The organism is Vibrio gallaecicus (genome assembly GCF_024347495.1).
Classification (GTDB): Bacteria; Pseudomonadota; Gammaproteobacteria; order Enterobacterales; family Vibrionaceae; genus Vibrio; species Vibrio gallaecicus.
In genome coordinates this window covers 980,414-1,441,786 of sequence record NZ_AP025490.1, presented here as the reverse complement: position 1 = coordinate 1,441,786, position 461,373 = coordinate 980,414, and the positions used below count along the sequence as shown (strand labels likewise).

Sequence of the window (461,373 nt, the reverse complement as noted above, 5' to 3'; positions counted from 1 at the left end):
TGGTATTTCCGATCCCCATTTCACCAAACATGATCAAGTTAGAACCTTGAGACACTTTTGTAGAAACTATCTGCCCACCTAAAACCAGACCACGTTCAACTTGCTCATCTGCCATTGCCGCTTCTTTGGCAAAATTTGCAGTTCGTCGACCTAGACGTTGAGCTACCAAAGTTGGGTTTTCTTTCTGTACAGATGCTTGCTCTACAAGCACTTGATCTATAGGTAATAGTATTCCGGTATCAACAATGGTTAAATCAATGTCGTTCACCGTACAAAAACAGTTGATCGCGGCTCCACCATTTAAGAAGTTTAGAACCATTTGTTGTGTCACCGCACTTGGTGCAATACTCACGCCTTCATCTGCAATACCATGATCCCCAGCAAAGATAATTAAGCTCGGCTTTCTAATTTCAATGGTTGTAACCGCCTGATCTTTTCCTTGGCTTTGAATCAATGCCAATCGATGTGCGACTTGCTCTAATTGACCCAGCGCCCCTAATGGCTTTGTTTTTTGGTCAATATGATTTTGGATATCTTGCGAGTATTTTGTGTTTAGCATAAAGGTTCTATTAATTGGGATTCTTAGGCGGTAGTAATGAGTTAATGTACCGTTATTTTGGGCGAGCGACAGAAAACACGTTTGATAAAGTCGCGTATTCACCACCACCTAATCGAGATAATGGATCAAGCGCCAAAGCGTCAACTTTTAACCTTTCACTGTCTTTGTCTAGAACGTCATCAGAAATGTAGACACACTCAACCTGAGCGAAAATTAGGCTCTGAGGCGTGGCACCTAGCTCTTTCACTTCAAACAGGCTACAGCCAAAAGCAATACTGCATTCTTTTAGCCTTGGTAAGCTGAAGCCTTCGAAATCGACAAGATCAATACCATTGGTAGAGATCTCTGATTCCCCGTGGTCAAGCGTTGCGGCAGTGGCAGTGACCGCTTCAGAAGAATGAGCAGACGCAATATGAACCACCATTTTCCCTGTTTCTAGCACATTTCGTGTGGTGTCTTTAATTTCATCATTAGGCTTTTTGCCTACAGACAGCATCAGTAATGGTGGATTACTTGAAACAGGCGTGAAATAAGAAAATGGCGCGAGGTTATAATTTTCTGGGGAGGATTCAGTCAGTGCCCATGCAATTGGACGAGGGACAATAGTTTGAGTCATTAGGTGATAAATTTGCGTTGGTGCAAGCGTATCAAATTTGATATTCATAGCGCATCCTTGGTCTATGTTTGATATTCAATAGAAGGTTCTATATACAACTTAATGATTATTAGGTGAACCAAGCTCGAATTAGTTTACTCGCTAAGTCAGTCTCTATCTATTATTAACTAATGATAATTCAATAAAAATAAACACTTAAACATCACAGACTGCTCTATAACAAACCACTACACTGGATAATCATATTAGGTTCGAATTCACACAGGAAACAAGGTATTTATAATTAATGACTATCTCAGGTGACAACACTTCCGTAATCATTGCAGGAGCTTCAGGATTAATTGGAGGTCATGCGTTAAAGCTATTAGTGATAGAGCCTGCTATATCTCACGTTTACGCGCTGTCGCGATCGTCTCTTTTCGATAGCTCAATCGACCAAAGTAAATTAACTAATATCATTAATGCTGATTTACACATTAACCAATGGGAAGATACTTTACCGCCGCCAACACTTGGGTTGATCTGTTTAGGTACAACATTAAAGCAAGCAGGTTCAAAGGAAGCATTAAGAAAAGTAGATGTGGAGCTTGTCTGCGAAGTGGCACAGACCATGAAATTACTTGGGGTCGAAAGAATGGCGGTTGTGTCTAGTTACGGTGCTTCTACTCAATCTTATTCTCATTACTTACGTTGCAAAGGCAACATGGAGCAGAACTTAATGAGGATGGGATTTAAACAAGTACTATTCATGAGGCCAGGTCCCCTAACCGGTGAAAGAAAACAAAGCCGATCCGATGAGCAGCTTCTTCAAAAGTTAATGCCAATTTTCTCCCCATTCTTACTTGGGAAATTTAAAAACCTTCGCCCTATTGCAGCATACGACGTTGCGCAAGCCATGTTGTTTAAATTATTTGAAATTAATTATCACCCAATTGAAATGTATGACTCGACTGAAATGCTCAATTTACTTTCAAAATATCGTTAATATGTTCAGTTAAACATCAGGCTGGTGAATGCATAATCACCAGCCAAATCAGTTATTCCCATTCGTTCTATTAAATTACTTTTGCTTATTTTACGTTTTGTTACAGGTCGCTATCTTACCTAACAGTATTGCTGACCATATATAACTCAGCTCATTAAAATTAAGTAATTCATAAGGACGTCAAATGTCATTTCCAGCTATCGCGGCGTTAGCGATATTCATTGGTATTCTATTCTTTCTCTACGGACAGCAGAAAAAAGAACACACTCTTTCACGCTTAGTGCTGCTTGGTTTAGTTTTCGGTAGCTCATTTGGTCTAGGCTTGCAGCTGATATTTGGTGAAGGCAGCACAGTAATAAAAGAAACATTGGATTGGGTGAATGTGGTTGGCCGCGGTTACGTTGGTTTACTTAAAATGGTCATCATGCCACTTGTACTTGTTTCAATGATTGCTGCGGTAGTCAAACTTGAAAAAGGTGGATCGTTAGGAAAGATTTCAGGTCTTACGATTTCGGTATTGCTTGCTACAACTGCTATTTCTGCGATTGTCGGTATTATAGTAACACAAGCGTTCGGACTGTCTGCTGAAGGGCTGGTAGAAGGATCACGTGAAACCGCTCGTATTGCTGCACTTGAAAGCCGCATTGGTAAAGTATCTGACTTAACGATCCCTCAAATGCTGGTTAGCTTTATTCCAACCAATCCATTTGCAGATTTAACAGGCGCTCGCTCTACATCAATCATTGCGGTTGTTATCTTTGGTGTGCTTACAGGTATTGCTGCACGTAAAGTAATGGCAGAAAAAGAAGAACTTGAATCACCAATTCGCACTTTTGTCGAAGCAGCTCAATCTATCGTAATGCGCTTGGTTAAGATGATAATGGCACTCACGCCCTACGGTATCGCAGCTCTAATGGCTAAGGTTGTAGCAACATCAAGTGCTTCAGATATCTTAAGTTTGCTAGGATTCATCGTCGCGTCTTACGTAGCTATTCTTCTGATGTTTGTTGTGCACGGTGTATTAGTCTCTTTTGTTGGCGTAAACCCGAAAGAGTACTTCCAAAAAATCTGGCCTGTTTTAACGTTCGCTTTCACATCTCGTAGTTCTGCGGCCACTATTCCACTGAATGTTGAAGCTCAAATTACCAAGCTAAACGTACCACCAGCAATTGCTAACCTTTCAGCTTCATTCGGTGCAACAATTGGTCAGAACGGTTGTGCGGGTATTTACCCTGCAATGCTAGCAGTAATGGTTGCTCCAACTGTAGGCATTGACCCAATGGACATCAACTTCATTATTTCTCTGATTGCTATTATTACCGTGAGCTCCTTTGGTATTGCTGGCGTAGGTGGCGGCGCGACTTTCGCTGCACTTATCGTACTACCAGCTATGGGGCTTCCAGTGACTATTGCGGCACTGCTTATTTCTATCGAGCCACTTATCGATATGGCTCGTACAGCACTTAATGTATCAGGAGCAATGACTGCAGGTACAATCACTAGCCGTATATTAGGTAAGAAAGAGTCTGAAACTAAGCTTGAAGAAGCGAACGCTTAAATACTTACTTCTAATTGGCTTATTTGATGAGTGATTCAACGATTACTCATCTAATCCATAACAAAAAACCGACGCTATAGACGTCGGTTTTTTATCATTCAGTTTACTCGCATTTCAAATCGCCAAACTGAATACGGATTATTACTTGGGTAATCAGAAATTTTTGGGAATGAGTAAATATTAAAGGCAACGAACAATCACTTCTTTAGCAAGCTCTTCATCCTCTTGCTCACTTAAACCACTGATACCAACCGCTCCAATTATCTGTTCACCCTTTTCAATAGGAATACCACCTTTGAAGCCAGTTATCCTAGAGTCAGTCCAGTAACTTATGTCCTTCCCTGTTTCTTTTGCCCACGCGCCTAGGTTACCACTTGGCTGCCGATCTCTTGCCGATGTATAGGCTTTGTTCTGAGCTAATAGCCCAGCTTGAACACTAACTTCATCCATTTTAGAAAAACTAACCAACTCACTATGAGTATCACAAATACTCACTGCGATAGATTGATTACGACTTCGAGCAAGATCTAATGCTGTATTCACTAAGTGTTGTGCAAGGCTTAAATTCAGCATAAATAATTCCTATTTCAATGAACTTTCTTCGATGAACTTTCAAACATCACTATGGCAACGCTTGCCCGCGAGAATACACGTAAAGGTTGTACCATTCTTCTCGGCTTAACCTCACTTCGGTAGCCCGTGAAGAGGCTTTGATCCTATCTAAATTGGTAGTACCGATAATTGGCTGAATATTTGCTGGGTGCCTTAGTAAAAATGCCAACACAATAGCTTCACTTGTTACGCCATATTGATCAGCAAGCTGCGTTACATAATGAGCCGTTTTACGTATATTTTCGTGTTCAGAATGATGACCTAACTCTGAAAAACGACCTTGACCCAAACAACCCCACGCCTGCAATTGGACGCCATTCATACGGCAATGCTCAATAGTTCCAGCGGGGAAATCAGATTGGTGGTAGCCCTCAGTATTCACCATCACGCCTTCATTTAGCCAGTCTAATTTAGCTAAGCTCATCTCCATCTGATTGGCGACAATGGGTAGCTCAAGTGCTGATTGAAGAAACTGAATTTGATGACTATTCATGTTCGACACACCGAAAAAGTCGACTTTTCCTTGCTTATGGATTGAATGAAGTGCTTCTACGAGCTCTTCTAAATTCATCAGAGGATCTGGTCTGTGCAACAAAAGTACATCTAACTTCTCAGTATTTAAGCGCTGCAAAATGCTATCAACTGACTGACTCACCCAATCTGAAGAAAAATCATAACGACCCACGTTGCCTTCTCCTTGAAAACGAATACCGCATTTAGATTGGATAAACATGTTGTCACGTAACGAAGGGCTCTGTTTTAGAACAGATCCAAATGCCTGTTCAGCTTTAGTGAATGTATAAATATCAGCGTGATCAAACACGTTGATCCCCGACTCTAATGCCAGTTCAATAATATCATTAGCTTGCTTAACATCCTCTTTAGAGGTTGGTTTTGAATTCCAACCGCCACCTAAACCCATACACCCATAGGCAATAGTGCTAACGTTTGGAAGATAGTTCGACAATGGAATCGCCTGGCTTGAAGTGGATGTTTTACTCATAATCGTTTCTCATTCGTAAAGATATCCTCACATCATATTGTTCTTTATAATAAACTAAATAGGCTTTTTCCGAATTGATTGTTCGCTATAATGAACAAACAAGATATTGGTCAGCCATCGCTGCTATCCAAATTTCGCAGCATTTCAGGGGAAAGGTGAAAACAAGATGAATGAACACAAGCGCATAGAACGCTTAATGCTTTTTGTCGAACTTGCTCAACAGCTTAATTTCACTAAGGCAGCTCAAACATTAGGAATATCAAAAAGCTATTTATCAGAGCAAGTAAAAAGGCTTGAAGCTGAATTAAAATGCCCATTACTGGTTCGCACAACTCGCAGTGTTCGCCTGACTCAAGAAGGCGAGCGAGTGCTTGCACAGGGGCTAACAATTCGCAGCCAAGTGCTAGACCTAGAACGGAGTGTGTCTGATGAGCATGAAAAAGTCAGTGGCTTGCTTAGGCTTACCGCAACTAAAATGTTCGCTGAAGTTTTTCTGTTTGATATTTGTCAGCGTTTTAAGAAGATCTATCCTGACATTTGTTTTGAGATCAACTCTAGCTATACAACATTCAACCTAAATCAAGACGGTATTGATATCGCTTTCAGAGCTACTAATACTCCACCTGAGAACATGGTGGCAACCAAACTTATCTCATACCAGCATGACTTAGTAGCATCACCAGCATACCTAGAAGAGTTTGGGAGACCGAATCAAGTCTCTGATCTTCACAACCACCAATGCTTAGCAACTTTACATCAAAGGTTATGGCCACTTTTATCGGAAGATATTACCGTATCCGGCTGGGTATCGAGCAACGAAAACCATTTGCTGAAACAGCAAGCCCTAGCTGGGAATGGCATTCTTCGTATTGCGAGTTATTACGTAGAAAAAGAGGTAATGAATGGAGAATTGGAACTAGTTCTTGCCGATGAATGTATTGAAATGAATAACAGTGTGTATTTATTCCACCCGCAGATGATTTACCCAGCGCAAAAGCATAAAGTGTTCATTCAATTTGTTCGAGACTACTTTAAAGACCGCTCGTAACACTGATGAATTAAGACATGCTATATCAATTATTTAGTCAATGCATTGATTGCCTAGATACAAAAATGCAGCGGCTACTTTATCAATAGCCGCTGCATTTTTAATAAGAATATTTTAAGTTATCAGCATAGCCCTAAGATGTTTAAGAAAAGCTCTTATGCACGCCTTTGCTGTCTTAAAAATTTCTAATAGAAGGCATTACCACATTAGATCGTCTGGGATTACGAAATCTTTATATGGATCATCTTCGTCTAAGACTTCTTCCGTTATCTGAGTATCAATTATTGATTCTTCATCACGCATCGCGATTTTGTTTGCAACACCTGTAGGGATAACGGCATAACCCTCACCTTCACGAGCAATGCTTAAAATACCACTGCTCAGTTGTTTACGAGTCAACTCTTCAACATAAAGGTATTTTACGATAGTGCCATCTGTGAAGTTATATTTGATCTCACCGCTCTTAAGATCCAACTTATTAAGTTCGATCAGTTGTTTCACCTGAGCTTTAATTTCTTTACTCAACTGCTTGTCTTTTAGCTGTTGATTTAACTCTTTATCTTTCGCTTGCTGCGTCAATTTTGTTTCTTCAGCTGCAGCTTTTGCTTCTCTTGCTTGTACTCGAGACTTTTTAGAGCCTTTCTTTGCTTTCTTTAATTTTTTTTCATTTACTAAGCCAGCTTTTAGCATTTGCTCTTGTAATGTTAACTTTGCCATGACCTTCCCAACTCAGGATTTAAAAAACTGCCGTATCATACCTGTTTTTTTCGCTTCTGTTTATCCTGCTTATTAGAAAACTTCATCTCATACATCTTCATATCCGCAATACCCAAAAGGTCATCTACCTCTTCGGCATCGTCCGGGTAATGCGATACCCCAACACTGACTGCGAGCTGGCTATATTTGAAGTAGTTATTACCTTGTGAAGGATAACGCACGTAATTAACCACGCTGCCTTCCAAAGTTGGGTTACTAAAAGTTTGAACAATTGCAAACTCATCCCCTCCAATCCGATAAGCTTCACAATTTGGAACTGTAATACCATTTAAGTACTTTGCGAAAGCCACAAGCACTCTGTCCCCTTCTTGATGCCCAAATTGGTCGTTTATGGCTTTGAAACCATCCATATCTAGCAGATAAACTGTAAAGTTTTTTTGATCCTGTTTAAGCTTACCTATGGCTTCAAACAGAGCAAGTCGATTACCTAATGAAGTAAGCGAGTCAGATATTGCAATATATTTATGGTGCCTAGCTTCCAAATAGAAAGTGCCACTAATCAAACAAATACAAAAGACAAAGCCAATTAGAAAAACCCACTGTAACGATTCAAGTCTATTAGCTTTCCTCTGTTGCTCTTGATACAACGGGCTTGCGACTCTAAAGTTTCGGTTCACAAAGTCGATCATATTTACATAAAGGTCATTGACCGCTTCGTTGAATAACTTCCCTTTTTCCAAGTCGGTATCTGACACTCCATGCAGCATAGGCTCCAGTGCTTTGTAATCTTCAAATAAACTCGTAAAGAAAGACTTCGTGTGGTTATTGGAAAGGAAATTATCAGCTTCACGACTCTCTAGCACTAAATCGAACCTGCTCCAGGCTAAATCATATTTCAACCATACAAACTTCATATGCTCATCACCGTCTCCAATATGGTTCGATTCAGCCACAAGTTCAGATAACTCTTTCGTTAATTGAAAAAGAAACCATGTTGCTTGGTTTTGGTGATCGGAATACGACTTTGCAAGCTGACGTGTTTCCTTCATTAAAGAGATATTAGCAAGTAGCAATACACATGAAATGGTAAGCAACATAACTTTTGCTATACGTAAGAAAGGTTGAATTATTTTAAAATTATTCGTCATCGCCTATCAGTTCAATTTTCTCTATCTGCCATACCATTTGAGAATGGTAAGCAGGAGTGTCTAATTCAGGATACTGATTCAACGAATAAATCAGCCAGTACGGCCCTTTATATCTAACAGGCATTAAGTTTCCATCTTTCAGAAAAGCAATTATCGGATGATATTGTTCAATATCAGATTTCAGCACATCAACTGAATAGTCATTCAAACCTCGTACGGTCATGACTTCAGGAAGCTCAACATCCAGTTCATCGAACAAATCAGACACGGAAACACCCGTAAATTTGGATTCACCGTTGAGCCAAGGTAAGTCGGTTGTAAAAGATGTATTGGGCATTTTTTGAAGATCTTTAATCTCCAAAATAATCGGGGGCTGCTGATTGTTTTTCCAAATAATTTGCATAGGCTCAGCCTGAGCGATTGGAAATAGTGCTAAAGCAAATATAAAAACCAACAATTTCATCTAAAAGTCCTTAATTTTTTGCTTCATCTAATAACAATAGTATAAATAAAAATGTTAGTTTCGTTAATTAAATGCATAAGACAACTGTATTACTGAGCCTAAACATTGATCTAGCTTTAACTTTAAAAGTAGAAATCAGCAGAGTTTCTCAAATTTATGCTTTGTCATCCACATCAAAAGTTTTATTTTATTCAGTTACTTGTTAAGTTCTATTTATTGATTTAATGGGTTTTATAAATATATAGAGTCGATATGCCTGCCGGTACAAAATTTGTCATTAAAGAGCTAAAAAAACAGCTCAAACTACATGAAATTCAATATCAAGACATTGCCGTCCAATTGGATCTAAGTGAAGGCTCAGTTAAACGTCTTCTGGCTGATGGAAGTAATATCAGTTTGTCTAGGCTCAACAGAATTTGCGAACTTATGCAGTTTGATTTAGCGGAACTGTTTCGACTCGCTTCTCTATCGACAACGGGGCTACAAACACTAACTCTCGCTCAAGAACAGAACATCGTTGACGATAAAGCATTACTAATGGTCTCTGTGTGCGTAATGAACGGTTTCAAATTTCATGAAATATTGGATCGTTACAATATAAATAAAAGCATGTTAATCCAAAAGCTTGCTGAACTTGATCGCATTGGGATTATTGAATTATTGCCTGAGAATCGTATTCGATTGTTACTTTCCCCTACTTTTAATTGGATTGCAGGCGGTCCGATTCAATCTTTCTTCCTTAACGAAGTCTTACCACAATTTTTTAATAGCCATTTTGATCGCCAAGATGAAAAATTAGTTATGGCAACTGGGCTTATGTCTCCTCATACCAACCAAAAATTTCAGAAGAAAATTCAAAAGCTGATTGATGATTTCCATGAAGAATGCCAAGACGACTCTAAACTTGACATAAAAGACCGAAATGGCACCTCAATTGTGATCGCTTTAAGGCGTTGGCATTTCGATATGTTCGATACTATTGGTTCTATCAACGGCAAGTAACATAATATGCGACTTCAAGTTTCAACATTATAAACTTGAATGTTTGAGCTTTAATTATAACCAATACAGATGCATTGTTACCTCACAGGTCAGAGGAGATGCATTCTAAATACTTTATCTCCTTTGCATAGATTACATAGATAAAGGACGAAACTATGAACATTTTTAATAAGTTACTATTAGCTACTATCGCATTAACTTCTACTGTTGGATGTACAAGTACACGATATGCTCCAAATTTGATGATTGCCTCACCGATCAAAAGCATTAACTTAGCCCCTACCATCAACACCCTTACTAATGTAACTAAAGCGCTTACTCCAGTGATTCTCACTTTGGCGCAACCTGTCGTCATTTCACCTAAGATTGTTCTTTCTAATTAACGATTTAATTAATAAGCTCTGTTTGATAGCTTTCCGCCTCGGGAAAGCTATCAAACAGAGCTTTCAACTGCCTCACTCTCCTTTCTAAATACCCTCTATTTACACCCTCTTTCAATTGACGACACAAATTTCGGTCTATTAGCAACATATAGATACTAAGAAACAGTTTACGTAATTAATTAGATATCTATCATTTATCTAACTAGACTTTTCCTATTAGTAATTATGCTTTGCATGGAGGCTAGTATGAGAAAAGTCGTTGAGCCGGGTTATGATTTGATTACTCTCGATATAAACAAGATGACACTTCATATCACGCATTTCATCTTCGCGGCACTATTCTTTTTCTACACAAGCCAAAGCTTTGCGATTGACGAGCTATCAGCCTCCGAGCCACATTCAACACCAAATTTTGGTCCGTTACTCAGTTACGCTCAAGCTCCTCTTCAAACAAACAGCCTCACCCCCCAACTACGTTCTGGTTATTCGATGGAAAACGGTTCAACTGAGATGTATTCAGCTTTAACAGCTGCAAGTATTTGGATAAAAACTCGTGACTACCGAGCCGATTATTATCAAAATCAACTTTTCATCGGTACGAAATGGCAAGCTACACCTCAACTTCAGTTAGACCTCCACTACCGTTGGAACTACGCCTCAAATAATTATTTAGATGGTCCAATTGAAGGTTTCCATGAGTTCTTTAGCATCCAACATAATGGCAGGGATCAAGTCGATGATCATCAGTTCAATATTGCTGTACCAAAGTACAATATCAGGGTGGATGATTTTGAAGGGGATACTATAAGTAGTGCATTCACCTTTTATGCGCAGTACCAACTAATAGCAGTTGAACATCATGGCTTATCTGCTGGGACATCAATTTTTTATAACCGAGTGCCAAACGGTGCATTTGAAGGTCACCAACTAGAACAATCTCTTCAATTAAATTATGAATTCAGAGTGGCTGACCATAGTTTGTTCACCAATGTGGGTGTGGTATATCAATACGATGCGCAAACCATTGGAGATTTACCACACAATACTTTGAGGTATTCTTGGGCGGGAGGCTATCAATTTCAGTTTATAGAAAATCACGAACTTCATCTTGAGTATCGTTTATATGAAGGAGCAGAAAATGGGATCTCTGATCTATCTTTTGCTGTGCATGAAATACTAGCAGGTTACCGGTATCGAATGGAAAATTCGGCAATTGAGTTACTATTTGTAGAGAATGTCGTGAATATGGATAATTCTACTGATATTGCCTTTCAAATAGGATATCGATACCAATTCCGAAGTAACTGAACCCTGACTTCTAGGATATTTTAAATACTCTTTTAATATTAGCGTTGGCGAGAGTACAGCTTTATAGCTTTATAGCTTTATAGCTTTATAAGTGTGTCTCTTGATGACTTTGAAAATAATAAGAGAGCTGTGAACAGCCCTCTAAATCGATGGCATATTTAAACACTAAGCACTCTTGAAGCTGCATTGCGAATATCAGAGTCTGAAGCATTAACAGGCAAGCTGAATGAAATATATTGATCACCACGGAAACTCATTGAGCGATCAACTTCAGCTAAACAATGAATCACCTGCCCTTCCACAATAAACGAAAGCTCAATCTCTTTTGTGTTAACGAAGCCACCTGAACGGAATTCGATTTCTTGGTAACAACCAGAGCGTGAAGCAAAAGTATTGCCATTAAGGAAACCTTTCTCAACGTCAGCTTTTACCATCGACATACCAGACGCTTCAATCGCTTCGATGACTTTCGCTACAACCGGTAAAGGTTTCACTACAACAAAATCACGATCTTTCGGATCAATCGCAAAATCAATGTCTAACGTTGTTTCTACCCAAACATGGCTTTGATTCTTTAATGCATTTAGAGCGGTTACTGGTGTTTCATCATTAAGCAACATTCTAAATGGTACTTGCTTTGTTTCACCTGGTTGAATAACAAATGCGTCTACTGCCTGAATTCTGCCAAGCGAAAAATTTTCATAACTGGTGCTGTCTTCTGTTTCCACTTTTACTTCAGTATTAAGAACGATGTTAATCGCATCAATCTGCTGCTCCACATCACCACCAACAATATTGACGGTTCCAGACAATTCACCGCCTTGGAATACTTCAATGCTGTCTAACACAGTGTCTACTTTCGCTGCACCAATACCTAATGACGCTTTCAGTTTGTTAAGCATAACTTTTCCTTTCTAATTCTATGTTTTTCATAACTCTTTTATCCGCTACAAAATATCCTTACTCATTCACTCTTCGCAAGTTATTTACAGCATTTATAAGAGCAGGGCTGACATTAACAGTGAAAATATTGTAATTAATAATGAATCAGTTACTCTAATTGTATAGTCAATTAGGCGTTAACTTATGACAAATAAACCGTTATACCTACAAATCAAATCCTTTATAGACACTAAAATTGAGAGTGGTCACTGGCCTGTTGGTCATAAGATCACAACCGAACTAGAACTGACGGAGCAATTTAATGTAAGTCGGATGACGGTAAACAAAGCCATTCGTGATTTAGTTAGCGAAGGGAAATTAATAAGGAAGCCAAGGCTTGGAACCTTTGTCTGCTCACCAACTGAAAAAGCAGAATCTCCGCTTCTCGATATTAATAATATATCTCAGGAAGTAAGGGCTCGCGGTCAGGTATATAAGAATACAGTCCTCAGTCAGATACAAACACATGCTGATGAAACCACAGCAACACGCCTAGGCATCATGCTGAATTCTAAAGTTTTTTATAGTGAAATAATTCACTATGCTGATGATAAGCCCATACAACTAGAAGTTCGCTGGGTAAACATTCATTCAGTGCCCGACTATTTAACACAAGATTTTGCCAAGAAAACACCCAATCAGTATCTCTCAGAAACTTGCCCTTTAACGGCAATTGAGCATACGGTTGAGGCGATCATTCCGGATGAAAAAATCAAAGAAACTCTTCAGTTATCTAGCACAGAACCTTGTTTACTGTTGAACAGAAGAACATGGAGTAAAGATCGCTTAATTAGCTTGGCATTACTCTATCACCCGGGCTCTAAATACAAATTAAGCTCTAAAGTATTGCTTGATTAAAGCATTTCATTCTATTTATTGATCACATATTCGTAACATCAACTTGATCCAAACTCATTTTTAACCTATTTATTTGTATATACATTTAAACAATCCAAATACTTTAGGTTAAAAATGAATTTGATACTAAAAAATGCACGCATAGTTTCAATGTCTAAAGGGACTGAAGGATACCTTCCTTCGCAGCCAATGACTGTTGTTATCAGTTCTGGAAAAATTGAATCTATCTCTAGTCATGCTGATGTATCAATTCCTGACCTTAACGCTCAATATCCCGTCATTGACTGCCAAAATAGAGTACTGACACCAGGCTTAATTGACTGTCACACGCATCTTGTTTTTGCTGGTAATCGGTCAAATGAATTTGAAATGCGCCTTAACGGAGTGCCATATCAAACTATTGCAAAACAAGGTGGCGGCATTCTTTCAACCGTCAAAGCCACCCGAAATGCCTCTGAAAGTGAGTTAATAGAACTTGCCTTGCCAAGACTAGAAGGTCTAACTCGAAGTGGTGTCACCAGTGTTGAAGTAAAATCTGGTTATGGTCTAACGCTTGATGATGAACTCAAAATGCTTAGGGCAGCAAAAGCGCTAGAAGATCACAAACGAATTAAAGTCAGCACTACTTTACTTGCAGCCCATGCTCTACCACCTGAATACGCAAGTAAGCCTGATAAATATATCGACTATGTTTGCCAAGAAATTATTCCAGCAGCAGCTCAAGAAAACCTTGCAGATTCAGTAGACGTTTTTTGTGAATCCATTGGCTTTAATTTAGAGCAAACCGAAAAAGTCTTTTGTGCCGCTAAAGCCAATGGTTTTACCATTAAAGGACACACTGAGCAGCTTTCTAACTTAGGTGGTAGTGCATTAGCAGCCAGCTATAACGCACTGTCCGTCGACCATATTGAGTATCTTGATAGTGATGGTGTCAATGCGCTTGCCAACAGTAATACCGTCGCAACTTTGCTACCCGGTGCTTTTTACTTTTTGCGTGAAACACAACTGCCTCCCATTCAATTACTCCGCGAGAAAGATATTCCAATGGCTATCGCCACTGACTTTAACCCTGGGACATCCCCGTTCGCCGACCTTACTTTGATGATGAATATGGGCTGCACTTTATTTGGTCTCACCCCAGAAGAAGCGCTTCGCGGTGTTACATGCCATGCAGCCAAAGCAATCGGTCATCCTCAAACTAGGGGACGTTTAGAAGTAGGAATGGAGGCTGACATTTCTATTTGGGATATCGAACACCCTGCTGACTTAAGCTATCAAGTAGGTGTTCCAAGGCTCTTCAAACGTATTGTTAATGGGGTGATTTGTCATGACTGATTTACCTAACGACCACAAAGCAGATATAGATTTACCGACAACACAACACAATTTCACATGGCAAGGTCGCCATGATGCAGAAGATGGTGATCAAGGCACCCGTCTTCACCACATCACGCAGATAAAGTGTGTTTCCGACCTTACTAAAAATGAAGACAGTCAAGCTAGTATGGCGGTTTCAATTTTAGGCTTTGCAAGCGATGCTGGCGTAGCAAGAAACAAAGGAAGAATTGGTGCAAAACAAGCACCAAATTTAATCCGTCAAGCTTTAGCCAATATGGCTTGGCATCAAGATTCGCCAATCTTTGATTTAGGGGACATAGAATGTGAAGAAGATGAACTTGAGTCCAGCCAAAAGCAATGTGCCAACGTAATCGCTCATGCTCTGGAAAAGACTAAAGTCATTACTCTAGGTGGCGGTCATGAAGTTGCTTGGGCTTCCTTTCAAGGGCTTTCGCAATACATACTGGGTAAACAAAACTTTTTAGGCAAGCAAAGCTCACTTGATAAACAAGGGACTCTAGCTAGAAATAGTTCCCAAGAAGTCACTCAACCAAAGATTGGTATCATTAACTTTGATGCTCATTTTGACCTAAGAGCTTTTGAAAGTGATATCGCACAAGTAAAGCCGAGCTCAGGCACTCCATTTAACCAAATTCAGCATTTATGTCAGCAGCATGGCTGGCCATTTAACTATGCATGCTTGGGAGTAAGCCGAGCTAGCAACACCGCCGCATTATTTGAAAAAGCCAATGACCTTGGTGTGTGGTATGTAGAAGATAGTGAGTTATCACTCCCAAATACCAACAAACATTTGGATCAGCTAGAACACTTCATTGGTGAGTGTGATCTTATCTACCTCACCATTGATTTAGATGTGTTTCCTGCAGCAACAGCGCCGGGAGTCAGCGCTCCAGCTGCGCGAGGAGTCAGTTACGATAGCATCGCTCCCCTATTCACTCGAATATTGCAGGAAAAATCAAAACTCTTGATCGCAGATATCGCCGAATACAATCCAAATTTCGACATAGATAGGCAAACCGCGCGTTTAGCTGCTCGGCTATGTTGGGATATCGTCAATGCAATGCAAAACAAAGAATAAACCTACAAGTTTCATTTACTTATAAAACGATCATCAATGCATCGTTAACTCATCATTTATAAAAATAACGACATAAACCAATACGTGAAAATAAGGAGTTTCAAATGACGGATCATCACTCTAGTGACCCTCGCCTCGATACAACTCGTGAAATCCGAGCACCACATGGTACAAAACTACGAGCTAAATCGTGGTTAACCGAAGCGCCTCTGCGTATGTTAATGAACAATTTAGACCCGGATGTCGCAGAACACCCACACGCTCTTGTGGTATACGGCGGTATTGGTCGCGCTGCTCGAGATTGGAAATGTTACGACAAAATTGTAGAGGTACTTGAACGACTAGAAGATGACCAAACTCTGCTGGTTCAATCAGGTAAGCCGGTTGGTGTATATCCAACACATAAAAATGCACCGCGCGTACTCATTGCAAATTCCAACCTTGTTCCGCATTGGGCAAATTGGGAGCATTTTAATGAGCTAGATAAAGAAGGCTTAATGATGTATGGGCAAATGACTGCTGGGAGTTGGATCTACATTGGCTCTCAAGGGATTGTCCAAGGTACTTATGAAACATTTGTAGCGATTGCTAAAAAGCACTTCCAAGGTCAAGCGCAAGGTAAATGGGTACTAACTGGTGGGCTTGGTGGAATGGGTGGTGCTCAACCTTTAGCAGCAACGATGGCTGGTTTTTCGATGATCGCAGTTGAATGTGATGAATCTCGTATCGATTACCGACTTCGTACTGGCTATGTGGATAAAAAAGCCACTAGTATAGATGAAGCAATGGCAATGATTACTGAGTCTGACACTCCAATCTCTGTTGGTCTACTCGGTAATGCCGCTGATGTATTCCCTGAACTTGTAGAACGTAATATCACCCCAGATGTGGTAACCGATCAAACTTCAGCTCATGACCCTCTAAATGGCTACCTGCCACAAGGCTGGTCAATGGAGAAAGCAGCACAAGAGCGCTTAGTTGATGAAGCTAAAGTCGTTAAAGCGGCAAAGCAATCTATGGCAATTCAAGTTCAAGCGATGCTAGATCTTCAATATAAAGGCGCAGCAACCGTTGATTACGGTAATAACATTCGCCAAATGGCATTAGAAGAAGGTGTCGAAAATGCCTTTGATTTCCCAGGTTTCGTTCCGGCCTATATAAGACCTTTATTTTGCGAAGGCATTGGGCCATTCCGTTGGGCTGCTTTATCTGGCGATCCTGAAGATATCTATAAAACAGATCAAAAAGTAAAAGAACTCATTCCAGACAACCCACATTTACACAATTGGCTAGATATGGCCCGTGAACGTATTCAATTCCAAGGTTTACCGGCTCGTATTTGTTGGGTTGGATTAAAAGATCGTGAACGTCTAGGACAAGCCTTCAATGAAATGGTAAAGAATGGTGAACTTAAAGCACCCGTTGTGATTGGTCGTGACCATTTAGATTCGGGTTCTGTTGCAAGCCCGAATAGAGAAACAGAAGGTATGATGGACGGTTCAGATGCGGTATCAGATTGGCCACTACTGAATGCCCTTCTTAACACTGCAGGCGGTGCAACATGGGTATCACTTCACCATGGTGGTGGAGTTGGCATGGGCTTCTCTCAACACTCAGGAATGGTTATTTGCTGTGATGGCTCCGATGACGCCTCACAGCGCATCGCACGTGTTTTACATAATGACCCAGCAACAGGTGTCATGCGTCATGCTGATGCCGGTTACGACATTGCAAAACAATGCGCGAAAGACCAAAAACTTGATTTACCAATGCTAAACGAAGAACTAAGCCGCCTTTAATGTCTGGAGATGAAAACATGTTGAATTTACTACTAAAACCTGGGCAGCTAGGCCTTCCTGAACTTCGTAAAATTAGCCGTAGCCCGGTCAATCTATCTCTAGATCCAGCGGCTATTCCAAATATCGAAGCTAGCATGAAAGTGGTCGAGCAAGTCATTGCTGAAGATCGCACTGTTTATGGTATCAATACTGGTTTTGGCTTATTAGCTAACACCAAAATTGCCCCTGAAGATTTGGAAACTTTACAAAAAAGCATCGTACTTTCTCATGCTGCTGGTATTGGCAAACTAATGTCAGATGAAACCGTTCGCCTGATGATGGTGCTAAAAATTAATAGCCTTTCGCGCGGCTATTCTGGTATTCGCCTTAAAGTAATTAATGCCCTGATTGACTTGGTTAACGCACAGGTTTACCCGTGTGTGCCGCAAAAAGGTTCAGTTGGCGCATCTGGTGACTTAGCTCCCCTTGCGCATATGAGCACTGTATTACTTGGTGAAGGTGAAGCTCGCCATAATGGGAAAATCATTTCGGGTTTAGAAGCCATGCAGATTGCAGGGTTAGAACCGATCACGCTAGCACCAAAAGAAGGGCTTGCTCTGTTAAATGGTACGCAAGCTTCGACTGCATTCGCTTTAGAAGGTTTGTTTGCGAGTGAAGACCTTTTTGCATCAGCAACCGTATGTGGTGCAATGTCGGTTGATGCTGCACTTGGTAGCCGACGTCCGTTTGATCCACGAATCCACCGTGTACGTGGTCATAGAGGACAGATGGACGCTGCTATGGCGTATCGTTATATGCTTGATCAAAACAGTGAAATTGGTGAGTCCCACACCGCTTGTGAAAAAGTGCAAGACCCTTACTCACTACGCTGCCAACCTCAAGTCATGGGTGCTTGCTTACAGCAGATAAGAAATTCCGCCGACATTCTACAAGTCGAAGCGAACTCAGTATCAGATAACCCGCTAGTATTCGCAGATGATGGCGACATTATTTCTGGTGGTAATTTCCACGCAGAACCTGTCGCGATGGCGGCTGACAACCTAGCTTTAGCCATTGCTGAAATGGGCAGCCTTTCTGAGCGACGTATGGCTTTGCTTATCGACAGTGCGCTGAGTAAACTTCCACCTTTCCTTGTTGATAATGGTGGAGTGAATTCAGGCTTTATGATTGCTCAAGTGACGGCCGCCGCTCTGGCTAGTGAAAATAAAACTCTTGCTCACCCTGCCTCGGTTGACAGCCTGCCAACATCTGCAAACCAAGAAGACCATGTTTCCATGGCTACTTTCGCAGGGCGCCGTCTACGTGACATGAGCGAAAATACGCGAGGAATTTTAGCGGTAGAGTATTTATCTGCAGCTCAAGGTATCGACTTCCGAGCACCGAATAAATCATCTGCTCGAATTGAAGAAGCTAAACAGATCTTACGTGAGAAGGTAAGCTTCTATGACAAGGATCGCTACTTCGCTCCTGATATCGAAAAAGCCAATTTACTATTAAAACTTTCAGTACATAACCACCTTATGCCTGAAGGACTGATGTGCAGCTTCTAGCTTCTAGCTTCTAGCTTCTAGCCTCTAGCCTCTAGCCTCTAGCGGGTATTCAACCACTATCTAGTAATGATCGAATACCCTGGCAGCATAATATATGAGGGCTATTTTTAGCCCTTTCTAACAAATATAACCACCAGCTATCATTAAAAAATTATTTTACACGTTATAGGCATCTCACATATTTAGAAAATCACCATATTAAATAGTCACTTATGCAACCTTACCAACTGGATAGACCATTGAAATGACCATTGTTGGATATAATCCGCCGCAGATTTGATTACTAATAGCGATTCTATGTTTCTGACACCGTATTTTTCGACTCAAGACAACCAATTCCAATTCACTCGTGAACAAGCAAGCCACTTTGCAAAAAAAGTAGCCGCTGACTTCAATCCAATACACGACGAAGACAATAAACGTTTTTGCGTACCGGGTGATCTTCTGTTCGCTGTACTTCTGAAAAAAGAAGGCATTAGCCAAAAAATGCGTTTCAAGTTTTCTGGGATGGTTAATGATGGGATTGCTTTAAGAGTTGATGATAAGTGCAATACTGAAAGTGCGTTAATCGATAATAACGGAAAAGAATACCTTCATATGAGCTCTGAAGGTGAAAAGAGCCATGACCCTGCATTCATAGAGCATGTAGTAACAAATTATGTGCAATTTTCAGGCATGAACTTTCCTCACATCATGGTTCCTCTTATGGAAGAACAACAAATGATGATCAATTGCCAACGTCCTCTGGTTATTTACGAAAGCATGGAAATTGAATTTTCACGCCTAGACCTGACTAACCCTGAACTTACTTTTTCTGGTGCAACATTCGATGTTGATGGGAAACGTGGCGTGGTAACACTGAACTTTGATTTCAAAGAAGATGGTGAAGTAGTTGGCACTGGAATTAAGCGTATGGTTGCAAGTGGTCTTAAGCCATATGATCAAGCATCTGTTGATGACTTAGTGAATCGATTCAACGAACGTAAAGAAATGTTCCTAGCGCAGTTCGCTGCCGCTGCTTAATGCTTAATGCTTAATGCTTAATGCTTAATGCTTAAGAATAGAATCAAAAAAGGTCTACTTACTAAGTAGACCTTTTTCATTTAACTCAATTTTATTTAGTTATACGTGAGCGAATACTTCTTAACACGGTAAAACCAAATATCATAAACAAGCCATAAAGACCAAATGTACCGCCGCTACTTGAGCTTCTTGCTACGTTATCACCACCTTGTGAGCTATCAGAGCTTTCTGTAAGCTGGAAATCTAAAAGCCTAACGTCATCCGTTCCTCGAGATAAACTTAAATCTTTTTCATAAAAAACCACAATAGTATTTAGCTTTTTAGAAAGGTATATATCCTGCGATTCTACTAGTTCCCCCGACATTTGAGCGACTTGAGTACCATTTGCATATAGCTTCATAAAATCAGCACCGCTTTCAGTCGATACACCGATTTGTATTGTTAATCTACCTCTTGGAACACCTTCGATAATTAATGCCGTTTTCTCATTATCACCAATTTCTGAAGAAGCAATGTAACCATCTCTAGATTCCCACTGTGCCGTATTAAATACACCAGAATTCGTAATATCAACTAAGCTGCTTACACTTTGCACCGCCGTTGTTGCACCAATAAATGAAGCTTTCGATTTCACTTTAGAATACAAAGGGTGATCCGTTGTAAGCTCAATATTAATAGAGTCGAAATCAAGCTTCGTTACATTAAAATCAACCGTAACTTGGCAAGTTTCACCCACTAGTAAATTTGAACAATTTGAACTTTGAACAGCTAAACCCGAAGTTTCAAAAATGTTACTAATCTTAATTGCGACATCGGTATTATTCGTATAGTCAAAGGTATGAGTATTTGAACCCGGTGGTTTTACTCCTAAATCTTTTTGTTGGTTGTAACTAAAACCACCAGTAGCTGTAGCAATCCAATCCGTAAAGTGGCTCAAGTTCGTATAAACGCCGTATGCGTTTTCATCTGCACAGCCGATCCCCCAACTTACGATGCCAAGTTGTTTTGTCGTTCCACCATGATTTACAACGATTGGTCCACCGCTGTCACCCTGGCATGAATCATATCCACCTTGTGGAAAGCCAGCACAAAATGCGTCATCGCCAATGGATCGGTATAAAGGGTGCGATGCAGTACGACAAACGCTTTGAGAGACAAGGGGAACATTCACTTGATGAAGTTTACTAGAACTGACAAATTGATCAGACTGGTTATTCTGATTACCCCACCCCATCACAGTTAAACTTTCACCTGTTGGTAAGTCATTTCTTAAAAATTGATCAGGTAGGGGAATCGCTACTTTTGATGCGGCTTCAGACAACTCAATTACCGCAATGTCATGACCAGATGATGCAGAGACATAGGACTCATGCGTATAAATATGCTTAACTGCATAACGCGAACCTTCAACATCAGAAGCAGACAGATCCGAAGACCCAACCACCACATCAATGTCTTGTGACTCCAAGCCTTCAGTACAGTGAGCTGCAGTCAAAATATAGCGTTCACCAATAAAACTAGCACCACAAAATTGACCTTGATACGGGTCTGCGTCTTTCATCACAAGCGCAGCTATAAATGGCCAGCTTCCTTCAGCGGCTTCCGTACCATTGATAATTCTTGAAGAAGCATCTTGTGCAGATACTGACGATAAACCTGCGACCGAAATGCTAAGAGCGAGCAATGTAGCTTGCAAACCTTTCATAACCTAACCTTATATATTTATTATAAATTCAGGTGAAATCTAATTCATACAACAAACACGTAAAAGCTCGCTAATAAATAAATGTGATCCATACTTTATAAATGACAATTATTATCAATTCACTGGTTAAACCTTCTAAATCCACCGTCTTACTTTCTGCTTATAATCAACATAGCTCGCACCAAATAGTTGCTCTAACGTTTTTTCTTCAGGCTTTATTTGAAACTGATTCATGTATGTGACAAACAGAAAACTGAACGACATACTCACTAGGTTTTGAAAATAATAACCAATACAAAACAAAAGAATATACAGCCCTAGGTACATTGGGTTGCGGGTGTATCCGTAAACACCTGAATCGACGATAGTAGAAGCGCCATCTGGTTTCGTTGGATTTACTGTCGTCTTATGCTTTCTAAACTCCCAGACACCAGACAGACCGATAACCGCACTAATAATAATCCCTACGAGCAATAAGCTAGTAGGGAGCGGTAGTTCTACACCACCGAATTCAACATATTGGCTAAATCCATATGAACATAACAAAATAAACAAGAATACAGCTACCGGGGGAATTTTTAATTCAAGAGTCTTCATCTAACATCCTTGCTTTGATGTGTTTATAACTAACCCTCGAAACGCAAAGGCATAACAGGGCTAATCAATCGGTATAAAAAAGCCTAGCAAGGAGCTAGGCTTAATAAATATCTTAAATGAGTTTAGCAAGCACTTGCAACGGGTGTGCGAGCTTTTCACCTTCAAAACGTTTGACTTGGCTTCTGCAAGAATAACCCGTAACTAGACAACGCTCCTTCGGTAAGTCTTCCAATCGAGGCTTCCAACTTAAACCGTAGATGTCTTTCGACATCTGAAATTTATCCACTTCATGACCGAAAGTACCTGCCATACCACAGCAACCAACAGGTACTGTGTTTAGCGTTGCGCCGAAATGAGTAAATATGGCCCCCCACTCTTTTTCAGCGTTGGGCATTTTTGTCTTTTCAGTGCAGTGTGCAAATAAATACCAAGCTTCTGAGTCACTCGACTGAACGTCAAACTCCTCTAATCTTGGGTATAGCCACTCATGCACCGTTAATACATCAAATTCTCCTCGCTTATCACCAAGCACTTCCAAGTATTCATCTCGGTAACAAAGAACTAAAGCAGGGTCAACGCCCACCAAAGGTACCCCTAACTCGGCCACCATTGATAAAAAGTCAGCCGTACTTTTTGCATCCTTAGCAAATCGACTTAAGAAGCCTTTAATATGCAGAGCTTTTCCGTTTGGTTTAAATGGCAGAAGAACCGGGGTTTTACCTAATTTTTGTGCCAAGGTGATAAAATCATCGACCACTTCTGCATCGTAAAAGCTGGTAAATGGGTCTTGAACAATCAAAACATGCTGCTGTTTTTCATCTGAAGACAAACCAGCAAGGTATTGTAAATCGAACAGTTGAAGGTTTTTATTCGATACACGCTTAGATAAAGTCGGTACAGACATTAAGGGCGTATCTATATAACCAACCGTACTTGCAGTTAAGCTTGCTACCCACTTCTGTGAAATAACGGTATTCACCACTTTGGGTGCTTTCGCCATCAACGGAAGCATGGTTTCAATATTAGCAACAAGGTAGTCTTTTGCAGGACGTTGGTAACGAGAGTAATAAATATTCAAAAAGCGTGAGCGGAAACTTGGGACATCCACTTTAATAGGACACTGACTCGCACAAGCCTTACAAGCTAGGCAGCCATTCATGGCTTCATACACTTCGTGTGAAAAATCATACTCATGACGCTTATTTACGCTATTGCGGATTCGATCGATCATCGTTTTAACCGGCGTATCGTTCTTAAGAGCTTGCGCTTCTAAGTCGAGTATATCGATACCTTGTTCCGTTAATTGACGTAACCACTCTCTTACTAGCCCTGCTCGTCCTTTCGGAGAATGACGGCGATCAGCGGTCACCTTCATTGAAGGACACATTGGAGAGCTCGTATCATAGTTAAAGCACAAACCGTTGCCATTACACTCCATGGCTTGTTTAAAACTATCGCGTACTTTTACATCTATTTGTCTGTCGTAGTACCCACGCTTAGTATCAGTAACTTTTACCAACTCAGCATCACTATCAAGTGGTGTACAAATCTTACCTGGATTCATCTTATTATGAGGGTCGAATGCTGCTTTCACTCTTCTCAGTTCAGTAAACAGTTCATCACCAAAGAAGTCAGGACCATATTCTGAACGGAAGCCTTTCCCGTGCTCCCCCCACATTAAACCGCCATATTTCGCCACCAGCTTGACCACTTCATCAGAGATCTCATGCATTAGCGCTTCTTGCTTTGGATCGCAGAGATCTAAAGCGGGACGAACATGAAGTACACCTGCATCAACATGTCCAAACATGCCGTAATTAAGCGATTTATTGTCAAGTAGCTCTCGGAACTCAACAATAAAATCAGCAAGGTTCTCTGGCGGAACACAAGTATCTTCAGCAAAAGCCACAGGTTTAGCACTGCCTTTTGCAGCTCCTAGCAGACCCACAGCTTTCTTTCGCATGTTATAAATACGACCAATACTGGAGAGGTCACTGCATACCTGAAAACCAATGACACCGGCTTGTTCTGTCTCTAGCATAGTTTCAAGCTGCACAGTCAAAGCTTTAACTTGCGCTTCAACTTCCGCTTCATTTTGCCCCGCAAATTCAACCATGTTGATACCAAGCATTTCCTTATTAGGAACGTCGGTCAGCAAGTCACTTACGGTATGCCAAACAATATCTTGTTTTGCTAAATTTAAAACTCTTGAATCAACCGTTTCAACAGACAGTGCACTCGCTTCGACCATAAAGGGAGCGTTACGCAATGCTGAGTCAAACGAGTTGTATTTCACGTTCACCAAAGTTCTGGCTTTAGGAATGGGTGTTAAATTGAGTTTTGCTTCAGTAATAAAAGCAAGTGAGCCTTCAGCACCACACAGAACACGAGTTAGGTTGAAACTGTCGTCTTGTTCATCAATGGCATTTTTTAAATCATAACCCGTTAGAAAGCGGTTAAGTGGAGGGAATTTATTAAGGATTTCCGCTCGTTTTTCTCGGCAAACAGTTTCTGTTACAGCTAGAGCTTGGAAAGCAAATTCACCGTCACTTGGCAACCCATGCGATAGATCAGACTCTAAACACGACCCATCAGCAAAAACCGCTTGTAAAGACAATACATGATCGGATGTTTTGCCGTATTTCAACGAACCTTGACCTGAAGCATCTGTGTTAATCATCCCACCTAGCGTTGCACGATTACTGGTAGAAAGGTCTGGAGAGAAAAAATAACCGAATGGGCGAACAGCATCATTCAACTGGTCTTTAACAACCCCAGATTGAACACGAACCCAGCCTTCCTTTTCATTAATTTCAAGAACTTGATTCATATGACGAGACAAATCAACAACAACACCTTTTGTCAGTGATTGTCCATTCGTACCCGTCCCACCGCCACGCGGAGAAAAAGTAACTCTCTCATAAGTGGATTGTGAGCTAATCTTACCAATAAGCGTGACATCTTTAGTCGTTCGAGGATGAACAACTGCTTGAGGTAATTGTTGATAGACACTGTTATCAGTGGCAACCGCTAAGCGGCTAGAATATTGAGATTCGATATCGCCAGTAAAGCCAGCCGCTTTTAACTCCTGTAAAAAGCTTACAACTACTGGATCGACATCAATATTGAGTTGAAGTCTTGGTAACATTTGCTTCCTGCCCCCTACTTCGCTGATCCTATCAGCAATGGGTAATGAGTGGTTTTTAATATATTTATTTGAATTTCGTCACTTTACTACTAATAAGTTCATATAAAAAGGTGATCAAATAAGAATCTCAATGCAAGAATGAAAGAAATGGTCTCTTTCCTCTTATTTTATCAGGAAGTATACTGAATAACATTTCGTTAATACGAACCCTCAAGAGCATATAACAATGAAAAAAAACAAGACAGTCACAACAGAAGATATCCTACTTAAGCTTTGCCAATCGGTATCTGGCGTACTGACTTCAGCCACTGCTTCTCAAGTATCGTATTCAGCTATGGTTCAAAAGATTAACAAAACTAGCCTTAAGCCAGACTTTGGTTGCTTTGTATTATTTGATGGTGGTTTCTCTGGTTTGGTGGTAATCAATTTCACATCAAAAGCCGCATTAGAAATTTACACAAACTACATGCGTAACATGGGCATGCCAGAAGACGAACTTGCTGTACTTCATACCTCAGATGAAGTTGGCGACGTTTTAGGCGAGTTAATGAACCAACTTGTTGGCGATTTCACCAATAAAATTCGTAAAGAACTACAAACCAACATTACGCAAAACCAACCAAAGATGCTGGCTTTAAACAAGCAAGTAAATTTGTCTGTTGATACCAACCTAGATCGCCCTCAAGCGAGACGCGTAACATTCTCAACAGCAAACAACAATATCTTCTACCTTGAACTTGCAATGGATAAAACTGAGTTTATCCAACTTGAAGAATTTGAAGTTGCTGAAGATGAATGTCCAGACAGCATTTTAGAAGCAACACAAAAGCAAATGCAGGCTACAAATAAACAGGAACCAGCTGAAACAAGCAAGAATGATTCAGCTGCGGACCTGCTTGATGAGCTTGGTATTTAATTCCAAAGCTAAGCTTCTCATAAGTTCTTAGTTCTTTAGCATAAGCGCTTTATTAAATTACTATTCTACAAAACGCCATCCACAACATGTGATGGCGTTTTATTTGTCCCCTGACTGAGGCTCTACTTTTTACTCAATCCCTTGCATTGTCACTCAAACTTCCTACCTAACACACAATATAATCACTTTTAAAATCATCAGCTAATCGATTTGTCCTGTACTTCAACATTTATACTTTCCATCCCTGATAAGTACAAATTTGCGTTTACTCTTTTCACCTCTCAATAGTTAGGGCTTTCTGTTATTAACGAAAACAGGTAAAATGTCGGACTTTTCTAAATTTGCGGAAATGAATAGTTAGTCGATGGATAAGAAAAAAGCTCTTAAAAAAATTGCTAAATGCCTTGAATTAGGTAATTCAGCGAACGTAAATGAAGCGGCCAATGCGATTAAAATGGCCCATAATTTAATGCTTAAATATGGTCTTGAGAAAGACGATATTGAATTCATCAAGATGGGAAAAACCCAGTCTAGCCATTTATTACCAGCAAATATCAGTTCGACAGTTTTGCGTGTTATCCGCGGCATCAATACCAAATTTGGTGTTGAAGCGGTTTTGCTCAATCATAAAGGATTAAAGCGTGTTGAGTTTATCGGTGAAGCAGACCGAGCTATTTTTGCCGCTTTTGCTTTTGATATTGTCTACCGTGAATTGAATGAACATACCGGTCAATTTAGAAATGGATTTGCAGGTTCTGGAACCAGCACCTTGGAAGTGACACGTCGTGTAAATTCGTTTGTTTCGGGTTGGGTTGAAGGCGCACTTGAAAAGCTACCCACTATCACTCCAGACGACGAGTCCAACAATAAAATCAATAACTATATTGATAAAGAATTTAAAAACATCGATCGTGAAACATTTAAACAGCAGCTACGTGAAGCAATGAAGAACTTAACAGCTGATTATGAGGTTGGATTAAAAAAAGGGCGGAAACTGTCTGTTAATCGTCCAGTTGCAGGGGCGCAAGCCGCTAAACGCATAAGTAAAGCTTAACCAAAACTTTACAATGTCTAGCCTCATTGTTATACAGAATAATATGTTAGCCATAAGCAACAATATTTTGACCATAAGAAAGGTTATTTATGGCTAGACACAGCATTATTATACGGAGATTAAAACTTGAAAAAAATCACTCTCGCACTTGCTCTTACCATCGCCTTGACTGGTTGTCAGGCTACTCAGCGTCAAAACGCAACAACTGGTGAATCTGAAACAAACTCTGCAACAACAGGTGCTCTAATTGGTGCTATTGCCGGCGCGGTTGCAGGCGCAGCTACCGGTGATGATTCTAAAGATCGCCGCAAACGCGCACTTATTGGTGCTGCTGCTGGTGGTGCTGTTGGTGGTGGTGTTGGATATTACTTCGACCAGCAAGAACAAGCTTTACGTAATGAGTTATTAGATTCAGGCGTGCAAGTAGAACGTGTCGGTGAAAACCAATTATTGCTTCGCTTAGAAAATGGTATTGGCTTTGAGTCCGGCTCTTATGCTCTTGAGCCAAGCATTCACAAAACGCTACGTGGTATTTCTCGTATTCTTGTTGAATACCCAGATACCAGCTTAGTCATTGACGGCCATACTGATAGCACTGGCAGCGAATCATTAAACCAAATTTTATCAGAGCGTCGCGCTGAATCGGTTCGTTCATTCTTCATCTCACAGGATGTTGCCCCTGGACGTGCTATTGCACGTGGTAATGGTGAACGTTACCCAATATGTGATAATAAAACTTCTCAAGGTCGTTCTTGTAACCGCCGCGTAGAAATTCAGATTCTTCCTCTGAAATAATCAAAAAGGCTCAGTATCATTACTGAGCCTTTTTATTAGAATTAGATAATTATTTATTATGTCAATAATAGTACGAATCATCACCGCTCTATTTTTTTTCTCCGCTTCTTTTACACAAGCAGACACGATTACTGGTTTGACTGAAAAAGCGCAACAGCAAGATCCCCAATCTCAATATTTGCTTGCTCAATCGTATGATCTTGGAGTTGATGTAGAAGCAAACGCTGACAATGCTTTTTACTGGTATTCTCAAGCTGCTGAAAATGGTCATATAAAAGCTCAATTAAAACTGGCTAACTTTCTTGCGTCAGGAATAGGAACAGAGAGAAACCCACAAGCCGCTATTCGCTGGTATAGCCAACTTGCCAGTAGAGGTAACCCCACAGCACCACTAGAACTCGCAAAGATTTATGAGCACTACCCTTCCTCAACATTAAGCCCTCTTGATTTAGCTGAAGTATGGTATCAAGTTGCCACTTATTACGATGACAAGGCTCAAGATGGCTACAGCCGTGTATTAGAAGCGAAGTTTAACGCTAGGCGTGAGAAGCAGATATCAGAAATCGAACAGCTCAATAGTGCCTTTAGTGAAGAAGAATCATCAGATGAACTAATTGATCCAAATCGAGCACCAACTTCAGCCCCCTTGCTGGTCACCTCTGACTATTTATCAATATCTGCATTATTGATATTACTTTGTGGGTTAGCCATCACTGTCACAAAGGTCCGCGCTAAACGCTCACACAAAGAAAATGAACAAAATCAGGCATTAGAAGCTCAGATCAAATCCAAAAACTTCACTATTAAACAACAGAAGCGCCAATTAGAAGCAATGTTCCGGGAAGTCAAAAAATATCAAGCTTCTAAAGATGTCCAAAAACTAAAGATTGCTTGCGCACTATTTGGCTATAGCGCGAATTCTATTCCACCTCCTAAGTCGATAAAAATTAGATATAAGCAATTATCAAAAATTTACCACCCAGATCTGCATGGAAGTGATGATGAGATGAAACGATTGAATGCGTCTTTAAAAACCATATTACAAAATGTTACCAAAAAGTGAATTTAAGATAGGGTAAATTACTCAATTTCTCCTTTACTCTTATTTTTATTAGCCTAGCAAACGATATCGCTCTCAAAAACGAGTAACAAAGAATTAACTTTTAATGTCTAGTTGTGTCATAATCTGCCGCGAAAATACACCTGACATATACAGGTGAGGAGATTTGATATGTTCACAATTGAAGGCATTTGTGATTGGTGTAAGCAGCCAAGCCTAGTAATGAAGCATGATTATCTTGATGGAAAACACCATCACTCATGCGAAAAATGTAATGACTTAGCAACAATGGACGTTCGCCAATTCAATATCGGCGAATTAGAGATGAGATCGAAACTTTCTCAAGTGAATCTAAGATAAGTCATCGAAACAAGCATTAGTACCATAAGACATAAAAAAGCGCCTTGAGCGCTTTTTTGTGTTTTGGCTCAGAATTAAGTGCTGTACTCGCCAGCTCAACACAAACTATAAATTTCAAGCATAACCACTATCTCCCAAAAAAATCTAGATAGCTTTTCTCAAACTACTGTACAGCCTCCAAAAGTACTGTATAGCAAGCGAACTACTGTATAGATTTAAATCTGCAGTATGCCTTCTATCACATTTCACCTTAATCATACCTTTCCGATTAATAATAAATATCCATTAAAAATCAAACACTTAACTCGATAACCCACTAACCATCATAAAATAGCGATTATTTTAACAGCAAAAACTGCTTGATCTTATACACAACAAAAACTACTGTATACACATACAGCATGTATATAAGGACAGCAAAATGATTCAAGCACACGTTAAGACTCAAAACCCTAGCCAGCTATTTCACTGCTCATTAACTTCTTCAATTCGATCTTCGCATAAAAGCAATCACTCGCTTTTCTCAAGAATCGCTTTGCTGTCTAATCAACAACAATGGCTTCTTTTTACCGCTGAGACACCACGCCCTGAGGCTTCGCAGTTAAGAAAGCACAACGTCTGCTGTGAACGAGTCATTCATATGAAGCCATCTCAAGTTTGCTCTGAAGCGGAAATAGTCAAAAGAGCCATCCTTTCAAGAAATGCGAGTGCTATTGTGGCAAGTAATAACATCAGCCAATTTGAACAAGCCCAATTAGTAAAATTAGCGACTCAGTACCAATGTGAAGTGTTTTTCGTTTCATCTGAACAAGACCGTATCCACTAAATTTATTCAACTTTTAGAACCTGCCTTTTTAGCCTCTATTCGCGCATATCGCGGATAGAGTTTTTTTATTATAAAAAAACAATAGCAAACGTTTGCTTTTCATGTGGCAGCAAAAATTAGTTTGGGTATAATGCCCGTCTAATCTCGTGCGTACTCGCACTCTCTGTATGACGTTTGATAAAAGATAGGAATGTCTAAATGAGCCTCGCTGATCAAGTTCTTGCCGTAAATGATGATCTACCAATTCGTACTAACAAACCTGTCCATAGTGGCAAAGTTCGTTCTGTTTATTGGTTAACCGAAGAAGATAGCCAAAGACTAATCCAAGAAAAAGGTTATGACGTAGCACCTGATGCACCCTTAGCTATCATGGTAATTAGTGATCGTATTTCGGCTTTCGATTGTATATGGCGAGGTGAAGGGAATTTAAAAGGAGTCCCTGGGAAAGGTGCAGCACTGAATGCCATTTCGAATCATTGGTTTAAATTATTCCAAGATAATGGTTTAGCTGATAGCCACATTCTCGATATTCCTCACCCGTTCGTGTGGATAGTTCAAAAAGCTCGTCCAGTCATGATTGAAGCGATTTGCCGTCAATACATCACAGGTTCAATGTGGCGAGCTTATGCTAATGGCGAACGAGAGTTCTGTGGCATTGGAATGCCAGAGGGCTTAGAGAAAGATAAGAAGCTACCAGAACTACTTATCACTCCATCAACTAAAGGTATTCTCAAAGGTATTCCAGGTGTTCCTGAAGCCGATGACGTTAATATCACCCGTCAAAACATTGAAGATAACTATCAAGCATTCAACTTCACTAAGGCAAGTGACATTTCGCATTACGAAAAACTGCTGAAGGAAGGGTTTACTGTTATCAGCCAAGCACTGGAAAATGTTGAACAAACATTTGTTGATACAAAGTTTGAATTTGGCTATGTCAATGATGCTAAAGGCAATGAGAAGCTGATTTACATGGATGAAGTGGGTACACCTGACTCATCTCGTATTTGGGATACTTCAGAATATAATAACGGTAAGATTGTTGAAAACTCTAAAGAAGGGTTCCGTCAGTTCCTACTAAACTACTTCCCTGATCCAGATATTCTTCTCAATAAAGAGCGCATGCCAGAACGTGAAGCATTAGCTCAGAACAATGAATTACCGCTTGATGCTTTAATGTCTGTATCTCGAACTTATACTGATATTGCAGAAAAAATCACTGGTAATAAGATCGTTCTTAGCGAAAATCCGAAGCAAGAGATTGTGGATATTCTGCGTTCGCAATACGATTTGATTGACTAAGCACCATATGACTAAGTGCTAGAAAGAAACAAATAAAAAAGGACCTCATTTATGAGGTCCTTTCAGTATTCAATTAGGCTATATTCAAGTATTGATAAGCGAAGTCTTTATAAGGACAATACTTATAAGCGAATCGTAAACTCTTCTAATGATTTATTAGCAATGACAAGGTGACTTTTCGATTCAATATACTCAATCTGCTCATCTTCTAGCGAGTAAGGCATCACTACTTTAAGTTCGTTTATCCCTTCCAGCTTCGCCAATTTAAGTAAAGTCACAATATTAGACTCATCACTTTTACGAGATGACATAGACTTTAAAGCCATTTGCCAAAGTCTGTCCTCTGGCGTCGACAATTCTTTAATGCTATCTCGCCAAACGGTACTAAACACCGGCGCAATCGTGGTCAGTGCTTCTAAAAACGTCCATTTTTTATTACAAGAGGCTCCAAGAAAAGTAGTGTAATCAAATTCAACACACGTCTCTTTTTGTTTGTCCATATCGTCCCCCGACACATTGGCAACACAATATACTTAATATCTACGAACTCTTTCCATATAGCAATAGGATATAAGAGAATGGTCTTTTATGCCCTTTAATTTGATAGAAAAGACATATAAAAAGCAAGGCTGTAACAAACTGTGTACGGAATAATCATATCTAACATTATTTGTTTAATATTTCACAGCAAAAACTAAACGACTATTTGATATCAACTATTTTACTCGCTTTCTTATACTGAATTCTCCACCCTTTCCACGTTGGTAATTCCCACCGCTTAGGAAGCGTTTTCCTTATACCACTTTTATGAATAACATAAACCAGCTTTTTACTTACTAAGTATTCTACCGAGAGTTGAAGATCACCCAAGCATAAATCGAAAGGATACTTTTGAGTGAAATCTTCATATTCCCAATAAGGAATGCCATCGAACAAAATATCTTCTTTTGAAAATAAACTTAAGTCTTCAGGAGATTCAACCCCTAATAAATTGAGTTGTTCGACTAACCAATTATCAAATGTTAAGCCTTGTACCTCGTCAGTATTTTTAACTGCTTCACTCAAACCTAAAGCCACATAAAGTTGCCAATATTTGATTTCTTGCCTTCTCAGCTTTGCTAAACCAGGCAGGAGCAGATCTTGGTTCACCAATTCAATGATCGGCTTTAATGAAAGCTCGCCTTCCGCTTCAAGTAATCTCGTCGCGATTATTTTTCCGGCATACATAAGCGACATTTCTGTATGTACTGTATTGCTTTCTACAATAGTACCTCCCTGATGCCACTGACCTATTTCAGCTTCACTAAGTAATGAAAGTGGTAGCGGAGCGGTGACAGTAGCGAGTGTGAGGGTTTGTTTAACTCCTCGCCCCGGTAAGCTATGTGTATCAAAGACAAGCATCGCTTCTGAAGCATTTGGTAATCGGCTTTGGCGACCAAGTAAGACTTCCAATATTTCATTTGAGAAAGCTTCTTTTCTTTTAGCTCTTCGAACAAACACTAGCTCAGGATGTAATTCCATAATCTCTTTTAATAGTAGCTGGCGCTGGTATCTAGAGGCAGCTTCAATTTGAGGTAATTCAAAAACCTCACGCATCTGCTTTGCTAAGCCTTTTGCTTCATTTAACGCATTGGTATCTATTTGGATATGTGGGTACGTACCTCCACGAACTAAACCAATCAATAGACTCATATCGCAGCCGTTTTTCTCTACCAAAGCCAATTCTTGCAATGCTTCACTATTTGAAGGTAACTGATACAAATTTGCCGGAACAGATAACGCAGCGGTTAAGTCTATCATGGCTTCTTTTAGAGACTTTTCACTGATTCGAGTAACAATATCGGCATACAACGCATCAATGGGTAGCGGTGCAATTTTTAAACCATGCTCAGTTATCTTTCCTTCATGATCTACCGCCTCCATCAGCAACAATGCCTGCTTGGCTTGTTCTACTGAACGCTCAGGTAAGGGGTTTAGGAAGTTCAATTTTTGTAGCGGGTTACCACAAGCTGCAGCAGTAAGCATGGGTTCTATTAGCTCTTCACGCTGAAGCTCTGGTGGAGTCATTAATTCCAGAGCGGCATGTTCACCATAAAGACGAATACATAAACCATTCATCATACGTCCCGCTCGACCCGCTCTCTGTTTTGCACTCGCTTTAGAAATGGCTTTAAGGCTCAACGCTGTGCGTCCATTCCTTTGTACGGTCCTTCTTTCTAGACCTGAATCAATCACTACCCCGACATTCGGAATCGTTAGGGATGTTTCCGCGACATTAGTGGCTAAAATAATCTTTCTTTTCTCATTCACGGTAAGCGCCGTGTGCTTTTCTTCATCACTGACGGAAGCATGCAGCTTTACAATGAGCAAATCGTAGAGTTGTCGATCGTTGAGTTTCTCCAGCATCTGAGCACACTGGGTGATTTCTTTCCTTCCTGGCAGAAAGACTAAAATATCTCCAGTGGTATGCTCTATTTGTCTTTCAACCTCAGCTTGTACATTTTGCTCAATCGAACGTATGTCTGGTAAATGTCGCGAGTCTCTTGCTCTATATTGGTATGACACCTCAAATACACGACCTGCACATTGTATTCGTTGTCCATCAATATAGGCGGCAAGCTTTTCACCTTCTATTGTCGCTGAAGTAACAATCAATCGATGGCTTTTATTCTCTTTTAATAGTGCCACCAGCAAATCGATATCCCATCGACGTTCATGAAACTCATCCACCATCACTATGTCAAAGTGCTTTAATCCATCGTCAGCAAGCCAGCGTAATGCCACACCAGGCGTCACAAATACCACTTCAGTATCTGGTGAAAATTGAGCCTCTAATTTAATAGCGTAACCAATTTTTTCACCTAAAGCGCAACCTGATTGCTCAGCAAGATAAGTAGCAAGTGAAGTACACGCAATTCGCCTGGGTTCAACAACAAGAACTCGACCGTGTTCTGCAGCCCATATAGGCAAACGAGTGGATTTGCCTGAACCCGTCTCAGCCTCTACCACCAAGTGATTATTTTGTATTAACTGAGTGAAAGTGGACTTGTGTTCATCAATAGGTAATTCAGACATAAATGGAATGCGAAGCTTGAAAAATGTGAGCAGAGTATACCGAATTCTCTTAATGAATTTCGATAAGTGTGGCGAGTGAACGAGAATGCCATTTTCTCATGTTGAAATACGTAGAAGTTGTTTACAATTGAATAACTAAACCGTTATCATTTTTCGGTTTTCTTTCTCCCACATTAGGCACCCAATGAACAACGATAAACGCCCTCTTTATATTCCTTATGCAGGTCCTGCTTTATTAAGTACTCCACTTCTTAACAAAGGCAGTGCATTCTCGGCAGAAGAACGCAGCTCTTTTAACCTTGAAGGTTTGTTACCAGAAACAACCGAGACAATTCAAGAGCAAGTTGAACGTGCATATAAGCAATATCTCAGCTTTGAAAATGATATGGATAAACATATCTACTTAAGAAACATCCAAGATACGAATGAAACACTTTTTTATCGTTTAGTTCAAAATCACATTTCTGAAATGATGCCTATCATTTACACGCCAACCGTTGGCGCAGCCTGTGAAAACTTTTCTAACATCTACCGTCGTGGTCGTGGTTTGTTTATTTCATACCCGAACCGTGAGCGTATCGATGACCTTCTTAACAATGCAACGAACCATAATGTAAAAGTTATTGTGGTCACGGATGGCGAACGTATTCTTGGTTTGGGAGACCAAGGCATTGGCGGAATGGGGATTCCAATTGGTAAGTTAGCTTTGTATACGGCTTGTGGCGGTATTAGCCCAGCCTACATGCTACCAATTGTGTTAGATGTTGGTACAAACAACCCTCAGCGTCTTGCTGACCCAATGTACATGGGCTGGCGTCACCCTCGTATCACAGGTGCTGATTACGATGCGTTTGTTGAAGAATTTATTCAAGCCGTGCAACGTCGCTGGCCAGATGCATTAGTTCAGTTCGAAGATTTCGCACAAAAGAATGCAATGCCACTGCTTGAGCGTTACAAAGATCGCATCTGTTGTTTCAACGATGATATTCAAGGTACAGCAGCTGTTACTGTGGGTTCTTTACTTGCTGCGTGTAAAGCCGCGGGCAGTCAACTTTCTGATCAACGCGTGACTTTCTTAGGTGCAGGTTCTGCAGGTTGTGGTATTGCTGAAGCTATCATTGCTCAAATGGTATCTGAAGGTATCAGTGACCAACAAGCACGCTCTCAAGTTTATATGGTTGACCGTTGGGGCTTACTACAAGAAGGCATGCAAAACCTGCTTGATTTCCAACAGCGTCTTGTACAAAGCAATGCCAATACTAAAGATTGGGAAAGTGAAGGTACCGGCTTCTCACTGCTTGATGTTATGCGCCATGCTAAACCAACCGTTTTAGTGGGTGTTTCTGGTGCGCCAGGCTTATTCAGTAAAGAAGTCATTCAAGAGATGCATAAGCATTGCGAACGCCCTATCGTGTTCCCTCTATCTAACCCAACGAGCCGTGTTGAAGCAACACCGAACGACATCATCCGTTGGACTGATGGACAAGCATTAGTAGCAACAGGTAGCCCGTTTGAACCAGTTGTTCATAATGGTACGACTTACCCTATTGCGCAGTGTAATAACAGCTACATCTTCCCTGGTATTGGTTTAGGTGTGCTAGCAGTAAACGCATCTCGAATCACTGATGAAATGCTGATGGAATCAAGTCGTGCGTTAGCAACATGCTCACCACTTGCAATTAACGGTAGTGGCGCGCTTCTTCCACCATTAGAAGAAATTCACCTTGTTTCGAAGAAAATTGCATTTGCTGTAGGCAAAAAAGCAATTGAGCAAGGCGTTGCTTTAGAGATTACCGATGAAGCGTTACAACAAGCGATTGATCAGCACTTCTGGCAACCAGTTTACCGCCGTTACAAGCGAACTGCGTTTTAATCTAACAGATTGATTACTAAGCTCATTTAAGTGATCACTAATCAAACGGATAAGAGTGCTCGACTGTAGTTATTACTTATTATTGATAGTAATTAATATTGTTAGTGCTTCAATATCACAGCCCAATCATTACTTACTCTTTGTAAACGAATGATTGGGCTTTTTAATATCTAAAATAGAGTGCGCTTTTCAACTAACTCTCTATTTGACTCACATACCGGAGCGCTTTTTAAATAACCATAAATCACAGAAGCGGGCTAGAAGACGGGCATTTTTCTTAAATTTATTAAGAATCACCCTTGCACCGCTGCCGCATACTATCAGATACTTAGCAAAACTAACCTTCAGTCACAGTAAATCCACATTTACTGTTCAGGATACTCAATGAGCTCAGATAACCAGCCGACATACTTCTTTTTCGATTATGAAACTTGGGGAACTAGCCCAGCTAAAGATCGCCCAAGCCAATTTGCTGGTGTACGTACCGACCAAGATTTTAATATCATCGGTGAGCCATTGGTGATTTATTGTCAGCCACCTTCTGATTATCTCCCTGCTCCTGAAGCGGCGTTAATCACAAGAATTACTCCGCAAAAAGCTGCTACGCAAGGTCTTCCTGAGCCTGAGTTCATCGCACAAATACACGCAGAGCTCGCCAAACCTAATACCACTAGCCTTGGCTATAACAGCATTCGGTTTGATGATGAAGTGACTCGCTATACTTGTTACCGAAACTTTATCGACCCTTACGCGTGGAGCTGGCAGAACGGTAATTCTCGTTGGGATTTGCTTGATGTTATGCGTGCTGTCCATGCGCTTCGACCGGGTGGTATTGTGTGGCCAGAAAATGAAGAAGGTTACCCAAGCTTTAAACTTGAGCATCTCTCTAAAGCTAATGGTATTGAACATGAAAATGCTCACGATGCCATGGCTGACGTAATCGCAACCATTGAGCTCGCTAAAAAGTTAAAAACGGCTCAACCTAAGATGTACGATTACTTATACAACATGCGACACAAGCGTAAAGTAAATGAGCTGATTGATATTGTAAACATGACACCATTAATGCACGTTTCGGGCATGTTTGGCCGTGATTGCAACTACACTAGCTGGGTCGTACCTGTTGCTTGGCATCCGGTGAACAAGAATGCGGTTATTGTGGTTGATCTTGCAAAAGATCCATCTCCACTGCTTGAACTGGATTCTGATGCTCTACGTGAAAGGCTTTACACGAAACGCAGTGAATTATCAGAAGATGAACTGCCAGTTCCAATCAAGTTGGTTCACTTAAACAAATGCCCAGTGATTGCCCCTGCTAAAACTTTGACGGCTAATAATGCCGAAACAATCGGCATTGACAGACAACAATGCTTAAAAAATCTAGCCATTATTAAAGACAACCCAGAAATAAGAGAGAAGCTGATAGGCTTGTATACAGTCGACAGGGACTATGAAAAAAGTGACGATGTCGATACTCACTTATACGACGGTTTCTTTTCTCCTGCAGACAAGGCAGCCATGGATATCATTCGTGAAACCGATCCAAACAATCTCGCGGCACTTGATATCAGCTTCAATGATGCTCGCATTGAACCTCTGCTATTTCGTTATCGTGCAAGGCACTTCCCATTAACTCTCAATGAGAATGAGCAACAACGCTGGGCTAACCACTGTCGTGATTTTTATGAAACACGAATTGAGGAGTACATGCTAAATCTTGAAAATCTAGCTCATGAACATGAGAGTGATGAGAAGAAAATGGCGATTCTCAAATCTGTTTACCAATATGTTGAAAAGCTTGTTAGCTAGCACTCTGACCATTCCAAACCACAAAGGCTCTATCCACATTTATGGATGTAAAAAGTAAGCTCATTGATATCATTTACTGCTTAATATCTTTCGTACTCATTATTGGATCTTTAACTGCAGGAAATGCCATCCAACAATTTTTAGATACTTCTATACCTGGAAGTATCTTCGGAATGCTATTGCTATTCGCGGCAATGGCGAGCGGGTTACTACCTTCTAAATGGGTTAAATCAGGAGCCAATATAATCATTCGATTTATGGTACTCCTTTTCGTACCAATCAGTGTTGGGCTAATGGAACATATTGATATGCTGATTAACAATGCATTGCCTATTTTAGCCAGTGCTGTAGGTGGTTCATTAATCGTATTAGTTTCCTTAGCGCTGTTTCTTGATCACTTACTTACAAGAAGGGATTGAGTATGTGGTTAATTGTCACTGTCATCGTATTTATGTTCGCTAGATGGGTAAGCAGAAAAGTTAATTCACCTTTCTGTAACCCATTACTGATCTGCCTCGCGATCTTGATCCCTATTCTTACTTATCTAAAAGTACCGTTCGAGCGCTATTATGCCGACAACTCTTGGATAAATTATATGCTTCAACCCGCTGTGGTTGCCTTAGCTTATCCTTTATATGAACAGCTTCCACAGATCAGAGCTAATTGGCGAATCATAACGCTTGCATGCACGATCGGCAGTATCATGTCTATGATTACGGCAGCCACTATCGCAACATTATTCCATGCAGAATTAAGCCTAGTCGCCAGTTTACTTGGTAAGTCTGTTACCACACCTATTGCTATGGAAATATCCAGCCACCTGGGTGGAGAAGCTGCAATTGCGGCTATTTTAGTATTGATAGTGGGCTTGTTCGGTGCAATTTTTGCCTACCCTATTTATAATTTAATAGGAATAAAAAGTCCCATAGCACGAGGTCTTACCATGGGAACCATTTCCCATGCGTTAGGGACTGCAGCCAGTGCAGAAAAGGCGCCACAAGATGCGGCCTTCAGTTCGCTTGCTTTAGTACTGTGCGGCGTGATCACTTCAATCATTGCACCAACGATCTTCTCTGCAGTGGTTTGGGTCTATGCCTTTTTTGAATTAGCGGTCTAACGATTACTTTTCCTCATTAAATTATTACGACACATAATAATTCCTGCTTCTCATTGGCGGACTTCGTCATTGGGAAGCTTAATCATTGCAGTATTGATAGTTTGCAATATTATCCCCCCCCCTAATCTGAACTAATTTAGCGATACCTGAATGATTTTATAGAGTGTATTCAGGTGTTTTTATAGCAGAACTCACCCAACTTTTACTTTCTCCCCCCCAACTATCACAAAAAATATAACCTTTTCTACCTAACATTTATTTAACTAATGAGTTATTTGCATATTGAAATCGATTGCATTTGTGACCTCACTCTAATTGTGAAACAACATGTAACATGCACATTTGAATGGTGATCTTTATCACAGATAAATCCCTGTGATGATCTAGAATTAAAACCTAAGATTAATTAAGGATTACACATGACAAGTCGTATCACTCTGGCGCTAGAAAATGCTCCTCAAACAATTAAAGCTCTTCTCAGTGACATTGTGTTAGCTGAAGGTTTTGATGCCACTTTTAGTAAAGAACAATATCAAGAATTGCTTTCAGCCAGCGGGTTAGAAGATAATGAACTTCGTGTTGCACTACTCCCCTTAGCAGCGGCTTATTCATACGCGCCTATTTCTAACTTTTATGTTGGCTCATTAGTCCGCGGACTTTCAGGTCGTTTATACTTCGGTGCTAACCTTGAAATTTCTGGCGCACAACTCGGTCAAACAGTTCATGCTGAACAATCTGGTATCAGCCACGCATGGATGAAAGGGGAAGAAGGCATCTCTGATATCACTATCAACTTCAGCCCTTGCGGTCACTGTCGCCAGTTTATGAATGAACTGACCACCGCGAAAGAACTTAAGATTCAGCTTCCTGAACGTGACGAAAAATCTCTAGAAGATTACTTGCCAGACTCATTTGGTCCTGCAGATCTTGGTATCACAACAGGTTTAATGAGTAAGCTAGACCATGCATTTTCATGTGAAGACAATGACTCGCTTGTCACTAGTGCATTACATGCTCTAAACCGCAGCCATGCACCTTATACAAAGAACCTCAGCGGCGTAGCATTAAAACTAATTACCGGCGAAGTTTTCACAGGTTCATATGCTGAAAATGCTGCTTTCAACCCTAGCCTACCACCTCTTCAAGTAGCACTTATTCAGTTAAGATTAGCTGGCTTCGAATTCGACCAAATTGAATGCGCGGTACTGGTTGAAATGAACGAAGGCTCTATTAGTCACCTAGCAGATACACAGTCAACACTTGAAACAATAAATCCTGACATTCCAGTATCTTACCTAGCAATCTAAATACATAGATTCAACAAGAAGTTAACAAGCCACCACTAATTCAGTTGGTGGCTTTTTTATTCTCTAAAAGTCGCGAAAACCAACAGGCAAACGATTGCTTTTGACATTTAAAACAGTATCATCACCCCGTTCTTAAATTACTTATCAGCTATACAGTTCGGAAGGAATATACATGTTTGGTTCAGCAACTAGTCAAAATGCAACTCGTGTCCTTTTACTTGGTTCTGGTGAACTTGGTAAAGAAGTGGCAATAGAATGCCAACGTTTAGGTTTAGAAGTGATTGCTTGTGATCGCTACGCAAACGCACCGGCAATGCAAGTTGCTCACCGTAGTCACGTCTTTGATATGCTAGATGGAGAAGCGTTAGAAGCCATCATTGAGCAAGAAAAGCCAGATTATGTAGTACCTGAAATTGAAGCAATCGCAACGGATAAACTTGTTGAGCTTGAGTCTAAAGGACTCAATGTCGTTCCAACTGCAAATGCAACGAAGCTAACAATGAACCGTGAAGGTATCCGTAGACTGGCTGCTGAAGAATTATCGCTTAGCACTTCTCCATATCGCTTTGCTGATAATTTTGATGACTTCTCTTCTGCTGTAGAGTTCGTTGGTCTGCCTTGTGTAGTCAAACCAGTTATGAGCTCTTCAGGTAAAGGTCAGAGTGTTATAAAAACTGAAGCTGATATTCAAACAGCTTGGGATTATGCACAAGAAGGTGGTCGTACTGGCGCTGGACGAGTAATTGTTGAAGGCTTCATTGACTTCGATTACGAGATTACCTTATTAACCATTCGAGCTGTGGATGGCGTGCATTTCTGTGCACCAATCGGCCATCGTCAAGAAGATGGCGACTACCGTGAATCATGGCAGCCGCAAGTCATGTCAGACAACGCTTTAAAAGCCGCACAATTTACTGCTGAACAAGTAGTTAATGCCTTAGGCGGGTTTGGTATATTCGGTGTAGAGCTTTTCATCAAAGGTGACCATGTTATCTTTAACGAAGTTTCCCCGCGTCCACATGACACTGGCTTAGTAACGCTTCTATCGCAAGACTCATCAGAATTTGCCTTACATGTTCGTGCTTTCACTGGCATGCCTATCAACTCGATAACACAGTATGGTCCATGTGCTTCAGCAGTCGTTCTAGGGCAAGGTTCGTCAGAGAACATCCGTTATGAAGGGTTAAATAAAGCGCTAGCATTCCCTCAAACACAAGTTCGCTTATTCGGTAAGCCGGACATCAATGGCCGCAGACGCTTAGGTGTGGCGCTTACACGCCGTAAGACAGTTGAAACTGCAATTGAAGACGCAGTTGAAAGTGCAAGCAAGATCAAAGTTATCTACTAACTAATGGTTAACTTTTGACTCAGCTATTTCTTAACTTAGCTATTTATTTAACGAGTTCTTGATGAATAAAAAAAGACAGGCCACTACCTGTCTTTTTCATTTATGAAGCCTATCTAATACGAATTAGATGTCTTCAAGAAGATACACTTCTTCCGAGAATCGAGTCAGCCCTTTTTTGGCAATCTTAGGGTGATCTGATCCAGCAATATCTTGGTTCAATCTAGTCAGTTTAAACCCACTGAATAGCTGCTCAATTTCTTGTTCAGGCACGCTAAACGGGGGACCTGACATCTCACTCTGTATGTAATTTAGAGTGACCAATAAAATCTTACCGCCAGGCTTCAGCAATTGTTTCAACCTTTCTGCATATTGCACACGCATTTCGCTAGGCAATGCCACTAGGGATGCGCGGTCATAAATAATATCAACGGGTTCTACTGGAGCACTAAAAAAGTCCCCCATATAAATGCTTAACTCATCAAATTGGTACAACTCATGCTGCCCACTGATCTTAGTGACCGTTGGTGTATAAAAATGTTCAGCAAAAAATGAACGTACCGCAATTTGGCTTAATTCAACACCTTGTACTTCTTCATGCTTAGAAGCTAGCCATATTAAGTCTTCACTTTTTCCACATAAAGGCACCAGCACTTTCTTGTCATAGCTTGGAGAGGTGTGTTGCCAAAACTTAAGCAATAATGGGTTTACATCTTCTAGGTGGAAACCAATTTGGTTTGCAGCCCACTTATTGTGCCAAAAATCAGGATTATTCATCTTTCATTCATATTGAGTTGTCATAATGCAAGGGTACAGGATAGCAAGGTAAGAGCAAGTAACTTAACGCCACGAAACGGCACCAAAACTCGACGTTTCTAATAGTGATACATCGGTTTAACCGTGGCTTACTCCTTGTTCTAATTATGACTTTGGCTACCAGTTCACATTTTGATTATTTATAAGACGTTATGGTTGGTTTCTACTAAAACTCACCCCATATAGTTTTTAGTAGAGCATTTTTCTCTTAATTTATATTTGGTTGCAACCTTTAAGTATTCCTTTTAGTAACCGTGTATTCTGGAGTTTGAATGAGTCTATTTCTCCGCACCACTGCTTTAATGCTTTTAGTATTAAGTAGAGCGCCTGCATTCGCAGCAACTGTATCAACGAGCTCAGCTGAGCAATCTCGTGCACCGGCACAAAATCAAATATCTTCAAAAGTATTTCGTCATAGTTTAAGTGGGCTTTACGGTATCCGCGCATTCGATTCAAAACCAACTCAACCTTATACTGACTTCGATATTCTTTATTCGAAAGCACACCAAGCGCAAGCTGAATTAGAGACCATCTGTAAGAGTACTGCGTTACTTACTCAGTCAGATGCCCTATTCGCTGGCGTTAAATCTGATAATCGTGCAAAAGAAAAAATTGAACTAGAGCTAAATGGCGACGTTTCAAAAATAACGGATTTAGCTCGTGCCACCATTGTGGCTAATGATGTCGAAAGCTTAGTTGAAGTCTATGAAGCGTTAAGCCGTGAAGCAGACGTTGTGAAAGTTAAAAACAAATTTAAAACACCAGCAGACTCTGGCTACCGTGATTTAAACCTACTAGTTCGATTACCTAAAACCAACATTGTGGCTGAAGTGCAACTTCACCTTAAAGCCATTGCTGATGTTAAAAGTGGTCCAGAACATGACCTTTATGAAATCATTCAGGGAATCGAAAGAAATGCCATTGCTGAAAAAAGAAATGTGAATGATATTGAAGCTGCGCAGATTACTAGCTTGAGACGTCAATCATTAGAACTGTATCAACAGGCGTGGCAACCTTATATAACTACTCATATCAAGGCTGCTTAAGCTAGATATACAGGGTAATTTAAAACTTTACCTGCTATCTACTTTTTAGTTAGATAATTAAGTAGTTAGGTAGTTGAATAACCAACATCATACAAGCTTCCTTATTCGCCTTTGATATCAAGTGCGATAAGGGAGCTTTTTATTAGATACAAAAATTCAATTTACCTTTATCGACCAACGATATCGATTTGACAGGCTTTAGATACAAAAAGACCACGCTTTGGCGTGGTCTATTACTTGGCTTACTTCTCGATTTTTATGTCTTCGACTCGAGCTTTCAATTTTTGTCCGGGTCTAAACGTAACAACACGTCGAGCAGAAATTGGAATGTCTTCACCAGTCTTCGGATTACGTCCAGGTCTTTCACTCTTCTCTCTTAGATCAAAGTTACCAAAACCCGATAGTTTTACCTGTTCGCCATTTTCGAGTGCTTTACGAACTTCTTCGAAAAACACTTCAACCGTTTCCTTGGCATCCCGCTTGCTGTATCCCAGTTTTTCAAACAGGTTCTCAGCCAAATCGGCCTTCGTGAGTGCCATAAAACTTTCCTCAAAGCTATGTTAAACATTGCTACTAATGCAGTAGCGCCAAAGCATTTACCCTATCCAATCAATAAGATATAGGTGTTTACAAGGAAAGTGTATGCCAAGCTTATGATTTTCGCCAACTTTTTATTTATTTGGGGCAATTAATCTGTCAAATCAGTTAGATAAGAGCATTATAAAACTTCATTTTTAACCAAAAAAACACTATTCACACTCAAAAGAGCAGTCCAAAAAACTGCTTTCAACTGATAATTTAGATTATTAGTCCGAACTAATTATTTTGTTATTATTTAAACGAAAAGAGTTATATTCATTTAAATCAGCAACTTGATTTAACATTATTCTCAACAACAGCCCGCTAGATACCATAATATCTAGCAACAAATATCATATTCAAAGGAGATTAATTTGAATAAGAATAGCGTAGTAACCTGTTTCGTTGGTTTTTCTTTGCTTTGATGAGCGCTCTTTCTCCCACCAATATGCTTTGTTCAAACTGAGCGGTATTACCGGCAAAGGGTGAGTCCATAACGCCTATGGTACATGTGACTAACGTATCCCTGCCGCCAGTGGCAACAGCATCGTCTTCTACGCCTCTATGTTTAATCGCGCTGAGCTTCAAGTGTGATTTAATTTCATGAGCGACGGCTATGCCTAAGCCAGGGCCAGAAGACGGTAAGACTACTGCAAATTCATCTCCCCCAATTCTAAACACCTCACCTTTTCCTTTCGCCACGTGCCGTAAAATATTCGCAAATGTCACCAACAAATCATCCCCTGAAGTCATACCATATTGGTTATTGAATGCTTTGAGATAATCCACATCAAGTAATAGTGTGGACATTTCTACTCCAGCGCCAAACGTTTTGCTAAGGCTCTCTAAATAGGGTTTAAGTGCAAAGCGGTTTTTTAGCCCTGTAAGATGATCGGTATGATAAATTTGCTCCATATATAGGCGGTTATCTTCAAGCTCTTGATGCTGGTAAAGATTCTTCAGTGAAACCGCAATATAATTGGCTAACTGACTTGCTACTTGAACATGAAAATCTTGATAAGAATAACTTTGATTTTTTTGAATACTTATTACCCCTAAGATTTCCCCATTAAACGCAACAGGTGTACAAATCACTGAAGTTCCAGAGTCTTCTAAGTCCCCATTAACCCAAGTACCTTTAGGCGAACAAGACACATCAAGATATTGTCCAATTTCCGTATCACTGGATGTATCCAATACAACCGTTGCATTATGCTTTAATGCATAAATACCAATCCTAGACACATTTTCACACTCAACTTCAAACCCTTGCTGAAAAACCCCTTCTTCCAAAAGATATTTATAGTCGAGTACATTGCGATCTTTTCTATACAAGGCAAGGCTAAATGCGCTGCATGGAATAAGCTCCCCAATACTTTCAAATAGCCTCAGCATGTCTTGGGGTTTATCTTCTGTATTCGCTATCAACTGCCCTAATTCATTTAAATGAGATAAATGCCTGGTGAACAGCTCTGAGTTAGTGACTTCATTTTCTACCCTTGCATGGTTAAGAATAGAATTAGCATGGCTCACTTCTTTATTTTTCCAATCATCGGCAAGCTCTTTGTATAGCGCGCAAGACTGCCTTAATATTTCGTTTTCTGATGTGGCATCTTCGATTTTCTTGTAGCAATCAGCTAGCGTGTTTAAGAGAGAGATTTTGATTTGTTTATTGCCATTAATACCGTTTGATTTAAGCGCTTTTTTACAAAACGTTATGGTAAATTCGACATGTCCGCATTCAAGCAAAAACTGAGCATACCGGCTATAAAACTCAATTCTTAGGTAGGTATCTGCATGGGCTGTTATCAATTCAAAAGCGGCTTTATACGTATCAAAAGCATCTCGTGTTTTCTCCATTAACGAAAGAATAAGCGCTTGATAAAATTTACTCAGTGCATAGCCCTGCATAAACGCCTCCTTTACAGAGAGTTCAGCCGCGGCTTCTATTGTGTCTAAAGCTTTTTTAAGGTTACCAGTGTTCGCTAAAGAAATAGCAAGGTTAGATAGAGCTAGGCTGGTATTCACTGGGTTATTCACACACGCACCATGCTCAATGGCACTTTCACTGTATTCTAATGCTTTTGCATAGTCACCAAGGCTGATATATACACTGCCTATATTAAGATTTAAAAATAACCCTAACTGATGATCTGTGGCGCGAGTGTCCATTTCAGCCTTAGTAAAATAAGGCAAAGCACGATAGAAATCGCCTTGTGATGCAAAAATGCTTCCAAGATAGATACTGGCGTAGGAGACCAGTGATATCGGAACATCCACTTCTTTATGGTTAATAAAATCTTGAAAATACAAAGCCGCTAAAGTGAAATCACCCTGCCCAAACGCGTCCACCGCATTTAGGTACTGAGTGTAATAAGGCTCTAACTCTACGCTATGTATACTACTTATCTGCATTAATCGGCTACGTGCGAAATCTATCGCCTCTGAGCTTTTGTCACCATGAAGCTGTGTCAGTAATGAAATTGCTTCAAGATCGGCTGTCGTAGAATTTGAAACTGGATCCGTAAGTGTACCCATATTTTCACGCTATAAAAGTTGCTACATTATTAAACACAGCATACCGAAAAGTCATTTGAATAACTACAATCCTATTCAACCAACCTAAATGAGTAAAAATTCATTCACGAATACGAATTATTTTCCTCTAACAATATTTTTAGAGCTTTAATTTTAGCCAACTATTACCCGCTGAATGCTTCGTAAAAGCTTTATGTTAAAGGCGAAAACTTTCATTTTTATAAGTTCAATTTACCAGTGAAACGACTCACTTCAGTTTTCAATTCTGAATATCGATATTAACGACATAAGTCATTAATATTATGCAAGAAATGCGACATAAACCACTAGAAGATGCATTGCATGCAGTTGCACCAATATGATTAAATTCATCAATATTTTAGGTATTATAAATTGGATGTAATTATATGATATGGAATAAGTTTTATCAGATGACGCCAGCATTATCTATGTTAGCTTTAGTTGGGTGCGGTGGTGGAGGTGGCGGTTCATCAACTACTGCAGTTAATGTTGCACAAACCAGCTATCAAATGGAATCTGGCGCGTTTGAACAACCCTCTGTAAACATCCCTTTCAGCGTAAACTATAACGCAGGGGATAACCTCTACTATGGGATCATGAATGACAGTGGGAATTTGATATCTCGTGTTGAATACAACATCAATAACAATGCAACGGGTCACGTCAGCGTATACTTAAAACCTGGTTATGAAGTTGGTAACGGGACAAAATCTACAACAGCTCAGTTTGCAATTTGTCACGATGAATACTGTAGCCAACACTATTCTGGTTCGCCAGTCGCCATCACTTTAACCAACAAAGTGACACTGGATCATAAAGTGGAACTTGCCGTTCCTAAAATTGAAACAGTAGCAGAACTCACTGATGTAAACGTATACCAGAATGTATCTGATGCCATCAACCTTTCAGGTTCTGACCTACAAAACCTTCGTGTAGAAGCTCGATCCAATAGTTCATTTATTACATCCGTTACCCCTTTCATTAGTCCCTCTAATATCGGGCTTAATATGAGCTTAGAAACGCCATCAGTAGTTGGCTTTGGCTCATTTAGCGCCACTCTTAATGTAGATGTGTGTTACGACTATAATTGTAACTATCCGATTGAAGGCAGCCCATTAACCGTTCCTGTTAGCTACAAGATCAATAACACTTCACCAAACCCTGATCCGAATCCAAATCCGAATCCAAACCCTGATGGAGGCACTCCAACAACACCAAGCATTTCCGTTATCGACTTTGATAATGCACCGACCCACAACACTGTCGATGCGATTTATTCCGATGCATTAAATGTAATTGCTGTTGTATCTGATAGTCCAAAGAACGCGATCTACTTTTATAGTCTGAACGATGCTACAGCTTATGAGATCGATCTTCATAGATCGCCATCAGCCGTCACTGTTGATAACAGCAATGGTACTAATCGCTTTGTTGTCGGCCATGACGCGATGATAACGACACTTGAATACAACGCCTCTTCGCCAATAGATACTCAAGTATCGAATATCTACCATTCTCATGATATTTTTGATTTAACTACTAATGGTAGTTACGTTTGGACTTTACCAAAAACGGATCAATGGGTTGACCTACAAGTCATTAACCTTGATAGCGGCTCTGTAGTGTCTAGAAGTGACTGGGGGTACTACGAAAAAACAGTACTCAAAATCAGCCCTAACAGCCAAGCTTTCTACAGTTTAGATACGAATATTAGCCCTGAAGATGTCGCAAAAACGGACATTTCTGACCCGGAGAACCCAGCAAGCCCTGTCGATTCCCCTTACCATGGTGATTACAGTTTCTGTGATAATTTCTGGTTTAACCATACTGGTACATTCATCTACACGCAGTGTGGAGTGAGATTGAACGCGTCAAGTAATGCTGGGCTTGATATGACTTACGCAGGAAAAATCACTTTGCCAGAACTCAGCTCATGGCCTTACTCTTCTACAATTCAGACTCTGGACGAATCACACGATAGCACCAAAATTGCTTACTCTCTTGAAGGTCAAAGTAACAAGGTAATGGTGTTGACTTCAAACCATTTGAATCTGTCAGAAACAATTACTCTTCCGAATACCACAATAGGAAGTAACACTTACACCACCGTGCCTAAGTTTGTATTTTATGGCGCTGACGGTAAGCTAAATATCGTTGCTAATGCTACGGTAAACGGAACGACACACACCTCAATATTGCAACACTAGCTCTTATTGCAAGGTTAACTATTTATTGGAACTCTAGCTATATATTGAAGCTCTAGATATATAGCTGGAACAGACACTGAGATAGCTAAGCTTATAACAAAAAGAAGACCTCGCACTAGGGAGGTCTTCTTCAAAAAATTTGACGGGTTTAGCGATAATACCACCAGCCATGTAATGCCCAACTAAAATAACTGAGTCCCGTTGTTTTTCCGATAACTGCCTTCTCTTCGCCCCTTTTTATGCCATACGAAATTTTCTCATCACCATGAAATAAATGATCACCGTACTTAGCTGTTGGACCTAGTTCTACGGTATTCATGCTGCCAAGAATGAATACCAATTCGCCAATTTACCCATTTCAAGTTGCTGAATTATGTTCAGTCCATTCGGGTAATGAACGTTTGTTCGTCATCCACAAAAGCCACAAAGCCGCCATGATAGATAAACACCCTACCACGCCCCTCAACTAGGCAGGCAAGCTGTGGGTTCAAATCTTCTTCATTACCCTTTCTTTGATAGGTGCCAGTATCGGTGATTATGCCGCTGAATGTGGGCAAATATCCGTAAGCACGCTTGGCTTGATCAATCAGGCTCAATTCACTAATGGTAGAGAAGCAAGATGGAATTGTACCTGCTTCTTCGATAAACATACTTTTCAGTTCTTCAAAAGCTGTAATCACCAGCCAGTCAATGCCGTTAGCATGATGGATAAACATTGTTTATAAATACCTAGTTTCTCGATAATTTTGATGCGGAGATTCTATCACTATCAGCGACATAACGTAGTAGAGATTGAGCAGCTAAAGGTCAGAGTTTAAGTCTTAGATCACTTCTATTTAATGAAAGTATTGTCGCACTAATGGATAAAACGAGTCGTTCACAACCACAATGTAGATCTGTTAGTAGCTCTGTGCTCCCAAAAAGGCCAGCATCATCAATGCTGACCTGTGCTTAGGATTTAGAAGTCAAGCTGCACCAATAAGCCCACTGTGCGCGCTTTTTGTAGAAGTGGGGATGCGGTATATACCTCTCCTCGAGCTTCGTAAAGTATAACGTCGTTTGAATCGAACAAGTTATTCGCAAATAGTTTGGCATGGCCATAATCGAATACATAAGCAATAGATGTATTGACAGTGGTATAGCCAGAGATCTTTCCTACTTCGTTATTGTCTGTCGTTGAGTAATAATCTCCAACGTACTGAACGTTACCATTGAACTCAAAATTACTTAGCCAATAGTTCAGCCCTGCAGCACCAGTAAACCCAGGAGCACGAGCAAACTCTTTGCCTTCATAGATATTCTGGGTACTATCGCTAAGTTCAGTTTTCAATAGACCCATATTAGCGAAGACACTCAAGTCTTGTGTTGCATACCAATCGATTGTGGCTTCTGCACCATAAGACTTTGCATCATCCAAGTTCGAGATCTCTGCGCCAGTTAACTGTTGCAAATTGTCGTAGTCGTTATAGAACACATTTGTCGTCAGCTGCAGGCTTTGATCCATTAAGCGATGACGAGTAAATATTTCGTAGTTCCAAACAGATTCTTTGTCGAACATGTACGTTGACCCTGCAATGAAATCAACGCCGGCACCACCTGAGCCAAATCCTTTTGCTGCACTCACACCAAAGGTGTTGTTTTTGTCTGAGTGCCACGCCAAGGCTAACTTAGGTAAGAAATCGTTATAGGTCTTATCAAGCTCTAGAGCAAACGGCCCGCTCCCCCCCTGCCTAAAGCGTTTCTCACTTTCATAACGACCGACCGCCGTTAGTACCAAGCTTGGGGTTAGGTTATAAATGGCTTGCAAGTAAGCAGATTGGGTCTTAGTTTCATCCTCATAGGAACCCATGCCATCAATAAAATCATCTTGGCTATTACTGAAATATCTTACCCCAGCTAAAAGATCCAGTTGCTCCGAATCAGAGACATATCTAATGGTTGGCTCAATATGGTATTCCTTACCTTGAATTTCTGCGGTGAATCTATCACCTGTCGGAACAATACGTTCGATTTCGAAATCAGTATAGTTGGTGTTAAATGCCAACTCGATATTAGATGTCGCAGCGTAGGTTAGATCCCATACATAGCTATTCGAATGTCCTTCAGACACCGGACGTTTCGAAGGGAATGGGGCAAACTGTGAATCGTCAGGCTCATACTCACCCTGCGGAGCACGATGGTCATTATGTGAAATGCTAAGCGTCGAAGATAGATCCGGTATTTTACCAGGTTCGATAAGTAACTTAGCTCGAATGACGTTTGACTCAATTTCTTTGGAATCCCCCGCAGGTTCATAGCTAACCAGCGCTACAGAACTTTCTTGATACTGCCTATCAGCACTAATACGAAATGCGACCTGATCATCCACCAGAACATCGTTATATACGATGGCGGTCTGTTGGAGGCTATTGTTTCCCAAACCACCTTTAACTGAAAATTGACGCTCAAAAATAGGGGCGTTAGATTTCAAAACTACTGTTCCGGCAATGGAGTTTCGACCTTGTATATAGCTTTGTGGACCAAGATAAACCTCTGCCTGCTGCATATCCCACATTGAATTTTGCCCATAGGCGAGTTCATTGTAGGTCAGCGATCGTCCATCTAAAGAGACATTTAGCCTAGGCTTTGAACCTGAAATAAAAGCTGCAGCACCCACGCCAGGTCCAGAGCCATCAACTCCTCGCACCGTCGCAATCTGGTTTCCATAGCCAGTATCAACAATGTTTGGGCTCATTCTCAGTAAGTCCTGAGTCGTATTAATGCCCTTTTCCTCCATTGAATCTTGGTCATAAACAACAACACTTGCGCTGGTTTCTTGGAGAGCACGCTCGGATTTGTCACCGTATACCACGATAGTAGGTACTATAGCGTCTTTGGTCTCTTCTTCGGCAGCGGCAAGTCCTGCTTGCATACCAAAGCAGACAACTGCAATTGATGCAGCAATAGTACTGAGTGGGTATCTGCTTGACTGGCTTTTCGCTAAGCGCTCTATAGGCACTAATTCCATTTGGTCATTCTCCTAGATTTTTTCTGGTCGCCGTATAACAAGCTACTTTGGCTTGCATTACCTCGGTTTAAAGTTCGTTGGGGTACGGCTTCGCACTGCTTGTTAACTTTCCGACACGTTTATCACGTGGCAATAGTAATAAGACCATGTTCTAAATAAGTATTTAGCCGAAGTGCTGGCTTACTTTTAGTAGCACATGTCTCTGATTTGTACGGTTTAGTTATCTTGTTATTTGGATTCAATTTTTGATAACAATTCTCATTTGCAGACGTATCTTACTAAGGGTTGTAAGCACATACTTCTGAATTTGTGCTTTTCGAACGAACAAACGAATTGGGTTGTTGGAGGTCAATACGATAAAGAGTTACGCGAAAATTTTACTGAGTCGAATGCTGAAGAATTCCCGACAATTTAACGTAAAATCATCAGGTTATTGTGGTATCACATCTTGCCATATGGTCAAAGAGTCAGGTGAAAGCTAGTTAAGACTCACACTACGTCTGGTATCAAGGGAGCTTTAGGTACAACCATAGGTGTACTTGTGACTGGGTCTGGGATAATTAAACTATCTAAACCGAACACTTGCTTAACCAAAGACTCGGTCATTAGCTCATTAGGGGAACCTTGAGCCACAATTTTACCGCCACTCAATACAATCAGATTATCGGCGTAACGGCAGGCTTGGTTCAAATCATGTAGTACAGCAACGATGGTGTTGCTCTGCTGTTGCTTGAGTTTTTTAAATAGCTCAAGCAATTCAAGTTGATGGGAGATATCTAAATAGGTCGTTGGCTCATCTAACATTAGGATTGGCGTTTGCTGTGCCAACAACATTGCAATCCAGACCCGCTGCCGTTGACCGCCAGACAAAGCATCAACCGAATGCTCGGCAAACTCTTCAACACGTGTGACACGCATCGCTTGTTTTACTGCACGCTCATCTTCTATGCTCCACTGGCTAAATAATCCTTGATGAGCATGGCGTCCACGTGCAATTAATTCTTCCACTGTAACCCGATCTGGGGTGGGAGAGCTTTGAGGCAGAAAACCTAACATTTTAGCGAGCTCTTTACTCGGCATACGCTGGATCTGTTCACCATTTAAAATCACATGTCCCTGCTTTGGTTTTAGCAAGCGACATAGGCTTTTTAGAAGCGTCGACTTACCGCAGCCATTAGGTCCAACGATGACCGTTAATTGCCCACTCGGTATAGTGACATCGAGAGCCTCACATATGATCTTTGAGCCATATCCAAGCGTTAGATTTTCAGCGCTGAGTGTTGAATGTCCATCCGTTACAGAATCAAAAATAGTCATAATAAGTTACTGAGTTATCGGCTTCTGGTGATAAGCCAAAGTAAATAAAACCCGCCAATAATTCCACACACTCTCCCTATTGGTAAGTTGAGATCAATTGGCAATAGTTGAGTAATAAGGTCGGCGATTAGCAGTATCAAAGCGCCCATCAGCGCTGATGAAATAATGGGTAAGTTTGCTGTATTTCTTAACCGAGCCATCAGTTGCGGAGCAGCCAAGGCAATAAAAGCGATAGGTCCAGTAGATGCCGTTGCCAACGCCGCAAGTGCAACGCCTATTAGTGTCATTATCAGTCGAAGTTTTAATACCCGAATGCCAACCGACTGGGCACGTAACTCTCCTAGTTCTAGCCCTGCCATTGCCGCTGAAAATAGCTTGACTAGCGGTAAAAGCAATACTACTCCAAATAGTACTGGTAATGCGTGTTCCCATGTTCTGGCATGCAGCGATCCCGCCAACCATAGATTGCCTGTAATAGCGCTATCTATCTCTCCTTTGACTAGCAACAGACCGTTAAACGCACTGAGTATTGCTCCAATACCAATGCCAGTTAGCACTAGGTTTTGACGCTTAATAGTACCGCCTTGATAAGATAGAGCCAGTACTACCGCAGCCGTTGCAAAACCGCCGACAATTGCTCCAATAGCAACTTGAATTGAACCACCGGAAAAATAGATGATCTGAATTAACGCTCCAGCAGCCGCTCCTGAGGTGAAACCTATAATATCGGGAGACCCTAATGGATTACGGGAGATAGACTGGAAGATCGCGCCAGAAACCCCAAGAGCGGCGCCGGAAAACACAGCAGTAATGACCCTAGGAAAGCGGATATCCCACAAGATTTTAGCCTGAAAGCCACCGTCAGTTCGATCCGAAGAAAGTAACAACTCCAAAACCTGGTGAACAGTGGTCGGTAATTTTCCCACGCTAAGGGCGAAAAAAATAAGAGCACACAAGCCAAGGGTCATGATAGCGGCGATCGATATATTCTTTGTATTCACCACAACGGAAACAGACTTACACCGCAAGGCGTACAAATGTCGAGAAGAAAGCACTTTAGTAACTGTAAACACACTAACGCCTAATCAAGTACAAGAAAAACGGTCCACCGATTAATGCAACCATGATACCGGCACTTATTTCATCTGGGTAACCAACGATACGACCCAATATATCGGCACTGAGAAGCAATAAAGCTGAAATCAGCATAGAGGTAGGTAGAAGTTTTTTATGATCGGAGCCAACAATCAACTTGGTAATATGAGGGGCAGTCAAACCAAGAAAGCTAATAGGTCCTACTGCTGCCGTAGCGCTACCCGCCAATATTGTCACAACAATAAATGAACCAGCCCAGACAAATCTAGGGTTGATACCTAGTGTCAGACCTTTTTCAAAACCCAATACAATTGAATTTAGTGGCTTAGCTAATGCCAAAGACAACAACAGCCCTACCCCAATAAATAGAGAAACCGAATACAACACATCATAACTGCGCCCTTGTAATGACCCGACCGACCAATGACGGTACTGGTGGAATACTTCTTGATGGCTATTGATAGTGATTAGGCTGGTGACAGCCAAGAGCATAACCGTTAGTGCAGTACCTGATAAAACGACTCGTACGGCATCAACCTTTCTCCCTTTTCCTGCGATAAGGTAGACCAACACACCTGTGATCGCAGCACCTAACAACCCTAACCACACATAAGTTAATAAGTTCGTCACCCCAAATATGGAAATACCTAGCACGATCATAGTCATCGCTCCAGCATTGACACCAAGGATCCCGGGGTCAGCTAATGGGTTACGAGTGATCGCTTGCATGATGATACCCGAAACACCAAGCGCGGCTCCTACAGCCACAGCAAGCAAGGTTCTAGGAATTCGCAAGTGGTGAACAACGAGGTGTTCAGAGTTGGTGTCATCAAAGTAAAACAACGCTTCAAGGGTTGTTGCTACTGCAATATCTCGGGAACCAATAAATATGCTGATTAGCATTAAAACAGGCAAACTAATAAGGGTAGCAATCAAAACGATATTTACTTGTCGCTTACTTCTTCGGGCAACAGTATGGGCTAGTTGATTCATTTCAATCGGTATTTTTTTCTGACACAATAATTAACTAGCTTCCAAATCGCGCAAGCATATTTTTGATAATGTCTCTGGAACTGTAGAGATCAACTCGAAAGGTGTTCTCTCCTAACCCATAAACTTGCTGGTTTTTCACCGATGGTAAGTTTTTTAATACCGCATCAGACATCAAGCTCTGAGCTCGCTCGTCAGAAGCCTCAAGTAAAAAGCTAGTTTCAGCCTTAAGTTGGGTTAACTTTTCATAATTAACTAAAACAAAATCGCTATGAAAGGCAGGGCCGGTATGCCAACTATGATCTGGTGATTCGAGTTCAAATCCCAATGCCGAAAGTAATAGCGCATGCGCCCCTTCCGATTGCGCTACAGCATTGGTCACTCCCGGTCCGTGGTAGCTAATAAGATTAGCTCTACCATCAGGCAAGTTTAATTGCCCTTTAGCGTCCGCAACCAACTGGTCAAATTCAGCAACAATATCTTCAACATGCTTTTCACTACCCAACGCATCGCCCAGTTGCTTAGCTAATTCCTGCCATGATTGAGTGCTGTAATCAACAATAATAGTTGGGGCAATGGAGCGAAGCTCTTTAACTTGGTTAAGCGCCGAATCTGCACCAGATGTAGATACAACAATCAGATCTGGCTGCTCAATATAGGCAGATTCAATGTCCACACTACCAGCCGGCCACAACTTATTTACCGAACGTTGATTAGCAACTGACTGCCATTGTCCAAAAAATCCCCCTGTAATATCAGTAGCACTTGCTATTAAAGGTGCGTCAATGGCGAGTAAGGTACCTGTGATACTGACCGAGGTAGATAGCACCCTAACTGGTTTTGCTGGGATAATTGTCGTACTTCCATCGGCGTTAACAAAGCTCTTTGGCCAGGCTAGCGCAGCGGTTGAAACTGTGGCTGTCAGTACAGTGACCAAAGTTAAGATTATCTTTTTCATTATTGATTAAGACCCATAAATATATTTTTAAAAATAACGAGTTAAATAGAATAAATTAGGAAGCAAGGTCTGCGTTGGTTATCGTAATTCTATCGGTGACGTGGGTGCTGTCCCACTGCTCGGGGCTATAAGGAATTGCGTATAGTTCTTTATCAAGAAACATTTGCAACTGGCATGTGCGTGCTGTTGAATCTATCCCATCGCGCTGACCATGTGCTAATAACACCTGTGGAACAATCGTGTCATCTTTCCATTGGGTTAACTGAAGATATGCTGTACCAAACAAGATGTAGGCAAAACCTTCACGAGTTAACTCTGCGGGCATTTCTCCGTTGAGAATACCTTGCTCATAAGATCCTCCATGCATGGCTATTGGGTGGTTTTCTGCGGTCTGATAGAGCACGCTCCCCCACGCAGTATCTAATGCAAAACCAAGTTGCTCTAACTCTATAACAGACTGCTCCAGCGCAGCCAAAATCACTTTCTGGCTTTGTAGTGTAGTTGAGATTTCTGAGTCCACTTCTGGATCACCAAACCCTGTCACTCTAACCAGCTTCGCCTGAACAAGCTTGCCCCACAGCTGGTGAAACAATAACGCCCCACGGCTGTCTGCGTTGTTTTTCCTATCCCAATTCGCAAGCACGTAAAAAGCTTGCTTGGTCAGTGCTGAACAATCGCTCGGCTCTAAACTTAATAGCCAATCAAGAAAAGTCTCAGCAGCATAGTTGCGATTATCAAACACTACCTTTAGCACTTGTTGAGCACTTATCTTGCCGTTCGAGCTGATCTCCTTGATTCGCTTATACGACATTATTAGGCGAGGATCATAGTCGAGCCTTGCGGCTGCCAATGTGTGCTGCTGTTTATGCTGGCCAAATACAGATGGATAGTCAGGCTGCTGCTTACCAAACTCACTGTACTTATAGCTGTTGTTGGTATTATGGATAATGCCACGAGAGATAATGTTGGGATAAAATGATTTAGCGGCTTGCAGTGGTCTCTGGTGTTTATCACGGAACGAGTTTTTAGTTTGGCTGCCATCCAAAACGTTAAACGCAACGCCTTCAATACCTACATGAGCGCTAGCCATAACTTCGTCGGTGATCGGTGGAACATTACCCGCCACTACGTAACCCACATCGCCATGTTTATCTGCGACAACAAGCTGGCAAAGCACGCCGCGGTGTTGCTCTATCTGCTCGATAAACTCTCGGGTTGAGCGAGCCTTCGCCGCCGATAAAAACTGATCCAAGCCCTTAGCATTTCTCTCACCTGGATTAGTGATTGCATACCAACCTGCTGGCTTGTTTGGTGATTGAGGAAGATGGAAAAGCGTCCCTAAATGTGACTGTGCAAACTGGTAGGATTGAATGGTGATTTCACCAGATTCTTGTCGTGTTTCAATATCGATTCTGCGTATAGTCGCTGACTGGTATTCACCATCCACCAAATACTTGAACGAGTCTTGCTTAAGCTTAACGTCCATAAGCTGCATCACGTAAGGTGTAACTGTCGCTGCATCCAAAATACTCCAAGAGACATCGGCATTGTACCCCGTCAGCGGTAGCGGAAAACCTAAGAAAGTGGTGCCTGCTGCATCAAGTTCACCCGGAATCGTGAGATGACACTGGTGCATATAAATACGTAATTGATGCGGATTTCTTTGCCATGCAGAATGGGGATTACCTACCAAGATTGCACTACCATCTTCAACAAAATCGCCACCGTAGGCCCAAGCATTGCTGCCAAAGCCTCCTTCGACTTCAACTGGTGTGCTATGAGGGGAAATTACATTGCTTGGGGTATTAGCGTTAATGCCATTTGCTGGCGTATTTAAATTAGTTGGTGTAACTGAGTTGGTTGATGCGACTACATTAGCTGATGCAACTAGATGAGGGCCAATTTCAATCAGCTCCTTCATTACCCCAAAGCGCATGGTAAAGCGAACAACGTCCTCGACTTCAAATCTAACGATAGGTTCTTGACCAACGATCTGTTGGTATTCTGTCTCAGATAGACTATCAACAAAGTAATTCAGGCCATTTACATAACCAAAAGCATAATCTTGAGTCTCTGGATTTAATTGTTTCAGCTCTTCTTGTACCCATTCATCGGGCACCCTAAGCTTGAACATTAAATCAGAATTGAGGTTGGTAGTTTTGAGAAAACCTAAGGTCGAAAAGGCTTCAGGTCCATAATATTTAGAGCGTTGACCACGCATGGCAATAGCCTGCCCAACAAGTTCAATCAATCTATCTCGGGCATGAGCATACCCATAACCAAACCCTAAGCTTTCATAGTTATCGGCTTGGATACGCGGTACATCCTTATCGGTCCAAGCGATCTCTACTTGACCAAATTTCCCTTGGTTTTTATAGGTTAACGTTTTGCTCTCTGGAACCGATTGAGAAAACTGAGTCATGCTATTTTTTTAATCCTAATACTCGCGATTACCCGACACTCGTCCAGCAACCAGTCAAGACAACAAACGAATCCATTTGATGATCTCAAAGCTGCTTTCTCAATGTCCTTCCTTTTTGATATGATAATCATTATCATTACCAATCCGGTGATAATACGAAGTTTGCTGCCTCTTTACTTCTGAATTTGTGCTTTTTCCAAATTTAAATTGTCTTGAGAATACCAGGCGCAAGTATTGAATCCACACACAACCAAGTTATGGATATACGAAACGATTTATATGGAAGTAACAAATAAAACCATTAACAATGCCATTGAATACATTTTCGATAACCTAACCAGTGAGCTAGGTGTAGAAGAAGTTGCAAACCATTGCAATTTATCAAAATTTCACTTTAGTAGATTATTTAAACAATCTACTGGCGAGAGTATTTACTCGTTAATCAAACGCCTAAAAATGGAAGACAGTGCCATCGTGTTAGGTACTAATACAAACAATAGTATTACCAATATTGGCTTAGGCTATGGATACAGCTCATCCAACTACAGCTCAGCATTTACTAAGCACCACGGGATCTCTCCAGCAAAATATAGAAAACTCAAAAAAGATAAGAAATTTGACTTGGTAAGCCATTTCGACGGGTCAAAAATCATATACCAAGAGTTTGAATACTATAATAAAAATGCTGTAATTCGAGACCTAGAAGATATACGAGTACTCTACCGACGCTACATTGGTGACTATGGTGATCTTCTTCATCAATGGCCGAAATTTATCGACGAGCATAGGAGCCTTATCCAAGATGATTCACAGTTAATTGATGTGTGTTACAGCGACCCGAATATCACAGACAAAAGTCGTTGTGTTTATGATATCTGTATAAAAATAGATGGTGATACTGTTTTACCACCGCATGTAACCACGAACACTCGTGTTATCAAAGGCGGGAAGTTTGCCTCATATACCGCTAAAGGCAACCCAAGTGACATAGCACATGACTATAAAGGCGTTTTTAATGTTTGGCTGCCTAGCAGTGGTTATAGCTTGGATAATAGAATCAGATTTGATTCATATAAAGTAGTCAATCCAGAAGAACAATATTTCGAAGTTGATATTAACCTCCCAATTCAATAGTAATTAATACGAACTACATGTTTCTAATTGGTCTTAGATCTAGTTGGACAAAATAGCTGATTTATTAAGGCGTTGGTTGACGTTATGTATCAATGAATTCTCCCCCAAACTAGAGCCCCTTTTGACGGGCTCAAAAATCGGAAAATTTGCGAAAAAACTGGGGCTTTCCTTTATCTTTATCTTTATCTTTATCTTTCTGACATTAAACGGATACATAGCTGATCTTCATAGCGAGTTGGACGTATAAGCTTCTTAAAAGGAAGAAAATACTATGGTCACCGTCTATGTAAGCATTGGAAGCAACATTAACCGCGAACATCACATCACCGAATCTCTCAAAGCATTGAATCATCGATTCGCCCCCCTGCACATTTCTAATTTCTACGATTGCGAGCCTGTCGGTTTCGAAGGAGATAACTTCCTAAACCTAGTCGTTGGGTTTGAATGTCATCTCTCTGTCGCAGAGCTGGCAAAGGCTCTACATCAAATAGAATCAGAAAATGGACGCCAGCGTGAGACCAAAGCCTATGCTTCACGAACAATGGATATCGACATCCTTCTTTATGGTGATCAAGTGGGTATTATCGATGGAGTAGAACTGCCAAGAGGTGAGATAACCGAGTACGCTTTTGTGCTCAGACCGTTAGTCGATGTTGCCGCGCAAGAACTTCATCCCACTCTAGACATCTCTTTTCAGCATCTCTGGGATAACTTCGATCAGTTTAGCCAGAAAACCAAATCCATCCCTTTTAAGCTCAGTTTCACTTAGTCCTTACAACTGCCTTTAAAGAACGGCTGATCTCATAATCGCGTGAGCTTTACTGATCTTTTCTTAAAACAAGCACGTAACTGACTTCACTTCCTAAGGATTGGACACTGTTATGAACCACAACGCCATTATTACCATCACAAATCTTAGACTAAGAACCTTCATCGGCTTCAACGAAGAAGAAAAGTCTAAACAGCAAGACATCGTTATCAATGCAGAAATCCACTACCCCGCAAACAACCTTTGCCTCTCTGATGATGTGGACAACGCGCTTAACTACAAAAACATCTGCAAGAAGATAATTCAACACGTGGAATCTGGAAGGTTTCTGCTTTTAGAAAAATTAACCAGCGATGTGCTCGGCATTTGTATCGACCATTCATGGGTGCGATACGCTCAAGTGAGAATTGACAAGCCTCATGCGCTACGTTTTGCCGACTCCGTCTCGCTCACCCTGAGCTATGAAGCAGACAACGACAATCATTCATAAGGAGAGAGTCATGCTAAACACAGAAGCAGAAAAAGTTAGAGAAGCTTTGCTCGCAAAAGGACTTGAAACCCCAATGACAGCAAGCGAGATGACTCCCGACCAAAAGTACAACCGAATCAAAGGACTTTTAACGGAAGTTGTTAGTACGCTTGGACTGGACTTAACCGATGACAGCCTCGCTGAAACGCCCCATCGCATTGCAAAGATGTACGTACATGAGATCTTTTCAGGGCTCGATTACGATAATTTCCCCAAGATCAGTGTTATAGACAATAAAATGTCTGTTGATGAAATGGTTAAAGTATCAGACATAAACTTAACATCGACGTGCGAACATCACTTCATTACCATCGATGGTTTAGCAGAAGTAGCCTACATCCCTGAAAACAAGATACTCGGGCTGTCTAAAATAAACCGTATTGTTCGATTCTTCGCTCAGCGCCCTCAAGTTCAAGAACGTCTTACCCAGCAAATCTTAGTTGCTATACAGACATTAGTTGAAACAGAAAACGTGGCAGTGACGATTAAAGCAACCCACTATTGCGTTAAATCCAGAGGCGTTATGGATGCAAACTCTGAAACCTCAACAACCGCGCTAGGTGGTATCTTCAAAACTAACCCTCAAACTAGAGCCGAGTTTTTACGATGAGTGAAACGATTCTAATAACCGGCGTGGGAAAGCGACTAGGCTTCGCACTGGCGCAGCAACTTTTAGCAGATGGATACAAAGTGGTCGGTACATACCGAAGCGACTATCCTCAACTGCAACTGTTACGCGACGATGGGGCTGACTTGCAGCAGGTAGACTTTTACCAACAAAGCGGCGTAGAGGGCTTTCTTCATTACGTTGTTCAAGAATATAAAACGCTCCGAGCCATCATACATAACGCTTCAGACTGGAAACCAGAGAACAAGAAAAACCCAAGTGAAAACGCAGCGCAAATTATGAACCAGATGATGACAGTTCACGCTACCGTGCCTTATCTGTTCAATCTAACGCTCAAAGATCAACTGATGTCTGGGGACAAAGCCTCAGACATCATCCACATCAGTGATTACGTTGCGGAAAAAGGCAGTAAAAAACACATCGCTTACGCTGCCAGTAAAGCTGCGCTCAACAACCTAACTCTGTCGTTCTCAGCAATGCTAGCTCCCAAGGTGAAAGTAAATACCATCTCTCCAGCCATGATTAAGTTCAATGAACATGACGATGCGGCATACAAAGCCAAGGCTCTACAAAAAGCACTGATTCCCACAGAAGCGGGCTTTGAGGAAATAATAGATGGCATCAAGTTTGTGTTGACCAGCCACTACATGACAGGAAGAACCTTGCACCTTGATGGCGGCAGGCATTTGAAGTGAAGCCCAAAAATTTTGAGCTTACGGCAGCATAGGGACGTCACTACCTCCCATTAAAGCCTGTCGCCCAGTATTGCCTGTGCCAAATGGTAGCCTCTATCTATCATCTCCTGTGATCGATCAAACTCTAATGTGCCACAGGCATTGCGAGGAAGCTCAAGCGTAATATCGGCAGGGTAAGCTGCCAATTTTTGGCGAGCAATGGTCGATTGCATCGCATCAAACGCTTGGTTAGCAATGTCGTAGGCAGCAAAATTGAAACTCATTTTGCTTTTCACACTGCTACCGAGATTATCGATAAAATGAACAACCTTCTCATGCAGGTTACTCTCTTTTGTTGGTAGTGAAACAGGTGCCGTTTCCTGCTTAAGCGTTTCAGGTTCGCCGCCTAAATTCACAGCTAGCGTAAAGTCTGTCTTATCTCCGAAGGTTGGCGCAATCGGTACGGGATTAAGCACGCCACCATCAATCAGCTCTTCGCCATTAATAACATGGGGTGTGAAGAATAATGGCAAAGAGATAGAGGCGCGGATGGCATCAAACAGAGAGCCTGATTGCAACCAAACTTCTTTTTCATCGGCGACGTTGGCGGCAACAGCGGTATAAGAAATAGGAAGATCTTCAATTGAAATCTCGCCGATCAATCCACGCAGCGTGTCGATGATCTTGTCCCCTTTGAAGATACCACTCGATTGCCATGAAAAGTCCAACATCATCGCCATATCCGATTGGTCGATACTAGTAACCCACTCTTCAAATTCATCCAACTTACCCGCCGCGTAGACACCACCGATAAGTGCGCCAATGGAACAACCAGAGATAGATTTTATCTGATAGCCATGCTCAATTAACCAACGGATGATTCCAACGTGAACCAAGCCTCTTGCGCCACCACTACCCAGTACCAATGAGATCGTTTTTGCCATCGTACTCATCCTTTAATTCATTAGCTTTTTAGTTCTTTCAGCAAAATCATACCACTTCGTGTCACTGTAAGCTGTGTAATGCTTTGAAAACTGCACCACCTGCGTGCCTCTATGTGTCGCGGATTGAGATCGGGCAGCTTAAGTTGATTGCTCAAACTCATAGACTTTAGACTACCGCACTAAACTAAAAGTGAGTCATTCCAGCAAGCCTAAGCGCGACTAGGAATCTGCTTTTCGTGAGCGCTTGATAAAACAAAAGGTCGCCCACTTGAAAGCGAGCGACCTCTTGTTATTCATTGTGTTTTTGAGCTCATCCTGTAAGTGAGAACAAAGAATTACAACACGCGTAAGCACTCTTCTGGCGACAAGCTCAAGAGCGTATTGGCAAAGTTGATCTTCTCATCGCGCCATCTCAATGCTGCCTCTCGACCGTCTTGTGCGTGTCTGTCGGCCTCAAAATAACTTTTTCTTGGAAGTCCGTCTGCTGGCGTCATCACCATAGATTGTTCATTCAAGCGAAGCGTAAACAAGAACTGACCACGTTGTCCGGTTTGCGCTGCTGGATGGTGCAATGTGGTATCACAGCAATAGCGCCTATCACGCAGTGCGCGGCATGTGTACTCAAAAGCATCTTGAGCACCACGTCCTGGGAACGCGGTATAAACACTGATGCCATCACGTTGCAAAGACTGAGCACCCGCCGCGAGTTGCACCGCATGCTGGATCATCCTAAAGCCTAGAACCACGCCACCAATGCTATTCAATCCACTGTATTGAATTGCGCCTTCTAAGCTCAGATGAAGTTTGTCTTCCCCTTCATAGAGAAAAAGATCAGGCGATGCCCAATCGCTCTTTGGAATAAGCAGTTGAGTAATATCCGAGTGTTCCATGTTGGTCTCCGCAACAATGAGTATGTTTGAGCCCACAAAATACCGTAATGAGAATTATTATCAATATATTTTAACCAAAAACATTACCCCAAAAAGCACTCGTCGATGGACGTTATCTGATTCTTTAACGCCAAGCATTTCTTGTTAGATATTCGTTTATTACCCATAAATTCATCGCCTACAAACAAGCCAATTCATACTATTTACCGTCTTTCATATTAACCTTAGAACTCTACGACTAATGTCTAACTAACTGAGACTATTTGTTTTTTTTGGTTTGGTATAAGGTACTAACATCTAAATGTTAATGAATTTTTAATTATAAGTTGACGCATTGTTTGCGCTTCTGCGTGAGTCAATAACGTTTGTTGGAATAACACACCTTAGAGTGTGAACGAAAGGAATCAAAATGAGCAGTACTTTAGAGTCCGTACATATACAAACAGATAAGCCTCAAGCCAATGAGGATGAACTCACTTATGAACAACAGCATAAACCAAGCTCGGAATTTGATTCCCGAGAACAATATCTAGAGCACGAATTACAAATCATGTCGCCTAAACGCTGGCGTCCCAATTTACCGTTTAAAGATTATCGATTCGAGATAGAAGATACCATCCCAGCGATGGCAGCAACCATTGGTAAGATTGTGATGGTGGGCGCCATTGCAGCAACCTTTGCCGGAGCTCTTGGGTTAAATGAAGGCTTCATTTTAGAAAATGTTCGTTATGAACTGCTCATTGCCTCTGTTTTCATTATTCTTTTCTCTGGCTTCTTATTGCCGACCGCTAACCTCGCCGGTACACACGGCCCACTCATCCCATTAATTCCGATTGTCGTTGCAGCAGGTGGACACCCTATGGCTTTTGGGTTGCTGATTGGCGCTTTTGGCTTAATCTTAGCCATCAGTAAAGGTGGCAGCATGTTGGCAAACCTCACCAGTAAAGGCGTGTGTGGCGGTTTACTGCTCTACCTCGGCTTTGTTGGAACCGCTTCTCAAGTGAAAAAACTGTTCGCGTGGGCAGAGGGGATCGGCATGAGCCATATTGCTTTTGTCGTGATCTTTTGCACCATTATTTTATACGCTTTATTGGAACATTTTCGTAAGCGTTGGCTAGCCGTACCTCTTAGTTGCTTGCTGGGTGGAACTTTAGCTTTTGCCATGGGTGCACCGTTTTCTTTTCAAACCGAGCCAGGTTTACCCAATATGAACCCTATGTATTGGTGGGGAGAAGATACAGGCTGGATGCTAGGCTTACCGACGATAGAACATTTCATGGTGGTTTTACCCTTTGCTATTTTAGCCGTGGCTATGTGGTCGCCAGATTTTCTAGGGCATCAAGTGTTTCAAAAGATCAGCTATCCAAAACGTACTGAAAAAGTACATATGAACATTGATGACACCATGACCACAGCTTCAATTCGTCAAACGTTCGGTTCTCTGCTTGGTGGTACTAACTTTACGTCTTCATGGGGTACTTATATTGTACCGGCGGCGATTGCTAAACGCCCTATTCCTGCTGGCGCTTTGCTGACGGCTCTGTTTTGTATCATCGCTGCGGTTTGGGGCTACCCGATGGATTTAGCTATCTGGCAACCTGTGCTGTGTGTTGCGCTCATTGTTGGGGTATTTGTGCCATTGCTAGAAGCTGGAATGGAAATGACGCGTGAAGGGAAAACCACACAATCGGCAGCGATAGTTGTATTTTCTTCAGCGCTCGTTAACCCTGCATTTGGCTGGGCTCTCACCATGCTGTTGGATAACTTAGGCTTAGTCGGTTGTAAAGAACGTAGCAGTGAACTGAGTAGAATGAGCCGTTGGGTATTACCTGGCATTATGTTTATTGTGCTAAGTGGTGTGATGGCGTTGGTTGGCCTTCTACCGGGTATTCCGGCGATTATCCCAAGCTTCCGTTAAGCTCGATTAAGCTTTAGTTTTAGCCGGAACAAAAAGGCCTCGCAATCGCGAGGCCTTAGTTTTATCTATCTACGATTACAACGTCCCTTCTTCACTGACTTTAATCGCTGTCATCATTAGCATTCCGCTAGACTAAATTCGATATTGGTGGCATCTGCCCATGAAACTCACCCTGCGCTCCCATAAAACCAAATGTATAAGGCTTCACCTCATCGTAACTTCGACCATCAAACGCTTGTCTTTCACGTAGTTTGTTAAACAGCCAGTTATCTAACATGTTATTGATCTCGATAAACTCATCTTTCGTTAACTCAGCTTTGAAGCTGGTGAGAAAGGCATCATCATCAGACTCAGGCAAGTTAATGACTCGTTCTTGTAGACCACTTAACACCTGCGAGGTGAAATAAACGGGGTATCTAGCCCCTTTTATAAACGCGGTTTCTTTGGGCAAAAGCAGCTTACACGCATTATTACAGCCAATGTCGATAAGGCTGAGCTTTTCCAGTTGTCGAAGATACAAGTGCACTGAAGGATCGTTTAATCTGTGTTTTTCTTGAATGTGTTGAACGGAAATGTCTTCCGCCAACTCAGACCAAAATGAGAAAAGAGCTGGGTTATCAAAAAACGCGTCATCTTGTTCTTTGGAGAAAACGGGAATTGAAGCGACATTCTCTTCTGCTTCTGCAAGAAGCTTTGATAGCGGTCTGCCCGTGAGGTTAGCAATCGTCACTAACCTCTGAATTGACAGCGGTTGCGAACTGTTAAGTAACCTTTTAATACTCACTTCTGAGATCTCAAGTTCCGCAGCAAGTGTGCGATAGGAAATATTGCACCTTTTAAGCTCTCTTTTAAGCAATTTACATATTTCTAATGATAGTTGTTCGTCCATTTCGCTCCAATCATCTCAATGCAGACACCAAAAGTATCACAATACTATCCTTTCTATCCATCAATTGCACTTAAGTATCAATCAGAGATAATGCCATTTAAAATAAGCAAAGGAACATATTGATGCAACGAAATGAGTTAGTTGTACGATTTGGCATACAACAATATCTACATTGGACAGTAGTTGGGCTACTTATTCCTGTCATTATTCTTATTTTTCAGTCTAGGGGACTAAACCTAACGGAAGTTGGGATTGTCATGGCTGTTTGGATCGGAAGCACTACAATACTAGAGATACCAGTCGGTGGTCTTGCTGACACCATTGGACGAAAAAAAACATATTCGTACTCGCTAGTACTTACTCTACTTGGCTGTCTCAATCTACTCTATGCAAATAGCTTGAGCAGTATCTTAATTAGCGCCATGTTCTTAGGCGCTTCTAAAGCCGTTTACTCCGGGACTCTCGACGCATGGTTCTATGATGCATTTGATCGTATCCCTGGAGATAATTCGTACCATACAGCTATGGCAAAAGTTAATGTGTTTGTTACCGTAGGGCTAGCAACCGGATGTCTGTTCGGTGGTGTTTTACCTAACAGTATGGTGAGTTCATATTTTGAGTCATTTGACGTGTATGACATCAGTATTTTCGTCACTAGCGTATCAAGTATTATCTTGCTTTTTCTGACACGGCTATTACTTCCTGATGAGCAGAAAAGAATCAAAGAAAGCCACAAAAGCACCATCATAATCGCGGTAAAAACGAGTGTTCAGGCACTTAACTTCTCTCTAAACCACTGGACGTTAAGGTTAGTTATTCAGGCAACACTCGTATTTGGCGCAACAATGAGTGCTGTTGAAAACCTCTGGCAACCCTACCTATCAGAATTAATGGGAATGCAGTCCAAAGATTTAACACTTTTTGGCATCATATCGGCACTGTACTTCTTGATGTCCGCTTTATCGTCAATAGTGTCCGTTCCCTTGTTAAATGTGTTTGGCGGTTCTCACAAGGCTTTAATGTTTGTGACTCGCGCACTTGCCGGCCTGTCGCTGATCTTACTTGCCAACACCAGCAACACCATGAACTTTGCTCTACTGTATTTGACGTTTTTCTTTCTCCTAACAATGGGCAACAACTCTGAGCAGGTATTACTTAATGAAAATACTCCAGAAGAGATGCGATCAACAATTTTGTCCATAAGTTCTTTCGCCGTTACAGGTGGCGGCGTACTGGCTTCTTTAGCTTTGGGATTCATTTCTGAGTATTACGGCATATCCCTTAGTTGGATATTGTGTGGTTCTGTACTCTTAATCTCTTCGCTTTATTTCCTCGGCTGCCGTGAAGTAGTCAAAACAGAGTCTGTGTGAAAGCCTCCCCCTCGAATGGGGTGACCCGATCTCTTGAGATATAAGAATGAGGGGGAGCACATTCTTTGCCGCTGAACATATAGCAGCACATGTAGCATTCGGTATTTAGTTCCTCCCCTTTCCCATTACCAACAAGAGATTGGAGATGTAAACAAAGGGGAGGTTAGGAGGGGATTATCAGCCTATTCTAACGTGCAAGCGCCTTACTTCACCGACTTAACCGCTTTCATCAACGTTGTGTTGAATTGCTGTGGTTGCTCAAGCATTGGGAAGTGACCTGAGTCTTCAATGTAGTAAATGCTGTAATCCTTGATGTGTTTCTTGTTCGCCCTTAAATCCGTCAATCTCGAATTTTCTTGCTAAAAAGGTAGAAAAGTTTATAGTATTTTTTAGATAAAATTGAGAATCAATATGTCATTACAGAAAAAACAATCCAAAGTATCACTGAACATCAAAATCTCATCAGACTTAGATGTTCGTCTTAAACGAGCGAGAAAAGCAGCGCGTGAACAAGGCTTAATGTTCAACGTATCTCAAGAAGTTGAAAAGTTTCTTGAGAAGGAAATAAAGAAAGTGGAACGCCAGCTATCAATCGATGAAGAGATTAAGAATAACCTCGAGGATCTTGGTGGGCTTAATATAGATAAAATGATGAAATCAATGGATTAATCAAAACACTAACGTATTGATTAAAATGAATTTAAAAATGACAAAGCGTGGAGATGATTATGGGCACAATAATTGGACTGTTAATTTTGGCTGGTATCAGTGTATTCCTAAAGCGTCAATCGGGGCTTCATTTGCATGAGTGGATTGCAAAGAAATATAAAGACTCTCAAGACAACAAGTAAACTGCTCTCATGAGAATTACAGAAGCCATCATGTTACGATTTGGCTTCAAGAACACTTGTACCAAACATAGGGGAAATGAGAGTAAGCGCTGCTGTCAGCTCAAGAACACAACAGACCCATTTCTACTGTTGTGGAATCTTAATTTACCTTGTGCGGATATCTACAAAGTGTTAATAATTACCCCTATGAACAAAATTAACCTAAACGCAAAAACCACCACCACTACCACCATGAGGTTACTCAGGAGGTAGTTTTTTGCGTCAATAAAAGACCTCTGAGTGATTCATCGCCAGAGGTTTTTTTGTATCTAGGCTTTGTATTTCACTCAGAATTAACTAGAGATAAATATGAAGACACAACGAGAAATCACCCAGCAACTTATTACGCTTCGTACCGCTAAAACTAGGGATGATCTGTTGGCCTCAGAACAGACAAGAGATAACAGTGAATAAGGTGTCCTTAGAACATTTGGCAGCATGGCTTTTATCAAACCTAAGATAATAGATGCTCGTTCTAGGCGAATTAAAACTAAACTTTCACTATCAATAGTAGATAAAAATTGACACTCAGTTAGGAGAAGACATGCAAAAGAAAGATGATAATGAACAAGTAAATCCCGTTTTATCCCAATTTGAAGAAACTGCTGTTATCTCTGACTCGGCACAAGTAACCCCGGTTCTTGTTTACGGTAAGCGTCATATAAAAAAAGAGAAACTTGCTGAATTTAAGCATGCGTACCAAGCGCATTCAAAGTCAGCTTACGAAGAAAACCCAGACATTAAAGCAATCTTTGCCTTTCCTGATACAGAAGATCCTTTGGCATACTGGCATATTTTATGGGTCCGAAGTGCCAGTGCGTTTAACGATGACTTGTCTCGCTCTACTCAGGCAGAATCCGTGTGGGATAAGTATGATTACTCGCCTGAAAACCTAGACACATTAACCGTGTTTGGCGGGTGGAACGAAGAAACAAAAAACCGAGCGAAAGCAGCTTCGGACGTAAAGTATGAATTTAAGACAAGCCATCAGGTTTCATGAAACCTGATGGCGGTAGGGAAGAAGGTCCTCCGCTGTTTGGATTTACGACGCGTTATGTGAAGCCAGGACAAATACAGAATTTAGGTACGTCATTCGAGACCGTCTGTGACATGTGGCACCAGAAGATTCCTGGCATTTTGATGGCAGCGGTCTTCCCGGACGACAACACGCCCAACTTGGTTCATGACTTGAGAATATTTGCCAACCACAAGTCTTACTTAGCGCATGTCGACAAATCTGATAATTTGCTTACGGAAGCAATGGCAGTATGGTTTGAAAATTACGACACCAGCATTCCGTTCTCTGGGCAACTTTACGCCGCTAGCACAAAGGATGAGGCGCTCCATACCAGCTCGATAAAGTCGAGTACCACACCCAGAGCCCAACTTGAAACATTCCATTTCGGCGAAAATGGCATGTTAGGACAAATGCCGAATATGACCCGGAACGACTAGCCACTCAGTACCCATCTGTCTGCTCTATAGGATGAAGACCATGAGATCAGTATTGTGAAAGACAGTTCTGGGATTCGACCAAAACCTCCAAATAACAAAAGGCCTCGCACACGCTAGGCCTTAGTTTTACCTATCACCGATTACATCCACCTTTTAACCACTACAGCGCCCTACTTCACTGACTTCACCGCTTTCATCAACGTTGTGTTGAATTGCTGTGGTTGCTCAAGCATTGGGAAGTGGCCTGAGTCTTCAATGTAGTAAATGCTGTAATCCTTGATGTGTTTCTTGTTCGCTTCTGAATCGGTTGGCCATAGGCGAGCGTTAACCAATATTACTGGCACATTGACGTTCTCATACACGCGGTGGGCTTCGCCTGTCACGTATTGACCTAGATAATGGCGGAACTGGTTTACCGCGATAGCGGGCGGTGCTGATGCCATGTCTTGCGTTACCCAGTAAAGTAAATCCGCGTCTACGTCTTTTGGTAGCGAGTCTTTCACGAACATAGTGATACCCGCTTGGAAGTCAGCTTCAAAGGGTTTAGTCATTGCATCTAGGTCGCTTTGTGATACCGCTAGTGCAACGTTTTGCGATGTGTCTACACCAATAATGCCCTTCACTCTTTTCGGCATCAGTTTAGCGGCTTCTGCAATAACACCACCCGCCATGGAATGGCCGACTAAGATGACAGATTCGAGTTGTTCTTTTTCGATGACGGCTTTGATGTCTTCAGCGAACGCAACCATGGTGTACTCTTCGCGGTTGAACGATGAGTTACCGTGCCCTGCTAAGTCCATGGTGATTACTTGATAATGCTTTGAAAACTCACTCACTTGGTTTTGCCACAGTCTGCTGTCTAAGCTCCAGCCGTGAATGAAGATCAACGCCGTGTCCCCACCCCCGCTTTTGCCATACGCAACTTGCTCACCATCGTGAGATACCGCAATACCGTACTTAACCGTTGAATCATGAGCCATGGCATTCATGCTACTAAGTGCCATGAATACCAAGAATGTGATGTTTAGAATTAAACGTTTCATAGTGTCTCTCTACTTACTTTGGAGGGAACACAGAAAGCGCCCCTCTCAATCAATGTAGTCACTATAAAGTGTGAAGTTGTAGACGGGTCAAGGGGGATTTAGATAAAAGTTCTTCTGTTGTGGTGACTTGAGAAACTCATTTTTGCCTCATTACGCTTTAGTGCGATTACTCAGCAACAGATTACGCTACTGAGTTTGCGATACTTGTAGTTATGGCAAAGCGCAGAACATTGCTTATGCTCTAGAATTTGTAGTTATAGTTGATAAACCAATCGCCTTTATTATCAGGGTAGAAGTATACCTTTTGACTTGAGTCTGGACCAAAAAACGACATATTTAAGGTAGATTCTAGGTTGAGTAGGTTCATCCCAACGAAATTTATCCAAAATACATCTTCATTTATTTTGCGATCACCATCCTCATCTTGTTCTCTTTCAACATCATTAAGTAAATTGTATCCTCCAAGTGCCAACAATGTATATCCTGTAAAAGGAAGTTGACCCCCAGAAGCTATACCGAGAAAAACTTGAGTCCCTCCAACTGCATCATTACCATAGCCAGTTGCCACGCCATATGACATATACGCACTTACAGCTTCATAAATGACAAAACCAATTGTATTCGTCAATAAAGGATCATTAAAGATTGTATAAGAACTCTTTGAACTAAGTTGGCTGCTAGATTTAACTACCCTACCGTTTATCAAATTTTCCTGATAGGCGAATACCGAAGTGTCTGTTGGAGATTGAGATACATATAAGGCGGATGGCAATGGGTAAAGTATCGGCTCATCGCTATAACCGGAATTCCAATCTAGCGAGTTGAAAGGGGGCTCTGACCCCAGCTCTTCTTCACTGATAAATGCAGACACATTATGACTAGAAACTAATGTTATTAGAAAAACAAAATATATTGCTTTTAGTTTTTTCATTTTTAAATCCAACTGATTGTTATAGGTCTCTGACTGGAGAAAGAAAACAGTATAAAGACAAAAGTTTTAGACAGCTGTGCACTAGGCATTAAATTCCGATACTTAGCAAAAAAACAATCAACGCCAGTCCGTTCACTATGATGATATCAACCATGTATTATTAGCTAACGGACCGTCATTAACCCTACAATTTTTCCATTTAGGATATGAGAAGTTTTCTGAAACCTGGATTATATGCGATTTACTCTGAGGTGTTTTTGTCCAATAATGAGGTTAGCCCCTCTTCTTGCCAAAAAACAAAAAGGCCTCGCAATGCGAGGCCTTTGATTTTTTCTATCTATCAGAAGAGATTAGTCGCGAAGTGCTGCGCCGAATTTCTCTGAGATTGAAGCTACGATAGCATCTACTGAACCAGCGATGTCTGCATCTTCAAGTGTGCGCTCTACAGACTGTAGGCTAAGTGCGATTGCTAGGCTCTTCTTACCTTCTTCAACGCCTTGACCAACGTATACGTCGAACAGTTTAGCGCCTGTTAGGAATTCACCACCCGCTGCGATACACGCATCTACGATGTCGCCAGAAGCTACTGCTTCATCAACAACGACTGCGATATCACGACGGTTTGCAGGGAACTTAGATACTGCTACTGCTTCTGGAAGCACGCGAGTGTTGATAGCTGCCCATTCGATTTCGAATACGATAGTACGGCCGTTAAGACCAAACTTACGCTCTAGTTCTGGGTGAACAGTACCAATGATACCCACTTCTCTCTCGGTTTCGAGACCAGCGTCTACTACGATAGCCGCAGTTTGACCTGGGTGAAGTGCAGGGTGCTTAGCAGATTTGAAGCTGTATGCGATTTCGTTTGCTGAAAGCTCAAGTACTGCTTCTAGGTCACCTTTAAGATCGAAGAAATCTACAGTGTTAGTTGCAATGTCCCAGTGCTCTTCGCCACGAGTACCAGAGATAACGCCCGCAAGCATCATTTCTTGGCGCATGCCGTTTTCAGCCGTTGCTTCAGGGATGAAACGTAGGCCTGATTCGAATAGACGAACGCGAGACTGTTGACGCTTCTGGTTGTGAACCACTGTGTTTAGAAGACCTTGGATTAGACCAAGACGCATTGCTGACATGTCCGCAGAGATTGGGAATGGCAGGATTAGCGGCTCAACACCAGGTACAACAAGTTTTTGCTGTTCTGGTTCTACGAAGCTGTATGTGATTGCTTCGTGGTAGCCACGGTCTACAAGAAGGTCACGAACGCGCTTAAGCGGTTGGTTAGCTTCTTTGTGGTCATTCATTTTAAGTGCTGCTTTAGGCGCTTGGTTTGGAATGTTATCGTAACCGTAGATACGACCTACTTCTTCAATTAGGTCTTGCTCGATTGCGATATCAAAACGCCAAGATGGAGACGTTGCCGTCCAACCAGCTTCAGTCGTCTCAACGTCACAACCTAGGCGAGTAAGAATTTCCACTACGTCTGTAGATGGGATTTCGTGACCTAGTAGGCTGTCTAGCTTAGCGCGACGTAGAGCAACTACGTTTGCTTTTGGTAGATCAGCTTCAGATTCGCTGCCGTTTACTGGCGCAACTTCACCACCACAGATTTCAACTAGAAGCTGTGTTGCACGCTCCATTGCTGCTGCTTGTAGCGTTGAATCAACACCACGTTCGAAACGTAGAGAAGAATCTGTGTGAAGGCCGTAAGCACGTGCGCGACCACGGATGTGATCCGGTGCGAAGAATGCTGCTTCAAGAAGTACGTCTGTTGTTTCAGTAGTAACACCTGAATCTTGACCGCCAAAGATGCCAGCGATTGCTAGTGCTTTGTTTTGGTCTGCGATAACAAGTGTGTTGCTGTTTAGTTCAGCTTCGTTGCCATCTAGAAGTGTTAGCTTTTCGCCCTGCTCTGCTAGACGAACCACTATACCACCTTCGATCTTAGCAAGATCAAATGCGTGCATTGGTTGGCCTTGCTCTAGCATCACGTAGTTTGTGATGTCTACAACTGGGTCGATTGAACGGATACCACAACGGCGCAGTTTTTCTTGCATCCAGATTGGAGATTCCGCTTTCACGTTTACGTTCTTAACCACACGGCCAAGGTAACGTGGACAAGCATCAGTTGCTTTGATTTCAATAGATACTGTGTCTTCAATGCTTGTTGCAACAGCGTCAACTGTTGGCTCTGTAACGTCTGCGCGGTTTAGTACGCCAACTTCACGAGCAAGGCCACGAATGCTGAAGCAGTCTGCGCGGTTTGCTGTTAGGTCTACGTCGATAGTTACGTCGTTAAGCTCAAGAAGCTCACGTACGTCCATACCTAGCGTTGTGCCTTCTGGTAGCTCAAGGATGCCGTCAGACTCTACGTCGATACCTAGCTCAGAGAAAGAACAAAGCATGCCGTGCGATGGAACGCCACGTAGTTTTGCTTTCTTGATTTTGAAGTTACCAGGCAGAACTGCACCAACTGTTGCTACTGCTACCGTTAGGCCAAGACGACAGTTAGATGCACCACATACGATGTCTAAAAGTTCTTCTTCACCAATGTCGATCTTTGTAACTTGTAGTTTGTCTGCGTCTGGGTGCTGACCGCACTCAACCACTTTACCTACTTTAACGCCGGTGAATTCACCAGCAACAGGTTCTACATCGTCAACTTCCAAACCAGCCATAGTGATTTGGTGAGCTAGCTCTTCGCTGTTAATTGCAGGTTTAACCCACTCGCGTAGCCAAGATTCACTGAATTTCATAGTTTTGACTGCCCCGGATTACTTGAATTGTTTAAGGAAACGAAGGTCGTTCTCGAAGAACGCACGAAGGTCATTTACGCCGTAACGAAGCATCGTTAGACGCTCTACACCCATACCGAATGCAAAACCAGAGTATTTCTCAGGGTCGATGCCAACAGAGCGAAGTACGTTAGGGTGAACCATGCCACAGCCTAGAACTTCTAGCCATTTGCCATCTTTACGTTTCACGTCAACTTCAGCTGAAGGTTCTGTGAACGGGAAGAATGAAGGACGGAAACGCACTTCAACTTCTTCTTCAAAGAAGTTACAAAGGAAATCGTTAAGAATGCCTTTAAGTTGTGCGAAGTTTACGTTTTCATCAACTAACATACCTTCCACTTGGTGGAACATTGGCGTGTGAGTTTGATCGTAGTCGTTACGGTAAACACGACCCGGAGCAATGAAGCGGAATGGCGGTTTGCCGTTTTCCATCGTACGGATTTGAACACCAGAAGTGTGCGTACGTAGCATTAGATCAGGGTTGAAGAAGAAAGTATCGTGATCAGTACGAGCTGGGTGATCGTCTGCGATGTTTAGTGCATCAAAGTTGTGGAATGCATCTTCAATCTCAGGGCCAGACTCAGTGCTAAAGCCAAGCTCACCAAAGAACTGTTCGATACGCTCAACTGTGCGAGTCACTGGGTGAAGACCACCGTTCTCAATGCGACGACCTGGTAGGCTCACATCGATAGTTTCTTCAGCTAGTTTCGCTTCAAGCTCTGCACGTTGTAGTGCGTCTTTGCGAGCTGCGATCGCTTGTTGAACAGCACCTTTCGCTTTGTTGATCTCTTGACCAGCAGTGCGACGCTCTTCAGGTGGAAGTTTACCTAGGCTTTGTAGTTGAAGAGTGAGTTCACCCTTCTTACCTAAATACTGAACTCGCACTTCATCAAGTGCGACTAACGAATCTGCTGTATCAATAGCAGTCGTTGCATTAGCAATGATCTCTTCTAGATGTTGCATCATTTCCTCATCTACCAGTTGGTAGTGTCCGTATCGGATGATTAGTTTTTTAGATAGCTACACATAGTAATCAAACACGCTAACAATGCCAAATTGAATCGCTAAAAGAACAAGTTATTGACTAAAAACACGGCAAATTTAACAGGATATTAATGAGGAGTAAGAAGAAGTGGAACAAATATGAGTACCACTCCTTTATTTGGAAGTGAGCTAAGCCTAGGCTTGTAAGTGGGCTGGGTTCTGAATCTAAAGTAAGATAGGCTTATATCTGAAGCAAGATCCGTTTAAATATACAGTGAGATACGTTTTAAATCTGAATCGATCGGACACTGTTTTTCCCTGAATTTTTCGCTAAATACACTGACTCATCTGCGGCTTTAATCAACTCATTGATTGATCCAAATGCTTGGGTGAGTTCAGCTACACCCACGCTTATACTACCAATCCAAATCTGATTGCCCGTTTCAACCTGTAACTCAGACACTTTTTGTCGAGTGATTTCCGCAACGTACATACCGCCTTTAAGATCGGTATGTGGGCAAATAATTAAAAACTCATCACCGCCCAATCGGCAAACAATATCATCATTACGAAACGAGTTTTTTAGTTCACGAGCAAGGGTTTGCAAAACCAAATCGCCAGCATCGTGCCCACAAGTATCATTAATGCACTTGAAGTGATCCGCATCTATCATGATACACACTAAAGGTGTACCGAATTCTTTGGAGTCTTGCCAATGTACGGCTAACTGTTTAAATGCACTTCGACGGTTTGGTAATTTGGTGAGTGAGTCGGTTAACGACAGTTCTTCGAGTTGTTTATTCGCTCGTTTTAACTCTGCGGTTCGCTCTTCGACTTTAGATTCAAGAAGCTGGTTGAACCGTAACAACTGCTTATTACGCTCAGAGACTTGCTCAAATAATCCTTTAAGAGCGGCTAATAAAGGGACGGTTGACGAGTCGTTCTGCTTTTCTTCAACCTCAAAGGCTTGCAGCGGTGTGGCGCCCTCTTCTATTGCCGCTACTTGTCGCGCCATGTTTTGATCGATTCCGAGAATATGGTAAGCAAGCCAATGGATTAAAAAATCAAGTAACTGCCTCGCCGACAACTGATCTTCTTCTAAGATGAAAGCTTGCATGCTGTAGATGTCTTGCATGAACATGCGATGAACTTTGACGTGCTCTTCAATGTGCAGGTTGTACACACCGCGTTCTCTCATCAAAGACTCTTCTTCTTTAAAATGAAATTCGGCATAGCGTGTAAGATCAAGCAAAGCAACGCTAATGTCGTCGATAGAGAGGGTGTTTTCCGACAACAGATTACCATAGTGGTTAATGAAACCGACAAGATACTGATGCTGTTCATCGACCGAATCAATGCCTGTTTCAAAGTTCTTATCCCATGTAAATGAATTCATAAATCCCTCTGTCCCCGCATTGCCTGATACACCTTACACTCATATATGATGACCATAAAATCATACATAAAGGCTATAGATGGTCATAAAATTATAACCATCTTACATGTGGGTCTATTCGATTGTTCCCCCCTTTAATAAAAAAGACGATCTTGATCGTTATAAATAGAAAATCATTCTAGATTTGGAGCGCTCCTTTCAACAAGAACGCCCCAATAAAATATCATTAAAAATAATATTCCAATGCCAGTTCAACAAAATCATCCTTTCTAGCGAAATACAGCAGATCATCAGGCGTTTCATTTTCAAACAACCACGCGTTTAATCGCCACTTTAGGTTGTTATTGATGCGGCTTGAGGCTTCAAGCTTCGCACTATAGACATCGCTATTATCAAGATCTTGTGTGATCCCCGTGAGCACCTCGGTTCCATCTTCATCGTTTAAAGCGAAACGCGCCCCAAGAAATACATCATTTTGTCCAATAGTCTGCGCGTTATTGCCTCGACTGTCATACAAGTATTCAGCAATGAAACCAATGTCCCAATAAGATTCAAGCGCCCTAACCCATGTGTATTCAAAGCCTGTCGCCACGCCAGTGTGGTTGTCATAGCTGTCGCGATAAATACTTTCAAGTTTCCATAACCAATCGCCAATGATGCCTTGCACATCTAGCCCAAAATGCTGCATTTGCGCGTAATATGGCTTGAGTTCATGGCCTTCTACACGGTAATAAGGGTCGCGGTTTGTGCCGCCTAAATAGCTTAATCCTACATCCCAATCACCGTACATTTGGCTATAGCGTAGTGCTACATCAACGTGCTTTTCTTCTCTCGATGATTCATAAATGGCGTCTTCAGACACAATGACTGTAGGTCTTAACCTGCCGTCTTCACCAGCAAAAGTTCGTTCACGGAAATACGGAAGCAACATTGCATCTATAGCGCCCCAGTCTTTTACCGAGGTAAAATGAACCATAGGCTGACCAAGCTTAGCTTCACCATCTACTGATTCAATCGCATCCGTTTGGTTGACCACATCCACTAAATGAGCAGATTCCGTAACCCCCCAAAACACTTTACCTACCCCAACTCGTAGCTCGTAGTCGTCCCAATATGTAAGATATAAAGCTTCGCGAATATCTCCATGGGTTCGCTCATCATCTTCGCTGTCGAATCGATAAAATGGCGTAAAAGTAAAACTGCCGTTGCCCTCTTCTTGCTCCCAATAAAACTCTGGCTGTAACACCAGTGAGGTTTGCCCTTTATCCTGACCTTGTAAGCCATCGCTAAAAAATTGCCTGTGCTCAAGGTTAACTTGCCCTGCTAGCTCTGGGCTGACCTGTTCTACGAGCTCAGAACTAAAGCTTGCTGCAACACAAGGTGACGACACTTGTAAAAGCCCCAAGGTCGCCGCCAAGGTTAAGGATAACTGCGTTCCTGCTGACACAATCCTTTTCATCTTCATTCCTTATTTTGCACGTTTAAGTGTATTTTTTTGGAAATCTTTATCGTTAAGACCCGTTTGGAACGCTAACTTGGTCGTGGTTAATACTGTGCTCTTGCCTGTTTGGTGATTTTGCATCGCCATAGTATGAGCTCGCCAGTATTGGTTTAGGTATTGCTGGTAGTCTTGGAATGACAACGTCTTCAGTAACGCCCCTTTTCGGTCGTAAAACTCAACTTTAATTGGGCGATAATACTGTTGGTCTAGCCATACTTTTTGCATGGTGTAACCTGAGTTTTTATCGGTAGGGACTTGCTCTAAAACAAAAGTATCGATACCTTCGATTTTTGCGTCTTCAATGTAGTTAAATGTGTACTTTTCCAGTTCAAATGAACTCAAGTCTTCGTACGCAAATTCACTGCCCATGAATGGACCGGATTTGTTACGTGAAGAAATACGTTTCACTCGTTTCAACGCAGGTAGATACAACCATTGATCATCTGACTCTGTGATATGCGAATGATTTAAAAAAGCCGTTCCTTTGACATCACGTGGCTCGTCAAAAATAGTTAGCCCTTTATCTCCGTCATCATCAACTTCTAAAGACTTCAATCGCATTAAGCGAGTGCTGCTTTCACCTTGCTTATTTCTAAGTAGCATTTCCATTGTTGCCACAGAGTCGCCCCACCCCATATCAACCGTTTTACGCTGCTCTGCGATTTCCAGCCCTCTAGCCTCATCAGCAAATGCACTGCCCGCTGAGAAAGCCAACATGAAGCTCATACCAACAATTGCGGCTGAATTAAACGCAGTGATAAACGTTGTATTGAAAAATGATTGAGGCATTTTTGATTGTGTATTTAGGTTGTTCATATTGGTCATTGAGTATTGGTTTTTCATAGTAAGTTCCTTATGCAATTGGCTCGCTAACCTTAGGCGCAAGCCAATTACTTATTCCTTATTTAGCAATCGCTGAAACAGCTTGAGGTGAAGTAGAAGCGGTATTCGAACCTAAGTCGGATTTAACTGAATTTGACTCAGCTTGGTAATGGGTTTTCTTGTCAAAAATCATCAGCAGGCTTGGTAGCAAAATGAAATCAACCACTAGCGCGATAAAAATAACAATCGAACTCAATAAGCCCATGTCTGAGTTAAGTCTGAAGCTCGACATCGCCAGTACTGAGAAACCAGCCACGAGAACTACTGTGGTGATCCAAAGGGCGCGCCCAACGGTGTGGAAAGCATAACGAACGGCTTCTTCAGCCGACTGACCTTCCATTCTTGCGCGTTGATACTTACTCAAGAAATGCACTGCATCATCAACCACAATCCCCAGTGTAAGTGTTACCACCACTGATAAGCCGAGGTTGATTTCACCTGATATCAGAGCCCAAAGACCGAAACCAATAATCGCTGGAGCAATATTTGGCACTAAGCTGATCATCCCTAATCGAGTCGATCGAAGTGCAAAGATCATCAACCCAGAAATAAGAACCAGAGTGATAGGTAAAGTTGACAGCATACTAGCCATATTTGTCTCACCGATATGAGCAAACATTAATGAGGGGCTAGACGCCAGCACTTCATACTGAGGTGCATTTGCAGCAAACCATGTGTAAATACGCTCTTCCAGTTCAACTAATTCAACACTGCCTAAGTTATCTACCGTCAGAACCATTTTGATAGACGACTTATCGACGTTGATTTGGTTATTCAAATCTAAACCATAAGGTAAAGACATTTCGTAAAGCAGTAAGTACTGAGCGGCAAGCTCTCGGTTTAAAGGCAACTGATAGTAGCTGTCATCATCACCGTGCATGTTCTTGTTCAGGCGCATGTAGACATCGGAAAGCGTTGCAACATGGTCTATTTCTGGTTGAACTCGCAGCCACTCAGAAAAATCTCCTACCGCTTTCAAAAACACAGGATCGGCAATCGCTTGTGACTCGTTAGTCTTGACTGCAATACTGATGTTCGTCATCCCGCTGATGGTCTCTTCCATGAAATCAGCCGCTTGTCTGAACTCACTTGAAGTATCGAAATACTTTACGGATTCATCATTTACTTTGTTTAATGGAACTAACGCTGCAGCACCCACAATCACGAGTGTCGATATAGGTAACAATGCTTTGCGGTTTGCTACGACAAAGTCACCTAACCTATCCATAAACGTCACTTTTTCTTGTGATGCTTGAATTGGCTTTAAGGTTTTAATCGGCAAGATTTTAAGTAATGCAGGGAGCATGGTGACCGATAAGAAGCACGCAATGATGACACCCAATGCAGACAAGTTCCCGAAATCACGCAGAACTGGGGAATCAGACATATTCATCATCAAGAAACCGATCGCGGTTGTGACTGATGTGATTAAAATCGGCATAGCGTTAAGTTGGGTGCTGTATTGAATTGCTTGAGCTTTATCCATACCGCGCTGCATGGCTTGTCTCATGGTCACAATTACGTGTACGCAGTCAGCCACAGCAAGAGTTAACACCAAAGTTGGTACGTTAACGGTTGCCGTACTTAGGAACATTCCAGCCCAACCGGATAGTCCCATAGTGGCAACAATTGAAGAAATAATCACAAGCAAAGTGGCAACTACACTGAAGAACGAGCGCAGCATAAATGTCAGGAAGACCAACACCACAAGAAGCATTAGTGGAACTAACGTTGAGCTATCCTCCTGAGCCGACATCATAAATGCATTGTTCATGGCCACAATGCCTGCTTTATGGAATGCGACATCTGGATACTCGGCTTGGTACTTATCGATCATGATGTTGATCGCTGCGATAACTTCTTGAACTTCAGTCGTTTTATCCACTTCAGGTAACTGGACCGTGACATTCACAACAGTGACATCACCCGCCGCTGACACTAGCGAGTTTCTAAGCAAAGGTTCATTGAGCGCGATCTGTTTGACTTTAGCTATTCGCTCTGGAGTATGTGGATACTCTTCATAAAGCAGATCTTCCACCAACAAATCATCTTCAATGGCTTCGGTATGCTGGTAATTGGCAAGCGAATCTACACGGCTTGAATACGGAATTTGCCAAGAATCGACGGTTAAGTTTTGTATGAGAGTTAGTGTTTCAGGTGTAAACACATTTCCATCATTCGGGGCGATTACAATGGCGAGGTTATCTGTCTTTGCGAATGTCGTTTCGATCTCTTCAAAGGCCATTAATTGCTTGTTGGTGCCTTCAAAAAAAATGTTGTAATCCCCTCTGAAGTAGAGATTTTTCGCTCCAAATGCAGAAAGGAATATGATTGAAAAAGTCACCAGCAAAACAATAAACGAACGCTTTGTGGGTAATGAATACCAATTGCTCGCAAGACCTGACAATTGTTTGTCTGAACTTGGCGATTGGTTATCTAAATTTTGAGCTGAACTCTGTGAGCTATTGTTTTTCGAACTATGTTTATTTGAGCTATGGTTATTCGAACTATGGTCATTCGAATTAAAGTTATGGCTGTCATGTTCCATCACAGTCTCCATTTGTGACGATTCGTCATATTTGTATCTTTAAAAACCAGCATAAGCTGGTCGAAGATACAATTCTCAGTCATAAACTTAAGTTTCCTATTACTGCGCTAGGCTAAACTTTAGTTTATGACGAAACGTCACTAATGGTTATTAATAAACCCACAATCGTGGGCTTAATGGAAGATTATCGACCTACAGATTCTAAATAGGTCACTTCTTCACTGAATAATTCTTGCTCTACACGACGCCAAGTTTTCCTGTAATCCCATTCAGTTGAAAGAGGTTGCCAGTTTAACCCGTCTAGAAGCATATTCGCATTATGTAATACTGAATAAGGGTCTTGTAACCGCTTGATACAGTGACTGTTAGATGCATTCTGTGACAAAGCATTTGAACCAAATGCTATTGACCAGTTTGCAAACACGATGGCATCTGATGCAACACCTGAAGAGAATTTCAAATCGCCAACTTCTACCGCTTTATTGACCATTGAATCGGCTTGCTCAATCACAAGCTCTTCAAGTTTGTTCATTTCAACCACACGTTCACTAGATGCTTTCTCTAATACCCATGGGCTTTTAGCCATAATAGCGCAAGTAGACAATACAGGTTCCATGCGAGCATAAATCCGGTAAGCAACATGCAGTGCTACTATTTTCTCTCGTGTGTTCCCTTCAAACTCGCCAGAACGGGCAAACATCGTTGCTTCCGTTTTAAGAGAGTGGATACAAAGGGCTAAAACTACATCTTCTTTGCTGCAAAAGTGATTGTAGATCGTACCTTTAGAATATGAACTCGCCGCAGTGAGCCTATCCATTGTTAAGTTACCGAACCCTTGTTCTCGAACCAAATCTTTGGCCAACAACGTAAGCTCTACTTCTCGGTCTGCAATCGACTGTTGTTTCTTAGACAAGCCAGATTTGCACCCAAAGATACTTTGTTTATCACCTTTACAACTAAAGCCAAACATAATTTTTCAGTCCGTATACTCGCGAAACTCCTATTCATAATAATAACACGAATCACTAATTCATGTACCCAACCATTTTGTGACGCTTCGTCATTTTTGACTTATCGTCATAATAGCGCAAATATTGATCATATCAAGGCTTTTTATAAAACTTATTAATTTGATGAATAAGTGATAAATCCATCAGCATTGCACGATAAGTAACTTTGGAGGTAATAGCCTAAATGAACCGACCAGAAAGCAAATAAGCATGCTTTAGCCAAGTAGATAACCAGATTCTAGTTTTTCCATAGAGGTTCAATCAAACCGAATGCCCACCTAATTTGGCTAATACATGGGTTAATGCTCAATATTTGTCTGACTGATACCGTTTTGACTGAAGTCGCTATAATTTCAACGAGGCGTAGCTTACAATGAATGTATTGGTTGTATTACTTTCAAGAGCATCACATTGAGCGCAAAGTTTACCTATCTAACATGGAAAATGAATACCAGCAGCCCAGCCGAGAAGTTAGTTTTACTCATGCTCGCGGACAATGCTGACGATGAAGGGTATGCGACATTAAATTTAAATACAGCGGCCTCACTAACCTCACTCTCTGTATTTGGGCTCGCGGATTGTTTAAAGTCACTCGTGGACAGCGGTTTCTTAAATAAAGAAAGAGTGGACCGTCGAGGTACACAAGAAATACACGTTTTTAAAATTCTGGCGGAGGAAGAGAAAGCGGCACCCGTGAATACTATACCCGTCTATTCACCTGCACCTGCACCTGTACCTGCACCGCCGACTTTTCATCCAGCACCGAATCAAATGCAAGCAGTATCTAATGCTCCTCGTCCTCAAAGCAGAGGTCAGATGAACGGTAATACTGTTTCAACTCATGATCTCGATGAAGAAATCATACCGACTTGGGCTGAGCGAGCATTTAAGTTCTCTGGTTTGGCTGGAGACCATAATTTAGTATGGAAGAAATTTGTGCTCTGGTATAAAGCCAAAGCGAATGAATTAATGCCGATATCACGTATTGAATCTAAATTGCAGTACTGGCTAGTTAACGAGAAGCAAAATGAAAGACAACAACAGAAGACCTCTCAATATTCAGGAAATGCAGGACAAGCTCAAGCTAATGGGTATCGACAAAAGCTTAGCCCATCTGAGCGCTTCAGACAGCAGCTTATCCAAAAAGGCAAAAAGCCAACCTTCTGAGCCTGCTAAAAATGTTCAGCCGGAAGTGACTGCACCAGAGACTAACGTTCCTAATAACGCAGTTTCTAGTACGGTCGTTGAGCCATCAGCTTCACAACAAGTACCGATTATTGATCAAGATCCGGCAGAGCTTGAGTTAACTGATTGGTGTATTCACGTGTTTGGGTCATTCCTTAGCGTTTATGAAACTCAATGGGAATACCAATACGGTAGTGAACCAAGTGGTAAGTTTATCGAATTTGCTAATTCCGTTGATTCTGATGGCTTGAACCGCGTCTTAATGCATTGTCATGAACGCATCCAACTTGGAAACAGTTGGCCACCACAAATGGGTGAGCTTTGGATCCTCAAAGATTCATTAACTGAAGAAGAACTACTGGATAGCCGTATTCGCGTACTTTCACGTACACCTGTCAACCTGATAGAAAAGTGGCTTGTTCAGAATAAATTGTACGACCTAAAACGTGTAGCTGAAAACAAGTTAGATGGGCTGTTTAAAAAGTACTATCTAGAAGCAAAGAGATTAGACGAAAAAGGCATGCTGCAAACAGAATTACCTCAACATTTGCTAGCGGCTAACTCAGTAAAAAATCTCAATGATTTACAACGTGAAGAGTACGAATCTAAACATGGAAAAGCGCTTAATCCACGTATTCAACAAATTCTAAATGCTAGAAAGTAGACGATTGATTTAAGTTGATAAACCCACACTTATAAATACACCAAATACAAAAATGCCAGCAATTACGCTGGCATTTTTTATGACTAATCTTAAATCAATCCGCTTTTGGCTAATATCAACCGGCTTCAGCTTATGATTTTCGATGATTCACTTATAGTAAGTGAATAGTCGCGTTCAGTGAGAAAACACCTGAATCATCATGCTTCATTTTAAAGTTCTGGTAACTTGCACCTACAGATACAGGACCAAAGATGAAGTATTCAGCACCAACACCGTACATCACGTCTTCGCTGCTTTCTTTAAAGCTATCGCCTTTTAAGTCGTATGAATGAAGACCTGCTTTTGCGTAGATATGTAGTGGACCAAAATCGATACTTGGCTTAATAGCCAAGTAAGCTGTACTTGCATCTAAATTCTTACGGTCAACACCATTATAATTAACGCTACCAAATGAGCCTAGATCCCAGTAGCCAGCTTCAACACCGATAAATGGCAAGATACCAGTACCAGCGTGGATACCCATTGCAGTTTCATCGCTGTTGCCAAATGAGTTTTGACCACCCATTGCACCACCATAGATCCACGAATCAGCCATCGCTGTAGAAGATGCACCTAATAGTGCTAATGCTAATAAAGTTTTTTTCATGTTTGACCTTCTTAGTCTGCTTTTTGGCTTCCTTAAGTGGACATAAATTGCCACCAGACTGCCATAATTTTGTCTTACCCGTTCATATGCAAAGATTATACCTAAGTTATAGAACCATGGCTCTATGATGATAAGCTTTTGCACATCAACAAAATGTATAAGTGGTTAGTACGCTAGTTAGTTTATATCTACCTTACGCTCACGCTTTAGCAAGCATCAATTGCGTTTCTTACTCGTTTGTCCGATACAGGATAAGGCGTACCTAACTGTTGTGCAAAGAAGCTTACACGAAGCTCTTCAATCATCCAACGCACTTCTTTTACGTTTTCTGGAATGACGATCCCTTTCGGCACTTTATTCAGGAGTTCTTTGTAATCCTTCATTACCGACTCAACTTTAATCATATGTAATCGATCTTTATTTGGGTCAATCGGCAGCTTCTCCATACGACGCTCAATCGCTTTCATATAGCGAAGAATATCAGGTAGACGTTGCCAGCCACATTCCGTTGCAAAACCTTTAAATATTAGCCCTTCAATCTGAGCTTTGATATCCGATAAAGCGAACGCCATTGAAAGATCAACTCGACCTTTCAATTTCTTATTGATATTGAATGCCGTTGTAAGAATCGTTTCGACCTGCTTTGCAATATCAACAACTGCATCGCCTAATTCAGCTCGAACGTGTTCTTTCAACGCCTCGAACTCTTCAGGTTGCCAAACAATACCGCCCTTCTCTTCAATTAACTTATCAATACCACAAGCGATACAGTCATCGATCAAATCTAATACTTTGCCGTACGAGTTAAAGTACAAACCTAGCTTAGATTTATTAGGAAGGTTGGAATGAAGGTACTTAATTGGTGACGGCACATTCAATAAAATTAAACGGCGCTGACCCGCTCTCATCGCTGAGACTTGTTCTTGCTCGGTTTCGAACAATTTAATCTCAACACTGTCTTTGGTATCAACCAAAGCAGGGAAAGCCTTCATATCGTAGCCGCCACGTTTCTGCTGATACACTTTTGGCAACTCACCAAAACTCCATGTATGCAGATTTTGCTGTTCGATATCATCATCTGCAACTTTGGAAAGTGTTTCTTGAACCTTACCTTTAAGGCTTTCTTTCAGTTCATGCAGATCTTTATGTTCTTTAAGCTTACGTTTACGGTGATCTACCGCGCGGAAAGTGACTTTCAAGTGCTCAGGTATCTGCTCTAACTTCCAGTCTTCACGCAACACTTCAACACCTGTCATTCTTCGTAATTCTTTTTCTAAAGAATCTAATAACGGTGCTTCTAATGGCGTGACACGTGACAAAAATGCATCAGCATAATTCGGTGCTGGTACAAAATTACGACGCAATGTTTTCGGCAATGATTTAATTAAACTCACGACCAATTCATGGCGAAGCCCTGGAATTTGCCAATCAAAACCAGCCTGTTCAATTTGGTTTAGGATAGGTAATGGGATATGAACAGTCACACCATCATCATTATCACCTGGCTCAAATTGATAACTCAACTTGAGTTTTAAGCCTGATTGATGCCAGAAGTTAGGATAATCAAGGTCAGTTACATGGCTTGCATCCCCTCGGAATAGCATGGCTTTTTCGAAGTTCAGTAATTCAGGGGTCTGCTTGCTCTCTTTTTTCCACCACGTATCAAAATGGCGACCAGAAACTGCACTTTCGCTGACACGTTGATCATAAAAATCAAACAGTTCATCGTCATCAATCAGAATATCGCGACGACGAGACTTATGCTCTAGCTCTTCCACTTCTTGCAATAATTTGCGATTTTGCTTGAAGAAAGAATGTTTGGTTTCCCATTCACCTTCGACCAAAGCGCTACGAACAAAGATTTCACGACAGACCGTAGTATCGATTGTGCTGTAATTCACAAGACGCTTAGGAACAATTGGAATCCCATATAGCATCACTTTTTCATGAGCCATAACTGCGGCTTGTTTCTTTGACCAATGCGGTTCGCTGTAGCTGCGCTTAATAAGGTGTTTTGCTAAAGGCTCAATCCATTCCGGCTGAATCTTGGCAATGATACGCCCCCAAAGTTTAGAGGTTTCCACCAGCTCAGCTGACATAATCCATTTGGGCTGCTTCTTAAATAAACCGGAAGCTGGGAAGATATGAAAACGAGCATTTCGAGCGCCCTGGTATTCATTCTTCTCTTGATCTTTAATACCAACGTGCGATAACAAACCAGACAATAGAGAAACATGGATCCCTTGGTAGCTGCCCGGCTCACTATTGAGTTTGGTATCCATTTCACGCATCGCTTGATGGATTTGGAAGTACACATCTTGCCATTCACGAATACGCAAATAGTTTAAAAAGTCTTGTTTACACTGCTTGCGGAATTGATTACTAGACAGCGACTTTTGCTGCTCTTTGATGTAGTTCCATAAGTTAACAAGCGTGAAAAAATCCGATTCTTTATCAAAGAAACGTTTATGTTTGTCATCTGAAGACTGTTTTTTTTCTGAAGGACGCTCACGTGGATCTTGAATAGACAATGCAGAGGCAATGACCATCACTTCGTGTAAACAGTTATTATTTGGTGCTTCAATAACCATACGAGCTAAACGAGGGTCAATAGGCAGCTTAGCCAGTTGACGACCAATTGGCGTCAGGCGCTTTTTCGAATCCGATTCAGTGTTGGCTTTCTTCGTATCGGTTGCAATCGCGCCTAATTCTTCCAGTAGTCTCACACCATCTTGAATGTTGCGTTTATCTGGTGCTTCTACGAATGGGAAAGCTTGAATGTCACCTAAACCTAGCGCTGTCATTTGTAAAATAACTGAAGCTAAGTTTGTTCTTAAAATTTCCGGATCGGTAAATTCAGGACGAGACTCGAAATCTTCCTCTGAATATAGGCGAATACAAATACCTTCGGCAACACGACCACAACGACCTTTACGCTGATTCGCACTTGCCTGAGAGATAGCTTCAATCGGTAAGCGCTGTACCTTGGTTCGGTAACTATAACGGCTAATTCGAGCAGTACCTGGGTCAATAACATAGCGAATACCCGGAACAGTTAATGACGTTTCCGCGACATTGGTTGCCAGTACTATTCGACGACCAGTATGAGATTGGAAAATGCGGTTCTGCTCGCCTGATGACAAACGTGCGTACAATGGCACTATCTCAGTGTCTCGCAAATTACGTTTACTAAGCGCGTCAGCCGTATCACGAATCTCACGCTCACCATTCATGAAGATTAGGATGTCACCTAGCCCTTCATCGCAAAGCTCATCTACCGCTTCAAAAATGCCTTCCATTTGATCGCGGTCGTTATCACTACTTTCGTCTCCACCTAATGGGCGGTAACGTGTATCAACCGGATAAGTTCTGCCAGAAACTTCGATAATTGGAGCGTTATTGAAGTGTTTAGAGAAACGTTCAGGGTCGATAGTCGCGGAAGTAATGATGACTTTAAGATCTGGGCGACGCGGAAGAAGTTCACGTAAGTAACCCATGATGAAGTCAATATTTAAACTGCGTTCGTGAGCTTCATCGATAATGATGGTGTCGTATTGATTCAAGAAACGGTCATGTTGAATTTCAGCCAGTAAAATACCGTCTGTCATTAACTTGATTTGAGTGTTATCAGAAATTTGATCGTTAAATCGAACTTTATAGCCCACAAACTCGCCAAGTGGCGTTTCCATTTCTTCAGCAATGCGGTTTGCAACTGAGCGCGCAGCAAGCCTTCTTGGTTGAGTGTGACCAATTAAACCAAAGCGACCACGGCCAAGCTCAGAACAAATCTTAGGCAGCTGAGTGGTTTTACCTGAACCCGTTTCACCTGCCACTATAACCACTTGGTTTTCTGCAATGGCTTTAGCGATTTCGTCACGCTTTTGGCTGACTGGTAATATCTCAGGATATTCGATCGTCGGTTTGTGTGACGCGCGCTGAGTTGCCGTCATCATAGACTTAGCAATATCTAACGCTATTTCATCAAAAACAGCATTCTTTGATTGTTCGTTTTTAATTCGGCTAGCGCCTGATATACGCTTACTCAAGCGGAAACGATCTCGCATCATGCAATCATTTAAGGCTTTGCGAAGTGATGCTGGGGTGTTTGTTGTTTTAGACTGTGAGGCTGCTGTATGTGCAGGAGCGTTTGAATCAGCCTTGGAATTAGCTGATTTCGCTTTATTATTTGGGGACGAAGTCAAAACGTGTCCTATTCTTTACCTAAAAAATCTCGCGCGATTGTACCATAAGTGAAGAATAAAAAAGCTAGGGTGATAGGTTTACTTATTTCACCTCGTCTCGACCTTTAGAGCGCAACATTGGCTCACCTTTATGTCCGCGAACTATTGGTACCGTTGGCTATTGCTTCTATGGGCTATGGCTTTCATGGACGACTATTGCAGTAGACAATGGTTACCATGAACTATTACTGCTGTGAAATAAAAACGCCCTAAACCTTAATGTTCAAGGTTTAGGGCGTTCGCATAGTTACTTTTAAATGTTCTGGTTCTTATTGTTTACTTCTCATCATGTAACTCATGACTAGAACGGCTTAAAACTCATATTGAACATAAATAGTATTGTAGTTACTGCCGCCTTTGATGCGTCCAAATTGAGAGGCATTTTCAAAGATAGCCGAGCGATGGTGTATAGAATACCCAACCCACAGATTGTCTAAGTCTTTTTCGTTAATCAAATCCCCTACATTGACATCCAATGAGATATCGAGGTAATTCAATAAGTGACTTGCGGTGTAGCCTTTTTCTTCCATCTCTTTCGCTTCAATGTAAGTGATAGAATCAACATAAGACATACCTTCAGCTAAACCAAATCTCCACTGAGTTGGCCAATCAAATGTATAAAACGCTTTTATCGCGACCACATATTCTGTACTACTAGACTGAACATCTGAGTTCCAGTGGTGGACAATACCTGGTGTTAAATAGATATCAATCGGCACACCAAATAACTCATCGGTTAAAGGGTGACCATAGAAAAATGAAGTGAGCTGGTTATTGTATTCATCTTTCTCAGTATTGAGTTTCAGAATATCGCCAATATTAGATGGCGTTGCCCAGCCATGAGCAACTCTTAAATAAGGGGCGTTGCTTAACTGTGGTTTTGGTGCCTTTTCTTTATCATTAAAGAAACCGAAACCAATGAAAAATTCACTTTGGTAACGGTCATTAATGATCCTGGAATCATAAGCATTGTCGTCTAAGCGAGTAATGCTGGTTGAGCCTAATAAATACAGGTTCGAAACGACATGATAACGAGCATCTAACCCGATATTCAAGTCAGCACCAGCGCCTACATTGTCGCCTTCTAATGCAAAGTAATAGCTATTAAAGTCCGAGCTTTTATATCGTAACGTAGCACTAGGCGTAAGCTCCCAATCTCCAGACTGGTAGTAACCTTTTGCTCGTAAATTACCATGGAAACGATATCCATCGTCACTCATCACTTCGGTTTCTATTTCCCAAGTGTCATCTAACTGATAAGCAAGTTGAGCACCAAAGTCAGCGGTATCACCTTCAATCGCATTTTGTTCCGATGCTGGTATATCAATAAATCGCATGCGAGAAATTGCGTTTAAAGACCACAACTCATCTTCAGTTTGATAAATGTATGCACCCATTTCAGTACCATCGATGTACACATAGTCATTTTTGAAAAACAACATAGGAACAAATGAACTGACGGTTTGATCACCTTCTGCTGTATTAAAAGGGATAGTTGCAACACGATACATTGCCGCAATACCCCACTCTTGCTCTTGGGTTGCCCAAACATTAGCAGATGACAATACTGCTGCCGTGGTCATTAAAGGTGATAAAATTTTGTACTTCATTCTTATGGGATAGCTCTTTGTATGAAAATAAAGTGACTGAATTGACAATTATTAACCATTTTATCTGAACTAGGTTTAGATTCGTTAGCAATTGACCGTTACAATAAAGCATATTCTCTGATAAATGAAAGTAATGTGAAAGTCTCAGAATTACAAAACATCATAAATAATTTACCAAATGGCGCTGATCCCGAAATCGTAATGGGAGAAGAGTGGCTACCTGAACGTTTGATAGAGACTAAACTGGATGGTGACCTGCTATTTTTAGGTTTTGATAATGCCCCAGAAGAAAATCAAGGGGATGAAGAAGGACGTGGATTCGTTGAACATGAAATCACAATGATTCGTAAAAAGTTCGAACAAATATTAGATGACAGCTCAGACACAAAAACAAAAGCTGACGCTATGTTGGCATTATTTCTAATGGGGCATGAACTTTCGAGCTCCGAAGTCATCGAAATACTGGAAGACCCAAACGCAGATAGCGAATAGTCGCCTTCTCACGTTACTACTGCCAATTGGTCGCATTGTTCAGCTCACCACTTCTCGCTCTCGCTAGCAATGCCACCTTAACTACTGCGCGAATCACCGTTTCCATTTAGATAATGTAGGACTCAGATTGAAGCTTTCAAAAACCTCACAATTGCCCTTATTAATTGCCGGTCCTATTTTACGAAAAACAACCGTCAATGAAGTTGCTTTATGGCTTGTGACCAGCCAACCAATTAAGGGGGAAGTGTTATTTTTCCACCCTAGTGAACGTGAAGCTTTTTTTCATTATGATGCAGCCCAAGCCGAATCCATTCGAGTAGGTATACATGCATGGGTAACACTGGCTTCAATTCAAGGTGAGTTTCCTACTGATACTCCTATTGAGTATAAAATTAAAACGGATCAAGGTGACATTACTGACCTCGCTCCCCATTTACTTTACCAGGGTCAATCAAGGCTTAACTTTGTTATCCCAACTAAAGCCGATTATGTCTTACATGGTTCTTGCCGTAACCCTCATCATTCAAGTAAAGACAGCTTAGTCGCAGCTGATAGTAAAGTTCAAAGCCAAACTCCACTAGAACGCCCTAACATTCTCATGATGAGTGGTGACCAAATTTATGCAGATCACGTTGCAGGTCCTACACTGGATGCAATTGGACAGGTCATATCCTTATTGGGGCTCCCTAATGAAATGCTGCCAACTGACTCTCAACAAAGTCAAATTTCTAGTGCGGAAGAACTATACACGAGTGACTTTAATTTTTACCAACGCGACAAGGTTCTACCACATCACACAGGTTCAGATTCGTTTTTAGATAAACTCTTTCCACAGCGACGAGTCCCTATATTCAGCTCTAGGGAAAATGAAAATCACTTAGTGACCCTTTCTGAATTTATTGCCATGTACTTACTGGTATGGTCTCCAACGCTGTGGGCTTTGGTCAATAAAGAGCAGTTAAGAGACCAAAACTTCAGGCATGGTCACTACACATTAACTCCCGAAGAGCAGCAGCAATGGCGTGAAGAAAATGCCGCTATTGACGACTTTGTACAAGGTCTACCTCAAGTTCAGCGTTTACTGGCTCATATTCCAACTTATATGATTTTTGATGATCATGATGTAACAGATGACTGGAACTTAACCGTCGGCTGGGAACATGCCGCAGACCAAAATGCATTTGCCAGTCAAGTGATTGGAAATGGCCTGGCTGCTTATTGGTTATGCCAAGGTTGGGGAAATACGCCAGAGAAATTTGATAGCGCATTCATAGAAAGAGTAACGAACACTTTTGCAATAAATACCAATACAGCAGAACTCAACCATAACCATCAACAGATATTACTGCAGTCATTGAATCGATTTGAGGATTGGCACTACACCATTGAAACGTCTCCAAAGGTCATCGTACTCGATACTCGCACTCGTCGTTGGCGCTCTGAATCACGTATGAATAAACCGTCTGGATTAATGGATTGGGAAGCACTAATTGAGCTTCAGCACCAGTTGATGGGTTTAGACAAAGTCATTATTGTTTCTGCGGCGCCCATGTTCGGGGTCAAGTTCATTGAAACATTACAAAAAATGATGACTTCACTAGGACAACCTTTAGTCATTGATGCTGAGAACTGGATGGCGCACCCAGGCAGTGCCAACACATTGATCAGTATTTTTACTCATACTAAGACGCCCACTAACTTTGTCGTTTTATCTGGTGATGTTCACTATTCCTTTGCTTACGACATCAAGCTTAGATATAGAAAAAACAGCCCTAATATTTATCAAATAACTTGTAGTGGAATTAAGAATGAGTTCCCTGCACCACTGCTAAAGTTCTGTGATATTTTCGACCGCCTCTTGTATAGCCCACATTCGGTATTGAACTATTTCACTAAAAGAAAACGTCTTAAAATTGAAAAACGTAGCCCAGATAACCAAAGCTTCTATCGATTATCGAACCGGAGTGCCATTGGTGAATTAAGACTCGATGATGAAGGGAAGCCAACTGAAATTTCAACGTTAAGCGGCACGGGTGAAAACACCCACTTTCCCGCACCCTAAATTTCTTTAATGCGGAGTACATGCACTCATGAATACATCACCTTCATGAGTGCATTCAATAAAGAGCAATGTAAATGTTGTGTCAACTTGCTTGTTATTGTGAGTAATCACCCTAATAGTATTATCAAGACGACACATTTGGAGCTTTGCATGTTTAATTCACTCACATCACTTTTTAAACAATTAATCGATGGGCAAGATCTTGCTAAGAACCCTGTATCTTCCCCTAACTTAGCGATAGCAAGCCTATTGTGTGAAGTCGCAGGCGCTGACCATGCAATTAACCCAGCAGAACAGCAAGCAAAACTACACTTACTTGAAAGGCTGCTAGGGCTTTCTGAAGAAGCTTCTAAAACATTACTCATTGAAGCTGAACAACAAGTCAAACAATCGGTTTCACTTTATGATTTTACATCACAGCTACGCGAACTATCACAGCCCGTTCGCTTCGATTTAATCAAAGGAATGTGGGAAGTCGCGCACGCAGACGGTGAAATAGATCCGTTAGAAGACGCCGTAATTAGAAAAACAGCTGAGCTTTTGTACGTTGATCATAGTGAATTCATAAGAGCGAAGCTTTCCTCTCAAAACTTACTTTAAACTTGTTTGTAATAAACCATAACCACTAAGAACACAGCCCCTTTATCGTCTCTTCATCCAGATTAGTTACATTCAATACGTGTAACTAATCTACTTTCAAATCGATTCTCTTATTGAGAACAACCCTAAAACTGATCTCCCCATTATAAGAAATTAAAATAAACACTTTAAAATCAACACCTTAAAACTGGCACGTTGATTGCTAAATCTTAAGCATCCCAGATAATTAAGGACGATTAAGATGAAAACACTCACTCCCTTATTTCTAACGTCAGTTATCGCTACTTCGCTCATTGGTTGTGGTGGTGACAGTGGTGGTTCAAGCTCCGGCGGCTCAGTAGCCACAGTTTCAGAAACATCATTTAATGAAATTTCAGTACCCAACAACTTTGAGTGGCGAGGCGTTAACAGTCATAATTTAGCTGTGAACATCGTAAGTAGCTACTCACAGAAAAATGGCAATGCATCCCCAATTCGAGGAGCCCACATAGTCAAGTTTTATAGCATCACCTCTGACGGTATCGATGCGACTCCCTTTTATTCCGGCATCACGAATAAAGAGGGCGTGTTAAATAATGAGTTCAGCATTCCAGCTCATTGGGACAGCATAAAAATTGTTGCAAGCGTTAGAAAGCAAAATTGCGAATCCCAATTTAGCTTAAACGAGTTGGAAGCAAGTTTAAGTGTTGCTTGTGACATTATGTTAGATGCGGATTAAGGAAGAGACGCTATGAATAATTTAAAGAAATCGATATTAGTCATGAGTTCATTTGTTGCCAGTAATTTTCCACATTATGCGCTATCTGCAGCATCTGAAAACACTTCAACAACCAACAGCGACGGGTCTATAACGGTTACGCAGAAAATCAACAGCAGCAGTACCAGCCCACATTATGTTGCACCATCAGGGTATGGTTTTGATATATACAGTAATGCTAATCAAGATTACTCTTGGCAGCATAATATTAGTGTTCCAGAAGGCTCTCAAATTACAGAAGCTACACTGACAATCTATGCATATGATGTAGATTCAGAAGCGCACCATGGAGAGAATGGTGAATACGATAGCGTAACCGTGGATGGAACCGCTTTAACCCCAGGCTTTTTACAAGGAACAAATGGTAACTGGTCTACCACCGTTTTTGACCTGCCTACCTCAACGCTGAGTGATAATCTAGTCAACGTTGACCTTGATATCGATGTAAATAATGACGGCTGGTTAACAACTCTTGATTACAGTTTAATCAGTGTAACTTACACACAAATAAACAACGCAGCACCCAATTTACCTACGCTAATCCGCAGCACAGGTTTAGGTTCTGACGATAATTTAGTCGTAACAGTAACCGGTCCTACCCCTGCTGATTCAGATGGTGATTCAGTGACTTATAGCTACCGCTGGTTCGTCGATGTAGGCCAAGGGTTCTATGTAGATGATGAGTTTGTAGGAAAGAGTAACAACACAGGGGCGACTCTTGACTCAAGCGAAACTGTCGCTGGTGAATTTTGGAAGGTTCAAGTCACAGCAATTGATTCAAATGGTCTAATTAGTGATATTGCAGAAATTACTTGGCCAGAAATTGGAGATAGTGATGGTGATGGGATCGCCGACAGTGATGATTATGCACCCAATGATCCTACCATTGCCTTCTACAGCAGAACGCCAACTTCAGGCTGGTACACACTTGCATTCGAAGATATGTGGCCATATGAAGGAGATTATGACCTAAACGACTTCATTACACGTTATGCATACGGCGTATATACAAATGCGAGCAACCAAATAACCCGCTTTGATTATTATGGACAAGCTGTCGCTCGTGGCGCTAGTCAAGACAACAGTTTCGCTCTGTCTCTTTCAGGTATTGAAGTTTCAAATGTCAGTTCGTTAACTAAAACATATAACGGCTCAACTGAAGCAATTGCCCCAGAAAGTGGTCACAGTGGTGAGTTAGTCATTGTCGCGATTGAAAGTATTTCTGACATGCTACCAAGTAATGGAAACTCAAATTTCTACAATACTGAATCTGGTGATGTACGAGATGCCGTTGACTACAGTCTCTCTCTTATAATTGATGGTTCAATGCCAAGCTTAAGTGGAACTGCACTAAATCCATTCATTTATAAATCAGACTCTCGAAATAAAGAAATTCATTTAATGAACTACCCGAATACCGACTTAGCAAACACGAACATCTTTGGAGTAGGCGCTGATGACTCGAGTGTCGATAACAATGAATATTACCAAACAGTGAGCGGCTTGCCTTGGGCTTTGGATATCCCAACTCAATGGTCACATCCATATGAAAGAACAGATACCTGTCAAGCTTACCCTAACATTGTAGATTGGGCTGAGTCTGGCGGAGCCAACAATGCCAGTTGGTTCCTATCACCAGTAAACGCTAAAGTATGGTAAACAGATTACGGCTTGTAATACCAAAAGTACGATAAATGGTGTGACGATTGTAAAAACCGATCAATACGCCATAACCCAAGCAAGTCGAAAACTAAAAAGGTCGCATTTAAGCGACCTTTTATTTTGCAACAACCAAACTGAGCAAAGCAAAGCTTTAATATCACAACATAGTCAGTGCCAACTTTGCTAAATTGTACGCATCAACATAACCTGAATGTTGTCTACCTTCCCACTCAATGTCTTGAGCTTCTTGAGCTGCACGGTGGCCAATGCGCTTTTCTTTAAGACGATTCTGAATACGATACAACGTCGCTAAATTTATAAACTCAGAAAAAAGAGGTTCAATGCCTTTCTCTTTACATTCGTTATGTAAGATAAGGTCGTCCCTTCCCCACGCTGCATAGATCTTTTTAGGTCCACCAAAGTTTTTCAACATAGATTGAATCACGGATTCTAGTGGGCGACCTTGCTTCTCAATTTTACGAGGAGTAATACCTGTCAGTTCGGCACAAAATAAAGAGACTTCATCTTTCTCAGGCTTTACGTAGTATTGTGCTCGTTTCACGATTTTTCCTGACGAAAGATCGATTTCAGCCAAACCCACTTCTATGATTTCGCCTGTCGTACCTACGCCATTTTCGCTCCAACAGCACATTTCCAAATCGAAACATACCACTCGATTGTGATTCATACGTTGCCTAATTATCTCTTTTGAAATTTGAACAAATTGTACCTGACACGACTCAATAACTCGACCCTATCGCTGCCAAGTGTTCAATTAGCCTGCAATTGTGACTTGATTTCGACCATTCATCTTACTTTTATATAAATGGCTATCGGCTTTCTGCAATAATTGCTCAGCAGTTTCACCATCATAAATACCCGCACCTACACTCAAAGTGCAGTGTAAGCTTTCACCTCGATAATCTATCGGTGTACTACTTACAAGCTCTAGGATTTCATTAAGGTAATCGTGTAAGTCATCATATTCATAAACTTCAGTAAGAATGCAAAACTCATCACCACCCAATCGGAATAGGTAATCAGACGAGTACAATTGATTACCGATGATTTGGCTTACATGCTTAAGCAGTGCATCCCCTGCTGGATGACCAAATTGATCATTGATGCCTTTGAATTTATCAATATCAAAACCCACTAGACTAAATCTAGGCTTTGATTTTAACCACCCCTTAAGTTTGGTATTAAAAGCTCTTCGATTTAAAAGCTCAGTCAAACTATCGTGCTCAACAAGAAAGCGAAGCTCTTCCGTTTTCTTGTCTAGCATATCTGATAAGCGCTCTTTTTCACGAACTTGCAAATTCACAATATAAGCAAGTAAAAATGAAATCATCACCCCAACGGATGCCATGCCAACTAAAACCAAGTAGCCACCATTAGAGATCAGCGACCCAATCCTAAATTCAACAACCCAATCACGGTTAGGTAAGCTAATCACCTTACTAATTTGGTGCCCAGAGACTTCTGCAAAACCTTCTGTTTCAAATAAAGTAGGATCGTCTTCGGCATCAAAACCCAAGTCAGTCACACGAATGAAAATATCAAGATCGACTAACGTCGAAGCAAGCAAATTCTCAAAATAGTAAGTGGTACGAACCACACCAATAACGACGCCAAGTAACTCCTTGTCATCGGAGTCAAAAACTGGGTGATAAACCAACATTCCAGTTTTTTCTAAGTGTTTATCTAGACCATCTTGTAGCAAACGAACTTTATCAGAGAGATTTGCTTCTCGCGTTTCAAGGATGTTGTCGATAATAAGTTGGAAGCGTTCGCGTGAAGAGTAAAAGCCTAACAAATTAATGTTTTCAGGTGTACGTGGGTGTATATCTGAAGCAATGAATACGGGCTGGTCACCCATTATATACCCTAGAGTTTTGGGACCATCTTTAGGAACGGTGAATAATTGATAAGAAGGGTGTAATGATTTTAGCCTTTGGGTATGAGCTTCAATTTGGTCACTCGATACTTTTTCCATCCACTGTAAGCCAATCAAACTTTTTGAACCCTGAATGGTTCGTTTGGCAAATGTATTGAACTTATCCCAATACTGCCTTTCAGTTGACGAGAAGAAATTAGCACCAGAACCAATATATGCCACATCATTTTTGATGAACATTCGTAAGCTTTGAACTTGACGCTCAGCGATATTGTCCATATTAGATAACATGGATTCTTTTTGGTTTATCGCAATGAAAACAAGGCATAACACAGTAACAGCGATAGAAGCAGCGAAAGTCAGCAAAGGAAGTGTTCGTTTCTTCAGCCCTGTAATAGGGTCTGCACTGTTAGGCATTAGCATTCCAAATAAAATCTTTTGATAATTAAATTATACACACGGCAAACTCCATTCACGAACAATCATTAGCTTCAAATGTGTACTAAGTAGGCATTCTGAGTAATTCACCTAAAATATGACATAAAAAGCATCAAATCATTGATTAAAAATAAAGCAAACAGACCTAATTTGAAGTCGAAAAAAACTAGAAAATAAGCCCTTAAGCCTTGAATATGCTAGTATCTACCCCATATTTAAAGCTTGAAAGAAACCTGATGCCGCATGTATCAGTTCATTCTTTCCAATCTGTATATCCTTTCAATCTATGATTTGTATCTGATGAAATGAATATACCGTTAAATCAATCTATAGAGACATCACAATGAACTTTGATTTAAACCTAATTCCACAAACGTTTGACATGCTGCATGCAGGTCTTGCTTCTTCAAGCGTTTTGCTACTTTTGATTGCTGTTTCACGTAAGTCGAAAGTTATCGAAAAAGTTGTCGAAAAACCTGTTGAAAAAATCGTTGAAGTTGAGAAGCCAGTAGAAAAAATTGTAGAAGTTGAGAAAGTCGTTGAAGTTGAAAAGGTCATCGAAAAAGTTGTCGAAGTTGAATCTAAACTTGCAACTGCATCAACCGACTCTGCAATGCAGTTATTGTCAATCATGCAGCAAGAAGCTCGCCTAATTGATTTCCTTCAAGAAGACTTAACCTCATTCTCTGATGAAGAAGTGGGCGCTGCAGCTCGCGTTATTCATACTGGCGGTAAAAAGGTATTGGGCGATTACGTAACGTTAGCTCATATCCGCTCTGAAGATGAAGAAACACGAATCACTATTGCTGAAGGCTTCAATCCTCAAGAAGTACGCTTAACTGGTAATGTAACGGGTAATGCCCCATTTAGTGGCACTCTAGTTCACAAAGGTTGGAAAGCGACTGGCATGAACTTACCTAAGCTAGCTGAAAACTACGACGCTTCAGTTATTGCTCCAGCAGAGGTTGAACTTTAATGGATCAGAACAATACACTTAATGCCGATGAGCTGAACACTGGACCAAAATTCAGTGTGGGAATTGACTTAGGTACGACTCACTGCGTACTGTCATTTCTAGATACAACAGATGAAGATGCACGTGTTGAAGTTATGCCAATCCCGCAGCTTACGGCTCCAGGTACGGTTGAAACACGCAGCCAACTCGGTTCATTCTTGTATCAACCTCACGAACATGAAATGAACAGTAATTCACGTGTTTTACCTTGGTCTTCTGAGCCAAAAGCACTTGTTGGCGCTATCGCTCGTAACCTTGGTTCAAAGACACCGATTCGTTTGATCGCGAGTGCTAAGTCTTGGTTATGTCATTCCGGTGTAAACCGCCGTGATGCATTCCTACCGGCGGGCAGCCCTGAAGAAGTCGAAAAAGTATCGCCTCTAAAAACGACTGAGCTATACCTTGAACATCTAAAAGATGCTTGGAATCATACCCATCCTGAACACAAACTTGCTGATCAAGATGTCACTATTACTGTTCCAGCTTCATTTGACCCTGCTGCTCGTGATTTAACAGCCGAAGCCGCTCGTAATGTTGGTTTTGAACACTTAACACTACTAGAAGAACCACAAGCCGCACTTTATAGCTGGATCGACAACAGCAATGACACTTGGCGCGATGAAGTAAATGTCGGTGATGTAGTACTCGTTGTCGATATTGGTGGTGGTACAACTGACCTTTCTTTAGTTGAAGTAAAAGAAGACGAAGGTAACCTGACTTTAAGCCGTATTGCAGTAGGTGAACACATCCTACTTGGCGGTGACAACATGGACCTTGCTCTTGCTTACCGCCTAAAGATGAAACTCGCTCAAGATAGTAAAGAGTTAGCCCCTTGGCAAGTTCAAGCAATGACTCATGCTTGCCGTGATGCAAAAGAAGCACTATTGAACGATGCAGAACTGCAAGCTGTACCCATTGTTGTGCCTAGCCGTGGCTCCAAACTACTTGGCGCAACACTAAAAACAGAGCTAACTCAGCAAGAAGTTCAGCAAACATTGGTTGATGGTTTCTTCCCACAAATTGCTGTTACAGAGCACCCTGTACAAAAAGCTCGTGGCGCACTTACTCAGATGGGTCTACCTTACGCGCAAGATGCGGGTATCACTCGTCACATCGCAGCTTTCCTTTCAAAGCAAGCAAATGCATTGGGCGGCGCGTCTGAGCAACAACAAGACTTCAACCCGTTTGCCAATATGCCAGGCATGCCAGGAGCAGATGCACCAACTGCTGATTTCATCAAGCCAAGCGCTATTTTATTCAATGGTGGTGTGCTTAAGTCTCCATTACTTTCTGAGCGTTTATCTTCGACCATCAATGCATGGCTAATTTCAGCAGAAGCTGAATCTGCTAAGCAATTATCAGGTCTAGATTTAGACTTAGCCGTAGCATGTGGTGCTTCATACTATGGCTCTGTTCGCCGTGGTCAAGGCGTTCGCATCCGCGGTGGTATTGCCTCAAGCTACTACGTGGGTATTGAAAGTGCGATGCCTGCAATTCCAGGAATGGCTCCACCAATGGAAGCGCTTTGTGTAGCGCCTTTCGGAATGGAAGAAGGCTCAAGTGTTCAAGTACCTAGCCAAGAGTTTGGTCTAGTTATCGGTCAACCGGTTCACTTCCAATTCTTTGGTTCAACGACTCGTCGTGAAGATGAAGCTGGGACACATTTGGATCATTGGGCTCCAGAAGATTTAGATGAGCTACCTGAGATTCAAGTGACTTTACCTGTTTCTGAAGGTCGCCGTGAAGGTGAAGTGGTTCCTGTAACTTTGGCATCACGTGTGACTGAGCTCGGCACTTTATACTTAGAAGCTATCGCAACTGATAACGGTCAAAAATGGCACGTTGAATTTGATGTCCGTGAAGAGACAAGTTCTGACTCTGAAAATGTTCAGCAAGACAGTACTCAATCTCACCATCACCAACACTAATACACATATATTTAACGGCACCTTATTGGTGCCGTTTTTTAATCCATATATCTTGTGAGGTTCAGTAATGGCATCTCCTCGTTTTCTCGTCGGCATTGATTTAGGCACAACGAATACTGTTGTCGCATACTGTGAAATCACCGATGACTTACAACACTCTCCCGTTTCATTATTCGATATAGACCAACTCATTGGTCCTGGAGAAGTCGTTCGTAAACCCCTGCTTCCCTCTTTTCGTTACCACCCAGCACAAAGCCAAATATCAGACTCAGACTTAACCCTGCCTTGGGATACAGCATTAGTCGAAGGTGACACTTCAAATGTTATTGTGGGTGAATGGGCGCGTGAGCTTGGTGCTAAAGTAGAAGGTCGCCAAGTATCCAGTGCGAAAAGCTGGCTGTCGCATCAGGCAGTTGACCGAAATTCAGAAATTCTACCTTGGGCTGGTGCTCAAGATGTAGATAAGGTTTCTCCAGTAGTCGCAAGTGCTAGCTACCTTAACCATATCCGCCAAGCGTGGAATTACCGTAATCCAAGCAATAAACTTGAAAATCAAGATGTTGTCGTCACCGTGCCTGCATCATTTGATGAAACAGCACGTAAGCTGACACTTGAATCAGCTGAACTGGCGGGTTTAGGCAAAATCATTTTACTCGAAGAACCACAGGCAGTTTGTTATGACTGGTATGCAAGACACCAACAAACAGCATCAGATGAGTTAAAGCAGCTCCCGCTTATTCTGGTTTGTGATGTAGGTGGTGGTACGACCGATTTAAGCTTAATTGAAGCCAAATTTGAAAAAGATGAATTAGCATTAGATCGAATTGGGGTTGGTGAGCACTTAATGTTGGGTGGTGATAACCTTGATTTAGCCTTAGCTCACCTTGCTGAACAACGATTCAACCAAGGTAAAAAGCTTAATGCAGCAAGCCTGACAAAATTAATCCAGCAAACTCGTAAAGCAAAAGAAAACTTACTGTCCTCAAATGCACCTGAAGAAGTAAAGATCACCATGTTAGGCAGCGGTTCCAAGTTGCTTGGTGGTACTAAAAGCATAGGCTTGACCAAACAAGAAGTTCACAACATCGCGTTAGATGGCTTCTTCCCATTGTCAGATTTTAATGACGTTCCAGACAAACGCCGAAGTGCCGTTGTTGAGTTCGGTTTGCCCTATGTAGCTGATCCTGCGGTGAGTAAACATGTCGCTGAATTTTTAACTCAGCATCAACAAGTATCACAAGCAGCATTAGAAAATTCCGACCAAATTAATTTCGATCCATCGCAACCAGCCGTACCCGTAGGTGTGCTGCTAAATGGTGGCGTATTTAATAGTGACCTTGTAACGCAGCGTGTCACTCAATTACTGGGGAACTGGAAAGGTTCACCAATCACTGTTTTAGATAACCCCCACCCAGATTGGTCTGTTGCATTAGGTGCGGTTGCCTTTGGTAAAGCCCGGCGTGGTGCTCAACTGAAAATTGGTGGAGGCGCTGCTCGTTCTTATTTCTTACATCTTCAAGAAAAGAATAAAATGGGTAAGGCATTATGCTTATTAGCGAAAGGGACAGAAGAAGGTCAAGAAATTCGATTGAATGGTCGACGTTTCTCCCTAACGCTGGGTGAGCCAGTTCGTTTTAACTTACTTACCTCCACGCATGATCAAATCGCCCATAACACTGCAATTCAAAACGGTGTGATGGTCAATGTAAACGCTGATCTTTTTTCTCCTCTTCCTCCGTATATTTCAACACTAGACAGCACTGATTCTATTGCACTACAAGCAAACCAAAAAGAACGTGTTGAAGTTCAACTGGCTTGCCAGCTCACAGAAGTCGGTACATTGAAAATGGAATGCGTCAGTGTTGAAGACGAGAGTAAACGTTGGTTACTTGAATTTGAAGTACGTAATAAGCAAAGTGATGACTCAGAAGAAGAGCAACTTCACCCTCGCCTTGCTGAATGTAAAGAGCTGATCTCTAGGCTATACAGCGGAAATAAAAAAAGCGCAGATACAAAAGAGATTAAAACTATTTCGAAAGAACTTGAAAAACGTTTAGGCAAAAAAGACGAGTGGGACTTCTCTACCTTGCGCCAGCTGTTTGATAGCTTCTCTCTTGGACGTAAACGTCGCCGCCGCTCTGAAGCACATGAAAAAAATTGGCTGCGCCTAGCTGGTTTCTCAATGAGACCTGGTTTTGGTGATCCAACAGATTCTTGGCGTATCGAGCAGATCTGGGGTCTATATCAGCAAACTATTCAATTCCAAAACCACCAAGGTTGGACAGATTGGTGGGTTTTCTGGAGAAGGATTTCAGGCGGTCTATCTCAAGATCAGCAAGAAACTATCCTAGCTGACATAGCAAAGTATCTTCATCCTGGGGCTGCAAAGAACCCTAAATCTGTACAGGAAGCTCAAGACAAAGGCTATGAATCTATGGTTCGATTAGCTGCATCTCTTGAACACCTAGACGTAGAAGATAAGTCTCTGCTATCCACCTGGTTTTTAAACAAAGCACTTAATCAAACACAATTTGGTCAAGCGCACTGGTGGGCACTCGGTCGCCTAGCCTGTCGTACTCCATTATATGGCAGCCAGCATAATGTCATTCCTCGCGGACAAGCTGAACAATGGCTACCAAAACTACTGGAACAAAACTGGCAAAAAGAACCAATGATAGCGTTTGCAGCTGTTATGATCTGCCGCAAAACCGGTGATAGATTATTTGATATTTCAGACGATTATCGTGAGCAAGTATTAAATAAATTACAGCAGAGTAAAGTGCCTGATTCTTGGGTTAGCCTCGTTTCTGAAGTGAAAGAGCTTTCGGAAAGTGAATCTAAGAGAGTATTTGGTGATGCCTTACCAAGTGGGTTAAGCCTCATTAATAATTAAAGAACCTTCCTTAAGCTTTAGCTTTAGCTTTAGCTTTAGCTTTAGCTTTAGCTTTAGCTTTAATGATGGTTACATAAATGAAAATGCCACTATAAATCTTAGCTTTAGATTTTATAGTGGCATTTTTTGTTAATTACAAATGTGTTCATTATTTACTTAAACTTAATGTTTGGAACCGCTAGGGTTAATTGAAAAATCAGTGTGCTCATATATATCAGATAATTTCTTTTCTTTACGTTTTTCTGTGGTTTTCCCTCCTTTATTGTTGGTTTGATTTAAAATCCATTCCTCATGAACTCTAGCCGAGTCCAAAAACTCTGGATCTTCTAACGCTGCCTTGCGAAGTTTATTTACACGTTCGAGAGTTTCCCAAATCATACGGCACCTCCACACAGGGTCGTACCTTAAATATAGTCTAAATTTAATTACATTCAACAAACAAAATACGATTCTGCAAGATATTACACTTATTAACTTAATATGATGATTGATTAAATATCATCCACATATAGATCTTACTTAGATATACATGATGCATATTAAATATTGATGAAGGCTTACAACTGGTCAAAAGTTAATACTGAAGAAGGAGGTGAATTAAGACGTTAAGCAAGACAAAGAGATATGGAAGGAAGCACGATATGGACTGATAAAAGAAAAAAGCGAGCTACTGCCCGCTTTAATATATAACGTCTATGAGTCTGAGTACGTATTGAAGCTAGGTTCTGTTACCTAACTTAACTGTACCTTTGGTAGAAAACCATAGCGTTTCTGTACGACGTCGACCAAGCAGGATAGGTCCATCATCGTAAAACAAAAAGTTCTTCCAATGCTTTTTAAATACTGACCATTTGGTCTCTAGCACATTGTATTTCTCGTAACAGAAGTAAACCGTTACATCATCTTGCCAGTCAATATGTTCCAAAATACCTTCTGGAAGCTCTGGTTCATCGGAATCCCAACAGCTCATCCACTTGATTTCGTCTTTCCAATTGGAAGCTTTGCTTGGCCAGTCTTGTGTGCTTAGGCGTTCTGAATCTGGGCTTTGTGGGCTCACGTTCTCTTTCCAAAACTGCGCAGCACGAGCCTGAGTCATTGGCTTGATCTTCTCTAAATCTTCAGCTGGTAAAGGCATAGATTGGTGAGTGAAAATCCATTTTCTTTGGTATTCATCCAAAGTTGTATATGACATCAAATATCCTTAACTAAATTATTAGAACGCTATGCTTCTAATATTATATATTCTTAATTCTTATTTACATATTAAATCAGCTGAATCGGTTAGTGAGCCAATCCTTAACTTATTCGAGTATCTTGCCAATTAGGATTAACCAAGGCAGTAAGTATATGGTCTTCCCATTTACCATTTATCTGCAAATAATCTTTAGCATAACCTTCGCGTTCAAAGCCAAGGTGGTTTAAAACATTTTCACTGCGTTTATTACGTGGCATATAACCAGCCATCAATCGATGAACATTCTGAACATCAAACATGTAGTCTTTGGCTAAGGTTAAGCCTCTTCGCATATAGCCATGCCCTTGTGCACTTTCAGCCAAAGAATAACCAACATTACAGGCATGAAAAGGAAAGCGGGAGAGGTTACTGAAAGACACCGTTCCTAACATTTCATTAGTTTCAGCATTGTTTAGAACGCAATAATATCCCAAGCCCATTTTATGTAACTCATGCAATTTAATTAACCTTTGGCTCCACCCTTCGACGCTAAAGAAAAGTTCTTCTCTAGCAGGCTCCCAGGGCTTTAGATATTGACGATTCGTAATAAAGTATTGGCTGATCATTTCAGCATCACCAGGTGCAGCAGTGCGTAATATTAAATCGCCATCCCGTTTAAATACTTTTTCTTTAGTACTGGTATCTTCAATCAATTTTTACGAATTCCATAATCACGCAATTTATTTGCAATAGAAGTATGAGAAACATTTAAGCGCTTTGCGAGTTTACGACTTGATGGGAAAGACTGATAAAGTTTCTCTAATATCTGAGATTCATAGTCTTTCATAATTTCATCTAGTGAGCCGTCAATATTCATGCTCGCCATCCCTGAAGCAACGGCTTCAAGCTTAGGTAAATGGAACTGTTCAATAGAAAGTGTATCGCCATCAAGCTCTGTCAGTGCCCTTAGTACCATGTTATCAAGCTGCCTAATATTACCTGGCCATTGATAGTTACCTAATTGAACGACTAACTCTTCCGTTAGCTCTGGTTTTAACATACCTAACTGGTGCGCATATTTGGCAGTAAATAATTCTAGTAACGGTCCAACATCATTTGATCTTTCTTTTAAAGCTGGAATCGATAGAGTCAAAACATTCAATCTATAGAAGAGATCTTCACGGAAAGAACCAGAGTCAGCCAGTTCTCCTAGCTTATGACGAGTTGAAGCTATGATACGCACATCAACATGCATTTCTTCTTCTTCCCCAACACGACGGAAAGTGCCATCTTGAAGAAAACGTAGTAATTTGATTTGAAGATGAGGGCTCATTTCACCAATCTCATCTAGGAATACAGTCCCGCCGTTAGCCTGCTCAAATATACCTTTATGCCCTTGCTCATGATTAAACGAGCCAGGTGCATGGCCAAATAATTCGGTTTCAGCCACGTCATCAGGCATTGAAGCACAGCTTAAAATCAAAAAAGGAAAAGAAGCACGGTTGGAACGGTTATGACACGCTTTTGCTAGCATTTCTTTGCCAGTACCAGTATCACCTTCAATTAATAGGGGCTGGTCAAGCATTGCTAGTTTCTTTGCTTGGCTAATAAGAGCTTTATGGCGGTTTGAAATACCAACAAAGTGCTCAAAACCTAGGTTATTTTTTTCAGGTAAGGAATCATGGGCATTGGCATCTTGCTGGCGGCTTGAACGAATCGTCATAACTGCACTTGCTAGTACTGGCTCAGATACATCCCCACCTAGATAAACCGGAATAATCTCAATAGAGTAGTCTAGGCCATCTAACACCACATCTTCACGATGACGATTAACATCTCCTTCAATCCAACGTGAAAAATTAAAAGTAGGTAAAAACGAAATCACTGGCTCACCAATAATTTCTTCTTCTAATTTATTGAATAGATTAAGGGCTGCGTGGTTTGCCATATCTACAGACCCTTTCAGGTCAATAGCTATCACTGGGTCAGGAAGGTTTGCTAATAGTGCAAGTAGTTCAGTATTGTGCCTTTCGCTCGGCATAAACTGAATTTTTCGGACATCATTGACACCTGAAATGCGGCGAATTTCCGCCATCAACTCACTGAAGGTATCAAAATCAATATCAGGACAATTTAAATAAATGATGCCTTTAATATCAATTTCTATACCACGTAAATCAATGCTTTTAGAGGCTAAAATATCGAGCAGCTCACGCGTTAAGCCAAGCCGATCTTCACACAATACTTCAAGACGCAAGATGTGTCCTATTAAGGTGTCAGGAAAAGTTGACACTAGTTTGAATTAAGCAATGGTACCAGTCAAGAGAAGAGTCATCATAGAGCGGTCTATATCTATTCAGCTTTTAAATATCAACAAGTTAAGAAGCTTATCTATCATTACTCTCGTCAATCAAGGTTTCTAACTGTAACATTTCGCAACAATCACTTACTTAAAACAAGGTTATTATGTGGAACTTAAAGCAAATCACCCATAGCCTATATTATTCCGTATAAACCTCACCCGGCTTAAATATGAAATACTCTAAACTATTCCTCACGCTAATCAGTACCTTTTCAGCGTCTAGTTTTGCAATGACTTCTTTCGATACCAGAAGTGTTGGCATGGGCAGCACTGGGGCGGCGTCAGCCTCTTATCTTACATCGAGTTTTCATAATCCCGCTTTAGCGGCTCGTTATAAAGAAGGGGATAACTTCGGGTTAATTCTTCCCGTGATAGGGGCAAGAGTTCATGACCGAGATGACATGATAGACAAATTGGATCACTTCCAAGATATTGATGACCAATTACAATTTGACCCTGACAATGACGAGTTATTAGATGAATGGCGTAAAGCATTAAAGCAACTGGATAATGGCAATGTAAATGTAGAAGCCAATTTAGGCACTGTATTCGCCATTCCAAATAGACATGTAAGTACCAACTTCTTCATTAAGTCTCAAATAGCCACCATTGCTCGATTTAATGTGCATGATGATGACTTACACAATGATGACCCTACTGATTCAGAGTTGCTTTCAAGTGGTCAGGCGGTCGGAGTCGCGATTGTTGACGTGGGTTTTACCTTCGCTGATACGTTCACCATTCAAGAGCACGACTTTATGTTTGGTATTTCACCTAAATACCAACGTATCTACGGTCTAAACTACGTTGAAACACTGGATGAGTTTGATGACGACTTTGATGTTGAAGAGGATTACGTAGAGAAGTCTACATTCAACATAGACTTAGGCGCAGCTTATGAGTGGGGAGACCATGCAATCATCGGTTTATCGGCTAAGAATATCCTATCGCAAGAACTGAAAACCAAAACGCATTTCGGACAAAAGGCAACGGTACTTGTTCAACCAGAATTTGTGTTGGGCATCTCATATGATAAATCGTGGTACACCCTAACAGCAGACATAGATTTAAATGCAGTAGAACACTTTAAAGAATACGGCTACAAAACTCAGTATGCGAAGGTGGGGGCTGAATTGGATGCGTTTAGCTGGGCTCAACTTCGTTTAGGCTATATGCACAGTTTAACGGACTATGCAGATGACCTAGCCACAGCAGGCTTAGGTTTCAAACCATTTGGTATTTTTGGCTTCGACTTAGCGGCACAAGCCGGTGCAGACAATAACTACGGTGTATCTGCTCAACTCATCATGCATTTTTAATGTAGGCTAAGTCAGCTGCATACAATAAACGCACCCTAAATGGGTGCGTTTTATTTATTTCAAAGTAATACGTTTCACTTCTAACAATATGGCTTTACGAAAATCCGATAATTTAATTTTTCTATCTTTATGCCAAGGAAGTGGTCGCAGTAATGACATTGCTTTTAATCCAACCCTAGCTGTTAGAATTCCAACTCCTAACCCCTGCCCTGCTCTTGCAGACACTTTTCCAGCTAAGTCCATAGACATAAGATCCATACTGGCATCAATCGCAAGCTCACTTGCTCCTGCTAATGCCATATTCAGCAATACGAGCTTGAATAATTTCAGGCGAGACCAGTAGCCCAACTCAATACCGTACACTTGTGCCAGTTTATTGATCATGGTGAAGTTTCGCCACGCGACAAGCAGCATATCTACTGCAGCAAGTGGGCTAACCGCCACTAACGCAGCAGATTCAGTCGCAAATCTAGAGATAATCCGCGTTGCTTCTTTATCTTGCTGGCTCACGACAATGGCATCGTACATATCAAGGACTTCAGCATCACTATGTGAAGGGTTTACGCTGTTTTTCCACTTATCATAAGCTGGGCTTTCTTCTTTAATTCCACCTTGCTTGGCTATATCTTCACAAAATGTTTTCCCTTTTCCTACGCTATCACTTGTCAGTAAGCTCTCACTGACCTCTTGCACACTGAAATGCTTTTTCAATGAGCGTAATTTCCATAGTTCTTTACCAATAGCACCTAAGCCAAGAGAAGCAATCCCAGCAATGAAGCCCGTCCAACCCAATGTTAGCCAATCAGCCGTTTGAAATGCAGTAATAACAGAGTCAACGGCTTGCCAGCCCACTAATGCCGTGAACGTAGTAAGCCCCCCCGTCCAAAGCCATGAACTGTGTTTGCTTGGGCGGATCACTTGCTCTAACTGTTGCTCATGTTCAGTTTCAACTTCCACTTCATCAGTCACAACCGGCGTAAACTTTTCTTGTTCAGTGAAAATTTGCTGAGTATTTAGATCCACTTGAGGCGCTTCGGTCGTATCCGACTGGAAACTAGAATCAGAGCCCATGCTAGTATTCAAAGGCTGATCAAAGACTTGTTTTGTTTTAAATTCACTCATTTCAGTTTATCTCCAATCAAAAACTCTAACGCTTTATCTAAGCGAACATGTTGGCAAGGCTGATCCGATTCCGCTCTTAATGGTCTAAAACTTGTAAACTCGAAGTGATTATCCTGCCAATATTGCTTGTTTGGTAATCTCCTAGGCACCTCTCCAGGGTAAAGCGTTTGCGAGACACCTTCTAAATTCACACCCTGAAGTGCAGGTACATTTTCATCACCTCTTGAAATAAAACCCGATGTCGTCGCTTGTATTGATGCAATGCTGATACAGCTCATATCGATATGCTCAAATGCAGCGTGCTGCCACGCAGGGTGAACCATTTGTTGCAGTAGTGACACTAAATTAGGGTGCTGCTCTGGTGTAACGTGATCTGCTTTCGAGGCAGCAAACAAAATTTTATCTATTTTAGGTGAAAACAAACGCTTCACTAAGTTACTGCGCCCATACTTAAAGCTCGTTAATAGCTGCTCTAATGCGTTTCTCATATCAATAAATGAGTCATATCCTGCATTTAGAGGCTGTAGGCAATCCACCAGCACAATTTGACGATCAAAAGTTGCGAAGTGATTCTTATAAAAAGCTTTTACCACTTTCTGTTGATACTCTTCATACCGCGATTTCAACATCGAATAGTTACTCTCTTTACTCGGTTTTTCACTTGGTTCAATACAAGGGAAAAACTGCAAGACAGGCGCTCCAGCCAATTCTCCAGGCAGTACAAAACGTCCAGGTTGCACCCAGTGCAACCCTTCTTTTTTACAGGTATATAAATATTGGGTATAGATATCTGAGATATCAGCTAATTGCTTTTCATTGATATCCGCTAATGCATCAAAACTATCAAGAACCGAAAGCCACTCACCTGCAAACTCTTTTCTATTTCCTTTAAGTGTATCGAATTGGTTTTGACTCCATGTGTCAAAATCCATATCTAACAAAGGTAAATCAAGTAACCATTCGCCGGGATAATCAACAATATCGAGATGAAGTGTACTGTTTTTAGAGAATAGCTTTTTTGCACCTTTAGTTGGCTGGTACTTAATAGCTAAACGGATTTCACTGACATCTCTCGTTGGTACTGGCCACTCTGGGGGATCAGATTGCAACGAGTTCATCGCTTCGTCGTAAGAAAAGCGAGGAATCATCATATTATTTTGAGGGATGCGTTTCGCACCAATAATTCGACCTTCTCGCGCTGACGACAATAGCGGCAGGTTGCTGTGCGTTGAAGTATGTAAAAGCTGATTCACCAATGAAGTAATAAACGCAGTCTTGCCTGCACGGGATAACCCAGTAACAGCAACTCTTACATGTGAGTCGGTTCCTCTGCTTATAAAATCGCTAACTTCTTGGGTAATCTTCTTCATTCACTTCGCTCCAACGTTTCGTCGTTGATGATTATCGGCTATTCAATATTAATGTTAGATGAATAAAAGCCTCTGATTACAATCATAATCAGAGGCTTTTTAAGATAGTTAACTGGATCTTTCATCCCCTGTTAATTTCTTAGGATGTATTCAATCGCAGTTTATTTATTCAACATTCAGTATTCGTTATCTAGTCTTCTTCAATCAGTTTATAGATAACAAACAAAGCAATTTCTACTACAGCTAAAAGCGCTAAACTAATGGTTACGTACTTTTCATCAAAAATACTGATTCCATGCAAAATCAAGTCGTAACCGACAAAGCCACCAACAACCACAGCTAAAATAATTTGTAGGATTTGAACAAAACGAGGCATTCCTCTCTCCTAATTTTTATATCTGTCTACATAATACTAATTGTTATTAGTATTACGGTCTTTGTTTCACTATATCATTGATAAAATGAAAAAAGTGCAGTTAATTCTGCACTTTTTATCTTATATCTATTATTTACTTCGCGGCTTCCGCTTCCGCAATCTTAACTTTCCAAGTATCAGGACCGATTTGGTGAGCGTTTGCACCAGTTGAATCAACCGCAACTGTCACTGGCATGTCTTCAACTTCAAATTCGTAAATCGCTTCCATACCTAAGTCTTCAAATGCCACGACACGAGCTTTCTTAATTGCTTTAGCAACCAAGTATGCTGCGCCGCCCACTGCCATGAGGTAAACCGCTTTATGCTGCTTGATAGATTCAACAGTTGCAGGGCCTCGCTCGGCTTTACCAATCATACCCATGATGCCTGTTTCTTCTAGCATCATATCTGTGAACTTATCCATACGAGTTGAAGTCGTTGGACCTGCAGGACCTACCGCTTCGTCACCTACTGCATCAACAGGACCTACGTAGTAGATGAATTTACCTTTCAGATCGACACCATCAGGTAAACCTTCACCACTTTCTAGCATACCTTGAATTCGCTTATGCGCAGCATCACGACCTGTTAAGATTTTACCAGACAGTAAAACGGTTTCGCCTGTCTTCCACTCTTGCACATCTTCTTTGGTAACTTCATCAAGATTCACTCGGCGAGTATTCGCGCCCGCTTCCCAAGTAATATCTGGCCATTCTTCTAGCTTAGGCGGCGTAAGTTCAGCAGGACCACTTCCATCAAGAGTGAAGTGAACATGGCGCGTCGCCGCACAGTTAGGAATTAAGCAAACGGGCTTAGACGCCGCGTGGGTTGGCGCACTTTTGATTTTAACATCAACAACAGTCGTGAGACCGCCAAGACCTTGGGCACCAATCCCAAGTTTATTAACACGGTTGAAGATATCTAAACGCAGCTCTTCTTCTGCATTTTCAGGGCCTTTTTCAATCAGCTCTTGAATATCAATGTGTTCCATCAAGGATTCTTTCGCAAGTACCGCAGCTTTCTCAGCCGTACCACCAATACCTATGCCTAGCATACCCGGTGGACACCAGCCCGCACCCATAGTTGGTAGCGTCTTCTCTACCCATTCAGCAATGTCATCAGAAGGGTTAAGCATAACCATTTTAGTTTTATTTTCAGAACCGCCGCCTTTCGCTGCGATTTGGATTTCAACTTTGTTACCAGGAACCATATTAATGTGAACAACCGCTGGTGTGTTGTCTTTAGTATTAATACGCTTACCGGCAGGATCCATTAAGACAGATGCGCGCAGCGGGTTATCAGGATTGTTGTAAGCTTGACGAACTCCTTCATCAACCATTTCTTGAACCGTTTGGTCCGTTTCCCATTTCACTTCCATACCAATATTAACGAAACACGTTACGATACCCGTATCTTGGCAAATTGGACGATGCCCTTCAGCAGACATTCGAGAGTTAATCAAGATCTGAGCAATTGCATCTTTTGCTGCTTGGCTTTCTTCCTTCTCATAGGCTTTTTCAAGAGCTTGGACGAAATCTAAAGGATGATAATAAGAAATATATTGAAGTGCATCAGCGACACTGCTGATCACATCTTGCTTACGAATAACCGTCATTGCATGCCTCTTTATTGTTCTAGTTCCATGATGAGTTCTTAACTTTGCCACTTTGATGAGCTTTTATTATTGCTAAAAGCAATCGCTTGCATAATTTGATATTTGCTCCGTTGTATCAACCGAATAATGGCGATAAATAGAGGCAAAGAAAAATCATGTTCTATTGCTTTAGCGTTTGTCGCTTCAATCAAGAACTCACTTTATTTTGAATTTATGATACTCTTGCTTCTTCTAACACGCCATGCAGTGATCGAACTCTTTGTCACAAATTAAACAAATGAATAACAACGAATTTCACTCTATCCAAATTAAGCCGCTTGAATATCATTCAACCCTTGCTAAACAACTGTTTTCACGTATTGAAAACCTGCCTTGGGCAATGCTATTACGCTCTGCTTCAGAAAGCCATATTGACAGTAGATTCGACATTTTAGTTGCTCAACCTATCGCCACTTTCGAAACAATAGGTGAAAAAACAACCGTAAATGTTAATGGAAACTCTGAAGTTTCAGAAGCTGACCCATTCACTCTATTAGATGACTATCAAAGCCAACTACTTCCTGATATTGATGCTTTCCCAGAGTTACCATTCGTCGGCGGTGCCTTAGGGTATTTCAGTTATGATCTTGGGCGACGAGTAGAGAGCTTACCTGATATCGCCACTCACGATATTGCAACGCCAGATATGGCTGTAGGCTTGTATGAATGGGCTATTATCGTAGACCACCAAACTCAATCGGCTTGTGTAGTAGGAGTAAACATTCAAAAACATTGGGACTGGTTAACTTCTCAAGGTGAAGGCAGTTCAACAAACCAGCAAGACCTTCAAGATTTTGCACTTACCAGCCCTTGGGTTTCCAATATGTCTCAAGAAGACTATGGGAATAAGTTTGCGCAAGTTCAAGAATACTTATTGTCTGGCGATTGTTACCAAATCAACCTTGCTCAACGTTTTAAAGCTACGTACCAAGGCAGTGAATGGCATGCGTACAATACGTTAGAAAAAAATAACTCAGCCCCATTCTCTGCTTTTATTCGTATGGAAAACTCTTCTATTTTGAGTATTTCACCTGAACGCTTTCTTAAGCTAGACAGCGATATGATCGAAACAAAACCAATTAAAGGTACAAGACCAAGATCTCTTGATACCACTCAAGATCTAGAGAATGCTAGAGATCTCTCTGTTGCAGAGAAAGATCAAGCTGAAAACCTTATGATCGTTGACCTGCTGCGTAATGATATTGGCCGAGTTGCTAAGCCAGGCACTGTTCATGTCCCTAAGTTATTCGATATTGAAAGTTTTCCTGCGGTGCATCATTTAGTCAGTACTATTAGGGCAAATTTAGATGATTCTTATCGTGCCAGCGACTTATTAAGGGCTTGTTTCCCTGGAGGTTCAATTACTGGTGCACCTAAAATCCGCGCTATGCAAATTATTGAAGAGCTAGAGCCCCATCGACGTTCTGCTTATTGTGGAAGTATTGGTTATATAAGTCGAAATGGAAACATGGACACCAGTATTACTATTCGCACTCTGGTTGCAGAAAATAACAACCTCTATGCATGGGCAGGTGGCGGTGTTGTTGCGGATAGCGAGTGTGATTCTGAATACCAGGAAACCTTAGATAAGCTAAGCCGAATATTACCAGTTTTGTCTGAGTGCTAAGTACTTTCAACTGAACTACAGGGGACAGAAAAATATAGGCACAACGCTGAAAAGTGTTATGCCTATTTTTATATCATAACGATACACTGATATTGGCTGAAAATTATCCCCACTTAATCAGCATTTCTTTTAAATCTTTTGCTGTATATGGTTTACTCAATATATCGTCCATACCGCATTCAATGCATCGTTCACGTTCTTCGAGTGTTGTGCCAGCGGTTAATGCAACAATCGTCCTATCATAACCGTCTTCCCTTAATTTCTCTGTCGCTTCGAAACCGTCCATGATGGGCATCCGGCAATCCATAAACACAACATCATAATAATTTTGGCTAGCGTATTGAAAGCCTTCCACACCATTTACCGCAATCTCAGGCATGATTTCAAATTTTTTCAGCATCTGTTGAATAATAATTTGATTCATTTTGATGTCATCAACGACTAAAATTTTCAATGAGGATAAAGTCACTTCAGTGGCAAGCTCTTCCTTGCTATGACTAGTAGATTGCGGATCTTCAGCAGGCTCTAGGGGAATCTCGACTCTGAAGGTCGTGCCTTTATCAAGCTCGCTCTTTGCTTCGATATTACCATCCATTACGCCAACTAGTTTTTTGCAAATGGCAAGCCCCAAGCCTGTTCCTTCATAGTTTCGGCTACTGGATCTATCAGCTTGAGTAAACGGTTCAAATAAGGTTTCTTTCGCGCTTTTCGATATACCGATCCCTGTATCTTCAACCGAAAAAACAAACTGTCCATGTTTCCAGCCGATATGAACCTTCACATAACCGTGCTCCGTAAACTTAATCGCATTCCCAATTAAGTTCACAAATAGCTGTGTCACTCTTTCTAAGTCACCAACAAAATAGCGAGGGACATGACCGCTAATCGTTACATCAAACTGCAGTTGCTTCTCAGCAGCTCTATTTACAAAAATACTCTCGATGGTGTTCCTTAATTCATCCAGCGAAAACTTCTTAGGAATAAGTTCTAACATACCTGCATTAATTTTACTGTAATCCAGTAAATCGTTAATGATGATCCTTAAAAACTCACCCGACTGGCTGAGGTTGTTCACTATCTCTTTTTGAGAATCGGTTAATACCGTATCATTTAATAATTCTGCGCTGCCTAATAAACCGTTTAAAGGGGTTCTCAGTTCATGGTTAATCATGGCAACAAAGTCGCGTGTTGCTCTCTCTGACTCTTCCGCTCGGTTACGAGATTCAACATTTCGATTAATGGCTAACTGATGTGTGATTGCGCTGCATAATAGCTCAGTCACAAGTAATAATTGGCTTTCAATAAGAGCGTGATCTTGCCCATGAAGGTTAACTTTAAGTATTAGAACGCCAACAATGACTTTCTCAACTTCAAGCGGCATCGTTAATAATTCACCATCCCATTCAGGCTCTTCGACGGTATCAACCACTTTGCCTTGGATTGATTTATCGCCAAAATCGCTTACTTTGAGTTGAGGCAACAAATTTTGAGGCAGTATCAAACGGCTTGACTCGATCAAATAACTATTCGTCACACTCTGCGCTAAGTCTGACAGCATCACATCATCGAGGTTTTTTCTCAGAAATGCCCGTCCAAAATCGATCAATAAACTGTCTATTTGTTCTTGGAACTCAATTTTTCGAAGATTGGCATTAGAGCTCTTCTCTAACTGTCTAAGTGCGAGTTCTAGGTGCTGATTAGTTTCAAAAAGAACTAAGCTTTTCTCTTCCAGTAGTCTCTCAGCTTCCTTTCTCGCCGCAATTTGCCGCTTCAGTTTATGCTCTAAAGCCGATACTAAACTCATACTACTGTTGCTCTATTTTCAAATTAAAACGAACGACACTTCCATCTGCGGTTTGTGGTGCCATTTCTACTGAAATAGTTTCATTATGATATTCCGCACAACCTTCAATTAAACCAAGGCAAACATGGGACATGCACCGTGCACTCTTATAATCAAACACTAAATTAGCTTCATTTTGTGTAATAAAGTCGAATTCGGGAGGTTGAGCATCTGGGTAAAGTTTTTTAACTTCAACATGAATATAACGCTCTACATGCTGAATAAATTGAAATGTATTGTATGAATGGTTCAGACTGGCTTTATTTGGAACAGAAGCTAGTAAGTTTTTAAACACAGATTGTCCAAAAACTCGTTGTAGGGCTTCCGGGTCAACCTTAGTTTTTTTACTCAGGTTAATAATCAGCTTAACAAGATCGTGATGATCATAACTCCCGACAGAAGTATAAACCCCCTCATCGTCTGACATTTCAAGAACTTCATCTAATAACTCAAGTCCAAACTTATCTTCTACAAGCTCTAAAAATTCGGTGAATATGATTCCTTTCATTCCATCCCTTACTTTGTATGACTTTAAGATAAGAATGATCCACATCTTCATACTTATCAAATTGTTGTCTTTAAAAACTCTTCATATATCACTTTCTTCTATCCAATTAAGTAAAGAATTGGCTTCAAAGAGCATGATTGTTTAATCATTAGTCAATTAGCTAATTACATTTTAGTCAATAATATAAAAAAGGCTTTAAATAATTAATTGGGAGAGTCCGCTATACTTATGATTAAATTAATCAATGTTCTGGGGCTATATGAATAGACAGCACTTTTTACAGCAATTCCAGTTAAAGACGACCGTTGGCTACCATCCAGAGTCCATTAAACGCCTTTCTCATCTGAATGATAGTAAGTTGCGTAAAGCTGCCGTTGTAGTGGGTTTAGTCGATCGAAAAGAAGGGCTGCATGTTATTTTCACTAAGCGGGCAAAACATTTAAAGCATCACCCCGGTCAAATCAGTTTCCCTGGCGGAAAATTTGAACCCTCCGATCCTTCGTTGCATTTCACGGCACTGCGGGAATTAGAAGAAGAGGTCGGTATTCTTTCATCTCAGGTGAAAATTATTGGTGAACTGCCAGAACTTCCAACTATTAGTCTTTTTTCGGTCACACCGATTATTGCGATGATCGACCCGGGCTATGAAGCTATTATCGATAAAAATGAAGTCGAATCACTTTTTGAAGTACCAGCTAGCCATTTGCTCAACTCTGATCACCTTTATAGTCACACCGTTAATTTCAACCAATACAAGCACCGAGTTTTCGCTATGCCTTTCCAGCAGCATTTAATTTGGGGGATGACAGCTCAAATCATTCAGTCTTTGCAGCAGCAAATGAAAAAACACACCGCATAAATACACAACAAATCACACAGCAACTACACCTTGTTGATGCCCTGTTAACAAATTAGCCTTTTCTTATCGGACAGAATTATTAATGCAAATTTGCGCAATCGTTTTCTTGTGATGATTATATAAAATACCACCTCTCGCATTAATAAAACTAATAGTAAGCATAAATAGAAATCACCTGTAGCACGCTATTTTCGTGATCAAAAATCCGTTTTTGCAATATCATGTATCAAGCCGTTCCATTACATGATTTAGATCTATTTTTTGCCGAAGAAAATTCTGCAAAATCACTCCTGACTTATTTCCTGTTCCCAAAAAATGAGTAATTTAACATGAACACAACAACTTCTTCGGCAAATGCCGTTAAAACTTCTAGTAAGTTTAATTATAAAGATTTTACATGGTGTCTTTCACTTTTCGGTACTGCCGTAGGTGCGGGTGTACTTTTTCTTCCTATTAAAGCTGGTGCGGGTGGTTTTTGGCCATTAGTTATACTAGCCCTTATTGCGGCACCAATGACTTGGTTCGCACATAAATCTTTAGCTCGTTTTGTACTATCAGCTAAAAACCCTGAAGCAGATATCACAGATACTGTTGAAGAACATTTCGGTAAGACTGGCGCAAACATCATTACTTTTGCTTACTTCTTCGCTATCTACCCAATCGTTCTTATCTACGGCGTTGGTATCACCAACACAGTTGACTCTTTCCTTGTAAACCAAATGGGTATGGAATCTATTCCTCGTCCTCTTCTTTCTGGTGCACTTATCCTTGCTATGACAGCAGGTGTTGTATTCGGTAAAGAGCTGATGCTTAAAGCAACTTCAGCGATGGTTTACCCACTAGTATTCATCCTACTAGCATTGTCTTTCTACCTAGTTCCTGATTGGAACACTTCAATGATGGAAACAAGCCCAGAATGGTCAGCAATGCCTTCTATTATCTGGCTTGCGATTCCAATCATCGTGTTCTCTTTCAACCACAGCCCAATCATTTCACAGTTCTCTAAAGAGCAACGTCGTGTATACGGTGAAGACGCAGTTAAGAAAACTGACGCGATCACTGGTGGCGCAGCAATGATGCTAATGGGTTTTGTAATGTTCTTCGTTTTCTCTGTAGTACTTTCTCTATCTCCAGAGCAACTAGCAACAGCGCAAGCACAAAACATCTCTGTACTTTCTTACCTAGCTAACGTTCACGAGTCTCCACTTATCTCTTACATGGGTCCTCTTGTAGCGTTCGCAGCGATTACTTCTAGCTACTTCGGTCACTTCCTAGGTGCTCATGAAGGTCTTGTTGGTCTAATCAAGTCTCGCTCTGGTTCTTCAATCAGCACGATTGAAAAAGCTTCTCTAGGGTTCATCGTTGTTACAACTTGGATTGTTGCGGTAGTTAACCCAAGCATCCTAGGTATGATTGAAACAATGGGTGCTCCAATGATTGCAGCTATCCTGTTCCTAATGCCTGTATTCGCGATGCAAAAAGTACCAGCAATGGCTAAGTACAAAACATCAGCACCTGTGCAAATCTTTACAGCTTTATGTGGTCTAGCGGCTATTAGTTCTGTAATCTACGGCGCTCTTTAATCTAAAGCACTTTTTATAAGATGAGCTTCATCTTATATCGCGAGATTAAACACAAAATATAATGATAATAAATGAGCCTCCCTACTCCCCTTGGGAGGCTCTCTTTTTGAGGTAATCGCTATGATTAGTGTATTTGATATCTATAAAATCGGTGTTGGTCCATCGAGCTCACATACAGTTGGACCAATGAAAGCGGGTAAAGAATTTATTGATGACCTACGTTCAATGGGAAAATTGCGCGACATCACTAAAATCACCGTGGACGTATATGGATCACTATCACTGACAGGGAAAGGTCACCACACAGATATCGCTATCATCATGGGTCTTGCTGGCAATACTCCTGAGAAAGTAGATATCGACTCTATCGCGGGCTTTATTGCTCGAGTAGAAGAAACTGAACGTCTACCTGTTGGTATGCACTGTCATACTGTTTCGTTCCCTAAAGATGGCGGAATGAATTTCCATACTTCGAACCTTTCATTGCATGAAAATGGCATGAGCATTCATGCTTGGGTTGATGACGAAGTAGCTTACTCAAAAACGTACTACTCAATTGGTGGCGGTTTCATCGTTGACGAAGAAAACTTCGGCAAAGAAGAAGAAAACCCAATCAAAGCACCTTACGAATTCACAACAGCTGAAGAGCTGGTTAATCAGTGTAAAGAAAGCGGTCTTTCTATCAGTACATTGGTTATGAAAAACCAAGCGGCTTTCCACTCAGACGAAGAGTCTCGCACTTACTTCGCTAACATCTGGAAAACGATGCGTGAGTGTATGGATCGCGGTATGAATACTGAAGGTATCCTGCCTGGTCCACTGCGTGTACCTCGTCGTGCAGCAGCACTTCGCCAACAGCTGATCACTTCAGAAAAAACAACCAACGATCCAATGACGGTTGTTGACTGGGTGAACATGTTTGCTTTCGCAGTAAACGAAGAAAACGCTGCTGGCGGTCGTGTAGTAACGGCTCCAACAAATGGCGCATGTGGCATCATTCCTGCTGTATTGGCTTACTACGATAAGTTCATTCAAACAGTAACAGAGAAAGACTACATCCGTTACTTCGCCGCTTCTGGCGCGATCGGTGGTCTTTACAAGCGTAACGCTTCTATCTCTGGTGCTGAAGTTGGCTGTCAGGGTGAAGTTGGTGTGGCATGTTCTATGGCTGCTGCTGGTCTTGCTGAGCTTATGGGTGGTAGCCCTGAACAAGTATGTATGGCTGCAGAAATCGGCATGGAGCACAACCTAGGTCTAACGTGTGACCCAGTTGCTGGCCAAGTACAAGTACCATGTATCGAGCGTAACGGTATTGCTGCAGTTAAAGCAATCAACTCAACTCGTATGGCACTTCGTCGCTCTTCTGCTCCTACTGTTTCTCTCGATAAAGTTATCGAAACAATGCTAGAAACAGGTAAAGACATGAACGCTAAATACCGTGAGACTTCTCAAGGTGGTTTGGCTGTTAAGGTTGTTTGTTAATTAACATTCGTTTGTTAGTTAACATTGGCTTGCTAGTCAGCATTAATTTATTGACCAGCATCAGTTAACAAGCCAACACTTAACTCAGTCTGCTTGATAACGAGCAGATAATAAAAAGGAACGCCGATGCGTTCCTTTTTTGTATCTAACTTTTTGTGTCTAAATAGCATAGTTTTTGCGTCTAAATATCACAGATGAATTTTTCTTAGACGCTTACAGCCGAAGCTAGCTAAATCACTTGCGAAATAAGCAGGAAACAACCAAAAGCCAACGAGAACATCAACATTACATTGCCCCCTTCTGCTCGGTATTTGTCTTCAGCTATTTTCATGAATCGTTGCTTATGGACCATAGCTAACGGCACAAAAACCGCTAAGAAAACTAAAATGATCCCTGCGTAGTTCAATACTGCTAAAAACTTATCCGCCGCCAGCAATGACCCCGCTAAAGGCAATATAAAACTAATGCCGTAAGTCACAGCGGTATTCTGGTTAAACATGTCTTTGTTTTGGTTGAATAGTGCCATCGCAACACCAAAAAATGACGTCAATAACGCTAAACCTGTGAACGTAGTTAATATACTGCCAACCCAAGGAGAACGAGCTTCAAACGCAGCCATTAAGTCGGATACATTGTGAAAGCTTCTGAACTGTTCAGGGCTTAAATTACCCACAACAGCAAATAGCCAGAATAAGTAACAGACTAAGGGAATTAAAGATCCAATAATGACCATATTGCGCAGTTGCTTGTCTGTCGCTTCATGGTTATAAGAAACCAATGTTGGGATAACCACCATAAACCCAAAGCTGGTAAATAGAATTGCACTGGTTTTGATTAATTCAACGTGGTCATTATTCGTTACTTGTTGCATGTTATAGGTAGACACACCTGGCATAAGAAATACCAATGTCAAAACTAAACTACATAGCATAACTAAAAATAGCAGCCGATTGAGCTTGTCTACCGCTCCCGTTCCACAAGCGACAATCGCGCCGGCTAGTACCGTAAATAACACTTGGCTTTGAACAGCCGTAAGAGTGAGACCTAAATTGGCTGCTAGCTTACTGATCAAATCTCCGGCGCCTAGGATATAAGCCATTAATAAGCAGATAAGTAACGCGTACAGTAACCCGTTAGTGATGAATTGACCTTTCTTCCCGAGCGTCTCTCTTGCTACAGAGTTTAAACCCAGACCGCCACCAGATTTCAGCGTCGCTTCCAATAAAAGCAACGCCGTATAAGTTGTTCCAAAACAGATAAGAACCATCAGTGAGGTTCCGTAAACTAGCCCAAACTGAGCAAGAACCATTGGAATGGCAAGCATACCGGCACCTAAAGCAGTACCAGCGATAATTAGGGAGCTCCCTATCATTTTAATATTCATAGTCTTTAACTTATTTATTTGATTTTTAAATGTGCGTCAGCATCGCTATCGTGCAGATACCGAAAACTCAGAGTGTAATAAAGTTAATAAGACCGATAATAAGAATGGTGTGCAGGCAGAAAGCGTGCAAATAAAGCATGAAGCAGAGGGGAAAAGCGAGGTTGTAGAGTATCGAATGAGGTTAGACTTAGTCGATGGGGTGAACCTTCTGTAGGCTCAATAATTGGAGACGTTATCTTGAATTTCATGTATGTGTCCAGTTGTCACATTCCATTTTATTACAGGTGACAAATCCATTGCCACATCTCTCCCTTATGGAAGACGTTTTATCTTATACAAGGAACACCGAAATACAATGCCAAAACAATAAAAAGTATATAACACCTGAGTTCTCACTTTCTTGTTAACATCCCATGCTTCTACTTTGTTAAATACCATTCAACATACCAATTCAGAATAAAAACCCGTTCAAGGCATAGGGCTAACAATTACTAATAAGTAATCAGGTTAATTTAGATACAAAAAAACGCCAATAATTGGCGCTTTATTATCAGACTATAAGAAGAACTATAGATTTGATGTAAAAATAAGGGCTAGCCTTAAACTTTACTCACCGCGGTAAATGCAACCAGCAGTACATGTTTCTTTAATCTCTACTTTACTAAGCAGAGGAAGAGAAGGTTTTAGCTCGTTCCAAATCCATTTCGCTAATACTTCACTTGTTGGGTTTTCTAAGCCTTCAATATCGTTCAAGTAGTAATGGTCTAAACGATCATAAATAGGTTTAAATACCGCTTTAATTTCTGAAAAATCAATAACCCAGCCTGTATGCGGATCAACTTCACCTTCAACATATAAACGAACAAGAAAAGAGTGACCATGCAAACGACCACATTTATGCCCTTCTGGCACATGTGGTAAATGGTGTGCAGCTTCAAACATAAACTCTTTATATAACTCTGTTCTCATTGTGTTTCTCAGGCTAAAAAAATGACACGCAATCTTACGTAAAAGCCGTCATGACTACAAGATCTATAAATATCAAGACTGACGATAGCTGAGATATTCATTCCGATTTAGGCATAATTATTTGACACTATTATCGTCAAATAATTATCACATAACTGCTACATCACATATACATAACCACAACGGGAGTGTGGTCACAGTAATGAAACTAGTACTTAGGTAGTACGTGTTTTTAGGGCTACAGTATCGCTTGTCAAATATCATTTATAAAAACTTATTATGCGCTCAACTATAACGTCAAAAATTTTGGTGGCTCTCGTCATCGTTTTCAGTCTTCTATTAGTTATATCTACTTATTTTCAATATACCCAACAAAAAGAGCTGGTTAACTCCGTTCTAAGTGAACAATTGCACGACAAAGCCAGTAATTATTTCGACAGCCTCAATATGATGATGCTGACCGGAACCATGGCTCAAAAAGAAACATTACGTCAAAAAGCCTTAGTTCAAGATGGTATTGAACAAGTTCGAGTCCTACGTTCAGACACGGTCAGTAAGCTTTATGGAGCCGGTAACACAAACCAGCAACCACAAGATGACATAGACAGACGAGCCCTAGCAGGCGAAACGGTCATTGAACCTTTTAATGGTGAATGGGGTAAAGGAATTGTTGTCGCCTTACCGATGAAGTCGAGTGAGAATTATCGGGGTACCAACTGTGTGGCCTGCCACATGGCACCTGAAGGTGAAGTGTTAGGCGCAATCCGCTTGGAATATAACCTTAGCCACGTCAATTCAATGATCAATACCCAAACAGTCACTGCGATTGGCATCATGGCGGGTATTTCTCTTGTCGGGTTTATTCTGACGATGACTTTAATTAGAAAAATAATTGTCCGCCCTATTCAGAAAACGTCACGCTTTATGACCCAAGTAAGTGTGGATAAAGATATCTCACAGCGCTTAGAAGCGACCCAACAAGATGAACTTGGCACTCTAGCAAATTCGATTAATTCATTCATGGGAACCGTATCTGATAGCCTTAAACAAGTACAAAATACATCTCACAAACTCAATGTTTCTGCTCATCAATTGACTGGCGTAGCTCAAATTACAGAAAATGCAGCTAGCAACCAACAAGAAGAAACCAGTGAAGTGCAAGGCAATATGGGAGGTATTCAAGCTCAACAGGTTAATGTTGAAGAAGCAACAGTAACCGCTTCTGAATTGATATCTCATACAGCAGATGTTGCATTAAAAAGTGCCAGCCAAGCACAACATGCCAGTAAAGATATTAAAGATTTAGTAGGTAATATCGAGGAAGTAAAAGATAAAATCACTTCGCTCAATCAACAAACAAGTGAAGTATCTTCTATATTAAGCGTCATTCGAGGCATTGCTGAACAGACAAATTTATTAGCATTGAACGCTGCAATTGAAGCCGCTCGAGCAGGCGAACAAGGCAGAGGGTTTGCGGTAGTTGCAGATGAAGTCCGACAGTTAGCTTCTCGCACTGCTGAAGCGACAGGAAGTATTGAATCCATCATCGGGCAATTCCAAAAGGGAAGTGAAGAATCACTTGTTTCAGCTGATAATGTATGTGCTAAAGCTCATTCAAATTCGGCAGATATTGATGCTTTATCACAAGAGATGAGCAATGTGGTCGATGAAATGCAGCAAGTTCTTCAACATGCGCAGAATATACAAACTCAAACCCAGTCTACCACTCACGCTACTAAGGAAGTGCAGGATAAGGTGAAGATGATTTCTTCCCATGCCGATAACACGTCACAGTCGGCAAGCCAAACAAGAGACATCAGTCATAGCTTAGAAGATTTATCGGTTCACTTAGAATCACTGATTAACCAGTTCACGCTCTCGAACATTCAGAAAAAATCATAAGTGAACCGACACGCTTACACTAGGTTTATAAGCGTGTTATGGACAACGCAATAAATGTCTAACTCATAACAAAGCGCTCCTCGGAGCGCTTTTTCAGAACAAGCCTATGCTTTAATCTTTAATCTTTAATCTTTAATCTTTAATCTTTAATCAAAGAATAACCTAATGGGTGATCGAAACCGCAGTTAAGTCTTTATGCTTATAGTACATAGCGTGCTTAAAAATTAGATTTTCACTGACAGTATTCATTCCAACCACTTCTACATAAGCCCCTTTTTTCCGGAACTTAAAGACCACTTTATCAAGCGCTTCAACTGAAGTGTTATCAAGAAAGAATGCGTCAGTGATATCAATCGTCACTAAAGAGGTCGTTTTGTCATACTCAAACAGTTCTACAAAAGCATCAGAAGAAGCGAAAAAAACATGACCTTTCACTCGGTGAATCGTATGTAAATCATTCCCTGCCACTTCATCAGATATAAAGATCATAGATTTACTGGTATGTGCATAAAACAACGCCGATAGCACGACTCCAACTGCGACACCAATCGCTAAATTGTGTGTAAATACCACAACAGCGACCGTCGAAATCATCGTTATATTCGTTGGAAGAGTATGGTCCTTAAGCTCAACAATCGATCGCCATGAAAACGTGCCAATTGAAACCATAATCATCACAGATACCAAGGCTGCCATCGGTATCAATTGCAACCAGTCCGAGACAAATACCACCATAAATAGCAAAAGAACACCCGCAATCAAGCTAGAAAGACGCGTTAACCCACCAGATTTAATATTAATAATCGATTGACCGATCATCGCACAACCAGCCATCCCACCGAATAATGAAGACACAATATTCGCTATGCCCTGTCCTTTGCATTCATTGTTCTTGTTACTTTCAGTATCCGTAATGTCATCGACTATAGTGGCCGTCATCAACGATTCTAAAATACCGACTACAGATAAAGCGATAGAATAAGGCAGTATTATTGCTAGCGTCTCCAAATTAAAAGGGATATTGGGTATCAAGAAAACGGGGAGTGAGTCAGGGAGGCTGCCCATGTCACCAATGGTTCTAACATCTAAATCAAACAGTAAGCTAATTATTGTGAGCACCACAATTGCCACCAAAGGTGAAGGTATTGAGTTGCCAAGCTTGGGGAAATACGGCAGTAAATAAATAATGGCTAACCCTAGAGCAACTAAAAGATAAACGCTTGAAGATACATTGATTAATTCGGGGAGCTGAGCCATAAATATGAGGATAGCTAACGCGTTAACAAAACCAGTAATAACTGATTTTGAAACGAAATTCATCAGATTGCCGAGCTTAAGGTATCCAGCCACAATTTGAATAACTCCAGCAAGGAATGATGCGGCAAGCAAAAACTCTAAACCGTGATCTTTTACTAGCGTGACCATCAACAGCGCCATTGCGCCCGTAGCTCCAGAGATCATTCCTGGTCGGCTGCCAACGAACGCGGTTACAACGCAGATACAAAAGGAAGCGTATAAACCAACTTTAGGGTCAACACCTGCAATAATTGAAAATGCGATAGCCTCAGGGATAAGTGCAAGTGCGACTACAACCCCAGACAAAGCGTCTCCTTTTACATTTGATAACCAGTGATTTTTTAAATATTTAAGCATGTATTTCTCTTTTACTTGTACAGTAGCCCCTGCCTGATTCAGACATAATTTAGGTAACTGCTTTTATAGATGAGCGAGTGCTCGAAAAATGCGGGAGATATAGAGAATGCTTGGGTTAAGGCGGCGTAATTAACACGTTTATATTAAACTCCTCTGTTATTTAGTTTCCAATTTTCGTGTGAAATTATGGATAATTTCATCACACCATTTGAATGGCGGACAATATAGAGGGACTCCTAGTTTAATCACACATCCAAAGTTGCAAACAAAGGTTTCAGATATCGTTGACGCGTGTAATGGTTAAGTCTTTAAGATACAACTCATTGTAAGAACTCTACCCAGTTAGTCCTCGGCTCATCTTATTAGCGCTCTTTGTTAGCCGCTCGGGCATCAATACCACAACCAAATCGAACAAAAAACAAACCCTTAAAGGTTATTATCGCCTGTAGAGACAATATTTCTTTCGACAAGCAAGAATAAAGGTTGAAGCTATCGTTATGACAGGTAATATGTTCTATCGATTTAAATATTTACACAACTCTATGTTTCGGCTTTTTTTTTGGTCAAATGTGATCGCATTTACTGATGAGCTGTAAACTTTGGGTTGAATTTGTCCCTCAATGGAGAATGAAATCAACATGACTTACGCGCCTGTAACAGACGTACTTGGCGGCAAGCTAGCGGTAGACAGTGAAGTAACTGTTCGCGGCTGGATCCGTTCACGTCGTGATTCCAAAGCTGGAATCTCTTTCCTTGCCATTTATGACGGCTCTTGTTTCGACCCGATTCAGGCCGTGGTTCCTAATAATCTTAATAATTACGAAGACGAAGTATTAAAGCTAACAACTGGCTGCTCTGTTGAAGTAACTGGTAAGATTGTTGAGTCTCCTGCGAAAGGTCAAGACTTCGAACTAGCAGCAACTGACGTTAAAGTTGTTGGCTGGGTTGAAGACGCTGACACTTACCCAATGGCTAAGACACGTCACTCTATCGAATACCTTCGTGAAGTTGCTCACCTACGCCCACGTACAAACGTGATCGGCGCAGTAGCACGTGTACGTAACTGCTTATCTCAAGCGATTCACCGTTTCTACCACGAGCAAGGCTTCTTCTGGACTTCAGCACCGCTTATCACTGCATCTGATGCAGAAGGCGCTGGTGAAATGTTCCGCGTATCTACGCTAGACATGGAAAACCTACCTCGCACTGACGAAGGCAAAGTGGACTTCAACGAAGATTTCTTCGGTAAAGAAACTTTCCTAACAGTATCTGGCCAACTTAATGCTGAAGCTTACGCTTGTGCACTAAGCAAGGTTTACACGTTCGGCCCTACGTTCCGTGCTGAAAACTCAAACACAAGCCGCCACCTAGCTGAGTTCTGGATGGTTGAGCCTGAAGTTGCGTTTGCAGACCTTGACGATGTAGCGAAGCTGGCTGAAGACATGCTTAAGTACGTTTTCGCCGCTGTTCTTGAAGAGCGCCGTGATGACCTTGAGTTCTTCGCTTCTCGCATCGACAAAGAAGCAATCACTCGTCTAGAGCAATTCGTAGACGCTGATTTCGCACAAGTTGACTACACTGACGCAATCCAAATTCTACTAGACTCTGGTAAGAAGTTTGAATTTGACGTTGAGTGGGGCATCGACATGTCTTCTGAGCATGAGCGTTACCTAGCTGAAGAGCACTTTAAAGCTCCTGTTATCGTTAAGAACTACCCGAAAGACATCAAAGCTTTCTACATGCGCTTAAACGATGACGGCAAAACAGTTGCAGCTATGGACGTACTTGCACCAGGTATCGGTGAAATCATCGGTGGTGCACAACGTGAAGAGCGTCTAGACATTCTAGACGAGCGCATGATTGGTATGGGTATCGACCCTGAGCACATGAGCTGGTACCGCGACCTACGTAAATACGGCACAGTGCCTCACGCAGGCTTCGGTCTTGGTTTTGAGCGTCTAGTGTCTTACGTAACTGGCATGGGTAACGTTCGTGACGTTATCCCGTTCCCACGTACACCACGCTCTGCGAACTTCTAATATCGGCTAATTCTTACTTAAAGAAGTCAGTAACAGATAAATAAAAACCTCCGTTTATGCGGAGGTTTTTTTTATACGTCTTATTTAATAAAAGCCTATGATACAAGCTTAAATATGAGCTTTAATCTACGTCTACTCAGCAGTACGGATCAAGAAGTGATCCAGTAAGATCTTCTCATTCGTCTTTTCTAACGGTTTAAACTCAATCACCATTTGATCACCCTTTTGCTCAAAAGCATTCACTTTAAGGAATAAACTTTCCTTGTCAGCTTTAATGTTATGAGCAACTTGGCGTCCATTTACAAAAACATCAAACGCAGGTGCTTTCGGATTTGCAGGAATCACAGTTTCAAAAGTGTATTTCGCCCCTGACGTTGCGTAAGCGGTATTGTAAATACCTCCATCTTCCGTCCAATATGTATTATTGAAATCCATATTTTTCGCTTTCCAATAACTATAGAAAGCATGAAGATTTTCAACATCATTCTGTGTGGTAGATGTCCATTTCACTTTCTGTAGTTCAACCGATTCAGAGTAGCTGAAACCATGTTTTTTCATATCATGGTTCAGTGAATCTAACCGACCAATTACATCATCAAATGTATCTTGCCAGCCAAGCTCACCATAATATTGTAAGCCAATTTCACCGATGATATAGAACTCACCTTCTCGCTCAATGGTGATACCTGAACCTGAATCACCATGGATAATCAACCATTGCAAATCACTTTGAGGCAAAATCACTGGATCATATTTGTACTCCGCTAGCCATTTTTTATCAGTATCGTTGTACTTAACAAATTTTTGACCACCATTACGTCCATTGTAATTACCAAAGCCTACGCTGTTCACTTCATATATTTCTGAGTGATCAAACATCCCTTTTTCAGGCAGCTTAGCGGGCCTAATACCGGTAATTGGTGTATCTAGACGGACAAGTGCGAAATCATAAAATCCATCCGTAAATTCATATTCTCCCCACTCCCCTTTTGGATCGGTAGTCGCACGTGATGTATGAACAACTTTATACTTACCTTCTTCATCTTTCTCGTAAGAAAAACAAGTCACAGCATTTTCGTAGCCTTCACTTTTAGCCCCAGACACATGGTTCGCGGTAATAACCCAGTAAGGGTCTATCAAAGTAGCTGAACCAGCATTCATGTGACATGCAAAATCAAACTGCGTCTGTAAAGCAAATGCTTTATGTTGGCTTACTGAACGGTCCATTTTACCTAAACCAGCATGAGCAGAAAAAGCGGTCAGAATAGCGGATGCAAGAATAACTGTTCTCATATTACTGAACCTCTTTTAGTTGGATTGCTTCTAAGCCGTGATAACCTTGCGAGGTTTCAAAATCAAACTGTCTATAATGTCTTTTAAATGTGATATCCACCACTTCATCGGGGTTCTTAATTTCAAAAATAATGGTGTTTTTAATACTGGTCATATGAAATGAAATGTCATTTTGAATAGTGATACATTCATTTGCTACACAAGCTGTAACATCAGCAGACGAAAGCCAATTGTGTGTGTAAAGCTCAAGTGAGTATTTCCCGTTAAATTCAGGCTGAACTTGAAATGAAAAACCGCCATTCCTCTGTATTAGCCCTGCGTAAGATAGCTGATTCAAGTAATCTTCCGATCCGCCTCCTTGCCAAAAGTATCGGTTCGAAGTCGCGTTTTTAGAGCTATCCGATACGACTGTTTTTATTTCACCTACCTCAACCACATCACTGATCATATAAGTACTGGGTTTAGTGACCGACTGTTTGTCACCATACCAAAATGCCCAATCTAGACCGTCTAATTCAACATCTCTTGCGTAACGGTATTTACCCTCGTCTAATTCATAACCAATAAATTCGCTTTCAATAGACAAATTCATTGCCTGTACCGTTGATACATTACTCAAACGTTCTAGATCTACTTCAATTTCATCTGCATATACACTCGTTGTTAATAGAGCTAATGCAATAAGCTTTACTTTCATGTCTTACCCTCCGTTTAATCCTTAGTGATTGTACGGTATAGATTTTTTCAATTTGTAAGCCACTGTAAGCCCTTTATTTTCTGGCTAAATTAATGATATAGGCAGTTTATTGGCGACATTCTTTATGAATAAGAAACATGTTGGGCTAGAGCCTTAAAGTCTTCGGTCAAACAATTGTCAGTAAGTGATACGCTACCCAAGTTAGTGCAACTTATTACTTACAATTCCTTACATTGATAAGGGGAATTAATTATCACCAGATATGTAATTTTTTAATGGAATGATGACGGCTGGGCTGGGCTGGGCTGGGCTGGGCTGGGCTGGGCTGGGCTGGGCTGGGCAAATCATAATTGATTTTTTTATTCAAATAAAAAAGCTCCACCTAAATATAGTAGAGCTTTCTTTTGATGGATTATTCGCAAGAGCCTAGAACAAATGCAAAAATTAAAGACTCACGGCTAAGAGTCGATATCTTGAGAAGCTGCAAATTTGATGGCGACACCACAAATTGCAAGCATAACAAATGGGATAGCAGCGGTTGTGTATTCCGCCCAAGCCATATCTGCAAATGCTTTAGCAAGTAATACGTGTCCAATAATGAGTAATAAAGCGCATACAATAGCCACTAGAATTAACTTAACTTCATTTCCCATTTGTGTATTCAACATTGTCGTATCTCCAATTATTAATCTATATATATTGGAACACAGTTTTCGTCGAACAAAGGCGTACAGTTCTAGCGCTAACAAGCCATACAGTTTATGTGGTGAGAGCTCTGTCTATAAAATATGAATTTAAACCCCTCAAGGTAGAAGACAACTACCAAAGCGACCAAAATTAGTTATTCGGAGCTATAAATAATTAAGTCGATGTGCAAGCTTACCCAATAATCTCAACGCCTCATCCTTTTGCTCGGTGAGTTCATAGGAAAAATTCAATCTAATAGCATGATCCACACTTCCGTTTTCGCTAAACAAATCACCCGATGCAACACTTATCCCTTCTGCGATAGCTTGTTGATAAAACGTATTACTGTCGAAAGGAGGATCAAAGCGAACCCATATGAAATACCCGCCATCTGGTTCAAGTATTTTAATATTTTGAGGAAAGTATCTTTTTAGCTGCTCAATAAACGCTTCTTTCCGCGTAATGAGATTTTTCCTTAATTTACGTAGGTGATTATCATAGCTTTCATGTGTAAGAAAGTGAGCAATGCCAAGCTGAACTGGTGCACTGCTCGACAAAGTAGACATCAATTGAAGCTTTTGTATGGGATCAGTAAAGCGCGTGCTCACCACCCAACCGACTCGGTAACCTGGACATAAACTCTTAGAATACGAACCACATAGTAATACAGAGTCTGATTTATCGAATGCTTTAAGTGGTTTAGGTTTCACTTCAGAGTAATACAAATCCCCATATACATCATCTTCAATAATGTAAGCATTATGTTGAGCCGCAATTCGAACCACTTCTTGTTTTTGCTCATTTGATAAGCTGGTTCCGGTAGGATTTTGGAATGTTGTCATCAACCAACAAGCCTTCACATCATGGCTTTCTAAAACACGGGAAAACTGTTCTATATCCAGTCCATTTTCTGGGCATACATCAACTTCAATTGGATTCAACCCTAACCTTTCAATCGCCTGCAATGCACCATAAAAAGCCGGAGACTCAATCACAACGTTATCACCCGCTTGCGTAACCGCCTGCAAGCTAAGATTAAGAGCCTCCATTGCCCCAGAAGTAATGACGATATCTTGATGACTCACGGTGATACCCTGCTGAAGGTAACGCTGTGCAATCTGACGGCGTAATGACTCACTTCCTGGGGGAAGATTGTCTATCAAGCTAGCGCCTGTCATCTTTCGTCCTGCGCTAGCTAGGTTACGAGTCAACGCTGGAAGTGGAAATAAAGCCGGATCTGGAAAAGCGGAGCCAAAAGGAACCACCCCTTCTGCAGAGCTCGACTTTAAAAAATCAAACAATCGATCATTAATAGCTTTTTTTTCTTTGGTTTCTTCAGGCTTACTTTGAACGCCATCCACTCTTGGGGTCACAAAATATCCCGATTGAGGTTTTGCTGTTATCCAACCTTGGCTTTCCAGTAATTGATAAGCTTGAAGTACGGTGCTGTTGCTTACATTGTAGTTTCGGCAGCTCATTCGAACTGAAGGGATCTTTTCACCCGATCGCCAAGTATTATTTGCGATCTGATCTCGGATATCCTTTGCCAGTTCTTCATAACGTGCCATGTAATACAACTACCTTAATAAATTCAATCAACTGGATACTCTAACATTAAGTGAGTTCTCGAACCTACCGAACGAAACCATTGCAGTAAATTTCGGTAATTGTGTGAAATAAATCACAGATAACTTTGTCTGCTCTGCTAAGTTGGATTACATGACCTAATTAGTCATGTTTCTAACCCTACAAATTATGCGAGATAACAATGAAAAAAATAGATGCAGAACAGTTAGATTACAAAGGTGAATCAAATGGTGTTCATAGTTGGACTGCACCAAGCGGACAACCGTATTACTGGCATCCAGACTGGTTACACATTGCTGAAGATTCAACAGGTTCTCACCCAAAACAGAAACTAGAAGTAGAACAGGGACAAACAGTTTCCAAAAAACAGGCTGTTTCTGCGATTTTAAAGCACATTAATGAGTGGGCTACGGACAAGTTAGCTTCGCACCCAAATATAGAAACAGACTCTATTGAGTCACAAATAAATCTTAAAAAATAACGCGCAAACCCTATTAAATACAATTTTATCAATTGGTTATAGCTCCTAAATATCGTTAGGAGCTATTTTTATTTCTGCACTCGATTTACCTATACTTTTTATTGTTAAATTTTTTATATCATTATGTGAAATCTACCGATAGAATCCCCGGTCTTTATTCATCACAGTTATGGCTATCGCTTGCTAGCATCAACTACAATGCAGAAATCAGCGTCTAATTAGCAAAGAACTATGTCGCTAGTAAAAGAACTAAATCGCTAATAAAGTGCTATGCCGCTAGTAAAAAACTATGTCGAAAATAATGATATTAGTGAAAATGAGATACTAGCGTAATTAAAGCTGCGAGCATGAATAAAGGTACTAGCGCGAATTTACAAAAGGGCTTATCCATGGATAAATCAAACTATAATGCGTCTTTAACGTTCAAGTTATACGTTATTGCGGGTGCTTTATTTGGTATATATGGCGGGCGAGTATGCCCGATGTTAGAAACGCTTACTGCGCAAGAAGTCTTAACACACGTCAGTATCGTATTTTCGATCATGTTTCTGATCCGGCACTTTGTGCTCACTAAACATCCCTTAGTAAAAGAAACAAAGTTTGCTCAGTTAGACACCACTCTATTCTTTGCCGCAAGTGTCCCTTTCGCTCTCTATTACAGTATGAGTTACGATTTCCCAATAGACAGCAATCTAAAAGTGTTGTTTGGAATGTCTTTGTTCGGCTTTTTCACTGGAACGATTTTACAGCTAGTTGCTAAACTTGCTCAAATGGACGAAATGGATCGTACTGGTCAATTCGATTTTTCATTGTCAGGTCAGCGTATCTCTTTAGTAAAGCAAATGATTTGGTTAGTCGTATTGCTACTGGGTACACTAACTACAATGCTCACAATGGTTGCTGTAAAAGATGTATTTTGGTTAGAACACAACCCAGCCCGTTTGCTAGATGGAACTGGAAAAATCAGTGTCATTAAAGAGTTTATATTTCTATCTGTAGTACTGGCTGGCTATGCTGTTACCATCATGATGCTATGGAGTAAGCTCATTAAACGAGTTTTACTCAGTCAAGAGTGTTCATTAGAAAAGGTAACAAAAGGTGATACTAACGTTAGGCTGCCTATCTTTGGCTACGATGAACTCGGCTCAATGGCTTCTTTAACAAACTCGATGCTTGATAGCCTAGAGTCAGCACAAACTGAAGTAAAAACTACACGTGATGTTGCAATTGTGAGTTTATCGGCACTGGCTGAATCACGAGACAATGAAACTGGCGCTCACATATTAAGAACCCAAGAATATGTCAAAGTACTCGCCGAGCACCTCAGTTTATCTGACAAGCACTCCTCGTTACTCAGCCCTCAATATATTGAATTACTGTATAAATCAGCGCCACTTCATGATGTAGGCAAAGTCGGTATTCCTGACAATGTACTACTTAAGCCAGGGAAGCTGACGGATGAAGAGTTTGAGATAATGAAAGGTCACCCTAAAATTGGTGCAGAAGCACTTTCTATAGCTGAAAAACAATTAGGAAGCAGTTCATTTCTTAGGGTCGCCAAAGAAATCTCCTTAACGCACCATGAGAAATGGAATGGCTCTGGTTACCCTAATCAGCTTTCAGGTGAAGATATCCCGTTATCAGGGCGTTTAATGGCCCTTGCTGATGTCTATGATGCTCTCATTTCAAAGCGTATCTATAAACCCGCATTTTCTCATGACAAAGCAAAAAGCATTATTCTTGAAGGTAATGGTACACATTTTGACCCTCAAGTAGTTGACGCTTTCTTAGCGGTTGAAGACAAGTTTGTGGATATCGCGTCAAATTATAAAGATGGCAAGGCTGATTTGAGTGAATTAGAGCGAGAAAGCTTCATAACCCAGCCTGTTTAATTCATTGCTTACAAAACACGAATTTTCAGCCCCTAATGAGCACCTCATTAGGGGCTTTTTTATGAAAACTTTAGTCTTGATTGAATAATCGCTCTCAAACTGACTTTTTTTTACTTTTCTGTTCGCTTCATGTTGTCTTAAAAAAACCTTACAGGTATAAATACTGGAGTTGTTACTATCCTCCCTTCAATTGACATGGATGAAGATTATGTTTGAAAAAGTTTTAGCTGCTCCTGCAGACCCAATTCTCGGACTAACTGAAGAATTTAAAAAAGATACTCGTGCTGAAAAAATCAACCTAGGTGTTGGTATCTACAAAAATGAAGACGGTCAAACTCCGGTTCTTAAAACAGTAAAGAAAGCAGAAGCTTCGCTTCTTGAGAATGAAAAAACAAAATCTTACCTAACAATTGAAGGTACGGCTGAATACGGCCTTGCCGTTCAGAAACTACTTTTCGGTGCTGATTCAGAAATCGTATCTGGTCTACGTGCTAAAACAGCTCAAGCTCCTGGTGGCACAGGTGCATTACGTGTTGCTGGTGAGTTCATCAAGCGTCAACTGGGCGATGCGAAAATTTGGATCAGTAACCCAACTTGGGCAAACCACAATGGTGTATTCGCTGCTGCCGGCATCGAAACCGCTCAATACAGCTACTACAATGCAGAAACAAAAGACAAAGATTTTGCGGGCATGGTTGCTGACTTAGAAAAAGCATCAGCTGGTGACATCGTGCTTCTACACGGTTGCTGTCATAACCCTACAGGTATCGACCCAACTGCTGATGAGTGGGAAACTCTAGCCAAATTGGTAGCAGAAAAAGAGTTACTACCTTTATTCGATTTTGCTTACCAAGGTTTTGCTAAAGGTGTTGAAGAAGATGCCGCTGGTCTTCGTACTTTTGCTAAGTACAACAAAGAGATTTTAGTCGCGAGTTCTTTCTCTAAGAACTTCGGTCTATACAACGAACGTGTAGGTGCATTCACTCTTGTTGCTGAATCAGCAGATATCGCAACAACTGCATTCTCTCAAATCAAGAGCATCATCCGCTCTATCTACTCAAACCCACCAGCTCACGGCAGTGCTGTAGTTACTCATATTTTAGGTAATGCAGATTTACGAGCAGAATGGGAAGCTGAGGTTGCTGAGATGCGTGATCGCATCCAAGAAATGCGTGAGCTTTTTGTAACGACACTAAAAGCTGAAGGTGTAGACGCAGACTTCACGTTCATCGAACGTCAAAACGGCATGTTCTCTTTCTCTGGTCTAACAAAAGAACAAGTAACTCGACTTAAAGATGAATTTGCAATCTACATTGTAGGTTCAGGTCGAATCAGCGTTGCTGGTATGACTAAATCGAACATGGGTCCACTTTGTAAAGGTATCGCAGCCGTTTTATAACGCTGGTTGTCCAATGCAAATGATCTTATCGATTATTTAATGATTAATGTAAAAAGCCAGCGCAATGCTGGCTTTTTTAATCGCTAAATTTTAGAAAGTCACAGAGCGTAAACAATGCTCCCTATGACTTTAAGAGGGAATTTAGTACTCAAGTAAGAAGTTGATACCCAACTCGTTAGTTCTTTGTGTATTACCATCGCGGTGAGCATAAAAACCACCAATCGCAAACCGACTTGTGACTAAATAACGCAAACTTGTTTGATAAATTTCTTCATCAATAAGATCACTCCTATTCACTTGAATACTACCACTGGCTATCCAGGACTCTGCAAAGCCATAGTTAAGCGCGACTTTCCCACCGTGAATCAGCTCTGTATCCGAAGACACTGCTATATTATTTGTATTTAGCTCAACCTTTGCTTTCGTTATACCTAAATTATAAGAAGCAATAAAATCGAAATCTTGCATGAGATTATAACGATAACCGATCCCACCCATTAATGTATCAATCCGAGTAGTCGTATCATCAGGGTGGATAAACCTCGCGGTATAATCACCCATTAACAACCAATTATCATTCATCATGTAACTCACACCCAGTGCATACACGGATGCATTCGCATTTGCTGCAGCATCCTCATTTAAGCTACCAGATCCTGCTGAGGCATAAATGTAATCGTAATCAAGGATATCTGTTGGGTTTTCATTCGACCATGCTATCGATGAACAAGCCATCAATACAGTAACCAAACTATACTTGAACATTAGCCACCTCTTTAACTGATAATAAACTGACTGAACTCATAAAAAGGTAGCCTATCCATCAGACTTTAAAAAGGTTTTCGCTCACAGAATGAATTATGACGGCAATATATTTGCAATTGTTGTAACATAAAACCATACGAATTTATGGATGCCCCCTATGGAAGCCGAGCTATTAGAAATTCAAAACTTTCTAGCGCAATACCCTCCATTCAGCGAATTGTCTGAAGAAACTCTCACCATTATTACTAATAGTGTCGAAATCTCTTACTACCGACAAGGTACGCCTATTATTCATTTTGGTGACCAGATTAACGACCTCTACATGGTAAGAAGTGGTGAAGTCGAAGTATATCGTCGAAAAGGTGAGTTATATAATAGACTCGATGAAGGTCATATCTTCGGACAGATGGGGCTGCTCACCAATAATAAAGTTCGCTTTCCCGTAAAAGCAATTGAAGACACATTACTTTACTGCATTCCAGAAAGTGTATTTCAAGATTTGTACGAAAAATTCGATACTTTCGCCGATTTTGTAGAAGTAGAAGATAATGCTCGACTTCGTCAAGCCAACTCTGACAGTAACGATGCCAATGACTTGACCACTTCTAAGGTAAAGACTCTGCTCACACGTGAAGCTCCTTCTATAGATAAAAGTCATACTATCCAAGAAGCTGCGACCATGATGGCTGAAGAACACGTTTCAGCATTGCTTATTATTGATCCTGAAATTGTTGAAAATGAAGATGATGACTCAACGCCAGTAATCGGTATTATTACTGACCGCGACCTATGTACACGCGTACTCGCACAGGGACTTGATCCTTCAGATGATGTTGCTAGTGTGATGACTCACGAAGTAATATCGCTCGATCATAACGCTTATGTTTACGAAGCAATGCTCACCATGCTTCGCTACAACGTACACCACTTGCCAGTCCTCAAAGACAGAAAGCCAATTGGTATTATCGAAACCACTGATATCGTACGTTACGAATCTCAAAACTCTCTGCTACTTGTAAGCAGTATTTTCCAGCAGCAAACGATTGAAGACCTCAAAGTTCTCTCTGAACAAGTGAAAGACAGTTTTGTTCGATTAGTAAACGAAGATGCCAATGCACATATGGTTGGTACTGCAATGTCGGTAATTGGTCGCAGTTTCAAACAGCGTATAATTGAACTAGCAGAAGAATCTTTAGGTGCGCCTCCTATCCCTTATTGTTTCCTTGCTCTTGGGTCTATGGGTCGTGATGAACAATTAATTGTGACCGACCAAGATAACGCTATCATCCTTGATGACACATTCAATCATGAGAAACATAACCAATATTTTGAAGACCTTTCTAAGTTCATTTGTGATGGATTGGATCAATGTGGCTATAGCTATTGTACTGGCGACATCATGGCGACTAACCCAACTTGGCGAATGACGCGCACCCAATGGGAAGAGTGCTTCGCTGATTGGATAGATAATCCAAATCCAAAAGCATTACTCAATGCATCCATATTTTTTGATTTAGACGGTGTATTTGGCCGTCTAAAATGGGCGGAACAACTAAACAGTTTCATCATTAGACGCGCTCGTAAGAATAATCGTTTCTTAGCTTGCCTAGCCAGAAATGCGTTAAACCGCACGCCTCCACTTGGTTTTTTTAAAGACTTTGTGATGGAAAAAGATGGCCGCCATAACAATTCAATTAATCTGAAAAGACGTGGTACAGCCCCACTTGCTGACCTTATTCGTGTTCACTCACTCGCGGTAGCATCACGTTCTCAGAACTCATTCGAACGTCTAGACGATATTCTCGATGCCGGCATTCTTCCAAAAGGCAGAGCTCAGGATTTAAAAGATGCCATGGAATTCATTTCTATGGTTCGAATTAGACACCAAGCTTTAGATGTCACCAATGAGATTGAACCTGACAATAATATCGAGCCAGAAAATCTCTCTGACTTTGAACGCCGCAACCTTAAAGATGCGTTCCAAATACTCAGTAACGCTCAGAACTTCTTAAAATTCCGCTACCAAGCCAACAATAGCTTTAAGTAACGCTTATGAATTCATTATTTAAGTCACCTTCTGTCGATTGGCCATTTAAATTCTCTCAGAAACTTGAGCGGGCAAAAGATGAACGTTTAAAACAGTTCTACAGTAATCCTTTACCTGCACCTGATACCCCGTTATCAGAAGTTACTTTTTTAGCATTGGACTTTGAAACAACAGGACTCAATGCGAAGAAAGACGGAATTATTACGATTGGATTAGTCCCATTTACGTTAAATCGAATCTATCTCAAAGATGCTCGCCACTGGACATTAAGACCCAGTCAGAAACTTGAAGAAGAGTCAGTGGTTATTCATGGTATTACCCACAATGACATCATAGATGCGCCCGATTTAGATGAAGTACTGGATGAAGTACTAAAGGCAATATCAGGACATATCGTTGTGGTCCACTACCGCCGAATTGAGAGAGACTTCTTAGAGAATGCTCTGAAAGTTCGCCTAGGCGAAGGGATCGAATTTCCGGTACTCGATACATTAGAGATCGAATCACAAATTCAGCATAAAGACGCCGGAGGACTTTGGAATAAGCTAAAAGGTAAGAAGCCAAAGTCTGTTCGTCTTGGGCAAAGCAGACGTCGCTACAGTTTACCTGATTACTCACCTCACCATGCCCTTACGGATGCAATTGCCACCGCAGAATTGTTACAGGCTCAAATCGCCCATCATTTTGATGCCAGCAAACCTATTAAAGATTTCTGGCTTTAGTTTTCATGCTAATCACAATTTGTCTTTAAATCTCGATGACAAAAAAAGGAGCCATATGGCTCCTTTTTTGTCATGACATTCGCTTAAGAATATCAAAACTGCATCACTATCAGCTTAAAGCTTAAAGCGACGAATTTCGTTTTCTAACTCGTGTGACAATTCAGATAATTGAGCGGCTTGATCTGCAGCATCGTGCGCCTCAGTGGCAAGCTCATTAGATACGTCACGAATTCCTTCAGTGTTACGAGTGATTTCTGAAGTTACTGACGCTTGTTCTTCTGCTGCAGAAGCAATTTGCATAGCCATATCACTGATACGCTCAACCGCAGTATGGATTTGCGTTAAGCTTGCTGCTGCTGAGTTCGCATCATCTACGCTGGTTGTTGCAAGGGAACGGCTATCATTCATGATACTTACCGCTTTACCTGTTGTACCTTGCAGTAACTCAATCGTTTTTTGAATTTCTTGAGTTGATCCATGAGTACGCTGGCTCAATACTCTCACTTCATCAGCAACCACCGCAAAACCACGCCCTTGTTCACCAGCACGTGCAGCTTCAATAGCAGCATTCAGCGCTAGCAGGTTTGTTTGCTCAGCAATCCCTTGGATATTCGAAAGAATCGTATTGATGCTATTACCGTGCTCTTCAAGTTCTTGAATCACATTAGTTGCAACCTGAACTTCTTCCGCTAGGTTTTGAATTGAGCTTTGAGTTTGTGCAACTTGGTCAGTACCATGAACACTTGCTACTACTGCTTCAGAAGAGTTTTGAGCCGTATGATCTGCATTTCCTGCAATTTCTTGAGTCGCAGCTGCCATTTCATTTACAGCCGTTGCAACCATATTGATTTCATCTTGCTGTAAACGTATACGTGCACTTCTTTCTTCAGCTTGTGAAGCGGTTAAACGTGATTGTTCCGATAATGCAGCAGAAACATCGCTCAGCTTAATCACCATTTGGTGCATGTTACCTACAAAGCGGTTAAAGCTCTTAGCTAACTGACCGACTTCGTCATCACTCTTAGGCTCTAAACGCTGAGTTAAATCACCTTCACCGCCAGCGATTTCTTCTAAAGCATCTGAAACACGTTTCAAATCTCTGAATAAGAAACTCACAAGCCATGACACAAGGACAATTACAATTAGAGTAATAACAACAGCCGTTGTAATTAGCTGAGTAAGTAACGTACCGTGATTAGCCTCTTCGGTGGCTTGGTCCATCTGCACACCAAACACCCAGTTTGTATTGGGTACTTTAGTAAAGTAGATAAGCTTATTCACACCACGCTCATGAATCATTTCAATGCTTCCAGTTCGCATTGACTGCTCAATAGATGCCATGGATAGGTCGTTTGAAAGCTGACTCACAGGCTTTAAGCTTAGTGACTTATCTGGGTGCGCTAAAAATGTTCCGTCGGTTGCATCAATCAGCATTGCATAAGCATTATCACCAACATCTAAGCTAATAACATCACTCACTAATTGATCAATCAATACGTCCGCGCCCACTACACCTACAAAGTTACCATTGTGACGTACGGGTTCTGCGATTGTCACAAGTAGCGCTTGAGTAATTGCGTCAGTATAAGCCGTCGTGATAATTTGGCGACCGGCTGCGTTTGCTTCTTGATACCAAGGACGTTGGCGAGGATCGTAACCCGCTCGGTTACGTTCAGGATGAGAACGGTACATACCGCCTTCAGGTGTACCCAAGAAAATATCGTCAAAGCCACCGGCTGCACGAGCTTGCTTTAAGAAAGGAACAACATCATCTTCTTGTGAGAAATCATTAAATGCTGAAGCAATATCCCTACGAATATCGATCCAGTTTTTGATGCCTTCCGATGCCGCTTCAGATACGCTTTCTGCTCGTAAATATACCCCATTACGAGTTTGTTCAAAAAGCTGGTTTGCCGATAGCCAAGTTAAGGCTGTCGCCATTAATACAACCGCAGATAAGCTTGCGCCTATTAGCTTTTGCTTCAGTGTTAATGTCATTGTCAGTTACGCCATGTGTGATTGAGATCACGCGCATACTATCCAATTCAACGCACAAATTCGAGCGCTTTTGACCATTTATTTTAACAATGTAAGTATTTGTAATTGAATCCAAAAAACATGACAATTCACTGCCACAGTCAAAAATATACCAGTTTATGTTTCGTACAAAACAAAAAAGGCAGATGAAATATTCCACCTGCCTTTCGTATATATTTTGATTAGCTATCTAATCATATTCACTTATTTTATCGATGAATTAACGCTTCTCAGTACGCATACCCATCAATAAGCTAACACACATCATAAGTAGAATAATGGTAAATGGCAGCGCTGTAGATATCGCACCCGCTTGTAGTGCTTGTACCGCTTCTGTGCCTCCAACCCAAAGTAATGCAACCGCAATTGCGCCTTCAAGGAAAGCCCAAAATACACGTTGTAATACTGGAGCATCCACTTTACCACCAGCGGTAATGCTATCAATAACCAGTGAACCACTGTCTGATGAAGTGATAAAGAAGACTAATACAAGAACAACCGCGATAATAGACAACATGTTACCAAACGGGAGTGAATCAAACATTTGGAACATTGCCAACGACATATCTGTTAAGCCTTTTGAACCTAACTCGCCTACGTTGTTTACAACTTGATCTATTGCCAACCCACCAAAAACTGACATCCAAATTAATGTCACTGACGTAGGTACAATAAGTACTGCAGTCAAGAATTCACGAACGGTACGACCTTTAGAAACGCGAGCAATGAACATACCTACGAATGGTGACCATGAGATCCACCAAGCCCAGTAGAATACAGTCCAACCTTGGAACCAAGCTTCATCATCACGACCATGTGGGTTACTTAGAGGAATTAAGTTTTCTAAATACGCCATTAATGTCGTAGGGATTGAACCAAGTGATACTGCATAGCCGATCATGCCAACTAGAATAAGAAGCAAGAATGCAATAATCATGTTGATGTTACTGATTACTTTCACGCCACCATCAATGCCGCGCAGAACAGAAACAACAGCTAATAAGGTAACAACAGAAATTACAGCAATTTGAAGCCCTAGACCTGGGTCAGTCCCAAATACATGATGTATACCACTTGCCGCTTGCTGAGCACCTAAACCAAGGGATGTCGCAAGACCAAACAATGTTGCTAATACCGCTAAGATATCGACAATGTGACCAGCCCAACCCCATGCTCTATCTCCTAAAATAGGGTAAAAGATCGAACGGATAGAAAGCGGTAAGCCTTTATTATAAGTAAAAAATGCCAGTGATAGTGCTACAACACCATAAATAGCCCATGGGTGTAGACCCCAGTGGTACATAGTTGCACCTAGAGCTAAGCGGGCCGCTTCTGGAGTATTAGGTTCCACACCTAATGGTGTTTCATACCAGCCTGTGAAGTAAGCAACAGGCTCAGCAACACTCCAGAACATAAGACCAATACCCATACCCGCAGCAAACAGCATTGAAAGCCACGACATAAATGAGTAATCAGCAGTAGCATCAGAGCCACCCAAACGAATTTTACCAAACGGTGAAACAATCAGAGCCAAACAGAAAATAACAAAAATGTTTCCAGCCCAAATGAATAACCAATCAAACGAACCAATAATCTGCCATTTGATTCCATCCAACGCCGCTTTTGCAGTCGCAGCATCAGTAACCATTACTACAATTAGAAATAGTGCAATAAAACCCGCGCTAATCCCAAAAACAGGGTTATGTACATCAAACCCCCACTTTTGAACATTATCTTGACCAACAGTGTAATCCGTACTGTCGATACTGTATTTATCTATACCTTTAGTCATTATTCCTCTCTTTGGAATACTACTAATATCCCTTATTACCTTGTGACTGTACAAACGAACTTCATCATCGATCCAAGCTGAATAAGCTCGTTTTCACAATAATTCATATACTTGGATGCACATATTCTAGCAGCTTAGTGCTATTTTTTCAGCAAACAGAAGTGAGTTCGTCGATAATTTGACCACTAAACAATATTGTATAAATTTTGCATACAAAAAAGGTCGAGTAGCTCGACCTTTATTATTATGATTTTTTCTATCAGCTTTACTGACTAGTACTACTTTCTAACTTCATCAATTGATTTTCAGTACGTAAACCAAGTAATAGGCTTAAGCACATCAACAACAGGATGAAGGTAAACGGTAATGCCATTGATACTGTACCAGCTTGCAAAGCTTGAATAGACTCAGTACCACCAACCCACAATAGTACAGCAGCGATAGCTCCGCCAATAACAGCCCAGAAAACACGCTGTGGTACAGGTGCATCAACTTTACCGCCAGAAGTAATACTGTCGATAACTAGCGAGCCCGAATCTGAAGATGTAATAAAGAACACCAGAATCAATACGATAGAAACCACTGATAATATTGAACTCATTGGTAGTGCATCATAAGTATGGAACAGAGAAAGAGTGATGTCTTGAAGACCATTAATACCTATCTCGCCCACTTTATTGACTACTTGATCAATCGCAATGCCACCAAAAATAGCCATCCAGATAACGATAACCGTTGTTGGGATGAACAACACTGCAACCATAAACTCACGAATGGTACGACCTTTAGAAATACGAGCGATGAACATGCCTACGAATGGTGACCATGAGATCCACCAAGCCCAGTAAAATACAGTCCAACCTTGCATCCAAGTTTCATCATCACGACCGTGCGGGTTACTTAGCGGAATAAAGTTCTCAATGTAGCCCATTAAAGCTGTTGGAATTGCTTTGATACCAGCTATGCCACCAGCAATAGCGACAAAGACCAACAAACCAAAGGCCACCACCATATTAATGTTACTTAGTAACTTAACACCACCATTGATACCTCGAATAACAGACATCGTCGCTAGAGCTGTTACAACTGCAATCACAACAAGCTGCATACCAATACCACCATCGGTACCAAATACATGGTTAATACCACTTGTCGCTTGTTGAGCTCCTAGCCCTAAAGACGTTGCTAACCCAAATAATGTTGCTAGTACGGCTATGATATCAACAATATGACCAAACCAACCCCACGCTCTATCACCTAATAATGGGTAGAAGATTGAACGAATTGAAAGAGGCAAGCCTTTGTTAAAAGTGAAAAACGCGAGAGCAAGTGCTACTACTGCGTAAATAGCCCAGCCATGCAAACCCCAGTTATAAATAGTTGCGCCTAACGCCAGCTTTACAGCTTCAGGTGAATGAGCTTCAACACCAAGAGGCGTTTCATACCAACCAGTGAAATAAGCAACAGGCTCTGCCACACCCCAGAACATCAGCCCAATACCCATACCTGAAGCGAATAGCATCGACATCCAAGATAAGTTTGAGTGCTCTGCTTTGGCATCATTGCCACCAAGGCGGATTTTACCGTAAGGGGAGACAATGAGGGCAAAACAGAAAATCACAAAGAGATTTGCAGACCACATGAAGAAGCCATCGAAGTTACCAAGCACTTTCCACTTCATGCCATCAAGGGCGGCTTTTGCTGTTTCTGAATCAGCAACAAGCAGTGCAACTAAAAATAAAATAATTGCGCCAGCACTAATCCCAAATACAGGGTTATGTACATCAAAACCCCACTTCTGGACGTTGTCTTGACCTACTGTGTAATCAGTATTATCAATACTATACTTATCCTTTACAGGCTCCATTTTCCCTCTCTAATTTGCGGCACCTTAAATTAGCAATATTGCATTCGGTGCGTAAATTCCGTCGAGAATAGTATCAATATGTCGCAAAAAAACTAAATAAACCTCCAAAATACTGGGCTAACCAGCAATAAAAGTAATTAAATTACACTTTTACCGTAATTTAGCGTAAAATCATTCAACTAAGCCCAAATTTACAGCATATTTTGCCAACTCTGCAGTTGAGTGAATATCAAGCTTATGCTTAATGTTATGCCTATGGGTTTCTACCGTTCGGTAACTTATATTCAATTGATGCGCAATCTTCTTACTGCTCTCCCCTCCCGCAACTAATTTCAATACTGCTTCTTCCCTTCTTGTTAATGGATTTTTCAGCGATTGAGTGGGTTTTACAGGTTGAGAAAATAAATTTTGAGTCACTTTTTCACAAAAGTATGTTGAACCTTGATTCACTGTTTTAATCGCTTGCACCATCTTTTCTGATGATATTTCTTTCAACATGTACCCAACCGCCCCCGATTGCATCACCTTCATAATATATTCACGATTATTATGCATCGTCAGCATCAGGATTTTTGCATCAGGTTGAGATTCTTTGATCAAGTGCGTTGCGTCTATACCGTTCATAATAGGCATACTAATGTCCATGAGGGTGACGTCAGGTTTTAATTGCTTAACAAGTTCAACCGCCTCCAACCCATTGCTCGCAGTGCCAATCACATCTATATCAGGTTCTAAACTTAACCTTGCCATAAAGCCATCGAGCACAACTTGGTGATCATCCACTATCACCACTTTAATCGCTTCACTCATACACCAATCCTTCTAGTGTTAATAACACGGTTATTTCTGTACCAAAGCCTGTCTCTGCAACCAATTCAAACTCACCTCCAATGAATTCGACTCTCTCTCTCATATTCCTCAAGCCGATTCCACGTTTGTGCATGACACTTTGGGCGTTAAAGCCTATTCCATCGTCCCTAATCATTAACTGGAGCATATTGCCCATTTGATGCAAAACGACAGTCACTTTTTTCGCTTGTGCATGTTTTTCAATATTATTCAGTGATTCTTGAACCACTCTATAAAGCGTAGTCGCCGCTTCAGATTTTAACTTCCCAGTTTGAGTACTAAAGAAAGTTTCAACCTCTACACCTGAATGAGCTTTAAAATCAATCAATAAACTCGATAAAGCAGCTTCTAAGCCTATGTCATCTAAAGCACTAGGACGAAGCTTATGTGAAATGTTCCTAACTTCATCAATGGCAGTCATCAACGAATGCTGTGATTTATCTAAATAAACCCGTAGCTCTTCATCTTGAATTTTATGATTCAAAAGCTCTAAATGGCACTTGCTGGAAACAAGCAGTTGATTAATTCCATCATGTAATTCACGAGCTAAGTGTTTCTTTTCATCCTCTTGAAACATCACAGTCTTATGCGCTAGTTCTTTTAAATTATTATCGGCAATCTTATGTTCACGCATATTAATGGCGAGAGTAAGTACGATAATCACTGCTACAGTGACACATAAAATCACCATGATAGAAAAGAAGGTTGTCTCAATATTTTTATTGATCGCCGCCTGCATATTTGCGACTTCTTGGCTAACATCTTCAATATAAAGACCTGTCCCCACCATCCAGTCCCACTTATCTAGCCACTCGGCATAACTCAATTTAGAGACGACTTCACCTGTCGAGGGTTTCTGCCATAAGTATTGATGAAAACCACCGCCAGATTTGGCCTCTCGCAGTAAGGCTTCAATTAAGTAATCCCCATCATTATCTTGTATATGTAGCAAATTCCGACCGACAAGCTCAGGTAAGATGGGGTGAACCAGATTAGTTCCTTCGCTATCGTAAGCAAAAAAATATCCATCAGATCCATACCTTAGCTTGGTAAGAATGCTGCGCACTTCATCTTTGGCTTCTGCTTCAATAGCATTAGGATCATTATAGATATGAGAGATAGCATCAAACGCGAGATCAACACTGTCTTTCAGCGCGCTCTCTTTTGATTTGATCAAACTATCCCTAAAAATTTCGACTTCTTTCTCACCGAGTGTTTTAGCCTGATGTAGTGAAATCCAGCTAATACTGGCAGATACAATTAATAAAGGCAGTAAGGTAAGCAAGATAAGCTTGGCTTTTAGAGGCATTCCTTTTCCTCATAAAAAACTGCTCACTGATTATTCAGCAAGCAGTTTTACTTTATCAAATTTATTAACACTCTATGAAATCATTCGTCTACATTATCGAATCTGGTCACATACCGTAAAACCCAGGGAAAACGAGTAATGAGGCTAATACTAAAATTTGAATGGCGATGAATGGCATAACACCACGGTAAATATCCTGAGTCGTTACACCTTTTGGAGCAACCCCTTTAAGATAAAATAGGCTGAATCCGAATGGCGGAGTTAAAAACGACGTCTGAAGGTTCATTGCAATTAAGATCGCGAACCAAGTCATATTGATACCCATAAGCTCAGCAACAGGGGCAATAATAGGTACGATAATAAAACAAATTTCAACAAAATCGATAAAGAAGCCCAGGATCAAAATAACTAACATAGTGATGATCAAAAAGCCCCACTTATCCCCCGGAATAGCAAGCATCCATTCTTCAACTAAATAGTCTCCGCCAGTGTAAGTAAATGCCATAGAGAAGGCTGTCGCACCAAGTAAAATAGCAAAAACCATTGCTGTTACTTTTACCGTTTCTTTTGATGCATCGAAAATCATGCCCCAGCTAAATTGACCATATAAAAACGCAAGTACAATAGCGCCCGCACCACCAAGAGCTGCTGATTCCGTAGGTGTGGCTACACCAGCAAAGATAGAACCAAGAACAACAATAATTAATGCAAGAGGTGGAATGATGGCTTTAAGTGCTTTAACAACCTCTTCTTTACGGCTAATTGAATCATCGCGTTCAATCGGTTGTGCAGATTCAGGGTTCAGCTGGGCATAAATTAAAATGTAAACAATATACGCCCCGACCAGCATGACACCAGGCCATATTGCGGCTTGAAATAAATCACCAACAGGTACACCAAGTACATCACCTAAAAGGATAAGTACAATAGATGGTGGAATAATTTGCCCTAAAGTTCCTGACGCACAAATTGTTCCGCACGCTAGCCCTTTATCATAATTATATTTAAGCATTACAGGCAGGGAAATTAACCCCATTGCGACAACCGATGCCCCAACGACCCCAGTAGAGGCAGCAAGTAATGAACCCACTAAGACAGTCGAAATAGCGATACCACCACGTACACCGCCAAATAAGCGCCCCATTGATTCTAATAACTGCTCAGCTAAACGAGTTTTTTGGAGAACCAAGCCCATAAAAACAAAAAGTGGGACGGCCATCAGTACCGTGTTTTCCATGATTGATTGAATTCGATAAGGCATAAAGGCGAACATTTCGAACCCTTCGGCCCAAACACCGAAAATTAATGCAATACCACCAAAAGTAAAAGCAACCGGGAACCCTAAAAGCAGTGCAAATAGAGCGACAAAAAACATAATAATTCCAATCATCATCGTCTCCTATTTAGGCTGATTAAAGTTCGCATGAACTAAATGAGGGTTAATAATCTTATTCAACGAATGCAGAATAAGCCCGACACCACTGAGTGCCATTAAGAAGAAAGAAAGCGGAATCATAGCTTTAATTATCCAGCGGTAATGCAGACCTCCAGGGTCTCCTGAGATCTCACCTAATTCGTAACTTTCTCTCGCAAAATCGATTCCATACCAACCAACAAGCAGGCAAAAAGGAAGTAAGAAAATGAAAGTGCCGAGTAAATCAATAATGGCTTGTGCTTTGAAGGAAAGTCTTTCGTAAAATACATCCACACGTACATGCCCACCAGCCTTTATCGCGTATGGAACACCTAATAAAAATACTGCTGAAAATAAATGCCACTCCATCTCTTGGAAAGCGATTGAAACATCATTAAAGGCATAACGCATCACAACGTCATAAACCACATTCGCAACCAACAGTATAAATAGCATGCTGGATAACCAGCCAAGTGCATCACCAATGCGGTTAAACAGTCGCTCAATGTAAATCAAACTTCTCATTTCCGACTCCATGGAATTGAAAAAGCACCACCACAAATTAGTAGTGGTGCTAAAAAGGTTCTTGGACTTCGGTACTAGGCAAGGCCTCTGTACCATTTTTATTGTTGTTAATTATTAAAAAATTGTTTATGGCGTTTAAGTCGTTCTGTAAGGAACTTCGTCCCAAGCTTTCGTTAAGCGCCATTTATTATTGTTATTTAACTGCTATTTTTTCGCCTGGCTGTTCAAGTAAGCACGGTGTGAAATATCAGTCCACGAACGTACTTGTTGTAAGTAATCAGATTGAGATTTCTGAATTTCTTTCGCCAGTGCATCTTTCTCAGCGTGCTTAGCAAGTAAACGGTCATTCGCTTCTTGCAGAGCAGCCATTACTGAAGGTGGGAAATCTTTAACTTGAACATCAGGGTATTCTGTTTTCATCGATACCCAGTTTTTGCCACTTTCATGAGTTGCTTGTGTATACATGTCATAAGCAGCTGTACGCATTGCTACACGTAGAATTTCTTGTAGGTCTTCAGGTAATTTATTCCACGTACGTTTGTTCACTAGGAATTGAAGTTCAGAACCTGGCTCATGCCAACCTGTGTAGTAGTAAGGGGCGATTTTGTGGAAACCCATGCGTAAATCTAGTGATGGACCAACCCATTCAAGAGCATCAATGGTTCTACGCTCTAAAGAAGTGTATAGCTCACCAGGGGCAATATTCGTTGGTTTTGCGCCAAGCTCTGCCAAGATTTCTCCAGCAAAGCCAGGGATACGCATCTTAAGACCTTTCAAGTCATCAACACTGTTGATCTCTTTTTGAAACCAACCGCCCATTTGGATATCTGTATTACCACCAGGGAAAGACATCAGGTTATGCGGAGAATAAACTTGCTCCATAAGTTCCATACCACCACCGTGGTAGAACCAAGCATATTGCTCTGCAGGTGTCATACCGAAAGGCATAGAGGTGAAATACAGCGTATTTGGCACCTTTCCTTTCCAGTAGTAAGAGCCCGAGTGCCCCATATCATACTGACCTGACTTAACCATATCGAATACACCAAGTGGTGCTTTATGTTTATTTGCAGAATCAATTCTTATCTGCAAACGTCCATTCGACATTTTCTCAGCCATTGCAGCCATGTTTTTAGTCGCATCACCAAATACTGGGAAGTTAGGTCCCCACGTTTCAGCCAGTTTTAAGCGGTAAACTTTATCAGCAGCAGTCGCACCTGTAGCAACTAAAGCGAAACAAGCAGCAGCAGTTACTGCAACATTTTTAAAAACTCGTTTCAGTGAGTGTTGGATAAGACTCATGTTCACGTCCTTGGTTAGTTTCAGATACTCTTTCAATGAGCATTTTATGATTCCAAACAAGAATGGACGCTTTAGGAACAATAAGAAATCAGCGCTATCACGCACCTAAAATTAGGCAAACAAAGGGCATTAGACCAAAGGGTTAAGTACTTATACGTAGGATTTTAGATAGCTTGACTTAGTTTCAATAAGTTACAACTAAGCCGAAACAGATCTAAGATAGGAATACGTACGTAGTTACTTATATTGATAATTAACATCATGTACCCAATTCGTGATTTGTGTCGGGTATTAAGCGCTAAACAACGTGTAGTGAGTTAAAAGCTTCTATTTGTGTGAAGAGAACCAATCTCCAATTAGATGTGACTAAGTAGGGTCAAAGCCTACTTGATTTTCACCAGAGCACTCAACACCAAGAAGTAGAGAACTAGAGCCAGTCAGAGTTTTGTTTACAATACTGAAAGTAGTAGGAAAATAAGAAGGTTTATAGTTGAACGTTAATCAAAACAAAAAAGCCTCGAAAATCGAGGCTTTGAATTTGTATAACTGAGTCACTTAATCTCAAACAATGAGATCAGCGAGCATTGTCAATTAGATAGCTTTGTAAATAACTTTGTTACCTGCAAGCTGCTCTTTCGCTACTAGATTTTCTTCTAGAAGTTTTTTCAATGCGCCTGTAGCCCATGAAGCTGCTTTTGCATCTTCCTGACCAGCTTCTAAGCCGATACCTTTAGGGTTAATACCTTCAGCATTTTTCACAACAATGTCTAGTACTTGTTGCTGCTTAGGTGTCAGTGCAACATCTACTTTTTTCGCTGCTGCTACTGCTTTTGTTACCGCTGGTTTTGCTGCTACAGTTTTTTCTGCGACAACTTTCTCTGCGACAGGCTTCGCCGATTTAGGCGCTACTGCTGCTTTTGCAACTTCTACATTAGCAACAGCCGCTTTAATACGTTTTTGCAGTTTAGCCTGCACCTTACGCTTATGAGCAAGTCTCATTGAATATTTCTCCAGTTCACTGCTCTTGCGCAGTGGTGAAAATTTGAAGCGCGATTTATACCAAAAAACAGGAGCTATTTGTAGAGTGAAGAGCCGAAAGTCGACGAAAAATACGTATATTGTTTATCAGCGTCTATTATTTAATCATCGTTTTATTAAATAAGGGCTTATATACTGGTTATCCATCCATTGGTGATATATGAAACATGGTGCTGCCTATGAATACTCGCCACCTTAGCAATTTTACACTGCCGTCTTGGCATTACTTCATCAAACCGATCGGTTACTTTTTTGCACTGTTTTTCATCTTTTTCCTGATTTACAACGAATATAGAAAACCCATGCTGGTGACCATTCTAACTTTAACCAGCATTCTCTTTAGCATTTATTACTTTGCTTTGCGTAGCCATGTCATGATCACACTCACTTCTACACATCTACAACAGCACTTTTTCAAAGGTGGATGGGTCGTAAAATGGGATAACGTACAGGAGGTTTCAATATGTACATTTCAACAAGATGGTTGGCACGAGCCACTACCTTGGATAGGAATAAAACTTAAACACTACAAGCCCTATTTAGACTCAATCTGCCCAAAAGTGGCCTGTGAGCTATTACTCAGCCAAAGAGGGTTACTGTATTTAGGGGCTAAACAAGCTGGAAGCGAAGCTAAGTTCGAAGATATAGTTTTAGATTCTAATAACTATATAGACAAAAGCCCTGCACATACCGCCTATACAGGCATGCTGGCTATGCTAGCGAATAGAATGAAACATCAGAGAAGCTATCACGGCTTTGATATATTTATCGCAACCAATGAAATAAATATGAGCGGGGAAGAGTTTGTCGGTTTAGCTCGACGCTACCTTGCAGCCGCCGAGCTTACTAACACAAACGAAATGAATTAGTACAATGGCATTTCATCAGCTACAAATGGGTTAGATACCCGCTCTCGTCCAAATGTAGACTCAGGCCCGTGACCTGGAACAAACGTTACGTCTTTTCCGAGTGGCCATAACTTTGTCTTAATTGATGATATCAGAGTGTTAAAGTCACCTTGGGGAAAGTCAGTACGACCGATAGCACCGTTGAACAATACATCACCAACGAAAGCCAAGCGTGCTTCATCACTAAATAAAATAACGTGACCAGGCGTGTGACCAGGAGTATGAAGAACATCAATTTTCTGATTACCAAACGTAACTAGGTCACCTTCTTCAAGCCACTGATTAGGTTCGAATGCTTTACAAAGCGGGAAGCCAAACATTTGGCTTTGCCCTTCCAGACCTTGCAGCCAGAAAAGGTCAGCTTTATGCGGGCCTATAACCTCTACATTCAAGATTTCAGCCAGTGGCTCAGTTCCACCAACATGATCTAAGTGCCCGTGAGTTAATACCAAATTAACAACTTTAACGCCAAGTTCTTCAATAATCGCAGCAAGTTGTTTAACATCGCCACCGGGATCAACCACAATGCCTTCCATCGTTTCATCACACCAAACAATAGAGCAATTTTGAGAAAATGAAGTGACAGGCACTACTTGATATTTAAGAGACATAGATAAACCTTTGAAAGCAAACTTGATAATTGGCTATATGAATTGCCAATATGAACACCGTAAAAGATAAAAACGCTTACAGTGAGCTATAAATTTAAAGGCAAACTATGACATTGGACACTCATTTTGACAAGCTCAAGAATTTACCTTCAACCTGTGCAATAAAAAATGCACACCGAGTTTTAATTAATTACTTTTTCTTGTCACGTGAGTCTTACCAACTGCGAACAGGACCTGTATCTATATGAATAAAATCGCTTTTCGCATAGTAGCCAACACCACCTGCTTGAAGGCTTTTCGCCGCATCTCTGACTTCCTTTAAATTCACGCCACTGAGCCTAAAATCCAAAGCACGACCTTGCATATGATAACTTTTCTTTGCCACCCCACTAGATTTAGAACGAAGGCTTTCATTCGTAGCAGGCGAACGGTAACCAGAAATGATTTGAACCTCAGTATTCACACCAAGTAGATTCTGGATACTGGATAATTGGTCAAACAGACCTTTATCCATTGGATGAATCTCATTTCTACGGAAATCACGGCACAGCTTACTGATACGAGCCATTTCATCGCTTAAATAATTTACACCATCGAAATAGCAAGTTTCTAGCGTTTCGCCAGTATGCAAATTATTCATTGCAATGATTCTTGGCTTATCTGGGTAAGAAGCAAAAGCAGTAGAAGGAACAATAGAAGCTATTACAACACTACCGCCAGCCATAGATAAAAATTGGCGGCGAGAGAAAACATTTTGAGACATACAGCAAATTGACCCATCTAAATTGAACAAAAAACGGACAATACAGAAGGTTTTTTTATGAGTCAATTCGATGAAACACGAGAGAAAGGCAGAATGAGTAATCAAACTGCCTTTAGTTATTGAAACTGTTTATGAATTTTTCACAAAGCGACAAATGTTAAAATTGAGTCAAGATCACCCTTCATTACTCATGCTGTCGTATTTGTAAATATCACTCCGGTACTGGATACCTTCATCTTCAAATAAAACCGTTTGGTAAATAATATGCACTGGAATGCGCTTTCTTAACTGAACTCTAGTATTTGCTTTGAGAGCCGTGCTGTCTTCAAAATTTTTCTTTGTATGCTTCTGTATTAATAACTCTGCGAACTCTTCAGCATCCTCCACTCGAACACAGCCAGAGCTGTATGCCCGTCGGTCAGTATCGAATAAACCTTTACTTGGGGTATCGTGTAGATAAATAGCACGTCGATTAGGGGTGTTAAATTTGTATAACCCTAGCGCATTTTTCACTCCTGCTTGCTGCCGCATCTTATATGGGAATGCTCTAGGGTTAATACTTGCCCAATCAATATCATCAGGATTCAATGACTCAGGTGAGCGCCATTTTTCAATAACTTCAAAATTGTGCCTTTGTAGATAAGTATTATCCGCTTTAACTTTAGGCAATATGTCTTCAACCATTATTTTCCAAGGCACATTCCAAGTCGGATTCAAAATCACAGAATCCAATTTTGTCGTTAATAATGGTGTCTTTCTAGATAGCTTTCCAACCACAACTTTAGACTCAAACACTTCCTCACCATCAGACCAATATTTCATATCAAAACTAGGTACATTAACTAGAATCATGGAGTCTCGTTCCTGCGGCCATAATCTAGCCCGCTCGGCATTTAGCGATAAACTATGTAAGCGCCTTTCTGGGCTCATGTTTATCCACGCCATCGTTTTAGGTCCTATAACTCCATCAGCCTTTAAACCATGCATAGCCTGAAAATCTAATAGTGCAACTTCGAGTGTTTCATCAAAATAAACAATATCTGGTTCAATCAACTGGGTATTAATGCCGACTAAAGACATTCTTTTAATCAGAGAGCTTCGGTCAAGTAACTCGTCACCTTTACGTTTTAGTCCCAACTGATGATAAAGTTCAATAGGCTCGACAATAGAATCTTCCAAAAGTGAATATGAATGTTTAAATTGCTTATAATCGCCGACAGGGGGCGCATAAGAAAGCACAAACTCCTTGAGAGTATTGGATTCCAAGTTTCGCTTTAGGTTGAACAACAAGTGTGGGGAAGGCTTAGGAAGCTTTGCATGAAGTTTATCCTCAAAATACCAAGGCTTACCTATCAAAGGTGCATTTTCAGAATAACTGAGGTAAAAGATCAGAGTATCCATTGAAAGGATATCATGCTCAAACCAAAGCTCTTGCTCTCTATAATATCTCAGCCTTTGCAACTGACGCTCAAATAAAGGACTTATCTCAGAACGGTCGATAATTGATAGTTGAAATTCAAGCATTTCAGAAGCTTCAGAGTCATTCCACAATAAGGCAGAAGATGAATCAGTATAAAAGCTTTCTGTGAGTTCAGGATAAAGAACATAAAATTTAAGAGAGGAACTTTCAGGTATCCACCCTCTCTCATATAAGCCCGTCAAACTCCAAACTTGAAAAGAAGTCAGAAGTAATAATCCGCCAAACAATCTCACTAACATAGCACGCTCCATACCCACCAACCTTAAGTATGGCAAAGAAATGGGCGTACCAAGTATTAATTAGGGACTATATTAATTTTGAGACTATCCAAGCTAAATAGTCAGCGCTAGAGATGACAATAACCATCGCAACTTCGACACTATAGTTATCTCAAAAGCTATAGCGCTATCGAAGCTGTTAGCTGTTTAGCTGTTTAGCTGTTTAGCTGTTTAGCTGTATTATCTCGAAGATCAATCGCGATAAAACCTTAAAAATAACTAGATCGAAGACCAGTGGTTATCCCATTGAGTGAGTGTTTGAATGGTTGTTTTTTCCGATGGTTCAGCTTGGCTAATAACATCACCAGCCCCAGAGCTCAGCCTGAATTCATCTCCCATGAATACAGCGCCTGAAGCGTCAGTTAAGGAAGACAACTCAACCAATTCTTTTGTCTGCTTAGACCAAATTCCATAGCAGTTACCTCGTGGAGAAGTCGCGATAATCCATTTATCTGAAGCAGCAATACTCGCAATGTAATGGTTAAATCTCGCCCACTGTTCAGGCTCCGCTTTTAACTGCTCTAAACGGCCACCCTGAGTATGCATAGCTAATAATGCAGGGTATTCATCGGGTTCCCCGCGGTACTGCTGACCACAAAGTACCGTTTCATCTCCATCATGAGCAAGGTGCCTAATACTAAGCTGCTTATCTGCTAATTCAACTTGCTCAAGTAATTCACCTGTCGCAGACAAATAACTCAACGTTGGCTGCATTGTATTTAAGTTTTTAGGCGTTCGACCATCTGTATGTACGCCACCTACTCCAATTGCTAAGCGACCATCTGGCATAATGATAACCTCGTGAGGTCCAATGCCAAAGCCACTGAATTCATCTATCTTATTATAGCCATTAAGTGCATCATAAACGCCAATTACACCTTGGCTTGTACTTGAAACCCCTTCAGTAGCGTATAAGAGAGAACCATCAAGCGAAAAGACACCATGACCATAATAGTGTCTATTCTTCCCTTTTACTGACAAATGAACCTGCTGACCCGTTTTATAATCAAACACCATAAAAAAGTTGCCCGGTCTACGAGCAAACACTACAGCTTGATTTAAACCTGAGGAGTTATTAGGTCGAATTGCCACACCATGACCGCGCTCCGGAATGGCAAGGGTTTGAATAGGCATTCCCCACTTATCTGCCACAACTGCCGAATACTTTTGCTTACCTTGAAGCGAACATCCGATCAAAGCCGGCTCACGATTTGTTTGAGGAGATACACTAGAGCAGCCAAAAGGAAGTACTGGAACAGCAGCACCCAGCAGCGCTGCTTTAAGTAATGAACGCCGAGTTTGATTAGTCACCATCAGTTGCATTAAATCCTATTACAATTCCTAATTCGATCGCCACTTCTTCGTGAATAAGGTATTTAAGGCGCTCTAATTTATTATATTGAGCTAAAACATTTCGGTAGCCCTCTTTGCTCTGAAGCATACTAAACAAGCTACTCTCATCAAGCCAGGTTGCTAATGTTTGCTCAAACTGGCTCTTCACTCGATCAGCTAAATCATTTAAACCTCGCTCCCTTAGAATGTTATCTAAGCCTTTACCTTCCGCTAAATACAAGCTTTGCATTGCTTGGGTATTAGCTTTGAGTTGCGATAAAGAAGTTTCTGAACGCCATGATTCAGCAAAGTAAGGGCGAGGCTTACCAATATTCGCAAGTGGTCGACTTAGTTTTTTCATACTGTAATCTAGCTGATTCGTCAGTAATGCCACATATTCAGACTCCCATCGGGATTCATCTAAAGCTACCCACGGGTTAACTTGCCATGCATCTGCAATATTGGTCGATTTCACAGATAGGTTTTGCGAAATGGCGACTGCTGACATACAGCCTTTGCTCTTTTCACTTAATAACGGTGATTTTTCGTCATAAAGCATCCATTCTAATGCCCCTAAACCTTGAACGGTTACGCTTTGTTGAGCAATTTCCGCTTGAGTCCAAGTTTTGTCTTGTCGAGTAAGCTGAGACATTTTCAGACCAGTCGTATTCTTTTTGTCTGGCCAAAATTGAATATTCCAGCTCTCTTGTAGAGCTTCTGCTGGTCCTCGCTCTTGACCTTGAAGAGCCATCCAAGCAAGCATGGTTTGATGCCATTGCATCTTCACAGCATCAATAGAATAATCATTGGTTCTACAATATTGACCTAGCGATTCTTCTAACAATTTTGCTTGTGTGTTAAAAGCAACTGCAGATTCAAACTGCTTAACATAAACCTCGTGGCTCACATGCTTTGTTTCATCAAGATGAAATGTCGAGGTAGCTTCACCTTGATTGGTTGACTGGCAACCGGCGAGAGCAGCGACTATCAATGGTAGCGCGAATAATTTTTCACTCATGTTTCGACCTTATTTCTGGCTGACTATTTTCGCTAGCAGTGCTTAAATGCTGTTAAGTTCATTTAAAACACTGCTTACGATAGTTTATATTTTTTATAAAGATTCCAAGAACGCGACAAGTGCCTCTCGCTCTTTAGCATTTAGGCTCAGCACTTTTTGTTTAGCATTTTGAGCTTCTCCTCCATGCCATAGAATCGCTTCCATAATATTTCTGGCACGACCATCATGTAGTAAGAATGTGTGCCCATTCACTTCTTTGGTATAGCCTAACCCCCAAAGTGGTGTAGTACGCCATTCTTGACCATTCGCTAAATATTCCGGTCGGTTGTCGGCGAGACCTTCGCCCATATCGTGCAACAACATATCAGTATATGGGCTGATCAGCTGCTTAGATAACGCAGGTAAGTCAGCACGTTCTGCTGTTCTTATCTCAGCTTGATGGCAGCTTTGGCAGCCAATATCTTTAAAGAGTTGCTTACCTTGAATCACTTGTGGATTATCGACATTACGTCGAATTGGTACCGCCAGATGTTGGGAATAAAATTCTACAAAATCAAGGATGTTATCACTTACTTCTGGTGAACCACCATTTGGAAAGTCGGTACACGTAGATTGGTTCGCTGTACAGTTTTCATTAGGGAATAGATTACTCGTCAAACCTAAGTCACCATTAAATGCTGCAGCATTTTGTTGCATCAAATTTGGTTGCCCAGCTTTCCACCCAAACCGACCAAGCGTGAGCTCATCGGTTTGAACATCAAGCACTTTGTTCGCTTTACCCGATACACCAAGGTTTTCGGATTTTTGCTGCTCAATAAAGCCTAGAATCGTTTTTTCAGGAATGCTTTCTAATAAGCCAAGACCAATCATAGGCGGTGCTACACGAGCTGAAAATTCAGTTTTTGGGTGCATATCGCCAAACGCTAGCTCAGTAATAGTTAGGCTAGGTTTACGTAAGCTCACCACCGTTCCATCATCAAATTTAACAGGAACTTCTGTGTAGCTAATATTCACCTTCCCTTCGGGTTTTACGCCTTGCAGAGCAAAATCTTGAAGCTGACCGCCATAAGTAGGTTCAGGGATGCCACCATCTCGAATGAAAGCTTGTCTTTGAGCGGCAGTTTCAGCTGGAATGCTTAATCGAACCAGCATGGAAACAGCGTGTTTATCTCCTGCTTCAGGTGCATGCCCTCTACCATCTTTAATGTGGCAATTTTGGCAACCATTCGTATTAAACAAAGGGCCTAACCCATCACGAGCGTCTGTAGAAGCTGGTGCAGGGACCCATGGGTTTCTAAAGAAACTATTACCAACACTAAAGTCTAATCGCTTAGTCATAGGTAAGTTAGTTGCCGGCATTGAAAACGCATTAGCGCCTTCTTTTTTAGTAGTGGTTTTCCCTCCTGAATACACTTCATGGGCGTGTAAGGGAGACATTGCGAACAGTGAGATAAGTAGCGAGGCGGTGAGATACGACTTCATACATTGCCTTGATTATTTATTATTAGTTATATTTTTTAATTTCATTGTTTAACAATTTGGACAATACACAAACTTGAACAATACAGAAACAATGAAGGGCTCGCTAGGAGCCCTTTTTCAACTTTATTTATCGCTTAAAACTCATGGTCTGCAGTATCAGGGTTCAGGCTATCAATGCCAATCACACCGGCTGCACGTTCAATAGCAGCCGTTTGAGAAACTAGAGCTACAATCGTTTTATTCACAAGCGCGTTACCTGCTGCATTATCTGAAGCAATCAACTGATCAAAGTGCTGATTGTTTTTCTCAGCAGAAGTTACAAGCTCGCCAACTTGTGCACGAGCAAGATCAAATTGCTTTTGAATCTCTTTTGCAGCTTGCTTGTCTTGTTGAGCAACAAGGTCATATAGGCTTGGACCTGAAAGCAACGTACCGTTTTCACGCTTATACAAACCAGTGTAAACGTTGTAGATACCTTGCTCATTGTAGTAATGCGAGTTATGCGTGTTATCAGAGAAACAATCATGCTCATCTTCAGTTGAGTTAGCTTCTAGAGCAACTTTCATACGCTCACCTGCAAGTTCACCTAAAGATAGAGAACCCATGCCAAATAGCATCTTACGTAAACCATTATCGCTAGAACCCGCTAAAAGCTCTTGACGGTAATTACCTTTTTGCTCAGCAGACCACTGTTTTTCCATCCATTCAAGATCTTGAATAAGAAGTTCAGCAGAAGCTTTTAAGTAAGCACCACGACGGTCACAGTTACCGTTTGTACATTCAGAACCAACAACAAAATCAGTGTAAGCACGATTACCTGCACCGGCATTAGTGCCGTTTAAATCTTGTCCCCAAAGTAGGAATTCAATCGCGTGGTAGCCAGACGCTACGTTTGCCTCTGAACCACCAATTTCATTAAGCTCAGCAATTAGCTCAGGAGTAATGTTTGTCGCATCAACTGTTGTTTGACCAACTTGGAACGTTTTGTTAGCAACAATATTTGCGCTAGCACCTTCGTTACCTAGCTCATATTGGTAATCAGTTGATACGTAATCAATAAGACCTTCATCTAAAGGCCATGCGTTTAACTGACCTTCCCAATCATCAACAACCGCGTTACCAAAACGGAAAACTTCCGACTGCTGGTAAGGTACTCGAGAATCTAACCAAGCTTGTTTTACTTGTTCGAAATTTGCAGCAGAAGGCGAAGCTAAGAATGTATCAATAGAAGAGTTAAGAGCCTTGGCTGTAATAACAGAATCCGAAAAAACGGCATGTGCAATATCTGCGTAGTGTTCAACTACTTGATCTTGAGTCACTGCTGCAAATGAAGAAGCAGAGGCAAAAAGGAGTGACGAAGTAACAGCTTTAGTCACTAAAGATTTGATGGTCATTGAAGCGTCCTTGTTGAGCTTGAATTATTATTAGTAGTAATAGTGCAAACCATTATCATTTGCACTAGCAATCCAAATAATACAAATTTACAATTTTTTTGCAAGCCAAATACAAAAAAACCCCACAAATGTGAGGTTTTTATTTGATTTATGAGAAGAAGGAAATTTAAAGGTCTAAATCATGCTTTCCGTGCGACACTTTTGCTTGAAGATAGCTTTCATTACCTAACTTTATATGCGCCGAAGTATTGACCACTTCTTCAATTTGTATTCCATGAGACTTCAACTCTCTGATCTTTTTAGGGTTATTAGTGACTAAGCGAATAGTATTAATCCCTAATGCTTTTAGCATTTCAGCAGCTTCTGTGAAATCACGTAAATCATCGCCAAAACCTAAGTGGTTATTCGCTTCGTATGTATTCATACCTTCACTTTGTAAGCGATATGCGTCGATCTTGTTATAAAGACCAATACCACGCCCTTCTTGGCGGAGATATAAAATAATACCGCCAGATTCACCCATTTTATTAATTGTTTCATCTAACTGTTCACCACAATCGCAGCGAGATGAATGAAATACGTCACCCGTTAAGCATTCAGAGTGCATTCGTACCAATGGTGTGTTCTGAGTTTTATCTGCAGACTGAAAGATAACAGCAACATGTTCTTTTTCTGTTTTCAATCCATGGAATGACAGAAGCTCAGCATCAATATTGCTGCCTACCCCTACTTTGAAATCTACTCTGGCACGTACTTCCGCCATATCTATACTCACTTGATGATTTTATTTGCTTGGAATTATTATTTTAATTAAAGCCTACTAATTCAGTAAGCATGCAATAACAATCTGATGCTAAGTACTATGAGGCTATCTAAACGATTTTTCAAGGCTCTGAAGCCATGAAATGTTATATTATAACAACTTGATCATTTCATAATAAAAAACCCCACGTTAGACCCTTCTAACATGGGGTTAAATTTCTTTACAGAAACCTTCGATTTGATTGAATTTCAACCAATATTCGTGTTTATCGATGCTGACAAACTCATTTTAATATCAAACATCAATCCGCACTACAGATCACTGTTTTATTTATAGTTAGTTAAATGATCAAGCTTAGATACGTGAGAATTTAGAAACTTTAGATAATCGTTGAAGCCAGATTTTACAGGCTAATTTTGGGGGTTATAGGCTAACTTCATTTACTTGTTGTTTTTTCCATATAACAAGTTGGATCCAAGCGTTCTCTAATTCTGATAGCTCTTCTTGAGTCAAAAATGAAAGGCTTGGTTTGGCACTATACTGCTCACTCCACTTTTTAGATTGAACATTCGTATAAAACTCCTTTTTTAAGTTCGATATTACATTATCCACGAATAAGTCCTTATATCTGTGCAAGCTCAGTGAGTTAATTAAAGTATATTACAAAAATAGACCAATGAGGTAAACAGTATAAGTAATATTTATACATCCCTTTTAACACTTTTTATTGCAAGATGAACGAAGAGCACAAAAATAACAAAAGGTATTAGCCAAAGTACTAAATTACCTCTATTTAAAGGAGGGTTATATAAAACATATTCACCAAACCTTTCTGTCATATATTCAATAATATATTCATCACTCTTTCCTGCTTTGATCATCTCAAAAACATTTAAGCGAAGATCTTTTGCGATCGGAGAGTTTGATTCGATCAAATTTTGATTCTGACATTGCGGGCAACGTAATGTCTTTGCTAATGCGATTGCCCTTGATTGCTGCTTTTGACTGTCGAATTCAAATAGCTCCACTTGGATAATTTTTTCTTTGGTTGGCGATATAAAGACAGGCTCAGCAACAGCATGCGACGCGAATAGTATTGAACACAATAATATTAATACTTTCATTAAAAACCTTTAATAGATTTAATTTTCAAAATAATTAGCTAATTCATCATTCCAAGTTTTCTGATCTAATACGCCTAATACTTTTTTAATTATTTGACCCTCTTGATCAACCAAATATGTTTCAGGCGTACCTATAACACCTAAATCAATTGAAAGATCGCCAGTATGATCATTTATGATCTTTAAATAAGGATTTCCATCATTCTCTAATACTTTAATTGCCGATAATTTATTATCTCTATAATTAATACCATATATAGGAATCCCTTCAATTTTCAATTGATTAAGAAATGGATGCTCTGTTTTACATATCCCACACCATGAAGCCCAAATATTGATCAGTTGGTATTTACTCTTGGTAATATCCGATCTTGTGATCGTTTGATCGCCCAATAAAAGATCGTATTCAGTGAATTCGGGAAACACTCTGTCCATCACTTGAATCGTTGATGATCGCTGCTTACTCCCCAACGCTAAACTAAAACTCAGAGCTATCGCCAGAGAAGTAACCACCAACAAAAACAATTTATTACGCATATTTAAACCTAGAGACAAAGCTAATAATAGTTACCTGATTACGAGAAAATAGTGCAATGATTCCACCAAGGACAGATAGCAATACTCCTACCCAGATCCAACGGGCATAAGACTTATATTGGATACGGAACGCGTAAGCTGAACTATCGATCTTTTCTCCCATTGTGATATAGACATCACCATGCCAAAACCACTTCATTGCAGGCTCACTCATGTTCATCACTCTAACTTGATAGAAACGTCTTTCAGGAGTGATGATAAATGATTCCTCATCCTTACTTAACTCTAGATGAGCTTTTTCAGCAGTGAAATTACTTCCGACATAAAGCTCTGTTTCAATATACTTTAATGTCCAATCAAAGAATTGAATCTCCGATCCAGGCTCTAGTTTCTTATTCAATTCCAATGAATGGTGGCTATTCATTGCAGCACCTATAGCAAACATTGCCATCCCTATATGCGCTAGGCTCATAGAGACCACTCGCATGAAGTAAGTTTCTTTGTAGGCGGTAACTAGTGCGTAGATATGCGAAAAGAACACCCAAGCGGCTGCTATCCAGGTTATTTGCACAACCCAGTGTAAGTCACTGAGTTGACTCAATTGATTTAATTGGAGTTGGCTTAAATAGAGAAGGAAACCAACTATAGTAGACATGGCTAACAAGAGGAGCATCACTTTTACTGATAGATGTTTTTCTCGTAGCTTTTCAACTAAGGGGGAGAAACCAATCAACAGTAAAACCAATAAACCTAAAGGTACTGCAAATAGATTAAAATAAGGAGCCCCAACGGATATATTTCCCAAGCCTAAGAGCTCATAAACCATTGGGTAAAAGGTGCCAAATAAAACCACCAGCATTGCCACAACGAGCAAGGTTATTGCTAATAGAATGAGGAAACTTCGACTCAAAAAGTGCGTTATATTTTTTGAGTTAAATGACTCCCCTCTTATGATCAGTAAGGAAAACGAAGCCGTAAATACAATGCATAATATAGATATCAGAATCAGCCCTTTAGAAGGATCAACAGCAAATGCATGTACTGATGTCAGAACACCTGAACGGACAATAAAAGTACCGAGTATACTCAAAGAGAAAGTCGTAAAAGCTAAACTAAATGCCCACTTCAATAATTGTTGCTTCTCTTTCGCAATAGTCAAACAATGTAATAAAGCCGTCGCGGTTAACCAAGGTAACAAACTGGCATTTTCTACAGGGTCCCAAAACCACCAGCCTCCCCAACCTAATTCATAGTATGCCCACCATGATCCTAGAACGATCCCAGCCGTTAAAAATATCCACGCGACTAAGCTCCATTTTCGGCAGTGGTTTACCCACTCAAATTCAATTTCTTTGGTTAATAAAGCCGCAACTGCAAACGCTAAAACAGCAGAAAATCCAACATAGCCTAAGTAAAGAAGTGGAGGGTGAAAAATCAACCCAACATCTTGGAGCATAGGGTTTAGGTCTCGCCCCTCAACAGGTAACGTGCTATTGAATTCAAAAGGGTTGGAAGAGAGAAGAGTAAACCATGTAAAAGCGCAAAGTAATCCATTCATTACCCATAACACTTTTATTTGATAATCAGTTTGTAACGAGCTTTGAAGCGCAATCACCCCCGCCCAACATGCTAATGTTAGCACCCAAAACAGCAATGATCCTTCATGACCAGCCCAGACAGCTGCAATTTTAAAAAAAACTGGAAGCTGCGTATTTGAATGCTCAGCCACGTATAAAATAGAAAAATCATCTTGATAGAAAGCCACAGCCAACAAAACAAGAGAGAATATTGATAGACAAGCTGAACCCAACGTAAATGGTCGAACATACGTATCAGATACTGCATATGAGGTTGCGGTTCTATATTGTTTAGCCATAGAGAAGCCATACACCAGCGTGACTGCACTACTGAGTATGGCGACCATTATTAAGCTGAGTAACCCTAAATTGCCTATCATATTACCTCGATGATTAGCTTCGACGCTTTGGAGCCATTTAGCCAATTCAATTCAATTCAATTCAATTCAATTCAATTCAATTCAATTCAATTCAATAAAGTGAGCTTTATTTCTACGAAAAAGACATCCGTTATCAACAAAGCCCACTGGCATATTAATGAAAGTTATATGCACCCCACATGTCATCTTGCTGTTTTTACATACTACCTTCGTCCATCAGGTAAATTAAACAACGGTTAATTGACCTGCGTAGAGGATGAATGTCCTCAACATCAACACGCCTGCTAAGCTCAAAGACGTCACAGTAAAAATGTACAACGCACCATGTCGGATAGATTTAGGTGTTAAAGCATTCATCAGTAATGGTAGAAGCATGCCGACTACTATTACCCCCCACCAGAACCAGCTAGCCCAAAAACCCCCAGAAATCGCATTCCACGCGGCTTGCTCGCTTTGACCACCAGCAAATATCAAACCGGTAAAAAATGCCACGAGTACAAATAGCTCAAACATGACAACTGGTCGTTCAAAACCATGCACCCAGCTCACACTTGCACTAAGTGGTGACTCCTTAAAGACGAGTATCCCAACCAATAAACACGCAGCAGCACCAGAAGATAAGCTTGAGAATAAGAATAGAATAGGCAGAACAGGGTTATTCAGCATTGGGAAGGTCGGTAATGCCGATAATAAAAATCCGGTATAGGCAGCAAGTAATAAAGCTAAAAATGCCAAGAACAGTTCAAGATAATTCTCAAACGCCTCTAATTTATCCAGAATGCTATCAACAATTTCGAAACGCCCTTTTAAAAAGCTAACGATCTGCTTTCTAAAAATAATGCCTATCCAAGCAAATAATGCCGCCATATACACATTAAACAACACAACACCCATTGCCATAACCGACGTAGGGTTAATAAAGATCATGATCTTCCAAAAATCTAACGGTTTTGTCAGGTGGAATACCAGAATAGTTAAACCCACAATAATGCCAAATGGTGCGAGAAACGCCGTCGCTTTTAAAATCCCACTTTCAGAAGGCTTACCTACAATGACTTTCCGTTTAAGATAAATGGAGATCATCACAGAACCTGCAGACATACCTGCTAGGAATAAGTAAATCGCAATGATCCAATCCCAAACAACCACACCAGATTGAAACGCAGTTTCCCATTCACTCATGATGGTATCTCCCCTTTCTGCTGCGGTACTTTGTATAACTTAGGTGCCGTCCCTAAATGGACTTTATCTCTGTACACAACTTCATTTTTAAGCACATGATTAATCTCACTAGTAGGATCGTTTAAGTCGCCAAAAACCAAAGCCTTTGTTGGGCAAGATTCTACACACGCTGGTAACTTACCTTCTGCAAGATTGGTGTCTCGGCAAAAATTGCATTTATCCGCCGATTTATTTTCAGGATGGAAAAAGCGGACTTGGTAAGGACACGCTAATAAGCAGTAACCGCAGCCTACGCATTTCTCTTGATGGACATCGATGATGCCAGTTTTTTCATCCTTGTATGCAGCACCCGTTGGGCAAACCATAACACACGGTGCATTATCACAATGTTGACAAGAGTTGCGTGTAAAACGGTAATCAACATTTGGATATTCACCTTGAGGTTCACTTCTGATTATTTCTAAGCGAGAGACCCCTTCCGGTACGTTGTTCACTTCTCGGCATGCTTCAGTACAGGCAGTACAACCAATGCAAGCCGTTTCATCGTGAATCATCCCGTATCGTTTAACACCTTCTTCTTCCACGTTAGCAAGGGTTTTACGACTGGTCATTGAAGCAGTGGCTGCGATACCTGTAGTGAAGATTACCGCCCCAGTTCCTGCTAAAAAGTTTCTTCTAGAACAACTCATAGATTACTCCTTTTCTTTCAGTTGGTTGAAATCTGAGTGGCAATCCACGCATAACTTGATCCTTTCTTTTTTATCCAAAGCTAACACTTTAGACTTATTGGCATGAACATCATGGCAATTAGAGCAAGTTAAATTTTGTGCGTGAACATCATGGGTCCAATCAGAATCTTGTAAAGATTGAGGTTCGTGACAATCAGTACATTCACTATTGGCTTGTAAAACAGATTCGGGGGTGAGTAATTCAGAGTCAGTACCTAACATGGACTGCGCTGAACGATACTTGGTGACAATAGGCGCCCCTTCTCGATGATCAGGGCTAATGTTGTTGTGGCACTCTGTGCAATTAACTTCTCGACCTAAAGCTTTATGTGCTTTTTCGCCATGCGATCCTAATAATGTATCTTTGGAATCTTTATGGCACTGAACACACTTATAGTCTTTATCACGAATGAGTTCGACTTCATGCCTTGCAGAGTCGGTGACTGAGTCAACCGTCGGCGAGTCGGCGAGCGCATGAATGGAATAACCATAGAGGCAAAATGCTAGAAGGGATTTAAGCATTATGACTATGGCCAATTTGATATTGCCCATTTTATCCTTTCCTTATACCAGTGTTATTTAACTCTCAAGTAAATAATGGTTCTGGTTAAACAAAAGTATCCTGAACGATATTATTATCGTTCATTTGATATCAATTCTTATTTAGGATAAAGCCACAACGCTCTCTAACTTTAGATTATACCCCTACAATTAATGAGCATACTTTTTACGGTATAAATTGTGAACATAATCACCATTTAATAATCATGGTTATATTAATAACCCATTGTTATTATTGATAATTATTATCATTCAAAATATACACAACTAACCCTTTAGGGGTATATAAGAACAGGCGTGAGCCAGGTCACTTCTATTAATTGATCTAAAACAAGCATGAGTAAACACGTAACAAAATGTGTTTATTTATGAATTAATATAAATAGGAACTCTCCAGTTCTTATTTGATATAGCAACCTCACAACGCTTGGTATAAGAATCAGTATATTGGAGATATCACTGTGAAAAAGCATTGGATAGGTAATTCAGTCGCTGCATTATTATTGGTAAGTGCATCATTAGTTAGCACTGCCAGCTTTGCTGCATCTGAACAAAAAGACATTGGCGATCCTCGTAATGAGCAATATGAAGAGAACCATCCCGATCAATATCAAACATGGAAGCAAACATCAGAAAGTGAAAATCTAGAAGATGCTCTTAAAGAAGATCCTAATATGGTCATCATGTGGGCGGGGTACGGTTTTGCTAAAGATTATAATAAAGCTCGCGGTCACTTTTACGCCATTGACGATGTAAGACAAACACTAAGAACCGGCGCGCCTACAGATGAAAATTCAGGTCCTATGCCTATGGCATGTTGGAGCTGTAAAAGCCCAGATGTCGCGCGAGTGATAGAAGAGCGTGGAGAAGATGGTTACTTTGAAGGTAAATGGGCACGTTTAGGGGCTGAAATAACAAACCCTATCGGCTGTGCTGATTGCCACGATACTCAAAGTGACAACTTCAAGAATGGAGAACCGGCGCTCAAAATAACTCGTCCTTACGTAGAACGTGCATTTGATACGATCGGCAAAAATTTCGACCATCAATCTCGCCTAGATCAACAGTCTTCAGTATGCTCTCAATGCCACGTTGAATATTACTTCACAGGCCCAACAAAAGGCGTCAAATTCCCTTGGGATAAAGGCACTAAAGTTGAACAAATGGAAGAGTACTATGATGGAATCGGCTTCAAAGATTGGACACATAAGGTATCTAAAGCTCCAATGTTGAAAGCTCAGCACCCCGGATTTGAAACATGGCGAGAAGGCATTCATGGTAAGAACAAAGTTGCTTGTGTTGACTGCCATATGCCAAAAGTGACCAAAGAAGATGGCACTGTATTTACCGACCATAAAGTTGGTAACCCATTCGATCGTTTCGACGATACTTGTGCGCAATGTCATACTCAATCAAAAGAGCAATTACGCGGTATCGTTTCTACACGTAAAGCCCAAGTGTTGAATATGAAGTTAACGGCTGAAAAACAAATAGTCGCCGCCCATTTTGAAGCTGGTGCTGCGTGGGATGCCGGTGCAACTGAAGATGAAATGAAACCGATCCTTCAAGATATTCGCCATGCTCAATGGCGCTGGGATTATGCCATCGCTTCACATGGTGTACATATGCACGCACCAGAAGTAGCATTAGAAGTACTTGGAACTGCGGTAGATAGAGCTGCAGATGCACGTACTAAGCTTATTCGACTTCTTGCCAAAAAAGGGATTACTAAGCCAGTAATCATTCCTGACATATCCACAAAACTTAATGCACAAAAAGCGATAGGCATGGATATGGACAAAATGAATGCAGACAAGAAACACTTTTTAGAAACGGTTGCACCGCAGTGGGACGAAGAAGCAAGTAAGCGTGAAGATAAGTATAGCTATGAGTAAATTATGAGTATCACTTACCGACTCTCATAGCAGAACTCTGCTTTATCAAACGACAAAGCAATAAGCACATGATTAAAACCAGCCTGTTCCTCGGCTGGTTTTTTATTGTAGAGTTAATCAATAATAGTCCTTCCAAATACTCCCTCACCCTCAATACTCATCCTTTATAAAATTCATTTAGGGTGAGCCAAAGCCACTAGTTAATAATATATGTTATTTAGCCCTACTCATTTGAGGCTAACTTATGAACCATCGCCAACTAGAACAAAAATCGTTTGATGAAAGTGGGCAAAACCTTATAGTCGGTTCGGCTAACCACTGCCCTATCCCACCTGATCAACTAGCTCAGATCACATCAGACTCGCCTTATGTAATAGAAACTTTCGACAGCGGGTTAACCGCGACTGTGTATCACTTGAACATTGCAGGTAACCACTTCACGCTTAAGAAAAAAAGAACAACTTCTAAAGTAAAAAACTTAGATGGTAAGTATTCATTTCTAAATGAAGTACAACGCCGACATGATCTTCAAGGACGTAAAGATGATCCTACAACTTCAAACGAGTTTAGACACATCGTCTCCACTATTTATGCCGATTATCGACAAGGCATTATTTTGTCTGACTGGATCGAAGGTAACCTTTTAACACGTATAGAAAGAAACACTATTGCTCAACTTTTCTCAACACTTCTATCTTGTGAAAAAACAGGTTTATTCGAGTGGGATTTAAGCCAAGGTAATTTAATCGTAGATGATGATCACAATATTACTCTGTTTGATTTTGGTTATATGTATAGCTTTGATCCATTGAATGAATTAAATAGTAACGGGATGAATGATCCAATCTTTCAATCTTTTGAAAGGTTTGAGACTCGCTTTTTATCCGGGTGGCTTTGCTCCCAGAACTTAAACGATAAAGACGCGATTGCTTATTTCAAAATAATTAAAGAAGAAGCCTTAAAGATACTTAATCAGAAACTCATATGGCTTAAAGAAAACTCGGCAAGTATTGATGTAATTCAGCACATTAAAGGGTTGATATATTCCTATGAGAAAGCACTTAAAACGCCAGAAGCGTTGAATGAACTGTATATCGCTGAAATGTTCCGATCACATGTACTTGATATTGAAGATGATTTGGGTGGGAAGAGCTGTACAGCAACCACTAAGAAGAGGGTCAAGTCCGTGCTAGAAATGCTGGATAAACACTACGAATTACTCAAGAAAGAAGAAGCACTTTTCTACCAAAATCATAAGAAATCGCAAGCAGATCTGCTCAAACAATATAAGGTTAAGGAACAACTAGTTAACCAATATCAACTAACTTGACTTGGCTTGGCTTGGCTTGGCTTGGCTTGGCTTGGCTTGGCATAGAATTCATCCATGTCTATGCTCTTTGTTAAAGCGCTTATTTACGTATAAGTTGTTTGGCTTGGTTAATTGAATGAATCAAAGACACTCTGTCTATGCCTTGCTGGTTAGAGTCTAAAAGTCGGGTCCACACTAGGATCGCTTCTTCATATCGAGAGCTGATAAAATGATCACTTGCGATTAAGATCAAAGCAGTACGATCGTATGGATCCAATGCCAAAGAAGAGTCCAACAGATCTCTTACATCTTTGTTAATAGTTTGTGCATTAACATAGTAAAGAGCGGATGCTTTTGCGGAGTATAGACTAGAAGTTACATCGTCACTTAATCTAATCGCATATTCGAAACAAGTTAATGCTGAGTCGTAATCTCCGCTTTGAACGTATGTCCCGCCAAGTTGAAACCACAATTCAGCTTGGTTTGGGTTGAGCCTTAAACTATCTTGTAATTCTTCTACGTATTCTGTGGCGTTGAAACTACTTACCGTTATATCTTCTGACTTAGGTGGTTCTTGCTTAAGAAGGAACCATATACCAACACTAGCCAACAATACAAAAATAGTAAGTTTAAAGTTTGAGCTCCTGACTTTCTTGGTATGAGTAAAGCTGAGGGTCAAAAGCAATATAAATGCCCCCATTAAAATCATTGCAATCAATAGCCAAAAATCCATTTTCTCTCCAAGATAAAAGCTCTCGCCTTTAATTATTAGGTTCGAGTATTCTTATTGTTGAGTATATATTTTAATCGAGAATTCAAGTTTGTATCCTATTCACGATCAATTCGGACATAAAAAAACCGAGCTAAAAAGCTCGGTTTTTTTACAAACAAAGAATCCAAAAAATTATTCTGAATCTTCCTCGTCTGCTTTAGGTGTTTCTACATCTTTTGCTTCTGCATCGGCTGCATTAACATCTGTAGATTCATTTGAAGCTTGTTCACCTTCTTGAGTTTCCTCATCAAGTATTTCAGCTTCTTCTACTTCATCGATTCGCTGTAGAGCTACAACATTTTCGTCTTCAGAAGTACGAATCAATGTTACACCCTGAGTATTACGACCAACTTGGCTTACTTCCGCTACGCGAGTACGTACTAATGTACCTGCGTCAGTGATCATCATCATTTCATCGCCTTCTTCAACTTGAACAGCGCCAACAACTGGACCATTACGATCAGAGACTTTGATAGATACTACACCTTGCGTTGCACGGCCTTTCGTTGGGTATTCAGCCAGCTCAGTACGCTTACCGTAACCGTTTTGAGTCACAGTTAGGATATCGCCTTCGTTTGAAGGAACAATTAGTGAAACCACTTGATCCTCTTCTGGAAGCTTCATACCACGAACACCAGAGGCTGTACGACCCATTGGACGTACTTTGTCCTCGTTGAAGCGAACAACTTTGCCCGATTTCGAGAACAGCATGATGTCACTATTACCATCAGTAATATCAACGCCAATCAGTGAATCATCGTCACGCAAGTTAACAGCGATTAGACCGTTAGCACGTACGTTTGCGAATTGATCCAATGATGTCTTCTTAACAGTACCGTCACCCGTTGCCATGAAGATAAATTTCTCATTTGAGAATTCAGAAACAGGCAGGATAGCCGTAATACGCTCACCGTCTTCTAGAGGAAGAATGTTAACGATAGGCTTACCACGAGCAGTACGGCTCGCTTGCGGTAGTTGATAAACTTTCAGACGGTATGTCTTACCACGAGTAGAGAAACATAAGATGTTATCGTGAGTATTAGCAACAAGCAGACGCTCAATGTAATCCTCATCTTTCATCTTAGTCGCACTCTTACCTTTACCACCACGACGCTGAGCTTCGTAGTCGCTTAGGATTTGGTACTTAACGTAACCAGCATTTGAAAGCGTTACTACAACGTCTTCTTGAGCAATTAGCTCTTCCATGTCGATATCATGAACAGCAGCTGTGATTTCAGTACGACGTTCATCGCCATAGATATCACGTACTGTTTCTAACTCTTCACGGATCACTTCCATCAAACGCTCAGTGCTTGCAAGAATATGCATTAGCTCAGCGATTTCTTCTAGAAGTGCCTTGTACTCGTCTAGAATCTTCTCGTGCTCAAGACCGGTTAAACGGTGTAAGCGAAGTTCTAGAATAGCTTGTGCTTGTGTTTCCGTTAGGAAGTATTGACCATCACGGATACCGTATTGATCTTCAAGCCAATCAGGACGAGCTGCATCAGTACCAGCACGTTCAAGCATTGCAGCAACATTGCCCAGTTCCCAACCACGAGCAACAAGGCCTGCTTTCGCTTCAGCCGGTGTCGGTGCGTTTCGGATCAGTTCAATGATTTCATCAATGTTTGCAAGCGCTAAAGATAGAGCTTCCAAAATATGTGCACGGTCGCGCGCTTTCTTCAATTCGAAGATAGTACGACGTGTAACCACTTCACGACGGTGATCAACAAAACACTTCAACATATCTTTAATGTTGAAAAGTTGTGGTTGTCCGTTATTCAACGCAACCATGTTGATGCCGAAAGTAGTTTGAAGTTGAGTTTGTGAGTAAAGGTTGTTCAGAACAACTTCACCTACAGCATCACGCTTACATTCAATAACAATACGCATACCATCTTTATCAGATTCGTCACGTAGAGCGCTAATGCCTTCAACTTTCTTATCTTTAACCAGCTCAGCAATCTTTTCGATCAATCGAGCTTTGTTTACTTGGTAAGGGATCTCAGTAACGATAATGGTTTCTTTACCATTTTTCTCTACTTCAATATCCGCTTTTGAACGCATGTAAACTTTACCACGACCTGTCTTGTAAGCATCTACGATGCCTTTACGACCACTAATCAGTGCTGCTGTCGGGAAATCAGGACCAGGGATGTAGTCCATTAGCTCATCAATAGTGATATCTTCATTATTGATAAATGCTAAACAGCCATCAACGACTTCACCTAGGTTATGAGGTGGAATGTTGGTAGCCATACCTACCGCGATACCAGAAGCACCGTTTACCAATAGGTTAGGAATTTTTGTCGGCAGAACCGCTGGAATTTGCTCTGTACCATCATAGTTAGGTACATAGTCCACGGTTTCTTTGTCAAGGTCAGCCAAAAGCTCGTGCGCAATTTTCGCCATACGGACTTCCGTATAACGCATTGCAGCTGCTGAGTCGCCATCGATAGAACCAAAGTTACCTTGGCCATCAACTAGCATGTAGCGTAGCGAGAACGGCTGAGCCATACGTACGATAGTATCGTACACTGCGCTATCACCATGTGGGTGATATTTACCGATTACATCGCCTACTACACGAGCAGACTTTTTATATGCTTTGTTCCAATCATTACCAAGTACATTCATCGCGAACAAAACGCGGCGGTGTACTGGTTTTAGGCCATCACGCACATCTGGAAGAGCACGACCAACGATGACGGACATCGCGTAGTCTAGGTATGAACCTCTTAGCTCATCTTCAATGTTTACGGGCGTGATCTCTTTCGCTAGATCGCTCATAGAGCCATTTTCCCTCTATAGTCAGATCGTATTTTTGAATACGTATAAGACCGAAAAATATAACACAAATTTACCTACTGAGGCATCACTTTCCCCTTCCTTTTATCATCTTGTGAGCCTTGTTGCTAATCAATTGGCGAGAAATTGCACGCTGCCAACATATCTTGCTGATAGTTGGCTACTTTACAGACAACAAATCAGCAAATTTGTAGAACTTCTGGTCAGCAAGAAAAGCCAAGTTATAATGCTCACAACTTCATGGATGCATTATTAAACTTGGAAATGCCGATTATGACTAAAACGCAAAACGTAGACCCAGCAGAAATCAAAAAGTTTGAAGACATGGCTTCACGTTGGTGGGATCTCGAAGGCGAGTTTAAGCCACTTCATCAAATCAACCCGCTACGTCTAAATTATGTGCTAGAAAAAGCCGATGGCTTATTTGGTAAGAAAGTTCTTGATGTTGGCTGTGGCGGCGGAATCTTAGCCGAAAGTATGGCTATTGAAGGGGCTGTTGTCACAGGTTTAGATATGGGTAAGGAACCTCTTGAAGTTGCTCGTTTGCACGCGTTAGAAACAGGCACCAAGCTAGATTACATTCAAAGCACGATTGAAGATCATGCAGAACAAAACCCGCAAACTTATGATGTCGTCACGTGCATGGAAATGTTGGAACATGTGCCAGACCCACAATCCGTAATCACGGCTTGTGCCAAATTGGTAAAACCAAACGGACACGTGTTCTTCTCCACTTTAAATCGCAACTTAAAATCATATTTATTTGCGATTGTTGGTGCAGAAAAGCTACTCAAGATCGTTCCTGAAGGGACTCACGAGCATGAAAAGTTCATTCGACCTGCAGAGTTAATCAAGATGATTGATTCTACTCCTCTTCAAGAATTGGGTATCACAGGGCTTCATTACAACCCACTGACAGATAGCTACCGCCTAGGAAGTAACGTAGATGTTAATTACATCGTTCATACTCAGAACTTTGCCTAGTTGATATTAATATGATTACCGAAAACTATTTGTAAATAGACTAATGAAAAAGGTTGCAAATACCATAAAACTGCGACCTTTTTCAGTCTATTTTTCGTGCTCTAGATTCCATTTTAACCAGCTGTGATTTAAAAATAACCACCCGAATTCGACTGCCTTTTTTAGCCAAAGATCAAGAGATTTTTTTTTATTACCCTTCAAATTTAAACCAGCAGCAAAACGCTATTTTTCTACAATCAAGTCCTAGCTAACGCCATCAGTTAGTAAGTACTAACAGTTTTTTTTCAAATTTGCAGTTATCCACAAGCCTTCCCATTTATGTACCTTGAAAAATATCACTGACAGCACTATCTTGTAACCCAACAAGCAAATGACCCCTATATGTAGTGTTTAAGCTACAATATATGGGTAGAGCAAGATCACAAAGCCGTCATGTAATTTACAAAAATTACACACAAATATTCAAAAAAACGGCTTTTATCAGATTTGTTAGGGAAATAAAGCAGAATGAACCAACAACTTACTGTTACTAAGCGTAACGGTCGTAAAGAAACCATTGATCTAGAAAAGATCCACCGTGTGATTACTTGGGCAGCTGAAGGCCTGCACAACGTATCTGTATCACAAGTAGAATTGAAAGCTCACATTCAATTCTATGATGGCATCACCACAACTGATATTCATGAAACTATCATCAAATCAGCTGCGGATCTTATCTCTGAAGAGACTCCTGATTATCAATATTTAGCAGCTCGTTTATCTGTATTCCACCTACGTAAAAAAGCGTACGGTCAATACGAGCCGCCAGCTCTATATGAACACGTTGCAAAACTAGTTGATATGGGTAAATACGATAGCCACTTAATGGAAGATTACACTAAAGCTGAATTTGAAGAGCTTGATGAGTATCTGGACCATAAACGTGACCTAGATTTTTCGTACGCCGCGGTAAAACAGCTTGAAGGTAAATACTTCGTTCAAAACCGTGTAACGAAAGAGATCTATGAAAGTGCTCAATTCCTTTACATTTTAGTTGCTGCTTGTCTATTCGCTAAGTACCCAAAATCGACACGTATTGACTATATAAAACGTTTTTACGATGCATCTTCCACGTTCAAGATTTCTCTACCAACACCTATCATGTCTGGTGTACGTACTCCTACGCGTCAATTCAGTTCATGTGTACTGATTGAATGTGGAGACAGCTTAGATTCAATTAACGCAACAGCAAGCTCAATTGTTCGTTACGTTTCTCAACGTGCTGGTATTGGCATCAATGCTGGTCGAATCCGTGCGCTTGGTTCTGAAATCCGTAACGGTGAAGCATTCCACACTGGTTGTATTCCATTCTACAAATACTTCCAAACAGCCGTAAAATGCTGTTCTCAAGGTGGTGTTCGTGGTGGCGCAGCAACTGTGTTCTACCCACTATGGCACGGTGAAGTACAATCTCTACTGGTACTTAAGAATAACCGTGGTGTTGAAGAGAACCGTGTTCGTCACATGGATTACGGCGTACAGTTGAACAAACTAATGTATGCTCGACTAGTTCAAGGTGGCAACATCAGCCTATTCTCTCCTTCTGATGTTCCTGGTTTATACGATGCTTTCTTCGAAAACCAAGAGCGTTTCGAAGCGCTATACGTTAAATACGAAAACGACCCATCTATTAAGCGTGAGACTGTTAAAGCAGTTGAGCTGTTCTCTCTTCTTATGCAAGAGCGCGCTTCGACTGGCCGTATCTACATTCAGAACGTTGATCACTGTAATACACACAGCCCGTTCGACTCTGAAGTTGCACCTGTTCGTCAATCGAACCTATGTCTAGAAATTGCACTTCCAACGAAGCCGCTTAAGAACGTAGAAGATGACGAAGGTGAAATTGCACTATGTACGCTTTCAGCGTTTAACCTAGGTGCAATTAACGAGTTGGATGATTTAGCTGAGCTATCTGAACTGGTCGTTCGTGCTCTTGATGCCTTACTGGACTATCAAGATTACCCGCTTCCAGCAGCATACAAATCGACAATGAACCGTCGTACTCTAGGTGTTGGTGTTATCAACTTCGCTTACTACCTAGCAAAGAATGGCGTGAAATACTCAGATGGCAGTGCAAACGGCCTTACTCACCGTACTTTTGAAGCGATTCAGTATCACTTACTAAAAGCATCTGTAGCACTAGCAAAAGAGCAAGGTAAGTGCCCGCTGTTCAACGAAACCAACTATGCGAAAGGTCTACTGCCAATCGATACTTATAAGAAAGATATCGATTTAGTATGTGATGAACCACTGCATTACGATTGGGACTCTCTTCGTGAAGAGATAATGGAACATGGTCTACGTAACTCAACACTGACTGCACTTATGCCTTCTGAGACGTCATCTCAGATTTCTAACGCAACAAACGGTATTGAGCCACCACGTGGTTTTGTTTCAATTAAAGCCTCTAAAGATGGCATTTTGAAACAGGTTGTTCCTGACTTCGTTAATCTAAAAGATAACTACGAGCTGCTTTGGAACATTGGTTCGAACGATGGTTACCTGCATTTAGTGGGTATCATGCAAAAATTTGTTGACCAAGCTATCTCTGCAAACACAAATTATGATCCAAGTGGTTACGAGAGCGGTAAAGTCCCTATGAAGAAACTTCTTCAAGACTTGCTGACTGCATATAAGTACGGTGTTAAAACGCTTTACTACCACAACACTCGTGATGGTGCTAAAGATGATCAGGGTGATGCAGTCCAAGTGCCTGAAGAAGATTGTGAAGGCGGCGGTTGTAAGATCTAAGCTGCTTTTCTAAAAAGCGCTTTATCTAGACAAATTAAAATACAGAAAGGAACATGGCTTCCTTTCTGTAAAAGTATTAACAAGACCTGTTCATGAAATAGGTTTTTAAAGGAATTGAGGCAGTCATGGCTTACAGTACTTTTTCTCAAAACAAGAATGACCAATTAAAAGAGCCAATGTTCTTAGGTCAATCAGTAAACGTTGCTCGTTACGACCAACAAAAGTTTGAAATTTTCGAAAAGCTTATCGAAAAGCAGCTTTCTTTCTTCTGGCGCCCAGAAGAAGTGGATGTTTCAAGCGACCGTATTGACTACAACAAACTTCCGGATCACGAGAAACACATCTTCATCTCAAACTTGAAGTACCAAACGCTTCTCGATTCTATCCAAGGTCGTAGCCCTAACGTAGCCCTGCTCCCTCTGGTATCACTACCAGAAGTAGAAACGTGGATTGAAACATGGTCTTTCTCTGAAACGATTCACTCTCGTTCTTACACGCACATCATCCGTAATATCGTCAATGATCCGGGTGTTGTATTTGACGACATCGTTGAAAATGAAGAAATCCTTAAGCGTGCTAAAGACATCGCGTTTTACTACGATGACCTAATCAAGCTAACAGCAGATTACCACCGCTACGGTGAAGGCAACCACAGCATCAATGGTGAAGAGGTTAAGGTTTCACTTCATGATCTGAAGAAGAAGCTTTACGTGTGTCTAATGTCTGTAAACGCGCTAGAAGCCATTCGTTTCTACGTAAGTTTTGCATGTTCATTCGCTTTCGCTGAGCGTGAGCTAATGGAAGGTAATGCGAAAATCATCAAGCTAATTGCTCGTGATGAAGCGCTTCACCTAACTGGCACCCAGCACATGATCAACTTGCTTCGTAATGGTCAAGATGACTTCGCATTCATGCAGATTGCTGAAGAGTGTAAGCAAGAATGTTTTGACCTATTCAAAGAAGCCGCTGAACAAGAAAAAGAATGGGCTGAATACCTATTCAAAGACGGCTCTATGATTGGTCTAAACAAAGATATTCTTTGCCAATACGTTGAGTACATTACTAACATCCGTATGCAAGCTGTTGGTCTAGGTACTGCTTACCCAGAAGCAACGTCAAACCCTATCCCATGGATCAATGCTTGGTTATCTTCAGATAACGTGCAAGTTGCTCCGCAAGAAGCTGAAATCAGCTCTTACTTGGTGGGTCAGATTGACAATGAAGTAAGCGCCGACGATTTCGAAGGTTTTGAACTGTAATGCCGACTATCAAAATCAACAAGTTAGTTTCTATTGAATCTAACTCTTCTAATACTTTATTGGAAACAATGGAGCAAGCGGGGCTTGAGCCTGAATATAATTGCCGAGATGGTCACTGTGGTGCATGTCGTTGTACTTTAGATTCAGGTGAAGTTGAGTATGTTGGTTTTGCTATGGCTTACACTCAAGGTAACGAAATTCTGCCTTGTATTTGTAAAGCGAAGACTGAGCTGTCACTAAGTAATGTTATCCATAGAAATAAGCAAAAACGCGCATAATCATGTATGAGTAACCTCATCCAATACTTTTAGCCTGCCAGTCAGATCAAAAAAAGCCCCTGAACTTCAATCATTCAAGGGCTTTTTTATTTGTGTCGTTTAGTCTAGGTTCTTATTAACAATGATATTCAAACATGGCTAGTTGAGCACAACCGCCGGTATAAACATTTCTTTAATTCGATTCAGCGAACTGTAAGACCCAAATATAGGCTTACTTTCAATATGCCTTCTAAGCATGTCGGCTGCGACTGTCACAATCACTTTTCGCGCATCTTGTCGGCTGTATTCTCTATGAAATTCAAGAATCTGCCCCCACTCACCCGCTTCACTGGATAGCGCAACAGAAAAACGTTTGCCTTCTAACTTACCGGTTACTAATGCTAATTCAGTTGAACATTTTTCACGGGTTGCGCCCGCTAATGCAAAAGTTGCCGCCAGTGGATCGGTATAATCAATATCTGAACCTTTAGAATCAGCCATTATCCAAGAATGACCAAAGCAACTTTCAATATTTTCATCCGACTGAAGCCAAGAACATAATGCCCCTTTTGTTGCCTGTTCAGACACCGAGAGCGTTTTATGCTTATCGACCATCAAATGCCCTAGATGCTCAAGCATAGGTTCATCAACACTCACTACATTAGCTTCAAGCAGTTTATACACCATCTGCAGTAGCTTAACTCGCGTTTCTAAATCAGATTTGGGACCGAATAATTTCACTTCAATGAAAGGCAAGTAGGATCGATAACCTAGCTCATATCCTTCAGGTAGTTTCAGTTGATCAAGAACATCTGAAATTCCAGATTCAGATAGACCAAACGTGTAGAGCTTACTGCACTCAGAAGCTTGAACTTGAGGATAACTACGAGATAAGTCAGGAATGATTTGAGTAGTTACCATCCGCTTAAATTCACTTGGGACGCCCGGAGTAAAATAAAAAGTAGCATCATTAATTTTCAATTTAAAACCACAAGCCGTACCAATAGGATTGTCCACGACCTCAGAGCTAGCAGGGAGCATGGCTTGCTTTAAATTGCTGTCTGGCATTTGCATGCCCCGTTCAGCGTACATACTTTCTAGGCGAGACAACCAATCCGGGAAAAGTACGAGTTTCTCATCTGTCGCTGCCGCTGCCGCTGCCGCACTCATATCGTCAGTTGTCGGACCTAACCCACCATTGACGATCACCACATCATTGTTGAAACTGAGCATCAACAGTTCTTCAACCAACGCATTCATTTGGTCGCCAACCGTTGAGCGTTTCGCAAGAGAAAAACCGTGTTGATAAAACTCAGCTGACATCCAAGCTGCATTTGTATCTACAATGTCTCCATGAAGCACTTCTTCACCAGTACTTAACATTGCAATTTTAATCATAATTAATCCTTTGCTGCCTGATTTAGTCTTCGGCTTATATGAAAAGCCCGTTCTCAAGAAAATATAAGAGAAAATATAGGTCTGCATTTTCATACAGTAAGACAACTATTTGTTAAATATAGTTTCTGAAATCAATCAATTTCTAGTTCCCATAAAACCTTATTTAATAGATAATTGTGAACCTGATCCATTATTAAATTCTTACGGAGAGCCTTGTGCCCAAATCACCAGTACTTAAGAAGGTAGCAGCTGCATTTACCATACTTATGTCAGCAAACTCTGTTGCCGGTCAATATGACTTCAACCAGCAAGTTGATCTTTCGTACCGTACTGAATGCTCCCAAGAGTACTGCTTTAACGATAACATGTACACTTACAAGACAAGCAAAAACTATGCCTTGAGTGAAAGCAGTGACCAATATGACCTATCAGCTGGAAAACAACCTCTATACCTAACCGTTAGTGATGGAAAAGATTGGGATTACCTTATGGGGCAAACTTACACCATTTTAGGTCTAAGTGTTGCGACTGTTGGTTTGATGACTTTTCTTCCTGAAAGTATAACTAAATGGGATGATGATCAGCGAGACTTAAGTAAACTCGGGTCGAAGTGGAAAGACAACGTATCGTCAGGTCCAACCTGGGATAGAGACGAACACTTTCTTAACTACGTTATGCACCCATATTTCGGCGGTGTTTACTATACCGCAGCAAGACATGCTGGCTACAACGAGTTTGAATCGTTCATGTACTCATTCACAATGTCGACTTTTTTCTGGGAATATGGTGTAGAAGCCTTTGCTGAAGTGCCATCATGGCAAGATATTTTCATCACACCGTTTTTTGGAGCTGTTGTAGGTGAACTAATGCTAGAAGCTGAACAAGATATTGTCGCTTCTGGTGGTGAAGTAATGGGTTCGCAATCTATGGGTGATGTGTCACTCTTCTTTTTGAACCCTGTAGGTCATATTCATTACTGGGTAAATGATGCCTGGGGCGGTGAAGCAGAAATGAGTTTCAATGCTGACCCATGGTGGAATAACCGTGATGCAGCTCAGTTTGCTTATGATGCAGGTGCAACTTACGATTCTCAATTTGTTGGTATGAATTTTAAAGTAAGTTTTTAAGGCTCATAACTCTTTAGCTTACTTAAGACATTGGCTTTTAAAACTAAAACATACAAGAAAATTGACTAAGGCGGCTTCATTGCCGCTTTTTTGTGCCCCAAGCTTCATTATCTAACTTCTATCGACTTGTTAGATTCAAAAATTGACCCAGGTCAAACATTGTTCAGGCTAACATCCTACACTGAATGAAAAGGGATTTTATCGTAGTTATTCAACCGTTTAATTACGGTTATTAATACTCATATCATTACAGTATGTTTGGGGGCAATTATGAACAGTACGTTTATCGCAAACTTTATAGGAAAAGCTTCTCCAGCCACAATTAAGCAACTCGCCGCAATTACACATGAGAATGATGGTAAGTGGCTAATTAGTAAAGTTAATTTCATTGAAGACCAAGTCGCTGGTGTAATTAAAATTCAATTGCCTACCGCCAATGAATCAACGGTTAAAGACGCTTTTAGCAGCCACAATGATCTCACTGTACAATTTATCGATTCTGATCATTCTGTTCATAACCAAGACACTATCTTCCAACTCCGTCTCGATTCTAATGATCGCGCTGGTATCGTAAATGAAATAACACACGTACTGGATAATCAAGGGATCAATATCCTTGATATGGATTGTCAAAGAGTCTTTATTGCTGGCGGGGGAGGTGTGAGTTCTAGCTTATTTACCGCTAAGATAGCACTTAAACTGCCTGTGGAAGTTCAAATTTCAGATGTTGCAAATGAACTAGAAACATTAAGTGAAGATACACGTGTCATTCTAGAAAGTTAATATCTACAAAGTACTACCGCGCAGAAACGCAATTTACCATATATATAGCTAGAGACATTTTCATTTAATACCGCCTCTAGCTTTTCTTCACTCACTTCTCAATTCTTTTAATTCATAAGATCTTCAGCAAACCGCTGTAATATCTAATTTAAATATGCAACATGCTATGTTTCTACTTGTCTATTTTTGTTAATATTTAGCTTTCGTATAGCTAAATAATTTAGGTCTGCTTCATGCACAAACAAAAAAGTCACTGGCAACTTAATAAAACCTCAGCAGCATTACTGGTTCTCGCCATTGCTGGGTGTAAAAGTGGTCATGAAGGAAGTAGTGGTGGAACTCCTACAGATCCAGATCCAACCACCCCAGTTCAAGTTTCAATTCCAAACACTATCTCATTTTTAGAGCCGACCTCTGGTTCAAGCACTGAATCCATTACGGTTACTCTGTCAGAAGCACTTAGTTCAGAACTCAGCCTCACACTATCAACCACTGATGTGACCGCTCGTTCTGAGGGAACATTCAAGAATTACGATTCCATTAGCTCACAAGTTATTACGATCCCCGCTGGTTCGACATCCGCTTCTTTACCTTTAAACATCCTTCATAACAACCTGCACGAAACCAACAAAACATTACAATATACAATTAGCGCAGACAGTTCAGATAGCTATGAGTTAAGCAATGCCATATCAACGGTCACTATCACCGACGCAGATGCAGAGCCAACAGTCAGCTTTAGCCATAGCAATAAAGTTGTTTTAGAAGGTGATACAGCACAATCCAACATTGAGCTGAGCCATTATTCGTACAAAGATATCACGGTCACTTTAGTGCAAAGTGGAATCGCAACAGATGATGACTACACGAGCAATTTAACCAGCCTGACGATACAAATTAATGCTGAAGAGTTATCTTCTCCAATCAGTATTACTGCTAAGCAAGACGGCCTGAGTGAAGGTGGTGAAACTGTTATCTACACCATGAACGCAAGTGGAAATGCTGTCATCGATACGAGTAATGACACATTATCTTTTTACATACCTGGTGATAACCAAATCAATGATACAGGTTATGTAAACTACTTTGACGGTGCTAACTTCAACGCTCAAGTTTCACAAACAGCTTACCCAAATCAAGATGCTGAATACGGTTTAGATCCTGTAGATGGGGCTGAACATACCGACGGGCAACATGGCTTCAAGTTCACTAAATTAGATTATAGCGGCAACATTCTTCCGAATAGCGCGTCAGATTGGGCTTGTGTTCGCGATGAACGGACTGGGATGTATATAGAAGCCAAGCAACAACCAATCGACTTACCAAGCCAAGGTGTAATCGATCAATGGCTGGAAGATTACGCTGAAGATCCTGATGCAAACCCATACCCTTATTCGACAGAGTCAGCTTACTGGCGCAGTTCGGCATACCTGTATACTTGGTATGATTCAGTTTCCACAACGAACGGCGGCTCTGCGGGTCATAAAAATGATGAGCTTCTCGCTGACGGTCCAATCTCTTCTGCGTGTGCTTATTCTACTAACTCTGGTGGCAATAGACGCTGTGATGCAGAAGGTTACTTAGCCAACCTAAATAGCTTTGGTGCATGTGGTGTCAATAACTGGCGTTTGCCTTCCCCGGCGGAAGCTCGTTCATTTATTAACTATAACGTGGGCACTATTGACCCAGCGACTGTTGATTACTTCCCATATATCAAGAATATAAGCTCTGTTGATACGATTTACACACAATCAACTTCTGTTGGAGCCACTAGCAGTGCTTGGTGTATGAGTACTCAAACAGGGCAAATGAAGCTTTGTAATAAAGGAACTTATCAAGGTGTGATTGCAGTTAGTGGAGTAGTAGAATAATGAAACTTAAATATTACGTTATTGCAGCACTTGCTGTTTCAGGCTCAAGCTATGCTCAAACCTGTGTTGTAAATCAACCAGCTTCACAAGATGATGGTCAGTTCATCGACCGTCAAGATGGCACAATTTTAGATATTGACACTAATCTCCTATGGGCAAAATGTAGCCTTGGTGAAACCTACACTGCCGAAACTAATCTATGCAGTGGCGTTCCTACGAGCTACAGCACTTTTCAAGACGCGTTAGTGGCTACTACTGATACAACACTAACAACCATCGGTTCTCAAACTGGTTTTAGACTGCCAAACATAAAAGAGCTGGGTTCAATTGTTGATTATCGTTGTACGCAACCTGCTATCAATTTAAGTTTTTTTCCTACTACAATTAATGCGCCTTATTGGACAAACACTCCTGATAATAACGGCATAAATAGCAATCATGACGGGTTAATCATTGATTTTACTGAAGCTCAAGAAGTGACAACAAACTCAAGTGGGATGACACTTATCCGCTTAGTGAAAGAACTGAACTAATCGATTGAGTCAAAACTATGCTGGATATGTAGCAGTTAATATATAAATCAAAAAGAGCAGCTTTAATCGCTGCTCTTTTTATTTGTGACTGACTTATTTAGACTGGCGGAAACGAAAACAGCTAACTTAGCTCACCTTCCACTGAGATAAAGAACGTTTAAAATCGTCATAACCAAATTCATTCAATTTTTGAATCTCACCATTACTACGTTCGCAGTAGATAGATGGCATTTTCAAACCATTAAACCAATTCAATTTCACCATGGTGTAGCCTGCACTATCAAGCAGGTGCAGTCTCTGACCAATTTGTAGAGGCTGGGCAAAACTCGCTTCACAGAATTGATCGCCAGCTAAACATGAGCATGAACCAATCACATAATCGTGTTCACCATCTTCAGAGGCTTCTAATACTGATGCAGGTTCATTATAAATCAGCGTATCCAGACGGTGCGCTTCTGTCGCTGAATCTACAATCGCTGTTTTCTTAACGTTCTCAACAATATCAACTACGGTCACAACTAAGTCTGTTGTTTTTGTGATGATTGCTTCACCCGGTTCTAGATACATCTGAACACCGTGTTTTTCAGAAAAATCTTTGAGTGCAAGACCAAGTTTTTCAATATCGTAGCCTGGCCATGTAAAGAATACTCCACCGCCCATGCTCACCCAATCCAACTTATTCAGATGCTCACCAAACTGTTCCGAAATGGAATCAAGCAGGCAGATAAATGCATCGACATCTTTGTTTTCACAGTTCATGTGAAACATTACACCATTGATCTCATTGAAGATCTCAGGCTTGATGTGATCAGCTTGGACACCTAGTCGTGAATATTGACGAGCTGGATTTGCTAAGTCTTGTCCTGCGTAGCTCACGCCCGGGTTCAAACGTAAACCCAGAGAAGCTTTACCTTCAACAATATGTCGGTACGCTGCAAGCTGGCTTTGTGAGTTGAAGATCATCTTATCGCAAATATCGGCGACTTCTCTCACATCATCTTCGCTGTAGCCCACACTGTAAGCGTGCGTTTCACCACCGAAGGTTTCGTGACCAAGCTTCACTTCGTAAGGACCAGAGCTGGTTGTCCCGTCTAAGTAAGGTTTAATTATGTCAAACACACCCCAAGTAGAGAAGCACTTAAGTGCCAATACAAGCTTCACACCTGAAATCTCTTTAAGCTGCTTAGCTTTCTCTAAGTTCGCAATCAACTTATCTTCGTTGATCATGAAATACGGGGTTTTTAGTTCGTTTTGCATCTTATCTATACCTTGAGTTCAACACTCTAAAATCGAACAAAGCCGACGCTAATGCATCGGCTCAGAATTGTGCTTTGCTACCAATCATATGGCTTTGTATTTAATCCACAGGCTTTGTATTTAATCCACAGGCTTTAACTTTGTCACTAGAACATCATGTTCATTTACCTGCGTAAATGAACACTTTGAACTACGTGATGAAGACAAAGAACAAGAAGATTACTTCAACGTATTGATAACAGGTAGACCTTGTGCAGGCTCAAGCTCTTGAACGTGCCAATCCAAACCAATCTCAGGCATGGTTGCTAGGAACGGGTCTGGGTTTAGCTGCTCCATGTTGAATACGCCTTTATCAGCCCATTCGCCTCGGAAGAACTGAAGTGCAGCCGTAATCGCTGGCACGCCTGTTGTGTAAGAGATCGCTTGGTGCTCTACATCTTCATACGCCACTTCGTGGTCTGCGTTATTATAGATGAACACACTGCGCTCTTTACCATCTTTCTTACCTTGAACCCAAGTACCGATACACGTTAAACCAGTGTAACCCGGAGCTAGAGATGTTGGATCTGGTAGCAGTGCTTTAAGAACATGTAGAGGCTGAACCACAGTTCCGTCGTGCAGCGTTAGTGGATCAGGGCTTAGAAGACCGATATCACGCATGCAGTTGAAGTAGTTCAGGTATGCATCACCAAAACCCATCCAGAATTCGATACGCTTAGCTGGGATGAACTCTTTCATTGAACGCACTTCATCATGAGCCATTGAGTATACTTTGTGTGAGCCACAGTTTGGGAATTCAAACTCAAGCATACGAGAGTGACAAGGCACTTGTTTCCACTCTTCATTTTCCCAGTAGAAAGAGTCGCCTTGGATCTCAAGCATGTTGGTTTCTGGGTCAAAGTTTGTCGCAAACTTCTTGCCGTGGTCGCCAGCATTTACATCCATCACATCAATCGAATCAATCTCATCGAACAAGTGCTTAACCGCATAGGCTGCGAAGATTGATACCACACCAGGATCGAAACCAGCACCAAGAATACCTGTGATGCCCGCTTCAGCGAACTTCTCACGGTAGCCCCACTGCCAATCATAAGCTTGTGGCACTTGTTGACCTTCAGAACATAGATCAACTGCTACCGATGTATCTAGGTAAGATACTTTTGATTGGTAACATGCTTCCATGATCGCTATGTTTACCCAAGGAGGACCAGCGTTAATCACAAGATCTGGCTGAACTTCTTTAATCAAAGCAACAAGTGCATCAACATCGTCAGCATCTACTGAACGTGCTTCTAGTTTCTTAGTAGAATCTTTAAGGTTGTTTTTACCTTTGATTGATTCAATGATTTTTTCACACTTCTCGATTGTGCGAGAAGCGATTGTAATATCACCCAGAACTTCGTTATTTTGTGCTGCTTTATGTGCAACAACCCAACCAACGCCGCCTGCACCAATTTGTAGAATAGCCATAATATTAATTACCCTTGTTGTTCAGCTAGCTCAATGGCTAGAGTTTGAATTTTGTTAATTAGAGATTTGAAATCTGATGTCGTTAAGCACGGATTCAAGATAGTGAATTTCAGCGCACTTTTACCATCAACGACCGTTTCGCCAAGTACTGAAACGCCACGAGTCAACGCCTCCATTCTTAGCGTTTGATTCAGTTTATCCAAATCAATAGCGTTGCTTTCTGATTGCCCATTGCTTGGTACAAACCGGAATAGCACAGTAGAAAGAGACGGCTCAGCAAGCAGTTCAAAATCATCATGTTTCTGAAGAAGGTCGGCGACCTGCAGTGTTTGCTCAAGAAGGTGATCATACATCTCACCTAACTGCTTTGGTCCTACATTCTGCATCGTCATGAAGACTTTCAGTGCATCAAAACGTTTGGTCGTTGCAATAGACTTATCGACAAGATTCGGCAACTCATCGTGTTCACGATTCAAATAATCTGCGTGATGCAGTAGGTACTTAAAGTTAGCTTTATCTTTCAGCAGAACAGCACCACAGCTGATGGTTTGGAAAAACAGTTTATGAAAGTCGACACTCACTGAATCTGCTTTTTCGATGCCTTTTAGACGACCTTTGTGACTGCTTAAGATAAGCGCACCACCGTACGCACTATCCACATGGAACCAGAGGTCTTGCTGGTTTGCAATATCTGCAATCACGTCAAGGTCATCAATAGCACCATGATCGGTTGTACCAGCAGTACCCACTACAGCAAAAGGTATTAGTCCTTGCTCTTTTAATAGACGAACTTCTGCTTCTAGCAAATCAGCTTTAATCGTGCCATTTGGATTAGCGTCAACACAGCATACTGAATTTTCGCCCAATCCTAACAAAGATGCGGATTTTTGCACAGTGAAGTGAGACTTTTTAGAGCATAGGATACGTAATTTATTCGCATATTCAGGCAACCCATGCTTCTGAATTGAGTGACTACTCACTTTGTCCGCAATCCAATCCCGAGCAAGTAACAAACCCATTAAGTTGCTTTGAGTACCTCCACTGGTGAATACGCCGTCAGATTGATCACCTAATTCGTACTTTTCACACATCCAATCGACCACACGTTGTTCAACATACGTCGCTGAAGAAGCTTGATCCCAAGAGTCCATAGATTGGTTTAGTGCTGCAATAATAGATTCAGCAGCCACAGAAGCCATCAAAGGAGGGGTATGCAAATGGGCAATACAGTCAGGGTGCTGTACGAAAATAGAATTATTAGCGATAAGATCTGCAGTATTCCTCACGACATCAACTAATGAACTTTGATTGTTATCAAGATCAACAGAATTGATTGCCGCTTCAAGCACTTTTGGATCAAGCCCTGAGTAAGGAGCATCGACTTGTTCAAACACTGACTTCATTGCTTGAGTTGTGTGGTTCATTACCTGTGCAAATTCATCGCTGCCATTTACACCAGTCTGAATGAAATGTTTCTTCCATTCACTTCCTGATTCGGTGCTTTTTTGCAAAACACCACCGACAGCAAGAATGGCTTCTTCCATTACTCGCAATGCAAAATCTATTTGTTCAAACGAGATAATCATTGGCGGTAAGAAACGGATCACAGAGCCATCACGCCCACCTTTTTCAACCATTAAACCGCGTTCTAATGCCGCTCGCTGAATAGCTAATGTAAGTTCACCGTCTGATTTCGGCTCACCAAACTTATTCAACTCACCATTTACTTGCTGAATCTCAACACCAAGCATTAAGCCTTTACCACGAACTTCAGCAATACAGTCCACACGAGATTGGATTTTTTCCAATCCATGACGCAAATACTGACCTGCTATATTCGCGTGTTCTACCAGATTGTCTCTTTCAATGATCTCTAACGCCTTAGCACCAGATACCATTGCCAGTTGGTTGCCACGGAATGTGCCTGTGTGTTCACCCGCTTTCCACGTATCAATGCTTTTATCGAACACAAGCAATGACATTGGAAGACCACCACCAATGGCTTTGGACAAGCATAAAATATCAGGATTAATCCCCGACTCTTCAAATGCAAATCGGTAACCTGTTTTACCAACACCACATTGAATTTCGTCGAAAATCAATAAAATACCGTGTTCATCACAGATACGGCGTAGACCTTGTAACCATGACGTTGGAGCTGGAATTACTCCGCCCTCACCTTGCACTGGTTCAACAATCATCGCTGCAGGCTTCATGATGCCCGACTCATCGTCATTCAGCATGCGTTCAATATAACGGATGCTAGCTTTAGCTCCGGCTTCACCACCTAAACCAAATGGGCATCGTAAATTATATGGGAAAGGCATAAAGTGCACATCGGACATCAATCCGCTACGGCGCTCTTTAGTACCTAAATTGCCCATCATGCCCATAGTACCGTTGGTCATGCCGTGGTAAGCACCACGAAAAGCAAACATCGTATTACGACCAGTTGTCTGCTTGGCCAGTTTAATTGCGGCTTCTACAGCGTCGGCACCTGAGGGACCACAAAACTGAAGTACTGAGTTCTCTGAGAAGTCGCTAGAAAGAAACGCCTTTACCTTTTGGATAAAGTTTTCTTTAGCTTGTGTCGTAATATCGAGTGTTTGATATGGAAGACCTGAATCCAATTGGTCTTTCAATGCTTGGTTAATTTCTGGGTGGTTATACCCCAATGAAAGCGTACCGGCACCTGCAAGACAATCGAGAAAGATCTGACCACGCGTATCTTCCACCAACACCCCACATGCTCGCTTAATCGCGATCGGAAGGCGCCTTGGGTATGAACGTACATCAGATTCGTTACGCTCTTGCTCTAATAAAATGGCATCAGGCGTTAAATCATAGGTTCCTTCAACAATTGGAACCATAGTAGAAAAAGAGTTTGCGATAGTATTACTATCGACTTCAAAGGCAGTTGTCATAGATTTACCTTGGAAAAATTATCGCTCCATTCTCAACAACAAGAGAATGAAGAATAGCAAAACGCGCGCATTAGCTAAGAGCTAATACGAAAAATTAGTCACCGGGTGGTGGATAAATTTTTAGCGAAGTTTCAAGGTTCAGTAATACTACTGTTTTGAAGGATCGGGCAGTTATGCAGCGCTGCCTGTGCTGGAAGTGTAAAGCTGATTAGCAATGTTGTTTTTAGTGAATTCAATGTTGGGTTTCCCATTAACATGGTGACACTGCACCATAAGTATCCCGTCTATCAACTAAAGGCTTAGCTGATACCTACCCTACGTAATGTCACAATCAGCTTGAATGGTCATTACGCGTATCCCCCAGAAAGTGATTAACTTACCCGAGATTGCGCAGGAAAATATCATAAATTGAAATGAACGATCAATACTTTTTAATAACAGGTTTATAAATACAAGTTTTTTGGTGGTTATTTAAACAAAAATAGAGGGTCGGAGTGAACTTCAATGTCACATTCAGTCAAGCTATCCATCCAGCAGGCATGCATTAGTAAATTCAATGGACACAATATGTAGTAAAACCTCAAGGGCGCCGTCGTTATTCACTAGGCTCCTCAGAGCTATTGAGTTTACGAAGCAAAAACATAGAAATGGGAATATTAAAAATGGATACCACGAATACAAAAAAACCTCGTCATTTCTGACGAGGTTTAATGTTTGGAGCGATACATCGGGTTCGAACCGATGACCTCAACCTTGGCAAGGTTGCGCTCTACCAACTGAGCTAGTATCGCATTGCTAAACTTATCAAGTTTAGACTTTAATAGATGGTGCCCCGGGCCGGACTTGAACCGGCACAGCGCGAACGCCGAGGGATTTTAAATCCCTTGTGTCTACCAATTCCACCACCAGGGCACGCAATTCTTTATTGCGATGCCGATTACTGAAAAGTAAAACACCATCTTAATGTCGAAGCCAATCAACATTACAAAATTTGGAGCGATACATCGGGTTCGAACCGATGACCTCAACCTTGGCAAGGTTGCGCTCTACCAACTGAGCTAGTATCGCAAATTATTCACTTCTCATAATTTAAGAAGTAGATAATGGAGGCGCCTCCCGGAGTCGAACCGAGGTCCACGGATTTGCAATCCGCTGCATAGCCACTCTGCCAAGGCGCCTTAGTAACACCAATCAAACTGCTTAATGCCTTCCTCTTGGGTACGGGATGCATTTTACGGATTCGAGCCTTTGAGTCAACACTAATTTTATCATTTCGAATCGTTTGAACGGATTTTGTACTAAAGCACTTAAATTAGTGAGTTTACTTGTAGAAAAGCCTCTATACATAGCCACAAGATAGATACAGATCACACTTTTCTACTAGAGTTCGTTGAGTCTTTATTCCAAAATAAAAAAGCGAGCCTAAGCTCGCTTTTCACTAATGATGTTGTTCGTCCAGCAAATCATCTTTGGCTGCCATTAAATACTGCGCCATAGACCAATAAGTTAAGATAGTAGCGATATATAACGCTCCGTATCCTACCCAAATCATCCAATCATCATGGCGCCAAATAAGCACCCACAATGCGAACATTTGAGAAACTGTTTTTACCTTACCAACCCAAGAAACCGCAACGCTAGCTCGCTTACCGATTTCAGCCATCCATTCACGTAATGCCGAAATAATAATTTCACGAGCAATCATCGTAACTGCTGGGATGGTAATCCAAATAGAGTGATAGTGTTCAGTCACTAAAATAAGAGCCGTTGCGACCAATACTTTATCCGCTACAGGGTCTATGAACGCGCCAAAACGAGAGGTTTGACCTAACTTTCGAGCAAGCATGCCATCTAGCCAATCGGTAAAACCCGCGACCCAGAAGACCATTGCTGCTGCAAATGGCGCCCACCCATAAGGGAGATAGAAAACAACAACAAATACTGGGATCAGGAATAATCTCAGTAACGACAAAATGTTCGGTATATTCAAACGCATATTATTAGGCTCTTATTCATTGCGCGTTTATGGTGCGGGATTTTTACTATTGTTTCAATGCTTGATAAATGTTTTCTGCCAAAGAATGACTGATGCCCGGCACTTTGGCTATTTCTTCAACAGTTGCACGCTTCAATTCTTGCAAACCACCCATATTTTTTAAAAGAGCTTGTCGACGTTTAGGACCTACGCCTTCAATACCTTCCAAAGCACTTGTTTTACGCGTTTTTCCTCGTTTGGCTCTATGACCTGCAATTGCATGGTTATGGCTTTCATCTCGGATGTGTTGAATTAAGTGCAAAGCTGGTGCATCACTTGGCAAATTAAACTCTTCTCCTTCTAGAGTGATCAGAGTTTCTAAACCAGGTTTACGCGTAACACCTTTAGCAATACCCATCATCCTTGGTCGTTTCGGCCAATCATCCCAATAGCGTGAAATGATTTCATGAGCTCTATTAAGCTGCCCTTTACCACCATCAATAAAAATAATATCTGGAATTTTATCGACTTCTAGCTGCTTTGAGTATCGGCGCTCCAACGCTTGTCCCATAGCGGCATAGTCGTCGCCTCCAGTAATGCCTGATATATTATAACGGCGATATTCTGGTTTAAACGGACCTTCTTGGTTAAACACAACACATGATGCGATCGTGCTTTCACCCATGGTATGGCTAATATCAAAACATTCCATACGTGTAATAGAATCCATACCCAGCACTCGACGCAACTCTTTGAACCTTTGGTTAATCGTCATTTTATGATTAATCTTGGTTGTGATTGCCGTCAGAGCATTAGTGTTAGAGAGTTTTAAATAACGCCCACGAGTCCCTGAAGGGTTCGTATGGAAATGAATTTTCCGACCTGCGACTTCTGTTAGCGCTTGTTGAAGAGGCTTCACATTATCGATAAGCCCATCATTAAGAATCAAACGAGTAGGTATGGTTCGGGATTCATTATGCGCCAGATAATATTGGCTTAAAAAGCTTTCGAACACTTCTTCTCGAACCGTATTGTTCGGTATTTTAGGGAAATGACTTCGGCTACCTAAAACCTTGCCTTGCCTAATCATCAAAATATGAATGCAAGCAATGCCATTTTCTTGAGAAAAACCTAAAACATCCATATCTTCCATGGTGTCTTCAGAAACAAACTGCTGTTCTTGAACACGACGAATCGCTTGGATTTGATCCCGAAAAGTGGCAGCGTGTTCAAAACGCAGTTCACGGCTAGCTTTATCCATCTTCTCGATAAGTGTTTCCAAAACCTGGCTATCTTTGCCCTGCAAAAACAAACGAACATAGTTAACTAGCTCTGCGTATTCCTCATCTGAGATGATCGAACTGACGCAAGGCGCAGCACATCGTCCAATTTGATACATCAAACATGGTCGGGTTCTATTTGCATAAACCGTGTCTTCGCACTGGCGTACAGGAAAGATTTTTTGGATAAGGTGTAACGTTTCTCGAACTGCCCCAGAGTCAGGGTACGGACCAAAATATTCCCCTTTCTTCTTTTTAGCTCCACGATGCATAGACAACCTAGGGTGTTTATGACCACTAACAAAAATATAAGGGTAAGATTTATCGTCACGAAGTAACACATTATATTTAGGCAAATATTGCTTAATGTAATTGTGTTCCAGGATGAGGGCTTCAGTTTCGGTATGAGTGACAGTGACATCAATTTTTGAAATGTGACTGACTAGTGCGCGTGTCTTTTCGCTATCTACTTTTTTACGAAAGTAACTGGAGAGGCGTTTTTTGAGGTCTTTAGCTTTTCCGACATAAATAACAACAGCCTCGGCGTTGTACATTCGATAAACGCCAGGCTGTTCTGTTACTGTTTTCAGGAATGAAACTGAGTCAAACGTTGTTGTCACTACAAGGTCTCAGTATCTAGCATTCCGTGTCTAATCGCTAAATGGGTAAGTTCTACATCACCACTGATGTCTAACTTACTGAACAGTCTATAGCGGTAGCTATTCACTGTTTTAGGGCTTAGATTGAGTTGCTCTGAAATGTCCGTTACCTTTTGACCTTTTGTAATCATCATCATGATTTGAAGTTCACGTTCCGACAAGTCGGCAAACGGGTTTTCAGACGCAGGAGAAAATTGGCTAAGTGCCATCTGCTGCGCTATTTCCGGTGATATGTAGCGTTGACCACTATTTACGACGCGAATCGCATTCACCATTTCATCAGGACCAGCGCCTTTGGTTAAGTAACCAGCGGCTCCAGCTTGCATCACTTTAGTTGGAAACGGGTTTTCCGTATGAACAGTTAAAACAATGATTTTAACATCAGGATTGAAGCGAAGAATTTTCTTCGTTGCTTCTAAACCACCGATACCCGGCATGTTCATATCCATCAAAATGACGTCAGTATGATTACCACGACACCATTTTACTGCATCTTCACCGCTTTCAGCTTCCCCTGCTACGTTCATTCCACGGACGTCTTCAATAATACGTCGTATCCCTGTGCGAACCAGCTCGTGATCATCTACAAGGAAAACATTTATCAAACTTGTATCTCCACACTATTAATTGGCTCTGCAACCACCAGAGTATTTTATTTAACTAAAATAAAAGTGGATCGCAGCATAGCTGTATATATTAACTTATTTTGTTATAAAAGCTTACTCTGAATATGTGCCCAAACGCAAACTTTAGCAAGAACTTATTTATAAATAAAAGCTCTATGAAGTAGCTTTTATGATAAGCAACTAGTTAATCATACAAGCACTAAAATTACACAAGATAATGATATTTTCAATACCAATTTATGGTCTTTCGCATCTGATATAAGCTTCCCTAAAAAATTAAAAGGTCAGATCAATAAAAACAGTTCGCCTTTAAGTCTCTCGAACCTGTGTATTCAAAACACGAAATGATATTATCCAGCCGTCACTCCCCATCAGGTTACAGCATTTGAATATTCATGAAGGATTTGTACTCACCAGGCAAGCACGCGATTTCTCAGGTAAAACGCATATAGACCTCTGGCTAAGTACCCCTAATGGACCGACTCTGCTAACCATTCTCGAAGAAAAGCCCGTTTTTTTCATTGAACAAAGCGATATTGAAAGCTGCCGAAAGTTAGCTGATGAAGAAAACATACATCTATCCATCAAAGAGATTGAGCTATCAACCTTCGAGCAAAAGCCACTTGCAGCGTGTTATTTTTTATTAAATCGCTCAGCCATAGCCTTATCTCAACGCTTACATAATGAAGATATCATGACTTATGAGAGTGATATCCGCCTTGCTGATCGATACTTAATGGAGCGCTTCATTAAAGGCAGCATTGAATTCACTGGACAGCCATTAACTAAAAGCAGGCATACCCGCTTTTCTGACGTGAAGTGCCGTTCAGGTAATTACTTACCTTCTTTGACTATTGTTTCTTTAGATATTGAGTGTTCAGAAAAAGGGCTTCTCTATTCTGTGGGTTTAGACAGCCCAATGGATAGCCGAGTGATTATGATTGGCGATGCTCAAACTGCAGAGACAAACATTCAGTGGGTTAAAGATGAAAAAGCATTATTAGAAGCCATGGTTGATTGGTTTTCCACTTTTGACCCTGACGTCATCATTGGATGGAACGTCATTGATTTCGACTTCCAGCTTCTACACAAACGTGCAGAATGGAACAATGTAAAGCTCAAAATTGGTCGAGATAACCAACCAAGTTTTTTTAGAACGTCCGCGCAGAATCAGCAAGGCTTCATAACCATTCCAGGAAGAGTGGTTCTCGATGGAATCGACACTCTCAAAACAGCGACTTACCATTTTCGTTCTTGGTCCCTAGAATCCGTATCCCAAGAGCTTCTTGGGGAAGGTAAAGACATTCATAATGTTCATGACCGCATGGCTGAAATTAACCGAATGTTTAAACATGACAAGCCTTCTCTCGCAAAGTACAACCTGCAAGACTGCGTATTAGTAAACCGTATTTTCGAGCATACACACCTGCTCGATTTTGCTATTGAGCGCACAAGGTTAACAGGTGTGGAACTTGATCGAGTGGGAGGTTCTGTCGCTTCTTTCACTAATCTTTATCTGCCACAAATACATCGTGCTGGTTATGTTGCACCTAACCTCGCACCGGAAAACTGGATCGCCAGCCCTGGCGGTTATGTAATGGATTCCATCCCGAATTTATACGATTCGGTATTAGTTCTCGATTTTAAAAGCCTCTACCCTTCCATTATTCGCTCTTTTCTAATTGATCCAATGGGATTAATCGAGGGATTAAAGCTGGAAGTCGGTCCTGAAGAAAACAAAGCCGTACAAGGTTTTAGGGGCGGTCAATTTCATAGAGACAAACATTTCCTTCCGCAGATGATCGAAGATCTTTGGGCTGCACGAGACATAGCAAAGAAAAACAATGAGAAAGCTTTCTCTCAAGCGATAAAAATAATCATGAATTCCTTTTATGGGGTTTTAGGTTCATCAGGTTGCCGGTTTTTTGATACTCGTTTAGCTTCATCTATCACCATGCGTGGACACGAGATAATGAAGCAAACAAAGGTACTCATAGAGGAAAAGGGCTACCAAGTCATTTATGGCGATACTGACTCAACATTTGTCTCTTTGAATGGAAGCTATAGCCAGAAACAAGCCGACCAAGTAGGTGAAAGTCTTATTAGCTACATTAATGAGTGGTGGACTTCACATTTAAAAACTCAGTTTAATCTAACGTCAATTTTAGAATTGGAATATGAAACTCACTATAGAAAATTTCTGATGCCAACCATCCGTGGTTCTGAGACGGGTTCTAAGAAACGTTATGCAGGCTTGATTGGAGAAGGTGATGCTGAACGAATCATTTTTAAAGGTTTAGAAAGTGCCCGAACAGATTGGACACCTCTTGCCCAGCAATTTCAACAACACTTATATGAGATGATTTTCCATGACCAAGACCCGTCAGAGTATATTCGAAGCTTTGTCGATGCGACAGCCGCGGGTGAGCATGACCATTTGCTCACCTACCAAAAAAGGTTGAGACGAAAACTGCATGAATACCAAAAAAACATCCCACCTCAAGTACGAGCGGCGCGTATGGCTGACGAGATAAACAGCCAATTAGGTCGTCCATTGCAATATCAAAACAAAGGTAGAATTGAGTATTTGATAACCTTAAATGGTCCTGAACCAAAAGAGTATTTAAAGCATACTATCGATTATCAACATTACATTGATAAACAACTTAAACCTGTCGCTGACGCAATACTCCCTTTTGTCGACTTAGATTTTGAAAGGCTCAGCGGTCAACAACTAGGTTTATTCTAATCACCCCCGAGGTCTAAAGTCTTCGCCACCTACTAACTAGCGGTGGCTCTAGTATGCTTACTACTGCAATACTCTAGGTACTTGTTTTTACTTAAAGACTTACAAAAATACCAGCCTTGAACCGAAATATCTGGTATTTCGGGAATGTATGCAAGTTGCTCTTTTGTTTCTACTCCTTCTACCACGACTTTTAAATCAAGTTGATTGGCGATAGAAAGAATACTAGAGAAGACTTTCTCACCTTTGTCGTTGTTCAAAGCGAGTACAAACGATCTATCAACTTTAATCGCATCGATATTAAAGCGATTTAAATAGCTCAGAGATGAATAACCAGTTCCAAAATCATCAATATGGATCTTAACCCCGAGGTTTTGTAATCGATTAAAGGAGGCGGATAGTTTGACTTCATCCACCAGCAATGTTTCTTCCGTAATTTCGATATGAATTTGCTTAGCAACTGGAGCAATTGCGTGAACTATCTTAGTCATCACTTCTTCATCGACTAAAGACTGAGGAGTGATATTGATACTCACGGGTATATAGATCCCCTTTTTGTTCCACTCATGAATATCACTCACAACCCGCTTGAATACCCATAAATCCACATCTTTCATCAGCCCTGATTTTTCGAACCACGGTAAGAATGCCCCTGGATAAATAATATTCCCATAGTCATCTTTTGCTCTTATCAATGCTTCACAACCGACCACACTGTCTGTTAGGTGAGAAATTTGTGGTTGGTATTCCACGCAAAATTCTTTGTTACTGATTATTTCCAAATGCTCCTCAACTTGAAGTGCATGTTTTTCAGCTTGTTGACTTAAAACAATAGGGTCATCAGTCAACATTTCGGCTTCTTCTTGCCTACGCATATAAGTGGTATCTAAAAATGGGAAATGAATCATTCTATTTCCATATTGACGGTTGAGTCCCCTTACCGCAGGTAAGTAAATAATCGCACCTACCAATACATTAAAGATTTGTAGACAAACCGCAGCGAAATCGCCATCTGTTGCTATCCAAGCATTCATTAATATAGGGCTATTAAATGGAACAGATACGCTAGGAGAAGCCACCCACCCTGAAGAAATTGCGAATAATGAAACACAAACGTTGGTGATTGGCACAATCAAGAAAGGTAAAAATAATCTTGGATTAAAAATAATGGGTAGGCCAAAAAGCAGTATTTCATTTACGTTGATCAACCCAATGGGAATACTAGCCAATGCTATCACCCGCAACGCCCTTTGCTTTGAGAAGATAAGCAAAGCAAGCACTAAAGACAGAGTTGAACCACTTCCACCAATGAAAACAAAAGCTCCCATAAACGAAAGGTTCATAGGATAGGGGCCTGTTCCCCCGGCAAGCATCGTTGAAAAATTAAGGTCGCTCGATTCTTGGAGAAGATCAACTAAAGGTAAAAGTGCGTAGTAACCATGAATACCAACGAACCATAAAACAGAGTTCAGAGCCGCAAAAATAACCCCAAATGAATATGGCTCGTTAGCATAATCTAATGACATGCCAGACAACATCTGGGTTGAAGAAATTAGTTCAAAAACCAAACCATTGAACCAAATCACCACCCCGCCAGTAATAAGCGCAGGAAGAAGTAGATTAAGTGACTCTTTAACTATTTTCCCACCGCTATTCGAGCGGGTAATTTTCAAACTATTGAAAGTGACGAGATAGGCGAGTAGAGGAATCGAATAAAGAGGAGTAAGGATGGCAATAATGATATTAAAGGTAAGTAATGTACCTTCATCAGGTAAAATAACCCCAACAGAGACAAGGTAAACAATAGATAACAGAGCCATGGGAGGCCGAGGAAGCTTCCACTGCATGGCTAATACATAAGATAAAGCTGCAGTCATTAAGTATGGAAAAAGGGCTGCTATCGAATCATGAAACTCATAGAAAATGGTTACCCATGCCGTTCGTCTTCCATAAATAAACTCACCCATACTACCGAAAAACAAGGCAAATGAAGACAACATCAAACAGGGCAATAACCAAATCATCCCTTCACGTAAAGCTTGAAGGGAAGGTAATAAGTACTTAGTGACGATGCTATCTAAGCTTATTTCTGCTGAGAAAGTCTTCTTTCCAATCAGACGCATGCAATTCCCTTTGTTTATTAACCTTTTTAAAAGTTAGCACATAGAAAGCACTTGTCATGTCTTGTTGTCATCAGTTTCTAAAGTAAATTTATTTAACCTATTCTAAATTCCGTTTTTTTGTATTGCTTAACAAGCCACTCACCGAACCCATCAAGAATACCAATCACTGACCGTTTGGGAATAACTCGTCCTGAAAGTAAGATCCCTAGCCTATCCACTTCTATTTTTTTATCAGGGTAGTATTTTAGGAATTGTTGCCCACATTCAATTGGATTCTCATACCAATTCCGATCTCGATACATAATGAGTGAATAGCTGGCCCGCAACAATTTTTTCGCAATAACCACCTGAGCCAGTACTTGCTGTTCAGGCGTTGCTGAACGCGCAATTTTATTACGGTAGACAGCTAACCAATCTTCGACATCCATATTCCAGTGCTTTGCAATTTCCCAACTGGTTTCGAAATCCCCAAAACAATCAGACAAATCCTCACCATGAACGCACACTGCACAATGCTTAAGCATGAAGCCCCAAGTAAAAATACTTTCAAGGTCAACGATATCTTTCACGAACGCAGTTTTGATTGATACTTGGGTAACTTGCGGAAAGCTTTTTTGGAAACGCCACTTAATGGTATTTAACAACGTTGTTTTGTTGTCATCAAAATTACGATGAGTGACAACGACGACATCAAGGTTAGACTTACCAACTTGAGCTGTTTTCCTTGCTACGCTGCCATAAATATAAACACTGTGGAGATTCGTTCCTAACCCACCTTTTAAAAAGGTAATAAGATCGTTAACCACTGGTTGGAATTCAGGTTGAAATGGCTGTGTTGGGTCAATAACAGGTAACTGCATAGGTCGTTTCGGCAAATAAAATCATGATTTAACTGTGGCTCTATGATCGCTTAGGTGACTTTATGATTCAAGCTATTCCTATTTATAGCATCTCCGAGATATAATCAGCGGATAGACCCAATAAGGACAAACACAAAATGCCTAGAGCAAGTGAAATTAAAAAAGGTTTTGCTATCACAGTAGAAAGCAAAACAGTGATCGTTAAAGATATCGAAGTAACAACACCAGGCGGCCGCGGCGGCCAAAAGATTTACCGTTTCCGTGGTAACGATGTAGCAACTGGCGTTAAAACTGAAGTTCGCCACAAGGCTGACGAAATCGTTGACACTATTGATGTTACCAAGCGCCAAGTTGTATTTTCTTATGTTGACGGTGACGAGTATATCTTCATGGATAACGAAGATTACACACAGTTTATCTTTAACGGTGAAAGCATCTCTGATGAACTACTATTCATCAATGAAGAGACCCAAGGCATTCTTGCTGTTTTAATTGATGGAAATGCAGTAACACTGGAATTGCCATCAACGGTAGAGCTTGTTATTGAAGAAACAGACCCTTCAATTAAAGGTGCTTCTGCTTCTGCTCGAACTAAACCAGCAAAACTATCTACTGGACTAACTGTTCAAGTACCTGAGTACATTGCAACAGGCGACAAAGTTGTAGTAAACACAACTGACCGCAAATACATGAACCGAGCAAGCTAGGAATAACATGACTGAATTATTGTCTTACGACGACGCTATAGATACTGCTTACGATATATTTTTAGAAATGGCTCCAGATAACTTAGAACCTGCGGATGTGATTCTATTCACAGCTCAGTTTGAAGATCGCGGTGCAGCAGAACTTGTTGAAACAGGTGACGACTGGGCTGAGCATGTTGGCTTTGACGTAGACAAAGAAGTATATGCAGAAGTGCGTATCGGTCTTGTAAATGAAGATGATGACGTGCTTGATGATGTTTTTGCACGCATGCTTATTAGCCGTGACCCAGAACATAAATTCTGTCATATGCTATGGAAGCGTGACTGATTCGTCAGCGAATATCAGTCTTCTTTTGGTGGTAGTGCTTTAACAAGTCAATACTGCCTCAAACACTAGCCTTGCCATAACTTGGTTAGTGTTTGCTTACTACCCACTCCCTGTAATGATTCACTCAAACTCCCCATTCAATTATGACTAAAGCAAAAACAGATACATTATCTAAAGGCTATGCTTGTGTAGGGCTAGTCAATCCAAAAACGCCTGAAAATGTGGGTTCCGTAATGAGAGCTGCAGGCTGTTATGGGGCAAACTCTGTCTTCTATACTGGTACTCGTTACGACCACGCAAGACAGTTCCATACCGACACAAAGGAAAAGCACTTAGAGCTTCCTTTAATTGGAGTCGATGATCTTAAAAGCATCATTCCTGTAGGCTGTGTGCCCATTGCTGTGGATCTCATTGAAGGCGCAAAACCTTTGCCTGATTACAAGCACCCGCCTCGAGCTTTCTATATTTTTGGTCCAGAAGATGGAACCCTAAAAAAAGAAATCACCGACTTTTGCCAAGAAACCATTTACGTTCCAACCAATGGTTGCATGAATTTGGCAGCAGCTGTGAATGTTATTTTGTATGATCGCATGGCGAAAGGTGACAACTTTTCAAACCATATCAAAGTGACTTAATCCTGCAGAAGTGCTGCATACCGTGATAAGTAAAAACTAGATAGGCATAAAAAAACCTGCTCAATGGCAGGTTTTTAAATTCTTACGCAGTATATCTATTTGTTCTGCAGAGTTACTGTGCAATAAAGCTACTTGCGAGTTCTTGGCTGAGACGGTTTCGCTGGGCGACCATTATTCAGCTTAGGCTTACTTCGGTTTGCTTGAGGCTTACCTTTATTCGCTTGTGGTGCTGAACCAGAGTCTGGCGTAGTTGTGCCACGTGTTGCTGGCTTCTTACGCTTAGTTTGATTGCTGCGACCTTTCGGTGCGTTCGCACGTTCTTCATGACGCTTAACTGCGCGACGAATTTTTTGACTACGAGAACGCTCACGCTTACGAGAAGTATTCGATGGGTCAAGATCAAGCAGAGTTTCTTTCTCTGGGCTTAACTCAACCAACGTACGTAGGTAATTTACTTCTGTAAGATCAAGTTCTTTCCAACCACCACGAGGCAATTTCTTGTCTAAGTAGATATCACCGTAACGTACACGCTTCAAACGGCTTACTGTCGTTTCTTGTGATTCCCAAAGACGGCGAACCTCACGGTTACGACCTTCGTTAATTGCTACGTAGAAAGTGTGGTTCATACCTTCACCACCCGCATACACAACATCTTCAAAACGAGCCATGCCGTCTTCTAGTTGTACGCCGCGAGTAACATTTTTAACTTTCTGTTCGTTCACTTCGCCAAATACACGAACCAAATATTCACGCTCAACTTGGCGGCTTGGGTGCATTAGACGGTTGGCAAGTTCACCATCTGTAGTGAAAAGCAAAAGACCCGATGTGTTTGCATCAAGGCGACCAACCGAGATCCAACGAGAACCTTTGATTTTAGGCAAGCGATCAAATACAGTTCGGCGACCTTCTGGATCATGGCGAGTACAAAGCTCACCTTCCGGTTTGTAGTAGGCTAGAACTCGACAAACAACTTCTTCAGATGCCTTGCCTGATACAGTATGACCATCAATACGAATGATTGAGTTTTCATCTTCAAGACGTTCACCAAGCTTTGCAACTTGACCGTTAACACTAACGCGCCCTGATTTAATCAAAGTTTCAAGTTCACGACGAGAACCGTGACCCGCTCTTGCTAAAACTTTCTGTAATTTTTCGCTCATTTACTCTTTTTACCTAATTGTCGTCTTCACAGACGTCGAATGAATTTGACGCGACTGAGATCGCGGTCGCGCATTATCGCAAATGCTAGTTAAAAAAGCACTCGTTATTTATACCATCAACGAGATTACCGCACACCTGAATTAAAGCGAGTTTTAAGCTTCAAAAGGAGTCGGATCACCTGAACCTACTCGGCGAACTACAGCGTCATCATCACTGAAATCAATAACAGTTGTTGGCTGTTCACCTAAGTAACCGCCATTTAAAATCACATCAACAACATGCTCTAAACGGTCTCTGATTTCTTCAGGGTCTGATTCAGTCACTTCATTACCAGGCAGGATCAATGAGGTAGACATTAACGGCTCACCCATCGCTTCCAATAAGTCCAAAGCAATTTTGTTATCAGGAACACGAATACCAATAGTTTTACGCTTAGCATTCATCAAACGTTTGGGTACTTCTTTAGTTCCTTTGAAAATGAAAGTGTATGGACCTGGTGTATTTGATTTTAGTAATCTAAACGCCGTGTTATCCACTCTTGCATAAAGTGATAATTCAGACAAATCACGGCATAACAAAGTGAAGTTATGCTTATCGTCAATGCGACGAATCTGACAAATACGATCTAACGCTTGTTTATTTTCAAGTTGGCAACCTAACGCATAACCAGAGTCGGTTGGGTAAACAACAATGCCTCCGCTTCGGATGATCGCAACAGCTTGATTAATTAGTCGAGCTTGAGGGTTGTCTGGGTGTACATAAAAAAACTGGCTCATTTTTGTTCCTCATTATCGAGTCTCTCGACTCTATCATCAGAAGGAGCTAGTTCATCCTGTGAAGTTTCCGACGAAACAGGATGAAACTCCCAATCTTTCCATACTTCTTCTACCCCAGCAGGCAGCCAGAGATTTCGTCCTAATTCCATCCAAGGAGATGGATAATGGAAATCACTGCCTTGAGAAGCTAATAGTTTGTATTGTATAGCATAGTCGCCTAGCTTGCGTCTTTCTTGTTGAGCTTGTTGAGGCTGCGCGACTTCCATTGCGTCTCCATTGGCTTCAACGAAAGCCGTTAACAATCGTTTTTCCCACTTAGCCGTCAAACCATATCGACCTGGATGTGCCAAGACAGCTTGACCACCAGCTGCGTGAATGGCGGTAACCGCATCTTTCATTGAGCACCACGTTGGTGGAACATAACCCGGATTGTTACGCGTTAAAAACTTCTTAAATACTTGTTGCATAGTTTTTGCGTAGCCATTCTCTACAAGCCACTTAGCGAAATGAGCACGAGTGATTGGCGCGTCACCCGCAATTTCCTTCACTTCTTCTAGTACACCTTCTCTTGTGGCTTTTTCTAAACGAGATGCGATCATCTCAGCTCGACCCACTCGATGCTGTTTTTGCTGTTCAATCAGAGCTTTTAGCTCAGGTGATTCAGGGTCAACATTCAAACCAACAATATGAATATCCATGTTTTGCCAAACAGTCGAAATCTCAATCCCATTTATCAATTGAATAGGCAACTGATTAGCTTCGATATATTCACGTGCGACGGAAAGACCATCGGTGGTGTCATGATCTGTGATTGCTAACACTTCAATATTAAAACCCAAAGCACGATCAATTAGCTCTGGTGGGGTTAGCCTACCATCGGATGCGGTAGTATGACTGTGAAGGTCAATTCTCATATATATTTTCTATGCTCTGTATTTTCATGCATCGTGAACTTATTCACCTAGTACACTTAATTTTTAATCTCAATACCTTTAACTTCAGACTTGAAATCATTTCTTTAAAGTTTAAGCCAAACAGCCATTTTGGGGCTTGACTTTAAAACAACAAACTAGTTAACTAGTACACAAATACGAAGTGTACATATTAAGGTTCTCCATGTTACAAGAATTTAACCAAGACCATAAAGATAAAGTTTTAGAACTTTCTTCAGTAGAAGCAACTTCAGAGCTTAATTGGTGGCGCACTTGGACAAGTTCTTGGTGGGCCAATGTGTACTTCTAATTAAACAGTTTGTTTATAAAAAAGTTATCACTAAGCCCGCTTTCATAGCGGGCTTTTTAATTTGTCGAACATCTCACATTCAACTGACTAACAAATCAACGAATTGACCATATTCTAGATTGGGCGAACGGTATCTTTATGCGACTATGTACGGCAGGAAATTTAAAGAATCATAAAGGAGGTCTTGTGAACAAGGCCATTGAAATCAAAAAGCTGGGAACCATTGAAGTCATCAATACTTCTGTTCCTTATTCGCAAGACCCGACCAGCGTTTTCCACACTTTATGTGAAAACAAAACAGACAGCTTACTGCTGGAATCTGCTGAAATTGAGTCTAAACAAAACTTAACTAGCCTACTCCTTATTGACTCTGCCGTTCGTATTGTATGTCGTGGGCATGAAGTGACTTTTCAAGCACTCACCAATAACGGTCAAGCACTCATTGAACACCTAAGCCAAAACGTTAAAACAGAGATAAAATCTGATCTTACTGGTAACGTATTGACGCTCACTTTTGTAGAACCAAGCAACGAATTAGATGAAGACTCACGTTTAAGAGAAGCCTCTTCTTTCGATGCACTGCGTTTGGTTCAACACAGTTTTGAACAAGATGCGGATAACAAGCACGCTTTGTTTATGGCTGGTCTATTTGCTTACGACATCGTAGCGAACTTTGAACCGCTAGGCGATGCGGAAGCAACCAACAACTGCCCTGACTTTGTTTTCTACGTTGCTGAAACACTATTACGTTTCGACCACCAAGAGAACGAAGGTCTACTTCATGCGAGCTTGTTCGCTCAAGATGACAGCATCAAAGCGCAATTAACTGACCGTTTAGCCGACATTCAGACTCAATGTCAGTCACTGAAAGCCATCACAGAAGTCACGCCGCTCGACAACGTTGACGCCATACCAAGCGTTTCAGACGAAGACTTCTGCCAAACGGTTCGTGACCTAAAAGAATACGTAGTAAAAGGCGATGTATTCCAAGTAGTACCTTCACGTCGCTTCACGCTACCTTGCCCTGCTCCACTGGCAGCTTACAAAGAGCTCAAGCAAAGTAACCCAAGCCCTTACATGTTCTACATGCAAGATGAGCTGTTTACTCTGTTTGGTGCTTCTCCAGAAAGTGCTCTGAAATACGAGACAGAAACCAACCAAATCGAGATTTACCCAATTGCTGGTACTCGTCGTCGTGGTAAGCGCCCTGACGGTCAAATCGATTTCGACCTAGACAGCCGTATCGAACTTGAACTGCGTACCGACAAGAAAGAAAACGCGGAACACATGATGCTAGTAGACCTAGCGCGTAATGATGTGGCACGTATTGCTGAAGCAGGCACTCGCCACGTAGCAGACCTGCTGAAAGTTGACCGCTATAGCCATGTGATGCATTTGGTTTCTCGTGTGGTTGGTCAGCTACGTGAAGACTTAGATGCGCTACACGCTTACCAAGCTTGTATGAACATGGGCACGCTAACAGGCGCGCCAAAAATCCGCGCAATGCAGCTTATTCGTGACGTAGAAAAAACACGTCGTGGTAGCTACGGCGGTGCAGTTGGTTACCTAACCGGCGAAGGTACTTTAGATACTTGTATCGTAATTCGCTCTGCTTACGTTGAAGATGGCATAGCACAAGTACAAGCGGGCGCTGGCGTGGTGTTCGATTCAGACCCACAAGCAGAAGCTGACGAAACTCGCGGCAAAGCTCAAGCGGTCATCTCTGCGATTCAAGCTGCTCATACTAAAAAACTAACAAATAAGAAGGAGTCGTAATCATGGCTGATATTGTATTCATCGATAACTTCGACTCGTTCACTTACAACCTTGTAGACCAGTTCCGTTCATTAGGTCACAGTGTGAAAATTTACCGTAACAACATTCCTGCAAAGGTGGTTGAAGCGGCGATCAATGAACTAGACAACCCGGTAGCACTGCTTTCACCAGGTCCTGGCGCTCCTGCCGACGCGGGTTGCATGCCAGAGCTGATTCAGCTTTTAAAAGGCAAAGTGCCAATGATAGGAATTTGCTTAGGTCACCAAGCGATTGTTGAAGCCTATGGCGGCACCGTTGCAGGCGCTGGCGAAATCATTCATGGTAAGGTGTCGATGATGGAACACCAGAATCATGCAACTTACCAAGGCTTACCATCGCCACTGGCTATCGCTCGCTACCACTCTTTAGTGGCAACGCATGTATCTGATAGCTTAACAGTGACAGCTGAAGTCGATGATTTGGTGATGTCTGTGGTTCAAGAACAAGACAAGGTTTGTGGATTCCAATTCCACCCTGAATCAATTATGACGACCTACGGTGCAACGCTTCTAGCAAACGCTATCGAATGGGCTCTTGAGAAACCTATTCATTTAGAGAAAAGCTCTCCCCTTGAGAAGACAGGAAAATAGGACGAAATCATGGAACAGATTAGTAAACTTTACGAACAGCAGTCTCTTACTCAAGAAGAAAGCCAACAGTTATTTGATGTGATCATCAAGGGTGAGCTAGACCCAATCTTGATGGCTTCAGCGCTGACTGCACTAAAAATCAAAGGCGAAACGCCCGATGAAATAGCAGGTGCGGCGAAAGCACTGCTTGCCAATGCAAACCCATTCCCGCGCCCTGATTACGATTTCGCAGATATCGTAGGTACCGGTGGTGACGGTCATAACACCATTAATATCTCAACGACGTCTGCGTTTGTTGCAGCAGCTTGTGGCTTAAAAGTCGCAAAGCACGGTAACCGCAGTGTATCGAGCAAGTCAGGTTCTTCGGATCTACTCGACTCGTTCGGTATCAACTTAGCGATGACAGCAGAAGATACACGTACAGCTGTAGATGAGCTTGGCGTAGCATTCCTATTTGCCCCGCAATATCACGGCGGTGTACGTCACGCGATGCCTGTTCGTCAAACAATGAAAACGCGCACTATCTTCAACATCCTTGGTCCACTGATTAACCCTGCTCGCCCTAACATCGAGTTAATGGGTGTTTACAGCAAAGAGCTAGTACGCCCTATCGCGGAAACCATGCTGCAAATGGGTATGAAGCGCGCTGCGGTTGTTCACGGTAGCGGTCTTGATGAAGTGGCGATTCATGGCGAAACTATCGTTGCTGAAATTAAAGATGGTGCCATTCACGAATACACAGTGACACCGGCTGACTTTGGTTTGAACACTCACCCTCTTGAAGCAATCAAGGGCGGCGAGCCAGAAGAGAATAAAGCCATTACAACGGATATCTTGACGGGCAAAGGCACTGACGCTCAAATTGGCGCAGTGGCAGTCAACGTTGCTCTACTGATGCGTTTATTTGGTCACGAAGACCTAAAAGCCAACGCTCAGCAAGCCATTGACGCAATGAACTCTGGCAAAGCATACGAGCTTGTACAAAAGCTTGCTGCACACGCCTAACGAACGACGGAGTTGAGACAAAGAACATGACACAAACTACCGATAAACTGTCGACCCACGTTTCAGTAAAAGAAGCTGAAATGGCGGAGGTATTAGCAAAAATCGTTCGTGATAAATACCAATGGGTTGCAGCGCGTAAGCAGACTCAACCATTAAGCGAGTTTAAAGCTGCGTTAACCGCAACAGACCGCAGCTTTTATGATGCACTTAGCGGTGAACAAACCGTTTTCATCACTGAGTGTAAAAAGGCATCTCCGTCAAAAGGGTTAATCCGTGACGAGTTTGACCTTGACTACATTGCGTCAGTTTACAACAACCACGCAAACGCGATTTCAGTGCTGACAGACGAGAAGTACTTCCAAGGTGACTTTGAGTTTTTACCTAAGGTTCGCAGCATTGCTAAGCAACCTATTCTGTGTAAAGACTTCATGGTTGATACCTACCAAGTCTACTTAGCTCGTCATTACTCAGCTGATGCTATCTTGTTGATGCTATCGGTATTGGATGACGAAGAGTACAAAGCACTTGCTGAAGTCGCTCACTCACTCAACATGGGTGTGCTTACCGAAGTAAGTAACGAAGAAGAACTTCACCGTGCAGTCGCTCTAAACGCTAAAGTGATCGGTATTAATAACCGTAACCTGCGTGACCTTTCGACGGATTTGAACCGTACTAAAGAGTTGGCTCCGCTAATTCGCGAACTGGCTCCAAATGCAGTCGTGATTTCAGAGTCTGGCATCTACACACATCAACAAGTGCGTGACCTTTCAACATTTGCAGATGGCTTCCTAATCGGTAGCTCTCTCATGGCTGAAAAGAACCTAGAGCTTGCCGTGCGTAAAGTAACACTCGGTGAAAACAAGGTGTGTGGTTTAACCCACTCTGACGATGCAGCGAAAGCGTATCAAGCTGGTGCGGTATTCGGTGGTCTGATTTTCGTTGAAGCATCTAAGCGTCATGTGGATATCGAAGCGGCTCGTTTAACAATGAGCGGCGCTCCGCTGAACTACGTGGGTGTGTTCCAAAACCATAGCGTTACTGACGTTGCGAAAACGGTTTCTGAGCTCGGTTTGTTTGCAGTGCAGCTGCATGGTGATGAGTCTCAAGCATTTGTAGATGAGTTAAAACAATCACTACATGAAAACGTTGAGGTTTGGAAAGCTTACGGTGTTGCTTGCGGCGCTGAGAGCGCATTACCAGAATTACTGGAAAGCAACGTGACTCGTCACCTGCTAGATACTAAAGTGGGTTCTCAAACGGGTGGTACAGGTCAAGCGTTCGATTGGAGCCTAATCAACAACCAAAGCGCAATCATGTTGGCAGGTGGTCTAAACCCAGAAAATGCTAACCAAGCGGCTAAGTTGGGCTGCTTAGGATTAGACCTAAACTCTGGCGTTGAATCCGCTCCAGGTAAAAAAGACGCAGACAAACTGCAACTCGCCTTTGCTGCGATTCGTAATTACTAAGCTTTTAAATTACTAAGCTTCCTGAATTACTCAGCTTTTTAAATTACGAGCCTTACTACTAGCTACTTATTTATGAGCTTTGCCTTTTGCGAAGCTCAAACAAGATTAAATGACTTGGTGTGAATACGCATCAATAGAATTAAAGGAATAACACAATGGCTAAACTCGATGCCTATTTTGGTGAATACGGTGGTCAATACGTACCGCAGATCCTAGTGCCAGCACTAGATCAACTAGAACAAGCGTTTATTGATGCACAAGCCGATCCTGAGTTCCGCAGCGAATTCATGACGCTTCTACAAGAATACGCAGGCCGCCCAACAGCGCTAACACTAACGCGCAACTTAACAAAAGGTACAAAAACCAAACTGTATCTTAAGCGTGAAGATCTACTTCACGGCGGCGCGCACAAAACAAACCAAGTACTTGGTCAAGCACTGCTTGCTAAACGTATGGGTAAGAAGGAAATCATTGCAGAAACTGGCGCTGGCCAACACGGTGTTGCAACCGCTCTAGCTTGTGCGCTATTAGGTCTTAAGTGTCGAGTTTACATGGGTGCTAAAGACGTTGAGCGTCAAAGCCCGAACGTATTCCGCATGAAGCTAATGGGCGCAGAGGTTATTCCTGTTCATTCTGGCTCTTCAACGCTAAAAGATGCATGTAACGAAGCACTACGTGACTGGTCTGCAACTTATGAAGACGCGCACTACCTATTGGGTACTGCAGCGGGTCCTCACCCATTCCCAACAATTGTTCGTGATTTCCAACGCATGATTGGTGAAGAAACGAAGAACCAAATTCTAGCTCGTGAAGGTCGCCTTCCTGATGCGGTTATCGCTTGTGTAGGTGGTGGTTCAAACGCTATCGGTATGTTCGCTGATTTCATTGAAGAAGAGTCTGTACGCCTAATTGGTGTTGAGCCTGCTGGTAAAGGCATTGATACCGACCAACATGGCGCGCCACTTAAACACGGTAAAACGGGTATCTTCTTCGGCATGAAAGCACCACTGATGCAAGATGAGAACGGTCAAGTAGAAGAGTCTTACTCTGTATCGGCAGGTTTAGATTTCCCATCTGTTGGTCCTCAACATGCTCACCTAAACGCAATTGGTCGTGCTGAATACGACAACGTGACCGATGACGAAGCACTAGAAGCTTTCCAAGCTATCGCACGTAACGAAGGTATTATCGCGGCGCTAGAGTCATCTCACGCTTTGGCTCATGCAATCAAAATGGCTCACGACGATCCAGAGAAAGAACAGCTATTAGTTGTTAACTTATCTGGTCGTGGTGACAAAGACATTTTCTCTGTACATGACATTCTTAAAGAGAAAGGAGCATTATAATGGATCGCTATCAATCACTCTTCACTCGCTTAGCTGAAAAGAATCAGGGCGCATTTGTACCATTCGTAACGGTTGGCGATCCTAACCCAGAACAGTCTCTTAAGATCATGGAAACCTTGGTTGAAGCCGGTGCTGACGCACTTGAGCTTGGTATTCCATTCTCTGACCCGCTTGCTGATGGTCCAACAATCCAAGGCGCAAACATCCGTGCTTTAGATTCAAAAGTAGCACCAGATGTGTGTTTCGATCTTATTGGTCAAATTCGCGCTAAATACCCGGAGCTACCAATCGGCTTACTAATGTACGCAAACTTGGTGTACGCACGTGGTATCGAGAACTTCTACGAGCGCTGTGCGAATGCGGGTATTGACTCAGTACTGATTGCAGACGTACCAACCAACGAAAGTGGTGAGTTTGTTGCAGCGGCTGAGAAGTTTGGTGTTCACCCAATATTTATTGCGCCACCAACAGCAAGTGATGAAACACTTCAATCGGTCTCTGAACTGGGTGGCGGTTACACATACCTACTTTCTCGCTCAGGCGTAACGGGTGCAGAAACAAAAGCAAACATGCCTGTTACTGCATTGCTTGATCGTTTAAACAAGTTTGATGCGCCACCAGCGCTGCTTGGTTTTGGTATTTCAGCTCCTGAGCAAGTAAAAGAAGCAATTGAAGCTGGTGCTGCGGGTGCTATCTCTGGTTCTGCAGTTGTAAAAATCATTGAAACACATGTAGAGCAACCAGAACAGATGCTTAAAGAGCTAGCTAACTTCGTTATTCCAATGAAAGCTGCAACTCAAAAGTAACAAATCAGCCCTAACTTCTAGTTAACAGCGAAGTTAGGGCTTTCCATTTTCTCTTTAAATTCACTTCAAACACACCAGCACTCACAGGAAAATGTTAACAAAACGCTACGAAAAACCTCGAAAACCTCATTCATCAACAAAACACTTCCCCCACTAGTATTAATGAATTTTATAAATAGAAACACTCACGCAAATAGCAATCGTTTGCATTAGTGTAAAAATCAAACAATCGATCAATAAACAGCAAGTAATCATAAGCATTCATCTGGGCTCATATTGCGAAATGTAAAATATCCGTGTAAAACTTACCACGAAATTTTTATCCATTGGTACAGCGTACATTAGTGGGTAATTCTAGGAATTTACCATTTAGTAGCACAGAGGTTATGGAAGTGTTAAAAGAAAAGAGTTTACTAAGCAACATCGGCGTACAAGTCGTTATTGCAATGATCATTGGTACTGCAGTTGGTGCAATGATGGGTGAAAGCGCAACAATGTTCGCTCCACTAGGCGCAATCTTCATCAATTTAATCAAGATGCTGGTTATCCCTCTTGTTGCCGTTGCACTAATTTCAGGTGCTGCTGGTCTGGGCAATAGCTCTTCTGCTGGTAAAGTTGGCGTGACGACACTAGGTTACTTTGCACTGACTTCAGCACTAGCTGTTGCGCTTGCATTAATCATGGGTGAGGTTTTCGAACCTGGTCGTGGCATCGATGTTTCAGGTGTTGAAGGCATGTTCTCTTCTGAATATGCATCTAAAGGTGAACTTCCTACGTTCTGGGCAACCATTACTGGCATGATCCCAACCAACGTTTTCCAATCATTGAATGAAGCAAACATTCTGCAAATTCTCGTTTTCTGCTTATTCTTTGGTATCGCTATTTCTAAACAAGCGAAAGAAAAACGTGACCCTATCATCAACGGTGTAAACGCAATTGTTGATGCTATGGTTTGGATGATCAACAAAGTGATGATCATTGCACCACTTGGTGTATTCGGTCTTATGGCTGAAGCAGTAGGTACGTTTGGTTTTGGCGCACTTATGGTGGTGTTCAAACTGTTCGTTGTTTACGTAGCTGCAATCCTAATCTTTGGTTTCGTTGCTTACCCGCTAATGATTCAAATCTTCACTAAGACTTCTGCAAAGAAATTCTTAACTGTAATGAAGAAGCCACAAGCAGTTGCACTATCTACTGCGTCTTCAATGGCAACACTTCCAGTGACAATGGAAGCCGTTGAGAAAGAGCTTGGTGTTCGTAACTCTACAGCTTCATTTGTTCTGCCTCTTGGCGCAACTATCAACATGTCTGGTAACGCGATCTACTATGGTCTAGTTGCTATCTTCTTCGCGCAGTTGTTCAACATTGACCTTTCAATGGGTGCATACATTGCAATCATTATTACGTCTACTCTAGGTGCTGTTGGTCAAGCTGGTGTTCCAGGTCCTTCTTTCTTGGTTGTTGCGGTATTACTTGCAGCTGGCATCCCAATCGAAGGTCTACCACTATTGTTCGCTCTTGACCGTATCTTCGATATGATTCGTACAGCATTGAACATTACTGGCGATGCAGCGTGTGCAGTTATTGTTGATTCTTTAATTAAAGATGAAGAAAAAGAAGTAGAGCTGAGCAAACAACAAGCTTAATAAATCACTCCTTTAAAAAGCCACTCACCTAGAGTGGCTTTTTTAATCAGTTTTCATACTTTCAATGAGTAACTACACTTCGATTAACTGATGTTCTAGACGATGAACACAAGCACCCCCTATAGATCACTACCGTAGATATCAAACGTGAAATACTTAGCCGCTATTTTGTCGTAAGTACCATTTGCTCGAATTTCTTCAATGGCTTGGTTAAATTGCTTTGCTAATTTTTTGTCTTGTAACCTCAGAGCAAGAGCTGTCCCTTCTCCGATATAAGCTTTATCAGTCACCGCTTTTCCTTTAAATTCGAAACCTGCGCCTTCTTTTTTATCTAAAAACGCCAATGACAACTGATCTGAATTACCAAATGTTGCGTCTAAACGACCATTTTGCAAATCCAAGTAGACTTCATCTTGCCCTGTATAGCGTTTAATATTCGCAACTTTGCCAAATTTGTCAGTAACATAACGGTCATGGATCGTGCCTTGCTGCACACCAATGGTTTTTCCGTCTAAGCCTGATTTATCAATCTCAAAAGATGCATTTTTAGATGCCACGAAAACAGCGGGAGTTTGGTAATACTTATTCGTAAACAGCACTTTTCGTTTACGCTCTTCTGTAATTCGCATTGAAGCCATAATCACATCTGACTTCCTTGCCAGTAAGCTAGGAATTAACGAATCCCAACTTTGTGCAACCCAAGTACACTCTAGACTTGCTTGCTTACACAGTGCGTCTGCGATTTCGATATCAAACCCAACAGGTGTCCCGGCACTATTTTTGTAATTGAATGGAGGGTAAGTAAAATCAGAAGCCAACCTCACCTCTTTAGCTTGTAATGCTGAACACAACAAAGCGGTGGCACATGCGAATCCTAATGCTATTTTTTTCATTTTTATCTTCCTAGTTGATGCGTTTACGATAAGTAATGTTTATGCCGTCTGTAAAGTCGCTTGCTCATATTGAGTCAGTGACGAGATCACTTCTTTCATACTTTGTTCACTGCCAATACTGATTCGGACGCAATGGCGTAAAGCAGGTTCATGATGTTGGTTGCGAGTAACAATGCCATCACTCAATAACACATTGAATAAATCGTGATTTTCATTCACTCGTAACAGCACAAAGTTAGTCGCAGATGGGTAAACCTCTTCAATAAAATCGAACTGGCTCAGTATTTGGGCAAACTCATTTCGGGTATTAATCAACTCTGCTGTTTTAGCTTTCATCAGTTCCAGCCCTTCATTTGATAAGGCTTTCAATACAATTTCGGCTGAACAATCAGGCATCGGATATGGCGGAATTAATTTAGCTACATAACTCATGACTTCTTCACTGGATAAAATGAATCCGCAACGCACCGCCGCCAAGCCAAATGCTTTAGAGAGTGTTCTAACCACAACCAGATTTGGGTAATCAGCAATGAGGTCAACAACAGATGCACTCAATTCAAACTCGATATAAGCTTCATCGACCACAACTAATGCTGAGTTTTTCGTCCCCTCAAGAACTTCAATCAAGTCGATTTTAGGTATTGCGTTACCTGTTGGGTTATTTGGAGAACATAAGAAAACGATATTGGCATTTTTTGTCTGGGAGATAATTTCAGAGACATTTAAATTGAAGTCCGACTTCAAAGGTACATCAACTGTTTCAATGGCTAATGCATCTGCACAAAACTCATACATGGCATAAGTCGGGGAACTAATTAATATTTTATCTTTACCTGGCTGACAGAAAGCTCTTATTAATAAATCTATCGCTTCATCAGCCCCTCTTACCGCCACCGTAGCAGCGTTCGTTCTACAATAGTTTTGGTAAGCCTTAGCAATGTCATGCGGCAGAAAATCTGGGTAACGGTTATAGCTTCTTTTATCTAAGCTCTTTGGATTCTCGTTAAAGTCAAAACTCAATGAAGCTTCCAGTTCATTGGCATTCAGCCATATCCGTCCATTGCCACCAATTCTTCTTGCAGACTGGTAAGGTATTAATTTTTTTACCGCCTGTGGCACTAGCCTTTTCATTAAACTTGTCAAATTCCTTACCTTCCCAATGAATTTAGATATAAGCCATACGCATCACTAGTCAAATAACGCCTAATTAGAGAATATCGAATCACTAATGATGCTTAACTATTTACATTCAAACAAATGTCCATTGGAAAATGAATCGAAATAATTACATAATAGCCATGACTTATTTTCATGGCTCGTGGTGAAATTAGTGAAATACAGAACTAGAATTATGATGAAAAAGGACTAAAGCTATGAATGGCAACCTACCTTCAACTAAAACACTGCAAGCCTTTCTCTCGACGGCTCGGCATTTAAATTTCACACACGCCTCTAATGAATTAAACCTCACCCAAGGCGCGGTGAGTCGGCAGATACTCTCTTTGGAGGAGTCGGTTGGTTGCGAATTGTTTTATCGTCATGCTCGCGGGTTATCTTTGACACCTAAAGGCGAATTACTTGTCCCTTTAATTCAAGACACAATTCATCAACTGCAATCTGCTTTGAGTCAAATTGCCACATCGCCTTCGAAAATCAGGTTGAATGCCCCAAGCTGTATTACTTCATGGCTATTACCTAAGCTTTTATCTTTTCAGCAGCATTACCCAGATATTGATGTAGAACTGACATCTACAATTAAGCATGTATTTGAGCCAACGTTTGACCCTTTCGATGCAGTAATTACCTACGGAAAAAAACCGAAGCAAAGCTCAATTATCAGTCAGCTACTTTTTAATGAACAATTGACACCAGTGTGTAATCCCCAAGTTATCGACCCAAGCCATAAAGTGACCGAGTCGAACCATTTCATTAAGCCATTCAAGTTGAGTGATTACACTTGGTTACATGCGAATAAAGAACAGAGTGATTGGAAGCTTTGGCTAGAATTTATTGGTAGTAAAGAACTCGCTGGTAATAAAAATCAGCAATTCGCTACTTTAGATCAATCAATGAACGCAGCAATCCAAGGGTTTGGCATTGCTATTGGCGATATCACTTTAGCTGATCAAGATGTGCAATTAGGTCGATTAACCAGAGTTAGCCCTGACACCGTTTTTTCAGGCAATGGATATTTCTTTCTTCAGCCCAAAAGCCGTCAAAACACCTCTCTTACCACTTTAATGGAGTGGTTATTAAAATCAGAGATTAAGTAATGCCTAATAGTTTTCAAAATAAGAATCGCTTAAAAAGCGCCAGATTTTAATATGCAAATTAACTCTCATATTAGTAATCAATATCGTATTCATAATGCATGTACTTAATTTTTTCTTCGCTCTAAATTATAACTACCTAAATACCTTATTGTTTTGAGAACTCGTCACTAGCAACTCTGAACGATATATTTTTTGGCACTTTGTTTGCAGGGTCATCAGTAACAGTTTTAGTACGGACATTCGCCACTCATACCCCTACGGCGAGCATATGGAGGATCGGCTATGACTCTCGAAAGACACACATACTACGGCTTAATTCACCACGGAATTAAAACCCTACTGATGGACAGAATTGGGCACTTTACAGAGCGCGAGTACCATGAATATCTTGATTTAACGACAGGCAAGTCAACATGCTTTGCAATGAGTGAACAAGAATTAGAAAGTACTCTTGATGACCTAAAAAGCGAAGGCTATTTAGAAGATATCAAAAACCTCATTCCTCGGTATCAGACTAGCACCCTTCGTTAAGATCCCGTATCGGGCAAAAAACTTAATTCCAATTGTCTCGGGCTATTTAGCATCGAGACAGTTTTCGTTAGACTGTCTGCAACTCAACAACATGGATATTCATTTCCAATGAAGCAAATTCTTGATTTCATTCCTCTTATTATTTTCTTTGCCTTGTATAAGATGTATGACATCTACACAGCTACCGGCGCTTTGATTGTTGCATCAGCCATTCAAATTATCCTCACTTACTTTATCTACAAAAAAGTAGAAAAAATGCAGGTCATCACCTTCTTAATGGTGGCGGTATTTGGCGGCATGACTATTTTCTTACATGATGACAACTTCATTAAGTGGAAGGTCACTATTGTGTATTCTCTTTTTGCGATTGGTTTGACCGTAAGCCAATTAATGGGTAAGTCTGCGATTAAAGGTATGCTAGGTAAAGAGATCACCCTACCCGATTCAGTTTGGAGCAAGATCAACTGGGCTTGGACTTGCTTTTTTACGGCTTGTGCCATTCTGAATGTTTACGTCGCTTTTAACCTCCCTCTTGATACTTGGGTTAACTTCAAGGTGTTCGGCTTACTGGCTGCAACCTTTGGATTTACCTTATTAACTGGGGGATATATCTACAAGAACCTTCCAAAAGAGAAACAGCAAGAGTTAACAGATAAAAATTCAGACGATAACTAATGTTTCAAAGTGACATCTAAAGTCACCTTTTTGATATAATCGACTTAATTAATCTATACAGCGGCCAATAGCTTTTATGTTATTGGCCGCTTGCTTATTTGTTGTTCTGGGAAATCCTTATAATGAGTCAAACTATTGATGCGCCGAAGGGCCAATTACTTTTACGTACTCTTGCTATGCCTGCAGACACCAATGCCAATGGTGACATTTTTGGCGGTTGGATCATGTCTCAACTCGATCTTGCTGGTGGGATACTTGCGAAAGAAATTTCGGGAGGACGAATAGTGACAGTCTCCGTTTCAAGTATCACATTTAAAAAACCGGTTCGTGTAGGTGATGTAGTTTGTTGTTATGGGGAATGTACTAAAATCGGTCGCACATCAATGAGCATTGACTTAGAAGTGTGGGTTAAACCGGTAAAAGAGCATGGCGTTGAAGACCGCTTTATGGTTTGTGATGCTACGTTCAACTATGTAGCTATTGATACTGAAGGCAAACCTAGAGCTGTTAACCCTGTATAGGGCTTCCCACAAACCGCTTCTGTGAAGAACACTTTTGGTTCATCAACCCAGCTACATTAATGTTCAGCTTTTGGTTACGATTAAAGTAACCAAAGGCTACTGACTCACAACACGTTTCGTACAGTTTCACACTTTATTAAATTTCCCCCTTTTATTCCTTTTCAGTTCGCGTAAATTAGCGGCATGCCCTTTCTATAACCCGTAGTGAATCTCAATAAGGATATCCCATATGTGGTACGTAATTTTTTCTCAAGATGTTGAGAATTCTTTAGAAAAGCGACTCAGTGTTCGCTCGCAACATTTAGCTAGGCTTCAAGAATTACAAAACGAAGGTCGCCTGTTAACTGCAGGGCCTATGCCAGCTATCGATTCTGATAACCCTGGTGAAGCTGGTTTTACTGGTTCAACGGTTATTGCTGAGTTCAATTCATTGGAAGATGCGCAAACATGGGCTGACTCAGACCCTTACATTGAAGCTGGTGTTTATCAAAACGTCATTGTTAAACCATTTAAAAAAGTATTCTAACGTGAAAAAGTGGATTTTAAGTACCTTAGCTTTAACGGCATTAATCTCGGGCTGTAGCTCTAATAATGCTGATGAACAGCGTCAGTTAGAAATGATGGCTCAGCATCGTGCTGGTGTGTTATCTGCCGGCTTACCGATTGAGTACGGGCCTTTATCTGTAATGCGAGTGCTAGCTAAGAAAAACGTCATAGAAATCATGATGATTTACAATCAAGATGAGCAAGGTGCCAGACCTGTTTCAGACGTTTTAGCAATGAGCATTAATAGCTACTGCACTAGTTCAGATATACGTTCCAACATTGATATGGGCTTGATGTACAACATCAAAATACGAAATACCCGTGGTCAACTGGTTGTTGAGCAACTGATCAATAAAGAGACTTGTGCAAATAAGTAGTTAGAAGATAAGAAACTAAGTATTTAAGAAGTACATAGCTTTTTAGTGAATACAAAAACGCCAGCTTAATGCTGGCGTTTGTTTTTTCAGGTAAATTTTAGCTTATGTCTAGATATTCAAAGGAACCTGAAACTCTAGAAAGCCAACTTCAGTTAATTAATTGGTTTAAGCTTCAGCCCATTCTTTACGAAGTGTTTTCGTTGCTGAAACTAGGTTTGCTAATGCGGCTTCTGTTTCAGCCCAATTACGAGTTTTAAGACCACAATCTGGGTTAGCCCATAATCGCTCAGCTGGAATCTTCTCTGCCGCTTTTTTCAATAGATCAATAATCCACTCTTCTGAAGGAATATTTGGTGAGTGGATATCGTAAACACCAGGACCAATTTCATTCGGATAGTTAAACTCTTCAAATGCTTTCAATAGTTCCATATTTGAACGAGAGGTTTCGATCGTGATGACATCCGCATCTAAATCAGCCACTGAGTCAATGATCTCGTTAAATTCGCTGTAACACATGTGAGTATGAATCTGAGTTTCTGGTTTCGCGCTCGCCGCTGATATTTTAAAGGCATCAACCGCCCACTCTAGATATTCAGCGTGATCGCCCTTCTTAAGTGGTAAACCTTCACGAATCGCAGGCTCATCAATTTGAATGATATTAATCCCCGCATCTTGCAAGTCTGATACTTCATCACGTAATGCAAAAGCCAATTGATTGGCTATCTCCTTACGAGAAATATCTTCACGTGGGAATGTCCAGCACAGTATCGTTACCGGTCCCGTCAACATACCTTTCATCTGCTTTGACGTAAGAGACTGAGCGTACGTTGACCACTCTACGGTTATTGGTTTTTCACGTTCAATATCCGCGACAACAATAGCTGGCTTAACGCAACGAGAACCATAGCTTTGCACCCAACCAAATTTTGTTGTTTGGAAGCCCGCTAGGTTTTCAGCAAAGTATTCAACCATGTCATTTCGTTCAGCTTCACCATGTACAAGTACATCTAGATCAAGTGCTTCTTGGCGTTTAACTGCATCTGCAATGTGACCTTTTAATGCGGTATTGTATTCAGCTTCAGTCAGTTGCCCTGTTTTGTATGCACTACGCTGAACTCGAATTTCACCTGTTTGTGGGAATGAACCAATAGTAGTGGTTGGAAGTAGTGGCAAACCTAACACCTTCGACTGGTGTGCAGTTCGCACTGCATAAGGTTCGCTACGTAGCGCTAATGCTTTAGTGATTGTATTCAAACGAGACTGTACTTGCGGCTTATTCACATGCGTTGCACTTTTACGATCCACAATTGGTTGGCTGTAAGTCTCACACGCTAAAATTGCGTTGTGGTCACCATCTAACGCGGCGCCTAGTAAGCTCACTTCTGTGACTTTCTGTTTCGCAAAAGCAAACCAACTTTTTACTTCTTCGCTTAGCGTTTCTTCTAATTCTAGGTCGACTGGGCTATGTAACAGTGAACATGAGCTTGCTACCCACAACTTGTCACCTAGTTTCTCTTTGATTGGTTGAAGGTTAGCAAGTTGTGTTGCAAGGTCTGCACGCCATACATTTCGCCCATTGATAGCACCAGCCGATAAAACCCAATCTTTCGGCAATTTATTTGCAACTTCATCCAATTGTTCTGGCGCAGCTGACAGGTCAATGTGAAGGCCATCAACTGGCAGTTCTATAATCCTATCTAGGGTGTCTGTAACAGAATCAAAGTAAGTCGTAAGAAGAAGCTTTACATCGCTTTGCAGCACTTGGTAAGCCAGCTTAAATGAATCTGCCCATGATTTTTCCAATTCAAGAGAAAGGATTGGCTCATCTATTTGCACCCACTCCACTCCGAGCTTTGATAACTTAGCCAGAATAGCTTGGTAAGCCGTCAGTAGGCGAGGAAGTAACGTTAGACGATCAAAACCATCTTCTACTTCTTTGCCAAGGTAAAGGTAAGATAATGGTCCCAATAGGACAGGTTTCACTTTATGACCGGCTTTAACCGCTTCATTCACTTCATCAAATAGCTGAGGCCAACTGACTTCAAATGAATCATCTTTTCTGAATTCTGGCACGATGTAATGGTAGTTAGTATTAAACCACTTCGTCATATCTGATGCAGCAGTGCCTTCACTCGTTGACCCATGACTGCCACCACAACAAGTCGATTGTTCTTGTGATTGACCACGACCAACTCGGAAAAGTGTATCTAAATCAGGAAAATCTTTTTCATCTTCTGAGCCACCAGCGTGGCGCTTTGGCACGTGACCCAACAATAGAGTGGTAGTTAGTACATGGTCATACCATGCGAAGTCACCCACAGTTGCAAAACTTAGGTTCGCATCTGCTTGCACCTTCCAATTACGATTTCTTAATTCACTACCTAGCTCTTTTAGCTCTGATTGGTTGATTTCACCACGCCAGTATTTCTCTAGCGCAAATTTTAATTCTCTTTTTTCGCCAATACGTGGGTAGCCTAGAATATGCGTTGTCGTTGTCATGAGCCTGTTCCTTATTCAATTTTTAGTAATTTGGTCAGACTCCTATTTCATGCTGAATGCTTGATAAGGCGTCTGGATGGCTAAACTATCTATTGAATGTGGTTTATGAACAACCTCCAAATATTCATCTTGTTTATTATAAAATTTCATGTTGAACGTTTTATTCATGAATTAAACGAATTTTATTTAGACGTCTAGACGTTTACTTATTTTATGAAACAAAGTAGGGTGTGATCATTAACAAAAATTATATTGGCTTAGGGAAAATGAGGAATACTCATGATAGAGCTCAAACATCTGCGAACATTAACCACGTTACGTGACAGTGGATCGTTAACAGCAACAGCAACATCGCTGCATTTAACGCAGTCTGCACTTTCTCATCAACTCAAAGACTTAGAAGCTCGTATTGGTGGGCAGTTATTCCTTCGTAAAACCCGCCCAGTCAAGTTCACCTCTGAAGGTCAAATTCTTCTTAAACTAGCTGATGAAGTGTTACCGAAACTTGCAAAAGCAGAGAATGAACTCGCAAGTTTGAAAGAAGATGTGAATGGTCGCTTACACATGGCAATTGAATGCCACTCTTGTTTCCAATGGCTAATGCCTGCGTTAAAGGAATACCAGGTAGCTTGGCCAAGTGTGACACTTGATTTCTCTTCAGGTTTTGGTTTTGAACCACTACCCGCATTGATGGCTGGTGAATTGGACTTAGTGATAACATCAGATATTCAGCCAAGATCAGAAGTGCATTACGAGCCTTTATTCGATTTTGAAATGCGACTAATCACTGCAACAAACTCACCTTTAGCTGATAAGGATTGCATTGAACCTGAAGATTTAGCTGACGTAACCATGCTCTCTTACCCTGTTCAAAAACAGAGGTTAGATGTAGTAAAGCACTTCTTGCAGCCTGCAGGTGTTGAGCCAAAAAAATGGAAGCAAGCCGATAATACGCTAATGCTAGTGCAAATGGTGTCGGCAGGTTTGGGCGCATCAGCCTTGCCTAATTGGGCTATCAGTGAATTTTCGAGACAAGGACTGATTACGAGTAAGCCTTTAGGGAGTGGATTATCTCGACGCCTTTTTGCTGCTGTTCGTAACTCGGAAAAAGATAAGCGTTATCTACAAGCTTTCTTCAGTACAGCTCGTCAACAAAGTAAGAGCCATTTAGATGGCATTAAAGTTGTCTAAAGCCACTTCGTTCACTTAATGGAAATCGGTATTAATGGCGCTGAATATAAATCATCGAATTTATGGCAAAAACTGTGCTTGAACATACAATATTTGTAAAAGGTGAAAGAGAATTATTTCAGTTGTATGTTAGTTTTATGCTCAGATTGCTATGAACTTGCATATATTTGGTGGCCATTTGAAAGATAAAAAAGGTTTCACATTCATAGAGCTTATTGTTGTTATTAGTATTTTAGCTATTTTGTCGGCCGTAGCTCTGCCTAGGTATTTATCCTTAAAACAAGATGCTAATACAGCTATTGTTGAAAACATATCGGCATCTTTCAGGTATGTTGTTGATAATGTAAGAGTAAATGCCATTCTTCAAGGGTTAGATACCCAACGAGATGTTGCTGTTAGTGTAGAAGGAGTACCGATCAATACTTATTTTGGTGTTCCCCAAGAAATTTGGGACGAGCGCTTAGGTGAGTTGTTTGTCGCCGGTATTACTCACGTGGGAAATGGATATAGAGATTTTGGATCAAGTGGTGTTTTAAGCTATAAGTGTACCGACCCGCTATGTGTCATCGATCAAACACCTGGCAGTTGGATTTCAAATGATATTAGTGGTTGGGGAATGTTTTTGTTTCCTGAATCGTATACTTTAACCGATAAGTGCTATGCATATTATGCATTTGAAGTAGTAGGCTCTGAAGTGGTTTCTCTAGAAACCCAATCCGTAGTAACAGGCTGCTAGAAAAGTACAAATGGTTACTAGAAAAATCGAAAAGCCGCAGACTTGCCAATAAGTCTACGGCTTTATTATCAAGCAATTCACTCTATTTATTAACAGCTTGTACGGGTTAACCATTTGTAGGCATAATTAACGCCACATAAAGCCGTTAGCGAGCATAAGATTTAAACTGATTCGTTAGTGGATCATATTGATATCCCAAGATATCTAGCTTACCCACCACATTTTCAACATCCATCTCATACATGCTGACTAAATCTTCAAAGCTGTCACACTCTAAACGAAGCTTTTCGTTCACAATTCCTAGCAGAATAATGTTATCTAAATTTCTCACGTTACTTAAATCCATTCCGCACTCCTTAAGAACACACTCATGGTTTAAGTTTAGAACGCGAAGTGCAACCTTGCTCATTAGAAGATCACAATTTAACAGTTAAAACGCAAGGTTTAACCTCTTTTTACAATAGAGATTGGGGTGCTCTGAAACCTTAGATTGCCCACGTTGGAGCTAAAACAGTAATAGCCTCTAGCAACATAAACAAACTAATAGAGAGTTGGGCTTTTTCTGGTGGTTTTGTAAAAAACAGATGCCAACACCACACAACAATGGCTGAAATCAGTAATGCAAAACCAAACAATAAGTCTGAAGTAATAAGCTCCAACTCCGCTTCAGGTATAGAGTAAACATTGAGTACAGTCACTAGCACCAATAACATACTGCTCAATACGCCCGCTACAGGCAAAATGTTATGGAATGCTTGCAAACGTGTTCGCGCTATCGTCAATAATAAGTGAGCAAAAGATGAGCCCAGTAGAGCAACCAGCACGACTGTAGCAATAACGGCAGGTAAACTTACTTGTTCAGCAGCTTGTATCCCTACGAATGATAAAGCCAAACCACATGCCAAATACAAGACCCAGGTAGGTCCTTGATCTCGCGTTTTTTTCGTCTGAACTTGTGAGAAAAAGTAAAAGATGGAGAACACAACAAGAAAGGCTTCGATTCTAAGAGACGCTACCGCCAACCAAAGTACACCGATTGAAGGCAACATTTTATGCACACGACCTCTTTGACCTGGGCAGATGTCGCCTTTTACAAGCACTAAGGTAAGAATTAATTGTGCACCTAACAACATAGGTGGGAATTGTATTAAGAGAGATTCAATCATTAGCCATTCATTACAAATCGATTATTTGCGCAGATAATAGCAAATACTAGAAAAAACACTCACTAAGAATTATCAAAAGATCTTGTTTATCCGCTCCAAGGCAAACAATATTTAAGTAAATCAGACTCATTTAACATCCCTTTATAATGTTCAGCGTCGTTGACTAATACCCAAGGGAATTGCACTCCTTCTTCAATTAATCTAGGGATCTCATCTAAAGATTTGTTCACATTTATTACAGAGAAATCGACAGACATAATTTGATTAATCGGCTTACTCCAGATCTTCGCTTCTTTGGCTGATTCTAAGTCCGTCCCCATACTTGGCGTCATATGCAGGTTCACCATTTGCTGATCCAGCAGCCCTACGCATTTACTGTCGACGGTGACAGGAACCATTTTAATCCCATCTCGTTTCAAATTTTGAACAGCCAATGACAATGGGTCACCTGGGCTCATTTGCGGTGGCGCATTACGAAACAAAGAAAGGATTGACTTAGTATCAACGTGTGTTTGAGCCATTTCCTCAAAAGGACCTATGCCCTCTTGATCACCGTACATTGCCAATAATTCGCTCAGCTCTCTCGGTTTATCAAATAAATATCCTTGAATATAATCCACATTTGCTAACTGCATGATGCGTAGTTCTTCCGGCTTTTCAATACCTTCTGCCACCACCTCGACACCTAATGTGTGTGCCAATTTTGTCACCATTTCGATGATATTTTGCTTACATGTACTTTCGTGAATATCAATTATCAGCTCTCGATCAATTTTAAGCTTATTAAACTTACTTTCACTTAAATATGAAATTGAAGAATATCCAGAACCAAAGTCATCAATAGCGACACTGAGACCTAACGCTCGAATACGTCCTACTGCACTATTTTGTTCATCCTTACTAAAGAACTGGCCACTTTCAGTTAATTCAATCGTGATCAGATCTGGGCGTTCTGTGTTTGCGCAGACCAATTTGGCTGTATCCACCAATGCTTTTTGCGTGCTGTCTTTCGTTCTTAACGAGCAATTCAAAGTCAGCCCTACACCCTCTCCAAAAATACGACGAAGTTCATCATGATCAGATAGAGCTTTCATTGCGATGGCTCTATCAAGATCAACAACCAACCCTAATTCCTCTGCTATTTCGACCATAACTTGTGTATTAAACGTCTCACCATCCACACAAGGAAAACGGCATAGTGCTTCAAACATCATTACCTTTCCTGTTTGAGCATTAACAATCGGTTGGTAGTGGACATTAAGCTGCTGATCGTTTATTGCATTCTGAACTATTATTTCCAATTGCTGCTTCTTCACCATTTCCTTATGGGTATTACTGTGGAAGTAATTAATAGATTTACCTCCAAACTCTTTAGCGCCGATCATTGCCTGCACCGCATATGACAAGAGCCGACTAGGCTTATCTGCGTCAACATCTAGAATTGAAGCCCCAACCTGTCCTTTAGAAATAGCCGCATATAACCTTTCACTTGCAACGGTTTTAAGCCCTAGGAAGTAATACCGAACCGCATTATTAAGAGATTGTACGAACTGCTTTTTATCAGATATTACAAATTCTATACATGCTATATAGGTTCCACTGCCCGCATAACCTGTAATACGAGAACCACGATTATGCGACAAAATGTCGGAGAAGATTTTTTGATCATCAAACACCCACTCTTGATCAAACTGAGGCTTAATACTCAATACGAGTATTCCCGTCTCCTGCTCTTTTGATTCAAGCAAAGCTTCAAGCTGGGTTAACACTCTTTCTTTGGTTGGTAGCTGAGTCAGTAAATCAATACCACCTAAGTTCTTCTCTGCAATTGACGATAAGCTTTCAGACAGATTGGTAGTAAAAGCCACGTAATACACTTTTCCTTCCGATGGCTCCACTCTTTGAATTGTCATATTTTGTGGATAAACCGCACCAGAATTATTCCTCGCCAACATAACCCCAGACCAAGAACCTTGCTCGTGTAATGCCGTCCACATTTTCTTATAGAATTGGTTGGAGTGCTTACCCGCATTAAAAATAGACGTTCTAAGCCCTACAAGTGAAGAGCACTCATAACCAGACTGTTTTTCATAATATTGGTTACAAGCGATAATTCGCGTGTCTTCATCTGTAACCACAATACCGTATTGTGAGCTTTCAAAAAGAGCACCAAAAATATTGGCAATTTCACTGCTAGAAGTAAAAGCAAATAAGGGACGAATTGTGCCTTTCAAGCAATTAGGAGCTCCAAGCTCCATATATATCTCAACATAGGTAAGCGTGCCATTTTCTGTAGACAAACAACAACTAACGAACTGACCATCGCCCGAATTTAAGGCATTTTTCATCGCTTGTTTTAATTTATTTTGGAACCTCATGTTCATCAGGTTAATTACGTCAGAATAGGTTTTAATGATATGAGTGGGTTTAAGTAGCAGATTTAATGATGCGAAGTCACATTCAAACTCTTTACTGGCAAGGTTTAAATCCCAATCAAAAAGGGTATGTGGATCCACCTTGTCAGTGATTACCTCAGGAGTATCTGTACTAAAAACTTGGGCAGCTTCCATGCTCACCTCAATGCATAGGGCAGGTATACTAACAATAGCTCATATTCAACTAGCTTTCTAAACAAAAATTCAAGCTCAATAATGCCAGTAAACTTTTCAGGGGTATGTTCCGCTAGCTAGTCTTACTACATCTCGCTATAATTCCCGCCTCAAAAATCAGAGGTTGAAATATGTACAGCGATATCACTCCTATTCATGAACACAAAAAATACTGGGCCGAGTGCTACGGAACCGCACCTTTTTTGCCTACCAGTAGAAAGGAGATGGATGCTCTTGGATGGGACAGCTGTGACATTATTATTGTAACTGGTGACGCTTACGTTGATCACCCGAGCTTTGGTATGGCTATTATTGGTCGTCTGCTAGAAGCTCAAGGTTTCCGCGTGGGTATTATTGCTCAACCAAAGTGGGACAATAAAGATGCCTTCATGAAGCTAGGTAAACCAAACCTATTCTTTGGCATCACAGCGGGTAACATGGATTCCATGATCAACCGCTACACCTCTGATCGCAAATTACGCCACGATGATGCTTACACGCCAAACAACGAAGGTGGTAAGCGTCCTGACCGTGCAACTCTGGTTTATTCTCAACGTTGTCGCGAAGCCTACAAAGGCACGCCAATAGTTCTTGGTGGTATCGAAGCAAGTTTACGACGTGTTGCGCACTACGACTACTGGTCGGATAAAGTTCGTCGCTCTGTATTGTTTGATGCAAAAGCTGACATCCTACTGTTTGGTAACGCTGAACGAGCTCTGGTTGAAGTGGCACACCGAATTGCAGACGGCGAAGATATGTCAACGCTGACAAATATTCGTGGTACTGCAATCAATATAGCAGCAGCCCCTGAAGGCTTTAAAATCATTGACTCTTCTCGTATTGAAAAGCCGAATAAAGCGTATGTTCCGGTTAACCCTTACGAAGTTGAAACGCAATGCGATACTAAGAAAGATGAAAAAGCTGAAGAAGTAAAAGCGCAACCTATTACAATTCGCCCTTCTCGTCACGATGCAAAAACAACAGCCGTTCGTATCCCTGGTTACGAAAAGCTAAACAATGACCGTATTCTTTACGCTCACGCTAGCCGTATTCTGCATTTAGAAACAAACCCGTACTCCGGTCGTGCCTTAATTCAGCGCCACGGTGACCGTGAACTTTGGGTTAACCAAGCACCTATCCCTCTTTCAACGGAAGAAATGGATTATGTTTTTGGTTTGTCTTATGCGCGCGTACCACACCCGATGTATGGCAAAGCTAAAATCCCTGCATACGACATGATTAAAACTTCAGTGAACATCATGCGTGGCTGTTTTGGTGGTTGTTCTTTCTGTTCTATCACAGAACATGAAGGTCGTATCATTCAAAACCGTTCTAAAGAATCGATCATTGAAGAGTTAGAAGAAATTCGCGATAAAGTTCCTGGGTTTACCGGCACAATTTCTGATTTAGGCGGTCCTACTGCGAACATGTACCGCTTAGGTTGTTCTGATCCAAAAGCAGAAATTAACTGTCGTCGCCCTTCTTGTGTTTTCCCTAAAATCTGTGAAAAGCTAAACACAGATCACCAGCACACGATTGATTTGTATCGTGAAGCTCGCAAAGTGAAAGGCGTTAAAAAAGTGATGATCGCTTCAGGCGTTCGTTACGATTTAGCGATTCAATCACCAGAATACGTTCGTGAACTTGTTACTCACCACGTTGGTGGTTACTTGAAGATTGCACCTGAGCATACTGAAAAAGGTCCTCTTGACCTAATGATGAAGCCGGGCATGGGTACTTACGATCGTTTCAAAGAAATGTTTGAAAAGTACAGCGCGGAAGCGGGTAAAAAGCAATACTTGATCCCTTACTTCATCTCGGCTCACCCAGGTACTGAAGATGAAGATATGCTAAACCTTGCGATGTGGTTGAAGAAGCATAACTACGAATGTGACCAAGTTCAGAACTTCTACCCATCACCAATGTGTAACGCGACTTCGATGTATTACTCAGAGACAAACCCTCTGAAGCGTGTGAAATACAAGAAGCGTGAAGATGTACCAGTTCCTAAAGGTGACCGTCAACGTCGCTTGCACAAAGCACTATTGCGTTACCATGATCCAGATAACTGGAAAATCATTCGTGAAGCACTAATCAGTATGGGTAAAAAACACCTGATTGGTGATAAGCCAAATTGCTTGGTTCCTGAAGAAGATTTTGATGCACAAACGCCAGCGCAACGCCGTAAATCGGGTCGTCATGGCTCACAACGTTTTGCGACTAAACACAGTAAGTCTCAGCCAGGTCTTGGTGGCGAGAGCCCACGCAACCATAAACCAGGTGGCAATAAGCCAAAACCGGGCGGCAAAAAGCCAGCGGGTAACCAAGGCAATGCTAACCATGGCGGGGGTAATCAAGGTAACGGCAACCAAAACGCTGGTGGTAGCAATAGTGGTAACAGTCGTAAGCCTGCAAGTGGTTTTATTAAGAAAGGACCTGGTGGTCATCAATCTCAAGGCAATGGTAAGCCAAACCGCAACAAAACGGGGAATGGTCAAGGTGGCAAACCTGCTAGTAACGGAAAGAATCGCCAGCGTGCAGCACAACGCTAATATAGCGAACCAATTTATTTCGCTATCATAAAAACACAAAGCGCAGCTATTTAGCTGCGCTTTTTTGTAGTCTATTTTGCATTATTCATACTATCGCTTGATGAACTGATCTCTAAATCTGATTACTCATCAAGTGAGAAATATAGTCATCTTTTTGTAGAGGCTTACTGAAATAATACCCTTGAATATACTCAATCCCTTTCGCTTGGGCATAAATCAGCTGCTCTAAGGTCTCGACCCCTTCCGCTACCACAGGTTTATTCAAGTTTGTGGCTAAAGACGCAATCGAGTTAAAAACGGTTTGAAGCTTACTATCACTAACGACGTTCGTGACAAACTCTCGGTCGATCTTGATTTCATCAAACCTTAATCGACATAAGTAACTTAAGCTCGAAAAACCGGTTCCAAAGTCGTCAATCGAGACTCTAAAGCCAAGATCTTGTACCTGTTCTAGAACCAGATTCACGTAATTGAAATTATCAATTAATGCCGACTCAGTCAGTTCAAGCTTTACCTGCTCCGACACCAACCCATTTAGCTTTATGCATTCTGTTAGCTTATCTACAAAATCTACGTCAAGGATCTCAACCACGCTGATGTTTAAAGCAAACAAATACTTCGAAGTATCTATTCCTTTATTCTCCAGCTCTCTGACCATTTCACCTAGTTGGCGAATGTTAAACTGAGTCAGCAAACCTATATCTCCGGTTTTTTCCGAAATAGGAATAAACTCTACGGGTGAAACCATCTTGCCATTAAGTACCCAGCGAATCAGACACTCTCCCCCGACAACCTTGCCAGTTTGAGAGCAATGGATAGGTTGGAAAGTGGTATGAAAATGTTTATTAAAATCATCATTAATTGCAGACCTAAATTCCATTTCTAGGTTATTTTGATGTTCAATTTGCTTAGCCAGATCTTCTTGAAATTCAGCTAACCTGATTCTTTCGGCAGATACATCTAAGATTGCCATTTCAGCTTTATTCAAGCTTTGCTCGTGTTCATCAGAGGGCTTTTCTTGATAATAGCCAAGGGCAACATTACTGAAAAAGTGACGCCCGTTAAAATGGAAAGGCTCATTCAATAACGAGTAGAAATGTTCAATATCTAAGGAGTCTTCACTGGGAACAAACACAATGAAGCTGTCTGTGGAATGCTTACTGCAAATCGCATTATTCGTTTCGGTATAGGCTCGCGCTAAAATTTCCATAAACACTAGGTTAGCAACTGCAGCCCCCCAAATTTCATTAATCCTTTGGTAATTGCATATTCGAACACAACATACGGTTCCGTGTCGGTTTTCTTCTTTAATCTTCGTTAAAAAAGCTTCTCGATACAGTAGGCCTGTATGCGGATCTTGTATTGATAGTTGACGATTCAAACGCCTTGCTGCAACGAGTTCTCCAATATCACTGCAGTGTAAAACCAAAGAGGACTCTCGAACTACAACGTGTATTTTAAGCCAAACGACATTGCGATCTGGGTAACTTAACCCACATTCAAAATCATAGGGAGTAAGTGTGCACTCACTAGTTTGCTTAGCAATTTTTTCGCACAGGTTATCAATGCAGGGGTATGGTTGGTAATGTTCATCGAGAAATTCTATCGGACAAGCTGAAAATATATTGTCACCCATTTCCATTCGAAATAGTTCAGCGGCCTGTTCAGACAAATCACTGATATAACCTTGTTCATTAATAATGATATTAATGAGCCCTAGTGACTCTATTGCTTGGTTAGAATATGTCATGCATTGCCCACCATCGTTTTTTGAATATGGTAAGGCAAGTTCTGCAGTGAACAGACTTTATCAACGCCCCCTTTAGCAATCGCTTCTTTTGGCATCCCAAATACCAAACAACTGTCTTCACTCTGAGCTAGCGTGTAAGCCCCTACTCTTTTTAACTCCACCATTCCCTGAGCTCCGTCATCCCCCATTCCTGTCATAATGACCCCAATACAATTTTCACCAACATGTTGTGCAGCTGAACGAAACAGAACATCAACTGAAGGCTTGTGACGGCTTACAAGAGGACCATCCTTAAGTTCAATAAAGTAGGTTTGTTCTACTCTACTAATCATAGTATGTACGTCACCAGGTGCAATATAGACCGATCCTGCCACCAGCTTCTGACGGTTTTCAGCTTCTACAACTCGATGCTGTAGCACTGTGTTTAACCGTTGAGCAAAAGCATTCGTAAACTTTCCTGGCATGTGCTGCACTATCACTATTGGCGGGCTTCCTGGTGGCATACCCATGAGGAGCTTTTCTATCGCATCTGTACCGCCAGTTGAAGCTCCAACAACGATCACTTCATCAGTTTTGACCGATTGATGATGACGCTCCTGTTCAATAATCACATCTGCTGAATAACGTTTTCTGAAACTCGCCTCCCCAAGGTATCTAACAGGGCGAACCTTCATTTTTGCGGCCCGTTTAATTCCACTTAAAAGCCCTTTAATTTCAGAAGACTGAAGGTAATGACTCAAATTGCTCGAGGGTTTATTCACAACCTCTACCGCCCCTGAAGATAACGCTTCTAAACACAAGTCAGGGTTAGATTCAGTAAGAGCAGATAGAATAACAACGGGAATTGGGTGCTCAGTCATTACCTTTTTAAGAAAAGTTATGCCATCCATTTTTGGCATTTCGATATCAAGTAAAATGACATCTGGCATATGCTTATTCATTTTTCGAATAGCAAGAACAGGATCTGGCGCTACCCCTATTAATTTAAGGTCAGGGTCAGCATCCACCACTTCACCTAATACCTGCCTTATTACGGCTGAATCATCAACAATAAAAACATTAATCGTCATAGAGAAACCTTCTTATAAATACAGCGTTCAACCTGCTCAAGTTCGCTATGGTCACGAACAATATTTTCACTGTGCCCTAAAAATAAATGCCCGCCGAAACTGAGCCTATCGATCACCTTATCCACGATTTCTTTTTGTTTCATCGGTGTGAAATAGATGAGCACATTCCGTAGAAAGATAATGTCAAATTTAATCGATGTTTCTTGGTCGAATTGAAGTAAGTTGTGAGAGGTGAACATACAACGCCGCTTGATCTCTTCGCACAGGGTAAATTTCCCTTCGAATTCACCCACCCCCTTTAAACAGTAAGCATTTCGATAAGGTTTAGGAATTCGTTGCGCTTTTTTAATGGGGTAGTTAGCAACCTGAGCGGTTTGAATCGCCACTTCTGAAATATCATTTCCAAACACATTCCAACCGTCACCTCCTAGGTTTGCATGGAGTATCATCGCTAGACTGTAGACTTCCTCTCCGCTTGAGCATGCTGCGCTCCAAATCGATATGGTATGGGATGGTTCTTGATTTTTATATTGGGAAAGGTGTTCTTCTAACCAATCAAATTGGTCTTTTTCTCTAAAAAAATAGGTTTCATGCGTTGTGAGTTTATCGATGAAAATTTGAAGTTCTCGCTGGTGTGATGTTTGATCTAACAAACTCAGGTAATCACCAAAATCGTCAAAATTAAAGTGATTTAATCTACCAAATAACCGGTTCGCAACTGCCATTTTTTTATGGTCCGCTAATTGAATACCTGTGTGGTTTTCAAATAAGCGTTGAATATGCTTGAAGCCAGAATCACTCAGTTCAGTCATAGGTGAAATCGCCTTTATAGAGCTATACCAATCCGTTTATAGCTTTTAATGATCTGCGTTAGCTTTTAATGTTCTGCGTTAATTTTAAATAATCCGCTCTAGCTTTTAAAAATCGACTAGCTTGTAAAACCTGCACCTTCAACTCAAAAGTTGGTTAAAGAGTTGCTTCTGATTCGACAAGATGTCTTGGTTAATTGAAGATAAATTCAGTAAAACGGGCATATCTAAAATGATAAATACCTGATCTTCTATACGCGCCATTGTTGAGACAAAGTGAGCAGGAATATGCACACCAAAATAGGGAGCATCGGTTAAGGCCTCTTGTGCTAAACCTTCAATTGCTTTTACTCGATTAACTAAAATACCTACAGTCACCACCACATTACTGGCTTCATCGTAACTTTCGTACAAGACAATGCAGCTATATTTATCGTAAGCTTTCTCATGCTGTAGCCCTAAACGCTTTCCAGCATCAATAACAGGTACTACGCTGCCTCTTACGTTAATGACACCACTCACAATGCCGTTTCCATCTTTGCCAGAGCACATTGGTACTGTAGTGATCGATTCGAATTCAATCACTTCTTTGACACTACCGACTGAAATACCAAAGACTTCACCACCAATATCTACTAATAAGCAGGCACTTATTGAATGGGCATCTTCCATTGCCTCTTGTTCCGAACTGGCTTGATTCACACATCTCTCCCAAATGTCTATAACTGTGCCAAATTTTGTTCATCGCAGAACTGAGATTCCTTTAACCAATCCAGCTGAGCATGAGTCATTAATGAATCGACATTAAGGATTGATAATAGTCGGTTATCTAACTTAGCAACTCCAACCAGTACTCGATGTTCCAATTGACCCGCGAGATCGGGCGCTTTATCTATTTGGACTGTTTCAATATCCATAACACGAGTGACGATATCGACTTTATTCCCTACTTTATAGACGGTACCTTGATAATCCACATCTGAAATAACCACACACGTTTTCGCAGTCACTGGGGTTGAGACCCGATTCAAGCAAATCGCTAAGTCGATTATTGGAATGACATCGCCTCTTAGATTTATCGCTCCTAAGAGAAAACCTGGAGACAGAGGGATAGATTCAATTTCCGGAAACTCCATAATTTCAGCGACCTTATTAATGTTATAAGCGAATAGTTTTCCATCCACTTTAAACTCTAAGTATTTCTCGCTTTCAACAACCGTGCTCTTATCTGTCGGTTCTACTCTTAAGCCACTCAATCTCATTTGGACCTCACTCGATTTCCTTTATCTAGCGCACTTCCTACACAGCTGTTAATCATCAAATGGGATAAAACCATCGACATGTTTCATGTTTTTCTTCTCTGCTGGCTGAATAATATCGTTCCGCGTATGACTGTAATTAAGAGGTCCAGATTGATTATGTCGACTTTGGGAATACGGGTCGGCTTTTTTAAGCTTGAAGAAATTAACCGTCTTACGAATTTCACCAGTTTGCTCTTGTACCATGATGGCAGTTGATGCCAATTCTTCAGACGCCGACGCATTTTGTTGAGCAATATCGTCAAGCTGAGAAACTGTTCGGTTGATTTCAGCAACACTTGTACTTTGCTCTGTAGATGCGGCTGTAATTTCTTGAACTAAGTCTGCAGTTTTTTGAATGTTCGGTACCATTCGATTCAACATGTCTCCAGCATGTTGTGCCACTTTCACACTGTTGTCCGCTAATGTACTGATTTCCTGGGCTGCAACTTGGCTTCTTTCTGCAAGTTTTCTAACTTCATCTGCCACGACGGCAAAGCCTTTACCGTGTTCACCAGCCCGTGCCGCTTCTATAGCTGCATTCAGTGCTAATAGATTAGTTTTGTAGGCAATATCTTCAATAATTCCAATCTTTTGCGCAATTTCCGTCATTGCATTGACCGTATCATTTACTGCTTGTCCGCCGTCATGAGCTTCTGCGCTCGACTGAGTTGCAATACCATTCGTTACTTTGGAATTATCCGTATTCATTGATATTGAAGAGCTCATTTGATCAAGAGAAGCACTGGTTTCTTCCACACTGGTGGCCAGTTGGTTGGAGGTAGAGCTCAACATTTTAGAAGTGGTACTCACCTCATTAGTACTGTGAGCAATGGCTTCAACTGATGCTTGAATATCTAGCAAAATATTTTGTAAACGCTCAATAAACCCATTAAAGCTTTTTGCTGTTTCACCAATTTCATCTTGTCCAAAATCAGGAATTCGTCTTGTTAAATCCCCCTCCCCAGAACGTAAATCTTCTGCCGCTTCTGCTAAGGCTTTAATTGGCATAACAATGCCTCTAATCAAAAACAAAGCAGTTGCAATTGCCAGCAATACTGCGGCTACTAACAGCCCCCACACCAAAGAAATACTGTCACGAGCCGCAGTAATAAGTTCATCTAAGGATTGGTTACTTTGGTCACTCGCATTGTTGTTGATGCTCTCTAAAATATCTTCCAATTTATTGAAGACTTCATGCTCCAATTTATCGATTTCAATTGCGGCATTAATTTTGTCTCTTGGATTATATGTCGCAAAGATATCCCGGCCTCCGCTATACAACTCTTCATACATTCTTTCTACTTCAGCGAGGCTCTGAATTTCTTCTGGGCGGCGCTCCAACGGTTTAATTTCTTTGAGGAAATCTGCAAAGTTTCTCGCTTCCCGCTCAAATTGATTAACGGCCCCCGTCTCTCCTCTCATGTAGGCATTTAACGCCGACATCATGTCACCTTGCTCATCGATTAACTCAAGGTAATACCTAACCCCTTGCAGATCATCTTTCACGACTTCCTCAAAACTGCCTGAGCTACCAGCATCAGCCACTTCCTCTTCTTTTAATGTATCGAGTAGGCGCTCCAACGGAATCGCAAACTCTTCTATCAGGTAGTCATATTTATCTGCGGCTTGCTGCTCTCTAGTGGGGTCAAACACATTGAAGACCAGCGACTGTGCATCTGTAAAATACCGCTCTGAAAGCTCTTCGAGTTGTCTCATAGAGACAGCATCAACGGTTTGAAGCTGTTTAAGCTCTTCAAAAAAAGTAATGAGTTCGGTGTGATTTGCTCTAAAATCTTCTTTTTCTTCTGCTTCACCGGTGATGAACTCCAATACATTTGAGTTCATATCTCCCAACTCATCAAGCATTGCCAAAGATAAGATCGCCTCAGGAATGTCGTAGCTCCCAACGCTTATTGCATAGCCTTCAATAGCTCGGTTCTTCACTTGAACCGAAATCGCAATAATGAGAAATAACGCCCCCATGGTAAGCATGGCGAGAATTATTTTATTCTTGATGGATAATTTATTTAGCATTGCTATGCTCCTTGCTCGTCGCTATCCATATTTTTTTCAAGGCAATCAAGCTCTTGTCGGCTAACCGCTGATTGAATGAGAGAAAATACATCTAAAATAATGGCAACAACGCCATTACCTAAAATTGTGGCGCCGCTAACGCCTTTAAGACCTTCAAATAAGCGGCCCAGTGGTTTAATCACGGTTTGAAATTCACCAAGCAATGAGTCGACAACTAACCCCGCTCTGAGTGTTCCAAATTGCACAATGACTAAAGATTCTTGAGAGTGATTGACCTCATCTTCAGCTCCGAACCATTCCCGAAGCCGTAAAAAAGGCAGTACTTCCCCACGAAGGTCTATGAAATTTCTCCCCTCATGCACATCATCAGGAGCAACTTCATGAAGCTCTAAACATTCGACGACGTTATCAAGTGGGATGACATAACTTGTCCCTGCTATTTCAAATAGGAAGCCGTCAATAATCGACAGAGTCAGAGGCAAGCGTATGGTGACTTGCGTTCCTAAATTAGGCTCACTGATCACTTCAACATTGCCACGAAGCTGCTCGATGTTCCGTTTCACGACATCCATGCCCACGCCGCGACCAGATAAATTGGTCACTTGCTCTGATGTTGAAAAACCTGGTTCGAAAATGAGAGCAAATATATCTCTTTCATTTAAGTGATTCGCCTTGGTGATTAACTCCTGTTCAATCGCTTGAGCGATCACCCGTTCTTTATCTAAACCTCTACCGTCATCCAGAACTTCAATCACAATCGAACCCGAATCATGATAAGCATTTAATGAAATAGTCCCTATTTCTGGCTTACCCATGAGAACTCTTTGTTCTGGTGGTTCTATACCGTGATCGATAGCGTTGCGAATAATATGGGTTAAAGGGTCACTGAGTTTTTCGATGAAGGTTTTGTCTAATTCTGTCTCCGCGCCATTGATCTGCAATGTCACTTGTTTTCCGACAGATAAAGCCACATCACGCACAATCCGCTTAAATTTATTAAAGGTATCTCCGACCTGAACCATCCTCAGTTGTAATGAGCTATCTCTGATATTTTCAACTAACCGCTCCAATTGAACGATGGTTTCAATCAAGTCTTCATTGCCCGTTTCATGGGCTAGTAAAGTGGTTCTGGCACCAGTAATGACAATTTCACCCACTTGATCAATTAACTTGTCTAGCTTATCGGCTTCAACTCTTAGCGTTTTATTGTTATGAATTTTGTTGTGTTGATTAGTAATGGCAGCTTGGGTCAATATGTTTTCAGAAGGTGATATAGATAACTTGCTATCAATACCGCCTTCAACTTCATGATTCACGGCAGTTTCATGACTCGTTTCTTGTGCCTTATGCTTCTCTTGTTGCACTAACCCTTGCGACAATTCATGAGCAGTCAAAGCCCCACAATGAACCAGTATCTCACCTAACTTTTGATTCGATTCAGGAAGGTGATTGATCAGCTCTATATACGTTTTGACATCGCTGTCTGGGGGAATTATCTGAATGTCAGCATCTTGCTGTATGAACTCAAACACATCTTCAATCTCTTGCTGAGTTGCCGATGTACTTAGCTGGATTTCAAACCCCAAATAACAAATTTCCGGGTCAAATTCTTCTGATTGAAAAGACTCTAATGACGGAGAATCGTCATGTTCAGCAGATGGAAATAAACCATCATCAACCACAGCGATTGCTTCAATCGTACCAATTTGACTCAAAAATCGAACAAAAGCTTTGGGGTCTAGCCCATCTTGAAATACTTTAGGATAGGGTCTGAATGATATATGCCAAGATTGTGCAAGCTGAAGGGAAGTGCCAAGGGAGCGATGACTACTCAATTGATTGTTTGAATCTGCTTTTGCATTCGAACTGACTCGAGGGCAATGCTTATCAAGTTCTACGTATAAATTCAGATAACGCTGTTGGATTTCACCTTCTATTGGCTTACCAATGAAGTTTATAAGATCAGTTAAAACGTCACAGACTTTCAAACCCAAGTCGATAAGTTCTTGAGTTAAAGACCGGTTTTGGTCTCTAACCTGCTCCAAAATCGTTTCGTATCGGTGACTAATTTCGACTATTTCATCCAAGCCAAATAAGCCCGCGCTCCCTTTAATCGTATGAATAGAGCGAAACATCGAGTTAATTTTGTCCGACTTAGGTTCTTGCCCTAGCCCGTCAACTTCAAGTAATGCTTGCTCTAAATCCACCAACAATTCACGAGCTTCATTAACGAATGTACTGAGCGCCGCTTGAAGTTCATTCGTCATGGTTTGGCGTACTCATCGACTCAAGACCCAGCAGTGAAAATGCACTTTGCAATCGTGCACTTGGCTCCACAAGGGAAATATTCTTCAAACTTTTATCATGAAGAAACTTACACAAGATTTGAATACCTGCCGTATCGACTTCTTCGACTCTTGAACCATCAATCTGACATTGACCATGAGTATTCAGTTGTTCGCTGATATCGCAATAAACTTCCGAGGCTTCGTAAATGGTGAATTCGTCGGGCAATATATAGGTATAATTTCCTGGCATTTCCCCTCCCTACGACTCTAATATTTTCGATACAGCTTGCAGCATTTGATCTGGTCTAAAAGGTTTTGCTAACCACGCTTTTGCACCAGCTTTGCGGCTTTCCTCCATCAAATAAGGTTGGTTTTCAGTAGTGAGCATAATAATGGGGGTAAATTTATACTTGGCGAGCTCTTTAACTGCTTCTACAAAATCAATACCATTCATGTTCGGCATATTGACGTCACTAATAATTAAATGAACTTTAGTACCATCTAATTTCGCTAAACCATCTAGCCCATCTTTAGCTTCTATCACATTGTAACCAGCACCAACTAAAGCGATGCTGACAACTTGCCTCAGTGATTCTGAATCATCGACAATCAGTATTGTTTTGTTCATCCTTAACCCCTTATTCCCAAGTTCATGGTCTGAGTGTTTCTTTAAAAGAAAGTTACATCATCTCTACGTACTTCTTCGTGGCTGCTTGTTCTTGATTCAATTTTATCTATCGCTTCTAGTAAGTTCTTTTCATCAAAATAGGTATTGGTTTTACTGGGGTCATCTAATACAGCTTCAACTTGGCTGCTGATTAAATGCAACGCCTCTAAAACACCAGATTGCATTTGTTGAGTTCTATCTCCAAATTGAAGAAGTAAGATGATTTTATTATGAATTTTTTTAACTTTTTCTGTGGCGCGTTGGCATTGCTCTACCGTTAATTCTTGTGATGATAAAAGCCCACAAATTTTGTTGGATTGATCGGATAGTTGTTTGAAAAGAGAGGCTAGTTGATCGACGGAATTGGATGAGTCTTGGCAAGAATAATCAAGTTGTCGAACAAGTTTAGGGAGTAGAACGTTATTAACGGAAAAGAGGACTTGGTAGAGTTCGTCAGAAGGTAAGGTACGGGGTTGTATTTGAAAATATGTAACAAGAAAGCCGCCTAAAACCGCGATGGTTAGGCTTGCAGCTAAAACTTGTGGTACGGCCCCAAAACATAAGAATAGCGTTACAAAAGAAACGATGCCCAATACACAAATAGATCTCAATAATATGGGCAATGTGGTGTTATTCATCAACTAACCTACTTAGCTTTACTATTGTCCTTTCTATAGATTAGTTCATATTCAGCAAGTTGATGATTAATTTGAAAGTTCATTATTTGGCACACACACTTGCCACCAAATAATGAATTAAAGATAAGTTAGCGAGCAAAAACCCAATACTGGCTGAGAAGATAATTACTCACCATTCCGACTAAAACTCCGATAGCCATCGCGATAAACATTACACCAGTAAAAGTAGGTAATAGTCCGCTAACCACTTTAAAGCACACTAAGTTGGGTACCGCGGAAAAAGACGCTGACAGCATGAATTTTTGCCATTGCTTTACGTTATCTCTCCATGAACCGTTACCTTTATATTCAAAAGTCAGCACTCGATTTCCAAACCAAGTGCTGGTTGCGGCAACAATAAATGCCCCTCCTCTTGCCCACATCAAAGGTAAACCGATCCAATAATGCAGTATGGCAAAAGCAGTGCAATCGACGACAAAGCCACCAGCACCAACAAGGGCAAACTTAACGATTTTACTGTTCATTTAAAGCCATGGTTGTATCTTTATTTAACTGAGTCACTAATTCACCTTGCACACCAGTATTCGTACAGGTAAACAGAACACGTTTCGCTTCTGGGGTTGGCTCTAAAACACAAGTCAATGCATGGTCACGGATACCCGCTTCAACTTCCAATTTTTTACCAATTAAATAGTATTTTGAAACATCGTTTAGTTGGTTTATATCCATCAGTTTCTTTGCTTGCCCTTGGCTATAAAATTGTCCGGAGAAAGGACGAGAGCCAATGTAAAAGCTTGGTGCATCATCTACAATATGTTCAAAAATAACGCGGTCACTTTTCTGGTTGGCTTTGCCCAAGTTCAAAAGCAACATAGCAATCATTAATATCACTGGCAGAATAAGAGCAACACTAGAGAACCACTTCTTATCTTTTTCTACCACCAACATTGCTATCAGTAAGCCTAAAGCCGGAATACCAGGTAAAACATAAGCAGGTAAAATATTGCCAGCCATAGTGAACAGAATTAGCGGCGAGATTAACCAGCAAATCAAAAATGAAAATAGCCCGGGATGCTCTGAGTTCGCCAGCTTTACTTTATCTCTTCGCACGAACGCCAAGATAGGCAACACAATAGACCAAGGCGCTGCAGATTGAATCCAGAATACCCAAATCATTCCTCTTGTCTCATCATGAGCCGAGCCGTATAAATCCCCTTCCCAACCGCTCACAACAAAGCGCTTAAAGTGCTCACCTATAATAAAGTAATCGATAAAGCCCGGTGTTGCAGCTTCAGCCATAATGTACCAAGGTAATGCGATAACCAGCATAATAACGATGCCCGAAACAATAGGAAAACGCTTCCATAACTGAACAAACGCGCCAATTAAACCGTGCTGCAATACTAACCATGGAAAAACAGCAATGCCCATAATCACGACCGCTACCGGACCTTTAGCTAGCAAGCCACACGCTAGCCCAACAAATCCAAGGTAACCCCAAAGTTTATTGGTTTTATCGCTACCATCGCCTTTCCAACAGAAGTAAAAACCAACCATAGCCATGGTCATTGCCAATGTCAGCGCCATGTCTGTCATCACGGCACCTGCCGCAATCGAGAAAATTCCGCAGGTTGCTAATACCACGCAGGCAACCAAAGCACTTTGCCCTGTTCTTTTCGCCATATAAGCAATAATGCCAATAGTCATTACGCCTGCAAGCCAATGTGGGGCACGAACAGCAAATTCATTTAGCCCAAACAATTCAATGCCTACAGCACTCATCCAAGTAAACAATGGCGGCTTACCCCAAAAAGGGATGCCGTAATCAAATTGTGGTGTTAGCCAATTACCGGTTTCAACCATCAACCGAGCCATTTCACCGTAGCGTGCTTCAGTTGTGTCCATTAACGGGTATGTGGCTAACGAGATCAGCCTAAGTAAAAGAGCAAAGGCAAGTAAGCTCCATAAGTGAGTTCTATTTAAGCTGAAGCTCATGCTGATTCCTCAAGTATCAAACTGTTTTTTAATGCTGGTTTGTCGGCAACGGATTGGATTAAGTACAAAGGACGACCTTTGGTTTCAATGAAAATACGCCCGATGTATTCCCCTAAAAGCCCAATGCTTAAAAGTTGAATACCACCTAACGCCAATTGCACGACCATCATTGAAGGGTAACCAGAAATGGCTTCACCAAACATCATGGTTTTAAAAACGATAAACATGCCGTAAACAAAGGCACTTAAAGCAACTAAGCCACCAACCACAGAAGCGATACGAAGCGGGCGAATAGAGAAAGAAGTGATGCCGTCCATCGCTAAGCCAACCAACTTCAAATAGTTCCATTTAGTTTCACCACAAAAACGAGCATCTCGTTTAAATTGAATAGTGGTTTGCCTAAACCCAGGCCAAGAGAAAATGCCTTTCATGTAACGATTACGTTCTGGAAGCTGGTTTATGTGATCCACAACTTCACGGCTTAATAAGCGAAAGTCACCCACATTTTCCGGCACATCTATTTTAACGAGTATATTCATTACTCGATAAAAGCTTGCTGCTGAGAATTTTTTGAACCAAGTTTCGCCATTGCGCTCTTTACGCTGCATATTGACGACATCATAGCCTTCACGCCATTTTGCCATCATTTCAGGAATCAACTCGGGGGGATCTTGAAGATCCGCATCCAATAAAATGATCGCTTGCCCACGACAGTGCTCCAAACCTGCACTCATCGCCGCTTCTTTACCAAAATTTCGACTTAATCCAATAACCGATATAGCGCTATTCACCGACTTAAAACTTTCAACCAATGCTAAGCTTTTATCGGTACTCCCATCATCGATATAAACAATTTCACAGTTCTCTTCTAAGCCATCTAGCACCGAAGTTAAACGTGAATGAAACTCACCGAGTACTTCTTCTTCATTAAAAAAAGGAACGATGATGGATAAGGAAATCGCAGGCTTTATATGCTCATTATGGATAGTATTGTGTCTAATTTTTAACTTCGGCATAAGGCTATCTTCTATATCTATTTAAACTATCAATAGCATAACGGTCCCTTCATGAAAGTTATGTTGTTGACATATTTTTCACGCTCAATCAGGATGATGAGTAAGGTCAATTACTACATGAGAAATCCATGAAACGAGTTTTGTTAGTTGAAGATAACCGCGAGATTGCTGGCGTACTATTTGATTACTTTGAATGCATCGGAATGGAATTAGATTATGCCGATAATGGCGAGCTAGGTTTACAACTTGCTTTAGAGAACTCTTTTGACATTATTATATTAGACCTTATGCTCCCGAGGATGGATGGTTTAACGGTATGTAATAAATTGCGTGAGGCTGGCAATGCAACGCCCATTTTAATGCTCACCGCTTTAGATAGTCGAGAAGACATGCTCAAAGGCTTTGATCACGGTGCCGACGACTACCTCACTAAACCTTTTGATTTAGATATCCTTGAAGCAAGAATGAAAGCCTTGGTTCGCCGCTACCGTGGAAATGTCGCTTCTACTAAGCTTCAATTTAGCGAATTAACCATAGACCAAAAGACTCGAAAAGCTTATCGCCAAGATAAATTGCTGGCTCTGAATCCAACCACGTACACTATTCTAGAAATGCTATGCCAAAGCGCCCCGCAAGTCGTCACTAGAGAAGAGATCTCCTACAAATTATGGGAAGAAGACGAACCTAATAATGATGTACTTCGCAGCCATATCTACCAACTACGTAACCAATTAGACAAACCTTTCGCTAAACAAATGTTGATTACCGTACCTAAAGTTGGATTCCGATTGGAGCAGCCCAATTGATCCTTAATCTAGTATCAAGCACAAAAACCTTAACGGGGCGGCTCGCTCTATTTTTTGCATTGATGTCTGTGATTATTGCCGGATTCATTTATGTTATTTTTAATGCCGCTTTATACATTTCTGAAGATAGAGTAGGTGAACGAAGAATCCTGATCGATCGAAATGCGGCTATTGAACTTTTTCGATCAAGCAATAACAGTGTCATACAAATTGACTCTCTCACTGTCGCTTATAATGACCTTTCGATTATTCCCAAGGCATATAATCAATACATTGATGGTATCGATAGCTTCATCGGGGAAGTGGGCGACGACCCTCACTCTAGAATGCTATATATTGGTGAATATTCCGACAAAGGGGAAACTCACCCACTGGTGCTACTCTCTGAAATTGACAGGGTGGAGTTTTCCGTCAATGAGTTAATTTATTCGAGTATATTAGTCCTTACTCTCTTCGCCATTTTATCATTCAGTTTTGGGGCTTTGTTATATCGCTTGTCTAAACGCCTTATTGAACCTTTCAACTCATTAGCAGAACAGCTTGAGACGAATAAACAAGATCTCAATGAAGAGTTTTCTGTGAATGATGGAGCTGCAGTTGAGTTTAGAAAGTTAACTGAGCAATTAAATGAATACCGCCGTGAAATTAATTCGCTCGTAAAACGTGAACAAGCTTTTGCGCGATATGCCAGCCATGAACTACGCACTCCATTAACCGTAGTCAGAGGTGCAAATAAGCTATTACAGCGCAGTGAAATGACCGACTTTCAAAGCCGCCAAGTTGATCGAATCGACGACGCAATCATTCAAATGTCGACTATGGTCGATGCTTTATTAGGCTTAGTTCGCTATGAAAGAAACAGCGATGATTCACCCATTCGCGTTTTTACCAAGGATGAACTTGACGCCATTATTGAACAAAACTCTGCCCAGGCGAATGAGAAAGAGATAAGCCTACTAACACAAATTGAAAGTGAGCCAAACATTCACGCAACTGACGCAATTATGAATATGTTGATTGGCAATTTGATAAGAAATGCTATTGCGGCAACGTCTTCTAATGGCAAAGTTCACATCACATTAACTGACTCTCAAATAAGTATTGAAGATGAAGGAAAGGGGCTACAAGAGCAATATAACCCTAATGGTCACGGGCTAGGTTTACTGGTGGTTGAAGACCTGTGTAACCGTTTCGAGTGGGATTTTGAATTAAAAAATCGGTCTACTGGTGGTTGTATAGCTCAAATCATTTTCAAGCATGAGTTCGTTAGCCCTTAGCCTCTGCATAAATGCAGCTCCATAACGCTGCATTTATCACTAAAGTTTGATGCTATCCATTTACAGCTCAAAACCACTACTAGATAATTCCATAATCCGTTCTAGCTAGCCTAATTATGAAGTTAACTAACAGCCCAATCACTCAGCACCAAATTAACGACCGTACTTTCTTCTTAAAACGAGACGACCAACTTCATTCACATTTTTCTGGCAACAAAGCCCGAAAGTTCATGAAGCTATTAGAAGATAGCCACCCAAACACAACCACTTTAATCAGTTATGGTTCTGCACAAGCGAACTCATTTTATTCTTTAGCGGCTTTAGCAAGAATCCGTGGTTGGAAATTTGAATTCTATGTCGATCATATACCCAAATGGCTAATTGAACGTCCTTTAGGGAACTATCGTGGCGCTTTAGATTTAGGTGCAAAAATCATTGAAGTGGGTAAAACTGAAACTGGGCTTCACCCTGCTGATTACATTACCCAAATAAGGCAACCAGACTCTCACTGTATATTTTTACCTGAAGGCGGGCGTTCCACTTTATCTGAATACGGTATTAAGCAGTTAGCGATGGAAGTACTGAGTTGGACCCGGTTTGAGCCTAACCATGACTTTGTTGTCGCCCTTCCATCCGGGACTGGCTGCACTGCTCTGTATCTCCATAAGTATCTAAAAATACATAATATCCCAGTGTTAACCTGCCCTTGTGTGGGGGGAAGTGAGTATTTAACGGCTCAATTCAATGAACTGAATGAAACTGACCATCCGCAAATATTATCACTCGACTACAAGCACCATTTTGGAAAACTGTACGCTAAAGATTACCAAACTTGGTTAGATCTAGAATATCAAACCGATGTTGAGTTTGACCTACTTTACGACCCTCTTATGTGGCAATGCTTAGAAAAGTGGCAAGAAGAGAACCCGGCCAAAACTATCTTGTATATTCACCAAGGTGGCATTTTAGGTAATGAGTCAATGCTGCCTAGATACCAAAGAAAATTCCCTGACATGCAAGCTCAAAGCTCAAACTAAGAGCGATGCAAATTAGGAGAATTTTTTACTCTGTAACATTTGGGGCTAGATTTATTCTTCGCTGCTTGTAGTAGAACTCTCGATCTCGTTCATTGATAGGACGCATGACACGACAGGGGTTTCCGACTGCAACGACACCACTCGGGATATCTTGGGTTACCACACTACCAGCTCCAATAACGGAGTTTTCACCTATTGTGACCCCAGGCAATACAACGGAGTTAGCCCCAATCCAAACATTATCTTTAATATGTACGGGAATGTTAAACTGAGCCACTTTTAAACGTAGAGTAGGCTCTATAGGATGCCCTGCCGTAGCAATCGTCACATTGGGTCCAATCATAACGGAATTGCCGATATAGATATGAGTGTCGTCTACTAGGGTTAAATTAAAGTTTGCATACACGTTATTACCTAGATGAGTATGCTTTCCCCAGTTGGCTCGTAATGGCGGCTCGATATAACAGTCATCACCAATTTCAGCAAACAGCGCATGTAAAATGTCACCGCGCTTTTTTATTTCACTTGGTCGAGTCTGATTAAAGTCATATAGAATATCTAAACACTGCATTTGTTGATGCGCTAACGATTCGTCATCACAAAAGTACACATCCCCACTGTGTAACTTGTCTTGGCTATCTAACTGATCTTTACTTCCTAGTTTTGATTTGGTTTCCATCATTCTCACCTTAAATATGACCGCTGTATTAGGTAACTGATATATTCAAGGTGATAGTATGAAACACGCTAGAAGCTCGCAACTTTCCACATATTCATTCGCTCATAGCTTATTAAATATTGATACTGCCTCGCAGATATAAAACTCCATATCCAGAGACTAATACCCGATCTTCCTCAAGCGAGCAGTACAATACGCCTCCTCGTTTTGATGCCTGAAATGCAACAAGCTCAGATTTGCCCAATTGCTCACTCCAGTATGGCGCTAACCCTGCGTGAATAGACCCAGTAACAGGATCTTCTAGCCCACCGTTATCTGGCCAAAAATAGCGAGAAACAAAGTCATATTCACTTCCTTGGGCTGTCACAACTACATCTAAAGGCGATAACGTTTTCAAAAGCTCCGTATGATATTCAATGTCTTTCACTTCACCTTCAGATGCGAGAACAGCGACATAAGCCTGGCGATTTTTAAGCACCTGAACAGGTTTGATCGTTAACCCATCCAATAAATTTTTAGGAATATCGTTAACCAGTTCTGGTTTCTGATTTGGAAAACTCATCACAATTCGCGAGTCTGCCTCTTGAGTGACAGTCAATGTACCTACTTCAAGGGTTTCAAAATGAATCTCTTCTCGAACATTCAAGTAATTAAATAAAACGTAGGACGAAGCTAAAGTTGCATGACCGCAAAAATCAATCTCGGTCAGAGGTGAAAACCAACGGATGAAATATCGATTGCCACCCAATGGCTTTACAAACGCCGTTTCAGATAAATTATTTTCAGCCGCTATCGACTGCATTACGGCGACTTCTAACCAATCATTAACAACAATCACAGCAGCTGAATTGCCACCGAACCGCTTTTTTGAAAATGCATCAACAACAAATATCTCTAATTCCATTCCCTACCCTTAGTTCCATCTATTTAGCTATTCAATTCTATTGAGCTATTCACTTCTATTTAACTACATCTGCTTTCCAATATACCAAACATCAGTGATATGTTTTTTTAATCCATAATATAAATAACACTAGCGACTTGGTATGAATGAGAATAAAAGCAGAATACCCCACCAAAGTAGCGAAGAAACAAATACAAGGCTCAACATAGTCACGCTGACAGACCAAACAACAAAAATAATACTGCTCGCGCTCTGAAAATTGAGAACGTCAAAACTCACCAGCAGCAAGCTAATAACGGCAAGAACAATAAAAGACCCTTTCAGGGCATGATTAAAATCGGTACGGCTTGGAATACAGTGAAAACTAATCAGAGACATCGCAATAAGCCAAGCAAAAGCATGCCACTGACCCATTGCTGAGTGAGTCAAAATAGTCATATTTGAGTAAATCACTTTCACCATATCAACAAGGTTGGCGTTCTGAGTAGTGTAGTGAAAACCTTCAATTGGGATATTAAAAGAATACCGGCTCAACACGATAACTAACCCCGCACCAAAAAGCGGGGCAATGGCAATAAAGAACAGACCAATAACTTGGTATAAAGAACGAGTATTCCAGCGATGCTGAACATAGCCTAGCCGCCCGCTGCTTTCTCGCTGAAATAAACACATTTTGTCAATTTTATGCCTGAACAAAACAGCAAAGAAAGCATGTGACAACTCATGAATAGGGACGCCAATAAAAGCAGAAATAAAGTAAAGTGATCGACTCGCTTGAGATTGCATGACTCTTGGAATCATAAAGTGGGCAATTAAGTTGTGCATACCAATCACGAAAGCAATTGGGAGAATCAGGCAAGCAAAAATCAGCAGTATTTTCATTGGGTTCGTAATCTAAAAAGCGAAGAGTGACGTTCTCATTACAAGCAATATGATACTTCTTAATGAATACAACAAGCTTCTAGTAGACTAAATTTGAGGTGACTAGGCTAACGCTCATGCATAAAGGTGAGAAGCGCGATAAGTGTATCGAACAGGAGAGAAAATCGCTCTGTATCTAATGTAAAATGTTATCGCTTCAGATACGAAAAAAGACGCCCTAAGACGTCTTTTTCTAAATATGGCGGTGAGGGAGGGATTCGAACCCTCGATACGTTGCCGTATACACGCTTTCCAGGCGTGCTCCTTCAGCCACTCGGACACCTCACCATATTGTTTGTTAAGCTTGCTGCTCAACGGGGTGCTAATTTAATGTCTATCGGTCTTGCGGTCAAGCGACTTCACTAAAAAAGTCACTTAATTGTGTTTGTTTGATTACAAAACAACTCATTAGATCAAAAACAAACCAATTCAGATAGATATAGAGCACTAAAGCTTAAGCTTGTTGGTAATAACCTGGCACTTTAAACCACTTACGACACATATCCAGAAAGTAACCATAAAGCACTCCCATACCACATGAAATCACTGCATTACTGGTTACAGCAGTAATGATTTGATCCGTAGACGCTCCAACAGCAAACAAGATTCCTGCATACACGGGAGACTGGAAAAGCACATAAGCCACCAAGTCAGAAATATTCTTCATCAACGAAGTTCCTGACAGTTTCGCTCCATTACGTAAAAACCAATCACGGAACACACCGTAAGGCCACGCAATAGCAATATTCACAGGTATTGATAGCATTCTAGAAGCTAGTGATTGCTCAAATGACATGCCTGATATGAAGATCTCAACAATCATTCCTGAAATAAAACAGAAAACAACCATAGCAAATGTATCCGCTGCTGCATTGCGAAGACAAAATGGACCACGAGATTTCATTGCACTACCACCAAAACATACAACTACCAAAGAGGCAATTTAGTAACATATAAAAAGGCTATCAGCAAGCAACCCAGAGAATATCGCTATTAAATCACAACATTTGCAGTGTTACATTCCAAATATGAAACCAAGAGGTAAATTAACAACCAAAAAAGCGTATAGAACTAGATGGAATCACCAAAAAAGTGACACCAGTCTGGTTTTTGTTGATTTTGAAAATTAATTACTGAAAGTTTAATACAAATTATACATCCGAGAGCTTTACTGTAATTAGGTCTATTTTGTCTTTACTAGGGAATGTTGAATTTGTTAGTGCTTGAATTGACTCATTAATAGTACTAATTAATAAATCATCATTTTTAGGCTGAGCTAGGATTTGTAGTTTCTCCAGAACAATATGTGCATCTTGATTATTTCTATCTTCAAGTGCTACATAAAGTGCCACAAGAAGGTCCTCCAAGCTTTCATCAACCTGTTCTGATGGCTGTTTTTCTGGGCTATATTGATACAATTTTTTTGAATGGCGATAAAGTGCATCATCCAATTCACGCTCGTCAATTGGTTTAGCGATAATATAGTCCACCCCCGCTCCTAACATCCTTTCTCTGGTTTCTTTAAATACATCGGCTGTACAACCAAAAATAAGTACTGAACGAGCATCGCCCGCTAAAGCCCTAATGGCGAGAGTTGCTTCTACGCCATCCATAACGGGCATGTGGTTATCCATTAAAATTAAATCAAAAGACTCTGCAACAACTGCCTGTATCGCTTGCTCTCCATTTTCAACGCTCTTACACTCAAACCCTTTATTTTTCATAAAAGTTTCAATGATAATGGTGTTGGTTCGGTTATCTTCAACGATGAGGACTTTCATTCCAGAGAAGTTGAGATTTCTATGAATCAGATTTTCAACGGACCCTGGTTTACAAGGTTGGATTTTTAATCGAACATCAAAACTTGTTCCAATACCCTGCTCACTAGTGACAGTGATATCACCTTCCATTAGCTGCGTGATTTTTTTAACAATAGCCAAACCGAGACCTGTACCGCCATAACGACGGGTAGTCGAAGATTCCGCTTGCTCAAATGGTTTAAATATTTTGTCTTGAGCATCTTTTGCTATACCAATGCCAGTATCTCGGACATTAATTGATAAATAAGTATCATTCCTTTCATGCACTTCTTTTAAATACACTTCAACAAAACCACGTGAAGTAAACTTCACGGCATTATTCAATAGGTTAAACAATATTTGCCTTAATCGCGCTTTATCAGAGTAATACCACCGCTCAACTGGTACTTCCGAATAAACTTTGAACTGCAAGCCTTTCTCTGTCGATAATGTGTGATAAACACTATTGATACTGCCGATAATGGAATCTAGTGGGAAGCTGGTTTTATCTAAATCTAAGTGACCCTGCTCTATCTTTGAAAAGTCTAGAATCTCATTCAATAAAGTCATCATATGATCGCCGGAATCATATAAACTTTTAAGGTGTTTTTTCTGATCTTCATTCAAATCTGTTTTCAGTAAGATCTGCGCAGTACCTAAAACCCCATTCATAGGCGTGCGTATTTCATGCGAGAGAGTAGCAAGAAAGGCTGTTTTGGCATTAGTTGAAGCCTGGGCTTTGACCTTTTCAGCCTCTAAATAGATGGTCTTTTCATTAAATGTATTGATAAGGTGAGCAATTTCATCCTGACTTGTGTAGGTCAGATCAATGATGCCTCCTGTTTTGGAATCATCCAGTTTCTTTGCAATCTTGGTAATCGGGCTTATCAGGTAACGGTTCAGCAAGTAATAACCCGCCATTACACAAAGCAATAGAAATGGAACAATACCGCTTTCAACACTCATAACTTGGTGGAAAACTTCATCAGCCACTAGTCGCTTAGAGTTCACAACATCGACTGTCCATTCAAACTGACCAAACTGGTGCTGACTTATATATATCCCTTCTACGAGATTAAAATTATGCGTGACAAGTACCTGGTCATGTTGATCTTTTAAAGTAATACCTAATTCATATTCTTCAGCGTGATTTTTAATAAAGATAAGCAGTTCATCTAATGATAAATCAACGGTTGCCACACCCGAAAACTCCCCTTCAAGGTAGTAAGGCATAGATGCGGTGATCATTTGAATATGAGTATAAGGGTCGATATATACATCAGACCAAGAGACGAATTCCGGCGCTTGGTTTACAACAGAGGTATACCAACCCTCTTGATGATAAGGGAGAGCTTGTGGATTATTATAGGATAAGATCTGATCAACTTGACCGCCGGAAGCCTTGTTGAAAAATTGACTATCAAGCACTTTATTGGGACTGAGAGCATAAGGTTCTGGCCAAATACCAGCGCTGACAATAATGTCATCACTAGTTGAAAGAAAAGAAGCGAATAGCAGGGCTAAATCAGGGGTTGCTTGTTTTGTTTGAGCTAATCCAACAATGCTATTTAAAAAGCCTTGAGAGCTATTGAGTGGCTCTGAAATAAAAGAAGAGAGTAATTCAGTTCTAAGGTCTAGATTTTGCTGTAACTTTGCTCGTACGGGAGATTCAACAACGAAGTAAGTCACACTACCAATAATGGCAATAAAAAACGCGAGATACAAACCAAGCGCTATCATACTTTTTTTCTTTAAAGACGACCGTATATACATAATTCTTCATAGTTTTCTTTTTAGTTTAAACTATCGAGAATAATCTGCTACTTCAAGCTTTTTAGTTCCTTCTACGATTGTTATCATAAACGTAATATCTTCTTTTATTTACGGTATCTAACTTTGACTCTACAAGACATTCTTGCGCTTCCTGAACTTCAAGGAAAGCTTCTAACAGAAAGTAAAACTCTTGGCTTTGTCACTTCAATGGCGTCTGCTCCTAATGTGTTAACCCCACATGAATGGTTGCCTTTCTTATGGGGTGGCGAAGAGGTTGCACCATTCAGCGATGGTGAACAGCTTGAATCTTACATCGAAGTTATCATCGAGCTATGGAACAATACACGACCGGCATTAATTGAAGGTACTTGGACTTGGCCTGAAGCTTGCCAACTTGACGATGAAGAAGTTGTGAATAGTGCAGCTCGAGACTTTTGTGAAGGTTTGCTTCAAGGTTGGCAAATTTCTCGTGATGACTGGGAAACTTTAATGCCAGAAGACAGCGAAGACAATGCTCTGCTCGGTGGTGTATTGCTTTCATTGAGTATGCTGTTTGACCCTGAAACTTCTATTGCAACATTAGCAGAGCAAGGTATCGAAGGCTTAGAGCAATTTGAAGAGATCTTCAATGCTGTGCCCGTCATGCTATGCGGAATCACTCAACGCGGCATTGCGTTAGCTGAAGAACAGTAATAATTGAAGGCAAGTAATTAACTGAGATTATCAGTAATTGCTGGATCCAGTACAAAAATAAAAGGTCTCAGAATTTCTGAGACCTTTTATTTGGTGACATCATCAACGAACTCACACACAGTGTAACTAAACTGATTTCTAAGAGTTTAACGACTTCCAGTCAAAGCTATCAATTCGTTCGTCGGCGATATAAAACAGCTTCGTACCTTCAGTTATAACAGTGTTGAGGTCTGGGTTCAGCTCTATTCCATTCCCAACATCAATTGCAATTAAGGTCGCTTGATAATCGGCTTTAAACATCGAAAAAATAGGTGAAACAGTGATTGTTGGTGAACCTTCAGGGTAATGGGTCGAGTATTGAGTCATCCCCCTTGTTGAACTCAAAAGTTCTTGATGTAGCGCACTTGAGCCTGGGTCAACTGCAGCTTTTGCCAGCATTTCAGCACCCACAGCAGGAATACACTCTGAATTAGGGCAATGCTGATGAAGAAGATCACTTAACGCTTCATCTTTGAAGTAAACAAGCAAATGCGCTTGTGGATTTCGATTCGCACAATATAGCGCTGCAGAAAGAGTAATATCATCTTCAGGGCTATCTATAAGAATACAGCTCGCACTCTCTATCCCTGTCTTTTCCATTTCTTTGCCATCGGTATAGCTGTTGACTTTAACGAAGCTGATTTCTCCAGGTAGCGGGTTTTCGATATCGGAGCGAGTACACAAAACAATAGGTCGTCTTCCTGTTTCTTCATGTTGTAGCATACGAATCAGGTGTATCGTTCTTTGCTCATTCCACCCCAACATCAAAATATGATTTTCCACCCGTACTCTCCTTTTTCCTAATAGACCAGCTCGCCAATAATGAATACCTTCTGTCGCTAATTTGCCTAGTATCCCAGCAAATAAACTCAAACCACCGGGGATTACAAACAAAATTACAATCCAGCGCCCCAGATCTGTTGTCGGGGACATATCACCGTAACCAACAGTAGAGCCTGTCACGACTAGGTAATAAACAAATGTCGTAAACGACTCAGTTAACGCTGTTTCATTTGCAGCAACTAGAAGTACCCAAGACAGAACTGAGTAACCTAGAAAAGTTAAAAATAAATTCTTGCCATTCAGCACAAAAACATTCGCTTGTACCCAACGTTTTAATTGCAGCCAAATCATCATGTTAAAATATTTTTAGACCTCTTTTAGCATACTTGTTAGTTCATAATGCTTCACCGTAATATCAATTTCAACATCAATAATCGGATGATATAAACCAGATACAAAAAAACCAGCGAACGCTGGTTTTTGTTAAGATGAAACAGCTAAGTTTAAGCGTTACCTTTTACCTGTAGATTAAGCTGTTCAGCAAAATCTAACATGCGGTTCAAAGGGATCAAAGATTTGACTCTTAACTCTTCAGAAACGAAGATTTCATGCTGCTCTCCACCATTTTCTAATGCGTTTTCGATCGCTTGTAAGCCGTTCATAGCCATCCATGGGCAATGAGCACAGCTACGACAAGTAGCACCAGCACCTGCTGTAGGCGCTTCAATCAATTCTTTTTCAGGCACTAATTGCTGCATTTTGAAGAAAATGCCTTTATCAGTCGCCACAATCATTTGCTTATGAGGTAGCTCTTTTGCTTTCTTGATCAGCTGACTTGTCGAGCCAACAGCGTCTGCAAGTTCAACCACACTAGCTGGTGATTCAGGATGCACAAGAATTGCGGCTTCAGGGTAGACTGATTTCATTTTCTTTAGTGCATCAGCTGAAAACTCATCATGAACAATACACTCACCTTGCCAAAGCAACATGTCCGCACCTGTTTGATTGGCAATGTATGAACCTAAATGACGGTCTGGTCCCCAAATAATTGGTTTACCTTCAGCATCTAAGCTTTCTACAATTTCAAGCGCAATACTTGATGTTACTACCCAGTCAGCACGAGCCTTCACAGCAGCAGAAGTATTGGCATAAACAACGACTGTATGGTCCGGGTGAGCATCACAAAATTCAGAGAATTTATCAGCGGGACAGCCTAAATCTAGTGAGCACTCTGCTTCTAAAGTTGGCATCAAGATACGTTTTTCTGGGGTTAGAATTTTTGCAGATTCACCCATAAAACGTACACCAGCAATAATTAAAGTACTTGCTGAATGACGATTACCAAATTTAGCCATCTCTAAAGAGTCACCAACAAAACCACCGGTTTCTTCAGCTAAAGCTTGAATTTCAGGATCTGTGTAATAGTGTGCAATCAAAACAGCGTCTTTTTCTTTTAATAGCTGTTTAATGTTTGCAAGATGCGCCAATTTTTGAGCAACACTTAGTGGTACTGGCTTTGGCGGGAAAGGATAAACGGTTTCGATTTTGTCTAATATGTGGCTCATTGCTCTTGCTCTATGCAACTTCCTATAATACGAGCATTCTACACCTGAGAGGCATAAGGATCAAAAAGGATTATGGGGAGGCCTAAAATGAAAAAAGAGGCGCTAAATGCACCTCTTCCTTTATTCACTATAAGTGAGTCTTTGCGACTTTAGCTGAAGCACTATTCGGGTACTCAGCGACCACTTGTTGATAATACTTTTTAGCCTGTTCTTGATTGTTATTTCTAGCTGAAATATCACCAAGTTTAACTAAAGCATCTGCTCGTTTATTCGAATCAGAGTAAGCAACTACAGCGGCAAAACTTTTTACTGCCTCTTTATCTTGCTTCTTAGCAAAATAAAGCTGCCCTAACCAATAATGTGAATTAGGCGTAAATGTCGAATCAGGAAAGTCTTTTTGGAACTGCTGAAATGCAGCAATCGCACCAGTATAGTCACGTTGCTTTAAAATCATATCTACAGCATTTTGATAAGCAGTTTGCTCATCAACATCCGTACTAAAAGTACCGGTAGAATCACCAGATTCAGCTGCGTTATCAACTGAAACAACCGCTTTACCTGAAGTTTTCACTTCATTTCGTACGCGATCTAATTCGATAAACAATTGACGTTGGCGTTCCAACATCTGCTGCATATCATAGCTATTTCGTTCTAGCTGACCGCGCAGTTCGCTGATTTCAAGAGACATCTCGTCAATTTGCTGTTGCATCTGCAACTGAACACGATTTCGGTTCTGCAATAACCTTTCAAGACGTTGAATATCAGATTCGCTAGCTGAGGGACTAGAAGAAGTTGTAGAGGTTGCGGTGGAGTTATTGATTTCTGATACTGGAGCTGGTGCAGCGAACACTAAGTTCGCTGCACTTGCCAGTAACGTAAGCATAACTGCTCGCTTAGTGTTACTGAACATGAGGCATTTCCTCAATTAGATAATTTACTAAAATTAGTAAACTAGTACTGCACGACGGTTTTTAGCGTACACATCTTCAGATTGACCTAGAAGAAGTGGCTTCTCTTCACCGTAGCTTACGATAGAGATTTGGTCAGCTTGAACACCTAGCGCTTGTAGGTATTTTGCAACAGCTTCAGCACGACGCTCGCCTAGAGCAATGTTGTACTCTGGAGTACCACGCTCATCAGCATGACCTTCAATAGTTACGCTCATGTTCACGTTTTTGCTTAGGTAAGCAGCGTGAGCAGAAAGCATAGCTTCGTAGTCACCAGCGATAGTTGAGTTATCAAAAGCGAAGTAAATAGTTTGAGTTTCGCGTAGTGCTTGCTCTTTTAGCTCTTGCTCTGAAAGTTGACCGTTAGCGTCAATTGGAGTTACAACAGTTGTATCTACAGTGTTGTTACCTTCTGAACCAGTTGTTTGGTTAGTTTCAGTACCAGAAGTTGAAGAAGTTGCGTCATCACTTGAGCTACATGCTGTTACTGCCATTACTGGTAGTGCAATCATCAAGCCTTTAAGAACTTTATTAAGTTGCATCTTATTTTTCCTTACGTTATCAAACTTAGTTTTTAACTATTTACGCTATAAAAACGGAGACCATGCAGGCGCTCTTACACGCCCATTTGTTGCCGGTAATCTAGCTTTAAATCGTCCATCAATAGAAACCATTGAAAGCACGTTTGTCTTGTTATAAATGGAGCTATAGATAACCATACCACCATTTGGTGCAATGCTTGGAGACTCATCCAGTAGTGTTTTAGTCAACACTTGAACAGCCCCAGTTTCCAAATCTTGTTTAGCCAGATTAAACCCTGAATTACTGCGATTCACCATGATAAGGAATCGACCATCAGGCGTTATTTGGCCACCTAAGTTTTGGCTGCCTTGCCAAGTAAGACGAGTTGTCGAGTTGTCTGTCAAATTTACCCTATAAATCTGAGGTTTACCACCGCGATCAGAGGTAAATACTAACGACTTCCCATCTGGATACCAGAATGGTTCAGTGTTATTTGAACGTCCACGAGTAATCTGAGTTAATTTTTTGCTTTGGAGATTCAGAGTATAAACTTGCAAACTGCCAGTCTTCGAAAGCACTAAAGCTAATTCTTTTCCATCAGGAGAGAATCGTGGCGCACCATTGTGACGAGGGTATGACGTTACTTTTTCTCGCTCACCTGTATAGATATTCATAACAAATATCTCAGCTTGACCATTTTGGAAGCTGACATAAGCCAGTTTTTGACCATTAGGTGACCATGCTGGTGACATTAAAGGCTGTTTTGAACGTAAAACTAAACGCTCATTAAAACCGTCGTAATCAGCTACTCGTAACTGATACGGGTACTTATCTTTGTCATTGACGACTACATAAGCGATACGAGTCAAAAAGGCACCCTTTTCTCCAGTCAGTTCTTGATAAACTAAATCTGAAATTCGATGCGCATATTCTCTTAGTCGTTCACCTGTAATCGTGGCGCGTTTATTAAATAGGACATGGTCCTTAGATAAAACTAACTGCCCTTCATCACTTAATGCTCGGCTTTGCCCGTTTGTTAGTTGGCCACGTACAATATCAATAAGCTGATAGTTAATGACGTATTCACCTGCAGCATTCTGGCTAATTGAGCCAGTTAGCAGTGAATCGACACCTAGCGTTGTCCACGCATCAAAATTCACATCAGCTTCACTGTATGGAGTCTGAGGCATTTTACTCGTTGCAACAGGGCTGAATTTACCACTTCGTTGTAAATCAGAAGCGATAACAGCTGAAACATCATGAGGTAGAGGCTTAGCTCCTTCCCATTTGAACGGAACAATTGCAATTGGTCGAGCTGAGTTTATACCATCTGTAATGACCAGCTCTAAAGCAGCTTGTGCATACTGACTGCTCGTTGCTATTACAAATGCTAAACTTAGTAATAGTTTCTTAAACACGGGTTCATCCTTTTACTCTGGTAAAACAGTTAAGTTTATGTTTTTAAGTGAATTAATTACATCCGGATCTTTCGGTAACGGATAAGACTTTACTTGTGCAACTGCTCGTTTTGTTGCTGCGCATAATCGGCTGTCTCCATCTAAGATGGAAAGATTACCTAAAATTGCAGTGGTTCCCGTTGGTATTAATTTCAAATTAACTTTACAAGACTTGCCTCGAAAGCTGTCTTCAAGTAGCAAGTTTTGCTGGATTAATTGAGTGTAAATAGCTCCGTATCGATCCGCTTCAGAGCTTACAAATTGTTGTCTTGCTGAAGTGTTTTGAGATGACTCAGTTTCAAGGCCAGCAAAAATATCATTCAAAGCGGCTTCTTGAAGTTTACGTTCTTTTTCAGCTTTATCTGCCGCTTCTTTCGCTTTACGTGCCTTTTCCTCAGCAGCTTTCGCTTCTTTCTCTTTAGCTATGCGCTGTTTCTCAGCCTGCTCTGCCGCTTCTTTTTCTTTACGAGCTTTCTCAGCTGAAGCTTTGGCTGCTTCTTCTTTCGCTATACGCTCTTTTTCCGCTTTGGCGATTGCAGCCTGTTTGGCAACTCGCTGCTCTTCAGCTTTACGAACTGCGGCTTCTTTTTTCTTTCTTTCGGCTTCAGCTTTTGCTGCTTTTTTCTTCTCACTTTGCAAACGAACTTCTTCAGCTTTGCGTTGTTTTTCTTTCTCTACGCGGATTTTCTCAGCTTCTCTTGCCGCTTTAGCTTCTTTAACTTGTTTTTCTTTTAACTTACGTATGTTCTCTTCTTCAGCTTTTCGATTACGCTCTAATCTTTCACTTTCTCTGCGCAGTTTATCCAAACGTTCCTGCTCTTTCTTACTCGCAGCTTCTCTTTGCTGACGAATTTGATTCGCTTGTTGGCGCACTAATTGAGGGTCAATAACCACAGCCTGAACCATTTGACCGCTTGGCTTTGGTTCAGATGTAGTAAAATCAGCTCCAAATATTAACGCTGCGACTAGCACTGAGTGTAAACTCAACGAGACCACTAACGGCTTACTATAGCTGCTCGCTTTATTTTTATTATTAACTTTCATGAATGCTACGGAGCTATTCCCTTATATCCGTTAGAAGACCCACCTTTGGGACACCTGCGCGACTTAGTTCATCAAGAAGAATGACGACTTCTGCGTAAGGTGTTGCAGCATCCCCACCCACTGCGACTGGAGAGTTAGGATTAATACTCAGCTCAGCTTTTACTCGAACAATGATATCTTCAAGTGATAAACCACGTTGAACTTCTTCATTATTAACACTAAGACCTAACAGCCCTTCTTTATCAACTTCAACAATAATGAAACTTGAGCTATCGTCCCCCAATAAATCTTGAGCTGACTTAGCTGTTGAAGCCTCAGGAAGCTCAACATCTACACCCTGAGTAACGAATGGAGAGGTCACCATAAAAATGATAAGCAAAACGAGCATAACGTCGATGTAAGGTACAACGTTAATCTCAGCTGTCATTTTGCGTTTTTTTGGTTGGTATCCCGCCATTTTTATTCCCTACCGGCCATAGCTTGGCGGTGAAGGATGCTATGAAATTCTTCAGAGAAAGTTGCGTAGTTGTGTTCCAACTTACCAACACTACTACTGAATCGGTTATAAGCCATTACTGCTGGAATTGCGGCAAATAGACCCATTGCAGTTGCAATCAAAGCTTCTGCGATACCAGGAGCGACCATCGCTAGAGTTGCTTGTTTTACTTGTCCAAGAGCAATGAAGGAATGCATGATCCCCCAAACTGTACCAAATAAACCAATGTATGGACTAATAGAACCAACTGTTGCTAAGAAAGGTAAATTTGTTTCCAATTCATCTACTTCACGTGCTACTGCAACACGCATTGCGCGTCCAGTTCCTTCCATAATGAAATCAGGAGAAGCCGCATTTGATTTGCGAAGACGAGCAAATTCAGTGAATCCTGCGTAGAAGATCTCTTCTGTACCAGATAGCTCATCTTTCCGTTTATTACTTTCTTGGTATAGCTTTGCCAGATCAACACCAGACCAAAATTTATCTTCAAACACATCTGTCTGTTTAGATGCTTGAGATAAAACCTTGCTTCTTTTGATGATCATTGCCCATGACGCCACTGACATTCCCATCAGGGTAAGCATAACGAGCTTAACCAATAAGCTTGCATCAAGGATAAGATCTAAAATTGAAATATCAGCTGTCACTGTTGTTTAACTCCGAAAGAATAAAGGTTGGTATAGCTTTGGGTTTCATTTTTTGATTATCGATACATGCTACCTTAACCATTGCTTTACACAATACTTTGCCATCAGGATTTACGATTTCCTGACAGAATGTAAGTGAAGCTCGTTTCAGCTCTGCAATAGTTGTGGTCACTTTTAATGAATCATCAAGACGCGCACCCTGGATAAAATCAATATCCATGTGTCGGACAACAAAACCTATACTTTGTTCTAATAAAACTTGCTGATGAACACCAATAGATCGCAGTAGCTCAGTTCGAGCTCTTTCAAAGAACTTAAGGTAGTTGGAGTGATAAACCACTCCACCAGCATCAGTGTCTTCATAATAAATAGTGATTGGCCACGTGAAAGGTTTAGATAAGCCCTGCAAATTTATACCATGCTATAGAAACTAATAAAGGTATCACTATAACTCAAGTCGTTGGCTTTGCTAGTTCGATGGAAGTAATTTTTTGATTTGCGTGGTAAAAAAAAGGTCATCTGAATTAGATGACCTTTTTTTGAGCAAAAACCGAACAGTTAGATTTATGACATTCTTTGTACTGTCAGGTAAAGCAATATTGCAAGCGAGAAGTATGGGCTAAACCAAACCTGCCAGAACCAAGCTCTTGGCTTAAAACCGATGCCATAAACCATGCTCGAGCATACAGCCCAAATAAATAAAGGACCAATAATAGCGTTAAAACCGCCAATGCTATTAGCATAAGCCTCAGGTTCCCACATGACTAAACCTACATGTAAAAAGCCAAGCACCAAGGATAAAACTCTTAATAGGGTTTTATCCATAGGCTTATGTAGCTTATTTACTATGCCGTTAATCTTAGTCACTTGCCCAGTGTTGCTACTCACTGTCTTTATCCATCATTTCTGAATGCTCTAACCAAAGAGCATTAATGATGCCGAATGCACATGCTAGAAGTACACCCAAAATCCATGCGAAATACCACATAAACGTTCTCCTAAGTAATTTAAACTTTCGGCTTAGTAAGCTGAAACGTCGTTATCTTCGATGTGTTTCTTATCTAAGCGACCAAACATTTTGTAGTATGTCCATGTCGTATAGCCCAAGATCACCGGTACCATTACGAAAGCCACAGCAGTCATCAAGTTCAAGCTTAATTCACTTGCAGTTGAATCCCACATAGTCAAACTATGGTTTGGGTTCAGGCTTGAAGGCATTACAAATGGGAACATTGCAAAACCAGCCGTTAAAATAACGCCAGCATTTGTAAGGCTTGAGAACAAGAATGCAAGTCCACCACGGTCAAAACGAGAAGCTATCGCAGCAAGTACAGGCATCGCAACGCCTAAGATTGGCGCGGCCCATAGTGCAGGGTAGGCTTCAAAGTTTGCCATCCAAGCACCCATTTCACGAGCAACTTCTTTGTTTAGTGGATTAGAAGCAGCCATAGTATCTATAGTGCTTGTAATCACATAACCTTCAATTGATTGAACCCAAACACCACCAACAGCAAACAATGCAGCGATAATAATGCCGGCAACCTGTGCAATAGTACGAGAGCGGACTTTAACATCGTCAGTCGTTTTCATTTGCAGCCAAGTTGCACCTTGCAAAATAAACAGCGTTAAACTTAAAACACCACAAAGCAGAGCAAACGGGTTTAGCAAACCAAAGAATGAACCATGGTATTTAGACATAAGTAGGTCATTCAGATCAAATGGTACACCTTGTAATAGGTTACCAAATGCTACACCAAAAATGATTGGTGGAACTGTACCACTAAAGCAAATTGCACCATCCCACAAGCTACGCCATTTTGGGTCTTCGATTTTCGAACGGTAATCGAGCCCAAGAGGACGAAGCCAAAGAGCGGCAAGAGCAACATACATTGCTAGATAAAAGCCTGAGAAAGATGTCGCATAAACCAATGGCCACGCAGCAAATAGTGCGCCACCAGCTGTAATTAACCAAACTTGGTTACCGTCCCAGTGTGGAGCGATCGTGTTGATCATTACACGACGTTCAGTGTCGTTCTTACCGATAACGGGAACAAGCGCGCCTACGCCCATGTCAAAGCCATCAGTTACAGCGAAACCAACCAGTAATACACCGATCAGAACCCACCAAATAAGTCGTAAGATTTCGTAATCAAACATTTGTTATTCCCTCACTTATACTTCGACTTGACGGCTTACTTTGTCTTCGACAGAGCTTGCTTCTTGTTCAAAGTGGTAACGGCCTGTTTTTAAACTGCTTGGACCTTTACGTGCGAATTTCAGCATTAGATAAACTTCAGCAATTAAGAACACTGTGTACAGTGCAAGAATTGCAAATAAAGACGTCCACAGCTGTTCAATCGTTAGCGCTGACGCTGCCACATTAACAGGTAGAATTTCACCAACAGCCCATGGCTGACGACCGAACTCAGCAACGAACCAACCTGCTTCAATTGCAATCCAAGGAAGTGGAATTGAGAATAATGCAGCTTTAAGTACCCATTTCTTCTGTTCAATTTTCTGACGACACGTTTGAATAAACGCAGCACCGAATACGAACAGCATAATGAAACCACAGGCTACCATTAGGCGGAATGACCAGAATAACGGCCATACAGTCGGAATTGAATCATCCGCAGCCATTTGAATTTGGTCTTCAGTTGCATCAACAACTTCGTCTGTATAACGCTTCAGAAGTAAGCCGTAACCAAGGTCACCTTTTACTTCATCAAATGCGGCTTTGTTCTCTTCAGAACGGTCGCCTGCACGTAATTTTTCAAGAAGTTCATATGCGTACATACCAGTACGGATACGGTCAACGTGATCATCACGTAGATCACGTAAACCCGTTACTTCTTTATCAAAAGAACGAGTCGCGATAATGCCCATTACATAAGGGATTTTTAGCGCGTAATCAGTATGCATTGTCTCTTGGTTCGGAATACCAAACACAGTAAATGCGGCAGGTGCTTCTTCTGTGTGCCACTCAGCTTCAATCGCTGCTAGCTTCACTTTCTGAACTTCACCAAGCTCGTAACCAGATTCATCACCCAATACGATAACTGACAATATAGCAGCCATACCGAACGAAGCGGCAATTGCGAATGAACGACGAGCAAAAGCAAGGTCACGACCTTTAAGAATGTAGTATGAGCTGATACCAAGAATGAACATCGCACCTGTTGTATAACCTGATGCAACAGTATGAACAAACTTCACTTGAGCTACTGGGTTTAGAACAACTTCAGCAAAGCTCACCATTTCCATACGCATGGTTTCGAAGTTAAATTCAGCGCCAACAGGGTTTTGCATCCATCCGTTTGCGACAAGAATCCACAATGCTGAAAAGTTAGAGCCAAGTGCTACTAACCAAGTTACCGCCAAGTGCTGACGCTTAGACAATCTGTCCCAACCAAAAAAGAAAAGACCAACAAAGGTAGATTCAAGGAAGAATGCAACAAGCGCTTCAATAGCCAGCGGGGCACCAAAGATGTCGCCAACATAGTGAGAGTAGTAAGACCAGTTAGTACCAAACTGAAACTCCATAGTCAGGCCTGTAGCCACACCTAGAGCGAAGTTTATACCAAACAATTTACCCCAGAACTTAGTCATGTCCTTGTAAATTTGTTTGCCTGTCATTACATAGATAGACTCCATGATGGCTAGTAAGAACGCCATACCTAAAGTCAATGGAACGAATAAGAAGTGATACATCGCTGTAAATGCAAACTGCAATCGCGATAGATCAACAACATCAATCATGGTAGCTCCTTTGTGTCGGCTGATTGACACTTTTGTGATTCTTTACTGCAAAACGTCACTGTTAACCAACAAGATCACTTGTTATTAACGCTGAGTAATTTGTAGCAAAAATGTACCGTTATAGTTAGATTATTGTTAAGCACTAGCTAATATAGCTGTGGCTAATATTACTGGTAAAATCAGTATGTTTCAAAAGATTTATAGGGGCTTCTTGCGTTGATTTGAGTCAAGTTTCTAGTCGCCAGTTAGAGGTATTTTTGTGCAATTATGATTAAAATCACAGCAATGCTGACTTTATTAATAATAACCGACAATACACGTGACAAAATTACGGCACCCTAGTAACACAATTATTACCTATACCCCCAAAGGGTTAACATTACTTGTTATTTTTTGTTGCAATTTAATGACCCACACAAAAATCATCAATCTATGTTTTCATTAATGATCACTTAGCTTCTTCGCTATTTGTTTCAATTTTTTTGTCGGTAAAACAAAAAAGCCTAGTTGATAATCAACTAGGCTAATAAACTATCATGCATATAAAAAAACAGTGCGCATGAAATATTTAAGGAGGTTAATCCTTTTCAATACCAAAATGAAGGTACGCTCGATCTGTTGCAATTCGACCTCGAGGAGTTCGCTGCAAATATCCCTGCTGAATCAAATATGGCTCTAACACATCTTCAATCGTATCTTTTTCTTCCCCAATCGCCGCAGCCATATTATCTAAGCCAACAGGACCACCACCAAATTTTTCCATGATCGCTAGCAATAGTTTTCTATCCATATAGTCGAAACCTTTAGCATCGACATCTAGCATATTTAACGCCTTATCTGCCACGTCAGGGCAAATATGCCCATCACCTTTTACTTCTGCATAATCACGCACACGTCTTAGTAGTCGGTTAGCAATTCGTGGCGTACCACGCGCTCTTCTTGCTATTTCTAAGGCGCCTTCCGATTCCATTGATAAATTTAAGCAATCAGCGCTGCGTTGAACAATATGCTGTAGATCCGGGATTTTGTAATACTCTAAACGCTGCGTGATCCCAAATCGGTCTCTTAATGGTGAAGTTAGAGAACCAGCACGAGTTGTTGCACCAATTAAAGTGAATGGGGGTAAATCAATCTTGATTGAGCGTGCCGCCGGACCTTCACCAATCATGATATCTAATTGGTAATCTTCCATTGCTGGGTAAAGCACCTCTTCTACGACAGGGCTTAGTCGATGAATTTCATCAATGAATAACACGTCATTTTCTTCAAGGTTAGTCAACAACGCAGCTAAATCACCCGCTTTCTCTAAGACCGGACCAGAAGTCGTACGAATATTCACATCCATTTCATTAGCAACAATGTTAGCTAAAGTCGTTTTGCCCAAGCCTGGAGGACCAAAAATTAGTAAGTGATCCAATGCTTCATTACGCAACTGCGCTGCTTTGATAAAGATTTCCATTTGGTCACGTACGTGATCTTGCCCTCGGTAATCAGCAAGTGCTTTTGGTCTGATAGCACGATCAATAACGTCTTCATCTTTAAAGACTGGATTATCAGGAGCGATTAGGCGATCAGCTTCAATCATAATTATTTGGAACCTTACATTCGTTTATCAGTGGTATTAGCGGTCTAATTACTAAACCATTGACTTAAGCGCATCTCGAATCAACTGCTCACTTGTCATGCCTTCTTTAGCAATCTGTGAGATAACTTTTGAAGCAATTATTGGTTTATAGCCTAACGCTAACAGTGCACTCACAGCTTCATCTTCAGCATTATGAGAAACACTAGCCATTGAGTCGATGGGAGCAGCGTCTGTCGCTGGCGTAAATAAATCACCAGCACCCCAGCCTTTCAGGCGATCTTTCATTTCAACAACCAAACGCTCGGCAGTCTTTTTACCCACACCCGGCAGTTTCACCAGCGTAGAGATATCTTCACGCTCGACACTTTGCACAAATTGGCTAGCAGTCATACCTGATAAAATACCCAACCCAAGTTTAGGACCAACGCCATTAGCTTTGATTACTTCACGAAATAGTGCACGCTCTTTGACAGTATTAAAGCCATAAAGTAGCTGTGCATCTTCACGAACCACAAAGTGAGTATAGATAATCGCTTCTTCACCCACTTCTGGCAGTTCATAAAAACAACTCATCGGCATTTGGACTTCATAGCCAACACCACTTACTTCAATCAATAGTTCAGGTGGTTGTTTTTCAATAAGTGTTCCGCGAAGGCGTCCAATCACAAGGTGTTCCTTTGAAGAGATAAATTAAGAGATTTCAGATGATAATAAATAACTGGATGGATAGCCAGTTAAAGCATAAAACTTGGAGTTAGTCTATTAATGACAATTTTCAGAAATAATAGAAAATTTAAGTAAAGCAGTGCTAACTATTTATATCGCCCTTTACGAGCCCCTGTAGCTTTACCAGCCAATGCTATCAAGGTTTTGTTGGTATTGGCATGAGTAATGGCAACACCGAGAGCATCAGCCGCATCGGCTTGAGGTCTTGCTGGGAGTTTAAGCATACTCATCACCATATTTTGAACCATCAACTTATCCGCACCACCGTTTCCTGTTACTGCTTGTTTGATTAATCGCGCTGCATATTCATGTACAGGTAAATCTGCATTTACAGCCGCTACAATTGCACTGCCTCGAGCTTGTCCCAGCTTCAAAGCTGAATCAGCATTCTTAGCCATAAACACTTGCTCAATAGCGAATACGTCAGGTTGAAACTGAGTAATGATTTCACTCACCCCGGCATAGATCTGCTTGAGTCGACCAGGAAGCTCTTTTTCAGAGGTACGAATACAGCCACTTCCTAAATAATGTAGGTGGCGACCATTTTGACGGATTACTCCATAGCCAGTAATGCGAGAGCCAGGGTCAATCCCTAAGATAATAGACATAACAATATAATACTGATTATTTATACATGCTTTTAATAGAGAGCTTAGTATATCTAAAGGCAAAAAAAATGCCCGTTAAATTAACGGGCATTTCATTGTTCTACTGAAAACTAAAGTTCTAACGAAAATTCAAAGTTCAAAGTTCAACCGACACCTAAAAGCGAAATCGAAGCACACAGCTTCAGTTTCGCTTAATCGTTTGATTAGTCTTCTTTCTTAGCTAGTTTAACAGCGATCGCTAGCTCTTCCAGTGATGCTGGGTTTGCTAGGCTTGGCGCGTCTGTTAATAGACATGCAGCAGCTGTTGTTTTCGGGAATGCGATAACGTCACGGATGTTCTCTGTACCACAAAGAAGCATTGCTAGACGGTCAAGACCGAATGCTAGACCCGCGTGTGGTGGAGTACCGTACTGAAGAGCATCTAGTAGGAAGCCGAACTTCTCTTGCTGCTCTTGCGCTTCGATACCTAAAATACCGAATACAGCCGTTTGCATTTCTGCGTTGTGAATACGTACAGAACCGCCGCCAACTTCGTAGCCGTTGATTACCATATCGTATGCATCAGAGTTAGCTGCTGCTGGGTTCGCTTTTAGCTCTTCCGCGTTCACACCAAGTGGAGATGTGAATGGGTGGTGCATTGCGTGAAGGTTGCCTTCGCCATCTTCTTCAAACATTGGGAAATCAATAACCCAAAGAGGAGCCCACGCTTTCTTATCTGTTAGCTCTAAGTCATCACCTAGCTTGATACGAAGTGCACCCATTGCTTCTGCAACGATGCTTGCTTTGTCTGCGCCGAACAGAATGATATCGCCAGATTCAGCTTCGGTACGCTCAAGAAGACCGTTGATTACATCTTCGTTTAGGAACTTAGCAACTGGAGATTGAATCCCTTCCATGCCAGCAGCACGGTCGTTAACCTTCATCCAAGCAAGACCTTTCGCGCCGTAGATACCTACATGCTCAGCGTAACCGTCGATTTGCTTACGCGTTAGCTTAGCACCGCCTGGTACGCGAATAACCGCTACGCGACCTTTTTCGTCGTTAGCTGGACCAGAGAATACTTTGAACTCAACATCTTTCAGTAAGTCAGCAACGTCTACTAGTTCTAGTGGGTTACGTAGATCTGGCTTATCAGAACCGAAACGACGAATCGCTTCAGAAAATGGCATTACTGGGAATTGACCAAGTTCAACATCTAGAAGCTCTTTCCACATATCGTGAACAAGTTTTTCAGTGATGTTACGTACTTCTTGAGAAGACATGAACGATGTTTCGATATCGATCTGAGTAAATTCAGGCTGACGGTCAGCACGTAAATCTTCATCACGGAAACATTTAACGATTTGGTAGTAACGGTCAAAACCAGACATCATCAGCAGTTGCTTAAATAGCTGAGGAGATTGAGGAAGTGCGTAGAAGCTACCTTTATGAACACGGCTTGGTACTAGATAATCACGAGCGCCTTCTGGCGTCGCTTTAGTTAGTACTGGTGTTTCAATATCTAGGAATAGGTTCTCGTCTAAGAAACGACGAACGAAGCTAGAAGCACGTGCACGAAGCTTGATACGATCGCTCATTTCTGGACGACGAAGATCGATGTAACGGTACTTAAGACGCTGCTCTTCAGAATTCGTTTGGTTGAAGTCTAGTGGAAGCGCTTCTGAACGGTTAATGATCTCTAGACCAGTTGCGTAAAGCTCTACTTCACCAGTAGCCATGTCTTTATTTACTTGGCTGTCAGGACGAACGCGTACTTCACCAGTAAACTTGATACAGAATTCATTACGCAGTTGGTTAGCGATCGGGAAGATATCTTTCATATCTGGATCGACAACAACCTGAACGACGCCTTCACGATCTCGCATATCGATAAAGATAAGACCGCCTAAATCACGGCGACGGTTTACCCAGCCGCACAATTCTACAGTTTGTCCCGCCAGGGACTTGTTCAGGTTACCACAGTAATGGGTACGCATAATGAATTTCCCAATCTCTTAATAATTTACTAATTTCCAAGCTGTTGGTGGTATATCCACTCAACAGAGCAAAGGATCATTTATACGCGGAAACTCGCTTAAAATCGACCTTCCACATTCGAATTTATTGTGTTTTATCTGGCTTTGCTGCTTTTTAGCCCATCAAGTGCGCAAAGATTCATCAAAACCGAAAAAATTATGTTAATTATATCTCGAAAGTACCTTAATCGGCAAAAGTCTCGTACAGTAGTTTTTCGTTTCAACTTAAAAACTTTTTGTGATGACTAGTGACGTGATGATTAACGGTGTAATGACGATGGAAACTTTACCTTTAAGACTTGGATTAACTATGTGGTCTCATTCAGAGTGGCAAAGTCAGTTCTATGGTAAGGGAACGAAACCGGCTGAACGCTTAGAAAAATACACCCAAGTTTTTCATACCGTTGAAGGCAACACGACTTTTTATGCGACTCCCAGCGCCTCAACGGTCAACAATTGGAAAGCAGCAAGTCATGATGATTTCAGATTTACGTTTAAGCTACCTAAGTTCATCACCCACCAACAGCACTTAAAACATTGCCAAGCCGAACTCAAAGAATTTCTGCTCACCATGTCGCCACTACATGATCGTATTGGCCAATGGACGATTCAGTTGCCTCATAGCTTTGAACCCAGAATGCTCCCTGCCCTACAAAAATTTTGTACGTGGTTTCCAAAAGATATGCAGCTTGGCGTTGAAGTTCGCCACCTTGGCTTTTTTGATAAAAGCAATGCTGAAAAACGTTTCAATCATTGGTTAGTTGAAGAAGGAATCAACCGTATTATTATGGACAGTAGACCTGTTTTTTCTGCGCCACCTACAACCGAAGCAGTCATAGATGCCCATAAGAAAAAACCCAGAGTGCCTGTTCATGCAATTGCAACCGCAAACAACCCAATGATTCGATTTATAGGGCACCCAAACCAAGCTACCAACTTAGAGTTTTTTAGACCTTGGCTAAAGAAAGTTCCAGAATGGATTAAAGCAAATAAACAGCCCTATGTGATGATCCATACGCCAGATAATAATCATGCGCCTGAACTGGCTTTGGCTATCTATAAAGAACTGCAGCAGACATTGGTTTTACCTGATTTACCAAGCTTCCCTGCTATTGAAGGTGATAATCAACTATCGATGTTTTGAGTTTTCGTGACATAAGCCTGTTTATTACGTAAAATGCGCCCCCTTTTATTGAGTAGGTTTTTAACTTACTCAATTGCTGACAGCTTCGAGAGTATACGATGAGTAATACAGACAATATCTTCTCTGCACCTATTGATAAAATCGGTGATTTCACCTTTGATGCACGAGTAGCGGAAGTTTTTCCGGATATGATCCAACGGTCTGTACCTGGTTATAGCAATATCATTTCTGCTATTGGCATGTTGGCTGAACGCTTTGTCAAACCGCATTCAAACATCTATGACCTAGGTTGTTCTCTTGGCGCTGCTACGCTATCCATGCGCCGCCACATTCAGCAAGAAGGCTGCACTATCTTCGCAGTAGATAATTCTGAAGCCATGGTTGAACGCTGTAAATTACATGTAAATGCTTACCGCAGCGATACACCTGTAGAAGTCATCGAAGCCGACATTCGTGAAGTCGAAATTAAAGATGCTTCCATTGTTGTACTGAACTTCACACTTCAATTTTTGTCACCAGAAGATCGCTATGCTCTGCTTGAAAAGATTCATGCCGGGTTGCGCCCTGGCGGCATTTTGATCCTTTCGGAAAAGTATGTGTTTGAAGATGATAACGCAAACGAACTACTTATCGATTTACACCACGATTTCAAACGAGCAAACGGATACAGCGAACTAGAAGTCAGCCAAAAGCGCAGTGCTATTGAAAATGTGATGCGCCCTGACTCCATCCCTGTACATAGAGAACGTTTTGATAAGATTGGATTCTCTAGTAATGAAGTGTGGTTCCAATGCTTTAACTTTGGTTCGATGTTCGCTATTAAATAATGTTCGCCACCAAATAAAGTAAAGATACCCACTCGCTCCCCATTAATTTTCACTAACAGTTAAGATATCTCATGTTCAATTTTGCTAATTTTTATCAACTTATTGCCCAAGACACTCGCCTGCAACCTTGGCTTAATGTTCTTCCTCAGCAGCTTACGGATTGGCAAAATGCAGAACATGGTGATTTTGACCGTTGGCTACGAGCACTGAATAAAATCCCAACGGGTAAAGCCGATAATATTGAGCTTAAAGACTCGGTGACGCTTTCAAATACAACACCAATTGTTCAAGGTGAAGCTAAGAAACTTGAAAGTTTACTCAAAACTTTTCACCCTTGGCGCAAAGGTCCATATACCGTCCATGACATTCATATTGATACTGAATGGCGAAGTGATTGGAAATGGGACCGCGTACTCCCTCACCTTTCACCATTAAAAAACCGTTCAATCCTCGATGTTGGCTGTGGTAACGGTTACCACATGTGGAGAATGCTGGGTGAAGGCGCTCGTCTTTGTGTAGGTATCGACCCTTCACACCTATTCTTAGTACAGTTTGAAGCTATTCGAAAACTAATGGGCGATGATCAACGAGCTCACCTTTTACCTTTAGGTATTGAACAGCTACCCAAGCTTGAAGCTTATGACACTGTATTTAGTATGGGCGTGCTATACCACCGTCGTTCTCCTCTTGATCACCTCATTCAACTGAAAGATCAGTTAGTATCAGGTGGTGAACTACTACTAGAAACATTAGTTATTGAAGGGGACGAAAACACGGTTCTAGTGCCTATGGACCGTTACGCTCAGATGAGAAACGTCTACTTCTTCCCTTCAGCTCGCGCATTAAAACGATGGTTAGAGCAAGTCGGATTTGTGGATGTTAAAATCGTCGATGAAAATGTCACGACAACGGGTGAGCAGCGTTCAACAGAATGGATGACACACAATTCGTTACCTGATTACCTAGACCCAAATGACCCTTCTAAAACAGTGGAAGGTCACCCTGCCCCACGTAGAGCTATTCTCGTAGCAACAAAACCTTAGTTTTGTGACATCAAAGTCAGTTGATTTCAGAAAAATGAACCATAATTTGCCTGAAATTTACTCCAACAGTCCAATATGACAGGACGCTAACATAAGGATGCTTCACGCATCCTTTTTTGTCAGCTAAACTCTTGGATAGTCACGACTATTTTATTATTCACAAAGGTTTTTATATGTATAAGCGATTGTCGCCAGTTTTGGTGATTGGCCTGCTCTCAGGGTGTTCTCTCACAAACGGGGCTCAATACCACCAACAAACCATGGAAGCAATTCAGCAATCTGAAACGAATATCGCAACAAAAGTCCAAAACCTTGAACTCCAAATCAGTAACCAAAGCGACTACATCGAAAGCTTAGAAACTGAAGTTTTATATTTATCTAACCAAATGGATAGTCACCTATCCTCAGTGGAAAAAGAAGCTGCCGAAATAATCGAAGAGGAACCCGCCCCTATCGTAGTACCTACTACCACTGTTTTTACAACTGAACAGCCTACAATTCTAGGCGCAATAGAAAAAGTCACCATAGATTCCATCAACCAAAGATTTGATGCCCGTGTCGATACTGGAGCAACCACCTCATCCCTTAATGCTATAGACGTTGAAGAATTTGAGAGAAATGGCAAAGATTGGGTTAAGTTTCACCTTTCTGACTCATCCCTTCCAGAAGCTGAGCAAAAATGGATACAAGCACCTGTTGTTAGATATGTAAAAATACGCCAATCAACCAGTGATCAAACAGAACGTAGAGCTGTGATAGAATTATGGGTTAAAGTTGGAAAAATCCATGAAAAAGCACAGTTTACATTGGCAGATCGCTCTCAAATGAGTCACCCTGTACTACTAGGGCGCGAATTTATCAAAGACATAGCGCTTGTTGATGTAAGTAAAAAGTACGTTCAAATGGAAGATAAATAAAAACAATAGGATTAGTTATGACGTCAAGAATTCCTTTTTATATCTCGATCGTTCTGCTATTGGTGGCAGGTATCGCATTGAGTATTTTTAGACACACAACTTATGGTGTGCCTTGGACTCCTGGAGAAACCCGACAAGTTTGGGATGTTGAAGCCAGAGTCGAATTTAATGCTACTGGTAAAGAAGCTAAGGTATCTTTAGCTGCACCTCACACTCAAACTAATTACACCCTGATCGGTGAATCAGCATCTTCTCCTGGCTACGGAATTTCTTACGTTAATACGGATTCCGGCAGGCGTGCTGAATGGTCAATTCGTCACGCTGAAGGTCCTCAAACAATCTATTACAAAACACAGTTTCTTGTAGATGACCAAGCTAAAATTACGGACATTCCACCGGAAGGTGAAATTACACCACCATCATTTAATGGTCCTGAAGAAGCGGCAGCACTTGCTTTAATCGATCGCGCAACTCATCGCTCTGCTGACAACTTCACCTTTACTCGTGAATTAATCAAAACACTGAATGATCCTGACAGCCAAAATTCGGCTTTACTGCTGAACAACATGAGTAAGGTAAATGCGACACATAAGCTGCTGTCTTACGCGAACGTACACAACAAGCTTGTCGGTGTTATTGAATTAGAGGATGGACGTCGACGTCAGTCTATCCAGCATATGATTCAAATTTGGGACAAAGAACAGTGGGTTCTATTTTCTCCTGAGTCTAGTCAGCACCAAACACAGCCAAACTTATTGATTTGGGATGAATCCAATGTATCTCTACTTGATGTTGTCGGTGGACAAAACAGTAAAGTGCATTTCTCAATGATCGCTCAAGAGATATCTCCTTCAGCAGCGACCAACAGTAAGGTATCGGCAGACCAACTACTCAACCTTTCTATCCATAGTTTGCCTCTTGAAGAGCAAGCGATGTTTAAGACCATCATGCTTATCCCGATTGGTGCATTCATCGTTGTATTTTTACGTGTGATTATCGGGCTAAAAACTTCTGGTACATTCATGCCAGTTTTGATTGCGGTTGCCTTTGTTCAAACACAATTGATTACCGGTATTGTTGGTTTCTTGTTGATTGTTGGTACGGGTCTTATTATTCGAAGCTACCTTTCGAAGCTCAACCTGCTTTTAGTTGCCCGAATATCGGCGGTGATAATTACCGTCATAATGATCATTTCGGTCTTTACTGTTGTTGCATTCAAGATTGGCTTAACTGAAGGTCTATCGATTACTTTCTTCCCAATGATTATCCTATCTTGGACTGTGGAACGTATGTCGATCCTTTGGGAAGAAGAAGGTGCGAAAGAAGTAATGCTACAAGGTGGTGGCTCTCTATTCACTGCCATATTGGTTTACTTAGGTATGACTAATCCATTTATTCAACACCTAACGTTTAACTTCATTGGTCTACAGCTTGTTATTCTTGCCACTATTTTGCTACTTGGTAACTACACTGGTTACCGTTTGACTGAGCTTCGTCGCTTTAAGCCACTAGCGGAGGATTAAGGTATGTTTAATCAACTGACCTCTCCATTCAAGCTCAGTGATAAAGGCATCATGGGCATGAATAAGCGAAACCATAGCTATATCGGTCGTTATAATGACCGCTCAAAATACCCATTAGTGGATGATAAGCTAAAAACAAAAATTATTGCTGAACAAGCTGGTGCAACAGTACCTAAACTTATCGGTGTAATTAGCCATCAAGCTGAAGTCAAAAAGATTCACAAGATGGTAAAAGACTGGCCTGGGTTTGTAATCAAGCCCGCACAAGGAAGTGGTGGTAAAGGCATTCTTGTTGTGGTTTCTCACAAAGATGGCGTTTATACAAAACCATCAGGTTCTACAATCAACGAGGAAGATGTTGAGCGCCATATTAGTAATGCGTTGGCAGGGCTTTTCTCACTTGGTGGTAAAAACGATGTAGCCGTAGTAGAGAACTTGATTAAGTTTGACAGCTGCTTCGAAGGCTTCAGCTTTGAAGGTGTTCCGGATGTTCGCATCATTGTGTTCAAAGGCTACCCAGTAATGGCGATGATGCGCCTATCAACTGCCGCCTCTGATGGCAAAGCGAATTTACACCAAGGTGCAGTTGGTGTGGGTATTGATATAGCCACAGGCAAAGCGGTACGAGCAGTACAGTTTGATCAACCAATTACCCAACACCCAGACACTGGAAAAGAGCTGATGACGCTGCAGGTTCCTCACTGGGAGAAATTACTGGTATTAGCTTCTAGTGCATGGGAAATGACTGGTCTTGGTTATATGGGTACCGACATGGTGCTTGACCAAGAAGAAGGACCGATGGTGCTTGAACTCAATGCTCGTCCAGGCCTTGCTATTCAGATCGCTAATGGTGCTGGTTTACTACCAAGGCTTCAGCATATTGAAGGCCTTGGAATGCCAGCCGACTACCCAAAACCAACGGAGCGCGTTGCATACGCGGCCAAACAGTTCGGGGCTCATAGCTAGCTGGATCTCGTAGTTAATCGACTCGCATAGTAAGCCGAGTACATAGATCACAAAAAACTAGGTTAGCTAAAATATAAATAAGCCGCATATTCACTTTGAACTAGAAATAGTCAGGCAGATATGCGGTTTAATTTTATCTATCAAAGTAGTAAAACAGCCAAATGTAATAACCATGATACTGATACTGATACTTGGTCATTGGTTACTCGAAACTTGGACTACAGAACCTGAGACTCCGTCAGTAATGCCTCAACCCTAACCGCTGCCACTTTAAACTCTGGAATCTTTGCATGTGGATCCGTTGCGGTTGTTGTCAGCTTATTTACCGGTGATTCAACAAAGTGGAACGGAATAAATATCACTCCTTTCTGCATTCGCTTGGTTACAAACGCAGCAATCTCTATCTGACCGCGTCTTGTTGATACCTTAACCATCTGACCATTTGATAACTCTAACCTTTCAGCATCAAATACGCTGATCATTGCTTTAGGTCCCGCTAAGTTATCTAGCCCCTTAGTTTTTCGCGTCATAGTCCCTGTATGAAATTGCTCTAACACGCGCCCAGTCGTCAAAATAAGTGGATATTCTTCATCAGGTAACTCTGCAGCATAACGGAAAGGTATCGCCTCCATTTGCCCTCTACCGCGGGTAAATTGAGTTTGGTGCATAATTCGTGTTCCATCAGGGTTGTTCTTATTACTTGGCCATTGCACACCATTGATTGTGATATTTTCCCACCTCAGACCTGCATATTGTGGCGTCACTCTAGCTATTTCGTTGGTTATATCCGCCACACTCAAATACGACCACTCCCCTCCCATAGCATTTGCGATAGATTGAATGATGACCCAATCTTCTTTTGCTTCGCCGGGTGGATTTACAGCAGGGTTAATACGCTGCACTCGGCGTTCGGTATTAGTGAAGTGACCTGATTTTTCAGCGAAAGAACAAGAAGGCAACACGACATCTGCATACTGCGCTGTTTCTGTTAAAAAGATATCTTGTACCACTAAGAAGTCGAGCGCTTCCAAACCTTCAATAACATGGGCTTGGTTAGGATCACTCAATACCGGATTCTCCCCCATGACATACAGTGCTTTCACTTTTCGTTCGCAAGCGGCATCTATAATCTCGGTAAGCGTTAAACCGGGCTCAGCCGGTAATGATGATACGCCCCATTCCATTTCAAATTTTTTGCGTACTAATGGGTTATAAACCTTCTGATACCCTGGGAGATTATTCGGCAATGCGCCCATATCACACGCACCTTGCACATTGGACTGCCCTCTAAGTGGGTTAATCCCCCCACCTTCAATTCCGATGTTTCCGCAAAGTAATTGTAGGTTCGCAATTGAACGAACATTGTCATGACCCGTTGTATGCTGAGTTATCCCCATCGAATAGTACACAGCGGTACGCTTCGCCGTTCCAATCAAACGCGCCATAGCAAATATATCATCGGCTTTTACACCGGTAACCAATTCAACTTTGTCTAAAGCGTAATTCGGAGACATCACTTCTTGCAGCAAAGTGTCAAAACCATCAACACGTTCATCAATATATTCCTGATCATACCAACCATGTTTGATGATCTGCTGCATCACACCATTAATTAGCATCACATCTGTACCTGGTCGATGCGCCATATACAGCTCAGCGTGATCGGCTATATCAATGCGTTTCGGGTCAGCTACAATCAACCGAGCTCCATGATGACGAACTGCCTGCTTAATATGAGACCCAATAATAGGGTGTGCTGCTGTGGTATCTGAACCTATGATAAAGATGACATCTGAATGCTTGATACTTGGGATATCATTGGTCATAGCACCGCTGCCTAATGACGCTTCAAGCCCCGTAACTGTAGATGCATGACAAAGACGTGCGCAATGGTCGACATTATTTGTCCCTAATTCACGGCGGATAAACTTTTGAAATGCGTAGTTGTCTTCATTAGTCGTTTTTGCGGAAGAAAAACCAGCGAGAGATTGGCTGCCAAACCCTTCTTTGATTGAAGTAAATTTACTCGCAATAAGGGTGATTGCTTCATCCCAACTCGCCGGTTGTAACCATCCATCTTTACGAATTAATGGTGACGTTAAACGAGCATCACTGCTAACGAAGTCAAATCCAAACCGTCCTTTAACGCATAGCATGCCTTCATTAACAGGAGAATCGCCGCCGCGAATATATTGAATTTTGTTCGTCTTCTCATCCACATACATGGTGAGTTTACAACCAACACCACAGTAGGTGCAGATGGTATCTACCGCTTTCAGTTTATCGGTTCGACCTTGCGCTTTATCACGTGCATCTGTCATTGCACCTGTTGGGCAAACCTGGATGCAAGAACCACATTGAACGCAGTTTGAATCCCCCATCAATATCGTATTCACACCAAAATTAGGGCGGCCTTTGGGATTATTAGCAGGTTTTCCGTTTGCTTGATCCATGAAGCTTAGAACACCATGAACTGCCTGTTCACGACATGCTTGAATACATTGACCACAGCTAATGCAGCGGTTCGCATCAAAAACAATAAACTCGGAGCTGTTATCCACCGGAAATTTTTGAACCAGTGATTCTGATGAGTGAACTGAAGATACAGACTTAAATTCATGATTACGGGTTAATTGCCAAGCTTCATCAGTTTGAATATCAATATTGAATGCAGGGTATTCCTGAACAGCTTTATATTCTGTGGCGTAATCCCTTAGATCACATCCTGTGTTAGCTTGGCACCCACATTCTAAACATCGTGCAGCTTCTGCAACTGCATCTGCGTTTTCAAACCCCGTTTCCACTTCATCAAAACTTTGCGCCCTTTGCTCTGGAGTAAGTTCAGGCATGATAAGTCGGGCTTGTTTTTGAATAGCTTGGTATTGCTTTGGGTCCACTTCATTAAGTTGGTTTTGCTTACGCGAATTAAATGGTTTAACCGGAATATTGGCCATATCGCCATCAAAAAATCGGTCAATAGTTCCTGCGACTAAACGACCGTCTCCGACCGCTTCGACAGCCGTTGCAGGTCCACGACGAAAATCACCGATACTGAAGATATTACCCGTACCGGTGTGCATAGTTTGCGGATCGACATCTGCGGTATTCCAGCGGGTCAATGGAATATCGATGGCTTCATTATCCATAAAACTCAGGTCTGGCTTTTGTGAGACTGCGGCGATCACCGTATCAAACGCCTCAACAAAGAAATCTCCTGTAGGTTTAGGGCTTCGACGACCTGAAGCATCCGCAGGACCAAGCTCCATTCGCTCTAAACGAACCTCACAAACTCGACCATCTTCATCAGGTAAGTTCTCTACTGGATTCGTTAAAAAATGAAATTTCACGCCTTCATGCTCTGCTTCTTCAATCTCATAATCTTCTGCAGGCATTTCATCTCTTGTTCTACGATAAATTAACGTCGTATTAGCACCATCACGAACCGCAGTCCGAGCACAATCTATCGCGGTGTTACCACCGCCAATCACCGCGACTTTTTTACCCGTGACATATTGTTTTTCTGTCACGTAATCTTTTAGATAGTCGACTCCCAGATAACAGCCGCTCAAGTCGCTTCCTGGGTATCGCATGTCTACCGCTTGTGAAGCACCAACAGCCAAACAAACCGCATCAAAATCTTGCGTTAAACTCGATAATGTAAAATCAACACCGAGCTTTTTATTGCATTCTATCGACATACCATTTCGGCACATCAACTCTATTTCTTTATTTAATATCGATTTAGGCAAGCGGTATTCTGGAATACCGTAACGCAGCCACCCACCAGCTTGCGGCATAGATTCAAAGATTTGAACATCATACCCTTCATTCGAAAGGTAATAGCCCGCCGTTAACCCACCCGGTCCACTACCAACAATGGCGACTGTTTTACCTTTCGGTGCTTTTTTCAAGGGTTGGTAGCTTTCTTGTGCTGCCAAATCGATATCTGCAGCGTGTCGTTTTAGTTGCCTAATTGCGATGGAATCATCCACTAAATTCCTTCTACATTCCGTTTCACAAAATGCAGGGCAAACACGGCCAATAGAAAGTGGCATAGGAAGTGTTTGCTTGATGACTTCAATGGCTTTTAAGTGATCATTTTGAGCGATGTGATAAAGGTATGATTGAATATCAACCCCTGCAGGGCAGGCAGTCTGGCAAGGAGCTTCACAGTCGGCATAATGATCAGACATGATTCGATTCAAAGCGGTTTGGCGGCGGGCTGTTAACCGGCTAGATTGAGTGATGACATTAAGACCGTTAGATACTTCAATTTCACATGACCTTTGTATATCACCATTCTCAAGCTCAACGACGCAGAGGTCACAAGGAACTTTATCGGTCGTTTTATTCAAACCGCATAGGGATGGAATCTCTAAGCCACAGTTTTTTGCAACTTCCAGAACAGTTTGCCCCTGTTCTGCAATTCTAAACTTCCCGTCAATAACGATTTGAACCATATCGAACCTCACCTAGCACAATGACATCACAATGAAGCCAAAACAAAATAGTAATACAATATTATTTATATAATAAGATGAACCATTAATACCATACAATAATTATGGTTTTGTGCGTGTGACCTCAAACTCGTTCCGTTGATAATACCCACAAAGTATGTGTGACTTTTATCTTTAATATCCAAACATAAAAAAGCCCCTAACAAGTAGGGGCTTCAGTATTTGTTTATTAATACTTATTAGGTATTACAACTCTTCGATAAGCTCTTGTACTGGTGTCGCAGGTTTATTTTGAGCAAAGCCTCGTAAACCAACCACATGCACATGTTCGTGATCTTTGAAGACCTTACGAACCAACTTATACGTTGTACCTTTCTCTGGGCTAATGTTTTCAGGCGCTGCAATCAGTAATTGCATTCCTAGCCTGTCACATAGCTCAAACAACGTTGAGATTGATTTAGAATCCAAACGCGCAGCTTCATCCAAGAACAATAGTCGGCAAGGAACAATGTCTTTACTGCGCAGTCGGCGTGACTCTTCTTCCCAGCTCTGAATAACCATCAGCAAGATAGATTGGCCAGTACCAATCGCTTCACCTGTTGAAAGTGCACCAGACTCAGCTTGTAACCAACCATCAGAACCACGGTTCACTTCAACACTCAATTCTAGGTAATTACGGTAATCCAGTAATTCTTCACCTAGAACTTGAGGTGAACGTTGCCCCATGTCGATATGTGGGTTTACACGCTGGAAAAGTTTCGCCATCGCTTCTGAGAACGTAAAGCGAGAAGTTTCAAACAAGTCTTTATGTTGGTCTTGTTGCGATGCTAATCCAGCCAGCAATACTTCGTGACTCTCGCGAATTTTCACATTAAGACGTACACCTTTCACTTGACCAAAGTAAATATTAGATAGACCTTGGTTAAGCATTCGAATGCGGTTTTGCTCACGCTGAATCGTTTTCTGAATGATACTTGCCACAGATTCAGAACTGATTGCTAAGCGGTTTTCACGCTGAGTCAATTCTTCTGTTAGACGAGCAAGCTCGACTTCCATCTCTTCAATCGCTTCAACAGGATCATCGGTACGGATAATATCCTGACGAATTCGTTCACGAAGATGCTGATAAACCGCGATGTAGAACAATACTTTACGTTCTGGATGCGCGTTATCTTCAGATAGTCTCAGAGAATCACGTAAGTCATCATTACCTGCAACGGCAAGACGAAGTGCACCTAACGACTTATCTGACATTGAGCGAAGCTCGCCTGCAGATAAGTACGCTAATTCACGTTTATGTAAACGGCGCTCAACGTCATTTTCACGAGCTAAACGTAAAACTGAGCACCAACCCGCTTTTGCAGCGACCACAAACGTGCGAAGTTCAGCGTATTCCTTCTGAACCTTCTTCAAGCGTTTAGCTAAACCTTTCATCTCCAATTCAGTCGATGTAATGGTTCGCTCATAACCGCTCTTACGACTACGTGAAGTGTGTAGACGTTCTTGAAGTTCATCACGACGACGAACTGCACGCTCTTCAGCGCCTTCGTCAGCGTTCACGCCAAATTCTTGTAGCTCTTGTTTAAACTCTTGAACGGTTTCAAGTTTAGCGTGATGCGAACTCTTAAGTGCAGCCAATACTTGGTTGTACTGGTTCATTTGATCACGAGCTTGTTTTAAGCCATCACGACCTTTTGTTCTCGCTTGCTCAGCATTAACCAACTTAGCTTTTAATTGCTCACTCAGTTCACTGCTCTTATTAAGAAGATCCACTGAATCTTCATAAGCAAAGTAATGACGACGTTCAATCAAATCAGATAAAGCAAACAACTTACCTTTCAATATTTGAAGTGCTTGGTCAGCTTGTTTGTACTCGGCTTCTAACGCTTCAAATTGTTCTGGATCCGCGTCAAGGGCTGAAACAATCTGTTCCAGTGCAGTTAGCGCTTTACTATGATTGGATAAGTAAGATTTCGCTTCACCTAAACGCTCAAGCTGAGCTTCAAGTTCAGACAAACGTTCTGCCAATGTCTCATCTTCGATCATACGAATCATTGGCGCTAATTTATCTAATGTAGAGATAGCTTGCTTGCTTTGCGCTAGCTGGCTGCGTTGCTGTTGTTCTTTAGCTGAGATGTCTGTTAATGCTCGGCTAACTTGATTACGCTTATCACGTACAGTAACCAAAGCTTGCTCAGGGTCAGCATCAAAAGCAACCTGCAAGTGCTTAGCAACAAATAGGTTATATGCTTGGTATAAGCGCTGGAGTTTCTGAGAGTCAAATGCCGCTTTCGCGTGGTTTTCCACTACAACATCACGTTCTTCACGTAAGTGTTCTAGACGCTGTTCACGAGCAGCACGGCCAAACAATGGAATCTCAGGGAAACGCGAGTAACGCATTTGACGATCATTTAATTGAACGCAAACAGCACCTTCAAGTTCATCAGCATTGAATGAGCTATCATCAAACGCATCAACATCGCCTTCAAGGATATATAAATCTTCAGGGCAATCATCTAAATCAACCAGTTTCTCTTTGATCCCATCAAGATCTGAAACCACAATCGCATGACGTGCAGGGCCATACATTGCACTGAAATACGGAGCATCACCAATGGTAATGTCATCATAAATTTCAGAAAGTAATACGCCGCCTAATGTGTCTGCTAACCCTTTCAATCGAGGATCATTCGAACCACCAGGTGAAGCTAAACGTTCGATTTCTTGATCAAGCTCTGAACGACGTTTTGCTAGCTGCTCTTTCGCGATAGATTGTGATTTCTCATCTTGCAGAACTTGCTGCATTTGAGTCATTACGGCTTGGCTATCTTCTAGCTCAGCATTGCTTTGTTCTCTTAACGCTTCTAAAACATCGTTAGCATTAATCCAAGCTGGCGCTATCGCTTCTAATCTAGTTATTTGCTGAGTATATTCTTGTTCAACACGACGCTGTTCACTTTTAGCTTCGCGTAATTCTTCTTGAGCAAACTCTAAAGACTCAATTTGCATTGAGTGGCGTTCACGCTCTTCTTCGAAAATCAGCTCATCAGTTAATTCAGTATTATGTTGCTTCTGATATTCAGCGGCTAGGCTTTGAGCTTGACGCTGCTGAGCCATATCTCGCTCCATATCACGATGCTGAGCACGCCATTGTTGTTCATTTTGAACAATATGTTTCGACTCTCTGCCTTTTTCAATCGCTTGTTTAGCACTTACTGACGCATCTTGTCGTTCAACATGACCGACAACACTCTTCACTAATGCCAACGCTTTATCGAACTGTGCAGAAGCCGCTGATGACATATCCAGCTTGTGCTTAGTAGCAAGCAATGTTTGGGTATTAGCTTCTTCTTGAGATTTCAACTCAGAAACCAGTGCCATCGCACTTTCAGGCGTGATCGACTCATCAGCTAATAACTGTTTGGTCTTTTCTAATGCTTGAACAGCTTGTTGATATTGAAGAGCACGAGTTTGCTGAACATCAAGCGCTTGTTGGTAATCGGCAAGTTGCGTTTTTAGGCTATCCACTTCTTCTTCAGTAATGGTCGCCTGCTCTTCAGCTAGTAAAACACGTTCTTGTGCTTCTTCAACCACCATCATTTGCTCTTCTAAGCGTTCGCTTAATTCTTCAAGATCATCGCTATAACGTGCTATTTTTTCTTGTTGGCGAAGGGCATTTTGAACAAGCTGTAAATGATCGGAAGCGGCTTGGTAATCCTGCTCAAGCGCTGACTCTTGATCGACTAAGATCTCAAGTTCTTCTTGAACACGGTTCAGTAGGCTATTTTGCTCAACTAAAGTTTCACGAGATCCAAACAACTCACCACGTAGCACCATAGTTTGATCAAGCTTATTACGGCGATCATTCGCATGGCGCATGTAGTCAGCTGCTACGTAATTGGTAGATTCTGTAATCAAGTGTTTGAATAAATCACGATCGGCTTGCGTAGTTTTAATTGCATCCAATGTCATTCGGTTTTCACGAAGTGCAGATTCCATATCTTGGAATGCTTTCTTCACGCCACCATTTTGTGGCAACAAGTAATCACGAAGTGAACGAGTAATCGCGCTTGAGATACCACCGTATAAAGATGCTTCGATCAAGCGATAAAACTTAGAACGGTCACTGCTATTACGCAGTTTCTTCGGAACGACACCGTATTCAAACATCTGAGCGTGGTATTCAACAATCGATGAGAACGCTTTAAAGTGAGCGCCTTCATATTGCGCCACAGCTGCTTTCACATCATTTAATAGGCATACACGAGCATGTCTATCAGAAACGTTTTCGATTAACACATCGGTTGGTTTCACATGGCTTGGTAAGCCTTGAATAACAAATGGTTTAATATCTACTTTCTTATCTCGCCCAGCAACTTGTTGAAGTTTTACAGCAAACAGTAAGCGCTGATTACGGGAGTTAACAACATCTAGCGCGGCATAACACGCACCAGGCTGTAACTTACCATAAAGACCTTTATCTCTTGATGATTGAGAGCTACCCGCTTCCGTTGTATTTCGGAAGTGCAGTAAGCTTTGGTCAGGAATAAGGGCCGTAATAAATGCCGCCATTGTGGTCGACTTACCGGCGCCATTGCCGCCTGAAAGAGTTGTTACTAAACCATCAATATCAAAAGTACGCGCAAAGAAGCCGTTCCAGTTGATCATGGTTAATGATTGATACTTACCGCGTTCAATCATAATTCACCTTCCGCAGTTTCTTGCTCGCGGCCATCAGCCAGCTCGCCTAAATTCAGTTGTTCGTTAAAAATTTCTGGCTGTTCATCTTCTTGATGATCTTGTTGCTCATTCAGCAAGCTGCCTTGGCTTGGCTCAGGCGTATGAACCACCGCTTCACCATCACGGATAAGACGCAATTGAGCTTCCTTCATATCATCGCCAATTCGAACATCCGCTCCGAAACGGAAAACCGCTTCACTGATGCGGAACTTACCTGTTTCACCAATAGAGATGATCATACCAATACGACGTAAACGGCGTAATGAAGTACGAACTTTTTCGAATAATTTTTCTTTATCTAAATCTGAACCCGAAGCACGGTTAGTCGCCAGCTTCATGAGTTTTGCCTCATCAGCCAGTGCCATTAACTCTTCGTACAGTTCTTGATTCGTAAAAATACCTTCATGAGCTAAACGCTCTGGGCTTAGATATAAGAAACACAATACTTTGCCTACTAGCATATCCAATTCAGATAGCACACTTCGGCTAATCAATGAGGTAGAACGCGGGCGCAGGTAAAAGAAACCTTCAGGTGCTTTTACTAGTTCAGTATTGTAGCGTTGATAAAACTGTTGAAGCTCAACTTCAAAATCAGCAAGTAACGCATGGTTGTCTAAATCTTCGCTTGATACGTGCTTACCTGCACGCAACATGCTGTCTAACGCAGGGAACAATGGGTTCGCTATCGCTTTTACCAGCTTCTCTGGCATGTAATCATCAGTACTTGTTAATGACATTTGCTTGTACCTTTGCACCAAAATCGTTAATTGCCTGCCAATCAGGCTGAATAGCCTGGTAGTCAGATTCGGAATAACCTAAGCGCACGGCTTGGTCGACAACGATTCTAGCTAAATCAAAATGGTGAGTACGAGGGTGTTCTGCGAGGTAGTCACGCAGTACAAGTCCAAGATCAATGGCTGCACCCTGCTCTTTATGAACTCTCAGCATCGCTGCAATCTTTTCAGAAAGCAGATCGTTTACTTGTTCGAATTCTTCATATTCAACGTCTAGTGGGGCTTGCCCTGTTACTTCGTCATCACGTAAAACCAGAGCTTCATCTCGAAGATCACTTAATTTCTCTGCATCCGCATACGTTAAGAACCAAGGTGCATCAAAGTAATCTGTCACAGATTGACGCAGACGCTGGCTAAAGGCACGGTTCTTATCCATGTCAATCGCCGTTCGAATAAACTTGTGTACATGGCGGTCATAGCCAATCCACAAGTCTATTGCTTGCTGACCCCAACTCGTGATTCGGTCAAGTTTCATCTGTAAACCAAATAGGGTTTCACCAACAAACTCTAACTCATCATTCCCGTAAACAACTTCTTGAATATCGAGGATTTGAGTTTGGAGTTCATCACCTGCGGCTTGGAGCGTATCTTGAAGTTCTTTCAACGTAGCTGAGGTTTCAGAAAGTAAAGACTCACAGTTATTAATAGCTTCTCGCCAATCTTTATTTAATAGATCCGCAATTTGCTGCTTAACCGTTTGCTGTTGCTCATCCATAACACGCTGGTTAAGGTCTATTTGGTCAAATATTTCGCCAACAGAGTACTTAAGGACGCCATAAACGTTTCTCTTCCAGTGCGCTGGCGTCCCGCCTTTTTGGGCAGCTTCTATCGCTTTCGCCATTTCGTCAGCAACCATAGTCAACTGAATCGACAATTTTAGCTTAGAAAATTGTCGGTGGCGTAAGTAGTAATCTGTAATGCCAATGGCAAGCGGTGAAAGTCGGTAAATGCTGGCTCCATCGGTCACTTCACTTGTGAAGCGACTAATGAGCTTTTGTTTCACCAATTCATTGATGGCGTTATTCGCGCGAAATGCAGAAGCATCTCCCGTTTCTTCAAACATGCGAGTGACAATGATAAATGCATCATGCAGTTCACCTTCACCTAACTCTTCATCAAATCTTTCATTACTCAACACAGCGATAGCAATCAAAAAGGCTAAACGCTCTGGTGAGAGATTCAATGAGAAGTCATGCTGCTTGACCCAGCCCACCAATTCATCAATTGGCTGCTCTTCGGCAGTTTGAGTCATTTCACTCATTGTGGTTCCTGTTATCGTTTCTTATGACATCAGTCTAATTTCGATGTCACGCATGATTCTTTGTTATTCTTACTTTCGCTTTATGCCGGCTTTTTCGCCCACACATGAATGTATCGTCCTAGAGATAAATATGGCTCTTGTCGACATAATTGTTTTTCAAGCGCTAATACATCTTCAAAATCATAATCGCCCATGTATTCCATATTACCTATGTAATCACTAAATGAACGAATACCAGATTTCCCTTGAATATCAAAACCAGCGTCTTCTATCCATTGATAGACATCTTCTGGCTTAAGCCCTTTCTGGGGCTGCAGCTTAAACCGCTTTCTATGTGGCATCCCATCAAGTACATGAGGAATATTGCCACATATCACATTTTTCAGTACCAAGCCGTGGTGGTTATAAAACATAATCGAAGCAACGCCTCCGGGCTTGACTTGATCTAGCAAAATATCAAGAGCCTCTTTGGGGTTTGCTAACCACTCCATCACAGCATGAAACATCACGAAATCGACTTTATCGTCAAGATGCTCTGCGATCTTCTGTACTGGAGAATGGATCAGCCGATATTGCTCAAGCAAGCCAGCCTTTGCAATGTCCTCTTTTGCAAGAGCCAGCATTTCAGAAGATAGATCACACAATGATACATGGTGACCTTGTGCAGCTATCTTCTGTGACATTTGAGCCAGCCCACCACCCGCATCAAGTACGTGAAGGGGAGTATTTTCATCAGCAAATTCATTAAGAGCAAGCTCTAAATCTTCCCATACGATGATCTGACGGATCTCTCCTTTGTCAGAGCCGTAAATGTTTTTTGCAAATTTGTGGGCAATATCGTCGAAATTACGGTCTTCAGTCACGGTCACTTGAGTTATTATGTCCTATCGTGCCTGCTATTCTGTCACAGGAATTTCAGGAATAAAGAGGCGATGTCTCTTTTTACTACTAAGTGATGTTTTTTCGGACTATTCGGATATGTTTGAGCTGAAAAAAGTCGTGTCATCCTTGTTGATGCCACTACCAGCAATGTTAATTCTCGCTTTTCTAGGCTTAGCCCTAGTCATGTTTACTACAAAACGAAAGACTGGATGTCTAATTACGTTAACCGCACTCTGCGGTATTTTCCTTATTGCCTTCCAACCCATCTCTAGTCGCTTACTTATGCCTCTGGAAAGGCAGTACTCTGTATTCTTACCAACCGACAAATCCGTAGATTTCGTTATGGTGCTCGGAAGTGGCCACGTGGTCGACGATCAAATCCCACCAACTTCAGAACTCAGCCGCACAGGTTTGATGCGTTTGAGTGAGGGGATCAGGATTTTACGTATGTACCCTGGGGCGAAACTGATTCTATCTGGCTACGGTGGTGGTCTAGAAATCAGTAATGCAAGAATGATGGCGAAAGTAGCCTTAGCTTTAGGCGTCTCTAAGCCTGATATTATTTTATTAGAAACGGCAAAAGACACAGGGGAAGAAGCACGACAAGCGGCTGCTTTTATTCAAAATAAAAAAGTTGTTTTAGTCACTTCAGCTAGCCACATGCAAAGAGCCATTTATGAATTTAATGGTGCTGGAATCCAACCAACCCCAGCACCAACCAATTACTTAGCTCACAAAAATATTGTGCAGCCTTGGAATAAATATATGCCAAAGGCGATTTACTTAGAGCAAACCGAGCGCTATTGGCATGAAACGATGGGGCTAATGTGGCAAAGGCTGCGCGACTGGATAGATCATCAAGAATCGTCTATATCAGAATCGACCAATAATGCGGTAGATAAAGTGTCTGAAGCTACCAATGATCTTTTATGAATAAAATTGGATACACGTGAGACTTCCACAATAACTTTATAACTTTATAACTTTATAACTTTATAACTTTATAACTTTATAACTTTGCAGCTAAAGCTTGTGACCGATAAAAAGCCACTACGAATTTAGTCCAATAAAAAAGCCGAGGTACATTTGCCTCGGCTTTCTATTTTGTTCTAGTGGAGCTTTCAAATTATTGTACAAACTAACTGAAATCAATCCCCCGCAAACATGTAACCTTCACCGTGAACTGTCACAAATATTTGCGGGTTCTTCGGATCAAACTCCATCTTGGCACGCATTCTCCGAATCAAAACATCAATCGTTCTATCGTTCGGTGCATCAACACGGTGGCTGATCATATTAAGAATACGCTCCCGGCTTAACACTTGATTTGGGTATGAAGACAGAGCAACCAATAACTCATACTCTGCTTTCGTTAATTTAACTGGTTCACCATTTTTACTTAATGCGCGACGTGGGATATCGAATGTCCACTCTCCGAAACGTACAATAGTCTCATCTTCCGTTTCTTCTACTGCAGCCGTATTTGTCTTGCGTGCAGCCGCTATGCGCCATAGTAAATTTTTCACTCGAACCAACAACTCGCGAAGTTCAAATGGTTTAGTAACATAATCATCAGCCCCCATTTCAAGGCCTACAATTTTGTCGATGCTATCCGTGCGTCCAGTGACTAAAATAATTCCAATGTCTGATTGACTGCGTAATTCGCGAGTTAGCATCAATCCATCTTCGCCTGGTAAGTTGATGTCTAGCATAATCAGGTCAACGTTGTTTTGAACCAACACTTCCCTCATCTGAGCGCCACTTTCAGCTTCGCTCACTGTGTAACCTTCATTCTGGAAGTAACCAACCAGTTTACTTCGGGTTACCACATCATCTTCAACGACTAATACGTGATAGCTCATCTACACCACTTTTCTTATTTAATAGTTTCATTGACTATTCTATTCATAACTCGTAACAATTCTAGTCGCCAGTAAGATAAAAGCCAGAAACATGGTTTTTTTTTGATGCAAGACAAGCTAAAACCTTGCTATTTACCGCTCAGAGCAATTCAATATAGGCATTACGACTTAAGTTTAAGTCTGTTCACTGAATCTCAGCCGTTTTTAGGCGTCACCTTATGAAGGTAGGAATAATTGATGAAAGAAATGAAAGCATTCAACGAGAAAAGAGCTGAAATTTACTGGTGGCTATCAAGCTTATTTGCTAAAGAATTAACAGAATCAGAATTAGAGCATTACAAGTCTGTTGAAATTCGTTCATTTCTAGCTGGGTTAGGCGAAAATGAAACGCTGAAACCAGCAATAGATAAACTCGTCGATGCCTTGAACCGCTCTCAGAATCGTGACGATGAACAGCTTGAGCTTGCGGCTGACTTTTGTGATTTATTCTTAAAATCCGATAAGTACGCCGCTTTGCCTTATGCATCTTTGTATATTGGTAATACTGGTCTACTAAATGGTCAACCTGCAAAAGACATGGAAACACTGATGGCTGAGCATGGTGTAGGAGTTAGTGCTGATCTAAATGAACCAGCGGATCACATTGCCATTGAACTCGATTTTCTTGGAAATTTAATCATCCGTTCTAACGAAAATCAAAACAGTGAAGAGTTTGAAAGTAGCTTCCTTGAACAAAAACAGTTTATCGAAAAATACCTACTTACTTGGATACCAAGATTCCAAGCAAAGTGTACAGAATTCGATAAATTTGGATTTTACGCAAGCGTTGCAACACTGCTCGTAGCCTTTTATAAACTGGATCTAGAATACCTAAGCGATGAATAAAGCGATATTCTAGTATTGATAGAATATTTAGATGTAAATGTGACAATTCACCCATAATTATGGGTGAATGTTATTGCGGTCATTTTCCAGTCAGTCTAAAATTGTGATCGCAAACGATAAAATATGAAACACCATCAAAATGTTGTGCTTTACTGATCATGAGCATTTTGAAATTGAAAACAAGCCGCTCTGATTAGCGGTTTTTTGTTTTTTAGCACTTTAATACCATTAGAAAAACTTAACCAGTGCTCTCACTCTGGTAGCTTTACGGCTACTTTGCTGCCCTACTCTCTAGTAAAGTAGCTTTTAACAGGATAAAACCATGGCCACTATAAAAGATGTCGCTCGATTAGCCGGCGTATCAACAACAACTGTTTCTCATGTCATCAATAAGACTCGCTTTGTTGCAGAAGCGACTCAAGAAAAAGTAAATAAAGCTGTTGATGAATTAAACTATGCACCTAGTGCTGTTGCTCGTAGCTTAAAATGCAATACGACACGTACTATCGGCATGCTAGTTACTCAATCTACCAACTTATTCTTCTCTGAAGTCATTGATGGTGTAGAAAGCTACTGCTACCGCCAAGGTTATACTTTGATCCTTTGCAATACAGGTGGTATTTACGAGAAACAACGTGATTACATTCGCATGCTGGCTGAAAAACGCGTAGATGGCATTTTAGTGATGTGTTCCGACCTAACAGAAGAACTTCGTGAAATGTTAGATCGACACGCGGATATCCCTAAAGTAGTGATGGATTGGGGTCCTGAAAGCTCTCAAGCAGATAAGATCATCGATAACTCTGAAGAGGGCGGCTACTTAGCAACAAAATACCTACTAGAAAAAGGTCACACACGAATTGCTTGCTTAAGTGGTCATCTAGATAAAGCGGCTTGTACTGAGCGTATTGCAGGTTACCACCGAGCATTAAATGAAGCACAAGTTGAATTGAATGATGACTTAATCATTGAAGGTAACTTTGAATGTGATACAGCCGTAATTGCTGCAGACAAGATTGTAGGGATGGAAGACCGCCCAACCGCCGTTTTCTGCTTTAACGATACAATGGCACTCGGTTTAATGAGCCGACTACAGCAAAATGGGCTAAAGATCCCTGATGATATTTCAGTTATTGGTTATGACAACATTGAGTTGGCTGAATACTTTTCTCCGCCACTGACCACCGTCCACCAACCTAAGCGACGCGTTGGCAAAAATGCTTTTGAAATATTGCTAGAACGTATAAAAGATAAAGACCATGAAAAACGTATTTTCGAAATGCACCCAGAAATAGTGGAACGAAACACAGTTAAATCACTGAAATAAATAAAGCATTCATAAATGCGCACATTTAAGTGCGCTTTTTTACAAACAAAACAAATGCACTTAGTCACACATTACGACTATCATTTACTGAATGAATGTCACACTTTAAAAATTCAAATGTGAGCTTTGTTCAACAAAATACTTATTCTGTCAAAAGTCACGCACAGGGCAAACCACTTTAAAGAGTGAGACGCAAAGCCTCCGGCCTAAGCCTATATTGGTATGGTAGCGGGGTTGCCGATGGCAAAATGAAAGATTTACCGCTAACTGACATTTTATAGCAACATTTTGCTACTCTCTCGGACCTGCTTATTTGGTGGCATAATTCAAATACACCGAGATAAAACACATGGATAAACCACTACTAAAGGACTCGATGAAGTTATTTGAGTCCCTAGGAAAAATAAAATCGCGTTCAATGTTTGGTGGGTTCGGCCTATTTGCTGACGAAACTATGTTCGCATTAGTTGTGAATGATCAACTACACATTAGAGCTGATAAAAACTCTGCGGATCAATTCAAACAACAAGGGTTTCAACCGTACGTCTACAAAAAACGAGGGTTTCCTGTTGTTACTAAGTATTTCGCTCTTCCTAATAACATTTTGCAAGATCTACAACAAACTCTCAATTTAGCGGAAGTTTCTCTAAACTTCGCTAAAGATGAGAAAAAGGAACAATCTTCAGCAAAACCTAACCGCTTGAAGGATCTCCCAAACCTTCGACTTGCGACTGAAAGGATGCTTAAAAAAGCCGGCATTGATTCAGTGGAAAGGCTGTATGAATTTGGCTCTGTAAATGCCTACAACGCTATTAGGCAGTCTCATTCATCGGATGTAAGCCTTGAGTTGTTATGGGCATTAGAGGGCGCTATAAAGGGTATGCACTGGTCTGTTATCCCTCAACAGCGACGAGAAGAGCTTATCAGCCGAATTAATTAAGTTAATCAGTCACTTTCACACCAAAAAGCCACATTATTTGTGGCTTTTTTTATTTTCAATGAAAGTTAATGCCTTGATTCCCTGTCTAACTATAATAATGATATTAAGTGACATTTAGAGGAAGTATTCATGAGTAAAAAACTAATTTTAGGAATCGTACTACTGGCAACCATCATCATACTAGGTGTCAACTTTGGTCAGTATCTAACGTTAGAGAATGCCAAAGCTCAACAAGTGCTTTTAAATAACTATATTGAAAGTAATTTCTTACTGGCGGCAGCGATATACTTCATTGTTTACGTCATGATTACTGCTTTCTCGATCCCTGGCGCCGCGGTAGTGACTCTACTAGGCGCAGCCCTATTCGGTTTTTGGGCAAGCCTTGTTTTGGTTTCATTTGCAAGTACCATTGGCGCTACATTAGCTTTCCTAAGTAGCCGATTTTTATTACGTGACTGGGTACAAAGTAAATTTGGTGACAAGTTAGCAACCATCAACCAAGGTGTTGAGAAAGACGGGGCATTTTACTTATTTTCACTTCGTTTAATCCCAGTATTTCCGTTTTTCTTAATTAATTTATTGATGGGTCTAACGCCAATCTCCATCTCTCGCTATTACTTAACTAGCCAATTAGGCATGCTTCCAGGTACTGCTGTTTACCTAAATGCAGGTACGCAACTTGCGGAAATTGATTCATTGTCGGGTATTGTTTCACCATCTGTTTTACTCTCATTTGCATTGCTTGGTTTGTTCCCAATTTTAGCAAAATGGGCAATGGCTAAATTTCGTTCAGGTCCGGTGGCTGAATAATGAAAATATTTATTGCGAGTAATCCTGCAGAGGCTCACATTGTATGTGGACTTCTACAAAGTGAAAATGTGGAGTGTGAAGTAAGAGGAGAAGGTCTATTTGGGCTCAAAGGTGAATTACCCTTTACCGAAGAAACTGATCCATACGTTTGGTTACCAAATACTGAGTACGCACCAAGAGCTAAAGTGATTGTGGAAGAGTACCAATTACAACAGACATCAATACAGTTTGAAGAATGGGTATGCGAGAATTGTAGAGAAAACAATGAGCCACAATTTGGATCTTGCTGGCAATGTGGAGCTCAATCCCCTCAAAGCGAAGTTAAAATTGAGCTGCCTAGGAATACATCTGAATAATAGTAATTATTAACTAAAGGCTAACCTCTCTTGTTAGCTTGAAGCTAAGTATTACAGCAAATAGCTTCTAAGCTATTTGCTTTTGTATAAAAGCAATAGAGCGCTTGTTGAATTCATCAGGTTGCTCTACGTTGCATACATGCCCACAATTTGGTATTTCCACTAGTTCACTTGCTTGATGTGCCTCAACCATTTCTTTCACGGGTTGAATAAACATATAGTCTCTTTCCCCCATCAAATACAATGTTGGGATCGGTAATTCACGATCCTTAAAGTACTTCATTATAGGGTTCACATCAGCTGTTAAGATGAACCAACGTTTAAATTCTTTTTGACAAAGTTTCTTAGCTTCTCTAATAAATAAGTGTCGAGACTCTTTTTGGCTCTTCTGTGGCATCACTACATAAGCAAATAAGCTATATAACCACATGTAAGGGATAATATGCTTACTCAGGTTACCAAGCTTAATCAGAATTTGTGAACGGGTGTTAAGGCGAGTTACAGCTCCTCCTAGCACCATTGAGCGAACTCGACTTGCTGCAATTTCCGCAACATTACGTACAATTATCGTTCCAAGAGACATGCCGACGAAATGAGCAGAACGAATTTTCAAATGGTCGAGCACTTTCAAAATATCAAGAGTTACAGCTTTGAAGGTATATCGGTTCGCTATTAGCTCTTTTAACAAAGCATTAGATTTACCATGTCCACGTAAGTCGATTAACAGTAAATTAAAGTGCTCCTTGTAAGCTTTTATTTGCTTGAACCAAATAGATGAACTGCCACCAGCTCCATGCACAAAGACCACCCACTCATCGCTGGTCGGGTGTGTGAATGTTTTATGGAATAATAAAGTCTCTGACATATCCTTCGCTTAAATCACGTTATGCTCACATTGAGCTTTAGGGGGCTAGGCTAGCACGCTATTAAACGGGCTAAGTGATGACAATGTCAATCATATCATTAGTTAAATGAATGACTCACCACTTCATCACACCTAAAATTTGTCTATATTTCAAGCATCTTACTAATATAAACAATCAGATCTGACCACAAATAAAAAGGCGCTCTAACTTAAGAGCGCCTCTATTAATCACAATAGTTTAATCTAAAACTTAAAACGCAGTTCTATACATCTCTAGATATTCTTCAGCTGCTTGTTCCCAGCTAAAGTTCTGTTGCATTGCATAAAGCTGAACACGTTTGATTTCTTGTGGGTTTTGAGCATAAAGCAGTAATGAACGATGAAGAACATTAAGCAGTGCTGAAGGAGTTGGTTCATTGAACGCAAAGCCCGTCGCTAGCTCAGAGTTTTCGTCATAATCATTTACGCTATCTTTCAAGCCGCCAACACTGCGCACAATTGGCAAAGTACCATAAGCCATACTGTAGATTTGGTTTAAACCACACGGTTCAAATTCAGAAGGCATCAAAAAAAAGTCTGAGCCAGCTTCAACCAAGTGAGCAAGTTTATTGCTATAAGCTTCAATGAAAGCAAACTTATCTGAGTTTTTCGCCGCCAACTCTTTCAACTGACTAGCCAAAACTGGGTCACCCGTACCAACAATCACAATTTGTAGATCATTTTTCAAAAATTGCTCTACGATTGGCAGTAAATAATGAACGCCTTTTTGATGCGTTAAGCGGCAAACCATTCCATAGACTGCGCAGCTTCTTATTGGTAATCCAACGTCTTCCTGTAATTGTTGCTTACAGGCTGACTTCCCTCTTACCATACTATGCATTGTTGCTTTAAACTTGCGAGGCAGAAACTCATCAGTTTCAGGGTTCCAAGCGCTGTAGTCACAACCGTTCAGGATGCCAAATAAATCATCGGAGCGATGCTGAAACTCATAAGCCATACCATGACTGCCAAGCTCTGTTTTCAACTCTTCAGCATACGTCGGGCTAACTGCGTTGATTTTGTCTGCACACAATACACCAGCTTTTAGCATAGTAACGTGAGTGTCACTTACTGCTGCTTCAGGGACATTATAGCTATGCATCTCTGGAAGATTTTGCAATTCATCATAGGTGAATACACCTTTGAATACCGCATTATGAATTGAAATAACACTTCGAGTTCCAGCAAAAAATTCATGTTCCTGGTAACGTGACTTCAGTAAGAACGGAACAAAACCTGTATGCCAATCATTTGCATGAACAATATCAGGCTGAAAGCCTAACTTAGGTAACATGTCTAAACTCGCAGCACTGAAAAATGAAAACCGTTCGCCATTATCACTGTAAGCTTGGTTGTTTTCTGCATACATTTCAGGTCGGTCAAAGTATTTGGGACAATCAATGCCGAATACTTCCACCCCTTCAACATTCAGCTTCTTAACGCGATAAGCAGTATGAGGCCAATGCTCTAATTCTGATTCAAGAATCACTTCAGCAGAATCAACATCAGGTATCTTACTATAAGCGGGAATACATACTCGCACATTTTGCTCAAGTGTTTGTAACGCTATAGGCAGCGCCTTGGCTACATCAGCCAAGCCACCACTTTTAATCAAGCCTTCAACTTCTGACGCTACAAAAAGTACTGATAACGTCTTAGTAGCCAACGCGTGCTCCTTTAGGAATGACCACAATACCTTCATCTGATACGTGGTAATGCTTTTTATCTTCTTGCAGGTTGACACCTATTTGAGTTCCAGGAGCAATGTCAGCATCTTTATCAACGATAACGCGACGAAGCACACAGCCCTCGCCTACTTTCACATCACCTAAAAGGATACTTTCGCTAATATCACATGTTGATGCGATGTTGCTACGGAAACCAAGAACACTTTTTTCTATACGAGAACCACGTACGTAACTACCGCTACAAACCAAGCTATCGATGATTTGAACTCGTCCATTGTCTGAATCAGAGAAAGTTGCAGGTGGTAGAGGCGGGTAATAGGTATGTAAAGGCCACTTACGGTTATAAAGCGAGAACGGCGCATCCTTTTTCAGAAGATCCATATGAGCTTGCCAGTACGCATCAATCGTACCTACATCACGCCAATACACTTCCTCTTTTTCGCCAGTAATGCGGTTAGTACTGAAGTCGTAAACAAAGACATCACCACGAGGAAACATATTAGGGATAATATCTTTACCAAAATCGTGTGTTGAACCTTCTTTATCCGCATCTTCAATAAGTTCAGCAAACAAGTCTTTGGCTTCAAAAACATAGTTACCCATTGAAACTAACGCTGATTCTGGGTCTCCAGGAATGCATTTTGGATTAGCTGGTTTTTCTTCAAAACCAATCATACGACCTTCAGCATCAACTTCAATAACACCAAATTCAGAGGCCTCTGCAAGCGGCATGCGCAATGCTGAAACCGTTAGTGAAGCTTCTTTCTCTTTATGGAAATCAATCATCTGCTTGATATCCATTTTGTAAATATGATCAGAACCAAAAATACAAACTTGATCAGGCTGCTCCAGCTCCATAAAGCCTAAGTTCTGGTAGATTGCGTCTGCAGTCCCTTCATACCAACGCTTACCTGTACGCATTTGTGCAGGGATAGGGTCGATGAAACGGTCTGTAATACCATTAATATTCCAACCCTTTTTCATATGGTGGAATAAAGATTGAGATTTGAACTGAGTAAGTACGTAGATCTTCATAAGATCAGCGTTTACGAAGTTATTTAAAGCGAAGTCGATCAGGCGGTAACTACCACCAAAAGGAACTGAAGGTTTACTCCGGGATTCGGTTAAAGGTCTCAAACGCGAACCTTCACCACCAGCAAGAATCATTCCCAATACACCAGCCATTTTATTCTCCATATACTTATAGCTTGTCGTGTTAGTACCCATATATGAGTGATCTCGGGGGATGGATACTAACTATAGATTTAGGTATTTAGTAAATATTCATTCATAAATTATGAGAATAACACTAAGCCAAACGTTGTTATGTGCGCCCTATTATTGGCACTTTGTTTTTATAAGGTATCGATTTTCATATCGATTTCAATTTTAAATATGACATTCTGTGTTATATAACCGTTTGCTTTTCGAAGACTTAAACCAGCTCACACTACAAACGTCACAGTTTACAAAAAATTAACAGTCAAAGTACAGTTTCAATACAATTATCAATAACCAGTAAAGTCATAGTAATCAATATTCATTACAGCTGCATGAATACCAAAACCTTTATGCAACAACGATAATAACCTGACTGCAAACATTTGCAATTGCTGTGTACATAAAAAATTCTCTCATTTAATAAATCATATTTTTCATCAAATTTTAGATAAAAAAAAGCAGCGATAGAGTCGCTGCTTTTATTTTTCTAATATTTAATCTTTTGCTTTAGGCTTCTTACGTTTATCCGTAACTTCCCATTTCCCATCAACATACATTGCAGTCCAGCCTGAAGGCTTACCATCAGCCTCTGTACGAACGTAGTTTTCTTTAGTCTTGCGGCTAAATCGAACCACTGCTGGCTTACCATCCGGGTCTGCTTGAGGTGCAGTCGCAAGGTATTGGAATTTAGGAGAGATGCGATCTTTAAAACGTACCAATTCCGATACTAAAGGTGCGCGTGTTTCACGTGATTTAGGGAAGTTACTTGCAGCCATAAACAGGCCAGAAGCACCATCACGTAAAACAAAGTAAGCATCTGAGTTTTCACATGGCAATTCAGGTAAGTGTACTGGGTCTTCTTTAGGAGGCGCAACTTCACCATTCTTTAGAATCTTACGAGTGTTCTTACAATCTTCACTCGTACAGTCCATGTACTTACCGAAACGACCGTTCTTTAGAACCATGTCAGAACCACACTTGTCACACTCAACAAGCGGACCATCATAGCCTTTCACTTTGAACTCACCGTGTTCAACCACGTAACCTTCACAGTTAGGGTTGTTACCACATACGTGCATCTTGCGCTTATCATCAATCAGATAAGCATCCATTGCGGTTTCACAAATAGGACAACGCTTTTTAGCTCGAAGTGCTGCTGTTTCAACGTCTTCTTCAAGTACGTTGATAATGCCTTCTTCATCACCCAGGTTGATTGTTGTTTTGCAACGCTCTTTAGGTGGAAGCGCATAACCAGAACACCCTAGGAATACACCTGTCGAAGCAGTACGAATACCCATTTTTCGGCTACAAGTCGGACACTCAATATCGGTTTCCACGATATGGTTCGGCTTCATGCCACCTGCGTCTTCATCTAAGTCTGCTTTTTCCAAATCGCCAGTAAAGTCTGTGAAGAAGTTATCTAGCACGCCTTTCCAGCTTGTTTCACCTTCTGCAATTTGGTCTAACTTCTGCTCCATACGAGCCGTAAAGTCGTAGTTCATTAGGTCATTGAAACTGCCATCTAATCGGTCAGTAACAATTTCACCCATTTTCTCAGCATAGAAACGACGCTGCTCAACTTTCACGTAACCACGATCTTGAATAGTCGAGATGATTGATGCGTAAGTTGAAGGACGACCAATACCACGCTTCTCAAGCTCTTTTACTAGAGCTGCTTCAGTGAAACGCGCTGGCGGCTTAGTAAAGTGCTGTTTAGGATCTAGAGCGATTAAGTCTAGCTTATCGCCGATCTGCACTGCCGGAAGGATCGTATCTTCGTTCTTACCCATTGGACGTTGAACACGAGTCCAACCATCAAACTTTAGAATACGACCTTTCGCTTTTAACGTGTATTCATCAGCTTTAACGCTCACTGTTGTTGAATCGTATTGTGCAGGTGTCATCTGACAAGCAACAAATTGATTCCAAATCAGTGAATAAAGCTTATGAGCATCTGCGTCTACACCGTTTAGGTCATCTGACTTAACATCAACGCTTGAAGGACGAATCGCTTCGTGGGCCTCTTGAGCGCCCTCTTTGCTACCGTAAACAAGTGCTTTAGGTGGAAGATATTGTTCGCCAAACTCAGAACCAATAAATTCACGAGCAGCTTCTACCGCTTCTGAACTCAAGTTAGTCGAGTCAGTACGCATATAAGTAATGTAACCCGCTTCATACAGGCGTTGAGCGAGCATCATGGTTTTCTTTACGCCATAACCAAGACGAGTGCTCGCTGCTTGTTGCAGTGTAGACGTAATATAAGGTGCAGACGGCTTACTCTTCGTTGGGCGGTCTTCACGTTTACATACTTCGTATTGCGCTTTTTCTAAAACGCTTACTGCAGCTTGTGTTTGCGCTTCATTGTCAGGTTTAAACGCTACACCGCCTTTCTGAGCGACTTGCAGTCTAAAATCAGTTTTATCTGCCGTTTTGGTATCTGCGTGCACATCCCAGAACTCTTCGGGAATAAAGGCGTTAATCTCGCGCTCACGTTCAACCAATAGTTTTACAGCTACTGATTGAACACGGCCAGCGGATAGACCTCGTGCTACTTTTTTCCAAAGCAGCGGTGACACCATAAAACCAACCACACGGTCCATAAAACGACGTGCTTGTTGTGCGTTTACGCCATCAATGTTCAACTCACCAGGAGTTTCAAAAGCTTGCTGAATAGCATTTTTTGTAATTTCATTAAAAACTACGCGCTTGTATCGCGATTCATCACCACCGATGATCTCACGAAGGTGCCATGCGATAGCTTCTCCTTCGCGGTCCAAATCGGTTGCGAGATAAACGTGGTCAGCGTCTTTAGCAAGTTTTTGCAGTTCAGCAACTACTTTTTCTTTGCCAGGTAGAATTTGATAATTCGCTTCCCACTCTTGATATGGGTTAATACCCATCTTTTTGATCAGCGCTTTACGATCTTTTTCTTTTTTAATACGAGCCTTATCTTCAGGGCTCATACCTTTTGTTGAAACTGCAGCCGCTTTTTTACCAGTACTTTGACCAGCAGTAGGCAAATCACGTACGTGACCCACACTAGATTTAACGACAAAGTCCTTGCCAAGATATTTATTGATAGTTTTGGCCTTGGCTGGCGACTCCACTATAACGAGCGATTTACCCATATTGACTCTAACGTCCTTAATCACGATGCTTCAGCTCAAAGAAATCTATTTGGGCTTTTACGCATGATATTCTAAATTCATTGCTTCTTTTTTTACTATTGTGCGAGATTACTAGAAGATCAACCGCTTTTTTCAAAATTAGATCTGATTGCTCGACAATTCGACGACTCAGCTAAGAAAGGCACACAATAGATGAATGTAACGACATATGCCTGAAATTACAGGGCTAGCCTTTATTGGTAAGGCTTTACTAACAAAACGAGCACATACTATGCGCGTAGTTTGCTTGAACGCGAACTTCATGCAATTATTTTTGTTATAAATCACAAAATAATTTACTGATATTAGAAAACTCTCACATCATGTGTAGTTAAATCATTGAAATTATGTACTCGGTCAATAAACTAGTTTTATTAATTGCCTATTGAGATTAAACCATGAGCACTAAAAACGTTATTGCTGAATTTGACCTATTACTTATCGCAAACCAAGTCATTCAATCTCACGCTGACTACATTGAAGGCATGCGAGCGACAAGTGTTACAGAGAAAGACGAAGTCTTAGTATTTAAAGGTGAATACTTCCTAGACGATAATGGTTTACCTACACCTAATACAACAGCCGTATTTAATATGTTCAAATACTTAGCACATCATCTATCTAAAGAATTTACTTTAGAAGATTCCAAATAAAGACTGAGAACAAAGAAAAAAGCTTGCCATTTAGGCAAGCTTTTTACATTACTGACTCAGCACTTTTAGCTTGTCAAAGTAATTAGGAAATGTCTTGGATGTACACCCAGGATCATTAATGGTTACTGGTGTATCACTTAACGCAACAAGCGAGAAGCACATTGCCATGCGATGGTCATCATATGTGTCAATTTCCGCATGCTTCAGCTGTGCAACAGGCTTCACTATAATGTAGTCTTCACCCTCTTCAACTTCAGCTCCGACCTTGCGTAATTCTGTCGCCATCGCAGCTAATCGGTCTGTTTCTTTTACTCGCCAGTTATACACATTGCGAATAGCGGTTGTACCTGTCGCAAAAAGAGCAGTTGTCGCGATAGTCATTGCTGCATCAGGAATATGGTTGTAATCCATATCGATGCCTTTCAGCTCTCCACAGCGAGAAATAACATAGTCATCACCCCACTCAATTTCAGCGCCCATTTTTTCTAATGCATCGGCAAATTGAATATCGCCTTGAATACTATTTTTACCAATTCCGGTAACTTTTATTTCTCCACCTTTAATCGCTGCAGCCGCTAGGAAATATGAAGCAGAAGAGGCGTCACCTTCAACAAGAAAATCACCCGGCGCGACATACTGTTGCCCTGCTGGAATAACAAACTCTTGATAGTCGTTATTAATCACTTCAACACCAAACTGTTTCATTATGTGCAGAGTGATATCAATGTAAGGTTTAGAAACTAATTCGCCTTCAATATTGATGCGAATTTCACCTTCAGCTAAAGGAGCAGCCATTAAGAATGCGGTTAAAAACTGACTAGAGATCGAACCGTCAATTGAAACTCGACCACTCTTTAAGCCTGTCCCTTTAATTTTAAGAGGGGGGAAATCTTCATTTTCTAAATATTCAACATCCGCTCCCGCGGTACGAAGCGCTGCGACTAAATGTCCAATAGGCCGCTCTTTCATGCGAGGTTCGCCAGTCAATACGAATTCACCTTTACCAAGACACAAAGCCGCAGCAAGTGGACGCATTGCCGTACCGGCATTACCTAGAAATAGTTCCAATGTTTTATCAGCTTCAAATACACCACCAAGCCCTTCAACTTCACATACAGTTTTATCTGAAGATAACTGGTAATTAACACCTAACTGAGTGAGTGCATTCAGCATATGACGAATATCATCACTATCAAGTAAGTTAGTTAGTCTTGTTTTACCTGAAGATAATGCAGCTAGCAGCAATGCACGATTCGAAACACTTTTTGAACCAGGTAAATTTACTTCACCGTTCACTTTCTGAATTGGTTGTAACGTTAGGCTTTCCATTAAATTTATTAGTCCTTGTATCACTTGAACATGCGACTAAGCGCTGGGTTGTCAAGCAATGAATAATTCTTCGTACTAGCAGACTATCGAAATTTAAGACCGAACTCCAGAGCTAATCTCACCTTTAAAGGTGAATATTTAGTCAACCAAACCTACTTTAAATTTAGTACACCAAATCAACCCTGACTCCATCTGTAAAATACAAAATCCTAACTTCATCTTCCCGCTCAAATATCATTGTTCGGTCAACATCTTGAATAATATTTATTAGCTTCCCTTTGTCAGTCTCAACCAAGAGCTCTACCAATTTATATTCAACTTTATATTGTGTGTTACCACGATTATGAGCCACACCTGCGCCAGCAATAGCACCAACCGCAGTAGCAACTTCTTTCCCTGTGCCTCCACCAAATTGGTTACCAATTAGCCCCCCCACAGCTGCACCAAGTAGTGTTTCCCAACCGCTACTTTTCGATTGTATGACCTCTTCCTGAGTTATATATCGAACTGAATCAACCTTGCCGTAAACGACTTCTTTTACTTGCTTGGCTTGGTTACGGCTATAACCAGCATTTGCCAACATGGGTAAAACAAGTAAAATCCACAAAAAATTCTTCATTGTTATTCTCCTAAACGCCATTTGAAGATTCGGTAATAATTCTTAACGCGACTATTATGACTATATATTTAACTGAGCTTGATACCAACAATCTGGAATTTCCATCACCTTTTGACGCATTAGACGACCCAAATGGTCTGTTAGCTTTTGGTGGTGACCTATCCCCCCAAAGAATTTTAAAAGCGTACAGCCAAGGCATATTTCCTTGGTATGGTCCTGGAGAACCCATTTTGTGGTGGAGCCCCGCACCACGGGCTCTCTTTTATCCTAAGACCTTCAAACCAGCTAAAAGTCTTAAAAAGTTTCAAAAAAAACACAAATATAAAGTCAGCATAAATCAAGCCACAGACAAAGTGATACATCTTTGCTCGGCATTACGCCCAGCAGAAGAAACATGGCTGAACAAAGATATGCAAAGATCTTACATCGAGCTCGCTCAGCAAAAACAGTGTCACTCCGTTGAGGTATGGCAAAACGACCAGCTTATTGGCGGGCTCTATGGACTAATTCAAGGTCATGTTTTTTGTGGTGAGTCGATGTTTAGCACTCAAACTAACGCCTCAAAAGTTGCATTGTGGTATTTTTGCCAACATTTTTCTGAGTTTGGTGGGCAAATTATTGATTGCCAGGTCATGAACCCTCATTTGGAGTCTTTAGGTGCAATTGAAGTGGACCGTGAAGAATTTCTCGATTCCTTACTACAATTACAAAGAAATAAATTAAAAGACGGCTGTTTTACTCCTCAATGGTTAGAGGTTTCACCTGCATGAGTTCAGATTTACAACAAATAAAAATAGGGTTAACAGACAATCACGCGTGCAGTTACTTACCTGATCATGAAGAAAGAGTCGCAGTAGCGCTTGATGAACATATGCATACTCCTGAGAACTATGAAGTACTCTTAGCTAATGGGTTTCGTCGAAGTGGGTCTACTATGTATAAACCCCATTGTGATAAGTGTAATTCTTGTAACGCGATTCGCCTGGCGATTCCTAACTTTTCGTTTTCCAAAAGCCAGAGGCGACTTCTCAACAAGGCAAAATCGTTTCGCTGGGTTTTAAAAGATACGATGGATGAACAATGGTTTGACTTATATAGCCGTTATATAACGATTCGTCACCGTACTGGTAGTATGTACCCGCCGAAGCAAAATGAATTTTTGCAGTTTTCTAAAAATCACTGGCTCACGACTCAGTTCTTGCATATTTATGACGAGAACAAGCTTATTGCTATCGCTGTTACCGATATTATGAGTAACTGCACCAGTGCTTTTTATACTTTTTTCGACCCCGACATTGAGCTCTCTTTAGGCACTTTAGGGGTGCTTTATCAAATCCAACACGCCCAACAACACCAAAAACAATGGTTATATTTGGGGTATCAGATAGATGAATGCCCAGCGATGAACTACAAAGTACGATTTCAAGGGCATCAAAGGCTAGTAAATCAGTTGTGGCAAGGGTAGAATACGCGACAACTTTACATATTTTGATTTTAGCGGCTAATCGAGTCCGTTAAAAACAGCCAAGTTTCGAAAGAGGATTAGATGGCTAAAGAAGACGTAATCGAGATGCAAGGCACAGTCCTTGATACTCTACCAAACACAATGTTCCGTGTTGAGCTTGAAAATGGACACGTAGTGACAGCTCACATCTCTGGCAAAATGCGTAAGAACTACATCCGTATTCTTACGGGTGACAAAGTAACTGTTGAGATGACTCCATACGACCTTTCTAAAGGTCGCATCGTCTTCCGTGCTCGTTAATTTTTAATTAGCGAATACAATAAAAAACGGAGCTTAGTTGCTCCGTTTTTTATTGCAGTTAATGTAATACAGTCACAACTACGATTATGACTGCAAGGCAAAGAACAATTGCACGTATTACACTTATCTCTTCCCTTACATGCTCCTTGTATACTAGAACATAAAAAAACGCCCATATGCTCAAAGCACACGGACGTCTTCATATCAAAAGTAACCTTACATTAAGTGTAATTAATGCATGACTTCTTCTTTTGCACCTAAGTAATCAAAATGCAATTTATCTTTCTTCAGTGATACTTTTACGGTACCACCATCAATCAAGCTTCCAAACAACAGTTCATTAGCGAGTGGCTTCTTCAGCTTATCTTGGATAACACGTCCCATTGGACGCGCCCCCATGGTTTTATCGTAGCCCTTATCAGCTAACCAATGACGAGCATCCTCAGCAACCTCTAAAGATACACCACGAGCATCTAATTGAACCTGAAGCTCTACAATGAATTTATCTACGACTTGGTGAATTACCGTTTGGTCTAAATTATTGAACCAGATGATGTTATCAAGGCGATTTCTAAACTCAGGGGTAAAGAGCTTTTTAATTTCACCCATCGCATCTGGAGCATGATCTTGTTGAATAAGACCGATAGATTTCTTCTCAGTTTCTGCTACACCCGCATTGGTCGTCATCACTAGAATCACATTACGGAAATCAGCTTTACGCCCATTGTTATCAGTCAAAGTACCGTTATCCATCACTTGCAATAGCAAGTTAAAGATATCTGGGTGAGCTTTCTCAATTTCATCAAGAAGTACTACAGAGTGAGGGTGTTTAATAACTGCATCAGTCAATAAACCACCTTGGTCATAACCTACATAACCAGGAGGAGCACCGATTAAACGACTTACCGAATGTCTTTCACCATATTCAGACATATCAAAACGCAGTAGCTCTATACCAAGTAGTTTTGAAAGCTGAACAGTGACTTCTGTCTTACCAACACCAGTAGGACCAGCAAATAAGAAAGAGCCAACAGGTTTATTTTCTGCACCTAAACCAGCACGAGTGAGTTTAATGGCTTCGCTTAAGACATCAATCGCAGGATCTTGCCCGAACACCAACATCTTCATCTTGTTATCAAGCTTTTGAAGGATGTCTTTATCAGATGAAGACACAGATTTCTCTGGAATTCGAGCCATTTTTGCAACCATGGCTTCAATATCTGCCACTCCAACTGTTTTCTTTCTACGGCTGGCAGGAGCTAAGCGGCTACGAGCCCCTGCTTCATCAATAACATCGATGGCTTTATCTGGAAGGTGACGTTCATTGATGTATTTAGCCGAAAGCTCTACAGCTGCACGAAGTGCTTTATTTGTATAACGAACTTCATGATGCGCTTCATACTTAGGCTTCAATCCAATCAGAATTTTAGTTGTGTCATCCAGCGATGGCTCAACAATGTCAATTTTTTGGAATCGGCGAGAAAGTGCACGTTCTTTTTCAAAGATAGAGTTGTATTCTTGGTAAGTTGTCGAACCAATACAACGCAGCTTGCCGCTACTTAGTAATGGCTTAATAAGATTAGCCGCATCTACTTGACCACCAGAAGCCGCTCCCGCACCAATAATAGTGTGGATTTCATCAATGAATAGAATCGCTTCTTCTTCTTTCTCAAGTTGCTTGAGAATCGCTTTAAAACGTTTCTCAAAGTCACCACGGTATTTAGTACCAGCTAATAAAGAACCAATATCTAACGAATAGATAACGCTATCTTTGATTACATCTGGAACTTGCCCTTCAACAATACGCCAAGCTAAACCTTCAGCAATCGCAGTTTTACCTACACCAGCTTCCCCAACGAGTAGCGGGTTGTTTTTACGACGGCGACAAAGTACTTGAATAGTACGCTCAAGCTCTTTATCACGACCGATTAACGGGTCAATATTACCTTGCTTAGCCACTTCGTTCAGGTTCGTAGCAAAACTTTCAAGACGGTCTTCTGAACTGACCTCTTCGGTACTTTCTGAGCCAAAAGAATCTGATGACGAAAGATCTTCACTATCATTTCCTGATTTGGTAATACCATGTGAAATGAAATTAACAATGTCTAAACGGCTAATATCATTCTTTTTAAGTAGATATGCAGCGTGAGATTCTTGTTCACTAAAGATAGCAACAAGTACATTTGCCCCAGTAACCTCACTTCGACCGGAAGATTGCACATGAAAAACAGCACGTTGTAGAACACGTTGAAAGCTCAATGTCGGCTGAGTTTCACGTGTCTCATCATTTTCTGGGATAAGGGGAGTTGTTTGGTCGATAAAAATATCGAGTTCATGACGCAAAGCGTCTAAATCAGCCTGGCAGGCTTGAAGAGTTTCCTTCGCTGCATCATTTTCTAATAATGCGAGTAGGAGGTGTTCGACAGTCATAAACTCATGACGCTTGTCACGCGCACGAGCAAATGCGCCATTTAAGCTCGATTCTAGTTCTTTATTTAGCATAAGTACCTCCTAAGGGAACAACTTTGTTGTCCAAGCAATTCTTTACGCTTGCTCCATTGTACATAGTAGCGGATGTTCATTTTCCTTTGAGTACATCGTTACCTGCGCTACCTTTGTTTCTGCAATTTCTGCACTATATGTGCCACAAATTGCTTTACCTTCATAATGAACCTTAAGCATTACATCCGTTGCTTTCTCGATGTCTAGAGAGAAAAAGCGCTCAAGTATCTCAATTACGAAATCCATCGGCGTGTAGTCATCGTTATTCAGTACAACATTGTACAGAGCCGGCGGCTTAACTTTAGTTGTTTCTTTCTCCAGTAAATCTGAGCCTGGAGATGCCCATTCAAAATTTTTACTCATGTCAGTTTTGCTAAGGTTCTGTCTCGGGAAATTACGAAGAGTGTTCAAACTAATTTATCACATCCCTGCAATGCGGTGTACTAAGAAAGGTGCTCAAAAATGCATTCCCTACTAATGAGCCTAATCCACCATTTGCATCGCTGCAAATAAAACCTGTCTATTAACAAGATTAACATATGTGATTGATTAAAAAGACACCATCAGTATTCACTAAAGACATCATTCAACACCTCAGCTGCCTTTAAGTTGATGAAAAGTTGTCTTTCTCAAGGTTGATTTGTTAGCAAATTTGTTAATTTTTATACCATTTAACTATTGACTGTGCTCGCTCATTAGCTACATTGGTGCTAAGTGGTTTTTTATTCACCACATTGCTCACTTAAAATAAAATATGTATATCGACAGGAAAGTCGCTAACTGAGAAGCAATTGGCAAAGAAATTCATATCACTAACCAAGAGTTAGTAGAGTAAACACAACATCAGTAACAAAATGCATGAGGGATGTATAGCATGGCTACAGGTACAGTAAAATGGTTTAATAACGCCAAAGGGTTTGGTTTCATTTGCCCTGAAGGTGAAGACGGTGACATCTTCGCACATTACTCAACAATTCAAATGGACGGTTACCGTACTTTGAAAGCAGGTCAACAAGTTGACTATGAGATTGAGAAAGGTCCAAAAGGCTCTCATGCAAGCTCTGTGGTGCCCGTTGAAGCAAGCGCCGCCAAATAGAAATACAGTTAAATAGAAGAACTAAGCACTTTCATCTATTTGCTATCAAAACGCTTATAATAAAAACCCGCCAACTGGCGGGTTTTTTATATTCAATCGTTAGCGTAAGAATGACGCTTGATTAAAATTACGCATTGATAAGCGCATTCAGAGTCGTACTTGGACGCATAAGAGCAGACGTCAAATTATCATCTAACGAGTAGTAACCACCCAAATCACCAGCAGGACCTTGTGCATCATTTAGCTCCGCAACAATCACTTCTTCATTTTCAGCAAGTTTAGAAGCAATTTCTTCAAACTCAGCTGAAAGCTCGCTATCAACAGATTGTTCAGCTAGAGCTTTTGCCCAGTAAGCAGCTAAGAAATAATGGCTACCGCGGTTATCAAGTTCACCTACACGGCGAGAAGGTGATTTGTTATTGTCTAAAAACTCCCCTGTCGCTTTATCAAGTGCGTCAGCAAGTACTTTAGCTTTAGCGTTACCAGTTACAACACTTAAGTGCTCTAAAGATGCAGCTAATGCGAGAAACTCGCCTAAAGAATCCCAACGTAAATGGTTTTCTTTTTCAACTTGTTGTACGTGTTTTGGAGCAGAACCACCTGCGCCAGTTTCAAACAAACCACCGCCATTCATAAGCGGTACAATTGATAGCATTTTAGCTGAAGTACCAAGCTCTAAAATAGGGAATAAATCTGTTAGGTAATCACGTAAAACGTTACCTGTAACAGAGATTGTATCTAAACCGTCTTTGATGCGAACTAAAGAGAATTGCGTCGCTTCTAATGGAGCAAGAATTTTAATCTCAAGACCATCAGTATCGTAGTTTGGCAAATAAGCTTCTACTTTCTTAATCAGTTCAGCATCATGTGCACGAGCACTATCTAGCCAGAATACAGCTGGAACGCCTGAAGCACGCGCACGAGTAACGGCTAATTTAACCCAATCTTGAATTGGCGCGTCTTTAACCTGACACATACGGAAGATGTCACCTTCTTCAACCGCTTGCTCAAGTAACACAGAGCCAGAAGCATCGACAACTTGTACTTTACCAGCAGCGTCTAAAACAAATGTTTTGTCATGAGAACCATACTCTTCTGCTTTTTGAGCCATCAAGCCAACATTAGGTACACTACCCATTGTTGTTGGATCAAATGCACCATTTTCTTTACAGAAATCAATAACAGCTTGGTATACACTTGCATAGCTACGATCAGGGATCATTGCTTTCGTATCTTTCTGCTTGCCGTCAGGTCCCCACATCTGACCTGAAGAACGCAGCATTGCTGGCATAGATGCATCAACAATGATGTCACTAGGGACATGTAAGTTTGTAATACCGCGATCTGAATCAACCATAGCGAGCGCCGGTTGAGTGTCATATACAGCTAATAGAGCTGCTTCGATCTCTTCTTTCTTATCTTGTGGTAAAGAGGCGATCTTCGCGTATACATCACCAAGACCATTGTTCACATCAACACCAAGCTCTTCAAACAGTTCGCCATATTTAGCAAACACATCTTTATAGTACACTTTAACTGCGTGACCAAAGATAATTGGGTCTGAAACTTTCATCATTGTTGCTTTCATATGTAGAGAAAGCAAAACACCTTGCTCTTTAGCTGAAGCAATTTCTTTTTCAAAGAATTCAACTAAAGCGGCTTTGTTCATAACAGATGTATCGATGATCTCTTTGTCTAGCAAGCCGAAAGCAGGCTTAAGAGTTTTAGAGCTACCATCTGCACCAACGAATTCAATGCTTACTTCTGTAGCACCTTCAATCGTCGTTGATTTTTCACTACCAAAGAAGTCTTTATCTTCCATGCTTGCAACATGAGATTTCGAATCAGCCGCCCATGCACCCATTGAGTGTGGATTTTTCTTTGCGTAGTTCTTAACTGAAAGAGGAGCACGACGATCAGAGTTACCTTCACGTAACACTGGGTTTACCGCACTACCTTTAATTTTATCATATGTCGCTTTAATTGCTTTCTCTTCGTATGTATTCGCTTCTTCTGGGTAATTAGGTAATGCATACCCTTTTGCTTGTAATTCTTTAATTACAGCCTGAAGCTGTGGTACAGATGCAGAAATGTTAGGAAGCTTAATGATATTTGCTTCAGGCGTTTTCGCCAATTCTCCAAGCTCAGCAAGAGCATCACCAATTCGTTGTTCTTCTTTTAAGTGCTCTGGGAAGTTTGCAATAATACGCCCAGCAAGTGAGATATCACGAGTATCAACATTGATACCAGAAGAAGCAGTAAAAGACTGAATAATTGGCAGCAAAGAATAAGTGGCTAATGCTGGAGCTTCATCTGTAATGGTATAGATGATGGTTGGTTTTTCAGTAGGCATGAAATTTCCCTATAGTTCTAACAAGCTCACTCCAAATAGTGAGACCGTGTAAATTGACCGGTAAGTGACGATAACGCCAATAGTATTGTGATATTCGCCAGAAAGTACTTACGCGATTATCGCACTCTATCTTATTTTCCATGCTGCCTGTTAAAGCCACATGAACTAAATCCGTGAGTGCGTTGTTATAATGAAACACGTTATACTTAAACAAATTTGGCTCGATAGTCCATTAACTTGTTATGTTTTGTGTCTTTTAGGCGCGCAAATGATAGCTCAATTCAGTTTCCGTTAAAACTTTTCGGTACACTTCATTTACATTTTTGCAAGGTAGTTAACATGTCTACTCGCTCACGCAGCGTAAATAACTCTGACAAACCATCACGTACTCGTTCAACTTTCAAACAGGGTGATTCGAAAAGAAAAGCCTCATCTAGTAAGCACAGAGTAAAGAAGACAAGCACCAAACCAAAAGTGTCCTTAGAAGATAGAAAAGTTATCCTTTTTAATAAACCTTTCGACACATTGAGCCAATTCACCGACGGTGAAGGTAGAAAAACACTGGCTGACTTTATCCCTGTTAAAGATGTTTATGCTGCAGGTCGATTAGACCGCGATAGCGAAGGGTTAATGGTTTTAACTAACGATGGTATTTTCCAAGCAAAATTAACTGACCCTAAATCAAGATCACCTAAAACTTACTGGGCTCAAGTTGAAGGTAGCCCTTCTGAGGAAGATTTAGAAAAATTGAGAAAAGGTGTAGAGCTAAAAGATGGCAAAACACTACCAGCTGAAATAGAAATAATAGCAGAACCAACAGTTTGGGAAAGAACACCTCCAGTTCGTTTCAGAGCTGCTATTCCAACAACTTGGCTATCTATCACTATTATTGAAGGGCGTAACCGTCAAGTAAGAAGAATGACAGCCAATATCGGCTTCCCTACATTAAGGCTCATTCGCTACTCCATGGGCACAATGGAGCTAAAATCTTTACAGCCTGGAGAATGGCGACAGATCGAAAATTAACCACTATTTTTGTCTATTAATCCATTCTTTCAACTCATTTTTATCTTCTAATGACAATCCCTTAAACATATCCTTGAATTGCTCAATCGACGGTTGATTATCCAATGTTACTGAAGTTTGAGCTAATTCCGAGGCTGCTATCGTTTCTTCAAATTGATTCGCAACCACATATGTAACAGGAACACTGGCTAAACCTCCCGCAATGTTATAATTTCTCGCTTCCTGAGGGTAGTTCCGCCCAAATTGAACACCACTTGATAAAAGCGTGTCTTGGACCAATATGATACTTTCACCGCTCTTATTTAGAAGTTTCCATTTTAATGGGAACATCCCTTTCTCTGCTTGCCTGTAAGACGAAAATGATGGTAATTCAAACACAAGCTCTTCATTTGATGAGTTAAATTTTACAATTACAGCATCGCTATAGACTGTTTTAATAACATCGCCAATTTCAAATTCAGTCTGGTATTTAAAAACGATCTGATTCATACCATCAGGTAACTCTAAAGTTGTGTTCTCAGAAAAAAAGCCACCTTTGGTCTCAGGCTTCTCCATATTGACAGCTAATAAAGAAACGCTATCAGGAATATATAGTATAGACGCAGCAATAGATTGAAAACTGGTGCACATAGCCAATGTTAAAGTAATTGGTAATAATAAGCGCATGGTGAACTATCCTCTGTTAGATATAAAAAAACCCAGCATATAGCTGGGTTCGAATGTGTTTTGTTCTACTTATTACCAGTAGAAACGGGCACCTAGACCAAAATCTGTCTTACTATCAACTTTTGCGTCTGCTGTAGTTGTTTCTTCAAACACATATGCGCCTTCTGCAAAAACACGAGCCCATTTAGAGAACTTGTATTCAACACCAGCGTAGAAACGAGAAGCATCACCGTCTACAGTACCAGCAGCATCAGAAGAAGATAATACTAGCTCATAACCAGAGTATAAAGTTGTTTTGTTAGCAACTGCGAACATACCAGCTAAAGAGATACCGTGAGAGTCAACAGTTGTGTTAGCTGATTTATCTTCATTTGAATTGTTGTAGTATGTTGCGCCTAGCGTGTGTTCACCTAGAGCATATTCACCCGTAAATTCAAATGATAGATTTTCAGTATCTGCCGCGACACCAGTAACAGCAATTTTATTTGTTGAAGAAAGAACACCAGCGTGTACAGATAGGTCACCGAAAGCTTTACCTACAAATACTTCACGAATTTCTTCATTAGTATTATCTTCGCCGAAAGAGTAACCAGCTTTTAGCCAAAATTGCTCTGTATCTAAAGCATATTTAACTTGAGAATCATTATTCCAAGCGTGTCCATATAGAAGAGCAGAGCCACCAAAGAAGTATGAATAATCAGCACCGTAGACATCATCGGCATAAGTACCTTCTTTACCGATACGGATAGTACCCATATCACCCATATCAAAACCAATGATATGACGACGTACAAAAACTGTATCGTCAGTACGCTCACTAGAATCCGAACCTGCACCGTAGTTATCACCAAGTGCTACACCGATTTCAACTTCGCCCAATACTTTCAAGCTATCGCTAGCAACATAAACACCATTTACGCCAGTACGAGAAGAGCTAGTGTTTAGCTCAGCTTCAGAGTCGTCTAAAAATAATAGTGTTGGACGTAGCTGACCGTAAAAATCAACTGAACCTTCGTCAGACTTGAATACTTCTGCCGCGTTTACTGTTCCTGCAGTTGCCATTACAGCAAGTGCTAATAGAGTCTTTTTCATAATAAATCCACTGCCTTTTCTAAGAATGGGAGATCCTTGCCCGGTTCCCTTTTTATGACCGTGCCTATCAATCTTTGTTGATTAGTCACTGCCACTAAATTTCGAGGTCTAGATTGCAAAAGATTATTCTGACTGTCAAATAAGATAAAAAATAAACCTAAAAATATGAAAATAAATATAAATCATATACTTACACCACATTGCAGCAATTTACGGCTAATATCCCAACAACAAAACATTAACATTTGATCGAATAAAAAACGATATAATCAGCATGTATAACCAACATATAAATAAAATGCAGTTTTTAACACCAAATAACATGACTAATTAAAGGTTAATTCAGCAACTTACTCCAAAGTGGGGAATTTTTTTTTTATTTTCCAATAGTTCACTTTTTTTTTGTGAACAAGATCTAGATTTACTCCAAAAGCAATCAATTTTGCAGAAAATGAACAGCTTAGAGTTATGTGCTACTATCTCAGCTCAGTTACGTAGGTCACAGTATGCTAAGCACTAAAATCCAGAATTCCATTCGCACCAGTTATCAAAACCTTCAATCACAGTTGGACAACTTTGTACCTCGACGAGCCCAAAACTACCTAGTAGCCGAAATTGCAAAGACACTTTGCGGGCAATACCATAAAAGTAGCCGCATAATTGTCGCAGAAGCTGGCACTGGTATTGGTAAGTCCTTAGCTTATTTAATGGCGACCATCCCTGTTGCTGTGCTTAACAATAGAAAAATTGTCATTTCAACAGCCACTGTTGCCTTACAAGAACAGCTTGTGAATAAAGACCTTCCTTTATATAGAAGGATTACCGACCGAGAATTCTCATTTATATTGGCGAAGGGTCGCAAACGCTACTGTTGTGCAGAGAAACTTGCAGCCGCGAGTGGGACTGATGGCGGTCAAATGGCCATATTTGAGTCCAAGCCAAAGAAGAAAGACATTGAGCAATTGCAGACCATGTATACCAGCCTTGCACAAGGTAAATGGGATGGTGATAGAGACTCATGGCCAAAACCAATAGATAATTCGATTTGGCAAATGATTGTTAGTGATAAGCATAGTTGCAATAACAGTATGCCGACTCATCGTGATTGCCCTTTTCAAAAAGCTCGCTCTGAGCTAGATAAAGCCGATGTTATTATTGCAAACCACAGCTTAGTGATGGCTGATGCTGATCTTGGTGGAGGTGTTATTCTTCCTGAACCAGAAAATTGTATTTATATTTTCGATGAAGCTCATCACCTCCCTCACGTTGCAAGAGACCATTCATCTGCAGCCGCTAGTTTAAAAGGTGCAGCTTCCTGGCTCGAAAAGTTGAATCAATCCATCAGTAAGCTTTCTGGTCTAGCTGATGAGAAACGAGTATCTCGGTTTAGAAACGAACTTCAAGATTCTGTTCAGCAACTCATTCCGACATTAAGCCAACTAAGCAAACGCTTTGATGCTTCTCAATTTGAAGACGGTATCTATCGTTTTGAATATGGAGACCTGCCAGAGTGGTTGGAAAGTGAATCCAAAGATCTCAAGCAACTCACACAAAAAGCGAGCCAAGCCGTCGCAAAAATCGCAGACCTTATTGCTGAACGAGTCAAAGATGGTGAGCTTTCAGCAAAACTCGCTGAGCCAGCATTGGCTGAAATCGGCTTTTATATACAAAGAACTGAAAACCTAGCTCAAGTTTGGAAACTAATGGCAGAGCCTAAACGGGATAAAGGTGCGCCTTTAGCACGATGGCTTGAGATAAACAAAGAACGTGAAGGTGATTTTGTCGTCAATGTTTCACCTTTGGAAGTCGGCTGGAAACTTGATCAACAAATTTGGAGCCGGTGTGTTGGTGCTGTGCTTGTTTCGGCTACTATGAGGGCACTGAATTCTTTTAGTTTCTTCTGTCACCAGGCTGGAATCAGCCAAAAGTCGGAAGACGGCGTACAATTTTTAGCTCTAGCTTCACCTTTTGATTATCAAAACCAAGCTGAGCTGATCGTACCTGCGATGAAATATGAACCTCAAGCGCCTCAGTTTACAGAATATCTTATTGAAATATTGCCTAAGGTAATTGAAGACAAACAAGCGAACCTCGTTTTATTCTCTTCTTACTGGCAAATGAACCAAGTTGCAGAATCATTAGCAACAGATTTCGTTAAACGCAGCTGGGCTCTACAAGTACAAGGCGACACATCAAGAACTGAAATTCTAAAAAAACATAAAAAGCTTATTGAGCAAGGCAAAACCAGTATTCTTTTTGGTACGGGAAGCTTCTCTGAAGGCTTAGATTTACCCGGAGAATTATTAGAAAATTTAGTGATCACTAAGATTCCATTTGGTGTACCATCCTCGCCAGTTGAACGAGCGCATTCAGAATATATTGAATCTCGCGGTGGAAACCCTTTTATGCAAATCACGGTACCTGAAGCAAGTAAAAAACTTATTCAGTCCGTAGGTCGATTACTGCGCAAAGAGAGAGATTCTGGTAAAGTCACGATCCTCGACAGACGCATTGTCACCAAACGCTACGGTCAGTCTTTATTAGACTCGTTACCACCATTTAAAAGAACAATAAAATATTAAATTTGACCTTAATATCGCAGGGTCTAGAAACTACAACACTATAATAATGAGAATTTAAGAAATTTATGGAAATGATTGAACCAACAATGCTGGTAGTGCTTGCACTCGTTGCATTTGCTGCTGGTTTCATTGACGCTGTCGCTGGTGGCGGTGGAATGTTAACGGTTCCTGCTCTTCTTTCTATAGGATTACCGCCTCATATTGCATTAGGTACTAATAAATTAGCGGCTACCTTTGCATCATCTACCGCGGCTTTTACTTACTACCGGAAAAAGCTTTTCAAGCCAGAGTGTTGGATCAACGCCTTTATAAGCACTTTAATTGGAGCCACTATCGGCACACTTGCGGTTAATGCGATCAGTACTGAATGGTTAGAGAAAGTATTACCTCTCATTATCTTAGCAGCGGCAGCTTATACTATTTTCCATAAGACGCCTGACGCTAATCAAAATGTTTCTCCAAAGCCCTGCCCTACCCTAAAGAAAAAACAGATTATCCAAGGTTCTATTCTTGGATTTTATGATGGCGTTGCAGGACCTGGAGCAGGCGCATTTTGGACCGTAAGTTCAATGGCTTTATATAAGCTAAATATTTTGCTGGCGTCTGGTTTAGCGAAAGCCATGAACTTCACCAGTAACTTTACCTCTTTAGTCACTTTTGCGGTTCTTGGGCATATTGATTGGGTGCTTGGTTTAACAATGGGTGTATGTCTTATGGTTGGTGCGTTTGTTGGCGCTCATTCCGCGATTCGCTTTGGCGCAAAATTCATTCGCCCTGTATTCGTTACCGTTGTGAGTATTTTAGCCATTAAGCTCGCCTATGAAGCATGGTTCGTCACACTTTAAGGTAAGAAGTCTATGAGTCAGCTTTCTGAACTGAAAACCTTATTAGATACGTTAATTGGACATTGCTCGCAGGTCGATAAAGCAAGAGGTAGGTATCATCAACCTCTTTTCGATCGTACTTTATTTAAAAGCGGTGCTCATTTACTTCTTCCATGTGCGTTAGAAACTCAATCAACTTACCAGACTATTTTACGTGAGCAAGCTAGCTCACAACTTACTCCGACGAGAGCGACTTATTTATCTGAAAAGTTAATGAATCAAATAGCAGCAATTCAACGTGAACTAGCAAACCACGATTTAAGACAAGATCGTCCGTTAAAATCGGCGAAAAGCCCTAATCAGCTGTATAATGATCTCGCTCAGCATCAAGATTGGCATAGACGCTTAACTCAATTAGTGAGCCAACGACAGAAAGCATGGGAAAATGCTCATAAAAGCCAGAAATCCAGTACTGAAAAAGCGCTTATTACGGCTAAAGAACGATTAGAAAGATGTTCAGATTCGATGAAGGATATTGAGCGTTTGATTAACTTAGACAAACCTAGGCGACATGATGACTGACAAAACTCCTTCTCCGCTAGATGACGCACCTGAAGAGGTCAAACTCGCAGTTGACCTTATCTACCTCTTGGAAAGTAATGACATCGACCCACAAGTCGCTGTTGCGGCCCTTGAGATTGTCCAACAAGATTTACAATCTAAACTAGCACCTAGCACCTAGCACCTAGCACCTAGCACCTAGCACTCGACTATATAGGATACACATGTACCAACTAAGCTTTTCTATGCCTGAATTCCTTGAAAACTACTGGCATAAAAAACCCACTATTCTAAAAGGTGGCTTCCAAAACTTTATTGACCCGATTTCTCCAGAAGAGCTAGCGGGTTTATCGATGGAAGAGGAAATAGATTCTCGATTCGTTTCTAACTTCAATGATGAATGGACGGCTGAGCACGGTCCATTTGGCGAAGAAAAGTTTAGTCAGTTAAGTGAAAGTCATTGGCAGCTTATTGTGCAAGCTGCTAACCACTGGCATGAAGGTGCAAACCAACTTACAGAAGCTTTTACATCACTTCCTAACTGGTTATTCGATGACCTCATGATCTGCTACTCGGCTATCGGCGGTGGCGTTGGTCCCCATATCGACCAATACGATGTATTCATCATTCAAGGGCAAGGTAAACGCCAATGGCGCGTTGGTGCAAAAGATGTAGGTCAGTACAAAGAGACTTGCCGAGCTTCTGCATTGAGACAGATTGAAGGCTTTGATGCCATCATCGACGAAACTTTAGAGCCCGGTGATATTTTATACATCCCGCCAGGTTTCCCACATGAAGGTAATACTCTAGAGCCTTCAATGAGCTACTCAATTGGCTACCGCTCTCCTAAAGAACAAGAGCTTATCAGTAACTTTGCTGATTTCGTTCTAGCTCATGATATGGGTGATGTACACCTTCATGATCCTGAATTCAAAACTCAAGACACTTACGGAAAAATCCGTACGTCTGATCTAGCGAATTTAACTACTATGTTGAAGTCGGCATTAGAGCAACCAGATACCGTTAATGATTTCATGGGCTGTTTGCTAAGCCAATCTCGCCACCAACTCAATATTGTGGCTCCAGAGCCATTATGGAAACCTGAAGAAGTAACACAGCACTTAGAGTCTGAAGGAGAAATCTACAGAGTATCCGGTCTAAAAGCGCTTTATCATGAGCATGAAGATAAGATGGCTTATATTAATGGTGAGGTAATTAAGGTGGCTGATGAAGACACTGCATTCCTTAATACTCTCTGTAACCAGCCTGTTATTCATTCTGGAATCACGATGAGCCAAGCTTCAATATCACTTCTGACGGACCTAGTTAACAAAGGTTACTGGTTTATTGAAGACTAAGATCAATTTCAGCGGCAAGCTTTAGCCCTCTTAATTGATACTAAGCTGTAGTTGATATCAAACAGAAAGGCGAACTTCATAATGAAGTTCGCCTTTTAATTTATAGAATAATATTTGAAGTTTCACAGTGCTTAAGCTGGCCTGACATAGTGTCATTAAACTATGCTTAAACTTTAAACTGATTCACTAAATCTTTTTGCTGATTCACCAGCTGGTCGATCTCTTGACCAACCTGCTCTGAAGAACCTGCATTTTCCAAAATCTGAGCACTCAAATCTCGGATATTTGAAACACTTTGATTCACTTCACCAGATACTGACTGCTGTTCTTCAGCCGCTCGTACAATCTGGTTATTCATATCACTGATTGCCGCTATAGATTCAAAAATTGCACTTAAATCTTGAACTGCTTTTTGAACATGTTCAGCGGTATCATTGGCGAGCACATTGCCTTCTTGGATGGCTTCTACCACATCTTGTGTACCAGCATGTACTTTACCAATTACTTCACGAATTTCACCCACTGAAGACTGTGTCCGGCTTGCTAAATTTCGAACTTCGTCAGCAACAACCGCAAAGCCTCGCCCTTGCTCACCGGCCCTTGCTGCTTCAATTGCAGCATTAAGTGCCAGCAAGTTAGTCTGCTCAGAGATCCCCTCAATAACGGTCAAAATTTCGGTGATATTGCTGTTATTTTTTGCGAGATCTTCAACAATAGGAACAGCACTCGACATTCTGTCTACCAGCTTAATCATTTCTTCTGCTGAAAGCTCAATTACTTGCTGGCCTTGTTTCGCTGACTGGTTTGCTTGTGTGGCAGCTTTTACTGCAACTTCTGCATTTTGTACCACTAACCCTGAAGTCTGTGTCATTTCTTCAGAAGCCGTAGCCACCAAGTCTACTTCTTTAAACTGAGATTCGCTGCTGTATCTAGTTTCTGAAGCTGTTGATTTCGCTCTAGTGGTAGTTTCAGCAACTTGCTCTGTCGTTTGAATAACTTGTTTAATCGTATGCTGGAGCTTATCTAAGAATAAGTTAAAACCTTGAGCAAGCTGACCAATTTCATCTTGGGATTTAACATCTAATCGTTGAGTTAAATCACCTTCACCTGAAGCAATATCATTTAGCCTCGCCACCACTTCTCGAATCGGCTTAACAATAGAAAGAGAAGCAATAAAGATAACGGCTAAACCAATCACCACAAATAATGAACCTGCAAGTATCTCCGTTTTAATCCCATCTTCAACTTTATGGCTAATAATACCATCAAGCCTTTCCGCATCTGCGATCACACTTGAACGAGGCATTTCAAATAGCACGCCCCAAATTTGGTTTGCCGAACGCACAGGTGCGAATGAAATCAACCATTGGTTATCTTCACTCCACTGGGTTGTCACTTCTTCGCCGAAAAGGAGATCCGTCATTGCATCACTTGAAATTTGTTCGCTAGAGAAAGCACTTCCCGCTGGTATTGACGCATTATCAGTTGCGATAACTGAACCATCTAAACTCACAACATACACTGCGCCACTGCCGTTAAATAAACTTTCATCAGTTTCACGGATGATCCCAGTGAGTCCATCAAGTCGTAAATCAATCCCTAAAAATCCAACAGACACACCATCAACAACGATAGGGACAGATATTGATGTCGCAAGAATACGTCCCAGCTCAGTTTCAATTAGCTTCGGCGTACTAACACAAGTTTCCCCACTTGAAATAGGACAAAAGAAGCGCTCGCTATTAGCACTATCATTAAACGTTTTTTCAGATATTACATTAGCTAAAACGTTCTTTCCGTTATCTGAAACTTTCCAATAGGGAGCAAAACGACCAACTTCATTGGATCCAACGTAACCAGCATCAACATAGTTATCATCTTCGCCATCAAGCATATTCGGCTCAAACACCAAATATGCTCCTTGAATGGAGTCAAAATTAATAACCGATTGTCGAACCATTTCATCAAGTGCAGTCCGTAGTTCTTCACTAGGTGTGAAGTTTTCTTCCGCATTATTCTTTAAAAATAATGCTGTAGCAGACAGCATTTCAGCTCGATGCAAAGCTTCATCTATATATTGTTGAACTTCTTTTGAATTTAGCTGTGATACGGAAGCCAATAGTTGTTGGGACTTGTCGATAACCGACTCAGAACTCAGCGTTTTTATGACTTTTTGATTAGAAGTGGCGTTGTATATGGAAAAGCCAATGAGGGATAAAGAGGTAATCAGCAGGCAACAGCCCGCCAGTAAGGTAATTTTCCACTGTACCGAGAGAGATCGCATTGTTGTACATCCTTATAATAAGCCAAATGACTTCCATAACCTTATGAATAGCTTAGTCCTTGATTACACCATATTCATTTGATAGATCATACTAAAGTTTACATAAATGTTAATAAGAGTAACTAACTACGTTGACTATCAATATATATTCGCTCCTTTATTGTCGCTCTACACCACTATAAGATGCTAGTATTTCTCTAATTCTCACTGTTTCCATTTAAGGATTTTCATGAAAGTCATCAGCTTTAATATCAACGGTCTACGAGCTCGCCTTCATCAACTTCAAGCAGTCATCGACAAACATCAGCCCGACGTAATTGGCCTTCAAGAAATCAAAGTTCATGACGAAGCTTTTCCTATCGAAGACGTAGAAGCAATGGGCTACAAAGTTTACTTTCATGGTCAAAAGGCGCATTACGGCGTAGCCATGCTATGTAAGCAAGAACCTATTTCCGTTCAAAAGGGCTTTCCAACAGATAATGATGAACACCAAAAGCGCATGATAATGGCGACATTTGAAGACGAAAATGGTGAGAAAGTAACGGTATTAAATGGTTACTTCCCGCAAGGGGACAATGTTAAACACGAAACCAAGTACCCGTATAAACGCCAGTTTTACACCGATTTAATGACCTATCTAACAGAGCATCACACTAAGGAAGAACAAGTCATCGTAATGGGCGATATCAACATTAGTCCTATAGATGCGGATATTGGTATTGGTGAACCAAACGCGAAACGTTGGCTAAAAACAGGGAAATGTTCATTCCAACCAGAAGAACGTGAATGGTTGAAAACGCTCATGGATTGGGGATTTGAAGACACTTTCAGAAAATTGTACCCAAGCGTAAACGACCAATACTCTTGGTTTGATTACCGCTCTAAAGGCTTCCCTGATAACCGCGGTTTACGAATTGATGTGGTTCTTGCGACTCCAAAGCTCGCCGCTAAATGTATTGAAGCAGGCATTGATTATGAATTAAGAGGAATTGAAAAACCTTCTGACCACGCTCCAATTTGGTCCACATTCAAATAATAAAGCCTCTATAGATACCAGAAAGTAAAATCCGCATATAAGAAAAAAAGGGAAGCACATCTGCTTCCCTTTTTATTTCGTTTTTTAATAACTCAGTTTAATGGCCAGCTATTCGTACCATTTATACTGACAGGTTTTACCGCAAACTCATCAAGGCAATAGCCTTGGTTAGAAGATGCGAAGTAGTTAAGCGGCATTTCATTCAAGTTTAAACTCGCCACTTGCTCTTTTGCCTTATCACTAAAGCTAAAGCCCCACATATCCAAATAATTACGCATATCATGCTCAGAAACATAACTTAATGCGACAAGTTGCCAATCGTCATTATTCAAGTCATTAGCCTCTTCACGTGTATAGCTCGCGAAACCTATTGTTCCTTTGCGAGTATTCCAAAGCTCATCACTCGATTTCAATCGATTGAACTCACGTTCGATTAGATGTAAACGACCCAGTAAGTGCCAACCATTGTTTAATACATTTTGATTCTGAGTAGACATCATCATTTGAATATAAACTCTGGCTCCCCAACTCCAACTTGTTTGGTTTTGAGCTGCCATGAAAGCATTAGGATCAGCTTCTAGGCGGCTTTGTTGTAATAACTCAAATTGTCCTTTGAAATCTAAACCCTGACATGCTGATACCGCACCTTCATCCGCATAGTATCGAGACTTACTGTAGTAGGAATAGTAGTTAGTCGTTGAATGACCGTCCCACCCAGAAAATCTAAATCTGCTTTTTTCTAGACCATGCCCTAACTCATGCAAGTCACCATGACCTAAAGGATTGAAATTCCAATAAGCATCGTATGGGTTTCCTGAACAACCATAGCCGCAGGTCGCTTGATCGGCATTCATATGTTTTACGATATCAATTGTTTGAATTTCCCAGCCTTGATCTTTCCCGTACTGATGGATTTCTTGGATATTTGTAATTCCGGGTCCTTCAAAACCAGCTAAAGCATGCGGTAAGTCATGAACATACTTTTCCGTTGCGGCTGCCATATCTTCAGGTTTAGCCCAATTAGCTGGGCTCACAGATTCTTGCATTTTTTCTAACTTAGAGTGAACTTCAAAGCCAGGAGTGATCAGTTCAGCCCAATCAAATTTAGCTTCAGCAAGTTGAGCAACAAAACTTTCATTGTCGTTATCACTGCGCCAAATTGGATGCTGAGCGATATTTTCAAACCTTAATTCAACATCAATGTCATTCGTATCAAAGTGAACTTGCACCGTCCCGCCATACGCAGATGTTAGTGAAATCGTTTCTCCAGGTTCTACTCGATAGCTTGTTGAAGTCAAAAATTTAGGTCTGGCATAACCATCTGTAGAAAACTCATGTGTCGCACCACTTCGCAAGCTATTAATAACAATAGAAGTCGCTACTGAGTTTTGATCAACCCTAGTCACTTTAAAAGTTTGCCCTGGGATAACGTACACACCGGCAGAACGGAAATTACGTTTAGATTCCATTTGTACCGTTTTATTTAACCTTTCGATATCCTTGAACGACTTCGTGCTGAAGTTACCTAAATCAGGCTGGGCAGCATTTAACTCTCGGCTATGGTACAGAGTGTAATCTGAATAATAAGACTTCAGAAAATCAATAGTACGAGTTGATTCTTTATCCATTGGGAAAGAAACATCTTGGCGGTATTTGTCAGCCAATAAGATTAAAAGTTTTTCATATTGGTAATCACTCGTTGCAAACAGATCAACCTTATTTTTATCTAACGCTGTTAAATGCTGCTGTATGCTTTGTGCCGCTGGATAAAACTGATCAGCCATCAATGATGCATCAGAACATGATTTGTCATCACACTCTTGAAGATTAACTGTGAAGCTTTCATCATGAAACTTCTTCAACAATTCCTGCTGCAATGCTATCGACTCAGGAACCTGATCGATTAATTGAGTCGAATCCCAGTTAGTTAAGCCCAGCTTCCTCCAGTAATTATCACCCACATAGGTAATATTCATCAGTGAAAATAGTTCATTACCTAACTCCGTCATTCCACCATCTAAGTGAAGATATAAAACAGGAATTTTTTGTTCAAAAGCTAAACGCACACCATCAAGTACATTATCAATATCATCTCCTGAATTTAATTTTTGAGAGATAATCAATAAATCAGGTTTATCCGCAATACACTGAGATAGTTTTTGCCCGTCACATTGATCATCAGCATTAATAGAAGTCAGCCCAAGGTTATTTTCAGTTAACCATTTGCGGGTTGCTCCATCATCAGGAAAGTAATGAGATTGATCCATCTGGGCAAGCACAATATTCTGTGGCTTATCATTCGAGCCGGAAATCCAAGAAACTAAGTTGAGAAGCCAAGTTTCCATTTCAGGGTTAACGGATTCAGGAAAACGCTGCTGGGTACGAAAAGGATTGCTCGCCAGAGCTGCGTAACGGGAGCCATTACTTTGAAAACCTGCAACACCGATCACTAGCTCTTGATCTTCGTAACCACTGATCATTGCTTTGTTCGTTTTCAGTATCGCGTCATTGAAACCATATGTTGGAGTGATGATTGCAGTATCGTGGGTAGGATCCCAATGCAAATTTGATAGAACAGTACCATCGCTAGCTACTGAGAGGTGACGCTTGATTTCAGTGTAGTCCGATTTATATTCTTCTACTAAACTCACACTCGCTTCAATTAGCTCATTTGGTTCCTCAACGAGCGACGCATCACCAGTATCAAGAGCTTGTTCCACTGGAGTCTTCGAAACCGAACTCCCGCCCCCGTCACTTCCGCCACAACCAGAAATTACCAATGCTAAAATGCAAATCAGACCGTATTTATTCATTACTTTTTCACACATTAAAAAATTACGCCGAGTGTAGCCACAGTTTCAATTTGGTCAATCTATATAGTGCACCGAATTTATATTTCTGAATTAAATTAACAATTTCAAATGTGGCTCTTAAGAAAAATAAGTTTATAAAACCAAAAACAGCGCCCAGAGGCGCTGTTTTTTTATTAACTAAGAGGTCTTAAATAAGCAAGGAAACGTTTCTCTGCATATTTAAAAATCGCAATGATGATAAACGTCAGCCCCATGTAGAACAAACCAGCCGTCAAAAACGATTCAAAAGGCGCATAGTAACGTGAGTTAACCAGTCTTGCTGCACCGGTTAAGTCCATAATTGTTACAATGCCTGCAACAGCTGAACCATGCAGCATGAAAATAACTTCGTTACTGTAAGCCGGTAAAGCTCTGCGTAATGCACTCGGCAAAATAATTCGTCGGTAAGTTTTTGCTGTGCTCATTCCATACGCTTTTGCTGCTTCTACTTCACCTTTAGGTAAACCATTAATAGCACCGCGTATTATCTCGGCTGTATAAGCAGAGGTATTTAAAACAAACGCGACAAGTGCGCAAAACCAAGCATGCTCCCAAAGTGTATCTTTTACTGGGAAAAACTGATCCATACCATAATAAATTAGGTAGAGCTGCACGAGTAATGGCGTACCACGGAAAAAGTAGATAAATGACCATGACGGTGCATTAATCAGCATGTTAGGGCTATTACGTGCAATAGCTAATGGAATTGCAATCGCTAAACCAAGAACCAAAGCTAAGCATACAAGCCAAGTTGTCGTCCACAAACCGTCAAGGTAAATAGGTAGGCTTTCAACTATCAATGAAAAATCCATAGTTACCTCGCGTGGATACTAAATTTGCGTTCAACAAGCTTTAATGCGCCTGTCGATACACTAGTAAAGAATAAGAAGATCAAAGCAACGGTCATATAAAAAGTAAATGGCATTTTCGTTGAACCCGCAGCTAACGCACTGACTCGAACCATATCTTCTAACCCGATGATAGACACTAACGCTGTTGTTTTTAGCAATACCAACCAATTGTTACCAAAACCAGGTAATGCATGTCGTATCATTTGTGGTAGTAAGATTCGGCGAAATGCCAATACAGGGCTCATACCGTAAGCTTTTGCAGCTTCCATTTCTCCATGATCAACCGCCATAATTGCACCACGGAAGGTTTCAGCCATATAAGCGCCAAAAATAAAACCAATGGTTAATACGCCAGCAACAAATGGACTTACATCAATATAATCAGGGAGATAAGACGTCCACTCATGGTTTGGATCACTCGAAGTAAACCATTCATTTAACCACTCATTGATGGAGTACAAACTGTTATTTAAAAGGATTTGTCCACCAAAGAAGATCAGCATCATCAACACTAGGTCAGGAATACCGCGAATAACAGTTGTGTAGAGTGTTGCGATTGCACGAGCCCAGCGGTAAGGCGCTAGCTTTGCTAATGCTCCTAGCATCCCAAGAACCATGGCTAAGATCAGCGAAAGAAGGGCAACTTCAATGGTAAGCAGAGCCCCACTTAAAATAGAGGCTTCGTAACCTTGTAAATCAAACATAATAAATTCCAACAAACAGCGAAAAAGTTGGTAGAGATATAAATAGGGAGAGGCTTACCCTCTCCCTACATACTTAACACTCTATGTATTATTGACCGTATACATCGTAGTTGAAGTATTTAGCCGCGATGTCTTGGTAAACACCTTTTTCACGTAATGAAAGGATTGCTGCATCAAGTTTTTTAGTTAGATCTTTATCTTGTTTACGCAGTGCAATACCAAAGCCATCACCGAACCATTTAGGGTCAGTAAGTGATGGACCTACGAATTCGTATGCTTCACCACCAGCTTTATTCAGAACACCTTCTTCAAGTGCAGAGGCATCACCTAAAACGGCAACTACACGACCATTAGCAAGGTCTAAATATGCTTCATCAAAAGAACCGTAACGAACAATGCTTACTTTGTCGCCGTAGTTATCTGTTAGATACTTATCGTGAGTTGTTGCACGCTGAACCGCAATTTTTTGACCACTTAGATCATCAAAATTAATGCCTGCGCCTTTTTTAGCGATAAATTTGTTTGGGATAAGAGCGTACTTACCTGTGAAGTCGATTTTCTTTTTACGTTCTTCAGTAATAGACATTGCTGCGATAATTGCATCGTATTTACGAGCAAGCAGTGATGGAATAATACCATCCCAATCTTGAGCAACGATCTTACACTTCACTTGCATTTCGGTACAAAGTGCGTTTGCCATATCGACATCAAAACCTTTTAGAGAACCATCGGCTTCTGTCCAGCTAAATGGAGGGTAAGCACCTTCAATACCAAAACGAACTGTTTTCCATTCCTTAGCTTGCGCTACGCCCGTTGCAGCTGTTGCAGCAAGTGCTGCTACTAATAACCACTTTTTCATATCCCTATACTCCTGTGATTGAGATTGTATTTCTTATGTTGTGTTTTATTGTTAGCACAATACTTAATCGTTTAAGTATTGCTGTTTTAATTTGATGTCGATTTACAGAGGAGAACGAATCCTTAGTAAATAGATGATATAAATTGTTGTAAGCGTTCAGACTCAGGCTGCGTAAAGAGTTTAGCTGGATCACCCTGTTCTTCCACTAATCCTTGGTGTAAAAACATCACATGGTTAGATACGTCACGGGCAAAAGCCATTTCGTGTGTCACAACTAACATAGTTCTGCCTTCTTCAGCCAAGTCTCGCATTACGCCAAGAACTTCACCGACTAATTCTGGATCAAGTGCAGACGTTGGTTCATCAAATAGCATAACTTCAGGATCTACAGCGAGTGCTCGTGCAATTGCTGCACGTTGCTGTTGCCCGCCAGACAAGTGACCTGGGTAATAATCTTTACGTTCGTACAAGCCGACTTTTTTTAGTAACAACTCTGCATTTTCAATTGCTTGAGCTTTAGGTACACCAAGTACATGAACAGGCGCTTCAATGACATTTTCAAGCACCGTTAAGTGAGACCATAGGTTAAAACCTTGGAATACCATTGCGAGACGAGAGCGGATACGCTGAACTTGTTTTTCATTGGAAGGAACAGAAACCCCTTGGCGATTGTTTTTCATTTGAATTAATTCACCATTAACCCAAATTTCGCCTGCAGTTGGAGTTTCTAAAAGGTTGATACATCTTAGGAAGGTACTTTTGCCTGAACCGGAAGAACCGATGATAGATACCACGTCTCCTTTATGCGCAGAAAGTGAAATCCCTTTTAACACTTCATTTTGACCAAACGTCTTATGCAGATCTTTTATATCCAGCGCTGGTACATCTTTCATGCGCTTTTTCTCCCAAGTTCTATGATAACTGCAAGGTACTCCGACCTTTTCATGCGATACAAACTAGCACCACGCGAAACAACATGCAACAAATTATTAACCTTGAGAATTAAGAATAAATAGCAATTCACTCTGATTGATTATGCAATAGGTAGCGTTTTCTTCTCATTTTGGTGAATAGTATTTATAAAAAAGCCCCAATCAAGGGGCTTTAATTAGTTTCAAAAATGTTACACAAGCAGCTTACTGTGCGCGTTGAACCGAAATGAATTTAGTACTTTTACTTTGTGCTTTAATTTCGACTCTTTTGCTTTCATCTAAAATTAACCCATGCGGATCATAAGCTGAATCTGATAGTGCAGTAGTATTAAAGCCATCAAGTACGAAACGAATATCTAAATCTTCGTCACTCTCTGTAAACCAGTAGTTTTGCTGTAAAGAGTAAGTTGTTAAATCAGAAGCATCTATCACTTCGATTTTTGGAACAATCACAGAATCTTGTGTAAAGCTGTAAATAGTATGCAATTGGGTATCAACAGAATTAGAATTTGGTTTTAGCGTAATACGCTGTATACCATTATCGACTGAACCAATGGTTATGCTATTAGTTAAATCAACAACTAGTGCATTATTAGCTTGGTTTGAAAGATTCGCATCTACATCGGCTAAAGTTGAGGTATTGAACAAATCCGACTCGTCTACACTAAGGGTCCAAGTATCGTCCATAGGAACATTTAGCTCAGCAGCCCAACTTGCTACAGGTGTACCTTCTGTTTTAGCGAACCATTGTTCTCCGTCGCGCAACGCACTTGTGTGATAGTAAGTATTTGTTGAGTTAGGAACAGTCATTAATACTTTGTCTGTGTTTTTGTAAACAACACCGATCTCTAGATCATTGTATACCACAGATGAAGGACGGCTAATTGTTTCACTAGAACCTGTATATGACATTTCAATACTGCCTGCATTCCAATCTTCAAATCCATATTGGAACAAACTATTATCCGCTCTGTACTGAGTGATAAGAGTAATATCCGTGTTCAAAGCTTGAAAATCAGTATTGATAACCACCTCAGGGTTATTTGAAGTTTCAGACTCTAGATCTGAGGTAAAATGATATGGAAAAACAGCTGAATCACCCGATGTATTGTCTGTTGTATTTAAATACCTTATCCCATTTTTTGTAATCTCAATTAGATTACTGCCAGTAGTACAGGATAACGATGGGATTGGGCTAACCGCTGTTAAAAGCATTTTTGACATATTATCAGCGTTAGCTTCAAGCAGTTCTTTTGAATAAGACGTAACGTAGACATCAAAACCTACTTGCTCTCGTATATTCAGGTAGCCACCATCAGGAATGTCATCAATGACAACGGTAACGACACCATCATTTACAAACTCTTGAGAGGAAGATTGTAATTCACCATCAGCGTCAGAATAAACAATTGATAATAAACTATTAAGAGAGTCTTCAATTGGTTTAGCAATCAAAGCCTTGGTTGTAATATCTTCGATACCGTTATTTTCTATGACCGTTCGAGTTCTATCGTAGAATTTACAAGAGGCAACTGTCGATGCATCCTTTTCTTCAACTTTTACGAATTCCAGATCAATCTTTGTTTTTGCTGGAGCACCGCCCCCGCCTCCGCTGCTGCTCCCGCCACAACCTGCCAATAGCCCTGTCATTACTGCCACAAGCGGCAACATTTTTGTTGTATTCATTTTTATATCCCTGTCGGTGGCAACAGCTCGCCAAAATTTAATCACTATCAATAAGTAAGCAAATAATACGCCAATAATTAGTTATTTATTGTCTTATACGTTTAAAACTTAGTCTTTCGAGTATAAACGTCAAGTTATGAAAACAAATTACACTTTTATTCAACGCACATATAACTAATTGAGCATTTATGTAGCTTTCTTTCACATACACTCATAAAGTGATCAAGATCAATCACCCTAAAGGGTAAGCTTGTTAGACTCCAACGCAAAGTTAAGGTACTAAAAAGTACCAAACATTTCTTTCAACTTAGCTATATTAAGCACATGCATGACGTGCAACAGCTATTTGGCGGTTGAGTCATAAAGGAAATACCGCAGGATGCGGGTTTATAGAATTCAATTTTAGAATTACTAACAATTAAAATATGAGGAATCTATGTCAGACGTTGTCAACAATAAGAACTCTGAAGTAGAAGAGAAAAGCTATCAAGAGCTTCACCGACCTGCATCTGAGTTTGAAAACCGCTCAGATTACCTAGACCACGAACTGCAAATCATGAAGCCACGCCGCTTCGGGTTGAACTTGCCAGGTCGTGATTTCCGTTTTGAACTTGAAGATTTGGTTCCTGCACTTGCTGGTACTATCGGCATTATCGCGATGTACTCAGCAGTAATGATGTCTTGGGCTGATGGCCTGACTCAAGCTTGGGATCACGTGAACCTTGGTAAAGAGTTTGCAATTGAAGTAGCTCGTGTAGAAATGCTTATCCCTGCACTACTTTTCTGTATTCTTGCCTCTGGTTTCTTCAACCCTAAAGCAAACCTTGCCGGTAACCACGGCCCAATGATCCCTCTTATCGGTACCATCGCTTTAGCTGGTGCTCACCCTCTTGCATTGGCAATCCTTATCGGTGTCTTCGGTTTAATCCTAAGTTTCCTAAAAGGCGGCTCTAAACTTGTAAACCTCACTTCCGAGGGCACAGCAGGTGGCTTGCTCATTTTCTTAGGTCTCACCGGTACCATGAGCCAAATTAACTCAATTCAAGCTTGGGCGGTTGGTCTTCAATCTTCTACGGTTGAAGCTGGCAGCATGGGTTACGTGGGTTTAATTGTTCTTGCGATCACTATTGCTATCTACGCTTTCTTAGCAAAAGTAAACAAGCGTTGGTTAGCTATCCCAGTTTGTGCGTTCACAGGCCTTGCTATTGCACTTGTACTAGGTGCTGGTTTCGATATCGTGTTCGAAACTGAAATGGGTATTCCTAACCTAAACCCAGTTTACTGGTGGGGTTCTACTTCTGAAGGTTGGATGCTTGGTCTACCAAACGTAGAGCACTTCATTGCTTCTCTACCGTTTGCAATTCTTGCTGTTGCTATGTGGTCACCTGACTTCCTAGGTCACCGTATCTTCCAAGAGCTGAATTACCCGAAAAGATCTGAAAAAGTACTGATGGACGTAGATGACACAATGACTATGTGTTCTGTTCGCCAAATGGTTGGTACAGCAGTCGGTGGCGGTAACATCACTTCTTCTTGGGGTACTTACATGATCCCAGCGGCAATCGCGAAACGTCCAATCCCTGGTGGCGCAATCTTACTTGGTTCTCTATGTATCATTGTTGCGATTCTTGGCTTCCCTATGGATGTTGCAGTATGGCCACCAGTGATGCGTGTTGCGCTACTTGTTGGTGTATCACTACCTCTTCTTGAAGCTGGTATGCAAATGGTTAAAGACTCGAAAGACTCTCAAGCTGCTGGTATCTGTATCTTCGGTTCTGCAGTTGTTAACCCAGTATTAGCATGGGCACTGACGATGCTTCTTGATAACAACGGTCTAATTGGTGATAAAGAGCGTGCGAAGCGCCTATCATTTGTAGATAAGATTGTTATCCCAGTTGGTGTACTCGTTATCTGTTTAGTCGCTATGCTTGCAGTTGGTATGCTTGAAAGTCAATATGGTCTAAAGGCTTGGCTATAATTTGGTCTAAATGCATGGCGGATACGTAATATAAGCAATATTTGCTATGCAGATTAAAAAATAGTTTGGGTGGTATAGCCTACCACCCAACTTTTTTAGTTAATTTTCAACTTTTGTTAGCATTTATTGATTTAGTTTAAGTTTTGCAAAAAAATTTTAGCGTATTCTTGAATACATAGAAATGAGACACCATTTAAAGTAATAATGACAATATATATAATCATATGAAATAAATGTGATAATACATATTGTTATTAATAAGAGTGTACTACCCATACGGGGCACTGGCTCAACAGTGTTAAAGTACTTGTTTTTTCTACTAAAAAGGTAGGTATGTCATGGCAGAGCAATTTGCTAAAGCTTGGGAAGATTTTGCTGCAGGTGAGTGGCAAAGCGAAGTAAACGTTCGTGATTTCATTCAAAAGAACTACACGCCATATGAAGGCGACGAGTCTTTCCTAGTTTCTGAGGGTACTGAAGCGACTAATACGCTTTGGGCTTCGGTAATGGAAGGTATCAAACAGGAAAACGCAACTAAAGCACCTGTAGATTTCGATACATCTGTTATCTCTACCATCACTTCTCATGATGCAGGCTACATCCAAAAAGATCTTGAGACTATCGTTGGTCTACAAACTGAAAAACCACTAAAACGTGCAATCATCCCTAACGGTGGTGTGCGTATGGTTGAAGGTTCTTGTAAAGCATACGGTGAAACTCTTGACCCTATGGTTTCAAAAATCTACTCAGAATACCGCAAAACACACAATGCTGGTGTTTTCGATATCTACACACCTGACATCCTAAAATGTCGTAAATCTGGTGTTCTAACAGGTCTTCCTGATGCTTACGGCCGTGGTCGTATCATTGGTGATTACCGTCGCGTAGCACTTTACGGTATTGATTTCCTAATGAAAGACAAGCAAGCACAGTTTGCTTCTCTTCAAGAGCGTTTCGAAAACGGTGAAGACCTTTCTGCAACTATGCAGCTTCGTGAAGAGATCTCTGAGCAACATCGTGCTCTAGGTCAAATCAAGCAAATGGCAGCAACTTACGGCTTCGACATTTCTGAGCCAGCTCAAAATGCTCAAGAAGCTATCCAGTGGACTTACTTCGGTTACCTAGCTGCTGTTAAGTCTCAAAACGGTGCTGCAATGTCTCTTGGTCGTACTTCGACTTTCCTAGATATCTACCTAGAGCGTGATATTGCTGCTGGCATCATCACTGAAGTTCAAGCACAAGAAATGATCGACCACTTCGTAATGAAGCTGCGTATGGTTCGTTTCCTACGTACTCCTGAGTACGATGAGCTATTCTCTGGCGACCCAATCTGGGCAACAGAGTCTATGGGTGGTATGGGTATTGATGGTCGTACGCTAGTAACGCGTTCGAACTTCCGTTTCCTTAACTCTCTATACACTATGGGTCCTTCTCCAGAGCCGAACATCACTGTTCTTTGGTCTGAGCAATTACCTGACGGCTTCAAACGTTTCTGTGCGAAGGTATCTATTGATACTTCTTCTATCCAGTACGAAAATGATGACCTAATGCGTCCTGACCTTGAGTCTGATGATTACGCTATCGCTTGTTGTGTATCGCCAATGATCGTTGGTAAGCAAATGCAGTTCTTCGGTGCTCGTGCTAACCTTGCGAAAACAATGCTTTACGCAATCAACGGCGGCGTTGATGAAAAACTGAAAATGCAAGTTGGTCCTAAGTCTGACGCAATTACAGATGAAGTTCTTAACTACGATGACGTAATGGGTCGCCTAGACACATTCATGGATTGGCTAGCTAAGCAGTACGTAACTGCGCTAAACAGCATCCACTTCATGCACGATAAGTACAGCTACGAAGCATCTCTAATGGCTCTTCATGACCGTGATGTTCGCCGTACTATGGCTTGTGGTATTGCAGGTCTGTCTGTTGCTGCTGATTCACTATCTGCAATCAAATACGCAACTGTTAAACCAGTTCGTGACGAAGATGGCATTGCAACTGACTTCGAAATCGAAGGCGATTACCCTAAATACGGTAACAATGACTCTCGTGTAGATGATATTGCTTGTGAACTTGTTTCTACGTTCATGAACAAGATCCGTAAGCTTAAGACTTACCGTAATTCTATTCCTACACAGTCAGTTCTTACTATTACATCTAACGTTGTATACGGTAAGAAAACGGGTAACACTCCAGACGGTCGTCGTGCTGGTGCTCCTTTCGCTCCTGGTGCTAACCCAATGCACGGTCGTGATGAGAAAGGTGCTGTAGCGTCACTAACGTCTGTTGGTAAACTACCGTTTGCTGATGCACAAGATGGTATCTCTTACACTTTCTCTATCGTGCCAAATGCACTAGGTAAAGAAGAAGATAGCCAACGTGCTAACCTTGCAGGTCTAATGGATGGTTACTTCCACCACGAAGCTGGTATTGAAGGTGGTCAACACCTTAACGTGAACGTTCTTAACCGCGGTACTCTAGAAGACGCAGTTAAGCACCCAGAGAAATACCCTCAGCTAACAATTCGTGTTTCTGGTTACGCTGTTCGCTTTAACTCTCTGACTACAGAGCAACAAGCTGACGTAATCGCACGTACATTTACTGAGTCTCTATAAGCTTCATGCTAATTAGACAGTAAAACTAATATTAGCCCTGCCAATGTGCGGGGCTTTTTTATGTTTGAAGAATATTAGTCTCTTTGTCTGTGCTATTTGAAATATCAGTTTGAGTAAAAAAACACTGTTCTATCCACTTTTATTTCACATCAAAATTCGAATTACGGTACTATCTTGGTTCATAATTAGAAAGTAAGTTACTGCATGAAATACCTTCGCTGTTTACCATTGATTCTTCTGTCATTCTCATCAATCGCATCAGAACGCTCAACGTTAACCTTCGCTTTAGATAACGATGGTATTTTTGGTGTCGATCAAGACTACACCAACGGTCTTTTCTTCTCTTATACGTCTGCGGGAATTACCCCTAATGAATGGACCAAGCCACTAAGTCTATCTTTGTGGGGAGCTGCTTCTTTAGACAAATGGGAAGTCACTCTTGGTCATAAGATGTATACCCCTTCAGATATTGAAGTTGAAACTCCTTCAGCAAATGATCGCCCATATGCAGGCTATCTACATACTGAGATCAACTACATTAGCTTACACCCACAGCAAGCCCAGCGTTTCAATATCACTCTTGGTACTACTGGCGAACGTGCACTTTCTGAAGATGCTCAGAAATTGGTGCACTCCATTACCAAGTCAGACGACCCTCTGGGGTGGGAATATCAAGTCGATGACGAATACGCTGGAAGCATTGGCTACTTAACTCATCTTAATCTGCTACGTTCTCCAGCGGTTGCGAATACTGATTGGGAAGTTTCTAACATCATCGAAGTTAATGTTGGTAACTTCCGCAGTGATGTGTCCACTGGCTTTATGATGCGCTGGGGAACTGACCTAGGTGGCAATTTTGGTGCCGCCACGATAACAACTGAAAACCCATTTAGACCGGGCATGATTGGCGCATCCAATAATGGTTGGTTCACTTACGCTGGACTTGAGGGGCGTTACCGATTCAACGACCTAACAATTGAAGGTGATCGCTCTGGTGTCGATAAATATGCCCATGAGAACGGGCAAAATCCTGCTATTTATGATGTGACTTTAGAACATGTACAAGCAACAGCGGTTGCAGGTGTTGCTTGGTATAATCAATACGTTGGAGCAGCCTTTGCTCTCACAGTAAAAACACCAGATTATGAAGAAGCAAAAGAGAAAATTTACACAACAGGTGGAATAACTTTCTTCACCTTCTTTTAATCGTGTTTACGCGATGTTAAAGCTATAAATGATTTATAAATAAAGGCAATGAACCAAGAGGTTTATTGCCTTTATTTTTAGGAACATCGACCGATTTGACCCTATTTTATGTACCGGTTTTGTAATAAAATAACCGCATAAATTCCTATACGAGAATAGCTCATGTCTACAATTGGTCGCATTCACTCTTTCGAATCTTGTGGTACTGTCGATGGCCCTGGAATCCGCTTTATTGTGTTTCTTCAAGGGTGCTTAATGCGTTGTATGTACTGCCATAATCGCGATACATGGGATACTCACGGTGGAAAAGAAATAACGGTCGAAGAAATCATCAACGAGGCTAAATCATACCGTCATTTTATGAAAGCTTCTGGCGGTGGCATTACCTGTTCAGGCGGAGAAGCAATGCTGCAACCTGAATTCGTTCGTGATTTTTTCCAAGCCGCGCAAGCTGAAGGCATTCACACTTGTCTTGATACTAATGGCTATATTCGTAAGCATACAGATGTTGTTGATGAAGTACTGGAAGCCACTGATTTGGTCATGCTAGATTTAAAACACATGCGTGATGAAATTCACCATGATTTTATTGGTGTTTCCAATAAACGAACTTTAGATTTTGCTCGCTACTTACATAAGATAGGAAAGAAAACCTGGATTCGTTATGTTGTGGTTCCTGGTTACACAGACAAACCTGAAGATGCTCACTTACTTGGTGAGTTCATCAAGGATATGGACAACATCGAAAAGGTTGAACTATTGCCTTATCACAAACTGGGCGCTCACAAATGGGAAGCTATGGGTAACGAATACCCACTTGATGGTGTCAATCCACCAAGCAAAGAACTCATGGACGAAATTGTTGCAGTATTAAAGCAATACCACCCGAACGTTAAGTACTGATAACGATTTGAAGTTACTATAAAGCGCCTCAACTTTAGCTAGGCGCTTTTTTATTGCCTACTATTTATCATTCTCTGCTACCAATCTATATAAGGTTTCACCCATCAATTCACCCAGCTAAGAGTAAACCGTTCACTTTTAATTTCCTCGCAACTCGTCTCTTTATTTTTACTTACAAGTTTTGTTTATAGTTTCAAAAAATCGTATTAAATCTGTGTTGAGATCATGTTTCGGTACGTATGATTACTGTTAATCTTACTTCAACAAAATAATATTACATTTAGTTTTAAGTGAGGTTTCCCTTATGGAAATGACCAATGCTCAGCGTCTAATTCTATCAAATCAATACAAGCTTATGTCTCAAATGGACCCTGAGAATTCTACGAAGTACCAACGTCTGCAAACAATTGTAGAACGTGGTTACGAACTTCAAATGAGAGAACTCAACAAGGAATTTGGTTGTTTAACAGAGAGCGAATGTCGTGAAACTATCGACATCATGGAAATGTATCACGCGATGCAAGAGTCAAACAAAATGCTTTCTGATGCAGAGCGCAAAGATGTTGATCAACGTCGCCTGCAATTTTTAGGGTTTGATATTGCTTCCGAAGCACAATCGGTTAATTACGTGCGTTTCCTTATTGATTCCGAAGGTCTATACCCTCAATTCGATAAAGCTGATCACCACTTCAACAGCCAGATGCCAATGCTTGAGAAATATCGTCGAATGCTAACTACATGGCGCAATTGCCCTCGCCAATACCACTTATGCTCAACAGAGCTAAGCCAAATATTTAGTGCTTAACTAGATATTAGCTTAACTGAATTAACCTAACTTAAATCCATATAATTTAGATTAGGATTTATGTTTAGCAAATGAATTCAAAGAAAAGTTAATAGCAAAAAAAAGGGGTGGATACATGTGTATCCACCCCTTTTAATATCTATTCAGTAACTCTTAGAAGACGTAAGCTACGCCGACATTTGCGGTAGTGTTTACACCACTTTCAATGATAGGACTCTTCTCAATATCGCCTTCAAGGTTTGTGTAACGGATACCACCAGTTACACGAATATTTGGCGTAACATGGGCATAAGCACTTAGTCCAATGAAGTATTGACCGTCCCAGTCAGCATCAAATGAGCTAATCGTACCATTACCATCATTTGCTATTCGCTGCGCTTCTGAACTGCTCACACCATATAAATGGTTATTCAAACGTTCACTATTATATGCATAACCTATAGCAGGAGTAATAGCCCACCCTTTACGACGAATAGGTAAACGCCAAGCAGCTTCAGCGTAAAGACCGTTATGCTTAGCACCAAGATCAGACCCAGCCGTTGCTTCAAACATACCCACCAGCGTGATTAATTGATAGCTCACACCTCCCATAATCGATGCTTTTCGTTCATCAAGTAAACGAATATCAGTATTATCCGAATCACTCGGCTTTAAGGTTCTCGGGTCATAAAAAGCTCTGAAAACAATATTTTGTGGGCTACCAGCAGGTAAGAGCCTGTATCCAGCGCTAAACCCACGCATGAAAAAGTGCTCACCTTCATAACCGACTAGCGGAATAACCGTTTGGTTTGATGGAGTATCAATATAAACCGCAGGAGAATACGATGCTGCAGCACCTAACGACCATTGAGAGATCTTCGCTTGAGCTGCTGTTGTCACCAATATTGCTGCACTAATACAGCACATTTTTAACCAACTATTTTTCACTTTGAGTTCCTATATCTTTGGGCTGTATGAGCATAAATCGTCCGTGTTTATTATATGGAACCTCATACCAAAAGACAATGAAGCCATAAATATTTATCAAAACATATAAAAACACACCTTGAACGACTATTCATTCAACCTCAAGCATTATCACAATCAATAATTCACTTTTTTAAAGCCAGCAGCGAACACACCACATCTGCGTTGCGTCCTTCAATTTGCATATCTAAATGTAAATAAATACATAATTGCTAAGCAAAATTGTGTAGTCAGGTCTAGTCTTAAAATGTAAGGGGAATCTATTTTCAATCGCTCGTCAGTATGACTGGTTAACAAGGGGAATGTGACTATGAGTATTTTTGACCATTATCAATCTCGTTATGAGGCTGCAAAAGAAGAAGAGCTGTCTCTGCAAGATTTTCTTGCTCTCTGTAAAGATGATAAAAGCGCTTACGCAAATGCTGCCGAACGTCTACTACTTGCTATTGGCGAGCCTGAAATTATTGATACAGCCCAAGACCCTTGGCTCAGTAGAATTTTTTCTAACCGCGTGATTTCTCGGTATAAAGAGTTTGAAGATTTCTATGGTATGGAAGACGCCATAGAACAAATCGTTTCTTACCTAAAACATGCAGCCCAAGGTTTAGAAGAACGCAAACAAATTCTATATCTACTTGGTCCCGTTGGGGGCGGTAAATCATCTTTAGCGGAGAAACTCAAAGCATTAATGCAAAAAATGCCTATTTATGTACTTTCTGCTAATGGAGAGCGTAGCCCTGTCAATGACCACCCTTTCTGCTTATTCGACGTGAGTGAAGATGGGGATTTATTGAAAAAAGAGTATGGTATTGAAAAGCGTTATGTACGATCAATCATGTCACCGTGGGCAGCAAAACGCTTGCATGAGTTTGGTGGTGATATATCTAAATTCAAAGTAATTAAAGTTCGTCCTTCAATTTTGGATCAATTGGCGATTGCAAAAACAGAACCTGGTGACGAAAACAATCAAGATATCTCCTCACTTGTGGGGAAAGTTGATATTCGCCAGCTTGAACACTTCTCGCAAGATGATCCAGATGCCTACAGCTACTCTGGTGCTTTATGTAAAGCTAACCAAGGGCTAATGGAGTTTGTCGAAATGTTTAAGGCTCCGATAAAAGTCTTACACCCATTATTGACCGCAACTCAAGAAGGGAACTTCAACGGTACAGAGGGGCTGTCAGCCTTACCGTTTGATGGCATGATCCTAGCTCACTCCAATGAATCTGAATGGCAGACCTTCCGAAATAACAAGAACAATGAGGCATTCCTTGATCGTGTTTATATTGTGAAAGTACCTTATTGCTTACGAGTGTCTGAAGAAGTCAAAATCTACCAGAAGCTACTGGAACACAGTGAACTGTCTAAAGCGCCATGTTCGCCAAGTACCCTAGAGCTACTTTCTCAGTTCAGTATTCTTTCTCGTCTAAAAGAACCGGAAAATTCATCATTGTTCTCCAAAATGCGGGTTTATGACGGTGAAACACTGAAAGATACCGATCCAAAAGCCAAAAGCTATCAAGAGTATCGTGACTATGCTGGTGTCGATGAGGGCATGTCTGGTCTATCTACTCGTTTCGCTTTTAAAATCCTATCTCGGGTATTCAACTTCGATCAAACCGAAGTAGCGGCTAACCCTGTTCACCTTTTCTACGTCGTTGAGCAGCAAATTGAACGTGAGCAATTCCCGCAAGAGCAAGCAGAGAAGTACTTGGAATACCTTAAAGGCTACTTAGTGCCTCGCTACGTAGAGTTTATTGGTAAAGAAATTCAAACCGCTTACTTAGAGTCTTATTCTGAATACGGGCAAAATATTTTTGACCGCTATGTCACCTACGCTGATTTTTGGATTCAAGACCAAGAATACCGTGATCCGGAAACAGGTCAGCTGTTTGATCGCGCTTCACTTAATGGTGAACTTGAGAAAATTGAGAAAACTGCAGGCATTAGCAACCCTAAAGACTTCCGTAATGAAATCGTTAACTTTGTTCTTCGAGCTAAAGCGAATAACAATGGGCTTAATCCGGTTTGGACAAGTTACGAAAAACTACGCACAGTCATTGAGAAAAAAATGTTCTCAAATACAGAAGAACTGCTGCCAGTCATTTCCTTTAATGCGAAAACATCCTCTGAAGATCAGAAGAAGCACGACGACTTTGTTGCTCGCATGATGGAAAAAGGTTACACCGAGAAGCAAGTTAGGCTGCTTTCTGAGTGGTACCTAAGAGTTCGTAAATCCTCGTAAAAAGTAGGATCACAACGACAATACTTAGAGGGGGATCTATGGCTCAATTTATCGATCGGAGACTCAATGGCAAAAATAAGAGCGCTGTAAATAGGCAGCGTTTCTTAAGACGTCATAAAGAGCAAATCAAGGAATCGGTTGCCGATGCAGTGAACCGACGTTCAATCACAAATACTGAATCAGGTGAAGACGTTACGATTCCGCATAAAGACATAAAGGAACCAACATTCCACCAAGGTCAAGGTGGCATGAGAGAACGTGTACACCCTGGCAATGACCAGTTCATTACGGGCGATAAAATTGATCGCCCTAAAGGAGGCGGACAAGGTGGAGGCTCAGGTCAAGGTGATGCTAGCCAAGATGGTGAAGGACAAGATGAATTCACCTTTCAAATTTCTAAAGATGAATACTTAGATATTTTATTTGAAGATCTGGAACTGCCAAACCTTGAGAAAAACCAACTCAATAAGATCACTGAATGGAAAATACATCGTTCTGGTTATCAAACTGCAGGGATTCCTTCAAATATTGCTATTGTTCGTTCATTACAACAGTCACTAGCACGTCGTACCGCTATGACTGCTGGTAAAAGGCGTCAACTCAATGAGCTGGTAGATATGCTTGACCAAGTACAGATGAAAGAACCAGCTCAACCATTTGAAGAAACACGTATTAAAGACGAAATAGCGGCTCTGAAAAAGAAAATTGAGAGTGTACCTTTTATTGATACGTTTGATTTACGCTATAAAAACTATGAGAAACGCCCAATTCCTTCAAGCCAAGCCGTGATGTTTTGTTTAATGGATGTATCTGGCTCGATGGATCAAGCAACCAAAGATATCGCGAAACGCTTTTACGTGTTGCTGTACCTATTCTTAAATCGAACTTACGAAAATGTAGATGTGGTATTCATTCGTCATCACACTCAAGCCAAAGAAGTAGATGAGCATGAATTTTTCTACTCACAAGAGACAGGTGGCACAATTGTTTCAAGTGCATTGAAATTAATGAACGAAATCATTGCTGACCGCTACCCAGTCGGAGAGTGGAACATTTATGCGGCGCAAGCCTCTGATGGGGACAATTGGGCAGATGACTCACCAAGATGTAAAGAGTTACTGGTGAATAAGCTCCTCCCAAACTGCCAGTATTATTCTTATATAGAAATTACACGCCGTTCTCACCAAACTTTATGGCATGAATACGAAAAGCTGGAAACCAGTTTTCCCAATTTTGCTATGAAGAATATCAAAACGGTCGATGACATCTTCCCTGTATTTAGGGAACTCTTTAAGAAAGAGACAGCGTAAGGAGATTTGCCATGACAACGAAACCAGACGTTGCCGAAAAAGGCAAAACAAACGCACAAGCAACGCCTAAAGCGCGTGATACAAGCAAGCTTCTGCCTGATGGACCAGACTGGACCTTTAACCTACTAGAGCAGTACCACGTAGAAATTAAACGTGTTGCAGAGCATTACCGCTTAGATACTTATCCTAATCAAATAGAAGTAATCACTTCAGAACAAATGATGGATGCCTATTCAAGTATAGGCATGCCTATTAACTATAATCATTGGTCCTTTGGCAAAAAATTCATCCAAACAGAACAAAATTACAAACACGGTCAGATGGGGCTTGCCTACGAGATCGTCATTAATTCTGACCCGTGTATAGCTTACTTAATGGAAGAAAATACAGTCACGATGCAGGCTCTTGTAATGGCACACGCTTGTTACGGGCATAACTCATTCTTTAAAGGTAATTACCTATTTCAAACCTGGACAGATGCTAGCTCGATTATTGATTATTTGTTGTTTGCTAAGAAATACATTGCAAGCTGTGAGGAGAAATATGGTGTTTCTGAAGTAGAGAAACTGCTCGATTCTTGTCACGCTTTAATGAACTACGGAGTAGATCGCTACAAGCGACCAGAAAAAATATCTATCGCAGAAGAAACGGCAAGACAAGAAGAAAGGGAAGCTTACCTTCAATCGCAAGTAAATGAATTATGGCGAACGGTTCCAAAGGCAAAAGAGAAGGAAGAAGACCTAAAAATTCGTTTTCCTTCCGAGCCACAAGAAAATATTCTTTATTTCATAGAAAAGCACGCCCCTTTACTTGAACCTTGGCAACGAGAATGCGTGCGTATTGTACGTAAAATAAGCCAGTACTATTACCCTCAAAAGCAGACGCAAGTGATGAATGAAGGATGGGCGACCTATTGGCATTACACCATTTTGAATCATTTGTACGATGAAGGTTTAGTCAGCGATAAGTTCATTCTTGAGTTTTTACATAGCCATACTAGTGTTGTCGCTCAACCAGCATACAACAGTCCATATTTTAGTGGTATTAACCCCTATGCGCTTGGCTTCGCCATGTTTCGGGATATTCGTAGGATATGTGAAGAGCCAACAGACGAAGATAAGGAATGGTTCCCTGAACTGGCAGGAAGTGATTGGTTGGACTCTTTACACTTTGCTATGCACAACTTCAAAGATGAGAGTTTTATAAGTCAGTATCTATCACCCAAGTTAATGCGCGATTTCAAACTGTTCTCAATTCTCGATGACGACAGAAAGAATCATATTGAAGTTAGTGCTATACACGATGAATCAGGTTACAGGTTAATTCGGGAAAAACTGGCCGCTCAATATAATCTCAGTAATTTAGAGCCAAATATACAAGTTTTTAATGTTGATATACGCGGCGATCGCTCCATGACACTGCAGTATGTACCTCATGACCGCATTCCCTTAGATAAAGGTTATGATGAGGTATTAAAACACTTATATCGCTTGTGGGGCTTTGACGTCATCTTAGAAGAGCTTAAAGATACCGGGCACAGAGAGATACTCGCGGCATGTCCAAAGCGAAACGATTATGGTGGAAAAATTTAATCACCTAGTTTGCTTCAGTTTAATAAATGTAATTACGAATAATAAAGCGCATAGATTTGAGCCTATGCGCTTTATTTTATTATTACGTCGGTAACTTGATATTTATAGACTCAAAAAAACGTGAAACTGATGAAATCAGTTAAACAATTGGCTTTTGCCCGCGTTCAATTAACTTCATTAATACGTTATCTGCCGATTTACCCGCAACACCCGCCAACTTGTCAGATAGTTTTTTCTTCTGCACATAATGAATAGCTAAAACAGTCTTATCTTTACAAGCCTCAACGACCAAATCATCTGATGTACGAAGTTCGTCAACAAGACCTAATTCATAAGCTTGAGTACCAAACCAATGCTCGCCTGTCGCAACTTTTTCCAAGTCTAGAGCTGGACGATGGTCTCGGATGAAGTTCTTGAATAGATCATGTGTTTCTTCTAATTCTTCTTTAAACTTTTCGCGTGCTTTATCGCTGTTCTCACCAAACATAGTCAATGTGCGTTTGTATTCGCCCGCGGTAAGCTGCTCAAATTCAATATCATGCTTTTTAAGAAGCTTATTAAAATTAGGCAATTGAGCAATCACGCCAATTGAGCCCACAATAGCAAACGGTGCAGAAACAATTTTGTCTGCAATGCAAGCCATCATGTAGCCGCCACTTGCGGCGACTTTATCTACAGATATAGTCAGAGGCAGACCTGCTGCTTTGATGCGATCTAGTTGAGAAGAAGCTAAGCCATAACCATGTACCATGCCACCTCCAGACTCAAGTTTAAGTAAAACTTCATCACCTTCACGTGCAACAGCTATAACCGCTGTCACCTCTTCACGTAGGGAAGCCACTTCTTTTGCGTCGATACTGCCATTGAAGTCTAGAACAAACAGGTGAGATTCACGTTTACTATCTAATTCACCCTCTTTGGCGGCTTTTTTGATTTCTTTATCACGAGATTTATTTTTTTCTTTTTCTGTTTTCTTTTCAGCTTTATCGCGAGCTTTAATAAAAGCTTCATCATGTAAATGATGCTCTAACTGCTCAATCGTTTGTTTATGGTGCTCAGAAAGGTTAGTGATTTCCAATTCACCTTTTATCGCACTTGATTTTCCACCTACTGACTTAGCAATAACTAAAATAGCAATAATGGCAATTACGACTGTCGCAATCTTGGCTAAAAACAAGCCGTAGTCCAACAAAAATTCCAATGTCATATCCCCTAATGTATGAATTAGTGTATTGTAACGATCTTGTCACGATTACCAAGAATTTCTACTCATTCCTGCAGTTATCTGTGTGATAAAACATCAATGGAATGACTTACATAATTAAAAGAAGGATGCGCACAGTGGATTTCCCAATCTCTAAAGATGCCCTCAAAGATAAAGTAATTTTAGTTACAGGAGCAGGAGCTGGTATTGGTCGCCAAGCTGCTCTTAGTTTTGCTCAGCATGGAGCAACGGTCATCTTACTTGGTCGTAATGTTAAAAACCTTGAATTCATTTACGATGAAATTGAGTCTGCAGGCTACCCTCAGCCAGCTATTATTCCTCTTGATCTAAAAGGGGCAACAAAGCAAAACTATATTGATATGGCAGAAACGATTGAAGGTCAATTTGGTCGTTTAGATGGCTTACTACATAACGCAGGCGTATTAGGCACATTAAGTCCCTTTGATCAGATTGATGAAGATACTTTTGATGATGTCATGCAAATAAACGTTAAAGCCGAGTTTTTAATGACTCAAGCATTACTTCCTATCATCAAAAAGTCTGAAGCCGGCAGAATTATATTTACCTCTTCAACAGTTGGACATTCTGGACGTACTTTTTGGGGAACTTATGCAATATCTAAATTTGCGACGGAAGGAATGATGCAAATTCTAGCTGATGAGTTAGAAGAGACGCCAATTCGAGTTAATGCCATTAACCCTGGGGCAACACAAACTCGGATGCGAGCGAAAGCTTACCCAGGTGAAGATGCAAACCAGCTGAAAGCTCCGATTGATATTATGCCGCTTTATTTACATTTGATGAGCCCAGAAACAACAGATGTGAATGGTCAATGTATTGATGCGCAACCGAAGTAACTTTCAATACTTTTAACGCTTATTCCGTAGGAAAATTCAAAATAGTCGTTGTAAGATCTATAAATTAAGCAATTTCTATTTTATCCAGATAAAGAAAAAGGGAGGCAAGCCTCCCTTTTAAATCAATTCGTTAAGTTAACCCTTAACTTCAGCTTCCGTACGTCTTTTCTTAATTTCCTTATACAGTAAAATACTTAAAGTCATTACGACTTTAGATGTTAACCATATCATTGTAGGAACTACCCTAAAATTTTGATGAAAAGTTACGTTAGATAGTTTTACATATTTCACTATGTAAAATATGTATGGTTAATATAACAACTATTTATCAAATCGTCATCAAATCTATATAGAACACCATTCCAATTATAAAATCTGGCGTAGTCTATCTTGAGCTACTTGAACCAACAAATCTGGCTGGAACTTAGATATGAAGCGGTCACACCCTACTTTTTCAACCATAGCTTCATTAAAACTGCCGCTTAAAGACGTGTTTAAAGTAATGAAAAGATCATGCATGCGAGGATCACTGCGCACTTCATGTGTCAGCTTATAGCCATCCATTTCCGGCATTTCTGCATCGGTAATCATCAACAGCAGCTCTTCATTTATATTCTTACCGGCATCACACCAAGATTTAAGTAAGTTCAACGCTTCTAAGCCATCTCGGCACTCAATAATATTGAGTCCAAGTTGAGACAAAGTGCCTTTCACTTGATTTCTTGCTGTGGAAGAATCATCAACAATCAGTACATTTCGGCCAATCATTTCATTGGCTAACTGCGAATCTAAAATACCTTCAGAGATCGATACATCGTATTCAATAATCTCCGCTAATACTTTTTCAACATCAATAATTTCAACAATTTTCGTCAATTTATCTTCTTCGATATGAGTAATCGCTGTCAGATAATTGTTACGTCCTGATGTTCTTGGAGGTGGCTGGATTTCAGTCCATGCCGTATTAACAATATTACGGACTTGCCCCACAAGGAAACCTTGCACACTTCGGTTATATTCCGTGATGATAAGATTTTGTTCTTGTGAGTCATCTCTTGAGGGAGGAAAGCCAATTGCACTTCGAAGATCGATAACAGGCACAGATTCACCGCGTAGTGAAGCCACACCTGTTATGTGATGATGAGCCCCTGGTAATCGAGTTAAAGGTGGGACTTTTAAAACTTCTTTAACTTTAAATACGTTAATCGCGAAAAGTTGACGACTATTTAAACTAAACAAAAGCAGCTCAAGTCGGTTTTCACCAACGAGCTTAGTTCTTTGGTCAACTGAGTTTAAAACTCCAGACATACAACACCCTAGTAATCACTATAACTATAATTATATCTATAGTTACCATAGCCCAAGTCAATAAGCTTAGATATCAATAAAAACGTTTCTAAAGATAAACTCTAAAAATGTTAAAGCAAATCACAAGAACTCGGCACGCTAAACAATAGTTAGATTTGACTAATACCCGTTAACCTTCAATCACTTTCATTAGCAATTGACCATCGAAAAGTGCTTGTTTAACCAAAGCAGCACCTGGCATTGTCGCTTGCTTATAAAAACGAGACTCTACTAACTCAAGGTCTTGCTGGTAAACAGGTAAAGACTGCTCTTCAATACACTTTTGAATGACAGGAAACAAAACCTCTTTAGCTTGGTTAATTGCACCACCAATCAAGATTTTTTCAGGGTTAAACAGATTAATCACCATCGCTATCGCAGAACCTAAGTATTGACCAAGTTGCTCTATAACTTCAACAGCAAGAGGATCACCTTGTGCAGCAGCTCCGCAAATATTTTCCAAAGAAATTGTTTCTAGCTCACTTAAGCTCGATTGTTCGCCATTTGCAATTCGTTCTGTGACTTGCTCTCGAATCGCTTTGGAGCTTGCAACCGTTTCTAAACAGCCCCGGTTTCCACAATGGCACTGTTTGCCATTCTTATCGATTTGAATATGACCTAGCTCGCCGATGTTACCGTGTCGACCTTGCAATACTCGCCCATCTAAAATAATCCCGGCGCCAAGACCGTGGTGGATCGAGATAAGGACGGAATTTTCATTGTTTTGGGAGTTACCAAATAATTTCTCAGCCAATGCCCACGCTCTTGTGTCATTCGCGATAAAAACCGGTAAACCCGTTTCTTTATAGATTTCAGGACCTAGTGCTAAGTTCTCTACATTATAGTGAGGCATTTGTAGCACTATCCCCTCTTCAGAATTCACTAAACCCGGTAACGTAATTGCAATACTCGTTACTCGATCTAGTTGCTCGGAATAGGTTTGAAAAAATTCATCGATTTCATGAAGAAGGCGAGCCAATACATCATCTTGATCAATTTCATGAATATCAATTTTGGTATCAATTAAAACATCGCCTCCTAATTCATGGAGTGCGATCGTCAAATAGCCTCGCCCAAGGCGCATCGATAAAAATTGCCAGCCCTCATTGTTGGTTTGTAAACCAACTGCAGGGCGACCTCGACTTGTCGCTTCTTGAACTGTAGTTTCATGAATAAGATGCGCTTCAATGAGTTCACGAGTAATTTTGGTAATACTCGCCGGAGCCAACTGACTTTGCTTGGACAAATCGATACGAGAAATGGGACCTTTAAGGTCTATTAGTTTATATACACGACCAGCATTGACCTGTTTGATATGATCAATATGGCCCGGTTGAGCCATGTACATTTTATGCTCCAGAAATCATTAACAAAGCAATTTTTTTACTTTGCGAAGTAATTGTGAAGTCACTTGGTATATCGCCGTGACAGGCATCACGTATATACACGAATCTTTGTGTATCTAGTCAAATAGTTCAATAAAAATTAACACTTTTTCTAACAAATACTGGCTTATTTTTTTAAGTAAAATATCCACACACATACCAATGATAGCTGTATTTCTTTATTATTTTCCTTCGAATTCTCTAATTTGTATGGCCTCTCCAAATAAAATGGGCATTAATGCATATACTTAATTTAGTTGAACACAGGAGACTCCAATGACAGCTGAATTACGAAAAACAAAAATTGTCACAACACTTGGTCCATCAACAGATAAAGACAACGTTCTTGAAGAAATAATCAAAGCAGGTGCAAACGTTGTTCGTATGAACTTTTCTCACGGGACCAGTGAAGATCATATTCTTCGAGCTCAAAAAGTAAGAGCCATAGCTGCAAAATTAGGAACTCAAGTCGCTATCTTAGGGGACTTACAAGGACCAAAAATTCGAGTGTCGACTTTTAAGGATGGCAAAGTTCAGTTAACTATCGGTGATAACTTTACACTTGATAGTAGCCTTGGCTTAGGTGAAGGCACAAATGAGTCGGTAGGACTTGATTATAAAGAACTTCCCAATGATGTTTGTTCCGGGGATGTTTTACTACTGGATGATGGACGTGTTCAGCTGCAAGTCACAGAAGTCGAAGGCTGTAAAGTTCACACTAAAGTTACCATTGGCGGCCCCTTGTCGAACAATAAAGGTATCAATAAAAAAGGTGGTGGGCTTTCTGCTGAAGCGCTGACAGAAAAAGACAAAAGAGATATCGTCACAGCAGCTCAGATCAAGGTGGATTTTTTAGCAATATCTTTCCCAAGAAATGGTGCAGATATGATTTATGCCCGCAAGCTTGCACGTGAAGCGGGTCTTGAAGCGCATTTAGTTGCTAAAGTTGAAAGAGCAGAGACAGTTGCAACTGAAGAGAGTATGGACGACATCATTATGGCTTCAGATGTTGTCATGGTCGCCCGTGGGGACCTTGGAGTTGAAATTGGCGACCCAGAACTTGTTGGGGTTCAAAAGCAGCTTATAAGGCGTGCTAGAGCGCTTAATCGAACTGTCATTACTGCGACACAAATGATGGAATCTATGATGTCCGCGCCCATGCCAACACGAGCAGAAGTGATGGATGTTGCAAACGCAGTATTAGATGGAACCGATGCGGTGATGCTATCAGGTGAAACCGCTGCGGGTGATTACCCAATTGAAACCGTGAAATCGATGGCTGAAGTGTGTGTCGGGGCAGAGAAGATGGCTTCGGTTAATCAATCCAACTACCGAATTGATCGCACGTTTGTCACGGCTGAGGAAACAGTTTCTATGGCAACTATCTATTCAGCAAACCATATGGAAGGAATCAAAGGCGTCGTCACTTTGACTGAATCAGGTAGAACAGCCTTAATGATGTCACGGCTCAGTGCTGACATGCCCATTTATGCTTTATCTCGAAATGAAGAAACACTTAACCGCTGTGCGTTGTATAGAGGCGTCACTCCTATCTATTTTGAGACCGATGAAGATGATAGCTTAGATATTGCTTTATCAACACTTAAGAACCTAAAAAGCAAAAATCACTTGAAGTTTGGTGACCTCGTCATTATTACTCAGGGGGATATTATGGATGTTGCTGGGTCGACAAACTGTATGAGAATCCTTCCCGTCACCTAATGATACTTTAATGTTTATCTTTAACTAAACATCAAGTGCTTACCAGCTAAGTGCTTGATGTTTAAATTCATATATCACTACGCTAAAACTCAAGGTTAGGTCTCACTCATTTACAACTAAGTAATTCACAATTGGCTAATTCTTGTGACTGACTAATGAATAAGCCTCAATAAATCGATACCCTGCTTCCAACCCCAACTGATAATCATGCAATAAGTCCACTTTATCGCTCATTAACGAACTGGATTTCAGAGGCTGACTCGGAGCAATTTGAACAATGTAAGTATCATCCGGCGGGTTATTCAAGAAGTCTTGAGTCAACGAATATGTTTGATAATGTACCATCAACATATCGGCTAAGCCGGAATCAAATTTATCACCCACTAAATGGCTTAAACGGTAGATATCGTCAGCGCCAAATAGCCAGCGTCCACCATTTAATAAATCTAAATTATTCCGTTCTTTTTTTTGTTCTTTGGAACGTGATATCTGCTGTTGAAAAAATGAAGTCCAATCGGTTTTCCATTGTTCAACACGCTGCTGCCAATGACCTTGCACACTGCTGAACGACTCTCTAAACCATTCTAATTCCTCTACAGATATCGCTTTGGGAGGACCCATTTCATTATTACCAGTAGGTTCATTTTCTTCAAGCACAGGTTCAGTTCTAATCACGACAATAGAACGAGCTTGTCTGCGCCATGCTTCTTGAACCGGTATACATGCAGAAACACCGCCATCGACATAAGAGCGGTCACCAATGATAACTTCTCCATTATGAAGCCTTGGGATTGCGCATGTTGCCAGCATGGCTTTGTACCATTCATCGCCAAATAGTGGAAAATAGTGATCACTCAGGTTTTGAGCATCTGTCACAGCTGCAAATATATTCCGGCTTCCTAATACTTGGCGACCAAGATCGATATCCAGCTTATAGGGGTAAGAGAAGACTTGTTCAAGCGCCCACTCTAAACCTAAACCTTTATTGTGTCTGATATAAGAAAAGAGATTAAAGAATTCTGGTGAGGTTGTAAGTTCAGTTATAAATGATTTACCTAGCCCTTGCTCGCGACAGACAAATGCACAAAGATTTAGCGCACCAGCAGAAGTGCCAAAAAAATCATCAAAAGGGTCAAAGTTAGATAACAGGAAAGAATCTAAAACACCGGAGGTAAAAATGCCTCTCTGCCCGCCACCTTGGGCAACCAGTGCCGTTTTCCCAATAATGTATTTAGAGTAATAATCTAAATCAATTGCTGATTCAGAGTTAGTTATCAGGGCTCTATTCATAATAAGTAAGGGGTTGATTTAGGTAGACGCGGACCGCTAACCCCATTGAAGATCAATCCATCTCGTCTACCTAGTAAAAATCTAACTGCCAATCGCGATAAAACCGAAAGTGATGATTATCGCTAAAGCGAAAACAACAATTTGTAGAGCATTTTTCAGATTTTGGTCCATAGACACCTCTGTATTTTTTATAAGTTTTATTTGGTTCTATTAAGTTGTATCAGCTGTGTGAAGTATCTTCAAGAATCGTCCAAATAAGTCGCACAATATTGGTGTAACCATCACAATTGGGGGGTGTATAGAAAAGGATAAGCTAATGAACACCAAAGCAAATATAGTTGCTCTACTCGCTCTTTTTTCAGTTTCAAATTTGTATGCAGCCCCAAATGTGATAATTACCCCTTTAGTTGGTTACACTGGCGGTGGTGGTGTAGAAGATGAAGACGGTAACTCTTACGACATGGAAGGTTCAGAGAGTTTTACTTTTGCCATTGAAACACCGTTAGATAAAGGACGTATCGGGCTATTTTATTCGAATCAACAGTCTCAGCTTGAAACGTTAAACATTGATTCATCTATCCAGTATCTACATTTTCAAAGTAGTATTTATTATCCTGCTAATGAAAAATTGTCGTCTTATTTAGGGCTTGGACTTGGTGTTTCTTATGTTGATGTTGATTGGGCAAAAGACAAGTACGGGTTCTCAACTTCTGTATTCGGTGGCTTTGAATACAAGCTTGGAGACAATATCGCATTAAACAGCCAACTCAGATGGCTGGGTACCGTCGTTGATAATGATACTTCAGGCGCCTGCACCCTACCCACGACAGGTCAATCCTGCATTATTAAGTTTGATACAGACTGGATGAACCAATTTCAAGCAAGCCTAGGACTAACCTTCTATTTCTAATAAAAAACGTCTAACCATAAAATTTCTAATAAACGTATTTGAACTACAACCTGTAGCCACCAATACAATGATTAGTTCACCCGCTTCAAATAAACACACAATTAAGTCGTATATTCTGAAAAATCGTCAGCCTCACCGGTAGATGTTGGCGATTTTGACTATCATTCGTTTATTTTTCAGTCATACACACCAATTTATTCTAAAGCTCATTCATCTTATAAAATCAATCTAAGCAGATTATTCCTCTATTTTATTAAAGGCAAACAATCGGCACATTCCACATCATCACCCTTACAACAAATTTAACACCATTTGCGAACAATTAAACAACATCTTCATTCTATTGATCTAACTAATATTAGTCGTTAATCTCACTTCAATGCCGTAGCTGAATATTTCAGCTTGTGCAAACACACATCAATATTTATAGAGTTATATTCTGAGTTTTCACTACATAAATAAAACTATAATCTAATAAAATGCTTAATCACGGATGATAGAGTAAAAAATCAAACTAAAATTGGTCACTTACCTATTCACTTCAAAAATTAAAGCATTGTGTAATGAAAAGCTTCATATCTCAGGGACGTTATAAGGAGTTAACAAATGAAGCGAGAACAATGGGGATCCCGAGCTGGGTTTATACTTGCTGCTGTAGGATCTGCGATCGGATTAGGTAATATTTGGCGTTTCCCTTATATGGCATATGAGAATGGCGGCGGTGCATTCTTTATTCCATACCTTTTTGCCATGCTTACTGCCGGTATTCCTTTCATGATTTTAGAATTCAGCATGGGTCAAAAGTATCGCGGTTCTGCACCTGCGACTTTAGCTCGTATCAATTCAAAATTTGAATGGCTTGGTTGGTTCCAAGTGGGTGTTGCTGCGGTTATCGCGGTTTACTACGTTGCCGTTATTGGCTGGGCTATTTCTTACTTTGGTATGTCGTTCAACCAAAGTTGGGGCACAGACACTAATGCTTTCTTCTTCAGTGAATATTTAGCACTGGGTGATAACTCTCCAACGGACCTAGGTAGCATCCAATGGGGTATAGCTGGTTCTATGCTTCTAGCGTGGGCAATTACTTATGCCGCGATTGTTGGCGGTGTAAAAGCCGGTATCGAGCGTGCTTCTAAAGTAATGATGCCAATTCTATTCATCATGGTGGTATTACTGATTGGTCGCATGGTTTTCCTACCAGGCGCACTTGATGGCGTGAACTACATGTTCGAGCCCGATTTCAGTAAGCTGTGGGATGTGAAAGTTTGGGCTGCTGCTTATGGTCAAATCTTCTTCACTCTAAGTATCGGTTTTGCAATCATGCTGGCTTACTCAAGCTACTTACCTGAAAAGTCCGACATTACGAATAATGCGTTCATGACCGTATTAATCAACTGTGGTTTCTCAATCCTTGCCGGTATTATGATTTTTTCTGTTCTTGGCTACATGGCTCAAGAACAAGGTAAACCATTAACAGAAGTGGTTTCTGCTGGTGTTGGCCTTGCATTTGTTACGCTACCAGCCGCAATCAACTTGCTTCCGGCGCCTTATATTCTAGGTCCGCTGTTCTTCTTCGCGTTAGTTGTTGCAGGTTTAAGTTCTCATATTTCAATCATGGAAGCGGTAACTTCTGCAGTCATGGATAAGTTAAATTGGAGCCGTAAAAAAGCAGCAAGTATTGTGATTGGTTCAGGCGTTGTAGTTTCAATGGCATTCGCGACTAATGGCGGCTTGTTACTACTCGACCTTGTTGATCACTTTGCTAACAATGTGGGCATCATGGTAGGCGGTTTCATTGAAATCTTACTAATGGCATGGTTACTGAATAAAATCGGTGACGTACGTGAGTACGTTAACAAAGTCTCTGATTTTGCTATTAGCGGTTGGTTTGATATCTGTATTCGTTTTATTACGCCAGTAATGCTAGCAGTAATCCTAACCACTAAGCTTCAAGCTCTATTTACTGAAGGTTACGGTGGCTACGATCTCACTCTTGGTTGGGTAATGATTGCTGGTCTATTTGCAGTTGGTGTACTCATCAATTTTGCAAGCAGCAAAAATACTTCAAATAACAAGACAGCTTAAAATAAGGAAGCTTAATTATGACAACTAGCGCAATTATTATGATGGTTCTTGGTCTTGGTATTACTTGGGGTGGCGCCGCTATCTGTATCAAGCGAGCAATGGATAAGCAGCAAGATTAAGACTTAACCTACCACTGGAAGTTTCCCGATAAAGGGTTTCTATTTACACTTAAATAAAATGCCAGCTTAAATGCTGGCATTTTTACATCTCAATACAAAGGTATCTCGTATAGTAAGTAATATGTCTCTATTCGATACGCTTCTTAATTCTAAAAGAAGCTTTCGAAACAGGCTTATCACTCGACAAGCTAACGCTTAAAATTTGTAAGTAATACCTAATGCACCACTTAGCTGTAGTTCCGGACCTTTGTATAAATTCAACTCCGGATGAACCTGCGCATAAAGGTTCCAACCATCATAGAAATTGACATTCATTCCTAATGGAACTCTCGCACCAAACTCATCATTCCATTCATTCCAAGCTCCGACTCCAACATACCAACTCATCGAGGTTTCCGGGTCTATCACACCTCTTTTCAAGATATAGTCGAAAGCCATACCATCGTTACCCGCAGTAACTCTGTAAGTATCATCAACTTCAACCACAACGCTCAGTTGTTGGTCAAAAGCCATCCCCACAGCAAGCTGCGGCGACTCATTGGCATGAATCCAAGGTGATAAAACAATAAATGGCAAGCCAAGTAAAAGATTCTTTTTCATATAGAGACACCATAACGAAATATATGGACAAATTTTACGGTGAACTTGAATTAGGGTGTCAGACGGGTGTGAGGTTACTTTATGGGAATGAAAAATATCTAAACCTAAATCCAGACACAAAAAAGGAGGCGCTAGGCCTCCTTTTGTCGTTGGAATCAGTGATTATCCGTTATTACGAATCCACTCATCCATATCTGTTTTAAGGTTGTCAGACTTAGTACCGAAGATAGCTTGAACACCACCAGCTACTACTACGACACCAGCTGCACCAAGTTGTTTCAGTTTATCTTGGTTTACTGCTTCAGTATCAGCTACAGCAACACGTAGACGAGTGATACAAGCATCAAGACCAGTGATGTTAGCTTTGCCACCAAACGCAGCTACAAGCTCACCAGCTAGCTCTGAACCAGTTGCAGTGCTTGCTTCTTCTGTTTCATCTTCACGACCTGGAGTTTTAAGGTCAAGCGCTTTGATAACAGTGCGGAATACGAAGTAGTAAAGCGCAGCGTAACCAATACCACAAGCAACCATTAGACCCATCTTAGACGCATTGCCAGACAGAACTAGGAAGTCGATTAAACCGTGTGAGAAAGAAGTACCGTGTACAAAACCTAAAGTGTTCGCTAGAACGTACGCAGAACCAGCAAGTAGAGCGTGGATTGCGTAAAGAACAGGAGCTACGAATAGGAAAGAGAACTCGATTGGTTCAGTAATACCCGTTAGGAATGAAGTTAACGCAGCAGATGCCATGATACCCATTACTTTAACGCGGTTTTCAGGTTTAGCCGAGTGTGCAATTGCGATTGCAGCAGCTGGAAGACCAAACATCTTGAACATGTAACCACCTGCCAGCTGACCGAAGCCGTTGCCTGCAGCACGAGTTGCGTCATCAGCAACTAGGTAACAAGTAAGAACACCATTTTGAGTTTCGCCAGCAGCGTTGATACAAGTACCAGCTTCAAAGAAGAAAGGCACGTTCCAAACGTGGTGAAGACCGAATGGGATTAGTGAACGTTCAACGATACCGTAGATACCAAATGCAACTTGTGGATTTTGGTGAGCAGCCCAATCAGAGAATGCTGAAATAGCACCGCCAACTGGTGGCCATACTACTGATAGTAGGATAGCAAGACCAATCGCAGAGAAACCTGTGATGATTGGCACTGCACGCTTACCAGCGAAGAAACCTAAGTATTCAGGAAGTTGAATACGGAAGAAACGGTTGAATGCCCACGCAGCAACACCACCGATTAGAATACCACCTAGTACACCAGTATCGATTTTTTCAACGCCCATAACACCAGCCATTACGCCTAGTGTAGCAGTCATAATACCGTAACCAACGATAGCTGCTAGACCAGCAACACCGTCGTTATTAGTGAAGCCAAGTGCTACACCTACTGCAAATAGCAGTGCCATTTGACCGAAAACTGAACCACCAGCTTGTTCCATTAGGTTTGAAACAATTTCTGGAATAAAAGAAAGGTCTGCTGCACCGACACCAAGCAAAATACCCGCAACTGGTAAAACTGATACTGGTAGCATCAGTGACTTACCAACTTTCTGCAGGCTAGCAAAAAGGTTCTTAAACATGTTTATGCTCCTGATAAAGATAAAAATAATTATATGGGTTCTAACGGCACACCCCCGTAGCCTAAATGTTAGCACCCTATGAAAATGTAACCATCTGTTGCGTTATATTTTCTGCCTCTAAATATATATTGAGCAGTTACTAACTTACTAGTGAGTTACGAAATTTAGTTTCAAAACAAGTCTTGGATCACATGGAATATTTAGCAATGCAATGCTTTTCAATAAAACAAGCTATTGTTTTAAAAGAAAAAATACGGACACCCTCTTTATTTTACTAAGTAAATAAAATAGATCGTCATGTTATTTTTAGTAACAAAATTACAAATGAGGTATTTTTGGCTCTCAGGTTCAACATAATCAGTAAACATTAAAATATTGATCATTTCTCGTGATCAAAGACGCAAAAAAGGGAGCTTTCGCTCCCTTTTTATTCATCATTAACTTTCTATCGCAAAAAAAGTTTTTGATAATTTTCGGTCGTTTTTCGTCCAACCTCAGCAATAGAAATGCCCTTAAGCTGAGCGATATAAGCTGCCACTTCTACAACATATGCAGGTTGATTCTGTTTTCCACGATGTGGTACTGGCGCCAAATATGGAGAATCAGTTTCAATTAGAAGCCTATCTAATGGCAAGTTCTTAACGATTTCTTTCAGCTCTGTAGCCTGTCTAAAGGTGACAATACCGGAAATAGAGATATAAAAGCCTAACTCCATTGCAGCATCAGCAAAAGCTTGATCTTCAGTGAAGCAATGTATTACACCACCACATTTATCAGCGCCACCGTTGCGTAAAATAGCCAGAGTGTCCTCTCGAGCATTACGAGTATGGATAATAAGCGGCTTATTTACCTCTACTGCCAATTCTACATGTTGCTCAAATCTTAGTTTCTGTAAATCGGCTGTTTCTGGTTGGTAATGGTAATCTAAACCCGTTTCACCAACAGCAACTACTTTGGAATGCTTCGCGAATTCATGTAACTGATCTAAAGCGAAATCACTTTCCACATCCAAAGGATGTACACCACAAGATGCATTCACATTGTCAAACGGTGAAATCATTTCTAGCATATTTTGAAACGAGTCTAGTGTTACTCCAACCGACAACAATTGATGGACGTTTGCAGCTTTCGCCTTATTAACAACATCTTCTACATTCAGGTGTAGGTCTTCATAATTTAGTTTGTCTAAATGACAATGAGAATCTACAAACATGCTTCCCCGCAAACTGTGATTAACCAATTCATAATAAGTAATTCTGTATTGAGCCCTGGGTGTTGCTTAAGTTGCTCAATTAATGCCGCTAACGTTTTAGAAAGTTTATACGCATTTGGGTAATCCAATACGTCTTTTAACTCTTGGGAGCTAGGGATAAAGGATTCACTTTCAACTCCAAAATGTTTTTTCTGGACGTCTGAAAGCAAGTACCAAATCCAAGACAAGTGCTTGGTAGGTTCTTTCGATAATGTAGTCGCAAAAGACATTAGGTCGACATCAGTCCCATCGACAACCTTCACAAACTGTCGAAGCACTTTATCGCAAGCTTCTACTTCCCCACTTTCAACCATGGTTTTAGCCGTAAGTGGAGCATTATTTACTAGAGCCAACACATATGGCGGAACTGTTTTACTTAGCTCTTTGCTAAGCCATTTAGATGCAGTAATTGCACTTGGGCTTGTTATTGTTGTTTGTTGACAGCGGCTACGAATCGTTGGCATTAAAATACTGGTATTTGATGTTGTCAGAACAAAAATACACTTACTCGAAGGCTCTTCTAACGTCTTCAATAACGCGTTTGATGATGCTTCATTCATAGCTTCTGCTGGATCGATCATAATGACACGATACCCACCCAGCTGAGATGACTCTAACGCCCAGCGGTTACTAGCTCGAATTTGATCAACAGTAATCGCTTTACCTTCTTTTTCTGGTTGTATTCTGTGTAAATCAGGGTGACTACCAGACTTTACTAACTCACAACTATGGCAAAAGCCACAAGCTTCACTTTCATAGTTAGCACACATAAGTGCAGCGCTGAGCTGCTCAAGCAGAGAGTCGACTCCCAAACCATCAGGTGCGTTAACTAGCACAGCGTTAGGGAAGCGTTCTGCATCCAAACTTTTTTGCCAATCACCCCAAACAGGCTCCAGCCAAGGATATAATTGCCCCATCATTACCTACTGTTTTACTAACCAATTGCGCAGCGCATCTTTAATATCGCTCGCAACAAATTCAATCTCTTGTTGAGCATTAATCACAAGAACAGAGTCATCTTGTTCTGCAATTTCGAGGTAACGTTCACGAGTACGATCAAAAAATGAAATATCCATCTTTTCAATACGATCCAATTCACCTCTTCCTCTAGCTCTTTCTAGACCAACTCTTGGATCTAAATCTAAATAAAGAGTCAGGTCGGGCTTAAAATTACCTAATGTCGTTAATTTTAACGCTTCCATAGTTGAACGAGAGATCTGACGCCCGCCCCCCTGATAAGCTTGTGAAGACATATCATGACGATCGCCAACCACCCAATGACCATTTCCTAAAGCAGGTTTTATGACATTCTCAACAAGTTGTACTCTCGCTGCGTACATCAATAATAGCTCAGTCATGTCTTGGAGTACTTCGCCTTCATGTTCTTCTTTAACAAGCGAGCGCATTTTTTCAGCTAGGACCGTTCCCCCGGGCTCACGTGTACTTGTAATATTCTCAACGCCAGACTCTTTTAATGTCGCCAGAATTGCATTAATTGCTGTGCTTTTACCTGCACCCTCTAAACCTTCAACAACGATAAACTTTGACTGATTCATAATTATTTCTTTTTATTTTTTCTTAACTGTTTTAAATATGCACGAACCGCTCTGTTATGCTCAGCTAAGTTCTTTGAAAATACATGCCCGCCGGTTCCACTAGCAACAAAGTAAAGGTAGTTGCTCTTCTCCGGATTCAGCGCTGCTTGAATTGAAGCTTTACCTGCCATTGCAATAGGTGTAGGTGGTAACCCATTTATGGTGTAAGTGTTATATGGCGTAGGTGTGCGCAGGTCTTTCTTACGAATATTGCCATCATAGCTATCACCCATACCATAAATAACCGTAGGGTCTGTTTGCAAACGCATTCGCTTATTCAAACGGTTAATAAAGACCGAAGATACGCGCTCACGCTCTGAAGCAACTGCAGTTTCTTTCTCAATAATAGACGCTAAAATCAAAGCCTCATAAGGTGACTTTAGCGGCAGTTTTGCTACTTTACTTTCCCATTCACGATTTACGACGTCCATTAAGTTTGTATGTGCACGTTTAAGTAAATCTAAATCCGTTGTACCGTAAGTATAATGATAAGTCTCAGCAAGAAAGAGCCCTTCCAATTTCTGGTTATCAATACCCAATTTTTGTGCGATTTCTTTTTCAGATACACCTTCAAGTGTCTGTTGAATGAACTCACTCCCTTTAAGTTGAATCATCCATTCATCGAAGCGGCTGCCTTCCACAAAGGTGATCGTAAACTGGTGCTCTTTTCCTTCTACCAGTACCTGTAATGCTTGCTCTAAAGTCAAACCCGGCTCAAAAAGAAAGGTGCCCGCTTTTACATCAACAAGTTCAGGGTGTAGCTTTCGGATCAATCGGTCATAAGGTGATGCTGTAAATAGATTTTCATCAACCAATTGGTTTAGCACGCGGTTAAAACTAGTGCCTGAGTTGATGGTTATTACTTGAGAGCTTTCTAACTGAATAACTTTTTTTAGCTGGTCTTGCGCTTGGTTATATACATAAAACGCAGCTGAAGCTGCTAAAACTAAGCACAAGATAATAAAAATAAATAACTTTTTGATCACGAGTTCAATTGTCCTTGAAGGCTACGAGTGACGGGGCCGATATTAAAATGAGTATTTCTAACGCGGGTAATAGGTGCGATACCTAAAATTGAGTTAGTCATAAAGACTTCGTCAGCTTGAAGAAGCTGATCCAAATGGTAATCACCGATTTTAACAAACTGCTCAGTAGAGTCGAGGGCCATTAACACTCGCTTACGCATCACTCCAGCAACACCACTTTGCGAAAGTTGAGGAGTATAAATTTTATCTTTGATTCGCCAGAACAGATTCGCCATTGTGGTTTCAATTACATGTCCCGAAATATCGAGAACCACGCCATCCACTTCTTGAGCTTGGTCCATCTCATCTTTCATTAAAATTTGTTCTAGACGGTTGTTATGCTTATGACCTGCTAATAATGGATTAAGCCCTAGAGCTTGCTGGCACAGACCTAGCTGAACGCCATCATGGTGCCAATTATGATAATGACTGGGATAATCAAAGGTACTAATGGTTACCATTGGTTTTGAAACATTCAGTGGGCTATATCCACGACCACCAGCCCCACGGCTAACATGAAGTTTTAGTCCAAACTTAGTCTCATTTTGTATGGATTTACTTTGGATTGCATTGCTAAGCCAAGCAGTGGCTTCTAGCCAATTTAGCGGATGAATTTTCAATGCTTTCAAACAATCATCGACTCTATGCTGATGATCGTTAAAGTTAACGATCTTACCGTTAAGTACTAACATCGTGGTAAAGCATCCATCACCATACTGGAAAGAGCGATCAGAGATCTCGACCGTTTGCTGGCTTTTTCCGTCAACCCAAAACATGTTTTTCCCCATAAAAAGAAACGGCTCAATGCTAAAGCATCAAGCCGTTTAAAAACAAGTCTAATTGTGACTATCTACGAGTGTTTACGTCTTTAATAAGATGATTAAATCTTTTTGAAGATCAAACAGCCGTTTGTACCACCGAAACCGAATGAGTTACATGCAGCATATTCCATGTTGCTAACTTCACGCGCCGTGTGAGGTACTAAGTCAATATCTAAGCCTTCTTCAGGATCATCAAGGTTGATTGTTGGTGGAACAATTTGGTCAACCAGAGACATCGCTGTGATGATAGCTTCAGCAGAACCCGCAGCACCTAAAAGGTGACCAGTCATTGATTTCGTAGAAGAAACTAATACTTGTTTGCTGCCTGCTTCGCCAAGAGCACGTTTGATGCCCTTAACTTCTGCTACGTCACCCGCAGGAGTCGATGTACCGTGTGCGTTAACGTAACCGATTTGCTCACCAGTCACGCCAGCATCACGCATAGCCGCTTCCATAGCTAATGCGCCACCAGAGCCATCTTCACTTGGAGATGTCATGTGGTAAGCGTCACCAGACATACCGAAGCCAACGAGCTCACAGTAAATCTTAGCGCCACGAGCTTTCGCATGTTCGTACTCTTCAAGAACCATCATGCCTGCACCGTCACCAAGAACGAAGCCGTCACGACCTTTGTCCCATGGACGAGAAGCTTTTTGAGGCTCTTCGTTGCGAGTAGATAATGCTTTAGCCGCACCAAAACCGCCCATACCTAATGGTGTAGATGCTTTTTCAGCACCGCCCGCTAGCATTGCATCAGCATCGCCGTAAGCAATCATACGAGCCGCGTGACCAATATTATGTAGGCCAGTCGTACATGCAGTAGAAATCGCGATATTTGGACCGCGTAGACCACGCATAATAGACATGTGACCAGCAATCATATTCACGATCGTCGAAGGTACAAAGAACGGGCTGATTTTACGAGGGCCTTTTTCAGTTAAAGCCTTGTGACCGGCTTCAATCAAACCAAGACCACCAATACCAGAACCGATAGCAACACCCACACGTGGAGCGTTTTCTTCAGTAATAGTTAGGGCTGAATCATCTAAAGCTTGAATACCTGCTGCGACGCCGTATTGGATGAACAAGTCCATCTTACGAGCATCTTTTTTAGTCATATACTCTTCGCAGTTAAAGTCTTTAACTAGACCTGCAAAACGAGTTGAGAAATTGGTTGCATCAAAATGATCGATATTAACGATACCACTTTGACCAGCTAGCAGGGCTTTCCAAGAAGATTCTACAGTGTTGCCTACCGGTGACAACATACCCATGCCAGTGACAACTACACGACGCTTGGACACGATTTTACACTCCGGGAATTGAGGTGATTTAAGATGAGGATAGATGAGTTAGATAAAACACAGGCGGTCGAGATGACCGCCTGGGAGAGATTATTACTGAGCGCTAGTTACGTAATCGATAGCTGCTTGAACAGTAGTAATTTTCTCAGCTTCTTCATCTGGGATTTCAGTGTCGAATTCTTCTTCTAGAGCCATTACTAGCTCAACTGTGTCTAGAGAATCTGCACCTAGGTCATCAACGAAAGAAGCTTCGTTTTTAACTTCAGCTTCGTCTACACCTAGCTGTTCAACAATGATTTTCTTTACGCGTTCTTCGAGGTTGCTCATTTTTTCTTTTCCTTTACAGAGTTCGCTTTATGCGATGTTTTCCGTAGTTTATTCAATCTATTGAAAGTTGCAAGGTCAACTTTTCTGGTCAAACCACAATTTTCACGATTTTAACCGAAATTACGTATGATCTTGACTTAAATCATGCACAAATGTTGCACATAATTTACACCATGTACATACCGCCATTGACGTGAAGTGTTTCACCTGTGATATAAGCTGCCGCAGGTGACGCCAAAAATACCACAGCTTCAGCGATTTCGCGAGGGTCACCTAGTCGACCTGCTGGTACATTCGCCAAAGTTGCTGCTCGTTGGTCATCATTTAATGCTTTTGTCATATCTGTTTCAATGAAACCAGGGGCTACTGTATTTACAGTAATACCACGTGAAGCAACTTCACGTGCCATAGACTTAGTAAAACCAATCACACCAGCTTTTGCAGCAGCGTAGTTAGCTTGACCAGCATTACCCATAGTACCAACTACAGAACCAACATTAACGATACGACCTTGACGCTTCTTCATCATGCCACGTAATACTGCTTTAGACATGCGGAAGATCGGCGTTAAATTAGTATCGATGATGTCATTCCACTCATCATCTTTCATGCGCATAAGCAAATTATCACGTGTGATACCTGCATTATTTACAAGAATATCGATTGCGCCAAACTCATCATTTATGGTTTTCAGTGTAGCAGCGATTGACTCAACGTCTGTTACATTTAGAGCAAGACCTTTACCGTTCTCACCAAGGTACTCGCTAATTGCTGCAGCACCGCCTTCAGACGTAGCAGTACCGATAACTTTAGCACCACGCTCAACTAAAAGTTCAGCGATTGCACGACCGATGCCACGGCTTGCGCCTGTAACTAGTGCAACTTTGCCTTCTAAATTCATCATAACTTCTCTATTAAGTGGTTATTTACTTAGCAGCTTCTAGTGATGCAGTATCATTAACTGCAGCAGCTGTCATAGTTTTTACGATTCGTTTTGTTAGACCAGTAAGAACTTTACCTGGACCTAATTCTAGTAGTTTCTCTATGCCTTGCTCATTCATTGCTTGTACACCCTCAGTCCAACGAACTGGGCTGTATAGCTGGCGAACAAGTGCATCTTTAATTTTTGCAGGATCTGTCTCAGCTATAACATCAACGTTATTGATAACAGGCAGTGCTGGCGTATTGAACTCTAGAGCTTCTAGAGCAACCGCTAGTTTGTCTGCGGCTGGCTTCATTAGTGCACAGTGAGATGGTACAGAAACAGGTAAAGGAAGTGCACGCTTAGCGCCTGCTTCTTTACATAGTACACCAGCGCGTTCTACAGCCGCTTTGTTACCCGCGATAACAACTTGACCAGGTGAATTGAAGTTTACTGGAGACACAACTTCGTCTTGTGCCGCTTCTTCACACGCTTTAGCAATTGCTTCATCGTCTAAACCGATGATTGCGTACATAGCACCAATACCCGCAGGAACCGCTTCTTGCATCAGTTGACCACGTAGCTCAACTAACTTGATCGCTTCTTTGAAGTCGATAACGCCAGCGCATACTAGTGCAGAATATTCTCCTAGGCTGTGACCTGCTAGATTTACAGGTTGCTCTAGACCAAGCTCTTGCCATACACGCCAGATTGCAACAGACGCTGTTAGTAGAGCAGGTTGAGTACGGAAAGTTTCATTTAGATTTTCTACTGGACCATCTTGAACCAATGCCCATAGATCGTAACCAAGTGCTTCTGAAGCTTCAGCAAATGTCTGTTTTACAACATCATACTGTTCGCCTAGGTCTGCAAGCATACCGATAGCTTGAGAGCCTTGGCCTGGGAATACGATAGCAAACTTGCTCATTGTAATTTTCCTTTAAGCAAAGCAAAAAATTGAATAAGGCACATAAGTTATGTGCCTTGTTTGTTGATTATCGCTTGGGGTTAGAATTTAACTAACGCCGAACCCCAAGTGAAACCGCCACCAAATGCTTCAAGTAGAAGCGTTTGACCACGTTTAATTCGCCCGTCGCGAACAGCCTCATCAAGTGCTGTTGGTACGGTAGCTGCTGAAGTATTGCCGTGCTTATCAAGGGTAATCACCACTTGATCAAGTGACATTGTCAGCTTTTTAGCGGTTGCTGAGATAATACGGTAATTCGCTTGGTGTGGAACTAACCAATCAAGCTCTGACTTATCCATATTATTTGCAGCTAATGTGTCTTTAACTAGCTTAGAAAGCTGAGTTACCGCCACTTTAAATACTTCGTTGCCCGCCATGTGCAGCCATTTGTCTGAATCGCCGCCACGCTCAGGAACTTCTAAGCTTAGAAGCTCACCGTATTTACCATCAGAGTAAATATGAGTAGACAAAATACCTGGCTCTTCGCTTGCGCCTACAACCACCGCGCCTGCTGCATCACCAAATAGGATGATAGTAGAGCGGTCAGTCGGATCACAGGTTTTTGACAGTGCATCTGCACCAATTACCAAAACGTTTTTACACATGCCAGTCTTGATATGTTGATCAGCAACAGACAGTGCGTATACAAAACCAGAACACGCGGCAGCTAAATCAAACGCAGGGCAGCCTTTGATACCAAGCTTACCTTGTACCTGACATGCCGAAGACGGGAATGTGTGGCTACTGCTGGTTGTCGCAACAATGATTAAGTCGATATCTTCTTTATCGATACCCGCCATTTCAATGGCATTCTCAGCAGCGTAAAACGCCATATCCGCAACGGTTTCGTTTTCCGCTGAAATACGACGCTCTTTAATACCTGTTCTAGCAACGATCCACTCATCGCTAGTCTCTACCATTTTCTCTAAGTCTGCGTTAGTACGCACCTGAGATGGCAAGTAGCTGCCAGTACCTAAAATTTTGCTATACATGAAGACTAATAATGCCTCTCGAGTAAAACCGCTTCCAAACGATCGCTAATGCGGCTGGGGACTTGTCGTTTGACCTCGTGTACTGCTTCACCAATCGCGTTGACGACAGCAGATACATCAGCACTTCCATGACTTTTAATGACAATGCCGCGCAATCCTAACAAACTTGCGCCGTTATACTGGTCGGGGTTCAAGGTTTTTAATTCAGTAAATAACTCAGAAAACAACATTCTGGCTATCCAACCCTTTATTGTTGAAGCCATCATGCGCGTTTTTAGCTTATCAATAAAGAGCTGAGCCGTACCTTCGCACGTTTTTAAGCAGACATTGCCCACAAAACCATCACATACGACGACATCAGCTGCATCTTGAAGTAATTGATTACCTTCAATATAGCCTATGAAGTTGACAGACTGAGTATTAGACAACATTTCAGCACATCGTTTTACAAGGTCATTACCTTTAATTTCTTCTGCACCGATATTCAAAATAGCGACACGTGGAGCGCGACCTAAATGTTGTTCCGCTAATGCACTGCCCATTACAGCAAACTGAAACAGTGAGTCTGCATCACTAGAAACGTTCGCTCCTAAATCAAGCATCCATGTACGGTTGCCAGAAGCAGTAGGTAAAGCTGAAACTAATGCAGGTCTATCAATACCAGGAAGTAGTTTGAGTCTGAAACGAGATAGCGCCATCAGTGCGCCAGTGTTACCACCACTCACACAAGCATCAGCCTGTGATTCGGCAACCAGATCGATAGCGGCACGCATTGAGCTACCCCGACTGTTACGTAAGGCTAGTGAAGGTTTTTCAGAATTGGAAATAACTCGATCACAATGCTGGATACTCAAACGAGAATCAGGCATTCGACCTAATGAAGATAATTGAGATGTGATCGCGTTTCGATCACCTATTAGAATGACTTTTAGCTCTGGGAAATACGACAGTGCCTGCACGGCGGCAGGCACTGTTACACGAGGACCGAAGTCCCCGCCCATTGCATCAAGCGCAACGGTTAGATTTTGCAAAGGTCAACCTTACTTGTTGATAACCTTTTTGCCGCGGTAGAAACCTTCGGCAGTCACGTTGTGACGTAGGTGAGTTTCACCTGAAGTTGCGTCTACAGAAAGTGCAGCTGTAGTTAGTGCATCGTGTGAACGACGCATGCCACGCATTGAACGTGATTTCTTGCTCTTTTGTACGGCCATTGACCCTACTCCTATGTAAATTCTTAAAGATACTTACTTATTAATGAGTTAGCTCTTTAAGTTTTTTAAAACATCAAATGGATTCGGCTTTTTATCTTCCTCAATTTCTTCAGGAAGTTCACCAAATACCAAATTATTTGAGTTAACGCTACAGTCCGCATCGTCGTGCATTGCTATTTGTGGCAATCCAAGGATGAACTCGTCTTCAACTAATTGAATCAGGTCTAACTCACCGTACTCGTTCAGATCTACCAAATCGTACTCTTCCGGTGCTTCTTCTTCACTTTTCTCACTGTAAACAGGAGTATAAGTAAATTGGACATCGCACTCATGTGCGAAAACCTCATTACAACGTTGACACTCTAAATCGACTTCGACGTTAGCTTTACCAGAGATAACGACTAATCGTTGTTCATCAAGCCCAAATGACATTGAGACTTGCGCGTCACGTTTTACGCCTTCAGTTGTTTCGGTTAAACGCTTTAAAAGACTTACTTGGATGATGCCATCCATATCAAGTCGTTTTTGAGCCGTTCTTGCCGGATCAACTGTACGCGGTATTTTTTCCTTTTGCATAGGGCGCGAATCTTATCTTCCAAATCATGTTTAGTCAAAGGAAATGGCAAAAAAATTGTACTTTCCTACCTTTCCTATTCAGAGCATTATGAATAGCAGGACAAGTTACGTTATCCTGAGATAAATGCTTCCGTGAATTGTAAATTAAAATGAAAAATTACCAACTAGTTTTGGCCTCTACCTCACCATTTAGGCAAGAGATCCTCAAAAAACTGCAGTTAAGCTTCATTACAGCTAAGCCAGACTGCGATGAAACACCATTTCCAGAAGAAACACCTCAACAGTTAGTAATGCGCCTTGCTGAGGCTAAAGCCAAGTCTTGTGCTGTAGAGCAACCAAGCTTAGTGATTGGTTCAGATCAAGTGTGTGTGATTGACGAAGAGATCATTGGAAAACCTCATTCTCGTGAAAAAGCCATCGAGCAGTTATCTCGCCAAAGCGGTAAGAGCATCACTTTCTACACTGGTATAACCGTATGGAACAGTGAAACCAATATCGCCGACACTCGCTTAGATACCTTCATCGTGCATTTCCGTGATTTAACACAGCAGCAGATCATTGCTTATGTTGAGAAAGAACAGCCTTATTACTGCGCGGGCAGTTTTATGTGTGAAGGGTTAGGCATCGCGTTATTTAAACAGATGGAAGGTAAAGATCCGAACACATTGATCGGTTTACCTCTTATCGACCTAGTCGACATGCTAGAAACTCAAGGAATGGACGTACTATAGTATTTAATGAATAAAGTAGCTAATGAATAAAATCTAAAAAGGTTGACGAACATCGTCAACCTTTTTAGAGGAATCCAAAATGGAGAGTATCCCTCTCGTATCTTATTTTAATTTACGCAAGCCACTTAGTGCTTTTTCAAGCCTCGCTTCCATTGGCGCTGAGATATCCATCTTCTCTTCACTACCTGGGTGTATGAACTTGATGTTCGCTGCATGTAGGAACAGACGATCAAGACCAACCTTGCCAGTGTATGCATCAAAACGACGATCACCATAGCGATCATCCCAAGCAATTGGGTGACCAGTATACTGAGCATGCACTCGAATTTGGTGAGTGCGACCCGTAATAGGACTTGCTTGGATCAACGTTGCATCTTGGAACTTTTCTAAAACCTTAAAGCGAGTTTCAGATGCTTTACCATTTGGGTTCACACGCACAATACTGTTTACTTCATTTTTCAGTAATGGAGCATTAACCACCTTACAGCTATTTTTCCACTCTCCCATCACCAGCGCAAAATAATACTTATGTACCGTTTTTTCACGAAACTGTGCTTGAAGATGTCTTAAAGCTGAACGCTTCTTCGCAACGAGTAAAATACCTGATGTATCTCTATCAATACGATGAACCAACTCAAGGAAGCGAGCATCAGGTCTTAAAGCTCTTAATGCTTCAATTGCACCAAACTTCAAGCCGCTACCACCATGAACCGCCGTACCCGATGGTTTATTCAGAATCAACATATGATCATCTTCATGGATGATGCATCGTTCCAATTCCGAAACCTTATTGAGTTTAGTGCTTGGCACACTGTCTTCAACTTTTTCTTCAATGGTTACTGGCGGAATACGAACTAAATCACCTGCTTTTAGTTTGTATTCTGCCTTAATGCGTTTTTTATTTACACGCACTTCTCCTTTACGCACAATTCTATAAACCATGCTTTTAGGAATGCTTTTTAATTGGTTGCGTAAGAAGTTATCAATACGCTGACCAGCCATATCTTCGTCGATTTCGACAAATTGGACTTTAGTTCTAATTTCACTCATTTGGTTAGTGTACCACTGTCAATGTTGATAATTGAGAGTTTCTTCCAACTTTTCTAGCAGATTTTAGCCGTTCCGCATGATTCGTTTATTACACTTGTTTGATTTTTAGAACAAAAAACAATCAAAAACATGACTTCACACACACATAAGCATTTATCTATCTTATAAACAATGAGTTAGAGCTATCAAAATTTAAACAAAACCCTTTTTTTTACCGCATTCCGACAAAGCAGATTGCTGTGATTAACGACCGCTGCTATAGTTCACAGCTGCTATAAGTGGTTTGACTATTATTTAAACAGCTAACCATCCAAAGCAAACAAATGAGTAGATGCCTTAGATTAGATAGTGCTGCAATCGGCGTAAGACACCATCAACTAGGTTCCTTGTCGCTCTACTCACGTAAACTCATGCTGAGTATTCACCGCCACATCGCGGATCATAGACTTTTATCTATGATGACTGACGTGCCCACGAGCATCCCTCTCCAGCCGGGAGGCTGCACTGATAAAGCCATGGGATCAGGCACCATGAGAAACGAACAAAGCGGCAACAATAATTATGAAAATAAAGAAAAGACAATGAGAATTTCTAAATGAAAAGAATGTTAATCAACGCAACTCAAAAAGAAGAGTTGCGTGTCGCTTTGGTTGATGGCCAGCGATTATTCGATCTAGATATCGAAAGTCCTGGACACGAATCAAAAAAAGCGAATATCTACAAAGGACGTATTACTCGTATTGAACCAAGCCTAGAAGCGGCATTTGTTGATTACGGTGCAGAACGTCACGGTTTCCTCCCTCTTAAAGAAATTGCCCGCGAATACTTCCCTGAAGGTTATACATACCAAGGCCGTCCTAGCATTAAAGAAGTGCTAAAAGAAGGTCAAGAAGTTATCGTACAAGTTGAAAAAGAAGAACGTGGTAGCAAAGGTGCTGCATTAACAACGTTCATCTCTTTAGCTGGTAGTTACCTAGTTCTTATGCCAAACAACCCTCGCGCAGGTGGTATTTCTCGCCGTATCGAAGGTGATGAGCGTACACAACTGAAAGCAGCATTAAGCACTCTTGAGCTTCCTCAAGGCATGGGCTTAATTGTTCGTACAGCTGGAGTTGGTAAAAGTGCAGAAGAACTTGAGTGGGATTTAAACGTTCTACTGAATCACTGGGGTGCGATCAAACAAGCATCTGATTCAAATTCAGCTCCTTTCCTAATTCACCAAGAAAGTAACGTAATTGTTCGCGCAATTCGTGATTATCTACGTCGTGATATTGGCGAGATTCTAATCGACAGCAATACTATCTTTGAACGTGCACAAGCGCATATTCAGTTAGTTCGCCCAGATTTCATGAGTCGCGTTAAGAAATACGATGGTGAAGTACCTCTATTTAGCCACTACCAAATCGAAAGCCAGATTGAATCAGCTTTCCAGCGTGAAGTTCGTCTTCCTTCAGGTGGTTCAATCGTAATCGACCCAACAGAAGCTCTAACTTCTATTGATATCAACTCTGCTCGAGCAACAAAGGGCGGCGATATCGAGGAAACAGCGCTAAACACTAACCTAGAAGCAGCCGATGAAATTGCACGTCAATTACGTCTACGTGACCTAGGTGGTCTTGTTGTTATCGATTTCATCGACATGACTCCAGTTCGTCACCAACGTGAAGTAGAGAGCCGTCTACGTGATGCCGTTCGTTTAGATCGCGCACGTGTACAGATTGGTCGAATTTCTCGATTTGGTCTTCTAGAGATGTCTCGACAACGCTTGAGCCCATCACTAGCAGAAGCAAGCCACCACATTTGTCCTCGTTGTACAGGTACTGGCGTTGTTCGTGATAACGAATCTCTAGCACTTTCAGTTTTACGTTTGATCGAAGAAGAAGCACTGAAAGACAACACAGCACAAGTACTTGCAGTTGTGCCTGTACCTATCGCCTCTTACCTTCTGAATGAAAAGCGACGCTCAGTAAATCATATTGAGAAAAGCCAAGAAGTTAAGATTACGGTAGTACCGAATTCAGACATGGAAACACCTCATTTTGAAGTAATCCGTGTACGTGAAGGCGAAGAATTCGACTTACTTTCTTACCTACTTCCTCAAAAACTTGACGCGCTAAAAGAAGCCGAAAGTAAAGAACCAGTAGTTGTTGACGTGAAGCCTAAGAAACTTGAAGAGCCAGCTCTGAAAGGTTTTGCAGCTCCTGCTCAATCAGCTCCAACACCAGCTCCTGCTCCAAAAGCTGCTGCTCCTGAAAAGAAAGCAGAAGCAACAGAACAAGAGCCAGGTCTAATTGGTCGATTCTTTAAAGCAATCAGCAGCTTCATTTTTGGCTCATCTCAAGAAGAGAAAGTTGAAGAAAAAGTTGAAGAGAAACCACAAGAAAAACGTCAACAAGGTAACCGCCAACGTCGTGAACGTAACGATAACCGTCGTCGTAATCAACGTGGTGATAACCGTAATGAAAATCGCGATAATCGTGATAACAAGCGTCGTCGTAAACCAGTTCGCGATGAGAAGCAGGTTCATGAAGATAAACCTGAAGAGCTAAAAGAAAGTGCTCCTCAGCAAAATCGCCAGCCTCGTAAGCCTAAACAAGATCGCCGCAACAAGCAGCGTGATGAGCAACCATCGAAATTAGCTGAAGAAGGTCTACAACTAGCTGCAGATGCACAAGCTGATGCTCCTAAAGTAAAAACTGAAGCTAAAGCTGCGAAAATCAAAGAACGTCGTCAGCGTCGTAAATTGAACAAGCAGGTTCGAATCAAAGATCAAAAGGCAAGCAGCACTGAAGAAGAGCCGCTAGAAGCACCTGTAATGATTGCAGAACAGGTTGAGCCTGTAGAGAAAAATGTTGCTGAAACACAACAGAAAAAAGCTGTAGATCAAGTTGAATCGACTCAAGTTGATGCTGAGCAAGCGGAACAAGAAGAACCGAAGCAACGCCGCAACCGCCGCTCACCACGTCACTTACGTGCAAGTGGTCAGAGACGTCGTCGTGGTCGTGATCGCAAACCAAACCCATTCCGCCTTCGTAAAGGTGGCGTAGCATCTCCAGAGATGGCTATGGGTAAAGTAATGCCACGTTTCATTGAAAAGCCTCATCATAAGCAACAGCCACAAGTTGATGCAGTTGAAGTAGCTGTTCTTGCTGAGACTCTACCTGTAGAGACTAATGTTGTAGCAGATACAGCAATTGAAGTACCAGCTTCTGTAGAAGTAAAAGACATTCAAATGCAAACCTCTGTTGAACCAGCTGAGACGAAGGATACTCTAACAGCAGAAGCTGTTGTTGAGACTCCTTCAGCGCCTGAAGCTGTAATAGCTGAAGCTCCTGTTTCTACTGCTGAAAATGCAGAAGAAGTAACAGTTGAAACTATTGCAATTGAAGCTGATACCGCCGAAGACAGCAACGTTGAAGTTGAAACTCCACAGACTGAAGAAGTAATCGAAAACGTTAACGTTGAAATTACATTTTCTGAAACTGAAGAGCTTAAACCAACAATTGAAGTTGAAGTTAAGGTATCTACTGACGTTGAAACGACTGTAGCTACTCCAGCGAAGAAACAAGCAGGTTCACCAATGACTAAAGCTCCTGGTCCTCAAGAGATTAAAGAGATACAAGTCGTTGCAGCTCCATTCCGCACAGAACGATATGTGTCGAAAGGTGCTGGTAGCCAAGTAGCTAAAAATTCTGCTGGCGCAGGTATGACTAAACCTCAATACTAATTTATTTAAGGGTTAGTTCGTTAAATGAAAAAGGGCTGCTTATATTAAGCAGCCCTTTTTATATCCACTATTCCGATAAGTAATATCAGATATATTGTCCAAAATAGGGTTCAACCTTGAACTTAGTCACATTTTTGGGTAGCATTCGCGCACTTATCTTTTCGACACTTAGCTATTGCCGCTCTTTTCCATCACTGTTTAGCTTGCAATACACTCGTGTCGGTAAACCCATTTTAAGCATAGCTGAGCACACATGTTCGAATTCCCACAATTTTCAAAGCACTCTGTAAAGAATGACGTGCTTTCAGGTCTTACTGTAGCACTAGCTCTAGTTCCTGAAGCCGTTGCATTTGCATTTGTTGCTGGTGTAGACCCAATGGTTGGTCTGTACGCAGCATTCATCGTAGGTTTTATTACTTCCATTTTTGGCGGTCGTCCAGGTATGATCTCTGGTGCAACTGGCGCAATGGCAGTTGTAATGGTGAGTTTAGTCGCAACTCACGGTGTTCAATACCTTTTTGCTGCCATTATGATGGCTGGTATCTTACAAATTGCCGCTGGCGTATTTAAGCTTGGTAAATTCATTCGTATCGTACCGCACCCTGTAATGATCGGTTTTGTGAATGGTTTGGCAATTGTTATCTTCCTTGCTCAACTTGGTCAATTCAAGGCTCCAGATGTTACTGGCGCATTAACTTGGCTACCAAGCGGTCAAATGACACTGATGTTAGGTCTAGTAGCACTAACAATGGCTATCATCCACTTCCTGCCTAAAGTGACAACAGCAGTACCTTCGTCTTTGGTTGCTATCGTAACAGTAACGGCACTAGTGGTTGGCTTAGACCTTGATACTCGCACGGTTGTAGACTTCCTACGGACAATGTCTGGTGATGAAGCCGCTACGCTTGCTGGCTCACTTCCAACATTCTCAATTCCAGCAGTTCCATTCACGCTAGAAACATTACAGATCATCTTCCCTTATGCACTTATCCTAGCTGCGATTGGTTTGATTGAGTCTCTACTGACTCTGACTGTTCTAGATGAGATGACAAACACTCGTGGTCAATCTAACCGCGAATGTGTCGGTCAAGGTATGGCTAACGTTACCTGTTCAGTATTTGGTGCGATGGGTGGTTGTGCGATGATCGGTCAATCAATGATCAACGTAAACTCAGGTGGTCGTGGTCGTCTTTCTGGTATCGTTGCCGCTGTTGCACTCCTGATGTTCATCCTGTTTGGCTCTGCTCTTATCGAAATGATTCCTCTAGCAGCGCTAGTAGGTGTAATGTTTATGGTTGTTATTGGGACGTTTGAATGGGCTACATTTAAACTTGCTCGTCGTGTTCCTAAGCAAGATTTCTTCGTTATTGTGTTAGTAACTGTTGTTACGGTACTTACTGACCTAGCAGTAGCAGTAGCGGTAGGTGTGATTGTTTCTGCACTAATGTTCGCATGGCAACATGCTAAGCATATCTATGCAGACAAAGCAGTAAATGCTGAAGGATCAAAAGAATACAAAGTTAATGGTCCAATTTTCTTTGGTTCTACAGCAAACTTCCTAGAATTGTTTGACGCAACAAATGACCCACAAGATGTCATCATTGACTTTGCTAACTCTCGTGTAACCGATCACTCTGCTATCGAAGCTATCGATACTATTGCTGATCGTTACGCAGTATTGGGCAAAACACTGCACCTTCGCCACTTAAGCCAAGACTGTGTTGCTATGCTGCATAAAGCGGGTAGCTTAGTTGAAGCGAATATTGCTGAAGACCCAATCTACAAAGTAATGTCTAAGTAAATTAGATTGATTTGTTAGTAAAATGCCGGCTTTGATGCCGGCATTTTTGTACCTGTAAGATCTAAAGCGAGTCTAATATCGCGTCACTCGATTCTTCTATTAAATCCAAGACCAGCTCAAAACCATCCCCCTCCCCGTAATATGGATCGGGAATCTCCTGATAATTCGAAGTTCCAAAGCTCAAGAATAGAGCCAGTTTATATTTGAGATGATCTGGGCACAGTTGTTCTAAGTCCGTTAAGTTAGCATTATCCGCCGCTAGTATCAGATCAAACTTATCAAAATCATCCGGTATGACTTTTCTCGATGTAATGCCTTTAAAGCTATAACCTCGCTTTTCGCCAGCTGCTTTTGAGCGACGATCTGGCGGGTTACCTTGATGGAAGCCAATAGTGCCAGCTGAATCAACGAATACATCAATACCAAGCGTTTCAGCTTTGCTTCTCAGCACAGCTTCCCCAGTCGGTGAACGACATATATTCCCCATACACACTACTAGTATCTTCTTCATCTCTAATCACCTGTTCTTCCGATGGTTTTTGCTTGAGTTAACTTAAGCTATGATAAGAAAAATCACAAATTAAAAGGATTGGATATGTCGAACGAAGACAACAAAGAGCAGCGCCACAAGGCTCGTCAGCAAAAAGTAAAAGAACAAGTAGATGCCCGTGTTGCAGCCGCTCAAGAAGTAAAAGGTCTTCTACTCGTGATTACTGGTAATGGTAAAGGTAAATCCACTTCTGGGTTCGGAACTATTACACGAGCCGTTGGTCATGGTAAAAAATGTGCCGTTGCTCAGTTTGTTAAAGGAACGTGGGATAACGGCGAAAAGAACGTTCTTCAAAAGCTCGATGTAGAATTTCAAGTTATGGGTACAGGCTTTACTTGGGAAACTCAAAACAAGGCTCAAGATATTGAAGCCGCGCAGCGAGTATGGAAGGAATGTCAGCGTATGCTAGCTGATGAATCCATTGATGTAATTCTATTTGATGAGCTGACTTACATGGTGAGTTACGGCTACATTGAGCTAGATGAAGTAGTTGGAGCCCTTGAGAATCGCCCTAAAATGCAATCCGTAATCATTACTGGTCGTGGTGCGCATCGAACACTAACTGAAATGGCAGATACTGTGTCAGAAGTTCGTAATGTTAAGCATGCTTTTGAATCGGGTGTTAAGGCGTTGCAAGGCGTCGACTGGTAATCGATAAACTACTGATAATAAATACCTTCTTGTACAGTTACCCGTAGATATCCGGTCAGGTTACTCTAATTACAGATACAAAAAACGTCACTCCTAAAAATAAGGAGTGACGTTTTTTTATATCAGCTAAGTAGTGAAATAATTAGTTAAACAAGCCTTTCAACAAACCATTTACAGCTTCTCTGGTCTTTTCGTCTTTGATTTTATCGCCGTATTTCTCGTCAAGTTTTTCTAAACCACGATCAATCTCTTTCTGTGCTTTTTGTTTTAATACATCATCAAAAACCAATGAAAACTTAGGTTCAGCCCATGCACCTGTGATCTGAATTGGGATTGTTACATCTTTTAAGTCATCAATACTTTTACCACCCTGCCCTTCCAACGAACCAACAATCGATGTTCTTACTAAGAAATCTACGGTTTCATTGATGAAGTTCGCTTTACCGTCACCAGTAATGCGAAGGAATGGGGATTGCATTGATAAGTCATTGGTTGAGACCCAACCTTTATCCACTTTTAATGTCGCTTTCATCGCGCTGAAGTCCGTCTTCTGAGCGCCTTCAACATTATCAACCTTCTCACCTTTAATTTTGGCGTAGTTTTCTCGAATCAGTTGAGCAATGTTGATGCCATTAACCGCGCCATCTTCAAAGTTAACCGCGATGGTACCAACTAAGTTCTTCTTAATACCTGTAGGAGTAAGGCTACTACCTTTAACGTTAACATCGATATTACCTGTGCCTTCCAGCATATCGTTACTCGCAACATCCACTAGCAATGGCTGAACTTTTACGCCTTTTATCTGTTTCTTTGCCGTATAAGTTGCCGGAGTTTTACGTGCATCTAACTTAGCAGTTGCAGAAATGGAACCTTGATAAAGATTCGAAGTAAATGATGTCAGTTTCGCAACTCCACGATTAACCGAAAATGCTGTTTTTACATTTTGCATCTTTGCGTTATTCGCTTTGAACTTATCGATAGTGATGGCACCTTTCACATCTAACGTTTTTAATGCCGATAAATCAGGTTCTACTTCTTTAGCAGCTGCGTTACTTGTGTCAGACAAAGGCTCTGAAGTTTCTGCAGCTGCGGTTTCGGCTGTATTACCTAATCCCAAGAATTCATCTAAATCAATATTTGGGCTATGCAAAGAAAAACGCACTTTAGGAATTTCAGATAAAGTGACATCCGCTTTCCCATCCAATGCAATTGAGTTCGCTTGTAGCTTTTCTAAGACAAAACTCAAATGGCTTTTGCCTAAATCAAAACTTAAGTCTGATAACATATCCACTTTCATTGGAGACTGAGGAAGCGTATCACCTTTAAAAGTCGAATCTAGCGTTAGCTTATTCAATGTTACCTTTGATATAGCACTATCAACAGTTAGTTCACCACCACCTTTCATGTCTAGCTCTAAATCAGCAGCTTGACCAATTACCGCGTAAGATAGTTGGTTTACTTTATCGAATTCGAAAGTATCTAAACCAATCTTGGCAGATTCAATGGAAGTTGATGGATCATTAAATGAGGCATCAAGTTCGATATTACGTAATGCATAGCTTGCAAAGCCTTGCGCCAACTTGAAATCAGCACTGCCAGTTGCGGAGAACGTTTGTTGATTATTTTCACCCGATGCAGCGAATGTTGCTGTCGTCCAAGTATCCTCTGCAAATTCGGACAGATTAAGAGCGACATCATAAAGCTTCGTGAAAGAACCAGTTTGCTTATCACTCATTTCAAACAAGGCATTTGATACAGTTACGCCAGCTAAATTAATAGTCCAACCAGAAGCTGCCGAGGATGACTCGTGTGAAGACACCTCTTGCTGAGAGGCTGAGTCTGTCGCGGCTTGTTCTGTAGCTACTGAGTCTTCCGACGTTTGAGCTTGGGTCAAAGCATCAATATTTTTACGACCATCTTTCAGAGTTTCCAGATAAAACTCAGCACCATCTAAGGTAATGTTGCCAATTTCAAGTTGATTACTGAATAATGGAGTCACTGAAACATCAACCCCAACAGTATCAACCTTAAATAAATTCGGTTGTGTAAAACCTGGAGGGTTGCGTAATTCGGTTTGACCTAGTTCAAAACCAATCGATGGGAAGAATTGCCAACTGATATCGCCTTCAATCACCAGGTCTAGGCCTGTGTGTTTCTGAGCTTGTTCAACAATTAATGGCTTAAATTGATTGGGGTTCACTAACAGCACTAGCGCCAGAATTGCTGCAATAACAACAAACACTGGGACAGCTATGAAAATGAGTAGTTTCTTCATCCGCATATTCCTTGCTTAGATTCCAAAAGAAAGTGGCACTATAAAAGTGCCACTGATTCGTTAAAAAATAAAGCTAAGTGAGTCACTTAGGCTAAAAATTTATTCGATTAAGATTTCAAAAGCTTTGCAATGTGTGCTTTTAGCACATCAATCGCGATGCGGTTCTTACCACCACGAGGAACAATGATGTCCGCATGCTGCTTTGATGGCTCAATAAACTGCATGAACATTGGGCGAACCGTTTGTTGATATTGCTTAAGTACTGAATCCATTGTACGACCACGCTCTTCTACATCTCGCTTAACACGGCGAAGTAAACAGATATCTAGCGGAGTATCCATGAATACACTTGCATGCATAAGATCACGTAGACGTGGGTCTGTTAGCAACAAAATACCTTCAAGGATAATCACTTTCTTAGGCGTTAGTGTCGTTGTCTCAGAAGTACGAGTGTGTTCTGAATAGCTGTACTCAGGCACTTCGACTGCTTCACCTTTAATCAACTTCTGTAAATGTTCACATAAAAGGTCATGATCTAGAGCACTTGGGTGATCGTAGTTTGTTTTAACACGCTCTTCCATACTCAAGTGACTTTGGTCGCTGTAGTAGCAATCTTCCGTGATAACACCAATTTGATGGTCGCCTACTTTTTCGCGTAGCTCATTATAAATCGTACTAGCAATCAGACTTTTTCCTGAAGCTGAAGCGCCAGCGATACCTACGATTACACATTGATTATTATCAGACATTACTTTGCACCCGATATGGTTTGGTGATGGGATTAGATAAACCGCCTGATTATAGGGGCTAAGCTCTCTAGATTCTAGTCGCCATTGCCCCAATTTTCCTGCAATTAAAGGTTCTGAATTAATTTAATAAAGACAAACGTTTGCGTTTAAGTTAAGCCTTAGTTAACGAGTGTATATTATTCAACCATTGAGAAATTAATTGCCTCTGGCTTTGCTTTTCCAGACCAATACATTTTGCTGCTTATGGACTCTGCAAGTTCGAGGTATTGACGTGTATGTTCACTATCTGGTCGGCGCTCTACTGTTGGAACTCCCGCATCGATATCCTGGCGCATATCTATATGCAATGGAATTTGAGCTAAAATATCCAGACCATATTCTTTAGACATAGCTTCACCGCCACCTTGCCCAAAGATGTGCTCTTTCTCACCGCAATGGCTGCAAATGTGGTAACTCATATTTTCAACAATCCCAACAACAGGTACATTCACCTTATCAAACATTGCCACCCCTTTCCGGGCATCGGCTAAAGCTAAATCTTGAGGAGTGGTAACAACAACCGCTCCTGTCACCGGGATTTGTTGAGAAAGTGTCAGCTGAATATCACCAGTACCTGGCGGCATATCGATCACAAGGTAATCTAAATCAGGCCATAACGTTTCATTGACGAGCTGCGCCAAGGCTTTAGATGCCATAGGTCCACGCCATATCGCCGCTTCATCTTGTGATACTAGATAGCCGATGGAGTGTGTAAAGATTCCATGTGACTCAATTGGAATCATCCACTTATTTTCACAAACTTCTGGCTTTGCATCGATTTTACCTAACATCATAGGAACTGACGGTCCGTAGACATCAGCATCGAGTAACCCAACTTTTGCACCAGACTTTGAAAGTGCCAATGCAAGGTTCACTGATGTGGTTGATTTACCTACGCCACCTTTTGCCGATGTCACCGCTATTACATTTTTCACCCCTTTCAAGGCTGCAGAGACAGTTGTTTCTAAAGCAGAAGGCTTCACTTGGATTTTAAATTGGAAATTAGCGACTTGTTGATTTTTAATTTGAGCTTTAATCCAAGTTTCTAATTCTTGTTCAAGTGAACGACATGCAAATGGGACCGAGATATTAAATACACCGTTTGGAGTAACAGTGATAATTGAAGAGTGACTTGCCCAATCAGCAACCAAGCTTGGGTGTTCAAATTCATTCAACCATGAGCAAAAATCTTGCTTAGAATTAAAGTTACGCATATGGACTCCTTTTTTATTTATGCTAACACCCAGTACAGAAAGACTGAACCCTTAAAAAACTAGGGGATTCAACCCTCTGATACCTTGGCGTATCACACGTTATAAAGTAGTATTACTCATCAAATTTATACCTATCAAAAAGCGAAATATTAAGTATGGCAACTGATCCAAGAAACGTTTCTTCAAGGGAACTGCTGGTAACTTGTGCGCTTCCGTACGCTAACGGCTCAATTCACCTTGGTCATATGCTTGAGCATATCCAAGCTGACATCTGGGTTCGATACCAGCGTCTACGTGGCAACACTGTAAACTTTATCTGTGCAGACGATGCTCATGGCACGCCAATTATGCTTAAAGCTCAACAGATGGGTATCACGCCAGAAGAAATGATCGCAGCTGTTAGTGCAGAGCACCAAAAAGACTTTGCTGGCTTTGATATCAGCTTTGATAACTATCACAGCACACACAGTGAAGAAAACCGTGAACTGGCTTCTCACATCTATCTAGAACTTAAAAAGAACGGCTTTATTTCTAGCCGTACTATTTCTCAGCTTTTTGATCCTGAGAAAGAGATGTTCCTACCAGACCGCTTCGTGAAAGGTGCTTGCCCTAAGTGTAAGTCAGAAGACCAGTACGGTGATAACTGTGATAACTGCGGTGAGACATACAGCCCAACTGAGCTAATTAACCCTAAATCTGCAGTTTCTGGCGCAACTCCAGTAATGAAAGACTCAGAACACTTCTTCTTCGACCTACCTCAGTTCGAAAGCATGCTTAAAGAGTGGACTCGTTCTGGATCTCTACAAAATGAAACTGCTAACAAAATGCAGGAATGGTTCGAGTCTGGCTTACAACAGTGGGATATCTCACGCGATGCGCCTTACTTTGGCTTCGAGATCCCAGGCGAAAAAGACAAGTTCTTCTACGTATGGCTAGACGCTCCTGTTGGCTACATGGCTTCTTTCAAGAATCTATGTGATAAGCGTGACGATCTAAACTTTGACGATTACTGGAAGAAAGACAGTACAACTGAGCTTTACCACTTCATCGGTAAAGACATTGTTTACTTCCACAGCCTATTCTGGCCTGCAATGCTAGAAGGCGCTGGTTTCCGTAAGCCAAACAATGTATTCGTACATGGTTACGTAACGGTAAATGGCGCGAAGATGTCTAAGTCGAAAGGCACATTCATCAAAGCAAGCACGTACCTAAACCACTTAGACCCTGAATGTCTACGTTACTACTACGCTGCGAAACTAAATAGCCGCATTGATGATCTTGATCTTAACCTTGAAGACTTCACTCAACGTGTAAACGCTGACGTAGTAAACAAGATTGTTAACCTGGCATCTCGTAACGCTGGCTTCATCACTAAGCGTTTTGAAGGCAAACTTGCTGCTGAATTTGCAGAACCTGAGCTATACAACGAATTCGTTTCTGCTGCTGAGCGTATCGGTGAGTTATACGAAACTCGTGAATTTAGCCGTGCTATCCGCGAAATTACTGCACTAGCTGATAAAGCTAACCAGTACATTGATGAGAAAGCACCTTGGGTTCTTGCGAAAGAAGAAGGCAAAGAGAAAGAACTTCAAGAAGTTTCTTCTGTCGGTATCAACTTATTCCGCGTACTAATGGCTTACCTGAAGCCAGTTATGCCAGAGCTTGCGGCTCGCACTGAAGCTTTCTTAAACGAAGAGCTAACGTGGGAAGGTGTTGCTACTCCACTAACTGATCACGAAATCACTAAGTTCAAAGCATTATTTAGCCGTATTGATCCTAAGAAAGTGGAAGCAATGATCGAGTCTTCTAAAGAAGATGCAGCAGCAGAAGCAGCAGCGAAAGAAAAAGCAGAAGCTGAAAAAGAGCAAGCAAGCCAAACTGAGCTAGACAAAGAACCAGTCGCAGAAGAGATTGAATTCGATGCATTTGCAGCAGTAGATATGCGTATTGCTCGTATCATCTCTTGTGAAGAAGTACCAAAAGCAAATAAATTACTGAAATTCCAACTGGACATCGGTGGTGAGACTCGCCAAGTATTCTCTGGCATCAAGTCAGCATACAAACCTGAAGAGCTTGAAGGCAAGCTAACCGTGATGGTAGCAAACCTAAAACCTCGTAAGATGAAGTTTGGTATGTCTGAAGGTATGATTCTAGCAGCAGGTCCCGGTGGCAGTGATTTATGGATCCTTGAGCCACACGAAGGTGCCCAACCTGGTATGCGTGTAATGTAATTCTGATTTCAGTCAGGTAGAAAAATACACATAGCAAAATCCCTAATGCATTTTAACTTGAAAAGGTTACTAAACATTGGGGATTTTTTATATCTACCGAAAATAGACGTTCTCTGTTAGAGTCCCCGTCAACTATGCTAAGTAAAGTATGAGATGGTTTATCGAAAGCAATACTCAGATCGACCCTCTTTACTCTCTAAACCTTTTTAGGACTCCCCTGTGACTAACAACGAAATCCTGCGTCGTATCCAACACGCGTTGAACCTCAAGAACGCTCAAATCATCAAAGCTTGTGAGCAAGCAGATGTAACTGTTGCTCATGATCAAGTGAACAACTGGCTAAAAGATAGCAGCGACAAGTCCTTTTCTAAAATGAAAGATAAAGAGCTGGCTATTTTCTTGAACGGTTTCATTAATCTAAAGCGCGGTAAGAAAGAAGGCGAACAACCAAAGCCTGAAGTTGAACTAACGAACAACATGATTTTCATGAAACTGCGTATTGCATTGAATATGAAAGCTGAAGATGTGCTAGATGTACTAGAAGTGGTTGGCATCAGCCTAAGTAAGTACGAAATCGGTGCTTACTTCCGTAAACCAAACAACAAGAACTACAAAGTATGTGAAGACCTATTACTTTGTGACTTTTTAAATGGTGTTCAATTCACTAACCGCCCTGATTCTGAAGAATTCGCTGGTTAGTAAAAAGCTAAACTGAAAACGGCGAGATAATCATATCTCGCCGTTTTTATATCTGTTATCGCTGCTTTATAAACCAAGCTTTAAGAATACAAGCTAGGTAATAGATATTAGCTGTCGTCTTCAGTAAAGTTCGTTGGAAGCGTAGTTTTCATTTGATTCCAAATGTGTGAGCTTGCGATTCCGTATTGACGAATAACAACAGGGAGTTGCTCTCTATCACCCTTTTCACACAGTTCAAACAAATCACGATAAAACGCCATAGCTAAATCACGAGCTTCTGGGTTCGAGAAATAGTAGCTGCCAACACGATCGTAAAGCTTTCTCACACCATTGAAAATCAAACCGTAGATTTGGTTGCCAGAATGGAAAGCCAAACGTTGGAACAACATGTAATCGTAAAAGTTGAATGTCTTAGCGACTAAGATAGACTGACGTTTCTCTTCATCTTTTTCACCATCATCTTTTACCGCTTGCTTTATTTTGTCAGCATACGGTGATGACTCAAGAAACTCATCCCAATTCGGTGCTGCTAAAAGAGCTTCACAAGATTCAATCACGCTGGTAATTGTACGTTCAGAATTCTCTTTATTAGATTTAAATGCGTAACGCATAAAGATAGGACTGATGTTTGTACGGGCAGCAAGTAAGTCTTCAACCATTTTACTTGCATTATCAACATCCAAAGTCATCAGTGTATCAAGAATATGAAGACCAGAAGTTTCCATGAATTGGTTAACTTTTGTTGGTTTGCCGTGTTGGATAGTCAACCAACCATCACGAGCTAAACGCTGTAACACTTCACGTAAAGTTGTTCTCGTTACACCAATCAATTCAGAAAGTTCACGCTCTGCTGGGAGAATAGAGCCTGGTGGAAAACGACCATTCCAAATGCTCTCAATAATATACTTTTCTGCAAAGCCTGCCGGGCTCTTAGCCTTAATAACCATCTAAACTTCTGTCCAATTGTAATTGTTTCGCTTTAATAAGACTCATCATACCACTAGTTAGCAATGAGCGGAAACATACTGATACTTTAGAAAGCACAATAACGCGGTAGAGCTAATACTCTAACTTGCAGCACACGATTGCAGTCTCCCCACACTCTCGAAGTACGCATAAATAGACAAGTCAACAAATGTGTAACACGCATAAAACCCAATAAAATCAATGCATCCAGCTCACAAAATACTATTTTTAAAATGCAATATTAAGTTGTAATAATCGTATATAATTACTTGTTAAGATGTAATTTTCAGTCATCTCAATCAAATATTGATCCTACATAGGTTTTTAAGCATTTTGCATGCTATGCTTGCGCTACTTTGATCGCGTTTCTCGACAAAAAAGTGGTATTTTTAGTGCTACAGAGTTTTTCCTGTTGACTAAATGTTATCTAAGAGTAGAGTTGCGCTCAAAAAAGAGCAGTGCTTAAGTTTCTAAGGGAGTGACTTGGCAAGACCACAAAACAATACATGGATTGTTGTTTTCCTAAGTCACTGTTAGTTATGGATATTCTCCTTTACCATATCTAGAAACTCAATTGTTGTATTGCTTGTCTATTCATCATCAACATAAAAGAGTATTAACATGCCGATGTCTCTCGGAAATGCTTTTATCAAAAACTTCCTTGGTAAAGCACCTGATTGGTACAAGATTGCCATCATCTCCTTTCTTATTATCAACCCAATTGTATTTTTCTTAGTTGACCCATTTGTTGCGGGTTGGCTGCTCGTGGTCGAATTCATCTTTACTCTAGCAATGGCGCTTAAGTGCTACCCATTACAGCCGGGTGGTTTACTTGCAATTCAAGCGGTTGCAATAGGCATGACCAAACCCGAAATGGTCTATCATGAGCTACAAGCGAACCTACCGGTACTGTTACTTTTAGTGTTTATGGTTGCTGGTATCTACTTCATGAAAGAACTTCTTCTGTTCATTTTCACGAAGATCCTGCTTGGTATTCGCTCTAAAGTGCTACTTTCAATGGCGTTTTGTGTAGCAGCTGCATTTTTATCTGCTTTCTTAGATGCACTAACTGTAATCGCCGTTGTTATCAGTGTTGCTGTTGGTTTCTACTCTATTTATCACAAAGTTGCTTCCGGCAAAGTTTCTAACTCAGCACACGACCATACTCATGATGAAGAAATTTCTGAACTGACGCGTGAAGATTTAGAAGACTACCGTGCTTTCCTACGTTCTTTACTTATGCACGCAGGTGTGGGTACAGCGCTAGGTGGTGTAATGACAATGGTTGGTGAACCACAAAACCTAGTAATTGCTAAGCAGGCAGGCTGGGAATTTGGTGAGTTTATTATCCGTATGCTTCCTGTCACTCTACCTGTTTTCTTCTGCGGTATTATGACTTGTGCACTAGTCGAAAAACTCAAAATTTTTGGTTACGGTGCGGAATTGCCTAATAACGTTCGTCAAATTCTAGTTGAATTCGATAACAAAGAACGTGCAAATCGAACTAAACAAGACGTTGCTAAACTTTGGATTCAAGGTGCGATTGCAGTATGGCTAATTGTTGGTCTAGCACTTCACGTGGCTGAAGTTGGCTTGATTGGTCTTTCTGTGATTATCTTGGCAACAGCATTCACTGGTGTAATTGAAGAACACTCAATGGGTAAAGCTTTTGAAGAAGCACTACCATTTACAGCTCTTCTTGCCGTGTTCTTCTCTATTGTTGCTGTGATTATCGATCAATCACTGTTTAAACCTATCATTGATGCAGTATTGCACATAGAAGATAAAGGAACCCAACTGGCGCTGTTCTATGTAGCAAATGGTGTCTTATCTATGGTTTCTGATAACGTGTTCGTGGGTACCGTCTACATCAACGAAGTTAAAACTGCTCTTATCGACGGTGTAATCACTCGTGACCAATTTGATCTACTTGCTGTTGCAATCAATACCGGTACGAACTTACCTTCGGTAGCCACTCCTAACGGTCAAGCTGCATTCTTATTCTTACTGACTTCAGCCCTTGCACCATTAATTCGTTTATCTTACGGACGAATGGTTATTATGGCTCTGCCTTACACTATCGTACTGGCTATTGTTGGTTTCATAGGTATTGTTTTCTTCGTCGAACCTATGACAGCATGGTTTTATGATGCAGGTTGGATTACTCACCACGTTGGTGATGCAACTGCTGTTATTTCAGGCGGTCACTAAAATTTAGGCTGCCAATCAAGCAAGCCAAAGTATCGACTCAATAAATGAGTCTCACAAATAAAAAATATTTGTTGATCAAGAAACTTATCCAAGATAAAAAGCTCTGAGTATTCAGGGCTTTTTTATTTTACTGAAAGGATTACATTTTGAGTTTTCTTACCGTCCTCAAGGACTTCTCTAAAACACGTTTATCATGGCTACTTCTACTCATATCCATCATCCTATTTGAGTCCGCGGCGCTTTTCTTTCAGCATGTAATGTTACTGGCACCATGTGTGATGTGTATTTATGAACGTGTTGCTATGTTTGGTATTGGTATAGCTGCAGCTATTGGCTTGGTAAATCCGAAGAATCCGGTTATTCGCTGGATTGGTTTGGCGGCATGGGGAGCAAGTGCTTACAAAGGTTTGACACTGTCGATGCAGCACGTGGATTACCAATTTAACCCTTCTCCCTTTGCGACTTGCGACTTGTTTGTCACATTTCCAAGTTGGGCTCCATTGAATGAATGGGTTCCGTGGGTGTTCGAAGCGTATGGCGATTGCAGCAAGGTAGTATGGCAATTCTTAGATCTTTCTATGCCACAATGGCTGGTTGTTATTTTCGCAGGTAACTTGATTGCATTGGCTGCTATTGTCATTTCACAGTTTGCTAAATCGAAATAAGCTTAAACGGAATTCATTAAAAAGCCGACACACATGTCGGCTTTTTTATAGACGTTTTTATGTATGGGTATGATTTACAAGATGTTGATTACAAGAAATCACTATCAATCACGCCGCAGAGTTCTTTAAGCTTGCTCTTCTTCAACCTAACTATTCTTTCCACAGCATTGCTTGAATTTTTTACCACTTTCACAAGGGCAAGCGTCATTTCGACCTACTCCCTTGAATGGATTCACGCTTTGAGATTTATTTCCGCTCATGGCTTCATCAGCAGCTAAAGCAACTTCCGATACCATTAAATCAATTTGATCAATAAGATCGTTCAATGAAGGAGGGTTTTGAAAACCCGCTGCTTTCATTTGTTGCTGAGTTTGCTCTTCATCAATCGCAAGCATCAAAGTCGTCAATAATGCCTGTAACATTCTTAGGGTGCCATCTGCCATTGTGACGGTTTGCCATTGCACTTCAACCGTTGGCCATACCGACATAAAGCCTTCCGAAAAATCAGAAAATTGCTCACTAAACCCTTCTTCAGATAAAGTTTCGACCACAGAATATTCGCTACGTTGAATTAGATTATGCTGGCGATTAATCTGTTCCGTAACGATTGGTTCAAACTTATCCAATTCATCTGAAACTATACCTGGTAGCCACTCTTTAGGGTCTAAAGGCTTGGTCGCAAGGTTAGAGGCAAGTATTGCCCCTTCCATGAAAGAAGGGGTCACACCTTCCAATGAGTCTTCTAGGCTTAGTAGTTGATACTTCATTTAAAATTCTAGTCAGTCAAAACAGTTCGAAGCATTATAACTCTTAATGGGTGAAATAATAGAATGCATGCCTTCGAACCGCCTTCTATTTACCTTTTACGATACGCAAACCTTTGCCTTTTATTTTTTAAGTATCTGCTGCTTATTTCGCTTTGAGGTTGGTTCATTTCAAGGTAAAAACCAAAATGAAACATTTCGTTACACTCTGGATGATTTAACAATGAAACACAAAACTGGTTTTACCTTACTTGAATTGGTCATCGTTATTGTTATTTTAGGCATTCTTGCGGTTACTGCAGGTCCCCGTTTTTTGAACTATCAAAGAGATAGCCATGAAACCGTTTCTCACGCTTCTTTTTCTGCTTTTACTGCTGCGGTTAACATGTATCACTCTCAATGGTTAGTTGAAGGCGAACCTAATTTTGACCAAACCGTTAACTATGGTGTTGGGGATATTTATCCATCAATGACTGGATACCCCATAGCTGTCGACCAACTACCCATCAGTTCAGGAGCGAGCTTGCGTGGGGGAGACTGTGTGGCTTTGTGGAATGCACTAATGGATACTGATTTGACGATCAGAGCGCATGGCGCGGATGTATTCCCTTCAGAGCATAACATCGTCGCTTGGTACACCGCAGCACCTAGCTGTTACTATTACTACACATCTGGTTATTCGCTCGGCGAGCCTATTCCAAGGCTAGATTACTTCCCACTTACCGGAGAGTTAGTCACAAGTCACCGAAGACCGAGTTCATAAATATCACTCATAGTGACAATTACTCTACCAGCCCGTACAATCACGCCTCCTGATTCTACGGTAGAAAAACATGCGAGTAATTTTAGGCCCGATGGAGGGCGTTCTTGACCATTTAATGCGAGAAATTCTGACAGAAATTAATGATTATGATCTCTGTGTGACTGAATTTGTTCGCATTGTTGATCAATTACTGCCACCTCATGTATTCCACCGCATCTGTCCTGAATTACACCAAGGTTCTCAAACCATGGCTGGGGTGCCTATCCACCTGCAACTTTTAGGTCAGCACCCTAAATGGATGGCTGAAAATGCCTTTCAAGCCGCAAGCCTAGGCGCAAAAGGAATCGATATTAACTTCGGTTGTCCAGCTAAAGCCGTAAATAAGAGTAATGGTGGTGCTTCTCTTTTAAAAGAACCTGAGCTTATTTATCAAGTCGTTAAAGCTTGCCGAGAAGCTGTTCCAGCGCACATCCCTGTATCAGCAAAAATCCGTTTAGGCTGGGAACACCCGGAAGAGTGTTTCGAAATTGTAGATGCCATTGAACAAGCTAAAGCCGATGAACTAACAGTTCATGCCCGAACAAAAGTGGGCGGCTATAAAGCAAGTGAGATCAAATGGGATTACATCAATCAGATAAGAGAAAAAACCTCATTACCTTTAATCGCCAATGGTGAAATTTGGAATTATCAAGATGGTCAGGATTGCATAAAGACCACAGGTGTCGATTCACTGATGGTTTGCCGTGGCGCCTTCAATATTCCAAACTTGGGGAATGTTGTGAAATATGACCACCAGCAAATGCCCTGGGAAAAAGTGATTGAGCTATTGCTTCGCTACTCTGAATTTCAAATTAAGGGTGATAAAGGCATGTACTACCCAAACCGAGTGAAACAATGGTTTGTGTATTTGAGCAAAGGCTACCCAGAAGCAAACGAACTGTTCAAAGAAATACGCACCTTTAAAAAGTCGCCACCAATTGTCGAGCGCTTAGAGCGCTATCAAGAAGAGTATTTCCGCTAACTTAGCGTATCAGAGCATTTCACTATTTATGGGAAGCCATTATATTTATAGGGAGCTACTATATGTAGCTCCCTAAATCCAAAGACTGAATAGTGCTGTGGTTACTTTAATCTGGTTAAAAAACGATGGTATTCTTCCCAGAATGTTTTGCAGAATATAATTTTTCATCTGCCACTTTAAAGATCTCTTCAAAATTCCCAAGTGTTTCTAAGTTCCCTTCTTCTGCTTTATTTGATGAATAAACTCCCCCTGAAATAGTAAAGCCATCAGGTAATACCGAAGTCGAATCTTCACACATTTGCTTTTTCACTCTTTCCAGCGTTTTGTGCATTTGTTCAGTGTTATCACCACGTAAATAAACAACAAACTCTTCACCGCCAAAACGAGCGGCAACATCAGAGTTTCGAACGCTATTTTTAAGGCTTTTAGCCATAAAACGAATGACTTCATCGCCTTTATCATGCCCGTAGGTATCATTGACTGATTTGAAGTCATCAATGTCAAAAACTGCTAAGACAAACTGCTGACTATGCTTTTCAGTTGCCCAGAAGGCTTCCAGGCCACGCCTATTCAATAATCCGGTCATAGGATCTTTCGCTGCTAATTCTTTAAAGTAGTCACTTTCCACATTGGAATTGATATAGAAAAGAAATGTCATCAGAAACAATGAGATAATTAGTATCATGATCAAACTATTTTTTTCTGAATATAAGAAGCTTTTCAGTTCTCCCGCGTAGTTCAATTCGTAATAAAGAGCATGGTTTGAAACAATACCCTCAATGTCGATCTTGTGGGTTCGAATTGCATGTGGCGGGAAAGGTTTAGAAGTATAATTAATGATGCTAAAACGACCGGATAAGTTATCGTCTTTTGCATTAAGTAAACGTTCACTATCAATAGAAACCGCCAGCATTCCCTGATGCTCTGCTTGAAAGAATACAGGAATAGTCATACTGATCTGCTTACCAGTAGCTTCGCCTATCATGCTTAAACTAGGACCACTCAAGGTCACTTTATCTGGGTTGTTTGCAGTTAACTGCCAATACGGACGAGCTTTAATTGTGCTAAGAAGAGGTTTAGTCAAGGATAAAGCTACAGACTCAGGTGAAGATATAACATAGCCAGATTTATGGATGAAATAAACGCTGTCATGATATTCATCTATATCGAAAAGAAAAGATAGTATCGGAGCAAAGGAAATTTTCTCAGATGCACTTTTGTAAAGCGCACTGGATGTATCGCACATCTCTTCTGAGCCAACCACCATATAATCAATATCTACAGATGGAATTTCTAATGCTTTTCCTTTTGCTAATAACAAAGCATCAATAGGCCAAATTTGACATACACCATCAACCACCCGCTGTTGATGATCTAAGTACAGCACTTTCCCCGATTTATATTGATTGGTGAAGCTATAATCTAAAGCTCCAATTACTTTGGTCGTTCGCTGGATCGCCTCTTCAATACGTTGGTATTCATTGTCAATACCACGATTAACTACATTGATATGGCTTTTCACTGTGAAGACAAAGACTGCAATCGCAAAGATAAGGGGGAAACCAAGAACAAATCTAAGGCTAAAATGCCTCTGTACTTTCATGAAAAAAAACCTTTAACCTAATTTATTCGGCATAATCCTAAAGCCTATCAATTTCCTTTGAACGCAGCGCTTAAATATCTAAAATTTAACAGAAAAATGACATTTATCATGTCCATTCGTCACACAGAAAAAAAATAAATTTGATTCTTTAATGGACGTTTTAAGTCCAATTAGAATAACTTACCGGCAACAAAGCTATTCTAATTTCTTATTGCGCCTTACTCATAATCCTTAAAGCGACGAAGTAATACTGAAGATTCCACTTTCAACAGAACCTACAGTAAAGTTTAGCTCACCTTCGATAACGTTAAGTTCGTTTGTAACAGTAGACCCATTTAATGAGTCTCGGCTTTCTAGCCCATAACCAAACAGACCCTTAAGTTGACCGGCTTCTATTCCTAACTTCCAAAACGGAATTGAAACTACTTTTTCTTTATCAGACAAGTTGATAACCGATATCGTATGTTCATGACCTAAGCTTCTAGCGAATACTAATGTTTCTTGGTCGCAATAAAGCTCCACATAACTGCCAACCTGTAAACTTGGGTTTTGCTTTCGAATTTGAATCAGAGATTGAGTAATCTTAAACCATGGAGATTGCTTTTCTTCGCCCCAAGGGAAAGAGCGACGATTATCAGGATCTTGCCCGCCTTCTAAGCCAACTTCTGTTCCATAGTACAAGCATGGAGCCCCTACATACGTCATAAGGAACATTAGTGCGATTTTTTGACGAGCCACATCACTACCTAATAAAGTAATAAACCGCGCTGTGTCGTGGCTATCAAGTTGATTAAGTTGCGAAAGCTGATTCAACCATGGAATTTTCGATCTGGATTCAGCTAACCATTGTGTAAACTCAAGCATATCGATATTTATAGGTTGGTAAGCAATATCTTGGTTAGCAAGTAATGCACGAATTGGGTGAGCAAAACCATAATAGTTCATCGACCCATCTTCTTGATCTCCTTGCAACCAAGAAGTCGCTTCAAAAAAGTGCTCTCCTAATACGTACGCATTGGGGTTTTGTTGCTTGGTTGCCGAACGGAAGGCTTTAACATAATGAGCGTTATTTTTTGCACCTTCCCCTTCACCAAGCATATGAATAACGTCGAAACGCCAACCATCAATATTATAAGGTGGCTTTAACCAATGCTTGATTACTGAGTCCTCTGACTCATATATATATTCCTTTACTTCAGAGTTATCGAAATTCAGAACTGGTAAAGATTGAATGCCTTTCCACCCCATATAACTTTCAGACTTGTCATCATTAAAGAAATAATAATCAGAGTATGGGGATTCAGGGTTAAGGTAAGCTCCTGTTTTCGTTCTTTGTAACTTATCCAACCAAGGATGCTCTGAAGACGTATGATTAAACACAGCATCCAGCACAACTTTCATTCCTCGTTGGTGAATATCCTCACTCAACTCAGCAAACTCTTGGTTACTTCCTAAATGCGGATCAACATTCAAGTAATCCGTGGTGTCGTACTTATGGTTACTTGGAGAGCAAAATATTGGATTAAGATATAAAGTGGAGACACCGAGCTCTTCTAGGTAGTTAAGCTTCTGGCGTATGCCTACCAAATCACCGCCAAAAAATTCAGCTGCACTGGTACCGTTATAGCCTCCAATATCCGAGCCCCATGGTTTAGCTACAGCGTCGACTTTGCCATCTTTTAACTTATATTCACCTGTCTTTACGCTTATCTCTGGGTTTCCATTACAAAAGCGATCAGGGAAGATTTGGTAAAATGTCTGCTCAGCAATCCAACTTGGTGGCTGATTTAGTGCGTTAAATTTATAATGCCCTTCGCGACCGGGCATTCGAGTATGAATTCCACTTCCATCCAACCAAAACTGCGATTTTTCACTTGTCACTTTGAAAGCATAATGAGTCACGGGTCGGTCTTGGTTAATCGGGAAAGTACCTTGCCAGATGGTCAGCCGACCTTCTTCACCAACTTTAATTAAGTCGACTAGATATTCTTCGTTATCAGGTTCATGACGAACTTGGATACTTTCCCAGTCTGGCTTATCAGTTTTAAGGAGAACAGTTAGATGAGCATTCTCAAACGTCACCCCGTCTAGGGTTTGAGAATGAAACAGAAATGGCAACATACACAAGACTCACTAAAGAATAATATTGCCTAAGATAATAAAAATCCCTTTGGCCACAAGTGTAAAAATACGTTATGACAAAAGGGATCACGGTTTGTAGGGCTACATAACTAAAAAGATTTAATTGAGCAATAAGCTATCGTCTGCAAGCTCCTCCCCACGCACCTTAGAGAACATTTCGAGTAGATCAGGTACTTGCATATTCGCCCTTTGGTTCCCAGACACATCGAGAACGATTTCCCCCTGATGAAGCATCACGGTTCTATCACCGCAAGCGAGTGCATCTTTCATCGAGTGCGTTACCATCATGACCGTCAGGTTAAATTCTTCGACGACCTTCTTGGTTAAATCAATGATGAAAGCAGCCATTCTTGGATCAAGAGCGGCGGTATGCTCATCTAGCAATAGTAGCTTACTATCGGAAAGGGTAGACATGATTAAGCTAACGGCTTGACGTTGCCCACCAGAAAGCAAACCAATATTATCCCCGAGCCTATCTTCAAGACCTAAACCAAGAATGCTTATCCGATCTTGGAAGATTTTTTTTCGCTTAGAAGAGATTGATAGATTCCACCCTCGCCTTTTGCCTCTCATATACGCAAGAGCCATATTTTCTTCTATTGTAAGATCGCCGCATGTTCCTGCTAGCGGGTCTTGAAACACTCGAGCACACTGAGCAGCTCTTTGGTCAACAGTTTGACGAGTAACATCCAAACCATTGATGATGACTTGCCCACCCACCATAGGTGTCTCACCAGTTACTGCACCCAAAAGAGTTGATTTACCTGCGCCATTAGAACCAATCACAGTTAAAAACTGATGCTCAGGAACCTCGAGGCTGACACATCTTAACGCTCGGTTTTCCAAAATAGTTCCGGGGTTAAAAGTAACTTGAATGTCTTCTAAGTTGATCATGTTACTTCTCCCGTTTTTGTCACTGTAGCTGCTGTTTTTTGTCCTGCTTGCTTTGCTTGATTTTGAGCTTGGGCTTGGGCTTGGGCACCGCTATAGCGCTTTTTTGCCTTTAGGTTCCCTTTAATTTTGGGTGCTATCAATGCAACAGCAACCAACACCGCCGTCACTAAATTAAGATCAGATGCTTGTAGTCCGAACATGCCAGAGCTAAGTGCAAATGCCACCGCTAAACGATACAAAACAGAGCCAACTATAACAGCCGTCACTGCTACCCAAATTTTACGCCCGGGAATCAGTGTTTGCCCTAAGATCACGGCAGCTAAACCAACCACAATAGTACCTACCCCAGAGGTCACGTCTGCAAAGCTGTTCGTTTGAGCAAAAAGCGCCCCTGAAAACCCGACAAAACCATTAGATAATGCAAGACCAAAGTATGTGTAAAACGACGTACTTCCACCTTGAGCTGACACCATTCGCGAATTAACACCAGTTGCTCTCAAAGCAAGCCCAAAATCACTGTTTAACAGGCGAACAATAAACCAAGCAGATACTAAGACAAGAACGCCGACCACTAGTGGGCGGATATACATCGGGTCGCCAAGCATTTCAAATGGAGTCAGAATCGTTTCTTCTCCTAACAATGCAATATTAGGACGCCCCATAATTCTAATGTTGATAGAAAAAGCAGCGATCATCGTTAAAATTGACGCTAGCAGGTGCAAAATCCCACATCGTACTGCGAGAAAAGCGGTAACCCAACCAGTAGCGGCGCCGGCAGCAATCGCCATACCTGTCGCTATCCAAGGGTCTATTCCAGCTACAATAGCCGTTGCCGCGACGGCCGCACCCATAGGGAAACTGCCATCAACACTGAGATCCGGAAAATCGAGGACACGAAATGTGAGGTACACTCCAAGAGCAACAAGACCATATAGCAGCCCTATTTCTAATGCTCCAAAAAATGCAAAAGCAGACATATCTACTCCTTTACTTATAAAGTAAAAAAGCCAACGGAGTATTTATTCAAAAAAACTGCCTATTGGCTCAGCTAAGCTCATTATTTAGCGCTAGTTGCGCGTTCAGTGACTGATTTAGGAATAGAAATACCAAGCTTATTCGCTGCTGTTGTATTCACTACAAGATCAGACCCTTTAGCAACTTTTACATCTAATGTTCCCGGCTTTTCACCGTCCAAAATTGCTGCTACATAATCAGCAGTTTGTACGCCAACCTGGTAATAATCAAAACCTAGACCAGCAATAGCACCTTTATCAACGTATGACGTCGCACCAGCAAATACCGGTGTTTTGGCTTGGTTAGCCGCCACAATCATACCTTCAATCGCGCTGGCTACCGTATTATCTGTAGGGGCATAAATTACGTCTGATTTCGCGACAATCGCTTGAGTGGCAGACTTAACATCAGCGCTCTTAAGAGCCGTAGCCTCAACAACAGTCAAACCTTGCGCTTTTGCCGCATCTTTAAGTAGTTCCACCAACGTGACGGCGTTCGCCTCACCAGGGTTAAACACGACACCAATCGATTTGGCATTTGGTAAAATTTCTTTGATTAGAGAAACATGTTGGCTTACCGGTGACAAATCAGAAAGCCCTGTAACATTTTTTCCAGGCTTCTTTAATTGCTTAACGAGCTTGGCACCAACAGGATCGGTTACCGCAGTAAATACAACCGGGATTGAACGAGTCGCAGAGACTAATGCTTGTGCTGTAGGGGTAGCAATCCCGACTAGTACATCTGGGTTTTCACCTACAAATTGGCGGGCAATTTGTACAGCAATAGCTGGATTTCCTTGGGCGGTTTTATAGTCAAACTCTAAGTTCTTACCTTCTTCGTATCCTTTCGCTTTAAGACCATCTAGCAATCCTTGCCGAGCGGCATCTAACGCTGGGTGCTCTACTATCTGTGACACAGCCACTTTTGCCGTTTTTGCCATAATACTGGTAGAAGACAGCAATACTGCACTTGCAAGAACGGCGGTTGCGATAATTTTACCTGCTTTCATCTTAACTCCTTGATTTCAGCAATTTGATTATTTGATGTTGTGGTTGTCTTTAACGACGTTAAACTTTGTGCACTTTTTGTGCATCTAATAATATTATTACCAGTTACGTAAGAACAAAGAAAGAAAGAATTAACATAAAAACAACAAAAGGAGATCGAAGTGGTTTTGTTCAATTGAAAGATGCGAAGATGCGAAGATGCGAAGATGCGAAGATGCGAAGATGCGAAGATGCGAAGATGCGAAGATGCGAAGATGCGAAGATGCGAAGATGCGAAGATGCGAAGATTATTTTTAAAGGAGTAAGTTAAGTCAAACTTTACTTACTCCATTTATAGATCAGCTTGCCGCTTTGATAGAAAAATATTTAGAACCAACGTTCCATTGAAGATTTATCTAATTGACGAAATGCTCTGTTCAGAATAATCGCCAACTCTTTATAACGTGGACGTGGTTTCATTGGTTCCAGTGCAAAACCTGTTTCACTGATCTTCTCATGCAGTTCTCGATACCACGAAACCAAAGCTGGTGGGAGTTTAGTATTCGAGCGGTTACCTAACCACCACATGCCTTGAAGTGGCAAACTGATAGCAAACAACGCCATGACTACAGCTTGCGGCATCGCTTGGTAATTATTGAAGACCATTTGTGTAAGAACACTAATAGCAGCTATCGCAGGCATCACTTTTACACCAAAACGTGTAGCTTTAATGATGCGCTGCTCAGGGAAGATAGCGTTTAACTCTTTTCGAACAGGCCAGAGATCCATATACTTTTGGCCATCTTTTAAACTACTAGCTAAACCAACTCTATTACTCATATGAGTCTCCCATTAAAAAAAAGTTGAAATCATCAACTAAAAACACAAAAAATTGACGAAAAATAATATTCTTTCAAATTTTTTTGTTATATTTGCACAATATCGCTATTATTTGCAGACCTCAATCTCATTGTTGCCCTTATTTACAATTTAAGCAACTTTGGGACGACTTCTGCAAGGAATGCAAAAGCCTCTTTTCTGAAAAAGTGCGCTTTCACTTTAATACGGAAATTAACGTTTTTTTGACCAAGGTTAGTACGCAAGCTACCGTGCTTCGTCTATTCTTGAGATTAATTTTCATCCTTAACTGATTTCGATCAGAAAAATAAACAGGTAGTCATTAATGTCTAAGCTAGTTTTAGTTTTAAACTGTGGTAGTTCTTCTCTTAAATTTGCTGTAGTTGATGCAGAAACAGGTGCTGAGCACCTAACTGGTCTTGCTGAGTGTCTAGGTCTTCCAGAAGCTCGTATGAAGTGGAAACTTGATGGCAAGCACGAAGCACAACTAGGCGCGGGCGCAGCTCACGTAGAAGCACTATCTTTCATGGTAGAAACTATTCTTGCTTCTAAGCCTGAGCTTAAAGCTAACCTTGGCGCTATCGGTCACCGTATCGTTCACGGTGGCGAGCAGTTCACTAAATCAGCACTTATCACTGATGAAGTACTTAAGGGTATTCAAGACGCTGCAACTTTTGCACCTCTTCACAACCCTGCGCACCTTATCGGTATCGAAGCAGCTCAACAGAACTTCCCTGGTCTACAAAACGTTGCTGTTTTTGACACTGCGTTCCACCAAACAATGCCTTCTGAGTCTTACCTATACGCTCTACCGTACAACCTGTACAAAGAGCACGGCATCCGTCGTTACGGCATGCACGGTACTTCTCACCTATTCATCACTCGTGAAGTTGCAGGCCTACTAAACAAGCCAGTTGAAGAAGTTAACATCATCAACTGTCACCTAGGTAACGGCGCTTCTGTATGTGCAATCAAGAACGGTCAATCTGTAGATACTTCTATGGGTCTTACTCCTCTTGAAGGTCTTGTAATGGGTACACGTTGTGGTGACCTAGATCCTGCGATCATCTTCCACCTACACGACGCTCTTGATTACTCTGTTGAAGAAATCAACAACATGCTAACTAAAGAGTCTGGTCTTGCTGGTCTAACTGAAGTGACTTCTGACTGTCGTTTCGTTGAAGACAACTACGGTGAGAAAGAAGAAGCAACTCGTGCAATGGACGTGTTCTGTCACCGTCTAGCTAAGTACGTTGCTGGCTACACTGCTACTCTAGAAGGTCGTCTGGACGCAATAACTTTCACTGGCGGCATCGGCGAGAACTCTGGTCCAATCCGTGAAATGGTTCTTAACCGCCTAGGCATCTTCGGCATCGAAGTTGACGGTGAAGCTAACCTTAAAGCTCGTTTCGGCGGCGAAGGTACTATCACTACAGCTAACAGCCGTATCCCTGCAATGGTTATCTCTACTAACGAAGAGCTAGTAATTGCTGAAGACACTGCGAAACTAGCAGGTCTTTAATTGATTTTCCTGACTAGCTTCACTCGAAGCTAGTCAGTTTTTCATATCAAGAAAATGGGGCTCAACTTCTATTCCTACCCCAATTTAAATATCGGTGGGAATAGCAGTTGAGCTTTTTTTATTTCCAATAGTCAAAGGTGTTCGTCAATGTCACGTACTATTATGCTTATCCCTACAAGCGCTGGTGTTGGTCTTACTAGTGTAAGCATGGGTGTTCTTCGCGCTATGGAGCGTAAGGGCGTAAGTGTTTCTTTCTATAAGCCAATCGCTCAGCCTCGCAGCGGTGGTAACCAACCAGATCTAACATCTACTATCATCAGCGCAAACAGCGACATTAAGATTGGTGAGCCAATCGCAATGACTAAAGCTGAAGCTTTGATCGGTAGCGAAAAAATGGATGAGCTTCTAGAGTCTGTTGTTGAGCAATACAACAAAATCAATAAAGACGCAGAAGTAACGCTAATCGAAGGTCTAGTTCCTACTCGTAAGCACCCATTTGCAAACCAAGTGAACGCGGAAATCGCTAAAACACTAGGTGCAGAGATCGTATTCGTTGCGACTCCTGGCACAGACAACCCTACGCAACTTAAAGAGCGTATCGAAGTAGCATGCTCTAACTTCGGCGGTACTAAGAACAAGAACATCAAAGGCGTAATCATCAACAAGCTTAACGCTCCTGTTGATGAAGCTGGTCGTACTCGTCCTGACTTATCTGAAATCTTCGATGATGCAGATAGCGCTCAGCAAGCAAACCTTGAAGTAATGCAAATCTTCAACTCTAGCCCTATTCGTGTTCTTGGTTGCGTGCCATGGAGCATCGACCTAATCGCAACTCGTGCAGTTGATATGGCTAAGCACCTTAACGCTGATATCGTTAATGAAGGTGAAATCTCAACTCGTCGTATTAAGAGCATCACTTTCTGTGCACGTTCTTTACCGCACATGATTGAGCACTTCAAACCTGGCTCCCTGCTAGTAACTTCTGCAGACCGTCCTGATGTTATCGTTGCTGCAGCTCTTGCTGCGAAAAATGGTGTTGAGATTGGTGCAATCCTTCTGACTGGCGGTTACGACATTCCAGAAAGCATTGCTAACCTTTGTGCACCAGCATTCGCTTCAGGTCTACCGATCTTCAAAGCTCAAGGTAACACTTGGCAGACGTCTCTTAACCTACAGAGCTTCAACCTAGAAGTTCCTGCAGATGATAAAGAGCGTATCGAATTCGTTAATGATCACGTTGCAAGCCACATTGATGGTCCTTGGATTGACTCTCTATCTGAAGGAACTCAAGGTATTCGTCGTCTGAGCCCACCAGCATTCCGTTACCAGTTAACTGAATTTGCTCGTAAAGCGGCTAAGCGTATCGTTCTTCCAGAAGGTGATGAGCCACGTACTGTTAAAGCAGCTTCTATATGTGCTGAACGTGGTATTGCAACTTGTGTACTTCTTGGTAACCCAGACGAAATCCGTCGTGTTGCTGCACAACAAGGTGTTGAGCTAGGTGCTGGCGTTGAGATCATCGACTCTGCATCAGTTCGCGAAAACTACGTAGCTCGTCTAGTAGAACTTCGTGGCGCTAAAGGTATGACTGAAGTTGTTGCTCGTGAGAAGCTAGATGATTCGGTATTCCTAGGTACTATGATGCTTGAAGCTGGTGAAGTTGACGGTCTAGTATCTGGTGCTGTTCACACAACGGCAAACACAATCGTTCCTCCGTTCCAGATCATCAAGACAGCTCCTGATGCTTCTATCGTATCTTCAATCTTCTTCATGCTTCTGCCTGATCAAGTGCTTGTATACGGTGACTGTGCGATCAACCCAGATCCAACAGCTGAACAGCTTGCTGAAATCGCTATCCAATCCGCAGATTCTGCTGCAGCATTCGGTATCGACCCGCGCGTTGCTATGATCTCTTACTCTACTGGTGAATCTGGTAAAGGTGCAGACGTAGATAAAGTGCGTGAAGCAACCAAACTTGCTCAAGCGAAACGTCCTGATCTAGTGATCGACGGTCCTCTACAGTACGACGCTGCTATCATGGAAAACGTAGCTGCTTCTAAAGCACCTAACTCTCCAGTTGCGGGTAAAGCGACAGTATTCGTATTCCCAGACCTAAATACTGGTAACACGACTTACAAAGCTGTACAGCGTTCAGCAGACCTAGTGTCTATCGGTCCAATGCTTCAAGGTATGCGCAAGCCAGTAAATGACTTGTCTCGTGGTGCTCTAGTAGACGACATCGTTTACACTGTAGCTCTTACGGCTATCCAAGCAGACCAAGCTGCTCAAGCTGAAGAGAAAGTAGTAAACTAATTTTAGTTTCTTACACTCTCCAATTAAAAAGGCACGCTAATAGCGTGCCTTTTTGTATATTTGAAAAATAAAACTGTGGTGAAGTATTTTACAACTCGCCACGACCATGAGCTGATTCTAGATCTAAACTAGGGCCACTCGGTACTACTTGAGTCGGATTAATCCCCGTGTGGCTATAATAGTAGTGCCGCTTGATATGATAAAAATCAGTCGTCTCTTTTATGCCTTCTATCTGATAAAGCTCTTTTAGGTAACCTTGAATATGGACGTAGTCAGCAATTCTCTGCTTATTACACTTAAAGTGACCAACATACACCGCGTCGAATCGAACTAGAGTCGTAAACAATCGCCAATCTGCTTCTGTAATATCATTACCCGCTAAATAACGGTGGTCACTAAGGTGAGCATCGACTTTGTCTAAGGCTTCAAATAACGCGTCATATGCCTCTTCATACGCTTCTTGAGTTGTAGCAAAACCCGTACGATAAACGCCATTATTGATACTCGGATAGATATAGTCATTCCATTCATCAATCGTTTTTTGTAACGCTCTAGGATAATAGTCGTTAGTATTGCCTGTAAGCTCATCAAATGATGAGTTAAACATTCGAATAATTTCAGAGGATTCATTACTCACTATGGTATTGGTTTTCTTGTCCCATAACACTGGAACCGTCACTCGACCTGAATAGTCAGGTTTGGCTTGAGTGTAGATTTGGTGCATACGAGTATGACCAAATATAGGCTCTGGTAGCCCCATTTGCCATCCTTCATTCATCATATCAGGGCAGACAACAGTGACATCAATATGGTCGGTTAGTTTTTTTAACTCACGGAAGACCAAGGTTCGATGCGCCCACGGGCACGCCAGTGAAACATATAAATGATAACGTCCAGATTCAGGCTGATACTTCGTTGACAGGGTATTTTCAATCCAATTTCTAAACCCCGAATCTTCTCGTATAAACTTACCACCGCTTTCTTTGGTGTCATACCAAACATCGTGCCAAACACCTTCAACTAACTTTCCCATATCGATCTCCAATCTTTGAACGAACTTCTACACTGAGTTAAATCATTATAAAAAGTGTCTAAAAATAAAAAAACCATAAGAATTAGGCTCAGTTATTCAAAAAATCTGAACAAGAGGTGGCTGAAATGACTATCTACTTAGATAAAAAAAGCGCGACCCTAAAAGAATCGCGCTTAAGCCTGTCACAGGCTGAATCGATATTTGTACGTTAGCTATTAAACTTCAACATGTAGACAAGAAACAGCGTGTACATCATTACCTTGGATATGAGGTTTATTTTGCGCACAAGCTTCTGTTGCTTGTGGGCAACGAGTACGGAAAACACAGCCTGAAGGCGGATTAATCGGAGAAGGTAGATCCCCTTCTAACATCTGAATTTTCTTATTACGTTCAAGATGCGGATCTGGGATCGGCACTGCCGACATAAGCGCTTTAGTATATGGGTGTTTAGGGTCGGCAAAAAGAGCATCAGACTCACCAAGCTCAACTGCATTACCTAAATACATTACCAGAACACGGTCAGAAATATGCTTCACAACAGACAAATCGTGCGCGATGAAAACCAATGAAAGGCCTAGTTCTTTCTGTAGCTCTTTCAACAAGTTAACAACTTGAGCTTGAATAGAAACATCAAGTGCCGATACTGGTTCATCACAGATGATCATGCGTGGTTTCAGAATTAGAGCTCGTGCAATACCAATACGTTGACATTGACCACCTGAAAACTCATGCGGGTAACGGTTAATTACGTTAGGTAACAAACCTACTTTCGCCATCATCTCTTTAACGCGATCTTTAACTTCAGTTTTAGAAAGTTCTGGGTAAAACGTCTCTAGAGGCTCAGCAATAATATCTCCAACGGACATACGCGGATTCAAAGATGCTAGAGGATCTTGGAAAATCATCTGGATATCTTTACGCGTTTCACGACGTTGAACTTCTTGCATTTTCGTCAAGTCTTGACCTAACCAAAGTACTTCACCTTCAGTCGCTTCAACTAAACCAATAATTGCACGAGCAAAAGTTGACTTACCACATCCAGACTCACCAACTACACCTAGCGTCTCACCTTCAAATAAACGAACATTCACGCCATCTACAGCTTTAAGGTTCGATGGCTTAGCCCATGGCCAAGCTGATTTTGATGCAATACTAAAGTGAACTTTTAGGTCACTAATATCTAATAAAAGTTTTTTATCTACACTCATTTTGTCCAAGTCTCCCAGTCAGAAAAACAAGCACGCTGACGACCATCGCCAAATGGTTGAAGAATAGGTGCTTCCTGCTTACAACGATCTACCACGCGGTGACAACGGTCTTGGTAAGGACAACCAGTTGGCAGACGTAATAGGTTTGGTGGGTTTCCTGGAATAGTCGGTAGAATTTCACCTTCAGTATCCAAACGAGGAATAGCTTTAAGAAGCCCTTCTGCGTAAGGGTGGCTTGGCTTATAGAAAATTTCATCCACAGTGCCGTATTCCATTGTACGACCTGCGTACATAACTAACACTTTGTCACAAGAGCCAGCAACAACACCTAGATCGTGAGTAATCATGATGATTGCAGTATTGAACTCATCTTTAAGTTCATTCAACAAATCCATGATCTGAGCTTGAATAGTTACATCAAGAGCCGTAGTAGGTTCATCTGCAATCAATAGCTTTGGACGGCATAAAAGTGCCATAGCAATCATTACACGTTGACGCATGCCACCTGAAAACTCGTGTGGGTACATAGTTATACGCTTACGAGCTTCAGGGATTTTTACCGCTTCAAGCATTCTTACTGATTCTTCAAATGCTTCTGATTTACCCATGCCTTTATGTAGCATAAGTACTTCCATTAACTGATCACATACTTTCATATAAGGGTTCAGTGAAGTCATTGGATCTTGGAAGATCATTGCGATCTGTTCAGCACGAACTTTATTCAGTGCTTTTTCTGGAAGGTTAAGAATTTCTTTACCTTCAAACTGTGCGCTTCCTGAGATAATACCGTTTTTAGCCAGTAGACCCATTAATGCAAATACAGTTTGTGATTTACCTGAACCTGATTCACCTACGATACCAAGGGTTTCACCTTGCTCTAGGGAGAAGTTCAGATCATTAACTGCGGTTACGATACCATCTTGCGTGGTAAATTCGACGCGCAGATCTTTGACATCTAATAAGCTCATCATTGCTTCCTTAATCTTTTATAGCTTTTATTTGCTATTTTATTTATCTGTCTTTTGGATCCAGCGCATCGCGCAGGCCATCACCAACATAGTTGAAGCAGAACAAAGTGATTACCATGAACGCCGCAGGGAAAGACAATTGCCATAAAGCAACTTCCATCGTTTGCGAACCTTCTTGTAACAACGCGCCCCAACTTGTCATAGGCTCTTGAACACCAAGACCAAGGAAAGATAAGAATGATTCAGTAAGAATCATACTTGGGATTAGTAGAGTTGAGTAAACCGCTACAATACCTAATACATTTGGAACGATATGACGTGTAATGATCTTCCATTTACTAACGCCACAAACATGGGCAGCTTCAATGAATTCTTTACTACGTAAACTCAGCGTTTGACCACGTACAATACGAGCCATATCTAGCCAAGCAATAGCACCGATAGCAACAAAGATTAGTACAATATTACGACCAAAGAATGTTACTAGTACGATAACTAGGAACATGAATGGAACAGCGTAAAGGATTTCAAGGATACGCATCATCACACGGTCAGTACGTCCACCGATGAAACCTGATGCAGCACCGTAAAGTGTACCAATAAGTACTGCAACAAACGCACCTAGCACACCTACCATTAGTGATATACGTCCACCAATTAAAGTACGTACATATAAATCACGACCAAGGCTATCAGTACCAAACCAGTGATCTGCATTTGGACCTACGTGCATTGCATACCAGTCAGTATCATCATAAGCATACTGCGCTAACATCGGTAAAAATGTAACCGCAAGCACCATTAGCGTCAGGATAAATAGACTCACCATTGCCGCTTTATTTCGCATAAAACGGATACGGGCGTCTTGCCACAAGCTACGACCTTCAATTTCTAAATTTTCAGAAAATTTTTCAATCGCATCTAAGTTTTCTTTTTTCGTCAACATAACCATACGTCCCTGTTAGTAGCGAATTTTCGGGTCAATTACTGCTAGCAAAATATCAACAATTGCGTTGAATAAGATGAATAGGAAACCAATCAAAATGGTTACACCCATTACTAGCGAGTAATCACGGTTAAATGCTGCGTTTACAAATAGCTTACCAATCCCTGGAAGACCAAAGATAGTTTCAACAACAACAGAACCTGTGATGATACCTACGAAAGCAGGCCCCATGTAAGAAACTACAGGAAGCATTGCAGGCTTAAGTGCATGCTTTAAAACGATATATGGGTAACTTAAACCTTTTGCACGAGCAGTACGGATAAAGTTACTGTTCAGCGTCTCAATCATGCTGCCGCGAGTGATACGAGCAAATGTAGCTACGTATAGCAAAGACATCGCAATAACAGGTAAGACTATGTATATAAAGGTTCCGCCATGCCAACCACCAGCAGGGAAGATATTCCAATATAAGGAGAATAAGTAAATGAGTGCGGGTGCCAATACAAAAGACGGCATGACCACCCCGAGCATGGCGGTAGACATTATGGTGTAGTCCACCCAGGTATTATGCTTCAGTGCCGCAATGGTTCCGACCGATACCCCCATAATAATAGTAAAGAGGAAGGCGATTGAACCTACTTTTGCTGATACAGGAAGTGCTCCATAAATCAATTCATTTACCGAGTAATCTAGGTATTTGAAAGATGGACCAAAGTCGCCCTGAACGACATTAAATAGATACGTAGTGTACTGTTCGAATACTGGCTTATCTAAGCCATATTTTGCTTCAATGTTAGCCATTACTTCTGGTGGCAATGGTTTTTCACTTGAAAACGGGTTTCCTGGCGCAAAGCGCATAAGAAAGAAAGATATAGTAATCAATACCAACATGGTTGGAATCGCTTCAAATATCCTTTTTGCGATGAATTTAAGCATAAACTCACTCTTTCAGTCTGTGACAATAAATTAATGAAACCAATCTAAATATTATAGATTGAATAAGTACTGCATGTGATGAATCACATACAGTACCTAGATTTTTTATAGTTTTATAAGCTTAGAAGTTACTTAGCTTTGATATAAAGATCTTTTGAGTAGATCTTCTCTTCAGCGTTGTTAGCAGGGAAGCCACCAACTTGAGGAGATAGCAGTCGAGCACGAACATACTGGTAGATAGGCGCAATTGGCATATCTTTAGCAATTAGATCTTCTGCTTGCATGTATAGAGCTGTACGCTCTTCTTCAGATGTTGAAGACAATGCTTTATCAATGATTGCATCATACTCTGGGTTAGCCCAGTGCTGACCAGCCGTTGTATTCTTACTAACCATTAGAGTTAGGAAAGAAGACGCTTCATTGTAGTCACCACACCAACCAGCACGTGATACTTCGAAATCACCTTGGTCTTTAGAAGATAGGTATGTTTTCCACTCTTGGTTCTCAAGAGTTACTTTAAGACCTAATGTTTTCTTCCACATAGAACCAAGTGCTACTGCAATTTTCTTGTGGTTTTCGTTTGTATTGTAAAGAAGGCTAAACTCTAGCGGGTTATCCTTACCAAAGCCTGCTTCTTCAAGTAGACGTGCCGCTTCTGCATTACGTTCTTTTTGAGATAGTTGAGCGTAAGCTGGAAGCTCAGGGTTGAAGCCAGCTGTGATTTCAGGAGTTAGGAAGTAAGCTGGTTTTTGTCCTTGAGCAAGAATCGCGTTAGTTACAATTGGACGGTCAATAGCATATGAAATTGCTTTACGAACACGTACATCATCAAAAGGCTTCTTCTTAGTGTTGAATGAGTAGTAGTAAGTACACAAGCTACCTTCAACAGAAACTGATTCAGGGTATTCTTTCTTAAGACGTTTGAAGTGCTCAACAGGAAGAGCCGAAGAAGAGAAATCTAGTTCACCAGAAAGGAAACGGTTCATTTCAGCTACTTGGTTCTCGATTGGTAAGAACGTAACGCTGTTTAGAACTGTTTTGTCGTTATCCCAGTACTGTTCATTACGTTTAAGAACTAAACGCTCATTAAGAACCCACTTATCAACTGCAAATGCACCGTTACCAACGTAATGCTCAGGCTTAGTCCACTGATCACCGTATTTTTCAACAGTTGCTTTGTGTACAGGCTTAGTCGTTGTATGACCAGTCATCATTACGAAGTAAGGTACTGCTGTTTCTAGTTCAACAACAAGAGTCTTAGAATCTAGTGCTTTAACACCTAGTTCGCTCTTGTCTTTTTTACCTGCGATGATGTCTTTCGCGTTAACCATCTTAGTATATTCCATATACCAAGAGTAAGGCGATGCAGTTGCAGGGTCTACAGCACGTTGCCAGCTGTATACAAAGTCTTCTGCAGTAACTGGGTCACCGTTAGACCATTTAGCATCATCACGAAGGTGGAATGTGAAAGTTTTGTTGTCTGTCGTTTCCCAGCTTTTCGCAACGCCAGGGATGGTGTTACCATCTGCGTCTTGGTTCACTAGTCCCTCAAGTAAATCACGAATTACGTGTGATTCTGGTACACCTTGAGATTTGTGCGGGTCAATTGTCGCTACCTCAGTACCGTTACCACGAACGAGATCCTGAGATGTTGCCAATTCTGTACCAGCAGGTACGTCAGCTGCGATTGTTGTAGTAGAAGTGGCAGCCATTGCCAAACCAGCACCTAGAAGAAGGGCTTGAGTGATTTTATTCTTGTACATGCATTAAACTCCAAGTTTTTATTTTGCATCCATGACTTCTTTGTTCGGCGTACTAAACGGATAGTGATTTAGATTTATTTTGCTCAAAATTTAAGCATAAAAATCTAAAACCTTACAAAGATTGCGGAACACACTAGCAATCATTGAAGTAATTTTCCATAAAAAACTGGCATGGAATCGGATAACTCCCCGAAAACATCAATAAGTTAGTGTAATATTCCGCCAAAACAAAGATTAATAGTGATTTAACAAGCATCAAACAATGGTAAAAAACCATTAATGTTAATAAAACTAACTTGATTCTTGTTTATAGCATCTTATGCTAAAACAAGACCAAGAAATTAACATTAATGACACATGAAATCTAATTCTGACTCACATATATCCTAACCAAGTTCCTCTAAGTGTGAGAAATATCACTCTACAAAAAACAGAGTAAAAGCCTATAAATATAAGCGCATAATACTGATTGACTACACACTCACAAGTTATGCATAAAGAACCATAATGACGTATACATACTTCGCTATCTTTAATAGTTACAAAACGTAAAAAAGCCGACAATGATGTCGGCTTTTTTAAATTAACTTTACTGAAACTTGCTAGAGAGCTTATTTTTCCCAACGCTCTGCAGCTTTCGTGTCTGAATCGCGAGAATCGACCCAACGAGTTGCTTCAGTAGTACGTTCCTTTTTCCAAAACGGCGCTTTGGTTTTCAGAAAATCCATAACAAACTCACACGCTTCGAATGCCGCACCGCGGTGCGCACTCGATACACCAACGTAAACAATCTGGTCACCGATATCTAGGTCACCAACACGGTGAATCACTCGTATCTTCTGAATAGGCCAACGCGCTTCAGCTTGATCACAGATCTCGCTCAGCGACTTCTCTGTCATACCCGGATAGTGCTCTAGAGACAAACCAATCACGTTGTCGCCAAGGTTCATGTCGCGAACTTTACCAACAAACGTCACAACCGCTCCCGCAGATGTGCCTTGAGCTAGATAATCGTATTCGCCACCCACAGAAAAATCTTCAGCAGTAACTAATACTCTTGGATCAATAACTCGAGAGTCATTCATGGCTAACCTCCAGTAACCGGTGGGAAGAAAGCCACTTCATCGCCGTCTTTCACTTCAGTCGCCAAAGGTACAATTGACTGGTTAAGTGCAGCCAGAAGTTTTCCTTCTTCCAAAGCGATGTCCCATTTACCTTCTTGAGTAACAAGGTGGCTGCGAATCGCTTCAATCGTCTTGAACTGCGCATCAACTTCAACGCTATCGACACCGACAAGTTCACGAGTTTGAGCAAAGAAAAGTACAGTAATCATGATTCCACCTTAAAGTGTCCTGATTTACCACCCGTCTTCTCTAACAGGCGTACGTTCTCGATAACAATGTCTTTCTGAACAGCTTTACACATATCGTAAATCGTCAGTGCAGCAACAGAAGCAGCCGTTAGCGCTTCCATCTCTACACCTGTCTTACCAGCTAGCTTACATACTGATTCGATGCGTACTTTGTTTTCAGACTCGATCGCTTCAAGCTGCACTTCTACTTTAGTTAGTAGTAGAGGGTGACACAGTGGAATCAAGTCCCACGTTTTCTTCGCCGCTTGGATGCCAGCAATACGTGCCGTCGCAAAAACATCACCCTTATGGTGGCTACCAGAAACAATCAGCTCTAGCGTTTCTGCTGACATTTGAACAAAAGCTTCCGCTCTCGCTTCACGTACCGTTTCTGCTTTAGCCGATACATCGACCATGTTTGCTTCGCCAGACGCGTTAATGTGGGTAAATTGGCTCATGCTCAAACCACCTTATACAGAAAGATGTGGCATGAAGTTACAAGGACGGTGGCTAGCATCCATCTGTTGCTTGATGATCTTAGTCCAACCCGTACGACAAGCACCTGTAGAACCTGGCATCGCAAAGATTACTGTGTGGTTAGCAAAGCCCGCAATCGCACGAGATTGAATTGTAGATGTACCGATCTCTTCGTAAGATACTTGACGGAATAGCTCACCAAAGCCTTCTACTTCTTTGTCGAATAGTGGCTTAAGCGCTTCAGGCGTGCTGTCACGAGAAGTAAAACCCGTACCGCCAGTGATCATGATCGCTTGTACGCTTTCATCAGCGATCCACTTAGATACGATCGCACGGATCTTGTACATGTCGTCAATAACGATTTGCTTATCAACCACGTTGTGACCCGCTTCTTTTGCATGCTCAGCTAAGTAACCACCTGACGTGTCATTTTCTTCTGTACGCGTATCTGAAACGGTTAGTACTGCGATGTTTGCTGCTTGAAATTTGCTTTCTGCGTGACCCATTTGTTCACCTATATAAATTTTTCAATGATTAGACTGATTCGCCCAGCCTAAATAGGCTGAGCGACAAAATGCTTTAGAGTGTGTAGCGGATTAACCGCCGATTGACGCCAAGTTTGGAGTCATGCCGCTGTTGCCATCGTGTAAGAAGTGGCTAACGGACTTGGTTTGAAGCTGAGCCTGAATTCGATCAATGAGCTCTTGCTCTTGTTGATCTTCTTGAATCAGATCTCTCAGTTCAACACCATGGTCGCCAAAGAGACATAGGTGAAGTTTACCGGTCGCAGAAACGCGCAGTCGGTTACAACTCTCACAGAAGTCTTTCTCGTAAGGCATGATCAAACCGATTTCACCCTGGTAGTCTGGGTGGACAAACACTTGTGCAGGGCCGTCATTAACCGCTCTAACTTTTAATAGCCAACCGTTGGCAATGAGCTGGTTACGAATCGCAACGCCAGATACGTGATGTTTATCGAACAACTCGTCCATCTCGCCAGTTTTCATCAGCTCAATAAAACGTAATTGAATGGATTTGTCTTTGATCCAATTAAGGAAAGCTGGTAATTCCTGACTATTGAGGTCTTTCATCAATACAACGTTGACTTTGACTTGTTCAAAGCCAACATCAAACGCTTTATCAATGCCTCGCATAACCTCGGTAAACTTATTCTCACCAGTGATCTGATGGAACATGCGTGAATCTAAGCTATCCACACTGACGTTTATATGGGTTAAACCAGCATCACGCCATTGTCCTACTTGTTTCTCCATGCGATAGCCGTTCGTTGTCGTGGCTACTTTTTTGATACCTGGAGTAGAGGCAACGGTATGTATGATTTCAGGAAAGTCTTTACGCAGACTCGGCTCTCCGCCTGTAATGCGGATCTTTGAGGTACCACAATCTGCAAACGCTTTTACAACACGTTTGATTTCGGGAACACTTAAAAAAGACGAGTTTTTTTGCCCTGACGGTTTATAACCATCCGGCAAGCAGTAAGTACATTTAAAGTTACAGACGTCTGTAACCGACAAGCGCAAATAATAAAATTTGCGATGGAATCTATCTTCGAATTGTTGCGCCACGGAACACCTTTCCAAACACGGGAGGCATAATCATTTCCAATTAAGCCCTTGTGACAACATGTCACTGGCTCTTAACGCGTATCGGTACAGCAAAAACCACTGTGCGACTTAGCATAAAAGAGCTCGGAGTTATGGCAACTACGGCATAAGAAAACACGCGTAGTAGCTGACTAATAAAATACTTAATATTTGTACGTGAATCTAGTTTTGTCTCAAAAAAACGAGTGATATAAGCAAAAAAACACGATAACCCATAAAAATAACTCTTATTGAGTATATTGGTATAAGCATTTACCATTAAATATAGTTGGTAATAATCTAATAAGAAAAATAATGGAACTCTACTCTACAAAAAAAGTTGTCGCTATTGGCGGTGGTCACGGTTTAGGTCGAATTTTAGCGGCTCTAAAAGATTTTGGTAAAAACGCGACTGGCATAGTTGCGACAACAGATAATGGTGGCTCCACAGGTCGAATTCGAGACTGCCAAGGCGGAATTGCTTGGGGGGATACTCGTAACTGTATTAATCAATTGATTACCGACCCTTCGATCAGCTCAATGATGTTTGAATATCGATTTAAAGGTCAAGGTGAACTACACGGGCACAATTTAGGGAACCTTATGCTCACAGCATTAGATAACCTTTCAGTCCGCCCGCTCGATGCTATCGATCTTATTCGCGATATGTTGAAGGTCGATGTAAATATCGTTCCAATGTCTGAACACCCTTCAGACTTGACCGCTCTTTCTGTCGATGGGCGCTGGGTAACTGGAGAAACAAATGTTGATGATATGGAAGAAAATTTGCGTCGCCTTGATCTCTCCCCTGAAGTTCCTGCAACTACAGAAGCCGTCACTGCTATTGAAGAAGCCGATTGCATTGTATTAGGCCCTGGAAGCTTTTTAACCAGCATTATGCCTCCATTGCTTTTACCTGAAATTGGAAAAGCGATAGCAGGCAATACTCAAGCGAAAGTAATCTTCGTTGAAAACCTTTCTCCTGAATTTGGTCCTGCCGGGCGAATGACATTAAAAGAGAAAATTGAATGGTGCGAACGAGCTTGTCAGGCTAGAAAAATAGATGTCATTCTTGGTGAACAGCCCCACCCTGAAATAGCTGATCTATGGAACTGCGTAACGACAGACCTAGCCTCACCAAATAGAGACTGGCGTCATGACAGAGTCAAATTGCAAAAAGCCATTGAGTCACAGCTATAAAACACCATCGAATCACAAATAAAAAAGGAGCTAAATGCTCCATTTTATCACTTCAAACTGCCACTAGTTAATTACGAACACTAATTAACTATGAAGCTATGGCTTAAACAAGTTTTGGTATTCTATAAAGGTTTGGTTCAATAGGTTTTGCATCTCACTCGAATCTATATCCGTAAGTAATACCTTTTGTTTTACTCTTAAATCAAAACTCACTGCAAGTTCACATAATTGATCCGCACCAAAGCTTGCCGCGCTGCTTTTCAATGCATGACTGATTTCAGCAAGATACTGGCTCGTGTCTTCCAATTGACCTGAAGATAACCGTTCATTGTAGCCCGCAAGTTCACCAAGGAAGATGTCCAATAAAACTGGAACATTCTCTTCCCCAATTTCCCCTGCCAGTTCATTAATTTTATTTTGATTTAGTAGGCTCATACTTTCATCTTATTTTTATTGTGTTTGTTCTTTCGCATTCCAAGCTTGTAGCTTTCGATAAATAGTTGAAGGGCTAACATCCAAAAAGCCAGCCGCTCTTGGTATATTGCCATCACACGCTTTAATTGCTTGTTCAATTGCAGTCTTTTCAGTTATCCATAATGGAAAAATATCTTTTACCGTAATGTCTTCATTCTGCTTTTCTTTCAAGCGGATACTGTTTTCAATAGGTTGATTCAGCGGAGGTGGAAGCATATTAATTGCAATCTCTTTACCGTTATTCAACACCACAACATTTCGAAGTACATTTTGAAGTTGGCGAACATTTCCAGGCCACTCATACTGATTAAAGCGGTCTAATACTTCAGGTGAGAAACGTACGAACGCTTTACCCTCTTCATTAGACATATAACCCAATAAAGAATAGGCAATCTCAATAACATCCTCCCCTCTTTCTCTCAAGGGCGGTAGATGCAAAGGAATCACATAAAGTCGGTAATATAAATCTTCTCTAAAGCGCCCTTCTTGAACTTCTTTCCACGGGTCTCTATTCGTTGCACATACAAATCGAACATCAACGCTCTTCATTTTTGAAGAACCTACTTTTTGAAAGGTTCCTGTTTGTATAAACCGTAAAAGCTTAGTTTGAAGCTCAAGATCCATTTCACAGAGTTCATCTAGAAATAGTGTGCCTCCATCAGCTAATTCAGCAGCACCTTGCCTATCGGTTGCTGCCCCAGTAAATGCACCTTTGACGTGACCAAACAGTTCACTTTCAATGAGATCTTTAGGGATTGCCGCACAGTTAATTGCAATAAAAGGCTTATCACCTCGCTTACTGGCTGCATGAATAGCTTCAGCACATACCTCTTTACCTGTACCACTTTCTCCTGTGATAAAGATACTTGCTTTACTAGTGGCTGCTGAGTCTATGGTTCTATACACCTGCTGCATCGTTTGGCTACTGCCAATAAAACCCTGGTAGTTCTGACTTCCTGGGTGTTCTGCACTATTTTTTAATTTTGTCGCTTTACGAATGGCATTATTGACCGTGATACGTAGGCGGTCTGCCTCACAAGGTTTTATTAAAAAGTCTTGCGAGCCATGGCGCATCGCTTCAACCGCAGTATCGATTGACCCGTGAGCAGTCATAAAGATAACCGGCACTTCAGGGTACTTTTGTTTCACAGCAAAAAGTACATCCATACCAGTCATATCTGGCAGGCGAAGGTCCAGTAAAATGAGATCTGGAATCCGATGAGTAAGGCTTTCGATAGCATCTCGACCTGTACCTACAATATTGATATCGATTTCAAGAGGGGTCAGGTAAGAGCGATATAACGCGGCAACAGAAGCCGTATCCTCGACCATTAACAAATACTTCGATTTGTTATCTAAAGAGTTTGATTGCATATCCTAGCCATTTTTGATTGCACTAAGATAATAGTCGCATTCCGATTTGCATTATGCAAATAAGTAATTCTATATATTGAAACTAAATAGTTCTTTCACAATAAATCAGCCCAGTAATACATAAAGCCAGTAATCGTAAATTACTGGCTTATGAAATAGGCACACCTAGGGTTTAGAGAGCTTGAGAAATAGGACTGTAATTCATCACAATCCCGTATATTAGCTATTTACGATAAATTGCTTTCTTAGCTGCTCAATTTCATCACGCTTTTGCGCTGCTAATTCAAACTCTAAATCTTGAGCATGCTTATACATTGCCGCTTCCAACTTACCAATTTCCTTATCCAATTGCTGAGGCGTAAATACTTGATAAGTTTGAGAAGGCTCTGCCACTTTTGATAGTGGTACTTGCTTAGATTCACGTTGCTCTCGTGATTTGGTCATATCGCCCAATTCCATAATATCTTTGATATTACGCTTAAGAGCTTGTGGTTGAATGCCTTGCTCTTCATTATAAGCTTGCTGCTTAATTCGACGTCGATCCGTCTCATCTATCGCTTTTTTCATCGACTTAGTGATTTTATCACCATACAGAATCGCTTTACCTTGCAAGTTACGCGCAGCACGACCTATCGTTTGAATAAGCGATCTTTCCGAACGTAAGAAGCCTTCCTTATCTGCATCTAAAATTGCGACTAGCGACACTTCAGGCATATCCAAGCCTTCGCGAAGTAAGTTAATACCCACTAGCACATCAAACTCACCTAACCTTAAATCTCGTATAATTTCGACTCGTTCTATCGTATCAATATCAGAGTGGAGGTATCTCACTTTAACGCCATGTTCCGTCAGATATTCTGTTAAATCTTCCGACATACGTTTAGTCAAGGTGGTCACTAATACTCTTTCATCTTTAGCTGCACGAATTCGGATTTCAGACAATAGGTCATCGACTTGTGTTGCCACGGGGCGAACTTCAATTTCCGGGTCAAGCAACCCTGTAGGTCGAACTACTTGGTCTGCAATTTCTCCATCAGACTTCTCAATTTCATAATTACCAGGAGTGGCAGAAACGAAAATGGTTTGAGGGGCGATGGATTCAAATTCTTCAAACTTCATAGGGCGGTTATCAAGTGCCGAAGGTAAGCGAAAGCCGAACTCCACTAGCGTTTCTTTTCGAGAGCGATCACCTTTATACATAGCGCCAATTTGAGGTACTGTGACATGTGATTCATCAATAATCAGTAAGCCATCAGCCGGAAGGTAATCGAATAGTGTAGGAGGAGCCTCCCCCTCATTTCTACCACTCAAGTAACGAGAGTAGTTTTCAATTCCTGAACAAAAACCAAGCTCATTCATCATCTCAATATCAAACTGTGTACGTTGGGTAATACGTTGTTCTTCAAGCAGCTTATTGTTGTCTTTTAAATACGTTTGTCTGTCGCGTAAGTCGTCTTTAATTTGTTCTATTGCTTCAAGAATTTTTTCACGTGGTGTCACATAGTGAGTTTTAGGATAGATTGTGTAACGAGGTAAATCTCTCTGCTTGACCGCACCCGTTAACGGGTCAAAAATACTGATGCAATCAATCTCGTCATCAAACATTTCGATACGAACAGCATCTTGCTCAGACTCAGCCGGAAAAACATCAATCACTTCACCGCGAACTCGAAATTGACCACGCTCAAATGCAACATCATTACGCTTGTATTGCAACTCAGCCAACCTTCTGATGATGTCCCTTTGATCAAGCACATCACCACGGCAAACGTGCAGCATCATTTTTAGGTAAGATTCGGGATCACCCAAGCCATAAATAGCAGACACTGACGCAACGATAATGGCATCTTTACGTTCAAGTAAGGCTTTGGTCGCTGATAACCTCATTTGCTCAATATGAGCATTAACAGAGGAATCTTTTTCTATAAAAGTGTCGGTTGTCGGGACATAAGCTTCAGGCTGATAATAGTCATAGTAGGAAACGAAATATTCAACCGCGTTGTTAGGAAAGAAAGACTTCATTTCTCCATACAACTGAGCGGCTAGTGTTTTATTAGGCGCAAGAAAAATGGCTGGTCTTTGCGCTTGAGAAACAACATTCGCTAAAGTGAATGTTTTACCAGACCCGGTTACACCGAGTAATGTCTGATGAGCAAGCCCTGAATCTAATCCATCTAATAACCTTGCAATGGCAGTAGGTTGATCGCCTGAAGGGCTATAATCTGATACTAGGTCAAAAAGTTTACTCATGTTCACCTTTCCATACTGTGTTTATATTCAGGTTATTGTCGCTCTAGCCGATAGTTTGTTGCAACCTTTATCTAACAATAATCACTTTAACTCGTGGTGTTAATCATAGATTTATTTCTAAAAGATTGATATTATTCGTGACCGCATAAAACTCATGTTAGAAATACGCTTACCTTTTCATCCACTAGTTTTCCCCAAAATATCCGTATTATCGTCTATAACGCTCACATCCTAGCTATTCGAAATAAGTTATACCCATTAGCAAAAACCAACAAAGCGTTTAAAATTAACAACTTAAAACCAGAACCCCCAATTCAATTATTCCCTAATAAATATATTCAAGTTTAACTCACACAGTTATCCACAAATTTAGTGGATAAGTAGAGCTAAGCCAAATCAAATAAGGGCTGTCAAAAAGTAAAGAAATTTCACTGCTATTTTTCCTGTTTTTTTTATTGACATGATTTCGGAGAATCTTTAATATGCGCCTCGCTTTAGAGCAATTCCCCTTTAGTTCAGTTGGTAGAACGGCGGACTGTTAATCCGTATGTCGCAAGTTCAAGTCTTGCAAGGGGAGCCAAATTTAGAAAAAGCCCAATCTTAGGATTGGGCTTTTTCGTTTCTAATTATTAGCGACGAGCAAATGGAACCCAACTAAGTATCATTTGCACTGAAAAATCGATTTAAAGAAAACAACTCGCATAACAACTTCCATCACTTTGCCTTTATTCCTTAAATACTCACTTAATTGTTGGTCTTTTTTTCATCTTGCGCATAAAACCTTATCGATCCTTGGTTGTTATTAGTGTGACAAAGCAGGATAATATTAAGATCGGAATCTCAAAAATAAATCCATTATGACCGAATATCTTTTGTTGTTGGTTGGCACAGTGCTGGTCAATAACTTTGTACTAGTTAAATTCTTAGGCCTATGTCCATTTATGGGGGTTTCCAAAAAACTGGAAACTGCTATTGGTATGGGGCTAGCTACAACTTTTGTACTTACACTGGCATCAGTTTCTGCATACCTTGTTGAGACCTATATCCTTGCACCATTAGGCATTGAATATCTGCGCACGATGAGTTTTATTTTAGTGATTGCAGTTGTCGTACAATTCACGGAAATGGTTGTGCACAAAACCAGCCCTACTCTTTACCGTTTACTTGGTATTTTCCTGCCCCTGATCACTACAAACTGTGCCGTTTTAGGTGTTGCACTTCTCAACATCAATGAGAACCATAATTTTATTCAGTCGATTATTTATGGCTTCGGCGCTGCGGCAGGCTTTTCATTAGTTTTAATTCTCTTCGCTTCAATGCGAGAGCGTATAGCTGCTGCTGATGTCCCTATGCCATTCAAAGGCGCCTCCATTGCTATGATCACTGCAGGTCTTATGTCTCTAGCATTTATGGGCTTCACAGGGTTGGTGAAATAAGAATGAGTACCATCCTAATTGCAATTATTGCTCTTGTAGCTTTGGCTACTGTATTTGGCGCGATATTAGGTTTCGCTTCTATTCGTTTCAAAGTCGAAGCTGATCCCGTTGTGGATCAAATTGACTCTATCCTGCCACAAACACAATGTGGGCAATGTGGTTACCCAGGTTGTCGCCCTTATGCCGAAGCCATCGCAAATGGCGATAACATCAACAAATGCCCTCCAGGCGGCCAAGCTACGATAGAAAAATTGGCAGATCTCATGGGGGTTGAAGTCGAGGATTCAGCGCACGACCTCGACAACAAAGTAAAAACGGTTGCCTACATACACGAAGACATGTGCATTGGTTGCACAAAATGCATCCAAGCATGCCCAGTAGACGCAATCGTGGGCGGAACGAAAGCACTGCATACCGTCATTAAAGATGAGTGTACGGGGTGCGACTTATGTGTTGCCCCATGTCCAACCGATTGTATTGAAATGATTCCAGTCGCAACCACGACTGAAAACTGGAAATGGCAGATGAACTCCATCCCTGTTATAGACATCACTCACCAATTCACTGATGCCTCTTCATCAGATAAAAAAGCATAAAAGGATTGGTATGATTTCTCTTATTGAACAAATTCGTACTGGCTCTCTTTGGAGCTTCCCTGGTGGGGTTCACCCTGCAGAAAATAAAACTCAGTCTAATAGCACGGAGTTAGTACACGCACGCATCCCCTCTGAAATAGTGCTACCAGTTAAACAACATATTGGTAAAGCTGGAAATTTATTAGTTGCAGCTGGCGATACTGTCAAAAAAGGTCAGCCGCTTACAAGCCTTGATAGTGGGTTTACTTTACCGGTACACGCACCGACATCCGGCCAAGTTATTGCTATAGAACCAAGAGTCACAGCTCACCCTTCAGGGTTAACTGAACTCAGTGTCATTATTAAGCCTGATGGATTAGATGTTTGGTGTGATAAGAAGCCAGTAGATGATTTCATCTCTAAAACATCTGACCAACTGCTAGACACTATTCGTGAAGCCGGTATCTCAGGGATGGGAGGGGCAGGCTTCCCTACAGCCAAGAAAATTCAATCTGGTCTAGGTCGCACAGAGATACTGATTGTAAATGCTGCAGAATGTGAACCTTACATCACTTCTGATGACAAACTTCTACAAGAACATGCTGAAGAGATATTACAAGGTATCGAAATTGTTGAGCACATTCTTAAGCCAAAGTTAACTGTTATTGGTATTGAAGATAACAAACCCAAAGCTATCCAAGCTTTAGAAGCAGCTGCAATCAATAAAGATATTGTTATCCGAGTAATCCCGACAAAGTACCCCTCGGGCGGCGAAAAACAGCTAATAAAAATACTCACTAATAAAGAAGTTCCTGCTGGCGGCATCCCTGCCGACATTGGCGTATTAGTTCAAAATGTCAGCTCATTATTTTCGATAAAGAAAGCGGTTATCGATGGAGAGCCCGTAATCAACCGTGTCGTAACATTAACGGGGAAAACTTTCAAGCAACCTCGTAACGTTTGGGCTCTGCTAGGCACTCCGGTACATGAGTTGCTCGAAGAGTTCGATTATAAGGCAGATAAAAAGCTTCCAAGGCTAATTCTAGGGGGTCCTATGATGGGCTTCACTCTGCCAAGTTCAAGTGTACCTATCACCAAAACCTCTAACTGTATTCTTGCACCGACTCGCAAAGAAATTTCTCCAAATCAATATGAGATGGAATGTATTCGATGTGGTCAATGTGCTGAAGCTTGTCCTGCTTCTTTACTGCCTCAACAATTACAGTGGCATGCAAAAGCGAATGAGTATGATAAATGTGAAGAGCTTAACCTTAAAGATTGTATTGAGTGTGGTGCTTGTGCCTATGTTTGCCCAAGTGAAATACCACTCGTTCAATATTACAGACAAGCGAAAGCTGAGATAAAAAATCGTAAAGATGAAGCTGCATCTGCTGAGCGAGCCAAAGTTCGTTTTGAAGAAAAAAATGCTCGTATGGAGCGTGATAAAGCAGAGCGCGAGAATCGATTTAAGAAAGCGGCTGATAATCGCCGTAAAGATTTAAAAACCTCTGATGGCGATGATGCAATTGCTGCGGCCATCGCTCGTGTTAAAGCGCAAAAGTCTAATACTGACTCGGATAAACCAGCTGTGAAGCCCGCTGTTGCTGCCGCTATCGCAAGAGCTAAAGCAAAACAAGCAGAAGCTCAGAGTAACAATAGCGATCAACCTGATAATTCAGAGATGGCAAAATTACGTGAGGAAAGGAAAAAACAAGCTAGAGAGCGTAAAGCAAAATTAGACTCAGAATCTAGCGAGCAAAATAGCTCTGAGAAAAATAGTACTGCGCCAGCTAATAACGCCTCAGATAAGCAATCTGCAGTCGCAGAAGCTATTGCTCGGGCTAAAGCGAAAAAAGCGCAACAGGCTGAAGCAAGTAATAAAGATTCGGCTATGGATTCAAAATCACCTGATGAAACTGCTGATACGAAAAAGTCCGCGGTTGCTGCTGCAATTGCTCGTGCCAAAGCTAAAAAAGCCCAGCAAGCTGAAGCGAATGATGAAGAGTCATCGACAAGCTCAATAGCTTCTGAAGCACCTGATCAGGAAACTGAAACCAAAGTTGACCCTAAAAAATCTGCTGTTGCTGCCGCGATAGCTCGCGCCAAAGCTAAAAAAGCACAGCAAGCTGAAGCGAATAATGAAGAATCCGCGACAAGCTCGGCAATTTCGGAAACGCCTGAACAAGAAACTGAAACCAAAGTTGACACGAAAAAAGCTGCGGTTGCCGCTGCGATTGCTCGCGCCAAAGCTAAAAAGGCGCAGCAAGCTGAAGCGAATAATGAAGAGTCAGCGACAAGCTCAATAGCTTCGGAAGCATCTGAGCAGGAAACTGAAACCAAAATTGATCCTAAAAAAGCTGCGGTTGCTGCTGCAATTGCTCGCGCCAAAGCTAAAAAGGCGCAACAAGCTGAAGCGAATAATGAAGAATCCGCGACAAGCTCGGCAATATCGGAAACGCCTGAACAAGAAACTGAAACCAAAGTTGATACGAAAAAAGCTGCGGTTGCCGCTGCGATTGCTCGCGCCAAAGCTAAAAAGGCGCAGCAAGCTGGAGAAAAAAATGAAGAATCAACGACAAGCACAGTAGTTTCAGATGCGCCTGAGCAGGAAACTGAAAGCAAAATTGATCCGAAAAAAGCTGCGATTGCTGCTGCAATCGCTCGCGCAAAAGCTAAAAAGGCTCAGCAAGCTGGAGCGAATAATGAAGAATCAACGACAAGCACAGTAGTTTCGGACGCACCTGAACAAGAAACTGAAACTAAGGTTGATCCTAAAAAAGCAGCAGTTGCTGCCGCGATTGCTCGTGCTAAAGCCAAAAAAGCACAAATAGCAAAAGACAAAAAGAATAACGAGGAAACAGAGTAATGGCTTTTTTTATTGCTAGCTCACCACACGCTCATAGCCGCCGAAGCACTCCTGACCTAATGAAGTGGGTAGCCTTATGTGCAGCGCCGGGCCTGCTCGCTCAAACCTATTTCTTCGGTTGGGGCACTCTCATACAACTTTGTTTTGCTTTAACGCTCGCGGTTACCTTTGAAGCAGTAATCATGCTGCTAAGAAAGCGCCCTCCAATTATGGCTTTAAGAGATTACAGCGCCATAGTCACTGGGTGGTTAATTAGCATAGCAATTCCCCCCCATTCCCCTTGGTGGCTACTTGTTATTGGCGTATTTTTCGCCATAGTGATTGCTAAACATTTGTATGGTGGAATCGGGCAAAACCCATTTAACCCAGCCATGGTCGCTTATGTTGTCCTTTTAATATCTTTCCCAGTTCAAATGACGAGTTGGAATGCACCTATATCTTTAACTGCTGAATCTACTAGCTTTATTGATTCTGCACTTATGATTTTTACCGGGTTTAATAACGAAGGGCTTTCTTTACAGCAAGCACGCTTAGGAATTGATGGCACAACAATGGCAACCCCACTGGATGCTTTCAAAACCTCATTACTTGCCGGAAACACCCCTTCTGAGGCATTAAACCAACCTCAATTTAGTTGGTTAGCTGGGTTAGGTTGGGAGTGGGTTAATGTCGCCTACCTTCTTGGAGGTCTCATTCTTATTAAGCAGCGAGTAATTCAATGGCACATTCCAGTAGCGTTTTTATCCAGCCTTGTTTTGTTTAGCTTAGTTTTTTCCATTTTTACACCTGGTGAAACAGCATCACCAATAATTCACCTCCTTTCCGGCGCTACAATGCTCGGTGCATTCTTTATTGCTACTGATCCGGTGTCTGCTTCAACCACTGTGAAAGGTCGGTTAATCTTTGGTGCTCTGATCGGCGGTTTAGTCTTTATCATTCGTAGTTGGGGTGGCTTCCCTGATGGTGTCGCCTTTGCTGTTTTACTGGCTAACATGTGTGTACCTCTTATTGACTACTACACAAAACCAAGAACTTACGGACACTAAGGGAGCATCACAATGTTAAATGCCATCAGAAAAAATGGGCTAACACTTGCGATTTTTGCCTGTGCTTCTACGGGTTTGGTCGCTGTCACCCATTACTTAACGAAAGACACAATCAAGCAACAAGAACAAGCCCAACTATTATCTGTATTAAACCAAGTTGTTCCACATAACCTACATGACAATGAGCTTTTTTCATCTTGTATATTGTTGAACACACCTGAACTAGGCACTGAGCAATCTATGCCAGCCTATATAGCGACACTAAATGATCAACCAAGTGCCATCGCGATAGAAGCAATTGCGCCAGATGGCTATAACGGTGAAATAAAACTCATTGTTGGTATTGAACAAGATGGAACAATTTTAGGCACGCGTGTACTTTCTCATAAAGAAACTCCCGGCCTAGGTGATAAAATTGATTTACGAGTCACTGACTGGATAACATCTTTTAAAGGTAAACAAGTCACGGAAAGTAATGTATCCCGCTGGGCAGTTCGAAAAGATGGCGGTGATTTTGACCAATTTACGGGCGCAACCATTACGCCTAGAGCGGTTGTAAAAGCAGTCAAAAAGGCTGTAGTTTATGTAAACACGAATAAAGAAACACTTTACTCACAACCTTTCAATTGTGGTGGTAATAATGAGTGATCATAAAACACTAATCAAAAATGGAATGTGGGCAAATAACCCTGCCCTTGTGCAACTTCTTGGGCTTTGTCCATTACTTGCCGTTTCTTCAACAGTGACAAATGCTTTAGGTCTAGGGATTGCGACTCTACTCGTTCTCGTAGGATCAAACGTTGTCGTCTCTCTTGTCCGTAATCACGTTCCCAAAGAAGTTCGAATTCCTGTTTTCGTTATGATTATTGCCTCTTTAGTTACCTGCGTTCAGTTATTAATGAATGCCTACGCTTATGGGCTGTACCTATCACTTGGTATCTTCATTCCTTTGATTGTGACGAACTGTATCATCATTGGTCGAGCTGAAGCCTTTGCTTCCAAAAATGACGTTTTACCTGCAGCGCAGGATGGCTTTTGGATGGGTTTAGGTATGACGGCTGTACTTGTAGTGCTTGGTGCTATGAGAGAAGTGCTAGGTAACGGAACTTTGTTTGATGGCGCAGATTTATTACTCGGTGATTGGGCTGCATCACTAAGAATTGAAATATTTCAGTTCGACAATAGCTTCTTATTGGCACTCCTACCACCAGGCGCTTTTATAGGTGTCGGGTTCTTAATTGCACTAAAAAACATAATCGATCATCAAGCAAAATCTAAACAGCCAAAACAAGAAAAGCCTGCAATTGAACGAGCTAGAGTAACCAATGCGTAACTAGAATAACTAGGACGTTACTATTAAGCCGGCAACGTCCTAGTTAAGATTTAATAATAGATATAAAAAATAAGATTAAATAGACGCTATTAAAGCGCGTAATCTACACAACAACTGAAAGTAATGTCGCCATGAATAATGTAAAACGAGTTGAGATTTTAACGCGTCTTAGAGACGACAATCCAAAGCCACAAACTGAGTTAAATTGGAATTCTCCTTTTGAGCTTTTAATTGCGGTACTTCTATCGGCGCAAGCTACTGATGTGAGCGTTAATAAAGCAACTGATAAGCTATACCCCATCGCGAATACCCCTCAAGGAATTTTCGATTTAGGTGTGGATGGGTTGAAAGAATACATCAAGACAATTGGGTTATTTAACTCCAAAGCTGAGAACACAATCAAAACATGCCGCATGCTGCTCGATCTACATAATGGTGAAGTCCCTGAAGATCGTGCTGCGTTAGAAGCGCTACCCGGTGTTGGTCGAAAAACGGCAAACGTCGTGCTAAATACCGCTTTCGGATGGCCTACGATAGCTGTAGATACCCATATCTATCGTGTATCAAACCGCACTAAGCTAGCAATGGGTAAAACGGTTGATGATGTAGAACAAAAGCTATTAAAAGTGATACCCAAAGAATTCAAACTGGATGTGCACCACTGGCTAATACTTCATGGGCGTTATACATGTGTGGCGCGTAAACCACGCTGTGGTAGTTGCATGATTGAAGACTTATGTGAATTCAAAGAAAAAACCGAAATTTAACGAATTATAAATACTTGAGCTAGGAGCTAGGAGCTAATTATGTCAAATGGTCGAATTCTTCACACTATGCTACGTGTCGGTGATTTAGATAAATCTATCGAGTTCTATACTGACGTGATGGGTATGGACTTATTACGTAAAAATGAAAACGCAGAATATGAATATACGCTGGTTTTTTTAGGCTACGGAGATGAGTCACAAGGGGCTGTGATTGAGTTAACTTATAACTGGGGCACCACTGAATATGAACACGGTTCTGCATTCGGTCATATTGCTATCGGCGTAGACGATATCTATTCAACATGTGACGCAATTAAAGCAGCAGGTGGTAACGTTACTCGCGAACCAGGTCCTGTAAAAGGTGGCAGCACTGAGATTGCATTTGTCAAAGACCCTGATGGTTACATGATCGAATTGATTCAAAGTAAACAAGCAAGCGCTGGCTTAGAAGGCTAGAAAACTGCCAATAACCATTCTAAAAACGAGCTCTTTGCTCGTTTTTTTATATCTTTTTCATAATCTACCTTCCAATAAATAAGAAGAATTGCCGTTCATCATCACTAAACTTTACTTGATAATAATTATCGTTTAGATTGTTAGCCAGATTTATAGAGTGAGAGTTAACAATGATAAGCGAATGGGAAAAACACACGTTACTTGCCGATACCGCGTTGCAACTCGACGACCCTGTACGAAGTATTCTTCACTACCAACAAGCTCTAACGCTGAGTGAAAGAATCACAGAGCGAACTGACATAGAAGCTGATGAACGATTAATAATATCGGTTGTTTCGTGTCACAATCTTGCTCAGTTCTGGCGCTGGGCAGGAGAAGCCGAATATGAACTCAAATATCTACAGCTTGCGTCTGAAAAGGTATTGACCTTAATCCCTCAGTGCCCTCACACTCAATGCTCTAGTTTTATTGATTCGATAGGGTGCTGTAAAAAAGCCTTAATTGATTTCATGAAGCGCCACCCAAACCCGAAGATAGCTTCGATGGTAGAAAAAATAGATACCGCAACGAACTGCGAAATCATTGCTAAATTCCGCTTAAACTAAAAATGCAATTCAAAAAAAGCCAGTCTGATAACTGGCTTTTGGTAAAAACATAAATCTATTAAAATAGCGTTCTTTCAACTCAATCTATTTAGCTAAATCCACTTAATTCGCTAACCTCTAAATTTGAGTCCTTCCAAGTGAAATTACAACACGACGGTTTTTATCTTTACCAATAGGAGAGCTGTTATCAGCAATTGGTCGGCGCTTACCATAACCTTGAACTTTAATTCTATCCTCTGCCAAGCCTAAAGATTTAAAGTAATCTCTTAAAGATTCTGCTCGTCTCTCAGATAAGTTTTGGCTGATACCTTTACTGTCAATTGAGTCTGTATAAGTGGCAACTAGAACAAGATCAATATCTTGATTGTAACGAATGTATTCCGCTATCTGCCCTAAACGCTTACGTGATGACTTATTCAACTGGTCACTATTTCTATCGTAGTGAAGAATGGTAAAAGAAATATCTTCAAAACTATAAGGTAATAAATTCGCAATACAGTCACTAAACACATTGTATTTTGATTGGAATAGGACAGATGACAGAGTGACTTCAATTCGCTGGTCTCGGCTCTGCCATTCTTGATAACTAAATGTAGGGTAGCGACCCTTTTCTAGCTCACTTAGCATCCCCCAAGCTGTTTGACCTCCGACATAGCCATCAAACTGTTGGAAGAATTTAATGGTCGTCATACGATCGGCACTTTCTCCAGGTCTCCACGGCGGAGGCATAGAAATCAAACTTACATTTCGGGTTGCCCCCATTGGTCGACGCATTTTAAGCTCAAAGTCCAAAATAACTTTTTTGCTCGCACGAGAGGAAAACTCCGCATCACCAAAATTTGGAATTGGGTGAACTAAACGACATTCTAGTGGTGTATTCGCCACCATCTCCCACGTTGACTGCTGAGGTGTCGCTCCGTACCGCTTATCTTGCATAGCGACGGCGGACGAAGACATCAGCGACAGTAAGATTGAACCTATGATGAGTCTTGTATTCATAAGATAGAATATCTCTTAAGCAAATCGTTTAACAATGCAGCCAATTGCCGCCTATTTCTAAAGATAATACCATGCAAAAACCTAGCCACCTCAAAGTGTGTCTTTTGTTAATTATTAAATTTCTTTAGTTTTTATCACTGCTATTATCTGCAATAATGCAGCCCCTATCACACTAATTTTGGCTAACATGACTGTAGAAAATGAAGCTCTGACCCTTAAAAAACGCTTCCGTGGCTATTTCCCAGTAGTTATCGACGTAGAAACCGCAGGATTCAATGCGAAAACCGATGCGTTATTGGAGATTTGTGCTATCACATTAAAGATGGATGAGAATGGTGACTTACAACCTGCATCCACTATTCATTTTCATATTGAACCTTTTGAAGGTGCCAACTTAGAACAAGAAGCGCTCGATTTTAACGGTATTAAAGATCCGTTCAGCCCACTCCGCGGAGCGATTCCTGAAGGTGAAGCTTTAAAAGAAATCTACAAGCTTGTGAGAAAAGAACAAAAAGCTTCTGACTGTAGCCGTGCGATCATGGTTGCACACAATGCAACATTCGACCTTAACTTTGTGAATGCTGCAAGTGAACGTTGTAAGCTTAAACGCGTCCCTTTCCACCCTTTTGCTACTTTTGATACTGCTGCTCTTAGTGGACTTGCTTATGGTCAAACCGTTTTGGCTAAAGCATGTAAAACTGCAGGGATGGATTTTGACAATAAAGAAGCGCACTCCGCTTTATATGATACTCAAAAAACCGCTGAACTTTTTTGCGGCATTGTAAATAAATGGAAAGCTCTTGGCGGCTGGCCACTTATTACAGAAGATGAGTAAGTATCAATTAATAAAAATAAATAAACACAACATTCCGAGAATAATATGAACCCAGTTGTAATTTCTGTGTGCATCATGCTTGTTTTAGCATTGATGCGTGTAAATGTAGTGGTGGCGCTTACGTTCAGTGCCATCATTGGCGGTATTGTTTCAGGCATGAGCCTTAACGATGCGGTATCTGCATTCGAAAGTGGACTTGGCGGCGGCGCTACCATTGCTTTAAGTTATGCGATGTTAGGTACCTTTGCTGTCGCTATTTCAAGATCTGGCATTACCGACTTACTTGCTCAAAATGTAATTAAACGCATCCATGGTAAAGAAAATGCTACGGCATCTACTGGTTTAAAATATGGCATCCTAGCGTCTTTAATTCTAGTAACCATGTCGTCTCAAAATATTATCCCTGTACATATCGCCTTTATCCCAATCTTAATTCCACCTCTACTTGGCGTATTTGCAAAGCTTAACCTAGACCGTAGACTTGTCGCTTGTGTGCTTACTTTCGGTTTAATTACACCATATATGGTTCTACCCATTGGTTTCGGTGGTATCTTCCTGAATAACATTCTACTGAAGAACCTACATGACAATGGTCTAGAAAATGTTGTCGCTAGCCAAGTTCCTATGGCAATGTTATTGCCAGCAGTTGGGATGATTTTCGGTTTACTAACTGCGGTTTTCTTTACTTACCGTAAACCACGCCAATACAAAGAAACATCTCACACTGTTGTGTCTACTGAGACTAAAACCATCAATAAAAAACACATCATAGTAGCAGCAATTGGTATTGTCGCTGCATTGACCGTTCAGCTATCAACAGGGTCGATGATTATCGGTGCCTTAGCTGGTTTTATGGTGTTCACATTTGGTGGTGTTATTGCTTGGAAAGAAACTCAAGATGTATTCACCAAAGGTGTTCACATGATGGCAATGATCGGCTTCATCATGATCGCAGCCGCTGGTTTCGCTGCAGTGATGAAACAAACTGGTGGTGTTGAATCCTTAGTAGAAGCTCTTTCAACAAGTATTGGTGACAACAAACCACTTGCAGCACTATTCATGCTAATCGTTGGTCTTTTAGTGACAATGGGGATTGGTTCTTCATTCTCAACAATTCCAATTCTAGCAACTATTTATGTACCACTTGCAGCCGCTTTCGGTTTCTCACCTATGGCAACAATTGCGCTTGTAGGTACCGCGGCAGCTCTTGGTGATGCTGGTTCTCCAGCTTCAGACTCTACATTAGGTCCTACCTCAGGTCTAAATGCAGATGGTCAACACGAACATGTATGGGAAACGGTTGTACCGACTTTCTTACACTACAATTTACCATTGATAGCATTCGGTTGGTTAGCCGCTATGGTTCTTTAGAGTTACCGCTCTTTATATGAGTAGCTGTTGATGCTCTAGATGCTCTAGATGCTCTAGATGCTCTAGATGCTCTGAGACTAGCCTTTATAGCCAATGCTCAATAAATAAAAAACCGCCCAATAAGGCGGTTTTTTTTATTTTTCCAAATCGTAAAGCTAGTGCAGTAAGATTCGTTCGACATTCTTCTCAATCGTAGCTTGTCCGATCCCTTTCACATTTTCTAACTCCTGGATAGAAGCGAAGTCACCATGAGCTTCTCTATATTTTACAATCTCTCCTGCTTTCTTAGCACCTACACCAACAAGCATCACGGCTAATTCTTCCGCTGAGGCTGTATTTACGTTAACCGTTATTTCTATACCTTCGTAAAGCTCATCTTTCGTAGGGCTAGATGCATTGGCAAAGCTCATAAATAGCAGAGCCGGTAGAATCACTGATAGGGACTTAGATAAAGCTGATTTGAAGATAGACATGAGTTACTCCTTCTTAAAACGCTAAGATAAAGAGTAACTAGGATATAAAGAATTTACTTTCTGGAAAATTAAAACGGGTCACCTAAGTGACCCGTTGTGTGTTACATATCATTTTCAGATGAATAGCCTATTGGCTCACAACATAGTATTCAACGTCAGCATTACTGCGTAAAACGCTCAACACATTAGACAAATCTTGTTGATTTCCAACTCGCTCAAGTTGAGCACCAATTTGAGGACTGTAAACAGGATTGATATCAGCTGTCACATTAGAAAGTTCAACAACTACAATATTACCTTCTAGGTCTTTAGATTGGCCAAATACAGCTTGACCATCGATAGGCTTAGCTAAAGCAAACACTGAAGAAGCAAGTGGCGAATTACGGTCAATTGTTTCTAGTTCAGTGAACTCAAGGTTGTTTTCAGCCAGAATAGCTTCATTACCTTGCCCAAGTTCATTGACTAGAGAAACACCCAGCTCGATAGCTTGTTGTTCTGCTTTAACAGTAGAAAGTGCGGCAACGACTTGGTCTTTCACTTCTTCTAATGGCAGTACCATTTCATCACGAGAGTCTTCAACACGAACAACAATAATATGCTCTGGTGCAACTTCGATAACTTCAGAGTTTAGCCCGTCTTCTTTTACTTCAGGGCTTAGAATTGCTTGAATAATCGCAGGTGCTTTTAATAGCTCAGGCGCATCTATATGAGAAATAAAATCTGTAGTTTTAACCTTTGCATTAATCGCTTCAGCTGAATCAATTAAAGAATCAGGGAATTCAAACGCTACTTTTTCAAGCTCAGTTTGCTTCTCATAGAACTGGTCTACCGCCTCTTGGTCAACAATCTCTAACTTAATCTCCGCAGCAACATCTGCCAAAGGTTGAGCTTGTGAAGCTTTAACATCATCAAGTTTAATAATGTGGTAGCCGAATTCAGATTTAACTAAACCCGTTTTATCGCCAACAGTCTGAAGGGCAAAAGCTGCTTCTTCAAATGCAGGATCCATTACTTCGCGCTCAATCCAACCAAGATCACCGCCAACATCTGAACTACCGAAGTCATCAGACTTTTCTTCAGCCAAAGTAGCAAAATCAGCACCAGCATTTAATTCATCAAGAATAGCTTGTGCTTTTGCTTCGTCATCGCCTTGAACTAGGATATGACTCACTTTACGTTGCTCTTCCGTTGAGTACTTATCTAAGTGCTCATCGTAGTATTGTTGTACCTGCTCATCAGAGATTTTGATAGTTTCTTTTAACTGTTCAGCCGAAAGTTCAATATATGCTACCTGAACCTGCTCTGGGCGAGTGTAGTCTGCAGAGTTGTCTTGGTAGTACTGTTGAATCTCTTCATCAGACAGTGTGATTCCAGCTGCGATATCGCTAACATTCAATGTAACGGTGCGTACATCACGAGTCTGAGCAATCAGTTTGCTCTGAACATCAATTTCACCTTGAAGTACAAACTCACTACCTTGTAGCGCTGTCACTAGTTGATTACGCATTAAATCGCGGCGCATGTATTCAGCAAAGCTTTCAGCACTGAAACCTGCACGGCGAAGTGACGATTGGTAGATTTCTTGATCAAATTGACCCGCAGTTTGGAACTGAGGCATCTCAAGGATCAAAGTACGAATTTGTGAATCACTAATACGTAAACCTAGAGCTTCAGCTTGCTGCTCTAATAATACGTCATTGATCATTCGATCAAGGACTGATTTACGGAAAGACTCTACATAAGCAGGGTCTGCCAACATTTGAGAAAAGTAATCGCCAAGCTGTGATTGCATGCGGTTACGTTCGTTTTGGTAAGCTTGCTCAAACTCACCACGGCCAATTTCTGTATTACCTACTTTCGCGGCTGCATTATTGCCACCACCTGTGATGTAACTGCCGACACCAGCAAAAACAAATGAAAGGATAATCAAGACAAGGATAATTTTAACCGCGATGCTGTTCACGCCTTCGCGTAATCGATCCATCATAATTTAACTGCTCTCCGGGAAAGAAGCCGATGCTTCAAAATAAATAATCTATTCACGCGATAGTATCAGAAAAAGAAATGCGCATCAGTAGGATGCGCATAAATTAAATAAGTTCAGTCCGCTTAACACAAACACGACTTGAAAGATGAAACAGCATGTTTCAAGTCGCTCAGATTGTGCCAGTAACGACTACCCAAAGGATAGTTATTGGTTACATGCGTCTTTAAGAGCTTTACCTGCTTTGAAACCAGGTACTTTAGCTTCTGCGATTTGGATTTCTTCACCAGTCTTAGGGTTACGACCTGTGCGAGCGGCACGAGTACGCACGCTGAATGTACCAAAACCAACAAGTGCAACTTGATCACCTGATTGTAGCGTTGTACCAACCGCTTCAATGAATGCATCTAGAGCGCGACCAGCTGAAGCTTTTGAGATATCTGCGTTTTCTGCGATTGATTCTACTAATTGTGTTTTATTCACTGTGTTTCCCCTTTGTGTCATCTTTGAATATTTTTATAGACGACGTTTCGATCCATTTTGGTTTTAAAGTAGCTGCAAGCCTTGTGACAAAAGGGCTTGAAGCTTTAGTCGAATAACTTAGCGTCCAAAAAAAACGCTGACAAGCCTTTTCGGGTCTATCAGCGTAATTCTTTACTTATTTTTGCTACGCATCACTATTTTTTAGCGTCAAACTCAACACCTGAAGGGTCTCGCTCTAACGCAACTTTCAATACTTCATCAATCCACTGAACCGGGATAACCTTAAGATCGGCAATCACGTTATCTGGAATTTCTTCTAGATCACGCTCATTATCTTTTGGAATAAGTACTGTTTTGATACCACCGCGGTGTGCCGCTAACAGCTTTTCTTTCAAGCCACCGATAGGTAAAACTTCACCACGTAAAGTAATTTCACCCGTCATACCCACTTCAGCTTTCACAGGGTTGCCTGTTAGGCTAGAAACTAATGCCGTACACATTGCAATACCAGCACTCGGACCATCTTTTGGTGTCGCACCTTCTGGTACGTGCACGTGGATGTCACGTTTCTCATAGAAGTCAGTGTTAATACCCAATTTCTCGGCACGTGAACGAACAACTGTCATTGCAGCTTGGATTGACTCTTTCATCACATCACCAAGCGAACCTGTTTGTGTTAGCTTACCTTTACCCGGCATTGACTCCGTTTCAATTGTAAGCAGATCACCGCCAACTTGAGTCCAAGCTAAACCAGTTACTTGACCAATGCGGTTACTTTCATCAGCTTTACCGAAATCATGACGTTGAACACCTAAGTACTCTTTTAGGTTATCCATATTAACAGTCACAGACTTGAGGCTGCTATCGAGAAGAATATTCTTAACCGCTTTACGACAAATCTTAGAGATTTCACGCTCTAAACTACGCACACCAGCTTCACGAGTATAGTAACGAATAATGCCAATAATCGCTGAGTCTTCAATAGTGATCTCATTCGGCTTCAAACCATTACGCTGTACTTGTTTATCAAGCAAGTGGCTTTTAGCAATATTCAGCTTTTCATCTTCTGTATAACCAGACAAACGAATAACTTCCATACGATCAAGTAAAGGGCCTGGAATATCCATCGAGTTAGAGGTTGCGACAAACATTACATCAGACAGATCGTAATCGACTTCTAAGTAGTGATCGTTAAACGCATTGTTCTGCTCTGGATCAAGCACTTCTAGAAGGGCTGAAGATGGGTCGCCACGCATATCAGATGACATCTTATCGATTTCATCTAATAGGAATAGTGGATTTTTTACGCCAACTTTAGACATCTTCTGGATTAATTTACCTGGAAGAGAGCCAATGTAAGTACGACGGTGACCACGAATTTCAGCTTCATCACGAACGCCACCCAAAGCCATACGAGTGTACTTACGACCGGTAGCTGCTGCGATAGAGCGACCTAGAGAGGTTTTACCTACACCAGGAGGCCCTACAAGACAAAGAATCGGACCTTTTAACTTGTTAATTCGGTTTTGAACCGCCAAGTACTCAAGAATACGTTCTTTAACTCGCTCTAAACCGTAGTGGTCTTCGTTCAAGACTTCTTCAGCTTTAGCTAAGTTTTTCTTAACTTTTGAGCGTTTTGCCCAAGGCACGCCAACCATCCAATCAATGTAACTACGCACTACTGTTGCTTCAGCAGACATAGGTGACATCATCTTAAGTTTTTGCAGCTCTTGCTCTGTTTTTTCACGAGCTTCCTGAGGCATCTTTGAATCTTCGATTTTCTTTTTCAAAGCTTCGAATTCATCTGGAGCATCATCCATATCGCCAAGTTCTTTCTGAATAGCTTTCATTTGCTCATTCAGATAGTACTCACGTTGGGATTTTTCCATTTGTTTCTTAACGCGACCACGGATACGCTTTTCAACTTGTAGGATGTCAATTTCTGACTCCATCTGCCCCATTAAGAATTCTAAACGTTCAGTAACATCTAAAATTTCTAAGACATGCTGCTTATCGACAAGTTTCAGAGGCATATGAGCCGCAATGGTATCGGCTAAGCGTGCTGCTTCATCGATGCCATTTAAAGATGTCAGTACTTCTGGTGGGATCTTCTTATTCAGCTTGATAAAGCCTTCAAATTGATTGATCGCACTGCGTACAACAACTTCTTGTTCTTTTTCATCAAGTTCAGAGGTGACTACATATTCTGCGTCTGCAAGGAAAAATTCACTCTCTCTAAACTGGTGAATTTTTGCACGCTGCTGACCTTCAACCAGTACTTTAACTGTACCATCTGGTAGCTTGAGTAGCTGAAGAATGGTGGCAACAGTACCTACATCAAATAGGTCGTCAATTGAAGGCTCATCGGTATCAGCCTGTTTCTGCGCAACTAGCAATACTTGTTTGTTGGCTTCCATTGCCGATTCTAGGCAAGAAATCGATTTTTCACGACCAACAAATAGTGGAATAACCATATGTGGGTAAACCACTACATCACGTAGAGGTAGTACGGGGATTTCTATACGCTCGGAACGTTCCAAGTTCATATTTTTCTCTCTTCCGCTTTAACTTATAAAGCAGTATATGGGGCTTAAATGACTGGATTCAATGAAAGAATAAAAAAAAGGAGGTAATTGCTTACCTCCTTTTTTAATTTAAGCGTTCCGTATCAAAATGGTTACTCTGCACCAGCAGCTTGATTGTCAGAATTACTGTAAATCAATAACGGTTCAGATTCACCGTTGATTACAGATTCATCAATCACAACTTTACTCACATCTGTGGAAGATGGCAGCTCATACATAGTTTCCAGCAACACACCTTCAAGAATTGAACGTAGACCACGTGCACCAGTTTTACGATCCATTGCTTTTTTAGCAATAGCGCGTAAAGCATCATCACGGAATTCCAATTCTGTATCTTCTAGATCAAATAATGCCGCATACTGCTTAGTAAGTGCATTCTTCGGCTCGCAAAGAATTTGAACTAAAGCTTCTTCATCAAGCTCAGTCAGTGTGGTTGTTACAGGTAGACGACCAATGAATTCAGGAATTAGACCGTACTTCACCAAATCTTCAGGTTCAACTTGAGTGAATAGTTCACCCACAGTCTTCTCTTCATCTTTTGAGCGTACTTCTGCACCAAAACCAATGCTTGAACCTTTTTCTACACGTTGCTCAATCACCTTATCTAGGCCGGAGAATGCTCCACCACAGATAAATAAGATCTTAGATGTATCAACCTGTAAGAACTCTTGTTGTGGGTGCTTACGACCACCTTGTGGTGGGACTGAAGCAATAGTACCTTCAACAAGCTTAAGTAATGCTTGCTGTACACCTTCACCAGACACATCACGTGTAATCGATGGGTTTTCAGCTTTACGAGAAATTTTGTCGATTTCATCGATGTAAACAATACCGCGCTCTGCTTTTGCTACGTCGTAATCACACTTTTGAAGCAGCTTTTGAATGATGTTTTCTACATCTTCACCTACATAACCCGCTTCGGTTAGTGTAGTTGCATCAGCCATTGTGAATGGTACATCTAGGAAACGAGCAAGCGTTTCTGCAAGTAATGTTTTACCACTACCGGTTGGACCGATAAGCAGAATATTACTCTTACCAAGCTCTACGCCTTCAGCCGTCGTATCGCCATTACGTAAACGCTTGTAGTGATTATATACCGCTACTGCTAGCACTTTTTTCGCGTATTCTTGACCAATTACATAGTCATCAAGGTGCTCACGAATCTGACGTGGCGTTGGTAACGCTTCAGACTCTTTCTTAGGAAGAACATCTTTGATTTCTTCACGAATAATGTCATTACATAAATCGACACATTCGTCACAAATGTAAACAGAAGGACCTGCGATTAACTTACGAACTTCGTGCTGGCTTTTGCCACAGAAAGAGCAGTAAAGCAGTTTACCACTACTACCCTCTTTGCTTTTATCTGTCATTCGCTAACCTCTTAGCCTTTACTCACTATGATTTGAGTGTATATCAATTTTAACTAATTTGCGTTAACAATTGCGCTATGCAATTACTGACCGCGGTGGTTAAGAACTGAATCCACTAAACCGTATTCTACTGCTTGATCAGCAGACATAAAGTTATCACGATCGGTATCTTGCTCAACAACTTCTAGAGGCTGACCAGTATGCTCTGCCAATAGCTTGTTCAACTTTTTCTTGATCGTTAAAATTTCTTGCGCGTGGATTTGAATATCAGACGCTTGACCTTGGAAGCCGCCAAGAGGCTGATGAATCATTACACGTGAATTAGGAAGCACATGACGCTTACCTGGTGTACCACCTGCAAGTAAGAAAGCACCCATAGAACATGCTTGTCCCATACATACTGTACTTACGTTCGGCATAATGAACTGCATTGTGTCGTAAATTGACATACCCGCAGTTACGCTACCGCCCGGAGAGTTGATGTATAGGTAGATGTCTTTATCTGGATTTTCTGATTCCAAGAAAAGCAGTTGAGCCACGACAAGGTTTGCCATGTGGTCTTCCACTTGACCTGTTAAGAAAATGATTCGTTCTTTTAATAGACGAGAATAAATATCGTAAGAACGTTCACCACGGGAAGTTTGTTCAACCACCATTGGAACTAGTGCGTCCATAATAGATGGCATTGTATTTTTTTCTTGGTAGCTCATATTCTTATGTCCCTAAAATAAATGGCCCGAATGATAAATCATACGGACCATTGTTAGCAGAATTATCGACAGTACGTCAACCTTCTACATCAGATATTACTATATTAAGCAGGTTGCTGATTCATTAGCTCGTTGAAGCTAACTTCTTTATCAGAAACTTGAGCTTTAGCGATGATTGCATCAATAGCTTGCTCTTCTAGAGCAACGTTGCGCATGTTGTTCATCATTTGCTCGTTTTGCTCGTAGTAAGCAATAACTTCTGTTGGATCTTCGTATGCTGTAGCCATTTCTTCGATGATAGCTTTAACTTTCTCATCGTCAGCTTTTAGCTCTTCAGACTTGATTACTTCACCAAGAAGAAGACCTACAACTACGCGACGTTTAGCTTGCTCTTCGAACAGCTCACGTGGAAGTTGGTCAGCAGCTTCAGTGTTGCCACCGAAACGTTGTGCAGCTTGCTGACGTAGAACACCAATTTCTTGGTCAACTAGTGCAGAAGGTACATCGATGTTGTTTTCGTTGACTAGACCGTCAAGAGCTTGCTCTTTGATGCGGTTTTTAACTGCTTGCTTAAGCTCACGTTCCATATTCTTACGAACTTCAGCTTTAAGACCTTCAACGCCGTTAGTTGCGCCGAACTTAGCAACGAATTCTTCGTTTAGTTCTGGAAGCTCACGAGACTCAACTTTGTTCAGTTTGATTGTGAACTTAGCTGCTTTACCTTTTAGGTTTTCAGCGTGGTAATCTTCTGGGAAGTTTACTTCGATTTCGAATTCCATACCTGCAGTTTTGCCAACGATACCGTCTTCAAAACCAGGAATCATACGGCCAGCACCCATTTCTAGTGGGAAGTTCTCAGCTTTACCACCTTCGAATTCTTCGCCGTCGATAGAGCCGATGAAATCGATAGTTGCACGAGAACCAGCGTCAGCAGCAGCTTCAACTTCAGTCCAGGTTGCTTGTTGCTTACGTAGAGTTTCGATCATCTCTTCAACGTCAGCTTCGTTAACTTCTACTGCTGGTTTTTCAACAGTGATGTTTTCTAGGCCTTTTAGCTCAACTTCTGGGTAGATTTCAAAAGTTGCGTTGAATACTAGGTCTTCACCTTCGTTGTTTGCAACAGGTGCAAATGTTGGTGCGCCAGCTGGGTTGATCTTTTCTTTAACGATTGCTTCGATGAAGTGACGTTGCATTACTTCGCCCATCACGTCTTGACGTACTGCTTTGCCGTACATTTTAGCAACCATCTTCATTGGCACTTTGCCTTTACGGAAACCATCGAAACGACGGTTTTTCGCGATGTTGCGTAGTTCAGCTGTAACTGCATCTTCGATGTTAGCAGCAGGAACAGTAATATTAAGACGGCGCTCTAGGCCTTCTAGCGTTTCAACAGTAACTTGCATTATATAAACCTCAAAACTGGCTCAGGTTATCTGAGCATATGAGCCGTAACTTAGCTTTCTAAAAAGCGGGCGTTGTTGGCTGCATTCTTGTGTAGTGCTCTATCCGAACACTTAATTTAAAATCGAGCATTGATACTAAGATTGAATATCAATCTCGTACCAGACTAATCAGTGATATCTTTCGAGATTACCACTCAACAAAATTCATTGTCGATAGAGTAATTAAAGGTATCTCCGATTAGCCTCAGGACAGAAATTTAGACGCGACATTCTAGCGATCTGTTATCACGCTGTCGAGCCGAACCCTTCTGCTAGGCAATGAATGCTCTTAATTCTCGTTCTAAGTGGTATAAAAGTAATCAAAACACCACAAAGCACCTTAGAAATGGGGACAATAGCGACTTTTTCAAGGTAATCGAGACCTTTTTTCCTCAAAAATCTTAAAAAGAGATCTTGCTCTTGTTTTACCCCTCAGAGTCGATAACTTTTTCAACAATCCTCGTTACAACCCCTTAACCTATATTTTCCCATCTCTTGCGGTTTTATAAGTTGCCAATGAAAAATACACATAGATTCAACCTTTAAAGTTAATCACGACAAGTAAACGAAGATCACAATATCAACGGTTGGCAAAACGAGAATCATAAATAAACACGGAGTATGTAGTGACCAGGATCCAACGCTTTTCAGGGTTGTTATTAATAGTTTATGGCTTATTTTGTGTGTTAGGTGGTCGCTGGGTTTGGCAGTTCAACCATCAACAATTACTCTCTGAACATCAATCTCAACTTAACCGTTTTTCAGCCCATATCACCAGCCAATTAGATAGATTCGCCCATATTCCAGAGTTATTATCTAAAGACAAAGAGCTGATAGACGCCTTATTAGCCCCTGAAAACTCCGCTCAGATAGAGCTAACTAACCGCTACCTCAAACATGTAAATAGCGTTATACACGCATCAGATACTTACTTAATTGATAAATACGGTACAACTTTAGCTTCAAGTAACTGGCAAAAAGAACGCTCTTTTGTCAGCAGAAATTTTGCTTTTCGTCCTTACTTTAAAGAAGCAATTATTGGTGACGAAAGTCAGTATTTTGCACTTGGTTCTACATCTGGTCAGCGGGGTTATTATTATGCTTACCCTGTATCTTATGCGGCTGAAATTGTAGGTGTGGTTGTGGTAAAGATGGATTTATCCTCCATTGAAGAAAACTGGAAAGGAAAACAAAGCTATTTTGTTGCAAACGACAAAGATCAGGTCATCTTTATGTCTAGCAACTCCAAGTGGCTATTTAAAAGCCTCCAACCACTTGAGCAACCAGTATTACAACGCATAAAAGATAGTAGGCAGTATTTAAATACTGAAATAGAAAGCTTGAACCTGCTAGGCGATCTCGAAAAGACCGCCTCTATCCTTACTTCAAAAAGTACGCTTGCTCAGGGCAAATTCTTTGTTTCATCTCGTCAACTGGAGCAACCAAAACTGACAATAAGAGTACTGACCCCTACCCATTTAGTTTGGTGGGATCTCGTAGGTTACCTTGTCATTCTCAGCCTAGTCTTTGCGGTTTTATTTCTCATTTTTCAACTACTCGAACATCGTCGTCAAAAACTTCTTCAGATTGAAAAAGTACAAGAGATTGCAAGACAAAAATTAGAGTTCCAAGTCTTAGAAAGAACCTCTGAATTGCATGCAGAAGTCAATCAAAGAGCCAAAACAGAGCAGGCTTTGAGGCAAACACAAGACGAGCTGATTCAAGCAGCTAAACTTGCCGTATTAGGGCAAATGTCCGCAAGTATTAGCCACGAACTTAACAACCCTTTGGCAGCTATTCGTAGCTACGCGGATAACGGTCGATTATTTTTAGACAAAGGAAAATTTGAACGAGTCGATGATAACTTATCGCGGATTTCAGGCTTAACAGACCGCATGGCAAAAATCAGCCAGCAGCTCAAATCCTTTGCTCGAAAGTCGTCAACTAATGAATTAAACCTCGTTCAGTTTCAGCCCATTGTAAGCTCAGCAAAAGAGCTCATGAAACCTCAACTGAAAACTGAGCGAGTCACACTTGAAGAAACGCCCCTAGATACTCACGTATCTTTGCTTGCAAACCCAATTCAACTGGAGCAAGTATTAATCAACTTACTAACGAATGCCATTCAGGCAATGGAAAAGCAGAATGATAAACTGATTATAATTTCCCAAGAAATATCGATTGATAAACAGTTACTTATCCATATTGATGACAATGGTCCGGGAGTAGAAGCCAGTAAAATATCAACCTTCTTTGAACCATTTCATACAACAAAAAAAAATGGGCTCGGATTAGGATTATCACTATCTCAGCAAATTGTGGAAACAATGAACGGGCAATTAACAGCATGTAACAGCTCTCTTGGTGGTGCTCGTTTCACTATTTCACTCCCAGCAGTAAAGCCTGATGATGTTGATAGCAGCGAAATGCACAATGAAAAAACCAGTGACTCCCAAAAGAATAATTAAAAGGAAATTGCATGTGCCATGTGTACTTTATTGATGATGAATACGATTTAAGGGCAGCGGTGGAACAAAGCTTCGAACTCGCCGATATTGATGCTCAATTTTTCCCGGATGCGGAAAGCGCTTTATTAGCGATACAAGCAGATGGGCTGCCGCATGTAGTCATCACCGACATTTGCTTACCCGGAATCTCAGGGCATGATTTGCTCAATACAATTATTAATAAAGACCCCGACTTACCCGTTATAATGGTTACTGGTCACGGTGATATTTCTATGGCAGTTGAATCAATACACCGCGGTGCCTATGACTTTATTGAGAAGCCTTTTTCAAATGATCGCCTGCTAGATACTACCAAAAGAGCAATAGAAAAACGCACATTGACTATTGAAAACCAAGCACTCAAACGCTCTTTGAAAGCCAGCCAAACCCTTGGTCCGCGGATCATAGGCGACACTCCAAGCATTCAAGAACTCCGGGCTACCATTTCTCATATCGCCGATACCAATGCGGATATTTTATTGTTTGGTGAAACAGGCACAGGCAAAGAACTTATCGCTCGCTCCCTTCACGAACAAAGTAGTCGAAGAGAACAAAACTTTGTAGCAGTCAATTGCGGTGCAGTTCCAGAAAACCTTCTAGAAAGTGAACTTTATGGTCATGAAAAAGGGGCATTCACAGGGGCGGATAGCAAAAGAGTCGGCAAGTTTGAATTTGCTCAAGGTGGCACATTATTTTTAGATGAAATTGAGTCGATGCCAATGCAAGCTCAAATTAAGTTATTACGTGTATTGCAAGAACGATTAATTGAAAGAGTAGGTTCAAATACACTCATTCCTCTTGATATTCGAGTGATAGCAGCAACTAAGGTCGACCTCAAGCAAGCAGCTGAAGAGGGCTTATTCAGACAAGACCTATATTATCGCTTGAATGTTGTAACGCTCGACCTACCACCACTGAGAAGTCGAAAAGAGGATATTCCAGCTCTATTCCATCACTTCCTCTTAGTAGCAGCGGCTCGTTATGGGAAAACGGCAACTGCGTTACCAAAAACTGAGCTGCACACTTTACTCGCTCACGATTGGCCGGGGAATGTTCGTGAACTTCGCAATACGGCTGAACGCTTTGTACTGTTAGGAAAGATAGCTCAACTAGGCGATCAATGTGCACAAACAAATGCCGATTTATCTCTAACTGAACAAGTTTCTGAATTTGAAAAGCGAGCTTTAGAACACGCCTTGATCGAATGTAACGGCAGTATAAAAGACACCATGGACAAGCTAAATATTGCGCGTAAAACCCTTTACGACAAAATGCAAAAATATGGTTTAGATAAAGATAAGTATAAAACTGAACTTGAATAAAAAATTCACAATTCATTCATCTTATCTGCTCTATGATTAGTACATCATTTAGATGTCACTGCCTTAGACGCATAATGATAACCTTGCTTTATATTTCTCGTGAGTTGCCCCTCCTTGAATTAGAAAGCAAACAATTAAGACCATGTAAAAAGCCCCAACAAGAAACGAATCTTGTCAGGGCTTTTTTATGTCGTTAACCAAATAATAGCTTCCGCTACTTCACCTAGATAATGTCACCTCGAACACCTCACATCAAAGTGCTTATTTCGTTATAATTTCCGGTCCCATTAAGGTTGTTGGTAACCACGTAGAAACCCAAGGTACATACGTTACGATAATCAAGAATAAGAACATGACGCCTACCCAAGGTAAGGCTGCTTTTACTACATTCATCATCGACATCTTCGCGACCCCGGCGGTCACAAACAGGTTAAGTCCCACAGGTGGCGTTATCATCCCTATCTCCATGTTAACTACCATCATGATACCTAGGTGAATTGGGTCTATACCAAGTGCAATCGCAATTGGGAATACAAGCGGAGCCACAATAATCAGAAGACCTGATGGTTCCATGAACTGACCGCCAATTAGCAAAAGAACGTTCACCACAATCAAGAAGGTTATCGGTCCTAAACCTGCAGAGAGCATAGATTCTGTGATCATTTGAGGAATACGTTCTTCCGTCAGTACATGCTTAAGAATCAGAGCATTGGCTATGATAAATAGCAGCATTATGGTCAGCTTACCTGCATCATAAAGCGTATCTTTTGTATCTTTATGTACAAAGGTTTGGAAGATTTTAACCAATGCTGGCTTCTTGTTTGCTTTATCAGCAAATGGACCCATATCTTTATAAATAAAGTTAGCAATAAAGAACGCATAAACTGCAGCTACTGCCGCCGCTTCTGTTGGAGTGAAAATACCGCCGTAAATACCGCCCAAAATAATAACGATTAACAGTAAGCCCCAACTTGCATCTTTTGCTGCAGAAAACATTTCTCCCCAGCCAACAAATGGCTGAGCCGGTATTTTTTTAATGCGCGCCGCAATATAGATTGCAATCATCAACATCACACCAGCCAATAGACCTGGAATCACACCGCCTAAGAACATGCGCCCAACAGATACATCTGTCGCCGCCGCGTACACAACCATTACGATTGAAGGCGGAATCAAAATACCTAACGTACCTGCATTACAAATAACCCCTGCTGCAAACTCTTTTGAGTATCCATTTTTCACCATACCAGCGATAACGATACTACCGATTGCAACAACCGTTGCAGGAGAAGATCCTGAAAGCGCTGCGAACATCATACATGCCACAACCGAAGCCATAGCTAGACCACCTCGGAACCAACCTACCATTGCGATGGCAAAGCGAATAATACGTTTTGCTACACCTCCAGTAGACATAAAGCTCGACGCTAAAATGAAGAATGGAATCGCTAATAATGTGTAATGCCCAGCAAACGCGTTAAACAAAGTTTGAGCGACAGAAGCAAGAGAGGCATCTGAATGCATTAGAAGAAATATGATACTGGATAAACCCAGTGAAATAGCAATTGGTACACCCACCAGCATGAACGCAATTACCATCAAAAATAGAAATAACATTGCCATGATCTAGTCTTCCTTGCTTGTTGGTGTGTTAGCTGGCTTTTCCTTCGCTAGCTTTTCCTTGGCGAGCTCTGATTGATAATTCTGAGTTAGAGGTGCCGTTGCATCATCGTCTGAGCCTTCTAAGACAGACGCTTTTAACGCATCTAAATCTTCTTCAGCTTCATGACCTGCAATCATACGATCCAGTTTTCCAGTAAAGACTTGATAAGCAATTTGAAGAAATCGAAAGGTCAGCAATGCCATACCAATTGGTAAAGCCATATAAGGAATAAACCGCGGCAATTTTTCATATCGCTCACCTTCATTCAACCAATCAGACATAAACTGCAGCATTTCTGGCATAGGAATATCATCCGTTTCATACCACGCTCGTTCAGTCGCAAACGGGTACCAATAATTCCATGACCCAATAAACAGTAAAATTGAGAAGGCTAAACAACTGGTGACTGCAATCACTGCAAATGTTTTACGTAATTGTTCTGGGGCCATATTAATGATGACATCGACACCAATATGAAAATGTTTTTTCACGCCATAAGAAGCGCCCACCAGCACCATCCAGGCAAACATAAATACTGTTAGTTCCAATGCCCATAAAATGTTGTCATTGAATGCGTATCTAAAAACCACATTCGCAAAAGTGAGTAAGGTCATTGCTCCTAAGAAAAACGCAATCAAAGACTCTTCAATTGCATCCGTAAATTTTCCGACTTTAGAAAAAAAAGAGAGTTCTTCTAATTGTTCTGTTTTGGGCTGTTCCACTTGAGGCTGTTCCATAATCTGCTCCGTTTATAATTTCTATTGTCGGAGTGGTAAAATCAGGAGTGACAAAGAAAGCCACTCCTCTACTCGTCCCTACATCAATGGGAAAAAGTGTTCAATTACTTATTAGAAGCGATAGCTGCATCAATAAGGTCAGAACCAATATCTTTCTCAAACTTTTTCCACACTGGCTGTAAAGCAGTCACCCAAGCTTGGCGCTGTTCTGGCGTTAATGTACGAACTTCACCACCGGCTTCAATGATGTTGTTCTTATTCGCTAGGTTCACTTTTGAAGACTCAGCATTACGAGTTGCTGATACTTCTTTGACAATCGTACCAAGCTGATCACGGACATCATCTGGCAGGTTTTTCCAGAAGTCATTCGATGTCACAACTAAGTAATCGAGAATGCCGTGGTTAGTTTCGGTCACGCCGTCCTGAACTTCGAAGAACTTCTTACCGTAGATGTTTGACCAAGTGTTTTCTTGACCATCGATAACCTTTGTTTGCAAGCCGCCATACACTTCTTTAAATGACATCTTTTGAGGGTTCGCGCCAAGCTGTTCAAATTGAGCAACCAATACGTCAGACGCTTGAACACGGAACTTTAGATTTTTTGCATCTCCAGGGTTCAGCAAGGGTTTATTGGCCGACATTTGCTTCATGCCGTTATGCCAGAAATCCAAACCTTTAAGACCACGACGTTTCATCGCATTCTTCAGCTTTTCACCTGATTCTGAGTTTTGGAAACGATCGACAGCCGCAACGTCTTCAAACAAGAAAGGAAGGTCAAAAATGCGGTATTTCTTAGTGAACTTCTCAAATTTTGACAGCGATGGGGCTGCCATTTGAACATCACCATTTAAAAGGGCTTCCAGAACCTTGTTATCATCGTAAAGTGTTGAGTTAGGGAAAACTTGCATACAAGCTTTACCATTCATCTCAGTGTTTACACGCTCTTCTAGCAATGAGGCAGCAATGCCTTTCGGGTGCTTATCTGTATTCGTTACGTGACTGAATTTAATCACGATTTCACCAGGGTCACAGTTCGCAGCAGCATTAAAACTCGTAACAGCCAGAATCGATACAGACAATAGGGTAAGAGGCTTAAACATTATTATTCTCCTTATTAAACAAAACAGTCCCTTCTATGGGTACTGCACGTTTTCTATAGAGCAATTAGCAAGCCAACAGGTAACAAAATATTAACAGCCCTTTAACCATAAGGGATCGCAGTTCTAAATCCCGCGCCATCGAAAATGATGAGTGATGTGAATGGGTGGAAAATGACACATAGATAAATCTTAAATGGGTGGAAGCCCACCAACATATAGTGAATACATGAGGTCAGACCAAGAGGTTTATCAGAGTTGATGTCTTGAAGTACTTTTAATTGTTGCTGTAGAGTGCTGGCTTAGTTGACATTCTTAGCCCTATTTCATTTGAAGAGCCCAAGTTAATGAGTAAGATCTACCATCACCCAGTACAAATTTACTATGAAGATACCGATCACTCAGGTGTGGTTTATCATCCAAATTTTCTAAAATACTTCGAGCGTGCGCGCGAGCATGTATTGGGTAGCGATAAATTGGCAGAATTGTGGAATGAGCACGGATTAGGCTTTGCCGTGTATAAAGCCAACATGACTTTCCAAGATGGAGTTGAGTTTGCAGAGATCTGCGATATCAGAACCTCTTTTGAACTTGATGGAAAATATAAGACTTTATGGCGACAGGAAGTTTGGCGTAAAGGTGCAGCAAAACCAGCAGTGATTGGTGATATTGAAATGGTTTGCCTAGATAAAGACAAACAACTTCAGCCTGTGCCTGCTGAAGTATTAAAAGCGATGCTTGGAGAAACGAGCTAACTCTTTCTCAACTGTCTAGCTTAAAAGAGATGAGACGACGAAAAGGTCCTCATCTCTAATTGAATTGGAAGACTCTCCCCACCAAGTGTAACCGCAAAACGATACTGGTCATCCAATCGCCCTAAGCAACATTGCCAACTTGTAGAAACATCGTCTTGCTCAGAAGAATCCAAATCCAACCTGATTCCGTTATGTAGCCTGATTTCGCGATACAACCCTGGCTTAGCATCCGATGAGCCGAATTCCGCTGATTCCTTGCTCAACAATGTTTGCATAGTCAAAAATGTTTGCTTGGTCAAATTAGAGAAGTCGAACGAAAAGCTTCGCAACGATGTGGCTAACCCTTTTCCTGTCGCTTTGATATATGACTCCTTCAAAGCCCATAAATCAAAGAAACGCTCTCTTTGCTCTTCTGTATTTAGTTCAAGTAAATCCGTGATCTCTTTATCTGAAAAGTAATGCTTCATGATCGCATCAATGTTAGTTGACGTTCTCGCATGTTCGATATCAACACCCAATTGAACTGGCTCCCCTTCCCTTTGGAAAACCGCAACTAACAAATGAGCTTTGCTATGGCTAATATTGAAATTCAGCCCTGTTTTTTTATGTTGTTCGGCAATCAAACTTGGCTTTCCTTTTTCGCCATATTCAAATCGCCACTCTTCAGGTTGATAAAAACCGTAAGTTGATAAAACCGCCCGTAAATAATTACGTACATATAAAGCTTGAAGCTGAGCTGTAGGCATTCGATACCGCTCAACTTTCATCACTTCATCTTCAGGTAGCTGATTTTTTAAACAAGCAATAACATCCGATTCATCATTCATTTCTTCGAGTGGGCACAACCATAAGTCAACAGTTTGAATGCTATTCAAGTCAAATTCTCATTTATAAAAACACGCAAAAGGCGAACAAAACATCACCGCCCACATTTCTCTGTATATCAGCCAGAACAAAACGACAAATACCATTTATATTTCAGACAAAAGTTAAGATTCGGAATCATAACAAATTTAAAATCGATATGTATTTTTCCTTACAGAACAGATCACTATTAAAGGTTGATTACAAAAACCTGACATAGATCTCACACACTTAAAAAATAGAGTATAAACACTAATTTTTCAAACTAAACCATTATTAATCATATATTTAGTAAAATAATAATCACAAAAATATATTTATCGAGTTTTCCAACTGGTCTGAAGAGATCGTCATGAGCTCTGGGGGCATTGTAACCACTAGTTTCCTCGGGTAGCCTGCTCAACCATTAAACAAATTCACACGTTTTCTTTGCGGATACCGACTTATCATTTAGTCAGACTTTGAACAGGATTTTAATGGACATCGCCTCAACATTTGAATGCTACTTTCGCGCATGAAACACCTCCCAAACTCTCGTAAGTCAATGCACTTCGAAAACCCAACTTTTAACTGGTTGCCGTCACTCAGCAACTTGAATTTTCAGCTGTGCTTCCCTAAATCTGTTTCAGATTTTCTTTCTATAGCTTTAAAAGCGCAGCCTCAAAACACGACATCACTTTCTGTGATTTCTAGTGGAGACTCATAATGAGCCAACCCGAGACAAATACCCCAGAATCAGTAGATGATTCTCGACTGAATAAACGCCTTAAAGATATGCCTGTCGCTATCGTTGGTATGGCGAGCATGTTTGCAAACTCTCGTTACCTGAATAAATTTTGGGATCTCATCAGCGAAAAGATCGATGCAATTACCGAAGTGCCAGATACGCACTGGCGTCCAGAAGATTACTACGACTCAGATCGTACTACGCCAGACAAGTCTTACTGTAAGCGCGGTGGTTTTATCCCAGAAGTGGACTTCAACCCTATGGAGTTCGGCCTTCCGCCAAACATCCTAGAACTGACTGATACGTCTCAGCTGCTTTCTCTGATCGTTGCAAAAGAAGTACTTGAAGATGCAAAACTTCCTGAAGGCTACGATCGCGATAAGATCGGTATTACGCTTGGTGTTGGTGGTGGGCAGAAGATCGCTCAAAGCCTGAATGCTCGTCTCCAATACCCTGTATTGAAAAAAGTCTTCAAGAGCAGTGGTATCAACGACGAAGACAGCGAAATGCTGATCAAAAAGTTCCAAGACCAATACATCCACTGGGAAGAAAACTCATTCCCTGGTTCATTGGGTAACGTAATATCAGGTCGTATTGCTAACCGCTTTGACCTTGGTGGCATCAACTGTGTGGTAGATGCTGCGTGTGCAGGCTCTCTAGCCGCAATGCGCATGGCTCTTAGTGAGTTGGTTGAAGGCCGCAGTGAAATGATGATCACAGGTGGTGTGTGTACTGATAACTCACCAACCATGTACATGAGCTTCTCTAAAACGCCAGCATTCACTACTAATGAAACCATTCAACCTTTCGATATCGATTCAAAAGGGATGATGATTGGTGAAGGCATCGGCATGGTTGCTCTTAAGCGTCTTGAAGATGCAGAGCGCGATGGCGACAGAATCTACTCAGTGATTAAAGGTGTCGGTTCTTCTTCGGATGGTAAATTCAAGAGTATTTACGCACCTCGCCCTGAAGGACAAGCGAAAGCACTAAAACGTGCTTACGATGATGCTGGTTTCGCACCGCACACGCTTGGTCTTTTAGAAGCGCACGGTACAGGTACTGCAGCGGGTGATGTAGCTGAATTTGGTGGCTTAAACTCGGTATTCAGTGAGAACAATGAAGAGAAGCAACACATTGCGTTAGGCTCTGTGAAATCTCAAATTGGTCACACCAAATCAACTGCAGGTACTGCAGGTTTAATCAAAGCTGCATTAGCACTGCACCACAAAGTACTGCCGCCAACGATCAACGTATCGGCTCCGAATCCTAAGCTGGATATCGAGAACTCACCGTTCTACCTAAACACACAAACGCGTCCTTGGATGAAACGTGTCGACGGCACACCGCGCCGTGCAGGTATCAGCTCATTCGGTTTTGGTGGCACTAACTTCCACGTTGTATTGGAAGAGTACACGCCAGAACATGCTCGCGGTGACAAATACCGTCAGCGCCAAGTACCGCAAACTCTGTTATTCAGCGCGGAATCTCGTCAAGCACTGATCAATGAGCTCAAGCAGGTTTCAACTCAAGCAACAGACGCTGCGTTCAAGCTAGAAGCGCTTGCTGAGCAGCACGCTCTACGCGAAGTAGACGCTAAGCACGCTCGCCTTGGTTTAGTTGTAACTGACCAAGCAGACCTTCAAGCGCAACTGACTCAAGCAGTTTCTATGCTTGAGAGCCAAACCAAAGCACATTGGCAGATGCCAAACGGTACTAGCTACCGTGAGTCGGCACTGATTGCTGAAAACGGTGCTGGTAAAGTGGCTGCATTATTTGCTGGTCAAGGTTCGCAATACCTAAACATGGGTCGCGAGCTTGCTTGTCATTACCCTGAAATGCGCCAACAGCTTGCTCAAGCGGATCAGGTATTTGGTCAGCACAAGAAAACGGCTCTGTCGCAAATTCTATTCCCAATTCCAACTTTCACACCAGAAGCAACCAAAGCTCAAGAAGCTGTACTAACCAACACCGCCAATGCGCAAAGTGCAATTGGTACTGTGTCTATGGGTCAGTTCGACATCATGACTCAAGCAGGCTTCAGAGCAGACATGGTCGCAGGACACAGCTTTGGTGAGCTAAGCGCACTATGTGCATCGGGTGTTATCTCGCAAGACGATTACTACCAGCTAGCTTTCGCTCGTGGCGATGCAATGGCGGCGACACCAGAACAAGGCGACAGCGGTACGATGTTTGCGGTCATCCTAGACGCAGACAAACTTCCAGCCGTTGAAAGCTGCATCAGCCAATTCGAAGGCGTGAGCATTGCCAACTACAACGCTCCGACTCAACTGGTTATTGCAGGTCCAACTGCGACGGTTCAACAAGCAGCACAAGCGCTGACAGAACAAGGCTTCAAAGCAATCGCTCTGCCTGTATCTGGCGCGTTCCACACTCCACTTGTTGCTCACGCTCAAAAACCATTTGCTGCTGCAATTGACAAAGCTTCATTTAGAGCTCCAACGCTGCCGCTTTACTCAAACGCAACGGGCAAACTACACAGCAAAGACGCGAAAGCGATTAAGAAAGCGTTCAAGCAACACATGCTGCAATCGGTTCGTTTCAGCGAGCAAATTGAAGCGATGTATGAAGCAGGCGCGCGTGTATTCGTTGAGTTCGGTCCGAAGAACATTCTTCAAAAGCTGGTTGAAAAAACATTGGCTGATAAGAACGAAGAACTTTACGCAATCAGCATCAACCCAAGCCCTAAAGGCGACAGTGACCAACAGCTTCGTTTAGCTGCGGTTCAACTGTGCGTGGCAGGTGTTTCATTAGACAACATTGACCCTTACCAAGCTGACATTGCTGAACCTGCAAAGGCATCACCAATGAACATCAAGCTGAATGCAACCAACTACATCAGCCCTGCTACTCGTAAGAAAATGGATCAATCATTGGCTTCGGGCAACGTCACCGAAAAGACCGAGATTGTTGAAGTGAAAGTTGAAGTCGAGAAAATCGTGGAAAAAGAAGTGATTAAAACAGAAATCGTTGAAGTACCTGTGGCTGCTCCTCAAGCTTCAAATGTACAACAGTCAACTGCTCCAGCACCAAGTGCACAAGTAGTAACAGCAGCTCAGCAGCCACAAGTGGCGCAATCTGCACCAGCGACTATTCAGCCAGCAGCTCAAGTAACAGTTGATGAATCTTCACTGCAATCGTTCTTCAATGCTCAACAACAAGCAGCAGAAGTACATCAGCAATTCTTGGCGATTCCTCAGCAATACGGTGACACATTCAACACCCTAATGTCTGAGCAAGCGAAAATGGCAACAGCAGGCGTAGCAATTCCTGAGAACCTACAGCGTTCTATGGAAATGTTCCATCAGCACCAAGCTGAAACGCTAAAAGCTCACGCTCATTACCTAGAAATGCAAGCGCACAGCAACAACTCAGCACTTAATATGCTGACGCAAGGTTCAGTACAAACCGCACAACCAACCTTCGTTGCGCCAGTAAATGCTCAGCCAGTAATTCAAGCTACTCCAACAGCTATCGTTCAAGAGCCTGTAGCTCAGGTACAAGCGACTCCTGTACAGGCTCAGTCTGTTCAAGCAGTACCAGTTAAAAATACAACAGTTCAGCAAGCTCCAGTCCAGAAAGCCGTTCCTGCACCACAAGTAGCCGCTCAAGCAACAGCACCTGTTGCAGCTCAGCCTGTGCCAGTAAAAGCACAACCAGCTCCTGTGGCTGCACCAGTAGCAGTACAAACAGCCGATGCTGAAAAAGTGATGCTAGAAGTGGTCGCTGAGAAAACGGGTTACCCAACGGAAATGCTTGATCTAGAAATGGACATGGAAGCAGACCTTGGTATTGACTCAATAAAGCGCGTAGAGATCCTTGGTACCGTTCAAGACGAAATGCCGAACCTACCTGAGCTGAACCCTGAAGATTTAGCTGAGTGTCGTACTCTTGGTGAAATCGTTACCTACATGAACAGCAAGATGCCTTCTGGAGTTTCAAATAATGAAGCTGCACCAGTTCAAGCAGTTGCTGTAGCTAACGGTCTTGATGCGAAAGTCGTTCAACAAACCATGCTAGAAGTGGTTGCTGAGAAGACAGGTTACCCAACGGAAATGCTTGATCTAGAAATGGATATGGAAGCAGACCTTGGTATCGATTCAATCAAGCGTGTTGAGATTCTTGGTACGGTTCAAGATGAACTGCCTACTCTTCCAGAGCTAAACCCTGAAGACTTAGCTGAGTGTCGCACTCTTGGCGAAATCGTTGCCTACATGAACAGCAAGCTTCCAGCTTCAGCTCCTGTGTCTTCACAAGCAGCAGTAGTTGCTCCAGCAACAGCTAGCAATGGTCTAGATCCGGCAGTCGTTCAAAAAACCATGTTAGAAGTAGTGGCAGAGAAAACGGGCTACCCGACTGAAATGCTAGACCTAGCAATGGATATGGAAGCTGACCTTGGTATCGACTCAATCAAGCGTGTTGAAATCCTAGGTACGGTTCAAGACGAACTACCGACTCTTCCAGAGCTAAACCCTGAAGACCTCGCTGAGTGTCGTACTCTAGGCGAGATAGTCGACTACATGAACAGCAAACTTCCAGCTTCTGCTCCAGTAGCGGCTCAAGTATCTGCACCAACGCAAACAGTATCAAATGGTTTAAACGCGGAGCAAGTTCAAAGCACAATGCTGAGCGTAGTGGCTGATAAAACGGGCTACCCAACTGAAATGCTTGATCTAGCAATGGACATGGAAGCAGACCTTGGCATCGACTCAATCAAACGTGTTGAGATCCTTGGAACGGTTCAAGACCAGCTACCAACATTGCCAGATCTGAACCCTGAAGATCTAGCTGAGTGTCGTACTCTTGGCGAAATCGTTGACTACATGAATAGTAAGCTAGGCGCTACTGCTACTACGAGTACAGAAGTTGCTGCAGCAACTGTAGAAAGCGCGAGCAACGACCTAAACCCTGCTCATGTTCAATCAACAATGATGGAAGTGGTTGCCGACAAAACAGGCTACCCAGCAGAAATGCTCGACCTAGCGATGGACATGGAAGCAGACCTTGGTATCGACTCAATCAAACGTGTTGAGATTTTAGGTACAGTTCAAGACCAGCTACCAACGCTGCCAGAACTAAACCCTGAAGACCTAGCTGAGTGTCGTACGCTTGGTGAAATCGTTACCTACATGCAAAGCAAGCTATCCGCTGCTGCACCCGTAGCGACTCCTAAAGCTGAATCGGTAACGCCTATCGCAGAAACAGCGACAGCGGAACTTCCTCCACACAATGAGGTGGCGCTAAAAAAGCTACCAGCGGCAGATAAACTCGTCGATTGTTTCTCAAAAGACGCTTGTGTCGTGATCACAGATGATGGTCACAACGCCGGTGTTCTAGCAGAAAAGTTGACCGCTAACGGCATTCAAGTTGCTGTAGTGCGTAGTGCTCTTTCTGCCGCGTCACCTTTAAACAGTGAAATCGCAAGCTACACACTCAACAGCGTCGATGATGCTGGTGTGACTGCAGTTATTAACGACATCGAAGCAGACCTTAAAACGTCGAACAAAGTGATTGCGGGCTTCATTCACCTACAAGCTATCGTTGATGCTAAACAAAGCAACGAGCAAGCGATTAACTTGAATGCAGACTCAAGAGCTTCACTGACGACAGCGTTCTTATTCGCAAAGCACCTAAATGGCCAACTGAATGCCGTTTCTGGTCGCAGCGTGTTCTTCACATTAAGCCGTATCGATGGTGGCTTTGGTTACCTAGATACTAAGCAACTAGCGAATGCAGAACTTAACCAAGCAGCTCTGTCTGGTCTAACTAAGACACTGAGCCATGAATGGTCAAACGTGTTCTGCCGTGCATTGGATGCTGATGCTTCTATTGATGCTCGTCACCTAGCTGAAGCTATCACAGGCGAACTGTTCGATATCGACACCAACACGGTGGAAATCGGTCTTAGCCATGCGGAAAACGGTGAATCTGGTCGTGCAACACTGATTGCGACAACACCAGGCGCTGCACAAACTAAAAACACAGGCGCTCAACTCACCAAGAGCGACAAAGTTCTGGTGACAGGTGGCGCTAAAGGCGTGACGTTTGAATGTGCACTGACGCTTGCTAAGCAATGTAAATCTCATTTCATTCTTGCAGGTCGTAGTAAGCATATTACTTCAGCTGAGCTACCTCAGTGGGCACAAGGCAAGCAAGAGAAAGAGCTAAAACCTGCTGCAATTGCGCACCTACAAGCTACGGGTGATAAGCCAACGCCGAAGAAAGTTGATGCCTTGCTAAAACCGGTATTGAGCAGCCTTGAAATCAACGCAGCACTTGCCGCTTTCAACGAGATTGGCGCGAGCGCTGAATACCTAAGCCTAGATGTATCGAACCATGAGTCAGTAGCGAAAACGCTGGCGAATTTCGAAGGCATCACAGGTCTTATCCACGGTGCAGGCGTACTGGCTGACAAGCACATTCAAGATAAAACACTTGATGAACTGAACATGGTTTACGGCACGAAAGTGGGCGGACTAGAAGCGGTTCTTGGTGGTCTTGATAGCAGCAAGCTAAAACTGATTGCGATGTTCTCTTCGGCGGCGGGTTTCTACGGAAACACAGGCCAAAGTGATTACTCGATGTCTAACGAGATCCTGAACAAAGCGGCTCTACAGCTGTCTGCTCGCAACCCTCAAGCGAAAGTGATGAGCTTCAACTGGGGACCGTGGGACGGTGGCATGGTAAACGCAGCACTGAAACGTATGTTCACAGAGCGCGGCGTGTACGTAATTCCTCTTCAGGCAGGTGCAGAGCTATTTAGTTCTCAACTGCTGAACGAAACTGGCATTCAACTGCTGGTTGGTACGAGCATGCAAGGTTCTGACAACAAGGAAGCTGCTGTAAAAAAGCTTAATGCGGAGTCTGTGCATCTTGCAAAGAGTCCGCTAAATACAAGCATCACTGTGACACGTCATCTTGATCCAAAGGCATTGCCTTTCATTCAAGATCACTGCATTGCCGGTAACCCAGTGTTACCGACAGTGTGTGCCATCCAATGGATACGTGAAGTGGCAGAGCAACTGTTAGGGGTGAACGTTAGCGTTCACAACTACAAACTGCTTAAGGGTGTGATTTTTGATACCGATGAAGTACAAGAGCTGAAACTGGTTCTTTCTTCTGATGCTAA

At 41.3% G+C, this 461,373-nt stretch carries 381 protein-coding genes, 6 tRNA genes, 3 pseudogenes, 2 riboswitches and 1 other annotated feature (2 of these 393 only partly in view); of the genes and pseudogenes, 162 read left to right on the top strand and 228 right to left on the bottom strand.

The genetic code is table 11. The features are described from left to right. Both cobT and OCU78_RS06355 read right to left on the bottom strand, forming a co-directional pair. Nucleotides 1-559: the start of a nicotinate-nucleotide--dimethylbenzimidazole phosphoribosyltransferase gene (gene cobT / locus OCU78_RS06360; RefSeq protein WP_137372704.1), read on the bottom strand. It extends 566 nt beyond the left edge of the window; only the first 559 of its 1,125 coding nucleotides appear in the window; its start codon is at nt 557-559; the stop codon falls past the left edge of the window. A 52-nt stretch (nt 560-611) separates the two neighbouring features. Next, the gene (locus OCU78_RS06355; protein WP_137372703.1) at nt 612-1,223 is read right to left on the bottom strand and encodes a flavin reductase family protein; all 612 of its coding nucleotides are present in this window, start codon (nt 1,221-1,223) and stop codon (nt 612-614) included. Nucleotides 1,224-1,461: 238 nt separating this feature from the next. On the opposite strand from OCU78_RS06355, the gene OCU78_RS06350 reads away from it, so the two are divergent. Both OCU78_RS06350 and OCU78_RS06345 read left to right on the top strand, forming a co-directional pair. Beyond that, nucleotides 1,462-2,160, top strand: coding sequence for an NAD-dependent epimerase/dehydratase family protein (locus tag OCU78_RS06350; RefSeq protein WP_137372702.1), 699 nt, complete (start codon nt 1,462-1,464; stop codon nt 2,158-2,160). Between the two features lie 184 nt (nt 2,161-2,344). Further along, nucleotides 2,345-3,718 carry an L-cystine transporter gene (locus OCU78_RS06345; protein WP_137372701.1) on the top strand — a complete coding sequence of 458 codons (1,374 nt, stop codon included), beginning with the start codon at nt 2,345-2,347 and terminating at the stop codon, nt 3,716-3,718. 180 nt (nt 3,719-3,898) lie between these two features. Here the strand turns inward: OCU78_RS06345 and OCU78_RS06340 are convergent, their stop codons facing one another. Beyond that, entirely contained in the window at nt 3,899-4,291 is a 393-nt protein-coding gene (locus OCU78_RS06340) for a GlcG/HbpS family heme-binding protein (protein ID WP_137372700.1), read from the bottom strand. A gap of 49 nt (nt 4,292-4,340) precedes the next feature. After that, a complete protein-coding gene (locus OCU78_RS06335) occupies nt 4,341-5,333 on the bottom strand; it encodes an aldo/keto reductase (RefSeq protein WP_137372699.1) in 993 nt (330 codons plus the stop codon). 166 nt (nt 5,334-5,499) lie between these two features. Here OCU78_RS06335 and OCU78_RS06330 point away from each other — a divergent pair, with 166 nt between their 5' ends. Continuing rightward, the gene (locus OCU78_RS06330; RefSeq protein ID WP_137372698.1) at nt 5,500-6,381 is read left to right on the top strand and encodes a LysR family transcriptional regulator; all 882 of its coding nucleotides are present in this window, start codon (nt 5,500-5,502) and stop codon (nt 6,379-6,381) included. Nucleotides 6,382-6,579: 198 nt separating this feature from the next. Here the strand turns inward: OCU78_RS06330 and OCU78_RS06325 are convergent, their stop codons facing one another. From OCU78_RS06325 to OCU78_RS06315, 3 genes are read right to left on the bottom strand one after another with little or no spacing between them, the layout of a single operon-like run. Beyond that, entirely contained in the window at nt 6,580-7,098 is a 519-nt protein-coding gene (locus tag OCU78_RS06325) for a DUF2058 domain-containing protein (RefSeq protein WP_137372697.1), read from the bottom strand. 35 nt (nt 7,099-7,133) lie between these two features. Then, the gene (locus tag OCU78_RS06320) at nt 7,134-8,246 is read right to left on the bottom strand and encodes a GGDEF domain-containing protein (protein ID WP_137372696.1); all 1,113 of its coding nucleotides are present in this window, start codon (nt 8,244-8,246) and stop codon (nt 7,134-7,136) included. Continuing rightward, nucleotides 8,236-8,709 (bottom strand): oxidoreductase, encoded by a 474-nt coding sequence (locus OCU78_RS06315; RefSeq protein WP_137372695.1) that lies wholly within the window; start codon nt 8,707-8,709, stop codon nt 8,236-8,238. The genes OCU78_RS06320 and OCU78_RS06315 overlap by 11 nt, the downstream gene beginning before the upstream one ends. Nucleotides 8,710-8,961: 252 nt before the next feature. Here OCU78_RS06315 and OCU78_RS06310 point away from each other — a divergent pair, with 252 nt between their 5' ends. The 3 genes from OCU78_RS06310 to OCU78_RS06300 all read left to right on the top strand — a co-directional run bounded on the left by OCU78_RS06310 (nt 8,962) and on the right by OCU78_RS06300 (nt 11,402). After that, nucleotides 8,962-9,711, top strand: a complete 750-nt coding sequence (locus tag OCU78_RS06310) for a helix-turn-helix domain-containing protein (protein ID WP_137372694.1) — start codon at nt 8,962-8,964, stop codon at nt 9,709-9,711. Between the two features lie 155 nt (nt 9,712-9,866). Next, on the top strand, nt 9,867-10,094 hold the full coding sequence (locus tag OCU78_RS06305; protein WP_137372693.1) for a hypothetical protein: 228 nt from the start codon (nt 9,867-9,869) through the stop codon (nt 10,092-10,094). A gap of 246 nt (nt 10,095-10,340) precedes the next feature. Beyond that, nucleotides 10,341-11,402: a DUF3187 family protein gene (locus tag OCU78_RS06300; RefSeq protein ID WP_240701708.1), complete on the top strand. Its 1,062-nt coding sequence runs from the start codon at nt 10,341-10,343 to the stop codon at nt 11,400-11,402. Between the two features lie 158 nt (nt 11,403-11,560). Here the strand turns inward: OCU78_RS06300 and OCU78_RS06295 are convergent, their stop codons facing one another. Continuing rightward, entirely contained in the window at nt 11,561-12,304 is a 744-nt protein-coding gene (locus OCU78_RS06295; RefSeq protein ID WP_137372692.1) for a sporulation protein, read from the bottom strand. A gap of 184 nt (nt 12,305-12,488) precedes the next feature. Here OCU78_RS06295 and hutC point away from each other — a divergent pair, with 184 nt between their 5' ends. The 6 genes from hutC (at nt 12,489) to OCU78_RS06265 (ending at nt 20,011) form a co-directional block, all read left to right on the top strand. Then, a complete protein-coding gene (gene hutC / locus OCU78_RS06290; RefSeq protein ID WP_137372691.1) occupies nt 12,489-13,202 on the top strand; it encodes a histidine utilization repressor in 714 nt (237 codons plus the stop codon). A gap of 114 nt (nt 13,203-13,316) precedes the next feature. Continuing rightward, complete coding sequence (gene hutI / locus OCU78_RS06285; protein ID WP_137372690.1) at nt 13,317-14,537, top strand: imidazolonepropionase; 1,221 nt, start codon at nt 13,317-13,319, stop codon at nt 14,535-14,537. After that, a complete protein-coding gene (hutG, locus tag OCU78_RS06280) occupies nt 14,530-15,639 on the top strand; it encodes a formimidoylglutamase (RefSeq protein WP_137372689.1) in 1,110 nt (369 codons plus the stop codon). Before hutI ends, hutG begins: the two co-directional genes overlap by 8 nt. A gap of 104 nt (nt 15,640-15,743) precedes the next feature. Then, a complete protein-coding gene (gene hutU, locus OCU78_RS06275) occupies nt 15,744-17,438 on the top strand; it encodes a urocanate hydratase (RefSeq protein WP_137372688.1) in 1,695 nt (564 codons plus the stop codon). 17 nt (nt 17,439-17,455) lie between these two features. Continuing rightward, on the top strand, nt 17,456-18,988 hold the full coding sequence (gene hutH, locus OCU78_RS06270; RefSeq protein WP_137372687.1) for a histidine ammonia-lyase: 1,533 nt from the start codon (nt 17,456-17,458) through the stop codon (nt 18,986-18,988). 297 nt (nt 18,989-19,285) lie between these two features. Then, the gene (locus OCU78_RS06265) at nt 19,286-20,011 is read left to right on the top strand and encodes a DUF3581 domain-containing protein (protein ID WP_137372686.1); all 726 of its coding nucleotides are present in this window, start codon (nt 19,286-19,288) and stop codon (nt 20,009-20,011) included. Between the two features lie 91 nt (nt 20,012-20,102). Here the strand turns inward: OCU78_RS06265 and OCU78_RS06260 are convergent, their stop codons facing one another. The 3 genes from OCU78_RS06260 to ydiJ all read right to left on the bottom strand — a co-directional run bounded on the left by OCU78_RS06260 (nt 20,103) and on the right by ydiJ (nt 25,461). Beyond that, nucleotides 20,103-21,716: a S1 family peptidase gene (locus OCU78_RS06260; RefSeq protein ID WP_137372685.1), complete on the bottom strand. Its 1,614-nt coding sequence runs from the start codon at nt 21,714-21,716 to the stop codon at nt 20,103-20,105. Between the two features lie 135 nt (nt 21,717-21,851). Next, nucleotides 21,852-22,313, bottom strand: a complete 462-nt coding sequence (locus OCU78_RS06255) for a methyltransferase family protein (protein WP_137372684.1) — start codon at nt 22,311-22,313, stop codon at nt 21,852-21,854. Between the two features lie 112 nt (nt 22,314-22,425). Continuing rightward, nucleotides 22,426-25,461, bottom strand: coding sequence for a D-2-hydroxyglutarate dehydrogenase YdiJ (gene ydiJ / locus OCU78_RS06250; RefSeq protein ID WP_137372683.1), 3,036 nt, complete (start codon nt 25,459-25,461; stop codon nt 22,426-22,428). Between the two features lie 226 nt (nt 25,462-25,687). On the opposite strand from ydiJ, the gene OCU78_RS06245 reads away from it, so the two are divergent. From OCU78_RS06245 to OCU78_RS06215, 7 genes are all read left to right on the top strand, one after another. Continuing rightward, complete coding sequence (locus tag OCU78_RS06245) at nt 25,688-26,377, top strand: DUF3334 family protein (protein WP_137372682.1); 690 nt, start codon at nt 25,688-25,690, stop codon at nt 26,375-26,377. A gap of 364 nt (nt 26,378-26,741) precedes the next feature. Beyond that, nucleotides 26,742-27,431: a DUF2786 domain-containing protein gene (locus OCU78_RS06240; protein ID WP_137372681.1), complete on the top strand. Its 690-nt coding sequence runs from the start codon at nt 26,742-26,744 to the stop codon at nt 27,429-27,431. Nucleotides 27,432-27,557: 126 nt separating this feature from the next. Next, on the top strand, nt 27,558-28,226 hold the full coding sequence (locus OCU78_RS06235) for an OmpA family protein (RefSeq protein ID WP_137372680.1): 669 nt from the start codon (nt 27,558-27,560) through the stop codon (nt 28,224-28,226). Nucleotides 28,227-28,284: 58 nt separating this feature from the next. Further along, nucleotides 28,285-29,289, top strand: a complete 1,005-nt coding sequence (locus OCU78_RS06230) for a tetratricopeptide repeat protein (RefSeq protein ID WP_137372679.1) — start codon at nt 28,285-28,287, stop codon at nt 29,287-29,289. 168 nt (nt 29,290-29,457) lie between these two features. Further along, the gene (locus tag OCU78_RS06225) at nt 29,458-29,646 is read left to right on the top strand and encodes a hypothetical protein (protein WP_137372678.1); all 189 of its coding nucleotides are present in this window, start codon (nt 29,458-29,460) and stop codon (nt 29,644-29,646) included. A gap of 421 nt (nt 29,647-30,067) precedes the next feature. Continuing rightward, entirely contained in the window at nt 30,068-30,472 is a 405-nt protein-coding gene (locus OCU78_RS06220) for a hypothetical protein (RefSeq protein WP_137372677.1), read from the top strand. 198 nt (nt 30,473-30,670) lie between these two features. Beyond that, nucleotides 30,671-31,774 (top strand): phosphoribosylaminoimidazolesuccinocarboxamide synthase, encoded by a 1,104-nt coding sequence (locus OCU78_RS06215; protein WP_137372676.1) that lies wholly within the window; start codon nt 30,671-30,673, stop codon nt 31,772-31,774. A gap of 122 nt (nt 31,775-31,896) precedes the next feature. Here OCU78_RS06215 and OCU78_RS06210 read toward each other — a convergent pair whose 3' ends face one another. Together OCU78_RS06210 and OCU78_RS06205 are read right to left on the bottom strand one after the other, a co-directional pair. Continuing rightward, the gene (locus tag OCU78_RS06210; RefSeq protein ID WP_137372675.1) at nt 31,897-32,274 is read right to left on the bottom strand and encodes a transporter; all 378 of its coding nucleotides are present in this window, start codon (nt 32,272-32,274) and stop codon (nt 31,897-31,899) included. 202 nt (nt 32,275-32,476) lie between these two features. Beyond that, on the bottom strand, nt 32,477-34,849 hold the full coding sequence (locus OCU78_RS06205) for a helicase-related protein (RefSeq protein WP_137372674.1): 2,373 nt from the start codon (nt 34,847-34,849) through the stop codon (nt 32,477-32,479). 184 nt (nt 34,850-35,033) lie between these two features. On the opposite strand from OCU78_RS06205, the gene OCU78_RS06200 reads away from it, so the two are divergent. The 6 genes from OCU78_RS06200 (at nt 35,034) to purT (ending at nt 42,303) form a co-directional block, all read left to right on the top strand. Continuing rightward, nucleotides 35,034-36,722 (top strand): NAD-dependent malic enzyme, encoded by a 1,689-nt coding sequence (locus OCU78_RS06200; RefSeq protein WP_137372673.1) that lies wholly within the window; start codon nt 35,034-35,036, stop codon nt 36,720-36,722. Between the two features lie 384 nt (nt 36,723-37,106). Continuing rightward, nucleotides 37,107-38,531, top strand: coding sequence for an exodeoxyribonuclease I (gene sbcB, locus OCU78_RS06195; protein ID WP_137372672.1), 1,425 nt, complete (start codon nt 37,107-37,109; stop codon nt 38,529-38,531). Nucleotides 38,532-38,572: 41 nt separating this feature from the next. Beyond that, nucleotides 38,573-38,950, top strand: a complete 378-nt coding sequence (locus tag OCU78_RS06190; protein ID WP_137372671.1) for a CidA/LrgA family protein — start codon at nt 38,573-38,575, stop codon at nt 38,948-38,950. A 2-nt stretch (nt 38,951-38,952) separates the two neighbouring features. After that, nucleotides 38,953-39,648 carry an LrgB family protein gene (locus OCU78_RS06185; protein WP_137372805.1) on the top strand — a complete coding sequence of 232 codons (696 nt, stop codon included), beginning with the start codon at nt 38,953-38,955 and terminating at the stop codon, nt 39,646-39,648. Nucleotides 39,649-40,067: 419 nt separating this feature from the next. Then, nucleotides 40,068-40,955 carry a cytidine deaminase gene (gene cdd, locus OCU78_RS06180; protein WP_137372670.1) on the top strand — a complete coding sequence of 296 codons (888 nt, stop codon included), beginning with the start codon at nt 40,068-40,070 and terminating at the stop codon, nt 40,953-40,955. Between the two features lie 172 nt (nt 40,956-41,127). After that, a complete protein-coding gene (gene purT, locus OCU78_RS06175; protein ID WP_137372669.1) occupies nt 41,128-42,303 on the top strand; it encodes a formate-dependent phosphoribosylglycinamide formyltransferase in 1,176 nt (391 codons plus the stop codon). Nucleotides 42,304-42,426: 123 nt separating this feature from the next. Here the strand turns inward: purT and OCU78_RS06170 are convergent, their stop codons facing one another. Further along, on the bottom strand, nt 42,427-43,077 hold the full coding sequence (locus tag OCU78_RS06170) for a thiopurine S-methyltransferase (protein WP_137372668.1): 651 nt from the start codon (nt 43,075-43,077) through the stop codon (nt 42,427-42,429). A gap of 311 nt (nt 43,078-43,388) precedes the next feature. Here OCU78_RS06170 and OCU78_RS06165 point away from each other — a divergent pair, with 311 nt between their 5' ends. Next, entirely contained in the window at nt 43,389-44,162 is a 774-nt protein-coding gene (locus tag OCU78_RS06165; RefSeq protein ID WP_137372667.1) for a RelA/SpoT domain-containing protein, read from the top strand. Between the two features lie 242 nt (nt 44,163-44,404). Here OCU78_RS06165 and ihfA read toward each other — a convergent pair whose 3' ends face one another. After that, the gene (ihfA, locus tag OCU78_RS06160; protein ID WP_137372666.1) at nt 44,405-44,701 is read right to left on the bottom strand and encodes an integration host factor subunit alpha; all 297 of its coding nucleotides are present in this window, start codon (nt 44,699-44,701) and stop codon (nt 44,405-44,407) included. Nucleotides 44,702-45,110: 409 nt separating this feature from the next. After that, complete coding sequence (locus OCU78_RS06155; RefSeq protein ID WP_137372665.1) at nt 45,111-47,279, bottom strand: diguanylate cyclase domain-containing protein; 2,169 nt, start codon at nt 47,277-47,279, stop codon at nt 45,111-45,113. 407 nt (nt 47,280-47,686) lie between these two features. On the opposite strand from OCU78_RS06155, the gene OCU78_RS06150 reads away from it, so the two are divergent. Further along, nucleotides 47,687-49,507, top strand: a complete 1,821-nt coding sequence (locus OCU78_RS06150) for a hypothetical protein (RefSeq protein ID WP_137372664.1) — start codon at nt 47,687-47,689, stop codon at nt 49,505-49,507. A gap of 377 nt (nt 49,508-49,884) precedes the next feature. Here the strand turns inward: OCU78_RS06150 and OCU78_RS06145 are convergent, their stop codons facing one another. The 7 genes from OCU78_RS06145 to OCU78_RS06115 all read right to left on the bottom strand — a co-directional run bounded on the left by OCU78_RS06145 (nt 49,885) and on the right by OCU78_RS06115 (nt 59,296). After that, nucleotides 49,885-50,223, bottom strand: coding sequence for a cytosolic protein (locus OCU78_RS06145; RefSeq protein ID WP_137372663.1), 339 nt, complete (start codon nt 50,221-50,223; stop codon nt 49,885-49,887). A gap of 242 nt (nt 50,224-50,465) precedes the next feature. Next, nucleotides 50,466-52,514 carry a TonB-dependent receptor gene (locus OCU78_RS06140; RefSeq protein ID WP_137372662.1) on the bottom strand — a complete coding sequence of 683 codons (2,049 nt, stop codon included), beginning with the start codon at nt 52,512-52,514 and terminating at the stop codon, nt 50,466-50,468. 489 nt (nt 52,515-53,003) lie between these two features. Continuing rightward, nucleotides 53,004-53,831 (bottom strand): ABC transporter ATP-binding protein, encoded by an 828-nt coding sequence (locus tag OCU78_RS06135; RefSeq protein ID WP_137372661.1) that lies wholly within the window; start codon nt 53,829-53,831, stop codon nt 53,004-53,006. A 14-nt stretch (nt 53,832-53,845) separates the two neighbouring features. Continuing rightward, entirely contained in the window at nt 53,846-54,904 is a 1,059-nt protein-coding gene (locus OCU78_RS06130) for a FecCD family ABC transporter permease (RefSeq protein ID WP_137372660.1), read from the bottom strand. 1 nt (nt 54,905) lies between these two features. Further along, nucleotides 54,906-55,829 carry a FecCD family ABC transporter permease gene (locus tag OCU78_RS06125; RefSeq protein ID WP_240701720.1) on the bottom strand — a complete coding sequence of 308 codons (924 nt, stop codon included), beginning with the start codon at nt 55,827-55,829 and terminating at the stop codon, nt 54,906-54,908. A 124-nt stretch (nt 55,830-55,953) separates the two neighbouring features. Beyond that, nucleotides 55,954-56,874, bottom strand: coding sequence for a Fe2+-enterobactin ABC transporter substrate-binding protein (fepB, locus tag OCU78_RS06120; RefSeq protein ID WP_137372658.1), 921 nt, complete (start codon nt 56,872-56,874; stop codon nt 55,954-55,956). A 55-nt stretch (nt 56,875-56,929) separates the two neighbouring features. Further along, nucleotides 56,930-59,296: a penicillin acylase family protein gene (locus tag OCU78_RS06115; RefSeq protein WP_137372657.1), complete on the bottom strand. Its 2,367-nt coding sequence runs from the start codon at nt 59,294-59,296 to the stop codon at nt 56,930-56,932. 279 nt (nt 59,297-59,575) lie between these two features. Between OCU78_RS06115 and OCU78_RS06110 the strand changes: the two genes are divergently transcribed. The 5 genes from OCU78_RS06110 to folM all read left to right on the top strand — a co-directional run bounded on the left by OCU78_RS06110 (nt 59,576) and on the right by folM (nt 63,051). Then, complete coding sequence (locus tag OCU78_RS06110) at nt 59,576-60,430, top strand: AraC family transcriptional regulator (protein WP_137372656.1); 855 nt, start codon at nt 59,576-59,578, stop codon at nt 60,428-60,430. Nucleotides 60,431-60,701: 271 nt separating this feature from the next. Then, nucleotides 60,702-61,199 carry a 2-amino-4-hydroxy-6-hydroxymethyldihydropteridine diphosphokinase gene (gene folK / locus OCU78_RS06105; RefSeq protein WP_137372655.1) on the top strand — a complete coding sequence of 166 codons (498 nt, stop codon included), beginning with the start codon at nt 60,702-60,704 and terminating at the stop codon, nt 61,197-61,199. 112 nt (nt 61,200-61,311) lie between these two features. Beyond that, nucleotides 61,312-61,689, top strand: a complete 378-nt coding sequence (gene folX, locus OCU78_RS06100) for a dihydroneopterin triphosphate 2'-epimerase (RefSeq protein ID WP_137372654.1) — start codon at nt 61,312-61,314, stop codon at nt 61,687-61,689. A gap of 10 nt (nt 61,690-61,699) precedes the next feature. Further along, nucleotides 61,700-62,338, top strand: a complete 639-nt coding sequence (folE, locus tag OCU78_RS06095; RefSeq protein ID WP_137372653.1) for a GTP cyclohydrolase I FolE — start codon at nt 61,700-61,702, stop codon at nt 62,336-62,338. Continuing rightward, on the top strand, nt 62,335-63,051 hold the full coding sequence (gene folM, locus OCU78_RS06090) for a dihydromonapterin reductase (protein ID WP_137372652.1): 717 nt from the start codon (nt 62,335-62,337) through the stop codon (nt 63,049-63,051). The genes folE and folM overlap by 4 nt, the downstream gene beginning before the upstream one ends. Before the next feature lie 50 nt (nt 63,052-63,101). Here the strand turns inward: folM and OCU78_RS06085 are convergent, their stop codons facing one another. After that, a complete protein-coding gene (locus OCU78_RS06085) occupies nt 63,102-63,974 on the bottom strand; it encodes a patatin-like phospholipase family protein (RefSeq protein ID WP_137372651.1) in 873 nt (290 codons plus the stop codon). 335 nt (nt 63,975-64,309) lie between these two features. Then, nucleotides 64,310-64,864: a hypothetical protein gene (locus tag OCU78_RS06080; RefSeq protein WP_137372650.1), complete on the bottom strand. Its 555-nt coding sequence runs from the start codon at nt 64,862-64,864 to the stop codon at nt 64,310-64,312. Nucleotides 64,865-65,273: 409 nt separating this feature from the next. On the opposite strand from OCU78_RS06080, the gene OCU78_RS06075 reads away from it, so the two are divergent. After that, nucleotides 65,274-66,782, top strand: coding sequence for a DUF3360 domain-containing protein (locus tag OCU78_RS06075; RefSeq protein WP_137372649.1), 1,509 nt, complete (start codon nt 65,274-65,276; stop codon nt 66,780-66,782). A 127-nt stretch (nt 66,783-66,909) separates the two neighbouring features. Here the strand turns inward: OCU78_RS06075 and OCU78_RS06070 are convergent, their stop codons facing one another. Then, a complete protein-coding gene (locus tag OCU78_RS06070) occupies nt 66,910-67,671 on the bottom strand; it encodes a helix-turn-helix domain-containing protein (RefSeq protein WP_137372648.1) in 762 nt (253 codons plus the stop codon). Nucleotides 67,672-67,793: 122 nt separating this feature from the next. Here OCU78_RS06070 and OCU78_RS06065 point away from each other — a divergent pair, with 122 nt between their 5' ends. Further along, nucleotides 67,794-69,041, top strand: a complete 1,248-nt coding sequence (locus OCU78_RS06065) for an MFS transporter (RefSeq protein ID WP_137372647.1) — start codon at nt 67,794-67,796, stop codon at nt 69,039-69,041. 203 nt (nt 69,042-69,244) lie between these two features. On the opposite strand, the pseudogene OCU78_RS06060 reads toward OCU78_RS06065, so the two are convergent. Beyond that, nucleotides 69,245-69,394: pseudogene (locus OCU78_RS06060) on the bottom strand (alpha/beta fold hydrolase); the annotation flags it as partial. 58 nt (nt 69,395-69,452) lie between these two features. Here OCU78_RS06060 and OCU78_RS06055 point away from each other — a divergent pair. From OCU78_RS06055 to OCU78_RS06040, 4 genes are all read left to right on the top strand, one after another. Then, complete coding sequence (locus OCU78_RS06055) at nt 69,453-69,710, top strand: hypothetical protein (protein ID WP_017085640.1); 258 nt, start codon at nt 69,453-69,455, stop codon at nt 69,708-69,710. Between the two features lie 59 nt (nt 69,711-69,769). Continuing rightward, nucleotides 69,770-69,892: a hypothetical protein gene (locus OCU78_RS06050; protein WP_257217085.1), complete on the top strand. Its 123-nt coding sequence runs from the start codon at nt 69,770-69,772 to the stop codon at nt 69,890-69,892. A gap of 583 nt (nt 69,893-70,475) precedes the next feature. Next, nucleotides 70,476-70,931 (top strand): hypothetical protein, encoded by a 456-nt coding sequence (locus tag OCU78_RS06045; protein ID WP_240701707.1) that lies wholly within the window; start codon nt 70,476-70,478, stop codon nt 70,929-70,931. Further along, nucleotides 70,928-71,386 carry a hypothetical protein gene (locus tag OCU78_RS06040; protein WP_240701706.1) on the top strand — a complete coding sequence of 153 codons (459 nt, stop codon included), beginning with the start codon at nt 70,928-70,930 and terminating at the stop codon, nt 71,384-71,386. Before OCU78_RS06045 ends, OCU78_RS06040 begins: the two co-directional genes overlap by 4 nt. Nucleotides 71,387-71,556: 170 nt before the next feature. Here OCU78_RS06040 and OCU78_RS06035 read toward each other — a convergent pair whose 3' ends face one another. The 9 genes from OCU78_RS06035 to OCU78_RS05995 all read right to left on the bottom strand — a co-directional run bounded on the left by OCU78_RS06035 (nt 71,557) and on the right by OCU78_RS05995 (nt 84,433). After that, nucleotides 71,557-72,429 carry an alpha/beta fold hydrolase gene (locus OCU78_RS06035; protein ID WP_137372645.1) on the bottom strand — a complete coding sequence of 291 codons (873 nt, stop codon included), beginning with the start codon at nt 72,427-72,429 and terminating at the stop codon, nt 71,557-71,559. Between the two features lie 241 nt (nt 72,430-72,670). Beyond that, entirely contained in the window at nt 72,671-73,360 is a 690-nt protein-coding gene (locus OCU78_RS06030; RefSeq protein WP_137372644.1) for a hypothetical protein, read from the bottom strand. 350 nt (nt 73,361-73,710) lie between these two features. Beyond that, nucleotides 73,711-76,113, bottom strand: a complete 2,403-nt coding sequence (gene pheT, locus OCU78_RS06025; RefSeq protein ID WP_137372643.1) for a phenylalanine--tRNA ligase subunit beta — start codon at nt 76,111-76,113, stop codon at nt 73,711-73,713. 18 nt (nt 76,114-76,131) lie between these two features. Continuing rightward, nucleotides 76,132-77,115: a phenylalanine--tRNA ligase subunit alpha gene (gene pheS, locus OCU78_RS06020; protein WP_004734764.1), complete on the bottom strand. Its 984-nt coding sequence runs from the start codon at nt 77,113-77,115 to the stop codon at nt 76,132-76,134. A 307-nt stretch (nt 77,116-77,422) separates the two neighbouring features. Beyond that, entirely contained in the window at nt 77,423-78,532 is a 1,110-nt protein-coding gene (locus OCU78_RS06015; RefSeq protein ID WP_137372642.1) for a GGDEF domain-containing protein, read from the bottom strand. Between the two features lie 226 nt (nt 78,533-78,758). Further along, nucleotides 78,759-79,991, bottom strand: coding sequence for a hypothetical protein (locus OCU78_RS06010; protein ID WP_137372641.1), 1,233 nt, complete (start codon nt 79,989-79,991; stop codon nt 78,759-78,761). 9 nt (nt 79,992-80,000) lie between these two features. Continuing rightward, nucleotides 80,001-80,759, bottom strand: coding sequence for an outer membrane lipoprotein-sorting protein (locus OCU78_RS06005; RefSeq protein ID WP_137372804.1), 759 nt, complete (start codon nt 80,757-80,759; stop codon nt 80,001-80,003). 175 nt (nt 80,760-80,934) lie between these two features. Further along, nucleotides 80,935-83,463: an efflux RND transporter permease subunit gene (locus tag OCU78_RS06000; protein WP_373367619.1), complete on the bottom strand. Its 2,529-nt coding sequence runs from the start codon at nt 83,461-83,463 to the stop codon at nt 80,935-80,937. 184 nt (nt 83,464-83,647) lie between these two features. Next, complete coding sequence (locus tag OCU78_RS05995; protein ID WP_137372640.1) at nt 83,648-84,433, bottom strand: TetR/AcrR family transcriptional regulator; 786 nt, start codon at nt 84,431-84,433, stop codon at nt 83,648-83,650. 451 nt (nt 84,434-84,884) lie between these two features. Here OCU78_RS05995 and OCU78_RS05990 point away from each other — a divergent pair, with 451 nt between their 5' ends. After that, nucleotides 84,885-85,640, top strand: a complete 756-nt coding sequence (locus tag OCU78_RS05990) for a helix-turn-helix domain-containing protein (RefSeq protein ID WP_137372639.1) — start codon at nt 84,885-84,887, stop codon at nt 85,638-85,640. An 85-nt stretch (nt 85,641-85,725) separates the two neighbouring features. Beyond that, nucleotides 85,726-86,322, top strand: a pseudogene (locus tag OCU78_RS05985) (hypothetical protein); the annotation flags it as partial. Between the two features lie 151 nt (nt 86,323-86,473). Here OCU78_RS05985 and OCU78_RS05980 read toward each other — a convergent pair. The 3 genes from OCU78_RS05980 to OCU78_RS05970 all read right to left on the bottom strand — a co-directional run bounded on the left by OCU78_RS05980 (nt 86,474) and on the right by OCU78_RS05970 (nt 92,819). Further along, on the bottom strand, nt 86,474-86,968 hold the full coding sequence (locus OCU78_RS05980) for an outer membrane beta-barrel protein (protein ID WP_137372637.1): 495 nt from the start codon (nt 86,966-86,968) through the stop codon (nt 86,474-86,476). A 206-nt stretch (nt 86,969-87,174) separates the two neighbouring features. Next, nucleotides 87,175-91,170 (bottom strand): ATP-dependent RNA helicase HrpA, encoded by a 3,996-nt coding sequence (gene hrpA / locus OCU78_RS05975; protein WP_218940977.1) that lies wholly within the window; start codon nt 91,168-91,170, stop codon nt 87,175-87,177. Between the two features lie 350 nt (nt 91,171-91,520). Continuing rightward, the gene (locus tag OCU78_RS05970; RefSeq protein ID WP_137372635.1) at nt 91,521-92,819 is read right to left on the bottom strand and encodes a MipA/OmpV family protein; all 1,299 of its coding nucleotides are present in this window, start codon (nt 92,817-92,819) and stop codon (nt 91,521-91,523) included. A 57-nt stretch (nt 92,820-92,876) separates the two neighbouring features. Here OCU78_RS05970 and OCU78_RS05965 point away from each other — a divergent pair, with 57 nt between their 5' ends. The 5 genes from OCU78_RS05965 (at nt 92,877) to OCU78_RS05945 (ending at nt 98,389) form a co-directional block, all read left to right on the top strand. Continuing rightward, nucleotides 92,877-93,311, top strand: a complete 435-nt coding sequence (locus OCU78_RS05965) for a VC1380 family protein (RefSeq protein WP_137372634.1) — start codon at nt 92,877-92,879, stop codon at nt 93,309-93,311. A gap of 127 nt (nt 93,312-93,438) precedes the next feature. Next, the gene (locus tag OCU78_RS05960) at nt 93,439-95,373 is read left to right on the top strand and encodes an alkaline phosphatase D family protein (protein WP_137372633.1); all 1,935 of its coding nucleotides are present in this window, start codon (nt 93,439-93,441) and stop codon (nt 95,371-95,373) included. Between the two features lie 150 nt (nt 95,374-95,523). Further along, nucleotides 95,524-95,973 (top strand): tellurite resistance TerB family protein, encoded by a 450-nt coding sequence (locus tag OCU78_RS05955; RefSeq protein ID WP_137372632.1) that lies wholly within the window; start codon nt 95,524-95,526, stop codon nt 95,971-95,973. A 241-nt stretch (nt 95,974-96,214) separates the two neighbouring features. Further along, entirely contained in the window at nt 96,215-96,691 is a 477-nt protein-coding gene (locus tag OCU78_RS05950) for a hypothetical protein (RefSeq protein ID WP_137372631.1), read from the top strand. A gap of 12 nt (nt 96,692-96,703) precedes the next feature. Further along, nucleotides 96,704-98,389 (top strand): LruC domain-containing protein, encoded by a 1,686-nt coding sequence (locus OCU78_RS05945; RefSeq protein WP_137372630.1) that lies wholly within the window; start codon nt 96,704-96,706, stop codon nt 98,387-98,389. 160 nt (nt 98,390-98,549) lie between these two features. On the opposite strand, the gene OCU78_RS05940 is transcribed toward OCU78_RS05945, so the two are convergent. Next, the gene (locus OCU78_RS05940) at nt 98,550-99,080 is read right to left on the bottom strand and encodes a 3'-5' exonuclease (RefSeq protein ID WP_137372629.1); all 531 of its coding nucleotides are present in this window, start codon (nt 99,078-99,080) and stop codon (nt 98,550-98,552) included. 87 nt (nt 99,081-99,167) lie between these two features. After that, on the bottom strand, nt 99,168-100,706 hold the full coding sequence (locus OCU78_RS05935; protein WP_137372628.1) for a sensor domain-containing diguanylate cyclase: 1,539 nt from the start codon (nt 100,704-100,706) through the stop codon (nt 99,168-99,170). Between the two features lie 364 nt (nt 100,707-101,070). On the opposite strand from OCU78_RS05935, the gene OCU78_RS05930 reads away from it, so the two are divergent. From OCU78_RS05930 to OCU78_RS05920, 3 genes are all read left to right on the top strand, one after another. After that, nucleotides 101,071-101,703, top strand: a complete 633-nt coding sequence (locus tag OCU78_RS05930; RefSeq protein WP_137372627.1) for a DUF2760 domain-containing protein — start codon at nt 101,071-101,073, stop codon at nt 101,701-101,703. Continuing rightward, complete coding sequence (locus OCU78_RS05925) at nt 101,703-103,670, top strand: Hsp70 family protein (RefSeq protein ID WP_137372626.1); 1,968 nt, start codon at nt 101,703-101,705, stop codon at nt 103,668-103,670. Before OCU78_RS05930 ends, OCU78_RS05925 begins: the two co-directional genes overlap by 1 nt. Nucleotides 103,671-103,737: 67 nt before the next feature. Further along, a complete protein-coding gene (locus tag OCU78_RS05920; protein WP_137372625.1) occupies nt 103,738-106,563 on the top strand; it encodes an Hsp70 family protein in 2,826 nt (941 codons plus the stop codon). Nucleotides 106,564-106,725: 162 nt separating this feature from the next. Here the strand turns inward: OCU78_RS05920 and OCU78_RS05915 are convergent, their stop codons facing one another. The 4 genes from OCU78_RS05915 to tyrR all read right to left on the bottom strand — a co-directional run bounded on the left by OCU78_RS05915 (nt 106,726) and on the right by tyrR (nt 109,994). Further along, on the bottom strand, nt 106,726-106,941 hold the full coding sequence (locus OCU78_RS05915) for a hypothetical protein (RefSeq protein WP_137372624.1): 216 nt from the start codon (nt 106,939-106,941) through the stop codon (nt 106,726-106,728). A gap of 340 nt (nt 106,942-107,281) precedes the next feature. Beyond that, on the bottom strand, nt 107,282-107,755 hold the full coding sequence (locus tag OCU78_RS05910; RefSeq protein ID WP_137372623.1) for a DUF2947 domain-containing protein: 474 nt from the start codon (nt 107,753-107,755) through the stop codon (nt 107,282-107,284). Nucleotides 107,756-107,859: 104 nt separating this feature from the next. Beyond that, complete coding sequence (gene rimJ, locus OCU78_RS05905) at nt 107,860-108,447, bottom strand: ribosomal protein S5-alanine N-acetyltransferase (RefSeq protein ID WP_137372803.1); 588 nt, start codon at nt 108,445-108,447, stop codon at nt 107,860-107,862. Further along, nucleotides 108,447-109,994 (bottom strand): transcriptional regulator TyrR, encoded by a 1,548-nt coding sequence (gene tyrR, locus OCU78_RS05900; RefSeq protein ID WP_137372622.1) that lies wholly within the window; start codon nt 109,992-109,994, stop codon nt 108,447-108,449. The genes rimJ and tyrR overlap by 1 nt, the downstream gene beginning before the upstream one ends. 275 nt (nt 109,995-110,269) lie before the next feature. Between tyrR and OCU78_RS05895 the strand changes: the two genes are divergently transcribed. Then, nucleotides 110,270-111,418 carry a conjugal transfer protein TraF gene (locus OCU78_RS05895; protein ID WP_137372621.1) on the top strand — a complete coding sequence of 383 codons (1,149 nt, stop codon included), beginning with the start codon at nt 110,270-110,272 and terminating at the stop codon, nt 111,416-111,418. A gap of 54 nt (nt 111,419-111,472) precedes the next feature. Here the strand turns inward: OCU78_RS05895 and OCU78_RS05890 are convergent, their stop codons facing one another. The 4 genes from OCU78_RS05890 to OCU78_RS05875 form a co-directional block, all read right to left on the bottom strand. Then, complete coding sequence (locus OCU78_RS05890) at nt 111,473-112,540, bottom strand: YcjF family protein (protein ID WP_137372620.1); 1,068 nt, start codon at nt 112,538-112,540, stop codon at nt 111,473-111,475. After that, nucleotides 112,537-113,910 carry a YcjX family GTP-binding protein gene (locus OCU78_RS05885; protein ID WP_137372619.1) on the bottom strand — a complete coding sequence of 458 codons (1,374 nt, stop codon included), beginning with the start codon at nt 113,908-113,910 and terminating at the stop codon, nt 112,537-112,539. The genes OCU78_RS05890 and OCU78_RS05885 overlap by 4 nt, the downstream gene beginning before the upstream one ends. Nucleotides 113,911-114,100: 190 nt before the next feature. After that, a complete protein-coding gene (locus OCU78_RS05880; RefSeq protein WP_137372618.1) occupies nt 114,101-114,286 on the bottom strand; it encodes a hypothetical protein in 186 nt (61 codons plus the stop codon). 133 nt (nt 114,287-114,419) lie between these two features. Continuing rightward, nucleotides 114,420-115,940, bottom strand: a complete 1,521-nt coding sequence (locus tag OCU78_RS05875; RefSeq protein ID WP_137372617.1) for a fumarate hydratase — start codon at nt 115,938-115,940, stop codon at nt 114,420-114,422. 277 nt (nt 115,941-116,217) lie between these two features. Here OCU78_RS05875 and pabB point away from each other — a divergent pair, with 277 nt between their 5' ends. Beyond that, the gene (gene pabB, locus OCU78_RS05870) at nt 116,218-117,606 is read left to right on the top strand and encodes an aminodeoxychorismate synthase component I (protein WP_137372616.1); all 1,389 of its coding nucleotides are present in this window, start codon (nt 116,218-116,220) and stop codon (nt 117,604-117,606) included. A 103-nt stretch (nt 117,607-117,709) separates the two neighbouring features. Here pabB and OCU78_RS05865 read toward each other — a convergent pair whose 3' ends face one another. Both OCU78_RS05865 and OCU78_RS05860 read right to left on the bottom strand, forming a co-directional pair. Continuing rightward, complete coding sequence (locus OCU78_RS05865) at nt 117,710-119,410, bottom strand: ATP-binding protein (RefSeq protein ID WP_137372615.1); 1,701 nt, start codon at nt 119,408-119,410, stop codon at nt 117,710-117,712. A gap of 1 nt (nt 119,411) precedes the next feature. Further along, on the bottom strand, nt 119,412-119,957 hold the full coding sequence (locus OCU78_RS05860) for a heme NO-binding domain-containing protein (protein WP_137372614.1): 546 nt from the start codon (nt 119,955-119,957) through the stop codon (nt 119,412-119,414). Nucleotides 119,958-120,216: 259 nt separating this feature from the next. On the opposite strand from OCU78_RS05860, the gene OCU78_RS05855 reads away from it, so the two are divergent. From OCU78_RS05855 to OCU78_RS05845, 3 genes are all read left to right on the top strand, one after another. Beyond that, nucleotides 120,217-120,816: a CoA pyrophosphatase gene (locus tag OCU78_RS05855; RefSeq protein ID WP_137372613.1), complete on the top strand. Its 600-nt coding sequence runs from the start codon at nt 120,217-120,219 to the stop codon at nt 120,814-120,816. Between the two features lie 329 nt (nt 120,817-121,145). Then, nucleotides 121,146-122,399 (top strand): aromatic amino acid transport family protein, encoded by a 1,254-nt coding sequence (locus tag OCU78_RS05850; protein WP_137372612.1) that lies wholly within the window; start codon nt 121,146-121,148, stop codon nt 122,397-122,399. A 120-nt stretch (nt 122,400-122,519) separates the two neighbouring features. Then, complete coding sequence (locus OCU78_RS05845) at nt 122,520-123,881, top strand: L-serine ammonia-lyase (RefSeq protein WP_137372611.1); 1,362 nt, start codon at nt 122,520-122,522, stop codon at nt 123,879-123,881. Between the two features lie 229 nt (nt 123,882-124,110). Here OCU78_RS05845 and OCU78_RS05840 read toward each other — a convergent pair whose 3' ends face one another. Together OCU78_RS05840 and queD are read right to left on the bottom strand one after the other, a co-directional pair. Further along, on the bottom strand, nt 124,111-125,265 hold the full coding sequence (locus OCU78_RS05840) for an amino acid permease (protein ID WP_167494001.1): 1,155 nt from the start codon (nt 125,263-125,265) through the stop codon (nt 124,111-124,113). A 606-nt stretch (nt 125,266-125,871) separates the two neighbouring features. Then, entirely contained in the window at nt 125,872-126,234 is a 363-nt protein-coding gene (queD, locus tag OCU78_RS05835) for a 6-carboxytetrahydropterin synthase QueD (RefSeq protein WP_009847038.1), read from the bottom strand. 279 nt (nt 126,235-126,513) lie between these two features. Between queD and OCU78_RS05830 the strand changes: the two genes are divergently transcribed. Then, a complete protein-coding gene (locus tag OCU78_RS05830) occupies nt 126,514-128,136 on the top strand; it encodes a methyl-accepting chemotaxis protein (RefSeq protein WP_137372609.1) in 1,623 nt (540 codons plus the stop codon). Between the two features lie 162 nt (nt 128,137-128,298). Here OCU78_RS05830 and OCU78_RS05825 read toward each other — a convergent pair whose 3' ends face one another. Next, nucleotides 128,299-129,789, bottom strand: a complete 1,491-nt coding sequence (locus OCU78_RS05825; protein WP_137372608.1) for a SulP family inorganic anion transporter — start codon at nt 129,787-129,789, stop codon at nt 128,299-128,301. A gap of 638 nt (nt 129,790-130,427) precedes the next feature. Here OCU78_RS05825 and asnS point away from each other — a divergent pair. Next, a complete protein-coding gene (asnS, locus tag OCU78_RS05820) occupies nt 130,428-131,828 on the top strand; it encodes an asparagine--tRNA ligase (RefSeq protein ID WP_004734710.1) in 1,401 nt (466 codons plus the stop codon). 132 nt (nt 131,829-131,960) lie between these two features. On the opposite strand, the gene OCU78_RS05815 is transcribed toward asnS, so the two are convergent. The 4 genes from OCU78_RS05815 to OCU78_RS05800 form a co-directional block, all read right to left on the bottom strand. Beyond that, nucleotides 131,961-133,121 carry a trypsin-like serine peptidase gene (locus OCU78_RS05815; protein ID WP_137372607.1) on the bottom strand — a complete coding sequence of 387 codons (1,161 nt, stop codon included), beginning with the start codon at nt 133,119-133,121 and terminating at the stop codon, nt 131,961-131,963. Nucleotide 133,122: 1 nt separating this feature from the next. Further along, nucleotides 133,123-133,818, bottom strand: a complete 696-nt coding sequence (locus OCU78_RS05810; protein WP_137372606.1) for a hypothetical protein — start codon at nt 133,816-133,818, stop codon at nt 133,123-133,125. A gap of 458 nt (nt 133,819-134,276) precedes the next feature. Then, nucleotides 134,277-134,486 (bottom strand): hypothetical protein, encoded by a 210-nt coding sequence (locus OCU78_RS05805; protein WP_137372605.1) that lies wholly within the window; start codon nt 134,484-134,486, stop codon nt 134,277-134,279. A gap of 183 nt (nt 134,487-134,669) precedes the next feature. Then, nucleotides 134,670-136,073, bottom strand: a complete 1,404-nt coding sequence (locus OCU78_RS05800; protein ID WP_137372604.1) for an aminotransferase-like domain-containing protein — start codon at nt 136,071-136,073, stop codon at nt 134,670-134,672. A gap of 200 nt (nt 136,074-136,273) precedes the next feature. On the opposite strand from OCU78_RS05800, the gene OCU78_RS05795 reads away from it, so the two are divergent. From OCU78_RS05795 to OCU78_RS05785, 3 genes are all read left to right on the top strand, one after another. Further along, nucleotides 136,274-136,573, top strand: a complete 300-nt coding sequence (locus tag OCU78_RS05795; protein ID WP_137372603.1) for a hypothetical protein — start codon at nt 136,274-136,276, stop codon at nt 136,571-136,573. 389 nt (nt 136,574-136,962) lie between these two features. Continuing rightward, a complete protein-coding gene (locus OCU78_RS05790; RefSeq protein ID WP_373367618.1) occupies nt 136,963-138,465 on the top strand; it encodes an HD domain-containing phosphohydrolase in 1,503 nt (500 codons plus the stop codon). 208 nt (nt 138,466-138,673) lie between these two features. Then, nucleotides 138,674-139,864 (top strand): amino acid aminotransferase, encoded by a 1,191-nt coding sequence (locus tag OCU78_RS05785; RefSeq protein ID WP_137372601.1) that lies wholly within the window; start codon nt 138,674-138,676, stop codon nt 139,862-139,864. Between the two features lie 141 nt (nt 139,865-140,005). Here the strand turns inward: OCU78_RS05785 and OCU78_RS05780 are convergent, their stop codons facing one another. Further along, complete coding sequence (locus OCU78_RS05780; protein WP_137372600.1) at nt 140,006-140,629, bottom strand: outer membrane beta-barrel protein; 624 nt, start codon at nt 140,627-140,629, stop codon at nt 140,006-140,008. 157 nt (nt 140,630-140,786) lie between these two features. Between OCU78_RS05780 and OCU78_RS05775 the strand changes: the two genes are divergently transcribed. Both OCU78_RS05775 and OCU78_RS05770 read left to right on the top strand, forming a co-directional pair. Continuing rightward, nucleotides 140,787-142,676: a DUF294 nucleotidyltransferase-like domain-containing protein gene (locus tag OCU78_RS05775; protein WP_137372599.1), complete on the top strand. Its 1,890-nt coding sequence runs from the start codon at nt 140,787-140,789 to the stop codon at nt 142,674-142,676. Between the two features lie 5 nt (nt 142,677-142,681). Next, a complete protein-coding gene (locus tag OCU78_RS05770; protein ID WP_137372598.1) occupies nt 142,682-143,398 on the top strand; it encodes a 3'-5' exonuclease in 717 nt (238 codons plus the stop codon). 114 nt (nt 143,399-143,512) lie between these two features. On the opposite strand, the gene OCU78_RS05765 is transcribed toward OCU78_RS05770, so the two are convergent. The 9 genes from OCU78_RS05765 to OCU78_RS05725 form a co-directional block, all read right to left on the bottom strand. Further along, nucleotides 143,513-145,396: a methyl-accepting chemotaxis protein gene (locus tag OCU78_RS05765; RefSeq protein WP_137372597.1), complete on the bottom strand. Its 1,884-nt coding sequence runs from the start codon at nt 145,394-145,396 to the stop codon at nt 143,513-143,515. Between the two features lie 259 nt (nt 145,397-145,655). Next, nucleotides 145,656-147,227, bottom strand: a complete 1,572-nt coding sequence (locus tag OCU78_RS05760) for a BCCT family transporter (RefSeq protein ID WP_137372596.1) — start codon at nt 147,225-147,227, stop codon at nt 145,656-145,658. 265 nt (nt 147,228-147,492) lie between these two features. Then, a complete protein-coding gene (locus tag OCU78_RS05755) occupies nt 147,493-149,094 on the bottom strand; it encodes a BCCT family transporter (protein ID WP_137372595.1) in 1,602 nt (533 codons plus the stop codon). Nucleotides 149,095-149,265: 171 nt separating this feature from the next. After that, nucleotides 149,266-149,904 carry a response regulator gene (locus OCU78_RS05750; protein ID WP_137372594.1) on the bottom strand — a complete coding sequence of 213 codons (639 nt, stop codon included), beginning with the start codon at nt 149,902-149,904 and terminating at the stop codon, nt 149,266-149,268. After that, nucleotides 149,897-151,252 (bottom strand): cache domain-containing protein, encoded by a 1,356-nt coding sequence (locus OCU78_RS05745; RefSeq protein ID WP_137372593.1) that lies wholly within the window; start codon nt 151,250-151,252, stop codon nt 149,897-149,899. The genes OCU78_RS05750 and OCU78_RS05745 overlap by 8 nt, the downstream gene beginning before the upstream one ends. Before the next feature lie 106 nt (nt 151,253-151,358). Beyond that, nucleotides 151,359-152,642 carry a TRAP transporter large permease gene (locus tag OCU78_RS05740; protein ID WP_137372592.1) on the bottom strand — a complete coding sequence of 428 codons (1,284 nt, stop codon included), beginning with the start codon at nt 152,640-152,642 and terminating at the stop codon, nt 151,359-151,361. A gap of 9 nt (nt 152,643-152,651) precedes the next feature. After that, nucleotides 152,652-153,191: a TRAP transporter small permease subunit gene (locus tag OCU78_RS05735; protein WP_137372591.1), complete on the bottom strand. Its 540-nt coding sequence runs from the start codon at nt 153,189-153,191 to the stop codon at nt 152,652-152,654. Nucleotides 153,192-153,395: 204 nt separating this feature from the next. Next, the gene (locus OCU78_RS05730) at nt 153,396-154,493 is read right to left on the bottom strand and encodes a TRAP transporter substrate-binding protein (RefSeq protein WP_137372590.1); all 1,098 of its coding nucleotides are present in this window, start codon (nt 154,491-154,493) and stop codon (nt 153,396-153,398) included. A 591-nt stretch (nt 154,494-155,084) separates the two neighbouring features. Next, complete coding sequence (locus OCU78_RS05725) at nt 155,085-155,492, bottom strand: MarR family transcriptional regulator (protein WP_137372589.1); 408 nt, start codon at nt 155,490-155,492, stop codon at nt 155,085-155,087. 218 nt (nt 155,493-155,710) lie between these two features. Here OCU78_RS05725 and OCU78_RS05720 point away from each other — a divergent pair, with 218 nt between their 5' ends. Then, a complete protein-coding gene (locus OCU78_RS05720; protein WP_137372588.1) occupies nt 155,711-156,400 on the top strand; it encodes a DUF2982 domain-containing protein in 690 nt (229 codons plus the stop codon). On the opposite strand, the gene OCU78_RS05715 is transcribed toward OCU78_RS05720, so the two are convergent. From OCU78_RS05715 to nrfB, 15 genes are all read right to left on the bottom strand, one after another. Beyond that, a complete protein-coding gene (locus OCU78_RS05715; protein ID WP_137372587.1) occupies nt 156,397-157,050 on the bottom strand; it encodes an MBL fold metallo-hydrolase in 654 nt (217 codons plus the stop codon). The two genes, OCU78_RS05720 and OCU78_RS05715, sit on opposite strands and share 4 nt — an antisense overlap. Before the next feature lie 214 nt (nt 157,051-157,264). Beyond that, nucleotides 157,265-157,813 (bottom strand): DUF882 domain-containing protein, encoded by a 549-nt coding sequence (locus OCU78_RS05710; protein WP_137372586.1) that lies wholly within the window; start codon nt 157,811-157,813, stop codon nt 157,265-157,267. Between the two features lie 174 nt (nt 157,814-157,987). Further along, nucleotides 157,988-159,532, bottom strand: a complete 1,545-nt coding sequence (locus tag OCU78_RS05705) for a L,D-transpeptidase family protein (protein WP_137372585.1) — start codon at nt 159,530-159,532, stop codon at nt 157,988-157,990. 258 nt (nt 159,533-159,790) lie between these two features. Continuing rightward, complete coding sequence (locus OCU78_RS05700; RefSeq protein ID WP_137372802.1) at nt 159,791-160,885, bottom strand: DUF1513 domain-containing protein; 1,095 nt, start codon at nt 160,883-160,885, stop codon at nt 159,791-159,793. After that, the gene (locus OCU78_RS05695; protein ID WP_137372584.1) at nt 160,875-161,921 is read right to left on the bottom strand and encodes an imelysin family protein; all 1,047 of its coding nucleotides are present in this window, start codon (nt 161,919-161,921) and stop codon (nt 160,875-160,877) included. The genes OCU78_RS05700 and OCU78_RS05695 overlap by 11 nt, the downstream gene beginning before the upstream one ends. Nucleotides 161,922-162,014: 93 nt before the next feature. Beyond that, nucleotides 162,015-163,403, bottom strand: a complete 1,389-nt coding sequence (locus OCU78_RS05690; protein ID WP_137372583.1) for a di-heme oxidoreductase family protein — start codon at nt 163,401-163,403, stop codon at nt 162,015-162,017. A gap of 134 nt (nt 163,404-163,537) precedes the next feature. Then, nucleotides 163,538-164,797, bottom strand: a complete 1,260-nt coding sequence (locus tag OCU78_RS05685) for an imelysin family protein (RefSeq protein ID WP_137372582.1) — start codon at nt 164,795-164,797, stop codon at nt 163,538-163,540. Between the two features lie 166 nt (nt 164,798-164,963). Beyond that, complete coding sequence (locus tag OCU78_RS05680; protein WP_137372581.1) at nt 164,964-165,560, bottom strand: GTP cyclohydrolase II; 597 nt, start codon at nt 165,558-165,560, stop codon at nt 164,964-164,966. 423 nt (nt 165,561-165,983) lie between these two features. Then, nucleotides 165,984-166,172: a hypothetical protein gene (locus OCU78_RS05675; protein WP_137372580.1), complete on the bottom strand. Its 189-nt coding sequence runs from the start codon at nt 166,170-166,172 to the stop codon at nt 165,984-165,986. A gap of 89 nt (nt 166,173-166,261) precedes the next feature. Beyond that, nucleotides 166,262-166,684, bottom strand: coding sequence for a cytochrome c-type biogenesis protein (locus tag OCU78_RS05670; protein WP_137372579.1), 423 nt, complete (start codon nt 166,682-166,684; stop codon nt 166,262-166,264). A gap of 18 nt (nt 166,685-166,702) precedes the next feature. Then, on the bottom strand, nt 166,703-167,221 hold the full coding sequence (locus OCU78_RS05665) for a DsbE family thiol:disulfide interchange protein (RefSeq protein WP_137372578.1): 519 nt from the start codon (nt 167,219-167,221) through the stop codon (nt 166,703-166,705). Beyond that, nucleotides 167,214-169,178 (bottom strand): heme lyase CcmF/NrfE family subunit, encoded by a 1,965-nt coding sequence (locus OCU78_RS05660; protein ID WP_137372577.1) that lies wholly within the window; start codon nt 169,176-169,178, stop codon nt 167,214-167,216. The genes OCU78_RS05665 and OCU78_RS05660 overlap by 8 nt, the downstream gene beginning before the upstream one ends. Nucleotides 169,179-169,403: 225 nt before the next feature. Continuing rightward, nucleotides 169,404-170,360, bottom strand: coding sequence for a cytochrome c nitrite reductase subunit NrfD (gene nrfD, locus OCU78_RS05655; RefSeq protein ID WP_137372576.1), 957 nt, complete (start codon nt 170,358-170,360; stop codon nt 169,404-169,406). Then, on the bottom strand, nt 170,357-171,049 hold the full coding sequence (gene nrfC / locus OCU78_RS05650; protein WP_137372575.1) for a cytochrome c nitrite reductase Fe-S protein: 693 nt from the start codon (nt 171,047-171,049) through the stop codon (nt 170,357-170,359). Before nrfC ends, nrfD begins: the two co-directional genes overlap by 4 nt. A gap of 3 nt (nt 171,050-171,052) precedes the next feature. Beyond that, the gene (nrfB, locus tag OCU78_RS05645) at nt 171,053-171,640 is read right to left on the bottom strand and encodes a cytochrome c nitrite reductase pentaheme subunit (RefSeq protein ID WP_137372574.1); all 588 of its coding nucleotides are present in this window, start codon (nt 171,638-171,640) and stop codon (nt 171,053-171,055) included. A 470-nt stretch (nt 171,641-172,110) separates the two neighbouring features. Between nrfB and nrfA the strand changes: the two genes are divergently transcribed. Together nrfA and OCU78_RS05635 are read left to right on the top strand one after the other, a co-directional pair. Then, complete coding sequence (gene nrfA / locus OCU78_RS05640) at nt 172,111-173,544, top strand: ammonia-forming nitrite reductase cytochrome c552 subunit (RefSeq protein ID WP_137372573.1); 1,434 nt, start codon at nt 172,111-172,113, stop codon at nt 173,542-173,544. Nucleotides 173,545-173,788: 244 nt separating this feature from the next. After that, complete coding sequence (locus OCU78_RS05635; protein WP_137372572.1) at nt 173,789-174,874, top strand: protein kinase family protein; 1,086 nt, start codon at nt 173,789-173,791, stop codon at nt 174,872-174,874. Nucleotides 174,875-174,953: 79 nt separating this feature from the next. Here OCU78_RS05635 and OCU78_RS05630 read toward each other — a convergent pair whose 3' ends face one another. Further along, nucleotides 174,954-175,586, bottom strand: a complete 633-nt coding sequence (locus OCU78_RS05630) for a TPR domain-containing protein (RefSeq protein WP_137372571.1) — start codon at nt 175,584-175,586, stop codon at nt 174,954-174,956. A gap of 171 nt (nt 175,587-175,757) precedes the next feature. Next, nucleotides 175,758-178,415 (bottom strand): DNA topoisomerase (ATP-hydrolyzing) subunit A, encoded by a 2,658-nt coding sequence (gene gyrA / locus OCU78_RS05625; RefSeq protein ID WP_137372570.1) that lies wholly within the window; start codon nt 178,413-178,415, stop codon nt 175,758-175,760. A 258-nt stretch (nt 178,416-178,673) separates the two neighbouring features. Here gyrA and ubiG point away from each other — a divergent pair, with 258 nt between their 5' ends. From ubiG to yfaE, 4 genes are all read left to right on the top strand, one after another. Continuing rightward, nucleotides 178,674-179,417, top strand: a complete 744-nt coding sequence (gene ubiG, locus OCU78_RS05620; protein WP_137372569.1) for a bifunctional 2-polyprenyl-6-hydroxyphenol methylase/3-demethylubiquinol 3-O-methyltransferase UbiG — start codon at nt 178,674-178,676, stop codon at nt 179,415-179,417. A 507-nt stretch (nt 179,418-179,924) separates the two neighbouring features. Continuing rightward, nucleotides 179,925-182,207, top strand: coding sequence for a class 1a ribonucleoside-diphosphate reductase subunit alpha (gene nrdA, locus OCU78_RS05615; protein WP_137372568.1), 2,283 nt, complete (start codon nt 179,925-179,927; stop codon nt 182,205-182,207). Nucleotides 182,208-182,332: 125 nt separating this feature from the next. Further along, nucleotides 182,333-183,466 carry a class Ia ribonucleoside-diphosphate reductase subunit beta gene (nrdB, locus tag OCU78_RS05610; RefSeq protein WP_137372567.1) on the top strand — a complete coding sequence of 378 codons (1,134 nt, stop codon included), beginning with the start codon at nt 182,333-182,335 and terminating at the stop codon, nt 183,464-183,466. After that, nucleotides 183,466-183,744 carry a class I ribonucleotide reductase maintenance protein YfaE gene (gene yfaE, locus OCU78_RS05605; protein WP_137372566.1) on the top strand — a complete coding sequence of 93 codons (279 nt, stop codon included), beginning with the start codon at nt 183,466-183,468 and terminating at the stop codon, nt 183,742-183,744. The genes nrdB and yfaE overlap by 1 nt, the downstream gene beginning before the upstream one ends. A gap of 138 nt (nt 183,745-183,882) precedes the next feature. On the opposite strand, the gene OCU78_RS05600 is transcribed toward yfaE, so the two are convergent. Next, a complete protein-coding gene (locus OCU78_RS05600) occupies nt 183,883-185,121 on the bottom strand; it encodes a CinA family nicotinamide mononucleotide deamidase-related protein (protein WP_137372565.1) in 1,239 nt (412 codons plus the stop codon). Between the two features lie 215 nt (nt 185,122-185,336). Here OCU78_RS05600 and OCU78_RS05595 point away from each other — a divergent pair, with 215 nt between their 5' ends. The 4 genes from OCU78_RS05595 (at nt 185,337) to OCU78_RS05580 (ending at nt 189,435) form a co-directional block, all read left to right on the top strand. Further along, nucleotides 185,337-186,248, top strand: a complete 912-nt coding sequence (locus OCU78_RS05595) for a DUF3943 domain-containing protein (protein WP_137372564.1) — start codon at nt 185,337-185,339, stop codon at nt 186,246-186,248. A gap of 270 nt (nt 186,249-186,518) precedes the next feature. Further along, nucleotides 186,519-187,031 (top strand): glycine cleavage system protein R, encoded by a 513-nt coding sequence (locus tag OCU78_RS05590; protein WP_137372563.1) that lies wholly within the window; start codon nt 186,519-186,521, stop codon nt 187,029-187,031. A 233-nt stretch (nt 187,032-187,264) separates the two neighbouring features. Continuing rightward, on the top strand, nt 187,265-188,902 hold the full coding sequence (locus OCU78_RS05585) for an Lcl C-terminal domain-containing protein (protein ID WP_137372562.1): 1,638 nt from the start codon (nt 187,265-187,267) through the stop codon (nt 188,900-188,902). After that, on the top strand, nt 188,902-189,435 hold the full coding sequence (locus OCU78_RS05580; protein WP_137372561.1) for an Lcl C-terminal domain-containing protein: 534 nt from the start codon (nt 188,902-188,904) through the stop codon (nt 189,433-189,435). The genes OCU78_RS05585 and OCU78_RS05580 overlap by 1 nt, the downstream gene beginning before the upstream one ends. 126 nt (nt 189,436-189,561) lie before the next feature. Here OCU78_RS05580 and nspC read toward each other — a convergent pair whose 3' ends face one another. The 10 genes from nspC to uvrY all read right to left on the bottom strand — a co-directional run bounded on the left by nspC (nt 189,562) and on the right by uvrY (nt 199,605). After that, nucleotides 189,562-190,692 (bottom strand): carboxynorspermidine decarboxylase, encoded by a 1,131-nt coding sequence (nspC, locus tag OCU78_RS05575; protein ID WP_137372560.1) that lies wholly within the window; start codon nt 190,690-190,692, stop codon nt 189,562-189,564. A gap of 219 nt (nt 190,693-190,911) precedes the next feature. Beyond that, nucleotides 190,912-192,162 (bottom strand): carboxynorspermidine synthase, encoded by a 1,251-nt coding sequence (locus OCU78_RS05570; RefSeq protein ID WP_137372559.1) that lies wholly within the window; start codon nt 192,160-192,162, stop codon nt 190,912-190,914. An 8-nt stretch (nt 192,163-192,170) separates the two neighbouring features. Continuing rightward, complete coding sequence (locus OCU78_RS05565) at nt 192,171-195,086, bottom strand: pyridoxal phosphate-dependent class III aminotransferase (protein WP_137372558.1); 2,916 nt, start codon at nt 195,084-195,086, stop codon at nt 192,171-192,173. Nucleotides 195,087-195,801: 715 nt separating this feature from the next. Next, nucleotides 195,802-195,877, bottom strand: a tRNA-Gly gene (locus tag OCU78_RS05560). Nucleotides 195,878-195,911: 34 nt separating this feature from the next. Beyond that, nucleotides 195,912-195,998, bottom strand: a tRNA-Leu gene (locus OCU78_RS05555). An 80-nt stretch (nt 195,999-196,078) separates the two neighbouring features. Then, nucleotides 196,079-196,154 (bottom strand) — tRNA-Gly (locus tag OCU78_RS05550). A 36-nt stretch (nt 196,155-196,190) separates the two neighbouring features. Beyond that, a tRNA-Cys gene (locus tag OCU78_RS05545) sits at nt 196,191-196,264 on the bottom strand. Nucleotides 196,265-196,524: 260 nt separating this feature from the next. Continuing rightward, nucleotides 196,525-197,082, bottom strand: coding sequence for a CDP-diacylglycerol--glycerol-3-phosphate 3-phosphatidyltransferase (gene pgsA / locus OCU78_RS05540; protein ID WP_137372557.1), 558 nt, complete (start codon nt 197,080-197,082; stop codon nt 196,525-196,527). A 46-nt stretch (nt 197,083-197,128) separates the two neighbouring features. Then, nucleotides 197,129-198,961: an excinuclease ABC subunit UvrC gene (uvrC, locus tag OCU78_RS05535; RefSeq protein WP_137372556.1), complete on the bottom strand. Its 1,833-nt coding sequence runs from the start codon at nt 198,959-198,961 to the stop codon at nt 197,129-197,131. Next, nucleotides 198,961-199,605, bottom strand: coding sequence for a UvrY/SirA/GacA family response regulator transcription factor (gene uvrY, locus OCU78_RS05530; protein WP_137372555.1), 645 nt, complete (start codon nt 199,603-199,605; stop codon nt 198,961-198,963). Before uvrY ends, uvrC begins: the two co-directional genes overlap by 1 nt. A 406-nt stretch (nt 199,606-200,011) precedes the next feature. On the opposite strand from uvrY, the gene OCU78_RS05525 reads away from it, so the two are divergent. After that, nucleotides 200,012-202,375, top strand: a complete 2,364-nt coding sequence (locus OCU78_RS05525) for a DNA polymerase II (protein ID WP_137372554.1) — start codon at nt 200,012-200,014, stop codon at nt 202,373-202,375. A 32-nt stretch (nt 202,376-202,407) separates the two neighbouring features. On the opposite strand, the gene OCU78_RS05520 is transcribed toward OCU78_RS05525, so the two are convergent. Further along, complete coding sequence (locus OCU78_RS05520; protein ID WP_137372553.1) at nt 202,408-204,495, bottom strand: PTS sugar transporter subunit IIC/EAL domain-containing protein; 2,088 nt, start codon at nt 204,493-204,495, stop codon at nt 202,408-202,410. A gap of 92 nt (nt 204,496-204,587) precedes the next feature. After that, the gene (locus OCU78_RS05515; RefSeq protein ID WP_137372801.1) at nt 204,588-205,355 is read right to left on the bottom strand and encodes a nucleotidyltransferase family protein; all 768 of its coding nucleotides are present in this window, start codon (nt 205,353-205,355) and stop codon (nt 204,588-204,590) included. Between the two features lie 137 nt (nt 205,356-205,492). On the opposite strand from OCU78_RS05515, the gene efpL reads away from it, so the two are divergent. From efpL to OCU78_RS05500, 3 genes are all read left to right on the top strand, one after another. Continuing rightward, nucleotides 205,493-206,062 (top strand): elongation factor P-like protein EfpL, encoded by a 570-nt coding sequence (gene efpL / locus OCU78_RS05510; RefSeq protein WP_137372552.1) that lies wholly within the window; start codon nt 205,493-205,495, stop codon nt 206,060-206,062. A 7-nt stretch (nt 206,063-206,069) separates the two neighbouring features. Continuing rightward, on the top strand, nt 206,070-206,390 hold the full coding sequence (locus OCU78_RS05505) for an HI1450 family dsDNA-mimic protein (protein ID WP_137372551.1): 321 nt from the start codon (nt 206,070-206,072) through the stop codon (nt 206,388-206,390). A 143-nt stretch (nt 206,391-206,533) separates the two neighbouring features. Then, the gene (locus OCU78_RS05500; RefSeq protein ID WP_137372550.1) at nt 206,534-207,025 is read left to right on the top strand and encodes an RNA methyltransferase; all 492 of its coding nucleotides are present in this window, start codon (nt 206,534-206,536) and stop codon (nt 207,023-207,025) included. 128 nt (nt 207,026-207,153) lie between these two features. Here the strand turns inward: OCU78_RS05500 and rluB are convergent, their stop codons facing one another. From rluB to rnm, 3 genes are all read right to left on the bottom strand, one after another. Continuing rightward, nucleotides 207,154-208,185: a 23S rRNA pseudouridine(2605) synthase RluB gene (rluB, locus tag OCU78_RS05495; protein ID WP_137372549.1), complete on the bottom strand. Its 1,032-nt coding sequence runs from the start codon at nt 208,183-208,185 to the stop codon at nt 207,154-207,156. A gap of 153 nt (nt 208,186-208,338) precedes the next feature. Further along, nucleotides 208,339-208,962 carry an L-threonylcarbamoyladenylate synthase gene (locus OCU78_RS05490; RefSeq protein WP_137372548.1) on the bottom strand — a complete coding sequence of 208 codons (624 nt, stop codon included), beginning with the start codon at nt 208,960-208,962 and terminating at the stop codon, nt 208,339-208,341. Further along, nucleotides 208,959-209,876, bottom strand: coding sequence for an RNase RNM (gene rnm, locus OCU78_RS05485; RefSeq protein ID WP_240701704.1), 918 nt, complete (start codon nt 209,874-209,876; stop codon nt 208,959-208,961). Before rnm ends, OCU78_RS05490 begins: the two co-directional genes overlap by 4 nt. 202 nt (nt 209,877-210,078) lie before the next feature. On the opposite strand from rnm, the gene OCU78_RS05480 reads away from it, so the two are divergent. From OCU78_RS05480 to OCU78_RS05445, 8 genes are all read left to right on the top strand, one after another. Continuing rightward, nucleotides 210,079-210,204 carry a Trp operon leader peptide gene (locus tag OCU78_RS05480; protein ID WP_137372547.1) on the top strand — a complete coding sequence of 42 codons (126 nt, stop codon included), beginning with the start codon at nt 210,079-210,081 and terminating at the stop codon, nt 210,202-210,204. After that, nucleotides 210,151-210,265 (top strand) — a sequence feature (Trp leader region). (Overlaps the previous gene by 54 nt.) A gap of 125 nt (nt 210,266-210,390) precedes the next feature. After that, nucleotides 210,391-211,980: an anthranilate synthase component 1 gene (locus OCU78_RS05475; RefSeq protein WP_137372546.1), complete on the top strand. Its 1,590-nt coding sequence runs from the start codon at nt 210,391-210,393 to the stop codon at nt 211,978-211,980. A gap of 2 nt (nt 211,981-211,982) precedes the next feature. Next, nucleotides 211,983-212,609 carry an aminodeoxychorismate/anthranilate synthase component II gene (locus tag OCU78_RS05470; RefSeq protein WP_017104070.1) on the top strand — a complete coding sequence of 209 codons (627 nt, stop codon included), beginning with the start codon at nt 211,983-211,985 and terminating at the stop codon, nt 212,607-212,609. 9 nt (nt 212,610-212,618) lie between these two features. Continuing rightward, entirely contained in the window at nt 212,619-213,614 is a 996-nt protein-coding gene (gene trpD / locus OCU78_RS05465) for an anthranilate phosphoribosyltransferase (RefSeq protein WP_137372545.1), read from the top strand. Nucleotides 213,615-213,640: 26 nt separating this feature from the next. Further along, nucleotides 213,641-215,080 (top strand): bifunctional indole-3-glycerol-phosphate synthase TrpC/phosphoribosylanthranilate isomerase TrpF, encoded by a 1,440-nt coding sequence (trpCF, locus tag OCU78_RS05460; protein WP_137372544.1) that lies wholly within the window; start codon nt 213,641-213,643, stop codon nt 215,078-215,080. A gap of 155 nt (nt 215,081-215,235) precedes the next feature. Beyond that, a complete protein-coding gene (trpB, locus tag OCU78_RS05455) occupies nt 215,236-216,426 on the top strand; it encodes a tryptophan synthase subunit beta (protein ID WP_137372543.1) in 1,191 nt (396 codons plus the stop codon). Beyond that, complete coding sequence (gene trpA / locus OCU78_RS05450; protein ID WP_137372542.1) at nt 216,426-217,232, top strand: tryptophan synthase subunit alpha; 807 nt, start codon at nt 216,426-216,428, stop codon at nt 217,230-217,232. Before trpB ends, trpA begins: the two co-directional genes overlap by 1 nt. 386 nt (nt 217,233-217,618) lie before the next feature. After that, nucleotides 217,619-218,878, top strand: coding sequence for a dicarboxylate/amino acid:cation symporter (locus OCU78_RS05445; RefSeq protein WP_137372541.1), 1,260 nt, complete (start codon nt 217,619-217,621; stop codon nt 218,876-218,878). 119 nt (nt 218,879-218,997) lie between these two features. Here the strand turns inward: OCU78_RS05445 and OCU78_RS05440 are convergent, their stop codons facing one another. Further along, a complete protein-coding gene (locus OCU78_RS05440; protein WP_137372540.1) occupies nt 218,998-219,771 on the bottom strand; it encodes an ABC transporter substrate-binding protein in 774 nt (257 codons plus the stop codon). Between the two features lie 39 nt (nt 219,772-219,810). Then, nucleotides 219,811-220,914 (bottom strand): histidinol-phosphate transaminase, encoded by a 1,104-nt coding sequence (gene hisC / locus OCU78_RS05435; RefSeq protein ID WP_137372539.1) that lies wholly within the window; start codon nt 220,912-220,914, stop codon nt 219,811-219,813. A 230-nt stretch (nt 220,915-221,144) separates the two neighbouring features. Between hisC and OCU78_RS05430 the strand changes: the two genes are divergently transcribed. The 6 genes from OCU78_RS05430 (at nt 221,145) to OCU78_RS05405 (ending at nt 224,694) form a co-directional block, all read left to right on the top strand. Beyond that, nucleotides 221,145-222,044, top strand: a complete 900-nt coding sequence (locus tag OCU78_RS05430; protein ID WP_137372538.1) for a LysR substrate-binding domain-containing protein — start codon at nt 221,145-221,147, stop codon at nt 222,042-222,044. 282 nt (nt 222,045-222,326) lie between these two features. Next, complete coding sequence (locus OCU78_RS05425) at nt 222,327-222,575, top strand: hypothetical protein (RefSeq protein WP_137372537.1); 249 nt, start codon at nt 222,327-222,329, stop codon at nt 222,573-222,575. A 108-nt stretch (nt 222,576-222,683) separates the two neighbouring features. Continuing rightward, nucleotides 222,684-223,250 (top strand): septation protein A, encoded by a 567-nt coding sequence (locus OCU78_RS05420; protein ID WP_137372536.1) that lies wholly within the window; start codon nt 222,684-222,686, stop codon nt 223,248-223,250. Between the two features lie 122 nt (nt 223,251-223,372). Beyond that, nucleotides 223,373-223,771, top strand: a complete 399-nt coding sequence (yciA, locus tag OCU78_RS05415) for an acyl-CoA thioester hydrolase YciA (protein ID WP_137372535.1) — start codon at nt 223,373-223,375, stop codon at nt 223,769-223,771. Between the two features lie 229 nt (nt 223,772-224,000). Then, nucleotides 224,001-224,297, top strand: coding sequence for a YciI family protein (locus OCU78_RS05410; protein ID WP_137372534.1), 297 nt, complete (start codon nt 224,001-224,003; stop codon nt 224,295-224,297). 1 nt (nt 224,298) lies between these two features. Then, complete coding sequence (locus OCU78_RS05405; RefSeq protein WP_137372533.1) at nt 224,299-224,694, top strand: GspS/AspS pilotin family protein; 396 nt, start codon at nt 224,299-224,301, stop codon at nt 224,692-224,694. 165 nt (nt 224,695-224,859) lie between these two features. On the opposite strand, the gene metE is transcribed toward OCU78_RS05405, so the two are convergent. Further along, nucleotides 224,860-227,193, bottom strand: a complete 2,334-nt coding sequence (gene metE, locus OCU78_RS05400) for a 5-methyltetrahydropteroyltriglutamate--homocysteine S-methyltransferase (protein ID WP_137372532.1) — start codon at nt 227,191-227,193, stop codon at nt 224,860-224,862. Nucleotides 227,194-227,472: 279 nt separating this feature from the next. Between metE and OCU78_RS05395 the strand changes: the two genes are divergently transcribed. Together OCU78_RS05395 and OCU78_RS05390 are read left to right on the top strand one after the other, a co-directional pair. Beyond that, nucleotides 227,473-228,384 (top strand): LysR substrate-binding domain-containing protein, encoded by a 912-nt coding sequence (locus OCU78_RS05395; RefSeq protein WP_137372531.1) that lies wholly within the window; start codon nt 227,473-227,475, stop codon nt 228,382-228,384. Between the two features lie 178 nt (nt 228,385-228,562). After that, complete coding sequence (locus OCU78_RS05390; protein ID WP_137372530.1) at nt 228,563-229,120, top strand: pilus assembly FimT family protein; 558 nt, start codon at nt 228,563-228,565, stop codon at nt 229,118-229,120. Nucleotides 229,121-229,265: 145 nt separating this feature from the next. Here OCU78_RS05390 and OCU78_RS05385 read toward each other — a convergent pair whose 3' ends face one another. The 3 genes from OCU78_RS05385 to OCU78_RS05375 all read right to left on the bottom strand — a co-directional run bounded on the left by OCU78_RS05385 (nt 229,266) and on the right by OCU78_RS05375 (nt 232,856). Next, nucleotides 229,266-229,466 (bottom strand): DUF4250 domain-containing protein, encoded by a 201-nt coding sequence (locus tag OCU78_RS05385; RefSeq protein WP_137372529.1) that lies wholly within the window; start codon nt 229,464-229,466, stop codon nt 229,266-229,268. Nucleotides 229,467-229,605: 139 nt separating this feature from the next. After that, the gene (locus OCU78_RS05380; protein WP_137372528.1) at nt 229,606-230,286 is read right to left on the bottom strand and encodes a hypothetical protein; all 681 of its coding nucleotides are present in this window, start codon (nt 230,284-230,286) and stop codon (nt 229,606-229,608) included. Between the two features lie 86 nt (nt 230,287-230,372). Beyond that, nucleotides 230,373-232,856 (bottom strand): sensor domain-containing phosphodiesterase, encoded by a 2,484-nt coding sequence (locus tag OCU78_RS05375; RefSeq protein ID WP_137372527.1) that lies wholly within the window; start codon nt 232,854-232,856, stop codon nt 230,373-230,375. 170 nt (nt 232,857-233,026) lie between these two features. Between OCU78_RS05375 and OCU78_RS05370 the strand changes: the two genes are divergently transcribed. Then, a complete protein-coding gene (locus OCU78_RS05370) occupies nt 233,027-235,447 on the top strand; it encodes a YgiQ family radical SAM protein (protein WP_137372526.1) in 2,421 nt (806 codons plus the stop codon). A gap of 112 nt (nt 235,448-235,559) precedes the next feature. On the opposite strand, the gene OCU78_RS05365 is transcribed toward OCU78_RS05370, so the two are convergent. The 13 genes from OCU78_RS05365 to OCU78_RS05305 all read right to left on the bottom strand — a co-directional run bounded on the left by OCU78_RS05365 (nt 235,560) and on the right by OCU78_RS05305 (nt 249,015). Further along, the gene (locus tag OCU78_RS05365; RefSeq protein ID WP_137372525.1) at nt 235,560-237,197 is read right to left on the bottom strand and encodes an EAL domain-containing protein; all 1,638 of its coding nucleotides are present in this window, start codon (nt 237,195-237,197) and stop codon (nt 235,560-235,562) included. Further along, nucleotides 237,194-238,267, bottom strand: coding sequence for a protein-glutamate methylesterase/protein-glutamine glutaminase (locus OCU78_RS05360; protein ID WP_137372524.1), 1,074 nt, complete (start codon nt 238,265-238,267; stop codon nt 237,194-237,196). The genes OCU78_RS05365 and OCU78_RS05360 overlap by 4 nt, the downstream gene beginning before the upstream one ends. After that, the gene (locus tag OCU78_RS05355) at nt 238,264-239,079 is read right to left on the bottom strand and encodes a CheR family methyltransferase (RefSeq protein ID WP_137372523.1); all 816 of its coding nucleotides are present in this window, start codon (nt 239,077-239,079) and stop codon (nt 238,264-238,266) included. Before OCU78_RS05355 ends, OCU78_RS05360 begins: the two co-directional genes overlap by 4 nt. 138 nt (nt 239,080-239,217) lie before the next feature. After that, nucleotides 239,218-239,778: a chemotaxis protein CheW gene (locus tag OCU78_RS05350; RefSeq protein ID WP_240701703.1), complete on the bottom strand. Its 561-nt coding sequence runs from the start codon at nt 239,776-239,778 to the stop codon at nt 239,218-239,220. 17 nt (nt 239,779-239,795) lie between these two features. Continuing rightward, nucleotides 239,796-240,338, bottom strand: a complete 543-nt coding sequence (locus OCU78_RS05345; protein WP_137372522.1) for a chemotaxis protein CheW — start codon at nt 240,336-240,338, stop codon at nt 239,796-239,798. 48 nt (nt 240,339-240,386) lie between these two features. Beyond that, nucleotides 240,387-242,411 carry a methyl-accepting chemotaxis protein gene (locus OCU78_RS05340; protein WP_240701702.1) on the bottom strand — a complete coding sequence of 675 codons (2,025 nt, stop codon included), beginning with the start codon at nt 242,409-242,411 and terminating at the stop codon, nt 240,387-240,389. Nucleotides 242,412-242,413: 2 nt separating this feature from the next. Then, nucleotides 242,414-244,678 carry a chemotaxis protein CheA gene (locus OCU78_RS05335; RefSeq protein WP_137372521.1) on the bottom strand — a complete coding sequence of 755 codons (2,265 nt, stop codon included), beginning with the start codon at nt 244,676-244,678 and terminating at the stop codon, nt 242,414-242,416. Next, nucleotides 244,668-244,949, bottom strand: a complete 282-nt coding sequence (locus OCU78_RS05330; RefSeq protein WP_137372520.1) for an STAS domain-containing protein — start codon at nt 244,947-244,949, stop codon at nt 244,668-244,670. The genes OCU78_RS05335 and OCU78_RS05330 overlap by 11 nt, the downstream gene beginning before the upstream one ends. A gap of 9 nt (nt 244,950-244,958) precedes the next feature. After that, on the bottom strand, nt 244,959-245,327 hold the full coding sequence (locus tag OCU78_RS05325) for a response regulator (RefSeq protein WP_137372519.1): 369 nt from the start codon (nt 245,325-245,327) through the stop codon (nt 244,959-244,961). Between the two features lie 41 nt (nt 245,328-245,368). Then, the gene (locus tag OCU78_RS05320; RefSeq protein WP_137372518.1) at nt 245,369-246,004 is read right to left on the bottom strand and encodes a hypothetical protein; all 636 of its coding nucleotides are present in this window, start codon (nt 246,002-246,004) and stop codon (nt 245,369-245,371) included. 128 nt (nt 246,005-246,132) lie between these two features. Continuing rightward, nucleotides 246,133-246,528: a GtrA family protein gene (locus OCU78_RS05315; RefSeq protein ID WP_137372517.1), complete on the bottom strand. Its 396-nt coding sequence runs from the start codon at nt 246,526-246,528 to the stop codon at nt 246,133-246,135. Continuing rightward, nucleotides 246,518-247,999, bottom strand: coding sequence for an ArnT family glycosyltransferase (locus OCU78_RS05310; RefSeq protein WP_137372516.1), 1,482 nt, complete (start codon nt 247,997-247,999; stop codon nt 246,518-246,520). Before OCU78_RS05310 ends, OCU78_RS05315 begins: the two co-directional genes overlap by 11 nt. After that, nucleotides 247,996-249,015 (bottom strand): glycosyltransferase family 2 protein, encoded by a 1,020-nt coding sequence (locus OCU78_RS05305; protein ID WP_137372515.1) that lies wholly within the window; start codon nt 249,013-249,015, stop codon nt 247,996-247,998. Before OCU78_RS05305 ends, OCU78_RS05310 begins: the two co-directional genes overlap by 4 nt. 128 nt (nt 249,016-249,143) lie before the next feature. Here OCU78_RS05305 and OCU78_RS05300 point away from each other — a divergent pair, with 128 nt between their 5' ends. The 3 genes from OCU78_RS05300 to OCU78_RS05290 all read left to right on the top strand — a co-directional run bounded on the left by OCU78_RS05300 (nt 249,144) and on the right by OCU78_RS05290 (nt 252,135). Then, nucleotides 249,144-249,821: a response regulator transcription factor gene (locus OCU78_RS05300; protein WP_137372514.1), complete on the top strand. Its 678-nt coding sequence runs from the start codon at nt 249,144-249,146 to the stop codon at nt 249,819-249,821. After that, entirely contained in the window at nt 249,818-251,098 is a 1,281-nt protein-coding gene (locus tag OCU78_RS05295; RefSeq protein WP_137372513.1) for a sensor histidine kinase, read from the top strand. The genes OCU78_RS05300 and OCU78_RS05295 overlap by 4 nt, the downstream gene beginning before the upstream one ends. A gap of 116 nt (nt 251,099-251,214) precedes the next feature. Then, on the top strand, nt 251,215-252,135 hold the full coding sequence (locus OCU78_RS05290; RefSeq protein WP_137372512.1) for a pyridoxal-phosphate dependent enzyme: 921 nt from the start codon (nt 251,215-251,217) through the stop codon (nt 252,133-252,135). A 25-nt stretch (nt 252,136-252,160) separates the two neighbouring features. Here the strand turns inward: OCU78_RS05290 and OCU78_RS05285 are convergent, their stop codons facing one another. The 6 genes from OCU78_RS05285 to OCU78_RS05260 form a co-directional block, all read right to left on the bottom strand. Then, nucleotides 252,161-252,817, bottom strand: a complete 657-nt coding sequence (locus OCU78_RS05285; RefSeq protein WP_240701701.1) for a sugar O-acetyltransferase — start codon at nt 252,815-252,817, stop codon at nt 252,161-252,163. Between the two features lie 109 nt (nt 252,818-252,926). Next, the gene (locus OCU78_RS05280) at nt 252,927-253,718 is read right to left on the bottom strand and encodes a PhzF family phenazine biosynthesis protein (protein ID WP_137372511.1); all 792 of its coding nucleotides are present in this window, start codon (nt 253,716-253,718) and stop codon (nt 252,927-252,929) included. Nucleotides 253,719-253,847: 129 nt separating this feature from the next. Then, nucleotides 253,848-254,600, bottom strand: a complete 753-nt coding sequence (locus tag OCU78_RS05275; protein ID WP_137372510.1) for a hypothetical protein — start codon at nt 254,598-254,600, stop codon at nt 253,848-253,850. A 239-nt stretch (nt 254,601-254,839) separates the two neighbouring features. Beyond that, nucleotides 254,840-254,927: transfer RNA gene (locus OCU78_RS05270), tRNA-Ser, on the bottom strand. A gap of 166 nt (nt 254,928-255,093) precedes the next feature. Then, nucleotides 255,094-255,543 carry an L-alanine exporter AlaE gene (locus tag OCU78_RS05265; protein WP_137372509.1) on the bottom strand — a complete coding sequence of 150 codons (450 nt, stop codon included), beginning with the start codon at nt 255,541-255,543 and terminating at the stop codon, nt 255,094-255,096. A 247-nt stretch (nt 255,544-255,790) separates the two neighbouring features. After that, on the bottom strand, nt 255,791-258,211 hold the full coding sequence (locus tag OCU78_RS05260) for an ATP-binding protein (RefSeq protein WP_435440690.1): 2,421 nt from the start codon (nt 258,209-258,211) through the stop codon (nt 255,791-255,793). A 123-nt stretch (nt 258,212-258,334) separates the two neighbouring features. Between OCU78_RS05260 and OCU78_RS05255 the strand changes: the two genes are divergently transcribed. After that, complete coding sequence (locus OCU78_RS05255) at nt 258,335-258,904, top strand: UPF0149 family protein (RefSeq protein ID WP_137372507.1); 570 nt, start codon at nt 258,335-258,337, stop codon at nt 258,902-258,904. Nucleotides 258,905-259,042: 138 nt separating this feature from the next. Here the strand turns inward: OCU78_RS05255 and OCU78_RS05250 are convergent, their stop codons facing one another. The 17 genes from OCU78_RS05250 to aspS all read right to left on the bottom strand — a co-directional run bounded on the left by OCU78_RS05250 (nt 259,043) and on the right by aspS (nt 275,058). Beyond that, nucleotides 259,043-260,080 carry a potassium channel protein gene (locus OCU78_RS05250; RefSeq protein WP_137372506.1) on the bottom strand — a complete coding sequence of 346 codons (1,038 nt, stop codon included), beginning with the start codon at nt 260,078-260,080 and terminating at the stop codon, nt 259,043-259,045. 149 nt (nt 260,081-260,229) lie between these two features. Beyond that, entirely contained in the window at nt 260,230-261,291 is a 1,062-nt protein-coding gene (gene nadA, locus OCU78_RS05245) for a quinolinate synthase NadA (RefSeq protein WP_137372505.1), read from the bottom strand. Between the two features lie 127 nt (nt 261,292-261,418). Continuing rightward, on the bottom strand, nt 261,419-262,201 hold the full coding sequence (gene ybgF, locus OCU78_RS05240; RefSeq protein ID WP_137372504.1) for a tol-pal system protein YbgF: 783 nt from the start codon (nt 262,199-262,201) through the stop codon (nt 261,419-261,421). A gap of 33 nt (nt 262,202-262,234) precedes the next feature. After that, nucleotides 262,235-262,780, bottom strand: a complete 546-nt coding sequence (pal, locus tag OCU78_RS05235) for a peptidoglycan-associated lipoprotein Pal (RefSeq protein ID WP_137372503.1) — start codon at nt 262,778-262,780, stop codon at nt 262,235-262,237. Nucleotides 262,781-262,825: 45 nt separating this feature from the next. Further along, entirely contained in the window at nt 262,826-264,178 is a 1,353-nt protein-coding gene (gene tolB, locus OCU78_RS05230) for a Tol-Pal system beta propeller repeat protein TolB (RefSeq protein WP_137372502.1), read from the bottom strand. Between the two features lie 12 nt (nt 264,179-264,190). After that, nucleotides 264,191-265,261: a cell envelope integrity protein TolA gene (gene tolA, locus OCU78_RS05225; RefSeq protein ID WP_137372501.1), complete on the bottom strand. Its 1,071-nt coding sequence runs from the start codon at nt 265,259-265,261 to the stop codon at nt 264,191-264,193. A gap of 13 nt (nt 265,262-265,274) precedes the next feature. Further along, nucleotides 265,275-265,718 carry an ExbD/TolR family protein gene (locus OCU78_RS05220; RefSeq protein ID WP_137372500.1) on the bottom strand — a complete coding sequence of 148 codons (444 nt, stop codon included), beginning with the start codon at nt 265,716-265,718 and terminating at the stop codon, nt 265,275-265,277. 2 nt (nt 265,719-265,720) lie between these two features. Then, on the bottom strand, nt 265,721-266,404 hold the full coding sequence (gene tolQ / locus OCU78_RS05215; protein ID WP_137372499.1) for a protein TolQ: 684 nt from the start codon (nt 266,402-266,404) through the stop codon (nt 265,721-265,723). Further along, nucleotides 266,394-266,813: a tol-pal system-associated acyl-CoA thioesterase gene (gene ybgC, locus OCU78_RS05210; protein ID WP_137372498.1), complete on the bottom strand. Its 420-nt coding sequence runs from the start codon at nt 266,811-266,813 to the stop codon at nt 266,394-266,396. The genes tolQ and ybgC overlap by 11 nt, the downstream gene beginning before the upstream one ends. Before the next feature lie 155 nt (nt 266,814-266,968). Beyond that, nucleotides 266,969-267,271, bottom strand: coding sequence for a cyd operon protein YbgE (gene ybgE, locus OCU78_RS05205; RefSeq protein ID WP_137372797.1), 303 nt, complete (start codon nt 267,269-267,271; stop codon nt 266,969-266,971). Between the two features lie 13 nt (nt 267,272-267,284). Further along, complete coding sequence (gene cydX, locus OCU78_RS05200) at nt 267,285-267,392, bottom strand: cytochrome bd-I oxidase subunit CydX (RefSeq protein WP_000270284.1); 108 nt, start codon at nt 267,390-267,392, stop codon at nt 267,285-267,287. Between the two features lie 32 nt (nt 267,393-267,424). Continuing rightward, nucleotides 267,425-268,561 carry a cytochrome d ubiquinol oxidase subunit II gene (cydB, locus tag OCU78_RS05195; protein ID WP_137372497.1) on the bottom strand — a complete coding sequence of 379 codons (1,137 nt, stop codon included), beginning with the start codon at nt 268,559-268,561 and terminating at the stop codon, nt 267,425-267,427. Nucleotides 268,562-268,576: 15 nt separating this feature from the next. Beyond that, nucleotides 268,577-270,163 carry a cytochrome ubiquinol oxidase subunit I gene (cydA, locus tag OCU78_RS05190; protein ID WP_137372496.1) on the bottom strand — a complete coding sequence of 529 codons (1,587 nt, stop codon included), beginning with the start codon at nt 270,161-270,163 and terminating at the stop codon, nt 268,577-268,579. A gap of 577 nt (nt 270,164-270,740) precedes the next feature. Next, nucleotides 270,741-271,748 carry a Holliday junction branch migration DNA helicase RuvB gene (ruvB, locus tag OCU78_RS05185; RefSeq protein WP_137372495.1) on the bottom strand — a complete coding sequence of 336 codons (1,008 nt, stop codon included), beginning with the start codon at nt 271,746-271,748 and terminating at the stop codon, nt 270,741-270,743. A gap of 51 nt (nt 271,749-271,799) precedes the next feature. Then, the gene (gene ruvA, locus OCU78_RS05180) at nt 271,800-272,414 is read right to left on the bottom strand and encodes a Holliday junction branch migration protein RuvA (protein WP_137372494.1); all 615 of its coding nucleotides are present in this window, start codon (nt 272,412-272,414) and stop codon (nt 271,800-271,802) included. 146 nt (nt 272,415-272,560) lie between these two features. After that, nucleotides 272,561-273,082, bottom strand: a complete 522-nt coding sequence (ruvC, locus tag OCU78_RS05175) for a crossover junction endodeoxyribonuclease RuvC (RefSeq protein WP_137372493.1) — start codon at nt 273,080-273,082, stop codon at nt 272,561-272,563. Nucleotides 273,083-273,285: 203 nt separating this feature from the next. Next, complete coding sequence (gene aspS / locus OCU78_RS05170; protein ID WP_137372492.1) at nt 273,286-275,058, bottom strand: aspartate--tRNA ligase; 1,773 nt, start codon at nt 275,056-275,058, stop codon at nt 273,286-273,288. A 295-nt stretch (nt 275,059-275,353) separates the two neighbouring features. Here aspS and OCU78_RS05165 point away from each other — a divergent pair, with 295 nt between their 5' ends. From OCU78_RS05165 to OCU78_RS05140, 6 genes are all read left to right on the top strand, one after another. Further along, complete coding sequence (locus OCU78_RS05165; RefSeq protein WP_137372796.1) at nt 275,354-276,241, top strand: DUF72 domain-containing protein; 888 nt, start codon at nt 275,354-275,356, stop codon at nt 276,239-276,241. A 98-nt stretch (nt 276,242-276,339) separates the two neighbouring features. Beyond that, entirely contained in the window at nt 276,340-277,068 is a 729-nt protein-coding gene (gene cmoA, locus OCU78_RS05160) for a carboxy-S-adenosyl-L-methionine synthase CmoA (RefSeq protein WP_137372491.1), read from the top strand. Nucleotides 277,069-277,139: 71 nt separating this feature from the next. Then, the gene (gene cmoB, locus OCU78_RS05155; RefSeq protein ID WP_137372490.1) at nt 277,140-278,111 is read left to right on the top strand and encodes a tRNA 5-methoxyuridine(34)/uridine 5-oxyacetic acid(34) synthase CmoB; all 972 of its coding nucleotides are present in this window, start codon (nt 277,140-277,142) and stop codon (nt 278,109-278,111) included. A gap of 173 nt (nt 278,112-278,284) precedes the next feature. Then, nucleotides 278,285-279,028, top strand: coding sequence for an ATP-dependent zinc protease family protein (locus tag OCU78_RS05150; RefSeq protein ID WP_137372489.1), 744 nt, complete (start codon nt 278,285-278,287; stop codon nt 279,026-279,028). A 17-nt stretch (nt 279,029-279,045) separates the two neighbouring features. Beyond that, a complete protein-coding gene (locus tag OCU78_RS05145) occupies nt 279,046-280,551 on the top strand; it encodes an inactive transglutaminase family protein (RefSeq protein ID WP_137372488.1) in 1,506 nt (501 codons plus the stop codon). Nucleotides 280,552-280,554: 3 nt separating this feature from the next. Then, nucleotides 280,555-281,517, top strand: a complete 963-nt coding sequence (locus tag OCU78_RS05140) for an alpha-L-glutamate ligase-like protein (RefSeq protein WP_137372487.1) — start codon at nt 280,555-280,557, stop codon at nt 281,515-281,517. A gap of 218 nt (nt 281,518-281,735) precedes the next feature. Here the strand turns inward: OCU78_RS05140 and fdhF are convergent, their stop codons facing one another. From fdhF to cmoM, 5 genes are all read right to left on the bottom strand, one after another. Further along, on the bottom strand, nt 281,736-285,977 hold the full coding sequence (gene fdhF / locus OCU78_RS05135) for a formate dehydrogenase subunit alpha (protein WP_137372486.1): 4,242 nt from the start codon (nt 285,975-285,977) through the stop codon (nt 281,736-281,738). A 246-nt stretch (nt 285,978-286,223) separates the two neighbouring features. Beyond that, nucleotides 286,224-290,678, bottom strand: a complete 4,455-nt coding sequence (mukB, locus tag OCU78_RS05130) for a chromosome partition protein MukB (protein ID WP_137372485.1) — start codon at nt 290,676-290,678, stop codon at nt 286,224-286,226. Then, nucleotides 290,675-291,454 carry a chromosome partition protein MukE gene (gene mukE, locus OCU78_RS05125; RefSeq protein WP_167494000.1) on the bottom strand — a complete coding sequence of 260 codons (780 nt, stop codon included), beginning with the start codon at nt 291,452-291,454 and terminating at the stop codon, nt 290,675-290,677. Before mukE ends, mukB begins: the two co-directional genes overlap by 4 nt. Then, nucleotides 291,435-292,772, bottom strand: a complete 1,338-nt coding sequence (gene mukF / locus OCU78_RS05120; RefSeq protein ID WP_137372483.1) for a chromosome partition protein MukF — start codon at nt 292,770-292,772, stop codon at nt 291,435-291,437. Before mukF ends, mukE begins: the two co-directional genes overlap by 20 nt. 80 nt (nt 292,773-292,852) lie before the next feature. Beyond that, entirely contained in the window at nt 292,853-293,635 is a 783-nt protein-coding gene (gene cmoM, locus OCU78_RS05115; RefSeq protein WP_137372795.1) for a tRNA uridine 5-oxyacetic acid(34) methyltransferase CmoM, read from the bottom strand. 115 nt (nt 293,636-293,750) lie between these two features. Here cmoM and elyC point away from each other — a divergent pair, with 115 nt between their 5' ends. After that, nucleotides 293,751-294,587 (top strand): envelope biogenesis factor ElyC, encoded by an 837-nt coding sequence (gene elyC / locus OCU78_RS05110; protein ID WP_167493999.1) that lies wholly within the window; start codon nt 293,751-293,753, stop codon nt 294,585-294,587. A gap of 215 nt (nt 294,588-294,802) precedes the next feature. Here the strand turns inward: elyC and torR are convergent, their stop codons facing one another. Beyond that, nucleotides 294,803-295,516, bottom strand: coding sequence for a two-component system response regulator TorR (torR, locus tag OCU78_RS05105; RefSeq protein WP_137372481.1), 714 nt, complete (start codon nt 295,514-295,516; stop codon nt 294,803-294,805). 237 nt (nt 295,517-295,753) lie between these two features. On the opposite strand from torR, the gene torD reads away from it, so the two are divergent. The 5 genes from torD (at nt 295,754) to OCU78_RS05080 (ending at nt 299,834) form a co-directional block, all read left to right on the top strand. After that, a complete protein-coding gene (gene torD, locus OCU78_RS05100; RefSeq protein ID WP_137372480.1) occupies nt 295,754-296,401 on the top strand; it encodes a molecular chaperone TorD in 648 nt (215 codons plus the stop codon). 322 nt (nt 296,402-296,723) lie between these two features. Next, entirely contained in the window at nt 296,724-297,728 is a 1,005-nt protein-coding gene (purR, locus tag OCU78_RS05095) for an HTH-type transcriptional repressor PurR (RefSeq protein ID WP_137372479.1), read from the top strand. A gap of 157 nt (nt 297,729-297,885) precedes the next feature. Next, nucleotides 297,886-297,970: riboswitch (cyclic di-GMP riboswitch) on the top strand. A 107-nt stretch (nt 297,971-298,077) separates the two neighbouring features. Next, complete coding sequence (locus OCU78_RS05090) at nt 298,078-298,668, top strand: TfoX/Sxy family DNA transformation protein (protein ID WP_137372478.1); 591 nt, start codon at nt 298,078-298,080, stop codon at nt 298,666-298,668. 129 nt (nt 298,669-298,797) lie between these two features. Next, nucleotides 298,798-299,478, top strand: a complete 681-nt coding sequence (locus OCU78_RS05085) for a TVP38/TMEM64 family protein (protein ID WP_137372477.1) — start codon at nt 298,798-298,800, stop codon at nt 299,476-299,478. Further along, entirely contained in the window at nt 299,478-299,834 is a 357-nt protein-coding gene (locus OCU78_RS05080) for a putative signal transducing protein (protein WP_137372476.1), read from the top strand. Before OCU78_RS05085 ends, OCU78_RS05080 begins: the two co-directional genes overlap by 1 nt. 67 nt (nt 299,835-299,901) lie before the next feature. Here OCU78_RS05080 and OCU78_RS05075 read toward each other — a convergent pair whose 3' ends face one another. The 4 genes from OCU78_RS05075 to topA all read right to left on the bottom strand — a co-directional run bounded on the left by OCU78_RS05075 (nt 299,902) and on the right by topA (nt 306,775). Next, on the bottom strand, nt 299,902-300,699 hold the full coding sequence (locus OCU78_RS05075; protein ID WP_137372475.1) for an alpha/beta fold hydrolase: 798 nt from the start codon (nt 300,697-300,699) through the stop codon (nt 299,902-299,904). 250 nt (nt 300,700-300,949) lie between these two features. After that, a complete protein-coding gene (glgA, locus tag OCU78_RS05070) occupies nt 300,950-302,404 on the bottom strand; it encodes a glycogen synthase GlgA (RefSeq protein ID WP_137372474.1) in 1,455 nt (484 codons plus the stop codon). Further along, complete coding sequence (glgC, locus tag OCU78_RS05065) at nt 302,394-303,653, bottom strand: glucose-1-phosphate adenylyltransferase (RefSeq protein WP_257217084.1); 1,260 nt, start codon at nt 303,651-303,653, stop codon at nt 302,394-302,396. The genes glgA and glgC overlap by 11 nt, the downstream gene beginning before the upstream one ends. Nucleotides 303,654-304,141: 488 nt before the next feature. After that, nucleotides 304,142-306,775: a type I DNA topoisomerase gene (topA, locus tag OCU78_RS05060; protein ID WP_137372472.1), complete on the bottom strand. Its 2,634-nt coding sequence runs from the start codon at nt 306,773-306,775 to the stop codon at nt 304,142-304,144. A gap of 437 nt (nt 306,776-307,212) precedes the next feature. Here topA and OCU78_RS05055 point away from each other — a divergent pair, with 437 nt between their 5' ends. Further along, the gene (locus OCU78_RS05055; RefSeq protein WP_137372471.1) at nt 307,213-307,467 is read left to right on the top strand and encodes a YciN family protein; all 255 of its coding nucleotides are present in this window, start codon (nt 307,213-307,215) and stop codon (nt 307,465-307,467) included. A gap of 48 nt (nt 307,468-307,515) precedes the next feature. Here the strand turns inward: OCU78_RS05055 and aroA are convergent, their stop codons facing one another. Next, nucleotides 307,516-308,796 carry a 3-phosphoshikimate 1-carboxyvinyltransferase gene (gene aroA / locus OCU78_RS05050; RefSeq protein WP_137372470.1) on the bottom strand — a complete coding sequence of 427 codons (1,281 nt, stop codon included), beginning with the start codon at nt 308,794-308,796 and terminating at the stop codon, nt 307,516-307,518. A 163-nt stretch (nt 308,797-308,959) separates the two neighbouring features. Further along, nucleotides 308,960-309,415 carry an outer membrane lipoprotein gene (locus OCU78_RS05045; protein WP_137372469.1) on the bottom strand — a complete coding sequence of 152 codons (456 nt, stop codon included), beginning with the start codon at nt 309,413-309,415 and terminating at the stop codon, nt 308,960-308,962. Nucleotides 309,416-309,471: 56 nt separating this feature from the next. On the opposite strand from OCU78_RS05045, the gene aat reads away from it, so the two are divergent. From aat to infA, 3 genes are all read left to right on the top strand, one after another. Beyond that, on the top strand, nt 309,472-310,185 hold the full coding sequence (gene aat, locus OCU78_RS05040) for a leucyl/phenylalanyl-tRNA--protein transferase (RefSeq protein ID WP_137372468.1): 714 nt from the start codon (nt 309,472-309,474) through the stop codon (nt 310,183-310,185). After that, the gene (locus OCU78_RS05035; RefSeq protein ID WP_137372467.1) at nt 310,182-310,880 is read left to right on the top strand and encodes an arginyltransferase; all 699 of its coding nucleotides are present in this window, start codon (nt 310,182-310,184) and stop codon (nt 310,878-310,880) included. Before aat ends, OCU78_RS05035 begins: the two co-directional genes overlap by 4 nt. Nucleotides 310,881-310,961: 81 nt before the next feature. Continuing rightward, on the top strand, nt 310,962-311,180 hold the full coding sequence (gene infA / locus OCU78_RS05030; protein ID WP_001040192.1) for a translation initiation factor IF-1: 219 nt from the start codon (nt 310,962-310,964) through the stop codon (nt 311,178-311,180). 231 nt (nt 311,181-311,411) lie between these two features. On the opposite strand, the gene clpA is transcribed toward infA, so the two are convergent. Together clpA and clpS are read right to left on the bottom strand one after the other, a co-directional pair. Continuing rightward, entirely contained in the window at nt 311,412-313,682 is a 2,271-nt protein-coding gene (gene clpA, locus OCU78_RS05025; protein ID WP_137372466.1) for an ATP-dependent Clp protease ATP-binding subunit ClpA, read from the bottom strand. Between the two features lie 42 nt (nt 313,683-313,724). Continuing rightward, a complete protein-coding gene (gene clpS / locus OCU78_RS05020; protein WP_137372465.1) occupies nt 313,725-314,045 on the bottom strand; it encodes an ATP-dependent Clp protease adapter ClpS in 321 nt (106 codons plus the stop codon). A gap of 511 nt (nt 314,046-314,556) precedes the next feature. Here clpS and cspD point away from each other — a divergent pair. Then, nucleotides 314,557-314,778, top strand: coding sequence for a cold shock domain-containing protein CspD (cspD, locus tag OCU78_RS05015; RefSeq protein ID WP_167493998.1), 222 nt, complete (start codon nt 314,557-314,559; stop codon nt 314,776-314,778). Nucleotides 314,779-314,905: 127 nt separating this feature from the next. Here the strand turns inward: cspD and OCU78_RS05010 are convergent, their stop codons facing one another. Beyond that, nucleotides 314,906-317,131 carry an NADP-dependent isocitrate dehydrogenase gene (locus tag OCU78_RS05010; protein ID WP_137372463.1) on the bottom strand — a complete coding sequence of 742 codons (2,226 nt, stop codon included), beginning with the start codon at nt 317,129-317,131 and terminating at the stop codon, nt 314,906-314,908. A gap of 339 nt (nt 317,132-317,470) precedes the next feature. Between OCU78_RS05010 and OCU78_RS05005 the strand changes: the two genes are divergently transcribed. Further along, nucleotides 317,471-318,157, top strand: coding sequence for a pseudouridine synthase (locus tag OCU78_RS05005; protein WP_137372462.1), 687 nt, complete (start codon nt 317,471-317,473; stop codon nt 318,155-318,157). Between the two features lie 3 nt (nt 318,158-318,160). Here OCU78_RS05005 and OCU78_RS05000 read toward each other — a convergent pair whose 3' ends face one another. Continuing rightward, on the bottom strand, nt 318,161-318,823 hold the full coding sequence (locus OCU78_RS05000) for a DUF2057 family protein (RefSeq protein ID WP_137372461.1): 663 nt from the start codon (nt 318,821-318,823) through the stop codon (nt 318,161-318,163). Between the two features lie 72 nt (nt 318,824-318,895). Next, complete coding sequence (locus tag OCU78_RS04995) at nt 318,896-319,915, bottom strand: porin (protein WP_137372460.1); 1,020 nt, start codon at nt 319,913-319,915, stop codon at nt 318,896-318,898. Between the two features lie 506 nt (nt 319,916-320,421). Between OCU78_RS04995 and dinG the strand changes: the two genes are divergently transcribed. From dinG to OCU78_RS04970, 5 genes are all read left to right on the top strand, one after another. Next, nucleotides 320,422-322,497, top strand: a complete 2,076-nt coding sequence (gene dinG, locus OCU78_RS04990) for an ATP-dependent DNA helicase DinG (RefSeq protein WP_137372459.1) — start codon at nt 320,422-320,424, stop codon at nt 322,495-322,497. A gap of 65 nt (nt 322,498-322,562) precedes the next feature. Then, the gene (locus OCU78_RS04985) at nt 322,563-323,342 is read left to right on the top strand and encodes a TSUP family transporter (RefSeq protein WP_137372458.1); all 780 of its coding nucleotides are present in this window, start codon (nt 322,563-322,565) and stop codon (nt 323,340-323,342) included. A 12-nt stretch (nt 323,343-323,354) separates the two neighbouring features. Further along, on the top strand, nt 323,355-323,903 hold the full coding sequence (locus tag OCU78_RS04980) for a primosomal replication protein (RefSeq protein ID WP_137372457.1): 549 nt from the start codon (nt 323,355-323,357) through the stop codon (nt 323,901-323,903). Continuing rightward, the gene (rsmS, locus tag OCU78_RS04975; RefSeq protein WP_137372456.1) at nt 323,893-324,063 is read left to right on the top strand and encodes a pleiotropic regulatory protein RsmS; all 171 of its coding nucleotides are present in this window, start codon (nt 323,893-323,895) and stop codon (nt 324,061-324,063) included. The genes OCU78_RS04980 and rsmS overlap by 11 nt, the downstream gene beginning before the upstream one ends. Before the next feature lie 43 nt (nt 324,064-324,106). Continuing rightward, nucleotides 324,107-325,240 (top strand): ribosomal protein uL16 3-hydroxylase, encoded by a 1,134-nt coding sequence (locus OCU78_RS04970; protein ID WP_137372455.1) that lies wholly within the window; start codon nt 324,107-324,109, stop codon nt 325,238-325,240. A gap of 166 nt (nt 325,241-325,406) precedes the next feature. Here OCU78_RS04970 and OCU78_RS04965 read toward each other — a convergent pair whose 3' ends face one another. Beyond that, nucleotides 325,407-327,524 (bottom strand): methyl-accepting chemotaxis protein, encoded by a 2,118-nt coding sequence (locus OCU78_RS04965; protein WP_137372454.1) that lies wholly within the window; start codon nt 327,522-327,524, stop codon nt 325,407-325,409. Nucleotides 327,525-327,753: 229 nt separating this feature from the next. Between OCU78_RS04965 and xthA the strand changes: the two genes are divergently transcribed. Next, on the top strand, nt 327,754-328,560 hold the full coding sequence (gene xthA, locus OCU78_RS04960; RefSeq protein ID WP_137372453.1) for an exodeoxyribonuclease III: 807 nt from the start codon (nt 327,754-327,756) through the stop codon (nt 328,558-328,560). A gap of 92 nt (nt 328,561-328,652) precedes the next feature. On the opposite strand, the gene OCU78_RS04955 is transcribed toward xthA, so the two are convergent. From OCU78_RS04955 to OCU78_RS04930, 6 genes are all read right to left on the bottom strand, one after another. After that, entirely contained in the window at nt 328,653-331,373 is a 2,721-nt protein-coding gene (locus OCU78_RS04955; RefSeq protein ID WP_137372452.1) for an ImpA family metalloprotease, read from the bottom strand. A gap of 173 nt (nt 331,374-331,546) precedes the next feature. Beyond that, a complete protein-coding gene (locus tag OCU78_RS04950) occupies nt 331,547-332,224 on the bottom strand; it encodes an ABC transporter permease (protein WP_137372451.1) in 678 nt (225 codons plus the stop codon). 2 nt (nt 332,225-332,226) lie between these two features. After that, the gene (locus OCU78_RS04945) at nt 332,227-332,967 is read right to left on the bottom strand and encodes an ABC transporter permease (RefSeq protein ID WP_137372450.1); all 741 of its coding nucleotides are present in this window, start codon (nt 332,965-332,967) and stop codon (nt 332,227-332,229) included. 88 nt (nt 332,968-333,055) lie between these two features. Next, on the bottom strand, nt 333,056-333,826 hold the full coding sequence (locus tag OCU78_RS04940; protein WP_137372449.1) for an ABC transporter substrate-binding protein: 771 nt from the start codon (nt 333,824-333,826) through the stop codon (nt 333,056-333,058). A 122-nt stretch (nt 333,827-333,948) separates the two neighbouring features. Beyond that, nucleotides 333,949-334,719: an ABC transporter ATP-binding protein gene (locus tag OCU78_RS04935; protein WP_137372448.1), complete on the bottom strand. Its 771-nt coding sequence runs from the start codon at nt 334,717-334,719 to the stop codon at nt 333,949-333,951. Between the two features lie 243 nt (nt 334,720-334,962). Beyond that, nucleotides 334,963-336,444: a hypothetical protein gene (locus OCU78_RS04930; protein WP_137372447.1), complete on the bottom strand. Its 1,482-nt coding sequence runs from the start codon at nt 336,442-336,444 to the stop codon at nt 334,963-334,965. A gap of 436 nt (nt 336,445-336,880) precedes the next feature. Between OCU78_RS04930 and OCU78_RS04925 the strand changes: the two genes are divergently transcribed. The 5 genes from OCU78_RS04925 to OCU78_RS04905 all read left to right on the top strand — a co-directional run bounded on the left by OCU78_RS04925 (nt 336,881) and on the right by OCU78_RS04905 (nt 343,951). Then, the gene (locus tag OCU78_RS04925; protein ID WP_137372446.1) at nt 336,881-338,422 is read left to right on the top strand and encodes a DUF3360 family protein; all 1,542 of its coding nucleotides are present in this window, start codon (nt 336,881-336,883) and stop codon (nt 338,420-338,422) included. Nucleotides 338,423-338,760: 338 nt separating this feature from the next. After that, nucleotides 338,761-341,037 (top strand): formate C-acetyltransferase, encoded by a 2,277-nt coding sequence (pflB, locus tag OCU78_RS04920; protein ID WP_137372445.1) that lies wholly within the window; start codon nt 338,761-338,763, stop codon nt 341,035-341,037. A 204-nt stretch (nt 341,038-341,241) separates the two neighbouring features. Next, on the top strand, nt 341,242-342,243 hold the full coding sequence (locus OCU78_RS04915) for a lipid A deacylase LpxR family protein (RefSeq protein WP_137372444.1): 1,002 nt from the start codon (nt 341,242-341,244) through the stop codon (nt 342,241-342,243). A 162-nt stretch (nt 342,244-342,405) separates the two neighbouring features. Continuing rightward, the gene (pflA, locus tag OCU78_RS04910) at nt 342,406-343,146 is read left to right on the top strand and encodes a pyruvate formate lyase 1-activating protein (RefSeq protein WP_137372443.1); all 741 of its coding nucleotides are present in this window, start codon (nt 342,406-342,408) and stop codon (nt 343,144-343,146) included. A gap of 304 nt (nt 343,147-343,450) precedes the next feature. After that, nucleotides 343,451-343,951 carry a YfbU family protein gene (locus tag OCU78_RS04905; RefSeq protein WP_137372442.1) on the top strand — a complete coding sequence of 167 codons (501 nt, stop codon included), beginning with the start codon at nt 343,451-343,453 and terminating at the stop codon, nt 343,949-343,951. Nucleotides 343,952-344,104: 153 nt separating this feature from the next. Here OCU78_RS04905 and OCU78_RS04900 read toward each other — a convergent pair whose 3' ends face one another. Beyond that, entirely contained in the window at nt 344,105-344,857 is a 753-nt protein-coding gene (locus OCU78_RS04900) for a MipA/OmpV family protein (protein ID WP_218940986.1), read from the bottom strand. A 370-nt stretch (nt 344,858-345,227) separates the two neighbouring features. On the opposite strand from OCU78_RS04900, the gene OCU78_RS04895 reads away from it, so the two are divergent. The 3 genes from OCU78_RS04895 to OCU78_RS04885 are packed head-to-tail and all read left to right on the top strand — an operon-like array spanning nt 345,228 to nt 350,064. Continuing rightward, entirely contained in the window at nt 345,228-347,162 is a 1,935-nt protein-coding gene (locus tag OCU78_RS04895; protein ID WP_137372440.1) for a PrkA family serine protein kinase, read from the top strand. A 38-nt stretch (nt 347,163-347,200) separates the two neighbouring features. Next, nucleotides 347,201-348,472, top strand: coding sequence for a YeaH/YhbH family protein (locus tag OCU78_RS04890; protein WP_137372439.1), 1,272 nt, complete (start codon nt 347,201-347,203; stop codon nt 348,470-348,472). An 11-nt stretch (nt 348,473-348,483) separates the two neighbouring features. After that, nucleotides 348,484-350,064, top strand: a complete 1,581-nt coding sequence (locus tag OCU78_RS04885) for a SpoVR family protein (RefSeq protein WP_137372438.1) — start codon at nt 348,484-348,486, stop codon at nt 350,062-350,064. A gap of 139 nt (nt 350,065-350,203) precedes the next feature. Here OCU78_RS04885 and sohB read toward each other — a convergent pair whose 3' ends face one another. After that, complete coding sequence (gene sohB / locus OCU78_RS04880; RefSeq protein WP_167493997.1) at nt 350,204-351,271, bottom strand: protease SohB; 1,068 nt, start codon at nt 351,269-351,271, stop codon at nt 350,204-350,206. 134 nt (nt 351,272-351,405) lie between these two features. On the opposite strand from sohB, the gene OCU78_RS04875 reads away from it, so the two are divergent. Then, nucleotides 351,406-352,146, top strand: coding sequence for a YciK family oxidoreductase (locus tag OCU78_RS04875; protein WP_137372437.1), 741 nt, complete (start codon nt 351,406-351,408; stop codon nt 352,144-352,146). A 366-nt stretch (nt 352,147-352,512) separates the two neighbouring features. Here OCU78_RS04875 and OCU78_RS04870 read toward each other — a convergent pair whose 3' ends face one another. Together OCU78_RS04870 and mlc are read right to left on the bottom strand one after the other, a co-directional pair. Next, the gene (locus OCU78_RS04870) at nt 352,513-353,454 is read right to left on the bottom strand and encodes a chemotaxis protein CheV (protein WP_137372436.1); all 942 of its coding nucleotides are present in this window, start codon (nt 353,452-353,454) and stop codon (nt 352,513-352,515) included. A 169-nt stretch (nt 353,455-353,623) separates the two neighbouring features. Then, on the bottom strand, nt 353,624-354,841 hold the full coding sequence (mlc, locus tag OCU78_RS04865; RefSeq protein ID WP_137372435.1) for a sugar metabolism global transcriptional regulator Mlc: 1,218 nt from the start codon (nt 354,839-354,841) through the stop codon (nt 353,624-353,626). Nucleotides 354,842-355,154: 313 nt separating this feature from the next. Between mlc and pyk the strand changes: the two genes are divergently transcribed. After that, a complete protein-coding gene (gene pyk, locus OCU78_RS04860; RefSeq protein WP_137372434.1) occupies nt 355,155-356,600 on the top strand; it encodes a pyruvate kinase in 1,446 nt (481 codons plus the stop codon). A 135-nt stretch (nt 356,601-356,735) separates the two neighbouring features. Here the strand turns inward: pyk and OCU78_RS04855 are convergent, their stop codons facing one another. Both OCU78_RS04855 and cydH read right to left on the bottom strand, forming a co-directional pair. Next, nucleotides 356,736-357,890, bottom strand: coding sequence for a patatin-like phospholipase family protein (locus tag OCU78_RS04855; RefSeq protein ID WP_137372433.1), 1,155 nt, complete (start codon nt 357,888-357,890; stop codon nt 356,736-356,738). Between the two features lie 81 nt (nt 357,891-357,971). Beyond that, nucleotides 357,972-358,061, bottom strand: a complete 90-nt coding sequence (cydH, locus tag OCU78_RS04850) for a cytochrome bd-I oxidase subunit CydH (protein WP_137372432.1) — start codon at nt 358,059-358,061, stop codon at nt 357,972-357,974. A gap of 145 nt (nt 358,062-358,206) precedes the next feature. On the opposite strand from cydH, the gene OCU78_RS04845 reads away from it, so the two are divergent. From OCU78_RS04845 to OCU78_RS04835, 3 genes are all read left to right on the top strand, one after another. Beyond that, on the top strand, nt 358,207-358,800 hold the full coding sequence (locus OCU78_RS04845) for an outer membrane beta-barrel protein (protein ID WP_137372431.1): 594 nt from the start codon (nt 358,207-358,209) through the stop codon (nt 358,798-358,800). Between the two features lie 606 nt (nt 358,801-359,406). Next, a complete protein-coding gene (locus tag OCU78_RS04840) occupies nt 359,407-360,885 on the top strand; it encodes a sodium-dependent transporter (protein ID WP_137372430.1) in 1,479 nt (492 codons plus the stop codon). A gap of 17 nt (nt 360,886-360,902) precedes the next feature. Next, nucleotides 360,903-361,004 carry a methionine/alanine import family NSS transporter small subunit gene (locus OCU78_RS04835; protein ID WP_137372429.1) on the top strand — a complete coding sequence of 34 codons (102 nt, stop codon included), beginning with the start codon at nt 360,903-360,905 and terminating at the stop codon, nt 361,002-361,004. A gap of 195 nt (nt 361,005-361,199) precedes the next feature. Here the strand turns inward: OCU78_RS04835 and OCU78_RS04830 are convergent, their stop codons facing one another. The 15 genes from OCU78_RS04830 to yceD all read right to left on the bottom strand — a co-directional run bounded on the left by OCU78_RS04830 (nt 361,200) and on the right by yceD (nt 374,189). Beyond that, the gene (locus OCU78_RS04830; RefSeq protein WP_137372428.1) at nt 361,200-361,604 is read right to left on the bottom strand and encodes a hypothetical protein; all 405 of its coding nucleotides are present in this window, start codon (nt 361,602-361,604) and stop codon (nt 361,200-361,202) included. A 162-nt stretch (nt 361,605-361,766) separates the two neighbouring features. After that, nucleotides 361,767-363,197: a PTS glucose transporter subunit IIBC gene (gene ptsG, locus OCU78_RS04825; RefSeq protein ID WP_137372427.1), complete on the bottom strand. Its 1,431-nt coding sequence runs from the start codon at nt 363,195-363,197 to the stop codon at nt 361,767-361,769. A gap of 445 nt (nt 363,198-363,642) precedes the next feature. Next, nucleotides 363,643-364,410 carry a TatD family hydrolase gene (locus OCU78_RS04820; RefSeq protein ID WP_137372426.1) on the bottom strand — a complete coding sequence of 256 codons (768 nt, stop codon included), beginning with the start codon at nt 364,408-364,410 and terminating at the stop codon, nt 363,643-363,645. After that, the gene (locus OCU78_RS04815) at nt 364,401-365,366 is read right to left on the bottom strand and encodes a DNA polymerase III subunit delta' (RefSeq protein WP_137372793.1); all 966 of its coding nucleotides are present in this window, start codon (nt 365,364-365,366) and stop codon (nt 364,401-364,403) included. Before OCU78_RS04815 ends, OCU78_RS04820 begins: the two co-directional genes overlap by 10 nt. A gap of 6 nt (nt 365,367-365,372) precedes the next feature. After that, complete coding sequence (tmk, locus tag OCU78_RS04810; protein ID WP_137372425.1) at nt 365,373-366,005, bottom strand: dTMP kinase; 633 nt, start codon at nt 366,003-366,005, stop codon at nt 365,373-365,375. A gap of 2 nt (nt 366,006-366,007) precedes the next feature. Continuing rightward, nucleotides 366,008-367,030 carry an endolytic transglycosylase MltG gene (gene mltG, locus OCU78_RS04805; protein ID WP_137372424.1) on the bottom strand — a complete coding sequence of 341 codons (1,023 nt, stop codon included), beginning with the start codon at nt 367,028-367,030 and terminating at the stop codon, nt 366,008-366,010. Then, nucleotides 367,027-367,845 (bottom strand): aminodeoxychorismate lyase, encoded by an 819-nt coding sequence (pabC, locus tag OCU78_RS04800; protein WP_137372423.1) that lies wholly within the window; start codon nt 367,843-367,845, stop codon nt 367,027-367,029. The genes mltG and pabC overlap by 4 nt, the downstream gene beginning before the upstream one ends. A gap of 104 nt (nt 367,846-367,949) precedes the next feature. After that, nucleotides 367,950-369,194 (bottom strand): beta-ketoacyl-ACP synthase II, encoded by a 1,245-nt coding sequence (gene fabF / locus OCU78_RS04795; RefSeq protein ID WP_137372422.1) that lies wholly within the window; start codon nt 369,192-369,194, stop codon nt 367,950-367,952. A gap of 93 nt (nt 369,195-369,287) precedes the next feature. After that, complete coding sequence (acpP, locus tag OCU78_RS04790; protein ID WP_004737381.1) at nt 369,288-369,521, bottom strand: acyl carrier protein; 234 nt, start codon at nt 369,519-369,521, stop codon at nt 369,288-369,290. Between the two features lie 166 nt (nt 369,522-369,687). Beyond that, complete coding sequence (gene fabG, locus OCU78_RS04785; protein ID WP_167494006.1) at nt 369,688-370,422, bottom strand: 3-oxoacyl-ACP reductase FabG; 735 nt, start codon at nt 370,420-370,422, stop codon at nt 369,688-369,690. Between the two features lie 25 nt (nt 370,423-370,447). Continuing rightward, complete coding sequence (fabD, locus tag OCU78_RS04780; protein ID WP_261856025.1) at nt 370,448-371,371, bottom strand: ACP S-malonyltransferase; 924 nt, start codon at nt 371,369-371,371, stop codon at nt 370,448-370,450. 80 nt (nt 371,372-371,451) lie between these two features. Then, nucleotides 371,452-372,402 carry a beta-ketoacyl-ACP synthase III gene (locus OCU78_RS04775; RefSeq protein ID WP_137372419.1) on the bottom strand — a complete coding sequence of 317 codons (951 nt, stop codon included), beginning with the start codon at nt 372,400-372,402 and terminating at the stop codon, nt 371,452-371,454. A gap of 5 nt (nt 372,403-372,407) precedes the next feature. After that, nucleotides 372,408-373,433: a phosphate acyltransferase PlsX gene (gene plsX, locus OCU78_RS04770; protein ID WP_137372418.1), complete on the bottom strand. Its 1,026-nt coding sequence runs from the start codon at nt 373,431-373,433 to the stop codon at nt 372,408-372,410. Nucleotides 373,434-373,442: 9 nt separating this feature from the next. Continuing rightward, nucleotides 373,443-373,613, bottom strand: coding sequence for a 50S ribosomal protein L32 (rpmF, locus tag OCU78_RS04765; protein WP_004737376.1), 171 nt, complete (start codon nt 373,611-373,613; stop codon nt 373,443-373,445). Nucleotides 373,614-373,661: 48 nt separating this feature from the next. Then, entirely contained in the window at nt 373,662-374,189 is a 528-nt protein-coding gene (yceD, locus tag OCU78_RS04760) for a 23S rRNA accumulation protein YceD (RefSeq protein ID WP_137372417.1), read from the bottom strand. A 149-nt stretch (nt 374,190-374,338) separates the two neighbouring features. Between yceD and OCU78_RS04755 the strand changes: the two genes are divergently transcribed. Continuing rightward, nucleotides 374,339-374,920, top strand: coding sequence for a Maf family protein (locus OCU78_RS04755; RefSeq protein ID WP_137372416.1), 582 nt, complete (start codon nt 374,339-374,341; stop codon nt 374,918-374,920). 102 nt (nt 374,921-375,022) lie between these two features. Here OCU78_RS04755 and rluC read toward each other — a convergent pair whose 3' ends face one another. Continuing rightward, nucleotides 375,023-375,970 carry a 23S rRNA pseudouridine(955/2504/2580) synthase RluC gene (gene rluC / locus OCU78_RS04750; protein ID WP_137372415.1) on the bottom strand — a complete coding sequence of 316 codons (948 nt, stop codon included), beginning with the start codon at nt 375,968-375,970 and terminating at the stop codon, nt 375,023-375,025. A 595-nt stretch (nt 375,971-376,565) separates the two neighbouring features. On the opposite strand from rluC, the gene rne reads away from it, so the two are divergent. After that, a complete protein-coding gene (gene rne, locus OCU78_RS04745) occupies nt 376,566-379,697 on the top strand; it encodes a ribonuclease E (protein ID WP_137372414.1) in 3,132 nt (1,043 codons plus the stop codon). A gap of 253 nt (nt 379,698-379,950) precedes the next feature. Next, nucleotides 379,951-381,498: a SulP family inorganic anion transporter gene (locus OCU78_RS04740; protein WP_137372413.1), complete on the top strand. Its 1,548-nt coding sequence runs from the start codon at nt 379,951-379,953 to the stop codon at nt 381,496-381,498. A 61-nt stretch (nt 381,499-381,559) separates the two neighbouring features. Here the strand turns inward: OCU78_RS04740 and OCU78_RS04735 are convergent, their stop codons facing one another. Next, on the bottom strand, nt 381,560-382,009 hold the full coding sequence (locus OCU78_RS04735; RefSeq protein ID WP_137372412.1) for a low molecular weight protein-tyrosine-phosphatase: 450 nt from the start codon (nt 382,007-382,009) through the stop codon (nt 381,560-381,562). A gap of 84 nt (nt 382,010-382,093) precedes the next feature. On the opposite strand from OCU78_RS04735, the gene cobO reads away from it, so the two are divergent. Next, nucleotides 382,094-382,699, top strand: coding sequence for a cob(I)yrinic acid a,c-diamide adenosyltransferase (gene cobO / locus OCU78_RS04730; RefSeq protein WP_137372411.1), 606 nt, complete (start codon nt 382,094-382,096; stop codon nt 382,697-382,699). A gap of 142 nt (nt 382,700-382,841) precedes the next feature. On the opposite strand, the gene OCU78_RS04725 is transcribed toward cobO, so the two are convergent. The 3 genes from OCU78_RS04725 to apbC all read right to left on the bottom strand — a co-directional run bounded on the left by OCU78_RS04725 (nt 382,842) and on the right by apbC (nt 386,976). Then, complete coding sequence (locus OCU78_RS04725; RefSeq protein WP_137372410.1) at nt 382,842-384,974, bottom strand: AsmA family protein; 2,133 nt, start codon at nt 384,972-384,974, stop codon at nt 382,842-382,844. A 107-nt stretch (nt 384,975-385,081) separates the two neighbouring features. Continuing rightward, entirely contained in the window at nt 385,082-385,723 is a 642-nt protein-coding gene (gene udk / locus OCU78_RS04720; protein WP_137372409.1) for a uridine kinase, read from the bottom strand. 176 nt (nt 385,724-385,899) lie between these two features. After that, nucleotides 385,900-386,976: an iron-sulfur cluster carrier protein ApbC gene (gene apbC, locus OCU78_RS04715; protein ID WP_137372408.1), complete on the bottom strand. Its 1,077-nt coding sequence runs from the start codon at nt 386,974-386,976 to the stop codon at nt 385,900-385,902. A 155-nt stretch (nt 386,977-387,131) separates the two neighbouring features. Between apbC and metG the strand changes: the two genes are divergently transcribed. Both metG and OCU78_RS04705 read left to right on the top strand, forming a co-directional pair. Then, the gene (gene metG / locus OCU78_RS04710) at nt 387,132-389,207 is read left to right on the top strand and encodes a methionine--tRNA ligase (protein ID WP_137372407.1); all 2,076 of its coding nucleotides are present in this window, start codon (nt 387,132-387,134) and stop codon (nt 389,205-389,207) included. A 219-nt stretch (nt 389,208-389,426) separates the two neighbouring features. Beyond that, on the top strand, nt 389,427-389,906 hold the full coding sequence (locus OCU78_RS04705) for a YehS family protein (RefSeq protein WP_137372406.1): 480 nt from the start codon (nt 389,427-389,429) through the stop codon (nt 389,904-389,906). A gap of 107 nt (nt 389,907-390,013) precedes the next feature. Here OCU78_RS04705 and fadR read toward each other — a convergent pair whose 3' ends face one another. Next, entirely contained in the window at nt 390,014-390,853 is an 840-nt protein-coding gene (gene fadR, locus OCU78_RS04700) for a fatty acid metabolism transcriptional regulator FadR (RefSeq protein WP_137372405.1), read from the bottom strand. 640 nt (nt 390,854-391,493) lie between these two features. Between fadR and nhaB the strand changes: the two genes are divergently transcribed. Beyond that, nucleotides 391,494-393,083 carry a Na(+)/H(+) antiporter NhaB gene (gene nhaB, locus OCU78_RS04695; protein WP_137372404.1) on the top strand — a complete coding sequence of 530 codons (1,590 nt, stop codon included), beginning with the start codon at nt 391,494-391,496 and terminating at the stop codon, nt 393,081-393,083. A gap of 146 nt (nt 393,084-393,229) precedes the next feature. After that, nucleotides 393,230-393,748: a disulfide bond formation protein DsbB gene (gene dsbB, locus OCU78_RS04690; RefSeq protein ID WP_137372403.1), complete on the top strand. Its 519-nt coding sequence runs from the start codon at nt 393,230-393,232 to the stop codon at nt 393,746-393,748. Between the two features lie 146 nt (nt 393,749-393,894). Here the strand turns inward: dsbB and OCU78_RS04685 are convergent, their stop codons facing one another. After that, nucleotides 393,895-394,515: an SEC-C metal-binding domain-containing protein gene (locus OCU78_RS04685; RefSeq protein WP_137372402.1), complete on the bottom strand. Its 621-nt coding sequence runs from the start codon at nt 394,513-394,515 to the stop codon at nt 393,895-393,897. Between the two features lie 220 nt (nt 394,516-394,735). On the opposite strand from OCU78_RS04685, the gene OCU78_RS04680 reads away from it, so the two are divergent. Further along, nucleotides 394,736-395,275 carry a type II secretion system protein gene (locus OCU78_RS04680; protein WP_137372401.1) on the top strand — a complete coding sequence of 180 codons (540 nt, stop codon included), beginning with the start codon at nt 394,736-394,738 and terminating at the stop codon, nt 395,273-395,275. A gap of 70 nt (nt 395,276-395,345) precedes the next feature. Next, entirely contained in the window at nt 395,346-396,296 is a 951-nt protein-coding gene (dusC, locus tag OCU78_RS04675; protein ID WP_137372400.1) for a tRNA dihydrouridine(16) synthase DusC, read from the top strand. 115 nt (nt 396,297-396,411) lie between these two features. On the opposite strand, the gene OCU78_RS04670 is transcribed toward dusC, so the two are convergent. The 6 genes from OCU78_RS04670 to yfbV all read right to left on the bottom strand — a co-directional run bounded on the left by OCU78_RS04670 (nt 396,412) and on the right by yfbV (nt 403,775). Next, a complete protein-coding gene (locus OCU78_RS04670; protein WP_137372399.1) occupies nt 396,412-397,899 on the bottom strand; it encodes a GGDEF domain-containing protein in 1,488 nt (495 codons plus the stop codon). Between the two features lie 231 nt (nt 397,900-398,130). Then, nucleotides 398,131-400,020 carry a maltodextrin glucosidase gene (malZ, locus tag OCU78_RS04665; RefSeq protein ID WP_137372398.1) on the bottom strand — a complete coding sequence of 630 codons (1,890 nt, stop codon included), beginning with the start codon at nt 400,018-400,020 and terminating at the stop codon, nt 398,131-398,133. A 120-nt stretch (nt 400,021-400,140) separates the two neighbouring features. Beyond that, nucleotides 400,141-400,935, bottom strand: a complete 795-nt coding sequence (locus OCU78_RS04660; RefSeq protein ID WP_137372397.1) for an ABC transporter ATP-binding protein — start codon at nt 400,933-400,935, stop codon at nt 400,141-400,143. Then, nucleotides 400,932-401,912, bottom strand: coding sequence for an ABC transporter permease (locus tag OCU78_RS04655; RefSeq protein ID WP_137372396.1), 981 nt, complete (start codon nt 401,910-401,912; stop codon nt 400,932-400,934). The genes OCU78_RS04660 and OCU78_RS04655 overlap by 4 nt, the downstream gene beginning before the upstream one ends. An 80-nt stretch (nt 401,913-401,992) precedes the next feature. Then, complete coding sequence (locus OCU78_RS04650; protein WP_137372395.1) at nt 401,993-402,958, bottom strand: ABC transporter substrate-binding protein; 966 nt, start codon at nt 402,956-402,958, stop codon at nt 401,993-401,995. A gap of 364 nt (nt 402,959-403,322) precedes the next feature. Continuing rightward, entirely contained in the window at nt 403,323-403,775 is a 453-nt protein-coding gene (yfbV, locus tag OCU78_RS04645) for a terminus macrodomain insulation protein YfbV (RefSeq protein ID WP_137372394.1), read from the bottom strand. 343 nt (nt 403,776-404,118) lie between these two features. On the opposite strand from yfbV, the gene OCU78_RS04640 reads away from it, so the two are divergent. Continuing rightward, nucleotides 404,119-405,315 carry an acetate kinase gene (locus OCU78_RS04640; protein WP_137372393.1) on the top strand — a complete coding sequence of 399 codons (1,197 nt, stop codon included), beginning with the start codon at nt 404,119-404,121 and terminating at the stop codon, nt 405,313-405,315. 147 nt (nt 405,316-405,462) lie between these two features. After that, a complete protein-coding gene (gene pta / locus OCU78_RS04635) occupies nt 405,463-407,628 on the top strand; it encodes a phosphate acetyltransferase (protein WP_137372392.1) in 2,166 nt (721 codons plus the stop codon). 88 nt (nt 407,629-407,716) lie between these two features. On the opposite strand, the gene OCU78_RS04630 is transcribed toward pta, so the two are convergent. From OCU78_RS04630 to moaA, 11 genes are all read right to left on the bottom strand, one after another. Beyond that, on the bottom strand, nt 407,717-408,661 hold the full coding sequence (locus OCU78_RS04630; RefSeq protein ID WP_137372391.1) for a glutathione S-transferase family protein: 945 nt from the start codon (nt 408,659-408,661) through the stop codon (nt 407,717-407,719). A 215-nt stretch (nt 408,662-408,876) separates the two neighbouring features. Next, the gene (gene oppF / locus OCU78_RS04625) at nt 408,877-409,869 is read right to left on the bottom strand and encodes a murein tripeptide/oligopeptide ABC transporter ATP binding protein OppF (RefSeq protein ID WP_276607185.1); all 993 of its coding nucleotides are present in this window, start codon (nt 409,867-409,869) and stop codon (nt 408,877-408,879) included. Then, a complete protein-coding gene (oppD, locus tag OCU78_RS04620) occupies nt 409,866-410,837 on the bottom strand; it encodes an ABC transporter ATP-binding protein (protein ID WP_167493995.1) in 972 nt (323 codons plus the stop codon). Before oppD ends, oppF begins: the two co-directional genes overlap by 4 nt. A gap of 43 nt (nt 410,838-410,880) precedes the next feature. Continuing rightward, a complete protein-coding gene (gene oppC, locus OCU78_RS04615) occupies nt 410,881-411,783 on the bottom strand; it encodes an oligopeptide ABC transporter permease OppC (protein WP_137372388.1) in 903 nt (300 codons plus the stop codon). A gap of 15 nt (nt 411,784-411,798) precedes the next feature. Then, nucleotides 411,799-412,719: an oligopeptide ABC transporter permease OppB gene (oppB, locus tag OCU78_RS04610; RefSeq protein ID WP_137372387.1), complete on the bottom strand. Its 921-nt coding sequence runs from the start codon at nt 412,717-412,719 to the stop codon at nt 411,799-411,801. Nucleotides 412,720-412,847: 128 nt separating this feature from the next. After that, a complete protein-coding gene (locus OCU78_RS04605; protein WP_137372386.1) occupies nt 412,848-414,482 on the bottom strand; it encodes an ABC transporter substrate-binding protein in 1,635 nt (544 codons plus the stop codon). Nucleotides 414,483-415,093: 611 nt separating this feature from the next. Beyond that, nucleotides 415,094-415,567 carry a molybdopterin synthase catalytic subunit MoaE gene (gene moaE / locus OCU78_RS04600; RefSeq protein WP_137372385.1) on the bottom strand — a complete coding sequence of 158 codons (474 nt, stop codon included), beginning with the start codon at nt 415,565-415,567 and terminating at the stop codon, nt 415,094-415,096. Nucleotides 415,568-415,569: 2 nt separating this feature from the next. Continuing rightward, the gene (moaD, locus tag OCU78_RS04595; RefSeq protein WP_137372384.1) at nt 415,570-415,815 is read right to left on the bottom strand and encodes a molybdopterin synthase sulfur carrier subunit; all 246 of its coding nucleotides are present in this window, start codon (nt 415,813-415,815) and stop codon (nt 415,570-415,572) included. Next, nucleotides 415,812-416,291, bottom strand: a complete 480-nt coding sequence (moaC, locus tag OCU78_RS04590) for a cyclic pyranopterin monophosphate synthase MoaC (RefSeq protein ID WP_004734026.1) — start codon at nt 416,289-416,291, stop codon at nt 415,812-415,814. The genes moaD and moaC overlap by 4 nt, the downstream gene beginning before the upstream one ends. A 12-nt stretch (nt 416,292-416,303) precedes the next feature. Further along, entirely contained in the window at nt 416,304-416,816 is a 513-nt protein-coding gene (moaB, locus tag OCU78_RS04585; RefSeq protein WP_004734027.1) for a molybdenum cofactor biosynthesis protein B, read from the bottom strand. A gap of 90 nt (nt 416,817-416,906) precedes the next feature. After that, entirely contained in the window at nt 416,907-417,896 is a 990-nt protein-coding gene (moaA, locus tag OCU78_RS04580; RefSeq protein ID WP_137372383.1) for a GTP 3',8-cyclase MoaA, read from the bottom strand. Continuing rightward, nucleotides 417,885-418,037: riboswitch (molybdenum cofactor riboswitch) on the bottom strand. (Overlaps the previous gene by 12 nt.) Nucleotides 418,038-418,229: 192 nt before the next feature. Here moaA and OCU78_RS04575 point away from each other — a divergent pair. Continuing rightward, nucleotides 418,230-419,114, top strand: a complete 885-nt coding sequence (locus tag OCU78_RS04575) for a YvcK family protein (protein ID WP_137372382.1) — start codon at nt 418,230-418,232, stop codon at nt 419,112-419,114. Between the two features lie 96 nt (nt 419,115-419,210). Here the strand turns inward: OCU78_RS04575 and luxU are convergent, their stop codons facing one another. The 3 genes from luxU to uvrB form a co-directional block, all read right to left on the bottom strand. After that, nucleotides 419,211-419,549, bottom strand: coding sequence for a quorum-sensing phosphorelay protein LuxU (luxU, locus tag OCU78_RS04570; RefSeq protein WP_137372381.1), 339 nt, complete (start codon nt 419,547-419,549; stop codon nt 419,211-419,213). A gap of 15 nt (nt 419,550-419,564) precedes the next feature. Continuing rightward, entirely contained in the window at nt 419,565-420,962 is a 1,398-nt protein-coding gene (gene luxO, locus OCU78_RS04565) for a quorum-sensing sigma-54 dependent transcriptional regulator LuxO (RefSeq protein ID WP_137372380.1), read from the bottom strand. Between the two features lie 219 nt (nt 420,963-421,181). Then, nucleotides 421,182-423,212, bottom strand: coding sequence for an excinuclease ABC subunit UvrB (gene uvrB, locus OCU78_RS04560; RefSeq protein WP_137372379.1), 2,031 nt, complete (start codon nt 423,210-423,212; stop codon nt 421,182-421,184). Between the two features lie 504 nt (nt 423,213-423,716). On the opposite strand from uvrB, the gene OCU78_RS04555 reads away from it, so the two are divergent. The 10 genes from OCU78_RS04555 (at nt 423,717) to OCU78_RS04510 (ending at nt 432,296) form a co-directional block, all read left to right on the top strand. Then, a tRNA-Asn gene (locus tag OCU78_RS04555) sits at nt 423,717-423,792 on the top strand. A gap of 277 nt (nt 423,793-424,069) precedes the next feature. Next, entirely contained in the window at nt 424,070-424,648 is a 579-nt protein-coding gene (rsxA, locus tag OCU78_RS04550) for an electron transport complex subunit RsxA (RefSeq protein WP_137372378.1), read from the top strand. A gap of 2 nt (nt 424,649-424,650) precedes the next feature. Beyond that, a complete protein-coding gene (rsxB, locus tag OCU78_RS04545; RefSeq protein ID WP_137372377.1) occupies nt 424,651-425,244 on the top strand; it encodes an electron transport complex subunit RsxB in 594 nt (197 codons plus the stop codon). Between the two features lie 10 nt (nt 425,245-425,254). Continuing rightward, the gene (gene rsxC / locus OCU78_RS04540; RefSeq protein WP_137372376.1) at nt 425,255-428,089 is read left to right on the top strand and encodes an electron transport complex subunit RsxC; all 2,835 of its coding nucleotides are present in this window, start codon (nt 425,255-425,257) and stop codon (nt 428,087-428,089) included. After that, complete coding sequence (rsxD, locus tag OCU78_RS04535; protein ID WP_137372375.1) at nt 428,089-429,135, top strand: electron transport complex subunit RsxD; 1,047 nt, start codon at nt 428,089-428,091, stop codon at nt 429,133-429,135. The genes rsxC and rsxD overlap by 1 nt, the downstream gene beginning before the upstream one ends. Nucleotides 429,136-429,147: 12 nt before the next feature. Continuing rightward, nucleotides 429,148-429,783, top strand: coding sequence for an electron transport complex subunit RsxG (gene rsxG / locus OCU78_RS04530; protein ID WP_137372374.1), 636 nt, complete (start codon nt 429,148-429,150; stop codon nt 429,781-429,783). Continuing rightward, on the top strand, nt 429,776-430,468 hold the full coding sequence (locus OCU78_RS04525) for an electron transport complex subunit E (RefSeq protein ID WP_137372373.1): 693 nt from the start codon (nt 429,776-429,778) through the stop codon (nt 430,466-430,468). Before rsxG ends, OCU78_RS04525 begins: the two co-directional genes overlap by 8 nt. Before the next feature lie 131 nt (nt 430,469-430,599). Then, complete coding sequence (gene nth, locus OCU78_RS04520; RefSeq protein WP_137372372.1) at nt 430,600-431,235, top strand: endonuclease III; 636 nt, start codon at nt 430,600-430,602, stop codon at nt 431,233-431,235. Nucleotides 431,236-431,274: 39 nt separating this feature from the next. Then, nucleotides 431,275-431,691 carry a lactoylglutathione lyase gene (gene gloA, locus OCU78_RS04515; protein ID WP_137372371.1) on the top strand — a complete coding sequence of 139 codons (417 nt, stop codon included), beginning with the start codon at nt 431,275-431,277 and terminating at the stop codon, nt 431,689-431,691. Nucleotides 431,692-431,861: 170 nt separating this feature from the next. Further along, the gene (locus tag OCU78_RS04510) at nt 431,862-432,296 is read left to right on the top strand and encodes a DUF2753 domain-containing protein (protein ID WP_137372370.1); all 435 of its coding nucleotides are present in this window, start codon (nt 431,862-431,864) and stop codon (nt 432,294-432,296) included. A gap of 117 nt (nt 432,297-432,413) precedes the next feature. On the opposite strand, the gene motY is transcribed toward OCU78_RS04510, so the two are convergent. Then, nucleotides 432,414-433,295, bottom strand: a complete 882-nt coding sequence (motY, locus tag OCU78_RS04505; protein ID WP_137372369.1) for a flagellar protein MotY — start codon at nt 433,293-433,295, stop codon at nt 432,414-432,416. 187 nt (nt 433,296-433,482) lie between these two features. Here motY and rnt point away from each other — a divergent pair, with 187 nt between their 5' ends. Together rnt and OCU78_RS04495 are read left to right on the top strand one after the other, a co-directional pair. After that, nucleotides 433,483-434,130 carry a ribonuclease T gene (gene rnt, locus OCU78_RS04500; RefSeq protein WP_137372368.1) on the top strand — a complete coding sequence of 216 codons (648 nt, stop codon included), beginning with the start codon at nt 433,483-433,485 and terminating at the stop codon, nt 434,128-434,130. Nucleotides 434,131-434,175: 45 nt separating this feature from the next. Next, on the top strand, nt 434,176-435,501 hold the full coding sequence (locus OCU78_RS04495) for a Na+/H+ antiporter family protein (protein WP_137372367.1): 1,326 nt from the start codon (nt 434,176-434,178) through the stop codon (nt 435,499-435,501). A 155-nt stretch (nt 435,502-435,656) separates the two neighbouring features. Here the strand turns inward: OCU78_RS04495 and OCU78_RS04490 are convergent, their stop codons facing one another. The 8 genes and pseudogenes from OCU78_RS04490 to OCU78_RS22935 all read right to left on the bottom strand — a co-directional run. After that, complete coding sequence (locus tag OCU78_RS04490; RefSeq protein ID WP_137372366.1) at nt 435,657-435,974, bottom strand: ComEA family DNA-binding protein; 318 nt, start codon at nt 435,972-435,974, stop codon at nt 435,657-435,659. A gap of 127 nt (nt 435,975-436,101) precedes the next feature. Next, nucleotides 436,102-437,961, bottom strand: coding sequence for a peptidylprolyl isomerase (ppiD, locus tag OCU78_RS04485; protein ID WP_137372365.1), 1,860 nt, complete (start codon nt 437,959-437,961; stop codon nt 436,102-436,104). 204 nt (nt 437,962-438,165) lie between these two features. Then, on the bottom strand, nt 438,166-438,462 hold the full coding sequence (locus tag OCU78_RS04480) for an HU family DNA-binding protein (protein ID WP_218940970.1): 297 nt from the start codon (nt 438,460-438,462) through the stop codon (nt 438,166-438,168). A gap of 173 nt (nt 438,463-438,635) precedes the next feature. After that, nucleotides 438,636-440,987, bottom strand: a complete 2,352-nt coding sequence (lon, locus tag OCU78_RS04475; RefSeq protein ID WP_137372363.1) for an endopeptidase La — start codon at nt 440,985-440,987, stop codon at nt 438,636-438,638. A gap of 131 nt (nt 440,988-441,118) precedes the next feature. Next, complete coding sequence (clpX, locus tag OCU78_RS04470) at nt 441,119-442,399, bottom strand: ATP-dependent protease ATP-binding subunit ClpX (protein WP_137372362.1); 1,281 nt, start codon at nt 442,397-442,399, stop codon at nt 441,119-441,121. Between the two features lie 83 nt (nt 442,400-442,482). Further along, nucleotides 442,483-443,109 carry an ATP-dependent Clp endopeptidase proteolytic subunit ClpP gene (clpP, locus tag OCU78_RS04465; RefSeq protein ID WP_137372361.1) on the bottom strand — a complete coding sequence of 209 codons (627 nt, stop codon included), beginning with the start codon at nt 443,107-443,109 and terminating at the stop codon, nt 442,483-442,485. Between the two features lie 104 nt (nt 443,110-443,213). Beyond that, nucleotides 443,214-444,512: a trigger factor gene (gene tig, locus OCU78_RS04460; RefSeq protein WP_137372360.1), complete on the bottom strand. Its 1,299-nt coding sequence runs from the start codon at nt 444,510-444,512 to the stop codon at nt 443,214-443,216. 285 nt (nt 444,513-444,797) lie between these two features. Continuing rightward, nucleotides 444,798-444,977, bottom strand: a pseudogene (locus tag OCU78_RS22935) (hypothetical protein); the annotation flags it as partial. A 200-nt stretch (nt 444,978-445,177) separates the two neighbouring features. On the opposite strand from OCU78_RS22935, the gene OCU78_RS04455 reads away from it, so the two are divergent. After that, on the top strand, nt 445,178-447,019 hold the full coding sequence (locus tag OCU78_RS04455) for a sensor histidine kinase (RefSeq protein ID WP_137372359.1): 1,842 nt from the start codon (nt 445,178-445,180) through the stop codon (nt 447,017-447,019). An 11-nt stretch (nt 447,020-447,030) separates the two neighbouring features. Beyond that, the gene (locus OCU78_RS04450) at nt 447,031-448,380 is read left to right on the top strand and encodes a sigma-54-dependent transcriptional regulator (protein WP_137372358.1); all 1,350 of its coding nucleotides are present in this window, start codon (nt 447,031-447,033) and stop codon (nt 448,378-448,380) included. Between the two features lie 261 nt (nt 448,381-448,641). Here the strand turns inward: OCU78_RS04450 and OCU78_RS04445 are convergent, their stop codons facing one another. The 3 genes from OCU78_RS04445 to OCU78_RS04435 all read right to left on the bottom strand — a co-directional run bounded on the left by OCU78_RS04445 (nt 448,642) and on the right by OCU78_RS04435 (nt 451,880). Then, nucleotides 448,642-450,003: a TRAP transporter large permease gene (locus OCU78_RS04445; RefSeq protein ID WP_137372357.1), complete on the bottom strand. Its 1,362-nt coding sequence runs from the start codon at nt 450,001-450,003 to the stop codon at nt 448,642-448,644. Nucleotides 450,004-450,006: 3 nt separating this feature from the next. After that, nucleotides 450,007-450,780, bottom strand: coding sequence for a TRAP transporter small permease (locus OCU78_RS04440; protein WP_137372356.1), 774 nt, complete (start codon nt 450,778-450,780; stop codon nt 450,007-450,009). A gap of 104 nt (nt 450,781-450,884) precedes the next feature. Then, a complete protein-coding gene (locus OCU78_RS04435; protein ID WP_137372355.1) occupies nt 450,885-451,880 on the bottom strand; it encodes a TRAP transporter substrate-binding protein in 996 nt (331 codons plus the stop codon). Nucleotides 451,881-452,224: 344 nt separating this feature from the next. Here OCU78_RS04435 and OCU78_RS04430 point away from each other — a divergent pair, with 344 nt between their 5' ends. Further along, nucleotides 452,225-452,632 (top strand): thioesterase family protein, encoded by a 408-nt coding sequence (locus OCU78_RS04430; protein WP_137372354.1) that lies wholly within the window; start codon nt 452,225-452,227, stop codon nt 452,630-452,632. 20 nt (nt 452,633-452,652) lie between these two features. On the opposite strand, the gene OCU78_RS04425 is transcribed toward OCU78_RS04430, so the two are convergent. After that, on the bottom strand, nt 452,653-453,459 hold the full coding sequence (locus tag OCU78_RS04425) for a 4'-phosphopantetheinyl transferase family protein (RefSeq protein ID WP_137372792.1): 807 nt from the start codon (nt 453,457-453,459) through the stop codon (nt 452,653-452,655). A gap of 742 nt (nt 453,460-454,201) precedes the next feature. On the opposite strand from OCU78_RS04425, the gene OCU78_RS04420 reads away from it, so the two are divergent. Beyond that, on the top strand, nt 454,202-461,373 hold the 5' portion of the coding sequence (locus tag OCU78_RS04420; protein WP_137372353.1) for a type I polyketide synthase. The gene runs 661 nt beyond the window's last position; 7,172 of the gene's 7,833 nt are visible here — the first part of the coding sequence; it begins with the start codon at nt 454,202-454,204; the stop codon falls past the right edge of the window.

What these genes read in the sequence shown, in the direction of transcription:
- OCU78_RS06355 (WP_137372703.1), bottom strand. Translation starts at nt 1,223, where the DNA reads ATGAATATCAAATTTGATACGCTTGCACCAACGCAAATTTATCACCTA.
- OCU78_RS06350 (WP_137372702.1), top strand. Translation starts at nt 1,462, where the DNA reads ATGACTATCTCAGGTGACAACACTTCCGTAATCATTGCAGGAGCTTCA.
- OCU78_RS06345 (WP_137372701.1), top strand. Translation starts at nt 2,345, where the DNA reads ATGTCATTTCCAGCTATCGCGGCGTTAGCGATATTCATTGGTATTCTA.
- OCU78_RS06340 (WP_137372700.1), bottom strand. Translation starts at nt 4,291, where the DNA reads ATGCTGAATTTAAGCCTTGCACAACACTTAGTGAATACAGCATTAGAT.
- OCU78_RS06335 (WP_137372699.1), bottom strand. Translation starts at nt 5,333, where the DNA reads ATGAGTAAAACATCCACTTCAAGCCAGGCGATTCCATTGTCGAACTAT.
- OCU78_RS06330 (WP_137372698.1), top strand. Translation starts at nt 5,500, where the DNA reads ATGAATGAACACAAGCGCATAGAACGCTTAATGCTTTTTGTCGAACTT.
- OCU78_RS06325 (WP_137372697.1), bottom strand. Translation starts at nt 7,098, where the DNA reads ATGGCAAAGTTAACATTACAAGAGCAAATGCTAAAAGCTGGCTTAGTA.
- OCU78_RS06320 (WP_137372696.1), bottom strand. Translation starts at nt 8,246, where the DNA reads ATGACGAATAATTTTAAAATAATTCAACCTTTCTTACGTATAGCAAAA.
- OCU78_RS06315 (WP_137372695.1), bottom strand. Translation starts at nt 8,709, where the DNA reads ATGAAATTGTTGGTTTTTATATTTGCTTTAGCACTATTTCCAATCGCT.
- OCU78_RS06310 (WP_137372694.1), top strand. Translation starts at nt 8,962, where the DNA reads ATGCCTGCCGGTACAAAATTTGTCATTAAAGAGCTAAAAAAACAGCTC.
- OCU78_RS06305 (WP_137372693.1), top strand. Translation starts at nt 9,867, where the DNA reads ATGAACATTTTTAATAAGTTACTATTAGCTACTATCGCATTAACTTCT.
- OCU78_RS06300 (WP_240701708.1), top strand. Translation starts at nt 10,341, where the DNA reads ATGAGAAAAGTCGTTGAGCCGGGTTATGATTTGATTACTCTCGATATA.
- OCU78_RS06295 (WP_137372692.1), bottom strand. Translation starts at nt 12,304, where the DNA reads ATGCTTAACAAACTGAAAGCGTCATTAGGTATTGGTGCAGCGAAAGTA.
- hutC (WP_137372691.1), top strand. Translation starts at nt 12,489, where the DNA reads ATGACAAATAAACCGTTATACCTACAAATCAAATCCTTTATAGACACT.
- hutI (WP_137372690.1), top strand. Translation starts at nt 13,317, where the DNA reads ATGAATTTGATACTAAAAAATGCACGCATAGTTTCAATGTCTAAAGGG.
- hutG (WP_137372689.1), top strand. Translation starts at nt 14,530, where the DNA reads ATGACTGATTTACCTAACGACCACAAAGCAGATATAGATTTACCGACA.
- hutU (WP_137372688.1), top strand. Translation starts at nt 15,744, where the DNA reads ATGACGGATCATCACTCTAGTGACCCTCGCCTCGATACAACTCGTGAA.
- hutH (WP_137372687.1), top strand. Translation starts at nt 17,456, where the DNA reads ATGTTGAATTTACTACTAAAACCTGGGCAGCTAGGCCTTCCTGAACTT.
- OCU78_RS06265 (WP_137372686.1), top strand. Translation starts at nt 19,286, where the DNA reads ATGTTTCTGACACCGTATTTTTCGACTCAAGACAACCAATTCCAATTC.
- OCU78_RS06260 (WP_137372685.1), bottom strand. Translation starts at nt 21,716, where the DNA reads ATGAAAGGTTTGCAAGCTACATTGCTCGCTCTTAGCATTTCGGTCGCA.
- OCU78_RS06255 (WP_137372684.1), bottom strand. Translation starts at nt 22,313, where the DNA reads ATGAAGACTCTTGAATTAAAAATTCCCCCGGTAGCTGTATTCTTGTTT.
- ydiJ (WP_137372683.1), bottom strand. Translation starts at nt 25,461, where the DNA reads ATGTTACCAAGACTTCAACTCAATATTGATGTCGATCCAGTAGTTGTA.
- OCU78_RS06245 (WP_137372682.1), top strand. Translation starts at nt 25,688, where the DNA reads ATGAAAAAAAACAAGACAGTCACAACAGAAGATATCCTACTTAAGCTT.
- OCU78_RS06240 (WP_137372681.1), top strand. Translation starts at nt 26,742, where the DNA reads ATGGATAAGAAAAAAGCTCTTAAAAAAATTGCTAAATGCCTTGAATTA.
- OCU78_RS06230 (WP_137372679.1), top strand. Translation starts at nt 28,285, where the DNA reads ATGTCAATAATAGTACGAATCATCACCGCTCTATTTTTTTTCTCCGCT.
- OCU78_RS06225 (WP_137372678.1), top strand. Translation starts at nt 29,458, where the DNA reads ATGTTCACAATTGAAGGCATTTGTGATTGGTGTAAGCAGCCAAGCCTA.
- OCU78_RS06220 (WP_137372677.1), top strand. Translation starts at nt 30,068, where the DNA reads ATGATTCAAGCACACGTTAAGACTCAAAACCCTAGCCAGCTATTTCAC.
- OCU78_RS06215 (WP_137372676.1), top strand. Translation starts at nt 30,671, where the DNA reads ATGAGCCTCGCTGATCAAGTTCTTGCCGTAAATGATGATCTACCAATT.
- OCU78_RS06210 (WP_137372675.1), bottom strand. Translation starts at nt 32,274, where the DNA reads ATGGACAAACAAAAAGAGACGTGTGTTGAATTTGATTACACTACTTTT.
- OCU78_RS06205 (WP_137372674.1), bottom strand. Translation starts at nt 34,849, where the DNA reads ATGTCTGAATTACCTATTGATGAACACAAGTCCACTTTCACTCAGTTA.
- OCU78_RS06200 (WP_137372673.1), top strand. Translation starts at nt 35,034, where the DNA reads ATGAACAACGATAAACGCCCTCTTTATATTCCTTATGCAGGTCCTGCT.
- sbcB (WP_137372672.1), top strand. Translation starts at nt 37,107, where the DNA reads ATGAGCTCAGATAACCAGCCGACATACTTCTTTTTCGATTATGAAACT.
- OCU78_RS06190 (WP_137372671.1), top strand. Translation starts at nt 38,573, where the DNA reads ATGGATGTAAAAAGTAAGCTCATTGATATCATTTACTGCTTAATATCT.
- OCU78_RS06185 (WP_137372805.1), top strand. Translation starts at nt 38,953, where the DNA reads ATGTGGTTAATTGTCACTGTCATCGTATTTATGTTCGCTAGATGGGTA.
- cdd (WP_137372670.1), top strand. Translation starts at nt 40,068, where the DNA reads ATGACAAGTCGTATCACTCTGGCGCTAGAAAATGCTCCTCAAACAATT.
- purT (WP_137372669.1), top strand. Translation starts at nt 41,128, where the DNA reads ATGTTTGGTTCAGCAACTAGTCAAAATGCAACTCGTGTCCTTTTACTT.
- OCU78_RS06170 (WP_137372668.1), bottom strand. Translation starts at nt 43,077, where the DNA reads ATGAATAATCCTGATTTTTGGCACAATAAGTGGGCTGCAAACCAAATT.
- OCU78_RS06165 (WP_137372667.1), top strand. Translation starts at nt 43,389, where the DNA reads ATGAGTCTATTTCTCCGCACCACTGCTTTAATGCTTTTAGTATTAAGT.
- ihfA (WP_137372666.1), bottom strand. Translation starts at nt 44,701, where the DNA reads ATGGCACTCACGAAGGCCGATTTGGCTGAGAACCTGTTTGAAAAACTG.
- OCU78_RS06155 (WP_137372665.1), bottom strand. Translation starts at nt 47,279, where the DNA reads ATGGGTACACTTACGGATCCAGTTTCAAATTCTACGACAGCCGATCTT.
- OCU78_RS06150 (WP_137372664.1), top strand. Translation starts at nt 47,687, where the DNA reads ATGATATGGAATAAGTTTTATCAGATGACGCCAGCATTATCTATGTTA.
- OCU78_RS06145 (WP_137372663.1), bottom strand. Translation starts at nt 50,223, where the DNA reads ATGTTTATCCATCATGCTAACGGCATTGACTGGCTGGTGATTACAGCT.
- OCU78_RS06140 (WP_137372662.1), bottom strand. Translation starts at nt 52,514, where the DNA reads ATGGAATTAGTGCCTATAGAGCGCTTAGCGAAAAGCCAGTCAAGCAGA.
- OCU78_RS06135 (WP_137372661.1), bottom strand. Translation starts at nt 53,831, where the DNA reads ATGACTATTTTTGATTCTGTAACGGATGGACATTCAACACTCAGCGCT.
- OCU78_RS06125 (WP_240701720.1), bottom strand. Translation starts at nt 55,829, where the DNA reads ATGCTAATCAGCATATTTATTGGTTCCCGAGATATTGCAGTAGCAACA.
- fepB (WP_137372658.1), bottom strand. Translation starts at nt 56,874, where the DNA reads ATGAAAAAGATAATCTTAACTTTGGTCACTGTACTGACAGCCACAGTT.
- OCU78_RS06115 (WP_137372657.1), bottom strand. Translation starts at nt 59,296, where the DNA reads ATGACTCAGTTTTCTCAATCGGTTCCAGAGAGCAAAACGTTAACCTAT.
- OCU78_RS06110 (WP_137372656.1), top strand. Translation starts at nt 59,576, where the DNA reads ATGGAAGTAACAAATAAAACCATTAACAATGCCATTGAATACATTTTC.
- folK (WP_137372655.1), top strand. Translation starts at nt 60,702, where the DNA reads ATGGTCACCGTCTATGTAAGCATTGGAAGCAACATTAACCGCGAACAT.
- folX (WP_137372654.1), top strand. Translation starts at nt 61,312, where the DNA reads ATGAACCACAACGCCATTATTACCATCACAAATCTTAGACTAAGAACC.
- folE (WP_137372653.1), top strand. Translation starts at nt 61,700, where the DNA reads ATGCTAAACACAGAAGCAGAAAAAGTTAGAGAAGCTTTGCTCGCAAAA.
- folM (WP_137372652.1), top strand. Translation starts at nt 62,335, where the DNA reads ATGAGTGAAACGATTCTAATAACCGGCGTGGGAAAGCGACTAGGCTTC.
- OCU78_RS06085 (WP_137372651.1), bottom strand. Translation starts at nt 63,974, where the DNA reads ATGGCAAAAACGATCTCATTGGTACTGGGTAGTGGTGGCGCAAGAGGC.
- OCU78_RS06080 (WP_137372650.1), bottom strand. Translation starts at nt 64,864, where the DNA reads ATGGAACACTCGGATATTACTCAACTGCTTATTCCAAAGAGCGATTGG.
- OCU78_RS06075 (WP_137372649.1), top strand. Translation starts at nt 65,274, where the DNA reads ATGAGCAGTACTTTAGAGTCCGTACATATACAAACAGATAAGCCTCAA.
- OCU78_RS06070 (WP_137372648.1), bottom strand. Translation starts at nt 67,671, where the DNA reads ATGGACGAACAACTATCATTAGAAATATGTAAATTGCTTAAAAGAGAG.
- OCU78_RS06065 (WP_137372647.1), top strand. Translation starts at nt 67,794, where the DNA reads ATGCAACGAAATGAGTTAGTTGTACGATTTGGCATACAACAATATCTA.
- OCU78_RS06055 (WP_017085640.1), top strand. Translation starts at nt 69,453, where the DNA reads ATGTCATTACAGAAAAAACAATCCAAAGTATCACTGAACATCAAAATC.
- OCU78_RS06050 (WP_257217085.1), top strand. Translation starts at nt 69,770, where the DNA reads ATGGGCACAATAATTGGACTGTTAATTTTGGCTGGTATCAGTGTATTC.
- OCU78_RS06045 (WP_240701707.1), top strand. Translation starts at nt 70,476, where the DNA reads ATGCAAAAGAAAGATGATAATGAACAAGTAAATCCCGTTTTATCCCAA.
- OCU78_RS06040 (WP_240701706.1), top strand. Translation starts at nt 70,928, where the DNA reads ATGAAACCTGATGGCGGTAGGGAAGAAGGTCCTCCGCTGTTTGGATTT.
- OCU78_RS06035 (WP_137372645.1), bottom strand. Translation starts at nt 72,429, where the DNA reads ATGAAACGTTTAATTCTAAACATCACATTCTTGGTATTCATGGCACTT.
- OCU78_RS06030 (WP_137372644.1), bottom strand. Translation starts at nt 73,360, where the DNA reads ATGAAAAAACTAAAAGCAATATATTTTGTTTTTCTAATAACATTAGTT.
- pheT (WP_137372643.1), bottom strand. Translation starts at nt 76,113, where the DNA reads ATGAAATTCAGTGAATCTTGGCTACGCGAGTGGGTTAAACCTGCAATT.
- pheS (WP_004734764.1), bottom strand. Translation starts at nt 77,115, where the DNA reads ATGCAACATCTAGAAGAGATCATTGCTAATGCAACGACTGCTATTGAT.
- OCU78_RS06015 (WP_137372642.1), bottom strand. Translation starts at nt 78,532, where the DNA reads ATGAATTCATTTACATGGGATAAGAACTTTGAAACAGGCATTGATTCG.
- OCU78_RS06010 (WP_137372641.1), bottom strand. Translation starts at nt 79,991, where the DNA reads ATGAAAAGGATTGTGTCAGCAGGAACGCAGTTATCCTTAACCTTGGCG.
- OCU78_RS06005 (WP_137372804.1), bottom strand. Translation starts at nt 80,759, where the DNA reads ATGAGCTTCATGTTGGCTTTCTCAGCGGGCAGTGCATTTGCTGATGAG.
- OCU78_RS06000 (WP_373367619.1), bottom strand. Translation starts at nt 83,463, where the DNA reads ATGGAACATGACAGCCATAACTTTAATTCGAATGACCATAGTTCGAAT.
- OCU78_RS05995 (WP_137372640.1), bottom strand. Translation starts at nt 84,433, where the DNA reads ATGTTTGGCTTTAGTTGTAAAGGTGATAAACAAAGTATCTTTGGGTGC.
- OCU78_RS05980 (WP_137372637.1), bottom strand. Translation starts at nt 86,968, where the DNA reads ATGAAAAAAACTTTATTAGCATTAGCACTATTAGGTGCATCTTCTACA.
- OCU78_RS05970 (WP_137372635.1), bottom strand. Translation starts at nt 92,819, where the DNA reads ATGAAGTACAAAATTTTATCACCTTTAATGACCACGGCAGCAGTATTG.
- OCU78_RS05955 (WP_137372632.1), top strand. Translation starts at nt 95,524, where the DNA reads ATGTTTAATTCACTCACATCACTTTTTAAACAATTAATCGATGGGCAA.
- OCU78_RS05950 (WP_137372631.1), top strand. Translation starts at nt 96,215, where the DNA reads ATGAAAACACTCACTCCCTTATTTCTAACGTCAGTTATCGCTACTTCG.
- OCU78_RS05945 (WP_137372630.1), top strand. Translation starts at nt 96,704, where the DNA reads ATGAATAATTTAAAGAAATCGATATTAGTCATGAGTTCATTTGTTGCC.
- OCU78_RS05940 (WP_137372629.1), bottom strand. Translation starts at nt 99,080, where the DNA reads ATGAATCACAATCGAGTGGTATGTTTCGATTTGGAAATGTGCTGTTGG.
- OCU78_RS05935 (WP_137372628.1), bottom strand. Translation starts at nt 100,706, where the DNA reads ATGCCTAACAGTGCAGACCCTATTACAGGGCTGAAGAAACGAACACTT.
- OCU78_RS05930 (WP_137372627.1), top strand. Translation starts at nt 101,071, where the DNA reads ATGAACTTTGATTTAAACCTAATTCCACAAACGTTTGACATGCTGCAT.
- OCU78_RS05925 (WP_137372626.1), top strand. Translation starts at nt 101,703, where the DNA reads ATGGATCAGAACAATACACTTAATGCCGATGAGCTGAACACTGGACCA.
- OCU78_RS05920 (WP_137372625.1), top strand. Translation starts at nt 103,738, where the DNA reads ATGGCATCTCCTCGTTTTCTCGTCGGCATTGATTTAGGCACAACGAAT.
- OCU78_RS05915 (WP_137372624.1), bottom strand. Translation starts at nt 106,941, where the DNA reads ATGATTTGGGAAACTCTCGAACGTGTAAATAAACTTCGCAAGGCAGCG.
- OCU78_RS05910 (WP_137372623.1), bottom strand. Translation starts at nt 107,755, where the DNA reads ATGTCATATACAACTTTGGATGAATACCAAAGAAAATGGATTTTCACT.
- OCU78_RS05895 (WP_137372621.1), top strand. Translation starts at nt 110,270, where the DNA reads ATGAAATACTCTAAACTATTCCTCACGCTAATCAGTACCTTTTCAGCG.
- OCU78_RS05890 (WP_137372620.1), bottom strand. Translation starts at nt 112,540, where the DNA reads ATGAGTGAATTTAAAACAAAACAAGTCTTTGATCAGCCTTTGAATACT.
- OCU78_RS05885 (WP_137372619.1), bottom strand. Translation starts at nt 113,910, where the DNA reads ATGAAGAAGATTACCCAAGAAGTTAGCGATTTTATAAGCAGAGGAACC.
- OCU78_RS05880 (WP_137372618.1), bottom strand. Translation starts at nt 114,286, where the DNA reads ATGCCTCGTTTTGTTCAAATCCTACAAATTATTTTAGCTGTGGTTGTT.
- OCU78_RS05875 (WP_137372617.1), bottom strand. Translation starts at nt 115,940, where the DNA reads ATGACGGTTATTCGTAAGCAAGATGTGATCAGCAGTGTCGCTGATGCA.
- pabB (WP_137372616.1), top strand. Translation starts at nt 116,218, where the DNA reads ATGAATAACAACGAATTTCACTCTATCCAAATTAAGCCGCTTGAATAT.
- OCU78_RS05865 (WP_137372615.1), bottom strand. Translation starts at nt 119,410, where the DNA reads ATGAGTTTAGTATCGGCTTTAGAGCATAAACTGAAGCGGCAAATTGCG.
- OCU78_RS05860 (WP_137372614.1), bottom strand. Translation starts at nt 119,957, where the DNA reads ATGAAAGGAATCATATTCACCGAATTTTTAGAGCTTGTAGAAGATAAG.
- OCU78_RS05855 (WP_137372613.1), top strand. Translation starts at nt 120,217, where the DNA reads ATGAATAGACAGCACTTTTTACAGCAATTCCAGTTAAAGACGACCGTT.
- OCU78_RS05850 (WP_137372612.1), top strand. Translation starts at nt 121,146, where the DNA reads ATGAACACAACAACTTCTTCGGCAAATGCCGTTAAAACTTCTAGTAAG.
- OCU78_RS05845 (WP_137372611.1), top strand. Translation starts at nt 122,520, where the DNA reads ATGATTAGTGTATTTGATATCTATAAAATCGGTGTTGGTCCATCGAGC.
- OCU78_RS05840 (WP_167494001.1), bottom strand. Translation starts at nt 125,265, where the DNA reads ATGAATATTAAAATGATAGGGAGCTCCCTAATTATCGCTGGTACTGCT.
- queD (WP_009847038.1), bottom strand. Translation starts at nt 126,234, where the DNA reads ATGAGAACAGAGTTATATAAAGAGTTTATGTTTGAAGCTGCACACCAT.
- OCU78_RS05830 (WP_137372609.1), top strand. Translation starts at nt 126,514, where the DNA reads ATGCGCTCAACTATAACGTCAAAAATTTTGGTGGCTCTCGTCATCGTT.
- OCU78_RS05825 (WP_137372608.1), bottom strand. Translation starts at nt 129,789, where the DNA reads ATGCTTAAATATTTAAAAAATCACTGGTTATCAAATGTAAAAGGAGAC.
- asnS (WP_004734710.1), top strand. Translation starts at nt 130,428, where the DNA reads ATGACTTACGCGCCTGTAACAGACGTACTTGGCGGCAAGCTAGCGGTA.
- OCU78_RS05815 (WP_137372607.1), bottom strand. Translation starts at nt 133,121, where the DNA reads ATGAGAACAGTTATTCTTGCATCCGCTATTCTGACCGCTTTTTCTGCT.
- OCU78_RS05810 (WP_137372606.1), bottom strand. Translation starts at nt 133,818, where the DNA reads ATGAAAGTAAAGCTTATTGCATTAGCTCTATTAACAACGAGTGTATAT.
- OCU78_RS05805 (WP_137372605.1), bottom strand. Translation starts at nt 134,486, where the DNA reads ATGTTGAATACACAAATGGGAAATGAAGTTAAGTTAATTCTAGTGGCT.
- OCU78_RS05800 (WP_137372604.1), bottom strand. Translation starts at nt 136,073, where the DNA reads ATGGCACGTTATGAAGAACTGGCAAAGGATATCCGAGATCAGATCGCA.
- OCU78_RS05795 (WP_137372603.1), top strand. Translation starts at nt 136,274, where the DNA reads ATGAAAAAAATAGATGCAGAACAGTTAGATTACAAAGGTGAATCAAAT.
- OCU78_RS05790 (WP_373367618.1), top strand. Translation starts at nt 136,963, where the DNA reads ATGGATAAATCAAACTATAATGCGTCTTTAACGTTCAAGTTATACGTT.
- OCU78_RS05785 (WP_137372601.1), top strand. Translation starts at nt 138,674, where the DNA reads ATGTTTGAAAAAGTTTTAGCTGCTCCTGCAGACCCAATTCTCGGACTA.
- OCU78_RS05780 (WP_137372600.1), bottom strand. Translation starts at nt 140,629, where the DNA reads ATGTTCAAGTATAGTTTGGTTACTGTATTGATGGCTTGTTCATCGATA.
- OCU78_RS05775 (WP_137372599.1), top strand. Translation starts at nt 140,787, where the DNA reads ATGGAAGCCGAGCTATTAGAAATTCAAAACTTTCTAGCGCAATACCCT.
- OCU78_RS05770 (WP_137372598.1), top strand. Translation starts at nt 142,682, where the DNA reads ATGAATTCATTATTTAAGTCACCTTCTGTCGATTGGCCATTTAAATTC.
- OCU78_RS05765 (WP_137372597.1), bottom strand. Translation starts at nt 145,396, where the DNA reads ATGACATTAACACTGAAGCAAAAGCTAATAGGCGCAAGCTTATCTGCG.
- OCU78_RS05760 (WP_137372596.1), bottom strand. Translation starts at nt 147,227, where the DNA reads ATGACTAAAGGTATAGATAAATACAGTATCGACAGTACGGATTACACT.
- OCU78_RS05755 (WP_137372595.1), bottom strand. Translation starts at nt 149,094, where the DNA reads ATGGAGCCTGTAAAGGATAAGTATAGTATTGATAATACTGATTACACA.
- OCU78_RS05750 (WP_137372594.1), bottom strand. Translation starts at nt 149,904, where the DNA reads ATGAGTGAAGCGATTAAAGTGGTGATAGTGGATGATCACCAAGTTGTG.
- OCU78_RS05745 (WP_137372593.1), bottom strand. Translation starts at nt 151,252, where the DNA reads ATGCCTCTAAAAGCCAAGCTTATCTTGCTTACCTTACTGCCTTTATTA.
- OCU78_RS05740 (WP_137372592.1), bottom strand. Translation starts at nt 152,642, where the DNA reads ATGATTGGAATTATTATGTTTTTTGTCGCTCTATTTGCACTGCTTTTA.
- OCU78_RS05735 (WP_137372591.1), bottom strand. Translation starts at nt 153,191, where the DNA reads ATGAGAAGTTTGATTTACATTGAGCGACTGTTTAACCGCATTGGTGAT.
- OCU78_RS05730 (WP_137372590.1), bottom strand. Translation starts at nt 154,493, where the DNA reads ATGAGTCTTATCCAACACTCACTGAAACGAGTTTTTAAAAATGTTGCA.
- OCU78_RS05725 (WP_137372589.1), bottom strand. Translation starts at nt 155,492, where the DNA reads ATGAGACTTGCTCATAAGCGTAAGGTGCAGGCTAAACTGCAAAAACGT.
- OCU78_RS05720 (WP_137372588.1), top strand. Translation starts at nt 155,711, where the DNA reads ATGAATACTCGCCACCTTAGCAATTTTACACTGCCGTCTTGGCATTAC.
- OCU78_RS05715 (WP_137372587.1), bottom strand. Translation starts at nt 157,050, where the DNA reads ATGTCTCTTAAATATCAAGTAGTGCCTGTCACTTCATTTTCTCAAAAT.
- OCU78_RS05710 (WP_137372586.1), bottom strand. Translation starts at nt 157,813, where the DNA reads ATGTCTCAAAATGTTTTCTCTCGCCGCCAATTTTTATCTATGGCTGGC.
- OCU78_RS05705 (WP_137372585.1), bottom strand. Translation starts at nt 159,532, where the DNA reads ATGTTAGTGAGATTGTTTGGCGGATTATTACTTCTGACTTCTTTTCAA.
- OCU78_RS05700 (WP_137372802.1), bottom strand. Translation starts at nt 160,885, where the DNA reads ATGGTGACTAATCAAACTCGGCGTTCATTACTTAAAGCAGCGCTGCTG.
- OCU78_RS05695 (WP_137372584.1), bottom strand. Translation starts at nt 161,921, where the DNA reads ATGAGTGAAAAATTATTCGCGCTACCATTGATAGTCGCTGCTCTCGCC.
- OCU78_RS05690 (WP_137372583.1), bottom strand. Translation starts at nt 163,403, where the DNA reads ATGAAGTCGTATCTCACCGCCTCGCTACTTATCTCACTGTTCGCAATG.
- OCU78_RS05685 (WP_137372582.1), bottom strand. Translation starts at nt 164,797, where the DNA reads ATGACCATCAAATCTTTAGTGACTAAAGCTGTTACTTCGTCACTCCTT.
- OCU78_RS05680 (WP_137372581.1), bottom strand. Translation starts at nt 165,560, where the DNA reads ATGGCGGAAGTACGTGCCAGAGTAGATTTCAAAGTAGGGGTAGGCAGC.
- OCU78_RS05670 (WP_137372579.1), bottom strand. Translation starts at nt 166,684, where the DNA reads ATGAAAGTATTAATATTATTGTGTTCAATACTATTCGCGTCGCATGCT.
- OCU78_RS05665 (WP_137372578.1), bottom strand. Translation starts at nt 167,221, where the DNA reads ATGCGTAATAAATTGTTTTTGTTGGTGGTTACTTCTCTGGCGATAGCT.
- OCU78_RS05660 (WP_137372577.1), bottom strand. Translation starts at nt 169,178, where the DNA reads ATGATAGGCAATTTAGGGTTACTCAGCTTAATAATGGTCGCCATACTC.
- nrfD (WP_137372576.1), bottom strand. Translation starts at nt 170,360, where the DNA reads ATGAGTGAATGGGAAACTGCGTTTCAATCTGGTGTGGTTGTTTGGGAT.
- nrfC (WP_137372575.1), bottom strand. Translation starts at nt 171,049, where the DNA reads ATGAGTTGTTCTAGAAGAAACTTTTTAGCAGGAACTGGGGCGGTAATC.
- nrfB (WP_137372574.1), bottom strand. Translation starts at nt 171,640, where the DNA reads ATGGGCAATATCAAATTGGCCATAGTCATAATGCTTAAATCCCTTCTA.
- OCU78_RS05635 (WP_137372572.1), top strand. Translation starts at nt 173,789, where the DNA reads ATGAACCATCGCCAACTAGAACAAAAATCGTTTGATGAAAGTGGGCAA.
- OCU78_RS05630 (WP_137372571.1), bottom strand. Translation starts at nt 175,586, where the DNA reads ATGGATTTTTGGCTATTGATTGCAATGATTTTAATGGGGGCATTTATA.
- gyrA (WP_137372570.1), bottom strand. Translation starts at nt 178,415, where the DNA reads ATGAGCGATCTAGCGAAAGAGATCACGCCCGTAAACATTGAAGATGAG.
- ubiG (WP_137372569.1), top strand. Translation starts at nt 178,674, where the DNA reads ATGGATGCATTATTAAACTTGGAAATGCCGATTATGACTAAAACGCAA.
- nrdA (WP_137372568.1), top strand. Translation starts at nt 179,925, where the DNA reads ATGAACCAACAACTTACTGTTACTAAGCGTAACGGTCGTAAAGAAACC.
- nrdB (WP_137372567.1), top strand. Translation starts at nt 182,333, where the DNA reads ATGGCTTACAGTACTTTTTCTCAAAACAAGAATGACCAATTAAAAGAG.
- yfaE (WP_137372566.1), top strand. Translation starts at nt 183,466, where the DNA reads ATGCCGACTATCAAAATCAACAAGTTAGTTTCTATTGAATCTAACTCT.
- OCU78_RS05600 (WP_137372565.1), bottom strand. Translation starts at nt 185,121, where the DNA reads ATGATTAAAATTGCAATGTTAAGTACTGGTGAAGAAGTGCTTCATGGA.
- OCU78_RS05590 (WP_137372563.1), top strand. Translation starts at nt 186,519, where the DNA reads ATGAACAGTACGTTTATCGCAAACTTTATAGGAAAAGCTTCTCCAGCC.
- OCU78_RS05585 (WP_137372562.1), top strand. Translation starts at nt 187,265, where the DNA reads ATGCACAAACAAAAAAGTCACTGGCAACTTAATAAAACCTCAGCAGCA.
- OCU78_RS05580 (WP_137372561.1), top strand. Translation starts at nt 188,902, where the DNA reads ATGAAACTTAAATATTACGTTATTGCAGCACTTGCTGTTTCAGGCTCA.
- nspC (WP_137372560.1), bottom strand. Translation starts at nt 190,692, where the DNA reads ATGCAAAACGAACTAAAAACCCCGTATTTCATGATCAACGAAGATAAG.
- OCU78_RS05570 (WP_137372559.1), bottom strand. Translation starts at nt 192,162, where the DNA reads ATGGCTATTCTACAAATTGGTGCAGGCGGCGTTGGTTGGGTTGTTGCA.
- OCU78_RS05565 (WP_137372558.1), bottom strand. Translation starts at nt 195,086, where the DNA reads ATGACAACTGCCTTTGAAGTCGATAGTAATACTATCGCAAACTCTTTT.
- pgsA (WP_137372557.1), bottom strand. Translation starts at nt 197,082, where the DNA reads ATGCGTTTGAATATACCGAACATTTTGTCGTTACTGAGATTATTCCTG.
- OCU78_RS05520 (WP_137372553.1), bottom strand. Translation starts at nt 204,495, where the DNA reads ATGCGTCTGATTGGAAAGAAGACTTTCTCAGCAGAAATAAGCTTAGAT.
- OCU78_RS05515 (WP_137372801.1), bottom strand. Translation starts at nt 205,355, where the DNA reads ATGCAGTTACCTGTTATTGACCCAACACAGCCATTTCAACCTGAATTC.
- efpL (WP_137372552.1), top strand. Translation starts at nt 205,493, where the DNA reads ATGCCTAGAGCAAGTGAAATTAAAAAAGGTTTTGCTATCACAGTAGAA.
- OCU78_RS05505 (WP_137372551.1), top strand. Translation starts at nt 206,070, where the DNA reads ATGACTGAATTATTGTCTTACGACGACGCTATAGATACTGCTTACGAT.
- OCU78_RS05500 (WP_137372550.1), top strand. Translation starts at nt 206,534, where the DNA reads ATGACTAAAGCAAAAACAGATACATTATCTAAAGGCTATGCTTGTGTA.
- rluB (WP_137372549.1), bottom strand. Translation starts at nt 208,185, where the DNA reads ATGAGCGAAAAATTACAGAAAGTTTTAGCAAGAGCGGGTCACGGTTCT.
- OCU78_RS05490 (WP_137372548.1), bottom strand. Translation starts at nt 208,962, where the DNA reads ATGAGCCAGTTTTTTTATGTACACCCAGACAACCCTCAAGCTCGACTA.
- rnm (WP_240701704.1), bottom strand. Translation starts at nt 209,876, where the DNA reads ATGAGAATTGACCTTCACAGTCATACTACCGCATCCGATGGTAGGCTA.
- OCU78_RS05480 (WP_137372547.1), top strand. Translation starts at nt 210,079, where the DNA reads ATGTTACAAGAATTTAACCAAGACCATAAAGATAAAGTTTTAGAACTT.
- OCU78_RS05470 (WP_017104070.1), top strand. Translation starts at nt 211,983, where the DNA reads ATGGCTGATATTGTATTCATCGATAACTTCGACTCGTTCACTTACAAC.
- trpD (WP_137372545.1), top strand. Translation starts at nt 212,619, where the DNA reads ATGGAACAGATTAGTAAACTTTACGAACAGCAGTCTCTTACTCAAGAA.
- trpCF (WP_137372544.1), top strand. Translation starts at nt 213,641, where the DNA reads ATGACACAAACTACCGATAAACTGTCGACCCACGTTTCAGTAAAAGAA.
- trpB (WP_137372543.1), top strand. Translation starts at nt 215,236, where the DNA reads ATGGCTAAACTCGATGCCTATTTTGGTGAATACGGTGGTCAATACGTA.
- trpA (WP_137372542.1), top strand. Translation starts at nt 216,426, where the DNA reads ATGGATCGCTATCAATCACTCTTCACTCGCTTAGCTGAAAAGAATCAG.
- OCU78_RS05445 (WP_137372541.1), top strand. Translation starts at nt 217,619, where the DNA reads ATGGAAGTGTTAAAAGAAAAGAGTTTACTAAGCAACATCGGCGTACAA.
- OCU78_RS05440 (WP_137372540.1), bottom strand. Translation starts at nt 219,771, where the DNA reads ATGAAAAAAATAGCATTAGGATTCGCATGTGCCACCGCTTTGTTGTGT.
- OCU78_RS05430 (WP_137372538.1), top strand. Translation starts at nt 221,145, where the DNA reads ATGAATGGCAACCTACCTTCAACTAAAACACTGCAAGCCTTTCTCTCG.
- OCU78_RS05425 (WP_137372537.1), top strand. Translation starts at nt 222,327, where the DNA reads ATGACTCTCGAAAGACACACATACTACGGCTTAATTCACCACGGAATT.
- OCU78_RS05420 (WP_137372536.1), top strand. Translation starts at nt 222,684, where the DNA reads ATGAAGCAAATTCTTGATTTCATTCCTCTTATTATTTTCTTTGCCTTG.
- yciA (WP_137372535.1), top strand. Translation starts at nt 223,373, where the DNA reads ATGAGTCAAACTATTGATGCGCCGAAGGGCCAATTACTTTTACGTACT.
- OCU78_RS05410 (WP_137372534.1), top strand. Translation starts at nt 224,001, where the DNA reads ATGTGGTACGTAATTTTTTCTCAAGATGTTGAGAATTCTTTAGAAAAG.
- metE (WP_137372532.1), bottom strand. Translation starts at nt 227,193, where the DNA reads ATGACAACGACAACGCATATTCTAGGCTACCCACGTATTGGCGAAAAA.
- OCU78_RS05395 (WP_137372531.1), top strand. Translation starts at nt 227,473, where the DNA reads ATGATAGAGCTCAAACATCTGCGAACATTAACCACGTTACGTGACAGT.
- OCU78_RS05385 (WP_137372529.1), bottom strand. Translation starts at nt 229,466, where the DNA reads ATGGATTTAAGTAACGTGAGAAATTTAGATAACATTATTCTGCTAGGA.
- OCU78_RS05380 (WP_137372528.1), bottom strand. Translation starts at nt 230,286, where the DNA reads ATGATTGAATCTCTCTTAATACAATTCCCACCTATGTTGTTAGGTGCA.
- OCU78_RS05375 (WP_137372527.1), bottom strand. Translation starts at nt 232,856, where the DNA reads ATGGAAGCTGCCCAAGTTTTTAGTACAGATACTCCTGAGGTAATCACT.
- OCU78_RS05370 (WP_137372526.1), top strand. Translation starts at nt 233,027, where the DNA reads ATGTACAGCGATATCACTCCTATTCATGAACACAAAAAATACTGGGCC.
- OCU78_RS05365 (WP_137372525.1), bottom strand. Translation starts at nt 237,197, where the DNA reads ATGACATATTCTAACCAAGCAATAGAGTCACTAGGGCTCATTAATATC.
- OCU78_RS05360 (WP_137372524.1), bottom strand. Translation starts at nt 238,267, where the DNA reads ATGACGATTAATGTTTTTATTGTTGATGATTCAGCCGTAATAAGGCAG.
- OCU78_RS05355 (WP_137372523.1), bottom strand. Translation starts at nt 239,079, where the DNA reads ATGACTGAACTGAGTGATTCTGGCTTCAAGCATATTCAACGCTTATTT.
- OCU78_RS05345 (WP_137372522.1), bottom strand. Translation starts at nt 240,338, where the DNA reads ATGAGATTGAGTGGCTTAAGAGTAGAACCGACAGATAAGAGCACGGTT.
- OCU78_RS05340 (WP_240701702.1), bottom strand. Translation starts at nt 242,411, where the DNA reads ATGCTAAATAAATTATCCATCAAGAATAAAATAATTCTCGCCATGCTT.
- OCU78_RS05335 (WP_137372521.1), bottom strand. Translation starts at nt 244,678, where the DNA reads ATGACGAATGAACTTCAAGCGGCGCTCAGTACATTCGTTAATGAAGCT.
- OCU78_RS05330 (WP_137372520.1), bottom strand. Translation starts at nt 244,949, where the DNA reads ATGCCAGGAAATTATACCTATATATTGCCCGACGAATTCACCATTTAC.
- OCU78_RS05325 (WP_137372519.1), bottom strand. Translation starts at nt 245,327, where the DNA reads ATGAACAAAACAATACTGATTGTCGATGATTCAGAATCACTGAGGCAA.
- OCU78_RS05320 (WP_137372518.1), bottom strand. Translation starts at nt 246,004, where the DNA reads ATGAATAACACCACATTGCCCATATTATTGAGATCTATTTGTGTATTG.
- OCU78_RS05315 (WP_137372517.1), bottom strand. Translation starts at nt 246,528, where the DNA reads ATGAACAGTAAAATCGTTAAGTTTGCCCTTGTTGGTGCTGGTGGCTTT.
- OCU78_RS05310 (WP_137372516.1), bottom strand. Translation starts at nt 247,999, where the DNA reads ATGAGCTTCAGCTTAAATAGAACTCACTTATGGAGCTTACTTGCCTTT.
- OCU78_RS05305 (WP_137372515.1), bottom strand. Translation starts at nt 249,015, where the DNA reads ATGCCGAAGTTAAAAATTAGACACAATACTATCCATAATGAGCATATA.
- OCU78_RS05300 (WP_137372514.1), top strand. Translation starts at nt 249,144, where the DNA reads ATGAAACGAGTTTTGTTAGTTGAAGATAACCGCGAGATTGCTGGCGTA.
- OCU78_RS05290 (WP_137372512.1), top strand. Translation starts at nt 251,215, where the DNA reads ATGAAGTTAACTAACAGCCCAATCACTCAGCACCAAATTAACGACCGT.
- OCU78_RS05285 (WP_240701701.1), bottom strand. Translation starts at nt 252,817, where the DNA reads ATGATGGAAACCAAATCAAAACTAGGAAGTAAAGATCAGTTAGATAGC.
- OCU78_RS05280 (WP_137372511.1), bottom strand. Translation starts at nt 253,718, where the DNA reads ATGGAATTAGAGATATTTGTTGTTGATGCATTTTCAAAAAAGCGGTTC.
- OCU78_RS05275 (WP_137372510.1), bottom strand. Translation starts at nt 254,600, where the DNA reads ATGAAAATACTGCTGATTTTTGCTTGCCTGATTCTCCCAATTGCTTTC.
- OCU78_RS05265 (WP_137372509.1), bottom strand. Translation starts at nt 255,543, where the DNA reads ATGAAATCTCGTGGTCCATTTTGTCTTCGCAATGCAGCAGCGGATACA.
- OCU78_RS05260 (WP_435440690.1), bottom strand. Translation starts at nt 258,211, where the DNA reads ATGTATATACGGTCGTCTTTAAAGAAAAAAAGTATGATAGCGCTTGGT.
- OCU78_RS05250 (WP_137372506.1), bottom strand. Translation starts at nt 260,080, where the DNA reads ATGATGATTTGGCTGCAATTAAAACGTTGGGTACAAGCGAATGTTTTT.
- nadA (WP_137372505.1), bottom strand. Translation starts at nt 261,291, where the DNA reads ATGAGCCACATATTAGACAAAATCGAAACCGTTTATCCTTTCCCGCCA.
- ybgF (WP_137372504.1), bottom strand. Translation starts at nt 262,201, where the DNA reads ATGTTCAGTAACACTAAGCGAGCAGTTATGCTTACGTTACTGGCAAGT.
- pal (WP_137372503.1), bottom strand. Translation starts at nt 262,780, where the DNA reads ATGCAACTTAATAAAGTTCTTAAAGGCTTGATGATTGCACTACCAGTA.
- tolA (WP_137372501.1), bottom strand. Translation starts at nt 265,261, where the DNA reads ATGAAAGTTAATAATAAAAATAAAGCGAGCAGCTATAGTAAGCCGTTA.
- OCU78_RS05220 (WP_137372500.1), bottom strand. Translation starts at nt 265,718, where the DNA reads ATGGCGGGATACCAACCAAAAAAACGCAAAATGACAGCTGAGATTAAC.
- cydX (WP_000270284.1), bottom strand. Translation starts at nt 267,392, where the DNA reads ATGTGGTATTTCGCATGGATTTTGGGTGTACTTCTAGCATGTGCATTC.
- cydB (WP_137372497.1), bottom strand. Translation starts at nt 268,561, where the DNA reads ATGTTTGATTACGAAATCTTACGACTTATTTGGTGGGTTCTGATCGGT.
- cydA (WP_137372496.1), bottom strand. Translation starts at nt 270,163, where the DNA reads ATGATTGATGTTGTTGATCTATCGCGATTGCAGTTTGCATTTACAGCG.
- ruvB (WP_137372495.1), bottom strand. Translation starts at nt 271,748, where the DNA reads ATGATTGAAGCTGATCGCCTAATCGCTCCTGATAATCCAGTCTTTAAA.
- ruvC (WP_137372493.1), bottom strand. Translation starts at nt 273,082, where the DNA reads ATGTCTATTATCTTAGGGATTGACCCTGGCTCTCGCATTACTGGCTAT.
- aspS (WP_137372492.1), bottom strand. Translation starts at nt 275,058, where the DNA reads ATGCGTACCCATTACTGTGGTAACCTGAACAAGTCCCTGGCGGGACAA.
- OCU78_RS05165 (WP_137372796.1), top strand. Translation starts at nt 275,354, where the DNA reads ATGATTAACGGTGTAATGACGATGGAAACTTTACCTTTAAGACTTGGA.
- cmoA (WP_137372491.1), top strand. Translation starts at nt 276,340, where the DNA reads ATGAGTAATACAGACAATATCTTCTCTGCACCTATTGATAAAATCGGT.
- cmoB (WP_137372490.1), top strand. Translation starts at nt 277,140, where the DNA reads ATGTTCAATTTTGCTAATTTTTATCAACTTATTGCCCAAGACACTCGC.
- OCU78_RS05150 (WP_137372489.1), top strand. Translation starts at nt 278,285, where the DNA reads ATGTATAAGCGATTGTCGCCAGTTTTGGTGATTGGCCTGCTCTCAGGG.
- OCU78_RS05145 (WP_137372488.1), top strand. Translation starts at nt 279,046, where the DNA reads ATGACGTCAAGAATTCCTTTTTATATCTCGATCGTTCTGCTATTGGTG.
- OCU78_RS05140 (WP_137372487.1), top strand. Translation starts at nt 280,555, where the DNA reads ATGTTTAATCAACTGACCTCTCCATTCAAGCTCAGTGATAAAGGCATC.
- fdhF (WP_137372486.1), bottom strand. Translation starts at nt 285,977, where the DNA reads ATGGTTCAAATCGTTATTGACGGGAAGTTTAGAATTGCAGAACAGGGG.
- mukB (WP_137372485.1), bottom strand. Translation starts at nt 290,678, where the DNA reads ATGATTGAACGCGGTAAGTATCAATCATTAACCATGATCAACTGGAAC.
- mukE (WP_167494000.1), bottom strand. Translation starts at nt 291,454, where the DNA reads ATGTCATTAACAAGTACTGATGATTACATGCCAGAGAAGCTGGTAAAA.
- mukF (WP_137372483.1), bottom strand. Translation starts at nt 292,772, where the DNA reads ATGAGTGAAATGACTCAAACTGCCGAAGAGCAGCCAATTGATGAATTG.
- elyC (WP_167493999.1), top strand. Translation starts at nt 293,751, where the DNA reads ATGTTTGAGCTGAAAAAAGTCGTGTCATCCTTGTTGATGCCACTACCA.
- torR (WP_137372481.1), bottom strand. Translation starts at nt 295,516, where the DNA reads ATGAGCTATCACGTATTAGTCGTTGAAGATGATGTGGTAACCCGAAGT.
- torD (WP_137372480.1), top strand. Translation starts at nt 295,754, where the DNA reads ATGAAAGAAATGAAAGCATTCAACGAGAAAAGAGCTGAAATTTACTGG.
- purR (WP_137372479.1), top strand. Translation starts at nt 296,724, where the DNA reads ATGGCCACTATAAAAGATGTCGCTCGATTAGCCGGCGTATCAACAACA.
- OCU78_RS05090 (WP_137372478.1), top strand. Translation starts at nt 298,078, where the DNA reads ATGGATAAACCACTACTAAAGGACTCGATGAAGTTATTTGAGTCCCTA.
- OCU78_RS05085 (WP_137372477.1), top strand. Translation starts at nt 298,798, where the DNA reads ATGAGTAAAAAACTAATTTTAGGAATCGTACTACTGGCAACCATCATC.
- OCU78_RS05080 (WP_137372476.1), top strand. Translation starts at nt 299,478, where the DNA reads ATGAAAATATTTATTGCGAGTAATCCTGCAGAGGCTCACATTGTATGT.
- OCU78_RS05075 (WP_137372475.1), bottom strand. Translation starts at nt 300,699, where the DNA reads ATGTCAGAGACTTTATTATTCCATAAAACATTCACACACCCGACCAGC.
- glgC (WP_257217084.1), bottom strand. Translation starts at nt 303,653, where the DNA reads ATGGGTACTAACACGACAAGCTATAAGTATATGGAGAATAAAATGGCT.
- topA (WP_137372472.1), bottom strand. Translation starts at nt 306,775, where the DNA reads ATGGGTAAATCGCTCGTTATAGTGGAGTCGCCAGCCAAGGCCAAAACT.
- OCU78_RS05055 (WP_137372471.1), top strand. Translation starts at nt 307,213, where the DNA reads ATGAGCACTAAAAACGTTATTGCTGAATTTGACCTATTACTTATCGCA.
- aroA (WP_137372470.1), bottom strand. Translation starts at nt 308,796, where the DNA reads ATGGAAAGCCTAACGTTACAACCAATTCAGAAAGTGAACGGTGAAGTA.
- OCU78_RS05045 (WP_137372469.1), bottom strand. Translation starts at nt 309,415, where the DNA reads ATGAAGAATTTTTTGTGGATTTTACTTGTTTTACCCATGTTGGCAAAT.
- aat (WP_137372468.1), top strand. Translation starts at nt 309,472, where the DNA reads ATGACTATATATTTAACTGAGCTTGATACCAACAATCTGGAATTTCCA.
- OCU78_RS05035 (WP_137372467.1), top strand. Translation starts at nt 310,182, where the DNA reads ATGAGTTCAGATTTACAACAAATAAAAATAGGGTTAACAGACAATCAC.
- infA (WP_001040192.1), top strand. Translation starts at nt 310,962, where the DNA reads ATGGCTAAAGAAGACGTAATCGAGATGCAAGGCACAGTCCTTGATACT.
- clpA (WP_137372466.1), bottom strand. Translation starts at nt 313,682, where the DNA reads ATGCTAAATAAAGAACTAGAATCGAGCTTAAATGGCGCATTTGCTCGT.
- clpS (WP_137372465.1), bottom strand. Translation starts at nt 314,045, where the DNA reads ATGAGTAAAAATTTTGAATGGGCATCTCCAGGCTCAGATTTACTGGAG.
- cspD (WP_167493998.1), top strand. Translation starts at nt 314,557, where the DNA reads ATGGCTACAGGTACAGTAAAATGGTTTAATAACGCCAAAGGGTTTGGT.
- OCU78_RS05010 (WP_137372463.1), bottom strand. Translation starts at nt 317,131, where the DNA reads ATGCCTACTGAAAAACCAACCATCATCTATACCATTACAGATGAAGCT.
- OCU78_RS05005 (WP_137372462.1), top strand. Translation starts at nt 317,471, where the DNA reads ATGTCTACTCGCTCACGCAGCGTAAATAACTCTGACAAACCATCACGT.
- OCU78_RS05000 (WP_137372461.1), bottom strand. Translation starts at nt 318,823, where the DNA reads ATGCGCTTATTATTACCAATTACTTTAACATTGGCTATGTGCACCAGT.
- OCU78_RS04995 (WP_137372460.1), bottom strand. Translation starts at nt 319,915, where the DNA reads ATGAAAAAGACTCTATTAGCACTTGCTGTAATGGCAACTGCAGGAACA.
- dinG (WP_137372459.1), top strand. Translation starts at nt 320,422, where the DNA reads ATGCTAAGCACTAAAATCCAGAATTCCATTCGCACCAGTTATCAAAAC.
- OCU78_RS04985 (WP_137372458.1), top strand. Translation starts at nt 322,563, where the DNA reads ATGGAAATGATTGAACCAACAATGCTGGTAGTGCTTGCACTCGTTGCA.
- OCU78_RS04980 (WP_137372457.1), top strand. Translation starts at nt 323,355, where the DNA reads ATGAGTCAGCTTTCTGAACTGAAAACCTTATTAGATACGTTAATTGGA.
- rsmS (WP_137372456.1), top strand. Translation starts at nt 323,893, where the DNA reads ATGATGACTGACAAAACTCCTTCTCCGCTAGATGACGCACCTGAAGAG.
- OCU78_RS04970 (WP_137372455.1), top strand. Translation starts at nt 324,107, where the DNA reads ATGTACCAACTAAGCTTTTCTATGCCTGAATTCCTTGAAAACTACTGG.
- OCU78_RS04965 (WP_137372454.1), bottom strand. Translation starts at nt 327,524, where the DNA reads ATGCGATCTCTCTCGGTACAGTGGAAAATTACCTTACTGGCGGGCTGT.
- xthA (WP_137372453.1), top strand. Translation starts at nt 327,754, where the DNA reads ATGAAAGTCATCAGCTTTAATATCAACGGTCTACGAGCTCGCCTTCAT.
- OCU78_RS04955 (WP_137372452.1), bottom strand. Translation starts at nt 331,373, where the DNA reads ATGAATAAATACGGTCTGATTTGCATTTTAGCATTGGTAATTTCTGGT.
- OCU78_RS04950 (WP_137372451.1), bottom strand. Translation starts at nt 332,224, where the DNA reads ATGGATTTTTCATTGATAGTTGAAAGCCTACCTATTTACCTTGACGGT.
- OCU78_RS04945 (WP_137372450.1), bottom strand. Translation starts at nt 332,967, where the DNA reads ATGTTTGATTTACAAGGTTACGAAGCCTCTATTTTAAGTGGGGCTCTG.
- OCU78_RS04940 (WP_137372449.1), bottom strand. Translation starts at nt 333,826, where the DNA reads ATGAAAAAGTGGTTATTAGTAGCAGCACTTGCTGCAACAGCTGCAACG.
- OCU78_RS04935 (WP_137372448.1), bottom strand. Translation starts at nt 334,719, where the DNA reads ATGAAAGATGTACCAGCGCTGGATATAAAAGATCTGCATAAGACGTTT.
- OCU78_RS04930 (WP_137372447.1), bottom strand. Translation starts at nt 336,444, where the DNA reads ATGAATACAACAAAAATGTTGCCGCTTGTGGCAGTAATGACAGGGCTA.
- OCU78_RS04925 (WP_137372446.1), top strand. Translation starts at nt 336,881, where the DNA reads ATGTCAGACGTTGTCAACAATAAGAACTCTGAAGTAGAAGAGAAAAGC.
- pflB (WP_137372445.1), top strand. Translation starts at nt 338,761, where the DNA reads ATGGCAGAGCAATTTGCTAAAGCTTGGGAAGATTTTGCTGCAGGTGAG.
- OCU78_RS04915 (WP_137372444.1), top strand. Translation starts at nt 341,242, where the DNA reads ATGAAATACCTTCGCTGTTTACCATTGATTCTTCTGTCATTCTCATCA.
- pflA (WP_137372443.1), top strand. Translation starts at nt 342,406, where the DNA reads ATGTCTACAATTGGTCGCATTCACTCTTTCGAATCTTGTGGTACTGTC.
- OCU78_RS04905 (WP_137372442.1), top strand. Translation starts at nt 343,451, where the DNA reads ATGGAAATGACCAATGCTCAGCGTCTAATTCTATCAAATCAATACAAG.
- OCU78_RS04900 (WP_218940986.1), bottom strand. Translation starts at nt 344,857, where the DNA reads ATGTGCTGTATTAGTGCAGCAATATTGGTGACAACAGCAGCTCAAGCG.
- OCU78_RS04895 (WP_137372440.1), top strand. Translation starts at nt 345,228, where the DNA reads ATGAGTATTTTTGACCATTATCAATCTCGTTATGAGGCTGCAAAAGAA.
- OCU78_RS04890 (WP_137372439.1), top strand. Translation starts at nt 347,201, where the DNA reads ATGGCTCAATTTATCGATCGGAGACTCAATGGCAAAAATAAGAGCGCT.
- OCU78_RS04885 (WP_137372438.1), top strand. Translation starts at nt 348,484, where the DNA reads ATGACAACGAAACCAGACGTTGCCGAAAAAGGCAAAACAAACGCACAA.
- sohB (WP_167493997.1), bottom strand. Translation starts at nt 351,271, where the DNA reads ATGACATTGGAATTTTTGTTGGACTACGGCTTGTTTTTAGCCAAGATT.
- OCU78_RS04870 (WP_137372436.1), bottom strand. Translation starts at nt 353,454, where the DNA reads ATGTCTGGAGTTTTAAACTCAGTTGACCAAAGAACTAAGCTCGTTGGT.
- mlc (WP_137372435.1), bottom strand. Translation starts at nt 354,841, where the DNA reads ATGTACATGGCTCAACCGGGCCATATTGATCATATCAAACAGGTCAAT.
- pyk (WP_137372434.1), top strand. Translation starts at nt 355,155, where the DNA reads ATGACAGCTGAATTACGAAAAACAAAAATTGTCACAACACTTGGTCCA.
- OCU78_RS04855 (WP_137372433.1), bottom strand. Translation starts at nt 357,890, where the DNA reads ATGAATAGAGCCCTGATAACTAACTCTGAATCAGCAATTGATTTAGAT.
- cydH (WP_137372432.1), bottom strand. Translation starts at nt 358,061, where the DNA reads ATGGACCAAAATCTGAAAAATGCTCTACAAATTGTTGTTTTCGCTTTA.
- OCU78_RS04845 (WP_137372431.1), top strand. Translation starts at nt 358,207, where the DNA reads ATGAACACCAAAGCAAATATAGTTGCTCTACTCGCTCTTTTTTCAGTT.
- OCU78_RS04840 (WP_137372430.1), top strand. Translation starts at nt 359,407, where the DNA reads ATGAAGCGAGAACAATGGGGATCCCGAGCTGGGTTTATACTTGCTGCT.
- OCU78_RS04835 (WP_137372429.1), top strand. Translation starts at nt 360,903, where the DNA reads ATGACAACTAGCGCAATTATTATGATGGTTCTTGGTCTTGGTATTACT.
- OCU78_RS04830 (WP_137372428.1), bottom strand. Translation starts at nt 361,604, where the DNA reads ATGAAAAAGAATCTTTTACTTGGCTTGCCATTTATTGTTTTATCACCT.
- ptsG (WP_137372427.1), bottom strand. Translation starts at nt 363,197, where the DNA reads ATGTTTAAGAACCTTTTTGCTAGCCTGCAGAAAGTTGGTAAGTCACTG.
- OCU78_RS04820 (WP_137372426.1), bottom strand. Translation starts at nt 364,410, where the DNA reads ATGTTTGTAGATTCTCATTGTCATTTAGACAAACTAAATTATGAAGAC.
- OCU78_RS04815 (WP_137372793.1), bottom strand. Translation starts at nt 365,366, where the DNA reads ATGGGGCAATTATATCCTTGGCTGGAGCCTGTTTGGGGTGATTGGCAA.
- tmk (WP_137372425.1), bottom strand. Translation starts at nt 366,005, where the DNA reads ATGAATCAGTCAAAGTTTATCGTTGTTGAAGGTTTAGAGGGTGCAGGT.
- pabC (WP_137372423.1), bottom strand. Translation starts at nt 367,845, where the DNA reads ATGTTTTGGGTTGACGGAAAAAGCCAGCAAACGGTCGAGATCTCTGAT.
- acpP (WP_004737381.1), bottom strand. Translation starts at nt 369,521, where the DNA reads ATGAGCAACCTCGAAGAACGCGTAAAGAAAATCATTGTTGAACAGCTA.
- fabG (WP_167494006.1), bottom strand. Translation starts at nt 370,422, where the DNA reads ATGAATTTAGAAGGCAAAGTTGCACTAGTTACAGGCGCAAGCCGTGGC.
- fabD (WP_261856025.1), bottom strand. Translation starts at nt 371,371, where the DNA reads ATGAGCAAGTTTGCTATCGTATTCCCAGGCCAAGGCTCTCAAGCTATC.
- OCU78_RS04775 (WP_137372419.1), bottom strand. Translation starts at nt 372,402, where the DNA reads ATGTATAGCAAAATTTTAGGTACTGGCAGCTACTTGCCATCTCAGGTG.
- rpmF (WP_004737376.1), bottom strand. Translation starts at nt 373,613, where the DNA reads ATGGCCGTACAAAAGAGCAAGAAATCACGTTCAATGCGTGGCATGCGT.
- yceD (WP_137372417.1), bottom strand. Translation starts at nt 374,189, where the DNA reads ATGCAAAAGGAAAAAATACCGCGTACAGTTGATCCGGCAAGAACGGCT.
- OCU78_RS04755 (WP_137372416.1), top strand. Translation starts at nt 374,339, where the DNA reads ATGAAAAATTACCAACTAGTTTTGGCCTCTACCTCACCATTTAGGCAA.
- rluC (WP_137372415.1), bottom strand. Translation starts at nt 375,970, where the DNA reads ATGAGTGAAATTAGAACTAAAGTCCAATTTGTCGAAATCGACGAAGAT.
- rne (WP_137372414.1), top strand. Translation starts at nt 376,566, where the DNA reads ATGAAAAGAATGTTAATCAACGCAACTCAAAAAGAAGAGTTGCGTGTC.
- OCU78_RS04740 (WP_137372413.1), top strand. Translation starts at nt 379,951, where the DNA reads ATGTTCGAATTCCCACAATTTTCAAAGCACTCTGTAAAGAATGACGTG.
- OCU78_RS04735 (WP_137372412.1), bottom strand. Translation starts at nt 382,009, where the DNA reads ATGAAGAAGATACTAGTAGTGTGTATGGGGAATATATGTCGTTCACCG.
- cobO (WP_137372411.1), top strand. Translation starts at nt 382,094, where the DNA reads ATGTCGAACGAAGACAACAAAGAGCAGCGCCACAAGGCTCGTCAGCAA.
- OCU78_RS04725 (WP_137372410.1), bottom strand. Translation starts at nt 384,974, where the DNA reads ATGAAGAAACTACTCATTTTCATAGCTGTCCCAGTGTTTGTTGTTATT.
- udk (WP_137372409.1), bottom strand. Translation starts at nt 385,723, where the DNA reads ATGTCTGATAATAATCAATGTGTAATCGTAGGTATCGCTGGCGCTTCA.
- apbC (WP_137372408.1), bottom strand. Translation starts at nt 386,976, where the DNA reads ATGCGTAACTTTAATTCTAAGCAAGATTTTTGCTCATGGTTGAATGAA.
- metG (WP_137372407.1), top strand. Translation starts at nt 387,132, where the DNA reads ATGGCAACTGATCCAAGAAACGTTTCTTCAAGGGAACTGCTGGTAACT.
- fadR (WP_137372405.1), bottom strand. Translation starts at nt 390,853, where the DNA reads ATGGTTATTAAGGCTAAGAGCCCGGCAGGCTTTGCAGAAAAGTATATT.
- nhaB (WP_137372404.1), top strand. Translation starts at nt 391,494, where the DNA reads ATGCCGATGTCTCTCGGAAATGCTTTTATCAAAAACTTCCTTGGTAAA.
- OCU78_RS04685 (WP_137372402.1), bottom strand. Translation starts at nt 394,515, where the DNA reads ATGAAGTATCAACTACTAAGCCTAGAAGACTCATTGGAAGGTGTGACC.
- OCU78_RS04680 (WP_137372401.1), top strand. Translation starts at nt 394,736, where the DNA reads ATGAAACACAAAACTGGTTTTACCTTACTTGAATTGGTCATCGTTATT.
- dusC (WP_137372400.1), top strand. Translation starts at nt 395,346, where the DNA reads ATGCGAGTAATTTTAGGCCCGATGGAGGGCGTTCTTGACCATTTAATG.
- OCU78_RS04670 (WP_137372399.1), bottom strand. Translation starts at nt 397,899, where the DNA reads ATGAAAGTACAGAGGCATTTTAGCCTTAGATTTGTTCTTGGTTTCCCC.
- malZ (WP_137372398.1), bottom strand. Translation starts at nt 400,020, where the DNA reads ATGTTGCCATTTCTGTTTCATTCTCAAACCCTAGACGGGGTGACGTTT.
- OCU78_RS04660 (WP_137372397.1), bottom strand. Translation starts at nt 400,935, where the DNA reads ATGATCAACTTAGAAGACATTCAAGTTACTTTTAACCCCGGAACTATT.
- OCU78_RS04655 (WP_137372396.1), bottom strand. Translation starts at nt 401,912, where the DNA reads ATGTCTGCTTTTGCATTTTTTGGAGCATTAGAAATAGGGCTGCTATAT.
- OCU78_RS04650 (WP_137372395.1), bottom strand. Translation starts at nt 402,958, where the DNA reads ATGAAAGCAGGTAAAATTATCGCAACCGCCGTTCTTGCAAGTGCAGTA.
- yfbV (WP_137372394.1), bottom strand. Translation starts at nt 403,775, where the DNA reads ATGAGTAATAGAGTTGGTTTAGCTAGTAGTTTAAAAGATGGCCAAAAG.
- OCU78_RS04640 (WP_137372393.1), top strand. Translation starts at nt 404,119, where the DNA reads ATGTCTAAGCTAGTTTTAGTTTTAAACTGTGGTAGTTCTTCTCTTAAA.
- pta (WP_137372392.1), top strand. Translation starts at nt 405,463, where the DNA reads ATGTCACGTACTATTATGCTTATCCCTACAAGCGCTGGTGTTGGTCTT.
- OCU78_RS04630 (WP_137372391.1), bottom strand. Translation starts at nt 408,661, where the DNA reads ATGGGAAAGTTAGTTGAAGGTGTTTGGCACGATGTTTGGTATGACACC.
- oppF (WP_276607185.1), bottom strand. Translation starts at nt 409,869, where the DNA reads ATGAGTGTAGATAAAAAACTTTTATTAGATATTAGTGACCTAAAAGTT.
- oppD (WP_167493995.1), bottom strand. Translation starts at nt 410,837, where the DNA reads ATGAGCTTATTAGATGTCAAAGATCTGCGCGTCGAATTTACCACGCAA.
- oppC (WP_137372388.1), bottom strand. Translation starts at nt 411,783, where the DNA reads ATGTTGACGAAAAAAGAAAACTTAGATGCGATTGAAAAATTTTCTGAA.
- oppB (WP_137372387.1), bottom strand. Translation starts at nt 412,719, where the DNA reads ATGCTTAAATTCATCGCAAAAAGGATATTTGAAGCGATTCCAACCATG.
- OCU78_RS04605 (WP_137372386.1), bottom strand. Translation starts at nt 414,482, where the DNA reads ATGTACAAGAATAAAATCACTCAAGCCCTTCTTCTAGGTGCTGGTTTG.
- moaE (WP_137372385.1), bottom strand. Translation starts at nt 415,567, where the DNA reads ATGAATGACTCTCGAGTTATTGATCCAAGAGTATTAGTTACTGCTGAA.
- moaD (WP_137372384.1), bottom strand. Translation starts at nt 415,815, where the DNA reads ATGATTACTGTACTTTTCTTTGCTCAAACTCGTGAACTTGTCGGTGTC.
- moaC (WP_004734026.1), bottom strand. Translation starts at nt 416,291, where the DNA reads ATGAGCCAATTTACCCACATTAACGCGTCTGGCGAAGCAAACATGGTC.
- moaB (WP_004734027.1), bottom strand. Translation starts at nt 416,816, where the DNA reads ATGGGTCACGCAGAAAGCAAATTTCAAGCAGCAAACATCGCAGTACTA.
- OCU78_RS04575 (WP_137372382.1), top strand. Translation starts at nt 418,230, where the DNA reads ATGGAACTCTACTCTACAAAAAAAGTTGTCGCTATTGGCGGTGGTCAC.
- luxU (WP_137372381.1), bottom strand. Translation starts at nt 419,549, where the DNA reads ATGAGCCTACTAAATCAAAATAAAATTAATGAACTGGCAGGGGAAATT.
- luxO (WP_137372380.1), bottom strand. Translation starts at nt 420,962, where the DNA reads ATGCAATCAAACTCTTTAGATAACAAATCGAAGTATTTGTTAATGGTC.
- uvrB (WP_137372379.1), bottom strand. Translation starts at nt 423,212, where the DNA reads ATGAGTAAACTTTTTGACCTAGTATCAGATTATAGCCCTTCAGGCGAT.
- rsxA (WP_137372378.1), top strand. Translation starts at nt 424,070, where the DNA reads ATGACCGAATATCTTTTGTTGTTGGTTGGCACAGTGCTGGTCAATAAC.
- rsxB (WP_137372377.1), top strand. Translation starts at nt 424,651, where the DNA reads ATGAGTACCATCCTAATTGCAATTATTGCTCTTGTAGCTTTGGCTACT.
- rsxC (WP_137372376.1), top strand. Translation starts at nt 425,255, where the DNA reads ATGATTTCTCTTATTGAACAAATTCGTACTGGCTCTCTTTGGAGCTTC.
- rsxD (WP_137372375.1), top strand. Translation starts at nt 428,089, where the DNA reads ATGGCTTTTTTTATTGCTAGCTCACCACACGCTCATAGCCGCCGAAGC.
- rsxG (WP_137372374.1), top strand. Translation starts at nt 429,148, where the DNA reads ATGTTAAATGCCATCAGAAAAAATGGGCTAACACTTGCGATTTTTGCC.
- OCU78_RS04525 (WP_137372373.1), top strand. Translation starts at nt 429,776, where the DNA reads ATGAGTGATCATAAAACACTAATCAAAAATGGAATGTGGGCAAATAAC.
- nth (WP_137372372.1), top strand. Translation starts at nt 430,600, where the DNA reads ATGAATAATGTAAAACGAGTTGAGATTTTAACGCGTCTTAGAGACGAC.
- gloA (WP_137372371.1), top strand. Translation starts at nt 431,275, where the DNA reads ATGTCAAATGGTCGAATTCTTCACACTATGCTACGTGTCGGTGATTTA.
- OCU78_RS04510 (WP_137372370.1), top strand. Translation starts at nt 431,862, where the DNA reads ATGATAAGCGAATGGGAAAAACACACGTTACTTGCCGATACCGCGTTG.
- motY (WP_137372369.1), bottom strand. Translation starts at nt 433,295, where the DNA reads ATGAATACAAGACTCATCATAGGTTCAATCTTACTGTCGCTGATGTCT.
- rnt (WP_137372368.1), top strand. Translation starts at nt 433,483, where the DNA reads ATGACTGTAGAAAATGAAGCTCTGACCCTTAAAAAACGCTTCCGTGGC.
- OCU78_RS04495 (WP_137372367.1), top strand. Translation starts at nt 434,176, where the DNA reads ATGAACCCAGTTGTAATTTCTGTGTGCATCATGCTTGTTTTAGCATTG.
- OCU78_RS04490 (WP_137372366.1), bottom strand. Translation starts at nt 435,974, where the DNA reads ATGTCTATCTTCAAATCAGCTTTATCTAAGTCCCTATCAGTGATTCTA.
- ppiD (WP_137372365.1), bottom strand. Translation starts at nt 437,961, where the DNA reads ATGATGGATCGATTACGCGAAGGCGTGAACAGCATCGCGGTTAAAATT.
- OCU78_RS04480 (WP_218940970.1), bottom strand. Translation starts at nt 438,462, where the DNA reads ATGACACAAAGGGGAAACACAGTGAATAAAACACAATTAGTAGAATCA.
- lon (WP_137372363.1), bottom strand. Translation starts at nt 440,987, where the DNA reads ATGAACTTGGAACGTTCCGAGCGTATAGAAATCCCCGTACTACCTCTA.
- clpX (WP_137372362.1), bottom strand. Translation starts at nt 442,399, where the DNA reads ATGACAGATAAAAGCAAAGAGGGTAGTAGTGGTAAACTGCTTTACTGC.
- clpP (WP_137372361.1), bottom strand. Translation starts at nt 443,109, where the DNA reads ATGAGCTACCAAGAAAAAAATACAATGCCATCTATTATGGACGCACTA.
- tig (WP_137372360.1), bottom strand. Translation starts at nt 444,512, where the DNA reads ATGCAAGTTACTGTTGAAACGCTAGAAGGCCTAGAGCGCCGTCTTAAT.
- OCU78_RS04450 (WP_137372358.1), top strand. Translation starts at nt 447,031, where the DNA reads ATGTGCCATGTGTACTTTATTGATGATGAATACGATTTAAGGGCAGCG.
- OCU78_RS04445 (WP_137372357.1), bottom strand. Translation starts at nt 450,003, where the DNA reads ATGGCAATGTTATTTCTATTTTTGATGGTAATTGCGTTCATGCTGGTG.
- OCU78_RS04440 (WP_137372356.1), bottom strand. Translation starts at nt 450,780, where the DNA reads ATGGAACAGCCTCAAGTGGAACAGCCCAAAACAGAACAATTAGAAGAA.
- OCU78_RS04435 (WP_137372355.1), bottom strand. Translation starts at nt 451,880, where the DNA reads ATGTTTAAGCCTCTTACCCTATTGTCTGTATCGATTCTGGCTGTTACG.
- OCU78_RS04430 (WP_137372354.1), top strand. Translation starts at nt 452,225, where the DNA reads ATGAGTAAGATCTACCATCACCCAGTACAAATTTACTATGAAGATACC.
- OCU78_RS04425 (WP_137372792.1), bottom strand. Translation starts at nt 453,459, where the DNA reads ATGAATGATGAATCGGATGTTATTGCTTGTTTAAAAAATCAGCTACCT.